At 60.9% G+C, this 452,167-nt stretch carries 431 protein-coding genes, 3 tRNA genes, 2 pseudogenes and 1 riboswitch; of the genes and pseudogenes, 264 read left to right on the forward strand and 172 right to left on the reverse strand.

The annotated features are described in order from the left end of the window. The first annotated feature begins 449 nt into the window (after window positions 1-449). Window positions 450-707 (forward strand): hypothetical protein, encoded by a 258-nt coding sequence (locus tag LOY50_RS04355; protein ID WP_253471596.1) that lies wholly within the window; start codon window positions 450-452, stop codon window positions 705-707. A 166-nt stretch (window positions 708-873) separates the two neighbouring features. On the opposite strand, the gene LOY50_RS04360 is transcribed toward LOY50_RS04355, so the two are convergent. The 9 genes from LOY50_RS04360 to LOY50_RS04400 all read right to left on the reverse strand — a co-directional run bounded on the left by LOY50_RS04360 (window position 874) and on the right by LOY50_RS04400 (window position 13,486). Continuing rightward, window positions 874-1,854, reverse strand: a complete 981-nt coding sequence (locus tag LOY50_RS04360; protein ID WP_253471598.1) for a peptide ABC transporter ATP-binding protein — start codon at window positions 1,852-1,854, stop codon at window positions 874-876. Then, window positions 1,854-2,822, reverse strand: coding sequence for an ABC transporter ATP-binding protein (locus tag LOY50_RS04365; protein WP_258690370.1), 969 nt, complete (start codon window positions 2,820-2,822; stop codon window positions 1,854-1,856). The genes LOY50_RS04360 and LOY50_RS04365 overlap by 1 nt, the downstream gene beginning before the upstream one ends. A gap of 10 nt (window positions 2,823-2,832) precedes the next feature. Next, window positions 2,833-3,744, reverse strand: coding sequence for an ABC transporter permease subunit (locus LOY50_RS04370; protein ID WP_214511231.1), 912 nt, complete (start codon window positions 3,742-3,744; stop codon window positions 2,833-2,835). Window positions 3,745-3,754: 10 nt separating this feature from the next. After that, complete coding sequence (locus tag LOY50_RS04375) at window positions 3,755-4,765, reverse strand: ABC transporter permease subunit (RefSeq protein WP_109753517.1); 1,011 nt, start codon at window positions 4,763-4,765, stop codon at window positions 3,755-3,757. Window positions 4,766-4,839: 74 nt separating this feature from the next. Then, window positions 4,840-6,435 (reverse strand): ABC transporter substrate-binding protein, encoded by a 1,596-nt coding sequence (locus LOY50_RS04380; RefSeq protein WP_258690371.1) that lies wholly within the window; start codon window positions 6,433-6,435, stop codon window positions 4,840-4,842. Between the two features lie 75 nt (window positions 6,436-6,510). Beyond that, window positions 6,511-7,926: an OprD family porin gene (locus LOY50_RS04385; protein ID WP_214511233.1), complete on the reverse strand. Its 1,416-nt coding sequence runs from the start codon at window positions 7,924-7,926 to the stop codon at window positions 6,511-6,513. A gap of 173 nt (window positions 7,927-8,099) precedes the next feature. After that, complete coding sequence (locus LOY50_RS04390) at window positions 8,100-9,701, reverse strand: ABC transporter substrate-binding protein (RefSeq protein ID WP_214511234.1); 1,602 nt, start codon at window positions 9,699-9,701, stop codon at window positions 8,100-8,102. Window positions 9,702-10,003: 302 nt separating this feature from the next. Further along, complete coding sequence (locus LOY50_RS04395; protein ID WP_214511235.1) at window positions 10,004-11,629, reverse strand: ABC transporter substrate-binding protein; 1,626 nt, start codon at window positions 11,627-11,629, stop codon at window positions 10,004-10,006. 255 nt (window positions 11,630-11,884) lie between these two features. Beyond that, the gene (locus LOY50_RS04400; protein WP_258690372.1) at window positions 11,885-13,486 is read right to left on the reverse strand and encodes an ABC transporter substrate-binding protein; all 1,602 of its coding nucleotides are present in this window, start codon (window positions 13,484-13,486) and stop codon (window positions 11,885-11,887) included. Window positions 13,487-14,389: 903 nt separating this feature from the next. Here LOY50_RS04400 and LOY50_RS04405 point away from each other — a divergent pair. Then, on the forward strand, window positions 14,390-14,590 hold the full coding sequence (locus LOY50_RS04405; protein ID WP_258691295.1) for a nucleoid-structuring protein H-NS: 201 nt from the start codon (window positions 14,390-14,392) through the stop codon (window positions 14,588-14,590). Between the two features lie 248 nt (window positions 14,591-14,838). Here the strand turns inward: LOY50_RS04405 and LOY50_RS04410 are convergent, their stop codons facing one another. After that, entirely contained in the window at window positions 14,839-14,982 is a 144-nt protein-coding gene (locus LOY50_RS04410; RefSeq protein ID WP_253478692.1) for a hypothetical protein, read from the reverse strand. A 436-nt stretch (window positions 14,983-15,418) separates the two neighbouring features. Here LOY50_RS04410 and LOY50_RS04415 point away from each other — a divergent pair, with 436 nt between their 5' ends. Beyond that, window positions 15,419-15,802, forward strand: a complete 384-nt coding sequence (locus LOY50_RS04415; RefSeq protein WP_258690373.1) for a DUF6124 family protein — start codon at window positions 15,419-15,421, stop codon at window positions 15,800-15,802. Window positions 15,803-15,936: 134 nt separating this feature from the next. Further along, window positions 15,937-16,182, forward strand: a complete 246-nt coding sequence (locus LOY50_RS04420; protein WP_024618924.1) for a hypothetical protein — start codon at window positions 15,937-15,939, stop codon at window positions 16,180-16,182. A 96-nt stretch (window positions 16,183-16,278) separates the two neighbouring features. Here the strand turns inward: LOY50_RS04420 and LOY50_RS04425 are convergent, their stop codons facing one another. Continuing rightward, window positions 16,279-16,995 carry an SIMPL domain-containing protein gene (locus LOY50_RS04425; protein WP_253471609.1) on the reverse strand — a complete coding sequence of 239 codons (717 nt, stop codon included), beginning with the start codon at window positions 16,993-16,995 and terminating at the stop codon, window positions 16,279-16,281. Window positions 16,996-17,261: 266 nt separating this feature from the next. Between LOY50_RS04425 and LOY50_RS04430 the strand changes: the two genes are divergently transcribed. The 4 genes from LOY50_RS04430 (at window position 17,262) to LOY50_RS04445 (ending at window position 21,908) form a co-directional block, all read left to right on the forward strand. Further along, window positions 17,262-18,524 (forward strand): ATP-binding protein, encoded by a 1,263-nt coding sequence (locus tag LOY50_RS04430; RefSeq protein ID WP_123342788.1) that lies wholly within the window; start codon window positions 17,262-17,264, stop codon window positions 18,522-18,524. Then, a complete protein-coding gene (locus tag LOY50_RS04435; protein WP_003177957.1) occupies window positions 18,517-19,077 on the forward strand; it encodes a response regulator transcription factor in 561 nt (186 codons plus the stop codon). Before LOY50_RS04430 ends, LOY50_RS04435 begins: the two co-directional genes overlap by 8 nt. 92 nt (window positions 19,078-19,169) lie before the next feature. Further along, complete coding sequence (locus LOY50_RS04440) at window positions 19,170-20,897, forward strand: ABC transporter ATP-binding protein/permease (protein WP_214511239.1); 1,728 nt, start codon at window positions 19,170-19,172, stop codon at window positions 20,895-20,897. Window positions 20,898-21,161: 264 nt separating this feature from the next. Beyond that, entirely contained in the window at window positions 21,162-21,908 is a 747-nt protein-coding gene (locus tag LOY50_RS04445; protein ID WP_003197797.1) for a FadR/GntR family transcriptional regulator, read from the forward strand. 270 nt (window positions 21,909-22,178) lie between these two features. On the opposite strand, the gene LOY50_RS04450 is transcribed toward LOY50_RS04445, so the two are convergent. Beyond that, window positions 22,179-22,532 (reverse strand): hypothetical protein, encoded by a 354-nt coding sequence (locus tag LOY50_RS04450; RefSeq protein ID WP_253471613.1) that lies wholly within the window; start codon window positions 22,530-22,532, stop codon window positions 22,179-22,181. A 371-nt stretch (window positions 22,533-22,903) separates the two neighbouring features. On the opposite strand from LOY50_RS04450, the gene kdgD reads away from it, so the two are divergent. The 5 genes from kdgD to LOY50_RS04475 all read left to right on the forward strand — a co-directional run bounded on the left by kdgD (window position 22,904) and on the right by LOY50_RS04475 (window position 29,645). After that, window positions 22,904-23,815, forward strand: coding sequence for a 5-dehydro-4-deoxyglucarate dehydratase (kdgD, locus tag LOY50_RS04455; RefSeq protein WP_003177964.1), 912 nt, complete (start codon window positions 22,904-22,906; stop codon window positions 23,813-23,815). A 128-nt stretch (window positions 23,816-23,943) separates the two neighbouring features. Next, a complete protein-coding gene (locus tag LOY50_RS04460) occupies window positions 23,944-25,389 on the forward strand; it encodes an aldehyde dehydrogenase family protein (RefSeq protein WP_253471616.1) in 1,446 nt (481 codons plus the stop codon). Between the two features lie 193 nt (window positions 25,390-25,582). Continuing rightward, a complete protein-coding gene (locus LOY50_RS04465) occupies window positions 25,583-26,947 on the forward strand; it encodes an MFS transporter (protein ID WP_003177968.1) in 1,365 nt (454 codons plus the stop codon). Between the two features lie 13 nt (window positions 26,948-26,960). Further along, complete coding sequence (gene garD, locus LOY50_RS04470) at window positions 26,961-28,514, forward strand: galactarate dehydratase (protein WP_018601854.1); 1,554 nt, start codon at window positions 26,961-26,963, stop codon at window positions 28,512-28,514. A gap of 189 nt (window positions 28,515-28,703) precedes the next feature. Then, on the forward strand, window positions 28,704-29,645 hold the full coding sequence (locus tag LOY50_RS04475) for an AEC family transporter (RefSeq protein WP_253471618.1): 942 nt from the start codon (window positions 28,704-28,706) through the stop codon (window positions 29,643-29,645). Between the two features lie 118 nt (window positions 29,646-29,763). Here the strand turns inward: LOY50_RS04475 and LOY50_RS04480 are convergent, their stop codons facing one another. The 6 genes from LOY50_RS04480 to gatC all read right to left on the reverse strand — a co-directional run bounded on the left by LOY50_RS04480 (window position 29,764) and on the right by gatC (window position 35,032). Then, the gene (locus LOY50_RS04480) at window positions 29,764-30,144 is read right to left on the reverse strand and encodes a carboxymuconolactone decarboxylase family protein (protein WP_003177973.1); all 381 of its coding nucleotides are present in this window, start codon (window positions 30,142-30,144) and stop codon (window positions 29,764-29,766) included. Then, window positions 30,141-31,202 (reverse strand): calcium/sodium antiporter, encoded by a 1,062-nt coding sequence (locus LOY50_RS04485; RefSeq protein WP_258691206.1) that lies wholly within the window; start codon window positions 31,200-31,202, stop codon window positions 30,141-30,143. Before LOY50_RS04485 ends, LOY50_RS04480 begins: the two co-directional genes overlap by 4 nt. Before the next feature lie 49 nt (window positions 31,203-31,251). Beyond that, window positions 31,252-31,629, reverse strand: a complete 378-nt coding sequence (locus LOY50_RS04490) for a septal ring lytic transglycosylase RlpA family protein (protein ID WP_214511243.1) — start codon at window positions 31,627-31,629, stop codon at window positions 31,252-31,254. Between the two features lie 191 nt (window positions 31,630-31,820). Next, complete coding sequence (gatB, locus tag LOY50_RS04495) at window positions 31,821-33,266, reverse strand: Asp-tRNA(Asn)/Glu-tRNA(Gln) amidotransferase subunit GatB (protein WP_253471620.1); 1,446 nt, start codon at window positions 33,264-33,266, stop codon at window positions 31,821-31,823. A 10-nt stretch (window positions 33,267-33,276) separates the two neighbouring features. Continuing rightward, entirely contained in the window at window positions 33,277-34,728 is a 1,452-nt protein-coding gene (gene gatA / locus LOY50_RS04500; protein ID WP_106273656.1) for an Asp-tRNA(Asn)/Glu-tRNA(Gln) amidotransferase subunit GatA, read from the reverse strand. 16 nt (window positions 34,729-34,744) lie between these two features. Further along, window positions 34,745-35,032, reverse strand: a complete 288-nt coding sequence (gene gatC, locus LOY50_RS04505; protein WP_003197816.1) for an Asp-tRNA(Asn)/Glu-tRNA(Gln) amidotransferase subunit GatC — start codon at window positions 35,030-35,032, stop codon at window positions 34,745-34,747. Window positions 35,033-35,246: 214 nt separating this feature from the next. On the opposite strand from gatC, the gene mreB reads away from it, so the two are divergent. The 8 genes from mreB to tldD all read left to right on the forward strand — a co-directional run bounded on the left by mreB (window position 35,247) and on the right by tldD (window position 46,778). Then, window positions 35,247-36,284, forward strand: a complete 1,038-nt coding sequence (gene mreB, locus LOY50_RS04510; protein WP_002555108.1) for a rod shape-determining protein MreB — start codon at window positions 35,247-35,249, stop codon at window positions 36,282-36,284. 140 nt (window positions 36,285-36,424) lie between these two features. Beyond that, the gene (mreC, locus tag LOY50_RS04515) at window positions 36,425-37,576 is read left to right on the forward strand and encodes a rod shape-determining protein MreC (RefSeq protein WP_258691207.1); all 1,152 of its coding nucleotides are present in this window, start codon (window positions 36,425-36,427) and stop codon (window positions 37,574-37,576) included. Then, the gene (mreD, locus tag LOY50_RS04520; protein WP_003197820.1) at window positions 37,573-38,061 is read left to right on the forward strand and encodes a rod shape-determining protein MreD; all 489 of its coding nucleotides are present in this window, start codon (window positions 37,573-37,575) and stop codon (window positions 38,059-38,061) included. The genes mreC and mreD overlap by 4 nt, the downstream gene beginning before the upstream one ends. A gap of 291 nt (window positions 38,062-38,352) precedes the next feature. Further along, window positions 38,353-38,949 (forward strand): nucleoside triphosphate pyrophosphatase, encoded by a 597-nt coding sequence (locus LOY50_RS04525; RefSeq protein ID WP_214511245.1) that lies wholly within the window; start codon window positions 38,353-38,355, stop codon window positions 38,947-38,949. Window positions 38,950-39,005: 56 nt separating this feature from the next. After that, on the forward strand, window positions 39,006-40,463 hold the full coding sequence (gene rng / locus LOY50_RS04530; RefSeq protein ID WP_018613976.1) for a ribonuclease G: 1,458 nt from the start codon (window positions 39,006-39,008) through the stop codon (window positions 40,461-40,463). A 60-nt stretch (window positions 40,464-40,523) separates the two neighbouring features. Continuing rightward, a complete protein-coding gene (locus LOY50_RS04535) occupies window positions 40,524-44,327 on the forward strand; it encodes a YhdP family protein (protein WP_258690374.1) in 3,804 nt (1,267 codons plus the stop codon). Window positions 44,328-44,466: 139 nt separating this feature from the next. After that, window positions 44,467-45,330: a carbon-nitrogen hydrolase family protein gene (locus tag LOY50_RS04540; RefSeq protein ID WP_253471630.1), complete on the forward strand. Its 864-nt coding sequence runs from the start codon at window positions 44,467-44,469 to the stop codon at window positions 45,328-45,330. Window positions 45,331-45,335: 5 nt separating this feature from the next. After that, window positions 45,336-46,778 (forward strand): metalloprotease TldD, encoded by a 1,443-nt coding sequence (tldD, locus tag LOY50_RS04545; RefSeq protein WP_214511248.1) that lies wholly within the window; start codon window positions 45,336-45,338, stop codon window positions 46,776-46,778. Window positions 46,779-46,917: 139 nt separating this feature from the next. Here tldD and yjgA read toward each other — a convergent pair whose 3' ends face one another. Beyond that, on the reverse strand, window positions 46,918-47,442 hold the full coding sequence (gene yjgA / locus LOY50_RS04550; protein WP_014336624.1) for a ribosome biogenesis factor YjgA: 525 nt from the start codon (window positions 47,440-47,442) through the stop codon (window positions 46,918-46,920). A 108-nt stretch (window positions 47,443-47,550) separates the two neighbouring features. On the opposite strand from yjgA, the gene pmbA reads away from it, so the two are divergent. From pmbA to LOY50_RS04580, 6 genes are all read left to right on the forward strand, one after another. Next, window positions 47,551-48,897, forward strand: a complete 1,347-nt coding sequence (gene pmbA, locus LOY50_RS04555) for a metalloprotease PmbA (protein WP_258690375.1) — start codon at window positions 47,551-47,553, stop codon at window positions 48,895-48,897. A 259-nt stretch (window positions 48,898-49,156) separates the two neighbouring features. Continuing rightward, complete coding sequence (locus LOY50_RS04560) at window positions 49,157-49,552, forward strand: FagA protein (RefSeq protein WP_214511250.1); 396 nt, start codon at window positions 49,157-49,159, stop codon at window positions 49,550-49,552. After that, window positions 49,545-50,921, forward strand: a complete 1,377-nt coding sequence (locus LOY50_RS04565) for an aspartate ammonia-lyase (protein ID WP_258690376.1) — start codon at window positions 49,545-49,547, stop codon at window positions 50,919-50,921. The genes LOY50_RS04560 and LOY50_RS04565 overlap by 8 nt, the downstream gene beginning before the upstream one ends. A 27-nt stretch (window positions 50,922-50,948) precedes the next feature. Further along, on the forward strand, window positions 50,949-51,389 hold the full coding sequence (locus tag LOY50_RS04570) for a hypothetical protein (RefSeq protein WP_253471637.1): 441 nt from the start codon (window positions 50,949-50,951) through the stop codon (window positions 51,387-51,389). Between the two features lie 2 nt (window positions 51,390-51,391). Continuing rightward, complete coding sequence (locus LOY50_RS04575) at window positions 51,392-52,015, forward strand: superoxide dismutase (protein ID WP_253471639.1); 624 nt, start codon at window positions 51,392-51,394, stop codon at window positions 52,013-52,015. Window positions 52,016-52,034: 19 nt separating this feature from the next. Further along, window positions 52,035-52,925 carry a ZIP family metal transporter gene (locus LOY50_RS04580; protein ID WP_253471642.1) on the forward strand — a complete coding sequence of 297 codons (891 nt, stop codon included), beginning with the start codon at window positions 52,035-52,037 and terminating at the stop codon, window positions 52,923-52,925. 224 nt (window positions 52,926-53,149) lie between these two features. Here LOY50_RS04580 and LOY50_RS04585 read toward each other — a convergent pair whose 3' ends face one another. The 10 genes from LOY50_RS04585 to LOY50_RS04630 all read right to left on the reverse strand — a co-directional run bounded on the left by LOY50_RS04585 (window position 53,150) and on the right by LOY50_RS04630 (window position 60,157). After that, the gene (locus LOY50_RS04585; protein ID WP_212797529.1) at window positions 53,150-53,425 is read right to left on the reverse strand and encodes an HPr family phosphocarrier protein; all 276 of its coding nucleotides are present in this window, start codon (window positions 53,423-53,425) and stop codon (window positions 53,150-53,152) included. A 15-nt stretch (window positions 53,426-53,440) separates the two neighbouring features. Beyond that, window positions 53,441-54,298 (reverse strand): RNase adapter RapZ, encoded by an 858-nt coding sequence (gene rapZ / locus LOY50_RS04590; RefSeq protein WP_003197845.1) that lies wholly within the window; start codon window positions 54,296-54,298, stop codon window positions 53,441-53,443. 2 nt (window positions 54,299-54,300) lie between these two features. Continuing rightward, a complete protein-coding gene (gene ptsN, locus LOY50_RS04595) occupies window positions 54,301-54,765 on the reverse strand; it encodes a PTS IIA-like nitrogen regulatory protein PtsN (protein ID WP_003197847.1) in 465 nt (154 codons plus the stop codon). A gap of 12 nt (window positions 54,766-54,777) precedes the next feature. Continuing rightward, window positions 54,778-55,086 carry a ribosome hibernation-promoting factor, HPF/YfiA family gene (hpf, locus tag LOY50_RS04600; protein WP_003178005.1) on the reverse strand — a complete coding sequence of 103 codons (309 nt, stop codon included), beginning with the start codon at window positions 55,084-55,086 and terminating at the stop codon, window positions 54,778-54,780. 76 nt (window positions 55,087-55,162) lie between these two features. Then, window positions 55,163-56,656 (reverse strand): RNA polymerase factor sigma-54, encoded by a 1,494-nt coding sequence (locus LOY50_RS04605; RefSeq protein WP_003197849.1) that lies wholly within the window; start codon window positions 56,654-56,656, stop codon window positions 55,163-55,165. A 164-nt stretch (window positions 56,657-56,820) separates the two neighbouring features. Beyond that, window positions 56,821-57,546 carry an LPS export ABC transporter ATP-binding protein gene (gene lptB / locus LOY50_RS04610; RefSeq protein WP_214511256.1) on the reverse strand — a complete coding sequence of 242 codons (726 nt, stop codon included), beginning with the start codon at window positions 57,544-57,546 and terminating at the stop codon, window positions 56,821-56,823. After that, window positions 57,546-58,094, reverse strand: coding sequence for a lipopolysaccharide transport periplasmic protein LptA (lptA, locus tag LOY50_RS04615; RefSeq protein ID WP_214511257.1), 549 nt, complete (start codon window positions 58,092-58,094; stop codon window positions 57,546-57,548). The genes lptB and lptA overlap by 1 nt, the downstream gene beginning before the upstream one ends. Continuing rightward, a complete protein-coding gene (lptC, locus tag LOY50_RS04620; protein WP_072346983.1) occupies window positions 58,081-58,650 on the reverse strand; it encodes an LPS export ABC transporter periplasmic protein LptC in 570 nt (189 codons plus the stop codon). The genes lptA and lptC overlap by 14 nt, the downstream gene beginning before the upstream one ends. A gap of 7 nt (window positions 58,651-58,657) precedes the next feature. Further along, the gene (locus LOY50_RS04625) at window positions 58,658-59,182 is read right to left on the reverse strand and encodes an HAD family hydrolase (protein WP_014336638.1); all 525 of its coding nucleotides are present in this window, start codon (window positions 59,180-59,182) and stop codon (window positions 58,658-58,660) included. Then, window positions 59,183-60,157, reverse strand: coding sequence for a KpsF/GutQ family sugar-phosphate isomerase (locus tag LOY50_RS04630; protein WP_018614011.1), 975 nt, complete (start codon window positions 60,155-60,157; stop codon window positions 59,183-59,185). A 274-nt stretch (window positions 60,158-60,431) separates the two neighbouring features. On the opposite strand from LOY50_RS04630, the gene LOY50_RS04635 reads away from it, so the two are divergent. From LOY50_RS04635 to hisC, 10 genes are all read left to right on the forward strand, one after another. Continuing rightward, a complete protein-coding gene (locus LOY50_RS04635; RefSeq protein ID WP_003197859.1) occupies window positions 60,432-61,241 on the forward strand; it encodes an ATP-binding cassette domain-containing protein in 810 nt (269 codons plus the stop codon). After that, complete coding sequence (mlaE, locus tag LOY50_RS04640; protein WP_046063856.1) at window positions 61,241-62,038, forward strand: lipid asymmetry maintenance ABC transporter permease subunit MlaE; 798 nt, start codon at window positions 61,241-61,243, stop codon at window positions 62,036-62,038. The genes LOY50_RS04635 and mlaE overlap by 1 nt, the downstream gene beginning before the upstream one ends. Next, window positions 62,038-62,505, forward strand: coding sequence for an outer membrane lipid asymmetry maintenance protein MlaD (gene mlaD / locus LOY50_RS04645; protein WP_053118499.1), 468 nt, complete (start codon window positions 62,038-62,040; stop codon window positions 62,503-62,505). The genes mlaE and mlaD overlap by 1 nt, the downstream gene beginning before the upstream one ends. A gap of 11 nt (window positions 62,506-62,516) precedes the next feature. Continuing rightward, the gene (locus LOY50_RS04650) at window positions 62,517-63,170 is read left to right on the forward strand and encodes a phospholipid-binding protein MlaC (protein ID WP_214511258.1); all 654 of its coding nucleotides are present in this window, start codon (window positions 62,517-62,519) and stop codon (window positions 63,168-63,170) included. Between the two features lie 8 nt (window positions 63,171-63,178). Continuing rightward, on the forward strand, window positions 63,179-63,484 hold the full coding sequence (locus LOY50_RS04655; RefSeq protein ID WP_253471647.1) for a lipid asymmetry maintenance protein MlaB: 306 nt from the start codon (window positions 63,179-63,181) through the stop codon (window positions 63,482-63,484). Between the two features lie 115 nt (window positions 63,485-63,599). Next, window positions 63,600-63,839: a BolA family protein gene (locus LOY50_RS04660; RefSeq protein WP_018614022.1), complete on the forward strand. Its 240-nt coding sequence runs from the start codon at window positions 63,600-63,602 to the stop codon at window positions 63,837-63,839. 22 nt (window positions 63,840-63,861) lie between these two features. Continuing rightward, on the forward strand, window positions 63,862-65,127 hold the full coding sequence (gene murA, locus LOY50_RS04665) for a UDP-N-acetylglucosamine 1-carboxyvinyltransferase (RefSeq protein WP_018614024.1): 1,266 nt from the start codon (window positions 63,862-63,864) through the stop codon (window positions 65,125-65,127). A gap of 129 nt (window positions 65,128-65,256) precedes the next feature. Further along, window positions 65,257-65,892: an ATP phosphoribosyltransferase gene (gene hisG / locus LOY50_RS04670; protein ID WP_053178222.1), complete on the forward strand. Its 636-nt coding sequence runs from the start codon at window positions 65,257-65,259 to the stop codon at window positions 65,890-65,892. A gap of 123 nt (window positions 65,893-66,015) precedes the next feature. Beyond that, window positions 66,016-67,353, forward strand: a complete 1,338-nt coding sequence (gene hisD / locus LOY50_RS04675; protein WP_212797519.1) for a histidinol dehydrogenase — start codon at window positions 66,016-66,018, stop codon at window positions 67,351-67,353. 1 nt (window position 67,354) lies between these two features. Continuing rightward, window positions 67,355-68,407 (forward strand): histidinol-phosphate transaminase, encoded by a 1,053-nt coding sequence (gene hisC / locus LOY50_RS04680; RefSeq protein ID WP_253471649.1) that lies wholly within the window; start codon window positions 67,355-67,357, stop codon window positions 68,405-68,407. A 198-nt stretch (window positions 68,408-68,605) separates the two neighbouring features. Here the strand turns inward: hisC and LOY50_RS29050 are convergent, their stop codons facing one another. Then, complete coding sequence (locus LOY50_RS29050; RefSeq protein WP_373557688.1) at window positions 68,606-69,448, reverse strand: methyl-accepting chemotaxis protein; 843 nt, start codon at window positions 69,446-69,448, stop codon at window positions 68,606-68,608. Between the two features lie 15 nt (window positions 69,449-69,463). Continuing rightward, window positions 69,464-70,744, reverse strand: a pseudogene (locus LOY50_RS29055) (HAMP domain-containing protein); the annotation flags it as partial. A 218-nt stretch (window positions 70,745-70,962) separates the two neighbouring features. On the opposite strand from LOY50_RS29055, the gene LOY50_RS04690 reads away from it, so the two are divergent. Next, a complete protein-coding gene (locus tag LOY50_RS04690; RefSeq protein ID WP_214511263.1) occupies window positions 70,963-71,778 on the forward strand; it encodes a M48 family metallopeptidase in 816 nt (271 codons plus the stop codon). A gap of 126 nt (window positions 71,779-71,904) precedes the next feature. On the opposite strand, the gene LOY50_RS04695 is transcribed toward LOY50_RS04690, so the two are convergent. From LOY50_RS04695 to LOY50_RS04705, 3 genes are all read right to left on the reverse strand, one after another. After that, a complete protein-coding gene (locus LOY50_RS04695) occupies window positions 71,905-72,489 on the reverse strand; it encodes a TMEM165/GDT1 family protein (protein ID WP_214511264.1) in 585 nt (194 codons plus the stop codon). Window positions 72,490-72,578: 89 nt separating this feature from the next. Beyond that, window positions 72,579-72,699: riboswitch (yybP-ykoY riboswitch) on the reverse strand. 50 nt (window positions 72,700-72,749) lie between these two features. Further along, window positions 72,750-73,748 (reverse strand): class I SAM-dependent methyltransferase, encoded by a 999-nt coding sequence (locus LOY50_RS04700; RefSeq protein ID WP_258690378.1) that lies wholly within the window; start codon window positions 73,746-73,748, stop codon window positions 72,750-72,752. Window positions 73,749-73,781: 33 nt separating this feature from the next. Further along, on the reverse strand, window positions 73,782-74,747 hold the full coding sequence (locus LOY50_RS04705; protein ID WP_258690379.1) for a 2-hydroxyacid dehydrogenase: 966 nt from the start codon (window positions 74,745-74,747) through the stop codon (window positions 73,782-73,784). Window positions 74,748-75,025: 278 nt separating this feature from the next. Between LOY50_RS04705 and LOY50_RS04710 the strand changes: the two genes are divergently transcribed. Continuing rightward, on the forward strand, window positions 75,026-75,655 hold the full coding sequence (locus tag LOY50_RS04710; RefSeq protein ID WP_072346960.1) for a LysE family translocator: 630 nt from the start codon (window positions 75,026-75,028) through the stop codon (window positions 75,653-75,655). Window positions 75,656-75,699: 44 nt separating this feature from the next. On the opposite strand, the gene LOY50_RS04715 is transcribed toward LOY50_RS04710, so the two are convergent. Further along, window positions 75,700-76,326, reverse strand: coding sequence for a CatB-related O-acetyltransferase (locus LOY50_RS04715; RefSeq protein ID WP_258690380.1), 627 nt, complete (start codon window positions 76,324-76,326; stop codon window positions 75,700-75,702). After that, entirely contained in the window at window positions 76,323-77,237 is a 915-nt protein-coding gene (locus tag LOY50_RS04720; RefSeq protein WP_253471661.1) for a glycosyltransferase family 2 protein, read from the reverse strand. The genes LOY50_RS04715 and LOY50_RS04720 overlap by 4 nt, the downstream gene beginning before the upstream one ends. A 269-nt stretch (window positions 77,238-77,506) precedes the next feature. On the opposite strand from LOY50_RS04720, the gene LOY50_RS04725 reads away from it, so the two are divergent. The 5 genes from LOY50_RS04725 to LOY50_RS04745 all read left to right on the forward strand — a co-directional run bounded on the left by LOY50_RS04725 (window position 77,507) and on the right by LOY50_RS04745 (window position 86,600). Then, window positions 77,507-79,189, forward strand: coding sequence for a fatty acid--CoA ligase (locus tag LOY50_RS04725; protein WP_253471663.1), 1,683 nt, complete (start codon window positions 77,507-77,509; stop codon window positions 79,187-79,189). A gap of 331 nt (window positions 79,190-79,520) precedes the next feature. Beyond that, window positions 79,521-81,392 carry a DUF1302 domain-containing protein gene (locus LOY50_RS04730; protein WP_258690381.1) on the forward strand — a complete coding sequence of 624 codons (1,872 nt, stop codon included), beginning with the start codon at window positions 79,521-79,523 and terminating at the stop codon, window positions 81,390-81,392. 25 nt (window positions 81,393-81,417) lie between these two features. Next, window positions 81,418-82,782, forward strand: a complete 1,365-nt coding sequence (locus LOY50_RS04735; RefSeq protein WP_258690382.1) for a DUF1329 domain-containing protein — start codon at window positions 81,418-81,420, stop codon at window positions 82,780-82,782. Between the two features lie 407 nt (window positions 82,783-83,189). Continuing rightward, window positions 83,190-85,925 carry a LuxR C-terminal-related transcriptional regulator gene (locus tag LOY50_RS04740; RefSeq protein WP_258690383.1) on the forward strand — a complete coding sequence of 912 codons (2,736 nt, stop codon included), beginning with the start codon at window positions 83,190-83,192 and terminating at the stop codon, window positions 85,923-85,925. A gap of 174 nt (window positions 85,926-86,099) precedes the next feature. Further along, window positions 86,100-86,600, forward strand: a complete 501-nt coding sequence (locus tag LOY50_RS04745; protein ID WP_253471669.1) for a methylated-DNA--[protein]-cysteine S-methyltransferase — start codon at window positions 86,100-86,102, stop codon at window positions 86,598-86,600. Between the two features lie 108 nt (window positions 86,601-86,708). Here LOY50_RS04745 and LOY50_RS04750 read toward each other — a convergent pair whose 3' ends face one another. The 3 genes from LOY50_RS04750 to LOY50_RS04760 form a co-directional block, all read right to left on the reverse strand. Then, on the reverse strand, window positions 86,709-88,613 hold the full coding sequence (locus LOY50_RS04750) for an alkaline phosphatase D family protein (RefSeq protein ID WP_258690384.1): 1,905 nt from the start codon (window positions 88,611-88,613) through the stop codon (window positions 86,709-86,711). A 278-nt stretch (window positions 88,614-88,891) separates the two neighbouring features. Further along, window positions 88,892-89,887: a TRAP transporter substrate-binding protein gene (locus LOY50_RS04755; RefSeq protein WP_253471671.1), complete on the reverse strand. Its 996-nt coding sequence runs from the start codon at window positions 89,885-89,887 to the stop codon at window positions 88,892-88,894. 450 nt (window positions 89,888-90,337) lie between these two features. Then, complete coding sequence (locus tag LOY50_RS04760) at window positions 90,338-91,387, reverse strand: hypothetical protein (RefSeq protein ID WP_258690385.1); 1,050 nt, start codon at window positions 91,385-91,387, stop codon at window positions 90,338-90,340. A 117-nt stretch (window positions 91,388-91,504) separates the two neighbouring features. On the opposite strand from LOY50_RS04760, the gene LOY50_RS04765 reads away from it, so the two are divergent. Beyond that, window positions 91,505-91,876 carry a PH domain-containing protein gene (locus tag LOY50_RS04765; RefSeq protein WP_024777581.1) on the forward strand — a complete coding sequence of 124 codons (372 nt, stop codon included), beginning with the start codon at window positions 91,505-91,507 and terminating at the stop codon, window positions 91,874-91,876. 188 nt (window positions 91,877-92,064) lie between these two features. Here LOY50_RS04765 and LOY50_RS04770 read toward each other — a convergent pair whose 3' ends face one another. Continuing rightward, entirely contained in the window at window positions 92,065-92,481 is a 417-nt protein-coding gene (locus LOY50_RS04770) for a VOC family protein (protein WP_258690386.1), read from the reverse strand. 108 nt (window positions 92,482-92,589) lie between these two features. Here LOY50_RS04770 and LOY50_RS04775 point away from each other — a divergent pair, with 108 nt between their 5' ends. Both LOY50_RS04775 and LOY50_RS04780 read left to right on the forward strand, forming a co-directional pair. Further along, window positions 92,590-93,243 (forward strand): aspartate/glutamate racemase family protein, encoded by a 654-nt coding sequence (locus LOY50_RS04775; protein WP_024616241.1) that lies wholly within the window; start codon window positions 92,590-92,592, stop codon window positions 93,241-93,243. A gap of 41 nt (window positions 93,244-93,284) precedes the next feature. Next, on the forward strand, window positions 93,285-94,034 hold the full coding sequence (locus tag LOY50_RS04780) for a hydroxypyruvate isomerase family protein (RefSeq protein ID WP_258690387.1): 750 nt from the start codon (window positions 93,285-93,287) through the stop codon (window positions 94,032-94,034). Window positions 94,035-94,271: 237 nt separating this feature from the next. On the opposite strand, the gene LOY50_RS04785 is transcribed toward LOY50_RS04780, so the two are convergent. Beyond that, entirely contained in the window at window positions 94,272-94,799 is a 528-nt protein-coding gene (locus LOY50_RS04785; protein ID WP_258690388.1) for a GNAT family N-acetyltransferase, read from the reverse strand. Window positions 94,800-94,868: 69 nt separating this feature from the next. Here LOY50_RS04785 and LOY50_RS04790 point away from each other — a divergent pair, with 69 nt between their 5' ends. Beyond that, window positions 94,869-95,414: a DUF4256 domain-containing protein gene (locus tag LOY50_RS04790; RefSeq protein WP_258690389.1), complete on the forward strand. Its 546-nt coding sequence runs from the start codon at window positions 94,869-94,871 to the stop codon at window positions 95,412-95,414. A 216-nt stretch (window positions 95,415-95,630) separates the two neighbouring features. Here the strand turns inward: LOY50_RS04790 and LOY50_RS04795 are convergent, their stop codons facing one another. Beyond that, complete coding sequence (locus LOY50_RS04795; RefSeq protein ID WP_258690390.1) at window positions 95,631-97,133, reverse strand: hypothetical protein; 1,503 nt, start codon at window positions 97,131-97,133, stop codon at window positions 95,631-95,633. 243 nt (window positions 97,134-97,376) lie between these two features. Between LOY50_RS04795 and LOY50_RS04800 the strand changes: the two genes are divergently transcribed. After that, window positions 97,377-98,003, forward strand: coding sequence for a YopT-type cysteine protease domain-containing protein (locus LOY50_RS04800; RefSeq protein WP_258690391.1), 627 nt, complete (start codon window positions 97,377-97,379; stop codon window positions 98,001-98,003). 22 nt (window positions 98,004-98,025) lie between these two features. Here the strand turns inward: LOY50_RS04800 and LOY50_RS04805 are convergent, their stop codons facing one another. Further along, a complete protein-coding gene (locus LOY50_RS04805) occupies window positions 98,026-98,430 on the reverse strand; it encodes a DUF488 domain-containing protein (RefSeq protein ID WP_258690392.1) in 405 nt (134 codons plus the stop codon). A gap of 52 nt (window positions 98,431-98,482) precedes the next feature. Then, the gene (locus tag LOY50_RS04810; protein WP_258690393.1) at window positions 98,483-100,126 is read right to left on the reverse strand and encodes an alkaline phosphatase D family protein; all 1,644 of its coding nucleotides are present in this window, start codon (window positions 100,124-100,126) and stop codon (window positions 98,483-98,485) included. A gap of 355 nt (window positions 100,127-100,481) precedes the next feature. On the opposite strand from LOY50_RS04810, the gene LOY50_RS04815 reads away from it, so the two are divergent. After that, complete coding sequence (locus LOY50_RS04815; protein WP_258690394.1) at window positions 100,482-100,967, forward strand: DUF3592 domain-containing protein; 486 nt, start codon at window positions 100,482-100,484, stop codon at window positions 100,965-100,967. A gap of 61 nt (window positions 100,968-101,028) precedes the next feature. After that, window positions 101,029-101,724 (forward strand): hypothetical protein, encoded by a 696-nt coding sequence (locus tag LOY50_RS04820; protein WP_258690395.1) that lies wholly within the window; start codon window positions 101,029-101,031, stop codon window positions 101,722-101,724. A 312-nt stretch (window positions 101,725-102,036) separates the two neighbouring features. On the opposite strand, the gene LOY50_RS04825 is transcribed toward LOY50_RS04820, so the two are convergent. Genes LOY50_RS04825 through LOY50_RS04840 form a run of 4 tightly spaced genes read right to left on the reverse strand, consistent with a single transcriptional unit; the run spans window position 102,037 to window position 104,008 of the window. Further along, on the reverse strand, window positions 102,037-102,291 hold the full coding sequence (locus LOY50_RS04825; protein WP_258690396.1) for a cloacin immunity family protein: 255 nt from the start codon (window positions 102,289-102,291) through the stop codon (window positions 102,037-102,039). Window positions 102,292-102,320: 29 nt separating this feature from the next. Continuing rightward, window positions 102,321-102,569 (reverse strand): pyocin S6 family toxin immunity protein, encoded by a 249-nt coding sequence (locus tag LOY50_RS04830; protein ID WP_214511296.1) that lies wholly within the window; start codon window positions 102,567-102,569, stop codon window positions 102,321-102,323. A gap of 30 nt (window positions 102,570-102,599) precedes the next feature. Then, on the reverse strand, window positions 102,600-102,824 hold the full coding sequence (locus LOY50_RS04835; protein WP_258690397.1) for a hypothetical protein: 225 nt from the start codon (window positions 102,822-102,824) through the stop codon (window positions 102,600-102,602). Further along, a complete protein-coding gene (locus tag LOY50_RS04840) occupies window positions 102,821-104,008 on the reverse strand; it encodes a colicin E3/pyocin S6 family cytotoxin (RefSeq protein WP_258690398.1) in 1,188 nt (395 codons plus the stop codon). The genes LOY50_RS04835 and LOY50_RS04840 overlap by 4 nt, the downstream gene beginning before the upstream one ends. 492 nt (window positions 104,009-104,500) lie before the next feature. Here LOY50_RS04840 and LOY50_RS04845 point away from each other — a divergent pair, with 492 nt between their 5' ends. Next, the gene (locus tag LOY50_RS04845) at window positions 104,501-104,860 is read left to right on the forward strand and encodes a DUF6124 family protein (protein WP_253471722.1); all 360 of its coding nucleotides are present in this window, start codon (window positions 104,501-104,503) and stop codon (window positions 104,858-104,860) included. Window positions 104,861-105,012: 152 nt separating this feature from the next. Here the strand turns inward: LOY50_RS04845 and LOY50_RS04850 are convergent, their stop codons facing one another. After that, complete coding sequence (locus LOY50_RS04850; protein ID WP_253471724.1) at window positions 105,013-105,264, reverse strand: hypothetical protein; 252 nt, start codon at window positions 105,262-105,264, stop codon at window positions 105,013-105,015. Between the two features lie 425 nt (window positions 105,265-105,689). On the opposite strand from LOY50_RS04850, the gene LOY50_RS04855 reads away from it, so the two are divergent. After that, window positions 105,690-106,049, forward strand: a complete 360-nt coding sequence (locus LOY50_RS04855) for a DUF6124 family protein (RefSeq protein WP_253471726.1) — start codon at window positions 105,690-105,692, stop codon at window positions 106,047-106,049. Between the two features lie 209 nt (window positions 106,050-106,258). Further along, window positions 106,259-109,816 (forward strand): SIR2 family protein, encoded by a 3,558-nt coding sequence (locus tag LOY50_RS04860; RefSeq protein ID WP_253471728.1) that lies wholly within the window; start codon window positions 106,259-106,261, stop codon window positions 109,814-109,816. A 58-nt stretch (window positions 109,817-109,874) separates the two neighbouring features. Here the strand turns inward: LOY50_RS04860 and LOY50_RS04865 are convergent, their stop codons facing one another. The 5 genes from LOY50_RS04865 to LOY50_RS04885 all read right to left on the reverse strand — a co-directional run bounded on the left by LOY50_RS04865 (window position 109,875) and on the right by LOY50_RS04885 (window position 114,365). Then, complete coding sequence (locus tag LOY50_RS04865) at window positions 109,875-111,542, reverse strand: protein kinase family protein (protein WP_258690399.1); 1,668 nt, start codon at window positions 111,540-111,542, stop codon at window positions 109,875-109,877. Window positions 111,543-111,550: 8 nt separating this feature from the next. Continuing rightward, window positions 111,551-112,282 (reverse strand): hypothetical protein, encoded by a 732-nt coding sequence (locus LOY50_RS04870; protein WP_253471732.1) that lies wholly within the window; start codon window positions 112,280-112,282, stop codon window positions 111,551-111,553. Window positions 112,283-112,284: 2 nt separating this feature from the next. Continuing rightward, complete coding sequence (locus LOY50_RS04875) at window positions 112,285-113,118, reverse strand: vWA domain-containing protein (RefSeq protein WP_253471734.1); 834 nt, start codon at window positions 113,116-113,118, stop codon at window positions 112,285-112,287. 355 nt (window positions 113,119-113,473) lie between these two features. Further along, window positions 113,474-113,803, reverse strand: coding sequence for a hypothetical protein (locus LOY50_RS04880; protein ID WP_258690400.1), 330 nt, complete (start codon window positions 113,801-113,803; stop codon window positions 113,474-113,476). Window positions 113,804-114,280: 477 nt separating this feature from the next. Beyond that, a tRNA-Leu gene (locus LOY50_RS04885) sits at window positions 114,281-114,365 on the reverse strand. Between the two features lie 108 nt (window positions 114,366-114,473). Between LOY50_RS04885 and queA the strand changes: the two genes are divergently transcribed. The 6 genes from queA (at window position 114,474) to LOY50_RS04915 (ending at window position 120,557) form a co-directional block, all read left to right on the forward strand. After that, entirely contained in the window at window positions 114,474-115,523 is a 1,050-nt protein-coding gene (gene queA, locus LOY50_RS04890; RefSeq protein ID WP_018607457.1) for a tRNA preQ1(34) S-adenosylmethionine ribosyltransferase-isomerase QueA, read from the forward strand. A gap of 14 nt (window positions 115,524-115,537) precedes the next feature. Further along, window positions 115,538-116,653, forward strand: coding sequence for a tRNA guanosine(34) transglycosylase Tgt (tgt, locus tag LOY50_RS04895; RefSeq protein WP_161951757.1), 1,116 nt, complete (start codon window positions 115,538-115,540; stop codon window positions 116,651-116,653). Between the two features lie 43 nt (window positions 116,654-116,696). Next, the gene (gene yajC / locus LOY50_RS04900) at window positions 116,697-117,035 is read left to right on the forward strand and encodes a preprotein translocase subunit YajC (protein WP_003197982.1); all 339 of its coding nucleotides are present in this window, start codon (window positions 116,697-116,699) and stop codon (window positions 117,033-117,035) included. A 63-nt stretch (window positions 117,036-117,098) separates the two neighbouring features. After that, window positions 117,099-118,967 (forward strand): protein translocase subunit SecD, encoded by a 1,869-nt coding sequence (secD, locus tag LOY50_RS04905; RefSeq protein WP_214511308.1) that lies wholly within the window; start codon window positions 117,099-117,101, stop codon window positions 118,965-118,967. Between the two features lie 9 nt (window positions 118,968-118,976). Beyond that, the gene (gene secF / locus LOY50_RS04910; RefSeq protein WP_214511309.1) at window positions 118,977-119,891 is read left to right on the forward strand and encodes a protein translocase subunit SecF; all 915 of its coding nucleotides are present in this window, start codon (window positions 118,977-118,979) and stop codon (window positions 119,889-119,891) included. A 117-nt stretch (window positions 119,892-120,008) separates the two neighbouring features. Beyond that, entirely contained in the window at window positions 120,009-120,557 is a 549-nt protein-coding gene (locus LOY50_RS04915) for a glycine zipper 2TM domain-containing protein (RefSeq protein WP_014336691.1), read from the forward strand. Between the two features lie 450 nt (window positions 120,558-121,007). Here LOY50_RS04915 and suhB read toward each other — a convergent pair whose 3' ends face one another. Beyond that, entirely contained in the window at window positions 121,008-121,826 is an 819-nt protein-coding gene (gene suhB / locus LOY50_RS04920; protein ID WP_003185165.1) for an inositol-phosphate phosphatase, read from the reverse strand. A gap of 144 nt (window positions 121,827-121,970) precedes the next feature. On the opposite strand from suhB, the gene trmJ reads away from it, so the two are divergent. The 22 genes from trmJ (at window position 121,971) to LOY50_RS05030 (ending at window position 141,344) form a co-directional block, all read left to right on the forward strand. Further along, window positions 121,971-122,741 (forward strand): tRNA (cytosine(32)/uridine(32)-2'-O)-methyltransferase TrmJ, encoded by a 771-nt coding sequence (gene trmJ / locus LOY50_RS04925; RefSeq protein ID WP_003185164.1) that lies wholly within the window; start codon window positions 121,971-121,973, stop codon window positions 122,739-122,741. 1 nt (window position 122,742) lies between these two features. Beyond that, window positions 122,743-123,519, forward strand: coding sequence for a serine O-acetyltransferase (cysE, locus tag LOY50_RS04930; protein WP_003197992.1), 777 nt, complete (start codon window positions 122,743-122,745; stop codon window positions 123,517-123,519). Window positions 123,520-123,786: 267 nt separating this feature from the next. After that, window positions 123,787-124,278, forward strand: a complete 492-nt coding sequence (gene iscR, locus LOY50_RS04935; RefSeq protein ID WP_003185160.1) for a Fe-S cluster assembly transcriptional regulator IscR — start codon at window positions 123,787-123,789, stop codon at window positions 124,276-124,278. 50 nt (window positions 124,279-124,328) lie between these two features. Beyond that, window positions 124,329-125,543, forward strand: coding sequence for an IscS subfamily cysteine desulfurase (locus tag LOY50_RS04940; RefSeq protein WP_214511310.1), 1,215 nt, complete (start codon window positions 124,329-124,331; stop codon window positions 125,541-125,543). A 43-nt stretch (window positions 125,544-125,586) separates the two neighbouring features. Next, a complete protein-coding gene (gene iscU, locus LOY50_RS04945; RefSeq protein WP_003185157.1) occupies window positions 125,587-125,973 on the forward strand; it encodes a Fe-S cluster assembly scaffold IscU in 387 nt (128 codons plus the stop codon). A 24-nt stretch (window positions 125,974-125,997) separates the two neighbouring features. Then, window positions 125,998-126,321 carry an iron-sulfur cluster assembly protein IscA gene (gene iscA, locus LOY50_RS04950; RefSeq protein ID WP_003185155.1) on the forward strand — a complete coding sequence of 108 codons (324 nt, stop codon included), beginning with the start codon at window positions 125,998-126,000 and terminating at the stop codon, window positions 126,319-126,321. An 8-nt stretch (window positions 126,322-126,329) separates the two neighbouring features. Further along, window positions 126,330-126,851 carry a co-chaperone HscB gene (gene hscB, locus LOY50_RS04955; protein WP_214511311.1) on the forward strand — a complete coding sequence of 174 codons (522 nt, stop codon included), beginning with the start codon at window positions 126,330-126,332 and terminating at the stop codon, window positions 126,849-126,851. A gap of 50 nt (window positions 126,852-126,901) precedes the next feature. Beyond that, window positions 126,902-128,764, forward strand: coding sequence for a Fe-S protein assembly chaperone HscA (gene hscA / locus LOY50_RS04960; RefSeq protein ID WP_258690401.1), 1,863 nt, complete (start codon window positions 126,902-126,904; stop codon window positions 128,762-128,764). 3 nt (window positions 128,765-128,767) lie between these two features. Continuing rightward, entirely contained in the window at window positions 128,768-129,109 is a 342-nt protein-coding gene (fdx, locus tag LOY50_RS04965; RefSeq protein WP_039592120.1) for an ISC system 2Fe-2S type ferredoxin, read from the forward strand. Window positions 129,110-129,122: 13 nt separating this feature from the next. Further along, entirely contained in the window at window positions 129,123-129,323 is a 201-nt protein-coding gene (iscX, locus tag LOY50_RS04970) for a Fe-S cluster assembly protein IscX (RefSeq protein ID WP_003198004.1), read from the forward strand. An 88-nt stretch (window positions 129,324-129,411) separates the two neighbouring features. Continuing rightward, complete coding sequence (gene ndk / locus LOY50_RS04975) at window positions 129,412-129,837, forward strand: nucleoside-diphosphate kinase (RefSeq protein WP_063322853.1); 426 nt, start codon at window positions 129,412-129,414, stop codon at window positions 129,835-129,837. Window positions 129,838-129,865: 28 nt separating this feature from the next. After that, complete coding sequence (gene rlmN, locus LOY50_RS04980) at window positions 129,866-131,014, forward strand: 23S rRNA (adenine(2503)-C(2))-methyltransferase RlmN (RefSeq protein WP_003198007.1); 1,149 nt, start codon at window positions 129,866-129,868, stop codon at window positions 131,012-131,014. A gap of 12 nt (window positions 131,015-131,026) precedes the next feature. Next, entirely contained in the window at window positions 131,027-131,785 is a 759-nt protein-coding gene (pilW, locus tag LOY50_RS04985; RefSeq protein WP_063322851.1) for a type IV pilus biogenesis/stability protein PilW, read from the forward strand. Further along, entirely contained in the window at window positions 131,785-132,795 is a 1,011-nt protein-coding gene (locus LOY50_RS04990; protein WP_258690402.1) for a RodZ family helix-turn-helix domain-containing protein, read from the forward strand. Before pilW ends, LOY50_RS04990 begins: the two co-directional genes overlap by 1 nt. Window positions 132,796-132,798: 3 nt before the next feature. Continuing rightward, window positions 132,799-133,908 (forward strand): flavodoxin-dependent (E)-4-hydroxy-3-methylbut-2-enyl-diphosphate synthase, encoded by a 1,110-nt coding sequence (ispG, locus tag LOY50_RS04995; protein WP_018607678.1) that lies wholly within the window; start codon window positions 132,799-132,801, stop codon window positions 133,906-133,908. 22 nt (window positions 133,909-133,930) lie between these two features. After that, window positions 133,931-135,220 carry a histidine--tRNA ligase gene (hisS, locus tag LOY50_RS05000; protein WP_214511315.1) on the forward strand — a complete coding sequence of 430 codons (1,290 nt, stop codon included), beginning with the start codon at window positions 133,931-133,933 and terminating at the stop codon, window positions 135,218-135,220. A gap of 40 nt (window positions 135,221-135,260) precedes the next feature. Then, window positions 135,261-135,902 (forward strand): tetratricopeptide repeat protein, encoded by a 642-nt coding sequence (locus tag LOY50_RS05005; RefSeq protein ID WP_253471743.1) that lies wholly within the window; start codon window positions 135,261-135,263, stop codon window positions 135,900-135,902. Beyond that, on the forward strand, window positions 135,895-137,046 hold the full coding sequence (bamB, locus tag LOY50_RS05010) for an outer membrane protein assembly factor BamB (RefSeq protein WP_214511317.1): 1,152 nt from the start codon (window positions 135,895-135,897) through the stop codon (window positions 137,044-137,046). The genes LOY50_RS05005 and bamB overlap by 8 nt, the downstream gene beginning before the upstream one ends. 133 nt (window positions 137,047-137,179) lie before the next feature. Next, window positions 137,180-138,652, forward strand: a complete 1,473-nt coding sequence (der, locus tag LOY50_RS05015; RefSeq protein WP_053178266.1) for a ribosome biogenesis GTPase Der — start codon at window positions 137,180-137,182, stop codon at window positions 138,650-138,652. A 279-nt stretch (window positions 138,653-138,931) separates the two neighbouring features. Next, window positions 138,932-140,080, forward strand: a complete 1,149-nt coding sequence (locus tag LOY50_RS05020; protein WP_258690403.1) for a pyridoxal phosphate-dependent aminotransferase — start codon at window positions 138,932-138,934, stop codon at window positions 140,078-140,080. Next, on the forward strand, window positions 140,068-140,859 hold the full coding sequence (locus LOY50_RS05025) for an amidohydrolase (RefSeq protein WP_253471748.1): 792 nt from the start codon (window positions 140,068-140,070) through the stop codon (window positions 140,857-140,859). Before LOY50_RS05020 ends, LOY50_RS05025 begins: the two co-directional genes overlap by 13 nt. A 68-nt stretch (window positions 140,860-140,927) precedes the next feature. Further along, window positions 140,928-141,344, forward strand: a complete 417-nt coding sequence (locus tag LOY50_RS05030; protein ID WP_253471750.1) for a hypothetical protein — start codon at window positions 140,928-140,930, stop codon at window positions 141,342-141,344. A gap of 185 nt (window positions 141,345-141,529) precedes the next feature. On the opposite strand, the gene leuA is transcribed toward LOY50_RS05030, so the two are convergent. The 3 genes from leuA to xseA form a co-directional block, all read right to left on the reverse strand. Continuing rightward, window positions 141,530-143,209 (reverse strand): 2-isopropylmalate synthase, encoded by a 1,680-nt coding sequence (leuA, locus tag LOY50_RS05035; protein WP_024616419.1) that lies wholly within the window; start codon window positions 143,207-143,209, stop codon window positions 141,530-141,532. Between the two features lie 441 nt (window positions 143,210-143,650). After that, on the reverse strand, window positions 143,651-144,472 hold the full coding sequence (locus LOY50_RS05040) for a peptidoglycan DD-metalloendopeptidase family protein (protein ID WP_253471752.1): 822 nt from the start codon (window positions 144,470-144,472) through the stop codon (window positions 143,651-143,653). 3 nt (window positions 144,473-144,475) lie between these two features. Further along, window positions 144,476-145,855, reverse strand: a complete 1,380-nt coding sequence (gene xseA, locus LOY50_RS05045) for an exodeoxyribonuclease VII large subunit (RefSeq protein ID WP_024616421.1) — start codon at window positions 145,853-145,855, stop codon at window positions 144,476-144,478. A gap of 218 nt (window positions 145,856-146,073) precedes the next feature. Here xseA and LOY50_RS05050 point away from each other — a divergent pair, with 218 nt between their 5' ends. The 17 genes and pseudogenes from LOY50_RS05050 (at window position 146,074) to tadA (ending at window position 162,696) form a co-directional block, all read left to right on the forward strand. Next, window positions 146,074-146,841, forward strand: a complete 768-nt coding sequence (locus tag LOY50_RS05050) for a sulfite exporter TauE/SafE family protein (RefSeq protein WP_258690404.1) — start codon at window positions 146,074-146,076, stop codon at window positions 146,839-146,841. A gap of 70 nt (window positions 146,842-146,911) precedes the next feature. After that, a complete protein-coding gene (locus tag LOY50_RS05055; protein ID WP_214511323.1) occupies window positions 146,912-147,460 on the forward strand; it encodes a sugar ABC transporter ATPase in 549 nt (182 codons plus the stop codon). A 253-nt stretch (window positions 147,461-147,713) separates the two neighbouring features. Further along, window positions 147,714-149,183, forward strand: a complete 1,470-nt coding sequence (guaB, locus tag LOY50_RS05060; RefSeq protein WP_024616424.1) for an IMP dehydrogenase — start codon at window positions 147,714-147,716, stop codon at window positions 149,181-149,183. A gap of 79 nt (window positions 149,184-149,262) precedes the next feature. Next, the gene (gene guaA, locus LOY50_RS05065) at window positions 149,263-150,840 is read left to right on the forward strand and encodes a glutamine-hydrolyzing GMP synthase (protein WP_003198041.1); all 1,578 of its coding nucleotides are present in this window, start codon (window positions 149,263-149,265) and stop codon (window positions 150,838-150,840) included. A gap of 215 nt (window positions 150,841-151,055) precedes the next feature. Beyond that, window positions 151,056-151,613, forward strand: coding sequence for a hypothetical protein (locus LOY50_RS05070; RefSeq protein ID WP_214511324.1), 558 nt, complete (start codon window positions 151,056-151,058; stop codon window positions 151,611-151,613). A gap of 90 nt (window positions 151,614-151,703) precedes the next feature. After that, window positions 151,704-152,165 (forward strand): annotated as a pseudogene (locus LOY50_RS05075) (SDR family NAD(P)-dependent oxidoreductase); the annotation flags it as partial. Between the two features lie 460 nt (window positions 152,166-152,625). Further along, window positions 152,626-152,901: a hypothetical protein gene (locus tag LOY50_RS05080; RefSeq protein WP_258690405.1), complete on the forward strand. Its 276-nt coding sequence runs from the start codon at window positions 152,626-152,628 to the stop codon at window positions 152,899-152,901. Window positions 152,902-152,905: 4 nt separating this feature from the next. Then, window positions 152,906-153,430: an AlpA family transcriptional regulator gene (locus LOY50_RS05085; RefSeq protein WP_258690406.1), complete on the forward strand. Its 525-nt coding sequence runs from the start codon at window positions 152,906-152,908 to the stop codon at window positions 153,428-153,430. A gap of 255 nt (window positions 153,431-153,685) precedes the next feature. Further along, window positions 153,686-155,299 (forward strand): Fic family protein, encoded by a 1,614-nt coding sequence (locus LOY50_RS05090; RefSeq protein WP_258690407.1) that lies wholly within the window; start codon window positions 153,686-153,688, stop codon window positions 155,297-155,299. A gap of 168 nt (window positions 155,300-155,467) precedes the next feature. Beyond that, window positions 155,468-155,743, forward strand: a complete 276-nt coding sequence (locus LOY50_RS05095; protein ID WP_258690408.1) for a hypothetical protein — start codon at window positions 155,468-155,470, stop codon at window positions 155,741-155,743. A 4-nt stretch (window positions 155,744-155,747) separates the two neighbouring features. Continuing rightward, window positions 155,748-156,272 carry an AlpA family transcriptional regulator gene (locus LOY50_RS05100; RefSeq protein ID WP_253471762.1) on the forward strand — a complete coding sequence of 175 codons (525 nt, stop codon included), beginning with the start codon at window positions 155,748-155,750 and terminating at the stop codon, window positions 156,270-156,272. 321 nt (window positions 156,273-156,593) lie between these two features. Then, entirely contained in the window at window positions 156,594-158,576 is a 1,983-nt protein-coding gene (locus LOY50_RS05105) for a lipopolysaccharide assembly protein LapB (protein ID WP_258690409.1), read from the forward strand. A 128-nt stretch (window positions 158,577-158,704) separates the two neighbouring features. Then, on the forward strand, window positions 158,705-159,100 hold the full coding sequence (locus tag LOY50_RS05110; protein WP_253471766.1) for a DUF6632 domain-containing protein: 396 nt from the start codon (window positions 158,705-158,707) through the stop codon (window positions 159,098-159,100). Window positions 159,101-159,236: 136 nt separating this feature from the next. After that, window positions 159,237-159,776, forward strand: a complete 540-nt coding sequence (locus LOY50_RS05115; protein ID WP_214511327.1) for a kinase inhibitor — start codon at window positions 159,237-159,239, stop codon at window positions 159,774-159,776. 5 nt (window positions 159,777-159,781) lie between these two features. Beyond that, window positions 159,782-160,600 (forward strand): helix-turn-helix transcriptional regulator, encoded by an 819-nt coding sequence (locus LOY50_RS05120; RefSeq protein ID WP_214511328.1) that lies wholly within the window; start codon window positions 159,782-159,784, stop codon window positions 160,598-160,600. Window positions 160,601-160,822: 222 nt separating this feature from the next. After that, entirely contained in the window at window positions 160,823-162,199 is a 1,377-nt protein-coding gene (locus LOY50_RS05125; RefSeq protein ID WP_253471770.1) for a multicopper oxidase family protein, read from the forward strand. Continuing rightward, window positions 162,199-162,696, forward strand: a complete 498-nt coding sequence (tadA, locus tag LOY50_RS05130; RefSeq protein ID WP_258690410.1) for a tRNA adenosine(34) deaminase TadA — start codon at window positions 162,199-162,201, stop codon at window positions 162,694-162,696. Before LOY50_RS05125 ends, tadA begins: the two co-directional genes overlap by 1 nt. A gap of 124 nt (window positions 162,697-162,820) precedes the next feature. Here tadA and cmoB read toward each other — a convergent pair whose 3' ends face one another. The 8 genes from cmoB to LOY50_RS05170 form a co-directional block, all read right to left on the reverse strand. Beyond that, the gene (gene cmoB, locus LOY50_RS05135; RefSeq protein ID WP_258690411.1) at window positions 162,821-163,777 is read right to left on the reverse strand and encodes a tRNA 5-methoxyuridine(34)/uridine 5-oxyacetic acid(34) synthase CmoB; all 957 of its coding nucleotides are present in this window, start codon (window positions 163,775-163,777) and stop codon (window positions 162,821-162,823) included. Beyond that, window positions 163,774-164,517 (reverse strand): carboxy-S-adenosyl-L-methionine synthase CmoA, encoded by a 744-nt coding sequence (gene cmoA / locus LOY50_RS05140; protein WP_018611163.1) that lies wholly within the window; start codon window positions 164,515-164,517, stop codon window positions 163,774-163,776. Before cmoA ends, cmoB begins: the two co-directional genes overlap by 4 nt. A gap of 216 nt (window positions 164,518-164,733) precedes the next feature. Next, window positions 164,734-165,369, reverse strand: a complete 636-nt coding sequence (locus LOY50_RS05145; protein ID WP_258690412.1) for a lysoplasmalogenase — start codon at window positions 165,367-165,369, stop codon at window positions 164,734-164,736. Window positions 165,370-165,371: 2 nt separating this feature from the next. Further along, window positions 165,372-165,764 (reverse strand): protease inhibitor I42 family protein, encoded by a 393-nt coding sequence (locus LOY50_RS05150; RefSeq protein WP_024617663.1) that lies wholly within the window; start codon window positions 165,762-165,764, stop codon window positions 165,372-165,374. A 216-nt stretch (window positions 165,765-165,980) separates the two neighbouring features. After that, entirely contained in the window at window positions 165,981-168,395 is a 2,415-nt protein-coding gene (gene lon, locus LOY50_RS05155) for an endopeptidase La (protein WP_250886231.1), read from the reverse strand. A gap of 197 nt (window positions 168,396-168,592) precedes the next feature. After that, window positions 168,593-169,906: an MFS transporter gene (locus tag LOY50_RS05160; protein ID WP_258690413.1), complete on the reverse strand. Its 1,314-nt coding sequence runs from the start codon at window positions 169,904-169,906 to the stop codon at window positions 168,593-168,595. A 305-nt stretch (window positions 169,907-170,211) separates the two neighbouring features. Then, on the reverse strand, window positions 170,212-171,453 hold the full coding sequence (locus LOY50_RS05165) for an HlyC/CorC family transporter (RefSeq protein WP_258690414.1): 1,242 nt from the start codon (window positions 171,451-171,453) through the stop codon (window positions 170,212-170,214). 12 nt (window positions 171,454-171,465) lie between these two features. Further along, window positions 171,466-172,278 carry an inner membrane protein YpjD gene (locus LOY50_RS05170; RefSeq protein WP_214511335.1) on the reverse strand — a complete coding sequence of 271 codons (813 nt, stop codon included), beginning with the start codon at window positions 172,276-172,278 and terminating at the stop codon, window positions 171,466-171,468. A 206-nt stretch (window positions 172,279-172,484) separates the two neighbouring features. On the opposite strand from LOY50_RS05170, the gene ffh reads away from it, so the two are divergent. The 11 genes from ffh (at window position 172,485) to LOY50_RS05225 (ending at window position 183,003) form a co-directional block, all read left to right on the forward strand. Further along, entirely contained in the window at window positions 172,485-173,861 is a 1,377-nt protein-coding gene (gene ffh / locus LOY50_RS05175; RefSeq protein ID WP_253471795.1) for a signal recognition particle protein, read from the forward strand. A 251-nt stretch (window positions 173,862-174,112) separates the two neighbouring features. Further along, window positions 174,113-174,364 carry a 30S ribosomal protein S16 gene (gene rpsP / locus LOY50_RS05180; protein WP_003198088.1) on the forward strand — a complete coding sequence of 84 codons (252 nt, stop codon included), beginning with the start codon at window positions 174,113-174,115 and terminating at the stop codon, window positions 174,362-174,364. A 5-nt stretch (window positions 174,365-174,369) separates the two neighbouring features. Next, window positions 174,370-174,906, forward strand: coding sequence for a ribosome maturation factor RimM (gene rimM, locus LOY50_RS05185; protein ID WP_018611149.1), 537 nt, complete (start codon window positions 174,370-174,372; stop codon window positions 174,904-174,906). Then, window positions 174,888-175,661 (forward strand): tRNA (guanosine(37)-N1)-methyltransferase TrmD, encoded by a 774-nt coding sequence (gene trmD / locus LOY50_RS05190; RefSeq protein ID WP_170845966.1) that lies wholly within the window; start codon window positions 174,888-174,890, stop codon window positions 175,659-175,661. Before rimM ends, trmD begins: the two co-directional genes overlap by 19 nt. A 45-nt stretch (window positions 175,662-175,706) precedes the next feature. Continuing rightward, entirely contained in the window at window positions 175,707-176,057 is a 351-nt protein-coding gene (rplS, locus tag LOY50_RS05195) for a 50S ribosomal protein L19 (protein ID WP_003175895.1), read from the forward strand. 132 nt (window positions 176,058-176,189) lie between these two features. Continuing rightward, on the forward strand, window positions 176,190-177,086 hold the full coding sequence (xerD, locus tag LOY50_RS05200) for a site-specific tyrosine recombinase XerD (RefSeq protein ID WP_253471797.1): 897 nt from the start codon (window positions 176,190-176,192) through the stop codon (window positions 177,084-177,086). A gap of 270 nt (window positions 177,087-177,356) precedes the next feature. Further along, a complete protein-coding gene (gene dsbC / locus LOY50_RS05205; protein ID WP_214511337.1) occupies window positions 177,357-178,088 on the forward strand; it encodes a bifunctional protein-disulfide isomerase/oxidoreductase DsbC in 732 nt (243 codons plus the stop codon). Between the two features lie 132 nt (window positions 178,089-178,220). Further along, window positions 178,221-179,525 carry a homoserine dehydrogenase gene (locus tag LOY50_RS05210; RefSeq protein ID WP_003198098.1) on the forward strand — a complete coding sequence of 435 codons (1,305 nt, stop codon included), beginning with the start codon at window positions 178,221-178,223 and terminating at the stop codon, window positions 179,523-179,525. A 105-nt stretch (window positions 179,526-179,630) separates the two neighbouring features. Next, the gene (gene thrC, locus LOY50_RS05215; RefSeq protein WP_024617669.1) at window positions 179,631-181,040 is read left to right on the forward strand and encodes a threonine synthase; all 1,410 of its coding nucleotides are present in this window, start codon (window positions 179,631-179,633) and stop codon (window positions 181,038-181,040) included. 120 nt (window positions 181,041-181,160) lie between these two features. After that, window positions 181,161-182,531: a transporter substrate-binding domain-containing protein gene (locus LOY50_RS05220; RefSeq protein ID WP_253471801.1), complete on the forward strand. Its 1,371-nt coding sequence runs from the start codon at window positions 181,161-181,163 to the stop codon at window positions 182,529-182,531. Window positions 182,532-182,715: 184 nt separating this feature from the next. Continuing rightward, on the forward strand, window positions 182,716-183,003 hold the full coding sequence (locus LOY50_RS05225; RefSeq protein ID WP_003198105.1) for a DUF3509 domain-containing protein: 288 nt from the start codon (window positions 182,716-182,718) through the stop codon (window positions 183,001-183,003). A 1,140-nt stretch (window positions 183,004-184,143) separates the two neighbouring features. Here the strand turns inward: LOY50_RS05225 and LOY50_RS05230 are convergent. Further along, window positions 184,144-185,343, reverse strand: a complete 1,200-nt coding sequence (locus tag LOY50_RS05230; RefSeq protein WP_253471803.1) for a CaiB/BaiF CoA-transferase family protein — start codon at window positions 185,341-185,343, stop codon at window positions 184,144-184,146. A 147-nt stretch (window positions 185,344-185,490) separates the two neighbouring features. Between LOY50_RS05230 and LOY50_RS05235 the strand changes: the two genes are divergently transcribed. From LOY50_RS05235 to LOY50_RS05245, 3 genes are all read left to right on the forward strand, one after another. Further along, window positions 185,491-186,033: a YaeQ family protein gene (locus tag LOY50_RS05235; protein ID WP_018611098.1), complete on the forward strand. Its 543-nt coding sequence runs from the start codon at window positions 185,491-185,493 to the stop codon at window positions 186,031-186,033. Window positions 186,034-186,217: 184 nt separating this feature from the next. Then, window positions 186,218-187,927, forward strand: a complete 1,710-nt coding sequence (gene recJ, locus LOY50_RS05240) for a single-stranded-DNA-specific exonuclease RecJ (protein WP_258690415.1) — start codon at window positions 186,218-186,220, stop codon at window positions 187,925-187,927. Between the two features lie 415 nt (window positions 187,928-188,342). Further along, window positions 188,343-189,449 carry an NADH:flavin oxidoreductase/NADH oxidase gene (locus tag LOY50_RS05245; RefSeq protein ID WP_214511341.1) on the forward strand — a complete coding sequence of 369 codons (1,107 nt, stop codon included), beginning with the start codon at window positions 188,343-188,345 and terminating at the stop codon, window positions 189,447-189,449. 188 nt (window positions 189,450-189,637) lie between these two features. Here LOY50_RS05245 and LOY50_RS05250 read toward each other — a convergent pair whose 3' ends face one another. After that, window positions 189,638-191,263, reverse strand: coding sequence for a glucan biosynthesis protein D (locus LOY50_RS05250; protein WP_253471805.1), 1,626 nt, complete (start codon window positions 191,261-191,263; stop codon window positions 189,638-189,640). Between the two features lie 362 nt (window positions 191,264-191,625). Here LOY50_RS05250 and LOY50_RS05255 point away from each other — a divergent pair, with 362 nt between their 5' ends. Continuing rightward, entirely contained in the window at window positions 191,626-191,811 is a 186-nt protein-coding gene (locus LOY50_RS05255) for a hypothetical protein (RefSeq protein ID WP_003198116.1), read from the forward strand. A 44-nt stretch (window positions 191,812-191,855) separates the two neighbouring features. Here the strand turns inward: LOY50_RS05255 and LOY50_RS05260 are convergent, their stop codons facing one another. The 9 genes from LOY50_RS05260 to LOY50_RS05300 all read right to left on the reverse strand — a co-directional run bounded on the left by LOY50_RS05260 (window position 191,856) and on the right by LOY50_RS05300 (window position 200,882). Then, the gene (locus LOY50_RS05260) at window positions 191,856-192,137 is read right to left on the reverse strand and encodes a type II toxin-antitoxin system RelE/ParE family toxin (RefSeq protein WP_258690416.1); all 282 of its coding nucleotides are present in this window, start codon (window positions 192,135-192,137) and stop codon (window positions 191,856-191,858) included. After that, window positions 192,100-192,363 (reverse strand): CopG family ribbon-helix-helix protein, encoded by a 264-nt coding sequence (locus LOY50_RS05265; RefSeq protein WP_003198119.1) that lies wholly within the window; start codon window positions 192,361-192,363, stop codon window positions 192,100-192,102. The genes LOY50_RS05260 and LOY50_RS05265 overlap by 38 nt, the downstream gene beginning before the upstream one ends. A gap of 146 nt (window positions 192,364-192,509) precedes the next feature. Beyond that, window positions 192,510-193,934, reverse strand: coding sequence for a gamma-aminobutyraldehyde dehydrogenase (locus tag LOY50_RS05270; protein WP_253471809.1), 1,425 nt, complete (start codon window positions 193,932-193,934; stop codon window positions 192,510-192,512). A 138-nt stretch (window positions 193,935-194,072) separates the two neighbouring features. After that, window positions 194,073-194,891, reverse strand: a complete 819-nt coding sequence (locus tag LOY50_RS05275) for an ABC transporter permease (RefSeq protein ID WP_018611084.1) — start codon at window positions 194,889-194,891, stop codon at window positions 194,073-194,075. Next, window positions 194,881-195,828 (reverse strand): ABC transporter permease, encoded by a 948-nt coding sequence (locus LOY50_RS05280; RefSeq protein WP_018611082.1) that lies wholly within the window; start codon window positions 195,826-195,828, stop codon window positions 194,881-194,883. Before LOY50_RS05280 ends, LOY50_RS05275 begins: the two co-directional genes overlap by 11 nt. A gap of 1 nt (window position 195,829) precedes the next feature. Beyond that, complete coding sequence (locus tag LOY50_RS05285) at window positions 195,830-196,867, reverse strand: ABC transporter ATP-binding protein (protein WP_014336742.1); 1,038 nt, start codon at window positions 196,865-196,867, stop codon at window positions 195,830-195,832. A 206-nt stretch (window positions 196,868-197,073) separates the two neighbouring features. After that, a complete protein-coding gene (ydcS, locus tag LOY50_RS05290; RefSeq protein ID WP_253471811.1) occupies window positions 197,074-198,225 on the reverse strand; it encodes a putative ABC transporter substrate-binding protein YdcS in 1,152 nt (383 codons plus the stop codon). A 90-nt stretch (window positions 198,226-198,315) separates the two neighbouring features. Further along, a complete protein-coding gene (locus LOY50_RS05295) occupies window positions 198,316-199,773 on the reverse strand; it encodes a gamma-aminobutyraldehyde dehydrogenase (protein ID WP_214511349.1) in 1,458 nt (485 codons plus the stop codon). Window positions 199,774-199,967: 194 nt separating this feature from the next. Next, window positions 199,968-200,882: a LysR family transcriptional regulator gene (locus LOY50_RS05300; protein WP_092223284.1), complete on the reverse strand. Its 915-nt coding sequence runs from the start codon at window positions 200,880-200,882 to the stop codon at window positions 199,968-199,970. A gap of 183 nt (window positions 200,883-201,065) precedes the next feature. On the opposite strand from LOY50_RS05300, the gene LOY50_RS05305 reads away from it, so the two are divergent. From LOY50_RS05305 to LOY50_RS05375, 15 genes are all read left to right on the forward strand, one after another. Then, window positions 201,066-201,776: a tellurite resistance TerB family protein gene (locus tag LOY50_RS05305; RefSeq protein ID WP_258690417.1), complete on the forward strand. Its 711-nt coding sequence runs from the start codon at window positions 201,066-201,068 to the stop codon at window positions 201,774-201,776. 196 nt (window positions 201,777-201,972) lie between these two features. Then, window positions 201,973-203,595 (forward strand): methyl-accepting chemotaxis protein, encoded by a 1,623-nt coding sequence (locus LOY50_RS05310; protein ID WP_253471815.1) that lies wholly within the window; start codon window positions 201,973-201,975, stop codon window positions 203,593-203,595. Beyond that, the gene (locus tag LOY50_RS05315; protein ID WP_258690418.1) at window positions 203,595-204,131 is read left to right on the forward strand and encodes a chemotaxis protein CheW; all 537 of its coding nucleotides are present in this window, start codon (window positions 203,595-203,597) and stop codon (window positions 204,129-204,131) included. Before LOY50_RS05310 ends, LOY50_RS05315 begins: the two co-directional genes overlap by 1 nt. Further along, complete coding sequence (locus LOY50_RS05320; protein WP_258690419.1) at window positions 204,128-205,393, forward strand: protein-glutamate O-methyltransferase CheR; 1,266 nt, start codon at window positions 204,128-204,130, stop codon at window positions 205,391-205,393. Before LOY50_RS05315 ends, LOY50_RS05320 begins: the two co-directional genes overlap by 4 nt. After that, window positions 205,390-206,061 (forward strand): chemotaxis protein CheW, encoded by a 672-nt coding sequence (locus LOY50_RS05325; RefSeq protein ID WP_258690420.1) that lies wholly within the window; start codon window positions 205,390-205,392, stop codon window positions 206,059-206,061. Before LOY50_RS05320 ends, LOY50_RS05325 begins: the two co-directional genes overlap by 4 nt. Beyond that, on the forward strand, window positions 206,058-208,334 hold the full coding sequence (locus LOY50_RS05330; protein WP_253471823.1) for a hybrid sensor histidine kinase/response regulator: 2,277 nt from the start codon (window positions 206,058-206,060) through the stop codon (window positions 208,332-208,334). Before LOY50_RS05325 ends, LOY50_RS05330 begins: the two co-directional genes overlap by 4 nt. Beyond that, complete coding sequence (locus tag LOY50_RS05335) at window positions 208,331-209,341, forward strand: chemotaxis response regulator protein-glutamate methylesterase (RefSeq protein ID WP_214511356.1); 1,011 nt, start codon at window positions 208,331-208,333, stop codon at window positions 209,339-209,341. Before LOY50_RS05330 ends, LOY50_RS05335 begins: the two co-directional genes overlap by 4 nt. A 45-nt stretch (window positions 209,342-209,386) precedes the next feature. Next, complete coding sequence (locus LOY50_RS05340; protein ID WP_253471824.1) at window positions 209,387-210,388, forward strand: diguanylate cyclase; 1,002 nt, start codon at window positions 209,387-209,389, stop codon at window positions 210,386-210,388. A gap of 317 nt (window positions 210,389-210,705) precedes the next feature. Beyond that, a protein-coding gene (gene prfB, locus LOY50_RS05345; protein ID WP_095963568.1) for a peptide chain release factor 2 occupies window positions 210,706-211,801 on the forward strand; the annotation gives its coding sequence in 2 pieces (ribosomal slippage) (window positions 210,706-210,777 and window positions 210,779-211,801; 1,095 coding nt in all). A gap of 109 nt (window positions 211,802-211,910) precedes the next feature. After that, complete coding sequence (gene lysS / locus LOY50_RS05350) at window positions 211,911-213,413, forward strand: lysine--tRNA ligase (RefSeq protein ID WP_003198151.1); 1,503 nt, start codon at window positions 211,911-211,913, stop codon at window positions 213,411-213,413. Between the two features lie 101 nt (window positions 213,414-213,514). Next, a complete protein-coding gene (locus LOY50_RS05355) occupies window positions 213,515-214,231 on the forward strand; it encodes a TetR/AcrR family transcriptional regulator (protein ID WP_003198153.1) in 717 nt (238 codons plus the stop codon). A gap of 160 nt (window positions 214,232-214,391) precedes the next feature. Beyond that, window positions 214,392-214,946 (forward strand): hypothetical protein, encoded by a 555-nt coding sequence (locus tag LOY50_RS05360; RefSeq protein ID WP_253471826.1) that lies wholly within the window; start codon window positions 214,392-214,394, stop codon window positions 214,944-214,946. 36 nt (window positions 214,947-214,982) lie between these two features. Further along, a complete protein-coding gene (locus tag LOY50_RS05365) occupies window positions 214,983-216,260 on the forward strand; it encodes a flavohemoglobin expression-modulating QEGLA motif protein (RefSeq protein WP_003185001.1) in 1,278 nt (425 codons plus the stop codon). A gap of 145 nt (window positions 216,261-216,405) precedes the next feature. Next, window positions 216,406-217,311, forward strand: a complete 906-nt coding sequence (locus tag LOY50_RS05370) for an alpha/beta hydrolase (protein WP_003198158.1) — start codon at window positions 216,406-216,408, stop codon at window positions 217,309-217,311. Continuing rightward, window positions 217,308-217,637 carry a hypothetical protein gene (locus LOY50_RS05375; RefSeq protein WP_258690421.1) on the forward strand — a complete coding sequence of 110 codons (330 nt, stop codon included), beginning with the start codon at window positions 217,308-217,310 and terminating at the stop codon, window positions 217,635-217,637. Before LOY50_RS05370 ends, LOY50_RS05375 begins: the two co-directional genes overlap by 4 nt. A 174-nt stretch (window positions 217,638-217,811) precedes the next feature. Here the strand turns inward: LOY50_RS05375 and LOY50_RS05380 are convergent, their stop codons facing one another. The 3 genes from LOY50_RS05380 to LOY50_RS05390 form a co-directional block, all read right to left on the reverse strand. After that, window positions 217,812-218,600, reverse strand: a complete 789-nt coding sequence (locus tag LOY50_RS05380; protein ID WP_027913149.1) for an OmpA family protein — start codon at window positions 218,598-218,600, stop codon at window positions 217,812-217,814. Window positions 218,601-218,651: 51 nt separating this feature from the next. Next, window positions 218,652-219,065: a DUF4398 domain-containing protein gene (locus LOY50_RS05385; protein ID WP_003198164.1), complete on the reverse strand. Its 414-nt coding sequence runs from the start codon at window positions 219,063-219,065 to the stop codon at window positions 218,652-218,654. A gap of 396 nt (window positions 219,066-219,461) precedes the next feature. Continuing rightward, complete coding sequence (locus LOY50_RS05390) at window positions 219,462-219,806, reverse strand: hypothetical protein (RefSeq protein ID WP_025212083.1); 345 nt, start codon at window positions 219,804-219,806, stop codon at window positions 219,462-219,464. A 180-nt stretch (window positions 219,807-219,986) separates the two neighbouring features. On the opposite strand from LOY50_RS05390, the gene ppc reads away from it, so the two are divergent. From ppc to LOY50_RS05425, 7 genes are all read left to right on the forward strand, one after another. Further along, window positions 219,987-222,617 carry a phosphoenolpyruvate carboxylase gene (gene ppc, locus LOY50_RS05395; RefSeq protein WP_214511360.1) on the forward strand — a complete coding sequence of 877 codons (2,631 nt, stop codon included), beginning with the start codon at window positions 219,987-219,989 and terminating at the stop codon, window positions 222,615-222,617. A gap of 290 nt (window positions 222,618-222,907) precedes the next feature. Next, complete coding sequence (gene adk, locus LOY50_RS05400; protein ID WP_214511361.1) at window positions 222,908-223,555, forward strand: adenylate kinase; 648 nt, start codon at window positions 222,908-222,910, stop codon at window positions 223,553-223,555. 93 nt (window positions 223,556-223,648) lie between these two features. Continuing rightward, entirely contained in the window at window positions 223,649-224,326 is a 678-nt protein-coding gene (tsaB, locus tag LOY50_RS05405; protein ID WP_258690422.1) for a tRNA (adenosine(37)-N6)-threonylcarbamoyltransferase complex dimerization subunit type 1 TsaB, read from the forward strand. Between the two features lie 404 nt (window positions 224,327-224,730). Next, entirely contained in the window at window positions 224,731-225,042 is a 312-nt protein-coding gene (locus tag LOY50_RS05410; protein WP_214511363.1) for a hypothetical protein, read from the forward strand. Then, the gene (locus LOY50_RS05415; RefSeq protein WP_258690423.1) at window positions 225,042-225,902 is read left to right on the forward strand and encodes a DUF72 domain-containing protein; all 861 of its coding nucleotides are present in this window, start codon (window positions 225,042-225,044) and stop codon (window positions 225,900-225,902) included. The genes LOY50_RS05410 and LOY50_RS05415 overlap by 1 nt, the downstream gene beginning before the upstream one ends. A 31-nt stretch (window positions 225,903-225,933) precedes the next feature. Next, a complete protein-coding gene (locus tag LOY50_RS05420) occupies window positions 225,934-226,755 on the forward strand; it encodes an oxaloacetate decarboxylase (RefSeq protein ID WP_258690424.1) in 822 nt (273 codons plus the stop codon). A 16-nt stretch (window positions 226,756-226,771) separates the two neighbouring features. Beyond that, the gene (locus LOY50_RS05425; protein WP_258690425.1) at window positions 226,772-227,470 is read left to right on the forward strand and encodes an extensin family protein; all 699 of its coding nucleotides are present in this window, start codon (window positions 226,772-226,774) and stop codon (window positions 227,468-227,470) included. Window position 227,471: 1 nt separating this feature from the next. On the opposite strand, the gene LOY50_RS05430 is transcribed toward LOY50_RS05425, so the two are convergent. Continuing rightward, window positions 227,472-228,092 (reverse strand): energy transducer TonB, encoded by a 621-nt coding sequence (locus tag LOY50_RS05430; protein ID WP_253471838.1) that lies wholly within the window; start codon window positions 228,090-228,092, stop codon window positions 227,472-227,474. 108 nt (window positions 228,093-228,200) lie between these two features. Here LOY50_RS05430 and LOY50_RS05435 point away from each other — a divergent pair, with 108 nt between their 5' ends. Beyond that, the gene (locus LOY50_RS05435; protein WP_258690426.1) at window positions 228,201-228,983 is read left to right on the forward strand and encodes a class I SAM-dependent methyltransferase; all 783 of its coding nucleotides are present in this window, start codon (window positions 228,201-228,203) and stop codon (window positions 228,981-228,983) included. Window positions 228,984-229,224: 241 nt separating this feature from the next. On the opposite strand, the gene LOY50_RS05440 is transcribed toward LOY50_RS05435, so the two are convergent. After that, on the reverse strand, window positions 229,225-229,860 hold the full coding sequence (locus tag LOY50_RS05440; RefSeq protein ID WP_214511369.1) for a TetR/AcrR family transcriptional regulator: 636 nt from the start codon (window positions 229,858-229,860) through the stop codon (window positions 229,225-229,227). 94 nt (window positions 229,861-229,954) lie between these two features. Here LOY50_RS05440 and LOY50_RS05445 point away from each other — a divergent pair, with 94 nt between their 5' ends. Together LOY50_RS05445 and LOY50_RS05450 are read left to right on the forward strand one after the other, a co-directional pair. After that, on the forward strand, window positions 229,955-231,055 hold the full coding sequence (locus tag LOY50_RS05445) for an efflux RND transporter periplasmic adaptor subunit (protein ID WP_214511370.1): 1,101 nt from the start codon (window positions 229,955-229,957) through the stop codon (window positions 231,053-231,055). Between the two features lie 6 nt (window positions 231,056-231,061). Continuing rightward, complete coding sequence (locus LOY50_RS05450) at window positions 231,062-234,127, forward strand: efflux RND transporter permease subunit (RefSeq protein ID WP_253471842.1); 3,066 nt, start codon at window positions 231,062-231,064, stop codon at window positions 234,125-234,127. A 135-nt stretch (window positions 234,128-234,262) separates the two neighbouring features. On the opposite strand, the gene LOY50_RS05455 is transcribed toward LOY50_RS05450, so the two are convergent. The 5 genes from LOY50_RS05455 to plsB form a co-directional block, all read right to left on the reverse strand. Continuing rightward, the gene (locus LOY50_RS05455; RefSeq protein WP_258690427.1) at window positions 234,263-234,952 is read right to left on the reverse strand and encodes a DUF4197 domain-containing protein; all 690 of its coding nucleotides are present in this window, start codon (window positions 234,950-234,952) and stop codon (window positions 234,263-234,265) included. Between the two features lie 32 nt (window positions 234,953-234,984). Continuing rightward, window positions 234,985-235,389: a YbaY family lipoprotein gene (locus tag LOY50_RS05460; protein ID WP_018603764.1), complete on the reverse strand. Its 405-nt coding sequence runs from the start codon at window positions 235,387-235,389 to the stop codon at window positions 234,985-234,987. 183 nt (window positions 235,390-235,572) lie between these two features. After that, window positions 235,573-235,905 (reverse strand): YbaY family lipoprotein, encoded by a 333-nt coding sequence (locus tag LOY50_RS05465; RefSeq protein ID WP_253471844.1) that lies wholly within the window; start codon window positions 235,903-235,905, stop codon window positions 235,573-235,575. A 114-nt stretch (window positions 235,906-236,019) separates the two neighbouring features. Continuing rightward, window positions 236,020-236,367, reverse strand: a complete 348-nt coding sequence (locus LOY50_RS05470) for a hypothetical protein (RefSeq protein WP_258690428.1) — start codon at window positions 236,365-236,367, stop codon at window positions 236,020-236,022. A gap of 187 nt (window positions 236,368-236,554) precedes the next feature. Then, the gene (gene plsB, locus LOY50_RS05475) at window positions 236,555-239,053 is read right to left on the reverse strand and encodes a glycerol-3-phosphate 1-O-acyltransferase PlsB (protein ID WP_258690429.1); all 2,499 of its coding nucleotides are present in this window, start codon (window positions 239,051-239,053) and stop codon (window positions 236,555-236,557) included. A 240-nt stretch (window positions 239,054-239,293) separates the two neighbouring features. Here plsB and LOY50_RS05480 point away from each other — a divergent pair, with 240 nt between their 5' ends. Further along, entirely contained in the window at window positions 239,294-239,503 is a 210-nt protein-coding gene (locus LOY50_RS05480; protein ID WP_003198198.1) for a cold shock domain-containing protein, read from the forward strand. A gap of 162 nt (window positions 239,504-239,665) precedes the next feature. On the opposite strand, the gene LOY50_RS05485 is transcribed toward LOY50_RS05480, so the two are convergent. The 3 genes from LOY50_RS05485 to dapE form a co-directional block, all read right to left on the reverse strand. Beyond that, entirely contained in the window at window positions 239,666-240,043 is a 378-nt protein-coding gene (locus LOY50_RS05485) for a hypothetical protein (RefSeq protein WP_258690430.1), read from the reverse strand. Window positions 240,044-240,125: 82 nt separating this feature from the next. Further along, window positions 240,126-240,935: a putative RNA methyltransferase gene (locus LOY50_RS05490; RefSeq protein WP_253471849.1), complete on the reverse strand. Its 810-nt coding sequence runs from the start codon at window positions 240,933-240,935 to the stop codon at window positions 240,126-240,128. Continuing rightward, window positions 240,935-242,086: a succinyl-diaminopimelate desuccinylase gene (gene dapE, locus LOY50_RS05495; protein ID WP_014336780.1), complete on the reverse strand. Its 1,152-nt coding sequence runs from the start codon at window positions 242,084-242,086 to the stop codon at window positions 240,935-240,937. Before dapE ends, LOY50_RS05490 begins: the two co-directional genes overlap by 1 nt. 307 nt (window positions 242,087-242,393) lie before the next feature. Between dapE and tcdA the strand changes: the two genes are divergently transcribed. After that, complete coding sequence (gene tcdA / locus LOY50_RS05500; protein WP_003198205.1) at window positions 242,394-243,206, forward strand: tRNA cyclic N6-threonylcarbamoyladenosine(37) synthase TcdA; 813 nt, start codon at window positions 242,394-242,396, stop codon at window positions 243,204-243,206. 115 nt (window positions 243,207-243,321) lie between these two features. Here the strand turns inward: tcdA and LOY50_RS05505 are convergent, their stop codons facing one another. The 4 genes from LOY50_RS05505 to LOY50_RS05520 form a co-directional block, all read right to left on the reverse strand. Beyond that, window positions 243,322-243,726, reverse strand: a complete 405-nt coding sequence (locus tag LOY50_RS05505; protein ID WP_253471855.1) for a SufE family protein — start codon at window positions 243,724-243,726, stop codon at window positions 243,322-243,324. Beyond that, on the reverse strand, window positions 243,723-244,928 hold the full coding sequence (locus tag LOY50_RS05510) for an aminotransferase class V-fold PLP-dependent enzyme (protein ID WP_214511378.1): 1,206 nt from the start codon (window positions 244,926-244,928) through the stop codon (window positions 243,723-243,725). Before LOY50_RS05510 ends, LOY50_RS05505 begins: the two co-directional genes overlap by 4 nt. Before the next feature lie 180 nt (window positions 244,929-245,108). Continuing rightward, on the reverse strand, window positions 245,109-246,143 hold the full coding sequence (dapD, locus tag LOY50_RS05515; RefSeq protein WP_253471857.1) for a 2,3,4,5-tetrahydropyridine-2,6-dicarboxylate N-succinyltransferase: 1,035 nt from the start codon (window positions 246,141-246,143) through the stop codon (window positions 245,109-245,111). A gap of 32 nt (window positions 246,144-246,175) precedes the next feature. After that, the gene (locus LOY50_RS05520; protein WP_014336784.1) at window positions 246,176-246,538 is read right to left on the reverse strand and encodes an ArsC family reductase; all 363 of its coding nucleotides are present in this window, start codon (window positions 246,536-246,538) and stop codon (window positions 246,176-246,178) included. A 176-nt stretch (window positions 246,539-246,714) separates the two neighbouring features. Here LOY50_RS05520 and LOY50_RS05525 point away from each other — a divergent pair, with 176 nt between their 5' ends. After that, window positions 246,715-248,070 (forward strand): type III effector protein RopAA, encoded by a 1,356-nt coding sequence (locus LOY50_RS05525; RefSeq protein ID WP_258690431.1) that lies wholly within the window; start codon window positions 246,715-246,717, stop codon window positions 248,068-248,070. Window positions 248,071-248,701: 631 nt separating this feature from the next. Beyond that, entirely contained in the window at window positions 248,702-249,061 is a 360-nt protein-coding gene (locus tag LOY50_RS05530) for a DUF6124 family protein (RefSeq protein WP_253471861.1), read from the forward strand. A 311-nt stretch (window positions 249,062-249,372) separates the two neighbouring features. Here the strand turns inward: LOY50_RS05530 and LOY50_RS05535 are convergent, their stop codons facing one another. From LOY50_RS05535 to map, 5 genes are all read right to left on the reverse strand, one after another. Further along, the gene (locus LOY50_RS05535; RefSeq protein WP_057448352.1) at window positions 249,373-249,675 is read right to left on the reverse strand and encodes an XRE family transcriptional regulator; all 303 of its coding nucleotides are present in this window, start codon (window positions 249,673-249,675) and stop codon (window positions 249,373-249,375) included. 10 nt (window positions 249,676-249,685) lie between these two features. Then, window positions 249,686-250,054 (reverse strand): type II toxin-antitoxin system RelE/ParE family toxin, encoded by a 369-nt coding sequence (locus LOY50_RS05540; RefSeq protein WP_408980836.1) that lies wholly within the window; start codon window positions 250,052-250,054, stop codon window positions 249,686-249,688. Between the two features lie 181 nt (window positions 250,055-250,235). Continuing rightward, on the reverse strand, window positions 250,236-251,435 hold the full coding sequence (gene dapC / locus LOY50_RS05545; protein ID WP_258690432.1) for a succinyldiaminopimelate transaminase: 1,200 nt from the start codon (window positions 251,433-251,435) through the stop codon (window positions 250,236-250,238). Between the two features lie 136 nt (window positions 251,436-251,571). Then, entirely contained in the window at window positions 251,572-254,274 is a 2,703-nt protein-coding gene (locus LOY50_RS05550) for a [protein-PII] uridylyltransferase (RefSeq protein ID WP_258690433.1), read from the reverse strand. 44 nt (window positions 254,275-254,318) lie between these two features. Further along, on the reverse strand, window positions 254,319-255,101 hold the full coding sequence (gene map, locus LOY50_RS05555; protein ID WP_003198229.1) for a type I methionyl aminopeptidase: 783 nt from the start codon (window positions 255,099-255,101) through the stop codon (window positions 254,319-254,321). A gap of 375 nt (window positions 255,102-255,476) precedes the next feature. Between map and rpsB the strand changes: the two genes are divergently transcribed. From rpsB to ispD, 23 genes are all read left to right on the forward strand, one after another. Then, complete coding sequence (gene rpsB / locus LOY50_RS05560) at window positions 255,477-256,214, forward strand: 30S ribosomal protein S2 (protein WP_003198231.1); 738 nt, start codon at window positions 255,477-255,479, stop codon at window positions 256,212-256,214. A 194-nt stretch (window positions 256,215-256,408) separates the two neighbouring features. Beyond that, window positions 256,409-257,272, forward strand: coding sequence for a translation elongation factor Ts (tsf, locus tag LOY50_RS05565; protein ID WP_024619613.1), 864 nt, complete (start codon window positions 256,409-256,411; stop codon window positions 257,270-257,272). Between the two features lie 213 nt (window positions 257,273-257,485). Beyond that, window positions 257,486-258,229, forward strand: coding sequence for a UMP kinase (pyrH, locus tag LOY50_RS05570; RefSeq protein ID WP_024779012.1), 744 nt, complete (start codon window positions 257,486-257,488; stop codon window positions 258,227-258,229). Continuing rightward, entirely contained in the window at window positions 258,226-258,783 is a 558-nt protein-coding gene (frr, locus tag LOY50_RS05575; RefSeq protein WP_003198238.1) for a ribosome recycling factor, read from the forward strand. Before pyrH ends, frr begins: the two co-directional genes overlap by 4 nt. A 13-nt stretch (window positions 258,784-258,796) precedes the next feature. Continuing rightward, entirely contained in the window at window positions 258,797-259,552 is a 756-nt protein-coding gene (uppS, locus tag LOY50_RS05580; RefSeq protein ID WP_214511385.1) for a polyprenyl diphosphate synthase, read from the forward strand. Next, window positions 259,552-260,358 (forward strand): phosphatidate cytidylyltransferase, encoded by an 807-nt coding sequence (locus LOY50_RS05585; protein WP_253471871.1) that lies wholly within the window; start codon window positions 259,552-259,554, stop codon window positions 260,356-260,358. Before uppS ends, LOY50_RS05585 begins: the two co-directional genes overlap by 1 nt. Then, window positions 260,355-261,545, forward strand: coding sequence for a 1-deoxy-D-xylulose-5-phosphate reductoisomerase (gene ispC / locus LOY50_RS05590; protein ID WP_253471873.1), 1,191 nt, complete (start codon window positions 260,355-260,357; stop codon window positions 261,543-261,545). The genes LOY50_RS05585 and ispC overlap by 4 nt, the downstream gene beginning before the upstream one ends. Window positions 261,546-261,597: 52 nt before the next feature. Further along, a complete protein-coding gene (rseP, locus tag LOY50_RS05595) occupies window positions 261,598-262,950 on the forward strand; it encodes an RIP metalloprotease RseP (RefSeq protein WP_258690434.1) in 1,353 nt (450 codons plus the stop codon). 74 nt (window positions 262,951-263,024) lie between these two features. Then, window positions 263,025-265,412, forward strand: coding sequence for an outer membrane protein assembly factor BamA (bamA, locus tag LOY50_RS05600; RefSeq protein ID WP_258690435.1), 2,388 nt, complete (start codon window positions 263,025-263,027; stop codon window positions 265,410-265,412). Window positions 265,413-265,457: 45 nt separating this feature from the next. Next, window positions 265,458-265,961: an OmpH family outer membrane protein gene (locus LOY50_RS05605; RefSeq protein ID WP_003184901.1), complete on the forward strand. Its 504-nt coding sequence runs from the start codon at window positions 265,458-265,460 to the stop codon at window positions 265,959-265,961. Window positions 265,962-265,964: 3 nt separating this feature from the next. Continuing rightward, window positions 265,965-267,020, forward strand: a complete 1,056-nt coding sequence (lpxD, locus tag LOY50_RS05610; protein WP_258690436.1) for a UDP-3-O-(3-hydroxymyristoyl)glucosamine N-acyltransferase — start codon at window positions 265,965-265,967, stop codon at window positions 267,018-267,020. A 105-nt stretch (window positions 267,021-267,125) separates the two neighbouring features. Beyond that, entirely contained in the window at window positions 267,126-267,566 is a 441-nt protein-coding gene (fabZ, locus tag LOY50_RS05615; protein ID WP_003184897.1) for a 3-hydroxyacyl-ACP dehydratase FabZ, read from the forward strand. Further along, complete coding sequence (gene lpxA / locus LOY50_RS05620; protein WP_003198252.1) at window positions 267,563-268,339, forward strand: acyl-ACP--UDP-N-acetylglucosamine O-acyltransferase; 777 nt, start codon at window positions 267,563-267,565, stop codon at window positions 268,337-268,339. Before fabZ ends, lpxA begins: the two co-directional genes overlap by 4 nt. 2 nt (window positions 268,340-268,341) lie before the next feature. Further along, a complete protein-coding gene (lpxB, locus tag LOY50_RS05625) occupies window positions 268,342-269,472 on the forward strand; it encodes a lipid-A-disaccharide synthase (RefSeq protein WP_253471881.1) in 1,131 nt (376 codons plus the stop codon). Further along, on the forward strand, window positions 269,469-270,113 hold the full coding sequence (gene rnhB, locus LOY50_RS05630) for a ribonuclease HII (RefSeq protein WP_057451690.1): 645 nt from the start codon (window positions 269,469-269,471) through the stop codon (window positions 270,111-270,113). Before lpxB ends, rnhB begins: the two co-directional genes overlap by 4 nt. A 196-nt stretch (window positions 270,114-270,309) precedes the next feature. Continuing rightward, window positions 270,310-273,831 carry a DNA polymerase III subunit alpha gene (gene dnaE / locus LOY50_RS05635; RefSeq protein WP_258690437.1) on the forward strand — a complete coding sequence of 1,174 codons (3,522 nt, stop codon included), beginning with the start codon at window positions 270,310-270,312 and terminating at the stop codon, window positions 273,829-273,831. Window positions 273,832-273,980: 149 nt separating this feature from the next. Further along, complete coding sequence (locus LOY50_RS05640; protein ID WP_003198261.1) at window positions 273,981-274,928, forward strand: acetyl-CoA carboxylase carboxyltransferase subunit alpha; 948 nt, start codon at window positions 273,981-273,983, stop codon at window positions 274,926-274,928. A gap of 134 nt (window positions 274,929-275,062) precedes the next feature. Continuing rightward, window positions 275,063-276,391 (forward strand): tRNA lysidine(34) synthetase TilS, encoded by a 1,329-nt coding sequence (gene tilS, locus LOY50_RS05645; protein WP_258690438.1) that lies wholly within the window; start codon window positions 275,063-275,065, stop codon window positions 276,389-276,391. Window positions 276,392-276,665: 274 nt separating this feature from the next. After that, window positions 276,666-278,297, forward strand: a complete 1,632-nt coding sequence (locus LOY50_RS05650) for a CTP synthase (protein ID WP_018603697.1) — start codon at window positions 276,666-276,668, stop codon at window positions 278,295-278,297. A 4-nt stretch (window positions 278,298-278,301) separates the two neighbouring features. Further along, entirely contained in the window at window positions 278,302-279,147 is an 846-nt protein-coding gene (gene kdsA / locus LOY50_RS05655; protein ID WP_253471889.1) for a 3-deoxy-8-phosphooctulonate synthase, read from the forward strand. 154 nt (window positions 279,148-279,301) lie between these two features. After that, window positions 279,302-280,591 carry a phosphopyruvate hydratase gene (gene eno, locus LOY50_RS05660; RefSeq protein ID WP_028237207.1) on the forward strand — a complete coding sequence of 430 codons (1,290 nt, stop codon included), beginning with the start codon at window positions 279,302-279,304 and terminating at the stop codon, window positions 280,589-280,591. Between the two features lie 170 nt (window positions 280,592-280,761). After that, entirely contained in the window at window positions 280,762-281,040 is a 279-nt protein-coding gene (gene ftsB / locus LOY50_RS05665) for a cell division protein FtsB (RefSeq protein ID WP_018603692.1), read from the forward strand. Then, on the forward strand, window positions 281,037-281,744 hold the full coding sequence (ispD, locus tag LOY50_RS05670; protein ID WP_214511547.1) for a 2-C-methyl-D-erythritol 4-phosphate cytidylyltransferase: 708 nt from the start codon (window positions 281,037-281,039) through the stop codon (window positions 281,742-281,744). The genes ftsB and ispD overlap by 4 nt, the downstream gene beginning before the upstream one ends. Window positions 281,745-281,897: 153 nt before the next feature. Here ispD and LOY50_RS05675 read toward each other — a convergent pair whose 3' ends face one another. Then, entirely contained in the window at window positions 281,898-282,794 is an 897-nt protein-coding gene (locus LOY50_RS05675) for a LysR substrate-binding domain-containing protein (protein ID WP_258690439.1), read from the reverse strand. Between the two features lie 107 nt (window positions 282,795-282,901). On the opposite strand from LOY50_RS05675, the gene LOY50_RS05680 reads away from it, so the two are divergent. The 8 genes from LOY50_RS05680 (at window position 282,902) to rpoS (ending at window position 290,025) form a co-directional block, all read left to right on the forward strand. Next, window positions 282,902-284,014 (forward strand): S-(hydroxymethyl)glutathione dehydrogenase/class III alcohol dehydrogenase, encoded by a 1,113-nt coding sequence (locus tag LOY50_RS05680; protein ID WP_018603686.1) that lies wholly within the window; start codon window positions 282,902-282,904, stop codon window positions 284,012-284,014. An 8-nt stretch (window positions 284,015-284,022) separates the two neighbouring features. Then, window positions 284,023-284,868 (forward strand): S-formylglutathione hydrolase, encoded by an 846-nt coding sequence (fghA, locus tag LOY50_RS05685; protein ID WP_253471891.1) that lies wholly within the window; start codon window positions 284,023-284,025, stop codon window positions 284,866-284,868. 43 nt (window positions 284,869-284,911) lie between these two features. After that, window positions 284,912-285,385, forward strand: coding sequence for a 2-C-methyl-D-erythritol 2,4-cyclodiphosphate synthase (ispF, locus tag LOY50_RS05690; RefSeq protein ID WP_003184863.1), 474 nt, complete (start codon window positions 284,912-284,914; stop codon window positions 285,383-285,385). Next, a complete protein-coding gene (gene truD / locus LOY50_RS05695) occupies window positions 285,382-286,440 on the forward strand; it encodes a tRNA pseudouridine(13) synthase TruD (protein WP_258690440.1) in 1,059 nt (352 codons plus the stop codon). Before ispF ends, truD begins: the two co-directional genes overlap by 4 nt. Beyond that, the gene (surE, locus tag LOY50_RS05700) at window positions 286,428-287,177 is read left to right on the forward strand and encodes a 5'/3'-nucleotidase SurE (protein ID WP_038856712.1); all 750 of its coding nucleotides are present in this window, start codon (window positions 286,428-286,430) and stop codon (window positions 287,175-287,177) included. The genes truD and surE overlap by 13 nt, the downstream gene beginning before the upstream one ends. A gap of 41 nt (window positions 287,178-287,218) precedes the next feature. Beyond that, on the forward strand, window positions 287,219-287,854 hold the full coding sequence (locus tag LOY50_RS05705; protein ID WP_170862085.1) for a protein-L-isoaspartate(D-aspartate) O-methyltransferase: 636 nt from the start codon (window positions 287,219-287,221) through the stop codon (window positions 287,852-287,854). A 211-nt stretch (window positions 287,855-288,065) separates the two neighbouring features. Next, window positions 288,066-288,911 carry a peptidoglycan DD-metalloendopeptidase family protein gene (locus LOY50_RS05710; RefSeq protein WP_258690441.1) on the forward strand — a complete coding sequence of 282 codons (846 nt, stop codon included), beginning with the start codon at window positions 288,066-288,068 and terminating at the stop codon, window positions 288,909-288,911. 106 nt (window positions 288,912-289,017) lie between these two features. Beyond that, window positions 289,018-290,025 (forward strand): RNA polymerase sigma factor RpoS, encoded by a 1,008-nt coding sequence (gene rpoS / locus LOY50_RS05715; protein ID WP_003198289.1) that lies wholly within the window; start codon window positions 289,018-289,020, stop codon window positions 290,023-290,025. A gap of 1,424 nt (window positions 290,026-291,449) precedes the next feature. On the opposite strand, the gene fdxA is transcribed toward rpoS, so the two are convergent. The 3 genes from fdxA to LOY50_RS05730 all read right to left on the reverse strand — a co-directional run bounded on the left by fdxA (window position 291,450) and on the right by LOY50_RS05730 (window position 295,597). Continuing rightward, window positions 291,450-291,773, reverse strand: coding sequence for a ferredoxin FdxA (fdxA, locus tag LOY50_RS05720; RefSeq protein ID WP_014336809.1), 324 nt, complete (start codon window positions 291,771-291,773; stop codon window positions 291,450-291,452). A gap of 142 nt (window positions 291,774-291,915) precedes the next feature. Next, window positions 291,916-294,483, reverse strand: coding sequence for a DNA mismatch repair protein MutS (gene mutS, locus LOY50_RS05725; protein WP_253471897.1), 2,568 nt, complete (start codon window positions 294,481-294,483; stop codon window positions 291,916-291,918). A 760-nt stretch (window positions 294,484-295,243) separates the two neighbouring features. Next, window positions 295,244-295,597 carry a DUF6124 family protein gene (locus LOY50_RS05730; RefSeq protein WP_258690442.1) on the reverse strand — a complete coding sequence of 118 codons (354 nt, stop codon included), beginning with the start codon at window positions 295,595-295,597 and terminating at the stop codon, window positions 295,244-295,246. A gap of 548 nt (window positions 295,598-296,145) precedes the next feature. On the opposite strand from LOY50_RS05730, the gene LOY50_RS05735 reads away from it, so the two are divergent. Further along, window positions 296,146-296,880, forward strand: a complete 735-nt coding sequence (locus LOY50_RS05735; RefSeq protein ID WP_028237204.1) for an XRE family transcriptional regulator — start codon at window positions 296,146-296,148, stop codon at window positions 296,878-296,880. 375 nt (window positions 296,881-297,255) lie between these two features. Here the strand turns inward: LOY50_RS05735 and LOY50_RS05740 are convergent, their stop codons facing one another. Continuing rightward, window positions 297,256-297,444: a hypothetical protein gene (locus LOY50_RS05740; RefSeq protein WP_250886266.1), complete on the reverse strand. Its 189-nt coding sequence runs from the start codon at window positions 297,442-297,444 to the stop codon at window positions 297,256-297,258. On the opposite strand from LOY50_RS05740, the gene LOY50_RS05745 reads away from it, so the two are divergent. The 41 genes from LOY50_RS05745 (at window position 297,388) to recX (ending at window position 327,370) form a co-directional block, all read left to right on the forward strand. Beyond that, the gene (locus LOY50_RS05745) at window positions 297,388-297,522 is read left to right on the forward strand and encodes a Com family DNA-binding transcriptional regulator (RefSeq protein ID WP_253478418.1); all 135 of its coding nucleotides are present in this window, start codon (window positions 297,388-297,390) and stop codon (window positions 297,520-297,522) included. The genes LOY50_RS05740 and LOY50_RS05745 overlap by 57 nt on opposite strands. A gap of 19 nt (window positions 297,523-297,541) precedes the next feature. Beyond that, window positions 297,542-298,186, forward strand: a complete 645-nt coding sequence (locus LOY50_RS05750) for a hypothetical protein (RefSeq protein WP_253471901.1) — start codon at window positions 297,542-297,544, stop codon at window positions 298,184-298,186. 133 nt (window positions 298,187-298,319) lie between these two features. Continuing rightward, window positions 298,320-298,676: a hypothetical protein gene (locus tag LOY50_RS05755; RefSeq protein WP_214511557.1), complete on the forward strand. Its 357-nt coding sequence runs from the start codon at window positions 298,320-298,322 to the stop codon at window positions 298,674-298,676. Between the two features lie 130 nt (window positions 298,677-298,806). Beyond that, entirely contained in the window at window positions 298,807-299,157 is a 351-nt protein-coding gene (locus LOY50_RS05760) for a phage holin family protein (RefSeq protein WP_003198302.1), read from the forward strand. A 36-nt stretch (window positions 299,158-299,193) separates the two neighbouring features. Next, window positions 299,194-299,706, forward strand: a complete 513-nt coding sequence (locus LOY50_RS05765; RefSeq protein WP_258690443.1) for a hypothetical protein — start codon at window positions 299,194-299,196, stop codon at window positions 299,704-299,706. A gap of 3 nt (window positions 299,707-299,709) precedes the next feature. Beyond that, on the forward strand, window positions 299,710-300,321 hold the full coding sequence (locus LOY50_RS05770) for a phage baseplate assembly protein V (protein ID WP_214511559.1): 612 nt from the start codon (window positions 299,710-299,712) through the stop codon (window positions 300,319-300,321). Between the two features lie 11 nt (window positions 300,322-300,332). Beyond that, window positions 300,333-300,665 (forward strand): hypothetical protein, encoded by a 333-nt coding sequence (locus tag LOY50_RS05775; protein WP_018607976.1) that lies wholly within the window; start codon window positions 300,333-300,335, stop codon window positions 300,663-300,665. Next, window positions 300,662-301,657: a baseplate J/gp47 family protein gene (locus tag LOY50_RS05780; RefSeq protein ID WP_258690444.1), complete on the forward strand. Its 996-nt coding sequence runs from the start codon at window positions 300,662-300,664 to the stop codon at window positions 301,655-301,657. The genes LOY50_RS05775 and LOY50_RS05780 overlap by 4 nt, the downstream gene beginning before the upstream one ends. Next, on the forward strand, window positions 301,654-302,298 hold the full coding sequence (locus tag LOY50_RS05785; protein ID WP_258690445.1) for a phage tail protein I: 645 nt from the start codon (window positions 301,654-301,656) through the stop codon (window positions 302,296-302,298). The genes LOY50_RS05780 and LOY50_RS05785 overlap by 4 nt, the downstream gene beginning before the upstream one ends. Continuing rightward, complete coding sequence (locus LOY50_RS05790) at window positions 302,295-302,825, forward strand: hypothetical protein (RefSeq protein WP_198796358.1); 531 nt, start codon at window positions 302,295-302,297, stop codon at window positions 302,823-302,825. The genes LOY50_RS05785 and LOY50_RS05790 overlap by 4 nt, the downstream gene beginning before the upstream one ends. A gap of 24 nt (window positions 302,826-302,849) precedes the next feature. Continuing rightward, entirely contained in the window at window positions 302,850-303,470 is a 621-nt protein-coding gene (locus LOY50_RS05795; protein ID WP_258690446.1) for a hypothetical protein, read from the forward strand. A gap of 9 nt (window positions 303,471-303,479) precedes the next feature. Beyond that, complete coding sequence (locus tag LOY50_RS05800) at window positions 303,480-303,737, forward strand: tail fiber assembly protein (RefSeq protein ID WP_258690447.1); 258 nt, start codon at window positions 303,480-303,482, stop codon at window positions 303,735-303,737. An 86-nt stretch (window positions 303,738-303,823) separates the two neighbouring features. Further along, the gene (locus LOY50_RS05805) at window positions 303,824-304,051 is read left to right on the forward strand and encodes a hypothetical protein (protein WP_258690448.1); all 228 of its coding nucleotides are present in this window, start codon (window positions 303,824-303,826) and stop codon (window positions 304,049-304,051) included. A 2-nt stretch (window positions 304,052-304,053) separates the two neighbouring features. Beyond that, a complete protein-coding gene (locus LOY50_RS05810) occupies window positions 304,054-305,220 on the forward strand; it encodes a tail protein (protein WP_046065002.1) in 1,167 nt (388 codons plus the stop codon). Continuing rightward, window positions 305,220-305,726: a phage major tail tube protein gene (locus LOY50_RS05815; RefSeq protein WP_258690449.1), complete on the forward strand. Its 507-nt coding sequence runs from the start codon at window positions 305,220-305,222 to the stop codon at window positions 305,724-305,726. Before LOY50_RS05810 ends, LOY50_RS05815 begins: the two co-directional genes overlap by 1 nt. A gap of 151 nt (window positions 305,727-305,877) precedes the next feature. After that, window positions 305,878-306,444, forward strand: coding sequence for a phage tail assembly protein (locus tag LOY50_RS05820; protein ID WP_258690450.1), 567 nt, complete (start codon window positions 305,878-305,880; stop codon window positions 306,442-306,444). 128 nt (window positions 306,445-306,572) lie between these two features. Then, complete coding sequence (locus LOY50_RS05825; protein WP_253471922.1) at window positions 306,573-308,744, forward strand: phage tail tape measure protein; 2,172 nt, start codon at window positions 306,573-306,575, stop codon at window positions 308,742-308,744. Continuing rightward, window positions 308,744-309,127, forward strand: coding sequence for a phage tail protein (locus LOY50_RS05830; protein ID WP_253471924.1), 384 nt, complete (start codon window positions 308,744-308,746; stop codon window positions 309,125-309,127). Before LOY50_RS05825 ends, LOY50_RS05830 begins: the two co-directional genes overlap by 1 nt. Then, on the forward strand, window positions 309,120-309,332 hold the full coding sequence (locus LOY50_RS05835) for a tail protein X (protein WP_058542798.1): 213 nt from the start codon (window positions 309,120-309,122) through the stop codon (window positions 309,330-309,332). The genes LOY50_RS05830 and LOY50_RS05835 overlap by 8 nt, the downstream gene beginning before the upstream one ends. Window positions 309,333-309,341: 9 nt before the next feature. Next, a complete protein-coding gene (locus tag LOY50_RS05840; protein ID WP_258690451.1) occupies window positions 309,342-310,358 on the forward strand; it encodes a contractile injection system protein, VgrG/Pvc8 family in 1,017 nt (338 codons plus the stop codon). 553 nt (window positions 310,359-310,911) lie between these two features. Then, window positions 310,912-311,496, forward strand: coding sequence for a hypothetical protein (locus tag LOY50_RS05850; RefSeq protein WP_024618256.1), 585 nt, complete (start codon window positions 310,912-310,914; stop codon window positions 311,494-311,496). Beyond that, window positions 311,493-311,675, forward strand: a complete 183-nt coding sequence (locus LOY50_RS05855; protein ID WP_003198311.1) for a DUF2635 domain-containing protein — start codon at window positions 311,493-311,495, stop codon at window positions 311,673-311,675. The genes LOY50_RS05850 and LOY50_RS05855 overlap by 4 nt, the downstream gene beginning before the upstream one ends. Then, window positions 311,675-313,171, forward strand: coding sequence for a phage tail sheath subtilisin-like domain-containing protein (locus LOY50_RS05860; RefSeq protein WP_258690452.1), 1,497 nt, complete (start codon window positions 311,675-311,677; stop codon window positions 313,169-313,171). The genes LOY50_RS05855 and LOY50_RS05860 overlap by 1 nt, the downstream gene beginning before the upstream one ends. A 187-nt stretch (window positions 313,172-313,358) precedes the next feature. Next, window positions 313,359-313,706, forward strand: a complete 348-nt coding sequence (locus LOY50_RS05865; RefSeq protein WP_003198314.1) for a phage tail tube protein — start codon at window positions 313,359-313,361, stop codon at window positions 313,704-313,706. Further along, a complete protein-coding gene (locus tag LOY50_RS05870) occupies window positions 313,703-313,999 on the forward strand; it encodes a phage tail assembly protein (RefSeq protein ID WP_258690453.1) in 297 nt (98 codons plus the stop codon). The genes LOY50_RS05865 and LOY50_RS05870 overlap by 4 nt, the downstream gene beginning before the upstream one ends. A 130-nt stretch (window positions 314,000-314,129) precedes the next feature. Continuing rightward, entirely contained in the window at window positions 314,130-315,704 is a 1,575-nt protein-coding gene (locus tag LOY50_RS05875; protein WP_258690454.1) for a phage tail protein, read from the forward strand. Continuing rightward, the gene (locus LOY50_RS05880; protein ID WP_258690455.1) at window positions 315,691-316,929 is read left to right on the forward strand and encodes a DNA circularization protein; all 1,239 of its coding nucleotides are present in this window, start codon (window positions 315,691-315,693) and stop codon (window positions 316,927-316,929) included. Before LOY50_RS05875 ends, LOY50_RS05880 begins: the two co-directional genes overlap by 14 nt. A gap of 3 nt (window positions 316,930-316,932) precedes the next feature. Then, complete coding sequence (locus LOY50_RS05885) at window positions 316,933-317,973, forward strand: phage baseplate assembly protein (RefSeq protein ID WP_258690456.1); 1,041 nt, start codon at window positions 316,933-316,935, stop codon at window positions 317,971-317,973. Between the two features lie 180 nt (window positions 317,974-318,153). Next, window positions 318,154-318,663, forward strand: coding sequence for a phage baseplate assembly protein V (locus LOY50_RS05890; protein WP_028237198.1), 510 nt, complete (start codon window positions 318,154-318,156; stop codon window positions 318,661-318,663). Next, complete coding sequence (locus tag LOY50_RS05895) at window positions 318,663-319,061, forward strand: phage GP46 family protein (protein ID WP_079303617.1); 399 nt, start codon at window positions 318,663-318,665, stop codon at window positions 319,059-319,061. The genes LOY50_RS05890 and LOY50_RS05895 overlap by 1 nt, the downstream gene beginning before the upstream one ends. After that, window positions 319,051-320,091 carry a baseplate J/gp47 family protein gene (locus LOY50_RS05900; RefSeq protein ID WP_258690457.1) on the forward strand — a complete coding sequence of 347 codons (1,041 nt, stop codon included), beginning with the start codon at window positions 319,051-319,053 and terminating at the stop codon, window positions 320,089-320,091. The genes LOY50_RS05895 and LOY50_RS05900 overlap by 11 nt, the downstream gene beginning before the upstream one ends. Further along, the gene (locus tag LOY50_RS05905) at window positions 320,079-320,678 is read left to right on the forward strand and encodes a YmfQ family protein (protein WP_024617650.1); all 600 of its coding nucleotides are present in this window, start codon (window positions 320,079-320,081) and stop codon (window positions 320,676-320,678) included. The genes LOY50_RS05900 and LOY50_RS05905 overlap by 13 nt, the downstream gene beginning before the upstream one ends. Window positions 320,679-320,688: 10 nt before the next feature. Next, window positions 320,689-321,843: a phage tail protein gene (locus LOY50_RS05910; RefSeq protein WP_258690458.1), complete on the forward strand. Its 1,155-nt coding sequence runs from the start codon at window positions 320,689-320,691 to the stop codon at window positions 321,841-321,843. After that, complete coding sequence (locus tag LOY50_RS05915) at window positions 321,840-322,349, forward strand: phage tail protein (RefSeq protein ID WP_258690459.1); 510 nt, start codon at window positions 321,840-321,842, stop codon at window positions 322,347-322,349. Before LOY50_RS05910 ends, LOY50_RS05915 begins: the two co-directional genes overlap by 4 nt. Before the next feature lie 28 nt (window positions 322,350-322,377). Then, the gene (locus LOY50_RS05920; protein ID WP_258690460.1) at window positions 322,378-323,592 is read left to right on the forward strand and encodes a carbohydrate-binding protein CenC; all 1,215 of its coding nucleotides are present in this window, start codon (window positions 322,378-322,380) and stop codon (window positions 323,590-323,592) included. 8 nt (window positions 323,593-323,600) lie between these two features. Then, on the forward strand, window positions 323,601-323,969 hold the full coding sequence (locus tag LOY50_RS05925; protein WP_258690461.1) for a phage tail assembly chaperone: 369 nt from the start codon (window positions 323,601-323,603) through the stop codon (window positions 323,967-323,969). 135 nt (window positions 323,970-324,104) lie between these two features. Continuing rightward, window positions 324,105-324,668: a glycoside hydrolase family 19 protein gene (locus LOY50_RS05930; RefSeq protein WP_258690462.1), complete on the forward strand. Its 564-nt coding sequence runs from the start codon at window positions 324,105-324,107 to the stop codon at window positions 324,666-324,668. Further along, window positions 324,650-325,186, forward strand: a complete 537-nt coding sequence (locus tag LOY50_RS05935; protein ID WP_258690463.1) for a lysis protein — start codon at window positions 324,650-324,652, stop codon at window positions 325,184-325,186. Before LOY50_RS05930 ends, LOY50_RS05935 begins: the two co-directional genes overlap by 19 nt. Window positions 325,187-325,257: 71 nt before the next feature. Beyond that, window positions 325,258-325,758: a CinA family protein gene (locus LOY50_RS05940; protein ID WP_258690464.1), complete on the forward strand. Its 501-nt coding sequence runs from the start codon at window positions 325,258-325,260 to the stop codon at window positions 325,756-325,758. Between the two features lie 83 nt (window positions 325,759-325,841). Beyond that, window positions 325,842-326,894, forward strand: a complete 1,053-nt coding sequence (recA, locus tag LOY50_RS05945) for a recombinase RecA (RefSeq protein WP_018607950.1) — start codon at window positions 325,842-325,844, stop codon at window positions 326,892-326,894. 8 nt (window positions 326,895-326,902) lie between these two features. Beyond that, on the forward strand, window positions 326,903-327,370 hold the full coding sequence (gene recX / locus LOY50_RS05950; RefSeq protein ID WP_018607949.1) for a recombination regulator RecX: 468 nt from the start codon (window positions 326,903-326,905) through the stop codon (window positions 327,368-327,370). Window positions 327,371-327,416: 46 nt separating this feature from the next. On the opposite strand, the gene LOY50_RS05955 is transcribed toward recX, so the two are convergent. After that, the gene (locus tag LOY50_RS05955) at window positions 327,417-328,535 is read right to left on the reverse strand and encodes a TIGR00730 family Rossman fold protein (protein WP_072343282.1); all 1,119 of its coding nucleotides are present in this window, start codon (window positions 328,533-328,535) and stop codon (window positions 327,417-327,419) included. A gap of 466 nt (window positions 328,536-329,001) precedes the next feature. Here LOY50_RS05955 and LOY50_RS05960 point away from each other — a divergent pair, with 466 nt between their 5' ends. Further along, a complete protein-coding gene (locus tag LOY50_RS05960; protein WP_024617640.1) occupies window positions 329,002-329,196 on the forward strand; it encodes a hypothetical protein in 195 nt (64 codons plus the stop codon). On the opposite strand, the gene LOY50_RS05965 is transcribed toward LOY50_RS05960, so the two are convergent. Continuing rightward, window positions 329,197-329,619 carry a quorum-sensing-regulated virulence factor family protein gene (locus LOY50_RS05965; RefSeq protein WP_003198359.1) on the reverse strand — a complete coding sequence of 141 codons (423 nt, stop codon included), beginning with the start codon at window positions 329,617-329,619 and terminating at the stop codon, window positions 329,197-329,199. 184 nt (window positions 329,620-329,803) lie between these two features. Between LOY50_RS05965 and LOY50_RS05970 the strand changes: the two genes are divergently transcribed. The 3 genes from LOY50_RS05970 (at window position 329,804) to LOY50_RS05980 (ending at window position 331,851) form a co-directional block, all read left to right on the forward strand. Beyond that, entirely contained in the window at window positions 329,804-330,550 is a 747-nt protein-coding gene (locus tag LOY50_RS05970; RefSeq protein WP_003198361.1) for a tRNA-uridine aminocarboxypropyltransferase, read from the forward strand. Window positions 330,551-330,762: 212 nt separating this feature from the next. After that, window positions 330,763-331,416 carry a response regulator transcription factor ErdR gene (gene erdR / locus LOY50_RS05975; protein WP_046064978.1) on the forward strand — a complete coding sequence of 218 codons (654 nt, stop codon included), beginning with the start codon at window positions 330,763-330,765 and terminating at the stop codon, window positions 331,414-331,416. Between the two features lie 72 nt (window positions 331,417-331,488). Next, window positions 331,489-331,851: a diacylglycerol kinase gene (locus LOY50_RS05980; protein ID WP_258690465.1), complete on the forward strand. Its 363-nt coding sequence runs from the start codon at window positions 331,489-331,491 to the stop codon at window positions 331,849-331,851. A 4-nt stretch (window positions 331,852-331,855) separates the two neighbouring features. On the opposite strand, the gene LOY50_RS05985 is transcribed toward LOY50_RS05980, so the two are convergent. After that, window positions 331,856-332,782 carry a LysR family transcriptional regulator gene (locus LOY50_RS05985; protein ID WP_003198364.1) on the reverse strand — a complete coding sequence of 309 codons (927 nt, stop codon included), beginning with the start codon at window positions 332,780-332,782 and terminating at the stop codon, window positions 331,856-331,858. Between the two features lie 121 nt (window positions 332,783-332,903). On the opposite strand from LOY50_RS05985, the gene fpr reads away from it, so the two are divergent. Continuing rightward, window positions 332,904-333,683: a ferredoxin-NADP reductase gene (fpr, locus tag LOY50_RS05990; RefSeq protein ID WP_003184787.1), complete on the forward strand. Its 780-nt coding sequence runs from the start codon at window positions 332,904-332,906 to the stop codon at window positions 333,681-333,683. 190 nt (window positions 333,684-333,873) lie between these two features. Here fpr and tsaA read toward each other — a convergent pair whose 3' ends face one another. The 5 genes from tsaA to rimO form a co-directional block, all read right to left on the reverse strand. Continuing rightward, window positions 333,874-334,572 (reverse strand): tRNA (N6-threonylcarbamoyladenosine(37)-N6)-methyltransferase TrmO, encoded by a 699-nt coding sequence (gene tsaA / locus LOY50_RS05995; protein ID WP_258690466.1) that lies wholly within the window; start codon window positions 334,570-334,572, stop codon window positions 333,874-333,876. A gap of 6 nt (window positions 334,573-334,578) precedes the next feature. After that, window positions 334,579-335,040, reverse strand: a complete 462-nt coding sequence (locus LOY50_RS06000) for a DUF1456 family protein (protein ID WP_003198373.1) — start codon at window positions 335,038-335,040, stop codon at window positions 334,579-334,581. Window positions 335,041-335,097: 57 nt separating this feature from the next. After that, complete coding sequence (locus LOY50_RS06005; RefSeq protein WP_003198375.1) at window positions 335,098-335,808, reverse strand: rRNA pseudouridine synthase; 711 nt, start codon at window positions 335,806-335,808, stop codon at window positions 335,098-335,100. A gap of 83 nt (window positions 335,809-335,891) precedes the next feature. Further along, window positions 335,892-336,365, reverse strand: coding sequence for a GNAT family N-acetyltransferase (locus tag LOY50_RS06010; RefSeq protein WP_258690467.1), 474 nt, complete (start codon window positions 336,363-336,365; stop codon window positions 335,892-335,894). Window positions 336,366-336,601: 236 nt separating this feature from the next. After that, the gene (gene rimO, locus LOY50_RS06015; RefSeq protein ID WP_077505975.1) at window positions 336,602-337,942 is read right to left on the reverse strand and encodes a 30S ribosomal protein S12 methylthiotransferase RimO; all 1,341 of its coding nucleotides are present in this window, start codon (window positions 337,940-337,942) and stop codon (window positions 336,602-336,604) included. A 334-nt stretch (window positions 337,943-338,276) separates the two neighbouring features. Here rimO and LOY50_RS06020 point away from each other — a divergent pair, with 334 nt between their 5' ends. Further along, window positions 338,277-340,118, forward strand: a complete 1,842-nt coding sequence (locus LOY50_RS06020) for a potassium transporter Kup (RefSeq protein WP_408980857.1) — start codon at window positions 338,277-338,279, stop codon at window positions 340,116-340,118. Window positions 340,119-340,376: 258 nt separating this feature from the next. Here the strand turns inward: LOY50_RS06020 and LOY50_RS06025 are convergent, their stop codons facing one another. The 4 genes from LOY50_RS06025 to LOY50_RS06040 all read right to left on the reverse strand — a co-directional run bounded on the left by LOY50_RS06025 (window position 340,377) and on the right by LOY50_RS06040 (window position 344,846). After that, window positions 340,377-341,666 (reverse strand): virulence factor family protein, encoded by a 1,290-nt coding sequence (locus LOY50_RS06025; protein WP_253471958.1) that lies wholly within the window; start codon window positions 341,664-341,666, stop codon window positions 340,377-340,379. Further along, window positions 341,666-344,308, reverse strand: coding sequence for a bifunctional lysylphosphatidylglycerol flippase/synthetase MprF (gene mprF, locus LOY50_RS06030; protein WP_253471960.1), 2,643 nt, complete (start codon window positions 344,306-344,308; stop codon window positions 341,666-341,668). The genes LOY50_RS06025 and mprF overlap by 1 nt, the downstream gene beginning before the upstream one ends. A gap of 153 nt (window positions 344,309-344,461) precedes the next feature. Then, window positions 344,462-344,538, reverse strand: a tRNA-Met gene (locus LOY50_RS06035). 231 nt (window positions 344,539-344,769) lie between these two features. Continuing rightward, window positions 344,770-344,846: transfer RNA gene (locus LOY50_RS06040), tRNA-Met, on the reverse strand. A gap of 284 nt (window positions 344,847-345,130) precedes the next feature. Between LOY50_RS06040 and dinB the strand changes: the two genes are divergently transcribed. Then, window positions 345,131-346,192 carry a DNA polymerase IV gene (gene dinB / locus LOY50_RS06045; RefSeq protein WP_253471962.1) on the forward strand — a complete coding sequence of 354 codons (1,062 nt, stop codon included), beginning with the start codon at window positions 345,131-345,133 and terminating at the stop codon, window positions 346,190-346,192. Between the two features lie 223 nt (window positions 346,193-346,415). Here the strand turns inward: dinB and LOY50_RS06050 are convergent, their stop codons facing one another. The 4 genes from LOY50_RS06050 to LOY50_RS06065 all read right to left on the reverse strand — a co-directional run bounded on the left by LOY50_RS06050 (window position 346,416) and on the right by LOY50_RS06065 (window position 351,213). Continuing rightward, window positions 346,416-347,369: a hypothetical protein gene (locus LOY50_RS06050; protein ID WP_253471964.1), complete on the reverse strand. Its 954-nt coding sequence runs from the start codon at window positions 347,367-347,369 to the stop codon at window positions 346,416-346,418. A 17-nt stretch (window positions 347,370-347,386) separates the two neighbouring features. Beyond that, window positions 347,387-349,102, reverse strand: a complete 1,716-nt coding sequence (locus LOY50_RS06055) for a proline--tRNA ligase (protein ID WP_214511591.1) — start codon at window positions 349,100-349,102, stop codon at window positions 347,387-347,389. 129 nt (window positions 349,103-349,231) lie between these two features. After that, complete coding sequence (locus LOY50_RS06060) at window positions 349,232-350,791, reverse strand: AmpG family muropeptide MFS transporter (protein ID WP_214511592.1); 1,560 nt, start codon at window positions 350,789-350,791, stop codon at window positions 349,232-349,234. Between the two features lie 44 nt (window positions 350,792-350,835). Continuing rightward, the gene (locus tag LOY50_RS06065) at window positions 350,836-351,213 is read right to left on the reverse strand and encodes an MGMT family protein (protein WP_408980858.1); all 378 of its coding nucleotides are present in this window, start codon (window positions 351,211-351,213) and stop codon (window positions 350,836-350,838) included. Window positions 351,214-351,349: 136 nt separating this feature from the next. Here LOY50_RS06065 and LOY50_RS06070 point away from each other — a divergent pair, with 136 nt between their 5' ends. After that, on the forward strand, window positions 351,350-352,357 hold the full coding sequence (locus LOY50_RS06070; RefSeq protein ID WP_253471966.1) for a DUF481 domain-containing protein: 1,008 nt from the start codon (window positions 351,350-351,352) through the stop codon (window positions 352,355-352,357). Between the two features lie 229 nt (window positions 352,358-352,586). On the opposite strand, the gene LOY50_RS06075 is transcribed toward LOY50_RS06070, so the two are convergent. Together LOY50_RS06075 and LOY50_RS06080 are read right to left on the reverse strand one after the other, a co-directional pair. Further along, entirely contained in the window at window positions 352,587-354,014 is a 1,428-nt protein-coding gene (locus tag LOY50_RS06075) for a toxin-antitoxin system YwqK family antitoxin (protein WP_258690469.1), read from the reverse strand. Between the two features lie 131 nt (window positions 354,015-354,145). Further along, the gene (locus tag LOY50_RS06080; RefSeq protein ID WP_002554837.1) at window positions 354,146-354,355 is read right to left on the reverse strand and encodes a cold-shock protein; all 210 of its coding nucleotides are present in this window, start codon (window positions 354,353-354,355) and stop codon (window positions 354,146-354,148) included. A 354-nt stretch (window positions 354,356-354,709) separates the two neighbouring features. On the opposite strand from LOY50_RS06080, the gene dcd reads away from it, so the two are divergent. Both dcd and LOY50_RS06090 read left to right on the forward strand, forming a co-directional pair. After that, entirely contained in the window at window positions 354,710-355,276 is a 567-nt protein-coding gene (dcd, locus tag LOY50_RS06085; protein ID WP_003184751.1) for a dCTP deaminase, read from the forward strand. Window positions 355,277-355,378: 102 nt separating this feature from the next. Then, window positions 355,379-355,585: a hypothetical protein gene (locus LOY50_RS06090; protein ID WP_003184748.1), complete on the forward strand. Its 207-nt coding sequence runs from the start codon at window positions 355,379-355,381 to the stop codon at window positions 355,583-355,585. Window positions 355,586-355,873: 288 nt separating this feature from the next. On the opposite strand, the gene LOY50_RS06095 is transcribed toward LOY50_RS06090, so the two are convergent. From LOY50_RS06095 to LOY50_RS06130, 8 genes are all read right to left on the reverse strand, one after another. Then, the gene (locus LOY50_RS06095) at window positions 355,874-356,638 is read right to left on the reverse strand and encodes an ABC transporter ATP-binding protein (RefSeq protein ID WP_053118987.1); all 765 of its coding nucleotides are present in this window, start codon (window positions 356,636-356,638) and stop codon (window positions 355,874-355,876) included. Between the two features lie 13 nt (window positions 356,639-356,651). Then, the gene (locus LOY50_RS06100; RefSeq protein WP_003198402.1) at window positions 356,652-357,770 is read right to left on the reverse strand and encodes a succinylglutamate desuccinylase/aspartoacylase family protein; all 1,119 of its coding nucleotides are present in this window, start codon (window positions 357,768-357,770) and stop codon (window positions 356,652-356,654) included. A 27-nt stretch (window positions 357,771-357,797) separates the two neighbouring features. Then, window positions 357,798-358,508, reverse strand: a complete 711-nt coding sequence (locus tag LOY50_RS06105) for an ABC transporter permease (protein WP_063322691.1) — start codon at window positions 358,506-358,508, stop codon at window positions 357,798-357,800. Further along, the gene (locus tag LOY50_RS06110) at window positions 358,505-359,233 is read right to left on the reverse strand and encodes an ABC transporter permease (RefSeq protein WP_253471968.1); all 729 of its coding nucleotides are present in this window, start codon (window positions 359,231-359,233) and stop codon (window positions 358,505-358,507) included. The genes LOY50_RS06105 and LOY50_RS06110 overlap by 4 nt, the downstream gene beginning before the upstream one ends. A gap of 58 nt (window positions 359,234-359,291) precedes the next feature. Next, window positions 359,292-360,074, reverse strand: a complete 783-nt coding sequence (locus tag LOY50_RS06115) for a transporter substrate-binding domain-containing protein (protein ID WP_003198409.1) — start codon at window positions 360,072-360,074, stop codon at window positions 359,292-359,294. Between the two features lie 244 nt (window positions 360,075-360,318). Further along, window positions 360,319-362,007, reverse strand: coding sequence for an ATP-dependent DNA ligase (locus LOY50_RS06120; protein WP_258690470.1), 1,689 nt, complete (start codon window positions 362,005-362,007; stop codon window positions 360,319-360,321). Continuing rightward, the gene (locus LOY50_RS06125) at window positions 362,004-363,035 is read right to left on the reverse strand and encodes a ligase-associated DNA damage response exonuclease (protein ID WP_214511599.1); all 1,032 of its coding nucleotides are present in this window, start codon (window positions 363,033-363,035) and stop codon (window positions 362,004-362,006) included. Before LOY50_RS06125 ends, LOY50_RS06120 begins: the two co-directional genes overlap by 4 nt. A 367-nt stretch (window positions 363,036-363,402) precedes the next feature. Beyond that, window positions 363,403-365,853 carry a penicillin acylase family protein gene (locus LOY50_RS06130; RefSeq protein ID WP_258690471.1) on the reverse strand — a complete coding sequence of 817 codons (2,451 nt, stop codon included), beginning with the start codon at window positions 365,851-365,853 and terminating at the stop codon, window positions 363,403-363,405. Window positions 365,854-366,059: 206 nt separating this feature from the next. Here LOY50_RS06130 and LOY50_RS06135 point away from each other — a divergent pair, with 206 nt between their 5' ends. Beyond that, on the forward strand, window positions 366,060-366,617 hold the full coding sequence (locus LOY50_RS06135) for a cysteine hydrolase family protein (RefSeq protein WP_258690472.1): 558 nt from the start codon (window positions 366,060-366,062) through the stop codon (window positions 366,615-366,617). Between the two features lie 158 nt (window positions 366,618-366,775). On the opposite strand, the gene LOY50_RS06140 is transcribed toward LOY50_RS06135, so the two are convergent. The 4 genes from LOY50_RS06140 to LOY50_RS06155 all read right to left on the reverse strand — a co-directional run bounded on the left by LOY50_RS06140 (window position 366,776) and on the right by LOY50_RS06155 (window position 368,528). Beyond that, entirely contained in the window at window positions 366,776-366,979 is a 204-nt protein-coding gene (locus LOY50_RS06140) for an SEC-C metal-binding domain-containing protein (RefSeq protein WP_047228413.1), read from the reverse strand. 5 nt (window positions 366,980-366,984) lie between these two features. Continuing rightward, window positions 366,985-367,470, reverse strand: a complete 486-nt coding sequence (locus tag LOY50_RS06145; protein ID WP_258690473.1) for an LEA type 2 family protein — start codon at window positions 367,468-367,470, stop codon at window positions 366,985-366,987. A gap of 69 nt (window positions 367,471-367,539) precedes the next feature. After that, complete coding sequence (locus LOY50_RS06150) at window positions 367,540-368,028, reverse strand: YchJ family protein (RefSeq protein WP_258690474.1); 489 nt, start codon at window positions 368,026-368,028, stop codon at window positions 367,540-367,542. A gap of 2 nt (window positions 368,029-368,030) precedes the next feature. Beyond that, window positions 368,031-368,528 (reverse strand): DUF6231 family protein, encoded by a 498-nt coding sequence (locus tag LOY50_RS06155; RefSeq protein WP_214511604.1) that lies wholly within the window; start codon window positions 368,526-368,528, stop codon window positions 368,031-368,033. Window positions 368,529-368,719: 191 nt separating this feature from the next. On the opposite strand from LOY50_RS06155, the gene LOY50_RS06160 reads away from it, so the two are divergent. The 4 genes from LOY50_RS06160 to LOY50_RS06175 all read left to right on the forward strand — a co-directional run bounded on the left by LOY50_RS06160 (window position 368,720) and on the right by LOY50_RS06175 (window position 371,393). After that, window positions 368,720-369,415 (forward strand): OmpA family protein, encoded by a 696-nt coding sequence (locus LOY50_RS06160; RefSeq protein ID WP_214511605.1) that lies wholly within the window; start codon window positions 368,720-368,722, stop codon window positions 369,413-369,415. A 90-nt stretch (window positions 369,416-369,505) separates the two neighbouring features. Beyond that, the gene (locus LOY50_RS06165) at window positions 369,506-370,231 is read left to right on the forward strand and encodes an OmpA family protein (protein ID WP_253472002.1); all 726 of its coding nucleotides are present in this window, start codon (window positions 369,506-369,508) and stop codon (window positions 370,229-370,231) included. Between the two features lie 138 nt (window positions 370,232-370,369). Beyond that, a complete protein-coding gene (locus LOY50_RS06170; RefSeq protein ID WP_063322681.1) occupies window positions 370,370-370,642 on the forward strand; it encodes a DUF1145 domain-containing protein in 273 nt (90 codons plus the stop codon). Beyond that, window positions 370,635-371,393: a collagen-like protein gene (locus tag LOY50_RS06175; protein ID WP_258690475.1), complete on the forward strand. Its 759-nt coding sequence runs from the start codon at window positions 370,635-370,637 to the stop codon at window positions 371,391-371,393. Before LOY50_RS06170 ends, LOY50_RS06175 begins: the two co-directional genes overlap by 8 nt. Window positions 371,394-371,518: 125 nt before the next feature. Here LOY50_RS06175 and LOY50_RS06180 read toward each other — a convergent pair whose 3' ends face one another. After that, on the reverse strand, window positions 371,519-371,983 hold the full coding sequence (locus LOY50_RS06180) for a CopD family protein (RefSeq protein WP_258690476.1): 465 nt from the start codon (window positions 371,981-371,983) through the stop codon (window positions 371,519-371,521). A 99-nt stretch (window positions 371,984-372,082) separates the two neighbouring features. On the opposite strand from LOY50_RS06180, the gene dinG reads away from it, so the two are divergent. From dinG to pdxH, 4 genes are all read left to right on the forward strand, one after another. Beyond that, window positions 372,083-374,227 (forward strand): ATP-dependent DNA helicase DinG, encoded by a 2,145-nt coding sequence (dinG, locus tag LOY50_RS06185; RefSeq protein ID WP_253472006.1) that lies wholly within the window; start codon window positions 372,083-372,085, stop codon window positions 374,225-374,227. A gap of 234 nt (window positions 374,228-374,461) precedes the next feature. Beyond that, window positions 374,462-375,607 carry a serine hydrolase domain-containing protein gene (locus LOY50_RS06190; protein ID WP_253472008.1) on the forward strand — a complete coding sequence of 382 codons (1,146 nt, stop codon included), beginning with the start codon at window positions 374,462-374,464 and terminating at the stop codon, window positions 375,605-375,607. A 117-nt stretch (window positions 375,608-375,724) separates the two neighbouring features. Beyond that, window positions 375,725-376,837, forward strand: a complete 1,113-nt coding sequence (locus tag LOY50_RS06195; protein ID WP_258690477.1) for an OmpA family protein — start codon at window positions 375,725-375,727, stop codon at window positions 376,835-376,837. Between the two features lie 24 nt (window positions 376,838-376,861). Then, window positions 376,862-377,509, forward strand: a complete 648-nt coding sequence (gene pdxH / locus LOY50_RS06200) for a pyridoxamine 5'-phosphate oxidase (protein ID WP_072343206.1) — start codon at window positions 376,862-376,864, stop codon at window positions 377,507-377,509. Here the strand turns inward: pdxH and LOY50_RS06205 are convergent. Continuing rightward, window positions 377,457-377,741, reverse strand: coding sequence for a hypothetical protein (locus LOY50_RS06205; RefSeq protein ID WP_253472012.1), 285 nt, complete (start codon window positions 377,739-377,741; stop codon window positions 377,457-377,459). The genes pdxH and LOY50_RS06205 overlap by 53 nt on opposite strands. Before the next feature lie 169 nt (window positions 377,742-377,910). Here LOY50_RS06205 and LOY50_RS06210 point away from each other — a divergent pair, with 169 nt between their 5' ends. Next, on the forward strand, window positions 377,911-378,375 hold the full coding sequence (locus tag LOY50_RS06210; RefSeq protein WP_003184697.1) for a glycine zipper 2TM domain-containing protein: 465 nt from the start codon (window positions 377,911-377,913) through the stop codon (window positions 378,373-378,375). A 943-nt stretch (window positions 378,376-379,318) separates the two neighbouring features. Here LOY50_RS06210 and nhaA read toward each other — a convergent pair. Continuing rightward, window positions 379,319-380,506: a Na+/H+ antiporter NhaA gene (gene nhaA, locus LOY50_RS06215; RefSeq protein ID WP_253472014.1), complete on the reverse strand. Its 1,188-nt coding sequence runs from the start codon at window positions 380,504-380,506 to the stop codon at window positions 379,319-379,321. Between the two features lie 268 nt (window positions 380,507-380,774). Here nhaA and LOY50_RS06220 point away from each other — a divergent pair, with 268 nt between their 5' ends. Next, window positions 380,775-381,869 (forward strand): PLP-dependent cysteine synthase family protein, encoded by a 1,095-nt coding sequence (locus tag LOY50_RS06220; protein WP_258690478.1) that lies wholly within the window; start codon window positions 380,775-380,777, stop codon window positions 381,867-381,869. A 158-nt stretch (window positions 381,870-382,027) separates the two neighbouring features. On the opposite strand, the gene LOY50_RS06225 is transcribed toward LOY50_RS06220, so the two are convergent. From LOY50_RS06225 to LOY50_RS06235, 3 genes are all read right to left on the reverse strand, one after another. Then, window positions 382,028-383,641, reverse strand: coding sequence for an NAD(P)/FAD-dependent oxidoreductase (locus LOY50_RS06225; protein WP_258690479.1), 1,614 nt, complete (start codon window positions 383,639-383,641; stop codon window positions 382,028-382,030). 74 nt (window positions 383,642-383,715) lie between these two features. Next, window positions 383,716-384,390: a COG3650 family protein gene (locus tag LOY50_RS06230; protein ID WP_258691208.1), complete on the reverse strand. Its 675-nt coding sequence runs from the start codon at window positions 384,388-384,390 to the stop codon at window positions 383,716-383,718. A gap of 61 nt (window positions 384,391-384,451) precedes the next feature. Next, the gene (locus tag LOY50_RS06235) at window positions 384,452-385,051 is read right to left on the reverse strand and encodes a short chain dehydrogenase (RefSeq protein ID WP_253472022.1); all 600 of its coding nucleotides are present in this window, start codon (window positions 385,049-385,051) and stop codon (window positions 384,452-384,454) included. A 104-nt stretch (window positions 385,052-385,155) separates the two neighbouring features. Here LOY50_RS06235 and LOY50_RS06240 point away from each other — a divergent pair, with 104 nt between their 5' ends. Beyond that, a complete protein-coding gene (locus tag LOY50_RS06240) occupies window positions 385,156-386,070 on the forward strand; it encodes a LysR family transcriptional regulator (RefSeq protein WP_258690480.1) in 915 nt (304 codons plus the stop codon). A 263-nt stretch (window positions 386,071-386,333) separates the two neighbouring features. Here the strand turns inward: LOY50_RS06240 and LOY50_RS06245 are convergent, their stop codons facing one another. The 9 genes from LOY50_RS06245 to LOY50_RS06285 all read right to left on the reverse strand — a co-directional run bounded on the left by LOY50_RS06245 (window position 386,334) and on the right by LOY50_RS06285 (window position 394,064). Then, the gene (locus tag LOY50_RS06245; protein ID WP_253472026.1) at window positions 386,334-386,810 is read right to left on the reverse strand and encodes a DoxX family protein; all 477 of its coding nucleotides are present in this window, start codon (window positions 386,808-386,810) and stop codon (window positions 386,334-386,336) included. Then, window positions 386,807-387,565, reverse strand: coding sequence for a DUF2063 domain-containing protein (locus LOY50_RS06250; protein WP_258690481.1), 759 nt, complete (start codon window positions 387,563-387,565; stop codon window positions 386,807-386,809). The genes LOY50_RS06245 and LOY50_RS06250 overlap by 4 nt, the downstream gene beginning before the upstream one ends. After that, entirely contained in the window at window positions 387,562-388,431 is an 870-nt protein-coding gene (locus LOY50_RS06255; protein ID WP_258690482.1) for a DUF692 domain-containing protein, read from the reverse strand. Before LOY50_RS06255 ends, LOY50_RS06250 begins: the two co-directional genes overlap by 4 nt. Window positions 388,432-388,456: 25 nt before the next feature. Further along, window positions 388,457-388,762, reverse strand: a complete 306-nt coding sequence (locus LOY50_RS06260) for a DUF2282 domain-containing protein (protein ID WP_214511620.1) — start codon at window positions 388,760-388,762, stop codon at window positions 388,457-388,459. 301 nt (window positions 388,763-389,063) lie between these two features. After that, complete coding sequence (locus LOY50_RS06265) at window positions 389,064-389,765, reverse strand: ABC transporter ATP-binding protein (protein WP_003198474.1); 702 nt, start codon at window positions 389,763-389,765, stop codon at window positions 389,064-389,066. Further along, entirely contained in the window at window positions 389,766-390,533 is a 768-nt protein-coding gene (gene livG / locus LOY50_RS06270) for a high-affinity branched-chain amino acid ABC transporter ATP-binding protein LivG (protein WP_057448896.1), read from the reverse strand. Next, window positions 390,530-391,786 (reverse strand): high-affinity branched-chain amino acid ABC transporter permease LivM, encoded by a 1,257-nt coding sequence (locus tag LOY50_RS06275; protein WP_214511621.1) that lies wholly within the window; start codon window positions 391,784-391,786, stop codon window positions 390,530-390,532. Before LOY50_RS06275 ends, livG begins: the two co-directional genes overlap by 4 nt. Continuing rightward, window positions 391,783-392,706 (reverse strand): high-affinity branched-chain amino acid ABC transporter permease LivH, encoded by a 924-nt coding sequence (livH, locus tag LOY50_RS06280; RefSeq protein WP_003198480.1) that lies wholly within the window; start codon window positions 392,704-392,706, stop codon window positions 391,783-391,785. Before livH ends, LOY50_RS06275 begins: the two co-directional genes overlap by 4 nt. 230 nt (window positions 392,707-392,936) lie before the next feature. Beyond that, window positions 392,937-394,064, reverse strand: a complete 1,128-nt coding sequence (locus LOY50_RS06285) for a branched-chain amino acid ABC transporter substrate-binding protein (protein WP_253472032.1) — start codon at window positions 394,062-394,064, stop codon at window positions 392,937-392,939. A gap of 339 nt (window positions 394,065-394,403) precedes the next feature. On the opposite strand from LOY50_RS06285, the gene LOY50_RS06290 reads away from it, so the two are divergent. Continuing rightward, window positions 394,404-394,709, forward strand: a complete 306-nt coding sequence (locus LOY50_RS06290; protein WP_253472034.1) for a DUF2288 domain-containing protein — start codon at window positions 394,404-394,406, stop codon at window positions 394,707-394,709. A gap of 286 nt (window positions 394,710-394,995) precedes the next feature. Here the strand turns inward: LOY50_RS06290 and LOY50_RS06295 are convergent, their stop codons facing one another. Next, window positions 394,996-397,179, reverse strand: coding sequence for a hypothetical protein (locus tag LOY50_RS06295; protein WP_214511623.1), 2,184 nt, complete (start codon window positions 397,177-397,179; stop codon window positions 394,996-394,998). A 350-nt stretch (window positions 397,180-397,529) separates the two neighbouring features. Here LOY50_RS06295 and LOY50_RS06300 point away from each other — a divergent pair, with 350 nt between their 5' ends. Then, window positions 397,530-398,879 (forward strand): MFS transporter, encoded by a 1,350-nt coding sequence (locus tag LOY50_RS06300; protein ID WP_258690483.1) that lies wholly within the window; start codon window positions 397,530-397,532, stop codon window positions 398,877-398,879. A gap of 138 nt (window positions 398,880-399,017) precedes the next feature. Here the strand turns inward: LOY50_RS06300 and LOY50_RS06305 are convergent, their stop codons facing one another. Then, window positions 399,018-400,553 carry an MDR family MFS transporter gene (locus LOY50_RS06305; RefSeq protein WP_253472038.1) on the reverse strand — a complete coding sequence of 512 codons (1,536 nt, stop codon included), beginning with the start codon at window positions 400,551-400,553 and terminating at the stop codon, window positions 399,018-399,020. 51 nt (window positions 400,554-400,604) lie between these two features. Further along, window positions 400,605-401,795, reverse strand: coding sequence for a 4-hydroxybenzoate 3-monooxygenase (gene pobA, locus LOY50_RS06310; RefSeq protein WP_258690484.1), 1,191 nt, complete (start codon window positions 401,793-401,795; stop codon window positions 400,605-400,607). A gap of 175 nt (window positions 401,796-401,970) precedes the next feature. Here pobA and LOY50_RS06315 point away from each other — a divergent pair, with 175 nt between their 5' ends. Further along, on the forward strand, window positions 401,971-402,864 hold the full coding sequence (locus LOY50_RS06315; RefSeq protein ID WP_258690485.1) for a helix-turn-helix domain-containing protein: 894 nt from the start codon (window positions 401,971-401,973) through the stop codon (window positions 402,862-402,864). Between the two features lie 7 nt (window positions 402,865-402,871). Here LOY50_RS06315 and LOY50_RS06320 read toward each other — a convergent pair whose 3' ends face one another. The 6 genes from LOY50_RS06320 to arcD (LOY50_RS06345) form a co-directional block, all read right to left on the reverse strand. Continuing rightward, window positions 402,872-403,048 carry a hypothetical protein gene (locus LOY50_RS06320; RefSeq protein ID WP_162843733.1) on the reverse strand — a complete coding sequence of 59 codons (177 nt, stop codon included), beginning with the start codon at window positions 403,046-403,048 and terminating at the stop codon, window positions 402,872-402,874. Window positions 403,049-403,341: 293 nt separating this feature from the next. After that, entirely contained in the window at window positions 403,342-403,701 is a 360-nt protein-coding gene (locus LOY50_RS06325; RefSeq protein WP_253472044.1) for a DUF5064 family protein, read from the reverse strand. Between the two features lie 65 nt (window positions 403,702-403,766). Next, window positions 403,767-404,696 carry a carbamate kinase gene (arcC, locus tag LOY50_RS06330; RefSeq protein WP_258690486.1) on the reverse strand — a complete coding sequence of 310 codons (930 nt, stop codon included), beginning with the start codon at window positions 404,694-404,696 and terminating at the stop codon, window positions 403,767-403,769. A 152-nt stretch (window positions 404,697-404,848) separates the two neighbouring features. Further along, the gene (locus LOY50_RS06335) at window positions 404,849-405,859 is read right to left on the reverse strand and encodes an ornithine carbamoyltransferase (RefSeq protein ID WP_258690487.1); all 1,011 of its coding nucleotides are present in this window, start codon (window positions 405,857-405,859) and stop codon (window positions 404,849-404,851) included. 84 nt (window positions 405,860-405,943) lie between these two features. Further along, window positions 405,944-407,200 carry an arginine deiminase gene (gene arcA, locus LOY50_RS06340; protein ID WP_214511630.1) on the reverse strand — a complete coding sequence of 419 codons (1,257 nt, stop codon included), beginning with the start codon at window positions 407,198-407,200 and terminating at the stop codon, window positions 405,944-405,946. Window positions 407,201-407,231: 31 nt separating this feature from the next. Further along, window positions 407,232-408,659, reverse strand: a complete 1,428-nt coding sequence (gene arcD, locus LOY50_RS06345) for an arginine-ornithine antiporter (RefSeq protein WP_253472048.1) — start codon at window positions 408,657-408,659, stop codon at window positions 407,232-407,234. A gap of 395 nt (window positions 408,660-409,054) precedes the next feature. On the opposite strand from arcD (LOY50_RS06345), the gene arcD (LOY50_RS06350) reads away from it, so the two are divergent. After that, window positions 409,055-410,482, forward strand: coding sequence for an arginine-ornithine antiporter (gene arcD / locus LOY50_RS06350; RefSeq protein WP_258690488.1), 1,428 nt, complete (start codon window positions 409,055-409,057; stop codon window positions 410,480-410,482). Between the two features lie 225 nt (window positions 410,483-410,707). On the opposite strand, the gene LOY50_RS06355 is transcribed toward arcD (LOY50_RS06350), so the two are convergent. The 7 genes from LOY50_RS06355 to gap form a co-directional block, all read right to left on the reverse strand. Beyond that, window positions 410,708-412,054 (reverse strand): CoA transferase, encoded by a 1,347-nt coding sequence (locus LOY50_RS06355; RefSeq protein WP_258690489.1) that lies wholly within the window; start codon window positions 412,052-412,054, stop codon window positions 410,708-410,710. Between the two features lie 34 nt (window positions 412,055-412,088). Continuing rightward, entirely contained in the window at window positions 412,089-412,514 is a 426-nt protein-coding gene (locus tag LOY50_RS06360; RefSeq protein WP_258690490.1) for a YbaN family protein, read from the reverse strand. A 178-nt stretch (window positions 412,515-412,692) separates the two neighbouring features. Continuing rightward, window positions 412,693-413,283 carry a biliverdin-producing heme oxygenase gene (locus LOY50_RS06365; protein WP_258690491.1) on the reverse strand — a complete coding sequence of 197 codons (591 nt, stop codon included), beginning with the start codon at window positions 413,281-413,283 and terminating at the stop codon, window positions 412,693-412,695. A gap of 170 nt (window positions 413,284-413,453) precedes the next feature. Further along, on the reverse strand, window positions 413,454-416,048 hold the full coding sequence (locus LOY50_RS06370; RefSeq protein WP_258690492.1) for a TonB-dependent receptor: 2,595 nt from the start codon (window positions 416,046-416,048) through the stop codon (window positions 413,454-413,456). A 119-nt stretch (window positions 416,049-416,167) separates the two neighbouring features. Beyond that, a complete protein-coding gene (locus tag LOY50_RS06375; protein ID WP_258690493.1) occupies window positions 416,168-417,130 on the reverse strand; it encodes a FecR domain-containing protein in 963 nt (320 codons plus the stop codon). 98 nt (window positions 417,131-417,228) lie between these two features. Continuing rightward, window positions 417,229-417,750: an RNA polymerase sigma factor gene (locus LOY50_RS06380; protein ID WP_253472062.1), complete on the reverse strand. Its 522-nt coding sequence runs from the start codon at window positions 417,748-417,750 to the stop codon at window positions 417,229-417,231. Between the two features lie 203 nt (window positions 417,751-417,953). Next, window positions 417,954-418,955, reverse strand: a complete 1,002-nt coding sequence (gene gap / locus LOY50_RS06385) for a type I glyceraldehyde-3-phosphate dehydrogenase (RefSeq protein WP_003198523.1) — start codon at window positions 418,953-418,955, stop codon at window positions 417,954-417,956. Between the two features lie 231 nt (window positions 418,956-419,186). Here gap and edd point away from each other — a divergent pair, with 231 nt between their 5' ends. From edd to LOY50_RS06440, 11 genes are all read left to right on the forward strand, one after another. Continuing rightward, window positions 419,187-421,013 (forward strand): phosphogluconate dehydratase, encoded by a 1,827-nt coding sequence (gene edd, locus LOY50_RS06390; protein ID WP_214511638.1) that lies wholly within the window; start codon window positions 419,187-419,189, stop codon window positions 421,011-421,013. Further along, window positions 421,010-421,969 (forward strand): glucokinase, encoded by a 960-nt coding sequence (locus LOY50_RS06395; RefSeq protein ID WP_258690494.1) that lies wholly within the window; start codon window positions 421,010-421,012, stop codon window positions 421,967-421,969. The genes edd and LOY50_RS06395 overlap by 4 nt, the downstream gene beginning before the upstream one ends. A 177-nt stretch (window positions 421,970-422,146) precedes the next feature. After that, a complete protein-coding gene (locus LOY50_RS06400) occupies window positions 422,147-422,878 on the forward strand; it encodes a response regulator (RefSeq protein ID WP_003184616.1) in 732 nt (243 codons plus the stop codon). Next, window positions 422,868-424,337, forward strand: a complete 1,470-nt coding sequence (locus LOY50_RS06405) for an ATP-binding protein (RefSeq protein WP_253472073.1) — start codon at window positions 422,868-422,870, stop codon at window positions 424,335-424,337. The genes LOY50_RS06400 and LOY50_RS06405 overlap by 11 nt, the downstream gene beginning before the upstream one ends. Window positions 424,338-424,578: 241 nt before the next feature. Beyond that, the gene (locus LOY50_RS06410; protein ID WP_258690495.1) at window positions 424,579-425,838 is read left to right on the forward strand and encodes an AGE family epimerase/isomerase; all 1,260 of its coding nucleotides are present in this window, start codon (window positions 424,579-424,581) and stop codon (window positions 425,836-425,838) included. A gap of 116 nt (window positions 425,839-425,954) precedes the next feature. After that, on the forward strand, window positions 425,955-427,256 hold the full coding sequence (locus tag LOY50_RS06415; protein WP_258690496.1) for an ABC transporter substrate-binding protein: 1,302 nt from the start codon (window positions 425,955-425,957) through the stop codon (window positions 427,254-427,256). A 171-nt stretch (window positions 427,257-427,427) separates the two neighbouring features. Beyond that, window positions 427,428-428,336 (forward strand): carbohydrate ABC transporter permease, encoded by a 909-nt coding sequence (locus LOY50_RS06420; protein WP_253472077.1) that lies wholly within the window; start codon window positions 427,428-427,430, stop codon window positions 428,334-428,336. Next, a complete protein-coding gene (locus LOY50_RS06425) occupies window positions 428,329-429,174 on the forward strand; it encodes a carbohydrate ABC transporter permease (protein WP_014336917.1) in 846 nt (281 codons plus the stop codon). The genes LOY50_RS06420 and LOY50_RS06425 overlap by 8 nt, the downstream gene beginning before the upstream one ends. A gap of 2 nt (window positions 429,175-429,176) precedes the next feature. Further along, window positions 429,177-430,337, forward strand: coding sequence for an ABC transporter ATP-binding protein (locus tag LOY50_RS06430; protein ID WP_214511643.1), 1,161 nt, complete (start codon window positions 429,177-429,179; stop codon window positions 430,335-430,337). A gap of 225 nt (window positions 430,338-430,562) precedes the next feature. Further along, window positions 430,563-431,909 carry a carbohydrate porin gene (locus LOY50_RS06435; protein ID WP_258690497.1) on the forward strand — a complete coding sequence of 449 codons (1,347 nt, stop codon included), beginning with the start codon at window positions 430,563-430,565 and terminating at the stop codon, window positions 431,907-431,909. A gap of 248 nt (window positions 431,910-432,157) precedes the next feature. Next, window positions 432,158-433,012, forward strand: a complete 855-nt coding sequence (locus LOY50_RS06440; protein WP_258690498.1) for a D-hexose-6-phosphate mutarotase — start codon at window positions 432,158-432,160, stop codon at window positions 433,010-433,012. 139 nt (window positions 433,013-433,151) lie between these two features. Here LOY50_RS06440 and LOY50_RS06445 read toward each other — a convergent pair whose 3' ends face one another. Next, on the reverse strand, window positions 433,152-434,012 hold the full coding sequence (locus LOY50_RS06445; RefSeq protein WP_170842276.1) for a MurR/RpiR family transcriptional regulator: 861 nt from the start codon (window positions 434,010-434,012) through the stop codon (window positions 433,152-433,154). A gap of 196 nt (window positions 434,013-434,208) precedes the next feature. On the opposite strand from LOY50_RS06445, the gene zwf reads away from it, so the two are divergent. The 3 genes from zwf to LOY50_RS06460 are packed head-to-tail and all read left to right on the forward strand — an operon-like array spanning window position 434,209 to window position 437,061. Continuing rightward, window positions 434,209-435,678 (forward strand): glucose-6-phosphate dehydrogenase, encoded by a 1,470-nt coding sequence (gene zwf / locus LOY50_RS06450; RefSeq protein WP_214511646.1) that lies wholly within the window; start codon window positions 434,209-434,211, stop codon window positions 435,676-435,678. Continuing rightward, window positions 435,665-436,378, forward strand: coding sequence for a 6-phosphogluconolactonase (pgl, locus tag LOY50_RS06455; protein WP_253472079.1), 714 nt, complete (start codon window positions 435,665-435,667; stop codon window positions 436,376-436,378). The genes zwf and pgl overlap by 14 nt, the downstream gene beginning before the upstream one ends. A 17-nt stretch (window positions 436,379-436,395) precedes the next feature. Beyond that, window positions 436,396-437,061: a bifunctional 4-hydroxy-2-oxoglutarate aldolase/2-dehydro-3-deoxy-phosphogluconate aldolase gene (locus LOY50_RS06460; protein WP_018611012.1), complete on the forward strand. Its 666-nt coding sequence runs from the start codon at window positions 436,396-436,398 to the stop codon at window positions 437,059-437,061. 269 nt (window positions 437,062-437,330) lie between these two features. Here LOY50_RS06460 and LOY50_RS06465 read toward each other — a convergent pair whose 3' ends face one another. Both LOY50_RS06465 and LOY50_RS06470 read right to left on the reverse strand, forming a co-directional pair. Further along, entirely contained in the window at window positions 437,331-438,518 is a 1,188-nt protein-coding gene (locus LOY50_RS06465; RefSeq protein WP_258690499.1) for an aminotransferase class V-fold PLP-dependent enzyme, read from the reverse strand. Window positions 438,519-438,535: 17 nt separating this feature from the next. Next, a complete protein-coding gene (locus tag LOY50_RS06470; RefSeq protein ID WP_014336924.1) occupies window positions 438,536-438,772 on the reverse strand; it encodes a DUF3820 family protein in 237 nt (78 codons plus the stop codon). 206 nt (window positions 438,773-438,978) lie between these two features. Between LOY50_RS06470 and LOY50_RS06475 the strand changes: the two genes are divergently transcribed. The 4 genes from LOY50_RS06475 to LOY50_RS06490 all read left to right on the forward strand — a co-directional run bounded on the left by LOY50_RS06475 (window position 438,979) and on the right by LOY50_RS06490 (window position 442,765). Next, complete coding sequence (locus tag LOY50_RS06475) at window positions 438,979-439,443, forward strand: PA2169 family four-helix-bundle protein (protein WP_253472083.1); 465 nt, start codon at window positions 438,979-438,981, stop codon at window positions 439,441-439,443. Window positions 439,444-439,698: 255 nt separating this feature from the next. Beyond that, a complete protein-coding gene (locus LOY50_RS06480; protein WP_258690500.1) occupies window positions 439,699-441,699 on the forward strand; it encodes an FUSC family protein in 2,001 nt (666 codons plus the stop codon). Then, window positions 441,686-441,892, forward strand: coding sequence for a DUF1656 domain-containing protein (locus LOY50_RS06485; protein ID WP_003198565.1), 207 nt, complete (start codon window positions 441,686-441,688; stop codon window positions 441,890-441,892). Before LOY50_RS06480 ends, LOY50_RS06485 begins: the two co-directional genes overlap by 14 nt. Window positions 441,893-441,901: 9 nt before the next feature. After that, window positions 441,902-442,765 (forward strand): HlyD family secretion protein, encoded by an 864-nt coding sequence (locus LOY50_RS06490; protein WP_253472087.1) that lies wholly within the window; start codon window positions 441,902-441,904, stop codon window positions 442,763-442,765. Between the two features lie 131 nt (window positions 442,766-442,896). On the opposite strand, the gene LOY50_RS06495 is transcribed toward LOY50_RS06490, so the two are convergent. Together LOY50_RS06495 and LOY50_RS06500 are read right to left on the reverse strand one after the other, a co-directional pair. Next, window positions 442,897-443,367, reverse strand: coding sequence for a MaoC family dehydratase (locus tag LOY50_RS06495; RefSeq protein WP_014336929.1), 471 nt, complete (start codon window positions 443,365-443,367; stop codon window positions 442,897-442,899). A 44-nt stretch (window positions 443,368-443,411) separates the two neighbouring features. Next, window positions 443,412-444,356, reverse strand: a complete 945-nt coding sequence (locus LOY50_RS06500; protein WP_253472089.1) for an alpha/beta hydrolase — start codon at window positions 444,354-444,356, stop codon at window positions 443,412-443,414. Window positions 444,357-444,569: 213 nt separating this feature from the next. Here LOY50_RS06500 and fadD2 point away from each other — a divergent pair, with 213 nt between their 5' ends. Beyond that, window positions 444,570-446,258 (forward strand): long-chain-fatty-acid--CoA ligase FadD2, encoded by a 1,689-nt coding sequence (gene fadD2, locus LOY50_RS06505; protein ID WP_253472091.1) that lies wholly within the window; start codon window positions 444,570-444,572, stop codon window positions 446,256-446,258. Window positions 446,259-446,628: 370 nt separating this feature from the next. Beyond that, window positions 446,629-448,320, forward strand: a complete 1,692-nt coding sequence (gene fadD1, locus LOY50_RS06510) for a long-chain-fatty-acid--CoA ligase FadD1 (RefSeq protein WP_253472093.1) — start codon at window positions 446,629-446,631, stop codon at window positions 448,318-448,320. 935 nt (window positions 448,321-449,255) lie between these two features. Here the strand turns inward: fadD1 and LOY50_RS06515 are convergent. Then, complete coding sequence (locus tag LOY50_RS06515; RefSeq protein ID WP_018610995.1) at window positions 449,256-449,633, reverse strand: hypothetical protein; 378 nt, start codon at window positions 449,631-449,633, stop codon at window positions 449,256-449,258. Between the two features lie 247 nt (window positions 449,634-449,880). Between LOY50_RS06515 and LOY50_RS06520 the strand changes: the two genes are divergently transcribed. Together LOY50_RS06520 and def are read left to right on the forward strand one after the other, a co-directional pair. Beyond that, window positions 449,881-450,831: a YihY/virulence factor BrkB family protein gene (locus LOY50_RS06520; RefSeq protein ID WP_018610993.1), complete on the forward strand. Its 951-nt coding sequence runs from the start codon at window positions 449,881-449,883 to the stop codon at window positions 450,829-450,831. Further along, a complete protein-coding gene (def, locus tag LOY50_RS06525; protein WP_258690501.1) occupies window positions 450,828-451,367 on the forward strand; it encodes a peptide deformylase in 540 nt (179 codons plus the stop codon). The genes LOY50_RS06520 and def overlap by 4 nt, the downstream gene beginning before the upstream one ends. A 127-nt stretch (window positions 451,368-451,494) precedes the next feature. Here the strand turns inward: def and LOY50_RS06530 are convergent, their stop codons facing one another. Continuing rightward, window positions 451,495-451,914 (reverse strand): GNAT family N-acetyltransferase, encoded by a 420-nt coding sequence (locus tag LOY50_RS06530; protein WP_258690502.1) that lies wholly within the window; start codon window positions 451,912-451,914, stop codon window positions 451,495-451,497. Window positions 451,915-452,167 lie beyond the last annotated feature (253 nt).

Genomic DNA, 452,167 nt, shown 5'->3' on the forward strand with positions numbered 1-452,167 from the left:
GCAAGCTCGCTCCCACACTGGATCTTCAGTGGGCAAGAAACTTGTGTTCGGCACAGATCCCCTGTGGGAGCGAGCTTGCTCGCGATAGCGGCGTGTCTGCTTGCCTGGATGTTGGATGTGCCGCCGTCATCGCGAGCAGGCTCGCTCCCACACTGGATCTTCAGTGGGCAAGAAACTTGTGTTCGGCACAGATCCCTCTGTGGGAGCAAAGCTTGCTCGCGATGGCTGGGGTGTTGAATGTACGGGCGCCATCGCGGGCAAGCCTTGCTCCCACATGGGTTCCTGGCGTTAGCAGGTTTGGAGATAACGCTTATTCGAAACCAATCTGTCGAGCGGTGGCATTTATGGTGGTTCTGGAGCGTCCTATCTGGTGAACCGGCCTGTTCAGAACTAGATTTTCTTGAGCGCCGTCAGGCCCCCGGCTTTATCCGGAAAAGAAGGAATTGGCTATGAACAAGCTGCTACGCATGATGTTTTTGCTGAAGGTCTTGGTGATGCTGTCCCTGGGCTCCACCGCCGCGTGGGCGGAATGCGATGAGCACGAGCAGCACGCATCGAGTGGCTCGGTGGCGCAGGGTGAGTTGATGCTTGCTGCGTCCGATTCGGACGCCGATGATCCGGATGATGGCGAGGACGATGATGGCGCGCCAATCGATACGCCGGACGGTGATGAAGATGAAAATGAAGAGGGTGATAGCCAGACTTAAGACCCTTGGAAAGAAAAGCCCTCCTACCCGATCAAACAGCTGGTCGGGGGAGGGTTTTTTCATGTGTCAGGCTGATACACCGGGGAGGCTGTTTTGGGTCCGCTTCGCGGCCCAGCAGGAGCAAGCTCCCTCGCCACAAGTGCTCTATCTGCCTTTTCCTTATGCCTTACGCCGCGCCGTCGAGGAACTGCTCGGCGTAGTGACACGCCACCAGACGGTTATCAAGCGGCCGCAACGCCGGTTCTTCGGTCTTGCAGCGCTCGGTGGCGTACGGGCAGCGCTTGTGGAAGGCGCAGCCGGACGGTGGGTTGAGCGGGTTGGGCAGTTCGCCGACGATCTTGATCTTCGGCTTGTTCGGGTCCGGGTGGATGGTCGGGGTGGCCGACAGCAGCGCCTGGGTGTACGGGTGCAGCGGGCGGCTGTAGATGGACTCGTTGGGGCCCATTTCCACCGGACGGCCGAGGTACATCACCATCACGTCGTCGGCCACGTGCTGCACCACCGCCAGGTTGTGGGAAATGAACACGTAGGCGGTGTTGAATTCCTGCTGCAGGTCCATGAACAGGTTCAGCACCTGGGCCTGGATCGACACGTCCAGCGCTGACGTCGGTTCGTCCGCCACCAGCACCTTGGGTTGCAGCATCATGGCGCGGGCCAGGGCGATGCGCTGGCGCTGGCCGCCGGAGAACATGTGCGGGTAGCGCTGGTAATGCTCGGGGCGCAGGCCCACCTGCTTCATCATCGCCTGGACTTTTTCCCGCCGCTCGGTGGCCGACAGGTTTGTGTTGATGAGCAATGGCTCGGCCAGTTGATCACCGATTTTCTGCCGTGGGTTGAGGGACGCGTACGGGCTCTGGAAGACCATCTGCACGTCTTTGCGCAATTGCTTGCGTTCGGCCTTGTTGGCGCCGGTCACTTCCTGGCCGGCGATTTTCAGGGAGCCGGAGGACGGCTCTTCGATCAGTGTCAGGGCCCGGGCGAGGGTGGATTTGCCGCAGCCGGATTCGCCCACTACGGCCAGGGTCTTGCCGGCTTCCAGTTCGAACGACACACCGTTGAGGGCGCGCACGGTCGCATGGCCCTTGAACATGCCGCGGGACACTTCGTAATGACGGGTCAGGTCACGGGCGGTAAGTACGACGGCCATCACGCCACCTCCTGGTTCAACGGGTAGAAGCAGCGGGCGAGGCTGTTGGATTTCGGATCGAGGGCCGGGCGTTGTTGACGGCAGTTGTCCTGCACGTACGGGCAGCGCGGCGACAGCAGGCAACCTTTTGGACGGTCGTAGCGACCGGGCACGATGCCGGGCAAGGTCGCCAAGCGCTCGGCGCCCATGCTGTGCTCCGGAATCGCCGCCAGCAGCGCTTCGCTGTAGGGGTGGGCGGGAATGTCGAACAGTTCGGGCACCTGGCCGACTTCCACGGCCTGGCCGGCGTACATCACGCACACGCGCTGGGCGGTTTCAGCCACCACGGCAAGGTCGTGGGTGATTAGCACCAGGCCCATGTCCTGTTCTTTTTGCAGGGCCAGCAGCAGGTCCATGATCTGCGCCTGGATGGTCACGTCCAGGGCGGTGGTCGGTTCGTCGGCGATCAGCAGCTTCGGCTCGCCGGCAATCGCCATGGCAATCGCCACACGCTGGCTCATGCCGCCGGACAGTTGATGCGGGTAGGCGTCCATGCGACTGGCCGCGCCGGGGATCTCGACTTTTTCCAGCAATTCGATGGCGCGCTTGCGGGCGGCCTTGCCGGACATCTTCAGGTGCAGGCGCAGGACTTCTTCGATCTGGAAGCCCACGGTGTAACTGGGGTTGAGCGCGGTCATCGGGTCCTGGAAGACCATCGCCAGGTCTTTGCCGACGATCTGCCGGCGCTGGCGGTTGCTCAGCTTGAGCATGTTCTTGCCGTCGAAGTTCAGCGCGTCGGCGGTGACGATGCCGGGGTGCTCGATCAGCCCCATCAGCGCCATCATGGTCACGGATTTACCCGAGCCCGATTCGCCGACGATGGCCAGGACTTCGCCTTTTTCCACGTTCAGGTCGAGGCCGTCGACCACCGGCACAGCGGTGGCGTCGCCGAAGCGGACGTTGAGATTCTTGATTTCTAGCAGTGACATGGGAATCTCCTCAGGCGGCATTCTTGAGTTTCGGGTCCAGCGCATCGCGCAGCCCGTCGCCCATCAGGTTGATTGCCAGCACGCTGAGCAAAATGGTCAAGCCAGGCAGGCTCACGACCCACCAGGCGCGTTCGATGTAGTCGCGGGCCGAAGCCAGCATGGTGCCCCACTCCGGGGTCGGCGGCTGGACGCCGAGGCCGAGGAAGCCCAGGGCGGCGGCGTCGAGGATCGCCGAGGAAAAGCTCAGCGTTGCCTGGACGATCAGCGGTGCCATGCAGTTGGGCAGCACGGTGATGAACATCAGGCGCGGCAGGCCGGCACCGGCCAGGCGGGCGGCGGTCACGTAGTCGCGGTTCAGTTCGCCCATCACGGCGGCACGGGTGAGGCGCACGTAGGACGGCAGCGAGACGATGGCGATGGCGATCACGGTGTTGATCAGGCCTGGACCGAGGATGGCGACGATCGCCACGGCCAGCAGCAGCGAAGGCAGGGCCAGCATGATGTCCATCAAACGCATGATGGTCGGGCCGAGCAGACGCGGGAAGAACCCGGCGAACAGTCCCAGCAGGATGCCCGGGATCAGCGACATCACCACCGACGACAAACCGATCAGCAGCGACAGGCGCGAACCCTGGATCAGGCGCGAGAGCAAATCGCGGCCCAGCTCGTCGGTGCCCAGCAGGAACTGGATCTGCCCGCCTTCAAGCCATGCCGGCGGCGTCAGCAGGAAGTCGCGGTATTGCTCACTCGGGTCGTGAGGCGCGACCCACGGCGCAAAGAGCGCGCAGAACACCACCAGGATCATGAACAGCAGCCCGGCCACGGCGCCCTTGTTGCGGGAAAACGCGTGCCAGAATTCTTTGTACGGGGACGGGTACAGCAGGCTTTGATCGACTGCTACCGCGGTAGTTGGAGTACTCATGGTTTTGATCTCAGCGCTGGTGACGAATGCGTGGGTTGGCAAAGCCGTAGAGGATGTCCACGACGAAGTTGACCAGAATCACCAGGCAGGCGATTAACAGGATGCCGTTCTGCACCACGGGATAGTCCCGGGCGCCGATGGCTTCGATCAGCCACTTGCCGATGCCCGGCCAGGAGAAGATCGTTTCGGTCAGGACCGCACCGGCCAGCAGTGTGCCGACCTGCAGGCCGACCACGGTCAGCACTGGGATCAGCGCGTTGCGCAGGCCGTGCACGAACACCACGCGCGACGGCGACAGGCCTTTGGCGCGGGCGGTGCGGATGTAGTCTTCGCGCAGTACTTCGAGCATCGAAGAACGGGTCATGCGGGCGATCACCGCCAGCGGAATGGTGCCCAACACGATGGCCGGCAGGATCAGGTGGTGCAGCGCATCGAGGAACGCACCCGGCTCATCGGCCAGCAGCGTGTCGATCAGCATGAAGCCGGTTCTCGGCTCGATGTCGTAGAGCAGGTCGATCCGTCCCGACACTGGCGTCCAGCCCAGGGACACCGAGAAGAACATGATCAGGATCAGGCCCCACCAGAAGATCGGCATCGAATACCCCGCCAGGGAGACGCCCATCACCCCATGGTCGAACAGGGACCCTCGCTTGAGTGCCGCGATCACCCCGGCCAGCAGGCCCAGGATACCGGCGAACAACAGCGCGGCCATGGACAGTTCCAGGGTCGCGGGAAATAGTGAACTGAACTCGGTCCATACGCTTTCACGGGTACGCAGCGATTCGCCGAGGTCGCCGTGGGCCAGTTTGCCGATGTAGTCCAGGTACTGGGCATACAGCGGTTTGTTGAGGCCAAGGCGTTCCATTGCCTGTGCATGCATTTCGGGATCGACCCGACGTTCGCCCATCATCACTTCCACGGGGTCGCCGGGGATCATGCGAATCAACGCGAAGGTCAGCAAGGTGATGCCGAAGAACGTGGGGATCAATAATCCCAGTCGGCGGGCAATAAAACTAAACATCTTCAGGTGTACCTCATCAGCCGGTTAGGCGTGCCCGGCAATCCCTGGGTTAGGGTTGCCGGGCGTTTTCTTATCTACTTCACCTGGGTGGTGGCGAAGTTGTTGGTGGTGAGCGGGCTAATCACGTAGCCCTCTACGTTGTTGCGCATTGCAGTGAACATGCGGGTGTGGGCCATGCTGATCCAGGGTTGGTCCTGGTTGAAAATCACCTGGGCCTGCTCATAGAGCTTGATGCGCTCCTCGGGGTTCACTGTGGCGCGAGCCTGGTCGATCAGCGCCTGGAACTTCTCGTTGCACCAGCGCGCGTAGTTTTCGCCGTTCTTGGCGGCCTCGCAACTGAGCATAGGCGTCAGGAAGTTATCCGGGTCGCCGTTGTCGCCCGCCCATCCGGCGGAGACCATGTCGTGCTCGCCGTTTTTCGCGCGCTTGAGCATTTCGCCCCATTCCATCACGCGGATGTCGACCTTGATCCCGACCTTGGCCAGGTCCGCCTGCATCATCTGCGCGCCGAGCATCGGGTTGGGGTTGGTCGGGCCGCCGCCGTTGCGGGTGAACAGGGTGAACACGGTGCCTTCCGGCACGCCGGCTTCCTTGAGCAACTGGCGTGCCTTGTCCAGGTCGCGGGTCGGGTTCTTCAGGTCGTGGTTGAAGCCCAACAGTGTCGGTGGGTACGGGTTGACCGCTACGGTGGCGTTGCCCTTGCCGAACAGTGCGTTGACGTAGGCTTCCTTGTCGAAGGCCAGGTCGATGGCTTTGCGCACCCGCACGTCGCTCATGTACTTGTGGCTGGTGTTCAGGGCGGTGTAGGAAACGGTCATCGCATCCAGCTCGGCGACCTTCAGGTTCGGGTCTTTCTTGATGCTGGGGATGTCATCGGGTTTGGGGTACAGCGCGATCTGGCACTCGTTGGTCTTGAGTTTCTGCATGCGCACGTTGTTGTCGGTGGCGATGGCCAATACCAGCGCATCGGCCGGCGGCTTGCCACGGAAGTAGTCCGGGTTGGCCTTGAAGCGAACCTGGGCGTCCTTGTTGTAGCGCTGGAAGACGAACGGGCCGGTGCCGACTGGCTTGCTGTTGAGGTCGCCGGCCTTGCCTGCCTTGAGCAACTGGTCAGCGTATTCGGCGGGGTAGATCGAGGAGAAGGCCATGGCGATGTCGGCCAGGAACGGCGCTTCGCGGCGGGTCAGGCTGAACTTGACCGTGTGTTCGTCGACTTTCTCGACGCTCTTGAGCAGTTCCTTGAAACCCATGCTTTCAAAGTAGGGGAAGCCCACGCTCGACAGTTTGTGCCACGGGTGGTTCGGGTCCAACTGGCGCTGGAAGCTCCAGACCACGTCGTCGGCGTTCATGTCGCGGGTCGGCTTGAAGTATTCGGTGGTGTGGAACTTGACGCCCTTGCGCAGGTGGAAGGTGTACGTCAGGCCATCGTCACTGATGTCCCAGGATTCGGCCAGGGCTGGAATCACTTCGGTGGTGCCGGGCTTGAAATCGGCCAGGCGATTGAAAATGGTTTCCGCCACGGCGTCGGCGGTGACTGCAGTCGTGTATTGGACCATGTCGAAGCCTTCCGGGCTGGCTTCTGTGCAAACCACCAGGGGTTTGGCCGTGGCGCCAACGGCGACACTCAGCAGCGCAGCGGCGATGGCGGCGCGTAGGGGGATCATGTTCATCGTCAATCCTCTGCAATCGGGTAAATGGCAAAAGACCGGACGGGCGACCTTGTGAGTCGACCGCCCAGTGGCAGTTTAGAGAATGTTGAACGGAATGGTGGTGACCAGGCGGAACTCGTTGAGGCTGCCGTCGGCCTGGTTTTCGCTGGCGCGGTGTGCGGTGTAGGTCGCACGGACCGCGGTGGCTTTCAGTGGGCCGCTTTGTACGGCATAGGACGCGCCGATGCCGTATTCGTAGTGGTGCTCACCGTCCATGGCGCGGACATCGCTATAACCGGTGCTGTTGTAGTGAGTACCGTCGATGCCCCAGCCGCGAGCCTGGTAGATGTTGAACTTCAGGCCCGGCACGCCGTATTCGGCCATGTTCAGGCCGTAGGCGATCTGGAAGGATTTCTCGTTCGGGCCGTTGAAGTCCGACAGCAGGGAGTTGGCCAGGTAGATGCCGTTGGTTTCGTGCAGGTAGTCGAAGTACTCGTTACCGTTCACTTCCTGGTAGGAGAAGGTCAGGCTATGGGCCTGATGCGTCAGGCCGAACGACAGGGAGTAGGTGTCGTTGTCGATCTCGCCCAGTTTGCTTTTGCCCGAATCCACGGTCTTGTAGTAGTTCAGGCCGGTGGTCAGGCTCAGCACCGAGCTGTCGCCCAGTTCATGGGTGGCGCCGAAGTAGTACTGGTTCCAGAGGTCTTCGGCCTGGGTCGCCCACAGGCTGGTTTTCAGGCTGGCCAGAGGCTGGTAGGTGATGCCTGCCGTGTTGACGTGATCGGTTTCAACGCTGCTGTCGCCGTATTCGGAACGGAATTTGCGCTGGCTCTCTTCGGTACGTGGCGAGTTGCGGTCGAAGGTGGCGATGTCGAAACCCAGGTTTTCGAACTCTTCGCTGTGCAGGCTCACGCCCTGGAAGCTGGAGGGCAGGGCACGGTTGCCGATGACGTCGACCATCGGGCTGCTGAAGTTCTGGCGGCCGGCAGTCAGGGTGGTGTTGGAAACGCGGGCCTTGACGTTGGCCAGGCCCAGTTTGCTCCACTGGCCCACGGCGTCGCCGCCTTCGCGGGTCAGGGTACGGTTGTTGCCGGCACCAGGACGGGTGGTCGGGGCACCGCCATTGTTGGACGCCAGGTCCTTGCGATCCTGGTCCAGGGCGATGACGTTGTAGGCGGCCAGTTCGGTGCTGAAGCCGACGGTGCCTTCGGTGAAGCCCGAGTTGTACTTGATGATGGTGCCTTGCAGCCAGTTGATCCGGCGGTCGGTCTCGCGTGCTTCGCCGTTCTTGCGATAGGTGAGTTTCGCGCCACGCTTGAATTGCTCGTTGGCGTACCAGTTGCGCGTGCTGCCACTGATGGATTGGCCGTCGATGAAGCCCTTGGCTTCGCTTTGCTCGCTGGTGGTCTTGAGGGTCACCGGGGTGACCGCCTGGCTCTGGGATTCTGCATAGGCCGTGGCGGTGATGCTGCTGATGGCCAGGGCCAGTATCGCGGTGCTGCTCAGTTTCATGGGTAACGCTCCTTTCTTTCTTTTTTAATGCCGGTCTTTTTAGGTGATACGGCTATTGGTTTTTGCAACTCATTCACAGCTAGCAAACGTTTGCATGGCGCCTGATCGGCGAATTCAGGCAAGACGTCTGCGTGAGGGCTTCCAGGGGAAGCCCTCGCTGTGTGGCTAAGCGGTTATGGGTTCAGGCTGACGCCCGAGAACACGTTGCGACCGAAGGGGCTGACTTTGAACCCTTCGACTTTGGCACTCAGCGGCTGGTTGACCGTCGAGTGGGCAACAGGGGTGATCGGCACTTGCTGCTTGAGCAACTGCTGGGCCTGTTTGTAGAGCACGGTGCGCTGGTCGCGGTCGGTGACGACCTTGGCCTGCTTGATCAGCTTGTCGTAGTCCTGGTCACACCACATGGAGTAGTTGTTGCCGCCAATGGCGTCGCAGCTGTACAGCGTGCCCAACCAGTTGTCCGGGTCCCCGTTGTCGCCGGTCCAGCCGATCAGGCTGATGTCGTGCTCGCCGTTCTTGGTGCGCTTGATGTACTCGCCCCATTCATAGCTGACGATCTTCACTTTCAGGCCGATCTTGGCCCAGTCGGCCTGGAGCATTTCGGCCATCAGCTTGGCGTTGGGGTTGTACGGGCGCTGCACGGGCATGGCCCAGAGGGTGATTTCGGTGCCTTCCTTGACCCCGGCGGCCTTGAGCAATTCCTTGGCTTTTTCCGGGTTGTAGGGCGCGTCCTTGATGGTGTCGTCGTAGGACCATTGGGTCGGCGGCATGGCGTTCTGCGCCAGTTGCCCCGCGCCCTGGTACACGGCATTGAGAATGCCTTGCTTGTTCACCGCCATGTCCAGCGCCTGGCGCACTTCGACCTGGTCGAACGGCTTGTGGCGGGTGTTATAGGCGATGTAGCCCAGGTTGAAACCGGGCTTCTCGATCAACTGCAACTTGGGGTCGTTCTTCAAGGCTGGTACGTCGGCCGGACGCGGATGCAGGGTGACCTGGCATTCGTTGGCCTTGAGCTTCTGCACCCGTACCGACGCGTCGGTGTTGATGGAGAAGATCAGGTTGTTCAGCTTGACCCGTTCCGGCGCCCAGTACTGCTGGTTGGCGACGTAGCGGATGTTGGAATCTTTCTGGTAGCTCTTGAACTCGAACGGCCCGGTACCGATCGGCTTCTGGTTGATGTCGCTCGGCTTGCCGTTCTTGAGCAACTGGTCGGCGTACTCGGCCGACAGGATCGCGGCAAAACTCATGGCGATGTTCTGGATGAACGCGGCGTCCACGCTGTTGAGGGTCATGACCACGGTCAACGGCCCGGTCGCTTCCACCTTGGCGATGTTCTTGTTCAGGCTCATGCCGTTGAAGTACGGGAACTCGGTGGGGTAGGCCTTGCGGAACGGATGCTGCGGATCAAGCATGCGGTTGAAGGTGAACAGCACGTCGTCGGCGTTGAAATCCCGGGTCGGTGTGAAGTAGTCGGTGGTATGAAACTTCACGCCTTCGCGCAGGTGAAACGTGTACTTCAGGCCGTCTTCGGAAATGTCCCAGCTGGTCGCCAGGCCGGGGACGACATTGGTCGCGCCTTTTTCAAACTCGGCCAGGCGGTTGTACAGCGGCTCGGCGGCATCGTTGTCGGTGGCCGTGGTGTATTGCGCGGTGTCGAAACCGGCAGGGCTGCCTTCTGAACAGAACACCAGGCTGCCGCCAGCGGCCTGGGCTGCGGAGGTCGCGGCCAGCAGGCCGGTGCCCAGCAATGCGGATAAAACCAAGGTATGGCGCATGACGCTCCCTCTCTCGTTCTGGGTGTTTTAACAGTGAACCGGTGTCCTTCCGGGGACCCGGAGCACTGAGCTCATTCCATTGCGTCGCGATGCCGCAGGATCAGCACGCCGTCCAGGCCTCGACGGTAGGAGTCGTGGGCCAGGCGGTAAATGCGTAATGCCTGAAAGACTTGTGGGAAAAGGCGATACGTCCTAAACCAACTGCTGTGGTATGCAGTGCTTTTGGATGTAGGCGATTTCCTGAGTCTTGGTCTCGGCAGATACAGCAACGGCGACGTTGAAGACGTCGCCGTTGCCTATCTTTAATTGCTGACGCTGACGCCGTAGAAGGAGTTCAAGCCAAATGGGCTGATCTTGAAATCCTGCACGTTGGCGCGCATGGGTTGATACACCGTCGAGTGAGCGATAGGTGTCATTGGCACGGCATCCTTGAGGACGTGTTGTGCCTGTTTGTACAGTTCGGTGCGTTTGGACTGGTCGGAGGTGCGCTTGGCTTGCTTGACCAGATCGTCGAATTTCTTGTCGCACCACTTGGAGAAGTTGTTGCCGGCCAGCGAGTCGCAGCCGAACAGCACGTTGAGCCAGTTGTCCGGGTCACCGTTGTCACCGCTCCAGCCGATGATCATCGCCTGGTTCTCGCCACCTTTGGAACGCTTGATGTACTCGCCCCATTCGTAGCTGACGATGTTGACGTTCAGGCCGATTTTCTTCCAGTCGGACTGCAGCATCTCGGCCATCAGCTTGGCATTCGGGTTGTACGGACGCTGGACCGGCATCGCCCACAGGGTGATGTTGGTGCCTTCCTTGACGCCGGCTTCCTTGAGCAGCTCCTTGGCTTTCTCAGGGTCGTACTTGGCGTCCTTGATGGTGGTGTCGTAGGACCATTGGGTCGGCGGCATGGCGTTGACGGCCAACTGGCCGGCGCCCTGGTAGACCGAATCGATGATCTGCGGCTTGTTGACCGCCATGTCCAGCGCCTGGCGGACTTTCAGGTTGGCCAGCACGTTCGGCTCGTTGCTGCCCTTGATCTTGTCCATCACGTTATAGGCGATGTAGCCCAGGTTGAAACCCGCCTGGTCAGGCATCTTCAGCGTTTTATCTTCCTTCAGGGCCTTGAGGTCGGCCGGGCGTGGGAAGAGGGTGATCTGGCATTCGTTTTTCTTGAGTTTCTGCATGCGCACCGACGGGTCGGTGGTGATGGCGAAGATCAGGTTGTCGATCTTCACGTCGTCAGGCTTCCAGTAGTCCTTGTTCCCGGTGTAGCGGATGTTGGAGTCTTTCTGGTAGCTCTTGAACACGAACGGGCCGGTGCCGACTGGCTTCTGGTTGATGTCCGGGGCCTTGCCTTCCTTGAGCAACTGGGCGGCGTATTCGGCGGACTGGATCGAGGCGAAGCTCATGGCCATGTTCTGGATGAACGCGGCGTCGACATCCTTGAGGGTGAACTTGACAGTGTGGTCGTCGACTTTATCGATCTTGGTGATGTTGGTGTCCATCCCCATGTCGGTGAAGTACGGGAACTCGGTCGGGTAGGCCTTACGGAACGGGTCATCCTTGCTGATCATGCGATTGAAGGTGAACAGCACGTCGTCGGCGTTGAATTCGCGGGTCGGCTTGAAGTACGGGGTGGTATGGAACTTGACGCCTTCTCGCAGATGGAAGGTGTAGGTCAGGCCGTCTTCGGAAATATCCCACTTGGTCGCCAGGCCAGGAATCACGGCGGTGCCGCCACGTTCGAACTGGGTCAGGCGGTTGAACATGGTCTCTGCAGAGGCGTCGAAGTCGGTTCCGGTGGTGTACTGACCAGGGTCAAAACCGGCCGGGCTCCCTTCGGAGCAGAACACCAGGTTAGTCGCGGCTTGGGCGAAAGGTGCGCTGGCTAATAAGCTCGCGCCGACTAAAAACGGAATGACCGCTTGTTTAAGCATGTTGGCCTCATGATTTGTTGTCATTTTTTGATTTGAGGGCGACCTCGTGAGTCGTCCTGCCGATACTTATGCAGGCCCCATACCCAATGCAAGATCCAGAACGGTCACAAGTCCGAAACAGTGGCACGAACGTACCTTAATGTCGCATCTGTGTAACTTCCGGCGCATTTGATCGTTTGCGCGTGTTTTTTCGGGGCAAATAGCGCCCTTTCCCGGTGCGTTGAGCGGCCGCAGCGCACTGGAAATGGGCAGGTGTTACTTCTTCAAACCCACGCCGTAGAAGGGCGTGAGGCCGAATGGGCTGAGTTTGAAATCCACCACTTGCCTGTTTATCGGTTGGAATACCGTGGAGTTGGCGATCGGGGTGATCGGCACCTGTTGCTTGAGGATTTTCTGCGCTTGTTGGTACAAATCGATCCGTTTCTGGCGGTCTGTCGAGACTTTGGCCTGCTGGATCAAGCGGTCATACGCCGGGTCGCACCACTTGGCGTAGTTGCTGCCCTTGACCGCCGCGCAGCTGTACAGCACCCCCAGCCAGTTGTCGGGGTCGCCGTTGTCGCCGGTCCAGCCGTAGATCATTGCATCATGTTCGCCATTCTTTGCACGCTTGATGTACTCGCCCCATTCATAGCTGACGATGTTGGCCTTGATCCCGATCTTGGCCCAATCCTGCTGGATCATCTGTGCAGACATTCGCGCATTGGGGTTGGAGGCGCGCTGCACCGTCATCGCCCATAAATCGATGGTTGTACCGGGCGCAACTCCGGCCTCCTTCAGTAGCGCCTTGGCCTTGGTCACGTCATGAGGCGCGTCCTGGATGGTCGGGTCGAACGACCACTGGGCCGGCGGCAAGGCGTTCTGGGCCAGCTGCCCGGCGCTCTGGTACACGGCCTTGATGATCGCCGGCTTGTCGATGGCCATGTCCAACGCCTGGCGGACCTTGAGCTGATCCAGGGGCGGGTGCGTGACGTTGTAGGCCAAAAAGCCCAGGTTGAAACCGGGCTGCTTGAGCACTTGCAGGTTCGGGTCTTGCTCGATCACCTCGATGTCGGCCGGGCGCGGGTAACCACTGACCTGGCATTCGCCGCGCTTGAGCTTTTGCAGGCGCACGGCGGCGTCCGGGGTGATGGAAAAAATCAGGTTGTCGAGCTTCACGTCCTCGGGTTTCCAGTACGCGGTGTTGGCGGCGTAGCGGATCTGCGAGTCCTTCTGGTAGCGCTTGAACACGAACGGCCCGGTGCCGACGGGTTTCTGGTTGAGGTCGCCGGCCTTGCCTTGTTTCAACAACTGCGCCGCGTATTCGGCGGACTGCACGGAGGCGAAACTCATCGCCAGGTTTTGCACGAAGGCGGCATCGACGTTGTTCAGGTTGAAGCGCACGGTGTGTTCGTCGACTTTCTCGACGCTTTTGATCGTGGTGTTCAGGCCCATGTCGGTGAAGTACGGCGACTCGGTGGGATAGGCCTGGCGAAACGGGTGTTGGGGGTCGAGCAGGCGCTGGAAGGTGAACAGCACGTCGTCGGCGTTGAACTCGCGGGTGGGGGTGAAGTAGTCGGTGGTGTGGAATTTCACCCCGTCGCGCAGGTGGAAGGTGTAGGCCAAGCCATCGGGGGATACGTCCCAGCTCGTCGCCAATCCGGGTTCGACTTCGGTGCCGCCGCGTTTGAATTGGGTGAGGCGGTTGAAGACGGTTTCGGCCGAGGCGTCGAAGTCGGTGCCGCTGGTGTATTGGCTGGGGTCGAACCCGGCGGGGCTGGCTTCGGAGCAGTAGACCAGGGTGGTGGCGGCCTGGGCCATTGGGGCGCTGCTGATCAGGGCCAGGGTGAGCAGGAGGGGCTTGAAGGTGGTTCTGTCCATGAAATCCCTTGGGGGGTGGTGAGGTTTTCAGGAGAGTAGCGTTGCGGGTGGGGGTGTTGGAAATATCGAAAAGTGAGGGGGACCGTTGGGTTTGGGTATAGCCTCTTGGACGAGGCGGCCTTACAGCCGGCCTGGCTCTCCCGGTCGTACACCCGTCAGGTCTGTGGGAGCAAAGCTTGCTCGCGAGGCGGCCTGACAGCCGACCTGGCTCTCCCGGTCGTACACCCGTCAGGTCTGTGGGAGCAAAGCTTGCTCGCGAGGCGGCCTGACAGCCGACCTGTCTCCCGGTTGTACGTCGATCAAACTGTGGGAGCGAGCTTGCTCGCGATGGCGGTCTGATTGAGTACATATCCATTGCTGCGGTAACGGCCACTTCGGGTTCCGCCCTGACGGCGGGTCACTTTCGAAAAGCCCGGAAGCCGGCCCAGTCGAAAGTAACCAAAGCGCTCCTGCCCCACCACTCGGTGCCTCGCCTAGGCTCGGCATGCCCTCACTCCGGCATTGCTCCGTGAGCCCGCCGCGAAGGGCCATCGATGACCCAGCGCGGCTATCCCGGCATCCATGCCGGGATGCCCACTGCACAATGCCTGCGTTCGGCCAGCGTGGTTAACGGGGCGCCCGAGATCAACGTCCACCGCGAGGCGGCCTAGTAGCCGACCTGGCTCCCCCGGTCGTACACCCATCAGATCTGTTTGAGCAGGACCTGTGGGAGCAAAGCTTGCTCGCGAGGCGGCCTTATAGCCGACCTGTCTCCCGGTTGTACGTCGATCAAACTGTGGGAGCGAGCTTGCTCGCGATGGCGGTCTGATTGAGTACATATCCATTGCTGCGGTAACGGCCACTTAGGGTTCCGCCCTGACGGCGGCTCACTTTTGAGAAGCGCAAAAGTAAGCAAAACGCTATATGCCCCACCACTTGGCACCTCGCTTTGGCTCGGTGTGCCCTCACTCCGGCATTGCTCCGTGGGCCCGCCGCGAAGGGCCATCCATGGCCCAGCGCGGCTATCCCGGCATCCATGCCGGGATGCCCACTGCGCAATGCCTGCGTTCGGCCAGCGTGGTTAACGGGGCGCCCGAGATCAACGTCCACCGCGAGGCGGCCTAGTAGCCGACCTGGCTCCCCCGGTCGTACACCCATCAGATCTGTTTGAGCAGGACCTGTGGGAGCAAAGCTTGCTCGCGATGGCGGTGGTTCAGTCACATGCATGTTGAGCTTACTGGCCTCATCGCGAGCAAGCTCGCTCCCACAATTTGGGTTGGGGACAGCCGAAGAAACAGACCGGCTGTAAGGCCGCCTCGCGAGCAAGCTTTGCTCCCACAGGAGAAACGCGGTCTCACCAAGAGCCAGGTCGGCTATAAGGCCGCCTCGTGGTGGACGTTGATCTCGGGCGCCCCGTTAACCACGCTGGCCGAACGCAGGCATTGCGCAGTGGGCACCTCGGCATGGATGCCGAGGTAGCCGCGCTGGGCCATGGATGGCCCTTCGCGGCGGCCCACGGAGCAATGCCGGAGTGAGGGCACACCGAGCCTAAGCGAGGTGCCGAGTGGTGGGGCAAGAGCGTTTTGCTTACTTTTGCGCTTTTCAAAAGTGAGCCGCCGTCAGGGCGGAACCCTAAGTGGCCGTTACCAAAAAAACGGATATACACACAACGCTGAAAAGGGCCGCTGCGCAGCCCAGCGGGAGCAAGCTCCCTCGCCACGGGGGTTGCAGCGCCAGGAGGTGTGATGAATCATTCATTTGTGTCGGAAGGATCACCGGCCCCGAAAGGAAACATCCCACAGCTTTTTAGGGTTGCCGCTCGGAAGTGGGCTCTCTAACCTTTTTCCTGTCGCTGCAAAACAGCGGCCGGGAGTGGGAACCCGAAATTAATAGGTCGTAAGCCTCACGACCATAACGGCAAGTGATGGCTCCAATTTCATCAGGAGCATGCACATGAACGAAGGAAAGACTGAACCGAACTTCAACAGAACAAATCCATTGGCGGATTTCGACTCCATCGAAGACCTTCTAAAAGACCGCGCCGCCGCCGAGCGCGCCCTCAATTATTACCTCAACCCAAAACCTCCAGAATCAAGCACCGACCCGCGCATCGACAGCCTGTTCTCCGTCACCGCCAAAGCCGACGCCGACACGCTACTGACCAGCACCTCCGAAACCCTGGCCTCGATAAAAGCCATGGCCGAAGACCTGGCCTTTGAAGTGGAGGGCACGCGGCGCAGCGTGGCGCTGGGGATTCATCAGTTGGTTGAGTTGTGCCAGTTGCTGGTGGACAAGGCGTTGGATCAGCTTGAAGCGCCGGCGAGCCCAGCACCTTGAGAGCCTCTGTACAGGCATACACCTGACAGATCTGACAGTAGCGACGCTGCGCGCCTGGAGGTAGGTTGGATCCAGGCGCGCTCCACTTCTGTAGCGATGCCGTCATTACTTAATTCATTGGAAGAGGTGTAATCATGGCCGCTAAAGAAATTCGCATATCTATCGAAGACCTGGATCGTGACAGTAGCCCTGAGGTTCTATTCGAGTTCTACAGCGGTAAGGAGCTTGATTTTTCAACCTCTGTGTCCTCCTCGTTGAAAAATGGTCGCTACGACAAGGTGGACGTAAAAGGAGATGCCGACGGAGATGGCGATTTTGATGCGCAGGATGATGAATTGTTCATCCAGCTCGCTAAAGCGGCCGTTGCCTTGCTGAAATAAGAATGTGATGTAAGGACCGTGTCGCCAGGCTAAGGGGGCCTTCCATAACAGGCGGATCAATTGCCATGAGTGCAATTGACCCGCCCCCTCGAATGGTTACTGCATCAACACCTCAACCATCCCATCCGCCGTCATCGTCACCTTGCTGGTGCCCGCTTCCACTTCAGGCGTAACCGACTCGGCATCCATCGACGCCGCTTTCATCATCATCTGCGGGCGCATGTACGGTTGTGGATAACCGTTGGTGTTGAAGTTCAGGTTGACGATTTTGTAACCCTTGCCACCCAGGGCGTCGGTGGCCAGTTGGGCGCGGGCCTTGAAAGCGTTAACGGCGTCCTTGAGCAAGGCGTCTTCGCTGCTCTGGCGGGTGGCGGTGGCGATGGCGAAGTCCATGCCGCCCATTTTCAGGTCGCCCAGCAGTTCGCCAGTGAGTTTGGACAGGGCGGCGAAGTCGGCGCTTTCCAGGCGCAGTTCGGCGCGTTCGCGCCAGCCGGTGATTTTCCCGCCTTTGTTGTCGTAGATCGGGTAGCTGTTGCGGCTGCCTTGGCGCAGGTTGATGTCCTTGACCTCTTTGGCCTGGCCGATGGCTTTGTTCAGGGTGGTGCTGACGGCAGCGGCGAGTTTGGCCGGGTCGGTGTTCTGTTCTTCGGTGTAGAGGGTGACGATCATCAGGTCGCGGGCCACTTCCTGGCTGGCTTCGGCGCGCAGGGAAATCTGGTTGTAGTGCAGCTCATCGGCGGCCAGGGCCGGCAGGCTGGCGACGGTGCCGAGGCTGAGGGCGAGCAGGGCGGCGGGGCGACTGAACGTGTGCATGAAAGCTCCTTGGGATGATGTGCAGGGGTGAGGTCCGGGCCTGCGTGAACGTTAAGACTCTAGCTTTTATGGGTGGGTTCGCACAGTTACAACTTCTATACAGATTGCAGGTCAGTGGCGCTTTTGTGGCGAGGGAGCAAGCTCCCTCGCCACAGGGGGTATAGGTAGCATCCGGGGCTGTGGCGCTTTGCCGCATATCTGCCGCTGCAAGCCGCGCCTTGGTTATACTCCGTGCGATTCGCCTGGAGCGCTCATCAGGAGAGCTCATGCTCGCCCCTTTGCAAATGACATCCGCCTCTCGCCAGAACCTCTGGCGCCTGACATTCATCCGCATTCTGGTCCTGGCGGCCCAGGCCGGCTCGGTGGGGCTCGCCTATTGGTTCGACCTGCTGCCGCTGCCCTGGCTGCAACTGGCGATCACCCTGGTCTGTTCCAGCGTGCTCTGCGCGCTGACGGCGATTCGCCTGCGCACCTCGTGGCCGGTGACCGAGTTGGAATACGCCGTGCAACTGGCCTGTGACCTGTTTATCCACAGCGCGCTGCTGTATTTCTCCGGCGGTTCCACCAACCCCTTCGTCTCCTATTACCTGGTGCCGCTGACTATCGCCGCAGTGACGTTGCCATGGCGTTTTTCGCTGATCCTTTCCGGTATCGCCCTGGCGCTGTACACCTTGCTGCTGGCGCGGTTCTACCCGCTGGAAACCTTCCCCATCGCCCGGGAAAACCTGCAGATCTACGGCATGTGGTTGAGTTTCGCCCTGGCTGCGGCAGTCATTACATTTTTTGCTGCGCGCATGGCCGAGGAGCTGCGCCGCCAGGAAGAACTGCGCGCCATCCGCCGTGAAGAGGGCCTGCGCGACGAGCAATTGCTGGCCGTGGCGACCCAGGCCGCCGGCGCCGCCCATGAATTGGGTACACCGCTGGCGACCATGAGCGTGCTGCTCAAGGAGATGCGCCAGGATCACCATGACCCAGCGTTGCAGGACGATCTCAGCGTGTTGCAGGACCAGGTCAAGCTCTGCAAGGAAACCCTGCAATACCTGGTGCGTGCCGCCGAGGCCAACCGCCGGCTGGATATCGACATGCAGGCGGTCACCTTCTGGCTCGACGACGCCCTGAACCGCTGGCACCTGATGCGTCCGGAGGCCAGTTATCGCTTCCAATGCCTGGGCAAGGGCGTGGTACCGCGCATGGCACCGCCGCCAGACCTGACCCAGGCGCTGCTGAACCTGCTCAACAATGCCGCCGACGCTTGCCCCGAAGGGCTGGAAGTGGCGTTGGACTGGAATGCCTATGAGCTGACCATCAGTATTCGCGACCACGGCGCCGGTGTGCCGTTGGCGATTGCCGAGCAGATCGGCAAGCCGTTCTATACCACCAAGGGCAAAGGTTTCGGCCTGGGCCTGTTTTTGAGCAAAGCCAGCGTGACACGCGCCGGCGGCTCGGTGAAACTCTACCCCCATGAGGAAGGCGGCACGCTCACCGAGCTGCGCCTGCCCCATGCCGACCGAGGAGACGAACATGAGTGACGAGATCCAAGTCGACGGCGAAGAACTGCCGCACCTGTTGCTGGTAGATGACGACGCCACCTTCACCCGCGTCATGGCCCGGGCCATGTCCCGCCGTGGTTTTCGCGTCAGCACCGCAGGTTCTGCCGAAGAAGGCCTGACCATCGCCCAGGCCGACCTGCCGGACTACGCCGCCCTGGACCTGAAAATGGACGGCGATTCGGGCCTGGTGCTGCTGCCCAAGCTGCTGGAGCTGGACCCGGAGATGCGCGTGGTGATCCTCACCGGTTATTCGAGCATCGCCACCGCGGTCGAGGCCATCAAGCGCGGTGCCTGCAATTACCTGTGCAAACCGGCGGACGCCGATGATGTACTGGCGGCGCTGTTGTCCGAGCACGCCGACCTCGACACCCTGGTGCCGGAAAACCCCATGTCGGTGGATCGCCTGCAATGGGAGCACATCCAGCGGGTGCTGACCGAGCATGAAGGCAATATCTCCGCCACGGCCCGCGCCTTGGGCATGCACCGGCGGACTTTGCAGCGCAAATTGCAAAAGCGTCCCGTGCGTCGCTGAACCTGCGCTGAACAGGTGTTGTCCACCCTCGCGACACATCGGGCCGTTGCTTTATGATCGGCCCGAGTTCTTTTCCCTATTGAGCCTTAACCATGAATCAGAACGCTGAATATTCCGCGGTCAATGACGCGGTGCGCGGGCAGTTTTTCCGCCGTGTCTGGCAAATGACCACGCCGTACTGGCGCAGTGAGGAGAAGGGCAAGGCCTGGACGCTGTTGATCGCCGTCATCGCACTCTCGCTGTTCAGCGTGGCGATCTCGGTGTGGATCAACAGTTGGTACAAGGATTTCTACAACGCCCTGCAAGAGAAGGACAGCGCGGCGTTCTGGCAGTTGATCCTGTATTTCTGCGGCATCGCGGCGGTGGCGATCCTGGGCGCGGTATACCGCTTGTACCTCACGCAGATGCTCACCATCCGCTGGCGGGCCTGGCTCACCGAGCAGCATTTCGCCCGCTGGCTCGGCGACAAGAATTACTACCGGCTGGAGCAGGGCGGCTACACCGATAACCCCGACCAGCGGATTTCCGAAGACCTCAACAGTTTCACCACCAACACCCTGAGCCTGGGCTTGGGATTGCTGCGCACCGTGGTCAGCCTGGTGTCGTTCTCGATCATTTTGTGGGGCGTGTCGGGCAGCATCGAGGTGCTCGGCTACACCATCCCGGGCTACATGTTCTGGTGCGCGCTGGTGTATGCGGCGGTGGGCAGTTGGCTGACGCACCTGATCGGCCGACGCCTGATCGGTCTGAACAATAACCAGCAACGCTTCGAAGCCGACCTGCGTTTCTCCATGGTCCGGGTACGTGAAAACGCCGAAAGCATTGCGCTGTACAACGGCGAGCCGAATGAGAACCGTCGCCTGAGCGGGCGTTTCGGCCTGGTCTGGCATAACTTCTGGGACATCATGCGGGTGTCCAAGCGCTTGACGTTCTTCACCTCCGGCTATGGCCAGATCGCGATCATCTTCCCGTTCATCGTCGCCGCGCCGCGCTACTTTGCCGGCAAGATCCAGCTGGGCGAGCTCATGCAGATCAACTCGGCGTTCGGCAATGTGCAGGAGAACTTCAGCTGGTTCATCAGCGCCTACGCCGACCTCGCTGCGTGGCGCGCCACCTGCGATCGTCTGCTGAGTTTCCGCCAGGCCATGAGCGACAACGAAGACCGCGTGCCGGCCATCGACGTGCAAAACCAGGGCGATGCGTTGAAGGTTCATCACTTGGGGCTGGACCTGGCCGACGGTCGCCATCTGCTCGATAACGCCGACATGACCGTGGAACCGGGCGAGCGGGTGATGCTCAGTGGCCGTTCTGGCAGTGGTAAATCGACCCTGCTGCGGGCGATGGGGCATTTGTGGCCGGCGGGGCACGGGACGATCCGGCTTCCTGCCGCGCGTTACCTGTTCCTGCCGCAGAAGCCATATCTGCCGATTGGCAGCCTGCGTGAAGTATTGAGTTATCCACAGGCTGGCGATATCTATCCCAACGAACGTTATGCACAGGTGCTGGAAACCTGCCGCCTGCCGCACCTGATTGCGCGGCTGGATGAAAGCAACCACTGGCAGCGCATGCTCTCGCCCGGCGAGCAACAACGCCTGGCCTTTGCCCGGGCATTGCTTTATGCGCCGCAATGGTTGTACATGGACGAAGCCACGTCGGCGATGGATGAAGAAGACGAAGCAACGCTGTACCAGGCGCTGATCGACCAGTTGCCGGGCCTGAGCATCGTCAGCGTCGGCCACCGAAGCAGTTTGAAACGTTTCCATCCGCGACATGTGCGTATCGAAAATGGCCAACTGGTGGAGCGCACCGTAACCGCATAAACACCACAAAACCTGTGGGAGCGAGCTTGCTCGCGATAGCGGTGTATCAGTTGATATTGATGTGGCTGACCCACCGCCATCGCGAGCAAGCTCGCTCCCACAAGGTTTTGGGGTGAACCGGATACCGCTCCAATGTGGGAGCGAGCTTGCTCGCGATGAAGCCGACTCGGTTTCAGCGCCAGACTCGCCACTTCACCCACGGTGATCGTACAACCACGTTGCGCTATGATGTTGCCATTCAGCCGTTTACCGAGACACAGCCCCATGGAAAACCCGATCGAAGTACCACGCTTTCCCCGCAAGCGCCGCAGCCTGGCGCAGGAGCTGGTGACGGTGTTGACCGAGCAGATTCGCGACGGCCTGCTCAAGCGTGGCGATAAATTGCCCACCGAGTCGGCGATCATGGAAGCCCATGGCGTCAGCCGTACCGTGGTGCGCGAGGCGATTTCCCGCTTGCAGGCGGCCGGCCAGGTGGAAACCCGCCATGGCATCGGCACTTTCGTGCTGGACACGCCGAGCCCGAGCGGTTTTCGCATCGACCCGGCCACCGTGGTCACCTTGCGTGACGTGCTGGCGATCCTGGAATTGCGCATCAGCCTGGAAGTGGAATCCGCCGGGCTGGCGGCGCAGCGCCGTAGCGACGAGCAACTGGCCGCCATGCGCGCCGCCCTCGACGCCTTGAACGAAAGCGCCGCCCACGCCAGCGATGCGGTGGCCTCGGACTTCGCCTTCCACCTGGAAATCGCCCTGTCCACCGGCAACCGCTACTTCACCGACATCATGACCCACCTGGGCACCAGCATCATTCCGCGTACCCGGGTAAACTCGGCGCGCCTGGCCCACGATGACCAGCAGCGCTACATGAACCGCCTGAGCCGTGAGCACGAGGAGATCTACGACGCCATCGCCCGCCAGGACTCCGAGGCGGCCCGCGCGGCCATGCGTTTGCACCTGACCAACAGCCGCGAGCGGCTGCGCCAGGCCCATGAAGAGGCGCAGGCGCAGGGCTGAAAGTCGCTCACTGTCCTGCTGGCAAAGATGCTGTCGTGGCAAGGATGCAGTTGTGGCGAGGGAGCTTGCTCCCGCTGGGCCTGTAGGAGCTGTCGAGCGAAGCGAGGCTGCGATCTTTCCCCAGACACCTGAGTCGCAAGCGAAAGATCAAAAGATCGCAGGCTTCGCCAGCTCCTACACAGTCGAGCGGGAGCAAGCTCCCTCGCCATAGGGAAGTGGTGACTGGCTTTGTATCTGTGTGCCCGTCTGACGAGTCGTAAGCGCGTAGTCCTACGCGTTGACCCGCAACATTTGCGGCTCGGATGTATCGGGATCCCAGCTCTCGTAGCTAACCTCGTAACGAAGCTCAACCAATTTGCCGAGGTAAGCGGTCAACTCGGCGCTGGTTACAGTCACTGTCACATCCTTGCGTGGCGTACCCTCTTCGCCCTCGGTCAGAGGTGTAAACGCGCCTGCCGGAGTTGGAGGCGTCGAGCCGAGGCCCAGAGTCAGTTGGGCGTTCGAGTACGGTGCGAAAGCTGCATCCGGAATCTTCACGGTTAACGTCGTTGTCCTTGACAGGCTGATCGTGACTTCACCAGTGGTTGGAAAATCCTTGAGCGTTGGCTTCGCAAACATCGTCATGATGTCACTCCCTGTGAGGCAGCCCTGATCGTCGCGTACGGGCGGCTCACTTAAAAGATTGTGAAAGGGGCTACGGCCGTGCCCAGCACAGCCATGCCAGGGTTATGCCCCCTTGCCGTGACGACGCCTACTGGCAGAGTTGACAGTGACGACGAGCGGTCCTGATGCTCGGGCGGCAGTTTTCATCCTTCTTCCAATCCCGCTCAAACCCCCGATTTACAAGGTTTCACGACAAACGTTCCGGTCCCGACACCCGACAAAAGACGAAATGCAGTTGACGTTCATATTTTAAGTTGTACGATGACCTACAACTTCACGTGAAGCTGAACCGTTTCCTACAACACATCATTTGCGTCCAGGGTGTTCGAATAATGAATCCACAAGAACTGAAGTCCATCCTCTCGTCTGGCCTGCTGTCGTTCCCGGTCACCGATTTCACTGCTCAAGGCGATTTCAATCGCGACAGCTACATCAAGCGCCTCGAGTGGCTGGCCCCGTATGGCGCCTCTGCTTTGTTCGCAGCGGGCGGCACCGGTGAATTCTTCTCCCTGGCCGCCAGCGAGTATTCCCAAGTCATCAAGACCGCCGTCGATACCTGCGCCACCAGCGTGCCAATCCTTGCCGGTGTTGGCGGTGCCACTCGCCAGGCCATCGAATACGCTCAAGAAGCCGAGCGCCTGGGTGCCAAGGGCCTGTTGCTGCTGCCGCATTACCTGACCGAAGCCAGCCAGGACGGTGTTGCCGCCCACGTTGAAGCCGTGTGCAAATCGGTGAAGATCGGCGTGGTGGTGTACAACCGCAACGTCTGCCGCCTGAACGCCACTTTGCTGGAGCAACTGGCCGAGCGCTGCCCGAACCTGATTGGCTACAAGGATGGCCTGGGCGATATCGAACTGATGGTGTCGATCCGTCGCCGCCTAGGCGATCGCTTCAGCTACCTGGGCGGCTTGCCGACCGCTGAAGTCTATGCCGCGGCCTACAAGGCCCTGGGCGTACCGGTCTACTCCTCGGCGGTGTTCAACTTCATCCCGAAAACCGCGATGGATTTCTACCACGCCATTGCCCGCGACGATCACGAGACCGTCGGCAAGATCATCGACGACTTCTTCCTGCCTTACCTGGACATCCGCAACCGCAAGGCCGGTTACGCGGTGAGCATCGTCAAGGCCGGCGCGAAGATCGTTGGCTATGACGCCGGCCCTGTGCGCACGCCGCTGACCGACCTGCTGCCAGAAGAATACGAAGCCCTGGCCGCGCTGATCGACAAGCAAGGCAAGCAGTAACAGACCCGATGAGGCCGCTGAGTAATCAGCGGCTTTTTGCGTAAGGCTTGTCGTTCCCACGCTCTGCGTGGGAATGCCGCCAGGGACGCTCTGCGTCCCCAGATCGCTTTTGTAGAAGGAGTAGCTCCGTGGCAGATTCAAAGCGTTTCGATAACTACATCAACGGTCAGTGGGTGGCCGGTGCCGACTATTGCACCAACATCAACCCATCTGACTTGTCCGATGTCATCGGTGAATACGCCAAGGCTGACGCAGCGCAGGTCAATGCCGCCATCGAAGCCGCCCGCGCCGCCTTCCCGGCCTGGTCGACCTCGGGCATCCAGGCCCGTCATGATGCGCTGGACAAAGTCGGCAGCGAGATCCTCGCCCGCCGCGAAGAACTCGGCCAACTGCTGGCCCGGGAAGAGGGCAAGACCCTGCCCGAAGCCATCGGCGAAGTGACCCGCGCTGGTAACATTTTCAAATTCTTCGCCGGTGAATGCCTGCGCCTGTCGGGCGATTACGTGCCGTCGGTGCGCCCGGGCGTCAACGTCGAAGTCACCCGCGAAGCCCTCGGTGTGGTCGGCCTGATCACCCCGTGGAACTTCCCGATTGCCATTCCCGCGTGGAAAATCGCCCCGGCCCTGGCCTACGGCAACTGCGTGGTGATCAAACCTGCCGAGTTGGTACCGGGCTGCGCCTGGGCCCTGGCCGAGATCATCTCCCGCGCCGGTTTCCCGGCCGGTGCATTCAACCTGGTGATGGGCAGCGGCCGTGTGGTCGGCGAAGTGCTGGTCAACAGCCCGAAAGTCGACGGCATCAGCTTTACCGGTTCGGTGGGCGTGGGGCGGCAGATCGCCGGCAACTGCGTGTCCCGCCAGGCCAAGGTGCAGTTGGAAATGGGCGGCAAGAACCCGCAGATCATCCTTGATGACGCGGACCTCAAGCAGGCCGTCGAACTGGCGGTGCAGAGCGCGTTCTACTCCACCGGCCAGCGTTGCACGGCCTCCAGTCGCCTGATCGTCACCGCCGGCATCCATGACAAGTTCGTCGAGGCCATGGCCGAGCGCATGCAGTCGATCAAGGTCGGCCATGCGTTGAAGGCCGGCACCGATATCGGTCCGGTGGTTTCCGAAGCCCAGCTCAGCCAGGACTTGAAGTACATCGACATCGGCCAGAGCGAAGGTGCTCGGTTGGTCAGTGGCGGTGGCCTGGTGACGTGCGACACGGAAGGTTACTTCCTGGCGCCGACCCTGTTCGCCGACAGCGAAGCCTCGATGCGCATCAGCCGCGAAGAGATCTTCGGCCCGGTGGCCAACGTCGTGCGCGTGGCCGACTACGAGGCGGCGCTGGCGATGGCCAACGACACCGAGTTCGGTCTGTCCGCCGGTATCGCCACCACCTCGTTGAAGTATGCCAACCACTTCAAGCGCCATTCCCAGGCGGGCATGGTGATGGTCAACCTGCCGACCGCCGGCGTGGATTACCACGTGCCGTTCGGCGGGCGCAAAGGCTCGTCCTATGGTTCGCGTGAGCAAGGTCGCTACGCGCAAGAGTTCTACACCGTGGTGAAGACCTCTTACATCGGCTCCTGATACACCGCAATACCTGTAGGAGCTGTAGGAGCTGTCGAGTGCAACGAGGCTGCGATCTTTCCCCTGACAATTGAGTCGTGAGCGAAAGATCAAAAGATCGCAGCCTCGTTTGCACTCGACAGCTCCTACAAGCGCCTACAGGGCTTAACACAACATTTACCCGCATAAAAATAAATAGTGGGAGTACCTCTACATGCAAGCGACCAAGCCGACTCACGTCCGCTATTTGATCCTGCTCATGCTGTTCCTGGTGACGACGATCAACTATGCCGACCGTGCCACCATCGCCATCGCAGGCTCCAGCCTGCAAAAAGACCTCGGCATCGATGCCGTCACCCTCGGTTATATCTTCTCCGCTTTCGGTTGGGCCTATGTGGCCGGGCAGATTCCTGGCGGCTGGCTGCTCGACCGTTTCGGCTCGAAAAAAATCTATGCCTTGAGCATTTTCACCTGGTCGCTGTTCACCGTGCTGCAAGGCTATGTGGGTGAATTCGGCATGTCCACGGCCGTGGTTGCGCTGTTCATGTTGCGCTTCCTGGTGGGGTTGGCCGAAGCGCCGTCCTTCCCGGGCAATGCACGGATCGTCGCCGCCTGGTTCCCGACCGCAGAACGTGGCACCGCCTCGGCGATCTTCAACTCGGCGCAGTATTTTGCCACCGTGTTGTTTGCACCGCTGATGGGCTGGATCGTCTACCGTTTCGGCTGGCAGCACGTGTTCATCGTGATGGGCGTGATTGGCATCGTGTTCTCGCTGATCTGGCTGAAAGTGATCCACAGCCCGCGCCAGCATCCGATGATCAACGAGGCCGAGTTCAATCACATCGCCGCCAACGGCGCGATGGTCGACATGGACCAGGACAAGGGCAAGGAAAAGAAAGCCGACGGTCCGAAGTGGGATTACATCCGTCAACTGCTGACCAACCGCATGATGCTCGGCGTGTACCTGGGCCAGTACTGCATCAACGGCATCACCTACTTCTTCCTGACCTGGTTCCCGGTGTACCTGGTGCAGGAACGCGGCATGACCATCCTCAAGGCCGGTTTCATCGCGTCCTTGCCGGCGATCTGCGGTTTCATCGGCGGCGTCCTTGGCGGGGTGATTTCCGATTACCTGCTGCGCAAGGGCCACTCGCTGACCTTCGCCCGCAAGGCGCCGATCATCGCCGGCCTGCTGGTGTCCAGCAGCATCGTGGCGTGCAACTACGTCGACATCGAATGGATGGTGGTGGGCTTCATGGCCCTGGCCTTCTTCGGTAAAGGCGTCGGCGCACTGGGCTGGGCCGTGGTTTCCGACACCTCGCCAAAACAGATCGCCGGCCTGAGCGGTGGCCTGTTCAACACCTTCGGCAACCTGGCATCGATCACCACGCCAATCGTCATTGGCTACATCATCAGCGCCACCGGTTCGTTCAAGTGGGCGCTGGTGTTTGTCGGTTGCAACGCGCTGGTGGCGGTGTTCAGCTACCTGGTCATCGTCGGGCCGATCAAGCGTGTGGTGCTCAAGGAACCAACGGCCAAGGATGCCGACATCTCCAGCCTGTCTGAAGCTAAATCCTGAAGGAGCGGCGTCAATGCAACTGATTGAACATGCCGATTCGCCGCGTTACATCCGCTTGCATGAGCGGGACAACGTAGTGATCGTCGTCAATGACCAGGGCGTACCGGCCGGGACCGAGTTCCCGGACGGCCTGGTCACCGTGGATTTCGTGCCGCAGAGCCACAAGGTCACCCTGGTGGACATTCCCGAGGGAGGCGAGGTGATTCGCTATGGCCAGGTCATCGGCTATGCGCTGCAACCGATCCCCCGTGGCAGCTGGGTCAAGGAAGACCAGTTGCGCATGCCGACCGCGCCGCCGCTGGACAGCCTGCCGCTGTCCACTGATGTGCCGGTGGCCGATGCACCGCTGGAGGGCTACACCTTCGAGGGTTATCGCAACGCCGACGGTACCGTCGGCACGCGCAATATCCTGGGCATCACCACCACGGTGCAGTGCGTGACCGGGGTGCTGGACCACGCGGTCAAGCGCATCAAGGATGAGCTGCTGCCCAAGTACCCGAACGTCGATGACGTGGTGGCGCTGACCCACAGCTATGGCTGTGGCGTGGCGATCACTGCCACCGATGCGTACATCCCGATTCGTACCGTGCGCAACCTGGCGCGCAACCCGAACCTGGGGGGCGAGGCATTGGTGATCAGCCTGGGCTGCGAGAAATTGCAGGCCGGGCAGGTGATGCATGAGAACGACAGCTCGGTGGACCTCAGCGAGCCTTGGTTGTATCGCTTGCAGGATTCCAGTCACGGTTTCACCGAAATGATCGAGCAGATCATGGAACTGGCCGAGACCCGCCTGAAGAAACTCGACCAGCGCCGTCGCGAAACCGTACCGGCTTCGGAGCTGATCCTGGGCATGCAGTGTGGCGGCAGCGATGCGTTCTCCGGCATCACCGCCAACCCGGCGCTGGGCTACGCCTCGGATCTGCTGCTGCGTGCCGGGGCGACGGTGATGTTCTCCGAAGTCACCGAAGTGCGCGATGCGATCTACCTGCTGACCTCTCGGGCACAAACCCAGGAGGTCGCCCAGGAACTGGTGCGCGAAATGGACTGGTACGACCGCTACCTGGCCAAGGGCGAAGCCGATCGCAGTGCCAACACCACGCCTGGCAACAAGAAGGGCGGGCTGTCGAACATCGTCGAAAAGTCCCTGGGCTCGATCGTCAAGTCCGGCAGTAGCGCGATCAATGGCGTGCTGGGTCCGGGCGAGCGCTTCAAGCAAAAGGGCCTGATCTTCTGCGCCACGCCGGCCAGTGATTTTGTCTGCGGTACGCTGCAACTGGCGGCGGGGATGAACCTGCACGTGTTCACCACCGGCCGCGGCACGCCGTACGGCTTGGCGATGGCTCCGGTGGTGAAGGTCTCGACCCGCACCGAACTGGCCCAACGCTGGCCGGACCTGATCGACATCGACGCCGGCCGGATCGCCACCGGACGGGCGACCATCGAAGAGTTGGGTTGGGAGCTGTTCCACTACTACCTGGACGTGGCCAGTGGCAAGAAACAGACCTGGGCCGAGCGGCACAAGCTGTACAACGACATCACGTTGTTCAACCCGGCGCCGATTACCTGATCCTGGCCTTGGGGGGTAGCGATTGATCGTTCCCACGCTCCGCGTGGAAATGCCTCAACGGACGCTCCGCGCTCGATTCTTGGAACGCGGAGCGTCCCTGGCTGCATTCCCACGCAGAGCGTGGGAACGATCAGTGGGAAAGTGGCTTATCATTAGCCACCTAACGACACCGCTCTCAAGGTCCCCGGCATGCTGGCAATTTTCCTCGAAACCCTGAACATCACCGCGCCGGTGTTTGCCATGCTGTTTTTGGGGGTGTTGCTCAAGCGCATCAACTGGATCAACGACAACTTCATCCATATCGCCTCATCCCTGGTGTTCAACGTCACCATGCCTGCGCTGTTGTTCCTCGGCATCCTCCATGCCGACCTGCACGCGGCGCTGCAGCCCGACCTGCTGATCTATTTCTCCATCGCTACCCTGGCAAGTTTCGCCATGGCCTGGGGCTGGGCGATCTGGCGCTGCCCGCGCGAAGATCGCGGCATCTATACCCAAGGTGCGTTTCGTGGCAACAACGGGGTCATCGGCCTGGCGCTGGCGGCGAGCATGTATGGCGATTATGGGATTTCCCTGGGGGCGATTCTCGCGGCGCTGGTGATCCTGTTCTACAACACCTTGTCGACCATCGTGCTGGCGGTCTACAGCCCGGTGATCAAGTCTGACCCGTGGAGCATCTGCAAGAGTGTGATCAGCAACCCGCTGATCATCAGCGTGATTGTCGCCGCGCCGTTCGCCTATTGGCACATCGGCCTGCCGAACTGGTTCGAGACCTCGGCCAAGTACCTGTCGCAAATGACCTTGCCCCTGGCGTTGATCTGCATTGGCGGCACGCTGTCGCTGGTGGCCTTGCGCAAGAGCGGCAAGATGGCCCTGAGTTCGAGCCTGGTGAAGATGGTCGGGCTGCCGCTGCTGGCTACCCTCGGTGCGTGGCTGTGGGGCTTTCGCGGGGCGGAGTTGGGGATCCTGTTCCTGTACTTCGGCAGCCCCACCGCCGCCGCCAGTTACGTCATGGCCCGGGCGGCCGATGGCAACCATGAACTGGCGGCGGCGATCATCGTCATCACCACGCTGATGGCGGCGATTACGACCAACCTGGGGATCTTTGTGTTGCAGTGGGGTGGGTGGATCTAGCCCTGGGTTTGCGCTGTTCTTGAGGTCCAAATCGCGAGCAAGCTCGCTCCCACAGTGGCTTGTGGGTGTATTGCAATCACCTGTGGGAGCGAGCTTGCTCGCGATAGCGATCTAACAGTCACTCAGGTTTCTGATAGCTATCGATCACTTCCTGCGCCGCCCGAAACGCATCGATCGCAGCCGGCACGCCCGCGTACACCGCGCAATGCAGCAATGCCTCGCGAATCTCTTCCACCGTGCAGCCATTATTCAGCGCGCCGCGCACATGGCCTTTGAGTTCCTGCGGGCACTTGAGGGCGGTGAGGGCGGCCAGGGTGATCAGGCTGCGGGTCTTCAGCGGCAGGCCTTCGCGGCTCCAGACGCTGCCCCAGGCATGTTCGTTGACGAAGTCCTGCAATGGCTGGGTGAACTCGGTGGCGTTGCCCAGGGCGCGGTCGACGAATGCGTCGCCCATGACCTGGCGACGCATGTCCAGGCCGGTCTTTGGAGTGTCGGTCATGGCAAATCCCTCTTGTGGTGTTGGCGGCGCCAGGCGCGCAGGGAGGTGAACAGCAAGAACGTGAGCAGGGCCGGCAGTACATAAAACAGCATCAGCCGTTCCAGTTGGCCGGCCAGGGGCATGCCGGTGGTGAAGGACATCACGTGCAGCCCATAGGCCAGGTACAACCCCAGCAATAGCAAGCCCTCGGCGCGGGTGACACGATAACCGGAATAGAACACCGGCAGGCACAGCACCGCCACGCCGAGCATCACCGGCAGGTCGAAATCCAGGGCGTTCGGTGAGACCGACAGTGGCGTGGGGGCGGCGAGGGCGGTTATCCCCAATACCCCGAGCAGGTTGAACAGGTTGCTGCCGATGACGTTACCCACCGCAATGTCCCGTTGGCCGCGCAGGGCGGCGATCAACGAGGTGGCGAGTTCCGGCAGCGAGGTGCTGACGGCGACGATGGTCAGGCCGATGATGCGCTCCGAAAGCCCCAGGTCCATCGCCACTTTCACCGCCGCGCCCAGCAGCAGGTGCCCGGCGAAAATCAGCATTGCCAAGCCCAGCACGATCATCGCCAGGCTCTTGGGCCACGACCCCCGGACCACCTCGATACCCACCGTGTGCGGCCGTCCCGAGTGCCGCGACTGGCGCAGCAACAGGCCCAGGTACACCGCCAGGCCCACCAGCAGCCATACACCGTCCAACCGGGTCAGCTCTTCATTCCAGGCCAGCACGAACACCAGCAGGCTGGCACCGATCATCAACGGAATGTCCAGGCGCACCAGTTGGCGCGAGACGCGCAACGGAATGATCAGCGCCGACAGCCCAAGGGTGACGAGGATGTTGAAGATGCTGCTGCCGATCACGCTGCCCACGGCGATATCGGCGTTTTGCGCCAGGGTCGCCTGCAGGCTGACGGCCATTTGTGGGGCGCTGCTGCCGAACGCGACGACGCTCAGGCCGATGATCAGTGGTCGTACCTGCAAGCGTGCCGCCAGGCCCACGGCGGCGCGCACCAGCAGTTCGGCGCCGCCGATCAGCAACAGCAGGGCGCCGAACAATTCGATCAGGCTGAGCAACGGTAGGGCGGTGAGTAGGGAAATGGCCGGGCTCCGTCTATCAATCGTCGAGGGCTTGCACGCGCACCCGTGCGGTGCCGCTGCGCAACATGCCCAGTTGCTCGGCGGCTTCGCGGGACACGTCGATCAAGCGGCCTCGGGAGTATGGGCCACGGTCGTTGATGCGCACCACCACGCTGTCATTGTTGCTCAGGTTGGTGACTTTCACCCGGGTGCCAAACGGCAACTGGCGATGGGCGGCGGTCAGGCTGTGCTGGTCGAAACGCTCGCCGCTGGCGGTGCGCTTGCCGTGGTGCCTGGCACCGTAATAAGAGGCGACGCCGGTCTGGTCGTAGCCGTGTGGATCGACCGTCCCGCTCTGGCTGGCGCAACCGGCCAGCAGGGACAGCAGGGCGCAGGCGCCGAGGAGACGCTTCATGTAGGGTTTTCCAACTACAGATAGGGGAGCTGGCCAGTGGGAGTAATGCCTGTGGGAGCAAAGCTTGCTCGCGATGAACGATAACGCGGTCCACTGATGGATCGAGGTGTCTTCATCGCGAGCAAGCTTTGCTCCCACAGGCTCGCTCCCACAGGGGGTTGAGCCAGATTCAAAGACTGGCTCCATGGCAATCAGCCCTCGAGCTTGCTTTTGAGCAGTTCGTTGACCTGTTGCGGGTTGGCCTTGCCCTTGGAGGCTTTCATGGCCTGGCCGACGAAGAAGCCGAACATCTTGCCGCGCTTGGCTTCGTCTGCCGCACGGTACTGTTCGACTTGCTCGGCGTTGGCCGCGAGCATTTCATCGAGCACGGCGGAAATGGCGCCGGTGTCGGTGACCTGCTTCAAGCCGCGCTTCTCGATGATCTCGTCGGCGCTGCCTTCACCATTGGCCATGGCTTCGAACACCATCTTGGCGATCTTGCCGGAAATGGTGTTGTCCTTGATCCGCACCAGCATGCCGCCCAGTTGTTCGGCCGAGACCGGCGACTGGTCGATTTCCAGGCCCTGTTTGTTCAACAGGCTGCCCAGCTCGACCATCACCCAGTTGGCCGCCAGCTTGGCGTCGCCGCCGATGCTCACGACTTTCTCGAAGTAATCGGCCTGCTCGCGGCTGGTGGCCAGGACGTTGGCGTCATAGCTCGACAGCCCGAATTGCGCCTGGAAGCGCTCGCGTTTTTGCGGCGGCAGTTCCGGCAGGGTGGCGCGCACCTCGTCGAGGAACGAGTTCTCGATGACCACCGGCAGCAGGTCTGGATCGGGGAAGTAACGGTAGTCGTTGGCTTCTTCCTTGCTGCGCATCGGACGAGTCTCGTCCTTGTTCGGGTCGTACAGGCGGGTCTGCTGGATGACCTTGCCGCCGTCCTCGATCAGTTCGATCTGGCGCTGGATCTCGCTGTTGATCGCCTTCTCGATGAAGCGGAACGAGTTGACGTTCTTGATCTCGCAGCGGGTGCCGAATTCGACCTGGCCCTTGGGCCGGATCGACACGTTGCAGTCGCAGCGCAGCGAGCCTTCGGCCATGTTGCCGTCGCAGATGCCCAGGTAGCGCACCAGCGCATGGACCGCCTTGACGTAGGCCACGGCTTCCTTGGCGCTGCGCATGTCCGGCTCGGAAACGATTTCCAGCAGCGGCGTGCCGGCGCGGTTCAGGTCGATACCGGTGGCGCCGTTGAATTCTTCGTGCAGGCTCTTGCCGGCGTCTTCTTCCAGGTGCGCCCGGGTAATACCGACGCGCTTGACCGTGCCGTCTTCCAAGGCGATGTCCAGGTGGCCCTTGCCAACGATCGGCAATTCCATCTGGCTGATCTGGTAGCCCTTGGGCAGGTCCGGGTAGAAGTAGTTCTTGCGGGCGAACACGTTGTGCTGGCCGATCTCGGCGTCAATCGCCAGGCCGAACATCACCGCCATGCGCACCGCTTCGGCGTTGAGCACCGGCAGCACGCCGGGCATGCCCAGGTCCACCAGGCTGGCCTGGGTGTTGGGCTCGGAACCGAAAGTGGTGGAGCTACCGGAAAAGATTTTCGACCGGGTGGTGAGCTGGGTATGAATCTCCAGCCCGATCACGACTTCCCATTGCATGTGTTTCTCCTCAGAAGCCGGTTGGGGTGCGGGTGTGCCAGTCAGTGTGTAACTGATACTGGTGGGCAACGTTCAACAGGCGGCCTTCCTGGAAATACGGCGCGAGCAACTGCACGCCCACCGGCAGGCCATCGACGAAACCGGCCGGCATGGACAGGCCCGGCAAGCCGGCGAGGTTGGCGGTGATGGTGTAGACGTCTTCCAGGTACTCGGCGACCGGGTCACTGTTCTTGGCACCGAGTTTCCAGGCCGGGTTTGGCGTGGTTGGGCCGAGGATGATGTCGACCTCATTGAAGGCGGCCATGAAGTCGTTCTTCACCAAGCGACGGATTTTCTGCGCCTTGAGGTAGTAGGCGTCGTAGTAGCCGGCGGACAGCGCGTAGGCGCCGACCATGATCCGGCGCTGCACTTCGGCACCGAAGCCTTCGCCACGGGAGCGCTTGTACAGGTCGATCAGGTTTTCCGGGTTCTCGCAGCGATAGCCGAAGCGCACGCCGTCGAAACGCGACAGGTTCGAGGACGCTTCCGCCGGGGCGATCACGTAGTACGCGGGAATCGCGTGCTGCATGTTCGGCAGGCTGATTTCCTTGATGACTGCGCCGAGCTTCTCCAGCTCCTTGACGCTGTTGTGGACCAGTTCGGCGATGCGTGGGTCGAGGCCGGCGCTGAAGTACTCCTTCGGCACGCCGATGCGCAGGCCCTGCAGCGAGCCGTTGAGGCTGGCGCTGTAGTCCGGCACTGGTTCATCGATGCTGGTGGAGTCGTTCGGGTCGAAGCCGGCCATGCCTTGCAGCAGGATCGCGCAATCTTCGGCGGTGCGGGCCAGCGGGCCACCCTGGTCGAGGCTGGAGGCGTAGGCGATCATGCCCCAGCGCGAGACGCGACCGTAGGTCGGCTTCAGGCCAGTGAGGTTGGTGAACGCCGCCGGTTGGCGAATCGAACCGCCGGTGTCGGTGGCGGTGGCGGCCGGCAACAGGCGCGCAGCCACGGCGGCAGCGGAACCACCGGACGAGCCGCCCGGTACGTGTTCCAGGTTCCACGGGTTTTTCACCGCGCCGTAGTAGCTCGACTCGTTGGCCGAGCCCATGGCGAATTCGTCCATGTTGGTCTTGCCCAGGGTCACGGTGCCGGCGGCGGCCAGCTTGGCGACCACGGTGGCATCGTACGGGGCCTTGAAGTTGTCGAGCATCTTCGAGCCGCAGCTGGTGCGGATGCCCTGGGTGCAGAACAGGTCCTTGTGGGCAATCGGCGCACCGAGCAGGGCGCCGGTTTCACCATTGGCGCGCCGGGCGTCGGCGGCCTTGGCCTGGCTCAGGGCCAGCTCCTGGGTGAGGCTGATGAAGCTGTTGAGCTGCGGGTCGAGCTGGGCGATGCGCGCCAGCAGGACCTGGGTCAGCTCTTCGGAAGAAAACTTTTTATCGGCGAGTCCGCGGGCGATCTCGGCCAGGGTCATGTGATGCATGAGAGGCTCTTTCCCTTTAGTCGATGACTTTCGGAACCAGGTACAGGCCGTTTTCGACCGCTGGTGCGATGGACTGGTAGGCCTCGCGGTGATTGGACTCGGTCACGACGTCGGCGCGCAGGCGCTGGCTGGCTTCGAGTGGGTGTGCCAGTGGTTCGATACCGTCGGTATTGACCGCCTGCATCTCGTCGACCAGCCCCAGAATGCTGTTCAGGGCAGAAGTGATGTGTGGAAGATCGGCTTCATTGAGGCCCAGACAGGCCAGATGAGCGATTTTTTCCACGTCGGAGCGTTCAAGCGCCATGGGATTCTCCAGTGGAAAACAAAACGGACGTAACCTGTCCGTGTGTTAGATTGTCGGAACACTACCGCATTTCTACGGTCTTACGGCCGCGATTTCGGGGTTTGGTGCACAGAAAAGCGGCCAATTTAACATATTGGCGCCTTGCCCAAAATCCCTGTCGTTGTTAGAGTTTGCCGCACTTTTTTACCCACGCGTTGCCTAGGGTCCCTTTCCCATGTTCAAGAAACTGCGTGGCATGTTTTCCAGCGATCTTTCCATTGACCTGGGCACTGCCAACACCCTTATTTACGTGCGCGAGCGCGGTATCGTCCTGAATGAACCCTCGGTCGTGGCCATCCGCACCCACGGTAACCAGAAAAGTGTCGTGGCTGTCGGTACGGAAGCCAAGCGCATGCTGGGCCGTACACCGGGCAACATCGCGGCCATTCGCCCCATGAAGGACGGCGTGATCGCCGACTTCAGCGTCTGCGAAAAGATGCTGCAGTACTTCATCAACAAGGTTCACGAAAACAGCTTCCTGCAGCCCAGCCCTCGTGTGCTGATCTGCGTTCCATGCAAGTCCACCCAGGTAGAGCGACGCGCTATCCGTGAATCGGCCCTCGGCGCCGGTGCCCGCGAAGTGTTCCTGATCGAAGAGCCAATGGCTGCTGCCATCGGTGCCGGCCTGCCGGTGGAAGAAGCCCGCGGCTCGATGGTCGTCGACATCGGTGGTGGTACCACTGAAATCGCGCTGATCTCCCTCAACGGTGTGGTCTACGCCGAATCCGTACGTGTGGGCGGCGACCGTTTCGACGAAGCGATCATCACTTATGTGCGTCGCAACTACGGCAGCCTGATCGGCGAATCCACCGCCGAGCGCATCAAGCAGGAAATCGGCACGGCCTACCCGGGCGGTGAAGTGCGTGAAGTCGACGTGCGCGGTCGCAACCTGGCCGAAGGCGTTCCACGGGCCTTTACCCTCAACTCCAACGAAGTGCTCGAAGCGCTGCAAGAATCGTTGGCGACCATCGTCCAGGCCGTCAAGAGCGCCCTGGAGCAGTCGCCACCGGAGCTGGCGTCGGACATTGCCGAGCGCGGCCTGGTGCTGACCGGTGGTGGTGCGCTGCTGCGTGACCTCGACAAGCTGCTGGCCCAGGAAACCGGGCTGCCGGTGATCGTTGCCGAAGACCCGTTGACCTGTGTTGCCCGCGGCGGTGGCCGTGCATTGGAAATGATGGACAAGCACACCATGGACCTGCTCTCCAGCGAATAAGTTGGCTGGATCGTCTATGTTGTTCGCTCCCGGGCAGCACTTTGCAGTGCTGCCCGTTGGCGTTTATCTTCTGTCATTCGTATCCAGGCCGGTTTGATGCCGTATGAATAAAGAAAACATTTGCCTGGGAGGAGCGGCCTATTAAACCGCTTTTCGCCAAAGGCCCCTCATTGGGTGTGCGCCTGCTGGTGCTGACCGTGCTCTCGGTCGCGCTGATGGTGGTCGATGCCCGCTTCACGCTGCTCAAACCTGTGCGCAGCCAGATGTCGCTGGTGTTGATGGAGTCCTACTGGATCACCGACCTGCCGCAGCGCTTGTGGCAAGGTGTGGCCAGCCAGTTTGGCAGCCGGACCGAACTGGTCGCTGAAAACGAAAAACTCAAGACCGAAAACCTGCTGTTGCAGGGGCGCATGCAGAAGCTGGCGGCCCTCACCGAGCAGAACGTTCGGCTGCGCGAGCTGCTCAATTCTTCGGCGCTGGTCAACGAGAAGGTCGAAGTGGCCGAGTTGATCGGCATGGACCCCAACCCCTTCACCCACCGCATCATCATCAACAAGGGTGAGCGCGACGGCGTGGTTCTCGGCCAGCCGGTACTCGACGCCCGGGGCCTGATGGGCCAGGTGGTGGAGTTGATGCCCTACACCTCCCGAGTGCTGCTGCTGACCGATACCACCCACAGCATTCCCGTGCAGGTCAATCGCAACGGCTTGCGCGCGATTGCCAGCGGCACCGGCAACCCGGAACGCCTGGAACTGCGGCATGTGGCCGATACCGCCGATATCAAGGAAGGCGACCTGCTGGTCAGCTCCGGCCTTGGCCAGCGCTTCCCGGCCGGTTATCCGGTGGCAACGGTCAAGGAAGTCATCCATGACTCCGGCCAGCCGTTTGCCATCGTTCGCGCAGTGCCGACGGCTGCATTGAATCGCAGCCGCTACCTGCTGCTGGTATTCAGCGACAACCGTACGCCCGAAGAGCGTGCCAATGACGCTGCCGTGGCCCAGGAAGCCCAGGACCGCCAGGGCGGCGAGTCGGCTGCCCCATCGACAGCGACGCCGGCGCCTGTCCCTGCCACGGTGCCAAAACCACCAGTGCCTGCACCCGCGACGGCGGCTCCGGCCACCACGCCGGCGGCAACCCCGGCCACCACGCCCGCCGCGCCTGCTGTGAAACCGACCCGCTCGGCCACCCACGCACCCGCCGCGCAGCCTGCTCAACCAGCCCGGCCCGCCGCCAAACCGCCAGCCTCCACGCCGGCCACCGCGCCAGCCCCCAGGGGAGCACGAGAAGAATGAGCAGTACCCAATCCGGTAACGGCTGGATGGTCTGGCTGACCTTCGCCATCGGCCTGTTGCTCAGCGTTTCGCCGCTGCCGCAGTTCATGGAAATCCTGCGCCCACTGTGGCTGGCCCTGTTGCTGGCCTTCTGGGCGCTGGCCTTGCCGCACAAGGTCGGCATGGTCACCGCCTGGTGCCTGGGTCTGGCCGAGGACGTACTTTATGGCACGTTGCTGGGGCAGAACGCGCTGATCCTGACGCTGATCACCTTCCTGGTGCTGTCGCTGCAACAACGCCTGCGGATGTTCCCCATGTGGCAGCAGTGCCTGGTGATCCTGGTGATCTTTGGCCTGGCGCAACTGGTGCAGTTGTGGCTCAGCGCGCTGACTGGCAACCGCCAGCCGACCCTGGCGCTGGTCTTGCCAGCCCTGGTCAGCGCCTTGCTCTGGCCCTGGGTCAGCTTCGGTTTGCGTGGCCTGCGCCTGCGTTTCAAAATCAACTGATTCGCTCAGGATATCTACACTTTTTTTTGGTGACTCATATCCTTGTGGCCAGAGATTGAATCCCGCTGGGCTCTGTAGGAGCTGGCGAAGCCTGCGATCTTTTGATCTTGATCTTGATCTTGATCTTGATCTTGATCTTGATCTTGATCTTGATCTTTCGCTTGCGACTCAATTGTCTGGGACAAGATCGCAGCCTCGCTTCGCTCGTCAGCTCCTACACAGCTCCTACGGCGCAGCCCAGCGGGAGCAATCTTTGGCCACAAAAGCCGGTCGCGTTAGGGAGATGTCTTGATGAAACCGCTCTACCTCGCCTCAGGCTCGCCGCGTCGGCGTGAACTGCTCACGCAGATCGGCGTGCCCTTTACCGCCATCGGCGCGGACATCGACGAAACTCCCCTGGACCACGAAACCCCTTCGGCCTACGTCGAGCGCCTGGCGCGCGGCAAGGCCGAGGCGGGTCGGCGAGCCCTGGACGCCGGCATGGATGGCTGCGTGCTGGGCGCCGATACGGCTGTGGTACTGGACGGGCGAATTCTCGGCAAACCCGTGGACCAGGCCGATTCCATGACGACGCTCTTGAGCCTGTCCGGTCGCGAACATGAAGTATTGACCGCCATTGCCATACTGGATGGGCAGCGTTGCGAATCCCGCGTTGTGCGCACCCTGGTGCGCTTTCGGTCGATCACGGAACAGGAAGCGGCGGCCTACTGGGCCAGTGGTGAACCCCGGGACAAGGCCGGCGGCTATGGTATTCAAGGGCTGGGCGCGGTGTTTGTCGCCGGGCTTGAAGGCAGTTATTCAGCCGTGGTCGGCCTGCCGCTGTGCGAAACCGCAGAACTACTGGGCCATTTCGGCATACCCTGTTGGCAAACCTTGAGCGCGCGCTGAGCGCCGTCTGACTTGATGCGGCCATAATCGTGAACATGCCTGAACGAGACCCTGCCATGAGTGAAGAGATCCTGATCAACATCACGCCGATGGAATCGCGCGTGGCGGTGGTTGAAAACGGTGTTCTGCAAGAGGTCCACGTCGAGCGCACGCAAAAGCGTGGCATCGTCGGCAATATCTATAAAGGCAAGGTGGTGCGGGTGCTGCCGGGCATGCAGGCGGCCTTCGTCGACATCGGCCTGGACCGCGCGGCATTCATCCATGCGTCGGAAATTTCCATGCGCGAAGGACCGGCCGTGGAGAGCATCAGCGCGCTGGTGCATGAAGGCCAGAGCCTGGTGGTGCAGGTCACCAAGGACCCCATCGGCTCCAAGGGCGCGCGCCTGACCACGCAACTGTCGATTCCGTCGCGCTACCTGGTGTACATGCCGCGCACCGCCCATGTCGGTATTTCCCTGAAGATCGAAGACGAAGCCGAGCGCGAGCGCCTCAAGCAGGTGGTCAGCGACTGCGTGGAAAAAGAAGGCATCAAGGAAGCCGGTGGGTTCATCCTGCGCACCGCCGCCGAAGGGGCCGGGGCCGATGAGATCCTCATGGACATCCGCTACCTGCGCAGGCTTTGGGACCAGATCGCCGCGCAGATCAAGACTATCGCCACCCCCAGCGTGATCTACGAAGACCTGGGCCTGGCGCTGCGGACCTTGCGCGACCTGGTCAGCCCCAAGATCGAGAAAATCCGTATCGACTCCCGGGAAACCTTCCAGAAAACCACGCAGTTCGTCGCCGAACTGATGCCGGAAATCGCCGACCGCCTCGAGCATTATCCTGGCGAGCGGCCGATTTTCGACCTGTACGGAGTCGAAGACGAAATCCAGAAAGCCCTTGAACGCAAGGTGCCGCTCAAGTCCGGCGGCTACCTGGTGGTGGACCCGGCCGAGGCCATGAGCACCATCGACGTCAACACCGGGGCGTTCGTCGGCCATCGCAACCTGGAAGAAACCATCTTCAAGACCAACCTGGAAGCCGCCACCGCCATTGCCCGGCAACTGCGCCTGCGCAACCTGGGCGGGATCATCATCATCGACTTCATCGACATGGAAGATGAAGAACACCAGCGCCAGGTGCTGCGGACCCTGGAAAAACAACTCGAACGCGACCACGCCAAGACCAACATCATCGGCATCACCGAGCTGGGCCTGGTGCAGATGACCCGCAAGCGCACTCGCGAAAGCCTCGAACAGGTGCTGTGCGAGCCGTGCAGCAGTTGCCAGGGCCGCGGCAAGCTCAAGACCCCGGAAACCGTGTGTTACGAAATCTTCCGGGAAATTCTCCGGGAGGCGCGCGCCTACCAGGCGACTGGCTATAGAGTGTTGGCGAACCAGAAAGTGGTGGATCGCCTGCTCGACGAGGAGTCAGGCAATGTCGCGGAGCTGGAAGCGTTTATCGGACGCACGATTCGCTTCCAGGTGGAAACCATGTATTCCCAGGAACAATACGACGTGGTGTTGCTCTGAAGAGCTTGGGAAGCGGCGGGCCCGCGGATTTGATCGTCTTTGCCAGGGGAGCCCACTGACATGGAGCGTCTGACACGCATTTTGGCGGCGCTGACTCGCTGGGGGCTGGGGCTGTGCGCCCTGCTGCTGGTGTTGCTGGCGTTGTACGTCAGCCTCGGTCGCGAGCTGGTCCCGCTGGTAGCCGAATACCGCGCCGAGGTCGAGACCCAGGCCAGCGCTGCCTTGGGCATGCCTGTGCACATCGGCAGCCTCGACGGTAGCTGGAGCGCCCTGGCGCCAATCCTGGCGGCGCGCGACGTGGTGGTCGGCGAAGGCCCCAATGCCTTGCACCTGGATCAGGTGCGAGCCGTGCCTGACCTGTGGGACAGCCTGCTGGCACGTCAGGTGCGCATTGCCCACCTGGAAGTCAGCGGCCTGAAGATCAGCCTCAAGGAGGGCGCCGACGGCAAGTGGGCCCTGGAAGGCCTGCCGGTGAAGGACGACCAGCCCCTCGATCCGCAGCAATTGCTCGAACGCATGCAGGTGGTTGCCAAGTTCTCGCTGCTCGATAGCCAGGTGACTTTGCAACCTGTCGAACAACCACCGCTGACCCTCACCTACGTCGGCTTGAGCCTGCGCACCGGCGCCACCCGTCAACGGCTGGACGTGCGCTTGACCCTGCCTGACGGCCAGCCGCTGGCGATCAACCTGCGCACCCGTATCCGCGCCAGTGACTGGAAGAATGGCCAGGCCGATGCGTACCTGAGCCTGCCGCAAAGCGATTGGTCCAAATGGCTGCCCAAACGCCTGACCCAACAATGGAATTTTTCCCGGATCAAGGCCGGTGGCGAGTTCTGGCTGAGTTGGGGCGGCGGTACGGTGCAAAGCGCGGCCATGCGCTTGAACGCTCCTGACATCCTGGGTGCCTACGCCGAGCGCAAGCCGGTGCAGATCCATAACCTGGCGCTCAATGGGTATTTCCAGCGTGGCGACCAGGGCTTTACCGCGACCTTCGATTCCCTGGCGATGAACTTGGGCGAAACCCGCTGGGAATCGCGCCTGCAACTGCAACAGAGTGCTGCCACCGAAAAGGCCGAGGAGCGCTGGCACCTGCAGGCCGACCGCCTCGACTTGACCCCGCTTACGCCTTTGCTCAATGCCCTGGCGCCGTTGCCTGAAGGCCTGGCGACGACCATCGACCGTCTCAAGGTGACCGGTGCCCTGCGCAACGTGCTGCTGGACTACCGGCCGCAGAACGCCGGTGACCAGAAAATCAGCTTCGCCACCAACCTGGACACCGTGGGCTTTGATGCCTATCGCGGCGCCCCGGCTGCACGCAATGTATCGGGAAGCCTGAGCGGCGACCTCGGTGGCGGCGAGTTGCGCATGGACAGCAAGGATTTCTCCCTGCACCTGGACCCGATTTTCGCCAAGCCCTGGCAGTATCTGCAGGCCAACGCCCGGCTGACCTGGAAGCTCGACAAGCAAGGCTTCACCCTGATCGCGCCATATTTGAAGGTGCTGGGCGAGGAGGGCCGGATTGCCGGCGATTTCCTGATCCGCCTGCATTTCGACCATAGCCAGGAAGACTACATGGACCTGCGGGTCGGCCTGGTGGACGGTGACGGACGCTACACCGCCAAGTACCTGCCGGCGGTCCTCAGCCCGGCGCTGGATGAGTGGTTGCGCACGGCCATCGTCAAGGGCGCGGTGGACGAGGGCTTCTTCCAGTATCAAGGCTCGCTCAATCACGGTGCCGAAGACGCGGCACGCAGTATCAGCCTGTTTTTCAAGGTGCACGACGCCGAACTGGCGTTCCAGCCGGGCTGGCCTTCGGTCAGCAAGGTCAGCGGCGATGTCTTCGTCGAAGACAGCGGCGTGCGCATCTTCGCCAGCCAAGGACAATTGCTCGATACCCAGGTCAAGGATGTTTCGGTGAACATTCCCCATGTACCCAGCGGGCAGAGTGTTCATCTGTTTCTGGACGGCGGGTTCGCCGGCGGACTGGGCGACGGTCTGAAAATCCTCCAGACCGCGCCGATCGGGACCGCCGAGACATTCGCCGGCTGGGAAGGCGAGGGCGACCTGCAAGGCAGCGTCAAGCTCGACATCCCGCTGGTCAAAGGCGAGCAACCGAAGATCCTGGTGGACTTCGTCACCGACAAGGCCCGTCTCAAGCTCAGCGAGCCGGCACTGGAACTGACCCAACTCAAGGGCGATTTCCGCTTCGACAGCAACAAGGGCTTGAGCGGCAAGGGCATCAGTGCCCGGGCATTCGACCGGCCCGTGACCGCACAGATTTTCGCTGAAGGCCGCGCCGGGGCGCTCAACACACGAGTCGCGGCGTCCGGGCAGGTGGAGATCAAGAAACTCACCAGTTGGTTGAATGTCACCCAGCCGTTGCCGGTATCCGGTGTCGTGCCTTACCAGTTGCAAGTGATCCTCGACGGTGCCGACAGCCAGTTGTCGGTCAGCTCCAACCTCAAGGGCGTGGCGGTGGACCTGCCGGCACCCTTCGGCATGGCCGCCGATGTCGGGCGCGACACGGTGTTTCGCATGACCCTGCAAGGGCCGGAGCGGCGTTATTGGGTCGATTATGGCGACCTGGCCAATTTCACTTATGCCGCGCCGAGCGGGAAAGTCGCCGATGGTCGTGGCGAATTGTTGCTGGGGGCCGGCGATGCCGTTCTGCCCGGGGCCAAGGGACTGCGACTGCGCGGCACACTGTCGGAGCTGGACGTGAGTCCCTGGCAGGATTTGGTCAACAAGTACGCGGGCCAGGATCCGGGCGGCAGTGCCAAGCAACTGCTCAGCAGCGTCGATCTGACTGTCGGCAAGCTCACCGCCATGGGCACGACCCTGGACCAGGCATCGGTGCAACTGGACCGCAAGCCGGACGCCTGGGCCTTGCGGCTCGACAGCCAGCAGGCCAAGGGCAATGTCAGCCTGCCGGACGCAAAGGCCACCCCGATTGGGATCAAGCTTGATTATGTGCGCCTGCCGGCCACAGACCCGACGGTCCAGGCGGATGAAAACTCACCAGACCCATTGGCGTCGGTCGATCCCGGAAAAATCCCGGCCATGGATATTGCCATCGACCAATTGTTCCAGGGCCCTGATCTCATCGGTGCGTGGTCGTTGAAAGTGCGCCCGACCGCCAAGGGCATCGCGCTGAACGAGTTGGACATGGGCCTCAAGGGCATGGTGTTGAACGGCAGTGGTGGTTGGGAAGGGGCGCCCGGTTCCACCAGCAGTTGGTACAAGGGCCGTATCGGCGGCAAGAACCTGGGCGACGTGCTCAAGGGCTGGGGGTATGCCCCAAGCGTGACCAGCCAGACGTTCCGCCTGGATGTCGATGGCCGCTGGCCCGGCTCGCCAGCGTGGGTCGCCACCAAGCGCTTTTCCGGCAGCCTCGACGCGTCGCTGAACAAGGGCCAGTTTGTCGAAGTCGAAGGCAGTGCCCAGGCGTTGCGGGTATTTGGCCTGCTGAATTTCAACTCCATCGGCCGCCGCTTGCGCCTGGACTTCTCCGACCTGTTCGGCAAGGGGCTGAGCTACGACCGGGTCAAGGGACTGCTGGTGGCGAGCGACGGTGTGTACGTGACCCGCGAACCCATTACCTTGACCGGGCCGTCGAGCAATCTGGAGCTCAATGGCACGCTGGACATGGTGGCCGACCGGGTCGACGCCAAGCTGCTGGTGACGCTGCCGGTGACCAACAACCTGCCGATCGCCGCGCTGATTGTTGGCGCACCGGCGGTGGGTGGGGCGCTGTTTCTGATCGACAAACTGATCGGTGACCGCGTAGCGCGCTTTGCCAGCGTAAGATATGACGTCAAGGGGCCGTGGAAAGAGCCGAAGATCAGCTTCGACAAGCCGTTTTGACAGGTGATGCGATAACCCCTGTGGGAGCGAGCTTGCTCGCGATGAGGCCGGTACATCTAACATGTGTGTTGACTGATACACCGCCATCGCGAGCAAGCTCGCTCCCACAAAGGGCACTGCCAAACAACGGGGAACTGTCATGCCAGTCGCAGTGATTCAAATGGTCAGCCAAAGCGATGTGCTCGCCAACCTGGCCCGTGCCCGTGTGCTGCTGGAGCAGGCTGCCGCTGGCGGCGCCAGGCTGGCCGTGCTGCCGGAGAATTTCGCCGCGATGGGGCGGCGGGACATTGCCGATATCGGTCGTGCCGAAGCCTTTGGTCAGGGACCGATCCTGCCCTGGTTGAAACAGGTCGCCCGAGACCTCAAGTTATGGATTGTGGCCGGCACGTTGCCGTTGCCACCGGTGGACCAGCCCGAGGCCAGGTCCCATGCCTGTTCGTTGCTGGTCGACGATCAGGGCCAGATCGTGGCGCGCTACGACAAGTTGCACCTGTTCGATGTGGATGTGGCGGACAATCGCGGGCGCTATCGCGAGTCGGATGACTATGCTTATGGCGCTAACGTGGTGGTTGCCGATACCCCCGTGGGCCGGGTGGGCCTGACGGTCTGTTATGACTTGCGGTTTCCGGAGCTCTTCAGCGAGTTGCGGGCTGCCGGGGCCGAACTGATCACCGCGCCGTCGGCGTTTACCGCGGTGACCGGCGCGGCCCATTGGGAGGTGCTGATTCGCGCCCGGGCCATCGAGACCCAGTGCTACATGCTGGCGGCCGCCCAGGGCGGCGTGCATCCGGGGCCGCGGGAAACCTTTGGCCATGCTGCGATTGTCGACCCCTGGGGCCGTGTGCTGGCACAACAGGATCAAGGTGAGGCCGTGCTGCTGGCCGAGCGCGACAGCAACGAACAGGCGTCCATCCGGACGCGCATGCCGGTGGCGAGCCATCGGCGCTTTTTCTCGCAGGGCGCTCGACAGCGGCCTGTCCAAGACGACGAATTCAAGGCGTAAATCATATGAGCGGGTTGTTGTCCTCAGTCAGTGAACACCTTCTAGCCCCCGGCGGCGTAACCATCGAAAGCCTGCAAGGCGTGCTGGGCGACCTGGCCGGCCCGGGCATCGATGCGGCCGACCTGTATTTCCAGGGGCAGATCTCCGAGTCCTGGTCGCTGGAAGACGGCATCGTCAAGGAAGGCAGTTTCAACCTCGACCAGGGCGTGGGCGTGCGCGCCCAGTCCGGGGAAAAGACCGGTTTTGCCTACAGCAACGCCATCACCCTCGAAGCCCTCGGCGCTGCTGCCCGTGCGGCCCGCTCGATCTCCCGCGCCGGGCAGAACGGCACGGTCCAGGCGTTCAGCAGTCAGGACGTGGCGCAGTTGTATGCGCCGGATAACCCCCTGGAAGTCATGAGCCGTGCCGAAAAAGTCGAGCTGCTCAAGCGCATCGACGTCGCCACCCGTGCCCTCGACCCGCGCATCCAGCAAGTGTCGGTCAGCATGGCCGGGGTCTGGGAGCGGATCTTGGTGGCTTCCACCGACGGCGGCCTGGCAGCGGACGTGCGGCCGCTGGTGCGGTTCAACGTCAGCGTGATCGTCGAGCAGAACGGTCGCCGTGAGCGCGGCGGCCATGGCGGCGGCGGGCGCACCGACTACCGTTATTTCCTCAGCGAAGACCGCGCCATGGGCTACGCCCGCGAAGCGCTGCGCCAGGCGCTGGTCAACTTGGAGGCCATTCCGGCCCCGGCAGGTACGTTGCCGGTGGTGCTGGGGTCCGGTTGGTCCGGCGTGCTGCTGCACGAAGCAGTCGGCCACGGCCTGGAAGGCGACTTCAACCGCAAGGGCAGCTCGGCCTACAGTGGGCGCATGGGGGAGATGGTCGCTTCGAAACTCTGCACCATTGTCGATGACGGCACCCTGGCCGGGCGTCGCGGCTCCCTGAGCGTCGACGATGAAGGCACCCCGACCGAATGCACCACGCTGATCGAGAACGGTGTGCTCAAGGGCTACATGCAGGACAAACTCAATGCCCGGCTGATGGGCGTGGCCCGCACTGGCAACGGTCGCCGTGAATCCTACGCGCACCTGCCGATGCCGCGCATGACCAACACCTACATGCTCGGTGGCCAGAGCGATCCGGCGGAAATCATCGCCTCGGTGAAAAAAGGCATCTATTGCGCCAACCTCGGCGGCGGCCAGGTGGACATCACCAGCGGCAAGTTCGTGTTCTCCACCAGCGAGGCCTACCTGATCGAAGACGGCAAGATCACCGCACCGGTCAAGGGCGCGACCCTGATCGGCAACGGGCCGGAGGCGATGAGCAAGGTGTCGATGGTCGGTAACGACCTGGCGCTGGACAGCGGTGTGGGCACGTGCGGCAAGGATGGGCAATCGGTGCCGGTGGGCGTCGGCCAGCCGACCCTGAAGATCGATGCGATTACCGTGGGTGGTACGGGCGCTTAAAGATGTACACGATTCGTGTAGGAGCTGTGTAGGAGCTGTCGAGTGCAACGAGGCTGCGATCTTTCCCCAGACACTTGAGTCTCAAGCGAAAGATCAAAAGATCGCAGCCTGCGGCAGCTCCTACAGGGCCGGGTGAAACTCAGCGCAGGCCGCGTTGGGTTTCGTCCAGCTCACGGATGTACTTGAAGATTTTACGGCTCGAGGCCGGTGGCTTGTTCTGCGCCAGTTCGTGCTGGGCCTGACGGATCAGGGAGCGCAATTGCTGACGGTCAGCCTCCGGGTAGTCGATGACGAATTTTTCCAGGGTGCCATCGTCGCCTGCGATCAAGCGATCGCGCCAGCGCTCCAGGTTGTGGAAACGTTCGTTGTACTGCCGGGTGGAGGCATCGAGTTGATCGAGCAGGACCAGGATGGCGTCAGTGTCCTGATCGCGCATCAGTTTGCCGATGAATTGCAGGTGCCGTTTACGCGCGATATTCGCGGTGTGCTTGGGCGCATCGGCCAGGGCCCGGCGCAAGGCGTCGGTCAAAGGCAGTTTGGCCAGCAAGTCAGGCTTGAGTGTTGTCAGGCGCTCGCCGAGGTCAACCAGAGCATGCAGCTCGCGTTTGACCTGGGATTTGCTTTTTTCACCCTCGTAGAGGGAGTCGTCGTAAGAATCAACCATGGTGGCAGTCCGCAAAGAAACGCCGCCATGATAACCAGTCGGGGGCCGCTTGTCCGGCCCGGTCGCTCGAAGGCCATCACCGAAAGAAGAATTTGAGTGGAGAACACCATGAGTGCAGTTCAAAGCGTCGGCCCGCAAGCATTGCCGGCACTGCAGGAACAAGTCGAGCAGATCCTCGCCGAAGCCAAGCGCCAGGGCGCCAGTGCTTGTGAAGTGGCGGTGTCGCTGGAGCAGGGCCTGTCGACGTCGGTGCGCCAGCGCGAGGTGGAAACCGTCGAATTCAATCGCGACCAGGGCTTTGGCATCACCTTGTACGTGGGCCAGCGCAAGGGCTCGGCCAGCACTTCGGCGAGCGGCCCGGAGGCCATTCGCGAAACCGTCGCCGCGGCACTGGCGATTGCCAAGCACACCTCCGAAGACGAAGCCTCGGGCCTGGCCGATGCCGCGCTGATGTGCAAGGAACTGCGCGACTTCGACCTGTTTCACGTCTGGGACATCACCCCCGAGCAGGCCATCGAACAGGCACTGCGTTGCGAAGCGGCGGCATTCGAGGCCGACAGCCGGATCAAGAACGCCGACGGCACGACGCTCAATACCCACCAGGGCTGCCGGATCTATGGCAACAGCCACGGTTTCATCGGCGGTTATGCATCGACCCGCCACAGTCTCAGTTGTGTGATGATCGCTGAAGCCGACGGCCAGATGCAGCGCGATTACTGGTACGACGTGAGCCGCCAGGGCACCTTGCTGGCGGACCCGGTGAGCATTGGCCAGAAAGCCGCGCAACGGGCGGCCAGCCGCCTGGGCGCGCGGCCGGTGCCGACCTGTGAAGTGCCGGTGCTGTTTTCGGCCGAGCTGGCCGGTGGCTTGTTCGGCAGTTTCCTGTCGGCGGTGTCCGGCGGCAACCTGTACCGCAAGTCGTCGTTCCTCGAAGGCGCGCTGGGCCAGAAACTATTCCCGCAATGGATGACCATCGACGAGCGTCCGCACCTGATGCAGGCCATGGGCAGCTCGGCGTTCGACGGCGATGGCCTGGCCACCTACGCCAAGCCGTTCGTGGAAAACGGCGAGCTGGTGTCCTACATCCTCGGCACCTATTCGGGCCGCAAGCTCGGCATGCCGAGCACCGCCAATGCCGGTGGCGTGCATAACCTGTTCGTGACCCATGGCGAAGAAGACCAGGCGGCCTTGCTGCGGCGCATGGGTCGTGGCCTGCTGGTGACCGAACTGATGGGCCACGGCCTGAACATGGTAACCGGCGACTATTCCCGTGGCGCGGCGGGTTTCTGGGTCGAGAACGGCGAGATCCAGTTCCCGGTCCAGGAAGTCACCATCGCCGGGAACATGCGCGACATGTTCAAGCAGATCGTAGCGGTGGGCAACGATCTGGAACTGCGCAGCAACATCCGCACCGGTTCGGTGTTGATCGAGCGGATGACGGTGGCGGGTAGCTAACGCTCACCGCGTAAAAAAGGCGCGTCATCCACTGGGGTGACGCGCCTTTTTTGTGCCCGCAAATCCTCTGGCGAGGGCGCTTTTGTGGCGAGGGAGCTTGCTCCCGCTCGGTTGCGCAGCGACCGTAAGATTTTGGGGTCGCTTCGCGGCCCAGTGGGAGCAAGCTCCCTCGCCACAAAAGAATTTGTCACGGCTCATGGTTGTGTTGCTTCTTATTATCATCTAATAATGAATCTCATTTGCCGAGTGAGCCCCGGTCATGAGTTCTGCCCTGCACGAACAACCCTACCTTGAAAGCTGGCGCTGGATGAGCCGCCAGATCCGTTGCGCGATGAACCCGGACGAGCCGCGGTTGATCGAGCACTACCTGGCCGAGGGCCGCTATCTGGCCTGCTGCACTGCCACTTCGCCATGGATGATCGCCGAGACCGCGTTCCGGCTGCTGCTCGACACCGCCTCGGATGTCGCGCTGCCCTGGCATTGGCGCAATCTCTGCCTCGACCAGGCCTGGCGCCCCCTGCGTGAGCTCGAACAACAATCACTGTGCCGCTGCCGCCTCAAGCGCTGGCAGAGCCATGCCTGGGCGCTGGCGACCTGCGCCCTGGAGCCGTCGATTCCTCTTATTGAACTGGTGCAAGGATCTCCCGATGAGTAATACCCGTATCGAACGCGACAGCATGGGCGAGCTGCAAGTCCCGGTGGATGCCCTCTATGGCGCCCAGACCCAGCGCGCAGTGGATAACTTTCCGGTCAGCGACCAGCGTATGCCGGCGCAGTTCATCCGCGCCCTGATCCTGGCCAAGGCTGCCGCCGCCCGGGCCAACGTAGAGCTGGAACAGATCAGCGCGGTCCAGGGCAAGGCCATCGTCGATGCGTCCCTGGGGCTGCTCGAGGGCCGTTTCATGGACCATTTCCCAGTGGATATCTTCCAGACCGGCTCCGGCACCAGCTCCAACATGAACGCCAACGAAGTGATCGCCACCCTCGCCAGTCGTCTGCTGGGGGAAGCGGTCAATCCGAACGACCACGTCAATTGCGGCCAGAGCAGCAACGACATCATTCCCACCAGCATTCATGTCAGCGCGGCGCTGGCCTTGCATGAGCAACTGCTGCCGGCGCTGTTGCACCTGGTGCAGGTGATCGAGCGCAAGGCCGAGGAGGTCCACCCATTCATCAAGACGGGTCGTACCCATCTGATGGATGCCATGCCGGTGCGCCTGAGCCAGGTGCTCGACGGTTGGGCGCAGCAGCTCAAGGCCAATATCGGCCACTTGCAGGATGTGCTGCCGAGCCTGCAATCCCTGGCCCAGGGCGGTACGGCGGTCGGCACGGGAGTCAATGCCCATCCACGCTTCGCCGAGCTGTTCAGCCAACAACTGACGCAATTGACCCAGGTGCAATTCACCCCGGGCAAGAATCTGTTTGCGCTGATTGGCTCCCAGGACACCGCCGTAGCGGTTTCCGGGCAGCTCAAGACCACCGCCGTGTCGCTGATGAAAATCGCTAACGACCTGCGCTGGATGAATTCCGGGCCGCTGGCAGGCCTGGGCGAGATCGAACTCGAAGGCTTGCAACCGGGCTCCTCGATCATGCCCGGCAAGGTCAACCCGGTCATTCCTGAAGCCACCGCGATGGTGGCGGCCCAAGTGATTGGCAACGACACGGTGATCACTATCGCCGGTCAATCGGGCAACTTCGAATTGAACGTGATGCTGCCGATCATCGCCCAGAACCTGCTGAGCAGCATCGCCTTGATGTCCACCGCCAGCCGTTTGCTGGCGGACAAGGCCATCGCCACCTTCAAGGTCAACGAGGCGCGGCTCAAGGAAGCGTTGTCGCGCAACCCGATCCTGGTGACCGCGCTCAATCCCATCATTGGTTACCAGAAGGCCGCTGAAATCGCCAAGAAGGCTTACCAGCAAGGTCGGCCGGTCATCGATGTCGCCCTGGAGCACACCGACCTGACGCGCAGCGAACTCGAAGTCCTGCTGGACCCGGAGAAGCTCACCGCCGGCGGCGTGTAACCCCGACACCTGTGTGGAGGACTCATCATGGAACACTGGAAACGTACGATCGAACGGGCCAATCGCTGTTTCATGCTGGGCGAATTGGTAGACGCCCGCGAAGCTTACCTGCAAGCCCTCGCGCTGGCCCAGGTGCTGTTCGAGCGTTGGGCGGATGCCGACGAAGCCGTGGCCGCGTGCGTCGTCTCCCATCACAACCTGGCGGACCTGCACTTGCGCCTGAACCAGCCGGAGGAGAGCGCCGAGTATTTGTGTGCGATCCACCAACGGTTGTTGCAGACGATGCAGGACGAACGCCTGGCACCGGCCCTGCGCACTGCCGCGTTGCGTCAGAGCCACAAGACCTATGTCGAACTGCTGAATTTCATCAGCGAGCACGGTGAGTACCCGCGGACCCAACGCCTGCTGCACTGCAATGCCGCTACGCCCCGGCAGAGCAATGCCCCTCTTCATCATGGAGTTCATTGAACATGGCTTTTACCTTGCCTGCATTGCCCTACGCCTATGACGCCCTGGAACCGCACATCGATGCGCAAACCATGGAGATCCACTACACCAAGCATCACCAGACCTACATCAATAACCTCAACGCAGCGGTGGACGGCACCGAATACGCCGGGTGGCCTGTCGAAAAACTGGTGTCCAGTGTCGAGCAGTTGCCGGCAAGCCTGCAGGCCGCGGTGATCAACCAGGGCGGTGGTCATGCCAACCATTCGCTGTTCTGGGAAGTGATGACGCCCCGGGGTGGCGGCCAGCCCGATGGCGCCCTGGCGGCGGCGATCGAAGCGCAGCTGGGCGGTATCGAGGGTTTCAAGGAGGCCTTCACCAAAGCGGCGCTGACTCGTTTCGGCAGCGGTTGGGCCTGGTTGAGCGTGACCCCGCAAAAAAAACTGGTGGTGGAAAGCAGCGGCAACCAGGACAGCCCGCTGATGAAGGGCAACACGCCGATTCTTGGCCTGGACGTCTGGGAGCACGCCTATTACCTGCGTTACCAGAACCGCCGTCCGGAATACATCAGCGCCTTCTACAACGTGATCAACTGGCCTGAGGTCGCCCGGCGCTACCAGGCTGCGCTGGCTTCGAGTCCTTCATGAAAGCAACCCAAGGCTGACTATGGATACTCAAACACTGGCGATTGGAAGCGGACGGATGTTCCGCTATGCCTTGGGGTCGTTGTTGCTGTTGGCCGGGATGACGTTGTTGGCGGCGCAGGGCCTGGCATGGCTGGATCTGGAGCCCAGGTTGTTGCGCGCGCTCGAGGGCGGTGGGCTCTGCGCCTTGGGTACCGCGCTGGGGGCCGTGCCGGTGCTGGTCATCCGGCGCATGCCCCAGGCCGTCAGCGATTCGCTGCTGGGCTTCGGTGCCGGGGTGATGCTCGCGGCCACGGCGTTTTCGCTGATCGTGCCGGGCATTGCCGCAGCCGAGCAGTTGGGATTGACGCCTTGGGCAGCCAGCGGCCTCATCAGCTTTGGCATTCTATTGGGCGCGTTCGGGCTGTATCTGGTGGACCGCAAGGTTTCGGCCAGCCCCGAAAGGCTGGTCGCGGCGCCTGGCCGTCCGATCATTGCACCGCGGATCTGGTTGTTCGTGTTTGCCATCATTGCTCACAACATTCCCGAAGGCATGGCAGTGGGGGTGTCGGCGGGCGGCGGCATGCCGGATGCCGATAGCCTGGCGATGGGCATCGCCTTGCAGGATGTACCCGAAGGGCTGGTGATCGCGCTGGTGCTGGCTACGGCGGGGATGTCGCGGGCCAAGGCGTTCTTGATCGGCGCGGCGTCAGGGCTGGTCGAACCCGTGTTCGCGCTGCTGTGCGCCTGGTTGGTGAGCCTGGCCGAGATGCTCTTGCCCCTGGGGCTCGCGTTGGCGGCCGGGGCGATGTTGCTGGTGGTGACTCACGAGGTCATTCCAGAATCCCGCCGCAATGGTCACGAGAAACTGGCGAGCTTGGGGCTGTTGTTGGGGTTTTGTCTGATGATGGTGTTGGACACGGCGTTGGCGTGATGCAGGTCTGCGGGGAGTGAGCTTTTTATGGCAAGAGGCTTTTGTGGCGAGGGAGCTTGCTCCCGCTGGGCTGCGAAGCGGCCCCCATGTTTTATCACGGCGATGCGGCGTAGGGCGGTTTACGACTGCTTCGCAGCCGAGCGGGAGCAAGCTCCCTCGCCACAAAGGTCCTTCGCTATAGCAAGCTCTTTCAGCGCGGCAGGCTCGCCTGGCGCTTAGGGCCGTTATTCGCCTTCGTCGAAATATCGGTTGATCAGGTCCACCAAGGCATCCATCGCTTCTTGCGCCTGCTCCCCTTCAGTGCTCAGGTGGATCTTGGTGCCCTTGCCAGCGGCGAGCATCATCATCGCCATGATGCTTTTACCGTCGACCGCAGTCTCGGGTGTGCGGCCAACCCTGATGGTGGTGTCCTTGAACTGGCCTGCGACTCCGACGAACTTGGCCGACGCTCGGGCATGCAAACCCAGCTTGTTGATGATTTCAATTTCCTGAGCAGGCATCGCGATGTGAATCCTTTAGCTGAGGTCGCGGTGGCGAACCTGGACGTTCTTCAGGGATTGTTGCAGGAGTTGACCCAGGCGTTCGGTCAGGTAGACGGAGCGGTGATGGCCGCCGGTACAACCGATGGCGATCGTGACATAGGCGCGGTTGCTCGCGGCAAAGCGGGGCAGCCATTTGAGCAGGTAGCTGGAGATGTCCTGGTACATTTCCTCGACATCCGGCTGGGCGGCCAGGTAGTCGATCACCGGTTGGTCGAGCCCGGACTGCGCGCGCAATTCCGGTTTCCAATAAGGGTTGGGCAGGCAGCGCACATCGAACACCAGGTCGGCGTCTACGGGCATGCCACGCTTGAAACCGAACGACTCCACCAGGAACGCCGTGCCCGGCTCGGGTTGGTTGAGCAGGCGCAGCTTGATCGTGTCGCGCAACTGATACAGGTTCAGGTGCGTGGTGTTGACCTTCAGGTCTGCCAGGTCGGCGATCGGCCCCAGTAGCTGGCTTTCATCCTCGATGGCTTCGGCTAGCGAACGGTTGGCATTGCTCAGCGGGTGGCGCCGGCGGGTTTCGGAAAAACGCTTGAGCAGTGTCTCTTCATCGGCATCCAGGTACAGCACGTCGCACTGGATATGCCGGCTGCGCACTTCCTCGAGCAGTTCAGGAAAACGCGACAGGTGGCTTGGCAGGTTACGCGCATCGATGGACACCGCCACCAGCGGCTGCGCCAGCTCGGTGTGGATCAGGGCGCGCTCGGCCAGTTCCGGCAGCAGGCCGGCGGGCAGGTTGTCGATGCAATAGTAGCCGCTGTCCTCAAGCACGTTGAGGGCCGTGCTTTTACCGGAGCCGGAGCGGCCACTGACAATGATCATGCGCATTTTTAATGACCGTTCTGCTCGTCCAGGACAACCTGGTACAACGCTTCGTTGCTCGGTGCGCTGCGCAGTTTTTCGCGCACTTCCTTGCGGTCCAGCATGCTGGCAATCTGGCGCAGCAGCTCGAGGTGCGCATCGGTCGCCGCTTCCGGTACCAGCAATACAAACAGCAGGTCGACCGGGGCGCCGTCGATGGCGTCGAAATCTATAGCGGTTTCAAGGTGCAACAGCGCACTGATCGGTGCGGCACAACCCTTGAGACGGCAGTGGGGAATGGCGATACCGTTGCCAAAACCGGTGGAACCGAGTTTTTCACGGGCAACCAAGGCCTCGAAGACGTCCTGCATTTCCAGATCCGGTACCTCGCGGTGGATCAGGTTGGCAATGTGTTCGAGGGCTTTCTTTTTACTGCCGCCCGGCGCGTTCACTTGGGAACGGCCGGGGGTCAGGATGGTTTCTAGTCGGATCATGGATTGGGGGGGTTAACGACCGGTTGCGCCCTGGAGGAGGCTCTGGGTCTTTTCCTTATGCTTTTTGAGTTGGCGATCCAGCTTGTCGGTCAGCAGGTCAATCGCGGCATACATGTCTGTGTGCTCTGCGTTGGCGACCACTTCTCCGCCGGGGATATGCAGCGTGGCTTCGATTTTCTGCAGCAGCTTCTCGACGTTCATCGTGACTTGCACGTTGGTGATCTTGTCGAAATGCCTCTCCAATCGGTCGAGCTTTTCGCCGATGTAGGTGCGCAGGGGTTCGGTCACTTCCAGTTGGTGTCCACTGATGTTGACTTGCATACAGCTTCTCCTTCGTTGCCAGTGCATAAAGCGGCAGGCAGAAATGCCTGCCACTGGAACGCTGTGGCGTGGCCTGTTACATCAACCGCTTGCGTTCGCTCGAAGGCGCGATCCCGAGGGATTCGCGGTATTTGGCGACGGTACGGCGGGCCACCTGAATGCCTTGTGCCTCCAGTAAACCAGCGATCTTGCTGTCACTCAACGGCTTTTTCTGATTTTCCGCGGCCACCAGTTTTTTGATGATCGCGCGGATGGCCGTGGACGAGCATTCGCCGCCTTCGGAGGTGCTGACGTGGCTGGAGAAAAAGTATTTCAATTCATAGATGCCCCGTGGGGTATGCATGAATTTCTGGGTGGTTACCCGGGAAATCGTCGACTCGTGCATGCCCACTGCCTCGGCAATGTCATGCAGGACCAACGGTTTCATCGCTTCATCGCCGTACTCCAGGAAGCCGCGCTGATGCTCGACGATCTGGGTGGCCACTTTCATCAGGGTTTCGTTGCGGCTTTGCAGGCTCTTGATGAACCAGCGCGCTTCCTGCAACTGGTTGCGCATGAAGGTGTTGTCGGCACTGGTGTCGGCACGCTTCACAAAACCGGCGTACTGGGCGTTGACCCGCAGCTTGGGCACCGACTCCTGGTTGAGCTCCACCAGCCAGCGATCATTGTGCTTGCGCACGATCACGTCGGGGACCACATATTCGGGCTCGGTGGATTCGATCTGCGAGCCGGGGCGCGGGTTGAGGCTCTGCACCAGTTCGATGACCTGGCGCAGCTCATCTTCCTTGAGCTTCATGCGACGCATCAGTTGGCTGTAGTCGCGGCCGCCCAACAGGTCGATGTAATCGGTGACCAGTCGCTTGGCTTCGGCCAGCCACGGTGTCTTGGCGGACAGCTGGCGCAGTTGCAGCAACAGGCATTCGCCCAGGTTGCGGGCGCCGATGCCGGCCGGTTCGAACTGCTGGATGCGATGAAGGACGGCTTCGATCTCGTCCAGCTCGATGTCGAGCTCGGGGTCGAAGGCTTCCAGGATTTCTTCGAGGGTCTCGTCCAGGTAGCCCTGGTTGTTGATGCAGTCGATCAGGGTCACGGCGATCAGGCGATCGGTGTCGGACATCGGCGCCAGGTTCAACTGCCACAGCAGGTGGCTTTGCAGGCTTTCGCCAGCAGAGGTGCGGGTGGTGAAGTCCCACTCGTCGTCATCGCTGCTTGGCAGGCTGCTGGCGCTGGTCTGGTAGACGTCTTCCCAGGCCGTGTCCACGGGCAGTTCGTTGGGGATGCGTTCGTTCCATTCGCCATCCTCCAGGTTGTCCACCGTCGGGGCGGTTTCCTGGTAGGCCGGTTCCGGGATTTCAGTGTTGGTCTTCTGCTCGACGTTGTCGGCCAGCGGGTCGGTGTTGTCGAAGTCGTCGCCTTCTTCCTGGCGTTCGAGCATCGGATTGGACTCCAGGGCCTCCTGGATTTCCTGTTGCAGGTCCAGGGTCGACAATTGGAGCAGGCGGATGGCCTGTTGCAGCTGCGGTGTCATCGTCAGCTGCTGGCCCATTCTCAAGACTAGCGATGGTTTCATGGCAGGGGCTTAACACCTTATTAGCCGGCGCACATGCGCCATCCACTACAGGGCGCCGAGGCGCCAAACTTAAGCAAATTATATGCCTGAAACTGAAGTGTTTGCCTAGAGCGTCGCCATAATAAAATTAAACGACGCTCGGACAATTCGCCAGACACTTGTGCTTACAGGCGGAACTCATGGCCCAGATACACTTCCTTGACCAGGTCATTGGCCAGGATGGCTGCGGAGTCGCCTTCGGCGATCAGCTGGCCGTCGTTGACAATGTAGGCGGTTTCACAGATATCCAGCGTCTCGCGCACGTTGTGGTCGGTGATCAGCACGCCGATTCCCTTGGCCTTGAGGTGATGGATGATCTGCTTGATGTCGCCTACCGAGATCGGGTCCACGCCAGCGAACGGTTCGTCGAGCAGGATGAACTTCGGTGCGGTGGCCAGGGCGCGGGCGATTTCCACGCGACGCCGCTCACCGCCGGACAGGCTCATGCCCAGGTTGTCGCGAATGTGGTTGATGTGGAATTCCTGCAGCAGGCTTTCCAGCTCCTGGCGACGACCGGCCTTGTCGAGTTCCTTGCGGGTCTCGAGGATCGCCATGATGTTGTCGGCAACCGACAGTTTGCGGAAGATCGACGCTTCTTGCGGCAAATAGCCGATACCGGCCTTCGCCCGGCCGTGCATCGGCTGGTGGCTGACATCCACGTCGTCGATCAGCACGCGCCCCTGATCGGCCTGGACCAGGCCGACGATCATGTAGAAGCAGGTGGTCTTGCCCGCGCCGTTGGGGCCGAGCAGGCCGACGATCTGGCCGCTGTCGATGGACAGGCTGACATCACGCACGACTTGACGGCTCTTGTAGCTCTTGGCCAGATGCTGAGCTTTCAGAGTTGCCATTACTGGGCCTTCTGCTCGTCGGTTTTCTTTTTCGGTTGGATCACCATGTCGATCCGCGGACGCGACTCGGTCACCTTGCTGCCGGTGGCGCGACCGGCGCTGGCGAGTTTCTTGTTGGTGTCGTAGACGATTTTCTCGCCTTGGGTCACGTTGTTGTCCTTGTCGACGACCTTGGCACGGTCGATCAGGACCACGCGATCCTGGGAGGCGTGGTACTGGATGGTTACCCCATAGCCCTGCACAGGCTTGGTATCGCCTGCGGTTTGCAGTTGCTCGAAGTAAGCCAGGTTGCCCACCGAGGTCACCACGTCGATGTCGCCGGACGGGGTGCGGGTGATGGTCACGGTATTGCCGGTGACCTTCATCGAGCCCTGGGTGATGATCACGTCGCCTTTATAGGTGGCGATGCCATTCTTGTCGTCGAGCTGGGCGTCGTCGGCCTGGATGCGGATAGGCTGGTTGCGGTCGTCGGGAAGAGCCCAGGCGCTCGCGCTTCCCAGTGCTGCGCCCAGACTGAGCAAAATAGGGAGGGTTTTAGCGAGCTTCATACTGTCCTCTTACGTTCGATAGCAGGTGTATCCTGCTTTCCTTCAAATACGCTTTCATTCCCGTGCCGGTCGATACACCCCCGGCGCCGTCGATTCTAACGGGTTGCTCGGTCTGCGCATATTCTTGCTGTGGGAACACGGTCATGCGCGTGCTGGTGATGATGGTCGTACGGTTTTTTTCGTCGGTTCGGGCGACGCGCACCGAGTCGATCAGTTCCACTTCGGTACCGCCGGAATTGACTTCGGCATGCTCGCTCTGCACGTGCCACGGAAACTCGGTGCCGCGGAACATGTTCAGGTCGGGCTTGGTGACCAGCGTAATGTCAGTGGCCTTTACGTGGTCGACCTTGTCGGACGTCATCTCGTACTGCACTTTGCCGTCGGGCAGGTACTGCAGGGTATGCGTGTTGGTCGCGTACCAGTCGATCTTTTCCTCGACCTGGGCCGCAGGCCGGTCGAGAAACCGTTCGGGGCTGATGTTCCAGTAGCCCACCGCAGCAAAAATCGCCGCGATACAGCCGAACACCACGATGGTGCGAATCTTCTTGCTCAGCATATATGGCTCACAGGTACGCGGCGTTGGCCGCTTCGAGGCGGCCCTGGGCGCGCAGGATCAGTTCACAGAATTCGCGGGCCGCACCTTCGCCGCCTCGCGCCGTGGTGACACCGTGGGCGTGTTCACGGACGAAGCTGGCCGCGTTGGCGACCGCCATGCCCAGGCCGACCCGGCGAATCACCGGCAGGTCTGGCAGGTCGTCACCGAGGTAGGCCACCTGTTCATAGCTTAGGTTGAGTTGCCCCAGAAGCTCGTCCAGCACCACCAGTTTGTCTTCGCGCCCCTGGTAAAGGTGCGGGATGCCGAGGTTCTTCGCGCGCCGCTCGACCACCGGGGTCTTGCGGCCGCTGATGATAGCGGTCTGCACGCCGGCGGCCATCAACATCTTGATGCCTTGGCCGTCGAGGGTGTTGAACGTCTTGAACTCGCTGCCGTCTTCAAGGAAGTACAGGCGACCGTCGGTCAGCACTCCGTCCACATCGAAAACCGCCAGCTTGATGGCCTGGCCGCGTTGCAACAGGTCTGTGTTCATTTACATGACTCCCGCACGCAGCAAGTCGTGCATGTTCAGGGCACCCACCGGACGGTCTTCGTCGTCGACGACCACCAGGGCGCTGATCTTGTGGTCTTCCATGATTTTCAGGGCCTCGGCGGCGAGCATCTCGGCGCGGGCGGTCTTGCCGTGGGGCGTCATGACTTGCTCGATGGTCGCACTGTGGATGTCGATGGTGCGGTCCAGGGTGCGGCGCAGGTCGCCGTCGGTGAAGATCCCGGCGAGCTTGCCGTCGGTCTCCAGGACCACCGTCATGCCCAACCCTTTGCGGGTCATTTCCATGAGCGCGTCCTTGAGCAGCGTGCCGCGCAGCACTTGTGGCAACTCCTGGCCAGCGTGCATCACGTTTTCGACTTTCAGCAGCAGGCGCCGGCCGAGGGCGCCACCGGGATGGGAAAAGGCGAAATCTTCGGCGGTGAAGCCCCTGGCTTCCAGCAGCGCCACGGCCAGGGCGTCGCCCATGACCAGGGCAGCGGTGGTGGAGGAGGTCGGTGCCAGGTTCAGCGGGCAGGCTTCGTGTTCGACATGGACATTGAGGTTTACTTCGGCGGCCTTGGCCAGCGGCGAGTCCGGGTTGCCGGTCATGCTGATCAACTGGATGCCCAGGCGCTTGATCAGCGGCAGCAGCGTGATGATCTCATTGGTGGAGCCGGAGTTGGACAGGGCCAGGATGACGTCGTCCCGGGTGATCATGCCCATGTCCCCGTGGCTGGCTTCGGCCGGATGAACAAAAAAGGCCGTGGTGCCGGTGCTGGCGAGGGTCGCGGCGATCTTGTTGCCGATGTGCCCGGACTTGCCCATGCCGACCACGACCACGCGGCCTTTGCTGGCCAGAATCATCTCGCAGGCGCGTACGAAATCAGCGTCGATATGGGGCAGCAAGCCTTGCACGGCTTCGAGCTCGAGGCGGATGGTACGTTGTGCCGATTGAATCAGGTCGCTGGATTGGCTCATGTCAGAAATCGTATAGCCCGATGAAAAGGCGGCGATTATAGCGGCAATGAACAATTCCCTCACGTAAGTTCGTCATGCTTTGTTCAAGGGGCCGCAAGGTTCGACATAAAATGTGGCTTTTTACCTTAAACCAGGCTTAACAGGCGGGGCGTTGGCCTTGGGCGCTTGGCTGTTGCAGTGATATAGTTCGCCGCCGGTTCGCGTGCCCGGCGGTGCCGGCGCTTGTCGGCTGCCCAGGGCATTCGAATGTGAGGCTGCATCGCAAGGAGTTTAGATGAGTGCCGACAACGCCTACGCGGTCGAGCTGAAGGGACTGTCCTTCAAGCGAGGGACGCGCAGCATTTTCAATGACATCGATATTCGCATTCCGCGCGGCAAGGTCACCGGCATCATGGGGCCTTCCGGGTGTGGCAAGACCACGCTGCTGCGGCTGATCGGGGCACAACTGCGCCCCAGCGCCGGCGAAGTCTGGGTCAATGGTCAGAATCTTCCCGAGTTGTCTCGCAGCGACCTGTTCGATGCGCGCAAGCACATGGGCGTGCTGTTCCAGAGTGGCGCGCTGTTTACCGATCTTGATGTGTTCGAGAACGTGGCGTTCCCGTTGCGGGTCCATACCGAGCTGCCGGAAGAGATGATCCGCGACATCGTCCTGCTCAAGTTGCAGGCCGTCGGGCTGCGGGGTGCCCTCGACCTGATGCCCGACGAGCTGTCCGGCGGCATGAAGCGTCGGGTCGCGTTGGCGCGGGCGATTGCCCTCGATCCGAAGATCCTCATGTACGACGAGCCCTTCGTCGGGCAGGACCCGATCGCCATGGGCGTGCTCGTGCGCCTGATCCGCCTGCTCAACGATGCGCTGGGCATCACCAGCATCGTGGTCTCCCACGACCTGGCCGAAACCGCGAGCATTGCCGACTATATCTATGTGGTTGGCGATAGCCAGGTGCTGGGGCAGGGCACGCCCCAGGAACTGGCGGATTCTGATAATCCGCGCATTCGCCAATTCATGAAGGGTGATCCGGACGGGCCGGTGGCGTTCCATTTCCCGGCCACGGATTACCGTACCGATCTGCTGGGGAAGCGCTGATGCGCAAGAAATCACTGTTGGAAAGAATTCGCCTGTTTGGCCGCTCCGGCATCGATGTGGTGGCGGTACTGGGCCGTTCCTCGCTGTTCCTGATGCACGCCTTGCTCGGTCGCAACTCGACGGGCGGCGGTTTTGGCCTGCTGGTCAAGCAGTTGCACTCGGTGGGCGTGATGTCCCTGGTGATCATCGTGGTCTCCGGGATCTTCATTGGCATGGTGCTGGCGCTGCAAGGCTTCAGCATTTTGTCCAGCTACGGTTCGGAGCAGGCGGTCGGGCAGATGGTTGCGTTGACGCTGCTGCGTGAGCTCGGCCCCGTGGTCACGGCGCTGCTGTTTGCCGGGCGTGCCGGTTCGGCGCTGACGGCCGAAATCGGTAACATGAAGTCCACCGAGCAGTTGTCCAGCCTGGAAATGATTGGTGTCGACCCGCTCAAGTACATCATTGCCCCGCGCCTGTGGGCCGGTTTCATTTCCCTGCCGGTGCTGGCGATGATTTTCAGCGTCGTGGGGATCTGGGGCGGCTCGTGGGTGGCTGTCGACTGGCTGGGGGTCTATGAGGGTTCCTACTGGTCGAACATGCAAAACAGCGTCGACTTCCTCGACGATGTCCTCAATGGCGTGATCAAAAGTGCCGTATTCGCTTTCGTCGTGACCTGGATCGCCGTGTTTCAAGGCTATGACTGTGAGCCCACGTCAGAGGGGATCAGCCGTGCCACAACCAAGACCGTGGTGTACGCCTCGCTGGCGGTCCTGGGCCTCGACTTTATTCTGACCGCCTTGATGTTTGGAGATTTCTGATGCAAAACCGCACCCTGGAAATCGGTGTCGGCCTTTTCTTGCTGGCTGGCATCCTGGCTTTGCTGCTGCTGGCCTTGCGGGTCAGTGGACTGGCGCCGACGGCAAGCACCGATACTTATAAACTTTATGCCAACTTTGACAATATCGCCGGTTTGACGGTCAGAGCAAAGGTGACCATGGCCGGTGTCACTATCGGCAAGGTCACGGCAATCGATCTGAATCGCGAGGATTTCACTGGTCGGGTGACGCTGCAGTTGGAAAAGCGCGTGGATAACCTGCCGACTGATTCCACTGCATCTATCCTCACGGCTGGGCTGCTGGGTGAGAAGTACATTGGCATCAGCGTGGGTGGGGAAGACGCCGTGCTCAAGGACGGTGGTGTCATCCACGATACGCAGTCGTCCCTGGTGCTCGAGGACCTGATTGGTAAATTCCTGCTCAATACCGTTAGCAAAGACGCCAAATGAGGAGCTTTTGAATGATCTCTATCTTGCGACGTGGCCTGTTGGTGCTGCTCGCCGCGCTGCCGTTGATGGCTAACGCCGTGGCTGCGCCTTCGGCCCATGACATCATCCAGGACACGACGACCCGGCTGTTGGCGGACCTTTCCGCCAACAAAGAGAAATACAAGCAGGACCCAAGTGCGTTCTATGACGCGTTGAACGGCATCGTCGGCCCCGTGGTGGACGCCGACGGCATCTCCAGGAGCATCATGACCGTCAAGTACTCGCGCAAGGCGAGCCCGGCGCAGATGACCCGTTTCCAGGAGAACTTCAAGCGCAGCCTGATGCAGTTCTATGGCAACGCCTTGCTTGAGTACAACAACCAGGGCATCACCGTTTCGCCGGCCAAGGACGAAAGCGGCACCCGCACCAGCGTCGACATGCAGGTCAAGGGTAACAACGGCGCGATCTACCCTGTCTCCTACACACTCGAGAAAATCAACGACGAGTGGAAGGTGCGCAACGTGATCATCAATGGCATCAACATCGGCAAGCTGTTCCGCGATCAGTTCGCCGACGCGATGCAACGCAATGGCAACGATCTGGACAAGACCATCAACGGTTGGGCCGGTGAGGTCGCCAAGGCCAAGGAAGTGGCCGAAGAAGCCAAAGAGAAGCAGGCGCAATGATCGAGTCGGTGAGTGAGTCCGCCGTTCGTCTGGGTGAGGCTGGCGTGCTGATGCTCAGTGGCGTGCTGGATTACCGCACCGGCCCGGCCCTGCGCAAGGAGGGTCGGGCGCTGATCAAGTCCATCAGTGCCGCCGAGGTGGTCATTGACTGCTCGGCGGTACAGAAGTCCAGCAGCGTCGGGCTGTCGCTGCTGCTGTGCTTCATGCGGGACGCCAAGGCTGCCGGCAAAACGTGGAGCATCCGTGGGATGCCCGAAGACATGCGCGAAATAGCTCAGGTCAGCGAGCTGACCGAGTTGTTGGCGCACCCCTGACCCACATTGTTGGAAAAGTCCCCCCGTCAGAGTCCTGCTTCGCGGGGTTCGCAGGCGCGGGGCTTTTTTGTATGATGTGCGACCCGCGCGCACAGGGCGCCGATTGAGGTTGAGCATGCAGGCTGTAGAAGTGAAGAGCTTCCTAGAAGGAAAGCTGCCTGGTACGAAGGTGGAAGTTGAAGGCGAAGGCTGCAACTTCCAGCTGAACGTGATCAGCGATGAACTGGCGACGTTGAGCCCAGTGAAGCGTCAGCAGAGCATCTATGCCCATTTGAACCCATGGATCGCCGATGGCAGCATCCACGCGGTCACGATGAAATTTTTCAGCAGCGCGGCCTGGGCCGAGCGCACCTGAGCCCAAGGGCCTCGAGATTCTTATGGATAAACTGATTATTACCGGCGGCGTTCGTCTTGATGGCGAAATCCGTATTTCCGGGGCAAAGAACTCCGCCCTGCCGATCCTGGCCGCGACCCTGCTGTGCGATGGCCCGGTGACCGTGGCCAACCTGCCGCACCTGCACGACATCACCACGATGATCGAGCTGTTCGGTCGCATGGGCATTGAGCCGGTGATCGACGAGAAGCTCAGCGTCGAGATCGACCCGCGCACCATCAAGACCCTGATCGCCCCGTACGAACTGGTGAAAACCATGCGTGCGTCGATCCTGGTGCTGGGCCCGATGGTCGCGCGCTTTGGTGAAGCCGAAGTTGCCTTGCCTGGCGGTTGCGCCATTGGCTCGCGTCCGGTGGACCTGCACATTCGCGGCCTGGAAGCCATGGGCGCGGTGATCGACGTCGAAGGCGGCTACATCAAGGCCAAGGCGCCGGAAGGCGGCTTGCGCGGCGCGCACTTCTTCTTCGATACCGTGAGCGTGACCGGGACCGAGAACATCATGATGGCCGCCGCACTGGCCAAGGGCCGCAGCGTGCTGCAAAACGCCGCGCGCGAGCCTGAAGTGGTCGACCTGGCGAACTTTTTGATCGCCATGGGCGCCAAGATCAGCGGCGCTGGCACCGACACCATCACCATCGATGGCGTCGAGCGCCTGCATTCGGCCACCTACAAAGTGATGCCGGACCGGATCGAAACCGGCACCTACCTGGTGGCCGCTGCGGTCACCGGTGGCCGCGTCAAGGTCAAGGACACCGATCCGACCATCCTTGAAGCCGTCCTGGAGAAACTCAAGGAAGCCGGTGCCGAAGTCACCTGCGGCGAAGACTGGATCGAAGTGAACATGCACGGCAAGCGGCCAAAAGCCGTCAACGTGCGGACCGCTCCGTACCCGGCGTTCCCGACCGACATGCAGGCGCAGTTCATCTCCCTCAACGCCATTGCCGAAGGCACGGGCGCTGTGATCGAGACGATCTTCGAAAACCGTTTCATGCACGTCTACGAACTGCACCGCATGGGCGCCAAGATCCAGGTCGAAGGCAACACCGCCATCGTTACTGGCACCGAGAAACTCAAGGGCGCGCCAGTGATGGCCACCGACCTGCGGGCCTCGGCCAGCCTGGTGATCTCGGCCCTGGTTGCCGAAGGCGATACCCTGATCGATCGCATCTACCACATCGACCGTGGCTATGAGTGCATCGAAGAAAAACTGCAGATGCTCGGCGCCAAGATCCGCCGCGTACCGGGCTAGTTCCGGTTGCATAGGCACAAGGATGTGCCTGTTGATTTCGTTTCAGGTCGAGGGTGTTTGCACCCTCGATGTGTGTCCGGCGCCGCTTGCGACCGGGCATGAGTACCTTGATAAGGACTGACGTTTCCCATGTTGACCATCGCACTGTCCAAGGGCCGCATCCTTGACGACACCCTGCCGCTTCTGGCTGAAGCGGGCATCGTGCCGACCGAGAATCCGGACAAGAGCCGCAAGCTGATCATCCCCACGACCCAGGCCGATGTGCGCTTGCTGATCGTGCGTGCCACCGATGTGCCGACCTACGTGGAACATGGCGCCGCCGACCTGGGCGTTGCCGGCAAGGACGTGCTGATGGAATACGGCGGCCAGGGCCTGTACGAGCCCCTGGACCTGCAGATCGCCCGCTGCAAGCTGATGACCGCCGGTAAAGTCGGCGCGCCGGAGCCCAAGGGGCGTTTGCGCGTGGCGACCAAGTTCGTCAACATTGCCAAGCGTTACTACGCCGAGCAGGGTCGTCAGGTCGACATTATCAAGTTGTACGGTTCGATGGAGCTGGCGCCGCTGATCGGCCTGGCGGACAAGATCATCGACGTGGTCGACACCGGCAACACCCTGCGGGCCAATGGCCTGGAACCCCAGGACTTCATCGCTGACGTCACCTCCCGGCTGATCGTCAACAAGGCTTCGATGAAAATGCAGCACGCCCGTATCCAGGCTCTGATCGATACCCTGCGCAAGGCAGTGGAATCGCGACACCGCGGCTGATTCACCTGCGCGACCTTGAGTCGCGCCCGTCTATCCGTGTCATAGCCAATTTTCTCAGGTGCCCACGCGAATGGACTGGTAGCTTAGGGCGCCTGAGCATTTGCCATTAATGAGGCCCTCGCTATGACCGCTCCCACTTCGATTCGCCGTCTCAACGCTGCCGACCCGGATTTCGCACATCATCTGGATCATCTGCTGAGCTGGGAAAGCGTGTCTGACGACTCGGTCAATCAGCGGGTGCTGGACATCATCAAGGCTGTGCGCGAGCGTGGCGATGCGGCCCTGGTGGAATTCACCCAGAAGTTCGACGGCCTGCAAGTGGCGTCCATGGCCGACCTGATCCTGCCGCGCGAGCGCCTGGAACTGGCCCTGACCCGGATCACCGTGCCCCAGCGCGAAGCCCTGGAAAAAGCCGCGTCCCGGGTGCGCGACTATCACGAAAGGCAGAAACAGGACTCCTGGAGCTACACCGAAGCCGACGGCACCGTGCTGGGCCAGAAGGTCACGCCGCTGGACCGCGCCGGCCTGTACGTGCCGGGCGGCAAGGCGTCCTATCCGTCCTCGGTGCTGATGAACGCCATCCCGGCCAAGGTCGCCGGCGTGACCGAAGTGGTCATGGTCGTCCCCACCCCGCGCGGTGAAATCAACGAACTGGTGCTGGCCGCCGCCTGCATCGCTGGCGTGGACCGGGTGTTCACCATCGGTGGTGCCCAGGCCGTGGCTGCGCTGGCCTATGGCACCGAAAGCGTGCCGCGGGTCGACAAGGTGGTCGGGCCGGGCAACATCTATGTCGCCACCGCCAAGCGCCACGTGTTTGGCCAGGTCGGCATCGACATGATCGCCGGCCCTTCGGAAATCCTCGTGGTGTGCGACGGCCAGACCGACCCGGACTGGATCGCCATGGACCTGTTTTCCCAGGCCGAGCACGACGAAGACGCCCAGGCGATCCTGGTCAGCCCGGACGCCGAGTTCCTCGACAAGGTCGCCGCCAGCATCGACAAGCTGCTGCCGACCATGGACCGCGCCGAGATCATCAACACCTCGATCAACGGTCGTGGTGCGCTGATCAAGGTCCGCGACATGGAGCAGGCCATCGAAGTCGCCAACCGCATCGCGCCGGAACACCTGGAATTGTCGGTCGCCGACCCGCAGGCCTGGTTGCCGCAGATCCGTCACGCCGGTGCGATCTTCATGGGTCGCCACACCAGTGAGGCCCTGGGTGACTACTGCGCAGGCCCCAATCACGTGCTGCCGACTTCCGGCACCGCGCGCTTCTCGTCGCCGCTGGGGGTGTATGACTTCCAGAAACGTTCGTCGATCATCTTCTGCTCCGAGCAGGGCGCATCCGAACTGGGCAAGACCGCTTCGGTGCTGGCCCGTGGCGAATCGCTGAGCGCCCACGCGCGCAGTGCCGAGTACCGCATTCTTGACGAGCCATCCATTGAAGGGCAGGGGAACTGAAATGAGTAAATTCTGGAGCCCGTTCGTCAAGAACCTGGTGCCCTACGTGCCGGGTGAACAGCCGAAGCTGACCCGGCTGGTCAAGCTCAACACCAACGAAAACCCCTACGGCCCGTCGCCCAAGGCCCTGGCGGCGATGCAGACCGAGCTGAACGACAACCTGCGCCTGTATCCGGACCCCAACAGCGACCTGCTGAAAGGCGCCGTGGCCCGCTATTACGGCGTGCAGAGCAACCAGGTGTTCCTGGGTAACGGCTCGGATGAAGTGCTGGCGCACATTTTTCACGGTTTGTTGCAACACGACCAACCGCTGTTGTTCCCGGACATCAGCTACAGCTTCTATCCGGTGTATTGCGGGCTGTACGGCATCCAGTTCGATGCGGTGCCGCTGGATGCGCAATTCCAGATCGACCCGGCAGACTACGCCAAACCCAATGGCGGGATCATTTTCCCCAACCCGAACGCGCCGACCGGTTGCCTGCTGGCGCTGGAAGCGGTCGAGCAGATCCTCAAGGCCAGCCCGGATTCGGTGGTGGTGGTCGACGAGGCCTATGTCGACTTCGGCGGCGAGACGGCCATCAGCCTGGTGGATCGCTATCCGAACCTGCTGGTGACCCAGACCCTGTCCAAGTCCCGTTCCCTGGCGGGGCTGCGCGTGGGCCTGGCGGTGGGCCATCCGGACCTGATCGAAGCGCTGGAGCGGATCAAGAACAGCTTCAACTCCTACCCGCTGGATCGCCTGGCGAATGTCGGCGGCGCGGCGGCGTTCGATGATCGTGAGCATTTCGACCGGACCTGCCAGTTGGTCATCGAGCACCGTGAATGGGTCGTGGCCCAACTGCAAGCCAAGGGCTTTGAAGTGCTGCCCTCGGCGGCCAACTTCATCTTCGCCCGCCACCCCCGACACGATGCGGCAGGATTGGCGGCGAAACTGCGCGAGCAGGGTGTGATCGTGCGGCACTTCAAACAGGAGAGGATTGCCCAGTTCCTGCGGATCAGCATCGGCACACCGGAGCAGAACCAAGCGCTGGTAGAAGCCCTCGGCGAACTCTAAACCCTGCGTTGAACCTGTGGGAGTCTGTGGGAGCAAAGCTTGCTCGCGAAGGCGGTGTGTCAGTTACTTCAATGTTGGCTGATCCGACGCTATCGCGAGCAAGCTCGCTCCCACAGTTGTTTTGGGGTGTTCACAAGATCGGCGTTCCAGTGCACTTCCCCCTGTGGGAGCGAGCTTGCTCGCGATTGGGCCTTTGGATCAGACCCTGAACTGATTGATCAACCGCCGCTGCTGCTCCGCCAGTTTGGTCAACCCGGCGCTGGCCGCGCTGGATTCGTCGGCGCCGCTGGCGACTTCGTTCGCCACTTGCCCAATGTTGATCACGTTACGGTTGATGTCGTCGGCTACGGCGCTTTGTTCCTCGGCGGCGCTGGCGATCTGGGTGTTCATGTCGTTGATCACCGACACGGCCTGGGTGATCGTTTCCAGGGCCTGGGCCGCTTTCGCCGCATGCTGCACGCTTTCGTCGGTGCGGTTCTGACTGTCTTCCATCACCCGCACCACGTCCCGGGTGCCTTGTTGCAACTGTTGGATCATCGTCTGGATTTCTTCGGTCGCCTGTTGCGTCTTCTGCGCCAGGTTGCGCACTTCATCGGCGACTACCGCGAAACCACGGCCCTGTTCACCGGCTCGGGCGGCTTCGATGGCCGCGTTGAGGGCCAGCAGGTTGGTCTGCTCGGCAATTCCGCGGATGGCGGTGAGGATCGCGTTGATGTTCTCGCTGTCCTTGGCCAGGGTCTGTACCACGCCCACCGCCTTGCCGATTTCCACAGCCAGGGCACCAATGGAGGTGGAGGTGTCCCGCACGATCTGCATGCCCTGGCTGGCAGCCTGGTCTGCATGGCTGGCGGCCTGGGCGGCTTGGGTCGCATTACGGGCCACGTCCTGGGCGGTGGCGGTCATTTCGTGCACGGCAGTGGCGACTTGATCGATCTCCGACATCTGCTTGTGCACGCCCTGGTTGGTGCGGATCGCGATATCGGCGGTGTGCTCCGACGAATCGCTGACGCTCTGCACCGAGGTCACCACCTGGGTGATCATGCCCTGCAACTTGCTCAGGAAGGTGTTGAAGCCCCTGGCGATCGCCCCCAGTTCATCGGCGCGGTCGCTGACCAGGCGACGGGTCAAGTCGCCTTCGCCCTGGGCGATGTCATCGAGCATCGCCACCATCTGCTTGAGTGGCCGGGCAATGCCGTGGCCCACCAGCCAGATCACCAGCAGACCGATGCCGGCAATCACCAGGCCGACTATCGCCATGCCGAAGATGTCGGCCTGGCGCTGATGGTCGAGGTCTTTTTGCAGCGCTTGCAGGTCGGCCATGACCGCGTTCAGCGGCAGCTGCAACATCAGCGTCCAGCGGGCGTTGGTTTCGCCGATGCCGAACGGCATGTACACCTCGATATGCCCGTGTTCTTCGTCGATGTCATAGCGCACTTCGCCGGCGCCCAGCTTGGCGAGATTATCCAGTGCACTGGCGTCCAGCAGGTCGCTGGCCTTTTCTCCGAGTTTGCTCGGGTCCTTGGTGAAGGCAACCAGTCGATTGTTGCTGGAGAGCAAGGCCATCTCCCCTGCGCCGTCGTACAACTTGCCATCGGCGGCCACGAGCATGTCCTGGATGAAGTTCACTGACAGGTCGGCGCCGACGATGCCCTGGAACTTGCCATCGATCATGATCGGCTCGATGAACGAGGCGAGCATGGTCATCGTGCTGCCAACGCGATAGGGCGCCGGGTCGATCACGCAGGCTTTCTTGCTGTCCTGCGAGCACAGGTAGTACTCACTGGCGCGGATGCCGGTGGAAAGCAGTTTCTGGTCGGTCACGTCGGCGAGTTTTTCCAGGCCCAGGGAGCCGTCCTGGTTACGGAACCACCACGGCAGGAAACGCCCATTGGTTTCCATGCCCACCACCTGGCTGTTCACATAGTTGGCGTCGTCATGGTCGATGGCGTTCGGTTCCCAGGCGATGTAGGCACCGAGGATCTTCGGGTTGCGCACCACGGTTTCGCGCAACAGGCTGATCATTTGCTCGCGGGGCACCTTCAATTGCGGGTTGCCGTCCGTGCCGTTCATGCCCATCAAGGCGTTGCTGATGGCCAGGCCGCGGGCGAGCAGCAGCGGGGCTTCCAGTTCCCGCTGGATCAGGCTCGCCTGGGTGCGGGCCAGGGCAGTGAGGCGTTGTTCGATGAGTTGTTCGAACTGCGCCTTGGTCCGCTGTTGCACCATGTCCTGGGTGCGCGCGCCGGCAAACAGCGCGTACAGCACCAGGGCGCCCACCACACTGAGCACGATGGCACCGGCCAGGGCGGCTACGGAAAACTGGATCGATCTGAATTTCATAAAGGCTCCGGACGCGAAAGTGACGTCTGGAGCCGTTATCGGCGTTTCTATGGCGCGGCATGAGGCGTTGTTCGTCGGGTGACTGTTTTAGCTGCGTAGGTGTCGCAAATGGACTGTGTGGGGTCTGTCCGAAAAATCTGTAATCCTTCGTTATGTATCTGGCGCCGATACAAATCAAGGCCTAGGATACGCCCACGTTTCCAGGGAGCTTTTTTTACATGAACAAGACATTGATGGTGAGTGCTCTGAGCGCGGCTCTGCTGCTCACCGGTTGCCAGTCGGTCAATACCACCAGCGGCGGAGCCGTGGGCGTGGAACGCAAGCAGTACATGTTCAGCATGCTGTCGACCGATGAGGTCAACCAGATGTACGCCCAGTCCTATCAAAAGACGATGGGTGAGGCGAGCGCCCAGGGCGCGCTGGACAAGACCAGCAACGAAGCCAAGCGCATCCAGGCCATTGCCGACCGCTTGATCGCCCAGGCGCCCGTGTTTCGCCCGGATTCGGCGCAGTGGAAATGGGAAGTGAACCTGATCAAGAGCGATGAGCTCAACGCCAATTGCGGTCCTGGCGGCAAGATCATGTTCTATACCGGCCTGATCGACAAGTTGAAGCTGACCGACGCTGAAATCGCCGCGGTCATGGGCCACGAAATCGCCCACGCCCTGCGCGAGCACGGGCGCGAAGCGATGTCCAAGGCCTATGGCATCGAGATGGCCAAGCAGGGCGCTGGTGCCTTGTTCGGCCTGGGCCAGGACAGCCTGGCGTTGGCCGACACCGTCGCCAACTATGGCATGACCTTGCCCAACAGCCGTGGCAACGAGAACGAAGCCGACCTGATCGGCCTCGAACTGGCCGCCCGCGCCGGCTACGACCCGAACGCGGCGATCACCTTGTGGAACAAGATGGCCAAGGCCTCGGAAGGCGCGCCGCCGGAATTCATGAGCACCCACCCGTCGTCGAGCAGCCGTATCGCTTCGTTGCAGGCGGCGATTCCGAAGGTGATGCCGCTTTATCAGCAGGCCAAGAAGTAAGCCTCATCATGCTGTGAAACTGTTTTTGTGGCGAGGGAGCTTGCTCCCGCTGGGCTGCGAAGCGGCCCCAAAATCTTGCGGTCGCTGCGCAACCGAGCGGGAGCAAGCTCCCTCGCCACAACAGCCTCAAACCCACCCACTGCTCTGCATCGCCTTGTACACCGCCACGATCGCCAGGACGAAGAATGCCGAGGCGGCCAGGCGGCGGATCAGGGCCAGGGGCAGCTTCTCGGCGGCGAAATTGCCCGCCAGGACCACCGGCACGTTGGCAATCAACATGCCCACGGTGGTGCCGATGATCACCAACCACAACTCCGGGTATTGCGCGGCGAGCATCACCGTGGCGATCTGCGTCTTGTCGCCGATTTCCGCCAGGAAGAACGCAATCAGCGTGGTCAGGAACGGCCCGAACTTGCGGGCCGTGTTCGCTTCCTCATCGTCCAGTTTGTCCGGGACCAGGGTCCACAGCGCCGTGGCCGTGAAGCTTGCCGCCAGTATCCAGTGCAACACCGCATTGGAGAAAAATCCGCTGACCCAGGCCCCTACTGCCCCGGCGGCTGCGTGGTTGGCGAGTGTTGCAGCAATGATGCCGGCGATGATCGGCCAGGGCTTGCGAAAGCGAGCGGCCAGGATAAGTGCGAGCAATTGCGTCTTGTCGCCGATTTCGGCCAGCGCAACGATAGCGGTAGGTACGAGGAGTGAGTCCAGCATCAGGAATTCCTAAAGGGGCGGGTCGACACGGCTATGACACGTACAGCCTTCCCGCCCCGGGTAAGGTGTGCGTGTCATAGGTCTTGTCAAACCCAGCGACCATCTGCGTGGACGCTTGGGCCGCATACGCCATGGTCTGCTGACCAAGTATGTTGACGTATGCCGGGCGAGCATGGCGCTCGCGGGAGACTACTCCCCTAGGACGGAGCGGATTCTGCCTAGGCAAATCCGATTGAGCAAGTGCTGTTGCCTAAAAGATTTCAACCGCGCTTGGCCCGGTAGATGCGAAAGCCCTGGCCTTCGGCCTTGATGGCGCAGACGCCCAGATGCTCCTCGATCAGTGGCTGGTACTTGAGGAAACTATTGGCAACCAGCCGCAGTTCACCACCGTTTTTCAGATGTTTGGCGGCTTTTCGCAGCAGGTTTTCCGTGGCGTGGTAATCGGTGTGCACGCCGACATGGAACGGTGGGTTGCTCAGGATCGCGCTCAAGCCCATCGGCGCGGCGTCGATGCCGTCACCCGTCAGCACCTCGGCCTCCAGGCCGTTGGCGGCCAGGGTCAGGCGACTGCTGGCGGCGGCAAATGCGTCCACGTCCAACAGGGTGACGGTGTTGTGCGGATAGCGCCGCTTGACCGCGGCCCCCAGCACCCCGGCACCGCAGCCGAAGTCCAGCAAATGCCCGCTGGGCAGTTTATCCAGGTGTTCCAACAGCAGCGCACTGCCGCGGTCCAGGCGACCATGGCTGAACACCCCCGGCAGGCTGATGACCTTCAACGGGCCTTCGGCCAGGGGCAATTCGTAGGTCTGGGCCAGACTTTCCAGGGACTTGGCCTCGGGCGCGTTGGCGACGGTGACCTGCCACAGTTGGCAATGCCGCGCACTGTCGAGCTTGCGTGGCTTGCCGAACGGGTTGAGCTGCTTGGACGCGCCTTCGATGCCGCTGCGCTTTTCCCCCACCAGGTACACCTCGCGCCCGGCCAGGCGCGCCGCCACGGCATTGAGGATGTAGTCGGTCAGGTCCTTGGCCTTGGGCAGGAACACCACGGCCGTGTCGAACCCACGCTCGGGTATGTTCACGCCAAAGTGGCTGCGCTCGGGGAAGCGAGCGTCCAGCGCGGCCTGATCACCAGCGTGCCAGCACCAGCCATGGGCCTCTGGCAAACGGCCGAGCAGGTCATCGGCGGGCAGGCCGGCCAGCAAGACCAAACCCTGGAATAACTCGGCCTGACGAAGCAGTACTTCACTGCGCGGATCCATGGTCTGCTCCTTGAAAAAAAGTGCGGCAGTTTATCAACTGACGACACGCCGCGCTGTACCGCTGAAAAAGCCCTGGGCGTTTTCGCTCATTTGCCCGACGATCCGTTGCCGTGCCTCGCGGCTGCCCCAGGCGTTGTGCGGTGTGACGATCAAGCGTGGAATATCGCCGGCCAGCAGCGGGTTGCCTTGGGCCGGCGGCTCCACGCTGAGCACGTCGGTGGCGGCGCCCCCCAAGTGACCGTTGCGCAGGGCTTCGGCCAGGGCCTGTTCGTCGATCAGGCCGCCACGGGCGGTGTTGACCACGAAGGCACCGGGCTTGAGCTGCGCCAGTTCGCGGGCGCCGATGAAGTTCCGAGTGTGCTCGTTGAGCGGGCAGTGCAGGGTCAAGGCATCGACTTGCGGCAACAACTGCTCCAGCGGCAAGCGGTCGGGGCGGGCCGGGCGCCCGGGGATCTGCCCCAGCAGCACACGCATGCCAAAGGCTTCGGCCAGCCGCCCGACGGCACTGCCCAATTCACCATGGCCCAGCAAGCCCAGGGTCTTGCCTTCCAGTTCGACAATCGGATAATCCAGCAGGCAGAACTGCGAAGCCTCTTGCCAGCGACCTTCACCCACCGCTTTTTGATAATCGGCCAGGCGCGTCGCCAGGTTCAGCAACAGCATGATGGTGTGCTGGGCCACCGACGGTGTGCCGTAACCCTGGCAATTGCACACCGTGATGCCATGGCTGCGGGCGGCGGCCAGGTCGACATTGTTGGTGCCGGTGGCGCTGATCAGGATCAGCTTCAGTTCGGGGCTGGCCGCCATGGCCTGTGCATCGATCACGATTTTGTTGGTGATCGCCACGGTGGCGCCTTTGAGCCGCTCGATGACCTGGTCCGGCGTGGTCCGGGCGAACAGTTGCAGGTCACTGAAGCAGCTGCGCAGCGGGCCCAGGTCCAGGTCGCCGAGGTCCAGGGAAGGGTGGTCGAGGAAAACTGCACGAGCGGTGTTCGTCATCAGCTGTACCTTTTATGTGAAGAACCGAAGGCGTAATGTGGCGAGCCTATCAGATGAAATGTGGCCATGGCGGCGTATACCTGTGGCGAGGGCGCAAGCGCTGGGCTCTGTAGGAGCTGGCGAAGCCTGCGATCTTTTGATCTTCGCTTGAGATTCAAGTGTCTGGGGAAAGATCGCAGCCTCGTTGCACTCGTCAGCTCCTACACGCAGTCGAGCGGGAGCAAGCTCCCTCGCCACGGGATTTCATCCAACAAAAGCTTGTCGCAAGGAGCTCCACCATGTACCTCACCGAATTCCTCACCGTCGCCCTGATCCACCTGCTGGCCGTTGCCAGCCCCGGGCCGGATTTTGCCGTGGTGGTGCGCGAAAGCGTGACCCATGGCCGGCGTGCCGGGACCTGGACGGCGCTGGGCGTCGGCACGGCGATTTTCCTGCATGTAGGGTATTCGCTGTTGGGTATCGGCCTGATCGTGTCGCAATCGATCGTGCTATTCAACGCGCTGAAATGGGCCGCCGCCGCGTACCTGCTGTACATCGGCTTCAAGGCACTGCGGGCGCAACCGGCCAAGCCCACCGAGGACAACCTGCACAAAGAGGCCGGTGAGCGTACCCCTCGCGGCGCGTTCACCTCGGGCTTCGTCACCAATGGCCTGAACCCCAAGGCGACGCTGTTTTTCCTGTCGCTGTTCACCGTGGTGATCAACCCACACACGCCGTTGGCCGTCCAGGCCGGTTACGGTGTGTACCTGGCGGTTGCGACGGCTGCCTGGTTCTGCCTGGTGGCGCTGCTGTTCAGCCAGCAACGGGTGCGCGCCGGTTTTGCGCGCATGGGCCACTGGTTCGACCGGACCATGGGCGCGGTGCTCGTCGCCATTGGGGTGAAGCTGGCGTTTACCGAGGCGCATTGACCGTTTCGCCTTTCCTGCGATCGCCCCATGCGGATGTGGGGCGATCAATGCCGTTGGCGGACGTAATCCATGAAAGCGTCGATGTTGTCATTGCATAGCAGTGGCGACACCGCCTTGACTTCCTCCGTCGGCCACGCCCACCAGGCCGACTCAAGCAGGGCCTGACGCACGGGTTCCTCGAAGCGCCAGCGAATGAACCGGCACGGGTTGCCACCCACCATGGCATAAGGCTCGACATCGCGTGTCACTACCGCCCCGGCCGCGACCACGGCGCCATGGCCGATGGTCACGCCCGACAGGATCATCGCTCCAGCGCAGATCCAGCAGTCGCTGCCAATCACCACGTCGCCCTTGGTCGGATTGCTGCCGGGAATGTCCCGGGCTTCGTCGATCATCAGTGGAAATGGAAACGTGCTGATCCAGTCCGTGCGATGCCCTCCGCCCAACAGGATCTTCACCCCTTGGGCGATCGACGTATAAGAGCCGATCTTGAGCGTCGTGTCGTCGCCGAACTCCATCACCTCGGGAATGCCATACGTGCCCACCCCGACCTGGTATTTGGGATAGCGCAGACGGATCTTTTCCGGCGCTCTTTCGAGTTTCTCCAGACGCCTGAGGTGCTTTCGCTCCTTTCGCTCCTTTCGCTCCTTGAGTTTCTGCAAGAATTTCATGATTGGAACCTTGTCATCGGCCATCGCAAGACCAGTCGCTTGAAGCGCTTGAAACTGGTTTTGTTCCAGTGACGCCACGGGATGCTGCGCAACAGTTGCCAGGCTTCCTTCCGGTCTTCGACTACGGCGTACTTCAGCGCTTTGTGCACCAGCACCGTGCGGGCCGACTCGTAGGCGGGGTGGTCCCGATAGGGCTCGATGGCCTGCAGGTCCGACTTGAGCATCAAGCGGTATTTCCTTGACAGGTTATTGGGGTGGCGCCGATAGCGCGTGACGCTGATCGGTAATTCATGGATTGCATACCCCAGGCGGGCGATCCGCAGGGTGATCTGGAAATCCTGGACCCTTAGCTGCGGATCATAAAAATCGGCGTGCTGCAGGGTGCTCATGCGATACAGGGCCGTGGGTGCGCCGATGACCGTGGCGTCGCGCAGCAGATCATCGAAGGTATGCACCTTGATGTGGTCGCGCTGTTGCTCCTTGATGGTCCGGCCCTCGCTGTCCATGTAGATGACCAGCGCGCCGACACAGCCCACCTGCGGATGCTCGTCCAGGTATTGGGCACGGACCCGGATCGAATGGGGCAACATCACATCGTCAAGGTCCGGGGTTGCGACATAAGTGCCCTTGGCATACTTCAGCCCGTGGTTGAGTGCCGCACTGACGCCCTGGTTCTCCTGAGAGTAGAGCTGGAAATCGTAGGTTTGCTGCAACTGCCGCAGCATGACGAGGCTGTTGTCGGTGGAGCCGTCGTCGACCACGATGACCTCAAGGTTCCGGTAATCCTGGGCAAAGAGGCTGTGGATCGCTTCTTCCAGGTATTTCTCGGCGTTGTAGCAAGGGGCCACGATCGACACAAGTGGCGCACCCTGAGGCTCGGTGGCCTGGGATGAGGTCGGTTCGTTGTTCATTATTCTCTGCCAAAAAGTGGTGGCATGCTGGAAACCTGCCAGGGCATTTTTCCCACAGGTTTTTGTAACTAGCCTGATACCTATGCTCGCTGTTGGATCCCGATCTGACAAGGTTTGGCTCCGCAAGGTTTGCGAAACCCTGCGAGGGATGGCCCAAGGCTAGTATTTGCGTGCCAATCAAATCATTCCTTTGGCTGATTTGATCGGTGTATAAGCGCTCTAGAGTGCTAACTTCCAGCCAAGACCGTGCAGTCAGAAAAGGGACTCTTATGTTGCAGACTCGCGTTATTCCTCCAGCCGAAGGCGCCTATCAATACCCGCTGCTGATCAAGCGGCTGCTGATGTCCGGCACGCGTTACGAGAAAACCCGCGAGATCATCTACCGTGACCAGTTGCGCTACAGCTATCCGACGCTGATCGAACGGGTCGCGCGGCTGGCCAACGTGTTGACCGAGGCGGGGGTCAAGGCCGGTGATACCGTGGCGGTGATGGACTGGGACAGCCATCGCTACCTGGAATGCATGTTCGCGATCCCGATGATCGGTGCGGTGATCCACACCATCAATGTGCGCCTGTCACCGGAACAGATCCTCTACACCATGAACCACGCCGAGGACCGCTTCGTGCTGGTCAACAGCGAGTTCGTCGGCTTGTACCAGGCGATTGCCGGGCACCTGACCACGGTGGACAAGACCCTGCTGCTGACCGACCTGCCGGAAAAAACCGCCGACTTGCCGAACCTGGTGGGTGAATACGAGCAACTGCTGGCCGCCGCCGCCCCTACCTACGACTTCCAGGATTTCGACGAAAACTCCGTCGCCACCACGTTCTATACCACCGGCACCACCGGCAACCCCAAGGGCGTGTACTTCACCCATCGGCAACTGGTGCTGCACACCATGGGCGTGGCGACCATCATGGGGTCTATCGACAGCGTGCGGTTGCTGGGCACCAACGACGTGTACATGCCCATCACGCCGATGTTCCATGTCCACGCCTGGGGCCTGCCCTATGTCGCGACCATGCTCGGGCTCAAGCAGGTTTACCCGGGGCGCTACGATCCCGAATTCCTGGTCCAGCTGTGGCGCAAGGAAAAGGTCACCTTTTCCCATTGCGTGCCGACCATCCTGCAAATGGTCCTCAATTCCAAGGGGGCCCAGGACACCGATTTCGGCGGTTGGAAAATCGTCATCGGTGGCAGCGCCCTGAATCGCAGCCTGTACGAAGCGGCCAAGGCCCGGGGCATCCAGCTCACTGCCGCCTATGGCATGTCGGAAACCGGCCCGCTGGTGTCCTGTGCCCACCTCAACGATGAACTGATGGCCGGCAGCGAAGACGAACGCACCACCTACCGGATCAAGGCCGGTGTGCCGGGCCCGCTGGTGGAAGCGGCGATCGTCGACACCGAGGGGCGTTTCCTGCCGGCCGACGGCGAGACCCAGGGCGAACTGGTACTGCGCGCGCCGTGGCTCACCGAGGGCTATTTCAACGAGCCGCAGAAGGGCGCCGAGCTCTGGGCCGGAGGCTGGCTGCACACCGGTGACGTCGCCACGCTGGATAACATGGGCTTCATCGACATCCGTGATCGCATCAAGGACGTGATCAAGACCGGTGGCGAATGGATCTCCTCCCTGGACCTGGAAGACCTCATCAGCCGTCACGTGGCGGTACGCGAAGTAGCAGTGGTCGGCATTCCCGATCCGCAGTGGGGCGAGCGGCCGTTTGCCCTGCTGGTGATTCGCGAAGGGCATCAGATCGGGGCTCGTGAACTCAAGGAACACCTCAAGCCGTTCGTCGAGCTGGGGCACTTGAGCAAGTGGGCGATCCCGAGCCAGATAGCCCTTGTTACGGAAATTCCCAAGACCAGCGTCGGCAAGCTCGACAAAAAGCGCATCCGCGTCGACATCACCGAATGGCAGAGCAACAACAGCACCTTCCTCTCCACGCTTTAGGCCTTTTTACCGTGCCCGAAAGGGCACGGCAGCCCCACCAAGCAAGCGCTTGACTTGTCAAACCGCAAATTTCAGCCATCCTTGCCGTGCCGACACCTGTCGGCCTGGCGAAAGGACTGTTCCAGAGTGGTTGAGGGCTGCAAATCACACTTTAGAGGGATCAAGCCGTACTACCTGCTGGCTATAGTCCGCTCACGGATTCTCAGGAACGGGGCGCACGCACGAAAGGGCGATGCGACCTTGATGGATGTCGGGACGCTGCCGCTCCCAGCCATCGAGGTGTTCTTGAAATGTCCACTGCCATAACAATAATGCACATGGAGTAGCGTCGATGACCTCAGCAACCACGTTCTGGCGCCGGGCAAAACTGCCTCTGGCGGTCAGTCTCGCCTCTTCGCTCGCCGGGCCAGCATTCGGCGTCAGTTTCAACATCGGTGAAATCGAAGGCCAGTTCGACTCGTCCCTGTCGGTCGGCGCGAGCTGGTCCACGGCCAACGCCAACAAGGACCTGATCGGTGTCAACAATGGCGGCAAGGGTTTGTCGCAGACCTCCGATGACGGCCACTTGAACTTCAAGCGCGGGGAAACCTTCTCGAAGATCTTCAAGGGCATCCATGACCTGGAACTGAAGTACGGCGATACCGGCGTGTTCGTGCGCGGCAAGTACTGGTACGACTTCGAACTCAAGGACGAAAACCGCCTGTACAAGGACATCAGCGACAACAACCGCAAGGAAGGCGCCAAGTCCTCCGGCGGACAGATTCTCGATGCATTCGTCTACCACAACTACGCCATCGCCGATCAGCCGGGTTCGGTCCGCCTGGGCAAACAAGTGGTCAGCTGGGGTGAAAGTACCTTCATCCAGGGCGGCATCAACTCCATCAACCCGGTCGACGTGTCCGCGTTCCGTCGCCCTGGTGCCGAGATCAAGGAAGGCCTGATCCCGGTCAACATGTTCTATGTGTCCCAGAGCCTGACCGATAATTTGTCGGCTGAAGCTTTCTACCAGTTGGAGTGGGACCAGACCGTTGTGGATAACTGCGGTACGTTCTTTTCCCAGCCGGATGTGATTGCTGATGGGTGTACCGATAATTTGCGGGTGTTGAGCAAGCGTTCCACGCTCCCAGCCGCCGCGTTGGGCCCAGCGGCCGCACTGGGTGTCGACGTCAACGAAGAAGGCGTACTGGTACGCCGCGGGCCGGATCGCGACGCCCGTGACAGTGGTCAGTGGGGCGCTTCGTTGAAGTACATGTTCGAGCCGCTGGACACCGAGTTCGGTGCCTACTTCATGAACTACCACAGTCGTGCGCCGATTTTCAGTGCCACGGGTGCCTCGCAGTCGGTCTACAACATAGCTGCAGGATTGCCCCCTCCGTTTGCCGGACTGGCGCCTCTGCTGGTTGCAGGCAACTCGCAATATTTCGTCGAATATCCGGAAGACATTCGCCTCTACGGCCTGAGCTTCTCCACGACGCTGCCTACCGGTACGGCGTGGAGCGGTGAATTGAGCTATCGCCCGAATGCACCGGTGCAATTGAGCACCACCGATATCCTGTTCGCCGGCGTTCGCCCGCTCGGTGGTCCTACGTTGGGCAATGCGTCGCTGCTCACGGGTGTGCCAGGCCAGGATCTGCATGGTTATCGCCGCAAGGAAATCACTCAGTTCCAGACCACCTTCACCCACTTCTTGGATCAGGTCATGGGCGCCAGTCGCCTCACACTGGTAGGTGAAGTCGGCGTTACTCATGTTGGAGGCTTGGAAAGCAAGTCGGACGTTCGCTACGGTCGTGACCCTGTCTTTGGTCCGGGTCAACTGCCCGCCGGAGCCTGTGACAGGCTCAACGGCGCTACCGCCGCAGGTGGCGGCCAGACCATCAACGACGTGAACAGCAACTGCAACAACGACGGCTTCACCACCTCCACCTCCTGGGGCTACCGCGCGCGCGCCATCTGGGAATACCCGGACGTCTTCGCGGGTGTGAACCTCAAGCCCAACGTGGCCTGGTCCCATGACGTCAAAGGCTACTCGCCAGGCCCTGGTGGCAACTTCGAAGAAGGCCGCAAAGCGGTCAGCCTCGGGCTGGATGCCGAGTACCAGAACACCTACAACGCCAGCCTGGCCTACACCAACTTCTTTGGTGGCGACTTCAGCACTGTGAACGATCGTGACTTCCTGGCGCTCAGCGTCGGCGTGACCTTCTAAGCACCGTATTTCAGGACGACACACTATGAAAATAACAAAGAATCTGTTGCAGGCCGGTGTTCTGGGGCTCTCCCTGATGGCCGCCAGCGTCATGGCGGCAGTGCCTGCGGCCGAGGCCGATAAACTCGGCAAGAGCCTGACACCGATGGGCGCCGAGATGGCCGGCAATGCCGACGGCTCGATCTCGGCCTGGAAAGCCATGGCCAAGAATGCCGGCTCCGTGGACAGCAAGGGCTTCCTCGCCGACCCATACGCCAGTGAAAAACCGCTGTTCACCATCACCGCGCAGAACGTCGACCAGTACAAGGACAAGCTCGCGCCGGGCCAGTACGCGATGTTCAAGCGTTATCCGGAAACCTTCAAGATGCCGGTCTATCCGACCCATCGCGGTGCGACCGTGCCGGACGAGGTGTTCGCCTCCATCAAGAAAAACGCGGTCAACACCAAGCTGGTCTCCGGCGGCAACGGCCTGGAAAACTTCGAGACGGCTGTGCCGTTCCCGATTCCCCAGAGCGGCGTGGAAGTCATCTGGAACCACATCACCCGCTATCGTGGCGGCAGCGTGACGCGCCTGGTCACCCAGGCCACTCCACAGCCCAACGGTTCGTACAGCCTGGTGTACTTCCGCGACCAGTTCGTGTTCCGCGACAAGATGAAGGATTTCGATCCGGCCAACCCTGGCAACATCCTGTTCTACTTCAAGCAGCAAGTGACCGCGCCGGCGCGCCTGGCCGGTGGTGTGCTGCTGGTGCACGAAACCCTCGACCAGGTGAAGGAACCGCGTTCGGCATGGGTCTACAACGCCGGCCAGCGCCGTGTGCGCCGTGCCCCGCAAGTGTCCTACGACGGCCCGGGTACCGCCGCCGACGGCCTGCGTACCTCCGACAACCTGGACATGTACAACGGCGCGCCGGACCGCTACGACTGGAAGCTGGAAGGCAAGAAAGAGCTGTACATCGCCTCCAACAGCTACAAGATCGATTCGCCGCAACTCAAGTACGCCGACATCCTCAAGGCCGGCCACATCAACCAGGACCTGGCACGCTACGAGCTGCGTCGTGTCTGGCACGTGACCGCGACGCTGAAGGAAGGCCAGCGCCACATCTACGCCAAGCGTGACTTCTTTATCGATGAAGACACCTGGCAAGCTGCGGTGATCGACCACTACGACGGCCGTGGCCAACTGTGGCGCGTGGCCGAGGCCCATGCCGAGAACTACTACGACAAGCAAGTGCCGTGGTACGCCCTGGAAACCCTCTACGACCTGCAGTCCGGCCGCTACCTGGCACTGGGCATGAAGAATGAAGAGAAATCGGCCTACGACTTCGGCTTCACCGCCACCACCGCCGATTTCACCCCGAACGCCCTGCGTCAGGACGGCATCCGCTAAACCGCTTTACCCGAGGCCGCATCCTCGAAGAAACGCCCCGACTGGTTCGGGGCTTTTTTTTGTTCGATCAGTCAACACAAAACCCTGTGGCGAGGGAGCTTGCTCCCGCTGGACTCTGTAGGAGCTGGCGAAGGCTCGGGCCGCGTTCGGACGATCTTTTGATCCTGATCTTTCGCTTTGAGATTCAAGTGTCTGGGGAAAGATCGCAGCCTCGTTTCACTCGACAGCTCCTACACAGCTCCTACAACCCAGCGGGAGCAAGAGCGGTGGCTGCCTGAGTTTTTTCAAGTCGGTCGGCTTGTAGTCTTTTTGTAGCCATTTGTAGCACTCCCTTCAATACCTCCTCGTTTACCGCTAGTCTGCGGACATCTGCAACGCCGCCACCCGCCTTTCAACAAGAGCCGGCCATGACTGATTTGTCTTCACTTCCGGATTCTGCCCGCGCAGCCATCGCGGTACAGGACGGGCGTTTCTACCGCCCGCCCTTGCCCGACGGCCATGTCGTGCGGCCGCGGTTGTGCGAGCGTTTGAGCGCAGGGCTCGGAGGCCGGTTGCTGTTGGTCAGTGCCCCGGCGGGGTTCGGTAAAAGCTCCCTGGCGGTGGAGTTCTGCCAGAGCCTGCCGGCCCATTGGCAAAGCCTCTGGCTGGGGCTCAGCGCCCGGGACAACGATCCAGGCCGCTTCCTTGAACGGTTGCTCGAAGGGCTCCAGGCCTTTTTCCCGCAACTGGGCGGTCGGGCGCTGGGGCTGCTGAAAATGCGTCAGCGTCATCAACCCTTTGCCTTCGAAGAATGGCTCGACGGCCTGTTGGACGAACTGTCCACGCACTTATCGCCTCATGAGCCCTTGTTGCTGGTGCTCGACGATTACCACCTGGCCCAAAGCCCGGTACTGGATCGCTGCCTGCAATTTTTCCTCAATCACCTGCCCGACGGGTTGCTGGTCCTCGTCACCAGCCGCCAGCGCCCGGACTGGCATCTGGCGCGCCTGCGCCTGTCGCGGCAACTGCTCGAACTCAATGAGCAGGACCTGCGCCTGACCCATGACGAAGCCTTGACCCTGCTTCAGCATCACAGCAGTTCGTTGCGCGGTGAGGCGCTGGAAAATCTTATCCGGCGCAGCGAAGGTTGGGTGGCCGGGTTGCGTTTCTGGTTGCTGGCCGCCTCCGAAGCCGGTCCCGAAGGCCTGCTGCCCCAGGCCTTGCACGGCGGCGAAGGGCTGATTCGCGATTATCTGCTTGAAGAGGTCATCGACTGCCTGCCCGCCGAGGTGCAGGCATTTCTCTACGACACGGCCCCTCAGGAGCGCTTTTGCAGCGAACTGTGCGACGCGGTGCGCGAGGCCCATGACAGCGCCGAAATCCTCCGTTACCTGGCGGCCCACCAGGTGTTCCTGGTACCGCTGGACGAGCACGGCCATTGGTACCGATACCACCACCTGTTTTCCGACCTGCTGCGCAGTCGCCCCAGCGCACCGGCCATGGTCCCGGCCGCGACCCTGCACCTGCGGGCCTGTCGCTGGTTCAACGCCCAGGGCCTGATCGACGAAGCCGTGGAGCAGGCGCTGCGGGCCGGGCACCTGGACGTGGCGGCGAACCTGGTGCAGAACCTCTCGGAGGAGCAACTGCTGGCCGAGCAGAACGTCGGCATGTTGCTGCGCTGGAAAATGGACTTGCCCGACAGCCTGCTCATCAGCACTCCGCGACTGATCGTGCTCTACAGCTGGGCGTTGGGGCTGGCCTGCCAGTTGGACGCTGCCGAAGAGCTGGCGGCGCACTTGAGTCGTTTCCTGCCGGCCCCCTCGGCCACTGCGCAAAAATCCATGCTCGCCCAATGGCTGGCCCTGAGTGGGATCGTCGCCCGTGGCCGGGGGGATCGCGAGGCCACCGTGCGGTATTGCAGCGAAGCTTTGGAGAGCCTGCCGCAAAAACGCTACGGCCAGCGCCTGATGTGCCTGTCCACACTGTCGAACCTGGCGATTGCCGACGGCGACCTGTGGCGCGCCCGGAACCTGAACCGCGATTCCCTGGAGCTGGCGCAGCGGGTCGGTAATCCACTGTTCGAGGCCCTGGCCCATTACGATCGTGCCCGGGTCCTGCAGGCGCGGGGAGAGATCCTGCGGGCGCTGGATGAAGTGCACCAAGGCCTGCAACGTTTGCACAAGCTGTCGCCCCAGCGGCTTTATGCGGTGCGGGCGCGCTTGATCATGTACGAAGGTTTTTTGCTGACCTTGCGCATGCAGCCCCAGGTTGGCCTTGCGCGGCTACAGGCGGGTCTCACCGAAGCCCGCGCCTGCCGCGACATCAGCGTGCTGATCGGCCATTGCGTGATCGCGCGTATCGAAGGCTACAGCGGCGAGTTCGCCCGGGCCTTCGCCGAACTGGCGGAAGCCGAGCGGCTGATGCATATCTGGGACGTTCCGCCGATCTACTATCTGGCGATGATCACCCTGGTCAAGTGCGAACTCTGGTTGGCCCAGGGCCGCACCGACCTGGCCGAAGCCTGGCTGGCCCGGCTGGGCCAGACCTACACGGGCGAACGGGCCGCCGCACCACCGGAATTCCACCCGCAACTGCCGCTGCATGTCGAGTTGCAACAGGCGGTGCTGGAGTCCATCCGAGGCCAACCGCTACTCGCGCAAGGACGGCTCGATGCCTTGCTTGAACACGGTCAGCAAAGTGGCCGGCAGATGCTCAGCGTGATGGCGCTCAATCAGAAAGTCGACTTGCTGCTGAGCATAGGGCGTGAACCCGAAGCCCGTCGCACCCTGGCCCAGGCTTTCGAAGCTGCCAGCGGCGGAGTATTGCAGCCCTTCGAGTGGTTGTTCGGCGAGCACCGTGAATGGTTGCGCGAACAGCTGCTGCAAGCACCGCCCAGTACCTTGCGCGAGCACCTGCTCGAACGCCTGCCCTCGACGGTGGCCCAGCCTGCCGACCCGGCGGCGCCGGTCGAAACCCTCAGCAGTCGCGAGCGGGCGGTGTTGCAGTTGATTGCCCAAGGGTGCTCGAACCAGGAAATCAGCGAGCAGTTGTTTATCTCGCTGCACACCGTCAAGACCCACGCCAGCCACATCAACAGCAAACTCGGCGTCGAGCGCCGCACCCAGGCGGTGGCGCGGGCGAAGGCGTTGGGGTTGTTGGGCTGAGCAAGGTTTGGGAGCGGTGAGAAAAATCTGTGGCGAGGGAGCTTGCTCCCGCTGGGCTGCGAAGCAGCCCCCCAACTAATAACCTGACACACCGCGGTGCCAAGTGTAGGGTCGCTTCGCAACCCAACGGGAGCAAGCTCCCTCGCCACAAAGGCTTTGACAAGGAATCCCTCGATGTTGCCCCAGTACAAAACCATCCAATCCCCCGTCGGCCAACTGATCCTCGTCGCCCGGGAGACACGGCTGGCGGCCATCCTCTGGGAAAACGAGCGGCTCAATCGGGTGCGGCTGGGGCCTTTGGAGGAGGACACCCAGCATCCGGTCCTCAAGGAAACCGAGCGTCAGTTGCTGGAATACTTCGCCGGCCAGCGCCGTCGTTTCGAGCTGGAGCTGGACTTCGCGGGCACTGATTTCCAGGTGCGGGTCTGGCAAGCCCTGTTGACGATCCCCTTTGGCGAAACCCGCAGCTACCGCGACATCGCCATCCAGATTGGCCAACCGACGGCGGTCCGGGCGGTCGGCGCCGCCAATGGCCGCAACCCCATCTCAATCATCGCCCCGTGTCACCGAGTCATCGGCAGCTCCGGCAGCCTTACCGGCTTCGCTGGCGGCCTGGCGGCGAAACAGTTGCTGCTCAGCCTTGAAGGCCAGCAGAGCCTGCAATTGGCGTTCTGACCTGCCACCTCTCCTGTGGGAGCGAGCTTGCTCGCGATAGCGGAGTGTCAGCTTGCGAAAATACTGATCATGCCGCCGTCATCGCGAGCAAGCTCGCTCCCACAGATTTCAGGCTGGTGGGGATTTGGGCGGCAGCATCCGCGTCGGCGGTTGGCCGTTGGCGTTGTGCTGGTAGATCTTCGCGGGCTGCCCCTGTTCATTGAAGAACACCTGGCCAATGCCGGCGCTGTTCCACAGCCGCTCACCGGCCTCGGCGTGTTCCGGGGTGTGGGGGACGATGCGCATGCTGCGGCGCTTGGTGAACCAGTTCAGGGGCGAGCGCGGCGAATAGAGCCAGCGGTTCAGGCGATCGAACCATTCCAGCAGCGCAGGGGGAAATTCATTCTTGATGCCACTGCTGGTGATCTGCCAGATGCGCGGACCGCCCTTGCGGTGTGGGATCAATACTTCGTAAACGAAGGAATAATGCACGTCCCCGGACAGCACCACGTAATTACCAGGCGTACGCGAGTGGCGGAAAATGTTCAGGATCACCTGGGCAGCGCCGCGATGGGCCATCCAGTTTTCCGCATCCACCAGCAGCGGATAACCGCACCAACTGAACACCCGCTGCACAGTCTCGATCAGCTTCACACCGAAGATCGGCGCCGGTGAGACGATAATCGCCGACGGGTGATCCAGCAATTCCTGCTGCAACTCGCTCAGGGCTTCCCAATCCAGCAGGCCGGAAGGTTGCTTGAGGTTGTTCTCGCTGCGCCAGCGGCGGGTGCGGGTGTCGAGCACCACCAGGGCCGGGGTGCTCGGCAGCACGTAATGCCATTGCTGGAAACCCAGCAGGGTGTCGATCAGCTGGTCCTGGGGTTCGCTGTCGAGGTAACGGTCCCGGGCGGTGTCGCTCAGGGCCAAGGTTTGCGGGAGCACGTCAGCGAAGGCATCCGGGTTGTTGCCCCAGCCCTGGCAGAGCATGTAGGCGATCAACGCATTGCCGATGATGCGTTTGGAGAACGGATGGCCGTAGGCCGTTTCCTCCCACTGCGCAGACAGGTTCCAGTCATCGGTAATGTCGTGGTCGTCGAAAATCATCAGGCACGACAGGTGCGCAAACACTCGCGCCACGCCGCCCAGCCCGGTCTTGAACGCCTCGATGCGCTGCTGTTCCAGGTCGTAGCGCTGGCGCCGTTCCACGGTCAGTTCGGGCGGTAGCACCGCGATCAACGTCCAGGGCACGGGCGACCACACCAGCAGGTACATCGCCATGACCTCGGCGAAGGTCACCAGGTGATTGTCGGCGCTGCTGCTGGTGAAAATCGGCTTGCGGGCCCCGCCGAAAAATCGTTCGCGCAGGGTTTCGTTACTCTCAAGTGCGGGCAACAAATCGGCACGATGGTAATAACTGGCCGGGTGCTGATAGAGCTTGGCGCTGTCTTCCACCACGGCACCGTCCAGGCATTCCTCGAACAGTCCCAAGCGTTCGATCAGCGCATGAATCGCCCGCAACATGGGCCCGGCGACGTCGTCGGCATAGACCTGGTCGCCGCTCATCATTAGCAATGCCGGGCGTTGCTCAGGGGCTTGCGCCAACAGCCGATCGACGCAGAGCAGGCCGTCGTTGGCTGGGTAATGGGGTTTGCGGCAAGAGCCGTGGACCAGTTGCTCGATGCGCGAATGCAGCATGAAATTCGGGCACTGTGCGCCGTCATACAGCAGATGCGGCGCCCATTCGGCGATGGGCGCGCCGTCCACCAGCAAGTCGTAGTCAATCGTCACGTCCCGGGGCAGGGGGCTGGCGAGCCGTACATCGATCAAGTGCACAAACGCCCGCTGCCCCACCGGCACCACGGTGCAGCGCGTCGCATCCAGTGCAAGATCGCCCACGCCGGCCACGCGCAACGTCAACGCCAATGCTCGCGTGCCCACCAGCCACATCACCAGCCGCGTGGGCTCCAGCCGTCGCAACAGTGGACCGACCAGGACGGCGGGCAGGGTGGGGGTGTCGGCGGTGGACGGTAGCATTCGTGGGTAAAAGCTCTGTTCAGGGAGAGGCGGGGATCATAACGCAATGTGCTGGGTTGCTGGGTTGCTGGGTTGCTGGGGACGGGGAGGCATTGTGGCAACCCTGCTTTTGTGGCGAGGGAGCTTGCTCCCGCTGGGGCGCGCAGCGCCCCCAAAACCTGACAACGCGGTGTGTCAGGCAAATATTTGGGGGCTGCTGCGCAGCCCAGCGGGAGCAAGCTCCCTCGCCACAGATAGTGTTCAGCCAGGGGCACCAAGTTACCCCCGGCCTTGTTACATCATTGGACCTTGTTTGAAGCCTCCGCCGCCTTGATCAGATCCGGCCCGATTTGAGTTTCGAACTTGGCCCATACCGGCTTCATCTTCTCGCGCCAGGCATTTCGCTGCTCCGGTGTGAGGGTAATGATTTCGGTGGTCTTGGCATCGAGTACATGCTGCTTATCCAGCTGGTTGAACCGCTCCGCTTCCTGGTTGGCATGGGCGGTGGACTCGACCACGATCTTGTCCAGTTCGCTGCGAATATCCGGCGGCAGACCGTTCCAGAAGTCCGAGGTGGTGATCAACATGTAGTCGAGTATGCCGTGGTTGGACTCGGTGACGTATTTCTGCACTTCATTGAGTTTCTGGTTGTAGAAGTTCGAATAGGTGTTTTCCGTGCCGTTGACCAAACCGGTGCGCAAACCCTGGTACACCACTGAGAAAATCATCGGTTTAGCCTTGGCGTCCACCGCCTTGAACTGTTCCTCCAGCACTGCGGAGGTCTGGATCCGGAACGTCAGGCTGCGGGCATCCTCGGGTGTGCGCAGGGGCTTGTTGGCCGATAGCTGCTTCATGCCGTTGTGCCAATAGGCCAGGCCGGTGATGTTCTTGCTTTCCATGGACTTGAGCAGCTTCTGGCCCTCGGGGCTCTGCTGAAAACGGTCCACGGCGGCGATGTCGTCGAATAAAAACGGTAAGTCGAACAACTGCACGGTCTTGGTGTACTGATCGAACTTGGCCAGCGACCGCGCAATGATCTGCACTTCCCCGAGGAGCAAGGCTTCCAACTCCTTGTCATCGCCATACAGCGTGGAGTTGGGGTACACCTCGACCTTCACCTTGCCCGGCAGCCGCTCTTCCGCCAGCTTCTTGAACATCAACGCGCCCTGGCCCTTGGGCGTTTGGTCACCTACCACGTGGGAGAATTTGATGACGATCGGCTCGGCCGCCACCACCGTGCCCCACGCCCCAAAAGCCAGCGTGCAGGCAAGCGCTTTCCACATAGGTTTGAGCATTGCGAAGTTCCCTTTGCATTTTATATTTATCGTACGGGTCTCTTCGAAACCCGACGTACAGCAAACAGCGATAAGTCTAGGAGAAAAATCACCCGTCGCAGGGTTCACAGATCTTATGTCCGCCGCAATCCTCTTGTGGGAGCGAGCCTGCTCGCGAAGACGGCGGCACATTCAGCATCACCGGCCCGGGCAGACCGCTATCGCGAGCAAGCTCGCTCCCACAATTTTGATCTCGGCTGTTCACTGATCCTGGGCCCACCGCAATCCCCTGTGGGAGCGAGCTTGCTCGCGATGACGGCGGTACATTCAGCATCACCGGCCCGGGCAGACCGCTATCGCGAGCAAGCTCGCTCCCACAGTTTTTGATCTCGGGTGTTTGCAAATGCTGCGTCCAGCACCAACCCCCTGTGGGAGCGAGCTTGCTCGCGAAGACGGTGGCCCATCCTCTTGCTAGTTGCGCTTCCAGCACTCCGCAAACCGCGCACATACCCCGTAACGCTCATCCATCTGCGCCATCCTCTCCAGGTGATGACCTACCGCTTCGACCATCACCCCATTCCCGATCCGGAAGTACTCCACCATCATCGCGACGTCCAGGTCGACCTCGGCTTTTTCCGGTTTGGCGTTGGCGGTTTTGGGCAACGCCCACTGCTCCAACTGCTCGTCCTTCAACTGCCGCAGGCGGGTCTGGTATTCGTCCTTGAAGCGTTCCATCGAGTGCGCCTTGTTCTGCGCCATGTCATCGCCAAACGTCTTCAGGTTTTCCCGGTACAGCGTCCAGTAGTCAGCCGGCAGCTCGAAGCCGAGCTTGGCCTTGCGTTCGCTGATCAGGGTGTCCAGCTTCTCTGGCGAATAAGGCTCGACTTTTTCCTTGGCCGGATCGCTCTTCACCGTGACGACCAGGCTTTTATCGATGACTCGGTTCATCAGCTCCAAGCGATGGGGCGTGTCCGGGTAGATCTTGGGGAACAGCGCATTGCGACCAGCGCAGGCGGGAAAGTCTTTTTTCAGGAGCGAGATCGGTGTGCGCACGTCCTTGCCGTCGATCCGTTGCAAGCGTTGCAAGCGAGTCAGGCAGAAGTTCTTCTCGGACTTGAACGTCACCTCGTACTCGGCATTGGCCTCGGGCGTAAAGTTGAAGCCCTTGCCGCACACGGCATAACCGCTGTTCATGTTGGTGCGCAGGTGAATCTGCTCACCGGGCTTGAGCTTGACCTCCAAATAACCCCTGGCATCCTTGGGTGCCGGAACGCTCATCCCCACCCGCCGCGCGGTATCGCTCAGCAGCATATTGTTGAGAATGCCGGTGGTTTGCCCGTCGCAATGGGCCGCGTCGAAATAATCCAGCGTGGCGTTGCTGGTATTGGCGACGAACCGCAACTTGGCGGCGTCTGGTTCGATGGCATCGGGATAAGTGCCATTGACGCTGCAGCCGCCGAGCAATACAAACAACGCGGACAATGCTAACAACGGGGCAGGACAGCGAGGCAGGGCGAGCATAGGTCAACCTTGAAGGATCGATAAAGTCGGCGAATGCTACTGAAGTGCCACTATCGCGTCCATCACCTGCCGCCGGGCTGTAGGCAATACCCTCTTCTTCTCGACAAGGACTTATGGATGATCGACTTCAACAACAAAGGCTTCTTCAAACTCAAGCAAAACGACGAATACGCCGAACGTGTCACGGCCCTGCTACTGGACGGTGAACAGGTCATCGACGCTTATAAATCCATGCGCGACGGTGTGGTTTTCACCAACAAACGCATCATCGCGGTGAACGTACAGGGCATCACCGGCAGCAAAAAAGACTTCACCTCCTTGCCCTACAAAAACATCGTCGCCTACTCGGTCGAAACCTCCGGCACCTTCGACCTGGACTCTGAACTGGAGATCTACTTTTCATCCCTGGGCAAAGTGAAATTCGAATTCACCGGCAAGACCGGCATTGTGGAAATCTCCAAGGTGATCTCCAAACACCTCCTGGCCTGATCGGCAAACTCAGTGTCCACCGCCAATCCCCTGTGGGAGCGGGTGTTTGCAAATGCAGCGTTCACCACCGCCCCTCCTGTGGGAGCGAGCTTGCTCGCGATGACGGCGGCACGGCCAACATCACCGGCCCAGACAGACCGCATTCGCGAGCAAGCTCGCTCCCACAGGGGCAGCTCCGCCTGTTGAACTCAGGGCTCCAACGCCGGCCCCTTCAACTCGATCTGGTTGCCATCCGGATCGAAGCAGTAGATCGACCAGCCCTTGCCCTCCGCGCCATAGCGCATCTGCGCTTTCTCAACGGACAGGCCGGCCGAGGCCAAATGCGCGAGGAGGGCCTGTTCATCAAACGGCTCGATACGCAGGCAGAGGTGATCGACGTTGTGCCCTTGCTTACCGGGCGCCGGTCCACCTTGGCGACCGAGAGGCCCGTCGACGGCCACCAGGTCAATCATCGAAACACCAGTGCCCAGATGAAGCATGCCAAGATCGTCCCGGCGCTTCTTGAGCTCGCAACCAAGCACCGACATATAGAAAGCGAGGCTGCGCTCGAGGTCTTTTACGCGCAGGACGATGTGGTCGATACGTTGAATCGTGAAGTTCTTCATACAGGCCTCATGTGCTCAGTGCCGCATTGTTTTTTGCCACAGGAATTCCGCACGCTATCGGGGCTTCTGATACCGTGCAAAAAACATGATCTGGAGAATGGCATAAGCATGAAGGCTCCACGAATTTTTATGATCCACGCAACCCCTTTGGCAATCGAGCCCATCACGGCAGCCTTTGCCCGGCATTGGCCGCAGGCGCGGATCATCAATCTGCTTGAGGACTCGCTGCCCCAGGACCGGGTGGAAGAGGGCGAGTTGACCACGAGCATGAAGGCGCGCTTCCTGACGCTGTCCCACTACGCCGTACAAAGCGCGGCGGATGCCATTCTGTTTACCTGCTCGGCGTTTGGCGATGCCATCGACCTGGTGAAACCCGAGGTGGCCATTCCCGTGCTCAAGCCGAACGAAGCCATGATCGACCAGGCGCTGAGCCAGGCATCGCGCATTGCTGTGCTGGCAACGTTCGAACCCACCATTACCTCGATGATGCCCGAGTTCAAGCAAGCGGTAGAGCGCAGTGGTCGCGCGGTGGAAGTGGTGCCCTATTTCGTTCCGGGTGCATTGCAGGCGTTGAAAGACGGCAACCCGCAAGCCCACGATGCCGCCATCGTGGAAATGGCCGCTCAGGTTAAGGATTGCGACTTGATCTGCTTCGCCCAGTTCTCGATGACCAGTGCCGCCGGACAAGCTCAGGCCCGCTCCGGTCTGCCAGTATTGACCACACCCGACAGTGCCGTGCTGGCGCTGCGCAAGTTGCTCTAAACGGACGATTTCGTTTCTTCCCAGGATGGATGATTTACCCCATGCCCAAGTTCAACGCTCACCTCGGTTTTCAGTTCAATGAAGTGCCTTTTCTACAACGCATCGAAGCCGCCGCCGCTGCCGGGTTTCGCGCGGTGGAATTCCCGTCGCCCTATGAGTTCGACGCCAGTCTTCTGGCCGATCACCTGACTCAATACAACCTGCCGTTGATCCAGTTCGCCGCACCGGCTGGCGTGACCAAAGGCATCGCAGCCTTGCACGGCCAGGAAGAGGCGTTTCGCAGCGGCTTGCTCCAGGCTGCTCGCTATGCCAAGGCGCTGGCGTGTTCGGATGTCCACATCATGTCGGGCGTTACGACCCAGGAAGACGCCGCGCTGATCTATGGGCGCAACCTGGAGTACGCCGTCAAATTCCTTGAGGACCAGGGGCTGCGGCCGCTGATTGAAGTCATCTGCGTGCAGGAAATGCCGGACTACTACATGTCCGACTTCAGCAAGGCGCAACAGGTGCTGGAGACGTTCCCGAGTGTTGGGCTGATCCTCGATCTTTACCACGCCCAACGGTTGACCGGGGACGCGGCGGATATCCTGGCTCGCTTCTATGACCGAACCGTCCATGTGCAAATTGCCGACTGCCCGGGGCGTCATGAACCGGGGACGGGGAATATGGATTTTGCGGCTTTGTTCGCAGACCTGGAGCTGCGCGGCTATCAAGGCTGGATCGGCTGTGAATACCGTCCCACCGACTCTACCGTGGCAGGCCTTGATTGGATCAAGCAGTTCAGCGCCTGACAAACAGCTAAGCAGGCCTCCAACCCCCTGTGGGAGCGAGCTTGCTCGCGATAGCGGATTTACAGTCAACCAATCTGCTGGCTGATACGCCGCCATCGCGAGCAAGCTCGTTCCCACAGGGGCTGCGTTCGATGTCTTTTACCCGCAGGACGATGTGGTCAATACGTTGAATCGTGAAGTTCTTCATAGGGGTCTCATGTGTTCAGTGATGGACGCTACGGGTGACTTCATCTTAGGTCATACGGTTGCCGCCACCGCCGAGCTAATGGGCTTTTCCATCAAGCGCAGCTCTGGCTTATCTTGCCTGGGTCCGATATCAGCCCAGCCATGGTGACGATAAAACCGCGCCGCCCTTTGGTTCGTTTCGCTCACCGACAATCTCATCCGCTCGCAGCCCAGCCCTGCAAGAAAGTGGGTCGCGTAAGCCAGCAACAACTTTCCTGCACCGCGGGATCGCCACTCAGGGGTGAGATAGAAGAAGTGGATGTAGCCCACTGCAGGTTCTGTCTTCAGCAGCGACATCTCTATCTGCCCCACGATCCGTGTTTCATCCCAGGCATGGACAACGCTGCCAGGAGCCTCGGCTGCTGTTTCTTGCAGCGACTGAAGGTATCGCTGCCTACCATCGGGGCCGTGAAGCTGTTGTGCAGAACCAAACGCACACAGCAGCATGTCCTCAAAGAAGCGCACGCAAACATCGCTGTCCTGGTTGAGGTTAACCGGACGAAAGCTCAGCAGAGCGTCTGACGCATTTCCTATAACCATTTGGGCATGACTCAGCGTCTCTAGAAGTCACTATCATTGATCAACCGATCACCGGCGGACACCCGAACCATGAAAAAACAAGAACAAGACAACCTCATCCAAACCCTGAAAACCCGCTTCGAACAAAACCTGAACCGTCACCCAGACATCCTCTGGGCCGACATCCAGGCCAAGCTCGAAACCAACCCCAACGCACTAAAATCCCTCCAGGCCATGGAAGCCACCGGAGGCGAGCCAGACGTGATCGGCCTCGATCCGAAAACCGCTGCTGTCACCTTCTGCGATTGCGCCAAAGAAAGCCCGACCGGTCGCCGAAGCCTCTGCTACGACCGCGCCGCCCTGGACGCACGCAAGGAGAACAAGCCCAAAGGCAGTGCCATGGAAATGGCTGAAGAAATGGGTATCGCCCTGCTGACGGAAGAGCAGTACCGAGCCCTGCAAACGCTCGGCGAGTTTGATGCAAAAACGTCCAGTTGGCTGGCAACCCCTTCAGCGCTTCGCTCGCTCGATGGGGCGATTTTTGGCGACTACCGTTATGGACGGGTGTTCATCTACCACAATGGTGTGCAGTCGTATTACGCGGCGCGTGGGTTTCGTGGGGTGCTAAGCATCTAAGCAAACCTGTGGCGAGGGAGCTTGCTCCCGCTGGGTTGTGTGTAGGAGCTGTCGAGTGCAACGAGGCTGCGATCTTTCATTGCCCGTTGAGTCTGGAGCGAACGCTCAAGATCAAAAGATCGCAGCCTCCGGCAGCTCCTACAGAGCCGAGCGGGAGCAAGCTCCCTCGCCACAAAAGCTGATGCGTTCGAAGGATCGCGGTGAGGCAAAACCGCCTCACTCAAACACCAGAATCTCACACCCCTTGGCTTCAACCATCTGCGTAAACCCAGGCAATCGCGCCACGAACTCCGTCTCAAACGCCAGGTACCGATCCTGCCCCGGCACGTAACGAACATCCGGCTTAATACGCGGGATGTCCTTGGTCGACAGCTTCACCACCTCATCACTGCCCTGATTCCAAAACCACGCCAGCGTCTGCGACCCAAACGTATTGGCGCGATAACTCCACACCCACCAATCCCCATGCCCTCGGGACACATGAAGCTGCCCATGAAACGTGCGCAAGGTAATGACCTGCTTGGGCTGCGTGACAAGCAGGCGCGTGTCCTGGCGCAGCTCGCTGCCGAAACCATCCAATGTCGCCTTCGTCGCAGTGCCGGTCATGAAGTTGAAGCGCCACGCCAACAGCACCGTCTCCTGATAGCCCGAATGCTCGACGTTCTGCCGCGCGCCTTCACTGAACAGCAGAACCTCGTTCCCCCCCAGGTACACGGTTGACGCCCGCAGCTTGTAAGCCTCAGCGGGCATCGGTTTGGCGGCGATGGCTTGGTGCGGCGATTCTTGACTCCAAGTCCAGCAGCGCGGGCCGTTGTGCTGCATGAACAGCAAGCGGCCAGGGCCGACGGGCAGGATCGTCAGTTCATCCGCGTACTCGAAAATCACCTCGCTGCTGTCCGCCGTGATCCGCCAGATCCGCGTCACATGCTCGGGTTCGTAAATACGCTGGCGTTCGAATATCTCCGAGCCCACCACCACGCAAGGCTGTTCAAACTCCGGCCATTGCACCCCGGCAGGCCCGAACGCCGCGATCTCATCGCCTTGCCGAATTTCGTATTGGTAACGGTCGTCCGCACTGTAATCGCCGCGTATCACCCGACGTTTCCACAGGCTGCGCTGGGCATCGGCATCGATGAGCTGCAAGTCCGCGCCGTCCACGCCATCGCTCCGGTGTTCGAGCATGTCCTGCTCGGCGGGCGGCCACTGGTTGTAATCGATCAGGAAGCACAACCACTGGTCTTCGTCCTGCTCGGTGATGGCAGCCCAACCGTTGCGGTAGTTGTATTCATGCACATAGGTGGCGCCGGGATAGTCATGGACTTCCTGCAGCCAGTTCAACTTGCTGCGTTTGGGTTTGGCCGGTTTGCGTGCTTTCACCGCAGGGGGCTCGATCAACGTTGCCGTGAACCTCGGCTCCCCGCGCGGACTTTGCCAGTGCTTGGCAAACGCCTCGCGCTGATCCGAGGGAATAACCACCGGCCGATAATCATCGCCACCGGCATCCAGGTTCCACAAGTCATAACCCTGAGCCGCCAACACCGGCACCAGCGCCTCGAAGCAGATCTCGGGCATCTCGTTGGACAACTCATCCAACAACGCCTCGAACCCCGGGCCGGTAAACACGCCGATGTCGGGATAGTAATGCTGCAACAGCCCGAGCAAGTCGCTGCCCGGTGTTTTCCAGTCGATATGAACCAACGGATCAAAACGGGATTGCATCACGCCAGCCTTCCTTGTGAACTCGCCTGCGCGCCATCTTAGCCGCCCTCCACAAAAAAATACGCCACCTACGTCACAAGCCAGTCACCCACCCCAGGCAACCCCCAACCCGTGGCGAGGGAGCTTGCTCCCGCTGGGCTGCGCAGCAGCCCCAAACCCTCCAACACAACACACCCGAAAAATGGCGCCCAGGTTACCCCTCGTCTACCGTTGACGGAAACCGCCCCCCTGGAGAAAGCCCCCATGTTCACCTTCCCCCGAGCACACCAGAACAGAAGATGGGAAGGCCAAGGCACTCTATTCGGCGGAGGGCTTCCCTGGTATGGCGGGGATAGCCTGGGCGTGTGCTTCGGTTTCAGTACACTCTGGGTCGATAGCGGTGCGCCCTATGACTGTTTCGACGCGTTGCAGGCCAGAAAGGAGGCGATCGCCGATGCTCAGCAGGGGCTGACTGCCAACATGTTTCTCGGTGTGAGCATTGCGCTGGAGGACACTGCCGAGTCGATCATCGGGCGCGCTCCGAGCAGAGTAATGAGCTACGTCGGCGGGGTCGCCAGCCACATCATCCTCGACATCCTCCAGCGGCCCGGGGCCCATCACTTCATTATTTCGTTCTACTACGTCGATGGCCCGGAGGGCGGCGGTGGTCACGCCATCGCAGCGTCCTTTGACGACGGCCAGACGGGGCGACTCTTCGATCCCAACTACGGCGTCGGCGCCTATCAATCGCGAACCGACCTGTGCAACGACCTGCACGCGCTGCTGGCGAGCTACGTCGCTCCCGGCGGGCATGTGACCGAGAGTTATCTGTTGGAGTTTGATCACGATGATGGATTCGGTGCGTTCCAAGGAGCCGCAGCACCGCACTGATCGGCGATGAGTTCAGTTGACATCAATGGCCGGGGAACTCGGATCGATAGCAAACCGGTGAACTCGCGTCTGCCCGTTTCTCCACCTCATCCTCCAACCATTCAGCCAACACCACGGCATTGTTCTCGACCGTGGATTTGGCGGCATACACCAGGGTCAGGTGGCCGCCCTGTGCAACATCCACCAACCGCCACCAACACTGCGGCTGCGCGGCCAGCTCCTTGCGATAGGCGACTTTGAACTGCTCAAACGAAACAGCCCCCGCCTTGAATGCCTTGCGCAACTCATGGGAAGGCCCGAGCTCCGGCAGCCACTCGGCTATGGCGAGTTCGTCCTTGCGACAATTGCGTGGCCATAGGCGGTCCACCAAAACGCGCAGGCCATCCTCGGCGCTGGCTGTTTCATAGGCGCGTTTGCACTGGATCATGGAGGCCTGCCTGTGGAAGGGGGGACAGCGTCAGAATAGGTGATCGATTCGGCTATCGAAGTCGGAGTGTCTTCACCACCGCCTCTCCTTGGGTGCCACCAGGCCAACACAGGTCTACAGAAGCTGAAGCACCGCCCGTCACATGGAAAATCGCAAAGTTTTTATCTTCCGAGTGACTGAAAAGATGCTCGAAATAGATCGAGTCGTGGCCGCTGATCTTTCCAGAATTTGCGATCCCGGTTCCGGCGAACTGCCCGGCGGGCATTCGGGAAATAGCGCTGGAGGTCACCTGATAAATACTGGCTTTACGATATTTATCATGACTCAGTCGAAACGCAGCGGCACAGTGAACGTCGCCACTGATGAACACAAGTGTCTTGCCGCCTTTGTCCAGCGCTGGAAAGATGGAGTCGAGCAGGATGTTTCGCTCTGCATGGTTGCTGCTATGGTCCCACTCATCCATGCAATCATCTTTGGCGGAGTCAAGCCAGGATCCAGCCGTCAAGAGCACCGATTTCCAGTGAACGAATGGCACCGGGCTAACCACAAATAACAAGGGGGAGGATGAGTTCGCGCTACTTTTCAACCATCCTTGGAATCGTTCGATTTGTTTTGTGCCGAGAAGAAAGTTCTTCTTTTCTGGGGTTTCGACGTCGTGATGTCCACGCATGTCAAGCATATAAAATGGAATGCCTCCTTTTTCAAAACCGTAATCCCAGATACAGGTCTCTGGTTTTTTCAAGGAGTCTTTGGAAACGCCAGTCTCGGGATTGTGGCTGTGCGCATATTCAAAGTAAGCCGTCCGCGCCGCCGTCCACATTGAATTAACCAATTTTCTATCTATTACCTTGTCATCGCGTTCGAAGTATCTGGAAATTATTGCGATTCGCTCTTCGTCGGTACGAGAACCCCAGCCATCCATGATTTCATGATCATCCCAGATCATGTATTGCGGGTATTTGGAGAACGCTTCCTGGAGGTGTGGGAATTTCCAATACACTCGATAGTACCAGCGATACAGATTGAGCAGGTACGCGTCGAGCTTTTTAAGGTCAAGCTTACCTTTTGTGGAACACTCTGCGATCAAGTCGTCCTTGTTGTCCTTCAACCACTCCCAGATGTCAGGAAAGTGCTTGCTTTCCTGACAATCGACATACACCTGATCGCCACCGCCTATAGCGAATCTAGCGCTTGAAACATCCATTTTTTCCAGAAATAGAGGCCAGGCGCCATAACTCCCATTGGCATTAAACGGATCATGGCAGCTATAGAACCCAAAGCTGAAATCAAGCATTTCGTCAGCCATGGTTCTAAAAGTGAGTGATTTATGGCAACCGATTTCGGTCCTGCGGAATGTGTCCGTACCGTCCGTCTCGTCGGTCATTAGATAGTAGAAATAAGCCGTGTCTTGATCCAGGCCCTGAAGGTCGAAGGTGTGGGTCAAATCATCTTCCCAGCTGAATGCATATGACTCATAAGCGCAGTTATACGGTTTTAAAAACTCGGCCAGCGGTTTGCCATCCAGCTTTACCAAATCTCCTTCGATTGCTTTCTTTGACCAAACCAAGCTCCAGTTTCCTGGTGTATAGACGCGAATCCAAATGCGTGCAGACTGGGTGGTAACGTGTCCGATAATGCTTGCACTTTGTAGTTTGGAAACGTCGTACTCGTTATTTCTAGGGTCGACCAATGCCATGGGGAATTCCTTTGTCCGAGCATAGTTATCTCAGAACAGGAGATGAGTCCGGTTCGGATGCTTACGTCCCTCCGGCAGGATCTACAGCGAAGGATTCAAATCCAATCAGGATGGAGGCATTGTGAATATAGCCGCACCGCTTCGCTTGTCGAATCGACTCGCCTGTTTTTGGCGATAATTGAAAGAGCTAGCGGCGTGCTGTTAAGTAAATGAAACACTTGGTAGGATAACAATCCATTGAACCCTGCTTATCGACAAGCCGACAGCAACGAACGAGTCGTGGCCTCAATAAAAATTCAAGTTGCTCGGGCGAACACCGATAGGCTTGCGGAAGATTTCAAGCGAAGGATCGAGTATGTTTTACCCACGCGAAGCTGAAAAAGACCACCTGTATAACCGAATCGTCCTGCTTACCGTAGCTTGCTGCGTGCTGTTGCTTCTAGCTTCCCTGGCAAAACACTCAGGGTCCATTTATGGGGCCATTCGGTGGAGCGCTGTCGAGGTAAACGGCACCGTGACGCAACTGGAAAGCATCCCGATGAATGAAAACGGCATTATCATTCGTTATCGATATGCCGACGGTGAGCAACAAGTCCATGAAGACGAATACGTGGACCAACGCTATAACGAACATGCTCAGTACGAGGTAGGGGGTGACGTTCCCCTGCTGTACTCACGTTGGTTGCCCCAGATCAGCAGCATCGCCACCGAGCTACACACTTATCGCGCCAGCTTCTTCGTCATGGCTGGCGGGGTGTTGCTGACATTGGTGTTCTTCGGAATTTCCTTCATGACCTTCGGAAGCATCTATCGCATGAAGGAAGAAGACCGCTTCTATTGAAACGGTTGTCGGTCATGATGCCCAGAGCCCTCATTCATCCAGGTAATCGGTTTTCCCACCCATGAAAAAGTTGATCCTCGCGTTGCTTTCGCTCGTCCTGCTTTCCGGGTGCGTAACCAAGTCTTTGAGCGTTGAAGACCGCCACCAGATCAAAACGATCAAGATCCTTCCCGTGTACTTTGCGGTAGAAAACTTCCAATACACCAGCATGACTCAGGCGTGGGGTGCAGGCCTGGGGGCCGGAGCAGGCGCAGCGACTGGCATGGCCGCCGGGGCATCGAGCGCCGGCACGAGCGCATTGGCGGGCGCCGGTTCGGTCGCAGGCACCAAGGCGGCCGACGGCGCGACGGTAGATATTTTCCAGGCGATTCTGAACAACATGCAGGCTCACGGTATCGATGTGGGCCAACTGGTGCGTGAAAGCTTCGAGAGGCGCATCAAGCAAGAGGGGTTGTTCACCCTCGTGGCGCAAGGTGAGAGAGCGGACGCCGACGTTGAAATCATGGTCTCGCCGTGGGGGCTTAGCCTGAAAAACTACAGCACCGTGCTTTACCCCGTCATTGGCGTCAACGCCTCCATGAAACGAAGCGGCGCCTCGGTTTGGCGCAACTTCAATACCATTTCGGTATTCAATGAAAGCAACACCATCGCTTACACCCCGGAGCAGTACGCGACCGATCCTGAAGCTGCGCGTGCGGCGTTTTCCCGGGTGGCTGATTTGGCGGTAGGTAAGCTGATTGAAGACCTGAAGCGATAACTGCTCGGGTGAGCCGCACGCCTCCTCATGGATTAGGAGCTATTGATGGCCGTTGTCTCGACACTTAAGCAGTACTCGGTAAAAAGCTGGGCCGCTGCCGTAGCCATTGTAGGCTTGCTAGCAGGGTTCCCCGCCATTTCATCCTGGTTGGCCGAAGAAGAACAAGATTGTCTTGGAACAAATGGACTTGACTGGTAAGCCCTTCATCGTGACTACCCACCGCCAGGTAGCTGATCAGGCTGGACCCTAGCTGCGGTGCTTAGTCGGCAATCAGCCAAGAGAAAATCCCGCTATGAACGAATATGGCCTTTTTTACCAATTGGTTCGGTACCGAAATGCAATTTGATAGTCGAATTTTTCTGGTTCGATTGGATGGTCAAAGAACGGCTGAATGATTGGTATCCAACCCGCGCGCACATCAAAACCCCCATCATATATTTCTGGTTCGCTTTCCAGGTTCAACGCCGAGATTGCCGATACATCGTCTCCCATGTCGTTCGAATATTCTTTGCCTTCGCCCAATTCGGTTTTTTTGTCGTACCAATCAAGTCTTAATTTTAGTCCCATTTGGCTTTTCTCCCGGTTTCTGTTGAGGGCTAGTCGGCGCAAGTTCCGATGTAATACTCCAGCCCGTCAGGAAATTTTATATCTAGAATTTTTTCTATTTCTCTGAGCTGCTCCTCTGTTATCTCCAGCTCTCCTGGTTCAATTTCGTTGAAGGGTTTGGCTTCAGTTATTTGCGCCAGCGCTTCATTTTGTTCGGCGTCCTCTATATAAGTCTCGAACTGTAATGAGTCGTCCTTTTTGTCGTCTGGGTAGAAGCCTGTTATTGAGAAGTAAGGCATGGTGTTTCTCTTTTAATATTTTTCTGGAAGTTAGTTACTGCTGGTTAAAAAAAGCAACAGGTTTCGGGGTAGTTCTATTGAACACGCATCTTCCAATGCTGCAATTTGAGGTGTGCTCAATTCATAATCGTAAAAATAGCTTTCCTCTTTGGTCCAGTTCATTATTTTTGCTAGAACCTGAGTGTCAATGCAGAGCTCTTTTTCGAACGAGGCAAAGTCGTCACCGTCAATTACGCCCATTATTTTGTGTTTCATGGTTCTATCCACCTCGTTGGATTGGCTGGTTTGGTTTGGGCTCCCGTAATATGGTCGAATTCGCCCAAGTGCTTTCCTCGCTTGTTATATTTTTCTACGGCGCCATGCTGAAAATCCCATTCATATATGAATTTCTCTTTATCCTTCCAGCGAGGACGCAACCCTCCTCCTTTCATGCGGGTTTTGGATGGCGCCCATTTCGCAGTTGGAAACGCAGGTAAAAAAGCTGGTTTCGGGTGGTAGTCATGATGGGCCGTACTCACCACAACATAAACCGGCCGAACCCCCGAATCCGCCGGAAACACCAGAATGAAATCCCTGTACTCCGGCGGGTAGATCGGGTCGACGATAATGCTGTCGGCCATCGGCGTCGGCGGGTAGATCCAAATAGGCGGTGCCTGGGGCGCAGCTTCCAGGGCGGGAATGCCGAGGGTGTCAGCCGGATTGATAGCCGGCGTCCAGATCAGTTCGATGCCATCCCCCAGGTCGGCGATGAACTGATCGGCTCGCGATGTGAACTGAACAACATCAACCATTTCCCAATCGGGATGCTGGCCGGTATAGAAGCCATACCCCTTGAGACTGCCGTCGGCCTGCTGCTCGACGCTCAGGCGCATGCGGCTGCGGGCCTGCTTGAGGTCGCGTAGCTGGTCTTCGCTGTAAAGCGCGCTGTCGCCCAGATTGGACGGCCAGAGCAGGGCTACGATGCCTGTTAGCAGGGCTGCGCCAACGGTGCCGCCAGCAACTGCAGCCGAGGAGGTTGCCGAACCGCCCAGCGCGAGCCTGCCCAAGGTAACGGGAACCGTGCCAGCGCCGATCCGCTTGAGCGGGATCGTGCCGGATGGATCGGCGCTGCGACCGCCGAGCCACATGAGTTCGCCGTACTGCTTGACCAGATCTGCCGGGACGTAGCCGTTGGGGTTGTTGTAATCGATGATGCCGTTGGGGAGCTTGCAGCTCTTGGTAAACACACTTCCGGTCACGCTGAATACGGGCTTTTTATCCACCGTGGCCCAGCGCTCTCGTTCATAGGCTGCCTGCCGGGCAAGCATGGCTTCGTAAGCCCGCTGCCCGGCTTCGCGCTCGGCCAGCTCGCTGGCGGTCATGTCCCGATAGGTGACGTGATGCCCGTCGCCGCCGGGCGGGTTTCGGACCTTGGGGATGTCTTTTTTGCGTGTCGCCACGTAGTGAATCTCGTCCGCTAAATGCAGTGCAGACGCTAACGCGGGAAGAGAGGGGCGCGATGTAGGAGGATTCTTGAAGTGGTTGTTCCGGTTTCCTCAAAACAGGTAGGGCTGGCTATGTGGGGCCGGAACAATGTGAAGTGTCAGATGGGGCTGTCAGTCAGTGGGCAACCGCAACTCGCGAGCCGACGTCGCCTTGCGCCTTTGCCTACAACTACGCCAGAATCCGCCGGCTTGTCCGCCTTGGGTTGCGTCGGTAGTTTGGGACCTGTCACTGCTCATCAGTGATCGGGTTTAGTCGCCCGTCGTTGCTAAGTCGCTCAAGCGTCCATCAGTCAGGAATCCCCATCCCTGCACTCGATGGTGGCTGTGCGCAGGGCGCCTCCGGGCGCGCCGATATCTTAGCTCGTCGGTCGACTAACCTGCGTACAGCTGCCTCCCAATCGTTTAGTCGCGAGCGGGAAGTAGCCTCAACCAAAGAGAGCTAAGGCTATGGTCAAAATTACACCGAATCCTCCAGTTACAGACGAACCCACGTCCCGTGCGCAGTCTGCCCGCAACAAGAAAATCGACGACGCTACCACGCGAGCGTTGGATTACTACCTGAAACCCAAGCCTAAGATCGAAACGTCTGACAAGTCCGACTCCATTTTACGGATTGATCCGAATGTGGATTCTGAGTGTTTGCTTGCGAATCTCAGTGAGAATCTGGCTTCGGCGAATGCCATGATCAGTGATTTGGCGTTTGATCTGGATGGGTCGCGGCGGCGTGTTGCGATGGGGATTTTGCAGGTGATTGAGGTGAGTGAGCTGTTGGCAAATCGGGCTTTGGATATTGTCGAGGTGAGGTAGGTAGCAATATCACGTGCTACGTAAGCTGGAAAAAGGTCTTGCCCAGCAAGACCTTTTTTGTGTCGAGGAAGACTGTCGCAATGCAGTAAATGCAAGACATCTCAGGGCAATTTTCCTCGTTGTTGTTCTGCCACTGCTTATCCCTGGCGCCGTTACCGGGCTTCTGCGGACCCTAGTAATCGACTAAGCCCGAATATTGCGAAATGTATGTCATCTTGGGTATCCCCATCCCATTCCTCAACTGTTTCGAGCTCTGTCTGCAGCCTTGCAATACGCTGTTTGATCTCCTCAATTTCAAGGGCGCCACAATGCTTAGCGATTGCCAGCCAACCGTCGTCTGAAATTTTTTCCTGGAGAGACAAGCCTGACCGGGCATTCTCAATCAGCTTCTGTAAGTTACTCATCTACGATCTCGGGCGGGCTGCAAAAAAGGTGCCGGGAACTCTGACGATATCCTAAGAGTACGGGAGCGAAAACCCGCGTCAGCCCAGGCCGTCAGCCATTGGGCGAGCAGAACCTGCAAGCCCACATCGTCTTGCGCCTTTGCCTACAACTACGCCAGAATCCGCCGGCTTGTCCGCCTTGGGCTGCATCGGTAGTTTGGGACCTGTCACTGCCCATCAGTGATCGGGTTTAGTCGCCCAGGGTGAAACAGGTTGTGCAAGGCGTCATCCAGTCGGGATTCCCATCCTGCACTCGATGGTGGCTGTGCGCAGGGCGTCCTCGGACGCGCCGGTTTCTTGTTTCCCCGGTCGACTAACCTGCGTACAGCTGCCTCCCATCGTTTAGTCGCGAGTGGGTGATGGCTCCAACTACAGGAAACAAGATAATGGCAAAAGATACTCCGAATCCTCCCGATACAAACGAACACGTCTCCCGTGCTCAGTCTGCCCGCAACAAGAAAATCGATGACGCTGCCACGCGAGCGTTGGATTTTTACCTGAAACCCAAGCCTAAGAGCGAAACGTCTGACAAGACCGACTCCATTCTTCGTATTGATCCGAGTGTGGATTCTGAGTGTTTGCTTGCGAATCTGAGTGAGAACCTGGCTTCGGCGAATGCCATGATCAGTGATTTGGCGTTTGATCTGGATGGGTCGAGGCGGCGTGTTGCGATGGGGATTTTGCAGGTGATTGAGGTGAGTGAGCTGTTGGCTAATCGGGCGTTGGATATTGTTGAGGACAGGTAGCTGAATAGGTGAATCGCTTTTTCACGTATCAAAAGGTCTTGCAAGCAGGGCCTTTTTTGATTTATATGACGAGTAAATCTATATTTCTTGTTTTGGCTAAATGGGAAATAGGAGGAGGTTTGTTTTGTGTAGAAGTGCCTAGATATGTATTAGTTGTGTAGTCCAGGTTTATGGTTGTCAGTAGCTGTTTAACACGGAGGTTTTAAAAAATGATAAATTTTCCCGATTACTCGGCCCTGAAACAACTTGCAGCGGCGCTTTGGCAACAGAGTAATGCATACCACGGTGCTGCTGTGATGGTCGGAGCTGGGTTCAGTCGATGCGGTGCTTCGACTGGGGAAACTGATAAAAAATTACCACTTTGGAATGATCTTTCGGTGCTCTTGGCTAAAGACTTAGGTGCTCAGAGTAATGATCCATTGCGTTTGGCTGAAGAGTACAGTGCTTATTTTGGTAACCAAGCTCTGCGAGATTTAATTAAAAATACAATTAATGATGCTTCTTGGACGCCAGGAGAACTGCACAGGACTTTGCTAGAGCTTCCTTGGTCTGAGGTTCTGACTACCAATTGGGATACGTTGCTTGAACGCGCCTCACTGGAAGTGCATCATCCGGTTTATAGTCTGGTTTTGAGGCAGGAAGATCTTTCTCAAGCTCGATCACCTCGAATAGTTAAGCTGCATGGAACGGTGAATGTCACCAATCATTTGGTTTTTACTCAAGAAGATTATCGTAAGTATCCAATGCAACACGCGGCGTTCGTAAATTTTGGGCGCCAGGTTTTTATTGAGAATGAGCTTTGTTTGTTAGGGTTTTCAGGAGATGATCCAAATTTTTTGCAATGGGCAGGTTGGGTTCGTGATCACTTAGCATACAACGCGAGGCGTATATATCTTGTTGGTGCGTTGAATTTGACTGCAGCAAAACGTAAGTACCTAGAATCTATAAATGTAGCTCCTGTAGATTTAGGGCCGCTAGTCGAGAACTATGACAGTCACGATGCTAAGCATCTGGAAGCTACAAAAATATTTTTGTCCGTCTTGAAGGCGCTGAAACCAAAAAATGCTTGGGAATGGTCACCCACAAATCTTCAACGGCCTACTGTTTCCACGCATGAGCACGACAAGATGCATAAAGATCCTTTATATGCGTCTAAATTGCTTGAGGCTCAACTTGAAAAGTTAAAGAAAGATCGCGAGACCTATCCGGGATGGTTGGTATGTCCCAGTACGATCCGAAGGAAGCTAGAGGGTCAAATTTGTGATCCGTATCCTTCGAAGTCTATTGTTTCTGAAATGCCTAAAGAAACTCGTGCGGCATTATTGTACGAAATTGCGTGGCGATATGATGTGACATATGAAGTGGTTCCTCTCTGGCTGGCGAAGGAACTCGTCAGTATTTGCGATCCTGATAGACCCTGTGTTTTGACAAAGAGGCAGCAGCTGGAGATTTCTGTTTTACTTCTAAAAAGTACACGCTGGCATGAAGATGAAGAATTCGTTTCGATAAAAAAAATAGCTACAAGTATAATAATCGCTAATGTTGGGTATTGGCCTGAATGTGCTGATGAACTAGCATTTCATGAGGCGATCATAGCGCGAGATGAATTGGATTATTCGGTTTTAGAGGAGAGTGTAAAAAAGATTTCTACCAGAAGCCCTATTTGGAAGTTAAGGAAAGCTTCGTTGTTGGCGGATCTAGGGCACTTTGTGGAGGGGGAAGCACTAATAGTTGAGGCTTATAAGGAGTTGTTGGGGCAGCATCGTCATGATAAAAAGTCAATATTCATTTTTTCTAGGCTTGCGTGGGCTCACTGGTTGATGCGAGGAGTTGAGTTAACGAAGCCTGGGACTATATTTGAAGAATTTCCTTCTGTATATCAGGAGTCAAAGTGTGATCCCTGGGATCATATTGAGGTTATTAAGTCACAGGTTTCTGAGGCCTTAGAGGGGCAGGAGAAGCAGCAAGGAATTGAACCAACTTTTGAACCAGGTAGCTATAAGGATAACTCTACTCAAGTCACGTTTAAAAATGGTTTGCATCCACTGCTATTGCTTGACGGTGTATCGAACTCAGTCGGCATGCCGTTGCGTTGGAATGATGTTTCGCTCCTGGTTAATCCCGCCGCGAAGTTAGCTGAGCTTGATGAGATAGGTGTGGATTGTTTTGCGCTTGCAATAAGGGCGGCTAGTAGTGATGTTTCAAAAGTTCTTGATAAGGTTTTGTCAAGGACAAAAATAGCTTGTATGGACCAGCACCACGCTGATTTTTTGTTAAATTCTTGTGTGCGTGCAGTTGAGTACTGGAAGTCAAGGCTCTTGGAAAGGACGAGGCGGAATGAAGACTATCCAGCAAACCGACTGCGGACTTTTATTGAAGCACTGTCTCGCTTATCTGTTCGAGCTTCGATCCAACAAGCAAAACAGCTATTTATATTGGGTGTTGAGCTTGGAAAAAATAAGCTGTGTCAACGGCATATGTTTTCGGAGTCGTTAGCTCATTTGACAAAATACTCGTTGGCGAGTGTTCCTACGTCAATGCATTATGAGTTGTTGTTGGTTGCTTTATCCTTTCCGCTTCAAAGAGAAATGGGTGGAGGGAAGGTTCATAATTGGCCAAATCCAATAATTAAATTTCCAGCTTCTAGCAGGTCGGATAGTAGCGCTATTGATAAACGCATCGATGAAATAATTGATTGCATACCTCCCTGCGCTGATGAAAGCTCATCCGCTTTACTTCGGCTGCTGCCATTGTTAGATTCGAATTTTTTAAAATTGGCTGAGAGGCAGAAAATAATTAATTGTATTTGGGGGAGTGAGCCGAATTACGATAATCTGCCAGAGGTTGGTCTGTTAAAACATGTTTTGATAAGGCTCGGCGGGCAGGATTCTAATTCGATTCGAGCGAGTATTAGAGAATATTTGTTTGAGGCTGAAGGGGAATGGATTTTTGATCCGTTACTCTTGACGAGTATCTCGAATGCCGCAGAGGCCGATGGCGTGCGAGAGTTGCCAAACGAAGTTCAGGCATATAGTTATTTTGCTCGGTTGACGAAGTGGAGACCAAGTGTTGTAGAAAGCGACTTTCCTTGGTTTGCAGGTGGTGAGGATAAACGTATAGTAAGATCTATTGGGGACGCGCTTTCTCGTTCAATTATTCCAGCGATGCCGGCAAATTTTTTAAATGAAGAAAGTTTTGACAAGCTTCTTGCTTTTTATACTGAGGTTGGTTCGCCGCAGGTTGTAGCGGCGTTTGTATATTTTGCGGTTAGTGATGTTTGTTTTTCGGGAAGGGTTGAGAAAATTATTCGGCAAGGATTGCAAGATAAGGAAGCATATAAAGCTATTTATTCTGCTTATGCCTTGTTGAAATGGAGCGATTTACAAGCCGAAGCGCCAGCTGTCATTGGTTTGAGCTCAAGGCTAATCTATTTGGTCGGCTCAAGTCGAATGTCTGGTTTGTCCGGTTTGTCTGATTTGTTATTGATAGTAAATAAAGTATATGGGAAAGGGATTTTGCTTGGTGGAGATGTTGAAGCTTTAATAGAGGTCGTTCCTATGATTTTTGATAACTCAGGTTATAAAAGTGTTTCTCATTATAGTAAGGAGGCCGTAGGTATTTCTTTAGTGCGAGCAGCCTGTGTAAAGCTTGCAAAAGATCTGCTTGAAAAAGAAGGTGCTGGGGATGAGGAGTTGCTTAGAATTCTAACGGAAGGGGAAAACGATGCGCTCCCTGAGGTCAGATTTGCGATTCTAGATTATAAGTAGAATGCAGATTTGGTTCTGGTGAGAGGGAAGCCAGTAAACGATTAACCTGAAGAATGGATTATTTAACGCAGGATCGCAATAAGCTAAGCCCTACAATTATAAAAAACAACCAGACAATCCAGTCGGTTCCTGATGATCGTTTCGGAGCGCTCATAGGCCTCGGCGCAGGAGCGCTTTGTGTTAGCGCCCTAGGAGTAGCAGTGGTCGGACGAGTCGCCTGGGACGCCTGAGCTTGCATCCTTTCAAGTAGTTGCTGATTAGAGCTTTTCTGAGGGGCAACATTCGGTGGAGGGCTCTGAGCTGGGGGCGCTGAAATGCCGCGGTCCTTTCCCATAGTTGAAAGAATGTCAGAGTTTCGACTAAGGACTGGGTTGGCTACGGGCGGTGAGCCGAGACTACGAAGTCGGAATTGAGCTTCTTGCTCTGGCAACTGCTGTATCTGCCCAAGCACGGTAATAGTTATTGAAAGGTGTATATAGCTAACCGCTTTGGCTTGGCCTTTATAAGGAGGGTCGACCAGTCCTGTTATTGACAACCAGCGTCCTACCCAAGATTTATCAGGTAAGTTGGATCCGATAGCCTTCATGCCGTCGGACCAGATGGACAGTTTTATAGCTTGTCCACGCCAGTCAGAAAAATTCACAAATATGTATGGTTTTTTATTAGCTCCCCATCCGGTTCGAATAGAATGTATTTGCCCAATAAGTTCGATGCGGCTGCCTACTTGAGCAAGCACTTGAGCATATTTTGTTGCGTCGCAGACTGGGTAAGCACCCTGATATCCAATAGTGGATGGTATTGTCTTTTGCTTGAATATAATCTCCCCGCCGATAACTCCTTTGTCCTGAAGGAAATTCGCAAGCGTCGGAACGCTTTGAAATTCTCCTATGACCACTCTGGCTAGATTCTTAGCGTGATTTGCCACGCCAGGAAGCTTTAGAACCTCCCCGAAAATTATCGAAGATCCAGGGTCGAGAAAGTCATTTCGCCGAAACACTACTGCGCTGGGTTCTGAGCGAGATACATTCCATAGCGAAGGAGAAATTGTTAGTGCATGAAGGGCAACATCTAAGGTGAGGAAAGAGAAGCGGTCGAGCTTCTCATTGAAGGCTTTTGCGGTTCGCTTCGGATGCTGGAAGTTGACTTGACCTAGCTCGGTCGCAGTAGCCCCTTTGAACCCTTCAACGAACATTCCGTCATAGTCGATTAGCTGCACTGTGCCGCCGTCTACACTCACCATAACGTTTTCGGGTTGAATATCGCCATGAGCAATTTGATTCTGTTCAAGAAATCCTGCTAGTTTGGCGAGAGCTTGTCGTAAACGTTGAAGCGCTTGAGCGTTTTGGTGTTCGCTTTCTAAAAACTCAGCTAAAGTGCGCCCTTGGGCCCATGCCATTTTAACTATGGGATACATCGATCCCTGTATACGAATTCCATTAGGGATGAAATCGAAAGGCAAAAAATAAGGGCTTGCCAGTTGCTTGATTCGTGCGGAGATTGCTCTATAGCGTTGCTCGAGCTCCCGGGACTCTTTGTGAAAACAACGTAGTGCGAACCGCTTACTCGATACGTCAACGGTATATGTCAACGCAAAGCCGCCGCACAAAGCCAAGGGAAGGCCCAATCCGGAGGTCTTTAATCTTCCATGTTTCAACTCGGCGTCTTGCAGTACCAAATGCGGGGACTGCAAAGCTTCGTTGTATTGTTCTAAGGTCGGGTATGCCATGGTTTACGTCAGATGGTGGGGGTAGCAATAATCAAGGTGGTGTCATCTCTACGCATTGCACCGGAAGCTCGCTCAGTCTCTACCAGCTCAAGAAAAGTCTCTTGATCCCTGATTTCGCTAAGCCTCTTAAAGGCGTCCGAGTCGCCTTGCTCTTGGCGGTGCAATAGCCAGGCACCTAGTGCATCGGTCATGCACAGAAGCAAGCACGTCTCTTGCTGGTCATAATTCCACTCTCTTCGAGTCCAAGGCCCTTGGTTGCTGATAATCACTTCAATGTTCAGTTCTCTGCGAGTGGCTAATAGAGTTGGCTTTTCATCGAACTGATGAGCATGGACATAAGGAGCTGTTTCAATTTCGCCATTGCTATTGCACCAAGCTACAAGACTATCGCCTAAAATCGTGACTGTTACTGTTTGTCGATTGGAATCATTCTGTGCCGTCACCAATGTGGCGAAACTGCCACGCTCGTACGCAGCCGCTTTAGACCAAGATAACGTTTGAGGATCGTGAAGCCGTCCATAAGCCTCAATACAAAAGCCAAGCTGCTCGTCCGACGGCTCAGAATCTAAGAACTGATCCACCACTAGGTTAGCCCAGCTTTTGGCATCGAAGGACTCGGAGGCGCCATCTGATAGCACTACACGCCTTCTATTCTGACCAATACGGTAAGCATCCTCGTTGTCATGTGGCGTATCGAGGTGCTTGGCTACCGTCCCATCGAAAAGAATTCGGAATGTCATAGTTAGCGCAACTGAGCAGCCCGGGTGCCAATATCGAAAAAGTCGACAATTTCGGCGATGTCGCCGTTAAAAACAAAGCCCCGAGATTCCATGGTCGCGTTGATACCTTTCTCTTCCGCCGCTCTATGGAGATGCACAGGCAGAGGACTAGACATACGAAATAACAATTTTGCGTAGCTATCACTCAAGCCTGCTTCAGAAGCAGGAAACTTTACTGGGTCTCCCCCACTAGTACTCACGTGGAGGTTGAACAACAGAACATTCCCATCGCTGGTGCTGATTTGTTGGAGCTGCTGAGCCAGACTTTCGGGACTCCCATCAGTCGATTCACCATCAGTGACATGCAAAACTGTCGGAGGGTAGCTGTCCGGATGTGTATCACACCAAGCAACTAACTGCTCCGCCGCGGTGGTGATGGCGTTGCACATCGGAGTGCCTCCACCGGCTTTAGGCTCGAACCAAACTGGAAACTTAATGGACTGCTCTACCAAACCGCCTGCACCATCATCAACTCGTTTGACCCGGTCTTCAACGCGCAAAGGATGGGCTTCAATCTGGGAGATCGGGTGCAAAATTGTTCCCGAAAGCGCCCCCGACAACCCGTTCTCAGCAATAGCGCCGGAGTAACCCAAAACACCAATCTCGAAGTAATCCCGAGTGCCCTCGGACTTCGTGCAGCGGGTAATCAACGTGGCAAAAGTACGATTTAGAACATCCGCTACGAATTGGGCTTTCGACTTTCCATTTGCCATGGTGTCTTGCATCGATCCGGACTGGTCAACCAAGAATAGAAATGCAGTGGGACTGGTACGGCTAATTTCGGCGCTGTAACTCATAAAACCCTCATTGGCTATCGACTCTCCAGAATTTCGATCATATAGCATTTTGAAAACATTCTGGAATCACAAATTTCCTGAAATTTGGATGTGAGAGAGGGGGGATAAATCGCCTAGGGTTTTGTAGGTAAGCTGAATGATCTCTATTGGCCGATAGAATCGATTCTGAGCAATCCATTGAGGCGGCAACGAAAGCGTGTCGCTTGGCTTAGATAGCCGCTTGTTAGCTTTGCTTGATATATGAGGTGTTGATGCGATAGGAGAACCAGAATGTAGCAAAAAAATGTTGTTTTTCAAGCTGTTGTCCGTCAGGAGTTCTATTTAAACTCTGACGCTCATGCCGCAACCCAGCCGTTCATTGAATATTTTTCAGATAATCTCTAAGGGCGATGAGTGGAGCTTCAAGCTGCTCCATGGTCTGTGCAGCGCTGGACTCTACCGCCAAACGCTGCAGTTCGCGGCCTAGAACCGTATGGGTGCTTCCAACCGCCTCTAGCGCCAGCCCCAAACACCGCTCCAGCTTCACCTGAATCCCTCGAACATCCCCCCGCCGCACCAACAACCCAAAAACCTCCCGATCACACCCCCCCATCAACGGATCATCCCGCAGAATCGGGCTGTGGCCTTCCGTTTCATAAGCCAGCTTGAGGGAGTAAAGAGCGACCGTTTCCAGCAGCAATTCCATGGGGTGAAATCCTTAGTGACTGGGTGGGGAGGGGGGGTGATGGTTTATGTCTTGGATTTGGCTGATCGGGGTATTGGTGAGGGTGGTGATCGCATTGTGAGCGCTTCGCGCTCAAGCGGGAGCAAGCTCCCTCGCCACAGGTTCTTCTCCTGCCACAGGTTCTTCCCCTATCACAGGTTTTTCCCTGCCACAGGTTCTTCGCTACCACCGGGGGTCTTCCTTGTTCCCAGGTTCTTCCTTGCCACAGGTTCTTCCTTTCCATGGGGTTGGCTATGGGGGGCCGCTTCGCGGCCCAGCGGGGATAAATCCCCTCGCCACAAAAGGGGAATAAATCCCTTCACCACACAGGGGAGCGGGGATAAATCCCTCTCACCACAAAAGCGCGTGGGGGATTGGTTGGGCTCTGCATTAGCCGCAGAAAACCACTTTCCTACAGACGAAAAAAAAGACCTTGAATTTCAAGGTCTTTCTTTAAGATGGTGCCCCGAGGGAGACTCGAACTCCCACTCCTTTCGAAAACGGATTTTGAATCCGCCGCGTCTACCAATTCCGCCATCAGGGCTCAATGGCGGCGAAGTATAGAGAGGTGACTACCGTTGGTCAATCACGTTTCATGGTGAATTTTTGATATTTCCGCTAGACTTTCCGGCCCTGCTAGACGAACCCCATCATGCGTGTTGCTGACTTTACCTTCGAACTCCCGGATTCGCTGATCGCTCGCCACCCTCTGGCCGAGCGTCGCGCCAGTCGACTGTTGACCCTGGATGGGGTCAGCGGTGCCATGGCTCACCGTCAATTCACTGATTTGCTTGAGCATTTGCGCCCGGGCGATTTGATGGTGTTCAACAATACCCGGGTGATTCCGGCGCGCTTGTTTGGCCAGAAGGCCTCCGGCGGCAAGCTGGAGATTCTGGTGGAGCGGGTGCTGGACAGTCATCGCGTGCTGGCCCATGTGCGGTCGAGCAAGTCGCCCAAGCCCGGTTCGTCGATCTTGATCGACGGCGGCGGTGAGGCGCGGATGGTGGCGCGGCATGATGCGTTGTTCGAGCTGGAATTTGCCGAAGAGGTGTTGCCGCTGCTCGACCGTGTCGGGCACATGCCGTTGCCTCCTTATATAGACCGCCCGGACGAAGGTTCGGACCGCGAGCGTTATCAGACCGTGTACGCCGAGCGTCTGGGGGCGGTGGCGGCGCCGACGGCGGGGCTGCATTTTGATCAGCCGTTGCTGGAGGCGATTGCCGCCAAGGGCGTGGAGACGGCGTTCGTGACGCTGCACGTCGGCGCCGGGACGTTCCAGCCGGTGCGCGTGGAGCGTATCGAAGACCACCACATGCACAACGAATGGCTGGAAGTCAGCCAGGAAGTGGTCGATGCCGTGGCGGCCTGTCGCGCTCGCGGCGGGCGGGTGGTGGCGGTGGGGACCACCAGCGTGCGCTCCCTGGAAAGCGCCGCCCGCGATGGAGTGCTCAAGCCGTTCAGTGGCGACACCGATATCTTTATCTATCCGGGCCGGCCGTTTCATGTGGTCGATGCCCTGGTCACCAACTTTCATTTGCCCGAATCCACGCTGTTGATGCTGGTTTCGGCGTTCGCCGGTTATCCCGAAGCCATGGCCGCCTACAAGGCCGCCGTCGAGCATGGATACCGCTTTTTCAGCTACGGTGATGCGATGTTCATCACCCGTAACCCCGCGCCACGCGGACCCGAGGAAACAGTATGAGTCGCACCTGTCGCATGTCCTTCGAGTTGCTCGCCACCGATGGCAAGGCTCGTCGCGGTCGTCTGACCTTCCCCCGCGGTACCGTGGAAACCCCCGCGTTCATGCCGGTGGGCACCTACGGCACGGTCAAGGGCATGCTGCCGCGTGACATCGAGGCGATTGGCGCGGAGATAATCCTCGGCAACACCTTCCACCTGTGGCTGCGCCCGGGCATGGAAGTGATCAAGGCCCACGGCGACCTGCACGACTTCATGCAGTGGAAAGGCCCGATCCTGACCGACTCCGGTGGCTTCCAGGTGTTCAGCCTCGGTGCCATGCGCAAGATCAAGGAGGAGGGCGTGACCTTCGCCTCGCCGGTGGATGGTTCCAAGGTGTTCATGGGGCCGGAAGAGTCGATGCAGGTGCAACGCGATCTGGGTTCGGACATCGTGATGATCTTCGACGAATGCACGCCGTACCCGGCCGATGAAGACGTGGCGCGGGTGTCCATGGAGCTGTCGTTGCGCTGGGCCCAGCGTTCGAAGAACGCCCATGGCGAGAACACCGCGGCGCTGTTCGGCATCGTCCAGGGCGGCATGCACCGCGACCTGCGCATGCGCTCGCTCGAAGGCCTGGACAAGATCGGCTTCGACGGCCTGGCGATTGGCGGCCTGTCGGTGGGCGAGCCCAAGCACGAGATGATCAAGGTGCTCGATTACCTGCCGGGCGAGATGCCGGCTGACAAACCTCGTTACCTTATGGGCGTTGGCAAACCGGAAGATCTGGTTGAGGGTGTGCGCCGCGGTGTGGACATGTTCGATTGCGTGATGCCAACCCGTAATGCCCGCAATGGGCATCTGTTCATCGACACGGGTGTGCTGAAGATCCGTAACGCGTTCCATCGCCATGATGATTCGCCGCTGGATCCGACCTGCGATTGCTACACCTGCCAGAACTTCTCCCGCGCTTATCTGCATCATTTGGACAAGTGCGGCGAAATGCTCGGCAGTATGCTCAATACCATCCACAATTTGCGCCATTACCAGGTGCTTATGGCTGGTTTGCGCGAGGCTATTCAACAGGGTACATTGGCCGCCTTTGTCGAGGCCTTCTATGCCAAGCGCGGGTTGCCTGTACCGCCCTTGGACTGAGTTTTCCGATCCTAAGATTCAATACTTGCAACTGGAGTGCTAAATGAGCTTTTTTATCTCTAATGCCATGGCTGACGCGGCTGCACCTGCTGCTGCCGGCCCTATGGGCGGCGGTTTCGAGTGGATTTTCCTGGTCGGCTTCCTGGTCATCTTCTACCTGATGATCTGGCGTCCACAGGCCAAGCGCGCCAAAGAGCAGAAGAACCTGCTGAGCAACTTGCAGAAGGGCGATGAAGTGGTCACCACCGGCGGCATCGCAGGCAAGATCACCAAAGTGGCCGATGACTTCGTGGTACTGGAAGTGTCCGACACTGTTGAAATGAAGTTCCAGAAGGGCGCTATCGCGGCCACGCTGCCAAAGGGCACGCTGAAAGCGATCTAAGTAACAACTTCTATTCAATCGACGGGGCGCGCAAGGCGCCCCGCGTCATAAGCGGGCGGCGTGATGCTGAACAAATACCCTCTGTGGAAATATGTACTGATCCTGGCGGTGCTGGCGGTCGGTCTGATTTATTCCGCTCCCAATCTATACCCGGATGACCCGGCCATTCAGGTCAGTGGCGCAAGCACTGCGCTGCAGGTCACCCAGGCCGATCTGGACCGTGCGAGCGCTGCGCTCAAAGCGTCCAATATCGACGTCAAGGCTGCGTCCCTCGCCGAAAACGGCAAGGGCGGCCTGTTGCGTCTGGCCAAGGCCGAAGACCAGCTGCCAGCCAAGGACGTGGTGCGCAAGGCGTTGGGCGACGATTACGTTGTGGCCCTGAACCTGGCCCAGACCACCCCGCAATGGCTGCGCAAGCTCGGCGCGCATCCGATGAAGCTGGGCCTGGACTTGTCCGGTGGTGTGCACTTCCTGCTGGAAGTGGACATGGAAAAAGCCCTCGACGCGCGGATGAAAGTCTACGAAGGCGACGTCAAGAGCTTGCTGCGTAAAGAGCGCGTGCGTTATCGCAGCCTGCCGCAACTCGACGGTGCCATTCAGCTGGGCTTCAGCGATACCGATACCCGCGAGCAGGCTCGTGCGCTGATCCGCAAGAACTTCAATGATTTCGACGTTGTGCCGGCCGACCTCAATGGGCAGGCAGTGCTGCGTCTGGCGATGACCCCGGCCAAGCTGGCGGAAATCCGCGAATACTCCATCAAGCAGAACTTGACCACGGTGCGTAACCGCGTCAACGAGCTGGGTGTGGCCGAGCCGATCGTGCAGCGCCAGGGCGCCAACCGCATCGTGGTTGAGCTGCCAGGCGTGCAGGACACTGCCGAAGCCAAGCGTATCCTCGGCAAGACCGCCAACCTGGAATTCCGCCTGGCCGCTGAGCCGGGTGCTTCCAAGGCCACTTCCGAGAGCTTCGAGTTCCGCGAGGGCAATCGTCCTGCGGCGCAGATCGAGCGTGGCCTGATCATCACCGGTGACCAGGTGACGGACGCCAAGGCGGGCTTCGACGAGCAGGGTCGCCCTCAGGTGAACATTCGCCTGGACGGCCATGGCGGCGAGCTGATGAACCGCGCTACGCGCAGTAACGTCGGTCGCAGCATGGCGGTGATCTTCATCGAGCAGAAGCCGACCACCACTTACACCAAGCAAGTGGTCAACGGCGTCGAGAAAGACGTCGCGGTGCAGACCTTCAAGGAAGAGAAAAAGATCATCAGCCTGGCGACCATCCAGTCGCCACTGGGCAGCCAGTTCCGCATCACCGGCCTGAACGGCCAGGGTGAATCCTCGGAACTGGCCCTGCTGCTGCGTGCCGGTGGTCTGGCCGCGCCAATGTACTTCGCTGAAGAGCGCACCATTGGCCCGAGCCTGGGTGCCGACAACATCACCAAGGGTATCGATGCTTCGCTGTGGGGCATGCTGTTCGTGTCGCTGTTCATCATGGCCATCTACCGTTTCTTCGGCATCATCGCCACCGTCGCGCTGGCGGTGAACATGGTGATGCTGCTGGCCTTGATGTCGCTGCTGGGGGCCACGCTGACCCTGCCGGGTATCGCCGGTATCGTGTTGACCATGGGTATGGCGGTGGACGCCAACGTGCTGATCTTCTCGCGGATACGTGAAGAGATCGCCGCGGGCATGACGATTCAACGGGCAATCAACGAAGGCTTCGGCCGGGCATTCACCGCGATCCTCGACGCCAACCTGACCACGTTGCTGGTCGGCGGGATTCTCTTCGCCATGGGCACCGGCCCGGTCAAGGGCTTCGCAGTGACCATGTCCCTCGGGATCTTTACCTCGATGTTCACAGCCATCATGGTGACCCGCGCAATGGTCAACCTGATCTTTGGCGGTCGTGACTTCAAGAAGTTGTGGATTTAAGGGGCTGCCATGTTACGTACAATCAACTTCATGGGCGTTCGCAACATTGCGTTCGGCGTCACATTGTTCCTTACCGTACTGGCGTTGTTCAGCTGGTTCCACAAGGGTCTGAACTACGGCCTGGACTTCACCGGCGGTACGCTCATCGAGCTGACCTACGAGCGTCCGGCCGACGTCACCAAGGTGCGTGAGCAACTGGCGTCGTCGGGCTACAGCGATGCCATCGTGCAGAGCTTCGGTGCGACTACGGACCTGCTGGTGCGCATGCCGGGTGCAGACCCGCAGCTGGGTCACCAGGTGGCCGAGGCCTTGCAGAAGGCCGGCGGCGACAACCCGGCCCAGGTCAAGCGCGTCGAGTTCGTCGGCCCGCAAGTGGGTGAAGAGCTGCGCGACCAGGGCGGCCTCGGCATGCTGATGGCGCTGGGCGGCATCCTGATCTACCTGGCCTTCCGCTTTCAGTGGAAGTTCGCGGTGGGCGCGATTGTCTCGCTGATCCACGACGTGATCGTGACCGTGGGCATCCTGTCGTTCTTCCAGATCACCTTCGATTTGACGGTGCTGGCGGCAGTGTTGGCGATCATCGGTTACTCGCTCAACGACACCATCGTGGTGTTCGACCGGGTGCGTGAGAACTTCCGTGTGCTGCGCAAAGCGTCCTTGATCGAGAACATCAACATCTCGACCACCCAGACCCTGCTGCGGACCATGGCGACGTCGATCTCCACCTTGCTGGCGATTGCTGCGCTGTTGTTCTTTGGTGGCGACAACCTGTTCGGTTTCTCCATTGCGCTGTTTGTCGGTGTGTTGGCGGGTACTTACTCGTCGATCTACATCGCCAACGTGGTGCTGATCTGGCTGAACCTGAGCACCGAGGACCTGATTCCTCCTGCGGCCACCGAAACGGAAGTGGACGACCGCCCGTAAGGCTCCGGTTTTCACCCGTCACTGCTGAAAAGGCGCGAGTTGAACTCGCGCCTTTTTTTATGCTCCAAGGCTGGGAGAAGCGCGGATTAATCCGCTTGTGATGGTCAGGAGGTTCAAGTGAACAAATCGATGCTGGTTGGTGCGGTATTGGGTGCTGTCGGTGTAACAGCCGGTGGTGCGGTCGCCACCTACAGCTTGGTAAAAAGTGGCCCTGAGTATGCGCAAGTATTGGCCGTGGAGCCGGTCAAGACCCAAATCAAGACCCCGCGTGAAGTGTGCAAGGACGTCACCGTGACTCGGCAGAAGCCAGTCCAGGACCAGCACCAGATCGCCGGTACCGTCCTGGGCGCCGTAGCCGGTGGCCTGCTGGGCAACCAGATCGGCGGCGGCACCGGTAAGAAAATCGCCACCGTGGCGGGTGCGGCCGGTGGTGGTTATGCCGGTAACAAGATTCAGGAAGGCATGCAGGAACGCGACACCTACACCACAACCCAGACTCGCTGCAACACGGTCAACGACATCAGCGACAAGGTGGTCGGCTACGACGTTCGCTACATGCTCGACGGCAAAGAAGGCAAAGTCCGCATGGACCGCGACCCGGGCAACCAGATCCCGGTGAGCAAGGAAGGCCAACTGATCCTGGGCCAGAACGAACCGGCCCAGTGATCCAACCGCTATGAAAGAAGCACCCTTCGGGGTGCTTTTTTTGTGCCCGCATTTCATGCCCCACCTCAACCCCCCCTGTGGGAGCGAGCTTGCTCGCGATAGCGGTGGGTCGGCTTTCAAGGATGTTGAATGTGCCGGCCTCTTCGCGAGCAAGCTCGCTCCCACAGTGGATCTCCAGTGGATATAAACCTGTGCCCGACCCAAATCCCCTTGTGGGAGCGAGCTTGCTCGCGATAGCGGTGGTTCAGCTTGCATCAATGTTCAGGGTGTCATCCATTGTGGCGAGGGAGCTTGCTCCCGCTCGGTTGCGCAGCGACCGCAAGATCTTGGGTCTGCTGCGCAGCCCAGCGGGAGCAAGCTCCCTCGCCACAGTGTCCACATCTGAGCTGGGTGGTGTGAGGCAGGCATAAAAAAAGCACCCCGAAGGGTGCTTTTTCTGTAGCCGGTTGCTTAGCGCTTCAGCGAAGCCGGCAGGTGCGGCTGGATGGCGGTGAGCACAGCCTTGAAGCATTTGGTGTTGCCGGCAACGATGTGGCCTTTTTCAAGGAAGTCGTGGCCGCCGGTGAAGTCGCTCACCAAACCACCGGCTTCCTGGATCAGCAGGGCGCCAGCAGCCATGTCCCATTCGGACAGGCCCGATTCCCAGAACGCATCGAAACGGCCAGCGGCCACATAAGCCAGGTCCAGGCTCGCAGCGCCGGCGCGGCGGATGCCGGCGGTCTGGCCAACCAGGGCGCGGAACATGCCCAGGTAGTTGTCCAGGTTGTCCATCTGGTCATCGCGGAACGGGAAGCCGGTACCCAGCAGGGCGCCGTCCAGGCTGGTGCGGCCGCTGACGCGCAGGCGACGACCGTTCAGTTGGGCGCCACGGCCACGGCTGGCGGTGAATTCTTCCTGGCGAACCGGGTCCAGCACAACGGCGTGTTCCAGGCGACCACGGTATTTGCAGGCGATGCTGACAGCGAAGTGAGGAATGCCGCGCAGGAAGTTGGTGGTGCCGTCCAGCGGATCGATGATCCACAGGTACTCTTCGCCTTCGATGCCAGTACCGGCGTGCATGCCGGTCTCTTCACCGAGGATGGAGTGGTTTGGGTAAGCCTTGCGCAGGGCGTCGACGATCTTTTGCTCGGCGGCGCGATCTACCTCGGACACGTAGTCCTTGGCGTCTTTTTCATCGACCTTGATGGTATCCAGGCGCTCGATGGAGCGGAAGATCAGTTCACTGGCGCTGCGGGCGGCGCGCAGCGCGATATTCAGCATGGGCTGCATGGATGTGTCACCTAAGGTTGTTAAAGAAAGCCGCGCATTCTATCAGAAAGTTTTCTCAGGAGAAGGTTGGTGTTCGCTTTCATAGCTTAACGGTAGGTGCTTATGTAAGATTTGCTCCCTTTATCGTGTTCGAGAGCGCCTCCCTTGTTGCAGAACATTCGTGTCGTCCTGGTCAATACCAGCCATCCGGGTAACATCGGCGGAGCTGCGCGGGCCATGAAGAACATGGGCCTGTCGCGCCTGGTGCTGGTCGAACCGCGCTTGTTTCCCCATCACGAAGCCGACGCCCGGGCCTCCGGCGCCGGCGACATCCTCGCCAACGCGCAGGTCGTCGCCACCCTGGAAGACGCCCTGGTGGGGTGCAACCTGGTGCTCGGCACCAGCGCTCGCGACCGGCGTATCCCCTGGCCGCTACTCGACCCCCGCGAATGCGGCACCAAAGTGGTCGAGGAAGCCGCGCAAGGCTTTGAGATCGCCCTGGTGTTCGGCCGTGAAGACTCCGGCCTGACCAACGACGAGCTGCAGCGATGTCACTTTCACGTGCATATCCCTTCCGACCCCGAGTTCAGTTCCTTGAACCTGGGGGCGGCGGTGCAGGTGCTGAGCTATGAAGTGCGTATGGCTTGGCTGGCAGCCGAAGGCAAGCCCAGCAAAGTCGAAAAAACCGAGGTCACGTCGCCGCGCAGTGAGACACTGGCGACCATGGACGAGCTGGAACGGTTCTTTGAACACCTGGAACAGACCCTGGTGGACATCGAGTTCCTCGACCCGGAAAAGCCGCGACACTTGATGGCGCGCCTGCGTCGGTTGTACGGACGAAGCTCGGTCAGCCGGGCGGAGATGAATATATTGCGCGGCATCCTCACGGAAACCCAGAAAGCGGCCCGTGGCGAGCTGATTAAGCGGAAGAAATAAAATGTTCGAACGTTTGCGTGAAGATATCCAAAGTGTTTTCCATCGTGACCCGGCGGCGCGCAATGCCTTTGAAGTGCTGACCTGCTACCCGGGGATGCACGCCATCTGGATCCATCGCCTGTCCGGCGCCTTGTGGAACATGGGTTGGAAGTGGCTGGCGCGGCTGGTCTCGAACTTCGGGCGCTGGCTGACCGGGATCGAGATCCACCCGGGCGCCAAGGTCGGTCGCCGCTTCTTCATCGACCACGGCATGGGCATCGTCATCGGCGAAACCGCCGAGATCGGCGACGACGTGACCCTGTATCAGGGCGTGACCCTCGGCGGCACCAGTTGGAACAAAGGCAAGCGCCACCCGACCCTGGAAGACGGCGTGGTGGTGGGGGCCGGCGCCAAGGTGCTCGGGCCGTTCACGGTAGGGGCGGGGGCGAAGGTCGGCTCCAACGCCGTGGTAACCAAGGCCGTGCCGCCTGGCGCGACCGTGGTGGGTATTCCGGGGCGGATCATCGTCAAGTCCGATGACGAGCAGGACGCCCGCCGCAAGGCCATGGCCGAGAAGATTGGCTTCGACGCCTACGGTGTCGGCGAAGACATGCCCGACCCGGTCGCCCGCGCCATCAACCAGTTGCTCGATCACCTGCAGGCCGTCGATGGGCGCCTGGAGGGGATGTGCGGCGCCCTGAAGGACCTGGGCAGTAATTATTGTGCCAAGGACCTGCCTGAGCTGCGCGAGGAAGACTTTGCGTGTGTGAAGGACAAGGATGAGACCCAGGCTAGCTGAAACCCTGCTGGCCTCATCGCGAGCAAGCTCGCTCCCACAGGGGGTCTGGGGTGTACACGAATTGTGCATCCACCACCCCCCCTTGTGGGAGCGAGCTTGCTCGCGATAAACGATAACGCGGTATAGCTGGTCGCCGCCGACCAGCCTTTGTTATGATGCGCGCGCTCTTTCGCGGGTAAATCCGAGTAAAGCACTAGGTCTTATACTTGACTTAAATACTCGGGAATTGCATACTCGCCCCCATTCCGAACTCCGTGGTAATTGTCCATGCGACTGACTACAAAAGGCCGATACGCCGTGACCGCAATGCTGGATCTGGCATTGCATGCGCAGCACGGGCCGGTGTCCCTGGCCGATATCTCCGAGCGCCAGGGCATTTCCCTGTCCTACCTTGAACAGCTGTTCGCCAAGCTGCGCCGTAGCAACCTGGTTTCCAGTGTTCGCGGCCCAGGCGGCGGCTACCAGCTGTCGCGCGACATGCAGGGCATCCAGGTCGCCCAGGTGATCGATGCGGTGAACGAATCGGTCGATGCGACCAAATGCCAGGGCCTTGGCGACTGCCATGGCGGCGATACTTGCCTGACCCACCACTTGTGGTGCGACCTCAGCCTGCAGATTCACGAATTTCTAAGCGGTATCAGCTTGGCTGACCTTGTAACTCGCCGTGAGGTGCAAGAAGTAGCCCAGCGTCAGGACCAGCGCCGTTGCAATAGCAAGGCGCCGCACCTGGACAAGATTGAAGCGTCCGCCGTCGAATGACTGCCGCAGAGCACGCGGAACGCCAGCCAGCCTGATTTAGGAGAAAGTCCATGAAATTGCCGATTTACCTTGATTACTCTGCGACCACCCCGGTTGATCCGCGTGTTGCGCAAAAAATGAGTGAATGCCTGCTGGTCGACGGAAACTTCGGTAACCCGGCGTCCCGTTCCCACGTGTTCGGCTGGAAGGCCGAAGAGTCGGTCGAAAACGCCCGTCGCCAGGTCGCTGACCTGGTCAACGCCGACCCGCGTGAAATCGTCTGGACCTCCGGTGCTACTGAATCCGACAACCTGGCAATCAAGGGCGTCGCGCATTTCTATCACACCAAGGGCAAGCACCTGATCACCTCCAAGATCGAGCACAAGGCTGTCCTGGACACCATGCGCCAACTGGAGCGTGAAGGCTTCGAAGTCACCTACATCGAGCCAGGTGAAGACGGCATCATCACTCCAGCCATGGTCGAAGCCGCTCTGCGCGACGACACCATCCTGGTTTCGATCATGCACGTGAACAACGAAATCGGCACCGTCAACGACATCGCCGCCATCGGCGAACTGACCCGCTCCAAGGGCGTCCTGTTCCACGTCGACGGCGCGCAGTCCACCGGCAAGGTCGACATCGACCTGTCCAAGCTGAAAGTCGACCTGATGTCGTTCTCGGCCCACAAGACCTACGGCCCTAAAGGCATCGGCGCGCTGTACGTCAGCCGCAAACCGCGTGTTCGCATTGAAGCGACCATGCATGGCGGCGGTCACGAGCGTGGCATGCGTTCCGGTACCCTGGCGACCCACCAGATCGTCGGCATGGGTGAAGCCTTCCGTGTAGCCAAGGAAGACATGGCTGCCGAGAACGTGCGCATCAAGGCCCTGAGCGACCGCTTCTTCAAGCAGGTCGAGCACCTGGAAGAGCTCTACGTCAACGGCAGCATGATCGCCCGCGTACCGCACAACCTGAACCTGAGCTTCAACTATGTTGAAGGCGAGTCGCTGATCATGGCACTCAAGGATCTGGCCGTGTCGTCCGGTTCGGCGTGCACCTCGGCATCGCTTGAGCCTTCGTACGTGCTGCGCGCCCTGGGCCGCAACGACGAACTGGCCCACAGTTCGATCCGCTTCACCTTCGGCCGCTTCACCACCGAAGAAGAAATCGATTACGCCGCGCAGAAAGTCTGCGAGGCCGTTACCAAGCTGCGCGCTCTGTCGCCGCTGTGGGACATGTACAAAGACGGCGTCGACATTTCGAAAATCGAGTGGGCGGCGCACTGAAGAAGTCGCCACCAGAGCGACTCACTGATGAGGATTGAAGCAAATGGCATATAGCGAAAAGGTCATCGACCACTACGAGAACCCGCGCAACGTCGGCAAGATGGACGCGCAGGATCCTGATGTCGGCACCGGCATGGTCGGCGCCCCGGCGTGCGGCGACGTGATGCGCCTGCAGATCAAGGTCAACGAGCAAGGCATCATCGAAGATGCCAAGTTCAAGACCTATGGCTGCGGTTCCGCCATCGCGTCCAGCTCCCTGGCCACCGAGTGGATGAAGGGCAAGACCCTTGATGAAGCCGAAACCATCAAGAACACCCAGCTGGCCGAAGAACTGGCCCTGCCGCCAGTGAAGATCCACTGCTCGGTACTCGCCGAAGACGCCATCAAGGCCGCCGTTCGCGATTACAAGCAGAAGAAAGGCTTGATCTGATCCGCGCATTGGTAAGGAGTTTTCATGGCTATCCAGATGACAGAAGCGGCAGCTAACCATATCCAGCGCTCACTTGCGGGGCGCGGCAAGGGCGAGGGTATCCGCCTGGGTGTTCGCACCACGGGCTGTTCTGGCCTCGCCTATGTACTGGAATTCGTCGACGAAGTGGGCGAAGACGATCAGGTGTTCGAGAGTCATGGTCAGAAAGTGATCATCGACCCCAAGAGCCTGACGTACCTGGACGGCACCGAACTGGATTTCGTCAAGGAAGGGTTGAACGAAGGCTTCAAGTTCAACAACCCCAACGTGCGCGGTGAGTGTGGCTGCGGCGAAAGCTTCAACATCTGAGGCAGCTTGTGGGTACTCCTTGTCATTTTGCGTTGTTCCAGATGCAGCCTGCGTTCCAGCTGGATCTCGAGCAGTTGTCCGCGCGTTACCTTGAATTGGCCCGTGGCGTCCATCCCGACCGCTTTGCCGATGCTTCCGAGGCGGAGCAACGGCGGGCGCTCGAGCAGTCGGCGAACCTCAACGAGGCTTACCAGACGCTCAAGCTCCCGGCCAAGCGCGCGCGTTACCTGCTCGCCATCAGCGGTCATGAGTTGCCGCTGGAGGTCACGGTCCATGATCCCGAGTTTCTTTTGCAGCAGATGCAGTGGCGCGAAGAACTCGAGGACCTGCAGGACAGCGCCGACCTGGCCGGTGTCGCGGTATTCAAGCGTCGCTTGAAAGACGCCCAGCAAACACTGAACGAAAGCTTCGCAGCCTGCTGGAACGATGCCGCGCAACGCGAACAGGCCGAACGCCTGATGCGGCGCATGCAATTCCTCGACAAGCTCACCTACGAAGTGCGCCAGCTCGAAGAGCGCCTCGACGATTAACCCAGTGCCGCTCCGGTCGCACGCCTGATTACAGATAAGTCCTGATTACGATGGCCCTACTGCAGATCGCCGAACCCGGCCAAAGTCCACAACCGCACCAGCGTCGCCTGGCTGTCGGGATCGACTTGGGTACCACCAATTCCCTGGTCGCTGCCTTGCGCAGCGGTCTTTCCGAACCGCTGGCCGACGAGCAGGGGCGGGTGATCCTGCCGTCCGCCGTGCGCTATCACGCTGATCGCGTTGAAGTGGGTGAGTCGGCCAAGCTGGCCGCCGCCACCGATCCGTTGAACACCATCGTCTCGGTCAAGCGCTTGATGGGTCGTGGTCTGTCCGACGTCAAGCAACTGGGCGACCAACTGCCGTACCGCTTCGTCGGTGGCGAATCCCACATGCCGTTCATCGAAACCGTACAGGGCCCGAAAAGCCCGGTAGAGGTTTCCGCCGACATCCTCAAGGTCCTGCGCCAGCGCGCCGAAGCGGCATTGGGCGGTGAATTGGTGGGTGCGGTCATTACCGTGCCGGCCTATTTCGATGACGCCCAGCGCCAAGCCACCAAGGACGCGGCCAAGCTCGCCGGCCTGAACGTGCTGCGCCTGCTCAACGAGCCGACGGCTGCTGCGGTCGCGTATGGCCTGGACCAGCATGCCGAAGGCCTGGTCGCCATCTACGACTTGGGTGGCGGTACTTTCGATATTTCGATCCTGCGCCTGACCGGCGGTGTCTTCGAAGTCCTGGCCACCGGTGGCGACAGCGCCCTGGGCGGCGATGACTTCGACCATGCCATTGCTGGCTGGATCATCGAGCAAGCCGGTTTGTCCGCCGACCTCGACCCGGGTGCGCAACGCCATCTGCTGCAAACCGCCTGCGCGGCCAAGGAAGCCTTGACCGACGCCGCCACGGTTGAAGTCGCTTATGGCGACTGGAAAGCCGCGCTGACCCGCGAAGCCTTCGATGCCCTGATCGAACCCATGGTCGCTCGCAGCCTCAAGGCCTGCCGCCGTGCCGTGCGCGATTCCGGCGTGGAGCTCGAAGACGTCAAGGCCGTGGTCATGGTCGGTGGTTCGACCCGCGTACCTCGTGTTCGCGAAGCCGTTGCCGAGGCCTTTGGCCGCCAGCCGCTGACTGAAATCGACCCGGACCAGGTGGTTGCCATCGGCGCCGCGATCCAGGCCGATACCCTGGCTGGCAACAAGCGCGATGGCGGCGAACTGCTGCTGCTCGACGTGATTCCGTTGTCCCTGGGCCTGGAAACCATGGGCGGCCTGATGGAGAAGGTGATTCCGCGTAACACCACCATCCCGGTTGCTCGCGCCCAGGACTTCACCACCTATAAAGACGGCCAGTCGGCCATGATGGTCCACGTGCTGCAAGGCGAGCGTGAGCTGATCAGCGACTGCCGCTCCCTGGCTCGCTTCGAATTGCGCGGCATCCCGCCGATGGTGGCGGGCGCGGCGAAGATTCGCGTGACCTTCCAGGTCGACGCCGATGGCTTGCTCAACGTCTCCGCCCGCGAACTGGGTTCAGGCGTGGAGGCGAGCATCCAGGTCAAGCCGTCCTACGGCCTGACCGACGGCGAAATCGCCAAGATGCTCAAGGATTCCTTCCAGCATGCCAGCGACGACAAGGTAGCGCGTGTGCTGCGCGAGCAACAGGTCGACGCCCAGCGCCTGGTCGAAGCCGTGCAAGCCGCCCTCGAAGCCGACGGCGAGCGTTTGCTCGACGCTGAAGAGCGCATGGTCATCGAGCTGCAGATGCAGGAACTGTCCGAATTGATCAAAGGCACCGATGGTTATGCCATCGAGCAGCAGACCAAGCGTCTGTCGCACGTCACCGACGCCTTTGCTGCCCGCCGCCTGGACTCGACGGTGAAAGCCGCCCTGGCGGGGCGCAACCTGAATGAAATCGAGGAATAACTGATGCCGCAGGTGATTTTTCTGCCCCACGAGAAGTTCTGTCCGGAGGGCATGGTCGTGGAGGCTGAGCCGGGAATCTCCATTCTCGAGCTGGCCCATGAGCACCATATCGAGATAGAGAGTGCCTGTGGTGGCGTCTGCGCTTGCACGACGTGTCATTGCATCATTCGTGAGGGCTTCGATTCGCTGGAAGAGGCTGACGAGTTGGAAGAAGATTTCCTCGATCGGGCCTGGGGCCTGGAAGCGCAATCGCGCCTGAGCTGCCAAGCCATCGTCGGCACCGAAGACCTGACCGTCGAAATCCCGAAATATTCGCTTAACCATGCGGCCGAAGCGCCGCACTGATGGTGACACTGTCATGAGCTATGGTTGGAATGATGTACAACGCATCGCAGAAGAACTGGCCGAAGCCAAGCCGGACGTGGATCCGCTGAAGGTCAATTTCGTCGATCTGCAGCACTGGATCATGGAGCTTCCCGGTTTCGACAGTACCTCTGGCCGTTGTGGCGAGAAGGTCTTGGAAGCGGTCCAGGCGCTCTGGATCGAAGAAATCGACTGATCGACCTGGCAGGTTAGGCAATACCCCTGAACCCGCGTATAATTCGCGGGTTTAATTTTTCGCAAATTACCGTTTCTGGAGTTACACCATGGCTGTTCAACGTACTTTCTCCATCATCAAGCCTGACGCCGTTGCTAAAAACGTGATCGGCAAGATCGTTACCCGCTTCGAAGACGCTGGCCTGCGCGTTGTAGCTTCGAAAATGAAGCAACTGTCCAAGGCCGAAGCCGAAGGCTTCTACGCTGAGCACAGCGAGCGCGGTTTCTTCGGTGAGCTGGTTGCTTTCATGACTTCCGGTCCGGTTGTCGTTCAGGTACTGGAAGGCGAAAACGCTATCGCTCGCAACCGTGAGCTGATGGGCGCTACCAACCCTAAAGAAGCTGCTGCTGGCACCATCCGTGCTGACTTCGCTGAGTCCATCGACGCCAACGCCGTTCACGGTTCGGACTCCGAAGCCGCTGCTGCTCGCGAAATCGCTTACTTTTTCGCTGCTACTGAAGTAACCACTCGCTAAGCATTGGCTTAAGAGTGAAGGTGAATCCATGACTACATCGACTGTTAAAACCAATCTGCTGGGGCTGACCCAGCCGGAAATGGAGAAATTCTTCGACTCGATCGGGGAGAAGCGTTTCCGTGCCGGTCAGGTGATGAAATGGATTCACCACTTTGGCGTCGACGACTTCGACGCCATGACGAATGTCGGCAAGGCCCTGCGCGAAAAGCTCAAGGCTGTTGCCGAGATTCGCGGCCCCGAAGTGGTCAGCCAGGACATTTCCAGCGACGGCACCCGTAAGTGGGTGGTGCGCGTGGCGTCCGGCAGCTGCGTCGAGACCGTCTACATTCCCCAGGGCAAACGCGGCACCTTGTGCGTTTCGTCCCAGGCAGGCTGTGCCCTGGATTGCAGTTTCTGCTCCACCGGCAAGCAAGGCTTCAATAGCAACCTCACCGCCGCCGAAGTGATCGGCCAGGTGTGGATTGCCAACAAATCCTTTGGCAGCGTCCCGGCGACCGTCGACCGTGCCATCACCAACGTGGTGATGATGGGCATGGGTGAGCCGCTGCTGAACTTCGACAACGTCGTTTCCGCCATGCACCTGATGATGGACGACCTGGGCTACGGCATCTCCAAGCGCCGCGTGACCCTGTCCACCTCCGGCGTGGTGCCGATGATCGATGAGCTGGCCAAGCACATCGACGTCTCCCTGGCGCTGTCGCTGCACGCACCCAATGACGCATTGCGTAACCAATTGGTGCCGATCAACAAGAAGTATCCGCTTAAGATGCTGCTCGAGTCGTGCCAGCGCTACATGTCCTCCCTGGGCGAAAAGCGCGTGCTGACCATCGAGTACACGCTGCTCAAGGATGTGAACGACAAGGTCGAACACGCGGTCGAGATGATCGAGCTGCTCAAGAACATCCCGTGCAAGATCAACTTGATCCCGTTCAACCCGTTCCCGCATTCCGGTTACGAGCGTCCGAGCAACAACGCGATTCGTCGCTTCCAGGATCAGCTTCACCACGCTGGCTTCAACGTCACCGTGCGCACCACCCGCGGCGAAGACATCGACGCTGCCTGTGGCCAATTGGTAGGACAGGTACTGGATCGTACCCGTCGCAGCGAACGCTACATTGCCGTGCGTGAGTTGAACGCCGCGGACGATGCGGTGCAAAACGCTGCGAACAGTCACTAAGAGAGGAACTCTATGTCCCTGCGCTTCGCGCTCGTTTTGCTGTTGGCCGGCCTTTGTTCCGGTTGTGTCCTGTCGGGTGACTACAACCCGATGAGGACCAGCAAAGGGCGCGACGAGGCACGTGTGGCCTACGTGCAGCTGGGCATTGGCTACCTGCAGCAGGGCATGACCGAACGGGCCAAGGTGCCGCTCAAGAAAGCCCTGGAACTGGACGATTCCGACCCGGATGCCAACGCGGCCCTGGCCCTGGTGTTCCAGGCCGAGATGGAGCCGGAGCTGGCCGACCAGCATTTTCGCAAGGCGCTGTCTGCCCGCCCGCAAGACGCACGGATCCTGAACAACTACGGCAGCTTTCTTTTCGAGCAGAAACGCTACAAGGACGCCTACGAGCGCTTTGAGCAGGCCGCCGCCGACACCCTTTACCCTGAGCGTTCGCGGGTTTTCGAAAACCTCGGCATGACGGCCGCACAGCTGGGCCAGCGTGACCTGGCCCGCCAGCAGCTGGAAAAGGCGCTGCGGCTCAACCGCCAGCAACCGCGGGCGCTGCTGGAAATGGCTGAGTTGTCCTACGAAGACAGGCATTATGTGCCCGCGCGTGACTACTACGAGCGTTTTAGCCTGCTGAGTGAGCAAAATGCACGTAGTCTATTGCTCGGCGTTCGGCTGGCACATGTGTTTGAAGATCGCGACAAGGCTGCAAGCTACGGCCTGCAACTCAAAAGACTCTATCCCGGTACGCCGGAATATCAGCAATACCTGTCGGAGCAATGATGAAAGCGGCGCATCCCGAAGTTGTAGCAGCGACTCGCGTAAATCCTGGTGAGACCCTGCGTCAAGCCCGCGAAAGCAATGGTTGGTCGCTGGCCGAAGTGGCCCTCAAGCTCAATCTCACCGTGGCTTCCCTGGGCAATCTGGAAGCGGGCGCGTTCGACAAGCTGCCTGGGCATACCTTTGCCCGGGGCTATATCCGTGCCTATGCCAAGTTGCTCGGCATGGACCAGACCGTGCTGGTCCAGCAATTCGATCAATACACCGGTTCCGATGCCCAGGGCAGCAGCGTGCACAGCCTGGGTCGCATCGAGGAGCCGGTTCGCGTTTCCCACACCATTTTGCGAATCGTCAGCCTGTTGCTGCTGATCGCGGTGATTGGTGGCGGTTTTGTCTGGTGGCAGGACCAGGCGTCCTTGCGCAGCAAGGAGCCGGTCGCCATGAACCCTGAGCACGTAGAAGTCGAAGGCGCCGACGGCACCACCCAGATCCATCCGCTGGACGAGCCGGAAGACCAGGCTGTCGTCGAAGGCCAGGCCGAAGGCGAAACCGCCCTGGCGTTGCCACAGGGCCAGGACGCCGATGCCGAAGCGGGTGCCGAGCCGGCTGCTCCAGCCCCTGCGCCAGCTGCACCAACTGCGCCGGCTGCACCGATTGCCACGGCACCTGCCGTACCGAGCACGCCGGCACCGACCGCGGCTGCGCCTGCGACCCACGCCGCGCCAGTTGTTCCGGCAGCTCCGGCGGCCCCGACCGCGGCTCCAGCGGCAGGTGAAGGCCAGGTACAGATTCAGTTTGTCGCCGACTGCTGGACGCAAGTCACCGACGGCAACGGCAAGGTGCTGTTCAGTGGCCTCAAGCGCAAGGGCGACAGCACCGCCATCAACGGCAAGCCGCCATTTGCCGTGCGCCTGGGTTATGCCCGTGGCGCGCAGGTCAGCTACAACGGCCAGCCGGTCGACATCGCTCCGTTCACCAGTGGCGAGACCGCTCGCCTGAAGTTGGGTCAATAAGTCATGCACGGCGAATCTCCAATCAAGCGTCGCGAATCCCGAAAAATCTGGGTCGGCAACGTGCCCGTGGGCGGCGATGCGCCTATCGCTGTGCAGAGCATGACCAACAGCGACACCAATGACGTGGCCGCCACGGTCGCCCAGATCAACCGCCTGGAAGCCGCCGGTGTCGACATCGTGCGCGTATCGGTGCCGGACATGGACGCCGCCGAGGCGTTCGGCAAGATCAAGCAACTGGTCAAGGTCCCCTTGGTGGCCGACATCCACTTCGACTACCGCATCGCCCTGCGCGTGGCCGAGTTGGGCGTCGATTGCCTGCGCATCAACCCAGGCAACATCGGTCGCGAAGACCGTGTCCGTGCCGTGGTGGATGCCGCTCGCGACCGGGGCATCCCGATCCGCATCGGCGTGAACGCCGGTTCGCTGGAAAAAGACCTGCAAAAGAAATACGGCGAACCGACCCCGGCGGCGCTGGTGGAATCGGCCCTGCGCCACGTCGAGCACCTCGAGCGCCTGAATTTCCAGGACTTCAAGGTCAGCGTGAAGGCGTCCGACGTGTTCATGGCCGTCGCAGCCTACCGCTTGCTGGCCAAGGAAATCGTCCAGCCGCTGCACCTGGGCATCACCGAAGCCGGTGGGTTGCGTTCGGGCACGGTGAAATCCGCCGTCGGCCTCGGTATGCTGCTCGCCGAAGGGATTGGCGATACCATCCGCATCTCGTTGGCGGCTGACCCGGTCGAGGAAGTGAAAGTCGGCTACGACATTCTCAAGTCCCTGCACCTGCGTTCCCGTGGCATCAACTTCATCGCCTGCCCGAGCTGCTCGCGGCAGAACTTCGATGTGGTCAAGACCATGAACGAGCTGGAAGGGCGCCTCGAAGACCTGCTGGTGCCGCTGGATGTCGCGGTGATCGGTTGCGTGGTCAACGGGCCGGGCGAAGCCAAGGAGGCCCACATCGGCCTGACTGGCGGTACACCGAACCTGATTTACATCGACGGCAAGCCGTCGCAGAAACTGACGAATGACAATCTGGTGGATGAGCTGGAACGGCTGATTCGCCAGAAAGCGGCCGAAAAGGTCGAAGCCGACGCAGCGGTCATCGCGCGCGGTTAAGTCGAAAGATTAAGGAATACACGTGAGCAAGTCCCTGCAAGCCATTCGTGGCATGAACGACATCCTGCCCGAGCAGACGCCCCTGTGGCGCTATTTCGAGGGCACTGTGGCGCGCCTGCTGGATAACTACGGCTATCGGCAGATCCGCATGCCGATCGTCGAGTTCACCGAGCTGTTCAAGCGCTCCATCGGTGAAGTGACCGACATCGTCGAAAAAGAGATGTACACCTTCGACGACCGCAACGGCGACTCCCTGACCCTGCGCCCCGAAGGCACGGCGGCCTGCGTGCGTGCGGTGCTCGAACACGGCATCACCGGCGGCGGCCAGGTGCAGAAACTCTGGTACATCGGCCCGATGTTCCGTCACGAGCGTCCGCAGAAAGGCCGTTATCGCCAGTTCCACCAGATCGGTTGCGAGGTGTTCAACCTCGATGGCCCGGACATCGATGCTGAACTGATCGTGCTGACCTGGCGCCTGTGGGGCGAGCTGGGCATCCGTGACGCGGTCAAGCTTGAGCTCAACAGCCTGGGCACCAGCGAGTCCCGTGGCCGCTACCGCGAGGCATTGGTGGAGTTTCTTGGCGCCCATCTGGACAAGCTGGACGAAGACAGCCAGCGTCGGTTGAAGACCAACCCTCTGCGGGTACTGGACACCAAGAACCCGGACACCCAGGCCGTACTGGTGGATGCGCCAAAAATGGCCGACTACCTGGACGAAGAGTCCCGTGTGCACTTCGAGGGCCTCAAGGCTCGCCTGGACGCCGCCGGCATTCCGTACGTGATCAACCCCAAGTTGGTCCGTGGCCTGGACTACTACAGCAAGACCGTCTTCGAGTGGGTCACCGACAAGCTCGGCGCCCAGGGCACCGTGTGTGCCGGTGGCCGCTACGACGGGCTGGTAGAGCAGATGGGCGGCAAGCCAACGTCCGGCGTGGGCTTTGCCATGGGCATCGAGCGCCTGGTGCTGATGCTTGAAGCCTTGGACAAGGTTCCCGAAGAACTGTCCCGTCAGGTCGACGTCTACCTGTGCGCCTTCGGTGAGGCTGCCGAACTGGCGGCCCTGACGTTGAGCGAGCGGATCCGCGACCAGTTGCCCAACCTGCGCCTGCAGATCAACGCCGGTGCTGGCAGCTTCAAGAGCCAATTCAAGAAGGCCGACAAGAGCGGTGCGCTGTACGCACTGATCCTCGGTGACGACGAACTGGCCCAACAAGTGGTAGGTTTCAAACCCCTGCGTGGCCAGGGCGAACAACAAAGCATTGCCTGGGATGCGCTTGCTGCACACCTGGCCACCTGCGTCGTGCAGGGTTGAAGCTGTCAAACAGCCGATTTAGCGATTAAGGAGTATTGGGGTGTCGAGTACCGAAGATGAACAGCTGGCGGATTTGAAGGACTGGTGGACGCGCAACGGCAAGCCGCTGGTCACTGGCGGCCTGTTGGCGCTGGTCATCGTGTTCGGCTGGCAGGCCTACCAGAAATACCAGAGCAACCAGTCGCAAGGCGCCTCGGTGCTCTACCAGCAATTGCTGGAAACCACCCTGACCCCGGACGGCAAGCCTGACGCGGCCCGCGTGGCGGACCTGGCCGGCAAGCTGGACAAGGAATTCGCTGGCACCGCCTACGCCCAATACGGTCGCCTGTTCGTGGCCAAGGTGGCGGTGGACAGCGGCAAGCTGGACGACGCGGCCACCGAGCTCAAAGGTATCGTCGACAAACCGGCCAACCCGACCCTGGGTGAAGTGGCGCGTCAGCGCCTGGCGCAGGTGCTGGCGGCACAGAACAAGACCGAAGACGCCTTGAAGCTGCTCGACGGTGATGCCGACAAGGCGTTCCTGGCGACCCGCGAAGAACTCAAGGGCGACCTGCTGGTACAACTGGGCCGTGCCGATGAGGCCCATGCGGCCTACCAAAAAGCCAAGGCTGCGCTGTCGGATGAAGCCGCAGTCGGTGGCCTGCAAATCAAGCTGGACGACCTGGCCAAAGGGGATGCGTGACGTGATCCGTTGGAAACATGCAGCATTGCTGGCTCTGGCCATTCTGGCCGCGGGTTGCAGCAGCAACAGCAAGAAAGAACTGCCTCCGGCCGAACTGACCGACTTCAAAGAAGAAGTCGTGCTGCAGAAGCAATGGAGCCGTTCCATCGGCGATGGCCAGGGCGAAACCTACAACATGCTGGTGCCGGCCATTGACGGCGACACCATCTATGCAGGTGATGTCACGGGCGTCGTGATGGCGATGGACCGCACCAACGGTGACGTCAAATGGAAGAAAGATCTTGAGCTGCCTGTTTCCGGCGCCGTTGGCGTGGGTTACGGCCTGGTCATGATCGGCACGCTCAAGGGGGAGATTGTCGCCCTGGACGCGAGCAATGGTGAAGAGAAATGGCGCGCCCGCGTGACCAGTGAAGTGCTCGCACCGCCGGCCACCAACGGTGACGTGGTGGTGGTCCAGACCCAGGACGACCGTCTGATCGGCCTGGATGCCGCTACTGGCAACCAACGCTGGTTGTACGACAGCACCCCGGCGGTACTGACCCTGCGCGGTACCAGCGCGCCGATCGTCACCAACCGCCTGGCGGTGGCTGGCTTGTCGACCGGTAAAGTGGTGGCCCTGGATATTTCCAACGGCGTGCCGGTCTGGGAACAGCGCGTAGCGATTCCGCAAGGTCGTTCCGAGCTGGAGCGTGTGGTCGACATCGACGGCGGCTTGCTGCTGTCTGGCGGCACACTGTACGTCGCCAGCTACCAGGGCCGCGTTGCAGCATTGGACCTGGAAAGCGGTCGTCCGCTGTGGCAGCGCGATGCGTCCAGCTACGCCGGTGTCGCCCAAGGCTTTGGCAGCGTCTACGTGAGCCTGTCCTCGGGCACCGTCGAAGGCGTTGACGAGCGTTCCACCACCGCCTTGTGGAGCAACGACTCCCTGGCCCGCCGTCAACTGTCAGCCCCGGAAGTGTTCTCCAGCTACGTCGCAGTGGGTGACCTGGAAGGTTACCTGCACCTGCTCAGCCAGGTGGACGGTCGTTTCGTCGGCCGTGAGCGCATCGACAGCGACGGCCTGCGTGCCCGTCCGCTGGTGGTGGGCAACATGATCTATGTGTATGGCAACAGCGGCAAACTGGAAGCCCTGACCATCAAGTAAGACTATGCTTGGGGCTAATCCCCCAAGCGGCCTTGTTCACAAGGTTTGCAGGGCTTGCACAGACTGCCCCGAGCACCAGCCGCTGCCTCGCAGCGGCTTTTGTATTTTCTGAAATAACGAAGTGGAGAGCCGCATGGTTCCCGTAATCGCCCTGGTGGGCCGACCGAACGTCGGCAAGTCCACCTTGTTCAACCGCCTGACCAGGACTCGCGACGCCATTGTCGGCGACTTGTCCGGTCTGACCCGTGATCGCCAATACGGTGAGGCCAAGTGGCAAGGGCGTACCTATATTCTGGTCGACACCGGCGGCATCTCCGGTGATGAACACGGCATGGACGAAAAAATGGCCGAGCAGTCGTTGCTCGCCATTGAAGAAGCCGATGTGGTGCTGTTCCTGGTAGACGCCAAGGCCGGTTTTACCGCCGCCGACCAGATGATCGCCGAGCATTTGCGCAAGCGTAACAAGCGTTCCTACGTGGTCGCCAACAAGGTCGACAACATCGACCCGGACATGGCCCGCGCCGAATTCGCACCGTTGGGCATGGGCCAGGCGATCCCGATCGCCGGTGCCCACGGTCGTGGCATCACCCAGATGCTGGAAATCGCCCTGGCTGATTTCCCCAAGGACGACGCAGAAGAACCGGAAGACGGCGAGGAAGAGATCGTTGCCGAAGGCGAGGAAGCCAAGCGCATTCCGGGTCCAAGCGAAAAAGACGGGATCAAGATCGCGATCATCGGCCGCCCGAACGTGGGCAAGTCGACGCTGGTCAACCGCATGCTCGGCGAAGACCGGGTCATCGTCTACGACCAGCCCGGCACCACCCGCGACAGCATCTACATTCCCTTCGAGCGTAACGAAGAGAAGTACACGCTGATCGACACCGCCGGTGTGCGCAAGCGCGGCAAGATCCACGAAGAAGTTGAAAAGTTCTCTGTGGTCAAGACCCTGCAGGCGATCAAAGACGCCAACGTGGTGATCTTCGTGATGGACGCCCGCGAAGGCGTGGTCGATCACGACCTGAACCTGCTGGGCTTCGCCCTGGAAGCTGGTCGTGCGCTGGTCATCGCGATCAACAAGTGGGACGGCATGACGCCGAGCGAACGGGACTTTGTGAAGATCGAATTGCAGCGTCGCCTGTTCTTCGTCGACTTCGCCGACATCCACTTCATCTCGGCTCTGCACGGCACGGGCGTGGGCAACCTCTACGCTTCGGTGCAGAACTCGTTCAAGTCGGCGGTGACCCGCTGGCCGACCAACCGCCTCACCCAGATCCTCGAAGATGCGGTCGGCGAGCACGCGCCACCGATGGTCAACAACCGTCGGATCAAGCTGCGCTACGCCCACTTGGGCGGTGCCAACCCGCCGATTATCGTGATCCACGGTAACCAGATCGAGAAGGTGCCCAAGTCGTACGTTCGTTACCTGGAGAACACCTACCGTCGCGTCCTGAAGCTGGTCGGCACGCCGATCCGCATCGAGTTCAAGGGCGGCGAGAACCCGTACGAAGGCAACAAGAACACGCTCACCGACCGCCAGGTCAACAAGAAGCGCCGCTTGATGTCGCACCACAAGAAGGCCGACAAGAAGCGCCGCGACAAGCGCTGATCCAGTCTTCTCTCAGGACCGCTTTTGTGGCGAGGGAGCTTGCTCCCGCTGGGCTGCGCAGCAGCCCCAAAGATGTACCTGCCACCGCAGTGCATCAGATGAAACCCAGGGGCTGCTTCGCAGCCCAGCGGGAGCAAGCTCCCTCGCCACAGAGTTTTCCTGCGATTCGGTGACAAGAAAAGGGTGCCCTTGGTGGCACCCTTTTTCATGCCCGGCGATTGGGCTATCCTCGAGCTCTCCCGCGCCGCACCAGAGCCGGGTGCAGAGCAGGGACACTCCATGATCACCAGCAAGTTGCCGAATGTCGGCATCACTATTTTCACCCAGATGTCCCAGCTCGCCGCGCAGACGGGCGCGCTGAACCTGTCCCAGGGATTTCCCGATTTCGATGGCCCGCAGGCCTTGCGCGATGCGGTCGGCCGACACATTGCCCAAGGCCATAACCAGTATTCGCCCATGACCGGCCTGCCGGCGCTGCGCCAGCAGATCGCAGCGAAAATCGCCCGCAGCTATGGCGCCAGTGTCGATGCCGATCAGGAAGTCACCGTGACCCCCGGCGCGACCCAGGCGATTTTCTGTGCCATCGCGGCGGTGGTCCACAGCGGCGACGAAGTGATCGTCTTCGATCCCAGCTACGACAGCTATGAGCCTGCCGTGCAATTGGCCGGTGGACATTGCGTGCACGTGCCACTGGGTCTGGATGACTTCGCCATCGACTTCGAGAAGCTCGGCGAAGCCCTGAGCCCGCGTACGCGCATGATCATTCTCAACTCGCCGCACAACCCCAGCGGTGCCCTGATCAGCCGCGCCGAGCTGGATCAGTTGGCGGCGCTGATTCGCGATCGTGACATCTACCTGGTCAGCGACGAGGTCTACGAACACCTGGTGTTCGACGGCGTCGCCCACGCCAGTGTCCTGGCCCATGAAGAGCTGTACCGTCGCGCCTTCGTGGTCAGTTCGTTCGGCAAGACCTACCACGTCACTGGCTGGAAAACCGGCTACGTGGTGGCGCCAGCGGCCCTGACGGCGGAACTGCGCAAGGTGCACCAGTACGTCAGCTTCTGCGGCGTGACGCCGTTGCAGTACGCCCTGGCTGATTACATGGCCGAGCATCCGGAACACGTCGATGAACTGCCGGACTTCTACCAGGCCAAGCGCGACCTGTTCTGCGATCTGCTGGCCCCATCGCGGTTCAGCTTCAAGCGCGTGACCGGTACTTATTTCCAGTTGGTGGACTATTCGCAGATTCGCCCGGACCTGAATGACGTCGACATGGCCGTGTGGATGACCCGCGAGCATGGTGTGGCGACGATTCCGATCTCGGTGTTCTACCAGCATCCACCACAAGGCCAGCGCCTGGTGCGCCTGTGCTTTGCCAAACGCGAGGAGACGCTGCGCGAAGCGGCGGAAAAACTATGCGTGATCTGAGCACGTTGCCGGACCTCGACATTGCCCTGGTCCAGACCACCCTGGCCTGGCACGACCGTCGGGCCAACCTGGAACATTTCGACGCGCTGCTGGAGCAGGCGCGCGGGGCTGACCTGATCATCCTGCCAGAGATGTTCACCACAGGATTTTCCATGGAATCCGAGACCCTGGCGGAGCCGGAGAACGGCCCGACGCGCCAATGGCTCAAGGCCCAGGCGGCGAAGCTGGGCGCGGTGATTACCGGCAGTGTGATCATCCAGGCCGCGGACGGCAGCCATCGCAATCGCCTGCTCTGGGCGCGGCCGGATGGAGAAGTGCTGCATTACGACAAGCGCCATCTGTTTCGCATGGCGGGGGAGCACAACCACTACACCCCGGGTGAGCGACAGGTGCTGTTCGAGCTCAAGGGCTGGCGGATTCGTCCGCTGATTTGCTACGACCTGCGCTTCCCGGTCTGGAGCCGCGACGCCGAGGACACCGACCTGCTGCTGTACACCGCCAACTGGCCCGGGGCGCGGCGTCTGCACTGGAACCGGCTGTTGCCGGCCCGGGCGATCGAGAACCTGTGCTACGTGGCGGCGGTAAACCGTGTTGGCACCGACGGCAAGGGCTTCGCCTATACCGGTGACAGCCAGGTATTGGATTTCCAGGGCGAGAGCTTGCTCAGCGCCGGCGAAGCGGATGGTGTGTTCAAGGTGTGCTTGAACGCAGCGGACCTGGCGGCGTATCGCACGCGGTTTCCGGCGAACCTGGATGCCGATTCGTTCGAATTCATCTAACTGAAACGTTTCAACCCTTCAGGAACGGTGTTGCGTGCCGATAACCGGTCAGCCAAGGAGAAGTCCCTATGACCAGTATCAGCGCAACCACCGTCAACCCTTATCCATTGTCAGCCCCTAAAGTCTCCATCCGCGGCGCGGAAGAAGAGAAAGCGGTCAGTCCAGTGGCATCGACTGACAGCAGCGAAGACAAGGACAAGAAACTGGAAGTCGACACTAGCGGCGCAAACGTCGCCGGTGCGGGTGCCGAGGCGGGTGGCGACATCATCGAACAGCTGAAGAAGCAGATCGAACAGGCCGAGAAACTACTGGCCCAGCAGCAAGCGCAACTGGCCCGCGTGCAGAAGAGCCAGGCCAGCGAAGAGCAGAAAGCCCAGCAGGCCATGGCCCTCCAGACCCAGATCATGGGCACCCAGGCAATGCTGCAAACCCTGCGGGCGTCGCTGTTGCAGGCGATGACCATCTCGATCGATACCCATGCCTGATATTTGGGTTGCCTGACAGGCCGCTATCGCGAGCAAGCTCGCTCCCATAGGGGGCAGCGCCGCTATCCAAATGTGGGAGCGAGCTTGCTCGCGATGAGGCCCTACCAGACCACGCAAAACCATCAGCCAAACAAAAAGGCCCCAGGGTTCACACCCCAGGGCCTTTTTGCATTTCAGCCGAACGATCAGGCCGCTTTGGCTTCCGGCTGGCTCAGGGAGCGGTTCAGTGCACTGAACAGCGCCTTGAAGCTGGCGGTGGTGATGTTTTCATCGATGCCAACGCCGTGCACCGCACGCTCGCCGTTGACCCGCAGTTCGATGTACGCCGCCGCCTTGGCATTGGTGCCAGCGCCAATGGCGTGTTCGTTGTAGTCCATGATCTCCACCGGAATTGGCAGGCCGGCCACCAGCGCTTCCAGCGCGCCGTTGCCCTTGCCGCGCCAGTGCAGGTTGGTCTCGCCCTGGCCCTTGCTCGCCACTTCCACTTCCACGGCGCTGTTGCCGTTTTCTTCCTGCAGGCGATGGCTGACCAGCGCGTACGGAGTGTTGGCTTGCAGGTATTCACGCTGCAGCAAGGCGTGGATCTGCTGGGCAGTCATTTCCAGGCCCAGGCGATCGGTTTCGCGCTGTACCACCTGGCTGAATTCGATCTGCATGCGACGCGGCAGGCTGATGCCGTATTCCTGCTCCAGCAGGTAGGCGATGCCGCCCTTGCCCGACTGGCTGTTGACGCGAATCACCGCCTCGTAGCTGCGGCCAATGTCGGCCGGGTCGATCGGCAGGTATGGCACTTCCCACAGACCGTCCGATTTCTGCTGGGCGAAGCCCTTGCGGATGGCGTCCTGGTGCGAGCCGGAGAACGCGGTGTGGACCAGGTCGCCAACGTACGGATGACGCGGGTGCACCGGGATCTGGTTGCATTCCTCGACCACTTTGCGCACGCCGTCGATGTCGGAGAAGTCCAGCCCGGGGTTGATGCCCTGGGTGTAGAGGTTCAGCGCCACGGTTACCAGGTCGACGTTACCGGTGCGTTCGCCGTTGCCGAACAGGCAGCCTTCGACACGGTCGGCGCCGGCCATCAGGCCCAGCTCTGTAGCGGCCACGCCGGTGCCACGGTCGTTGTGGGTGTGCAGGCTGATCAGCACGCTGTCACGACGGGTGATGTTGCGGTGGAACCACTCGATCTGGTCGGCGTAGATGTTCGGCGTGGCGACTTCCACGGTGGCCGGCAGGTTGAGGATCACCTTGCGCTCTGGCGTCGGGTTCCAGACTTCGATCACTGCGTCGCAGACTTCCTTGGCGAATTCCAGCTCAGTGGCGCTGAAAGTCTCTGGCGAATACTCGAACTGCCACTGGGTTTCCGGCTGCTGCGCGGCGTATTTGACGAACAGCTTGGCCGCGTTCACCGCGATTTCCTTCACGCCTTCCTTGTCCTGGTTGAACACGATGCGGCGGAACGACGGGCAGGTGGCGTTGTACAGGTGGACGATGGCCTTTTTTGCGCCGCGCAGGGATTCGAATGTGCGCGCGATCAGGTCTTCACGGGCCTGGGTCAGCACCTGGATGGTGGTGTCGTCCGGGATGTGGCCTTCTTCGATGAGGGTACGCACGAAGTCGAAGTCGGTTTGCGAAGCGGCTGGGAACGATGCTTCGATTTCCTTCACGCCCACCGCGACGAGGGTTTTCCAGAAGCGCAGCTTCTTGACCGCGTCCATCGGCTCGATCAGCGACTGGTTGCCGTCGCGCAGGTCGGAGCTGCACCAGATCGGCGCGGCGGTGATGGTCTTCGACGGCCAGGTGCGGTCCGGCAGGTTGATGGTCGGGAAAGCACGGTATTTGGAAGACGGGTCTTTGAGCATGCTCATGGGGAAATCCTTATTGTCGTGGCCGGAAAAAGGCGGCCTGCCGGTGGTTCGATGGGGGTGGCTTCACAGCCGGGACGAGGTGCCGCGATTCAGCCCGGCAGTCGTGCGCTGACGAGGCACAGGCTGCGGTGCTGGCGAAGCTGAATGAGGGTGTGAGAGGTTTTCATGCCTTCAACCCTAACCGCGTGGGGAGAGGATCGCAAGCAGTCGGAAAAAATTGAGAGAAGTTCTGCTTTTTGGTTGGTTTGCGAGATTTAATCGCGCATGTGTCAGGTATGAATGGCAGAAATTGCGTCGATGTTTTGAGCTTGGCAATTCGCGGGAGGGTGGTGATGCGGCTGCCGTCATCGCGAGCAAGCTCGCTCCCACAGGGGGGCAGCGCCGCTATCCAAATGTGGGAGCGAGCTTGCTCGCGATGAGGCCAGTAGCGTCTCTATCCATTCAAGGCTGGAAAGCCCCGATGAAAATCGCCGGATCCACCCGCGCATCGTTCAGGCTGATGTTCCAGTGCATATGCGGCCCGGTCGCCCGGCCGGTGGCGCCGACCTTGCCCACCACGGTGCCCCGGGCGAGTTGCTGGCCGACCTTCACGTCGATTTTCGACATGTGGCAGAACATGCTGATGAAGCCCTGGCCATGGTCGACGAACACGGTGTTGCCATTGAAGAAGTAATTACCGGTGAGGATCACCTTGCCGGCGGCCGGAGTCTTGATCGGCGTGCCGGCGGGCACGGCGAAGTCCAGGCCGGCGTGGGGGTTGCGTTCTTCGCCGTTGAAGAAGCGGCGCACGCCGAACTTGCTCGACAGCGGGCCGTTGACCGGTTTGTCCAGCAACAGGTTGCTGGGGATGTTCGGGCTGAAGCTGCGGTAGGCCTTCAATTGCACCGCCAGTTCGGCGTCGATGCGCTTGAGGTCCGCCGGGTTCGGGTTGACCTGGCGTTTGTTCGCCAGGGTGATGTGTTGCTCGGGGTACTTCTTGTAGCCGACCACGAACGGCTGGGTGCCGCCGCCACTGCTGATCTGTTGCGTGCCGGGCTGCACCGTCAGCGGGATGCCAACAATCGCCAGCCAGTTGTCCTGTTCCTTGACCACCAGCACCGGCTTGCCCTGGTAACTGGCTTTCGGTGCCTTGGCGGCGCTGCCCAGGTCCACCACGGCCACGCCGCCGGGTACCGGTTTGTTCAGCAGGCGGGTGATGTAACTGTCGGCGTGGGCGTTGAAGGCCAGGCACAGCAAGAGCAAGGGGGCGAGATATCGCGGCATGAATCAATCCAGTAAAGAAAGGGTGACCGGCGTCAGGTGATTGTCTTCGACCCGCACCAGCAATTCGCCTTCGCCGAGCTTGGCGGTCAGGCGCTGGCCGGTCTGGGTTTGCCCGGCACTGCGGATCGCCTGGCCGCGTTCGTCGAGCAAAATGCTGTAGCCCCGGCCGAGGGTCGCCAGGGGGCTGACGATGTGCAGCGTCTGCATCTGGTTGTGCAATTGCACGCGGCGGGTTTTCAGGCCTTCGCGCATGGCCCGGGGCAGGCGTTCGGCCAGGCTGTCCAGGCGCTGGCGCAGCAAGGCCAGTTGCCGGCCCGGATGTTGCCCGGCCAGGCGGGTTTCCAGGCGGATCAGGCGTTCGCGGCGGGTATTGAGGCTGCGTTCGAACGCCCGGCGCATGCGCATGTCCAGGTCGTCGAGGCGCTGGGCTTGCTGGCGCAGGCGTTCGCCGGGGTGGCGCAGGCGTCGGGTGAGGCCTTCGAGGCGCAGTTGATCGCGCATCAGCCGGTCGCGCATGCGCATCACCAGCCGGCGATGCAGGCTTTCGACCCGACGTACCAGGTCGCCGGCATCCGGGGCCAGCAGTTCGGCGGCGGCGGACGGGGTCGGGGCGCGCACGTCGGCGACGAAATCGCTGATGGACACGTCGGTTTCATGGCCCACGGCGCTGACGATTGGCGTGACGCAGGCATCCACCGCCCGGGCCACGGCTTCTTCGTTGAAGCACCACAAATCTTCCAGCGAACCGCCGCCCCGGGCCAGGATCAGCGCATCGAAACCACGGGCGTCGGCCAGCTTCAGGGCGCGGACGATTTGTGCGGTAGCTTCGCGACCTTGCACGGCGGTGGGGATCAGCGTCAGGGCGATCTGCGGCGCGCGGCGGCGGAACACGCTGATGATGTCGCGGATCACCGCGCCCGTGGGCGAACTGATAATGCCAATGCGTTGCGGATGGGCCGGCAACGGCACCTTGCGCTCGGCACTGAACAGGCCTTCGGCACTGAGTTTTTCCTTCAAGGCATCGAAGGCCAGGCGCAGCGCGCCATCGCCGGCCGGCTCGACGGTGTCGAGGATCAGCTGATAATCGCCACGGCCTTCGAACAGCGAGACCTTGCCGCGCACTTTCACCGCCAGCCCGTCCTTCAAGGCCTGGCGCACCCGCGCGGCATTCTGCCGGAACAGCGCGCAACGCACCTGGGCGCCACTGTCCTTGAGGGTGAAGTACACATGGCCGGAGGCCGGGCGGGCGAGGTTGGAGATTTCGCCCTCGACCCAGATGTTGCTGAACACGTCTTCAAGCAACACCCGCGCACGGCCGTTGAGCTGGCTGACAGTCAGGACCTCGCGGTCCAGGCCCAGTCGGGCAAAGGGATCTTTAATCATGGGCGGCATAATAAGGGGATTCGCCGATGGTGTGCAGACAATTAGACCGGGTTGCCTGCATCGCGAGCAAGCTCGCACACAGGAGATCTATGTCGCACCGAAGATCAAATGCGGGAGCGAGCTTGCTCGCGATAGCGATAGGCCAATCACCACAAATGCTGGAAGTAATCCCCCGGATCTGGCTAAAGTCCCCGCTCTCCTCAGCAAGGAAGTGCCGGATGAATCTTCTCCCGTGGTTGGGTCAGTGGGCATTTGCCCCCATGGAATGGCTGGTGATCGGCTCGGCCATTGCCCTGGCCTACATCGTCTTCGGCATTGCCGGGTTCGGCACGGCGCTGGTGGCCGCGCCCATCCTGCTGTTGTTCATGCCGCTGTCGAAAATCGTCCCGCTACTGGTCTTGCTCGATTTCGTCGCGGCCTTCGGCAACTTGCTGCCCTCGCGCCGAGATGTGTCCCGGCCGGAGCTGCTGCGGTTGTTGCCGTGCATGGCGCTGGGCTGCACCCTCGGGGTGGTTTTCCTGCTCAACCTCAAGTCCGACCTGTTGTTGCTGCTGATGGGGGTGTTCATCAGTTGCTATGCGATCTACAGCCTGCTGATCAAGACCCGGCCGACACAGTTGTCAGCGCGGTGGGCGGTTCCGATGGGCACGGTGGGTGGGATGTTCGGCGCGTTGTTTGGCAGTGGCGGCTTTTTATATGCCATCTACCTGAACAGTCGCTTGCCCAAGGACGCGGCCCGAGCCACGCAAAGTGCCCTGATCAGTTGCAGCACCGTGGTGCGCCTGAGCCTGTTTATCGTGGCCGGGGTCTATGCCGAGCTACCCTTGTTGGTACTGGCGCTGTGTTTGTTGCCGGCCATGGCGCTGGGGTTGTGGGTAGGGCGTCGCTTGACCATGAAGATGTCGCGAGAGGCATTCGTGCGGCTGGTCACCTGGCTGGTGCTTGCCAGCGGCCTCGCGTTGATCGGGCGCTACCTGAGTGCTTGACCTGGCCCCGCCAGGGATTAAGCTGCCGGCCTTCGATCAGACCCTGCCAGGGAAACAGCCAGGCCTCGCCATGAACTCGCAAAGTATCATCGTTCCGAAAATTTCCACCCTGCCGGTCCACGAGCCTCGGGCCCGGGCGATCGTGCGCTGGCTGGTGCGCAAGAATATCGTCGAAGAACAACTGACCACCTGCGGGCGCACCGGCAATCGCATGGCCCACGCCATCGCCCCCGGTGCCCGTGAGGTGGTCTTGCATCCCGAAGCCTTGCCGTTCGGTGAGGCGATCAATGGCCTGGAGATCATCACCAAGCGCTGCATCTATACACCGGCCAAGGGCTTTCTCGAAGAGGCCGGTTGCGCCGAGTGCCGCAAGGAAGTCGGCGAAGCGCTGTTCGAAAGTCTGGAAGACTGGATGCCGGCGCGCACCGACAACTTCACTTGCCCTGAATGCGCTCATGAAGACGACATCAACGGCTTCCTGTTCCTGCAGCCCTGCGGCTTTTCCAACCTGGGGTTCATCTTCAACAATTGGCTGGAGGCGGGGTTCAAGCAGGACTTTCTCGATGAATTCGCCGATTGGCTCGACCAACCGGTGAGTTGGGTGAAGGTGGAGTTGTAGCGTGAGGAAATAGGCAATCCCTGTGGCGAGGGAGCTTGCTCCCGCTGGGCTGCGAAGCGGCCCCAAGATGTTTGCGGTCGCTGCGCAACCGAGCGGGAGCAAGCTCCCTCGCCACGGGTTCGGTGTATGGCCGGAGTGCAATTATTAGCCCCGTCAATCAGCCCGGCAATAATAGACAGAGTTTTACATTGAGCCAGACGGGGTCCATGAGTATAATGGCGCGCTTCCATTTTCCCGCTCGGGAGCCCCCGCGATGCTGCGTATCAGCCAAGAAGCTCTGACCTTCGACGACATTCTCCTAGTGCCCGGTTATTCCGAAGTACTGCCTAACGAAGTCAGTCTCAAAACCCGTCTCACCCGTGGCATCGAACTGAATATCCCCCTGGTTTCCGCCGCCATGGACACCGTGACCGAAGCCCGTCTGGCCATTGCCATGGCCCAGGAAGGTGGTATCGGTATCATCCACAAGAACATGACCATCGAACAGCAGGCCGCCGAAGTGCGCAAGGTCAAGCGGTTCGAGGCTGGCGTGGTCAAGGATCCGATCACCATCGAGGCTGACGCCACGGTCCGGGATCTGTTCGAACTGACCCGCATGCACAACATCTCCGGCGTTCCGGTGCTGCACGATGGCGACCTGGTCGGCATCGTCACCTCCCGCGACGTGCGTTTCGAGAACCGCCTGGATGCCACCGTCCGCCAAGTGATGACGCCTAAAGAGCGCCTGGTCACGGTCAAGGAAGGCACCAACAAGGACGAAGTCCGCGAGTTGCTGCACAAGCACCGCATCGAGCGCGTGCTGATCGTCGACGACAAATTCGCCCTCAAGGGCATGATGACCGTCAACGACATCGAAAAAGCCAAGGCCTACCCGCTGGCCAGCAAGGACGACCAAGGTCGTCTGCGCGTCGGCGCTGCGGTCGGCACCGGCAAGGACACCGGTGACCGTGTCGCCGCCCTGGTCAGTGCCGGTGTTGACGTGGTGGTGGTCGACACCGCCCACGGCCACTCCAAAGGCGTGATCGACCGCGTTCGCTGGGTCAAGCAGAACTTCCCTGAAGTGCAGGTGATTGGCGGCAACATCGCCACCGGCGCTGCGGCCAAGGCCCTGGCCGAAGCCGGCGCCGACGCGGTCAAGGTCGGTATCGGCCCTGGCTCGATCTGCACCACCCGTATCGTTGCCGGTGTCGGCGTGCCGCAGATCAGCGCCATCGCCAACGTCGCCGCCGCCCTTGAAGGCACCGGCGTGCCGTTGATCGCCGACGGCGGTATCCGTTTCTCCGGTGACCTGTCCAAGGCCATCGTAGCCGGTGCCTCCTGCGTGATGATGGGTTCGATGTTTGCCGGTACCGAAGAAGCACCAGGCGAGATCGAGCTGTTCCAGGGCCGTAGCTACAAGGCTTATCGCGGCATGGGTTCGCTGGGCGCCATGTCCCAGGCCCAGGGCTCTTCCGACCGTTACTTCCAGGACTCCTCCGCGGGTGCCGAGAAGCTGGTGCCGGAAGGCATCGAAGGTCGCGTGCCGTACAAAGGCACCCTGAGCGCCATCATCCATCAACTGATGGGCGGCCTGCGTTCTTCCATGGGCTACACCGGCAGCGCCAACATCGAAGAGATGCGCACCAAGCCTGAATTCGTGCGTATCACCGGCGCTGGCATGGCCGAGTCCCATGTCCACGACGTGCAGATCACCAAGGAAGCGCCGAACTACCGCGTAGGTTAAGGCCTTCAGCAAAACGTTAATCACCGGGGCTGTTCATTCAGCCCCGAGTTGTTTCTGATTCACTACATGAGAATGAGTCATGGCCCTCGACATTCACGCTCACCGCATCCTGATCCTCGACTTCGGTTCCCAGTACACCCAGCTGATCGCCCGCCGCGTGCGTGAAATCGGTGTGTACTGCGAATTGCATCCGTTCGACATGGATGATGAAGCGATTCGCGAATTCGCGCCTAAAGGCGTCATCCTCGCCGGCGGCCCCGAGTCCGTGCACGAAGCCGACAGCCCGCGCTGCCCGCAAGCCGTGTTCGACCTGGGCGTGCCCGTCTTCGGTATCTGCTACGGCATGCAGACCATGGCTGAACAGCTGGGCGGCAAGGTCGAAGGTTCGGACCTGCGTGAGTTCGGTTATGCCCGCGTTGACGTAGTCGGCAAGAGCCGCCTGTTGGACGGTATCGAGGATCACGTCGACGCCGACGGCCTGTTCGGCCTGGACGTGTGGATGAGCCACGGTGACAAGGTCACCAGGATGCCGGAAGACTTCCACATCCTGGCCAGCACCCCGAGCTGCCCGATTGCCGGCATGTTCAACGATGATCGCCGTTACTACGGCGTGCAGTTCCACCCTGAAGTGACCCACACCAAGCAGGGCGGTCGCATCCTGTCGCGCTTCATCCTCGACATCTGCGAGTGTGAAGCCCTGTGGACCCCGTCGAAAATCGCTGAAGACGCCATTGCCCAAGTCCGTGCTCAAGTCGGTACTGACAACGTGCTGCTGGGCCTGTCCGGCGGTGTGGACTCCTCGGTGGTTGCCGCGTTGCTGCACAAGGCCATCGGCGACCAACTGACCTGCGTCTTCGTCGACAACGGCCTGCTGCGCCTGCACGAAGGCGAGCAAGTGATGGCCATGTTCGCCGAGAACATGGGCGTCAAGGTGATCCGCGCCAACGCCGAAGAGCAGTTCCTGAACAACCTGGCCGGCGAGTCCGACCCGGAGAAGAAGCGCAAGATCATCGGCCGTACCTTCATCGACGTGTTCGATGCCCAGTCCAACAAGCTGGACAACATCAAGTACCTGGCCCAGGGCACCATCTACCCCGACGTGATCGAGTCGGCCGGCGCCAAGAGCGGCAAGGCCCACGTGATCAAGTCCCACCACAACGTCGGTGGCCTGCCGGAAGAGATGAACCTCAAGCTGGTCGAGCCGCTGCGCGAACTGTTCAAGGACGAAGTGCGTCGCCTGGGTCTTGAGCTGGGCCTGCCGTACGACATGGTCTACCGTCACCCATTCCCGGGCCCGGGCCTGGGCGTGCGGATCCTCGGTGAAGTGAAGAAGGAATACGCCGACCTGCTGCGTCGCGCCGACCACATCTTCATCGAAGAACTGCGCAAGGCCGACTGGTACCACAAGGTCAGCCAGGCGTTCGTGGTGTTCCAACCGGTGAAATCGGTGGGCGTGGTTGGCGATGGCCGTCGTTACGCCTGGGTCGTGGCCCTGCGTGCCGTGGAAACCATCGACTTCATGACCGCGCGCTGGGCACACCTGCCGTACGAGCTGCTGGAAACCGTTTCCGGGCGCATCATCAACGAAATCGAAGGCATCTCCCGCGTCACTTATGACGTGTCGAGCAAGCCGCCGGCGACGATTGAGTGGGAGTGAGGTTGACTCTCAACTATTTGATTTTATTGTAAAAAATAAGAACGGATAGTGATGTTCGCTACAGCATCAATGGCGTTTTCAATGGCGCACATCGTACGTATGTGAGAGCGCTACATCGATACCATGTCCCGGATAAGGAGTGCCGACATGGTATCGAGAACGCTGCTCTGCAAATGGCTCTATACAGGCCTTCTTCTAGACGGTTCAGGGATCGAATGAAAACTTCTTTGGCGTTTCCATTAGCAATCACTTTCGCGCTTGTCATGACCGGCTGCAGCAGCCGTCAGGCGGGTGACCTTACTTCAGAGCCGGTCGTTCCACTGGCCATGAATGACCATCAAGCCAGCGTGACTTTCCGCACCATAGGCGGCGAGGGTGATCGTCCTGTCAGTTACACGTACGAGGATGCCAATACTGGACTTGTGAGTGCGGGTGAGCGGGTTTATGACTCTGCTTACTTCAAGCGCATACCGGCTTATCTGAAGAAAATCGCCGGTGGTACTGACAGCATCAGTAAGCTGGTCGAGTCGGATAAAACGGTGTACGTGAAAGGCGAGGTCAAGGACAAACCGTTTACCTTTAACGGTATTCCCATGCCGACGCCGTTTGACAAGGAGCAACCTGTTGCGCAGCAATTTACGCCGCAAGCCAAGAAGAATTACCTGGTTGAAACCGTGATCGCCGACACTTGGGTCATGACCGTGTACGAAGTCTCCGCAACGGGTGAACGCAAAACCATTGGTGTTCCAAAAAAAGATGCCGGCGCAAACTGACCGTGCAGGGATCTTTATGATCGTTATGTTCGAGTTGGAATGATGGCGCGGCCGGCGCTGACCGGTAGCCACTAGCGAGAAACACCCTGAAGCCCGCTTGCCCTCGGCGAGATCACCGCTGAGCACATCGACGAAATCTTCGAGACCAATGTGAAGGGCTTGATCTTCACGGTGCAGAAGGCCCCGCCGCTGATGGGCGAGGGCGGTTCGATCATCCTGACCGGATCCAGTGCGGGCACCACAGGCGCCCCGGCATTCAGCGTCTACAGCGCGAGCAAGGCGGCAGTGCGCAACCTCGCGCGGACTTGGGCAGAGGACCTGAAGGGCAGCGGCATCCGAGTGAACGTGCTGTCGCCCGGGCCGACGGCGACCGAACTGGCGAAGGCGGCGCTGGGTGAGGAAGGCATGAAGGTCTTCGCCTCGATGAATCCGCTCCAGCGCATGGCCGATCCGGCGGAGATCGGAGCAGTGGCCGCCTTTCTCGCATCGCCGGACAGCAGCTTCATGACCGCCAGCGAGGTCGCCGCCGACGGTGGCCTGGCGCAAATCTGACTCGTTACGCCCCATTCGATAGGTCGGAGCCTGTAAGACGTGGTAACCCATTTGGTGTGTGCAAGTGATGGGACTTGAAAGGCCCGCGTCATTGCCAGCCAAACACAAAACCGTGGCGAGGGAGCTTGCTCCCGCTGGGGTGCGAAGCGCCCCCAATCCAAGCTGACGGGGATCGGCCTGACACCCCGCGCTGACGGCTTTGGGCTGCAGCGCATCCCAGCATAGTCACCTTTCGCTACGATTCCCCGCCTCAACGGCACTGAGAAATGCTTACCATCTGTGGCGGTACCCAACGGGTATTTCGCCGGCATGGCGCGGAGTGCTGTCGCAATGTCCGCGAACCACTCCGTACCAAAGCTGCTGCCGAGCAAATGTGGCCGCTAAATGCTGGCGTTTGAAACCGATCTGTTTGGTTGTCATTTGACAACCTGACAGATCATGCGAATACTGGAGATCACGGATGACTCGTCCAACGCACCCGAAGAAAGAAATCGAAGAAACGCTTAGGTATGCCGAAGGGCAAGGGTGGCGCGTAGACATTGGCGGCAGTCACGCCTGGGGGCGGGTTTATTGCCCGTACAAAGAGGTGGAATGCCGTTGTGGCGAGTTCTGTATCACTTCGATATGGAGCACGCCGAAGAGCCCTGGCAACCATGCGCGAGCCTTGCGACGCGTTGTGGACAATTGCACTGCGCATCGCAACCGACACGACGTTGATGGCGATGCTGAGGAATAGAACAATGGAATATATTTTTACCTTGAAATATCAGCTTGCTGACGACGGTTGTGCCATGGATGAACTGGTCGAGCGGCTGGGAGAAGCGGGCTGCGACGACGCCCTGGTCGGTATCGGGCAGCCGGGGCGTCTGGCGCTTGAGTTCACTCGCGAGGCGCCTGATGCGGTCAAGGCAGTGCTTAGCGCTCTGGCCGACGTCCATCGCGCGGTGCCGTCGGCCAAATTGATCGAGGTTGCGCCTGATTTGGTCGGGCTGACCGACGTTGCTGAGATCGTAGGTGTGTCTCGGCAGAACATGCGCAAGCTGATGTTGGCTCATCCAGGCAGCTTCCCGACGCCGGTGCATGAGGGCAGTACATCTATCTGGCATTTGGCAGACGTTCTGGGTTGGCTGCAGGCCAGGGGCAGCTATTCGCTTACCAAGGACGTGTTGGATGTGGCCCAGGTGGCGCTGCAGGTCAACGTTGCGAAAGAAGGCCGACGGTTGCCTGGTATGGCTTGCGAAGAGTTGGACGCTTTGGTTGGGTGACAGCTTTGGGGAGTCGCTGAATAGAGACTCCGACAACATGGACGTGTTGTAAGCGAATAAGGAATACGTCGCACCGAACAGGCATGTTCAGCCTCTTCCTCAGTTTTGACGAGCCGGTTGTCGAAAATAATCGTTTTTGTGCGAGACTATGGTTATCTAATCGTTTCTGTACAGTCTTAACCGTTAGCTGACAAGATCAGGCGCACGCCCTCATTTCTAAATCCCTAAAAGTCGTCTTGTCCGCGGAGGCCCTTTATGACCGATTTGCCCGCAGACCCGATAGGCGCCGCCTGGCTGGCCCAAACCTATGGCGTACAGCCTCTGGGGCGGCTACCCGTGACGAGCCAAGTGGGCGGGCGACGCGCAACTCAAGTCAACGACGGCTTCCGTCTGGAAACCTACACGGAGGCGATGCGACCGAATAAGGAGCCTGCCGCGCATCTGCAGTTCCATCTGCGTCATGAAGTCCCCCATCTGGAGTTCCTTGCCCGTCTGTTCGAGAATACGGGGCCTGGTTTCGTCCAAGACTGGATTGCGGTCGAGCCGACTGGGCAGTATGCGCGTCGTGCTGCGTTTCTGTATGAATGGCTGACCGGAAACACTTTGGTCGTGCCCGAACGCCTGGGTGGCAATTACGTCGATGCGATTGACGAAGCCAAGCTGGTGTCGGCATCCCGCGACCAGGTGGTGAAGGTGCAGCGCTGGCGGGTAAATGACAACCTGCCCGGCACGCGCGAATTCTGCCCCTGCGTGATCAAGACCGAGGCGGTAATGCGTGCGGTCGGACTGGACGTCCCACGCTTGTTCGGTGAACTGACGGACGAGTTCGGCGAGGATCTGCTGATGCGGTCGGCGGTCTGGATGACGTTACGCGAGAGCAAGGCCAGCTTCGCCATCGAAGGCGAGGCCGACCGGGTAGGGCGGGTGCAACGCTTTGCGGACGTGATGGCTCGTCGTACAGGGCAGGGTACGGTCCCGTTGAGCAATGCCGCACTGGCAGAGTTGCAGCAGGAAATTCTCGGTGATCGGACGACGATCACCCACTTCGGCGTGCGCCAGTCACCGGTTTTTGTCGGTGAAACGGTGCGCTACCAGGAGGTCGTACATTACGTCGCCCCTGCGGCCGATGAGATCGGTGCGATGCTTGAAGGGCTTAGGGTGTTCCTCGAAAGGACGCAAGGCCAGTCGTCGGTGATGCGCAGCGCCGTTGCAGCCTTTGGTTTCGTCTATATCCACCCACTCGCTGATGGTAACGGCCGTGTACACCGGTTTTTGGTCAACGACGTACTGCGACGCGACGGCGTGATCCCGGATCCTGTGATTCTGCCGATCTCAGCGGTTATTACAGATGATGCGGGCGAGCGTCGCGGCTACGACCGAGTGCTGGACCAGGTGTCCAGGCCGCTGATGCAGGCCGTACGCGAGCGAGTAGTCTTCGAGCCCCGGCAGACGACCTATCCAGATGGTGTCGTGTCGAACTTCTCTTTTCAGGGCGCTGACCAGGCCCGCCCGCTGTGGCGTTATCCGGACCTCGGACCTCATACCGTGTTCCTGGCCAATATCATTGGCCGGACGTTGACCGAGCAGATGCGCGAAGAGTCTCGTTACCTGCGCAGCCACACGCGCGCGCGCGCGATGCTGAAGGAGGTGGTCGAGATGCCCGATCAACAGGCAGATCGGGTGCTGCGCTCAATCGAGCAAAATCGCGGTGAGTTGAGCAATGTGCTTGCCAAGGAAATGCCCGTGCTGCAACAGGTCGGGGTGTGGGCCGAAATCGTTGATGTCGTCTCGCGGGCGTTTGCGGAGGACGGTGGAGTGGGTGCTGGCGTGATTGATCGATATCGCCCGGGAAAGCCCGTCGACCGCTGAAGCCCTTCATGCAGCTTCCCCGTCACCTTTCGCTACGATTGCCGTCTCAGCGGGCACCGAGACACGCTTATCATCGAACGGTATGGCCTGCGGATAGTGCGGCCATTCGAAATTAGTGCGGTTGTCATTTGACAACCTTACTGGTCGTGCGAATACTGGAGATCACGGATGATTCGTCCAACGCATCCGAAGAAAGAAATTGAAGAAACGCTTAGGTATGCCGAAGGGCAAGGGTGGCGCGTAGACGTTGGCGGCAGTCACGCCTGGGGGCGGGTTTATTGCCCGTACAAAGAGGTGGAATGCCGTTGTGGCGAGTTCTGTATCACTTCGATATGGAGCACGCCGAAGAGCCCTGGCAACCATGCGCGAGCCTTGCGACGCGTTGTGGACAATTGCACTGCGCATCGCAACCGACACGACGTTGATGGCGATGCTGAGGAATAGAACAATGGAATATATTTTTACCTTGAAATATCAGCTTGCTGACGACGGTTGTGCCATGGATGAACTGGTCGAGCGGCTGGGAGAAGCGGGCTGCGACGACGCCCTGGTCGGTATCGGGCAGCCGGGGCGTCTGGCGCTTGAGTTCACTCGCGAGGCGCCTGATGCGGTCAAGGCAGTGCTTAGCGCTCTGGCCGACGTCCATCGCGCGGTGCCGTCGGCCAAATTGATCGAGGTTGCGCCTGATTTGGTCGGGCTGACCGACGTTGCTGAGATCGTAGGTGTGTCTCGGCAGAACATGCGCAAGCTGATGTTGGCTCATCCAGGCAGCTTCCCGACGCCGGTGCATGAGGGCAGTACATCTATCTGGCATTTGGCAGACGTTCTGGGTTGGCTGCAGGCCAGGGGCAGCTATTCGCTTACCAAGGACGTGTTGGATGTGGCCCAGGTGGCGCTGCAGGTCAACGTTGCTAAAGAAGGCCGACGGTTGCCTGGTATGGCTTGCGAAGAGTGGGACGCTTTGGTTGGATGACAGTGTTGGGGAGTCGCTGAAGTGGGGTTTCGATAACATGGGAGTGATTAACCCCCCAGCACTGACCTGCGCCCACTAGCGTGCAGTACTAGGTTCGGACGACCGTAGGAAAGGGTTTTAGCCCATGCCAAAAGGCTGGCTTAGGCATTAGGAAGTTGTGCTTAAATGCCAACCTCTCCACCGTTGCTCTTGGCTTGTCCACGTTTGTCCGTCGCTCTCTGCAAGTGAATGCGCAAAGCTGTCGGCCGCTCACAACAAGACTGCAAACTTCCATCCCAAGAACACCGTGCCGACAAACTCAGAAACGGTGTCACTGCCCTTATGTTCAAACGCATCCTGTCCGCTCTGAGCGGCAAGAAATCCAGCACGTCGACACCGGTTTCTTCTGCGCACACTGACGCGCCGCCGCCTCAGCCGGACGAGGGTGAATTGATTACGGTCTACGACAGCTACGGTCGTGAGATGCAGATCACCCGCAACGAGTGGCGCAACAATGTCTTCCTGCCAAACCTGCGAGAGAAATGGAATTCTGCCGACGAGCTCTACAGCCTGATTATCTCGGGTTTGAATGATGGCTTTGTCGCTGACTTGATTCCGGCCGCGGCACAACTGGTCGAGATCGACAGCAATCCCGAGCGCAGCCATGTCATCCAGGGCATTGTGCTGCTGGAGAACGGTCAACTCGATGCCGCCGAAAACGCGCTGCGCACGGGGATGGCGAAAGTGGGCGCGACAGGCACCTTGCTGACCAACCTGGCCAAGGTCTTCAGCGAGCGAGGTGAACCGGCGCTTGCCGATGAAACGCTTTGGCACGCGATCCAGGCTGACCCGAATCAAGAGAATGGCCTGCTGTGGTGGGCGGCCATTCAGCGGGAAAGGGCCGGCGAGGCGGGTTATGTCGAGGCGCTGCGTACCGTGGCTGCGTTGCCCGGCAGTTGGCGTGCGCCCTTGTGGTTGGCGCGTCATTGCCTGGAACAGAAAGACGTCGAGTCGGCACGCGGGTTTTACACGCAGGTGCTGACGGCGGGTACGTTCGACGGCAGCGCGCTGATGATGATCTCGGGCGACTTGGGTAACAACGGCCAGATTCCACTGATCATCGAGTTGGTCGAGCCCGTCTACGATGAGCACAAACACGACCCCATGGCCGGTATCAACTTGCTGCGCGCCTATCAGGAGCTTGGCCAAGCGGCCGAAGGCGAGGCGCTGCTCGCTCGCCTGTATGCCCTGGGTTTTGCGCCGATCAAAAGCCAGCTCGACCAGTTTGCCCAAGCCTTCCAGCAAATGCACAAGCAGGGCGCCCAAGGCGTGCCGGTGGATCCTGAAAACCTGCAGTTCGCGACGTTGGCATTGAGCCAGCCGATCTGGCACTACGGTTTGCGCAACGCCGACTGGTTCTTCGCGCAGAAACCGGAAGGGGCATCGGAAATCGGTTTCTTCGCATTGTCCAAAAGCACAGACGAGGTAGAACGCGCCGAGTCGCAACGGGAGGATGAACTGGGGCGCTTCTCGCGCGCGATTCCTCTATACCTGGCCGAAGCCGTGCACTACTGGAGCGACCATGTAGGCACGTGTTATATCCAAATCGTGGAAGGCGGCGGCCCGGTGTTATCCGGGAGCGAAGCCGACGGCCAAGCACTTTTCGATATCGTGCCGCCGACGATGAAGTCCTTCATCACCGGCGAGATCGGCTGTTCGGGCGATGGTGATCAAGCCCAATGGCAGCTTTCCCTGAGCCTCTGGGACTGCGCGACCCGCTCCCGGCAAACTACCGAAAGCGGCAGCGCGGTGAAGGCCGGCATCGGCGCTCTGGTACTCGACCTTGAGCAGCGCTTGCTTGCCCGCATTGGCCTGAGGCGCGAGACGCCCGTGGATTCGTTCTACCTGCATCCCACCGCCGAAGCCCTGCCGGTCTACCTGACCGAGCTGGGCCAGGCCTTCATGTTGACGCTGCTGGCGAACGGGCGCATGCCTAAATCCGCGATGTGGGGGGAGCGTGCCATGCTCGACTGGCCGCTGAACATGGCCCTTCATTGGCCCACGGTGGAAGTCGCCAAGCTGATGTACATCTCCGGGTTGGGCAAGGCCCACGATTACCAGTCGGACGTACTCGCCGAATACAAGGAGCGCAGCCTGCAGTGGCTGCGCGAGTTGGAGCAGGCGGGCAACCCTGCATCGCGCTTGGCGCCGTTGATATGGAAGGTGTTCGGTATGCAGGCGGAGCTACAGGCTTACCTGCGCCACCTGCCTGAGGATACCAGTGCTGCGCACAAGGCCTGGCTGGAGCGGGTGAGCGAGGCTTAATGATCGACAAGTCGCTTGGAGACGGCCCAGGCGACTGACGGCATGGGCTGGCCGGTGTGCGTTCCAGGCGCGTTCTATACTCCGGGCACCCATTACGGCGACAGTCGCGCCGCAACAAGGAGCCAGCCATGAACGATACCCAACGACTCGCCGCCTTGCGCATGGTTTTGATCGTTGTCGGCCTGATCGCCGTCTTCGCGATCTGGCCGCTGATGAACCTGTGGCCGTCTGGCTGGGCGTGGCACAGCGGGCATTCCCACTATCCGTTGATGATTGTCGGAATCTACGCCACCCTCGGTGTGTTCCTGCTGATGGCGTCGCGCGATCCGATGAAACACCTGAGCCTGATCTGGTTCACCGTGTGGTCGAGTATCGTGCACGGCGCGATCATGGCCGTGCAGTCCTTCGACGTCGAGATGGATGGGACCCGGCATATGGGGCATTTACTCGGCGATGTGCTGGCGCTGTTCATCGTCGCGGCGGCGCTGGCTTTTTTCATTCCACGTGGTAGCCCTACGCGCTAGCTGCCTCGAGTGGCGGTGATGGTGCTCCCCTCCGGATCTCGAGCATTTCGGCACAATTGTCGAGCGTTTCGGCACACTGACCATTTGGCGTTCAACCTAGACTCTGGCTTCATTTTCAGCCTCAAACGGAGTCGCGATGAACATCAGATCAATCCTGCCTGCACTTTCCATGGCTGTGGCATTCAGTGGCTACGCGGCCGACTTTTCACTGACCAGCCAGGACATTGCTGACAATCGCCCATTGACCCAGCGGGAAGTGTTCCAAGGCTTCGGTTGCGAAGGCGGCAACACCTCGCCGCAGCTTTCCTGGATAAACGCCCCCACCGGCACTAAAAGCTACGCGATCACGGTCTACGATCCCGATGCGCCGACGGGCAGCGGTTGGTGGCATTGGACGGTCTTTAACCTGCCCGCTTCTATCCACAGCCTGCCAAGTGGGGCAGGGCCGAGTTTGCCTGCCGGTGCAGTTCAAGGGCGAACCGACTTTGGTCAATCCGAGTTTGGCGGCGCCTGTCCTCCAGTTGGGGATAAACCCCATCGCTATCAATTCACCGTATGGGCATTGAAAGTCGATAAGCTAGCGCTCGACAACCAAGCCAGCGGGGCCTTGGTAGGGTACATGCTCAATGCCAACGCCTTGGCCAAAGCGACCATTACTTCAACTTACGGACGTTAAGCACGATGCACCCTTGTGAGGGCATACAGCACCGGGAAAACATTATCGATGCGTGTGTCATTCGGGCGCGCCAGCCCCTGACCTTGTCAAGGGTGCCGGTGTTCGTGACGACTTTGTGTCGAGTACGCCAAGGGGAAAAGTTGTTGCAGTGGGATGGCCGGGAGATGCGCGCCGGGCCGCAACATCTGATACTGATGCCGGCCGGGCGCGAGTTGGGTCTCTCAAACTTGCCCGGCCCCCACGGCCACTACATCGCCGATGCGGTGACCTTTCCCGTCTCGACATTGCGCAGCTTCAGTACCCGTTATAGCCAGCAGATCATGAGCCGTCGGGGTGTACTGAAGAATGATTTATGCGTCCGCCTGGACAGGCACACGACACAGGCATGGGATCAGTTGCTGACTGCCATCAGGGACGACGCCCCTCAGGTATTACGCACACATTATGGGGAAGCGGTCCTCCTGGGCCTGTGCCTTGGCGGCCAGCTCGGGCCCTTGCTGATGGGGCGCGACGATCCACTTTGTGAGCGTGTGCAGCAGCTGGTAATGGGCAGCCCGCAGAGAGACTGGACGGTGGCGGACGTCGCACAGCACCTGAACCTGGGGGAGTCGACGTTGCGTCGCCAATTAACGAATGAGGGGAACAGTTTCCGCAATATTCTGGAGGGCGTTCGATTGGCGACCGCGTTGCAATGGCTGCAGACCACTTCTCGCCCCATCGGTGAAATTGCCGGGACCTGTGGTTACGCCTCGGCCTCACGTTTTGCAGTGCGCTTCCGCTCACGCTATGGGCTGTCGCCACGTGAATTGCGGGAAGGAATCTAAGCTTTCCCGAGGTCACCCTTGGAACACTGGACGGCATCAACATTAAGCGCCTTGGATGTCGAAACCCTGAAAGTTGAGCTGATGGGGGCTGAGAAGACCTGTGGATAATTTCTATAGGTTTTTTCATTTTTGCAGCCCTTACCGTTTCTCATCTGCGGGTGTATCGTATTCGCCTTTTGCGGGCCCAACGGTTCGCCGCGGATTCAATAGGTGGTTGCGTTCATGTCCTTTACCCGTCGCCAAATACTCGGTGGCCTGGCCGGTCTTGTTGTCGTTGGCGTGGGTGCGGGAGGTGCGTCGCGGTACTGGCTGGGCAAGCGCGCCGATGCCGATGCCGGTCACGACTATGAATTGATCGCCGCACCGCTGGACGTCGAGCTGGTGGCCGGGCACAAGACCCAGGCCTGGGCGTTTGGCCCCTCGGCGCCGGGCACCGAGCTGCGGGTGCGCCAGGGCGAATGGTTGCGGGTACGCTTTATCAATCACTTGCCGGTCGCCACCACCATTCATTGGCACGGGATCCGTTTGCCGCTGGAGATGGACGGTGTGCCGTATGTCTCGCAATTGCCGGTGTTGCCGGGCGAATATTTCGATTACAAGTTCCGCGTGCCAGACGCCGGCAGCTATTGGTATCACCCTCACGTCAACAGCAGCGAAGAGCTCGGGCGTGGGCTGGTGGGGCCGTTGATCATCGAAGAGCGTGAGCCCACCGGCTTCAAATACGAGCAGACCCTGAGCCTCAAGAGCTGGCATGTGGACGAGCAGGGCGAGTTCGTCGCGTTCAGCATTCCCCGTGAAGCGGCGCGTGGCGGCACGGCTGGCCGGCTGGCGACCATCAACGGCGTGGCGCAAGCGGTGATTGACCTGCCGGCCGGGCAGATCACCCGGGTGCGCTTGCTCAACCTGGACAACACCCTGACGTACCGCATCAACATCCCAGGCGTTGAAGCGCAGATCTATGCGCTGGACGGCAACCCCATCGAACCGCGCCCGTTGGGCAAGGAATACTGGCTTGGCCCGGGCATGCGCATTTGCCTGGCGATCAAGGCACCGCCAGCCGGCGAAGAGTTGTCGTTGCGCAATGGTCCGGTGCGCCTGGGGACCTTGCGTTCGGTGCCTAACAGTGACGCGCCGAGCCAATGGCCGCCGGCGCTGCCGCCCAACCCGGTGTCGGAGCCGGACCTGGCCAATGCCGAAAAACTCAACTTCAATTTCGAATGGGTCGGCTCGGTGTCGGTCAATGTCGACAATGGCAAGCCGCCGAGCCTGTGGCAGATCAACGGCAAGGCCTGGGACATCACCGACAAGACCTGCGCCGACCGGCCGATCGCCACGCTGAAGAAAGGCCAGAGCTACATTTTCGAATTGAAGAACATGACTCAGTACCAGCACCCGATCCATCTGCACGGCATGAGCTTCAAGGTGATCGCGTCGAACCGGCACAAGGTCGTGCCGTATTTCACCGACACTTACCTGCTGGGCAAGAACGAGCGGGCGCAGGTGGCGCTGGTGGCGGATAATCCAGGCGTGTGGATGTTCCACTGCCATGTGATCGACCACATGGAAACCGGCCTGATGGCCGCCATCGAGGTGGCTTGATGCGCCAGATTCGCCCTGCCAGGATCATCGACCGTAGCCGTGACCAGGACTTCATGCGCGAAGCCCTGGCCCTCGCCGCACAAGGCGCAGCCCTGGGCGAAGTGCCCGTGGGCGCGGTGCTGGTGCAGGACGGCGAGATCATCGGACGCGGCTTCAACTGCCCCATCAGCGGCCACGACCCCAGTGCCCACGCGGAAATGGTCGCCATCCGCGCCGCCGCCCAGGCGGTGAGCAACTATCGCCTGCCCGGCAGCACGCTGTATGTGACGCTGGAGCCATGCAGCATGTGCGCTGGCCTGATCGTCCATTCGCGTATCGCCCGGGTCGTCTACGGCGCCCTGGAGCCCAAGGCCGGCATCGTGCAGAGCCAGGGGCAGTTCTTCAGCCAGGACTTCCTGAACCATCGGGTGATGTACGAGGGCGGGGTGTTGGCCGAGGAATGCAGCACCGTGCTGAGTGAGTTCTTCAAGGCCCGAAGAGCCAAATCCCAAGACTGACACCGACCTCCTGTGGGAGCGAGCTTGCTCGCGATGACGGCCTGACATTCAACAGCGATGTTGCCTGACAGACCGCTATCGCGAGCAAGCTCGCTCCCACAGGGGGTTGTAGTGTTTGCGCGATTTACTTACGCGCCACAATCACCGCCCGCATCGGCGCCGGCAGCCCTTCGATGGTTTTGCTGTGGTCGGCGGGATCGAGGAAGTCGCTCAGCGACTGATACTTCATCCACTCGGTGCTGCGCTGTTCCTCTACGGTGGTCAGGCTCACGTCCACGCAACGCACATCGCTGAACCCGGCGCGGCGCAGCCAGCGCTCCAGGGCCGGGACCGACGGCAGGAACCACACGTTGCGCATCTGCGCGTAGCGGTCTTCGGGCACCAGCACCTGGTGTTCGTCGCCCTCGATCACCAGGGTTTCCAGCACCAGTTCGCCGCCCTTGACCAGGCAGTCCTTCAAGGCCAGCAGGTGCTCGATTGGCGAGCGACGATGGTAGAACACGCCCATGGAAAAAACCGTGTCGAAACCTTCCAGCTCTGCTGGCAGGGCCTCGAAGGGGAACGGCAAATGCCAGGCGTTGGGCTGCGACAGGTAGCGCTGCACCGCCTGGAACTGGCAGAAGAACAGCCAGTTGGGGTCGACGCCGATCACCGTGTCAGCCCCGGCGCCGAGCATCCGCCACATGTAGTAGCCGTTGCCGCAGCCCACATCGAGGATGCGCTTGCCTTTCAGGTCCAGGTGCGGGGCCACCCGTGACCACTTCCAGTCCGAGCGCCATTCGGTGTCCACGTGCACGCCAAACAGGTCGAAAGGACCTTTGCGCCATGGCGACAGGCCCATCAACGCGGTACGCATTTGCGCACGGGTTTCGTCGGAACAATCGGTGTCGAGCGTCAGACCATTCAGCAGGTCGACCGTGGTGGGTTGCAAGGCGGGCAGCGCATCGAGCGCGCTTTGCCAACGCTCCAGATCGCCATGGCCCTTTTCCATCTTGTTGTCGAGTTGCGTCTGCAGTGTCGCGGCCCAATCGGCCAGGGGCGTGCCGGCCAGATGGCGGGCGAGGGGGGACAGATCAATCATGGCAGGGCAATCAACGAGGCGAAGTTAAGACACTGGAACCACGGCACGACTTTCGAGAACCCGGCCGCCAGCAGGCGTTCGCGGTGTTCTTCGAGGCTGTCGGGCTTCATGACGTTTTCGATGGCGCTGCGTTTCTGGGCAATTTCCAGCTCGCTGTAGCCGTTGGCGCGCTTGAACGCCACGTGCAGGTCGGTGAGCAGGGCATGTTCCTCGGCATCGTTGAACCGCAACTTTTCCGACAGGATCAGGGCGCCACCCGGCAGCAAGGACTGGCGGATGCGGCTCAACAGCGCGGTGCGCTGGTCCGGCGCGATGAATTGCAGGGTGAAGTTCAGTGCCACCACCGAGGCCGGCTGGAACGTCAGGGCGAGGATGTCGCCTTCGATCACTTCCACCGGCAGCAGCTCCTGGAACATCGAGTCCTGGCCGTTGAGGTATTCGCGGCAGCGCTCGACCATGGCCGCCGAGTTATCCACAGCGATTACCCGGCAACCGTCGGTGCGCACGTGGCGGCGCAGGGCCTGGGTCACGGCGCCCAGGGACGAGCCCAGGTCGTAGAGCACGCTACCCGGCTGGGCGAATTGCGCGGCGAGCACGCCGAGGTTTTCGACAATGGTCGGGTAACCCGGCACCGAACGCTTGATCATGTCCGGAAACACCCGCACTACGTCCTCGTTGAAGGCGAAGTCCGGCACTTGGGCCAGGGGTTGGGCGAATAGGCGATCGGGATCTTTGCTCACGGCGGTTCCAGCGGCATGGGTGGTGAAAAGGCCGGCATTTTAACCAAAAAACCTGTGGGAGCGAGCTTTGTGGGAGCAAGGCTTGCCCGCGATAAAGGCACCGTGGTCTATAGCAAGACCACATTATCGTTCATCGCGGGCAAGCCTTGCTCCCACAGATCCTTGCTCCCACAGATCCTTGCTCCCACAGAGCTTTGTTCCCATATTTATCTTTGTTCAGTGTGGCTTTTGGGTAAACGCCGACGCCGTAATCCCCCACTGGCCCAGCCAGTAACTGACGATGATCAAGTAAGGCGCGGCATGGAAGGGCTGCACGAACCGGTTGATGCCGATCAGGCTGTCGGAGAACACAAAGGCCAGCGCCCCGGCGGCGGCCAGCCAGGCCGAGCGTTTCGGCACGCCGGTGCCCAGCCGCGCCAACGCTCGCCAAAGCATGGCGCTGATGGCCAGGCCGTAGACAATCACCGGCATCAGCAACGGCCCGAGGCCGTTCGACACCAGGATCCCCAATAGCACCGCACCGATGCCCAAGGCCAGGGCCAATGGCAGCAGCGCCGGGCGGCGGCAGTCGCTGAGGTAGGCTTTCAGGTAGGCCAGGTGCGCCAGCAGAAACGCGCCAAGGCCGAACACGAACAGATCCCCCGGCCAGGCCAGCAACACATCACCCACCAGCGAAAAAATCAACCCGAGGCTGATCCAGCGCCGATAGTCACTGGGCGGCGCATCGTGCAGCCAGCCGAGCAGGGCCAGGACCGGCATGGGCTTGACCAGCAGGCACAACAGCGTGGCGTGCACGCTCAGGCCGTACAGGTAGGTGGCTGCGCCCATCAGTGCCAGGATCAGCCAGCCCACGGTCAGTTCACCGCAATGGCGCAGTCGAAAGTTTCTACAGGCGGCACTTCCGGGGCCCAGGGCTGTTGATAAGTCAGGCGCAAGCGCCCGGTGCCGGCGCTGAACGCCTGGAAGCGCCAGGTCGAGACGCCCGCGGCGCCGACGATGCCGGCGTCTTCCGGGTTGCGATAAACCTCCGGCCCCAAGCCTTTGAGCACGCCACCGGCCGAATCCTGGATCGCCCAGCGATAACCGGTAGTGGGGTTGCTGGGCAGGCTCAGGATCAGGTTCTGCCCGTTATTGAGCCTTACCGGGCACTGGCTCAGCTTTTCCACGGTCACGTTGTTGCTGGTTTGCGTGGCGCAGGCGCTCAACAGGGCGAGGCTGAGGGGGACGAGCAGGCGGGTGGGGGACATAAGGGTGGTGGCTCCGGCATTCACGACGAACGGCGAGCATAACCGAAGATGCTACTGGGTGTGTCAGCTAGGCATATGTTGTTGCTGATGCCGCCATCGCGGGCAAGCCTTGCTCCCACAATGGATCTTTGTTGTACACAAAATCTGTGAGCGACATTTAATCCTGTGGGAGCAAGGCTTGCCCGCGATGGGGCCCGCACAAGCGCTAGAGGAACATCAGAACAACACCTTCGCCACATCCGCAAACCGCTTGGCAAAGTGCACCGTGACACCTTCCTTGAGGTAGTCCGGCAGTTCTTCGAAGTTGCCTCGGTTGGCTTCCGGCAGGATCAGTTCGTTGATTTTCTGCCGCCGCGCCGCGATGACCTTCTCGCGCACCCCGCCAATCGGCAGGACGTGCCCGGTGAGGGTCAGTTCGCCGGTCATGGCCACGCCTTTTTTCGGCGGCTGGTTGCGGGCCAGGGACAGCAACGCGCTGGCCATGGTCACGCCGGCGCTCGGGCCATCCTTGGGCGTGGCGCCTTCCGGTACGTGCAGGTGAACGAAGGCCTCGTCAAAGAACTTCGGATCGCCGCCAAATTGCTTCAGGTGCGAACTGACGTAGCTGTGGGCGATTTCCGCCGATTCCTTCATCACGTCCCCCAGTTGCCCGGTCAGCTTGAAGCCGCGATTGAGGGTGTGGATGCGCGTCGCTTCGATCGGCAAGGTCGCGCCGCCCATGCTGGTCCAGGCCAGGCCGGTGATCACGCCGATGCCGGACAACACCTGCTCGTTGCGGAACACCGGTTTACCCAGGGAGGCTTCGAGGTCTTTCGGCCCGAGCTTGATCACGGCCTTGGGGTCGTCGATCAGCTTCATCACCGCCTTGCGCACCAGTTTGCCCAGCTGTTTCTCCAGCTGTCGCACCCCGGCTTCACGGGCATAGCCGTCGATCAGCGCCTTGAGCGCGCTGTCGTTGATACTCAGGCTGCCCTTGGACACGCCGGCCTTGGCCAGTTGCTTGGGCCACAAGTGACGCTTGGCGATGGCGACCTTTTCTTCGGTGATGTAGCCCGACAGGCGGATCACTTCCATCCGGTCCAGCAGCGGACCGGGGATCGAGTCCAGGGTGTTGGCGGTGCAGACGAAGAGCACTTTCGACAGGTCCAGGCGCAGGTCCAGATAGTGGTCGAGGAATTCGACGTTCTGCTCCGGGTCGAGGGTCTCCAGCAGGGCCGAGGCCGGGTCGCCCTGGTAGCTTTGGCCCATCTTGTCGATTTCGTCGAGCATGATCACCGGGTTCATCACTTCGACATCTTTCAGCGCCTGCACCAGCTTGCCCGGCTGCGCGCCGATGTAGGTGCGCCGATGGCCCTTGATCTCGGCTTCGTCGCGCATGCCGCCGAGGCTGAAGCGGTAGAACGGCCGCCCCAGGGATTCGGCGATGGATTTGCCGACGCTGGTCTTGCCCACGCCCGGCGGGCCGACCAGCAGCACGATGGAACCACTGATCTCGCCTTTGTAGGCGCCGACGGCGAGGAACTCCAGGATGCGGTCCTTGATGTCGTCCAGGCCGGCGTGGTGCTGGTCGAGCACCTTGCGCGCGTGCTTGAGGTCAAGCTTGTCCTGGCCATACACGCCCCACGGCACCGAGGTTGCCCAATCCAGGTAATTGCGGGTGACGGCATATTCCGGCGAGCCGGTTTCCAGGATCGAGAGTTTGTTCATTTCCTCTTCGATGCGCTTCTGCGCCTGGGCCGGCAGCACCTTGCCTTCGAGCCGCTGCTCGAACTGTTCGATATCGGCGCTGCGGTCGTCCTTGGTCAGCCCCAGCTCCTGCTGGATGACCTTGAGCTGCTCCTTGAGGAAGAACTCGCGCTGATGTTCGCCGATCTTGTTGTTGACCTCGGCGGAAATCTCTTTCTGCAACCGCGCCACTTCGACTTCCTTGCGCAGCATCGGCAGGACCTTTTCCATGCGCTTGAGCATGGGCACGCAGTCGAGCACTTCCTGCAGCTCATTGCCGGTGGCGGAGGTGAGCGCAGCGGCAAAGTCGGTCAGCGGCGAAGGGTCGTTGGGGCTGAAGCGGTTGAGGTAGTTCTTCAGCTCTTCGCTGTACAGCGGGTTGAGCGGCAGCAGTTCCTTGATCGCGTTGATCAGCGCCATGCCGTAGGCCTTGACCTCATCGGTCGGCTCGCTCGGCTGGTGCGGGTATTCGACTTCCACCAGGTACGGTGGGCGATGGTGCTTGAGCCAGGTGCGGATACGCACGCGGGTCAGGCCCTGGGCGACGAATTGCAGCTTGCCGCCTTCCCGGCTGGCGTGGTGCACCTTCACCAGCGTGCCGTACAGCGGCAGTTTCGAGGTGTCGAAATGGCGCGGGTCTTCCTGGGGCGAGTCCATGAAGAACAGCGCCAGGGAGTGATGGTCGGACTTGGCCACCAGCTCCAGGGTCTCGGCCCACGGTTCTTCGTTGACGATGACCGGCAGCACCTGGGCCGGGAAGAACGGACGATTGTGGATCGGGATGATGTAGACCTTGTCCGGCAAATTCTGGCCAGGCAGGGCCAGGCCGGTGCCGGAGGAGGTGTGTTCGATGTGTTCGGAGTCAGCGTATTCGTTGATGGCTTCGGTAGAGTGCTGGTCGCTCATGGGGCACCTGCGCAATGGGGTATGGGTCTTAGATGGGGCAGGTGGGGGGTGGTTTCAATGGCGGGTGATTGTTAGCGGTTATTTCATTGACCGGTTTTACCCCGTAGGAGCTGCCGAGCGAAGCGAGGCTGCGATCTTTCCCCTGACGCTTGAATCTCAAGCGAAAGCTCAAAAGATCGCAGCCTGCCGGAGACGCGTCAGGCGACCCGGTTCAAGTCGTTATGACGCGTCTCCTTCAAGCACAGCACGGCGATCACGCTAAGCAGTGCGGCCGTTGAAACGTAGCCCCCGACATAACTCAAACCACCCATCGCCACCAGTTTCTGGGCGAAGAACGGCGCGGCCGAGGCGCCGACGATGCCGCCCAGGTTGTAGGCCGCCGAGGCGCCGGTGTAGCGCACGTGGGTCGGAAACAGTTCTGGTAGCAGGGCGCCCATGGGGGCGAAGGTCACGCCCATCAGGAACAGCTCGATGCACAGGAACAGCGCCACGCCGCCGGTCGAGCCGTGGGTCAACAAGGGTTCCATGAGGAAACCCGAGGCAATCGCCAATACGCCGCCGACGATCAGTACCGGCTTGCGCCCGTAGCGGTCGCTGGCCCAGGCCGACAGGGGCGTAGCGGCGGCCATGAACAGCACGGCAAAGCACAACAGGCTCAGGAAGGTCTCGCGGCTGTAGCCGAGTGTGGACACGCCGTAGCTCAGGGAAAACACCGTCGAGATGTAGAACAGCGCGTAACACACCACCATCGCCGCCGCGCCCAGCAAGGTTGGCGCCCAGTACTGGCTGAACAGCTCGACCAACGGCACCTTCACTCGCTCCTGGCGGGCCATGGCATTGGCGAACACCGGGGTTTCGTGGAGCTTGAGCCGCACATAGAGGCCGACGATCACCAGCACGGCACTGAGCAGGAACGGAATCCGCCAGCCCCAGGCGCGGAACTGCTCGTCGTCAAGGGTCATGGCCAGGGTCAGGAACAGCCCGTTGGCCGCCAGGAAGCCGATGGAGGGCCCCAGCTGGGGGAACATGCCGAACCAGGCGCGCTTGCCCTTGGGCGCGTTCTCGGTGGCAAGCAGCGCCGCACCGCCCCATTCACCGCCCAACCCCAGGCCCTGGCCGAAACGCAGCACGCACAGCAGGATCGGCGCCCAGGCGCCAATGCTGGCGTAGCCCGGCAGCACGCCGATGAGGGTGGTGCAAACGCCCATCAGCAGCAGGGACGCCACCAGCGTCGACTTGCGCCCGATCCGGTCGCCGAAATGACCGAACAGCGCAGAGCCCAGCGGGCGGGCAAGGAAGGCGATGCCGAACGTCAGGAAGGACGACAGCATCTGTGCTGTGCCCGAGGTTTGCGGGAAGAACACCGGCCCGATCACCAGGGCCGCAGCCGTGGCGTAGACGTAGAAGTCGTAGAACTCGATGGCGGTGCCGATGAAACTCGCGGTGGCCACGCGGGTGGCCGAATTTGTCGGCTGGGCAGACACAGCCTCGTTGCAGGTAGCGGTCGTCATGCAGTTATCCCTGACAGTCATGTGCTCCATTGGAGCGAATTATTATGGTCGAACACCCAGGGATGTGGGCGGATATCCTTTCGCTGTTTCGGGTAGGAACAGTCGCAGGACTGATGCGGATTTTGCCGATGGTCGGGCCGGAACCGGCTGGGTGCGGATAAGCACGGGGTTCGGGCGGGGCTGGGTAAGCGGCTTGAGTATAGGAAGGAGGCTAACGAATCAACAAGAGAGCTGGCCCACAATAACGGCGCTTGCGATGAGCTTTTGTGGCGAGGGAGCAAGCGCCCTCGCCACGGGTGCGGTGTTTAGAGCACTACCGGCACCGAACTGTTATGCCACGCCAGCACCTGGCTGACACGGTTGTCCACGGTCTCGATGATTTCCAGTCGATAACGGCCGATCTTCAGGCATACCGGGCTTTCGGGGATGGTTTCCAGGGCTTCGGTCACCAGTCCGTTGAGGGTCTTGGGGCCGTCGCTAGGCAGATGCCAGCCCAGGGTCCTGTTCAGTTCGCGGATCGACGCCGCGCCATCGATCATCAGGCGACCATCGGGCTGGGGGTGGACGTGGGGGTTGTCGAGGCTGTGCTCGCTTTCGAATTCGCCGACGATTTCTTCGAGGATGTCTTCCAGGGTGACGATGCCCAGCACTTCGCCGTATTCGTCCACCACCATTCCCAGGCGCCGCTGCTGCTTGTGGAAATTCAGCAATTGCAGTTGCAGTGGCGTGCTTTCAGGGACGAAATAAGGCTCGTGGGAGGCGGCCAGTAGCGCTTCCTGGGTCAGGCTCGCGTCCGCCAGCAAATGACGGATCTGGCGCGTGTTGAGCACCGCTTCGACCTGGTTGATGTCGCTGTGGAACACCGGCAGGCGGGTGCGACGGTTCAGGCGCAGCTGTTCGATGATCTCGCCGATGGGGTCGTCGAGGTTGATTCCGTCGACCTCGCTGCGGGGCACGAGGATATCGTTGACGGTGATGTTGTCCAGGGCATGGATGCCGGAAATCGGATGCAGTCGGCCGCTGCTGTGCTCAGTTTCGTGCTCGCTGCGCGGTGACGCGGGCATCTCGTCGTCGCTCTGTTGCACCATGCTGGCTTTGCGCGCAAAGGGGCGCAGCAACAATTGGCTGGCACTATTCAACAGCCAGGCAAATGGATAGAGGATCTTCAGCGGTATGCCAAGCAAGGCGTTGCCCAGCGCCAGCACCGCTTCGGGCTGGCGGGTGGCCAAGGTGCGCGGCAGGTAGTCGGCAAACACCAGCAGGGCGGCGCTGGTGCCGAGCCAGGCTACCCAAGGACCGTTTTCCAGCCAGGTAAAAATTGCCAGCAAGGTGCCGATGACGACGGCCAGGGTGCGACAGAGGGTATTGCACAGGATCAGGCTGGCCAGCGGGAATGTCAGCGTTGCCAGCGGTTTGTCACTGGCGCGCGAGGCCGTGCGCTGGGCCAACAGGTGCTGCTGGGCGGCTTCGATGGCGGTGAACAGGGCCGACCAGAGGATCAGCACCACCAGCACGGCGAACAACGGCGCTACGGGCAACGTATCCATCAGGGCCGTCCGTCAGATATGCAGGATGTATTCACGGACCAGCTTGCTGCCGAAGTACGCGAGCATCAGCAGGCAGAAACCGGCCAGGGTCCAGCGAATCGCCTTGTGGCCGCGCCAGCCGAGGCGGTTGCGGCCCCACAGCAGCACGCTGAAGACGATCCACGCCAGGCAGGCCAGCAGGGTCTTGTGCACCAGGTGCTGGGCGAACAGGTTCTCGACGAACAGCCAGCCGGAGATCAGCGACAGCGACAGCAGGCTCCAGCCGGCCCAGAGGAAGCCGAACAACAGGCTTTCCATGGTTTGCAACGGCGGGAAGTTGCGGATCAGCCCGGACGGGTGCTTGTTTTTGAGCTGGTGGTCCTGCACCAGCAGCAGCAAGGCCTGGAACACCGCGATGGTGAACAGGCCATAGGCGAGGATCGACAGCAGGATATGGGCAAGGATGCCCGGTTCTTCGTCGATGATCTGCACCGTGCCCGACGGCGCGAATTGCGCCAGCAGCACCGTCGCCAGCCCCAGCGGGAACAGCAGCACCAGCAGGTTTTCCACCGGAATGCGCGAGCAGGCCAGCAGCGTCAGGCCTATCACGGCGACGGCGATCAGGCTGGCGGCGTTGAAGAAGTCCAGGCCCAGGCCGATCGGCGTCATCAGGTGGGTATAAAGGCTGGTCGCGTGACCGAGCACCGCCAGTACGCCAAGCGTGACCAGCAGGCGTTTGTTCGCCTTGGCGCCGGTGGCCAGGCGGGTGCCTTGATAGAGGGTCGCAGCGGCATAAAGGCAGGCGGCGGCGAGCGTGGCAAGCAAGCTGGGTGACAAGGGGAGCATAAATCCTGTTAGGCAAGCCCGAAAGGCGCTGAGTTTGGCATAGAACCCCCTTCGCACGAAAGACCACCGCAACTGACAGTAAGGTGTACGTTGCCCGCTTCTTCGCTATAATCCGCGACCTGCCCACGCCGCAGGCTCGCCGAGCACATTTTTCACGGTCTGGGCCGCCATTATCCCGGTCTCATCTGGGCCTGAAAGGATCGCGCATGTTTGAAAACCTAACCGACCGTCTCTCGCAGACGCTGCGCCATGTCACCGGCAAGGCGAAACTGACCGAGGACAACATCAAAGACACCCTGCGCGAAGTGCGCATGGCGTTGCTCGAAGCCGACGTCGCCCTGCCGGTGGTCAAGGACTTCGTCAATTCGGTCAAGGAACGCGCCGTCGGCACCGAAGTGTCGCGCAGCCTGACACCGGGCCAGGCGTTCGTGAAGATCGTCCAGGCCGAACTCGAAAGCCTGATGGGCGCCGCCAACGAAGACCTGAACCTGAGCGCCGTACCGCCAGCGGTGGTGCTGATGGCCGGCCTGCAGGGCGCGGGCAAGACCACGACAGCCGGCAAGCTGGCGCGCTTCCTTAAAGAGCGCAAGAAGAAGTCGGTGATGGTGGTGTCGGCGGACATCTACCGTCCGGCCGCGATCAAGCAACTGGAAACCCTGGCCAACGACATCGGCGTGACGTTCTTCCCGTCCGACCTGAGCCAGAAGCCGGTGGACATCGCCCAGGCGGCTATTAAAGAAGCAAAACTGAAATTCATCGACGTGGTCATCGTCGATACCGCCGGTCGCCTGCACATCGATGAAGAGATGATGGGCGAGATCAAGGCGCTGCATGCCGCGATCAACCCGGTGGAAACCCTGTTCGTGGTCGATGCCATGACCGGCCAGGACGCGGCCAACACGGCCAAGGCGTTCGGTGATGCGCTGCCGTTGACTGGCGTGATCCTGACCAAGGTCGACGGTGACGCCCGTGGCGGTGCCGCGCTGTCGGTACGCGCCATCACCGGCAAGCCGATCAAGTTCATCGGTATGGGCGAGAAGAGCGAAGCGCTCGAGCCGTTCCATCCCGAGCGTATCGCTTCGCGCATCCTCGGCATGGGCGACGTGCTCAGCCTGATCGAGCAGGCCGAACAGACCCTCGACAAGGACAAGGCCGAGAAACTGGCCAAGAAGCTGAAGAAGGGCAAGGGCTTCGACCTCGAAGACTTCCGCGACCAGCTGCAACAAATGAAGAACATGGGCGGCCTTGGCGGCCTCATGGACAAACTGCCGAACATCGGTGGTGTGAACCTGGCGCAGATGGGCAATGCCCAGGGCGCGGCTGAAAAGCAGTTCAAGCAGATGGAAGCCATCATCAACTCCATGACCCCGGCCGAGCGCCGCGACCCTGAGCTGATCAGCGGTTCGCGCAAGCGCCGTATCGCCATGGGGTCCGGCACCCAGGTGCAGGACATTGGTCGCTTGATCAAGCAGCACAAGCAGATGCAGAAGATGATGAAGAAATTCTCCGCCAAGGGCGGAATGGCCAAGATGATGCGCGGCATGGGCGGTATGTTGCCCGGCGGCGGCATGCCGAAAATGTAAAGAATCTGCGCCGGCTGTCATGTCGGCGTTGCCCTGCACGGATGCGGGGATCTCCAGCAAACCCGCGCTACGCGGGAGCTGACTTGCCGTTTTTCATGACGGCTCTATGGCAAATCTTGATCGCATGGCGCCAGGCGCCGGAAAAAGACATTTGCAAAAGTCCGGATATTCCTTAGAATATGCGGCCTTTCGGGCACCTATGCCCGCTGTGCATTTAGATTTGCAGCACCGACTACAGGAACGATGTTCACATGCTAACAATCCGTCTTGCCCTTGGCGGCTCCAAAAAGCGCCCGTTTTACCACCTGACCGTAACCGACAGCCGCAACCCGCGTGACGGTTCCCACAAGGAGCAGGTTGGTTTCTTCAACCCTGTTGCCCGTGGTCAGGAAGTTCGTCTGTCCGTGAACCAAGAGCGCGTAGCCTACTGGCTGAGCGTTGGTGCACAACCTTCTGAGCGCGTTGCTCAGTTGTTGAAGGAATCGGCTAAGGCTGCGGCCTGAGCAATATGAACGCGACGCCAAAAGATGCTGATGATTTGATCGTTGTCGGCAAGATCTACTCTGTACATGGCGTTCGCGGCGAAGTGAAGGTGTATTCCTTTACTGATCCGATCAAGAACCTGTTGGACTACAAAACCTGGACGCTCAAGCGCGAAGGTAGCGTGAAACAGGTGGAGCTGGTCAGCGGACGCGGGAACGACAAGTTCCTGGTCGCAAAGCTCAAGGATCTCGATGATCGTGAAGAAGCGCGTCTTCTGGCCGGTTATGAGATCTGCGTGCCGCGCAACCTGTTCCCTGAACTGACCGACGGCGAGTACTACTGGTACGAGCTGGTGGGTCTGAAGGTCATCGACCACCTCGGGCAATTGCTCGGGAAAATCGATCACCTGCTCGAGACCGGTTCGAACGATGTCATGGTGGTCAAGCCTTGCGTCGGCAGCCTGGATGATCGCGAACGCCTGTTGCCCTATACCGAGCAATGCGTGTTGGCCGTCGACCTTGCCGCAGGCGAGATGAAGGTGGAATGGGATGCGGATTTCTAAACGTGGCTAACTTGCGCGTTGAAGTCATCACATTGTTTCCCGAGATGTTTTCCGCCATCAGCGAGTACGGCATAACCAGCCGCGCGGTGAAACAGGAGCTGTTGCAGCTTACCTGTTGGAATCCGCGGGACTACACCACGGATCGACATCACACTGTGGACGATCGCCCGTTTGGCGGTGGTCCGGGCATGGTGATGAAGATCAAGCCCCTGGAAGATGCGCTGGTTCAGGCCAGGACGGCAGCCGGGGAGGGTGCGAAGGTGATCTACCTGTCGCCCCAAGGCCGCCAGCTGACTCAGTCGGCGGTACGCGAGCTGGCGAATTCGGATGCATTGATCCTGATTGCCGGCCGTTATGAAGGCATTGACGAGCGTTTCATTGAAGCTCATGTCGATGAAGAGTGGTCGATTGGCGACTATGTACTGTCTGGCGGCGAGCTGCCGGCGATGGTCCTGATCGATGCGGTTACACGACTGCTGCCTGGAGCTTTAGGGCATGCAGATTCCGCTGAGGAAGATTCCTTTACGGATGGTCTGCTGGATTGCCCGCACTACACCCGACCGGAGGTGTATGCGGATCAGCGTGTTCCCGACGTGTTGCTAAGTGGCAACCACGCGCACATCCGGCGTTGGCGTTTACAGCAGTCCCTTGGTCGGACCTATGAACGACGCGCCGATCTTCTGGAAAGCCGCTCGCTTTCTGGAGAAGAGAAGAAGCTGCTCGAGGAATACATCCGCGAGCGGGACGATAGTTAACAACGTATCGATGGTGAGTCCGACGACTTGCCTTAGGAGCACAGCATGACTAACAAAATCATCCTTGCACTCGAAGCAGAGCAGATGACCAAAGAAATCCCTACCTTTGCCCCAGGCGACACCATTGTCGTTCAGGTGAAAGTGAAGGAAGGCGACCGTTCCCGTCTGCAAGCGTTCGAAGGCGTCGTTATCGCCAAGCGTAACCGTGGCGTGAACAGTGCATTCACCGTTCGTAAAATCTCCAACGGTGTTGGCGTAGAGCGTACTTTCCAGACCTACAGCCCGCAAATCGACAGCATGGCTGTCAAGCGTCGCGGTGACGTACGTAAAGCCAAGCTGTACTACCTGCGTGACCTGTCGGGTAAAGCAGCTCGCATCAAGGAAAAACTGGCTTAAGTCCAGCTTCCGATGCAAAAAAAGCAGCCTGCGGGCTGCTTTTTTGTTGCCTGCGATTTGCGCTTTGAGCACCCTGCCTAGCTTCATTTGCCATTTTGATGCTGTGTGTGCCCGCATCCCTCAAGAGTTCTTATGCCCGCCATCGATCATCCGCTGATAGACCAGTTTCTCGACGCCCTGTGGCTGGAGAAGGGGTTGTCCGATAACACCCGCGATGCCTATCGCAGCGACTTGGCGCTGTTCAACGGTTGGTTGCAGGAAAACCACCTGGAGCTGATCAATGCCGGACGGGAATTGATCCTCGATCACTTGGCGTGGCGTCTGGAGCAGAACTACAAACCGCGCTCGACCGCGCGGTTTCTCTCCGGCCTGCGTGGGTTCTATCGCTATTTGCTGCGGGAAAAGCTGATCGCGGTGGACCCGACCTTGCGCGTGGAAATGCCGCAATTGGGGCGTCCATTGCCCAAGTCCCTCTCCGAAGCCGATGTGGAAGCGCTGCTGGCGGCACCCGACCTCAGCGAAGCCATCGGTCAGCGCGACCGGGCCATGCTGGAAGTCTTGTATGCCTGTGGCCTGCGGGTCACCGAGTTGATCAGCTTGACCCTGGAGCAGGTCAACCTGCGCCAGGGCGTGCTGCGGGTGATGGGCAAAGGCAGCAAGGAGCGCCTGGTGCCGATGGGTGAGGAAGCGATCGTCTGGGTCGAGCGCTACATGCGCGATGCTCGCCACGAACTGCTGGGCGGGCGCCCCAGCGACGTGCTGTTCCCCAGCCTGCGCGGCGAGCAGATGACCCGCCAGACTTTCTGGCACCGCATCAAGCACCAGGCCAAGGTGGCCGGGATCGGCAAATCCCTCTCGCCCCACACGTTGCGCCATGCCTTCGCCACGCACCTTCTCAACCACGGCGCCGACCTGCGGGTGGTGCAGATGCTGCTCGGCCACAGCGACCTGTCCACCACCCAGATCTACACCCACGTCGCTCGGGCGCGGTTGCAGGAGCTGCATGCCAAACACCATCCGCGCGGTTGAAATCTGCCGCGATGTTGTCAGTGCTGCCGCCATCGCGAGCAAGCTCGCTCCCACAGGAGATCTATGTCGCACCGAAGATCAAATGTGGGAGCGAGCTTGCTCGCGATGGCGGTGTGTCAGCCTGCATCAATCCTCAAAGCGTCTTGCATCAGCGGCATTCGGTCACGCGGGCCTTATGTGGTAGGCTTTCCCGGTTTGCACAGTGGGCGGTTGGAACCCGAATCTGCGGGTCGGCGTTTCCCGTCTCATTTGTTCGCCTCAGGAGTCCCCATGCGTTTGATCCAGATGTTCACCGCCGCCGCGATTGCGCTGGCCAGTACCTTTGCCATCGCCGACGATGCGGCCGACAAGGCTATCCGCAAGAGCCTGGAAAACCTTCAGCTCGAAGTGCCGATCGAAACCATCTCGGCCAGCCCAATGGCCGGCCTGTATGAGGTCAAGCTCAAGGGCAGCCGCGTGCTTTACGCCAGCGCCGACGGTCAGTACATCGTCCAGGGCAACCTGTTCGAGCTCAAGGACGGCAAGCCGGTCAATCTCACCGAGATGACCGAGCGCCAGGGCATTTCCAAGTTGATCAACGGCATTCCAGTGGCTGAAACCGTGGTCTATCCGGCCATTGGCGAAACCAAGTCCCACATCACCGTGTTCACCGACACCACCTGCCCGTATTGCCACAAGCTGCACGCCGAAGTGCCGGAGCTGAACAAGCGCGGCATCGAAGTGCGCTATGTTGCATTCCCGCGCCAGGGCCTGGGCTCGCCGGGCGATGAGCAGTTGCAGGCGGTCTGGTGCTCCAAGGACAAGAAAGCGGCCATGGACAAGATGGTCGATGGCAAGGAAATCAAGGCCGCCAAGTGCGAGAACCCGGTTTCCAAGCAGTTCGCCCTTGGCCAGTCCATTGGTGTGAACGGCACGCCGGCCATCGTTTTGGCCGACGGCCAGGTGATTCCGGGCTACCAGCCGGCGCCACAAGTCGCCAAACTGGCCCTGAGCGCGAAATGATCATGGGCAATCCGCTTCTGAAGATCACGGCTCGGCGAAAACCTTCGTCGGGCCGTTAAACACAAAGTCGCGTTGCTGCGCGGCTGTATTTCACGGCCGACCTTGTGTCGGCCGTTTCATGGGGAGTCAAGAGTGAATCCGGTCAAAGTAGGCATCTGTGGGTTAGGTACCGTCGGTGGCGGCACCTTCAACGTACTTCAGCGCAACGCCGAGGAAATTGCTCGTCGTGCCGGGCGTGGGATCGAAGTGGCACAAATTGCCATGCGCACGCCAAAGCCTCAGTTCCAGACGACCGGTATTGCGATTACCAACGATGTCTTCGAAGTGGCCACGAACCCTGAGATCGACATCGTCATAGAGCTGGTCGGCGGCTACACCGTTGCCCGTGAGCTGGTACTCAAGGCCATCGAGAATGGCAAGCATGTGGTCACCGCGAACAAGGCGCTTATCGCTGTTCACGGTAATGAGATTTTCGCCAAGGCCCGCGAGAAGGGCGTGATCGTGGCTTTCGAAGCCGCCGTGGCCGGTGGTATCCCGGTGATCAAGGCGATCCGCGAAGGCCTGTCGGCCAACCGCATCAACTGGGTCGCGGGGATCATCAACGGCACCGGCAACTTCATCCTCACCGAGATGCGCGAGAAGGGTCGCACCTTCGAAGACGTGCTCGCCGAAGCCCAGGCCCTGGGCTACGCAGAGGCTGATCCGACGTTCGACGTGGAAGGCATCGACGCAGCGCACAAGCTGACGATCCTGGCCTCCATTGCGTTCGGCATTCCGTTGCAGTTCGACAAGGCCTACACCGAAGGCATCACCAAGCTGACCACCGCTGACGTGAACTACGCCGAAGCCTTGGGCTATCGCATCAAGCACTTGGGCGTGGCGCGCAGCACCGCCAACGGCATCGAGCTGCGCGTGCACCCGACCTTGATCCCGGCCGATCGCCTGATCGCCAACGTCAACGGCGTGATGAACGCGGTGATGGTCAACGGCGATGCCTCCGGCTCGACGCTGTTCTACGGCGCCGGTGCGGGCATGGAGCCGACGGCCTCTTCGGTGATCGCCGACCTGGTGGACGTGGTTCGCGCCATGACCTCGGACCCGGAAAACCGTGTGCCGCACCTGGCCTTCCAGCCAGACTCGCTGTCGGCTCATCCGATTCTTCCGATCGAGGCATGCGAAAGCTCCTACTACCTGCGCATCCAGGCCAAGGACCATCCGGGTGTGCTGGCCCAAGTGGCGAGCATTCTCTCGGAACGCGGTATCAACATCGAGTCGATCATGCAGAAGGAAGTCGAGGAACACGACGGCCTGGTGCCGATGATCCTGCTGACCCACCGTGTGGTCGAGCAGCGCATCAACGACGCGATTGCGGCGTTGGAAGCGCTCCAGGGTGTCGTTGGCCCGGTGGTCCGTATCCGCGTCGAACATTTGAATTAATTTAGCGGCAAGCAGTAAGTTGCAGGCTGCGAACGAAGGCACACTTGCCTTTGAATGTATCGCCTGCAGCTTCAACGCTTGAAGCCCAAACCGAAGGTTTGCCCCATGCGCTATATCAGCACCCGCGGCCAGGCACCGGCCCTGAATTTCGAAGATGTCCTCCTGGCCGGCCTGGCCACGGACGGCGGTCTCTATGTGCCGGAAAACCTGCCGCGCTTCACCCAGGAAGAAATCGCTTCCTGGGCCGGCCTGCCGTATCACGAGCTGGCGTTCCGGGTCATGCGCCCGTTCGTCACCGGCAGCATCCCGGACGCCGATTTCAAGAAAATCCTGGAAGAGACCTATGGCGTCTTTTCCCACAACGCCATCGCACCGCTGCGTCAGCTCAACGGTAACGAATGGGTCATGGAGCTGTTCCACGGCCCGACGCTGGCGTTCAAGGACTTCGCCCTGCAACTGCTCGGTCGCCTGCTGGACTACGTGCTGCAAAAGCGTGGCGAGCGTGTGGTGATCGTCGGTGCCACTTCTGGCGACACCGGTTCGGCGGCCATCGAAGGCTGCAAGCATTGCGATAACGTCGACATTTTCATCCTGCACCCGCACAACCGGGTCTCGGAAGTACAACGTCGGCAGATGACGACGATTTTCGGCGATAACATCCACAACATCGCCATCGAAGGCAACTTCGATGACTGCCAGGAAATGGTCAAGGCCAGTTTCGCCGACCAGAGCTTCCTCAAGGGTACGCGGCTGGTGGCGGTGAACTCGATCAACTGGGCGCGGATCATGGCCCAGATCGTTTATTACTTCCATGCGGCCCTGCAATTGGGCGGCCCGGCCCGCTCCGTGTCGTTCTCGGTGCCGACCGGCAACTTCGGCGATATCTTCGCCGGCTACCTGGCGCGCAACATGGGCCTGCCGATCAATCAATTGATCGTCGCCACCAACCGCAATGACATCTTGCACCGCTTCATGAGCGGCAACCAGTACGTCAAGGAAACCCTGCACGCCACGCTGTCGCCTTCGATGGACATCATGGTGTCGTCGAACTTCGAACGCCTGCTGTTCGACCTGCACGGTCGCAATGGTGCGGCGATTGCCGGGCTGATGGACAGCTTCCGCCAGGGCGGCGGTTTCAGCGTCGAGCCTGAGCGCTGGACCGAAGCCCGCAAGTTGTTCGACTCCCTGGCCGTGGACGATGAGCAGACTTGCGAAACCATCGCCGAGGTGTTCGAGCAGAGCGGTGAGTTGCTCGATCCGCACACGGCCATCGGTGTCAGGGCGGCCCGTGAATGCCGTCGTAGCCTGGACATCCCGATGGTGATCCTGGGCACGGCGCACCCGGTCAAGTTCCCGGAAGCGGTGGAGAAAGCCGGTGTAGGAAAAGCGCTCGAACTACCTGCACATCTTTCTGATTTGTTTGAGCGAGATGAGCGTTGCACCGTGTTGCCCAACGACTTGAAGGCTGTGCAGGCCTTTGTCAGCCAGCATGGCAATCGCGGCAAGCCGCTCTGACCGGGTAAACCTGTCACATTTTGAAGCCCGTCTCCTGACGGGCTTTCTTGTTTCTGCATGCCAAACTGGCCGGGTTTTCGCCCTTGGAGGGACGGGCGAGTCATCTCGAAGGAAATGCAGATGTCGTTTTTTAGCAAAGGCAAGCCAGCCCGGGGCTGGGTAATGGGCCTGGCCCTGATGTACTGGGCGCAAGGGGGCAATGCGGCACAGTTGGCGGCTTTCGACACGCCGTCGTTCAATCCTGGCGAGCGGCTGGTATTGGATGCGCAGGAATTGAAGTGGATCAAGGAGAACCCCCGCGTCATCGTGGCCACGACGCAGTTTCCGTTGTACCTGTTCAAGAATGAACTGGGGCAGTGGAACGGCCTGAACCACGACATTCTCCAGCGCATTACGCAAATGACTGGCCTTGAGTTCGTGCATCGAGAGTCGTTCTCCCCCGGCGAGTTGCTGACGCTGCTGGAGAACAGCGAAGCCGATATGACGACCCTCTTGGCGATGAATGACGAACGCAGGGATTTCCTGAGTTTCAGCCATGCATTTGGTGGCTCGGGCTGGGTATTTGTCGGCCGTGACGGAGAGTCGATTCTCCATTCGCTGGAACAGCTGGAAGGGAAGGTCCTGGCGTTGCCGGCGCGGCATGCCTTGGAAGCGGAGATCAGGCGCGACTACCCGGCCATCGAATTGCGCACGACCAAGACCTATGGCGAGGCGCGGGCATTGGTCGAGAGTCGGGAAGCCTATGCCACCATCGAAAATGAAAGCGGGGTGCATCTCTATCCGGCGGGACAATTGCAGGTAGGAAGGGGCCTTGAAGGCAAGTGGGAACCCGATTACCTCGCGGTACGCCAGGACCTGACCGTGCTGCTTAGCATCCTGAACAAAGCCCTGGAAGCCTTCCCGGCCAAGGACATGCGCGCGCTGCGTTCCAAATGGATGGCCGGCAGCACACCCGTCCAGGCGCCATCGATCTGGGAGCGGGTGTCCCGCTGGGGGTACTGGTGCGTGACCGTGGTCGTGGTGTTCGGCCTCCTGTCCCTGCTATGGAACCGTCGCCTGCAGATACAGATCGACCAGCGCCTCAAGGCCGAGGCGGTCCTCAAGGACCAGTTGATGCTCCAGCGGGCCTTGATGGATGCCATTCCCGACCCGATTTTCATCCGGGATCTGGAAGGGCGCCTGATCATGTGCAACAAAAGCTACGAGGACCAGTTTGCGACCCGCTTCGAAAAGCTGCGGGGCACGCGGCTGACGGATTCGGCGGCATTCCCGCCGGCCACTGCCGAGTTGCTCCATGGGGAGGTGATGGAGCAATTGCGCACCGGCCAGTCTCGGTTCGTCGACCGGCAATTGATGTTCAGCAGCGGCTTGCGGGAAATCTATCATTGGTCGGTGCCCTTCTATGGGGCTGACGGGCAGTTGCGCGGCATTCTGGGGGGCTGGACCGATGCCGGGCGTCGGTGGCGCCGTTGCGACAAGTTGATGGCCTGACGCCGACCGTCACCACGCCAAGGCTTCAAGAGAGGGCTGTTGTTTGCCTGTCATATTGGGCGCGCATGCTCGGTTGAACAGGTTGAAGGCGTGCCGGTTCGGTGCGCTGACGAACTTTCTGCTGCGGCCCACGGTCACTTACTGTGAACATGCAGTTGTTTTCGGACTATTGAAGGGTGAGCGAATGGAAAGTATCAGCCTATTGCTGGGTGAGGCTTTGAGCCCGTATCAGGTCACGCTGACTCCCTCTGGCGCCAAGGGCGAATGCCTGGTGACGCTGAAGAATGCCTCCGGGGCCATCATGGTCGAGCGAGTGTTCAATCAGGCCCAATTGACCGACAAGCGTCAGTTGACGGATGTGGTCGATGGCCTGCATCGCGATGTATTGATTGCCGAGGGCCGCCTGGAGCCCTGTGTGATTGCGGCGCTGCGCAATCTGGCGCGCGACAAGGTCATGGTCGGGGCGAATTGACTGGGGTTTTGTGGGAACCTTCCTACGTCCTGATGAGTCAGACTCTTTACCAACAAGAGCGAGCATTGTGCTCCGGTGCTTGTCGCTTGTTGTACGGACCATGAGTGGTCACGTTTAACCCCGAGTTGTCTCCCCACTTCTCGGGGTTTCTTTTTGCCTGGCGTTTGTGTTTTTAGCGCGGTTTGTCAGGCGCTGGAGTTTTTTGTGGGAGCGAGCTTGCTCGCGATGGCGGCCTGATGGTCCGGTACATATCCATTGCTGCGGTAACGGCGGCTTAGGGTTCCGCCCTGACGGCGGCTCACTTTTGAAAAGCCCGGGAGCCGGCCCAGTCAAAAGTAAGCAAAACGCTCTTGCCCCACCACTCGGTGCCTCGCCTAGGCTCGGCATGCCCGAACGAAGGCATTGCTCCGTGGGCCCGCCGCGAAGGGCCATCCATGGCCCAGCGCGGCTACCTCGGCATCCATGCCGAGGTGCCCACTGCGCAATGCCTGCGTTCGGCCAGCGTGGTTAACGGGGCGCCGAGATCAACGTCCACCGCGAGGCGGCCTAGTAGCCGGCCTGGCTCTCCTGGTCGTACACCCGTCAGATCTGTTTGAGCAGGACCTGTGGGAGCAAAGCTTGCTCGCGAGGCGGCCTGACAGCTGGCCTGATTCTCCCGGGTGAAACCAATCCTGATGTGGGAGCGAGCTTGCTCGCGATGGCGGCCTGATGGTCGGGTACATATCCATTGCTGCGGTAACGGCGGCTTAGGGTTCCGCCCTGACGGCGGCTCACTTTTGAAAAGCCCGGGAGCCGGCCCAGTCAAAAGTAAGCAAAACGCTCTTGTCCCACCACTCGGTGCCTCGCCTAGGCTCGGCATGCCCGAACGAAGGCATTGCTCCGTGGGCCCACTGCGCAATGCCTGCGTTCGGCCAGCGTGGTTAACGGGGCGCCGAGATCAACGTCCACCGCGAGGCGGCCTAACAGCCGGCCTGGCTCTTGCGGTCGTACACCCGTCAGATCTGTTTGAGCAGGACCTGTGGGAGCAAAGCTTGCTCGCGATTGCGGTGTGCCAGTCAACATCAAGTCGACTGAACGGACGCTATCGCGAGCAAGCTCGCTCCCACAGTTTGATCTTCAGTGAGGGCCCGCTGCGGTGTGTCAAATGGCGCCGTCGGTGCGCAGTTTGGCGATCTGCTGCGCGTCGTAGCCAAGCTCGCCGAGCACTTGTGCGTTGTGTTCACCCAGCGCCGGCCCGACCCATTCGGAGGTGCCCGGGGTGTCGGAGAGTTTCGGTACGATCCCCGGCATCTTGAACGCCTTGCCGTCGGGCAACTTGGCCTGCAGGAACATTTCACGAGCCAGAAACTGCGGGTCGCTGAACATATCTTCGGCGCTGAAGATCCGACTGGCCGGCACCCCGGCCTGGTTCAATTGGTCGATAACGCTATCGAGCGGCAGCGAGTTGACCCAGCGATCGATGACGCCATACAGCTCGTCACGGCGGCTGTCACGGCCGTCGTTGCTGGCCAGTTGCGGGTCATTGGCCAGGTCGTCACGGCCGATGATCTGCATGAAGCGCTTGAAGATCGCGTCGCCGTTGGCGCCAATCTGCACGTGCTTGCCGTCAGAGCTGGTGTGGATGGACGAGGGGGTGATGCCGGGCATGATGTTGCCGGTGCGCTCACGGATGAAGCCGAATACGTCGAACTCCGGCACCATGCTTTCCATCATGGCGAAAATCGCCTCGTACAAGGCCACGTCCACCACTTGCCCGGTTCCGCCATTGATCTCGCGGTGACGCAGGGCCATCAATGCGCCGATCACGCCCCAGAGGGCGGCGATGGAGTCGCCGATGGAAATCCCGGTGCGCACCGGCGGACGGTCCTCGAAGCCGGTGATGTAGCGCAGGCCGCCCATGGACTCGCCTACCGCGCCAAACCCCGGCTGATCTTTCATCGGCCCGGTCTGGCCGAAGCCCGAAAGCCGCACCATCACCAGTTTCGGGTTCAGTGCGTGCAGGACATCCCAGCCCAGGCCGAGCTTTTCCAGTACGCCGGGGCGAAAATTCTCGATCAGGATATCGGCTTCGCCGATCAGTTTTTTCAGGATCGCCAGGCCTTCAGGGTGCTTGAGGTTCAAGGTCAGGGACTTCTTGTTGCGTGCCTGGACGAACCACCACAGCGAGGTGCCTTCGTACAGCTTGCGCCACTTGCGCAGGGGGTCACCGCCGTCGGGCGATTCAACCTTGATGACTTCGGCACCGAATTCGCCGCAGATGCGCGAGGCGAAGGGCCCGGCGATCAAGGTGCCGAGTTCGATGACTTTGACGCCGGCAAGGGGTTTGGCAGTAAGCGACATGACAGATCCTGTAGGACAAAGGCAGAACGAATAGAGCGTTTTATCATAGGCCAAGGCTGGTCGCCGCAGGTTGATGGTCGGCAATTCGTGGATTGCCCGCGTCATCGGTTAGACTTGCCGCCTTTCCTCGTATCAAGAAGCCCGTTCATGGCCCAGCCGTCCACGACCTATAAGTTTGAACTGAACCTCACCGACCTTGACCGCAATGTGTACGAGAGTGTGAAGCAGACCATCGCCCGCCACCCTTCGGAAACCGAAGAGCGCATGACCGTGCGCCTGTTGGCCTACGCGTTCTGGTACAACGAACTGCTGGCGTTTGGTCGTGGTCTGTCAGACGTCGATGAGCCTGCGCTGTGGGAAAAAAGCCTGGATGACCGTGTGCTGCACTGGATCGAAGTCGGCCAGCCGGATGCCGATCGCCTGACCTGGTGCTCGCGCCGGACCGAGCGCACCAGCCTGCTGGCCTATGGCAGCCTGCGGGTCTGGGAAGGCAAGGTGATCCCGGCGGTCAAGAACCTGAAAAACGTCAACATCGCCGCTGTACCCCAGGAAGTGCTCGAAACCCTGGCCCAGGACATGCCGCGGGTGATCAAGTGGGATGTGATGATCAGTGAGGGCACGATTTTCGTGACCGACGACCGTGGCCAGCATGAAGTCCAGCTGCAATGGTTGCTGGGCGAGCGTGGTTGAACCCACCGGGCCCTGTAGGAGCTGCCGAGCGAAGCGAGGCTGCGATCTTTCCCCTGGCGCTTGAGTCTCAAGCGAAAGATCAAAAGATCGCAGCCTTCGGCAGCTCCTACGGGGTCCAGCGTGAGCACGCGCTCTTGTCACAGTCTGCGATTCCTACAAAAAAATAGAGAAACGTCCGTTCCCCATGCGCATAGAACCCCGCCAACTGCCCGATACCCTGCCATTTCTCGGTGACCTGCCGCCCCTGTTGACCCGCCTGTACGCAGCGCGTGGTGTGCAGTCCGAGGCTGAACTGGACAAGAGCCTGGCGCGCTTGATTCCCTTCCAGCAGCTCAAGGGGATCGACGCCGCGGTGGATCTGTTGGTGACGGCGCTGGAGCAACGCCAGCGCATCCTGATCGTGGGCGACTTCGACGCCGATGGCGCGACCGCCAGCACCGTGGGCATGCTCGGGCTGCGCCTGCTCGGTGCGGCCCATGTCGATTACCTGGTGCCCAATCGCTTCGAATATGGCTACGGGCTGACCCCGGAAATCGTCGAAGTCGCCCTGGCCCGCGAACCGCAGTTGCTGATCACCGTGGATAACGGTATTTCCAGCGTGGAAGGCGTGGCGGCGGCGAAAGCGGCGGGGCTCCAGGTGCTGGTCACCGACCACCACTTGCCCGGCTTGGAACTGCCGGTAGCCGATGCCATCGTCAATCCGAACCAGCCGGGCTGCGAGTTCCCGAGCAAGGCCCTGGCCGGTGTCGGGGTGATTTTCTATGTGCTGATGGCCCTGCGGGCGCGTCTGCGCAGCCTGGGCTGGTATGCCAGCACACCCCAACCGAACATTGGCGAATTGCTCGACCTGGTGGCCCTGGGCAGCGTGGCCGACGTGGTGCCTCTGGACGCGAATAACCGGATCCTGGTGCACCAGGGCCTGGAGCGGATTCGCGCCGGACGCGCCCGGCCCGGCATCAAGGCGATCCTGGAAGTGGCCAAGCGCGATGCTTCACGGATTACCTCCACCGACCTCGGCTTTATCCTCGGGCCGCGTCTGAATGCGGCAGGGCGCCTGGACGACATGAGCCTGGGCATCGAATGCCTGCTCACCGACGACCCGGCCCTGGCGCGGGAGATGGCGGCGCAACTGGACGGCATGAACCAGGACCGCAAGTCCATCGAGCAGGGCATGCAGCGCGAAGCCCTGGCCCAGCTCAAGGACCTGCCGGTGGAGTCGATGCCGTTCGGTTTGTGCCTGTTCGATCCGCAGTGGCACCAAGGGGTCATCGGCATTCTCGCCTCGCGGATGAAAGAGCGCTATTTCCGTCCGACCATTGCTTTTGCCGATGCCGGGGACGGCTTGCTCAAGGGCTCGGGTCGCTCGGTGCCGGGTTTTCACATTCGCGATGCGCTGAGCGTGGTGGCGGCGCAGCACCCCACCCTGATCAGCAAGTACGGCGGTCACGCCATGGCGGCGGGGCTGACGCTGCCGGAGGCGAATTTTCCGTTGTTCGCCGAAGCGTTCGACGCGGAAGTGCGCCGGCAGTTGCGCGAAGAAGACCTGACCGGCCGGCTGTTGTCGGATGGCACCCTGGCGGTGGAGGAGTTCCACTTGGAACTGGCCCGGGCACTGCGCCACGCCGGCCCCTGGGGCCAGCATTTTCCTGAGCCGATGTTCCACGGCCTGTTCCAGTTGGTCGAACAGCGCGTGGTGGGCGAACGGCACCTGAAGGTCGTCCTCAAGAGCGAGTGCGGTTCGGTGAAGCTTGATGGCATCGCCTTTGGCATCGACCGCGAGATCTGGCCCAACCCTACCGTGCGCTGGGTGGAACTGGCCTACAAGCTTGACCTCAACGAGTTCCGCGGTCAGGAAACGGTGCAGTTGATGATTGTCCATATCGAGCCGCGGTAGCCGATCGGCCTTTGTGGCGAGGGAGCTTGCTCCCGTTGGGCCTGTAGGAGCTGGCGAAGCCTGCGATCTTTTGATCTTGATCTTTCGCTCTCGACTCAATTGTCAGTGGAAAGATCGCAGCCTCGTTGCACTCGTCAGCTCCTACACAGCTCCTACAGCGTCCAGCGGGAGCAAGCTCCCTCGCCACAGGGTTTCAGGGGCGCCTTAAGTGAACTGCATTGCGCCACACCGTCGGTTTTTAAGTTCTGAACCCTCCGTCCTTGCGGGTTGTCGACTAGGCTCTAAGCACTGCTTGATAGCCCTTGTGACGTCTTGTCGAGTTTTTTGCCCGCGGGGGCGGGTGTTGCACCTTTTGTCACTCGTCGACTTTTCAAACAGAACCCTGGAGCCTGCCCACTGATTCGAGAGGTGCCCCATGAGTCTGCTGCTGGAACCCTATACCCTTCGCCAATTGACCCTGCCCAATCGCATCGCGGTATCGCCGATGTGCCAGTATTCGAGCACCGATGGCCTGGCCAACGATTGGCACCTGGTGCACTTGGGCAGCCGTGCCGTGGGCGGCGCCGGCCTGGTGTTCACCGAAGCCACCGCTGTTACCGCCGACGGCCGCATCACCGCCCAGGACCTTGGGCTTTGGAACGATGAACAGATCGAGCCGCTACAACGCATCACCCGTTTCATCACCGCTCAGGGGGCAGTGCCGGGCATACAACTGGCCCATGCCGGACGCAAGGCCAGCACCTGGCGACCCTGGCTGGGCAAGCATGGCAGCGTAAAACCGGCGGACGGCGGCTGGGTGCCGGTCGGCCCGTCGCCGATTGCCTTCGACCCACAACACACTCCTCCCGTGCAGTTGGACGAAGGACAGATCGCCGGTGTGATCCAGGCCTTCGTGGATTCGGCCAAGCGCGCCCTCACGGCCGGCTTCAAAGTGGTCGAGGTTCACGCGGCCCATGGTTATCTGCTGCATCAATTCCTCTCGCCCTTGAGCAATCAGCGGCGCGATCAATACGGCGGCTCGTTCGAGAATCGCATCCGCCTGGTGCTACAAGTCACCGAAGCGGTGCGGGCCGTATGGCCTGAAGAACTGCCGGTGTTCGTTCGCGTTTCCGCCACTGATTGGGTCGAGGACGGGTGGAACCCGGACGAAACCGTGGAGCTGGCGCGGCGCTTCAGGGCCCTGGGAGTGGATTTGATCGATGTGTCATCGGGTGGCACGGCCGCCAATGCGGAAATTCCCACCGGCCCGGGTTACCAGACACGCTTTGCCGAGCGGGTGCGCAAGGAGTCGGAAATCGCCACCGGCACTGTCGGCATGATCACCGAACCGGCCCAGGCCGAACACATCCTGCGCACCTGCCAGGCCGATATCATTTTCCTGGCCCGCGAATTGTTGCGTGATCCGTACTGGGCCTTGCATGCCGATGATGACCTGGGCGGCCGCAAGGCCACGTGGCCGGCGCAGTACCAGCGGGCCACGCATCGGGACCAGCCGATTCATGAGTCGGATTTGCGCGATTGAGTGTTTGGTAAAACAAAAAAGCCCCGGTCGTCATTGGCCGGGGCTTTTTGTTTATTGGGCTGGATTGTTCGGTGGTTGTACCGGCCTCATCGCGAGCTAGCTCGCTCCCACAGTGGATTTGTGTTGTTCACACATAACCTGTGGGAGCGAGCTTGTTCGCGAAGGCGTCATCCCTGACGCAGCAGGGCTCAGGGGTACTTGCGCTTGTCCGGCGCCGGCGGGAAGTACTGGTACAACCAAGTCTCGCTCAAGGTGCGGTCCTTGGTACGAATGAACAGGCGCATCTGCACCGGCTCCACACTGTCGTCGGTCGGGTACCAGTCGAAGGTGATGCGGTAGCCCTTGATTGCATCCATCACCAGCACGTTGAAGTCTTTCACTTCACCGTGGGAGCAGGTCACCACCGGTTCGATGCCGGTGCCCGGCGGCAGTTGGTCGAGGCCACCGCCGCTGAAGTCCACGGCAAAGCGACGGGCCCAGACGGTCGGGTAATGCTCGCCCGGTGCCCAGCCTTCGATGAAACCGCCCATGCCTGAGCGGGTGGCGTCGACGTGGGCCAGGTCCGTGCTGACTGGCGGCAGCGCGCTCCAGTAGAGCTTGTAGCCATAGTTCAGCGAGTCGCCGGCGGCCACCGGTTTTTTCGGCGTCCAGAACGCGACAATGTTGTCCAGGGTTTCGCCGGTGGTAGGAATCTCCAGCAGGTCGACCGAGCCTTCGCCCCAGGCCGTCGTCGGTTCGACCCACAGGCTTGGGCGCTTGCTGTACCAGTCCACAGTGTCCTGGTAGCTGGCGAAGTCGTGGTCGGTCTGCACCAGGCCGAAACCTTTCGGGTCCTTGTCGGCGAAGGCGTTGAATTGCAGGGTGGCGGGATTGTTCAACGGCCGGCACACCCATTCGCCGTTGCCGCGCCACATGGCCAGCCGGTCGGAATCGTGGATTTGCGGGTGAATGGTGTCGCACATGCGCCGTTCGACGGTGCCACAGCTGAACATGCTGGTCATGGGCGCGATGCCCAACTGCTCGATGGCAGTACGGGCATTGATGTGCGCGTCGATCTCCATCACCACCCGGGTCGGCTGGCAATCAATGTCAAACCGATAGGCACCGGTGGCGCTGGGGGAGTCGAGCAGGGCGTAGACCACGAAGCGGGTGCTGTTCTTGTCCGGGGTTTCAAACCAGAATTTGGTGAAGTCCGGGAATTCTTCGCGCTTCTTGGCGTAGGTGTCGATGGCCAAACCGCGGGCCGACAGCCCGTATTGGCCGCTGGCATCCACGGCGCGGAAGTAGCTGGCCCCCAGGAACGAAAGGATGTCGTGCCGGTCCAGTTCCGGCGCCTTGAAGACGCGAAAGCCGGCGAAGCCCAGGTCACCCGTCAGTTGCGAGGTGTTGACCGTGGTTTTCTGATAGTTGAACAGCTCGGGGCGGAAGTGCACCTCACGGGCCATGCGCGTCTTCGGGTCGACGCTGTACATGCGCACCGGCTGCTTGAAGCCCATGCCGACGTGGAAGAATTGTGCGTCCAGTTGCCCGTCCAGCTCATTCCACAGCGAGTGATTGACGTCGTACTGGATGGCGTTGAACTGCAGCGGCGACATTTGGGCCAGGGTTTCTGGCAGGACTTGCTTGGTGTCGATATAGCGGCTCTCGGCCAGCCGCCGGGCCTGATCCTTCAAACCGTTGAAGTCGAAAGGACGGGCTTCGCCATCGGCAGTCTGATCGGCGGCCCAGGCGCGTGCGGCCATGAGCCCGGAGGCCGATAGCCCGGTGTAGGCGGCGAAGGCCATGGAGGCCTTGAGCAGATTCCTGCGGTGCATAAATACAACCTTTTCTCGAAACAGTCCCGAGCCGATCCTGGCAACAGCGACTGATAAGGGAGTTCGGACATGCCTTTGGCCAAACGCGACGAACGTTAGAACAGATGCCTGAGAGTTGGATCGGTTCACCGAGGCGCAAAATCATAGGGGAAATACGGGCTTTGAGAGCAAGGAAAGCGTGGCTTGGTCAAATTTTCTTACAGTTATTTCTTTTTTTATGTCGATTCCGACTTTTTTTGACTAATTACTCTAAAACTCCCTTTTCACGCTTTGAATCCTCCCTATTCTTTAGCGTGATAGGCGATCTAACCCGGATTCAGACGGCGCTATCAGGTCAACCTCGACGTAAAGAAGGACAACTCATGACAAAAATACAGGGCATTACCGAAATGCTGGGGATCTTTCCAGGCCTGACCAACCCACGCAGGACACGCCGGCTCAGCCTGGAAGAATTGAGACTGGTCGAGCGCTATCGGGAGTTGTCGGAAAACGACCGTATCGCCATGCGCTACCTGGTGGATGCGATGCGCAGTGTTTCGCGGTTTTGAAGCGTGGCGCAGGTGGGCGGCCGGAGCAGGAACGCCGGCCGACATCACTCCACCGACCAGCCCTGAGGGCGTTCGGTGCGCTGGTGCAGTATCCGCAGCACCTGCAGTTGTCCATGCTTGAGCCGGTAGGGGGCTACGAACGGGTAGCGGGTCAGCACCAGCTCTCGAATATCGGGAGCGACCGAAGGACGGCCCGAGCCGGGAAAGCGTTGCAGTTGGCGCAGTGTCTCCAGGATGGCGCTGATGACGTCATCAGCGTTTTGGTAATGTTCGTGGATCGAGTCGAGGTCACTCTGTGCTTTGTCGGTCAGTACGATGCTCGGCACGTTTTGCCCACTTGGCCTTCACGGCGTCCAGATCGGTCAGGTTTCCAGCGTCGGCATCGGCTATGCCTTCGCTGATGGCTTGCAGATGCCAGGATTCGGCTTCCACATATCGGACCAGTGCACGCTTGAGGTGATATTGACGGTCGCGGTCGGTGGCGGCGGCCAGCAAGTCCAGCTGTTGGGCCAGACCTTCTTCCACACGAAAGGACAAAACGGGCGAGGCCATGGCTGATCTCCAAGGTGTATACGTTGTAGACAACCTAGGGGCTGCCAGGATTTCCGTCAACCGGCGAGCGTGCCCCGATCGACGAAAACCTTAGCAGGACGAACGCTGGGCAGGCGTGGGCATGTGTTGCCAAGGTTGTCTTGGTGTCAATGCTTGAACATCACATGCCGCACTACCGTGTAATCCTCCAGCCCATACATGGACATGTCCTTGCCATAGCCGGAACGTTTCTGACCGCCATGGGGCATTTCGCTGACGAGCATGAAGTGCGTGTTCACCCAGGTGCAGCCATATTGCAGGCGTGCCGACAGGCGATGGGCACGGCCAATGTCGGCGGTCCACACCGATGAGGCCAGGCCGTAGTCCGAATCGTTGGCCCAGGCCAGCACTTGTGCCTCGTCGAGGAACTGCGTGACGGACACCACTGGCCCGAAGACTTCCCGGCGGACGATTTCGTCATCCTGCAGGGCGTCGGCCAGCACCGTCGGCTCGAAGAAAAACCCGTTGCCGTCCACGGCCTTGCCGCCGGTGATCAGGCGGATATGCGACTGGGCGATGGCCCGTTCGACGAAACCGGCCACGCGGTCGCGGTGCTGGGCGGTGATCAGTGGGCCCATCTCGGTGTCTGGCGCGGTTTGCAGGCCGTACTTGATGCTGCCCACGGCGGCGCCGAGCTTCTCGACGAACTGCTCGTAAATGCCTTGCTGGGCATAGATGCGGCAGGCAGCGGTGCAGTCCTGGCCGGCGTTGTAGAAACCGAAGGTGCGGATGCCTTCAACCGCCGCGTCAATATCGGCGTCGTCGAAAATGATCACCGGAGCCTTGCCGCCCAGTTCCATGTGCATGCGTTTGACGCTGTCGGATGTGCTGGAAATGATGTTCGAGCCAGTGGCAATGGAGCCGGTCAGCGACACCATGCGCACCTTCGGGTGGGTGACCAGCGGGTTGCCGACGGTTTGCCCACGACCGAATATCACGTTGAGCACGCCGGCCGGGAAAATTTCCGACGCCAGTTCTGCCAGGCGCAGCGCCGTCAGCGGAGTTTGCTCCGATGGCTTGAGCACCACGGTATTGCCGGCAGCCAGGGCCGGGGCGATTTTCCAGGCGACCATCATCAGCGGGTAGTTCCACGGCGCGATGGAGGCGATGACGCCCACCGGGTCGCGGCGGATCATCGAGGTGTGCCCCGGCAGGTATTCGCCGCCTGCCGAACCACTCATGCAGCGGCTGGCGCCGGCAAAGAAGCGGAACACGTCGGCAATCGCCGGGATCTCGTCGTTCAGCGCGGCACTCAAGGGTTTGCCGCAGTTGTCCGACTCCAGTTCCGCCAGTTCTTCGCCGTGGGCTTCGATGGCATCGGCCAGCTTGAGCAGCAACAGGGAACGGTCCTTGGGCGGCACTTGCGACCAGGCCTCGAAGGCGGCATCGGCGGCGCGCACGGCGGCATCGACCTGAGCTTCGCTGGCTTCATTGATCTCCACCAGCACCCGGCCCAGCGATGGGTTGAACACCGCCTGGCCAGGGCCTTCGCCGTTCACCAGATGGCCGTTGATCAGCAGTTTGGTTTGCATGTCCATGTCCTCTTGAATGTTTCCCAAGTCCCCTGTGGGAGCGAGCTTGCTCGCGATAGCGGTGGATCATTCACCCTTTGCAGCGACTGACACGACGCCTTCGCGAGCAAGCTCGCTCCCACAGGATTTCGGTTCTGATTATTTCCCGCCGCTACCGGCCACGCTCTCACCGCCTCGGGTCAGGTAATACGCGCCCAATATCGGCACCATCGTGACCATCATCACCAGCATCGCCACTACGTTGGTCACTGGCACATCGCGAGGGCGGCTGAGTTGGTTGAGCAGCCACAGCGGCAAGGTGCGTTCGTGGCCGGCGGTGAAGGTGGTGACGATGATCTCGTCGAATGACAGCGCAAACGCCAGCATCCCGCCGGCCAGCAGCGCTGACCCCAGGTTGGGCAAGATGATGTAGCGAAAGGTCTGCCAGCCGTCGGCCCCCAGGTCCATCGAAGCCTCGATCAGGCTGTGGGAGGTTCGGCGCAGGCGGGCGATGACGTTGTTGTAGACGATCACCACGCAGAAAGTGGCATGGCCGACGACGATGGTGAACATCCCTGGTTCGATGCCCAAGGTCTTGAAGGTCGCCAGCAGCGCAATGCCGGTGATAATGCCCGGCAAGGCAATCGGCAGGATCAGCATCAGCGAAATGCCTTGCTTGCCGAAGAAATCGCGCCGGTACAGCGCCGCCGAGGCCAGGGTGCCAAGCACCATGGCGATCAGCGTGGCGATGGCCGCGACCTGCAACGACAGCTTGATCGCCTCCAGCACATCCGGGCGCGCGAAGGCGACGCTGAACCACTTCAAGGTCAGGCCCTTGGGCGGGAAGCTGAACGCGGCGTCCTCGGTATTGAAGGCGTAGAGGAAGATGATCAGGATCGGGAAGTGCAGGAACACCAGCCCGCCCCACGCCGCGATCCGCAAGCCCCACGAGGCCCGGTCTTGAGAGTCAGAGTGCATCGAAAGCTCCCAGTCGCTTGACGATGGATAAATACAGGGCGATCAGCACGATGGGCACCAGGGTGAACGCCGCGGCCATGGGCATGTTGCCGATGGCGCCTTGCTGGGCGTAGACCATGCTGCCGACGAAGTAGCCCGGCGGGCCCACCAACTGGGGCACGATGAAATCCCCCAGGGTCAGCGAGAAGGTGAAGATCGAGCCGGCGGCGATGCCGGGGATCGACAGCGGCAGGATCACCTGCATGAACGTTTGGTGTGGCCTGGCGCCCAGGTCGGCCGAAGCTTGCAGCAACGATGGCGGCAGACGCTCCAGGGACGCCTGGATCGGCAGGATCATGAACGGCAGCCAAATGTAGACGAATACCAGAAAACGCCCCAGGTGTGAGGTGGACAAGGTGCTGCCACCCACGCCGGGAATCCCCAGCACGAACTGCAACACCGGCCCCAGTCCCAGGTGCTGGACGAACCATTGCGCCACGCCACCCTTGGCCAGCAGCAGCGTCCAGGCATAGGCCTTGACGATATAGCTGGCCCACATCGGCAGCATCACCGCGATGTAGAAAAACGCCTTGGTCTTGCCACTGGTGTAGCGCGCCATGTAGTAGGCAATCGGGAACGCGACAATGGCGCTGGCGATGGACACCGCTATCGCCATGCTCAGGGTGCGCAAAATGATGTCGAAGTTCGACGGCTGGAACAGCGCCGCGAAATTCGCCAGGGTCAGGTCCGGCGTGACCGCCATGGTGAAGTCGTCGAAGGTGTAGAAACCCTGCCAGAGCAAGGTCAGCAGCGAGCCCAGGTAGATTGCGCCGAACCAGATCAGCGGCGGCACCAGCAACATCGACAGGTACAGGTTGGGGCGCCGGTACAGCAGGTTGGAAAAACGTCGCAACGGTGAACCGGGCGTGGGCGTTTGAGCGATGGCCAGGGTGTTCATTTCACACCTCGCCACTGACGGTGTCGTGCAGCGCGACCATCGCCTCCCGCGCCCAGCGTACGCTCAGGTGCTGGCCGGTCTGGTGCTGGGCGGTGTTGTCGAGCCACTGGGTGTTGGCCTGGCTGAGGTTCAGGGTCTGGCCGTTGGCAAGCTTCAACTCGTAGCGCGTGGCACTGCCCTGGTACTGGATGTCGTGCAGCAGGCCGTGGACTTCGATCTCACCACTGGCCAGCGGACCCTCGGCGAAACGCACGTGTTCCGGGCGAATCGAGAACGGCTGTGGATAACCGCTCAGTTCCCGGGCCAGCTCGCCACGGATCACGTTGGAAGTGCCGACGAATTCGGCGACGAAGGTGGTCGCCGGTTTCATGTACAGGTTGCGTGGGGTATCGACCTGTTCGATGCGGCCCTTGTTGAACACCGCCACGCGGTCGGACATCGACAGTGCTTCGGTCTGGTCGTGGGTGACGAAAATGAAGGTGATGCCCAGTTGGCGTTGCAGCTTCTTCAACTCGCCCTGCATCTGTTCGCGCAGCTTCAAGTCGAGGGCGCCCAAGGGTTCATCGAGCAGCAACACCCGCGGGCGATTGACCAACGCGCGGGCCAGGGCCACGCGTTGGCGCTGGCCGCCGGAAAGCTGCACCGGCTTGCGTTCGCCGTAGCCGCCCAGGGCAACCATCTCCAGCGCTTCGTCGGCGCGCTTGATGCGCTCGGCCTTGGCGACGCCTTTGACTTTCAGGCCGTAGGCCACGTTGTCGCGCACGTTCATATGGGGGAAAAGGGCGTAATCCTGGAACACCGTGTTGACGTCCCGTTGGTACGGCGCAAGCCCGGTGGCCTCTTCGCCATGGATGCGGATCGAGCCGGCACTGGGTTGTTCGAACCCGGCGATCAGTCGCAGGCAGGTAGTCTTGCCCGAACCGGACGGGCCCAGCATGGAAAAGAACTCGCCGTCCTGGATGTCGATGCAAACCCGGTCAACGGCTTTCACATCGCCGAACTGACGGGATACCTGGGTGAATTGGACTGCAAGCGTCATGGTGCGGGGCTCCAAAAAGCGGGACTGCTGTTGAATCGTTGCTGGGTTGCCGTGCACCAAACCTGTGGTAGCAGTGCTGTGGGAGCAAAGCTTGCTCGCGATACAGGCGCCTCGGCTCCCCGAGATACCGCGTCATCTTCATCGCGGGCAAGCCTTGCTCCCACACAAGAGCGGTGCTCAGCTCCAGTTTTTCGCCGACTGAGGCCTTACCGCCCGCCCATGATCGCAATGTAGTCCTGGGTCCAGCGGCTGTACGGCACGAACTTGCCGCCCTCGGCCTGTGGGGTTTTCCAGAAGGCGATCTTGTCGAACTGATCGAAACCGTTGGTCTTGCAGCCCTCGGCGCCCAGCAGTTCGCTGCCCTTGCACGCCGCCGGCACCGCCGGCAACGAGCCGAACCACGCGGCGACGTCACCCTGGACTTTCGGTTGCAGCGACCAGTCCATCCACTTGTACGCGCAGTTGGGGTGCTTGGCCTCGGCGTGCAACATCGTAGTGTCGGCCCAACCGGTGGCGCCTTCCTTCGGAATGGTCGAGGCGATCGGTTGCTTCTCGTTCATCAGGCCGTTGACCTGATACGGCCAGGCGCCGGATGCCACCACGCCTTCGTTCTTGAAATCGCTCATCTGCACGGTGGTGTCGTGCCAGTAGCGGTGGATCAGCGGCTGCTGGGCCCGCAGCAATTCCAACACTGCCTTGTACTGGGCTTCGTCGAGTTGGTACGGGTCCTTGATGCCCAGCTCAGGCTTGGCGGTCTTGAGGTACAGCGCCGCGTCGGCGATGTAGATCGGGCCATCGTAGGCTTGCACGCGGCCTTTGTTCGGCTTGCCGTCGGGCAGGTTCTGAGCGCTGAACAGCACGCTCCAACTGGTGGGCGCCTGCTTGAACACGTCGGTGTTGTACATCAGCACGTTTGGGCCCCACTGGTACGGGGTGCCGTAGGTCTGCTGGTTGACCACGTACCACGGTGCATCCTTGAGGCGCGGGTCGAGGTTTTTCCAGTTGGGGATCAGCGCGGTGTTGATCGGCTGCACGCGCTTGCCGGCAATCAGCCGCAACGAGGCGTCGCCCGAGGCGGTGACCAGGTCGTAGCCACCCTTGGTCATCAGGCTGACCATTTCGTCGGAGGTAGCGGCAGTTTTCACATTGACCTTGCAACCGGTTTCCTTCTCGAAACCGGTGACCCAATCGTAGGCCTTGTCGCTTTCGCCGCGCTCGATGTAACCCGGCCAGGCGACGATATCCAGTTGGCCCTCGCCGGCGCCGACGGCCTTGATAGGTTCGGCGGCCTGGAGGCTGACGCTGGTCAGCAGCGCCGTGGTGATTGCACTGAGCAATACGGTCTTGTGCGCGTACATGGAAATCCCTCTTGCTTTAATTATGGTCGGGGCAGTGTCCGAACAGGGTGAAGCGCCATGGGTGGCCTGTTATTAGAGTAGTGCTGTTATCTAGAGATGCTGGCCGTGGCGGGCCATGATGTGGCGCACCACGCTGTAGTCCTGGAGCGAATCGCTGGACAGGTCTTTGCCGTAGCCCGAACGTTTCAGGCCGCCGTGGGGCATTTCGCTGACCAGCATGAAATGGCTGTTGATCCAGGTGCAGCCGTATTGCAGGCGCGCCGCCACTTGCATGGCCTTGTCGAGGTTCTGGGTCCATACCGAGGACGCCAGGCCATATTCGGAGTCGTTGGCCCAGTCCACCGCCTGGCTGAGTTCGTCGAAGCGGGTCACGGTGACGACCGGGCCGAATACTTCGCGCTGGACGATTTCATCGCTTTGCTTGCAGCCGGCCAGCAGCGTGGGCTGGTAGTAGAAGCCGGCACCGGAATGCACCGCCGCGCCGGTAATGCGTTCGATGTGTGGTTGGCCGAGGGCACGCTCGACAAAACTGGCCACGCGGTCGCGCTGGCGGGTGCTGATCAGCGGGCCGATCTCATTGTCGGCGTCGCGCTTGCCGGCAAAGCGCAGGCTGCTGACCGCCGCGCCGAGTTCGGCCACCAGGCGGTCGTGAATCCCGTCCTGGGCGTAGATCCGGCAGGCCGCGGTGCAATCCTGCCCAGCGTTGTAATAACCGTAGGTGCGCACGCCTTCGACCACGGCCTGGATGTCGGCGTCGTTGCACACGATCACTGGTGCCTTGCCGCCCAGCTCCAGGTGCGTGCGCTTGAGGGTTTTCGCTGCTGCCTGGAGAATCTTCTGCCCGGTGACGATATCGCCGGTCAGCGAGACCATGCGCACCTTGGGATGGCTGACCAGATGGCTGCCCACACCTTCGCCGCCCCCGCAGAGGATGTTGATGACGCCTCGTGGCAGGATCTGGGCCAGTGTCGGCGCCAGGGCCAGGATCGACAGAGGTGTGTGTTCCGACGGCTTGAACACCAGCGTATTGCCGGCGGCCAGGGCCGGGGCGATTTTCCACGCGGCCATCATGATCGGGTAGTTCCACGGTGCAATGGACGCCACCACGCCAATCGGGTCGCGGCGCACCATGCTGGTGTAGCCGGGCAGGTATTCGCCACTGAGCTGGCCGGTCTGGCAGCGCACGGCGCCGGCGAAGAAACGGAATACATCCACCGTCGCACTGAGGTCGTCCTGGCGCGCCAGGTGCAGCGGCTTGCCGCAGTTCAGGGATTCGAGGCGGGCCAGCTCATCGGCGTTCTTTTCGATGGCGCTGGCGATGTCCAGCAGCAGGTTCGAGCGTTGTTGCGGCGTGGTGCGCGACCAGCCGTCGAAGGCCTGGTGGGCGGCGAGGATCGCAGCTTCGACCTGCTCGGTACTGGCCTCGGCGATGTGAGCCAGCACTTCACCGGTGGCCGGGTTGAGAATCGGCTCGACGATGCCTGCACCGGGAACCAGCTCCCCATCGATCAGCAACGCGGTGCACAACGGGGTTTGCGTACCAGCCATTTTTATAGGTCTCAGTTGAAACAAAGAACCTGTGGGAGCGAGCTTGCTCGCGATAGCGGTCTGTCAGTCGAATCAATGTTGCCTGACCCACCGCTATCGCGAGCAAGCTCAGCTCCCACAGGAAGGGGGCGCGTAGTCAGATTAGTGCTCAGCCACAAGGCCGACAAATTCGAAATACTCAAGGCTGCGTTCGATTAAATAGATGGCTTGCGCCCGCCATGGGGCTGTTCCCGGGCGACCGCCAGGAACGGGTCGACCGACGCCGGTCGCGCCGTGCCTCGGCGCCAGGCCAGGCCGACGTCGAGGGTCTGGTTGAGGTCGGCAATCGGTCGTGCTTCGATGATGTCGCCTTCCAGCGACCATGGACGGTAGGTCATGTCCGGCTGGATCGACACGCCCAATCCCGCCGCCACCAGGCTGCGCACCGCTTCGGTCGAGGCCGTGCGCAGGGTTATCTTCGGTTGCAGGCCGGCACCGCGCCACAGACGCTGGGCGTTACGGTCCATTTCATCGACGTTCAGTTGGATCAGCGGTTCGCGGGCCACGTCGGCCAGGTTGATGCTGTCGTGTTCCAGCAGTGGGTGCTGCGCCGGCAGCCACAAACGGTGTGGTGAGTGCGTCAGGACTTCGGTCTGCAGGGCGTGGCGGTCTTCCAGGTTGGACAGGATCAACACCCCGACGTCGATTTCGCCGCTGACCAGCAAATGCTCGATGTACGGGCGTTCGTCCTCCATCACCCGGATTTCCACGTTTGGATAGGCGCGCTGGAAACGGGTCAGCAGGTCAGCCAGGTAATAGCCGGCGACCAGGCTGGTAACGCCAATGGTGACTTGGCCGGCGATCTGGTCGGTGCTCTGTTGCAGGCTGCGCTTGGCGTTGTCGACGGTGGCCAGGATCAAATGGGCCTGGCGCAGGAATTGATGACCCTGGTGGGTCAGGGTCATGCCCTTGGCGTGGCGGTTGAACAGGCTGACGCCGATTTCCTGCTCCAGTTGCTGGATGGCCAGGGTCAGGGTGGATTGGGAAATGAACGCCGTTTGCGCAGCGGCGGAGATCGAGCCGGTTTCGGCCACGGCGATGAAATGGCGGATCTGGCGCAGGGTCATCATGGTCGAATACCCGGTGGGCGGTTTTATCAATGTGCTGGAGTGTATATCGTTTTTTTAGAAGGATAGGTGAGTGCGTCTTTGAATGAGCCAGGCAACATCTGGAAGCAATTCTCGCCGCAGGCACCGGGGCACTTTCGATCTAGGCTGGTGGCCTTACGTTGACCCGAAATGTGGAGACGACAAATGAACACCCGTGGATTGCTCGATCAGCTTCTCAAGTCCGGCCAGGAAATGTTGCAGAACAAGGCTGGCGGGTCCCAAGGCAAGTCGTCTGGCGGTCTGGGCGGATTGCTCGGCGGCTCCGGCAACCTGGGCGGGATGCTTTCCGGCGCGGGCGGCGGGGCACTGGCCGCCGGGGCCATGGGCCTGTTGCTGGGCAAAAAGAAAGCCCGAAGTTTCGGCGGCAAGGCCCTGGCCTATGGTGGGCTCGCGGCCTTGGGCGTGATCGCCTACAAGGCCTATGGCAACTGGCAGGCCCAGCAAGGCACCGCGCCGAAAACCGAACCGCAGACCCTCGACCGTGTACCCCCGGCGCAGGTCGAGCAGCACAGCCAGGCGATCCTCAAGGCGCTGGTGGCGGCGGCCAAGGCCGACGGCCATGTGGACGAGCGTGAGCGGCAGTTGATCGAAGGCGAGTTCACCAAGCTCGACAACGACCAGGAACTGCAACACTGGCTGCACGCCGAACTGAACAAGCCCCTGGACCCCACCGACGTCGCCCGCGCCGCCAGCACCCCGGAAATGGCGGCAGAAATGTACATCGCCAGCGTGATGCTGGTGGACGAGGAAAACTTCATGGAGAAATCCTACCTCGATGAACTGGCGCGCCAACTCAAGCTGGAGCCGGGGCTGAAGGTGGAGTTGGAGAAACAGGTACGTCAGGCGACTGTATAGAACAGTCCCAACCACAGTCCCCTGTGGGAGCGAGCTTGCTCGCGATGGGGCCCGGTCAGTCACAGTGTTTTTGACTGATGCACCGCTATCGCGAGCAAGCTCGCTCCCACAGGTCAAAATCCCCTCACACCGCCATACAGGCCCGACACCGCCCTCGGCTATACTCCCCAGCATTTCAAGTACCCGAGGTTTTACTGTGAAGAATTGGACATTGCGCCAACGCATCCTGGCGAGTTTTGCAGTGATCATCGCCATCATGCTGTTGATGGTGGTTGTCTCGTATTCGCGGTTGTTGAAGATCGAGGACAGTGAAGAAAACGTCCGGGTCGATGCGGTGCCAGGGGTGTATTACAGCTCCATGATTCGCGGTGGCTGGGTGGACAGCTACGTCTTGACCCAGCAAATCGTCGGCCTTTCGGGCAACCGGGAAATCACCGCCGAGGACAAGGCCCGCTACCAGGGCTTCGAGCAGCACCTGCGCGAAGAGATGCAGAACTACCAAAAACTGATCCAGAACCCGGCCGACCAAGCCTCTTTCGACGAGTTCGAGGTCAATCACCAGGCGTTCAACCAAGCCATGGCAAAGGTCCTGGACTTGTACCAGCGTAAGGACTACGAAGGGGCGCGGCAGGCCTTGGACAAAGAGCTGACGCCAGAATGGATCGGCGGCCGCGGGCATTTGAACCACATCATCGAGCGCAATCGTGAGCTGGCGGAAAACGCCACCCAGACCATCGGCGATGCGGTAACGGCGGCCAAGGTCGCCATGGGCCTGTCGTTTCTGGTCGCGCTGGTCGTCGCCGTACTCTGTGGCCTGTTGCTGATGCGGGCGATCATGGGGCCGATGAACCGCATCGTCGAGATCCTCGAGATCATGCGCAGCGGCGACCTGAGCGGGCGCCTGAACCTGGCGCGCAAAGACGAATTCGGCGCCGTGGAAACCGGCTTCAACGACATGATGGCCGAGCTGACCTCACTGGTGTCCCAGGCCCAACGCTCCTCTGTGCAGGTCACCACTTCGGTGACCGAGATCGCCGCCACCTCGCGCCAGCAACAGGCCACGGCCACCGAAACCGCCGCCACCACCACCGAGATCGGCGCGACGTCCCGGGAAATCGCCGCCACCTCACGAGACCTGGTGCGCACCATGACAGAGGTGTCCACCGCCGCCGACCAGGCCTCGGTGGCCGCCGGCTCCGGCCAGCAAGGCCTGGCGCGCATGGAGGAAACCATGCATTCGGTGATGGGCGCCGCCGACCTGGTGAACGCCAAGCTGGCGATCCTCAACGAGAAGGCCGGCAACATCAACCAGGTGGTGGTGACCATCGTCAAGGTGGCCGACCAGACCAACCTGTTGTCCCTCAACGCGGCCATCGAGGCCGAAAAGGCCGGCGAGTACGGTCGTGGTTTCGCCGTGGTCGCCACTGAAGTACGACGCCTGGCCGACCAGACCGCCGTGGCGACCTATGACATCGAGCAGATGGTGCGCGAGATCCAGTCCGCGGTATCGGCCGGGGTGATGGGCATGGACAAGTTCTCCGAAGAAGTGCGCCGGGGCATGGCTGAAGTGCAGCAGGTGGGTGAGCAACTGTCGCAGATCATCCATCAGGTCCAGGCCCTGGCACCGCGGGTGTTGATGGTCAACGAAGGCATGCAGGCCCAGGCCACCGGTGCCGAGCAGATCAACCACGCCTTGGTGCAGTTGGGCGATGCCAGCAGCCAGACCGTGGAGTCCCTGCGCCAGGCCAGTTCCGCCATCGACGAGCTGAGCCAGGTAGCCGTAGGGCTGCGCAGCGGCGTCTCGCGTTTCAAAGTCTGATGGGCGAACTCGAGACCCGGCGTGGCGCCGCACCGACGGCCCGCCAGTCGTTGTTCCTGGTGTTCTGCGTCGGCAACGAACGTTACGCCCTGCAGGCCATCGATGTGGTGGAAGTGCTGCCGCGCCTGCCTCTCAAGCCGATTGCCCGGGCGCCGTCCTGGGTGGCGGGGGTGTTTGCCTGGCGTGGCACGGTGGTGCCGGTGATCGACCTGTGCGCCCTGACCTTTGGCCAGAGCGCACAGGCCCGGACCAGTACGCGACTGGTGCTGGTGCGCTATCAGGGCGACGCGCAACAAACGGGACAGGTGCTGGGCCTGATCCTGGAACAGGCGACCGACACCGTGCGCTGTGACCCGGCCGATTTCAAACCCTATGGCCTGGACAACCGGCAGGCGCCGTACCTCGGCCCGGTGCGCGAAGATGCCCAGGGGTTGCTGCAATGGGTGCGGGTCAATGACCTGCTCGATGAATCCGTTCGGGCGCTGCTGTTTCCTGCGCCGCCGCTGAACCTCGACGACCTCGAGGCAACGCCATGAACAACGACCAGCGTTTTTTCGATTTTCTCAAGGAGCGCATCGGCCTGGATGTGACCTCCGTCGGCACCGCGATCATTGAGCGGGCCGTGCGCCAGCGCATCATTGCCGTGCCCGGGCGAACCGCCGATGAATATTGGCAGGGCCTGCAGTATTCGGCCCAGGAGCAGCAGGCGCTGATCGAAGCGGTAATCGTCCCGGAGACCTGGTTTTTCCGCTACCCCGAATCCTTCGCCACCCTCGCCAAGCTGGCAGTCAAGCGCCTGGCCGAGATCAAGCACCTGCGCGCGCTGCGCATCCTCAGCTTGCCGTGTTCCACCGGCGAAGAACCTTATTCGATTGCCATGGCCTTGCTCGATGCAGGCCTGGGACCGCATCAGTTCAAGGTGGACGGCCTGGACGTCAGCCCGCTGTCGGTGGCGCGGGCCAAGGAAGCGCGTTACGGCAGGAATTCCTTCCGTGGCGCGGAGCTGGGTTTTCGCGAGCGGTACTTCGACGCCGAAGACGAGGGCTACCGCCTCAGCGAGCGGGTGCGCGAACAGGTGCGTTTGCAAGTGGGCAACCTGCTGGATCCGGCCTTGTTGGTGAACGAGGCACCGTACGACTTTGTGTTCTGTCGCAACCTGCTGATCTATTTCGACCAGCCGACCCAACAGCAGGTGTTCGAGGTGCTCAAGCGCCTGACCCATCAGGACGGTGTGCTGTTTATCGGCCCCGCCGAGGGCAGCTTGCTGGGCCGACTGGGTATGCGCTCGATCGGGATCGCCCAATCGTTCGCCTTCAGCCGCCAGGGGGCTCCCGAGCCGCAACCGTTGCCGGCCTTGATGCCGACCCCGCTGCCGGTTCGTCAGCCACCGCCCCGCGTTGTCCCTCCGGTGATTCGACCGCGGCCGTTTGCGACGAGCGTGACGCCGATTGCCGAGCCCAAAAGCAGCGATGCCGCGACCTTGCTGGCCAATATTGCCGCCCTGGCCAACGCTGGCAAAAGCGCCGAGGCCCGCGTGGCTTGCGAGGCCTACTTGCGCAGCCACGCGCCAAACGCCCAGGTGTTCTATTGGTTGGGCCTGCTCAGCGACATGGCTGGCAGCGCCCTTGAAGCCCAGGGTTTTTATCGCAAGGCGCTTTATCTTGAACCGCAACACGCCGAGGCCCTGGTGCATCTGGCGGCGCTGCTGGCTTCCCAGGGAGACGCGGCCGGAGCCCGTCGATTGCAGGAACGCGCCGCCCGTAGCGGGCGCGCGGCAGACAGTGAGCACAAACGATGAGCGGTTCGGCTTCTTACACCGTCACCCATGACGATGCCCAGGCAATCGACGACTGCTGGAATCGCATCGGCGTGCATGGCGACAAATCCTGTCCGTTGTTGGTCGAGCATATTCACTGCCGCAATTGCTCGGTGTATTCGGCGGCCGCCACCCGGCTGCTCGACCGTTATGCCTTGCCACAGGATCAGCGGGATCTGTCCCTTGCCCCCGCGGACACCGATGTGGTCACGCGCTCGCTGCTGATGTTCCGCCTCGGTGAGGAATGGCTGGGCCTGACGACGCGCAGCCTGGTGGAAGTGGCGCCGTTGCAGCCGATCCATTCCTTGCCCCACCAGCGCTCGCGGGCCTTGTTGGGGGTGGCGAATGTACGCGGGGCGCTGGTGGCCTGCTTGTCTCTGGTGGAGCTGTTGGACCTGGAGCCCGGCGCGGCGGTGGTTCCCGGCGCACGGGTGATGCCGCGCATGTTGATTGTCGCGGCCAAGGGCGGGCCGGTGGTGGTGCCGGTGGATGAGGTGGACGGCATCCATGCCATCGATGAGCGCATCCTGGCGAGCGCTTCGCAATCGACGGGCAAGTACACCCGTGGCGTGCTGCCCTTCAAGGGTCGCAGCCTGCGCTGGCTGGATGAAGAACAACTGCTGTCCGCCGTGGCTCGGAGCCTGTCATGACCCCTGATCAGATGCGCGACGCCTCGTTGCTGGAACTGTTCAGCCTGGAAGCCGAAGCCCAGACCCAGGTGCTGAGCACCGGCCTGCTGGCCCTGGAGCGCGACCCGACCCAGGCCGAATACCTCGAGTCGTGCATGCGCGCGGCGCACTCCCTCAAGGGCGCGGCGCGCATTGTCGGGGTGGACGCCGGGGTCAGCGTGGCCCATGTGATGGAAGATTGCCTGGTCAGCGCCCAGGAGCGGCGCCTGGTGCTGGGCGCCGAGCACATCGATGCCTTGCTGCAAGGCACCGACCTGCTGACGCGCATCGCCACCCCGGGCAACAGCGTCGGCGCCCCGGACATTGACGCCTATGTGGGGTTGATGGGGCGGCTGCTTGATCCCAACGCGCCACAGGCCTCGGCGATGGTCTTGCCAAGCGTCGAGATTCCGGTCGAGACATCGGTCGAGCCGCTACGCGTCGAGCTGCCGGAAGTGGAACTGCCCCCGACGACGGAGCCGGCCCCCAAGCGCAAACGGGTCACCGAAGGCGGCGAGCGGGTCTTGCGGGTCACGGCCGAACGCCTCAACAGCTTGCTCGATCTGTCGAGCAAGTCCCTGGTGGAGACCCAGCGCCTCAAGCCCTGGCTGGCGGCGATGCAGCGGCTCAAGCGCCAGCAAAGCAGCGGCTTGCGCGCCCTTGAAGAGCTGAACGTGCACCTCAAGGACCATGCCCTGAGCCTGCAAGCCCAGGAAGCCCTTGGCGATGCCCGCCGTTTGCTCGCCGAAACCCAGCAATTGCTGGCGCAGAAAACCGCCGAGCTGGATGAGTTCGCCTGGCAGGCCAGTCAGCGGGCGCAGGTGCTGTACGACACCGCGCTGGCCTGTCGCATGCGGCCGTTCGCCGATGTGCTTTCGGGTCAGGTACGCATGGTCCGTGACCTGGGCCGCAGCTTGGGTAAACAGGTGCGCCTGGAGATTGAGGGCGAGAAAACCCAGGTCGACCGCGATGTGCTGGAGCAGCTCGAAGCGCCGCTGACCCATTTGCTGCGCAACGCCGTGGACCATGGCATCGAACCCCCGGAGCAACGAATACTGGCCGGCAAGCCCGCCGAAGGCCTGATCCGCCTGCGGGCTTCCCATCAGGCTGGCCTGTTGGTGTTGGAGTTGGCGGACGATGGCGCCGGGGTGGACCTGGAACGGGTGCGCCGCAGCATCGTCGAGCGCGGCCTTTCCCCTGAGCAAACCGCCGCCAGCCTGAGCGAAGAGGAGCTGCTGACTTTCCTGTTCCTGCCCGGTTTCAGCCTGCGTGACAAAGTCACCGAAGTGTCCGGGCGCGGCGTCGGCCTGGACGCCGTCCAGCACATGGTCCGACAGTTGCGCGGTGCAGTGGTGCTGGAACAGACGGCGGGCGAGGGCAGTCGTTTCCATCTCGAGGTGCCGCTGACGCTGTCGGTGGTGCGCAGCCTGGTGGTGGAGGTCGGCGATGAAGCGTACGCCTTTCCCCTGGCCCACATCGAACGCATGTGCGACCTGGCGCCGGAAGACATCGTCCAGCTCGAAGGTCGCCAGCATTTTTGGCACGAAGGCCGGCATATCGGGCTGGTGGCCGCCAGCCAATTGCTCAATCGGCCGGCGACGCAAGGCAGTAGCCAGACCCTCAAGGTCGTGGTGATCCGCGAGCGCGAGACGATCTACGGCGTGGCGGTAGAGCGCTTCATCGGCGAGCGGACGCTGGTGGTCCTGCCCCTGGACGAACGCTTGGGCAAGGTCCAGGACATTTCCGCCGGGGCCTTGCTCGACGACGGCTCAGTGGTGTTGATTGTCGATGTCGAAGACCTGCTGCGTTCGGTGGACAAGTTGCTCGATACCGGGCGCCTGGAGCGTATCGCCCGGCAGAACCAGGCCCAGGCCCCGCGCAAGCGGATCCTGGTGGTGGACGACTCCCTGACCGTGCGCGAGCTGCAACGCAAGTTGTTGCTCAATCGCGGCTACGACGTGGCGGTGGCGGTGGATGGCATGGATGGCTGGAATGCATTGCGCTCGGAGGATTTCGACTTGCTGATCACCGACATCGACATGCCACGCATGGACGGCATCGAGCTGGTGTCGCTGTTGCGGCGCGACAACCGCTTGCAGTCGTTGCCGGTGATGGTGGTGTCCTACAAGGACCGCGAAGAAGACCGCCGTCGTGGTCTCGACGCCGGGGCCGACTATTATTTGGCCAAGGCGAGTTTCCACGACGACGCCTTGCTCGATGCCGTGGTCGAATTGATCGGAGGGGCGCGCGCTTGAAGATCGCCATCGTCAATGACATGCCCCTGGCGGTCGAAGCCCTACGCCGCGCCCTGGCGTTCGAGCCGGCGCATCAACTGGTCTGGGTGGCCGCCAACGGCGCCGAGGCGGTGCAGCGTTGCGCCGAATACACCCCGGACCTGATCCTCATGGACTTGTTCATGCCGATCATGGATGGCGTGGAAGCCACCCGGCGGATCATGGCCGACAGCCCGTGCGCTATCGTGATTGTCACCGGTGACAGCCAGCAGAATGTCCACCGGGTGTTCGAGGCCATGGGCCATGGCGCGTTGGATGTGGTCGACACCCCGGCCCTTGGCGTCGGTAACCCGGCAGATGCGGCGGCGCCGCTGCTGCGCAAGATCACCAACATCGGCTGGCTGATCGGTGAGCGCAACAAGCGTGAACGACCTGCGCCAGCGGCGCAGCGTGCGGCAGTGTCGCGCAAGAGCCTGGTGGCCATCGGGTCGTCGGCGGGCGGGCCGGCGGCGCTGGAGGTGCTGCTCAAGGCGCTGCCGCGTGACTTTGCCCCGGCCATCGTGCTGGTCCAGCATGTGGACGAGGTGTTCGCTGCAGGCATGGCCGAGTGGCTGGGCAGTGTCTCGGGCCACACGGTGCGCCTGGCCCTGCACGGCGAGACGCCGCAGAGCGGCACGGTGTTACTGGCCGGGACCAATCATCATCTGCGTTTGTTGAAGGACGGCACCCTGGCCTACACCGCCGAGCCGGTGAACGAGATCTACCGGCCCTCCATCGACGTGTTTTTCGACAGTGTCGCCCAGTACTGGAGCGGTGATGCGGTGGGTGTATTGCTCACTGGCATGGGCCGCGACGGTGCACAAGGGCTTAAGCTCATGCGAGAGCAGGGCTATGTGACCATCGCCCAGGATCAGCGCAGCAGCGCGGTGTACGGGATGCCCAAAGCGGCGGCCGCCATCGACGCCGCCGCCCATATTCTCGCCCTGGACGCTATCGCGCCACGGTTGTTGGAGATTTTTACCCCATGATGAACCCCGCCAGCCTTGCGCCAGGGCGTACTCAGGTAAGCCACCATGAATGATCTGCAGCTCGACGAATTCAAGCGCGATGAAAACGCCGCCATGGTCTTGCTCGTCGACGACCAGGCGATGATCGGCGAGGCCGTGCGGCGTGGCTTATCGAACGAAGAAAACATCGACTTCCACTTCTGCTCCGACCCTCACCAGGCCATCGCCCAGGCCGTTCGCATCAAGCCGACGGTGATTCTCCAGGACTTGGTGATGCCCGGCCTGGATGGCTTGAGCCTGGTGCGCGAGTACCGTAACCATCCCGCCACCCGTGATATCCCGATCATTGTCCTGTCCACCAAGGAGGACCCGCTGGTCAAGAGCGCGGCGTTCGCCGCCGGGGCCAACGACTACCTGGTCAAGTTGCCGGACAACATCGAACTGGTGGCGCGTATCCGCTATCACTCGCGTTCCTACATGATGCTGTTGCAACGCGATGCGGCCTTTCGCGCACTGCGGATCAGCCAGCAGCAACTGCTCGACACCAACCTGGTGCTGCAACGGTTGATGAACTCCGACGGCCTGACCGGCCTGTCCAATCGCCGGCACTTCGACGAATACCTGGAGCTGGAATGGCGCCGGGCGATGCGCGACCAGAGCCAACTGTCGCTGCTGATGATCGATGTGGATTATTTCAAGTCCTTCAACGACAACTTCGGCCACCTGGAGGGCGACGAAGCCCTGCGCCAGGTCGCCACGGCGATCCGCGAGGCGTGCAGCCGTTCGTCCGACTTGCCGGCCCGCTACGGCGGCGAGGAGTTCGCCCTGGTCCTGCCCGGCACCTCGCCGGGCGGCGCCCGGCTGATGGCCGAGAAACTGCGCCAGAGCGTCGTCGCCCTGAAGATCCCACACACCACGCCCAACGCCGGCGCGAACCTGACCATCAGCATCGGCGTCTCGACCTTTACCCCCCAGCAGGGTAGCGATTGCCGGCAACTGATCCTGGCGGCGGACAAGGGGCTGTACATGGCCAAGCACAATGGGCGTAATCGGGTGGGGGTTGAATAAACCCTTTGCCTGGCGAGATTGCTTTTGTGGCGAGGGAGCTTGCTCCCGCTGGGCTTGTAGGCGCTGTGTAGGAGCTGTCGAGTGCAACGAGGCTGCGATCTTTCCCCAGCCAATTGAGTCCCAAGCGAAAGCTCAAGATCAAAAGATCGCAGGCTTCGCCAGCTCCTACAGGACCCAGCGGGAGCAAGCTCCCTCGCCACAGGACCTGTGGCGTACAAGGAATTGGTGTTCCTAAAGCCGCCAGGCGGGCTGCCGCTGGCGCTTGATTACGTTATACTCGCCGGCTTTCAAAAGTTCGCCAACGAGTGCTGCCCGCCATGGAAATCAACCCGATCCTGAACACCATCAAGGACCTGTCCGAGCGCTCCGAAACTATTCGGGGGTATCTTTGACTACGATCAAAAGCATGAGCGTCTGACAGAAGTCAATCGCGAGCTTGAAGATCCGAATGTCTGGAACAACCCTTCGTACGCCCAGGAACTGGGCCGCGAGCGTTCTGCGCTGGCGCAGATCGTCGAGACCCTGGACGAGTTGTCCAGCGGCCTGGCCGATTGCCGCGACCTGCTGGACATGGCTGTCGAAGAGAACGATGAAGGCGCGGTCGGCGATGTGGTCGCCGAGCTGACACGCCTCGACGAGAACCTCGCCAAGCTGGAATTCCGTCGCATGTTCAGCGGCGAGATGGACATGAACAACGCCTACCTGGACATCCAGGCCGGTTCCGGCGGCACCGAAGCCCAGGACTGGGCCAACATCCTGCTGCGCATGTACCTGCGCTGGGCTGACAAACGCGGTTTCGACGCCACCATCATGGAACTGTCGGCCGGTGAAGTCGCCGGGATCAAGGGCGCCACCGTGCACATCAAGGGCGAATACGCCTTTGGCTGGCTGCGGACCGAGATCGGCGTGCACCGCCTGGTGCGCAAGAGCCCGTTCGACTCCGGTAACCGCCGCCATACCTCGTTCTCGGCCGTATTCGTTTCGCCGGAAATCGATGACAACATCGAGATCGAGATCAACCCGGCGGACTTGCGCATCGACACCTACCGTTCCTCCGGGGCCGGTGGCCAGCACGTTAACACCACCGACTCGGCCGTACGGATTACCCACGTACCGACCAACACCGTGGTCAGCTGCCAGAACGAGCGTTCCCAGCACGCCAACAAAGACACCGCGATGAAGATGCTCCGGGCTCGCCTTTACGAGCAGGAAGTGCAGAAGCGCAACGCGGCGTCCCAGGCGCTGGAAGACACCAAGTCGGACATCGGCTGGGGTCACCAGATCCGTTCGTACGTGCTCGATGCCTCGCGGATCAAGGATCTGCGGACCAGCATCGAACGCAGCGATTGCGACAAGGTGCTCGATGGCGATATCGATGAATACCTGATCGCCAGCCTCAAACAAGGGCTGTAACGCGACACCCATGCGGCGGGCAGGCACGCTTCCATCAAGGAGCATGACTCGCCCGCAAACTCCGGCCCGGGGCCGGGGGCAACGAACCTGTGATGGAATCCTTAAAGACATGAGCGACCTAGAACTCGACCCGCAAGCCCTGCAACAGGAAGAAAACTCCCTGATCGCCCTGCGCAAGGAAAAGCTTGCTGCCGAGCGCGCCAAGGGCCAGGCCTTCCCCAACGACTTCCGCCGCGACGCCTACTGCGACGTCTTGCAGAAGCAGTATGCGGACAAGACCAAGGAAGAGCTGGCCGAGGCGGCGATTCCAGTCAAGGTGGCCGGTCGTATCGTGCTCGATCGTGGTTCGTTCATGGTGATCCAGGACATGACCGGGCGCCTCCAGGTCTACGTCAACCGCAAGACCCTGCCGGAAGAAACCCTGGCCGCCGTCAAGACCTGGGACCTGGGCGACATCATTGCCGCCGAAGGCACCCTGGCCCGCTCCGGCAAGGGCGACCTGTACGTCGAGATGACCAGCGTGCGCCTGCTGACCAAGTCCCTGCGCCCGCTGCCGGACAAGCACCACGGCCTGACCGACACCGAGCAGCGCTATCGCCAGCGCTACGTCGACCTGATCGTCAACGAAGACGTGCGCCAGACGTTCCGCGTGCGCTCGCAAGTCATCGCCCACATCCGCAGCTTCCTGATGAAGCGTGACTTCCTGGAAGTCGAGACGCCGATGCTGCAGACCATCCCCGGCGGTGCGGCGGCCAAGCCGTTCGAAACCCACCACAACGCCCTGGACATGGAAATGTTCCTGCGTATCGCGCCGGAGCTGTACCTCAAGCGTCTGGTTGTGGGTGGCTTCGAAAAAGTCTTCGAGATCAACCGCAACTTCCGTAACGAAGGCGTTTCGACCCGGCACAACCCCGAGTTCACCATGCTCGAGTTCTACCAGGCCTACGCCGACTACGAAGACAACATGGACCTGACCGAGGAACTGTTCCGCGAACTGGCGCAGCTGGTTCTCGGGACTACCGACGTGCCGTATGGCGACAAGGTGTTCCATTTCGGCGAGCCGTTCGTGCGCCTGTCGGTGTTCGACTCGATCCTCAAGTACAACCCTGAACTGACGGCCGATGACCTGAACGACATCGAAAAGGCTCGCGCGATCGCCAAGAAGGCCGGTGCCAAGGTGCTCGGCTTCGAAGGCCTGGGCAAGCTGCAAGTGATGATTTTCGAAGAACTGGTCGAGCACAAGCTGGAACAGCCGCACTTCATCACCCAGTACCCGTTCGAAGTGTCGCCGCTGGCCCGTCGCAACGACGAGAACCCAAGCGTGACCGACCGTTTCGAGCTGTTCATCGGTGGCCGTGAAATCGCCAACGCCTATTCCGAGCTCAACGATGCAGAAGACCAGGCCGAGCGTTTCATGGCCCAGGTGGCTGACAAGGACGCCGGCGACGACGAAGCCATGCACTACGATGCCGACTTCGTGCGTGCCCTGGAGTACGGCATGCCGCCGACCGCTGGCGAAGGCATCGGCATCGATCGCCTGGTGATGTTGTTGACCAACTCGCCGTCGATCCGGGACGTGATTCTCTTCCCGCACATGCGGCCTCAAGCGTAAGTGCTTCAACTAAAAAGCCGCCTGGAAGGGCGGCTTTTTATTGCCTGTCTGGTACAAACGTATCAATTGGTTACTTTTTCAAAGAGCGAGGAAGACCTGTCGTGAATCGTGCAATGGCTTCAGAAGGTGCAGCGGGCGTCGCCACGGCTGTCGCTGAAAGTGTTCAGTACCAGGGCCGCAAGGCCAGCCGACAGGGCAGTGAGCAGCGTCGCCAGGAGATTCTCGACGCGGCCATGCGCATTGTGGTGCGCGATGGCGTGCGAGCCGTGCGCCACCGCGCAGTGGCCGCCGAAGCCGGCGTGCCGCTGTCGGCCACCACGTATTATTTCAAGGACATCGATGACTTGCTCACCGATACCTTCGCCCAGTATGTGGAACGCAGCGCGGCGTTCATGGCCAAGCTGTGGACCAACAACGAAGGCCTGCTGCGGGAAATGGTCGCTTACGGTGACGGCAGCGCCCAATCGCGTTCGCAGCTGGCGGACGACATTGCCCGGATGACCGCCGACTACGTGCAACACCAATTGGACAGTCGCCGTGAGTACCTGATGGCCGAACAGGCCTTTCGCCAGGAAGCGCTGCTCAACCCGCGCCTGGCGGTGTTGGTGCGTTCCCACCAGCAGATTTTGCTGCACGGCACCTGTCAGTTTTTCCAGGTATTGGGCTCCCGTGAGCCGCAACAGGATGCCAAAGTGTTGACGGCGATTATCGGACGGATGGAATATCAGGGCTTGCTCAATGGCGCCGAGCCGGTAGCCGATGAAGATATGCTCGGCATCCTGACCCGCTACATGCACCTGGTACTGGCGTCGGTGTAACCCCTTGTGGGAGTAGGCTAGGTGGGAGCAAAGCTTGCTCGCGATGAACGATAACGCGGTCCCTCGATAGACCGAGGTGCCTTCATCGCGAGCAAGCTTTGCTCCCACACACACCTGCTCCCATATGTAAGGACGAGGCGCTGTGCCATAGGGAGTTCAAATGAAAGCCTGGCGTGCCGTTGTACTGGCCGTGTCGTTGCTGCTGCTCAGTGGTTGCCTGGTGTCGTTCAAGGCACCGTTGCCTGACAGCGAAGCCGCGCCCGAGGGCCTGCTCGGTCACTGGACCAGCACCAATGCCTGGGGCGAACCGTTGAACCTGGAGCTGACGAAGGTCGGCAAGCACCGCTACCAGGCCATCAGCTACTTCAGGGCCAGGCCCCATGAGCGCGAAGCCATCCCACTGACTGTTTCCCGTCATGGCAGCCGCTGGTATGTGTCGGCCAAGGTGCCGGCCCGGTTTGGCGGCCACTATTTGATCGCCGGTTTCGAGTTGACCGACAAGCAAGAGCTGGTGGTCTACAACCTGGACGTGGATCAGATCAACCAGGCCATCGTCCAGAAACGCCTCAGCGGCCAGCCGAACCAGAGCGAGGAAGGTGACGGGGTGCTGGTGGACAGCGACATGAACAAGGTTTTCAGTTACCTCGACGACCCGGCCAATTCCGATGTGTTCTCGGAGGCCGTGCGCTACCAGCGGCTGGTCAAATCCCAATAACAGCAACAAGCGGACGTTTTTTCACAGGAGTTCCGGGTGGACGATTACCAGCAGACGATACGCACCTTGTCCGATCGCATTGTGCTGGCGCAAACGCCGATTCGCATCCTCGACGCGGTGAAGTGGGACGAGAACATCCGCAAGGGCTTTCTCAAGGCCAAGGGCAAGGAAATGCCCGCGGTGGATCGCGACTATTACCTCAACCGGCCACTGTCCTTCGATTCGAGCAAGGTGAAGCTGGAGTTCCAGAACATCGAGCGTGACATCACCCGCCAGCTTGGGCAGTTCAACCCGGTCGGCCAGATCATGCGTCGCATGTGCAAGGAATACCGCATGGTGGTGCGCATGCTCGAGGCGCGTGGCACCGAGGATTTCGGGCTGATCTCCCAGGAACTCTATGGCGCCGCCTCCGATGCCTTCCACGCCGGCGACCCGACCTTGGCCGACCTGGGCCTGATGCTCTCCGATTACCTGAACAACATCGATGGCCGTGGCGACCTCAAGGACGAGCCCAAAGTCCTCAGCGCCAAGGAAGCCGTCAGCCTGCTGCAACACCGCCTCAACCGGGTGTTTGGCGAAGCCGAGGAAACCATCCGGGTGTTCGAGTCCGATGGCATCGTGGCCGATGCAGCGGCGGGTGCGGACTACATCAAGATCCGCACCGATGCGATGTTCAACGAGCGCGACGTGCGGGCGTTGGAAGTCCACGAAGGCCTGGTGCACGTCGGCACGACGCTCAACGGCCTCAACCAGCCGATCTGCACTTTCCTGTCCAAGGGCCCGCCCTCGTCCACGGTGACTCAGGAAGGCCTGGCGATCCTGATGGAAATCATCACCTTCGCCTCCTACCCGAGCCGCCTGCGCAAACTGACCAACCGCACCCGGGCCATTCACATGGTGGAGGAGGGCGCCGATTTCCTGCAGGTCTTCGAGTTCTTCCGCGAGCAGGGTTTTGAAATGGCCGAAAGCTACGGCAACGCCAGTCGGGTTTTCCGAGGGTCGGTGCCGACAGGGCTGCCATTTACCAAAGACTTGTCCTACCTCAAGGGCTTCATCATGGTTTACAACTACATTCAGTTGGCCGTGCGCAAGGGCAAGCTGGAACAGGTGCCGCTGCTGTTCTGCGGCAAGACCACCCTCGAGGACATGCGCACGTTGCGGCAACTGGTGGACGAAGGCCTGGTCGTCCCGCCCAAGTACCTGCCCGAGCAGTTCCGCGACATGAACGCCCTGTCGGCCTGGATGTGTTTCTCCAACTTCCTGAACCACCTGAGCCTGGACCGGATCGAAGCGGATTATTCCAATATCCTTTAATCGCACCACCAATCCCTGTGGGAGCGAGCTTGCTCGCGATAGCGTCAGTACAGGCAGTACGGCTGTGACTGACTCGCCGCTATCGCGAGCAAGCTCGCTCCCACAGGGGGACTGCGTTTACTTCTGACTTGCGAGGCTTCACCGGATGCGAACCCTCGGCATCATTTGCCTGTTGCTGGCCCTGAGCGGTTGCAGCTCCCTGCTGTTTTACCCCGAGCACGGCCTGCCGTTCACCCCGGAGCGGGCCAGGCTCGAGTACCGCGACGTCACCCTGACCACCGCCGACGGTCTCAAGCTCCACGGCTGGTGGCTGCCCGTCAAACCGGGTGTGGAGGTCAAGGGCACGGTCCTGCATTTGCACGGCAACGGCGGCAACCTGGCTTGGCACTTGGGCGGGAGCTGGTGGTTGCCGGAGCAGGGCTACCAGGTGTTGATGGTCGACTACCGGGGTTATGGCCTGTCCGAAGGCGAGCCGAGCCTGCCGGCGATTTACCAGGACATTGACGCCGCGTTCCAATGGCTGGACCAAGCGCCCGAGGTGCAGGGCAAGCCGCTGGTGCTGCTCGGCCAGAGCCTGGGCGGCGCGCTGGCGGTGCATTACCTGGTCGAGCATCCGCAGCGCCAACGGCAGCTCAAGGCCCTGGTGCTCGATGGCGTGCCCGCCAGTTATCGCGACGTCGGCCGGTTTGCCCTGAGTACCTCGTGGCTGACCTGGCCGTTCCAGGTGCCGTTGTCCTGGCTGGTGCCGGACGGTGACAGCGCGATCAGTTCCGTGGCGCAATTGAATGGCGTGCCGAAATTGATCTACCACAGCCTGGACGACCCCATCGTGCCCCTTTCCAATGGCATCCGCCTGTATCAAGCTGCGCCGCCGCCGCGGGTCCTGCAGTTGACACGCGGCGGCCATGTGCAGACATTCGCCGACCCGACCTGGCGCACCGTGATGCTGCGCTACCTCGACGACCCCCAGCACTTCGACGGCCTGCGCCGCCTGGGCGAGGTCCCGAATTACCCGAAATCACCCGTTGAATCACCTGAGAGCCCGCAATGAGCGAAGAACGTAACGCCATCCCCCTGATCATTACCGGTATCTGCAGCATCCTCGGCACCGTTGCGACGCTGTGGTACTACGGCTACCTGCACTTCGCCAAGCCCGAGGACGCGTTGCTGCTCAACCAGTTCACCATGCTCAAGACCGTGCCGGGCGAGGACTACAAGGTTTCCCTGGAACCGGCCCCCCAGGTCGCCCAGTGCATCGATGGTGTGCTGGTATTGTTCGACACCGAGCAGAAAGGCCTGACCGGCGTGCTGATCAACGAGAAGAAACGCGCGGTGCGCTGCATGGGCCAGGATACGCCGCAAAAATTGCAGCCATAAGCGAGCCCCCTGTGGGAGCGAGCTTGCTCGCGATAGCGGTGGTTCAGCAGCCTAAATAGTGCCTGACACTCCGCCATCGCGAGCAAGCTCGCTCCCACAGGGAATGGATATTTGGCCATGAAAAAGCCCCGCCTGATTGAAGTCAGGCGGGGCTTTTTTGTTGCACTCAGCCGATCAGTTGGCGCTCATGGTCGAACGCGGGGCGACGGGTTGGTTGTCGTTGGAGATGGTCACTTCCACGCGACGGTTCATGGCACGGCCCGAGACGCTGGTGTTGTCAGCCACCGGGAATTCCTTGCCGTAGCCCTGGGTCACGATGCGAGCCGGATCGACGCCCATCTTCACCAGCGCGAGTTGCACTGAACTGGCGCGGCGCTCGGACAGGGACTGGTTGTAGGAGTCCGAACCGGTGCTGTCGGTGTAGCCTTCGATGATCACCTTGCGGTCCGGGTTTTCCTGGAGGAACTGCGCGAGTTTGCTCACATTCGTCATGCCGCTGGCGCGCAGGTCGGACTTGTTGGTGGCGAACAGCACGTCGCCGAAGGTCACCAGCGTACCGCGTTCGGTCTGCTTGGCGTTGAGGCTGTCCTGCAGTTGCTTGATCTGCGCGTTGCGCGCATCGAGCAAGGCACGCGCACGTTCGTCTCCGGCGTTTTTCAGCTCGGCTTCGGCGTTGCGCAGGGCGATGGTCTGCTTGGCCACTTCGACGCGCTGGTTGGTCAGGTAGGCCAACTGGTCGACCTTGGCTTCGTCTTCCTTGTCCATATAGGCCTTGTCAGCCTTGGCCAGGAAGTCGGCGGCGTCCTTGGTTTCCAATGCAGCCACTTTGGTCGCCGCTGGATCAGCCTGCAGGCCGTTGTAGTTGGTCCGTGCCTGTTCCAGGTTCGCGTTCGGGTCGTGGGAGCAAGCGGCCAGGGCTACGCAGGCAGCGAGCAGGGCGGGCATCATCAAGTGTTTGTGCATCATAGTCTGTCGTCCTTTTATCAATGAGAAGTACGTCGTGGCGTGAACGGCTTACTGAACCTTGTTCATGCCTTCCTGACGCAGTTCCTGAACCCCTTTCTGAGAATCCTTGAGTGCTTGTTCGGCCTTGGCGGCCTGAGCCTTGCGCTCGGCGACGCGGGCGTCCCACTCGGCTTGTTCGGCCAGACGCTTGGCTTCGTCGTATTTCTTGTCATGCATGGCGATTTCCGCCTGCTTGAGTTTGTCCTGGGCCGATTTCATTTCCACAGCAGCGAATTCGGTACCGCCGGCGCTGACGGCGCTGTTGACCGCCGATTGGGTCACCGCGTACTGCTCCGAAGGTGGATTACCGGCGCAACCGGCGAGAATGAAGCTGCTACCGATCGCCAGGGCAGCCAACTTCAAGCCGCGCAGGCCAGTGGATGAGGGTTTGGCAGTGCAGGTATTCATAGGCTTCAACTCCATTGGAAAACTCCTGAAAAAACGACAAATCCATGCTGGGACCGAAGCCGTGACGTCTGGTTTGGCGCTGGCGCCAAGGCGCGTTTATTTAAACAACCGTTCCAGTATGGTTACTCGGTGTGACCCGAGGCGTTTTTCAAAAGTTCAGCGAAGATGGCCATTCGCCAAAAGAATTACTGACTGATCGGTCAGCGGCAGAAAAGCTGAACTTTCAAGGCGCGCAGCGGTATTCCCGGCTTAGGGAAACCTGCGTTTTTTTGGCGGGCGCGGATGTAGGAGCTGCCGAAGGCTCGGGCCGCGTTCGGACGATCTTTTGATCTTTCGCTTGGGACTCAAGCGTCAGGGGAAAGATCGCAGCCTCGCTTCGCTCGTCAGCTCCTACAGGAGTCAATGCAGGAATCAGTGTTTGGATTTGTCGTTCTGCGAGGAAAGTTCGTGCAGATGCCGGCGGGACAACGCGAGGAATCGCGGGGTCGGGCCCACGTCCTCGTACAGCGGGTCGCCTTCTTCATCGGTGGCGACGACTTGCGAACCCTTGATGTAGGGGAAGCTTGCTTCCAGCTCTTCCAGTGCCGCCCCGATCAGCTCGCCGAGCAGTTCCTCGGGATGGCGCTTGGGGTACATGTCGCAGATTGCTGCCAGCCGGGCGGCGGCTTCCACGTCCAGATGAATCGTGTAGCCAGTCTGGGTCAGACGGCCCTTGGCGTTTTCTTCCCAATGCTGGGCAAGCTCACGAATTTTCATGATGACCTCAATAAGCCTGCTCGTGGCAGGCGCGGTGAGTGACAAGCCGTTGTGTGGCTTAATCATGAGACTAGCTTTGTCCTGCAAGGTTTAAAGTCCCTTCGTCGCTTGTCATAAGCGACGGGCATCGGCACTCTCTGATCCAAGAGCTGTCCGGACTTTTTTGCTGGAGAAATGCTGATGACCGATATCGATGCCCGCTTGCGCGAGGACGTCCACCTGCTCGGCGAACTGCTGGGCAATACCATCCGCGAACAATACGGGGATGCGTTTCTCGACAAGATCGAGCAGATCCGCAAGGGCGCCAAGGCTGACCGACGCGGTTCCGTGGACGCCGAACTCAGCGCCAGCCTCAACCAATTGAGCGAGGACGAACTGCTGCCGGTGGCGCGGGCGTTCAACCAGTTTCTCAACCTGGCCAACATCGCCGAGCAATACCAACTTATCCACCGCCGCGAAGAATCGCAGCCGGAACCCTTCGAGGCGCGGGTGTTGCCCGAGCTGCTCGCCCGGTTGCGGGCCGAGGGCCATGGCGCCGAGGCCCTGGCCCGGCAATTGGGGCGGTTGGAGATCGAACTGGTCCTCACGGCCCACCCCACGGAAGTGGCTCGCCGTACGCTGATCCAGAAATACGACGCCATCGCCGCGCAACTGGCGGCCCAGGATCACCGCGACCTGACCAGCGCCGAGCGCGCGCAGATTCACGAACGCCTGCAACGCTTGATCGCCGAAGCCTGGCACACCGAAGAAATCCGCCGCACCCGGCCGACCCCGGTGGACGAGGCCAAGTGGGGGTTCGCGGTGATCGAGCACTCGTTGTGGCAGGCCATTCCCAATTACCTGCGCAAGGCCGACCAGGCCCTGCATGCCGCGACCGGCTTGCGCCTGCCACTGGAGGCCGCGCCGATCCGTTTTGCTTCGTGGATGGGCGGTGACCGTGACGGCAACCCGAATGTCACCGCCGCCGTGACCCGCGAGGTGCTGTTGCTGGCGCGGTGGATGGCGGCGGACCTGTACCTGCGTGATGTCGATCAACTGGCGGCCGAGCTGTCCATGCAACACGCCAGCGAGGCCTTGCGCGCCCAGGCCGGCGACAGCGCCGAACCTTATCGCGCCGTGCTCAAGCAACTGCGTGAACGCCTGCGCGCCACCCGCAACTGGGCCCACGCCTCCCTGAGCGCCGCCACGCCGCCTAGCGCCGATGTGTTGCAGCACAACCGCGAGCTGCTGGACCCCCTGGAGCTGTGCTACCACTCGTTGCACGAATGCGGCATGGGTGTGATTGCCGACGGGCCGCTGCTCGATTGCCTGCGCCGGGCGGTGACCTTCGGCCTGTTCCTGGTGCGCCTCGACGTGCGCCAGGACTCGACGCGCCATACCGCCGCCATGACGGAAATAACCGACTACCTGGGCCTGGGGCGCTATGAGGATTGGAACGAGGAGCAGCGCATCAGCTTCTTGCTGGCGGAACTGAGCAACCGGCGTCCGCTGCTGCCGGCCCATTTCAAACCATCGGCCGACACGGCGGAAGTTTTGGCGACGTGCCGGGAAGTGGCTGCGGCGCCGGCGGCGTCCCTGGGTTCCTACGTGATTTCCATGGCCGGTGCGGCTTCCGATGTCCTCGCGGTGCAGCTGTTATTGAAGGACGCCGGCGTGTTGCGGCCAATGCGCGTGGTGCCGCTGTTCGAGACCCTGGCCGACCTGGACAACGCCGGGCCGGTGATCGAGCGGCTGTTGCTGCTGCCCGGTTATCGCTCGCGGCTGCAAGGCCCTCAGGAAGTGATGATCGGCTATTCCGATTCGGCCAAGGACGCCGGGACCACCGCGGCGGCCTGGGCGCAGTATCGGGCCCAGGAGCGGCTGGTGGACATCTGCCGCGAGCAGCAAGTCGAACTGCTGTTGTTCCATGGTCGCGGCGGCACGGTGGGCCGTGGCGGCGGTCCGGCGCACGCGGCGATCCTGTCCCAGCCACCGGGTTCGGTGGCCGGGCGTTTCCGCACCACTGAGCAAGGCGAAATGATTCGTTTCAAATTCGGCCTGCCGGACATCGCCGAACAGAACCTCAACCTTTATCTCGCTGCGGTGCTTGAAGCGACGCTGCTGCCACCGCCGCCGCCCACGCCGCAGTGGCGGGACCTGATGGACGAACTGGCGGCCGATGGCGTCCGTGCCTATCGCGCCGTGGTGCGGGAAAACCCGCAATTTGTCGAGTACTTCCGCCAGTCCACCCCCGAGCAGGAACTGGGGCGCCTGCCCCTGGGCAGCCGTCCGGCCAAGCGTCGGGCCGGTGGCATCGAAAGCCTGCGGGCGATCCCGTGGATCTTCGGCTGGACCCAGACCCGCCTGATGCTGCCGGCCTGGCTCGGCTGGGAAACCGCGCTGAGCAAGGCCCTGGAGCGCGGCGAAGGTGAGTTGCTGGGGCAGATGCGCGAGCAATGGCCGTTCTTCCGGACCCGCATCGATATGCTGGAGATGGTGCTGGCCAAGGCCGACGCCGATATTGCCCGCTCCTATGACGAGCGTTTGGTGGAACCTGGGCTGCTGCCTTTGGGTGCGCAGTTACGCGACCTATTGTCGCAGGCCTGCTCGGTGGTCCTTGGGTTGACCGGTCAGTCGCAGCTACTGGCACATAGCCCTGCCACGCTGGAATTCATTCGCCTGCGCAACACGTACCTCGACCCGCTGCACCTGTTGCAGGCCGAACTGTTGGCGCGCTCGCGGCAACAGGATGTAGCCCAGGGCAGCCCCGTGGAACAGGCGTTGCTGGTGTCTGTGGCAGGGATTGCCGCCGGTTTGCGCAATACCGGCTAAGATCAGGCAGCGCACCGAAACGGCTCGCCCGGTGTTCCCGGGCGTTGTCCGCCGGGGGAGGGAACGGGTTGGCCAGGTGACAGTTCGTTGCCCGGTTGCGACTCTCGCCACCCCCTCCGAAGGTCGTATCGGGCGCGGGTTCCTCCGACTTTCGGCGGCTTGTGTGGGTCGGGCCTGCTGTGTATCTTGATCAGCCTTTGGCCGTTTGGGCGGTCACGATCCTGTTTTTCGAAGATTGGCCCCACGAGGCGAATCCGAGCGTTTTACATAAAAAATTGAGGAGCACATCGATGCGCGTCATTCTGCTGGGAGCTCCCGGGGCCGGTAAAGGTACTCAGGCAAAGTTCATCACCGAAAAATTCGGTATCCCGCAAATTTCCACTGGCGACATGCTGCGTGCCGCGGTCAAGGCGGGCACTCCACTGGGCGTTCAAGCCAAGGGCATCATGGATGCCGGCGGCCTGGTGTCGGATGACCTGATCATCGCCCTGGTCAAGGATCGTATCGCTCAAGCCGATTGCGCCAACGGCTTCCTGTTCGATGGCTTCCCGCGCACCATTCCCCAGGCCGAAGCCCTGGTGACTGCCGGTGTTGAGCTCGATCATGTGGTCGAAATCGCGGTCGACGACGAAGAGATCGTCCAGCGCATTGCCGGTCGTCGTGTCCACGAGCCGTCCGGCCGTGTCTACCACACCGTCTACAACCCGCCGAAAGTCGCGGGCAAGGACGACGTCACCGGTGAAGAGCTGGTGCAGCGCAAGGACGACACCGAAGAAACCGTGCGTCATCGCCTGTCGGTCTACCATTCCCAGACCAAGCCGCTGGTGGCGTTCTACCAGAACCTGTCGGCTGCCCAGGGCAAGCCGAAGTACAGCCACATCCCGGGCGTTGGCTCGGTCGATGCGATCACCGGCAAGGTGCTCGAAGCGCTGAGCTGAAAAGTCTGATCAGTTGCATCAACTACGGCCCGCTTGCGGGCCGTAGTTGTTTATACTGGCGCACTTTTTTCCACCTGATTTACGGACACATCGATGAGTACCTTGCTGGCCCTGGACACCGCGACTGAAGCTTGCTCCGTTGCCTTGCTGCACGACGGCAAGGTCACGAGCCATTACGAGGTGATCCCGCGCCTGCACGCGCAGAAACTGTTGCCGATGATCCAGAAACTGCTGAGCGATGCCGGGACGACCTTGCAGGCAGTGGACGCGATTGCCTTCGGTCGCGGGCCGGGGGCTTTTACCGGCGTGCGCATCGCCATCGGTGTGGTGCAAGGGCTGGCGTTTGCCCTGGAGCGGCCGGTGTTGCCGGTGTCGAACCTGGCAGTGCTGGCCCAGCGCGCCTTGCGCGAACAAGGCGCCCGCCAAGTCGCAGCGGCCATCGATGCGCGCATGGACGAGGTGTACTGGGGCTGCTATCGCGAAACCGACGGCGAAATGCGCCTGGTCGGTGCTGAAGCGGTATTGCCGCCCGAAGCGGCGGCGTTGCCGAGCGGCGCCGATGGCGACTGGTTCGGTGCCGGTACCGGCTGGGGCTACGGCGAGCGCATCGCCGTCAACCTCAGTGGCCAGGACGCCACCTTGCTGCCTCACGCCGAAGATCTGCTGGCCCTGGCCCGCTTCGCCTGGGCCCGTGGTGAAGCCATTGTGGCCGACGATGCGCAACCCGTTTACCTGCGGGACAAAGTCGCCACGCCAAAATCCGAGCGGTAAACCCAGGCTTGACCACACTCCCAAGTGGGCATAGTTGTGGCGAGGGAGCTTGCTCCCGCTGGGCCCTGTAGGAGCTGGCGTAGCCTGCGATCTTTTGATTTTGATCTTTCGCTTTCGATTCAATTGTTCGGGACAAGATCGCAGCCTCGTTGCACTCGACAGCTCCTACGGCGCAGCTCAGCGGGAGCAAGCTCTCTCGCCACAAAGGCATTGCTCGCCGCCAAAGCGGTGTTCTCACAAAAGTCAGTTTCGCCCCCAAAAGTCACACCCAATATTGCCAGTCGTCACTTTTTTCAGCCCGTTTTTAAACCTTTTGGGCTTTATGTGTTCTAGTTATCACTTGCGCATTTGCGCGGCTGCGAAAGTGCCGCTAAATTGCCATCATTGATACCGAGCATTCTGTTATGCGTATAGACGGCTTTTCATCCCAGTCCTATCCCATCAAGCGCAAGCCTCGTGCAGGCAAAGTCGCTGAGCAAGAGTCCTTCGATGAAGATATCGATGGCGAACTGGAGTTTCCGTCTGAAGAGCAACTGGCTGCCCGCGCCGCCAAAGCCTCCGCGCAACGCCTGAGCAATCTTCCCGCCCGCCAGCAAGACATGCTTTACCACCGTGCGATGAGCCGCAGTGTCGCCACGGCCCTGGCGAGCTACCTGAGCACCGCCGGTTTCGTCGATTGGGATATGGAAGTGTTGGGTCTCGATCTCTACATCTGATGGTCTTGCCTTACTACCTGGGCTGTCCGTCCTGGAGCGAAAACGCCTGGCGTGATTATCTCTATCCCCAGGGCGCGAAAAGCACCGATTTCCTGAATCTCTATTCCCAAGTGTTCAATGCCGTGGAAGGCAATACGACCTTCTACGCCAGCCCATCTGCGGCCACGGTCCAGCGCTGGGCCGAAATCATGCCCGAGCACTTTCGCTTCACCGCCAAGTTTCCCGGTGACATCAGCCACAACGGCGACTTGCGTGAGCGCCTGGTGGCCACCGAAACCTTCCTGCAGCTGCTCAGCCCCTTGGGTGAGCGCGTCTCGCCGTACTGGCTGCAACTGTCCAAGGCCTTCACCCCGAATCGGTTGCCGGAACTGGCAGGGTTCATCGACGCCTTGCAGCGTCCGTTGGCCGTGGAGGTCCGTCACGATGAGTTCTTCGCCAAGGGCGATGCCGAACGGCGCCTCAATCGCCTGTTGCTCGATCGTGGTGTCGAACGCATCTGTCTCGATCCCCGGGCCTTGTTCAGTTGCACCACGCTTGATCCTGCGGTGCTTCACGCGCAATCGAAAAAGCCCCGCGTGCCGCCCCGGCCTGCGGCGTTCACCCAATGTCCGCAAGTGCGCTTCATCGGGCATCCGGTGCTGGAAGCCAATGAACCGTTCCTGACGCCGTGGGTAGAGAAAATCGCCGGATGGATCGAAGAAGGGCGCACGCCCTATATCTTCCTGCACACCGCCGACAACCTGTTGGCAGCGAAACTCGCGCAGCGCTTCCACACTCGCCTGATGAGTCGTTTGCCTGGCTTGCCGGCCCTGCCTGAGCTATATAGAGAGCCCGCCGCCGAGCAACTGGGTTTGCTCTGAGGCTAACACTCTCTTTTCAGGAGCGAACGACATGGATGCGCAAACTCGCCGAGCCCAGGCGTTCAAGGCCTTGCACGAACGTGAAGGGGCTTTTGTCATTCCCAACCCGTGGGATGCCGGTTCGGCCAAGATGTTGGCCAGCCTCGGCTTTGAAGCCCTGGCGACCACCAGTGCCGGCCACGCTTTTTCCTTGGGCCGGCCCGATGGCGCGTTGGGCCTGGAGAACACGCTGGCCAATGTGCGGGCGATTGTGGCGGCCACCGACCTGCCCGTGGCCGTGGACCTGGAGAACGGTTTTGCCGATGCCCCCGACGATTGCGCGCGTAACCTGCTCCGTGCGGCAGAGGCTGGTGCGGTGGGTGGTTCGATCGAAGATGCCACGGGGCGCGAAGACAGCCCGATCTATTGCTTCGACCATGCCGTAGCGAGGGTCAAGGCCGCCGCGGACGCCGTGCGCAGCTTGCCGTATCCCTTCCTGCTGACGGCCCGGGCGGAGAACTTCCTGCACGGCAATCCGGACCTGGACGACACCATTCGCCGCTTGAAGGCCTTCGCAGACGCGGGGGCCGACGTGTTGTACGCCCCGGGGCTGAGCAGCGCCGAGCAAGTGCTTGCAGTGGTGCGGGCCGTGGCGCCGAAACCGGTGAACGTGCTGATGTCCGGGGCGCTGGACCTGACCGTCGCGCAGTTGAGCGAGTTGGGCGTCAAGCGCATCAGCGTCGGATCGGCGTTGGCCCTGGCCGCGTATGGCGAGTTCTTCCGCGCCGCCGAAGAAATCCAGCAACAGGGCACGTTCACCTTCACGCGCCGCTCGATGCCGTTCAAGCAGGCCAACCAATTTTTCAAGGGTTGATGCCCGAGGCAACGTCGTGCGGTTTTTGAAAGTTCTTGCTGTAGTGGCGCTGCTCGTTGGCGTCGCAGTGCTGGGGGTATGGCGCGGCTGGGTGGCTGTGCCGCCCCAATGGAATCCCTGGGCGCCCCTGGACGTCAACTTCGCGCCGAACTTGCTGACCCGTTTCAAGCTCATGGCCCTGCGCAACGACCCGCAGTTGTGCGACCAGGCCCTCGCGACCTCGGGGTTGCGCACCGCTCGCCAGGCTGACAGCGGGGCCAATACAGATTGCCCGCTGACCAACGTGCTGAGGGTGCAGGGCGGTGAAGTGGCGCTGAGCAGCAGTTTTCTCGCCAGTTGCCCGCTGGCCGTGGCCTTCGCGCTGTTCGAGCGCCATGGGTTGCAGCCGGCGGCAATGGCGGTCTACGGGCAGAAAGTGGCGCGAGTCGATCACCTCGGCAGTTTCGCCTGTCGCAACATGTACGGTCGTGAGAGCGGGGCGCGCAGCCAGCATGCCACCGCCAGTGCGCTGGACATCGCCGGGTTTCGCCTGGCCGATGGGCGCACGGTCAGCGTGCTCAAGGACTGGCCCAAGGACGATGCCGATGCGCGGTTTTTGCGTCAGGCCCGCGACGGCGCCTGCGATATGTTCAGTGTGGTCTTGAGCCCGGATTACAACGCGGCGCACCGCAACCATTTTCATCTGGACGTGGGGCCATGGTGGATCTGTCGTTGATTTAAGCGGCGATACGCAGGTTCTGCAGCACGATCGGACGTGCCCAGCGGGTGTCGAAGTCCAGTTGTTTCTGCTGCGCCACCAATTCCTCTTCCGGGAAGGATGGGAACGGCTTGTCCAGCAGGTCGAGTTCGAACTCGGCGATTGGCAGGTGCAGTGGGCGCGGTTGCGGTGCCGGGCCGGGCTCCGGCAGCGGTTGGCCGGCGGTGAGGACGAGTGGGCGAACCCAGTTGCTTTCGAAGGTCTGCTGTTTTTGCTGGGCGGCGATTTCTTCCGCTGGGAAAGGCGGGAAGGGCTTGTCCAGCAGATCGAGTTCGAATTCGGCGATGGGCAGGAACAGTGGCTCAGGCGGCTTGACCGGTGTTTCGGTCACTTCGCAGGTGCGCTGGCTGACGATGTGTTCCAGCAACTCGGCGCCGAGGGTCGGTTCAACGGCCTCATCGAGGGCCACTGGCTGGTAGCTGCCAGGTGCCGGTGCGTTATCACCCAGTTGATCGGCCAGGGCCCGGGCAAAAAAATCCTGCCACAGGTGACTGACGCCGCTCAGCGCTTGGGTGTTACGCAGGCTGTAATCGCCGTAAGGGGAGATAACGCCTATCGATGTGGATTGAATGTCTGACATTTTTCTCGGTCGACGCTCAGCTCTGGCAAAATGCCGTTCACCGTTGTTATCGGCCGTTTTTGCCGATCCTTAATTTTTTGAGCATGTTTCCAAGAATGAACAACTTCCATGAGTGAGCAACCCGCAGTCTGCCGCATCCATGTCGAGGCCCTGGCCCCGGCCTTCCAACCGCAGGCCGAGCACTGGGCCGAGCGGCTTGGCCTGCCTTTGCAAGTGGACGATGGCGAGTTTGCCTTGCAGATTTGCGAGCAGGGGTTGCAGTTGCAGCAACTGGGCCCGGACGCGCCAGGACCGGTGCGGGTGGACTTCGTTGAGGGCGGAGCGGCCCATCGTCGTTTGTACGGTGGCGGCAGCGGCCAGATGATCGCCAAGGCGGTCGGCATTGCCCAAGGTGTGCGTCCGCGGGTGCTGGATGCCACGGCCGGGTTGGGCAAGGATGCGTTTGTGCTGGCCAGCCTGGGCTGCGAAATGAGCCTGATCGAGCGTCAACCGCTGATCGGAGCCCTGCTGGAGGATGGCCTGGCCCGCGCGGCGGAGGACTTCGACGTGGCGCCGATCGTGGCGCGCATGCGTTTGCTCAAGGGCAACTCCATCGAGGTGATGCGCAACTGGGAAGGCGAGCCGCCCCAGGTGATCTACCTGGACCCGATGTTTCCCCATCGGGAGAAAACCGCCCTGGTGAAGAAGGAAATGCGCCTGTTCCGCCCCTTGGTGGGCGATGACCCGGACGCCCCGGCACTGCTCGCCGCGGCCCTGGCCCTGGCGACTCACCGGGTGGTGGTCAAGCGCCCACGCAAGGCCCCCTGTATCGAAGGGCCGAAGCCAAGCCATGGGCTCGATGGCAAATCCAGTCGCTACGACATCTACCCCAAGAAAGCGCTCAAGCCCTGAGACCGTGTCGCCTGCATCGCGAGCAAGCTCGCTCCCACAAAGGGCGGTGGTGAACACAGAATCTGTGAACACCCTCGATCAAACTGTGGGAGCGAGCTTGCTCGCGATAGCGGTTTGTCTGTGGTATCGCCTTCGCGAGCAAGCTCGCTCCCACATTGGATTTGTGGTGTTCATCAAACCCTGTGGGAGCGAGCTTGCTCGCGATGAGGCCCTGCCAGCCAGCGAAAGGCTACCGGTCGAGCTAAGGCCGATAGGCCCGCATGAACAACCCCACCACTTCCTGCACATGAGCCTCGGCGGCTTCCGGTTCCGGGGCCGGGCCGCAGCCAGACAACAACCGGAAATTCGCCGCGCCCTTGATCAGGCAGAAGAAATGCTCGGCAGCATTGCGCGGTTTATCGATGCTCAGGGCACCGCTCTGGTTGATCTTGCTCAGCAGCCGCTCCATGCCTGAGAGCATCCGCTGTGGGCCTGCTTCGTAGAAAATCGTCGACAGCTTCGGATCCTGGCTACCCAGGGCCATGATCAGCCGATGCAGGTTCAACGATTCCTCGCTGCTGACGAGCTGGTGAAAGCCACGGGCGATGTTCAGCAGCACGTGTTCGATCGGAACGCCGTCCGGCCATTCGAAAAACAGCGGCGGCACCTGTTCTTCGCACTTGGCGATCACGGCAGCGGAAAACAGCGTCTCCTTGTCGTTGAAGTGACTGTAGACCGTCAGCTTCGAGACCCCGGCCTCGGTAGCGACGGCGTCCATGCTGGTACTGGCGTAACCCATGCTCAGGAACAAGCGCTTCGCCGCGTCGAGAACGGCCTGGCGCTTGGCCAGGTCCTTGGGACGGCCGGGGCCGGAAGGGATTGGAGGATTGTTCGACATTTCTTCGCTTTAATACTGGACTGGTGAGTTTGCTATTAATAACATACTCGCCAGTATAATTATTCCAAGCACCATTAGCGAAAGGTCACTCGCCATGTTCCGCTATGCCCTGCCCCTCGCCGTGCCAATCACCCTGGCTTTTTTATTGTCTGCGTGCGGTCATGACGAACCGGTCCCGGTCGCCGTGCGCCCCGCCATGGTGGTGAAACCACAGCCTTCAGCCCAGGCGATGGACAGTTACCCCGGTGAAGTGCGAGCACGTTTCGAGCCCGACCTGGCCTTTCGGATTGGCGGCAAGGTGAGTCGACGACTGGTCGAAGAGGGCCAGCGGGTCAAGGCCAATCAGCCGCTGGCTGAACTCGATCCCGAAGATGTGCGCCTGCAACTGGAAGCCTCCCGTGCCCAGGTCGCCGCCGCCGAGGCCAACCTGAACCTGGTGCGGGCCGAGCGTGACCGCTACAAAACCTTGATGGAACGGCAGATGGTCAGCCGCTCCCAGTACGACAACGCCGAAAACCTTTACCGCTCTGGCACCGCGCGGCTCAAGCAGATCAAGGCCGAGTTCGATGTCGCCAACAACCAGGCCAGTTATTCGATATTGCGTGCGCCCCAGGATGGCGTGGTTGCCCGGCGTTCGGTGGAAGTCGGGCAGGTGGTGTCGGCCGGGCAAACCGTCTTTACCCTGGCCACCGACGGCGAGCGTGAAGTGCTGATCAGCCTGCCGGAGCAGGGTTTTGGCCGGTTCAAGATCGGCCAGCCGGTTTCGGTCGAACTGTGGAGCCAGCCCGATCAGCGTTTCAGCGGACACATTCGCGAGCTGTCGCCGGCCGCCGACCCCAAGTCTCGCACCTTCGCCGCCCGCGTGGCCTTCACCGCCGGCAGTGTTCCGGCCGAGCTGGGCCAGAGCGCGCGGGTGTTTGTCCAGACCGCCGACAAGGTGCCGCTGTCGGTACCGTTGTCGGCCCTGACGGCTGAAAACGGCGCGACGTACGTCTGGGTCGTTAACGCCAATAACACCCTGAAGAAAGTCCCGGTGCGGGTCGGCGCCTTCGGCGAAAAGACCGTTCCGGTGCTGGAAGGCCTCAGCCCCGATGATTGGGTGGTGGCGGCCGGCGTGCATGTGCTCCTCGACGGCCAGCAGGTGCGGCCGGTGGATCGCTCCAACCGCGTGGTCAATCTGACGGCCAAGGAGTAATCCCCGATGGGTTTCAATCTTTCCGAATGGGCGCTGCGCAACCGCCAGATCGTACTGTTCCTGATGCTGTTGCTGGCCATCGTTGGCGCGCTTTCCTACACCAAGCTCGGCCAGAGCGAAGACCCACCGTTCACCTTCAAGGCCATGGTCATCCGCACCAGCTGGCCGGGCGCCACGGCCGAGGAAGTCTCGCGACAGGTCACTGAGCGCATCGAAAAGAAACTGATGGAAACCGGCGATTTCGAAAGGATCGTCTCGTTCTCCCGTCCGGGCGAGTCCCAGGTGACCTTCGTGGCCCGCGACTCCCTGCATTCGGTGCAGATCCCCGAGCTGTGGTACCAGATCCGCAAGAAGATCAGTGACATCCGCCACACCTTGCCGCCGGGTATCCAAGGGCCATTTTTCAACGATGAATTCGGCACCACCTTCGGCAACATCTATGCACTGACCGGTGACGGCTTCGACTACGCCGTGCTCAAGGACTACGCCGACCGCGTCCAGATCCAGTTGCAACGGGTCAAGGACGTGGGCAAGGTCGAACTGCTCGGTTTGCAGGACGAGAAGATCTGGATCGAGCTGTCGAACGTGAAGCTGGCGACCCTCGGCCTGCCCTTGGCGGCGGTCCAGCAGGCCCTTGAAGAGCAGAACGCCGTATCGACCGCCGGCTTCTTCGAAACCGGCAGCGAGCGATTGCAGCTACGGGTTTCCGGGAATTTTCAGTCCGTGGAAGAGATCCGCAACTTCCCGATCCGGGTCGCCGATCGTACGTTCCGCATCAGCGATCTGGCGGATGTGCGCCGGGGGTTCAACGACCCACCGGCGCCACGCATGCGTTTCATGGGGGAAGATGCCATCGGCCTGGCCGTGGCCATGAAGGAAGGTGGTGACATCCTGGTGCTGGGCAAGGCCCTCGAGGTCGATTTTGCCCGGATCCAGGACACGCTCCCGGCCGGCATGCAATTGCGCAAGGTGTCGGACCAGCCGGCGGCGGTGAAGACCGGGGTCGGTGAGTTCGTCCAGGTGTTGGTGGAAGCGCTGACGATTGTGTTGCTGGTGAGCTTCTTCTCCCTTGGGCTGCGCACCGGGATGGTGGTGGCCCTGGCGATCCCGCTGGTGCTGGCGATGACGTTTGCCGCGATGTATTACCTGGGCATCGGCCTGCACAAGATTTCCCTCGGCGCGCTGGTATTGGCGCTGGGGTTGCTGGTGGACGATGCGATCATCGCCGTGGAGATGATGGCGATCAAGATGGAGCAGGGTTTCGACCGGATCAAGGCCGCCAGCTTTGCGTGGACCAGCACGGCGTTCCCGATGCTCACCGGTACGTTGATCACCGCGGCCGGCTTCCTGCCAATCGCCACTGCGCAATCGGGCACCGGTGAATACACCCGTTCGATTTTCCAGGTCGTGACCCTGGCATTGGTGGCGTCCTGGGTGGCTGCGGTGGTGTTTGTGCCGTACCTGGGGGAAAAGCTCCTGCCGGACCTGGCGAAAATTCACGCGGCCAAACATGGCACGGCTGACGGCCAGACCGACCCTTACGGCACGCCGTTCTATCAGCGTGTCCGGCGGATGGTGGAGTGGTGCGTGCGTCGCCGCAAAACCGTCATCATCCTGACCGTGCTGTTGTTCGTCGGCTCGGTGGTGTTGTTCCGTTTCGTGCCGCAGCAGTTCTTCCCGGCATCGGGGCGGCTGGAGCTGATGGTTGACCTGAAGCTGCAGGAAGGCGCCTCCCTGAACAACACCGCCGAGCAGGTCAAGCGCCTTGAAGCGCTGCTCAAGGACCATGCGGGCATCGACAATTACGTGGCCTACGTCGGCATCGGTTCACCGCGCTTCTACCTGCCGCTGGATCAACAACTGCCGGCGTCCAGCTTCGCCCAGTTCGTGGTGCTGGCCAAGACCATCGAAGACCGCGAGCCTTTGCGCAGTTGGCTGATCGCGACCCTGAACGAACAGTTCCCGACCCTGCGCTCGCGGGTCACGCGCCTGGAAAACGGCCCGCCGGTCGGCTACCCGGTGCAGTTCCGCGTCACGGGCGAGCACATCGAAAAGGTTCGCGCCCTGGCGCGCAAAGTGGCGGCGAAAGTTCGCGAAAACCCTTACGTGACCAATGTGCACCTGGACTGGGAAGAGCCGAGCAAGGTGGTGTACCTGAACGTCGATCAGGACCGTGCCCGAGCCCTGGGCGTGAGCACTGCCAACCTGGCGAGTTTCCTGCGCAGCTCCCTCACTGGCTCCAGCGTCAGCCAGTATCGGGAAGACAACGAATTGATCGAGATCCTGCTGCGTGGCACGGTGCATGAGCGCACCGAACTGTCGTTGCTGCCAAGCCTGGCGGTGCCGACCGACAACGGCAAGAGCGTTGCCCTGTCGCAGATCGCGACCCTGGAATACGGTTTCGAAGAAGGCGTGATCTGGCACCGCAACCGCTTGCCGAGCGTGACGGTACGGGCCGATATCTACGGCAAGGAACAACCGGCAACCCTGGTACAGCAGATCTTCCCGACCCTGGAGCCGATTCGTGCGCAGCTGCCGGACGGTTACCTGCTGGAGGTGGGCGGTACGGTAGAAGATTCGGCCCGCGGCCAGAAATCGGTGAACGCCGGGGTGCCGTTGTTTATCGTGGTGGTGTTGACGTTGCTGATGCTGCAACTGCGCAGTTTCTCACGCACGGCCATGGTGTTTCTTACCGCGCCGCTGGGGTTGATCGGTGTCACGCTGTTCCTGTTGATGTTCCGCCAGCCGTTTGGTTTTGTCGCCATGCTCGGCACGATCGCGCTGTCGGGGATGATCATGCGCAACTCGGTGATCCTGGTGGACCAGATCGAACAGGACATCAAGGCGGGGCTGACGCCCTGGCAGGCGATCATTGAAGCGACGGTGCGCCGCTTCCGCCCGATTGTGCTCACCGCACTGGCGGCGGTGCTGGCGATGATCCCGCTGTCGCGCAGCCTGTTCTTCGGCCCGATGGCCGTGGCGATCATGGGCGGCTTGATCGTGGCGACGGCATTGACGCTGTTGTTCCTGCCGGCGTTGTATGCGGCGTGGTTCAGGGTCAAGAAAACCTGAGGCGTACAGAGGCCAGAACAGATCCAATGTGGGAGCGAGCTTGCTCGCGATAGCGGTGTAGCAGTCAACCAAGATGTTGAAGCCAATACCGCCATCGCGAGCAAGCTCGCTCCCACAGTTGTTTTGGATTGAGGCTTAGAGGGTGCCGAAAACCTTCTTCGCCAAACTGGTCGCCGCAGCCGCCGGGTTCTGGCGAATGGTGGCTTCCTGCTTGCCGATCATCTCGAACAACCCGTCCAGCGCCTGCTCGGTCACGTAGTTTTCGATGTTGGAGCTCTTGGCGTCCAGCACGCCGAAGGTCGCGGCCTGGCCGGCGAAAGCATTGTATTTCTGCGCCAGGCCGACCTTGTCGGTGGCTTGCTTGACAATCGGCAGGAACTTGGCGCGGATCTGCTCGCGGCTGCTCTTGTTCAAGTATTGCGTGGCGGAGTCTTGGCCGCCGCTGAGAATGCCCTTGGCATCGTCCACGCTCATGTTCTTCACAGCATTGACCAGGATCGGCTGGGCCTGGACCACCGCAGCTTCGGCGGCCTGGTTCATGCTGGTTTCCAGTTGATCGACCTGATCACCCATGCCGAAGGCTTTCATCTTGCTGGCGACTTTGCCCAGCTTGCCTGGCAGTTCGATCTTCACATCCGGGTTGTTGCTGAAGCCGCCGGGGGTACCCAGTTGCTTGACCGCTACCTGCGCGCCTTGGGTCAAGGCGTCCTTGAGACCGCCCGTGGCGTCTTTTTGCGACAGGTCGCCCAGGGACAGGGCCATGGCATTGGCGCAGATCAGCAGGCCTGCGCACAGGCCGGTGAAACGGAAGGTTGAGCGAAGCATGATGGCGTCCTTGAAAAAGTTGGAAAAAGGAATCAGCGTGCGGCGTTGACGCGGATCTTCAACGGCTGCGGATCCTTGCCATCGAGTTGCACGGCGTGTTGTTCGGTGGTGATGAACATCAACTGGCCGTCCACTTCGATGCGGGCGCTCACGGCATAACGATGGCCGGGCTTGACCTGGGCTGGATCATAACTGAGGTGGAACGGCAGCGGGACCTGGCCTTTGATCGGGCCGCTCTGCTCATCGAGCACCACCGCAGGGGCGTCGGCCAGGGAAACGTCCTGCAGGCTCACGCTCAAGGTCGCGTTGGGCGGCAGGGCGATGCGTTGCAGATAGAACACTTCGCCATCGAGGCTCGCGACGGAGGCGGCGGGTGGCGTTGCTGATTGGCATGCGGCCAGTAAGGAAAAGAATGCGAGCAGAACGAGCTTTTTCATTTGGAAGTTCCTTTTTGCTTTGACCTGGCAACGTGTGGGCGCCAAAGCGAATCTGGAGCATCGAGAGGTAAAAATCCAGCCGAAGCATCACCGCCCAGACGATTCTTCCACCCCTCGATGGGTGAAACTCAAACGCCAAACACGTTGCCTATTCTTGATAGGTGGGTTTATGGAGCATAGGTATTAAACCGAAGACATCAGTATCTCGATCGCCTTCAAGTAATTGCCGCGAGGGTCGACGGTATGATCCATTTTAGTGGTAAAGCGCAGTTCCCCTTCCGTTTCGATACGCGCCCTGACCACATAGGTATGATTTTCGATGACAGCCGATGCCGGCACTAGGAGTTCGAAGGCCAGGCCTGCGGTTTCGGCGTTGTTAATCACGCAAGTCGCAACGGTTTCAGCCGGCGCGTCGGCGACACTGATGTCTTCAAGGGACGCATAGAGAGTCGAGTTGGGAGCCAGGCTGATTTTTTCCAGGTAGTGGGCGATGCAAGAAAGGTTGTAGTGGTTCATCGTAATGTCCTTATACTAAGTTTTTTGCCGTCAGTGGCGCTGGATGACACCAGCAACATGCTGGCGTCGAAGAGATTGGAGGGGTTGCCTCATATCCAATTGAACGTTGCGGACTCAGGAACCAAACGAGAGTGGCTGAGTGTTTTCGGTGTTCGACACGGGCGCAAGGGTCAGATTGACATCAACTTCCTGATCACCACCGTTGCAGATGAAGGTGTGTGGGGTATCAAGAAACACTGGGGTCGGGCCATTGATTTGCACTTTCAGCGAAAACTCTTCCCCTTTGGTGGCAACATCGCCATCAACGGTCAGGCTGACGATCCATGGCATTTTAGGTATTTGGTTGGAGCCACTGCCACCGGAGGTATGCGGTGTTGTGAAGCTGATGTGAGTACCACCGCTTTCAGGCAGTTCATAGCCGTCAGGCAGGTGAATGGATGCTGTAATGGTGTGTAGGCTCATGCTGAATTCCTTTTCAGTACGTCGACATCGACGTGAGCCCATCCTAGAGGCCTGCTCTAGAGTTCTCTGTAGGTCTTTTCTTCGTTTGACGTCGCTTTAGCCGCTCGGCAGCGTCGGAATACTCGCTGGCTGCCCGATCAAACTCACCGGAACTGTTCCATGTTTCTCGGTGAGTGATCGGCAGCCTTCAACTGTCGGGGCTGACGGCGACGTCCGCGGCATCTTCACTGCGATGCAACGCCACCTGGCGAATCGACAGGCGAATTTCCGCCGGCAGCACCCGCTTGGCCGCGCCTTCGGCCAGTTCGCCCAGCAGCTCGTGGTAGCTGAGTTTGCCAGCCTCGTCGCGGTGCAGCACATCGAGGTCGAGCATGGTCTGGATGAAGTGGCGGAACAGGCTCTTGTCGAAGAACTCCGGCGCATTCAGGCCATGCAGGATCGACAGGCGCTGGGCCATGACGGTGCAGAGGTCTTCCAGTTCTTCGGCGCTGATGGTGTTCTGGCCGCTGTTGAGCAGCAGCGAGACGGTCATGTAGAAGCGCTGCAAGGTCTGGGCGATGCTTTTTGACAGTAGGGTCAGCAGCACGAAGTGCCGCGAACTCGGCGCCGGGCGCAGGTACAGGTCATTTTCGAAACGCAGCAGGCCCTGCTCGACGAATGCTTCGAGCCACTGGTCGACCACGCCATCCAGTTCTTCCAGCGACCAGCGAATGAACAGCTCCGATTGCAGGTACGGGTACAACGCGTGGGTGTAGCGCAGGATCTGCTCGCGGCTCATGCGCGAACTGCTCTGGAAGAAGCTCGCCAGCAACGCCGGCAGGGCGAAGATGTGCAGGACGTTGTTGCGGTAGTAGGTCATCAGTACCGCGTTCTGCTCATCCAGGTACAGAATCTTGCCCAGGGCATCGCTCTGTTCCGACAGCAGGTCCATGCCTTTTACATGTTCGATCAGCGCCCGGCCATCACCTTCGGGCAGGGTGGTGTGGGGCGAGTACGGGACCTTGCGCAGCAACGCCAGGTACAGGTCGAGCACCCGGGCCATGGCGCGGTCGTCCAGGGCCAGGCGGCTGGTGGACAGCAGCGCCAGGGCGACGAGGTTGACCGGGTTGATCGCCGCGGCTTCGTTCAGGTGCCGGGCCACGCGTTCGCCCAAGCGGTGGGTGGTCGCGTTGAGCCAGGCCGGTTTGAATTGCGGACCCAGGTCCTGTTGGCGCCAATCCGGCTGTTCGCCGTCGAGGAATTCCGCCAGCTTGATCGGTTCGCCGAAGTTCACCGCCACCTGGCCGAAGCGTTGCTTGAGGGCGCCGATGACCTTGAAGATGTCGAAGATCGATTCTTTTTTCTTGCTGGCTCCGCGCAGTTCGCCCAGGTAGGTGCGGCCTTCCAGTACGCGCTCATAACCGATGTAGACCGGCACGAACACGATGGGCATGCGCGAGGAGCGCAGGAAGCTGCGCAGGGTGATGGCGAGCATGCCGGTCTTGGGTTGCAGCATGCGCCCGGTGCGCGAACGCCCGCCCTCGACGAAGTACTCCACCGGAAAGCCTTTGGTGAACAACGTGTGCAGGTATTCATTGAACACAGCGGTGTAGAGCGGGTTGCCCTTGAAGGTGCGACGCATGAAGAACGCCCCGCCACGGCGCAGCAGGCCGCCGATCACCGGCATGTTGAGGTTGATGCCGGCGGCGATGTGCGGCGGCGTCAAGCCGTTGCGAAACAGCAGGTACGACAGCAGCAGGTAGTCGATGTGGCTGCGGTGGCACGGCACGTAGATGACTTCGTGGCCTTGGGCGACCTTCTGCACGCCTTCGATGTGGTTGACCTTGATGCCGTCGTAGATCTTGTTCCAGAACCAACTCAGCACCACTTCCAGGAAGCGGATCGCGGTGTAGGTGTAGTCCGAGGCGATCTCGTTGCCGTAGCGCAGGGCCTGGGCCTTGGCTTTTTCGGCGGAGATATTTTCCCGCTCGGCTTGCTCGGCAATCGCCTGCTTGACCAGCGGCTGGTTCAACAGGCCCTTGACCAGGTTGCGCCGGTGGGAAATGTCGGGGCCGATGACCGCTGCTTTGAGATTGCGGAAGTGCACCCGCAGGATCCGCTGGGCCATGCGTACGGTGCGTTCGTGGCCCTTGTCGTGTTCGATCAGCTCGCGCAGGTGGATCGGCGCGGAGAATTGCACGCGGGTCTTGCGCCCCAGGATCATGATGCTCAACAGACGACGCAGGCGCCCGGTGACGGCCCAGCTGTCGGCGAACAACAGCTTCCAGGGGCTGGATTCGCTGTCGGGCGACTGCCCCCAGAACACGCTGACGGGGATGATCTGGGCGTCTTCGGCAGCGTTGTGGGTGAGGGCGTTGACCAGCCGCGTCAGGGTCGGTGGCGCACCGCGCTTGTCCTGGCGGCCGATCCAGTCCGGCGCCGGCGTCAGGTAGAAAAACGCCGCCGGTTCCAGCAGGTTGCCCACCGAGACCGGCAGCACCGGACGGGGCAGGCCGGCCTTGGTGCATTCGGTGTCGAGCACCGCCAGGTCAGTGAGCGAAGGATCTTGCAGGACGTAGAACACCGGACGACTGCGGTCGAGGTTGAGGGTGAAGGACGACTGGTTGATCGTCTCTGAGCGAACCCAGAGGTACAACAGTCGGCGCAGGGTGCCAAACACAAGACGGCGGAACGGGGAGCGGGTCATACGGCTTCTGCATGAGTGAATGGGATAGGGCGGGCGCCAGTGTGCCGGATTCGCCGAAAATCGGCAAAAAAGCGCCGAAGTAAAGTCAGTTGAGAGTTTTTCCGGGTGTCATATACTCGGCCAGTGCCTACCACGGCCTCCCTTATGGACGGCCGGGTGGTGGCTAAAGTTCGTACGGCTTTGCCTTTTGCGGTTGGGCGGGAAAAGCCGACTCAAAAAATAAAAATGGGAGTGAGCATCATGGCAGCACGGGAAACCGGCAGTGTGAAGTGGTTCAACGACGCGAAGGGTTACGGCTTCATTCAGCGTGAAGGCGGGGCGGATGTGTTCGTGCATTACCGCGCCATCCGCGGCGAAGGCCACCGTTCACTGACCGAAGGCCAGCAGGTCGAGTACGCGGTCGTGGAAGGGCAGAAGGGCTTGCAGGCTGAGGATGTGGTGGGGTTGTAATCCCACGCTGGAAGCCATAGTAGATGCCCTGTGGGAGCAAAGCTTGCTCGCGATAGCGCCCGGTCGGCTTGCACCAATGTTGAATGTACTTCAGCCATCGCGAGCAAGCTTTGCTCCCACAGTGCTCCCACATTTGGATCTAGGCTGCACCTGAGACGGGTGTCACGCCGTCTTCCAGGTAATCTCTTCTTCCCCATCGGCGCTGATGCGAATCCAGCGATCCGCCGATTCCTCACCTTCTTCCTCAACCCATGACCCAGGCGCGCAGCGCACTTCGACGTTCAGTGCGACGAAGGCGGCGCGGGCGCAGGCGATGTCGTCTTCCCACGGGGTCTGGTCACTTTCCAGGTACAGGCTGTTCCATTTGCCCACGGCCTTGGGCAGCCAGGTCACCGGGATGTTGCCGGCCTTGCACTTGTAGGTCTGGCCTTTCTGGACCCAGTCGCTGCACGGGCCCAGGGCCTGGCCGAGCCAGGCGGCGACGGCCTTGTGGTCGACGTCGGCGTCTTTGAGGTAAATCTCGATATCGGGTTGGCGCATGGATGTCCTCGCTGCGGTCTTGAAAAATCCATTCGCGGATTTAACGGGGCCCGAGCGGTTGCCCGGGACCGGAATCAAAAGGTTATTGAAGAACGAAATAATCGTAGCGCATCGACACCGTGACCTGGAACGGCTCGGCCTGCTCGATCACGCTGGCACGGCGTTCGGCACTGGCGCGCCAGCCGTGGGGCGTCATGGCCAGCAGGTTGGCGCGGTCCTGGCCACTGTCGAGGGTCAGCTTGAATTCGAGGGTTTCGCTGTGATCCAGCACCATGCCCGGCGGCACCAGGGCCAGGTGCTTGTCATCGGTGTATTCGCGCACTTCGTCGTACAGGCGCTCGCGCAATTCCATCAGGTGGCCGGCGGTGGGGCCGACTTTCATCAGGCCGCCGCCGGGGCTGAGCAAGCGCTTGGCCTCCTGCCAGTCCAGCGGGCTGAACACGCTGGCCAGGAACTGGCAGCAGCCGTCCGCCAGCGGCACCCGGGCCATGCTGGCGATCAACCAGGTCAGCTGCGGGTTGCGTTTGCAGGCGCGCTTGACCGCCTCGCGGGAAATGTCCAGGGCATAACCATCGGCGTTGGGCAACGCTTCGGCGATCTGCGCGGTGTAGTAACCCTCGCCACAGCCGATGTCCAGCCAGCGCCCGGGCGCGCGTTCGGCGGCCAGTTCCGCCAGGCGCCGGGCGACCGGGGCATAGTGCCCGGCGTTGAGGAAATCGCGGCGGGCTTCGACCATCGCCTGGTTGTCGCCGGGGTCGCGGCTGTTCTTGTGCTGCACCGGCAGCAGGTTCAGGTAACCCTGCCGCGCGCGGTCGAAGCGGTGGCCGGCCGGGCACACCACACCGTTGTCCGCCGCGTTCAGCGGTTCACTGCAGATCGGGCAGGCGAGCATCAGGCGAGCAACTTGATCAGCGTCTTGTAGTAGATCTCGGTCAGCACATCGAGATCGGCGGCCAGCACGCGTTCGTTGACCTGGTGGATGGTCGCGTTGACCGGCCCCAGTTCCACCACTTGCGTGCCCATGGTGGCGATGAAGCGACCGTCGGACGTGCCGCCGCTGGTGGACGCCTGGGTCTCGCGCCCGGTGACGTCCTTGATGCTCGACGATACGGCGTCGAGCAGCGCACCGGGTTCGGTGAGGAATGGCAGGCCGGACAGCGCCCAGTCGATGTGCCAGTCCAGCTGATGCTTGTCGAGGATATCGGCAACGCGCTGTTGCAGGCCTTCGACGGTGGATTCGGTGGAAAAGCGGAAGTTGAACACCGCCACCAGGTCACCGGGGATCACGTTGGTCGCGCCGGTGCCGGAGTTGAGGTTGGAGATCTGGAAACTGGTCGGCGGGAAGAAGTCGTTGCCATGGTCCCAATGCTCGGCGGCCAGTTCGGCCAAGGCGGGCGCGGCCAGGTGGATCGGGTTCTTCGCCAGGTGTGGATAAGCCACGTGGCCTTGCTTGCCGCGCACGGTCAACTTCGCGCCGAGGGAACCACGTCGGCCATTCTTGACCACGTCCCCCACCAGCGTGGTGCTCGACGGCTCGCCGACGATGCACCAGTCCAGTCGCTCCTGGCGGGCCTTGAGGCGCTCGATCACGGCTTTGGTGCCGTGGTGGGCCGGGCCTTCCTCATCGCTGGTGATCAGGAAGGTCAGCGAGCCCTTGTGGTCCGGGTAGTCGGCGACGAACCGTTCGGCCGCCACCACCATCGCCGCCAGGCTGCCTTTCATGTCTGCCGCGCCACGGCCGCAGAGCATGCCCTGTTCGTCGATGACCGCATCGAACGGGTCGAGCTGCCAGGCCTGCACCGGACCGGTTGGCACCACGTCGGTGTGCCCGGCGAAGCACAGCACCGGACCGTCATGTTTGCCATGGCTGGCCCAGAAGTTATCCACATCCTCGATGCGCATCGGCTCGAGCGTAAAGCCCGCGTTGCCCAGGCGCTGCATCATCAGTTTCTGGCAATCGGCATCCACCGGCGTCACGGACGGACGGCGGATCAGGTCGCAGGCGAGTTGCAGGGTCGGCGAGAGGTCGGCGTGGGCCGTCATGAAAGCTCCGGGAATATAGTGTGAACGCAAGGCTTGTGCAGGCGCGGGCTGGCTCGCGCAAAATGGCGGTTATCTTATAGCAAAACGACCACCATGGGCCCCTGGCGGGGGACAGGTGGAACACAAAACCTGTGGGAGCGAGCTTGCTCGCGATGGCGGTGGATCAGTAGCGCTGGTGTTGACTGACACACCGCTATCGCGAGCAAGCTCGCTCCCACAAGGGGAAATTGGTGGGATTCAATTCGCGAACAGCTCGAATTGCCACGGCAAAGCCCTATAATGCGCGCCGGTTTTTGGGGTAATGGTCATGAGTACAGAAGATCCACGGTTTGCCGGCATCGCCCGTTTGTATGGCATCGAAGGCCTGGAGCGCCTGCGGGCGGCCCATGTGGCGATTGTCGGGGTTGGCGGTGTCGGCTCCTGGGCAGCGGAAGCCATCGCCCGTTGCGGCGTGGGCGAGATCTCGCTGTTCGACCTGGACGATGTCTGCGTCAGCAACGCCAACCGCCAGTTGCATGCCCTGGACAGCACCGTTGGCAAGCCCAAGGTCGAGGTCATGGCCGAGCGGCTGCGTGGGATCAACCCCGACTGCACCGTGCATGCGGTGGCCGACTTTGTCACCCGCGACACCATGGCCGAGTACATCACGCCGAACATCGACTGCGTGATCGACTGCATCGACAGCGTCAACGCCAAGGCTGCGCTGATCGCCTGGTGCAAGCGCCGCAAGATCCAGATCATCACCACCGGCGGCGCGGGTGGGCAGATCGACCCGACGCTGATCCAGGTCTGCGACTTGAACCGTACGTTCAACGATCCGCTGGCCTCCAAGGTGCGCTCCACCTTGCGCCGCGACTATGGCTTTTCCCGCACCGTGACCCGCCACTACAGCGTGCCTTGCGTGTTCTCCACCGAACAACTGCGCTACCCGAAACCGGACGGCAGCATTTGCTTGCAGAAGAGTTTTGTCGGCGACGGCGTCAAGCTCGACTGCGCTGGTGGGTTCGGCGCGGTGATGATGGTCACGGCGACGTTCGGCATGGTCGCAGCGACAAAGGCTGTGGATAAGATCGTGGCGGGCGTGCGGCGGCCGGCGGATAGGGTCAAGCCTCAGGTTTGAGGGTGGGATTGATGGCCTCATCGCGAGCAAGCTCGCTCCCACAGGGGATCTGGCTGAATGCAGTATTTGCGTACACCCAAATCCCCTGTGGGAGCGAGCTCGCTCGCGATGGCGGTTACTGAGTCAACTCAAACATCCGCTTCAACACCGCATTCAATCCATTGCTACGCGACGGCGACAACTGCCGCGACAATCCCAACTGATTGAACCAGTCCGGCAAGTCCACCTGCTGCAACTCTTCAGCGGACAATCCGTTGACCCGCGCCAGCAGCAACGCCACCAACCCACGAATCAACCGCGCATCGCTGCTGGCAGAGAACCGCCAGTGCCCGTCGTGCAACTGACCCACCAACCACACCTGGCTTTCACAGCCGTGGACGAGGTTGGCATCGCACTTGTCCTCGTCGCTCAGAGGCGGCAAACGCTCGCCCCATTGCATCAGCAGCCGGGCGCGTTGTTCCCAGCCCGAGGCCTCCTGGAAAATCTGCAGCGCTGTGGCGGCCTCGGCGGGCGGGTTCATCGGAGCATCTCCAGAGCCTGGTCCAGGGCCTCGAAGAAACGTTCGAGATCGGCGGAGTCGTTGTACAGCGCCAGCGACACCCGGATCGCCCCGGACAGCTTCAAATGTTTGAACAGCGGCATCGCGCAGTGATGTCCGGCGCGCACGGCGATGCCTTGCTCGGTCAGCAGGTGCGCCAGGTCGGCGTTGTGGATGCCTTCGACCACGAAACTGACCAGGGCCAGGCGCGGGTTGCCCACCAGGCGAACGCCGTTGCGGGCCAACAGGCCATGGAGCAGGTAGTCATGCAGTGCTGCCTCATGCTCGATGATCGCCTGCGGGTCGAGGTCGGACAGGTAATCCAGGGTCGCCCCCAGACCGATCACGCTGGCAATCGGCGGTGTACCCGCTTCGAAACCCAGCGGCGCGGGGCGGAAGCTGGCGCTGTGGTAATCGGCCTGTTGCACCATTTCGCCGCCGAACTGCCAATGACGCAGGTTGCCGAGGGCTTCGGTACGGCCAAACAGCACGCCCAGCCCGTCGGGGCCGTAGAGCTTGTGGCTGGAAAACACGTAGAAGTCGCAGCCCAGCGCCTCCACGTCATGGCGACCATGGACCACGCCTTGGGCGCCGTCGATCACCGTCAGCGCGCCCTGGGCCTTGGCCAGCGCCAGCAGCGCCGGCACTGGCTGCCAGGCGCCGAGCACATTGGATAACTGGCTCACCGCCAGCAAGCGCGTACGTGGGCCGATCAGTTCGGCGGCGGCGCCAGGGTCGATCACCCCGTCGGCATCCAGTGGCAACACCACCAGGGTCAACGAACGGCGCTCGGCCAGTTGCTGCCACGGCAGCAGGTTGGCGTGGTGTTCCAGGGCGCTGATGACGATCTCGTCGCCCGGGTTGAATAGATGCTCCAGCCCGTAGGCCAGTAGGTTCAGCGCCGAAGTGGCACCGTGGGTGAAGACCACTTGCCCGCAGTTTCCGGCATTGAGCCATTGCGAAACCTTGAGGCGGCTGTCCTCGAACGCCTGGGTGGCATGGGCGCCCGGCAAATGTTGCGCCCGGTGCACGTTGGCCGCGCCATTGGCGTAGTAGTGCGTCAGGGCATCCAATAGAACTTGGGGTTTTTGCGTGGTCGCGGCGCTGTCCAGGTAGGTCTGGCCTTGCCGTTGCAGGGCGGCGATGGCCGGGAAATCGGCGCGCCAGGGGGATTGGATCAACATGCTTTCGGGCCCTGCTGGAGGTACGCCGGCCCCTGTGAGGGCGGGCTTTTTTTTGTGGGAGCAAAGCTTGCTCCCGATGGCAGCGACACGGTTTACGGTGAGACCGCGTCATCGTTCATCGCGAGCAAGCTTTGCTCCCACAAAAAAAGCTCGCTCCCACAGGTGAGGGTGTGAAGCGGCTTAGTTGTGGGCGTGCAGTGCTTCGTTCAGCTCGATGGCCGATTTGTGCGTCTTGCATTCCACCGCACCGGTCTCGGAGTTGCGGCGGAACAACAGGTCGGGCTGGCCGGCCAGGTCGCGGGCCTTGACCACTTTGACCAGTTGGTTGTTTTCGTCCAGCAGCTTCACTTTAGTGCCGGCGGTCACGTACAGGCCCGACTCCACGGTGTTGCGGTCGCCCAGCGGGATACCGATGCCGGCGTTGGCGCCGATCAGGCAGCCTTCGCCAACCTTGATCACGATGTTGCCGCCACCCGACAGGGTGCCCATGGTCGAGCAACCGCCGCCCAGGTCCGAGCCCTTGCCGACGAATACGCCCGCCGAAACACGGCCTTCAATCATGCCCGGGCCTTCGGTGCCGGCGTTGAAGTTGACGAAACCTTCGTGCATTACGGTGGTGCCTTCGCCCACGTAGGCGCCCAGGCGGACCCGCGCGGCATCGGCGATGCGCACGCCAGCTGGGACCACGTAGTCGGTCATTTTCGGGAACTTGTCCACCGAGAACACTTCCAGCAGCTCGCCACGCAGGCGGGCTTCGAGCTGGTGCTCGGCCAGTTCGCTCAAGTCGATCGCGCCCTGGCTGGTCCAGGCCACGTTCGGCAGCAGAGGGAAGATGCCGGCCAGGTTCAGGCCATGAGGCTTGACCAGACGATGGGACAGCAGGTGCAGCTTGAGGTAAGCCTCAGGCGTGGAAGACAGTTGGGCGTCTTCGGCCAGCAGCGTGGCGACCAGCGGCTTGTGGCTTTCGGCCAGGCGGGTCAGCAGCGCGGCTTGCGCGGCATCGACACCCTTGACGGCTTCCGCCAGTTGCGAGGCCTGGGCGGTAGTGAAGGTGATGGCCTGGTTGCCGTCGCTGTAGCCGAGAATCGGTGCGATGGCTGCGACGATGTCAGCCGACGGGTTGAGCAGCGGCTGTGCGTAGAACACTTCCAGCCAGGCGCCTTGACGGTTTTGTGTGCCGACACCGAAGGCCAGGCTGAACAGGGTAGTGGACATGAAATTACCTCTACAAAATGGACTGGGCAGGCTTACTTGATCTCTGCCGCATAAATATCTGGCTTGAAGCCAATCAGGGTTCGGTCACCGAGGTCAAGCACCGGGCGCTTGATCATCGAGGGTTGGGCGAGCATCAGTTCGATGGCTTTCGGCTGGTCGAGATCGGCTTTGCGTTCGTCGTCGAGCTTGCGAAAGGTCGTACCGGCACGGTTCAACACCACTTGCCAGCCATGCTCGTTGCACCATTGGGTCAGGTGCTCACGGTCGATGCCGGCAGTTTTGTAATCGTGAAAGTCATAGCGCACCGCGTGCTCATCGAGCCAGGTCCGCGCTTTTTTCATCGTATCGCAGGCTTTGATGCCGAAAAGCTGTAAGTGCTTGTTTTCCTTGGGCATGAATGCTCCCCCAAAACGTTCCCGGTATCGTCCTGAAAATCAGCGGACGATTATGCCACGTCGTTCCTTTCAGTGCCTTGACTGTCGCGACGGATCGGACGAGGCGGAACCGACAGGAAAGAGGTGACCACACAGCACGGGTAAACCCAGCACTTTTGCGTACAAGAGGCCCGCCCATGGATTCCATCTCCCTGACACTGCACCATCCACTGACGCATCAAACTGAAGAAACACTCCCGACCCATTCAACGACATCGACCACCAGGACCGCCGTATCCGTCCCGATCGGCCCTGTCACGGCTGAACAGGACCTGACAAATCGCACTGGTGCAATCAAGGCCCAGCTCAGCCGGGTATTCGAGCCGCATATAAACGGTGCCAATCGCGAGGCCTTCGAAGCATTGATCGACGATCGTTCGCGTACCTTGGCCAATGACGGGGAAACTGCGGAAAGCGTCGATGCCGTGCTGACCAAAGGCTCGCGGCTGGATCGCGCGTCCCATGACACTGTTGGATTCCTTCGTTCGGTTCCCTTCGGCGCGGCGTCCATCGCGCTGGACTTCGTCCCGGCGGTGACCGGCAATGGCTCGATTACCGCGCCGTTGGCGCTGTCGGCCATTGCCGGCCTGGTCAGCAGCGCCACCGACACGGTTGGCAATGGCCTGATCAAGCGCGCCACCAGCGACACCCAGTGGCTGGCGGCCGAAAATGCCGATCTGGAGCCGGTCATGCAGGAAGCCGCCCAGGCGGTGAAGCCGAGCCTGACGACCCAGGCTATCGAAGGCAGCCTGACGTTCCAGACCTTCTCCGCGCGAAACGTGTTGCGCACGGTCATCCAACCCGTCGTGACGAAGACCGTCGATGCGCAAACGGGCAGCAAGGTGGACTCGGTGATAGCTGCCATCGGCTCTCCGCTTTCAGGCATGGCCGCTTATGACCTGCAACATTCCATCGATAAATCCAAACACCGGATTGGTCCGGAATACCTGCTGGGGCGTCAAGACTGGCACCAGCGTTACAAGGACCTCAAGAATTATGGCGTAGGGAGTGCTGCGATGGGCATTGCGAAGCGGGTCGGCAGCCTGCCGCTGGACGCGATGCGCGATGGCAGCAAATCGCTGCAAGCCTTGGTTACGCCGACAGGCTTGGTCAGTGGTCTCGGAGCGTTGGCCGGCGGTATTACTGCGATCGGCATGGCCCAGACCGCCGCTGTCAACGCCGCCAGGCGCGCCGGGATTTCGCCTGCGGGGGTTGCGGCGGCGGGCAAGGCGACGGTTACGGCCACGATGGCCCCGGTGCTCGCCGCCTGGGTGACCACGGCTGTGATGACCCAACCGTTGGCGGACAAGGCTTCTGCTGCGTTGGACAGGCTTTCCGCCGGTCCCGCTCATCCGGATGAGCTGGAGGGAATGTTGCCCTTGGTCGAAAGGTCGACGCCCGAACCGATCGTGGAAGACAGCGACAACGAGGGTGACAGCGTCGATTTTGTCTCGGCCCGCTCGACGCTCAGTGCCGCTGAGCGAGCTGTTTAGCGTCGGATAGTCTCCGGTCGCTTCTGCCGCGTGGAGGTTAGGAGCGGCCAGGGGGGCGACTTCAATCGACACGCAACTGAGCTTGCTTGGCCCCGTCTGCGTGGCTGGGTCAACCCGAGGATGGACCCAGACTCTTGCCAGCGTTCACTGGTGACGGGGCGATCATGGTTGCCGGTAATAACGAATTCAAGCCAGCTTGATTCTTGAAACAGGGCTGCATGAGATCTGTTGAGTTCCTAAACCAATAAAATCAATGGGTTGTTCTATGGAGGCCGGTTTTATTTCGTTTTTTGTCTGAGCAAGCGATCGTGGTCTGTCAGACGCGCCGAAGTTTCCGACAAGTTTTTAAGGTTGTCCGTCGGAAGCGGGGGCTCTAGCCTCTGGGTGTCGCTGCCAATTCAGCGGCCGGACGTGAGAATCCGAACACCCACTATGCGCATAGGCGCCGGCCATATAAAGTGCAGGCGCGTTTCGTCCATACATCGTGTTATGGCGGCTGTGCGCGGGCATGTTTCGACATGGCCGGGTTTTTGGTGGGTGTTAACCCGGATTCTCACCCCGCGTACGGCTGCCACTCTCTCTAAGTCCGTGAGAAGACTTTGTGGCAGCTCCAACACCCAAGGAGCATCAAATGATCAAAGAAACTCCAAATCCACCAAAACCTGCCTCCACTTTCCCCTACGGCGATTACGCACCCGAAAAGCTGCAAGAGGCTGCTGACCGTGTGCTGGATCATTACCTCAAACCTGACGACAGCAAGTCAGAAACCAAGCCCTCAGTACAGTTATTCACTGTGGCTGACGGTATCGACACCGAAGTGTTGCTGGCCAACCTCAGCGAAACCCTGGCTTCGGCCAATGCAATGCTCAATGACCTTGCCTTCGATCAGGACGGTTCGCGACGACATGTAGCATTGGGAGTCGCCCAGATGATTGAGTTGGGGATGTTGTTGGCGAACAAGTGCCTGGATCGGGTAGAGCTTCGGACTTGATGTAATAAGTGCCGGCCTCATCGCGAGCAAGCTCGCTCCCACAGGAGGTTGGTGTCGATCACGCGTTCTGTGATCAACACCCATCCACTGTGGGAGCGAGCTTGCTCGCGATAAATCGATTGGCTGACGCAATAATACCTGCGGCCACTGAACTCTGTGGCGAGGGAGCTTGCTCCCGCTGGGCCGGGCTGGCGCTCCAGCGCGAAGCGGCCCTGAAACCGGGCAACGCGGTATGTCAGGTAGATTGAGTTAACTGCTTCAGGGGCCGCTGCGCAGCCCAGCGGGAGCAAGCTCCCTCGCCACAACAGCGCTTATGCGTGAGCCTCTTCCTGCTCGGGCACCAACCGTACTTCCACCCTTTGACCCAACGCACGCGCTGCGCTGGCAAGTGTTGCCAGTGTCATTCCCGCATCGTTCTGGTCCAGTGCGCGATCAACAGCAGTGCGACTGGTGTGCATCCGCTGTGCCAAGGCTTTTTTGGTCACTTTCTGAAGCTTCATTGCTTCGGCAATCTGCCAGGCAATAACGCGTTTGAGCGCAGCTGCGGAAACTTCTTCGGCGATACCTTGCTCGGCGAGGAAGTCGTCAAAATCAGATCCGATGTGCTTGTTCATGTGCTGTGCCTCATAGTCTTGCTTTGCGCTGCTTGGCGGTTGCCATGTCGGTGGTTGGCGTTTTTTGACTTTTCTTTATGAAAGCGTGGAGTAGAACCATGTCAGAGCCCACCACAGTGAAGAGAACGCGGGCGATGGTATCTGCGAGGTCAATCCTGACCTCCCATAGCCCAGTGTCCAGCTTGCGAACCACCGGCATACCTATAGGCCAACCAATCTGAACGGTCTTGATGTCAGTCCCGATCATCCGCCTATGCTCGCGAGGCAGCTCAGTTAGCCATTCGCGAACGGGCTCATTCCCGGCGTCTGTGCGGAAGAAACGTACGTTCAGTATGGGGGCAATATCAACCATGAATGGAGTGTACCGAAATAGGTGCATTGCGCAACCCGGGTATTACTGAGGATTCGTACAGGGGCTCAGTTGGTCGGTACGGATGGATCGTTCCCACGCTCGGCGTGGGAATGCCGCCAGGGACGCTCCGCGTTCCGCTTCGGGGATGTGACGCAGAGCGTCACGGGATGCATTCCCACGCAGAGCGTGGGAACGATCGATACAGCCATCAACCCCGACGTTGGATGAACGCGCGGATTCGCTCCGCCGCTTCCACGCATTCAGCCAATGGCGCGACCAGGGCCATGCGCACGCGGCCGGCGCCTGGGTTGACGCCATCGACATCGCGGGACAGGTACGAGCCTGGGACGACGGTCACGTGTTCCTGTTCGAACAGGTCCCGGCAGAACGCCGCATCATCGCCCGCTACGTTCGGCCACAGGTAGAAGCTGCCATCGGGGCGTTGCACGTCCAGCACCGGGCTGAGGATCTCCAGCACGGCGTCGAATTTCTCGCGGTACAGCGCGCGGTTGGCCCGTACGTGTACTTCGTCGTTCCACGCCGCAATGCTCGCCAGTTGGGTCTGAACCGGCATCGCGCAGCCGTGGTAGGTGCGGTACAGCAAAAAGCCCTTGAGGACGTCGGCGTCGCCGGCCACGAAACCGGAGCGCAGGCCGGGCAGGTTGGAGCGTTTGGACAGGCTGTGGAACACCACGCAGCGCTTGAAATCCTTGCGGCCGAGTTCGACACAGGCGCTGAGCAGCCCCGGCGGCGGGGTTTGTTCGTCGAAGTACAGTTCGCTGTAGCACTCGTCCGCGGCGATGACGAAGTCATGTTCGTCAGCCAGGGCGATGAGTTTCTTCAGCACCTCCACCGGAATCAATGCACCAGTCGGGTTGCCAGGGGAGCACAGGAACAGGATCTGGCAGCGTTTCCAGATGTCCGGCGAGACCGCATCGAAATCCGGGTTGAAGCCGTTCGCGTCCAGGCACGGCAGGTAGTGCGGCTTGGCCCCGGCCAGGAACGCGGCGCCTTCGTAGATCTGATAGAACGGGTTCGGGCTCACCACCAGGGCGTCGTCGCCACGGTTGACCACGGTCTGGGTGAAGGCGAACAGGGCTTCACGGGTGCCATTGACCGGCAGCACATGGCGCGCCGGGTCCAGCCAGCCGTTTGGCACGTTGAAGCGGCGCTCGCACCAACCCGTGATGGCCTCACGCAACTCCGGGATGCCGAGGGTGGTCGGGTACACCGCCATCTTCTCCAGATTGCTGGCCAGGGCTTCAGCCACGAAGCTGGGCGAGCGATGCTTGGGTTCGCCGATGGACAGGGCGATCGGGCGTTTGTCCGGGTTGGGCGTGACGCTGCCAAGCAAGGCGCGGAGCTTTTCGAATGGGTAGGGCTGGAGCTGGTTCAGAGCGTTGTTCATCGAGGGCCTCGTCAATGTGGGCGCGGTCCTTGTGGGAGCGAGCTTGCTCGCGATGGCGGTGAGTCAGGCAGCATCAATGCTGGATGCTCCTTCGCTATCGCGAGCAAGCTCGCTCCCACAGAGGGGGATTGTTCGTTCAGATGCTGATACGTGTCATGTGAGCATCGGGTTCCTGGTTGACGCTCAAATGCTGCACGATCGCTTCCTGCAGGCGGCTGCACAGTTGCGGATCGGACAGCGGATGGTTATGCGCGTCGGTGATGAAGAAGACGTCTTCCACCCGTTCGCCGAGGGTGGCGATCTTGGCGTTTTGCAGCGACAGGTCGAACTCCAGGAAAATATGGCCGATCCGCGCCAGCAGGCCCGGGCGGTCCGGGGCGCTGAGCTCCAGCACGGTGACCTGGCGCTGGGCGTCGTTGTGGATCGTCACCTGGGGCGCGAAGGCGAAATGCTTGAGCTGGCGCGGCACCCGGCGCTGGATGATGGTCGGGTAGTCCGCCGGGTTGCGCAGGGCTTCGGTCAGGCCGTCGCGAATCTTCTTGACCCGCGCCGGGTTGTCGCCAATCGAGTCGCCGTCGGTGTCGAGCACGATGTAGGTGTCGAGGGTGAACTGGCTGCTCGAGGTGATGACCCGGGCGTCATGGATGTTGAGGTTGAGCTGGTCCATCGCCGCCACGGTCACGGCGAAGAAGTCGTGCTGGTCCGGGGCGTAGATGAAGATCTGCGTGCCGCCCTCGAACTCGCGCTGGGTGGTTTCCTTGATCAGCACCAGCGGCCCGGCATCGGCCGGTTGCTGCAGGATCGCGTCGCTGTGCCAGGCCACGTCGCCGGCGGTGTGGCGCAGGAAATAGTCATCGCCCAATTGCGACCAGAGCTGCTCGACATCGTCCGGATCGGTGCCGCCGCGTACCAGGATGTCCAGGGCGGCGCTTTGGGTTTGACGGATCTGTTCTTCGCGGTCCACCGGGTTTTCCAGGCCACGGCGCAAGGCGCGCTTGGTCTCGGTGTAGAGCTGGCGCAACAGGCTGGCGCGCCAGGAATTCCACAGGCTCGGGTTGGTGGCGTTGATGTCGGCCACGGTCAGCACGTAGAGGTAGTCCAGACGTGTTTCATCGCCGACGATCTGGGCGAAGTCGTGGATCACCTGCGGGTCGGACAAGTCCTTGCGCTGGGCAGTGGTAGACATCACCAGGTGGTTCTGCACCAGCCAGACGATCAGCCGGCTGTCCCACAGGGGCAGTTGATGGCGCTGGCAGAACGCCTCGGCATCCACCGCACCAATCTCGGAATGATCGCCCTGGCGGCCCTTGCCGATGTCGTGATACAGCCCTGCCATGTAGATCAGTTCGGGCTTGGGCAACTTGGCCATGAGCTTGCTGGCCAGCGGGAATTTCTCCGACACCTGGGTGTATTGCAGCTTACGCAGGTGCTTGATCAGGTTCAGGGTGTGGGCATCGACCGTATAGATGTGGAACAGGTCGTGTTGCATTTGCCCGACGATGAAACCGAACTCCGGCAGATAGCGCCCGAGGATCCCATAGCGATTCATGCGCCGCAGGTTGCGGTGCACGCCGATCCGGCATTTGAACAACTCGATGAACAGGCTGGTGTTGCGGATGTCGTGGCGGAAATCCTCATCGATCAGATGGCGGTTTTCCCGCAGTAGGCGGATGGTGTCGGCGCGCACTCCCTTGATTTCCGGCTGCTGGGCCATGAGCACGAAGATTTCCAGCATGGCGAACGGCGTGCGGCGGAACACATAGTCGTGGCGGGCTTCGATGTAGCCGTCGTGCAGTTGGAAACGAGAGTTGATCGGCTGCGGCGGTTCTTCGTCCTCGGGGGCGAGGATGACTTCCTCGAAGTGCTGGATGATCAGTTCGCTGAGCTGGGCAATGCTCATCACCACGCGGTAGTACTGCTGCATGAAGTTTTCGATGGATTGCTTGGCATCCTGCCCTTCGAAACCCAACAGGCTGGCGATGGAGCGCTGGTGGTCGAACAACAGGCGGTCCTCGGAGCGCCCGGCCAGCATGTGCAGGGCATAGCGGACCTTCCACAGAAATTCCTGGGACGAGGCCAACAAGGCGTTTTCGCTTTCCACCAGGAAACCTTCACCGGCCAGGGCGCGCAGGTTCAGCGTGCCGTACTGGCGGCGGGCAACCCAGAGGATCGTCTGGATGTCCCGCAGCCCGCCGGGCGAGCCCTTGACGTTGGGCTCCAGGTTGTATTCGGTGTCGTTGTACTTGTGGTGGCGGGCCTTCTGCTCGGCGCGCTTGGCCAGGAAAAAGTCCTTGCTGGGCCACATGTGCGCCGTGCTGGTGACATCGAGCATGCGCTGGCGCAAGTGCTCGGGGCCGGCGACGGTGCGGCTCTCCATCAGGTTGGTGATCACCGTCAGGTCGGCGCGGGCCTCGTCGGCGCATTCCTGCACCGAGCGCACGCTCTGGCCGACTTCCAGGCCGATGTCCCACAGCAGCGTCAGGAACCGCTCGATGGAGTCACGGAAAACTTCATGATCGGCGCTGTCGAGCAGGATCAGCAGATCGATGTCGGAGTAGGGGTGCAGTTCGCCGCGCCCGTAGCCGCCGACCGCCACCAGGGCGATGTCGGCATCCTCGCTCCAGTTGAACTGCTCCCAGGCCTTTTGCAGGATGTTATCGACGAACCAGGCACGGTCCTCGATCAGCCGCCGAATGTCCCGGCCATTGCGAAAGCGCTGGTCGAGCACTTCGTGGGCCTGGCGGATCGCCTTCTTGAACGCCGAGGTGGGACTTGCCTTCAGGGCCAGTTCAGCCTGGAACTGGCCGCGGTCGAAGAGTTCGGGATCCACCTGCGGCATTGAATGGCTTTCCTTTCTATCTATATCTATAGGCTGGGTTCGGATCAGGCGGAAACGCGAGGGATGGTGTCATCGCTGCGCAGGGTGAAGATCTCGTAGCCGGTCTCGGTGACCAGCAAGGTGTGTTCCCACTGGGCCGACAGCTTGCGATCCTTGGTGATGGCAGTCCAGCCGTCGCCCAGCACCTTGGTGTCGGCGCGGCCCTGGTTGATCATCGGCTCGATGGTGAAGGTCATGCCCGCCTGCAGTTCCATGCCCGTGCCGGCGCGGCCGTAGTGCAGGATCTGTGGTTCTTCGTGGAATACCTTGCCGATGCCATGGCCGCAGAACTCGCGTACCACCGAAAAGCCGTTTTTCTGCGCGTGCTTCTGGATCACTTCGCCGATGTCCCCCAGGCGGCAGCCCGGCTTCACCAGTTCGATGGCCATGTACATGCACTCCTGGGTGACCTTGGACAGGCGCTGGGCCCACTCCGGCACGTTGCCGACATGGAACATGCGGCTGGTGTCGCCGTGAAAGCCGTCCTTGATGACGGTGACGTCGATGTTCAGGGTGTCGCCATCCTTCAACGGTTTTTCGTTGGGGATGCCGTGGCAGACCACGTGGTTGATCGAAGTGCAGATCGACTTCGGGAAGCCTTTGTAGTTGAGCGGGGCCGGGATGGCTTTCTGCTCGTTGACGATGTAGTCATGGCAGATGCGGTCCAGCTCTTCGGTGGTCACGCCAGGCTTGACGTAGTCGGCGATCATCTCCAGCACATCGGCGGCGAGTTTGCCGGCGACACGCATTTTGGCGATGTCCTCGGGAGTCTTGAGGGTAACGGTCATACAGGCTCTCTCTGCGCCCGACGGCGCTGTTCAAAACGAAATGGGCGGCGGATGATGCTTCACGTGGCCCTGAAAGAGGCGATTCTAACAGACGATCAGCGCAAATCCGCGTCCACATGCATCGCTTCTCTCTATAAGGGTGTTCATCCACTGCCCATGAAAGGGCTGTGGGAGGGGCTCCTCACCAGGATTTCAGAATCCGTGTTCCGTTTTCGCCCTTGCTGTGGTATAAAATGCGCCGCTTTCCGGGGATGACCCCGCAAGCTTAAATCCACACACGTGTCGACACGATGACCTGGGTGCCTTTGGCTTTTATAGCCGCTGGTTGGTCATTGGGATACGTGGAGGCCAAACCCGACTTATCAAGGAACTATCATGTCCCAAGTCAATATGCGCGATATGCTGAAGGCCGGTGTGCACTTCGGTCACCAGACCCGTTACTGGAACCCGAAAATGGGCAAGTACATTTTCGGCGCGCGTAACAAGATCCACATCATCAACCTTGAAAAAACCCTGCCGATGTTCAACGAAGCACTGACCTTCGTAGAGCGCCTGGCCCAGGGCAAAAACAAGATTCTGTTCGTCGGCACCAAGCGTTCCGCTGGCAAGATCGTTGCTGAAGAAGCAGCACGTTGCGGTTCGCCGTACGTCGATCACCGCTGGTTGGGCGGCATGCTGACCAACTTCAAGACCATTCGCGCTTCCATCAAGCGTCTGCGTGACCTTGAAGTCCAGTCCGAAGACGGTACTTTCGCCAAGCTGACCAAGAAAGAAGCGCTGATGCGCACTCGCGATCTTGAGAAGCTGGACCGCTCCCTGGGCGGTATCAAGGACATGGGCGGTCTGCCTGACGCACTGTTCGTGATCGACGTTGACCACGAGCGCATCGCGATCACCGAAGCCAACAAGCTGGGTATCCCGGTCATCGGCGTTGTCGACACCAACAGCAGCCCGGAAGGCGTTGACTACATCATCCCAGGCAACGATGACGCCATCCGCGCCATCCAGCTGTACATGGGTTCGATGGCTGACGCTGTTATCCGTGGTCGCAACAACGTGAATGGCGGCACCGAAGTCTTCGCTGAAGAAGCTCCGGCAGCAGCCGCTGAGTAATTGACGCCCTGGCGTTGACTCAGTAAGCAAAAAGGGGGCTTGGCCCCCTTTTTGCCACCTCGAAAACCATTTGCCGCCAGCGCAGTGACCTGTTTGTAACCTGCCGCGGCCTATAAGCAGTGGTTTTCCAGGAAGAATTGATCGCCCGTTCGATCGGGTGGAATGGTTGAAAACCTATCCAAGAGGATTTTGAAATGGCAGAGATTACTGCAGCGTTGGTCAAAGAACTGCGCGAGCGTACCGGCGAAGGCATGATGGACTGCAAGAAAGCCTTGACCAAGGCTGGCGGCGACATCGAGAAAGCCATTGATGACATGCGCGCTTCGGGCGCCATCAAGGCTGCCAAGAAAGCTGGCAACATTGCCGCTGAAGGCGCGATCGGCATCAAGGATGACGGTAAAGCTGCCGTTATCATCGAAGTCAACTCGCAGACTGACTTCCTGGCCCTGCAAGACGACTTCAAGGCATTCGTTGCCGCCAGCGTCGAAAAAGCATTCGCCGACAAACTGACCGACGCAGCTCCGCTGATCGCCGCTCAGGAATCGGCTCGTGAAGCCCTGGTTGCCAAAGTGGGCGAGAACGTCAACATTCGTCGCCTGGTTCGCGTCGAAGGTGATGTTGTCGGTTCCTACCTGCACGGTAACAAGATTGGCGTCGTCGTGGCCCTCAAAGGCGGCAACGTCGAGCTGGCCAAAGACATCGCGATGCACGTCGCTGCCAGCAACCCTGAGTTCCTGCTGCCGTCGGAAGTTTCCGCTGACGCCATCGAGCGTGAAAAAGCTGTGTTCATGCAGCTCAACGAAGACAAGATCAAAGGCAAGCCAGCCGAAATCGTTGAAAAAATGGTTGCCGGTCGTATCACCAAGTTCCTGGCTGAAGCCAGCCTGGTTGAGCAGGCGTTCGTCAAGAACCCTGAAATCAAGGTCGGTGAACTGGCCAAGAAAGGCGGCGCTGAAATCGTTTCCTTCACCTACTTCAAAGTGGGCGAAGGCATCGAGAAGCCAGTAGACAACTTCGCTGAAGAAGTTGCTGCTCAGCTGGCTGCCAGCAAGCAATAAGACAGTTTTTATAACTGTCGCCCTGAAGAGGCTGCCCGCTTAACGCGCGCAGCCTCTTTTTGGATGGGGATGCCGATTTTTATTGGTTTCCTGTCGGAACTGGCTTACAAAGCCGTGTTCCGATGGCGCTGTGTCAGCGTCAAGCTAGAGTGAACGCAGGCTGAAAACAGCCTGCAAAGAATTTTCGAAAATACGCCGCAGGAGAGATTCGCAATGGCTCAGCAGGGCAGTGGTTATCAGGCTCGCTATAAACGCATTCTACTCAAGCTTAGCGGCGAGGCCCTGATGGGCTCGGAAGAGTTCGGGATCGATCCGAAAGTGCTGGATCGCATGGCCCTGGAAGTCGGCCAGCTGGTCGGGATCGGCGTTCAGGTCGGTCTGGTCATCGGCGGCGGCAACCTGTTCCGCGGCGCAGCGCTGAGCGCGGCCGGCATGGATCGGGTCACGGGCGACCACATGGGCATGCTGGCCACTGTGATGAACGCCCTGGCTATGCGTGACGCGCTGGAGCGTGCCAATATCTCGGCCATCGTGATGTCGGCCATTTCCATGGTTGGCGTAACCGATCACTACGACCGCCGCAAAGCCATGCGCCACCTCAATGCCAAGGAAGTGGTGATTTTTGCCGCCGGTACCGGTAATCCGTTCTTTACCACGGATTCGGCCGCCTGCCTGCGAGCGATCGAGATCGATGCCGATGTCGTGCTCAAGGCAACCAAGGTCGATGGCGTCTATACCGCTGACCCGTTCAAAGACCCGCATGCCGAGAAGTTCGATCATCTGACCTACGATGAAGTGCTGGATCGCAAGCTGGGTGTAATGGATCTGACGGCTATCTGCCTGTGCCGCGACCACAAGATGCCGCTGCGCGTCTTTAACATGAACAAGCCCGGTGCCCTGCTGAATATCGTCCATGGCGGCGCCGAAGGAACACTGATCGAGGAAGTTCAACAATGATCAACGAAATCAAGAAAGACGCTGAACAGCGCATGCAGAAATCCCTGGAGTCCCTGGCACACAACTTCGGTCGCATCCGCACCGGTCAGGCGCACCCGAGCATCCTTGAAGGCGTGATGGTGCCGTACTACGGCTCCGACACCCCGATCAAGCAAGTGGCCAACATCACCGTCAAGGACGCTCGCACCCTGCAGGTCGTGGCCTTTGAGCGCAACATGCTGGGCGCAGTCGACAAGGCCATCGGCAGTGCCGGCCTGAACCTGAACCCGACCAACCTGGGTGAGCTGCTGCTGATCTCCATGCCGGCCCTGACCGAGGAGACCCGCAAGGGCTTCACCAAGCAGGCCCGTGATGTGGCTGAAGACGCCCGTGTTGCCGTGCGCAACATCCGTCGTGATGCCAACAGCCAGCTCAAGGACCTGGTCAAGGAAAAGGAAATCAGCGAAGACGAAGAGCGTCGTGCCACTGGCGAGATCGACGACCTGACCAAGAAGTACGTGGCTAAGATCGACGCGGATTTGGCGCAGAAAGAAAAAGACCTGATGGCCGTATAAGGGTCTCGTTTTCATGGAAAAGACCAAGCAGGCCGTGCCGTTCGCGGTGCCGCGCCACGTGGCGATCATCATGGACGGCAATAATCGCTGGGCCAAGAAACGCTTTATGCCTGGCGTCGCCGGGCACAAGGCGGGGGTCGATGCGGTTCGTGCGGTCATCGAGGTGTGCGCCGAGGCAGGGGTCGAGGTGCTGACCCTGTTCGCCTTCTCCAGTGAGAACTGGCAGCGTCCGGCCGATGAAGTCAGTGCCTTGATGGACCTGTTCCTCAAGGCTCTGCGTCGTGAGTCCAAGCGCCTCAACGATAACAAGATCTGCCTGCGGATCATCGGTGATCGCTCGCGCTTCCATCCTGAATTGCAGGCTGCGATGCGCGAAGCCGAGACTGCGACTGCGGGCGCCGATCGGTTTGTCCTGCAGATCGCCGCCAACTATGGTGGTCAGTGGGACATTGCCCAGGCTGCCCAGCGGCTGGCGCGGGAAGTCCAGGCCGGGCACTTGCGCCCGGAAGACATCACGCCGGAACTGCTGCAGACCTGCCTGGCGACCGGCGACCTGCCGTTGCCGGACCTGTGCATCCGTACCGGTGGCGACCATCGCATCAGCAACTTCCTGCTCTGGCAGTTGGCATATGCCGAGTTGTACTTCTCCGACCTGTTCTGGCCGGACTTCAAACACGAAGCCATGCGCACCGCACTGGCCGATTTCGCTTCCCGTCAGCGTCGCTTCGGTAAAACGAGCGAGCAGATCGAAGCTGGAGCCCGGGTTTAATGCTCAAACAACGAATCATCACTGCCTTGATCCTGTTGCCCATTGCCCTGGGCGGTTTCTTCCTGCTCGAAGGCGCCAGTTTTGCGCTGTTCATCGGGCTGGTCGTGACCTTGGGGGCGTGGGAATGGGCGCGGCTGGCGGGTTTTCCTGCGCAGTCGGCGCGAGTGGCCTACGCAGCGGCCGTGGCGGCCATGCTGTTCATCATGTACGTGGTGCCCGGGCTCGCGCCTTGGGTGTTGGGTGCCGCGGTGCTGTGGTGGGCGACAGCGACCTTCCTGGTCCTGACCTACCCGCAGACTACGCATCATTGGGCCAATGCGGCGACCAAACTGGTGATCGGCCTGCTGATCCTGCTGCCGGCCTGGCAAGGGCTGATCTGGATCAAGCAAGGCCCGCTGGGCAATTGGCAGATCATGGCCGTGATGGTACTGGTCTGGGGGGCCGACGTCGGCGCCTATTTTTCCGGCAAGGCCTTCGGCAAGCGCAAGCTGGCGCCGAAAGTCAGCCCTGGCAAGAGCTGGGAAGGGGTCTATGGTGGCCTGGTCCTGAGCCTGGTGATCACCACTGTGGTCGGCTTCGTGCGGGACTGGACGGTCGCGCAGCTGCTGATGGGCCTTATGGGTGCCGCCTTGATCGTATTTGTGTCTGTGGTCGGCGACCTGACCGAAAGCATGTTCAAGCGTCAGTCGGGGATCAAGGACAGCAGTAACCTGCTGCCCGGTCACGGCGGCGTGCTGGATCGCATCGACAGCCTTACCGCCGCGATTCCGATCTTTGCCGTGCTGTTGTGGATGGCGGCGTCGTGAGTCGCCCCCAGCAGATCACTGTCCTTGGTGCGACCGGTTCGATCGGCCTGAGTACGCTTGACGTCATCGGCCGGCACCCGGAGCGTTACCAGGTGTTCGCCCTCAGTGGCTTCACGCGCATGAGTGAATTGCTGGCCTTGTGCATACGCCACACGCCGCGGTTTGCCGTGGTGCCTGAGGCCGCTGTGGCGCGGGCGCTGCAGGACGATCTGCGCGCAGCCGGCCTGCAAACTCGCGTGTTGGTGGGGGAGGAAGGCCTCTGCCAAGTAGCTTCCGCCCCAGAAGTCGATGCCGTGATGGCGGCAATCGTCGGTGCGGCGGGCTTGCGTCCGACGCTGGCGGCGGTGGAAGCCGGCAAGAAGATCCTGCTGGCCAACAAAGAAGCGCTGGTGATGTCCGGCGCGCTGTTCATGCAGGCTGTGCGCAAAAGCGGTTCGGTGTTGCTGCCTATCGACAGCGAGCACAATGCGATTTTTCAATGCATGCCGCAGGATTTTTCCCGTGGCCTCGGCGCGGTGGGTGTCCGGCGGATCTTGCTGACAGCCTCCGGTGGTCCGTTCCGGCAGACGCCGCTGGAAGAATTGGTGCATGTTTCACCCGAGCAGGCCTGTGCCCACCCGAACTGGTCCATGGGACGCAAGATTTCCGTGGATTCGGCCAGCATGATGAACAAGGGGCTGGAGCTGATCGAGGCCTGCTGGCTGTTCGATGCCAGGCCGTCCCAGGTCGAGGTGGTGATTCATCCCCAGAGCGTGATTCACTCCCTGGTGGACTATGTCGACGGTTCGGTGCTGGCCCAGTTGGGCAATCCGGACATGCGCACCCCGATCGCCAATGCCCTGGCCTGGCCGGAGCGCATCGATTCGGGTGTTGCGCCGCTGGACCTGTTCGCCATCGCTCGCCTGGATTTCCAGGCGCCCGATGAGCAGCGTTTCCCCTGCCTGCGCCTGGCGCGCCAGGCGGCCGAGGCGGGCGACAGCGCGCCGGCCATGCTTAACGCCGCCAATGAAGTGGCGGTTGCAGCGTTTCTCGATGGGCGTGTCCGTTACCCCGAGATCGCGAGTATCATCGAGGAAGTCTTGAATCTCGAGGCCGTGGTTTCGGTCAATGACCTCGATACGGTATTTACGGTGGATGCCAGGGCTCGTGAGTTGGCGGGCCAATGGCTGCAGCGCCACGGGCGTTGAGGCTGCGATACGTTAGCCAGGGTTGCCCTGGACAGGATTGCGGAGAAAACAGATGAGCGCGCTCTATATGATTGTCGGCACCCTGGTTGCCTTGGGGGTGTTGGTCACATTTCACGAATTCGGTCATTTCTGGGTCGCGCGGCGCTGTGGCGTCAAGGTCCTGCGTTTTTCCGTGGGCTTTGGCATGCCCTTGCTGCGTTGGCATGACAAGAAAGGCACCGAGTTCGTCGTAGCGGCCATCCCGCTGGGCGGCTACGTCAAGATGCTCGATGAGCGCGAAGGCGAAGTCCCGGCCGACCAGCTCGATCAATCCTTCAATCGCAAGACCGTCCGTCAGCGTATCGCCATTGTCGCCGCGGGGCCGATCGCCAATTTCCTGCTGGCCATGGTGTTTTTCTGGGGCCTGGCCATGCTGGGCAGCGAGCAGGTGCGTCCGGTCATCGGTGCGGTGGAGGCGGGTAGCGTTGCCGCCCGTGCCGGGCTGGGTGCCGGGCAGGAAATCGTCGCTATCGATGGCGAGCCGACCTCGGGCTGGGCGGCGGTCAATCTGCAGCTGGTGCGTCGCCTGGGTGAGAGCGGTTCGTTGCAATTGATGGTGCGCGAGCAGGGCTCCACGGTGGATTCGCCTCGTGAACTGGTCTTGGACAAATGGCTCAAGGGCGCCGACGAGCCGGATCCGATCCGGTCCCTGGGGATCCGGCCATGGCGTCCGGCGATGCCGCCGATACTCGCCGAACTCGATCCGAAAGGCCCGGCCCAGGCTGCAGGCCTGAAGACCGGCGATCGGTTGCTGGCACTCGACGGCCAACTGGTCAGCGACTGGCAACAGGTGGTCGATTCGGTCCGTGTACGTCCTGATACCAAGATTGTGCTGCGCATCGAGCGCGACGGTGCTCCAATCGATGTCCCGGTGACCCTGGCCGCCCGTGGCGAGAGCAAGGCGCCGAGCGGTTACCTGGGAGCGGGCGTCAAGGCTGTCGACTGGCCGCCGGAAATGATTCGCGAGGTCAGCTTCGGCCCTGTGGCGGCGATTGGCGAGGGTGCGCGTCGTACCTGGACCATGAGCGTCCTGACGCTGGACTCGCTCAAGAAAATGTTGTTCGGCGAGCTCTCGGTAAAAAACTTGAGTGGACCGATAACCATTGCTAAAGTGGCGGGCGCTTCTGCCCAGTCGGGCGTCGCTGATTTCCTGAATTTCCTTGCTTATCTGAGCATTAGCCTGGGGGTTCTGAATTTGCTGCCCATCCCGGTACTGGATGGGGGGCATCTGCTGTTTTATCTGATCGAGTGGGCGCGTGGTCGTCCCTTGTCGGATCGGGTGCAGGGTTGGGGGATACAGATCGGTATCAGCTTGGTGGTCGGGGTTATGTTGCTTGCCCTCGTCAACGATCTGGGTCGTCTGTAACGCTTCGCTGAATTGCGAATCTGCCGCATTTTGCGGCAGTTTGTTTATTGCCAGTTGGAATAAGAAAGGACTTCATGAAACGTCTGCTGCTAACTGCGGTTCTCACCGTATTGATGATCGCCGAAGTTCACGCCGAGTCCTTCACTATCTCTGATATTCGCGTCAATGGCCTCCAGCGGGTCTCCGCGGGTAGCGTCTTTGGTGCCTTGCCGTTGAACGTCGGCGAGCAGGCGGATGATCGGCGCCTGGTGGAATCCACGCGTGCGCTGTTCAAGACCGGCTTCTTTCAAGATATCCAACTGGGCCGTGACGGCAATGTCCTGGTCATCACCGTTGTTGAGCGCCCGTCGGTCGCCAGTATCGAGATCGAAGGCAACAAGGCGATCTCCACTGAAGACCTGATGAAAGGCCTCAAGCAATCCGGCCTGGCCGAAGGCGAGATCTTCCAGCGCGCCACCCTCGAAGGTGTACGTAACGAACTGCAACGCCAGTACGTTGCCCAGGGCCGCTACTCGGCCACCGTCGACACCGAAGTGGTGCCGCAGCCGCGCAACCGCGTTGGCCTGAAGGTCAACATCAACGAAGGCACCGTGGCAGCCATCCAGCACATCAACGTGGTGGGCAACACGGTTTTCCCTGACGAAGACCTGATCGACCTGTTCGAACTCAAGACCACCAACTGGCTGTCGTTCTTCAAGAACGACGACAAGTACGCCCGTGAAAAACTCTCCGGTGACCTGGAGCGCCTGCGTTCCTACTACCTGGACCGCGGCTACATCAACATGGACATCGCCTCGACCCAGGTGTCCATCACCCCGGACAAGAAGCACGTCTACATCACTGTCAACGTCAACGAAGGCGAGAAGTACACCGTTCGTGACGTCAAGCTCAGCGGTGACCTGAAAGTGCCTGAAGACCAGGTCAAGTCGCTGCTGCTGGTGCAGAAGGGCCAGGTGTTCTCGCGCAAGCTGATGACCACCACGTCCGAGCTGATCACCCGTCGCCTGGGTAACGAGGGCTACACCTTCGCCAACGTCAACGGCGTGCCACAGCCGCACGATGAAGACCACACTGTCGACATTACCTTCGCCGTGGATCCGGGCAAGCGTGCCTACGTCAACCGCATCAACTTCCGTGGCAACACCAAGTCCGAGGACGAAGTGCTGCGCCGTGAAATGCGCCAGATGGAAGGTGGCTGGGCCTCGACCTACCTGATCGACCAGTCCAAGACCCGCCTGGAGCGCCTGGGCTTCTTCAAGGAAGTCAACGTCGAGACCCCGGCCGTACCGGGCGTCGATGACCAGGTCGATGTGAACTACAGCGTCGAAGAGCAGGCTTCCGGCTCGATCACTGCCAGCGTCGGTTTTGCCCAGAGTGCCGGCCTGATCCTCGGTGGCTCGATCACCCAGAACAACTTCCTGGGTACCGGTAACAAGGTCAGCATCGGCTTGACCCGCAGTGAGTACCAGACCCGCTACAACTTCGGTTATGTGGACCCCTACTGGACCGCTGATGGTGTGAGCCTGGGCTACAACGCCTTCTACCGCACCACCGACTATGACGAGCTCGATTCCGATATCTCCAGCTATGCGGTGGACAGCTACGGTGTCGGTGCCAACGTGGGTTACCCGATCAGCGAGACTTCGCGCCTGACCTTCGGCCTCACCGCCCAGCAGGACAAGATCAACACCGGTAAGTACACCGTTGACGAGATTTTTGACTTCGTTAAGAAGGAAGGCGACAGCTACCTGAACTTCAAGGCGTCTGCCGGTTGGTCCGAATCGACCCTGAACAAGGGCGTACTGGCGACCCGTGGTCATTCCCAGAGCCTGGTTCTGGAAACGACTACGCCTGGCAGCGACCTGTCGTTCTTCAAGCTCGACTATCGTGGCCAGCTGTTCCAGCCGTTGACCGACAACTACACCATGCGCCTGCACACCGAGCTGGGCTACGGTGACGGCTACGGTTCGACCGATGGCCTGCCGTTCTACGAGAACTACTACGCCGGTGGTTTCAACTCGGTGCGTGGCTTCAAGGACAGTACCCTTGGCCCGCGTAGTACGCCGAGTCGTGGTGCTGCTGTTACGGGGAACACCGGTACCGTGGCAGACCCGGATCAGGATCCGCTGCCATTCGGTGGTAACGTCTTGATTCAAGGTGGTTTGGAAGTTCTGTTCCCAATGCCGTTCGTCAAGGACCAACGTTCCCTGCGCACCTCGGTATTCTGGGACGTGGGTAACGTTTTCGACTCCAGTTGCGATGACACCACCAACGTCAACGGCACCAAGTCCAACGCTAAGTGCAACGACATCAGCCTGAGCAACATGGCCAGTTCCGTCGGCGTGGGTGTGACCTGGGTCACCGCGCTGGGTCCTTTGAGCTTCGCATTGGCGATGCCGATCAAGAAACCGGATGACGCTGAAACCCAAGTGTTCCAATTCTCCCTCGGCCAGACGTTCTAAGCGCCTGACCCATGACAACGACAATGGATTTTGTAGGAGTACATCGTGCGTAAGTTGACTCAATTGGTTCTCCTGGCGACCGTACTGGTCGCCGGTCCGGCTTTTGCCGACATGAAGATCGCCGTGCTGAATTATCAGATGGCCCTGCTGGAATCCGACGCGGCGAAGAAATACGCCGTGGATGCGGAGAAGAAATTCGGCCCGCAACTGACCAAGCTCAAGGGCCTGGAAAGCAGCGCCAAGGGCATTCAGGATCGTCTGGTAGCCGGTGGCGACAAGATGGCCCAGGGTGAGCGTGAGCGTCTGGAGCTTGAATTCAAGCAAAAGGCCCGGGACTTCCAGTTCCAGTCCAAGGAGCTGAACGAAGCGAAAGCTGTTGCCGACCGCGAAATGCTCAAGCAACTCAAGCCGAAACTCGACAGCGCCGTGGAAGAAGTCATCAAGAAAGGTGGTTTTGACCTGGTGTTCGAGCGTGGCGCAGTGATCGATGTCAAGCCTCAATATGACATCACGCGCCAGGTGATCGAGCGCATGAATCAGCTGAAGTAATCCATGACAGCGACTATCAAGCTCGGCCAGTTGGCCGAGTTCCTCGGCGCCACCCTGCGTGGCGACCCGGAGAAGGCAATTACTGGGCTAGCCACTTTGCAAGAGGCTGGCCCAGCTCAGTTGAGCTTTCTGGCAAATCCTCAGTACCGCAAGTACCTGGCCGACAGCCGGGCGGCCGCGCTGTTGCTCAAGGCCGCGGATGCCGATGGGTTTGCCGGCGATGCCCTGATCGTGCCCGATCCGTACCTGGCGTATGCCCGCATTTCCCATCTGTTCGATCCCAAGCCGAAATCGGCTGCCGGTATTCATCCCAGCGCAGTGATCGCGGCAGATGCTGTGGTTGATCCCACGGCCAGTGTCGGCCCATTCGTGGTCATCGAAAGCGCGGCCCGTATCGGTGCCGGCGTCACGCTGGGTGCCCATTGTGTCATTGGCGCACGCTGCGAGATCGGCGAAGGCGGCTGGCTGGCACCACGGGTCACCCTGTATCACGATGTGCGCATCGGCCAGCGGGTCGTGATTCAGTCCGGCGCAGTACTGGGCGGCGAAGGGTTCGGGTTTGCCAACGAGAAAGGCATCTGGCAGAAAATTGCCCAGATCGGCGGCGTCACCATTGGCGATGACGTGGAGATTGGCGTCAACACCGCGATCGACCGCGGCGCCCTGGCCGACACGGTCATCGGCAATGGCGTCAAGCTCGACAACCAGATCCAGATCGCCCACAACGTCCAGGTCGGTGACCACACCGCCATGGCCGCCTGCGTGGGCATCTCCGGCAGCACCAAGATCGGCAAGCACTGCATGCTCGCCGGTGGCGTGGGGCTGGTGGGCCATATCGATATCTGTGACAACGTGTTCCTGACCGGGATGACCATGGTGACCCACTCGATTACCGAGCCAGGTGCCTACTCTTCCGGTACGGCCATGCAGCCGGCAGCCGAATGGCGCAAGAGCGCGGCGCGTATCCGCCAGCTCGACGACATCGCGCGGCGCCTCAAGCAGGTGGAAAAGCGTGTAGGGGACGTGACCCCTGGCGGTAATGCTTCATCAGATGGCTGATACCATTTCCATATCAAGTGTGCACAGCCGTTAGGGCATCTTGATTTGCTAGCGGAGTGCGCGTCACTCGTGCGCTTCCAATCTTTACATAGGCTTCCCCCCGAAATGATGGACATCAACGAGATTCGCGAATACCTGCCTCACCGTTACCCGTTCCTGCTGGTGGATCGGGTGGTGGACCTGGACGTTGAAGGCAAGCGCATTCGCGCCTACAAGAATGTCAGCATCAACGAGCCGTTCTTCAATGGTCACTTCCCCGCGCATCCAATCATGCCGGGCGTATTGATCATCGAGGCGATGGCTCAGGCTGCCGGGATCCTTGGTTTCAAAATGCTCGACGTAAAGCCTGCCGACGGCACGCTCTATTACTTCGTTGGCTCCGACAAGCTGCGTTTCCGTCAGCCGGTCACTCCGGGCGATCAGTTGATCCTCGAAGCCAAGTTCATCAGTTGCAAGCGCCAGATCTGGAAATTCGAATGCCAGGCTTCGGTCGACGGCAAGCCAGTCTGCTCCGCTGAAATCATCTGTGCGGAACGCAAACTATGAGTTTGATTGACCCTCGCGCAATCATCGATCCGACGGCCGTTCTGGCCGCCGATGTCGAGGTCGGCCCGTGGTCGATTGTCGGCGCAGGTGTGGAAATCGGCGAGGGTACGGTGATCGGTCCCCACGTAATTCTCAAGGGACCGACCCGGATTGGTCGGCACAATCGCATCTACCAGTTTTCTTCGGTAGGCGAGGACACGCCCGATCTCAAGTACAAAGGTGAGGAAACCCGTCTGGTCATCGGCGATCACAACGTGATCCGCGAAGGCGTGACGATTCACCGTGGCACCGTTCAGGATCGTTCCGAAACGACCCTGGGCGACCACAACCTGATCATGGCCTATGCGCACATCGGCCATGACAGCGTCATTGGCAACCATTGCATCCTGGTCAACAACACCGCCCTGGCCGGCCATGTGCACGTGGACGATTGGGCGATCCTGTCCGGGTTCACCCTGGTGCACCAGTATTGCCATATCGGCGCCCACAGCTTCTCTGGCATGGGCACCGCCATCGGCAAGGACGTCCCGGCCTATGTCACGGTGTTCGGCAACCCGGCCGAAGCCCGCAGCATGAACTTCGAAGGCATGCGCCGTCGTGGGTTCAGCGAAGAGGCGATTACGGCGCTGCGTCGCGCCTACAAGGTCGTGTATCGCCAGGGCCTGACGGTCGAGCAGGCACTCGCCGAACTGGCCGAGGCTTCGGCGCAACACCCGGAAGTCGCGATCTTCCGCGATTCCATCCAGTCTTCGACCCGCGGCATCACTCGCTGACCATGGCTAATTTGCGTGTTGCACTGGTGGCGGGAGAGGCTTCCGGTGACATTCTGGGCGCCGGTCTGATGCGCGCGCTCAAGGCGCAGCATCCCGCTGTCGAATTCATTGGTGTTGGCGGGCCGTTGATGGAGGCCGAAGGCCTGACGTCCTATTTCCCGATGGAACGCCTGTCGGTGATGGGTCTGGTGGAAGTGCTCGGTCGCCTGCGCGAGCTGCTGGCCCGGCGCAAAAAGCTGATCCAGACCCTGATCGACGAAAAACCGGATGTGTTCATCGGCATCGATGCGCCGGATTTCACCCTCAATATCGAACTCAAATTGCGTCAGGCCGGTATCAAGACCGTGCATTACGTCAGCCCGTCGGTCTGGGCCTGGCGGCAGAAGCGGGTGCTGAAGATTCGCGAGGGTTGCGACCTGATGCTGACGCTGCTGCCGTTCGAAGCCCGGTTCTATGAAGAGAAGGGCGTGCCGGTGCGGTTTGTCGGGCACACCCTGGCCGATACCATTCCCCTGCAAGCCGACCGCGATGCGGCCCGCCAGGCGTTGGGCCTGCCCGAGGGACCGCTGGTGGCCTTGATGCCCGGCAGCCGGGGCGGCGAAGTGAGTCGCCTGGGCGGCCTGTTTTTCGACGCCGCCGAACGCCTTCGGGCGCTGCGCCCCGGTGTCCGTTTTGTCCTGCCGTGTGCCAGTGCGCCGCGTCGCGCCCAGTTGGAAGCGCTGCTGGTTGGCCGCGATTTGCCGGTGACGCTGCTTGACGGTCGTTCCCACGAAGCGTTGGCGGCCTGCGATGCCGTGTTGATTGCCTCCGGCACCGCTACCCTTGAGGCGCTGTTATATAAACGCCCGATGGTGGTCGCCTATCGCCTGGCGCCGCTGACATTCTGGATTCTCAAACGCATGGTCAAGAGCCCCTACGTGTCCTTGCCGAACCTGTTGGCCCAGCGCTTGCTGGTGCCGGAGCTGTTGCAGGACGAGGCGACCGCCGAGGCGCTGGCCACCACGCTGTCGCCCTTGATCGACGGCGGCGAGGAACAGACCCGAGGCTTTGACGAAATCCACCGTACCTTGCGTCGTGATGCTTCCAACCAGGCGGCTGACGCGGTACTGACCCTGATTGGCGCAAAACCATGAGTAACTCGAAGCTACAGATGGGCCTGGACTTCAACCTGGTCGCCGAAGTGGAAGAACTGGTGGCGGGTGTCGATGAAGTGGGGCGTGGCCCGTTGTGCGGCGCGGTGGTGACGGCGGCGGTGATTCTCGACCCGAAGCGGCCGATCCTGGGCCTCAACGATTCGAAGAAACTTACTGAAGCCCGTCGCGAAAAACTCTACGACGAGATCTGCGAGAAAGCCCTGAGCTGGTGCATCGCCCGGGCCGAAGTCGAAGAAATCGATGAACTCAATATCCTGCACGCCACCATGCTTGCCATGCAGCGTGCGGTGCAGGGCCTGCACATCACGCCGAAACTGGCGATGATCGATGGCAATCGCTGCCCGAAACTGTCGATGCGCGCCGAAGCGGTGATCCAGGGCGACGCCAAGGTGCCGGCCATCGCGGCGGCCTCGATCCTGGCGAAGGTCAGTCGCGACCGGGAAATGGCCGCCTTCGAATTGATTTACCCGGGCTATGGCATCGGCGGCCACAAGGGTTACCCGACCCCCGTTCATCTCGAAGCCCTGGCGCGCCTTGGGCCAACGCCGATCCATCGGCGTTCGTTCGCCCCGGTGCGGCTGGCTTATGAAGCGCGTGATGGCTTGATCGAAAGGATATAGCGAAAGCGTCGCAATGCCCTGCATGCCCTGTAGGAGCTGGCGAAGCCTGCGATCTTTTGATCCTGATCTTTCACTCTCGACTCAATCGGCAGTGGAAAGATCGCAGCCTCGCTTCGCTCGACAGCTCCTACATGTTTTACCCAAGGCCCGGTACAATCCGGGCCTTGTTGTTTTCATGACTTAACGCAGGATCACTATGCCGGCTTCATTCGTTCATCTACGCCTGCACACTGAATACTCCCTGGTCGACGGTCTGGTGCGGATCAAGCCCCTGGTCAAGACCCTGGTGGGCATGAACATGCCTGCCGTGGCGGTCACCGACCAGAACAACATGTGTTCGCTGGTCAAGTTCTACAAGGCCGCCATGGGCGCCGGGATCAAGCCGATCTGTGGCGCCGACCTGTGGCTGTCGAACAAGGACCCGGACGCGCCGCTGAGCCGTATCAGCCTGTTGGTGATGAACGCCCTGGGTTATCGCAACCTCACCGAGCTGATCTCCCGTGGTTTTATCGACGGCCAGCGCAACGGCTCGATCATCATCGAGCGCGAGTGGGTGGCCGAGGCCAGCGAAGGGCTGATCATGCTGTCGGCGGCCAAGGAAGGTGAAATCGGCCTGGCCCTGCTCAGTGGCAATCCCGAGGAAGCCGAGACCCTGGCCCGTGACTGGATGTCGGTGTTCCCGGATCGCTTCTACATCGAAGTGCAGCGCACCCATCGTCCCAATGATGAAGAACACCTGCATGCCGCCGTGGCCCTGGCCGACAAGATCGGCGCGCCGCTGGTGGCGACCAACGATGTGCGGTTCATCAAGCAGGACGACTTCGAAGCTCACGAAACCCGCGTCTGCATCGGTGAGGGCCGGGCCCTCGACGATCCGCGTCGGTCGAAGAACTACAGCAACCAGCAATACCTCAAGAGCGCCGAGGAAATGGCCGAGTTGTTCAGCGACCTGCCCGAGGCGCTGGAAAACACCGTCGAGATCGCCAAGCGCTGCAACATCGACGTGAAGCTGGGCAAGCACTTCCTGCCCAACTTTCCGATCCCCGATGGCATGACCATCGACGAGTATTTCCGCAAGGTGTCCTTCGACGGTCTCGAGGAGCGCCTCAGCGTCCTGTTGCCCAAGGACACGACTGAAGATTACGAAGCCAAGCGCCAGGTCTATGTCGATCGGTTGAATTTCGAGCTGGATATCATCATCCAGATGGGCTTTCCCGGTTACTTCCTGATCGTGATGGACTTTATCCAGTGGGCCAAGAGCAACGGCGTGCCGGTGGGCCCGGGCCGTGGGTCGGGTGCCGGGTCGCTGGTGGCCTATGTGCAGAAGATCACCGACCTCGACCCGCTGGAATATGACCTGCTGTTCGAACGTTTCCTCAACCCGGAACGGGTATCCATGCCCGACTTCGACGTCGACTTCTGCATGGACGGTCGCGACCGGGTGATCGACTACGTGGCCGAGAAATATGGCCGCAACGCTGTGAGCCAGATCATCACCTTCGGTTCCATGGCCGCCAAGGCGGTGGTGCGCGACGTGGCGCGGGTGCAGGGCAAGTCCTACGGTTTGGCGGATCGTCTGTCGAAGATGATTCCGTTCGAAGTCGGCATGACCCTGGAGAAGGCCTACGAGCAGGAAGAAATCCTGCGGGACTTCATCAAGGTCGACGAAGAAGCCGCGGAAATCTGGGAGATGGCCCGCAAGCTCGAAGGCGTGGTGCGTAACGTCGGCAAGCACGCCGGGGGTGTGGTGATCGCGCCGACCAAGCTGACTGACTTCTCGCCGATCTATTGCGATGAAGAAGGCGACGGCCTGGTGACCCAGTTCGACAAGGATGACGTCGAGGCGGCGGGCCTGGTGAAGTTCGACTTCCTCGGCCTGCGCACCCTGACGATCATCGACTGGGCGCTGAAAACCATCAACCGTGAGCGGGCCAAGGTCGGCGAAGAACCGCTGGACATTGCCTTCATCCCGCTGGATGACAAACCGACCTACAGCCTGCTGCAAAAAGCCGAAACCACGGCGGTGTTCCAGCTTGAATCCCGGGGCATGAAGGAGCTGATCAAAAAGCTCAAGCCCGACTGCCTGGAAGACCTGATCGCACTGGTGGCCCTGTTCCGTCCGGGCCCGTTGCAATCGGGCATGGTGGATGACTTCATCAACCGTAAGCACGGCCGCGCCGAGCTGGCGTACCCGCACTCGGACTATCAGTACGAAGGCTTGAAACCGGTGCTGGCACCGACCTACGGCATCATCCTGTATCAGGAACAGGTGATGCAGATTGCCCAGGTCATGGCCGGTTATACCCTCGGCGGCGCGGACATGTTGCGTCGGGCGATGGGTAAGAAAAAGCCCGAGGAAATGGCCAAGCAGCGCGGCGGTTTCATTGAGGGTTGCGCCACCAACGGCATCGACCCTGACCTGGCCGGTAACATTTTCGACCTGGTGGAAAAGTTCGCCGGCTACGGCTTCAACAAATCCCACTCCGCCGCCTATGGCCTGGTGTCGTACCAGACCGCGTGGCTGAAGGCGCACTACCCGGCGCCGTTCATGGCCGCGGTACTGTCGGCGGATATGCACAACACCGACAAGGTCGTGACCTTGATCGAAGAAGTGCGGACCATGAAGCTGCGCCTCGACGCACCGGACGTGAACGCCTCGGAGTTCAAGTTCACGGTGAACGACGAAGGCCGCATCATTTACGGCCTGGGCGCGATCAAGGGTGTGGGCGAGGGGCCGGTGGAAGCCATCACCGAAGCGCGCCAGGACGGGCCGTTCAAGGACCTGTTCGATTTCTGCGCCCGGGTTGACCTCAAGCGCATCAACAAGCGCACCCTCGACGGTTTGATCCGCAGTGGTGCCCTGGACCGGCTGGGGCCTTACTTCCAGGATGAGCCCAAGGCCTACCAGGCCAACATCGACCGCAACCGCGCGGTGTTGCTGGCGGCGATGGAGGAGGCGATCAAGGCCGCCGAACAGACTGCCCGTACCCATGACAGTGGCCACGCCGACCTGTTTGGCGGGCTGTTCGTCGAGGAAGACGCCGATGTCTACGGCAACCATCGCAAGGCCAAGGAGCTGACCCTCAAGGAGCGCCTCAAGGGTGAGAAAGACACCTTGGGCCTGTACCTCACCGGTCACCCGATCGACGAATACGAAGGCGAGATCCGCCGCTTCGCCCGTCAGCGCATCATCGACCTCAAGCCGGCGCGCGATACGCAAACCGTCGCCGGCATGATCATCGCCCTGCGGGTGATGAAGAACAAAAAGGGCGACAAGATGGGCTTCATTACCCTCGACGACCGCTCCGGGCGCATCGAGGCCTCATTGTTCGCCGATGCGTTCCACTCGGCGCAGTCGCTGTTGCAGACCGACGCGATGGTGGTGGTGGAAGGCGAAGTCAGCAACGATGATTTTTCCGGTGGCCTGCGACTGCGGGTCAAGCGGGTGATGAGCATGGAAGATGCCCGTACCAACCTGGCCGAAAGCCTGCGCCTGAAGTTGCAGACCCAAGATCTCAAGGGCGATCAGCTACGCTGGTTGGGCGAATTGTTCAAGCGCCATCGCGGTGCTTGCCCGATCACCATGGAGTACGTACGCCCCGACGCCAAGGCTGTGTTGCAGTTCGGCGAAGGCTGGCGGATCGATCCGGCGGATGCGTTGATTCAAGCCTTGCGTGACCAGTTCGGCAAAGACAACGTCTTCCTCCAATACCGTTGACGGCCAGGGGCCATTCTTGAAACCGGAATACCCCTGATCTCGACCCGATTTTTTAATCTCGACCTGAACGCGCCTCTCCCTTAAGGTAGGCGCGAATAGACAACCGGCCGGCCCAAGCTCTCTTGGACGTCGACCCAAGACGGACGCCTATGAACCCGAATTTTCTAGATTTCGAACAGCCGATCGCCGACCTGCAAGCCAAGATCGAAGAGTTGCGCTTGGTCGGTAATGACAATTCGCTGAATATCGGCGATGAAATCTCTCGTCTGCAAGACAAAAGCCGCACGCTGACCGAGGACATCTTCGGCAAGCTGACCAGCTGGCAGATCGCCCGCCTGGCGCGTCATCCACGTCGTCCCTATACCCTGGACTACATCGACCACATCTTCACCGAGTTCGATGAGCTGCATGGCGACCGTCACTTCTCCGACGACGCCGCGATCGTCGGCGGTGTCGCCCGCCTGGACGACCAGCCGGTGATGGTTATCGGCCATCAGAAAGGCCGCGAAGTGCGCGAGAAAGTGCGCCGCAACTTCGGCATGCCGCGTCCGGAAGGCTACCGCAAGGCCTGCCGCCTGATGGAAATGGCCGAGCGCTTCAAGATGCCGATCCTGACCTTCATCGACACGCCGGGTGCCTACCCGGGCATCGACGCCGAAGAGCGCAACCAGAGCGAAGCGATTGCCTGGAACCTGCGCGTCATGGCGCGCCTGAAAACCCCGATCATCGCCACTGTAATTGGCGAAGGTGGTTCCGGCGGTGCACTGGCCATCGGTGTCTGCGACCAGTTGAACATGCTGCAATATTCCACCTATGCGGTGATCTCGCCGGAAGGCTGCGCCTCGATCCTGTGGAAAACCGCCGAGAAGGCGCCGGATGCTGCTGAGGCCATGGGCATTACTGCCGAGCGTCTCAAAGGCCTGGGTATCGTCGACAAAGTGATCAACGAGCCAGTCGGCGGCGCTCACCGCGATCCGGCTGCAGCGGCGGCACTGATTCGCGCCGAGCTGAGCTCGCAACTGTCGATGCTCAAGAAGTTCGACAACGAAGCGCTGCTGGCTCGTCGCTACGAGCGGTTGATGAGCTACGGCCTCTGATTCAAGCGCTGTACCCCTGTGTGGGAGCGAGCTTGCTCGCGATGACGGGTTAACATTCAACCGATAAGTTGAGTGATACACCGCTATCGCGAGCAAGCTCGCTCCCACATTTGATTTGTGTGAAGGCAGTTGCGATGAATCAGCCCACGATTGATCTGCCAACCCGGCTCCTCAAGCACATGCTCCCCTGGCGCAACGCCGCCACCTGGCGCATCGCCTTCTCCGGCGGCCTCGACTCCACCGTTCTGCTGCACCTGCTCGTAACCCTTTCGCAACGCCAACCTTTGCCCGCGCTGAGCGCTATCCATGTGCATCACGGCCTCCAGGCTGTGGCCGAGGCGTGGCCGGACCATTGCCGTTCGGTCTGTGCGGCCCTGGGCGTGCCGCTGGACGTGGTGACTGTGAAAGTGCGCGCTGGTGCCAGTGTCGAGCGCGCTGCGCGGGAAGCGCGTTACGCGGCCTTTGTCGCGGCGATCCACAGCCATGAAGTGCTGCTTACCGCCCAGCATCGAGATGACCAGGCTGAAACCCTGCTGTTTCGCCTGCTAAGGGGCGCGGGGGTGAAGGGCTTGGCGGCGATGCCGTCGCAGCGTCCTTTGGGCCAAGGGCATTTGCTGCGGCCCTTGCTCGATGTGTCCCGGGTGGAGCTGGAAGCCTATGCGAGGCAGCATGGCTTGAGCTGGATCGACGACCCGTCCAACGATGATCACCGGTACGCGCGCAATTACCTGCGCCAGCGAGTTTTTCCAGTGTTGGCCGAGCAATGGCCCCAAGCTTCGACGACCCTGGCGCGCAGCGCCGCGCACATGGGTGAAGCCCAAACTTTGCTGGACGATTTGGCTCGAATCGACCTGGCCCAGGCCGCGACCCCGGGCGCCTTCGACTGGCTCGGTCTGCAATCCCTGGCGCTGGCGCCTTTGCAGGCATTGTCGCCGGCCCGTCAGCGCAACGCCTTGAGCCACTGGCTGGCACCGATGACCCTGCTGCCCGATACCGATCACTGGTCGGGCTGGGACTCGTTGCGCGATGCCGCCGACGATGCCCGGCCGATCTGGCGACTGGCCGGTGGCGAGCTGCACCGGGCCGCCGGGCGGGTCTGGTGGTTATCCGACCACTGGCTATGTTCGCTGCCAGGCACCGTCGACTGGGTCGATCCGGCGGTTGCACTGCGCTTGCCGGGCAATGGTCGGGTGGTGCTCAGTGGCACGCCGCCTGCGGGGCCGCTCAGCGTGCGCTATCGTCAAGGCGGCGAGGTGATGGCGTTAGCAGGTCGTGGTCACCGTGACCTCAAGCGTTTGCTCAATGAAAAGACCGTGCCGGCGTTCGTTCGCGGCCGATTGCCGCTGCTCTATCAGGGCGAGCAATTGCTGGCGGTGGCCAACCTGGCCGGGCTCGATGCACAGGCTGATGGCAGTTGGCAATTGATCTGGACGCCAGGAAGCCAAGATCTGGGTTTGAGCTGAAAGGGGCTTTCCGGTAGACTACGCTCCCTTCTTGATACAACTTCTGTGGATTCGCCTGAATTGCAGGAGTTGCCGATTACCAAGCAGTCTTTGCTGGGCGATTCCAAAAAATGTGTAGCGAGCAACGTACCGGTGATTTCACTTCCGGTCTGTCCCAACGCGGCGGTTTTTTTGAAAGGTGCACTGTGATTAATGCAGGTGATCGGGGGCTTCGGCCTTCCTTCGCTTTCCCCGGCGGCTCGGACCGCTTTAACGCAGACTTCTAGGGTTTTTCATGACGCGCTACATATTCGTCACGGGCGGTGTTGTTTCTTCATTGGGGAAAGGCATTGCCTCGGCTTCATTGGCGGCCATCCTGGAGGCGCGGGGACTTAAGGTCACCATGCTCAAGCTGGACCCGTACATCAACGTTGACCCGGGCACCATGAGCCCGTTCCAGCACGGTGAAGTGTTCGTCACCCACGACGGCGCCGAGACCGACCTGGACCTGGGCCACTACGAGCGGTTCATCCGCACGACCATGACCCAGAACAACAACTTCACCACCGGCCGTGTCTACGAACACGTGCTGCGCAAGGAGCGTCGTGGTGACTACCTGGGCGCGACCATCCAGGTCATCCCGCACATCACCGACGAAATCAAGCGCCGCATCATCAAGGGTGCTGGCGATGCCGACGTGGCGATGGTCGAAATCGGCGGCACCGTGGGCGACATCGAGTCCCAGCCGTTCCTCGAGGCCATCCGCCAGTTGCGTTTCGAAATCGGCGCCAAGCGCGCGATGCTGATGCACCTGACACTGGTGCCGTACATCGCCACCGCCGGCGAAACCAAGACCAAGCCGACCCAGCACTCGGTCAAGGAACTGCGTTCCATCGGCCTGCAGCCAGACGTGCTGATCTGCCGCTCCGATCACCCGATCGACATCTCGTCGCGTCGCAAGATCGCCCAGTTCACCAACGTTGAAGAGCGCGCGGTCATCGGCCTGGAAGACGCCGACACCATCTACAAGATCCCTGGCATCCTGCACTCCCAGGGCCTGGACGACTTCGTCGTCGAGCGCTTCGGCCTGCAATGCGCCAGTGCCGATCTGTCCGAGTGGGAAGCCGTGGTCGATGCCAAGCTCAACCCGGAGCACGAAGTCACCATCGCCATGGTCGGCAAGTACATGGAGCTGCTGGACGCCTACAAGTCGCTGATCGAGGCGATGAGTCACGCCGGCATCAGCAACCGTACCAAGGTCAACCTGCGCTACATCGATTCCGAAGACATCGAGAACCAGGGCACCGGCCTGCTCGAAGGCGCCGATGCGATCCTCGTGCCGGGCGGTTTCGGCCTGCGGGGCGTGGAAGGCAAGATCACTGCCGTGCAATACGCTCGCGAAAACAAGGTGCCTTACCTGGGTATCTGCCTGGGCATGCAAGTGGCGGTCATCGAGTTCGCCCGTAACGTGCTGGGCTGGAAAGACGCCAACTCCACCGAGTTCGATCGCGCCAGCGGCCATCCGGTCGTGGGCCTGATCACCGAGTGGGAAGACGCCACCGGTGCCGTGGAAGTGCGTACCGAAAGCTCGGACCTGGGCGGCACGATGCGTCTCGGTGCCCAGGATTGCCTGCTGGAAGCCGGCTCCAAGGTGCACGATTGCTACGCCAAGGATGTGATCGTCGAGCGTCACCGTCATCGCTACGAAGTGAACAACAACCTGTTGCCGCAGTTGATCGAAGCCGGCCTGAAAATCTCCGGTCGTTCCGGTGACGGCGCGCTGGTCGAAGTGGTCGAGGCCCCGGATCACCCATGGTTCGTCGCCTGCCAGTTCCACCCCGAGTTCACCTCGACGCCACGGGACGGTCATCCGTTGTTCAGCGGTTTCGTGAAAGCCGCTTTGGCTCAACACCAGAAAAAGGCATAAGACGATGGCCCAGAAGATCATTCGCGTCGGCGACATCGAGGTTGCCAACGACAAGCCCATGGTGCTGTTTGGCGGCATGAACGTGCTGGAAAGCCGCGACATGGCGATGCAGATCTGCGAAGAGTACGTGAAGGTCACCCAGAAACTGGGTATCCCTTACGTGTTCAAGGCCAGCTTCGACAAGGCCAACCGTTCGTCCGTGACGTCCTACCGTGGCCCAGGCCTGGAAGAAGGCATGCGGATCTTCCAGGACATCAAGCAAGCCTTTGGCGTGCCGATCATCACCGACGTCCACGAGCCGGTCCAGGCCGCGGTCGCCGCCGAGGTCTGCGACGTCATCCAGTTGCCGGCCTTCCTGTCGCGCCAGACCGACCTGGTGGTCGCGATGGCCAAGACCGGCGCGGTGATCAATATCAAGAAGGCCCAGTTCCTCGCGCCCCAGGAAATGAAACACATCCTGAGCAAGTGCGAAGAGGCCGGCAATGACCAGTTGATCCTCTGCGAGCGTGGTTCGAGCTTCGGCTACAACAACCTGGTGGTGGACATGCTCGGCTTCGGCATCATGAAGCAGTTTGAGTACCCGGTGCTCTTCGACGTGACGCATGCCTTGCAGATGCCTGGCGGTCGTTCCGACTCCGCTGGCGGTCGTCGCGCCCAGGTCACTGATCTGGCCAAGGCGGGCATGAGCCAGTCCCTGGCCGGTCTGTTCCTCGAGGCCCACCCCGATCCAGACAACGCCAAGTGCGATGGTCCTTGTGCCTTGCGTTTGAACAAGCTGGAACCCTTCCTGTCTCAGCTCAAGGCGTTGGACGAGCTGGTCAAGAGTTTTCCGACGATAGAAACCGCGTAACGCGGTTTTCTCCGGTAAAGTACCGCTCGATAAACGCTCTGGCCTGCGGGCCGGGCGTTATCGTCGGCAAGCCTGCCTGCTGCTCTATACCCGCCGACGGTAAAAGATTTCCTCTCGCTGCGTCGTTTTCGTCAACTTTGGAGTGTTTACAACAATGGCAAAAATCGTCGACATCAAAGGTCGTGAAGTTCTCGACTCCCGTGGCAACCCCACTGTTGAAGCGGACGTGCTTCTCGACAACGGTATCATCGGCAGCGCCTGCGCGCCGTCCGGTGCTTCCACTGGCTCGCGCGAAGCGCTGGAGCTGCGTGATGGCGACAAGAGCCGTTACCTGGGCAAGGGCGTGCTCAAAGCCGTCGCCAACATCAACGGTCCGATCCGTGACCTGTTGCTGGGCAAGGATCCTGCCGACCAGAAAGCCCTCGATCACGCGATGATCAAGCTCGACGGTACCGAAAACAAAGCCACCCTGGGCGCCAACGCGATCCTCGCCGTGTCCCTGGCCGCTGCCAAGGCCGCTGCCCAGGACCAGGACCTGCCGCTGTACGCCCACATCGCCAACCTCAACGGTACCCCGGGTGTCTACTCGATGCCGGTGCCGATGATGAACATCATCAACGGCGGCGAGCATGCCGATAACAACGTCGACATCCAGGAATTCATGGTGCAACCGGTTGGCGCCAAGACCTTCTCCGAAGGCCTGCGCATGGGCACCGAGATTTTCCATCACCTCAAGGCTGTGCTCAAAGCCCGTGGCCTGAGCACCGCGGTTGGCGACGAAGGCGGTTTCGCACCGAACCTGGCGTCCAACGAAGACGCGCTGAAAGTGATCTCCGAAGCCGTGGCCAACGCTGGCTACAAGCTGGGCACCGACGTGACCCTGGCCTTGGACTGCGCCGCCAGTGAATTCTACGAAGACGGCAAGTACAACCTGTCCGGCGAAGGCCAGGTGTTCACCGCCGAAGGTTTCGCCGACTACCTCAAGGGCCTGACCGAACGCTATCCGATCATCTCCATCGAAGACGGCCTGGACGAGTCTGACTGGGCTGGCTGGAAAATCCTCACCGACAAGATCGGCGAGAAAACCCAGCTGGTGGGTGACGACCTGTTCGTGACCAACACCAAGATCCTGAAAGAAGGCATCGACAAGAAGATCGCCAACTCGATCCTGATCAAGTTCAACCAGATCGGCACCCTGACCGAAACCCTGGAAGCCATCCAGATGGCCAAGGCTGCGGGCTACACCGCCGTGATCTCCCACCGTTCCGGTGAAACCGAAGACTCGACCATTGCCGACCTGGCCGTGGGCACTGCGGCAGGCCAGATCAAGACCGGTTCGCTGTGCCGTTCCGACCGCGTTTCCAAGTACAACCAATTGCTGCGTATCGAAGAGCAATTGAATGGCAAGGCCAAGTACAACGGTCGTGCCGAGTTTCGCGGTTAAGCGGTAAATGGTAAAAAGACAGCGGATCAGGTCGCAAAAGTCGCCATGGCGGCGGTTTTGCCTCTAATCTGATGCCTTATCAAGCACAAGCCTGGGTTTTCCAGGCTTCGTGCTATCAGACGCTTCAAAGTTTGGCATGGCGGTCTTTTTTCACTGGATACTGATATTCGATGCGCAGTCCCAATTGGTTGTTTCTTGTCTTGCTCCTGTTGCTGGCCGGCCTGCAGTACCGCCTGTGGGTGGGTAATGGCAGCTTTGCGCAAGTGGCCGACCTGACTCAGCAAATTGCCGACCAACACGCCGAAAACGAGGCGCTGCTGGAGCGTAATCGGGTGATGGACGCCGAAGTGACAGAGCTGAAAAAAGGCATGGAGACCGTTGAAGAGCGGGCTCGACATGAACTGGGCATGGTCAAGGAGGGCGAAACCCTCTACCAGTTGGCCCAATGAGTATTCGTTTGCCGGCCTTCTGGGCCGTGATTCCTGCCGCGGGCGTTGGCGCTCGTATGGCCGCGGACCGTCCCAAGCAATACCTGCAACTGGGCGGACGCACAATTCTTGAACACAGCCTCGGCTGTTTCCTCGACCATCCCACCGTCAAGGGCGTGGTGGTCAGCCTTGCACACGATGATCCCTACTGGCCGACCCTGGCCTGCGCCAGCGACACACGCATCCAGCGCGTCGACGGTGGCGAGCAACGTTCGGATTCAGTGCTCAATGCCTTGCTGCACCTGCACGAGCAGGGCGCCGACGATCACGACTGGGTGCTGGTGCACGACGCCGCCCGGCCCAACCTGGCTCGGGACGACCTGGACACACTGCTCAGCGAGTTGGCGACCGATCCGGTCGGCGGCCTGCTGGCTGTCCCGGCGCGCGACACCCTCAAGCGCGTCGACAAACACGGCCGCGTGCTGGAGACCGTTGATCGCAGCGTGATCTGGCAAGCCTACACGCCACAGATGTTCCGCCTCGGCGCCTTGCATCGGGCCCTGGCTGACAGCCTGGTGGCGGATGCGCTGATTACCGATGAAGCGTCCGCCATGGAATGGGCGGGGCAGGCGCCACGGCTGATCGAAGGGCGAGCCGATAACATCAAGGTCACCCGGCCGGAAGACCTGGAGTGGTTGCGCCAGCGTTGGGCGAATCGGCATTAAGTCGGATCTGTTTCCTCGTTAGATCGGCATCGTCCGGGTCGGCGCCATCGCGAGCAAGCTCGCTCCCACAGTGGATTGGTGCGAACACTTGACCAACCCTGTGGGAGCGAGCTTGCTCGCGATGGCGTCACCCCAGACGACAAAAAACCACTGTCATCCCCGATACTCCGGCCGTCCAGCCAACCCTTCCTTCAAATAATCCACCAACTTGCGCACCTTCGGCGACAGGTGTCGCTGCTGCGGGTACAACGCCCACACCGCTGTATTCGGCGGCTGATGAGCCTCCAGCAGCGAGATCAATGCACCGCTGTGCAAATGCTCCAGCACGTAATAATCCGGCAGTTGGCACAACCCCACCCCTTGCAACGCCGCGTCGAGCACCGCTTGCCCGCTGTTGCAGCGCCAGTTTCCCTGCACCCGCTGGGAAAATTCCCGCCCGTTCTGCTCCAGCTGCCAGATGTCGGAGCTGCCGATCAGGCAATTGTGGCGGCTCAGTTCCGACAAACTGTGGGGCCGCCCGTAGCGTTCCAGGTACGAGGGTGAAGCGCACAGGTACATGCGCCGCGGTGCCAGGCGCGTGGCGACCAGGCGGGAGTGCTGCAAGCGACCCAGGCGAATCGCCAGGTCCAGGCCTTCGTGCACCAGGTCCAGAGGGCGGTTGCTCAGCTCGATGTCTATCCGCAACTGCGGGTAAAGCCCCATGAACCGCGTGACCAGGGGCACGATAAACCGTTCGCCATAGGCCACGGCACAGGTCATGCGCAGCATGCCCTTGGGTTCGCTGGTGAGATCGCCCACCGCTCGCAGTGCTTCCTCGCGCCCGTCCTGCAAGCGTTGGCAATGCTGCAAAAACGTCTGGCCGGCCTCGGTCAGGGTGACTCGACGGGTACTGCGGTAGAGCAAGCGTGTCTGCAAACGCTCTTCCAGCCGTACGATTTGCCGGCTGATGTGGGAGGAAGAAACCCCAAGACGCTCGGCGGCGGCAGTGAATTGACTGCATTCGGCCACGGCGACGAACTCGTCGATCCCTTCCCAGCGGTTATCGGACATGAAGGATTATCCCTGTACGGCAATAATGTTTTGCTTTTGGCTGGATTATTCATCGTCAGGCGGAGGATTACACTCCCGGTCTTGTTTTTATTTGCTGGAGAGACCGGATGATCAAGTCGCGCGCTGCCGTTGCCTTCGAGGCCAAGAAACCCCTGGAAATCGTTGAAGTCGACGTCGCCATGCCCAAGGCGGGCGAAGTGCTGTTGCGCGTGGTGGCTTCCGGTGTCTGCCACACCGATGCCTACACCTTGTCGGGCGCCGACCCGGAAGGGATCTTCCCGTCGATCCTCGGTCACGAGGGCGGCGCTATTGTCGAAGCCATTGGCGAAGGCGTGACCTCGGTCGCGGTGGGGGACCATGTGATCCCGCTGTACACACCAGAGTGCGGCCAGTGCAAATTCTGTAAGTCGGGCAAGACCAACCTCTGCCAGGCGATTCGCGCCACCCAGGGCAAAGGCCTGATGCCGGACGGCACTTCGCGCTTTTCCTACAAGGGTGAGACGATTTTCCACTACATGGGCACCTCGACGTTCTCTGAGTACACCGTGCTGCCGGAAATCTCCGTCGCGAAGATCCCCAAAGAAGCCCCGCTGGAAAAAGTCTGCCTGCTGGGTTGCGGCGTCACCACCGGCATCGGCGCGGTCCTCAATACCGCCAAGGTCAAGCCAGGTGACACCGTGGCGATCTTCGGCCTGGGCGGCATCGGCCTGTCGGCGGTGATTGGTGCCGTGAAGGCCAAGGCCGCGCGCATCATTGCCATTGACATCAACCCGGCCAAGTTCGAAATCGCCAAGCAACTGGGTGCCACCGATTGCGTCAACCCGAAAGACTTCGATCGTCCGATCCAGGAAGTCATCGTCGATATGACCGACGGCGGCGTGGACTTTTCCTTCGAGTGCATCGGCAATGTCCAGTTGATGCGTGCCGCGCTGGAGTGCTGCCACAAAGGCTGGGGCGAGTCGGTGATCATCGGCGTGGCCGGTGCCGGCCAGGAAATCGCCACCCGTCCCTTCCAGTTGGTGACCGGGCGCGTCTGGCGCGGTTCGGCCTTTGGTGGCGTGCGCGGTCGCAGCGAGTTGCCAAGCTATGTGGCAATGGCCGAGACGGGCGAGATCCCGCTGGATACTTTCATTACCCACACCATGGGCCTGGAAGATATCAACAAGGCGTTCGACCTGATGCATGAAGGCAAGAGCATCCGCACCGTTATCCATTTCTGAGGTCGGTCATGAGTCTGGAAAACATCTCCTGCCAGAAAAGCTTCGGCGGCTGGCACAAACGTTACCGGCACCGTTCCGACGTGCTCGGTTGTGACATGGTGTTTGCCGTGTACCTGCCGCCGCAAGCGGAGCAGGGCGGCAAGTTGCCTGTGCTGTATTGGTTGTCCGGGCTGACCTGCACCGACGAGAACTTCATGCAAAAGGCCGGTGCCCTGCGTATGGCCGCCGAGTTGGGCCTGATCATCGTTGCGCCGGACACCAGCCCCCGTGGCGCCGACGTGCCGGGCGATCCGGACGGTGCCTGGGACTTCGGCCTGGGGGCGGGTTTTTATCTGAACGCCACGCAGGATCCGTGGGCACGGCACTATCGGATGCATGACTACGTGGTGCAGGAATTGCCGACACTCGTCGAAGCGCATTTCCCTGCCTCGGACAAACGCGGCATCAGTGGTCATTCCATGGGCGGCCATGGCGCGCTGGTCTGCGCCTTGCGCAACCCGGGGCGTTACCGTTCGGTGTCGGCCTTTTCGCCGATCAACAATCCGATGGATTGCCCATGGGGCCAGAAGGCTTTCTCTCGTTACCTGGGGGAAGACCGCTCGAAATGGCGTGAATGGGATGCCTGTGCGTTGATTGCCGAGGCGCAGGAGAAGCTGCCCTTGTTGGTGGACCAGGGCGATCGTGATGATTTCCTGGCCAACCAGCTCAAGCCCGAAGCCCTGCAACAGGCGGCCAAGGCTGCCGACCATCCGTTGGAATTGCGCCTGCAACCGGGCTATGACCACAGCTATTTCTTCATCGCCAGCTTCATTGATGACCACTTGCAGCATCATGCGCGCGCTCTAAACGCCTAATGCAGGTAGAATCACGCCCTGACAAAAATCGGGGCGTTTTTTTATGCGTATTGGCCACGGCTACGATGTTCACCGTTTCGCTGAAGGCGATTTCATTACTCTGGGCGGCGTGCGGATTGCACACGGCTTCGGGCTGCTCGCGCATTCTGACGGTGATGTCCTGCTGCATGCCTTGAGCGATGCATTGCTCGGCGCGGCTGCCCTGGGTGACATCGGCAAACACTTCCCCGACACCGACCCGCAATTCAAGGGCGCCGACAGCCGCGTGCTGCTGCGCCATGTTGTCTCGCTGATCCATGCCAAGGGCTGGAAGGTCGGCAACGTCGATAACACCATCGTTGCCCAAGCCCCCAAGATGGCGCCGCACATCGAAGCGATGCGCCAATTGATTGCCGAGGATCTTCAAGTTGAGTTGGACCAAGTGAACGTGAAAGCCACCACCACCGAGAAGCTGGGCTTCGTCGGTCGCGAAGAAGGCATTGCCGTCCACTCCGTCGCCTTGTTGCTGCGCCCATGACTGAACTGGAACTGTTAGGGCCACGTGCCTATGGCGAACCGCTGGGCAGTGCGGTACTCAAGGCCACCGCTGAAGATTTCCAGGTCGATGAAGTGCTCGACATCCCGTTGACCGGTGATGGCGAGCACCTGTGGATCTGGGTTGAAAAACGTGGCTTGAACACCGAAGAAGCCGCCCGGCGAATCGCCAAGGCTGCCGGCGTGCCGTTGCGCACGGTCAGCTACGCGGGGCTCAAGGACCGTCAGGCCCTGACCCGCCAGTGGTTCAGCGTCCAGTTGCCGGGCAAGGCCGATCCGGACCTGTCGGCGGCAGAGAACGACACGCTGAAAATCCTCAAGACCGCACGCCACCGGCGCAAGCTGCAACGCGGCGCGCACTCGGCCAATGGCTTTACCTTGCGCCTGACCCAATTCAAGGGCGACACGGCGGCGATCGATGCGCGTCTGCAACAGATTGTCCGCCAGGGCATCCCCAACTATTTTGGCGCCCAGCGCTTCGGCCATGACGGCGGTAATGTTGTCGATGCCCGGGCCTGGGCGGTGCGCAAGGCGTTGCCGGAACAACGCAATGTACGCTCGCGGTTGTTGTCCACCGCCCGCAGCTTTCTGTTCAACCGGGTGCTGGCGGCGCGGGTCGCCGACGGTACCTGGCAAAAAGCCCAGGTGGGCGATTTGCTTGCCTTCACCGACAGCCGCAGTTTTTTCCCGGCCGGCGAGGCTGAGTGCAGCGACCCGCGCCTGGCCATTCTTGACTTGCACCCGACCGGGCCGCAGTGGGGCGAGGGACCTTCGCCTGCCGCTGGCGCGACGTTCGAGTTGGAACAAGCCATCGCCGCGGGCGAGGCCGATTTGCGGGACTGGTTGATAAACGCGGGAATGAGTCACGAACGTCGCATCCTGCGACTGCCCATTGGCGGGCTGTCGTGGCATTATCCCGAGTCTGACATTCTGCAACTGGAATTCGTCCTGCCGGCCGGATGTTTCGCCACTGTCTTGGTGCGCGAACTCGTCGATCTGGTGCCGGTGGGGCAGACGGACAGCTCATGCGTATTCTGATTTCTAACGACGACGGGGTGACTGCACCCGGTCTTGCCGCGCTTTATGCTGCGCTGGCGGATTTTGCCGAGTGCGTGGTCATCGCCCCGGACCAGGACAAAAGCGGCGCCAGCAGCTCGCTGACGCTCGACCGTCCGTTGCACCCCTGCTATCTGGATAACGGTTTCATCAGCCTCAACGGCACCCCGACCGATTGCGTGCACTTGGGCCTCAACGGCTTGCTGGAGCGTGAGCCGGACATGGTGGTGTCGGGTATCAACCTGGGCGCCAACCTGGGGGACGACGTGCTTTATTCCGGTACGGTTGCCGCCGCCCTGGAAGGTCGTTTCCTGGACAAGCCATCGTTTGCCTTTTCGTTTGTTTCACGCCAGGTCGATAACTTGCCGACCGCCGCCTACTTCGCCCGTAAACTGGTCGAAGCCCACGGCGAGCTGGAGCTGCCGCCCCGCACGGTGCTGAACGTGAATATCCCCAACCTGCCGCTCGATCACATCCGTGGCATCCAGCTCACTCGCCTGGGCCACCGTGCCCGCGCCGCCAAACCGATGCATGTCGTCGACCCGCGCGGCAAGGCCGGTTACTGGATCGCCGCCGCCGGTGATGCCGAAGACGGCGGGCCGGGCACTGATTTCCATGCGGTGATGCAAGGTTATGTCTCGATCACGCCGTTGCAGTTGGACCGTACCTTCAACGACGCCTTTCGAAATCTCGATGGCTGGCTGGAGGGGCTGCGCTGATGGCTCGTGAGCAAGACGATATGCTGCGCCGCGGAATCGGCATGACCTCCCAGCGCACCCGTGAACGACTGATCCAGCGTCTCTACGAAGAAGGCCTCTCCAACGCCCAGGTGTTGGAAGTCATTCGCCGCACGCCGCGCCATCTGTTCGTCGATGAAGCCCTGGCCCATCGCGCCTATGAAGACACGGCGTTGCCGATCGGCCACAACCAGACCATTTCCCAGCCATACATGGTGGCCCGCATGAGCGAGCTGCTGCTGGAGGCGGGGCCGCTGGACAAGGTGATGGAGATCGGTACCGGCTCGGGTTACCAGACGGCGGTGTTGTCGCAACTGGTCGAGCGGGTGTTTTCCGTAGAGCGGATCAAGGTACTGCAGGATCGCGCCAAGGAACGCCTGGTTGAGTTGAACCTGCGCAACGTGGTGTTTCGCTGGGGAGATGGCTGGGAGGGGTGGCCGGCCCTGGCGCCGTACAACGGCATCATCGTGACCGCGGTGGCCACCGATGTACCCCAGGCCCTGCTGGATCAGCTTGCTCCCGGCGGGCGACTGGTCATTCCGGTGGGCGCCGGTGAAGTCCAGCAACTGATGCTGATCGTGCGTGAAGAACATGGTTTTTCACGACACGTCCTGGGGGCGGTGCGGTTCGTGCCGTTACTCAATGGGCCGTTGGCCTGAGCATTTATATACAGACGCTGAATTCCGTGGCCCGGCCTGTGTCTTACAGCGGCACCGATTTGCTGAACAGAGTCCAACGGCGTCGAGCAAACGTGTGCGACGACACATTGCGCTTCATTAATAGAGGCGCAGTCGTTGCCAGCTATATTTATATGAGTTCTGCCTGGACAGGCAGTTTCCAATTTTTCTGCCACCACAAAGGGAGCGGCGGGTGAGTCTCACAGTCATTGCGCAGCGTATGGGTATCACGAGCTTTCAGCGCCTGGTGACTGGCCTTGTCTTGAGCACTTTGCTGGTCGGATGTTCCAGTACGCCGTCGAGTAATGTCCGGGTTGTGGATCGCAACAGTGCAACACCTCAACGTCCTACAGTAACGACCGGCCAATATGTAGTCCGTCGTGGCGACACGCTGTTTTCCATCGCTTTCCGCTACGGCTGGGACTACAAAGCCCTCGCGGCGCGCAACAACATTCCTGCGCCTTATACGATTCACCCCGGTCAGACGATTCGCTTCGATGGCCGTAACGGTTCAACGCCTACCGCGGTGGTTACGCAGTCGGGTTCGACGCCTTCTTCGTCGAGTAAAACCACGGTCATTCGCCGGCCGACGGGGGCTGAAACGGCGACAGTACCGTCCGTCGCGAGCAAATCGCCCCCCGCTCCGATGCCTCCGGCAGGCCCCGCCCCGACAGGCTGGGGATGGCCTTCTAATGGCGTTCTCATTGGAAAATTCTCTTCAAACGGTAGTTTGAATAAAGGAATTGATATCGCCGGGGATTTGGGACAGCCTGTTTTAGCCGCGTCTGATGGCACGGTTGTGTACGCCGGGAGTGGTTTAAGGGGCTACGGCGAACTCGTGATCATCAAACACAGCGATACCTACGTCAGTGCCTACGGTCACAACCGCAGGCTGTTGGTTCGGGAGGGGCAGCAGGTCAAAGTCGGACAGACAATTGCCGAAATGGGATCAACGGGAACAGACCGGGTGAAACTGCATTTTGAGATTCGCCGACAAGGTAAACCAGTCGATCCGCTGCAATTCCTGCCACGGCGTTGATTTGATTGTCAGCCTGTTCCGTCACGTAGAGGGAACAGGCTCCAGCGTTGCCAAGGATAAAGGCGTCGCTTGAGCTTGAGGTCGAACTCACCAAAGGACTATAACAATGGCTCTCAGTAAAGAAGTGCCGGAGTTTGACATCGACGATGAGGTTCTCCTTATGGAGACCGGCATCGCTATGGATTCGATGTCGAATGATGAAGGGGCGACTCCACCTTCCGTTCGTGCCAAATCCAAACACTCCGCTTCACTTAAACAACATAAGTACATCGATTACACCCGGGCGCTGGACGCCACTCAGCTGTACCTCAACGAAATCGGTTTTTCGCCACTGCTCTCCCCCGAGGAAGAAGTTCATTTTGCGCGGCTGTCGCAAAGTGGCGACCCGGCCGGCCGAAAACGCATGATTGAAAGCAACCTGCGCCTGGTGGTGAAAATCGCCCGACGCTATGTCAATCGCGGGCTTTCGCTGCTGGATTTGATCGAAGAGGGCAATCTGGGGTTGATTCGCGCCGTCGAGAAATTCGACCCCGAGCGAGGCTTCCGTTTCTCGACCTACGCGACCTGGTGGATTCGCCAGACCATCGAACGGGCGATCATGAACCAGACCCGGACGATCCGGTTACCGATTCATGTGGTCAAGGAGCTGAACGTCTACCTGCGGGCCGCCCGCGAGTTGACCCAGAAACTCGACCATGAACCTTCACCCGAAGAAATCGCCAACCTGCTGGAAAAACCGGTAGGAGAGGTCAAGCGCATGCTTGGGCTCAACGAGCGTGTCTCTTCGGTAGACGTCTCGCTGGGGCCGGACTCGGATAAGACCCTGCTGGATACCCTGACTGACGATCGTCCGACCGATCCGTGCGAGTTGCTCCAGGACGATGACTTGTCCCAGAGCATTGACCAGTGGCTTTCGGAACTTACGGACAAGCAACGGGAAGTGGTGATTCGCCGCTTCGGCTTGCGCGGTCATGAAAGCAGCACGCTTGAAGATGTGGGCCTGGAGATTGGTTTGACCCGTGAGCGGGTGAGGCAGATCCAGGTTGAAGGTCTCAAGCGTCTGCGAGAGATCCTGGAGAAGAACGGCTTGTCGAGCGAGTCGTTGTTTCAATAATACCAAGGCAAGTGCAGCAGAAACGCCCTGACTGGTTGTGATGCTGTTTACTTGGAAAAAACGGTGCTTCTTTCAGGAATGGGAAGTGCCGTTTTTTTTGGCTTGGGCTTGGGTTTGGGTTCGGGTTTGGGTGTATATCCGTTGCTGCGGTTACGGCCACTAATGGTTCCGCTCTTACAGCGGGTCACTTTTGGAAGAGCGCCAAAAGTAACCAAAAGCGCTTTGCCCCACCACTCGGTGCCTCGCTCAGGCTCGGCATGCCCTCACTCCGGCATTGCTCCGTGGGCCGCCGCGAAGGGCCATCCATGGCCCAGCGCGGCTATCCCGGCATCCATGCCGGGATGCCCACTCCACAATGCCTGCGTTCGGCCAGCGTGGTTTAACGGGGCGCCGAGATCAAAAGCCAGGGCGAGGCGGCCTGATAGCCGACCTGGTTCTGGGTGGGACCGCGTTTCCCCTGTGGGAGCGAGCTTGCTCGCGATGAGGCCAGCAAACCCAACATCCATGTGACTGAACCACCGTCATCGCGAGCAAGCTCGCTCCCACAATCAATCTTCAGCGGACACAAAACTCATATCCAACACAGACCTCCTGTGGGAGCGCGGTGCCACTAGGAACCAGGTCGGCTATCAGGCCGCCTCGCCCTGGCTTTTGATCTGGGCGCCCCGTTAAACCACGCTGGCCGAACGCAGGTATTGCGCAGTGGGCACCTCGGCATGGATGCCGAGGTAGCCGCGCTGGGCCATGGATGGCCCTTCGCGGCGGCCCACGGAGCAATGCCGGAGTGAGGGCACACCGAGCCTAGGCGAGGTGCCGAGTGGTGGGGCAAAGCGTTTTTGGTTACTTTTGGCGCTCTTCCAAAAGTGACCCGCTGTAAGAGCGGAACCATTAGTGGCCGCTACCGCAGAAACGGATATACACACCACCCCTGTAATCCCCGCTCGTAAAACTATAGAGCATCACGACTGGTTCGAATCTTCTGCGTATCTGAAGAATCGCTTTTCCAGCCGAGATCCATTTGTAGGTTCAGCTTGTAAGCCTTTGCCTAGTATTACGTAAGCGATCAGTTCCTCATCGGCGCGACAGACCGCTATAAACACCGTGATCTTTTTGTATTCATCTGATTTATAACGAAAATTTATTGATTAACGTAGCGTTACAGAGCAAGCCGCCTGTATCAGCCGCGTTGCACTCGCCTGGGAAAATACTAATATCAGTCCTGTGTCGACGGACAGACACACCCGTCAAGGATGATGGGAAGGAAGGACATCGCAGGACGCGATTCATCAGGATGATGAAAAGGATTAAAGGGATTAGGGAAAAAATGTGGGCGGGTCAAACCGCCCCTTTTTTTTGCCTGCGATTTCTTGATCCGAAAAAGCAAAAAGGCCCGCAAGGGGCCTTTTCGACGAACACAGGGATGATCAGCGTTCGAGGTCTGCGATCTTGCCTTCCTTGCCATCCCACTCTTCGGCGTCCGGCAGCGCATCTTTCTTCTCGGTAATGTTCGGCCAGATGTCCGCCAGTTCAGCGTTCAGCTCGATGAAATTCTCCATGCCAGCCGGCACTTCGTCTTCCGAGAAAATGGCATTCGCCGGGCATTCCGGCTCACACAGGGCGCAGTCGATGCACTCATCCGGGTGAATGACCAGGAAGTTCGGGCCTTCGTAGAAGCAGTCCACCGGACAGACTTCTACGCAATCGGTGTACTTGCACTTGATGCAGTTGTCGGTGACGACGAAGGTCATTTCTAATTCTCTCCTCAGGCGGCGGCAGCGAAGCCCCTTCACGGTAGGGTCGCCAGGTTTGGGAGCGATAGTCTGCGAACCAGGCTAATAGTCCGCAGCATCCCAAACCGCGCGCGATTCTAACAGCTTGAAAGCCTGTGTGTTAGATCCGTGTCTTCAATGTATAGAGTAAATCCAGTGCCCGACGAGGTGTCAGGTCGTCCAGATCGAGCTTGGCCAGTTCATCGAGTACCGGATGCGGCAGGCTGGCGAACAGGTCGCTTTGCTGCGGTGCGGCCGGTTTGCCTTTGGTTGGGCGCGGCGCTTCGTGGGGCAGGCTGGTGGTTTCCAGGCGGCTCAGGTGCTCGCGGGCACGGGTAATGACTTCACTTGGCACGCCAGCCAGTTGCGCCACCGCCAAGCCGTAGCTCTGGCTGGCCGGGCCGGGCAGCACGTGGTGCAGGAAGACGATGCGCTCGTTGTGCTCGGTGGCATTGAGGTGAACGTTCGCCACCAAAGGCTGGCTTTCCGGCAATACGGTGAGTTCGAAATAATGGGTGGCAAACAGCGTGTAGGCCCGCAGGTGCGCCAGGCGCTCGGCCGCTGCCCAGGCCAAGGACAAGCCGTCGAAGGTGCTGGTGCCGCGTCCGACTTCGTCCATCAGCACCAGGCTGCGTTCGGTGGCGTTGTGCAGGATGTTCGCGGTTTCGCTCATTTCCACCATGAACGTCGAACGTCCACCGGCCAGGTCGTCGCTGGAACCGATGCGGGTGAAGATCCGGTCCACCAGGGACAATTCGCAACTGGCCGCCGGGACGAAGCTGCCAATGTGGGCCAGCAGCACGATCAACGCGGTTTGGCGCATGTAGGTGGATTTACCGCCCATGTTCGGGCCGGTGATCACCAGCATGCGGGTGTTGTCGTCCAGGCTCAGGTCGTTGGCCACGAACGGCGTGGTCAGTACTTGCTCGACCACCGGGTGACGGCCCTGGCTGATGCGCATGCACGGCTCGCTGACGAAACGTGGGCAGTTGAGGTCCAGGTTCAGCGCGCGTTCGGCCAAGTTGCTCAGCACGTCCAGTTCCGCCAAGGCACCGGCGGTGTCCTGCAACGGCGGCAGTTGACTAATCAGGTCTTCGAGCAACGCTTCATAGAGCATCTTTTCCCGGGCCAGGGCGCGGCTCTTGGCCGACAGCGCCTTGTCTTCGAACGCCTTGAGTTCCGGGGTGATGAACCGCTCGGCACCCTTGAGGGTCTGGCGGCGAACATAATCGGCCGGGGCCTGTTCGGCCTGCTTGCTTGGCAATTCGATGAAATAACCGTGGATGCGGTTGTAGCCGACCTTGAGGTTGGCCAGGCCCGTACGGGCTTTTTCCCGGGCTTCGAGGTCGATCAGGAACTGGCCGGCGTTCTCGCTCAGCGCTTGCAGCTCGTCGAGTTCGGCGTCGTAGCCGGTTTTCAGCACGCCACCGTCACGGATCACCGCCGGTGGGTTGTCGATAATGGCTTTTTCCAGCAGCGCGGCCAGCTCCGGGTAGGTGCTGGTGGTGCGCGCCAGTTGCTGCAGGTGCGGTGCTTCGAGGTCGGTCATCGCCACTTGCAGTTGGGGCAATGCGCCAAGGGCATCGCGCAAGCGCGCCAGGTCGCGGGGACGGGCGTTGCGCAAACCGATGCGGGCGAGGATCCGCTCGATGTCACCGATTTCCTTGAGCTGCGGTTGCAATTGTTCGAAGCGATAACGATCGAGCAGGCAAGTAATGGAGGTTTGACGCGCCAGCAGCACGGTCAGGTCCCGCAGCGGACGATTCAACCAGCGGGTCAGCAACCGGCTGCCCATGGCGGTCTGGCAGCGATCGACCACCGATTGCAGGGTGTTGTCGCGCCCGCCGGCCAGGTTGGTGTCCAGCTCCAGGTTGCGGCGGCTCGCGCCGTCCAGCACCACGGTGTCATCCAGGCGTTCGTGCCGCAGGCTGCGCAAGTGGGGCAGGGCGGTGCGCTGGGTTTCCTTGGCGTAGGCCAGCAGGCAACCGGCAGCGCCGATGGCCAGGGTCAGGTTCTCGCAACCGAAGCCCTTGAGGTCCTGGGTGGAAAACTGCTGGCAGAGACTTTTCAGCGCCGAATCACGCTCAAAATCCCACGGCGCCCGACGACGCACGCCACGGCGTTTTTCTGCCGGCAGGTCTTTGGGCCAGTCATCTGGGATCAACAATTCCACCGGATTGACCCGCTCCAGCTCCGCCAGCAGGTTTTCCCAGCCCTTGATTTCCAGCACCGAGAAGTTGCCGCTGGTGATGTCCAGCACCGCCAGGCCGAACAGGCGTTCATCGCCCAGTACTGCGGCGATCAGGTTGTCCCGGCGTTCATCCAGCAAGGCTTCGTCACTGACCGTACCCGGGGTGATGATCCGCACGACTTGGCGTTCCACCGGGCCCTTGCTGGTGGCCGGGTCGCCGACTTGTTCGCAGATCACCACGGATTCGCCGAGCTTGACCAGCTTCGCCAGGTAACCTTCTGCTGCGTGGTAAGGAATCCCACACATCGGAATGGCCATGCCCGCCGATTGCCCACGCGCGGTCAGGGTGATGTCCAATAGCTTGGCGGCCTTCTTTGCGTCCTCGTAGAAGATTTCGTAGAAGTCGCCCATGCGGTAGAACATCAGCTGGTCGGGGTGCTGGTTCTTCAGGCGCCAGTATTGCTGCATCATCGGCGTGTGGCTGGAGAGGTCGTTCACGGCTGTATTCATGGGTGTCAGGCAAGCTCGTTGAAAGGTGTGGGGCAAAAGGAGGGGCATTGGCCCGGCTTTTCCGCGATGGGCGCAAGGTTAACATGGGTGGTCGGGGGGGACCCAGGCGTGAGTGGTTTTTGGGGTGGGGTGTATATCCGTTATTTAGGTAATGGCTGCTGACGGTTCCGCTCTTACAGCGGCTCACTTTTGAGAAGCCCGGGAGCCGGCCCAGTCAAAAGTAAGCAAAACGCTCATGCCCCACCACTAGGTGCCTCGCCTAGGCTCGGCATGCCTGAACGAAGGCATTGCTCCGTGGGCCGCCGCGAAGGGCCATCCATGGCCCAGCGCGGCTAACCCGGCATCCATGCCGGGTTGCCCACTGCGCAATACCTTCGTTCAGCCAGCGTGGTTAACGGGGCGCCGAGATCAACGTCCACGCCGAGGCGGCCTGGTAGCCGACCTGGTTCTTGATGGGACCGCGTTTCCCCTGTGGGAGCGGGCTTGTTCGCGAAGGCGGCCTGACAGCCGACCTGGCTCTCCCGGTCGTACACCCATCATATCTGTGGGAGCAAAGCTTGCTCGCGAGGCGGCCTTACAGCCGGCCTGTCTCTCCGGCTGTACCCGATCAAATTGTGGGAGCGAGCTTGCTCGCGATGACGGCAGCCAATACAACCTAGTTGTAACTGAACTACCGCTATCGCGAGCAAGCTCGCTCCCACAGTGATTGCTTGGGCTTCTCTTAGGTCTCGGCTTGCATCATGGATGCCTACCTCGGTTCAACCACATCCAACGCCCGATTCGCCAGCAACTGGCTCAGCTCGATCATCTGTTGAACCCCCAGCAAGATATTCCGCCGCGAGCCCTTCAGGTCGAATGCCAGGTCGCTGACCATGGCGTTGGCCGAGGCCAGGGTTTCGCTGAGGTTGGCGAGCAGGCATTCGGCGTCGATGTTGGGGGCGATGATGAAAAGGGTGTCGGGTGTGTCGCAGGTTTCTTTGTCGGCTTTCGGCTTGAGGTAATAGTCCAGGGCGCGAGTGGCCGCGTCGTCGAGTTTCTTGGCGTTGGCCAATTGGCTGCGGGAGACGTGATCGTCTGGAGGATTTGGTGTGTTCTTCGGCATTCTATGGATCCTTGAAGTTGAGCCACCACTCACTCGCGACTAAACGAGGGGTGGCAGCTGTACGCAGGTTAGTCGACCGGGGATCCAAGGAACCGGCGCGCCCGAGGGCGCCCTGCGCACAACTACCATCAAGTGCAGGAATAGAAGTACCTGACTGAATGGAGCAATGAGCACCTTGGAATACCGAGCGACTAAACCCGATCACTGATGGGCAGTGACAGGATCAAAAGTACCGATGGGCCCCAAGGCGCACAAGCCGGCGGATTCTGGCGTAGTTGTAGGCAGAGGCGCAAGAAAACGTAGCCTTGCGTCACACATTTGAAGGACGCGATTGGAGTCTTTTCTTATGGACCTGTAGGGCAAATTCCGGGTGGGGGAGTTTGGCTTTTGTAGGAGCTGGCGAAGCCTGCGATCTTTTGATCTTTCGCTTGAGATTCAAGTGTCTGGGGAAAGATCGCAGCCTCGTTGCACTCGACAGCTCCTACACATTGCATATTTATGCAAAACAGCATTTGTCTTCTGCGAAAAGAACAAGCACTATGCGCGTTATGCAAAAACGCAACGTTTCTACCGTATTAAGAGCATTGCTCGATCAGCACGGGATCTCCCCCACGGAGCTTCACCGGCGTACCGGCGTGCCTCAGTCCACCCTCTCGCGGATCCTCAGCGGCAAGATCGTCGATCCTTCGGATAAACACATCTCGAAGATCGCCGAATACTTCGCCGTGAGCACCGACCAGTTGCGCGGGCGCGCGGACGTTGTGCCCGTCGGCAATGCCCGCCGCGATGAGCCGCATTCCGAACTCAAGGACATAAGCCTGTGGGACGACGAAACACCCGTCGAAGAAGACGAAGTGTCGGTCCCTTTTCTGCGCGAGGTTGAATTGGCTGCTGGATCAGGAAGATTCGTCATCGAGGAAAGCGAGCGCTCCAGTTTGCGCTTCGGCAAGCGCAGCCTGCGTCACAACGGTGTGCAGTTCGACCAGGCCAAGTGCGTGACGGTGCGCGGCAACAGTATGTTGCCGGTGCTGCGCGACGGCGCCACGGTTGGGGTGAATGCGGGCAAGTGTGGGATCGGCGACATCGTCGACGGTGACCTTTACGCCATCAATCACAACGGCCAATTGCGGGTGAAGCAGCTTTATCGGCTGCCCACCGGCATCCGCCTGCGCAGCTTCAACCGTGATGAGCATCCGGACGAGGACTACACCTTCCAGGAAATGCAGGACGAGCAAATCGTCATCCTCGGCCACGTCTTCTGGTGGGGCATGTACGCCCGTTAACCCCTCCGCTGTCAGATAAAACCCGCCGCCATGCGGGTTTTTTTTCGCCTCCTGAAAACCCGCTAACCCCGTATTTACGAGGCTCCATGCATTTTCGCATTCCGCATGCATAAATAAATGCATTTACGCATTGACTGTATATGCATCCATGCATATTCTGTGTCCAAGCCGCTCGACAAAGCAGCTGGCAACGAAGCTCTTTAGTTCCACCAACAGGCAGCGATGAACCGGCCTTAACGGTTCAGAGGGTTGGCAACTGACCCGGGTGTGCAGCGTAAAGCACCAGAAGCAGTTATCCGGCGGGCAGGGACCGCGGTCGGAAGAACAATTTGAATGGATCCGTACCGCGCCAGTCGCGCCGAAAGATCAAGCGCATTACTGAAAAGCCTGGGCGACCGGGCTTTTTGGAATGCCTCTGCCGCAAGACACTTCAAACCGCCGCCAATGGGAGGGCTTTCGATGCTGAAGGATTTCAGATGCGGTCACTGCCAAAGACTTCTGGCCCGCATAGGCGAGAACACCGAACTCCAGATCAAATGTGTCCGATGCGGGACGTTGAATCATGTGAAGGCCCTTGAGCCTCGAGTGAACGCCGGCGAGCGAACAGCGTGCGCAATAGACCCAGCACTTCGTACTCAATGACATCCATCGAGGTAAGAAAATGAAATTGCTCAAAACAATCCTACTGGCGACTGCGTTTCTGTCGTCCTTCGTATCCCTGAACGGTTGGGCTGATACGGCGATGTCGTGGAACCTGGCCCGGGACATGTACCTGATGACCGAAGCCGCACCGGCGGGTTCGCCCTGGTCCTTCATGCAAAACAAATCGGGGGTGAACGCCTCGGTCAACTACACGCTCTTTCCGTCGTTCCAGGCCGGGGTCTGTAATGGCAAGCCAACCACCTGCTGGCGCGACGATGCGACGGGCGCTTGGATCTCCATTCCAAATGAAAGCTTCACCTTCACCGGCTCGGGCACCAGTTTCGTGTTCAAGCAGGGCGATGTAGCCACGCATCCCGGCACCAACAGCCAGAGCATCTTCCGCTGGGCCAGTCCTGTCACCGGCAATATCAACGTGCTGGGCCGGGTCAATGACCTGCATAACGCTTGCGGGGATGGTGTTGGCTGGTCGCTCAACCTGGGTGACACGGTGCTCCAGTCCGGGAGCCTGGCAAACGGCGGCAGCACTACCTTCATGTTGAGCAACGTAGCAGTCACGCCGACGTCTTTGCTTTATCTGGTCATCGACAGGAAAGCCAATAACTCCTGCGACGCGACCAGTCTGGACATGCTCATTACTCGATAAGCGTGGCCATGCCTCACACAGGTCGAGCCTCTTTCACTCCATCCGATGAGGGCCGCGAGCCCCAACCATCGCCTTTGAGCGACATGACAGCGGAATTCTCCGCGGCCCATCATTCGACTCAATAGGTAAAAAAATGGAACCACAAAAAATCGGTACTCAGTTCGGCACTCGTGCCAATGGCGTGTTTTTCACGCCTGAGCAAAACACCACCGGCATGATCGTGCGCACGGCCACGATGCACTGTGGCGCTCTGTACGGAATTCTCAGCACCGGCACGAAGAAACCTACCGGTTATAGCGACAGCACTGTGCCTGTCATCCTTTCCTGCCGTGGCACCCAGCCCACCAGTACTGGCTTTGCAGGCGCGTCTGCAACGCTGCCGTTTCCAGTGATCATTCCAGCCGGACAAGGCCTGTGGTCAGAGATCACCTCCAGTTGGACTGACACCGCATTCGTCTACGTCACCTGGGATCCGCTTCCTGTCGCGTAAGCACCTGCCGTTGATAAATAGAGCCGCGCGGGGAAGCCCGCGCACCTTTTCCAGACCTCGCGCCATGGCGTCGTCTGCACTCAGAAACCCCATGGCCCCCAATCATCCATCACCCCCCAGGAAACGAGACATGACAAACGAGCAACAAGCGTTGCTGGACATGCCGATCTGGCTGGTCATCGTGCTCGCCCTGGTGGGCGGGGTGTCCGGCGAGATGTGGCGTGCAGACAAGGAGGGCGCCCGTGGCTGGTCGTTATTGCGGCGCCTGGCCTTGCGCTCCGGTGCCTGCGTGGTCTGCGGTGTATCGGCAACCATGCTTTTGTACGCCCTCGGCATGTCGATCTGGAGCGCCTGCGCCTTGGGTTGCCTGACCGCCATGGCCGGTGCCGATGTGGCGATCGGTCTTTACGAGCGCTGGGTCGCCAAGCGGCTCGGCGTTTGCGAAGTCCCTCCGCGGGACGTTCCTCCCGACCAGCAGTGAGTCGACAGCGCTGATCCATACAAAAGGAGGCGATCAATGCCTGCCCTTATCGAAAAACCGTCGCAGTTGTGCTCGGCCATTGCCCAGACGCTGCGCGCCATTTATCCGGCCTTGAAAGTCGGCAGCCCCCAGGATTTCGATGGCACCGACGACCAACCTTGGGTGCTGATTGCTCTTGAGCGTGATGCGCCCGGTAACCGCGCCAATGACGGGCGTATCGCCCATGTCCTGACGGTGTCCTTGCAAGTGGTCATGGCCGTTCCAGGATGGGATGCCTGCGATCTGGCCGGGGAGCTGAAACACCTGGTCATGGATAACCGCTGGGGTCTGTCGGGTGATCAATGCGACCTGCCCACGGAGCTCGATGGCCTGCCGTCCACGTTCATTAACCCGGCGCGGTCGTACACCGCCTGGACCCTTTCCTTCAACCAAACCCTGTACCTCGGCCCGACGCTGTTGGAGGACCCGCTGGGCATCCCGAAGTTTGCCCGTACCTGGGAAGTGTCGAACATCGACGACCCGGACCAATACACCGCACTCGAGGGCTGAGCCATGTTTGATGCGCTGTTACGGATGCATCTGGGGCCGATCATCGAGCGTCTGGCGCAGATGGAAACCGAGCTGGAAGACATGCATCGGCGGGCGGAGAGTTTCTGCCGCATCGGCGTCTGCCAGGAAGTCGACGCGGCCAGCAACACCTGCAAAGTCAGCCATGGCGGACTGCTGACCCCGGCGATCCGCTTTTTCAACCCGAGTGCCGGGGCCCAGAGCGAGTCGCGGATTCCGTCCGTAGGTGAGCAATGCCTGTTGCTCAACCATGGCGGCGGCGAGAGCGGCGGGCAGGCGGTGGCGTTGTTCGGCCTCAACGGTGGTCAGTTCCCCCCCGTCTCGACCCAGGCCTCGCTGACGCGGCGCCTCTATCAGGACGGTACGGAAAACGGCTACGACCATGCCAGCCATGTCCTGCACTGGCAAAACGGCCCGGCGGCGTTCAGCGGTTCTCGCGAATCCCTGCAGTTGAACATTGGCCCGTCGCGGCTGGCGATGACGCCCCAGGCCATCGAATTGCAAGTCGGCGCCGTCGGCATTCGGCTCGACGCTTCCGGCGTGCACCTGAGCGGCCCGGTGGTGGATCACCAGGGGCGCGTCATCAGTACCGCATAAGAGATTTCCTCATGATTGGAATCGATCGAAACACCGGCGCCACGGTCGACGACTGGCTGCAGTTCGTGCAGCGCGCCACCCGTGCATTGACCACGCCGTTGGGCACTCGCCAGAAGCGCCCGTTGTATGGCTGCGCACTCACGCAGTTGCTGGGGCAGAACCTCGGTGACGACCTGCTGATCCTCGCCCAGAGCCACGCGGCCCAAGCGTTCTACAACCCGGATAACGGCATCGATGATTTCGAGCCGCAGGTCATTGTCGCCAGCCGACAGGGGGCCGGATTGCTGCTGCGTTTCGCCGGCACCTGGAAAAACCGCAAACAGACTTTCGAGGTGGTGACATGAGCATGCTGATACCCGGCCAGAACCAACTGGCCGAACCGGCCATTGTCACTGTCGAAGCGTTCGAGGATCTGCTCGCCGAATTCAAGACCTTCGTGGTCGAGTACGTCGGCGCGCGCTCTCCCGCCAGCGCGGCGAAGCTGGTGGACAGCCTCGAAAACGAAAGCGAACTGCTGACCCTGGCCCTTGAGGCGTTTTGCGTCCGACTGCAAACCCACGAACGCAAATACAACGCCCGCATCAAGCAGATGTTGGCGTGGTGGGCCACGGGCACCAACCTCGACGCTCGCCTCGCGGACATGGGCCTTGAGCGCCAGTTGCTCGATCCGGGTGACCCGGCAGCGTTCCCGCCCATCCCCCCGGTCTACGAGAGCGATGACGATGCGCGGTTGCGTTATTACCTGGCGCCCCATGCCCCGGCGGCCGGCTCGCGCATGCAGTATCGGCGGGAGATTTTTACCTTGGGTGAACGGCCGGGGGTGACGGTGGACAGCACTGCATCCGGTGTCGTGACAGTGACCTACACCTTTGACCCTGACGGTTTTGCCGCTCAGGTCAAGGATGGCAATGCCCGCCGTACCGCGCCTGGCGAGGTGATGGTGACGGTGTTGTCTCGTGAAGGCGATGGGGCTTCCTCAACACAGCTGCTCGAAGGTGTTCGTCGGCATTTCGCCCGTCCTGACGTCCGGCCGGAAACCGATCTGGTGACGGTGCAGGGCGCGCAGATAAAACCCTACAAAATTCGGGTCATCGCCAGGATCAACAGTGGCCCTGATTCAGGGCTGACCCGCGTGGCGGCACAGCAGCAATTGCAAGGCTATGCCGATACCTGTCATCGGTTGGAAGGCCGGGTGGATCCTAGCTGGATCGATTACACCCTTCATTCGGCCGGAGCGGTGCAACTTGAGATTCTCGAGCCGCTGGAGCCTATCGTGACCAGCGCTTTCGAAGCGCCTTATTGCACGGCGGTAGACGTGGAGGTGCTGACGCTATGAGTGACTCCGTTGCGCTGCCGAGTCTGCTACCGGCCAACAGTTCTCCTCTGGAAAGGGCACTGGATCTGGGCTTCGCCAAGCTGCTCGATCGCGTTCAACCGCCGTTTCCCGAATTGATGAACCCGAGTGAGACGCCGTCCGCATTCTTGCCATATCTGGCGGCGGATCGGGGTGTCAGTGAGTGGAATGCGGGAGCCAGTGACCTGGAAAAACGCCTGACCGTTTCATTGTCCTGGCAGATCCAGCGCCAGGCGGGTACCCGTCAAGCCTTGAACCACGCCGTTGAATCACTGGGGTTCACGCCGCACGTCACCGCTTGGTACGAGCAGCAACCTCGTGCCCACCCTTACACCTTTGATGTACAGGCGATCATTGGCCAGGACTGGTCCAGTGGCGATCACAACCGCTTGATTCAGCGGATCAATGCGGCAAAGAGCGAGCGCGACCAAGCCACCATCACCCTGGTGCATCAAACCAGTGGCGGCCTGGCAGCGACGGCAGCCATGCACGGACCGTTGAGCGACGGTGAGCTGTCCTTATGCGGAGCATTGCCGCTACTTGAACTCACTGCGCGACTTCCCGGCATGGGGATTTTCCAGCGCTACACCATTAACGATTATGACCTCAGGGCGCAGCCATGACAGAAGACATTACGCGCTTGGTTCGCTTCACTTCCGCCGGCCTGGCCGAAGTGTTGCAGGCAAAGAACCAAGGCTTGAAAGGTGAGATCACTCACATCGGTGCCGGCACCGCCCGCTACGATCCCAATGGATCGGAAACGGCGCTTCGCAATGAGCGACAGCGCGTGCCAATCGTGGATTACGAAGACCTGGACCCAGGGCAGCTGAGAATGGCCGCTTTGTTTGAGGGGCCGGATGAATATGAGATTGGCGAGTTCGGTTTTTATCTTTCCACCGGCACGCTGTTGGCTGTGTATTCGGTGGCTGGAAAGCTGCTGACCTACAAAGCAGCTGCTGCGCGAGTATTGCAAAAGTTCACGCTGGATATTTCACCGTTGCCGGCGCAAAGCGTCACGGTGGTGGTCGGCTCCGACAACCTGAACATTCTATTGAGTGAAGAAATCGCCACGTTGGCTACCGCCAATATCGACAACATGGCGCGGCACGTTGGCCTGATGTTTCGAGTGATGGCGCTCGAAGCCAAATAATCAAATAGCACAAGGAACCTGAATGTGAGTCTGGAAACCACTATCGCGTCGCTGGTATCAGCGGCCAATAACTTGACCACGGTGGTCAATGGGAAAATCGGCAGTATCAACACGACCATGGCCACGGCGTTGACACAGTTTAATGAGTGGCGAAGCCAGAAGGATGTGGAAGGGGATCCAAGCGCCCTGGGCACGATTCGTCGCAACGTTTTGCAGGGACACGTCTACGGGACGGGCGGCGTCTACGGCGCAACGGCACAGGGTGATTTTGTCTCCACCAACCTGGGTGCCAGTACAAATGTATACATGCATTTCAAAGTGCCGCTCAACATCAATGTTCATTCGGAGATGTTCTGGTTCAACATCAAGGGCTACAGCTACGGCACAGCCAAAATAATCGACGAAACGTTGGTGGGGTATTGCTATCAGCCCACTCGGGTTCTGCAAAACGTTTCGACTTTTGGAAACATGACCCCTTCTGTCTATGTCGATGCAAACGGCAATATTGTCATGCGAATTCTCGTTCCAAATATTTATTACACCACCGTGCGCATTGACACCATGCGTGTGGGCAATGGTCGGTTGTTCAACCTTGGGGATTTGGTCACCAAGTTGTCGCTGGCCGAAACCGTTGTTTTCAGCTAAGGAATGAACATGTCTGATCTGTCCAACAATGACACGCCCGAAACGCCAATCGCCGTACCGTCGCTTGAAATCGAATGGGCAGCCATTCGCACACGCCGTAACCAACTGCTGCGAGACACGGACTTCACCCAATTAGCGGACTTCCCCGCAACAGAAGCCCAGCTGGCCGAGATCAAGGCTTATCGCCAGGCCTTGCGAGATATCCCCGAAACGGATGCTGAGCCGTCCAGGCTGCTCTGGCCTGTGCTGCCAGATTTCATCAAGTAGGCCACGACCGCGAAAGCGGTTTTTTTTCGCCCGCACCAAGCCCCGCTATGGGGCTTTTGTGTTTTTCGCATCTGGAGAGACCGTAGATGCCCATTCGTAAGCAATACACCGTGCTGCTGCCATTTCCTACCGGTGGCGGCCACTGGTCGAGCGCCGGCCAGAAACTGGAGCTATTGGATGTCGAGGCCAGTGCCTTGCGCAGTGCCGGTCGTCTCGAGCTGACCAGCGTACTGGATACGCAGCAACTGGCTGCTGACATGCAAGCCACCCCAACCACCAAGGCCTTGAAGGCCGCCACCAAGAAGGCTGAATAACCATGGCTGAGGTTTTGAACTTCGAGCACAACGGCATTACCGTCAATGCCACTGAATCTCCCGAGGCCATGGGTGGCCTGGGTGACAACGTCATCGGGCTGGTCGGCACTGCGCCGAATGCCAACCTGCTGATCCCGAAAAACACCCCATTCCGCATCAACAGCTTCACCACCCAGGCCCAGTTGGACCCGACCGGTGCCGAGGCGGGGACATTGTTCCAGGCCGTTTACCAGATCCTCAAAGTGGTCAAGGTGCCGGTCTACGTCGTCATCGTCGAAGAGGGCGCCACTCTGGCCGACACGCAGAACAATGTGATCGGCGGTATCGAAGCGCAGACCGGTCGCAAGTTGGGCTTGGCCGCGTTGAGTGGGGTCGCTGAAGACTTGACCATCATCGGCGCGCCGGGCTTCACCGGCACCAAGGCGGTGGCCAGCGAGTTCGCCTCGTTCGGCAAGCGCATCAAGGCCCGTGTGGTGCTCGACGGCAAGGACGCCGCGGTCGCCGATCAAGTGACCTACAGCCAGGAACTGGGCGGTGCCGACCTCGGTTTCGACCGTTGCCTGGTGGTGCACAACATGCCGGCGGTGTACTCCAAGGCCGCGAAGAAAAACGTCTTCCTGGCCCCGTCGAGCCTGGCCATCGCCGCCCTCGCCAAGGTCAAGCAATGGGAGAGCCCGGGCAACCAGGTCACCTTCGCCGAAGACGTTTCGCGCACCGTCGAATACAACATCCTCGACACCTCCACCGAAGGCGATCTGCTCAACCGCTACGGCGTCAGCTATTACGCCCGGACCATCCTTGGCGGCTTCTCGTTGCTGGGCAACCGTTCCATCACCGGCAAGTTCATCAGCTACGTCGGCCTGGAAGATGCCATCAGCCGCAAGCTGGTGAAGGCCGGCCAGAAAGCCATGGCCAAGAACCTGACCAAGTCGTTCATGGACCAGGAGGTCAAGCGCATCAACGACTGGCTGCAAACCCTGGTCGCCGACGAAACCATCCCTGGCGGCAGCGTGTACCTGCACCCGGAGCTGAACAGCGTCGAGAAGTACAAGAACGGCACCTGGTACGTGGTCATCGACTACGGCCGCTACGCGCCGAACGAACACATGATTTATCAACTCAATGCCCGCGATGAAATCATCGAGCAGTTCCTGGAGGACGTTCTCTAATGTTTACCAACCGCGTAAGACAGGCCATCGCGGCCACCCTGCAAGGCCTGCCGTTGTCGGCGACCGTGGAAGATTTCAGCCCGCCGAAAATCGAATTTGAGATGGAAGAGATGCGCGGCGGCCGTTTCATTGGCGAGGAAATGGCCAAGGGCGGCAAGGTGCTGACGGCCAAGCTGACGCTGCAAGGTCTCGGGCCGGAAGTCATGCTGGCACTGGGCGTGAGCTTGGGCGACGACATTCTGCTGAACGTGCGTGAAGCCGGCCAGGATCAGGACGGCAACACCTGGTTTACCTACCACACGGTGGGCGGCAAGTTGAAATCCCTCGAGGAAACTCCGCTGAAGATGACCGAGAAGCCCAAGACCAACCTTGAGCTGTCCTGCCGCACCTACAACCGCCTGGAAAACGGCGTCCCGGTGATCGACATCGACGTGCGCACCCAGAAGTTCGTGCTCAACGGCGTGGACATCCTCGGTGATGCGCGCCGTGCGGTGTTGTTGCCCTAAGCCCTTACCGGCCGGCTAGATGCAATCCCTGTGGGAGCGAGCTTGCTCGCGATGGCGGCGGTTCATTCAGTATCAAGCTGTCTGACACCCCGCTATCGCGAGCAAGCTCGCTCCCACAGGATGTCCTCTGATTCACCAAGGAACCGATTTCATGTCCTGGATGCCTCCTACCCATGAGCTGTTGTCGCCGATCACCGGTGACGACGGCTCGCAGATCGAGCAGCTCCCACTCAAACCACTGCTCTACGCCGCGCAGAAAGAAGCCCTGGCCCGTGCCGGTGATGATGAAGACGACCAGTTCTTCGAGCTGGCCAAGCTGGCCACCGGCCTGTCGGTCAAGGAGCTCGATCAGCTCAAGCGCCCGGACTACGTGAGCATTGCCCAGTACGTGCACGAAATGTCGACCCGTCCGGCGTCGTACTTTCTGGATGTTCCACAGGCCGATCCCGACCAGGTGCAACTGCTGCAACCGCTCGACGTCGCGGGCCGCAGCCTGACGTCGCTGACCCTGGAAATGCCGGTGCTGCGTGCGACCAAGGCGATGAAAAAACTGAAGACGGCCAAGGAACGCGCCGAGTTCATCACGGCCCATTGCACTGGCCTGATGATTCCCGATCTGGACCTGCTGACCGTGCCCGACTGGACACAACTTCAGGTACGCATCGACGATTTTTTAAACAAACCGGCGGACTTCTTTCGGAGCGCGACATCGAAGTGATTCTCGATGTGGTGCCGCTCATTTACTCGGTAAGTGAGGCGGAAATCCTGGAGTGGGACGCCGGCAAGGCCTTGCGCCGCTACGACATCGCGATCACTCGCCTTGGCGTGAAACAGGAGTAGAGCGGGATGGCGGACGATAGATATTCGCTCAAATACGCAACCTTCAATGAGCCTGGGTTGGCGTTCGGTAATACCAGCCTCACCAGTGGTGTGTCAGCACAAGGCGCGTTCGCCAGGGATCAACTGTCGAGCCTCGATCTGGCGCTGGAAACACTCGGGCTCAAGCTCGGGTTGCTGACCACGGCGATCGAGTCGCTGACGGTAAAGCTTTCGGCGCAACGATTGTTTTCCCAATCGATGGGCGCTGGCGCCAAGGGTGAGTCGGCCAACGAGCCAAAGGGTAAGTCGGGTGGCGGTATCGAGCCACCGGCGCTGCTCAAACCTGCAATAGCGATGGATTCGGCCATGGCCGATCTGAAGCAGGCCGGCCAATTCACGCCTCGCCAGATTGCAGAGATGGCGGAACCCACCCAGCGTATCGCCAGTGCGCCATTGGTGGCGGCCGGCGGGACCTCGGCGGTTGAGGTGGTGAGGATGCAAAGCCTGGCGGCCAGGGCAGGCATCGGCGGTGATCTGCCCAATGCCTCGGACCGGCAATTGGCGCTGTTGCGCTTCGCCAGTGATGCGGGCGTCACGGCATCGACGTTCAAAATGCCGGCCATGGAAGCCGCTGAGATGGTGCTCGGCTGGCGCACTTCCATGAAGCTCAGCGCAGAGAAAGCGTTTGATCTGGCGGATGCAACCAACCACCTGGGCAAGATTCCCGGTGGTGCGAAAGCGAGTGAGATCGGCACGGTGCTGCAGCGTGACGGTGCGGCTGCGACCTCGGCGGGCCTGCAGCCTGCCCAAGTTGCGGCACTGACGGCGGCACTTCTCACTACCGGCGCGCAACAAGCTGAAGCGGGTGTGGCGCTCGATCACTTCACGACCGCTTTAGGCAAGGGCGATCAGGCCTCCGCGACCGAGCAAGCGGCCTGGAAGCAACTGGGGCTGGATCCCAAAGAGGTGGCGAGCGGCTTGCGTGACAAGGACGCCGCGCCGGGGACAGTGATGTCGGTCCTGGCGGCCTTGAACGCGCAGCCGGCCGAAAAGCGCACGACCCTGGCCTCTTCGCTGTTTGGCACTGGGGATGCAGCGGTGCTGCGCATGTCGCAGAAACTCGACGATGTGAACGCCGCGTTCTGGCAGGTGAAAGACCCAGGCCAATACGCTACATCGCAATTGGGCAACGACGGCTCGGTGCGCCAGGACGCCTTGGCGCTGTCGAACACCCGGCAGGGCCAGTTGAACGTCCTCAACGCCAGCAGCGAGCGTTTGTCGCTGGCCACGGGAAATGCCCTGATGCCCTCGGCGGATACCTCGTTCCAGTGGCTGGGATCGCTGGCCGATGGCATGAGTGAGTTGGCTGAGTCCTCACCTAGAGCCGCTGCGGCCATTGTGGTGATTGGCGCGGCGATCAAACCGTTGGTGGGCGCGCTGCTCAAAGCCCTAGGTGATGAGATGAGCAATCAAGCGGCCAAGCGCGTATTGGGGGGCGTGGCGACGCGTCTTCCCAGTCGTGTGGGAGAGGTGTTCTCTGAGGACTTCAGAAACGACAGTCGTAACGCCAAGCTGGATATGAAGGGCATCAGCCGGCTCGAGCCGGCGAACGTTGCCAAAGCCGAGGCTGGAATGAGCGCCGGCGGTTCCCTTCGAGGCACGAGCTCGGCGTTGCGCTCGGTTACCCGTTTCATCCCAGGAGCCGTCGCGTTAACTGCCGCCCCTGAGGTGCTCGAGGGCGCGCTGAGCGGTGACGCCCGCAAAGTTGGTGCGGGCCTGGGGGCCGCAGGTGGCGGCTGGGCGGGGGCCTCGGCAGGTGCTACCGCCGGAGCCACTTTCGGGACTCTTTTTGGTCCGCTCGGCACGGCCATTGGCGGCGCACTCGGTGCGGTTGTGGGTGGGCTGGCCGGCAGCTGGGTCGGGGGAGAGTCGGGGGCCTGGCTGGGTGACAAACTCGCCGCGCCTGCCGACAAGCTCCCCCCACCGGACCAGGCTGCCAGAGACCTGACCAACGCCCAAACCAGCCAACAACAAAACACCATGACCGCAAACATCTACATCAACGGCCAGGACCAGGCCAGCGCGAGTCAGTTGGCCAACCTGGTTGTGCAACAGCTCTCGGGCCAGTTCGGCTTGACGACCATGCCCAACTCACTCGCCATGCGCAGTGACGCGGCCCTGACCGACGGAGGTACGTGATGCGTCAACAAATGGCACTCGGCAGTTTCATCTTTGGCCTGTCGAGAAATTTTGCGTACCACCAACTGGTGCACACGTCGGACGGTGGCTGGAAAAGCATCGACATCCTCACTAGCAAGCCCAAGTCCAGCCAGGTCGGCCAAGGCCTGCAATTGCTGACGATCACCGGCAAGTCGATGTACGCGACCGCCATGGATCGCCTCGATGAGTTGCGCGCCTTGCAGGCGCAGCGCGTGCCCGTGCCGTTGGTCGATGGTATCGGTCGCAACTGGGGCCTGTGGCAGATCAACAAGGTGACGGAAACCCAGACCGAGATCATCGATGACGGTACGGCGATGGTGGTCGGCTGGGTGGTTGAATTGACGGAGTTCGCCAATGCGTAGGGTTCGAAGTATCGCCGGTGATTCGGTGAATCTGTTGCTGTACCGCGAGCTTGAGCGTTGTGACGATATCGTCGAGGAGGCGCTCTGGCTGCTCAATCCGGGCTTGGCTGAATGGGGCCCGGTATTGCCGGCGGGCGTATGGGTGGTCTTGCCGGAAGTGGACCTCAAGCCCGTTGCAACCCCGCCGGTTTCGGCCTGGGATTAAGGAGGCAACATGTCACTGGGTTTCACGCCTGCAGTGGAAATTTATGGTGCGAACGCCGCACTGCTCAACGAACGCTTGCTCAAGTGGGAGCATGTCGACGCGGCGGGTATCGAGTCCGATCAGCTGACGCTCACCATCAGCCTGGACGGGCTCGAAGGATTGCCCAGCCTGGGCGGCAAGATCGGTCTGCGGGTCGGTTATCTGGAGTCGGGGTTGGTGGATAAAGGCGAGTTTGTCATCACCCGGCGCACACCGTTCCTGTTTCCCCTGCAACTCGTGCTGGTGGCCATGGCGGCGCCGTTCAGTGCTGCGGACCAGACCGGCTTCAAGCAACGCCGATCCGTCAGCCATGGCCCGACGACCCTGGGGGCGCTGTTTCGGCAATTGACTTCCAGGCACGGTTTTTCCCCGCGGGTGGCGCCGGACCTGTCGCTGATCAAAATCGAGCACATCGACCAGACCAACGAAACCGACATGGGTTTCCTCACGCGCCTGGCCCACCGTTATGACGCCGTCGCCAAGCCGATCAACGAGTTGTATGTGCTGGCTCGGCGCGGTCAGGCAAAGTCGTTGTCAGGCAAGGTCCTGCCCGAGATGAAACTGTCGGTGACGACCAACAATCGCCCGGGCGACCACGCCTTCATTTCGGCCAAGTTTGATGAAAACGCCCGGGCCAAGTACCAGGGCTGCAAGACCTATTGGTGGGATGCGACGGCCGGCAAGCTGCAGGTCGAGGAGAGCGGCGTCGCGCCGTTCAAGACCCTGCGCCAGCGCTTCCAGAGCGCCGACGATGCCCGCGCCGCCGGTGAAGGGGAGGTGCGACGGATGGAGCGCGAAGCACTCAAGGTGGACATCGAGTGCCCTGGCAACCCGGGACTTTCGGCCGAGGGCATCGTACTGCTGGATCCCACCTGGCCGGATTTCATGCGCGGTCGCTGGTCGATCGACAAGGTCACCGCCAGTGGCGACCGGGAAAAAAGCTATCGCAGCTTGATTCATGCCACCCGCCTGGATGCCAAGGCCTGACCCCACCCCCCCCTGTGGGAGCGAGCTTGCTCGCGATAGCGCCCAGACATTCAACATCTGCACTGACTGACACACCGCCATCGCGAGCAAGCTCGCTCCCACAGTTTTGTTCAGCGTTGCACATATCCTTGCGCCCAACCGAGTTCTCTTGTGGGAGCGAGCTTGCTCGCGATAGCGCCCAGACATTCAACATTTGCACTGACTGACACGCCGCCATCGCGAGCAAGCTCGCTCCCACAGTTTTGTTCAGCGTTGCACATATCCCTGCGCCCAACCGAGTTCTCCTGTGGGAGCGAGCTTGCTCGCGATAGCGCCCAGACATTCAACATCTGGACTGACTGACACACCGCTATCGCGAGCAGGCTCGCTCCCACAGTTTTGTTCAGCGTTGCACATATCCCTGCGCCCAACCGAGTTCTCCTGTGGGAGCGAGCTTGCTCGCGATAGCGCCCTGATATTCAACATCTGCACTGACTGACACACCGCTATCGCGAGCAGGCTCGCTCCCACAGGTCTCTCTCGACTGCACCGTCTCTACAACTGGAATTCCTCCATGAAGATCACACCGATCCTCACGCAGTTGCGTGAGCAATGTCCGACGCTCGCCCATCGCGTGGCCGCAGGTTTTGACCTCGCCACGCTGCAAGCCGAGACCCCGCTGCAGACCCCCTGCGCCTATGTCCTGCCCACCGCCGACATCGCCAGCAAGAACGCGGCTCAGAACGTCACGCTGCAAGCGGTGCGTGATCGCTTCGATGCCGTGCTGGTGCTCGATGCTACCGATGCGACAAAAGCGCTGGATCTGTTGCACGACCTGCGGGCCGAACTGTGGCGCGCGCTGGTGGGGTTCAAGCCGGGCGCCGAGTACACCGGCATTGAATACGACGGCAGCGAACTGGTTTCCATCAATAGCAGCCGTGTGTTGTACCGGCTGCGCTTTTTCGCCGAGTTCCAGTTGGGCCGCAATCTGGCGAGCCAGCCTGCCGAAAGCTGGCACGAGCGTGAACTGGACGGCTTGTCGTCCTTTACCGGGGCCACCGTGCGGGTCGATGCCATCGACCCGGCGGACCCCAACCTGAAACGTCCCGGCCCCGACGGGCGCGTGGAACTGACTTTCTCTGGAGACGTAACCCCATGAGCAAACGCATCACTGTGCTGCCGGCCCCGGGCCGTGCCGTACCGGACCCGGAAGCGGGCGATCTGTTGCCCCTCGAAGGCCGTGAAGTGCCAGACAACGCCTGGTGGCGTCGACGTCTGGCCGATGGCGATATCACTACCAAAGCCGTGAAAGCGGCAAAACCACAGGGAGCCAAATAATGGCGATCGGATTCAGCAATATTCCCGCGGACATTCGTGTGCCGCTGTTCTACGCCGAAATGGACAACTCGGCCGCCAATAGCGCGTCGTCGGCCATGCGCCGGTTGATCGTCGCCCAGGTCAACGACAACGTCGCCCCGGCCGAGGTCGGCAAACTGGTGCTGGTGTCCAGCGTCGCGCTGGCCAAGAACATCGGCGGGCAGGGTTCGATGCTCGCGTCGATGTACGAGACCTGGCGCAAGACCGACCCGCTCGGTGAAATCTGGTGCCTGCCGTTGCACAACGTCGAAGGCGCCATCGCCCAGGGCGTGCTGACCCTCACTGGCGCCGCAACTGAAAGCGGTGTGCTCAACCTGTACGTCGGCGGTGTGCGCGTTCAGGCCGCCATCGTCAATGGCGCAACAGCGGCTCAGGCTGCCACTGCGCTAGCCTTGAAAGTCAATGCCGCCGCCGACCTGCCGGTGACTGCCGCGGCCGCCGAAGGTGTCGTGACCCTGCGCGTCAAATGGACCGGCGACAGCGGCAACGACATCAGCCTGCAATTCAATCGCCTGGGCAAGAGCAATGGCGAAAACACCCCGGCGGGGCTGACCACCGCCATCACTGCGATGACCGGCGGCGCCGGCGTGCCGGACCAGACCGCTGCCGTTGCGGCCCTGGGCGACGAACCGTTCGAGTTCATCGCCATGCCCTGGTCCGACGTGGCGAGCCTCAACATCTGGCAAGCGGTCATGGATGACAGCACCGGTCGCTGGTCCTGGGCCAAGCAGTTGTTCGGTCATGTCTACAGCGCCAAGCGCGGCACTATCGGCACCCTGGTTGCCGCCGGTCAGGCACGCAACGACCAGCACATGACCATCCAGGCCCTGGAACCGGGCGTACCGCAACCGTTCTGGGTCCAGGCCGCTGCCTTGGCGGCGCGCACGGCGGTGTTCATCTCCGCCGACGCCAGCCGTCCGACCCAGAGCGGTAGCCTGCCGGGCTTGGACCCGGCACCGGCCAGTGAACGTTTCACCCTGACCGAGCGCCAGTCGCTGCTCAACTACGGCATCGCCACGGCGTATTACGAAGGTGGCTACGTGCGCATCCAGCGTTCTATCACCACGTATCAGAAGAATGCCTTCGGTCAGGCGGACAATTCCTACCTGGACAGCGAAACCATGCACCAGTCGGCGTTCATCGTCCGTCGCCTGCAAAGCGTGATCACCAGCAAGTACGGCCGCCACAAACTGGCCGCCGACGGCACCCGTTTCGGCGCCGGCCAGCCCATCGTGACCCCGAGCACGATTCGCGGCGAGCTGATCGCTCAATACGCCAAGCTCGAACTGGAAGGCCATGTGGAAAACGCCGAGCTGTTCGCCGAGCACCTGGTTGTCGAGCGTGACAGTCAGGACCCGAGCCGGGTCAATGTGCTGTTCCCGCCGGATTACATCAACGGCCTGCGGGTGTTCGCGCTGCTCAACCAGTTCCGCCTGCAATACGACGCCGCCGCCTGACCGTGGCGAGGGAACTTGCTCCCGCTGGATGCGCCAGCATCCCCTACGGTGTGATGCCTGGCAAAGCAGGGGGCCGCTTCGCAGCCCCAAGCGGGAGCAAGCTCCCTCGCCACAATGATTCAAACAAACCTTAAGTGCATAGCATCGGCCCACTTCACGTGGGCTTTTTATTGAAGGGAGAAACACCATGGGTCAACTGATTGCGGGCACCTGCTACGTCAAAGTGGACGGCGCTCAACTGACCATCAACGGCGGCTGCGAAGCGCCACTGATGTTCACCAAACGCGAAACCGTCGTACCGGGTTTCTACAAGGAAACCGACATTGCCCCGTCCTTCAAGGTGACGGCGCTGCACACCGCGGACTTCCCGCTCAAGCAACTGGTTGCGGGCACCGACATGACCGTCACCTGCGAATTCAATAACGGCAAGGTCTACGTGCTGGCCGGCGCCTACCTGGTGGAAGAGCCTGTGTCCAAGGGTGACGACGCCACCATCGAGCTGAAATTCGAAGGCATCAAGGGGACCTGGCAATGAGCGATGTCGTGACGCTGCGCGTGGCCATCGAGGCCCACGGCGAGCCGGTGGGCGAACTGACCCTGCGCCGTCCGACGGTGCAGGAAGTCCGGGCGATCAAGGCGCTGCCGTACAAGATCGACAAGAGCGAGGAGGTGAGCCTGGACATGGACGTCGCGGCCAAATACATCGCGGTGTGCGCCGGCATCCCGCCGTCGTCGGTCAACCAGTTGGACCTGGCAGACCTCAATGCCCTGAGCTGGGCCGTCGCGAGTTTTTTCATGAGTGCGGCGTCGCAGCCATCGGCGACCTGATCGCCGCCGCCTATGACCTGGCCTGGTTCTGGAAGGTTGACCCCGAACAGATGATGGCCAGGCCACTGGATGTGCTCCACGAATCCCTGGAGCACGCGCAACGGATCAATGCGATGCAGCAGGTGCAGTGATGGCAGACACACAAACGGTAGAGAAAAAAGCGGTGCTGCTCACGGGCATCGATGAGCTGTCACCCAAGCTCGCCGGCCTTCGTGCGAAGGTCGCGAGTTTCAAGCAGAACCTCGACGCCACGGGCCTGGGCAGCCTGGACATTTCCGGTCTGCTGCCCAGCGGCGGCCTGGCCCAGCCGTTTATGGACGGGCTCAAGTCGGCGCTGTCCTTCAAGGACGAAGCGGGCGCAGCGAGCGCGGCGGCCAATGCCGTCCAGGCGCCTGACGCGCCCCGTGTAGCGGCACAGAACCTGGATGGATTGAAGACTTCCATCAGCAACGTGTCGGTGCAGTTCGGCTCGGCCCTGGGGCCTGCGGTCAACGCGGTGACGGTCAGTTTGCAGCCCATGGTCAGCGGCGTGGCCCAGGTGCTGCAGGACAACCCGCAACTGGTACAGGGCCTGGCGAATGGCGTCGTGGCGTTCAACGCGATCCAGATGGCGGTCAGCGGCGCGAGTCAGGCAATGGAAGTGGTCAACCTGGCCATGAAGATGAACCCCATCGGCTTGATTGCCATGGGCATCGCCTTGGCGGCAGGGATGATCATCGCCCACTGGACGCCGATTTCGGCGTTTTTCGCCGGGCTCTGGCAGCGCCTTGCGCCGATCGTCCTGCCGATGGTCGAGTTCTTCAAGACAATGTTCGCCTTCACCCCGATGGGGCTGTTGATCAGTAACTGGGGCCCGATCAGCAGCTTTTTTGGCGCGCTCTGGAATGTGATCGTGGCGGCGGCAACGCCGGTCATCGGTTTCATGCAGACGCTGTTCGCCTGGTCACCCTTGGGTTTGATTGTTGCCAATTGGGCACCGCTGACCGGGTTGTTCGCGGCGATCTGGGATCTGCTCAAGGCCTTGACCGTGCCGGTGATGGATGCTCTGAAAGGCTTGTTCGACTGGACGCCGTTGGGACTGATCATGGCCAACTGGGGCACGATCGGAGAAGTCTTCGCTGGGATCTGGGAGGGCGTCCGCAATCAGGTGGCGATCATGCTGGCGGTGTTCAGCGGCCTGTTCGACTGGTCGCCCATCGAGGGCCTCACCCAACAGTGGGGGCCGGTGGGCGAGTGGTTCAGCCAGTGGTGGGACAAGCTGCAGGGCGTGATTGCACCGATCAAGGCGTTCTTCAACAGCGGCTTCGGTGAACTCATCACCACGTTCACTGGCAAGGTCGAAGGACTGACCGAGGCGCAGCGCGCCACCAATGCCGAAGGCAAGGGTGAGCTGGCGCCGGCGTTTTTTGGCGGGGCCAGCGAAGAGCCTGCGGGCCTGTCGTCCAGCCTGGCGCCAGCGTCCGCCAACGGGCCAGCGAAAACCTCGCTGGCGCCGGGTGCGTTGCCGCAAACCTCCAGTGCCCTGGTACAACAAAGCGCCGCGAACAACCGCACGCAACTCGAAGGCGGCCTGACTGTGCGCTTCGAAAACGCGCCGGCCGGGTTGCGTGCCGATCCGCCACAGACCAATCAACCGGCCCTGGCGGTGAGTTCGCGCATCGGCTATCGCTCACTTTCCACAGGAGGCTCCAATGAGCTGGCGTGATCGTTTGTTGCCGGCGTCGTTTCGTGGCGTCGGGTTCTGGGTCGATCAGGCGAAAACCCCGGTCGGCCACAAAGGTCAGTTGCATGAATATCCACAGCGCGACCAGCCGTTTTTCGAAGGGCTCGGCCAGCAGGCGAAGATTCATGAGCTGACCGCGTTCATCGTCGGCCCCGATTGCCTGGAGCAGCGCGACAAGCTGCTCAAGGCTTTGGAGCAGGGCAGCGGTGAACTGGTGCATCCATGGCTGGGGCGCATGCAAGTCAAGGTTGGCGAATGCGACATGACCCAGACCCGCCAGGACGGCGGGCTGGTGACGTTCGCCCTGAAGTTCTACCCCGACCAGCCACTGCCATTTCCCTCGGCCACGATCAACAGCCAGAAACTGCTGCTGGTCTCGGCCGACAGCTTCCTCGGTTCGGCGGTGCGGCGCTTCGAAGACGCCATGACCTTGATCAAGGCCGCACGGATCGGCATCGCGGACTTGCGCAACAGCCTCAAGGATGTTTACGCAGTGATCGAGCAGGAGCTCAAGCCGTTGATCGAGACCTATCGGCAACTCAGCGATCTGGTCAAGGCGGTGAAAGCGTTGCCCAAGGAGGTGGTGGCCGAGTTCAAGGGGTTGCTGGGCGACATCCGCGAGCAGAAGGAGTTTGCCCGTGACGGCTATCGCGGCGTGATTGCCAGCGTGTCGCAACAGGTGGAGGCCATTCGCAAGGCCGACGCGCCCAAACTCACCACCGGCAAGGACACCACGGCGGCGGCCCAGGCGGTGGCCGATCTGGTGCAGGACACCCTGCTGGTGCAGGCCGCGCAATGGATTGCGGCGATGCCGGTGGCGGCGCCTGTGGTCAAGTTGGGCGCTACGCCGTCGGTGGCGCAACAAGCCGTGCAACCGGTCCAGCGCCGGGACGTGCCGGTGGCCGACGATGTGCTGGCCCTGCGCGAGGCCCTTAACGAGGTTATCTGGCAGGCCTCCCTCAAGGCTGATCCGGAGCACTACCAGGCGATGAACAACCTGCGCCAGCAAATGGCCGCGCACTTGACGGCGGTGGCGTCGTCGGGGGTAAGGCTGATCAACCTGTCGTTCAAGCAAAGCCTGCCAGCGCTGGTGGTGGCGTATCAGCAATTTGCCGATGCCACCCGGGTGACTGAAGTGACCCAGCGTAACGGCGTAGCCCATCCTGGTTTCCTGCCGCCCAATGACCTGAAAGTCTCGGGGGAGTAAGCCATGAACGAGCTCGACAACGCTGTCTCGCTTACCGTCGGCGGGCTGGATTACGGTGGCTGGAAAAGTGTCGAAATCAGTGCGGACCTGGAGCGCCAATTCCGCACCTTCAAACTCGACATCACCTGGCAATGGCCGGGGCAGACCCAAACGGTGCCGATCCGTCCGGGCGATGAATGCCAGGTGCGCATTGGTGCCGACCTGGTTCTCAGCGGTTATGTGTTCAAGGCACCGGTCAGCTATGACGGTCGGCAGATCAGCCTGAGCATTGAAGGCGGTTCCAAGACCCAGGATCTGGTGGACTGCGCGGCGATCAACCGCCCGACTCAATGGCGCGGGCAAACGGTGCTGAGCATCGCCCAGGCCCTGGCGTCGCAATATGGCGTGGGGGTCATCAGTGAAATTCCTGAAACCGCGCGGTTGAGCGAACACAGCATCGTGCCAGGGGAAACGGTCTTTCAATCCATCGACCGTTTGCTGACGTTGTTCCGAGTGTTCTCCACCGATGACGCGCAAGGGCGCGTGCTGCTGGCCAAACCCGGCAGCGGCGGACGGGCCAGTGATGTGCTGGAGCTGGGCAAGAACATTCTGTCGGGCAACGCACCGATGGACTACAGCCAGGTGTTCTCCGAATACCGGGTCATCGGTCAGCACAAGGGCAGTGATCAGCAGAGTGGGGCGGCGGTGAGCGAAGTCTCTGGCACCGCCACGGACCTGAGCTTCAAGCGCAAGCGGGTGACGGTGATCAGCGAGAGCGCGCAGTTGACCTTCGAACTGGCCCAGCAACGGGCTGATTGGGAAAGCGCAATTCGCACCGGCAAGGCCCTGACCACTACCTACCGCGTGCAGGGCTGGCGCCAGGCCAATGGCGACTTGTGGCGGCATAACACCTTGGTGCGGGTGATCGACCCTGTGCTGGGGTTCGACGGTGACATGCTGATTTCCAAAGTGACGTACTCGCTGTCGGCACAAGGCTCCGTCACTACCCTGCAAGTCGCGCCGCCGCACACGTTCGACGCCAACCCGATGGCGCCCAAACCCTGAATCCGGCACCGATGCCTGCCCACCACAGATCTCCTGTGGGAGCGAGCTTGCTCGCGATGGCGGTGTGTCAGTCAACATCTGCTTCGAATGTCAGACCGCTATCGCGAGCAAGCTCGCTCCCACAGTGTTCCGGGTTAGCCGCCCAATTGCTGTTAAACCCGATTCCGAAGGAAAACCTCAATGAGCTTACTGACCCGCCTCCTGGCGCGCGGCACTGTCGTGCTCGCCAATTCGGCCACCAAGTTGCAGTCGCTGCAAATGCGCCTCACCGCCGGCGAAGTGAACGACGACATGGAGCACTTCGAACCCTACGGCTTCACCAGCAACCCGTTGGCCGGTGCCGAGGGCATTGCCACGTTCCTGGGGGGCGACCGTTCCCATGCCGTGGTCCTGGTGGTCGCCGATCGTCGCTTCCGCCTCCAGGCCCTGGCCCCTGGCGAAGTGGCGCTCTACACCGACGAAGGCGACAAGCTCCACTTCAAGCGTGGTCGTGTCATCGACATCCAGACCGCGACCCTGAACATCCGCGCCAGCAGCGCGGTGAACATCGACAGCCCGGTCATCAACCACACCGGCAAGATCGTTTCCCAGGGCGACCAGATCGCCGGCGGCATCAGCCAGATCAAACACGTGCATGTCGGTGTACAGGCCGGCAACGGTCAGACCGGCGCGCCGGCGGGAGGCCAATGATGTTCATCAGCCAGAACCTGCACGCCGCACTGACCCGCTCGGTGCTGATCAGCCTGTTCACCTGGCGCCGCGCCGCTGACGACGATGCCGTCGATGACGAGGAACGTTTCGGCTGGTGGGGCGACACTTTCCCTACCGTTGCCGACGACCGCATCGGCTCGCGGCTGTGGCTGTTGCGACGGGTCAAGCTGACCCGCCAAACCCAGCTCGATGCCGAATTCTATGCCCGCGAAGCCTTGCAATGGCTGATCGACGACGGCCATTGCAAGGCCATCGACATCATCAGCGAACGCCTCGACGCCCAACGCCTGAACCTGCGCACGGTCCTGACCCTGGCTGACGGCGAGCGCCTGGACATCAACCCCGATAACAGTTGGCAGGTGACCTATGCCGTTTGAAACCCCTTCGCTGCCGGTGCTGATCAAGCGCGCCCAAAGCGACCTGGCCAGCGATTCGCTGCGCCAGTCCGATGCCCAAGTGCTGGCCCGCACCCTCGGTGGCGCCGCCTATGGTTTGTATGGCTACCTGGACTGGATCGCCGAGCAGATCCTGCCGGACAAGGCCGATGAATCCACCCTTGAACGCATCGCTGCCCTGCGCCTGAACCAGGCGCGCAAAGCGGCCCAGGTGGCCATCGGCAGTGTCAGTTTCACCGCCACCGCTGGCGCGGTACTGGATGTCGACACGCTGTTGCAATCCACCGATGGCCGCACATTCAAAGTGACCACCGCCCGCACTACCAGCAATGGCCTGAACAGCACCACCATTGCCGCACTGGACGCTGGCAGCCTGGGCAACGCCGACGCCGGCCTGGTGCTGACGCCAGTCCAACCGATCCTCGGCATTGGCAGCAGCTTCACCGTGTTGGCACCGGGGCTGACCGGCGGTGTCGCCCGGGAGAGCCTCGAATCCCTGCGGGCGCGGGTGATCCGTTCCTATCGCGTCATTCCTCACGGCGGTTCGGCCCAGGATTATGAGACCTGGGCCCTGGAGTGCCCTGGCATTACCCGCGCGTGGTGCCGGGGCAGCTACCTGGGACCGGGCACTGTCGGCCTGTTCGTGATGCGGGACGACGATCCGCAACCGATCCCCAACGCCGAGCAATTGGAAGAGGTGCGGGCCTACATCGAGCCCTTGCGCCCGGTGACCGCCGAGCTGCAGGTGCTGGCGCCGACGCAGGTACCGGTGAACTACAGGCTGCGCATCATCCCGGACACCAGTGCCGTGCGGGCCGCCATCGAGGCGCAACTGCGCGACTTGCACAATCGTGAAGCTGGCCTCGGCGAAACGCTGTTGCTGAGTCATATCGCTGAAGCCATCAGCAGCGCCACCGGCGAAACCGACCACAAACTCAGCGCACCTATCGCCGATGTCGTCGCCGCCAGCAACCAGTTGCTGACGTTCGGAGGCTGCACATGGCTGGAATAAGAACCGCCGAACAGTACCAGGCGCAACTGCGCAGCCTGCTGCCCAGTGGCCCAGCGTGGGATCCGGAGCGCGTGCCGGAACTGGACGAAGTGCTGCAAGGCATCGCCCAGGAGCTGGCCCGCCTCGACGCCCGTGCCGCCGACCTGCTCAACGAGATGGACCCGGCGGGCGTGAGTGAACTGGTGCCGGACTGGGAACGGGTGATGAACCTGCCTGACCCGTGCCTGGGCGCCACGCCGTTGTATGACGATCGTCGCTTGGCGGTGCGTCGGCGGTTGTTGGCGGTCGGTAGCCAGGCCATTGCCTATTACGTGGAAATCGCCAAGAGCCAGGGTTACCCCAACGCCACGATCACCGAACTGAAGGCGCCGCGCATGGGGCGCGCACGTTTCGGAGAAGCTCATTTCGGCACTTGGCAGGCGCAATTCATGTGGACCCTCAATACCGGCGGCCGCCTGCTGTTGGGCCGACGTTTTGGCGCTAGCTATTGGGGGGAGCGGTTTGGCGTCAATCCGGGCTCGGCCCTGGAGTGCCTGATTCACCGCAGTGCACCGGCGCATACCAAGGTTCACATCAATTATGACTAGGGAGTAGACGATGGATTATCCGAAAAGTGTGCCCAGCGCCGGGTTGGTGAATGGGAAGTTCGTGGATGAAAACCCATTGACCGGGACGCCGGGGTCGTTGATTCCGGCGGCTTGGGGGAACGGGGTAACGCAGGAGATTGTGAATGTCATCAAGGCGGGGGATCTGACGCCAGATGAAACCCAAAACGATCAACTGCTTGAGGCGATTCAGTCAGTCACCGCCAAGGGCTGGAACCAGGACCTCGCGCTTCCGATCGCCGCTTTGCCGCTGCCAACGATTGCAACAGCGGACGCCCGCTTGGCGATAACGCCAATGGCGCTGTCCACCAGCGGCGGTCGTGTCTCGATTCCGGCGGGTGTGTACATCAGCATTGGACAAGAGGTGGTAAGTGGGCGGTTGGGTCGATCCCGTACTTACGTGACGGCGGCCTGGAGCAGCGCCGATTTGTTGCCCAGCGCCAGCTATTTTCTTAGAGCGCAGGTTATAGGCGGCGCGCTGACGTTCCACATGCAGCGTGGAAGCCTGTATGACCTCCCGCCGGAGTCCTTGAAGGGGACTGTCAATGGAGTATCCGGCGGCGGGTTTCCATCCACCCCCCTGGACATGTGCGTGGCTTGGGTGATGACCGGCGCGCCGGGCTCCTTGCCGATCATTCGCGCGATCTACAACCGTGCTCGATTGACCTGGACTCAAACGGTAAATGGCAATGGAGTGGTATATCTGCCGTTGGATCCCCACGCCCGTGCAGCACGGCTTGTGGTGGGTAATCCGACACCCGCGCCGAACGTCGTGACCTCGCTGTCGTTTGTTCAGGCTGGGTGGGTTGGGGGTAATTACAGCTATTTGACACCCACGTTACAAAGTATCGGCAACCAAGCGGGGGGCTGGAGCAGCCCATACATGTGTGTGTTGCTCTCCAACAACGTTGTCAACGACGTTGCGGTATCTACCGTCACAGCCAGTTTTGATCACGCTCAATCTCGCTCGCTTTGGCAGTGCTTTCAGGCGGAGCACACATTGGGTGTTACCAATGCCGAGAGTGACGAGCTGTTGCTGAGCATGGGTATCAAGGAGCACCAGGCCCTGACGGATTACAGCGTGGGCATCGGCGTCAATTTTATCAACGCAGTCAATGCTCACTTGTCCTGGGAGCTGATCCGATGAAAGTCATTCAAGAGCTGCACCAGTACGAAGAGGGACTTCGCCCGCCTGCACCTTCTTCCGCCCATACCTGGGAGGACGATACATGGGTACTCACTGAAGAAAATGCTGCTGAGTTATTACGCCAGGAGGCCGAACGCTTGTGCACCAAGGTCGATACCGCTGCCGACAGCGTACGTCGCGCCTTGGCCGGTGATTCCTTGCGTGCCCTGGAGTACCAACAAGCCGCCCTTGAAGCGCAGGCCTTCAAGGATCAGGGCTACCCGAAAAAAGCCGTTCCACTGGCCGTTTCTGCGTGGGTCGTCAAAGGGCGCACAGCCAGGCAGGCGGCGGACCAGATCCTCGCCAAGTCCGCCGAATTCGAAGCGAACCTGCTAGCGCTTCGCGAACTGCGCCTCAAGGCCAAGGCACAGATTCGCACGCACATGGCCAAAGGCAAGGCGGACCTTGCGAGCCAAGCCGCTAATGATGTGCTCGCGACTATCCGAGCACTGCCTCTTCACGCTTGAGCCTCCATTTCATAGAGAGCAATAAAACATGGACTATCCAAAAAGTGTTCCCAGCGTCGGGCTGGTGAACGGCGTGTTCGTGGATGAAAACCCGCTGGCGGGCACGCCCGGATCTTTGATTCCAGCAAAATGGGGCAATAGCGTCACGCAGGAGCTTCTTACGACGATCATTGAGGCTGGACTGGTTCCAGCCGAAGATGAAAACAACCAGTTGTGCCAAGCAATTCGAACGCTAGCCAAACTTGACCCAAGGCAGAACTTTCCGGCCCAGGTGTATCGCAGAAATCTGCTAATTAACGGTAATTTTGATATCTGGCAGCGCGGGACAACTAACCTTAACCCCAATACAGGTGCATTTGTAGCAGACCGCTTTCGTTGCGATTGGAACGGTAATGCAGGCGTCAATATTTCCCGCCAGAGTTTCCTTTTGGGGCAGTCAGAAGTGCCCCATGAGCCTCGTTTTTTTTACCGTTGGCAGCAAGTAGTTGCCGGGGCGGGGGCCACTGTCCATAAAATTTCCCAGGCCGTTGAGTCGGTTCGGACTTTAGCGGGCAAGGTTGCAACTATAACCTTTTGGGCCAAGGCCGACACATCGCGGCAAGTTTCGTTAACCATGACTCAGTTTTTCGGAAATGGTGGCTCAGTATCGGTTGTTACCCCTGTGGCGGCCTTTCAAGTCAAGAGTGCATGGGCAAAATATAGCGCAACTTTTCAGGTGCCTTCCATTGCGGGAAAGGTTGTCGGCGCTGCGGGTAATGACTATCTTATGCTGTCTTTCGACTTGCCCCTTAATGTTTTGCAGACTCTTGACTTGGCGCAGATTCAACTCGAAGAAAGCCCTGTCGCTACACCATTTGAAAATCGCAGTCCCGTCGAAGAGTTGCTGCTGTGTCAGCGCTATTATGAAAAAACCTACAAACAGGATACACCACCCGGAAGTGCGACTAATGTTGTAGAGGGATGCCTGATATCAATTGTCAACATGGGACAGTCGGGACCAGCTTCACAACCCTTGGCTCAGTGGCCGTTCAAAGTCGAAAAAAGAGCGATTCCCAGTATCAGTCTATTTCGGCCCGCCCAAAGCGGAACGTTGGGGCAATGGCGCTCCGGCTCCGATGAGGTTTCTTCCGCCAATGCTGTTTCCTATGCAACGTCACCCCGGGGAACTTGGGTGCACAACTCAGATATCGGCTTGGTGTCGCAAACTTATTACATTCACGCCACGGCGGATGCCGAATTTTAGGAGCTGTTATGAGTTTTCAACTAACTGTTGATCCAGATACGGTCATTCGTTTGTATGACAATACCACCATCCCTCGTCATCACCGTTATTGGGCTGAGTATGAAGAGTGGGTCGAAAATGGCGGCATTCCAATCCCTACCAAGGAACAGAACGACGATGTGAAAGAGCGGGCTTGGCGCGATTCGCAATTTTCAAGTGTTAAGTGGCTTCGCGAGCGTCATCGCGACGAAGCTGATCTTGGTTTTACTTCGACGCTGACTAACGAGCAATTCAAAGAATTGTTGAACTATATGCAAGCGCTTCGAGAATGGCCTCAGGATGCAAGTTTTCCTCAAACGCAGCAGCGCCCTCCCGTACCCCAATGGATCACTGAGTGAGCACTTCTGATTTGATAGGGGCAACGGGTTCTCCCTATCCTGCAGGATGAGCTTTTTTCTGGAACTCAGCGTCGTCCGGTTGCGCCGTCCTGGCTGGCCGGACATCTTTGATCATGCACTTGCGATGACCTGAATATGGACCTTACGCAGCAGCAACTCATCAACATCATGCCCAACGCCCGCGCCCAAGCGGGCGTTTTTATTTCCGCGCTGAACACCGCCATGTCGCGCCATGGTATCGACTCGCCCAAACGCATCGCCGCGTTCCTGGCCCAGGTCGGTCATGAGTCGGGACAATTGCGTTATGTACGCGAGCTGGGCAGCGAGCAATACCTGAGCAAATACGACACCGGGACCCTGGCCGTTCGCCTGGGCAACTCGCCCCAGGCTGACGGTGACGGCCAGAAGTATCGCGGCCGAGGACTGATCCAGATTACCGGCCATGACAATTATCTTCGCTGCAGTCAGGGGCTGTTCGGCGACGAACGCCTGCTGGCATTGCCTGAGCTTCTTGAGCAGCCGCAATGGGCCGCCGAATCCGCCGCCTGGTTCTGGGAGCAGAACGGCTTGAACGCACTGGCCGACCGCGATCAGTTCAACACCATCACCCGGCGCATTAATGGCGGTTTGAACGGCCTGGAGGACCGCCTGCAATTGTGGGCGCGGGCGAGGGAGGTGTTATGCCAACCTTCGACCTGATGCCTTTTTCGTCTCGTGTCCTGGGCATTGTCGTGTTGCTCGCGCTGCTGGCCGGCGGTTCGGCGATGCTCGCGTGGCGGTTCCAGGACTGGCGTTACGGACAGCAGTTGGCCCGACTCGCACAGTCCCACGCCGAGACGCTTAATCAAATGACCCAAGCGGCCGCGACGCAGCAAAAGGCCGAGCAAGACAAACGCCTGGTCCTTGAGCAGCAGCTCGCCGCCAGCGAACAAACCCATTACCGAGCCTTGAGCGATGCCCAACGTGACCAGGATCGCCTGCGCGATCGCCTTGCTACTGCCGATGTCCGGCTGTCAGTCCTCCTCGACGCCGACGATGTTGCCGCCGGTTGTGCAGTGCCTGCCGCCACCCGCGCCGGCGGCGTGGATCATGGCGCCCCACGCGCCCGACTTGACCCGGCGCATGCTCAACGAATTATCGCCATCACCGACGCCGGTGATCGCGGACTGATTGCCTTGCAGGCCTGTCAGGCCTATATCAGAGCGCTGGGTCGGTAATCCCACGAGCCTTGCAAGCTTCCATTGCTCGTGTACGGTAGGCCTCAATTGTGTGGAATCAGGAGAGCACCATGGACGACATCACTGAACTGGCCGCTGAGCTGGGCAGGCGCCTGCAGCTGCTCAATGCCCACGTCACCACGGCCGAGTCCTGTACGGGCGGGGGAATTGCCGAGGCGATTACCCGGATTCCCGGGAGTTCGGCCTGGTTCGAGGCCGGTTATGTCACCTATTCCAATTGCCAGAAGAGCCAGCAGTTGAATGTCCCCGCCGAGTTGTTCGAGAAGGTGGGGGCGGTCAGCCGCGAGGTGGTCGAGGCCATGGCACAAGGGGCCCAGCGCAAAAGCCTGGCGCGTTATGCCGTGGCGGTCAGCGGTGTGGCCGGGCCGGACGGGGGCTCACCGAGTAAACCGGTGGGCACCGTGTGGCTGGCCTGGGCTGTTGGCGAGACGGTGTACAGCGAGCAGAAATTCTTCCCAGGCAATCGCGACGAGGTCCGCCGACAAACGGTGAAGGCCGCGCTAGACGGGCTGTTACAACATGCCGCCGTAGAAATCTCAAATCAGGGGTAGGCGATCCCCGATCGCTGTGGAATAATACTGGCTACTTATACAGGTGTTGGCCGTCAGGCCTTATTGATTACGTGAGGACTTTAATGGACGACAACAAGAAGAAAGCCTTGGCTGCGGCCTTGGGTCAGATCGAACGTCAATTCGGCAAGGGTGCCGTAATGCGTATGGGCGATCAGGACCGTCAGGCTATTCCTTCCATCTCCACCGGCTCCCTGGGCCTGGACATTGCGCTTGGCATCGGCGGCCTGCCAAAAGGCCGGATCGTTGAAATCTACGGTCCTGAATCGTCCGGTAAAACCACACTGACCTTGTCCGTGATCGCCCAGGCCCAAAAAGCCGGTGCGACCTGCGCCTTCGTCGATGCCGAACACGCCCTGGACCCGGAATACGCCGGCAAACTGGGTGTCAACGTCGACGACCTGCTGGTTTCCCAGCCGGACACCGGCGAACAGGCCCTGGAAATCACCGACATGCTGGTGCGTTCCAATGCGGTTGACGTGATCATCGTCGACTCCGTGGCGGCACTGGTGCCAAAAGCTGAAATCGAAGGTGAAATGGGCGACATGCACGTGGGCCTCCAGGCTCGCCTGATGTCCCAGGCCCTGCGCAAGATCACCGGTAACATCAAGAACGCCAACTGCCTGGTGATCTTCATCAACCAGATCCGTATGAAGATCGGCGTGATGTTCGGCAGCCCGGAAACCACCACCGGTGGTAACGCGCTGAAGTTCTACGCCTCGGTTCGCCTCGATATCCGCCGTACTGGCGCGGTGAAAGAAGGTGATGAGGTTGTCGGCAGCGAAACCCGCGTCAAGGTCGTGAAGAACAAGGTGGCTTCGCCGTTCCGTCAGGCCGAGTTCCAGATTCTTTACGGCAAGGGCATCTACCTCAATGGCGAGATGATCGACCTGGGTGTGCTGCACGGTTTCGTCGAGAAGTCGGGCGCCTGGTATGCCTACAACGGCACCAAGATCGGTCAGGGCAAGGCCAACTCGGCCAAGTTCCTGGCGGACAACCCGGAAGTCGCCGCCGCCCTTGAGAAGCAACTGCGTGACAAGCTGCTGAGCCCGGTTGCAGACGTCAAGGCAGTGGCCAATCGCGAGCCCGTTGACGATCTGGCTGACGCTGACATCTGATCGCTCCGATGACCGCCGTACTCGATACCCTCGTCGCGGTGCGGCGAACCGCAATGGACCTGCTCGCCAGGCGCGAGCACGGTAGAGTCGAGCTGACGCGTAAGCTGCGTCAGCGCGGCGCTCCCGATGAGTTGATCGACACCGCCCTCGACCGTTTGACCGAAGAGGGCTTGCTGTCGGAGTCCCGTTACCTGGAAAGCTTTGTCTCCTATCGCGCTCGCTCCGGTTATGGTCCTTTGCGAATTCGTGAGGAACTGGGCCAGCGTGGTTTGCAACGCCCGGATATCGAACTTGCCTTGCGCGAAAGTGGTATCGATTGGCAGGAGCAACTGACGGACACCTGGCGCCGAAAGTTCTCAGGACATTTACCCATCGATGCACGGGAGCGAGCCAAACAAGGGCGTTTCCTGGCGTATCGAGGTTACTCCATGGAAATGATCAACCGCTTGTTCAGCGGTCGTGGTATGGATGACTAAACAAAAACGGCCTGCTATTTCGATAGCAGGCCGTTTTTTTATGGGCTCAGGTTACCTTGATCGGCTCCCATGTGAGGGGATGGGGTTTTTGGGCGGGCTGGGCCCAGTTTTCCGGCAGGTTGATGTAGTCCACCAGTTCCCTCAAGCGACCGTGATCCCGGGCGTTGAAGGCAAACGCCAGTCGCGTCAGATGACTGAACTGCGCTTCGTCGTGCTCTTCACCGCTGTAGTCATGTTGATGAAAACAGTCGTTCAGGCACAAATCGGCGAATTCTCCCTGCATTTGCTGCAACGCTTGTTCGTTTAGCTTGTGGTTCATGCGGATCACGAACTGATGCTTGAGCCAGCGACTGGAGTGGAAGTTGCGGTAGAACTGGTTGATTTCTTCCACGGCCTCTTCGGCGTTGTACACCAGGCGCATCAGCTTCATGTCGGTGGGCAGGATGTAGCGGTTTTCCTCCAATTGCTCGCGGATAAAGTTCAGGGCTCCTTGCCAGAACTTGCCCCCTGGAACATCCAGCAGGACCACCGGTACCAGCGGGCTCTTGCCTGTCTGTACCAGCGTCAGGACTTCCAGCGCTTCATCAAGCGTGCCGAAACCACCGGGGCAGAGCACCAGTGCGTCGGCCTCTTTGACGAAAAACAGTTTGCGGGTGAAGAAGAAGTGGAACGGCAGCAGGTTCGGCGTGCCCTCGACGGTCGGGTTTGCGTGTTGCTCGAAAGGCAGGGTGATATTGAATCCCAGGCTGTGGTCGCGCCCCGCGCCTTCATGGGCGGCGGCCATGATGCCACCGCCGGCGCCGGTGATGACCATCATGTCCGAACGGGCTAGCGCCGCCCCCAGCTCTCGGGCCAGGCCATACAGCGGATGTTCGATGGGCGTTCGTGCCGAGCCGAAGACCGTGACCTTGCGCCGGCCCTTGAACTGCTCGAGGGTACGGAAGGCGTGTTCCAGTTCCCTCAGGGCTTGTAGCGTGATCTTGGCATTCCAGCGGTTGTGATCTTCCTGGGCCATGCGCAGCACGGTCAGGATCATGTCTCGGTAAATGGGGAGGTTGGGGCTGTTGGGGGACACCAGGTTGAGTTGCTCTTCGACCTTGCGGGTGAGGTCGTGGCCATGGTTCTCAAAATGACGACTGAGCAGGTCATTCGGTTTGTAAGGCATTCAGCTTCTCCTTCTTAACAGGACCCCGGCCCGGACGAGAGATTCATCGGGGCCACGACACTCCGTGTGTCGTTGTCAGCCCAGGCATCGGCCTGGAGGGCGACCTGGCTTGACGCGGTCTGCAGCAAAGCGACCAAGCCATCCAGCGGGTTCTGCTTTTCCCTTTGATAAAAAACAATCACACGCCAAGGTGTTGGCCAGGCAGCCTCTTTCTGCCCGATGAAAATACTATGGATACTTTGAATCTAGACCGTCATGCCGATCTTTGCTGCCCTGATCATGGCGCTCAAAAGTGACCGTTGGCAACCGCTGATACATGCGCTGAACTCTCGCGCCGCTCGTCAGATTGCCGGTCGGGTGCGTGCAGCTCTGATTTACTGATAACAAGCGTGCCAATGCAATTTGACGCCCAGGGTTGGGTGCCACGTGATGGATTGAAGCGGATCGGGGCAGGGAGGCGGGAAAAATGACCAGGGTCACTCTGGAGCTCGACAGGCAGTTGTACCTGATGCTGCGGGAATCGGCACAGGCCAATCGGGTAAGTCTTGAGGAAGAATGCTGTCGTCGGTTGGGAGGGCGAGCATGGCGCTCGCGTTACTTGCAGGCGCTGGTGGCGGAGTTGCGCGCCGACGATGAGCAGCGGCGCGCAAATTCAGGTTGATTACTTTTTCGTCTTGGCCGGTTTCGGGCAATCCGATTCCTGGAAGCGCTCGGTCGCGACCGGGCGGTTGGTCTTAACCTCGGTGAACTCGTAGCGCATGGTTGCGCCCTTGGCCATCAACTTGCGGAAACCTGGATTGGTGCACACCGTAGAGCCCAACTGGAAATACACAGCCTTGGGGTCTGCGCGCATTTTCTGGGCGTGACTGCTTTGCACACTGAGATGGTTGATCAGCTCGGTGCCTTCGACGGTATAACCCTGGTCGAGAATGTCTTCGTTGATCGCCCGCGGCGTACCGACGCTACTTTCCTTGGCGACGTTCTGCAGCATCTTGTTCAGTTCGAGTTCTTTCAGCGAAGCAGCCTGAGCGCTGAAGGACGTCGCCAGCAGAACGGCAACGGTAGGGACGATAAGGCGCAGCATGAAACTCTCCTGGTTCAGTGACTGGTGGTTCGACCGATCACATGACTGTGCGTTCAGTGGCCGGGAATTATAGGGGAGCCAGGGTGGACGGTACAGGCTCGTGCGCTCTGGTAGACTGCCGGCCTTTATTGCCCTGCCGAGTGTTGTTCGTGTCGAGTTTTCCTGTCTGTCGGCGTTGCCCACGATGAATCACGCCCCTAACGCCGTAGCCCGCCTGCGCGACCAGCGCATCGATGAAGGGATCAGGCCGATCCAGGCCCGTGGCTGGCGCGCGCCCCGTTGCAGCGCCTGCCGAGTGATCGAGAGCCATTGCCTGTGCGCCTGGCGTCCGAGTGTCGAGACCCGCTCCGGGGTCTGCCTGATCATGACCAACAAGGAAGTGTTCAAACCGAGCAACACCGGTTGGCTGATTGCCGATGTGGTGCGTGACAATCACGCGTTCATCTGGTCGCGCACCGACGTCGACGAGCAACTGCTGGCGCTGCTGAACGATCCGCAATGGCAACCGTACCTGGTGTTTCCGGGCGAATACGTCGAGCCATCGCGGGTTACCCATACGGTTGACCTTGATCATTCCAAGCGCCCGCTGTTCATTCTGCTGGATGCGACCTGGACCGAGGCGCGGAAGATTTTTCGTAAAAGCCCGTATTTCGACCGACTGCCGATCCTGAGCCTGCTGCCCGACAGACTGTCGCGTTACCGCCTGCGTCGTTCGACCCGCAGCGAGCACCTGTGCACCGCCGAAGTGGCGGCATTGTGTCTGGAGCTGGCGGGGGACAGCGATGCCGCTTCGGCCCTGGACGCCTATTTCGATGTATTCAGCCAGCATTACCTGGGCGCCAAGGGCCAGCAGGAGGTGAACGTCTCGACCCCGGCCCACGCCGAGTTGCAACCCTTTATCCGTACGCCGCAAGCAGTATTGGCCCAATAGTGGCTCATACTGGACACTGTGGCGGCCGTGCTGCTTGACCACCCCGGCTTCGCTGGGCATGCTTGGCGCCGACCAGGGCGCCGCCAATGTTTGAAACGCCGTGTTTGGCGTTGAATGTGCCCCTGTGGATGCCGCTGCACGGCGGTGTCTTGAGTTGTCTTGGCGAGGTGCGAATGCTCGGGCCTGCCATTAAAAACAGGATCATTTGAAAAATGGCCACATACGAAATCCTGATTGCCGATGACCACCCGCTCTTTCGCAGCGCGTTGCATCAGGCTGTGACCCTGGGCCTCGGCCCGGCTGTCCGGTTGACGGAGGTGGCCAGTATCGCGGAACTGGAGGTGCAGTTGACGGCGAAGGCCGATTGGGACCTGGTGCTGCTGGACCTGAACATGCCCGGTGCCTATGGTTTTTCAGGGCTGGTGCTGTTGCGGGGCCAATACCCGCAAATCCCCGTGGTCATGGTCTCGGCGCAGGAAGAAGCCTCGGTGATGGTCAAGGCCCGGGAGTTTGGCGCCAGCGGATTCATACCCAAGTCCAGTTCCCTCGAGATGATTCAGAAGGCCGTGAAGGCGGTCCTGGACGGCGACGTCTGCTGGCCACCCCAGGCGTTCGAAGCGGTGAGCGTGTCCGAGGAAGCCAAGGCCGCCAGCGAGGGCCTGGCCAGTCTCACGCCGCAGCAGTTCCGGGTATTGACCATGGTCTGCGAAGGCTTGCTGAACAAGCAGATTGCCTACGAACTGAGCGTTTCGGAGGCCACCATCAAGGCTCACGTCACGGCGATTTTTCGTAAACTGAACGTGCGCACCCGGACCCAGGCGGCCTTGCTGCTGCAACAACTTGAGTCAATTTCACCGCAGGCTTAGTGTTCCGGTTCACGCTTTTTTGACCGGGTTTGAATTAGCTTCTCCACTCCTTTTAGATCAGTAGCCCACTCTATGTCACCTTTTAAAGGCCAGACCGGCCTGAAACGCATCCTCAACGCCTCCGGCTATTCCTTGGACGGGCTGCGTGCAGCCTTTGTCGGCGAAGCAGCTTTCCGTCAGTTGGTGTTGCTCAATGTCGTGTTGATTCCGTTGTCATTCTTCCTGAACGTCAGTCGTGTCGAGCAGGCGCTGCTGATTGCCGTGTGCCTGTTGGCATTGATCGTGGAATTGCTCAACTCGGCGGTGGAGGCGGCCATCGACCGCATCTCCCTGGAGCGGCACCCATTGTCAAAAAATGCCAAGGACATGGGCAGCGCCGCCCAGTTAGTCGCCATGACGATGATCGCGTTGGTGTGGGGCGTGGTGCTGTTGTAACGGCTCAGGCGATGGTCGGCAGCACGATTTCGTCGCTGCGCTGGGCCCCGGCGGTGAAGGCCCGGCACAGCTCGAGGAATTCGCGCATGGCCGAGGTCTGGTACTTCTGTTTATGCCAGATGAAATAAAACTGCCGCGCCAGGTCCATGTCCGGGGTTTCCACCGCGACAAGGCTGCCGCGGCGGAAGGCGTCGCGCAGGGCCAGGCGTGAGATGCAGCCAATGCCCAGGCCGGACTCCACGGCGCGCTTGATCGCTTCGGTGTGTTCCAGCTCCAGGCGGATATTCAGCGCGCTACGGTGGTGACGCATGGCCTGGTCGAAGGTCAGGCGCGTGCCGGAACCCTGTTCCCGTAGAATCCACGCCTCATGGGTCAGTTCCTCCATGGTCGCCTGGCCACGCTTGGCCAGCGGGTGTTGGGGGGCACAGAACACCACCAGTTCGTCCTCGACCCAGCTCTGTACCTCGATGTCCGGATGGCTGCAGTCACCTTCGATTAGACCCAGATCAATTTCATAGTGAGCAACCTGGTGCACGATATTGGCAGTGTTCTGCACGTGCAGCTTCACCTGGCTTTCTGGATGGCGCTGCATGAAACCGCCGATCAACAAGGTCGCCAGGTAATTGCCGATGGTCAGGGTGGCACCGACCGCTAGTGAGCCGAAACCGGATTTGCCGTTGAGCAGGTCTTCGATTTCCTTGGCCTGGTCCAGCAGCGCCACTGCCTGGGGCAGCAGTTGTTTGCCCAGGGCGTTGAGGCTCAGGCGCTTGCCGGCACGATCGAACAATTGGCAGCTCGATTGCCGCTCCAGTTCGGTGATGGAGGTGCTGGCCGCCGACTGCGACAGATTGAGGTGACCCGCAGCGCGAGACACGCTTTCCTGCTGGGCGACGGCGACGAAGACTTGAAGTTGACGGAGAGTAAATCGCATATCGATATAACCGATAACCCTTATCTTAATAATCCATTTAACAGATATTGTCGCCGCCATTAGAATGCGATGCAATTGCGCAGATTATCGGCGCGGGCATTATTCCCAGGAGTCCCCGTACATGAGCAACATGAACCACGAGCGTGTCCTCAGTGTTCATCACTGGAACGACACTCTGTTCAGCTTCAAGTGCACCCGCGATCCGGGCCTGCGCTTCGAGAACGGTCAGTTCGTGATGATCGGCCTGCAACAGCCCAATGGCCGCCCGCTTATGCGCGCTTACTCGATTGCCAGCCCGAACTGGGAAGAGCATCTCGAATTCTTCAGCATCAAGGTGCCTGATGGTCCGCTGACCTCCCAGTTGCAGCACCTGAAGGAAGGCGACGAGATCATCATCAGCAAGAAACCCACCGGCACCCTCGTGCTGGACGATCTCAAGCCTGGCAAGCATTTGTACCTGCTCAGCACCGGTACTGGCCTGGCGCCGTTCATGAGCGTCATCCAGGATCCGGAAACCTATGAGCGTTTCGAAAAAGTGATCCTGTGCCACGGCGTGCGTTACGTCAATGAAGTCGCTTACCGCGAGTTCATCACCGAACACTTGCCGCAGAACGAGTTCTTTGGCGAAGCGCTGCGTGACAAGCTGATCTACTACCCGACCGTGACGCGCGAGCCGTTCGAGAACGAAGGCCGCCTGACCGACCTGATGCGCAGCGGCAAACTGTTCCGCGACATCGGCCTGCCGCCGATCAACCCGCAGGACGACCGCGCCATGTTGTGCGGCAGCCCGAGCATGCTCGACGAGACCAGCGAAGTGCTCAACAGCTTCGGCCTGACCGTTTCGCCGCGTATGCGCGAGCCGGGTGATTACCTGATCGAGCGGGCGTTTGTAGAGAAGTAAGCTGTTGTGGTGACTGAAAGATCGCCATCGCGAGCAAGGGGATTTGTGTTGAATCCAAATGCGTGAACAACACAGACGCACCAGTGGGAGCGAGCTTGCTCGCGATGGCAGCGACTCGGTCCAACAGATGCCCCACAAAAAAGCCCGCGCCGCCTGATGAAGGCCGCGCGGGCTTTTTCGTTTCTGGTGTTTACGGTTTCGCTGGAATCACTTCCAACACCCGAATCAACCCCGTCTGCGGGTAATGCCAACGAACGTCCAGGTCCCAGAACTGCGCGCCATATTCCCGTTCGACGGTAGGAACCTGGTACGCCGGGCGCGGGTCTTGGGCCAGGCATTGTTCAATCAGCTCTACCAGGGGCTCTCCCAGGCGCGTGGCGTGCTCGCGCGCTTGAAGCAGGGCAGTGTCCGCCCATTGCACCGGAATCAATTCAGGCGCTGCGCTGGCGATGCTGTTGGAAGCTGAGCCGATGATGTCGGCGTAGGGTACGTAGGGCTTGATGTCCAGCACGGGTGTGCCGTCCAGCAAATCGATACCCGAGATCCACAGACGCCCGGCTTCGACCCGCTCCAGCTTCACCACCGATTGGCCGATGCCGTTGGGGCGGTGGGTGGCGCGGGTGGCGAATACACCCATGGACTTGTTGCCGCCCAGGCGCGGCGGCCGCACTTTCAACCGCGGCTTGTCTTCCAGGGCCTGGTGGAACAGGAACAGCAGCCAGACATGGCTGACCAGCTCCAACCCCTGCACCGCCTCGCCCTGATCGAACGGCGCCACCAGCTCCAGCACGCCACGTGCGGCCGGCGCCAACTGCGGTTGGCGGGGGATGGCGAACTTCTCCTTGAAGCAGGAGCGGACGAAGCCGATGGGGGAGACGCTGTAAGTCACGGGGTGTCAGCCGCGCACGCGCAGCGTCAGGCCCTTGAGGAAATTGCGCAGCAACTGGTCGCCACACGGGCGGTAGTTGGTATGGCCGAACTTGCGGAACAGAGCGCTCAGTTCCGGTTTGGACACCGGGAACTCGGCGGCCTTGAGGATGGCGTGCATGTCGTCTTCCTTCAGCTCGAACGCCACTCGCAGTTTCTTGAGAATGATGTTGTTGGTCACCGGCACTTCGATCGGCTGCGGCGGGCGGCTTTCGTCCTTGCCACGCTTGAAGATCACCAGGCCATCGAGAAAATGCGCCATGACCTCGTCAGGGCAGAACACGAAGCCTTCTTCCTCGTCTTTCTTGAGGTAGCCCGTCAGGTCGGCCAGGGAGACTTCCAGGCCGCCCAGCTTGATGATCTCGATGACTTTCTTGTCGCTGATGTCGAGCATGTAGCGCACGCTGCGCAGTACGTCGTTGTGAATCATGTGTGCAGTCCTGATCAATCGGCAGTGGGCGCCCCGGTTCGGTGCGGCGCCGGAAAATTAGAATTTCTCTTTGGCAGACAGGTAGCGCCACTGGCCCAGCGGCACCTTGCCGATGGACACGCCGCCGATGCGAATGCGGCGAATGGCGACGACCTTGAGCCCGACAGCCTGGCAAAACAGAGCGATCACGCCGGGCTGCGGGTTTTTCATGGCGAAGCGCAGGCGGTTCTCGTTCTGCCAGCTGGCCTTGACCGCCGGCAGCTCCTTGCCCTTGTAGGTCAAGCCATGGTTCAGGCGATTGAGGCCATGGGCGACCATCTCGCCTTCGACTTCCACCACGTATTCCTGCTCGATCTTGGCGGCGTCGGCGGTGAGCTTGCGCAAGATCTTCCAGTCCTGGGTGAACACCAGCAGTCCGCTGGCGTTGGCCTGCAGGTCGGCGCTGGCGGTCAGGCGCAGGAAATGGCCCTTGAGCGGGCGTTTGCCGAAGCGATGTTCTTCGCTCAGGGTCTGCGGCCCGAGGGACGCCATGGCAGTGTCCACATCCGTGCCTGCCGGGACGTTGAGCAGGAGAGTCACCGGTTCCGGCGCGGTGGCCTTGGCCTCGGGGTCGAGTTCGACTTTCTGGGTGGTGACCTTGAACTGCGGCTCATCAATCACTTCGCCATCCACGGTGACCCAGCCGCCCTCGATGAACAGCTCAGCCTCCCGACGGGAACAGCCGACGAGTTCGATGAGGCGTTTGGAGAGACGAATCGGGTCAGTCATGACGGGGGCCGTAACAAAAAGAGGGTGGGCATTGTACCTGCCTGGCGCCGGTTAATCGCGGGTCCATTTGCCTCATGCCGTTTTTAGCCGCGTCCAGCCTTCAGGCCGGCCTGCTTGTAGCGCATGTGCAGCAGCGGGTAGGGTTGGTTCATGCCATCTTTCGCCGAGCGTCCGACCACTTCGAAGCCTTGCTTGAGGTAAAAGCCCAGGGCTTGCGGGTTCTGCTCGTTGACGTCCAGTTGATCGGCGTTCAGGTGTTCCATGGCGTAGCGCAGCAGTTGCTTGCCCAGGCCCTGGCCACGGTGTTGCGGGTCGATGAAGAGCATCTCGATCTTGCCGGCCGCGACGCCGGCGAAACCGGTGATCCGCTGACGCGCGTCCCGGGTGCAAATAAGCATCACCGCATCCAGGTAACGGGTGAGCACCAGGTTTTTCAGCAGCTCGATGTAGCTGTCCGGCAGGAAGTCGTGGGTGGCACGTACCGATGCCTCCCACACCTGGGTCAGTTCCTGGTAATCGCTCGGTTTCGGTGTGTGGATGACCGAATGCTGACGCATGCCCGCCTGTTCCTTGTGCTGGATGTCCTGGGTTTCTCCATACGATAGCCGTAAAAAAGCCCCGCATCTTGTAGCAAGAGCAGGGCTTTTCAATTTTTTACCGAGTTTCGCAAGAGCCTGTGGGAGCACAGCTTGCTCGCGATGGCAGAGCATCAGTCAACACTTGCAGTGGCTGACACTGCGCTATCGCGAGCAAGCTGTGCTCCCACAGGCCAACCGACTGTTCAGCTCACAAATCAACCGATCTGCTCAGCCCACAAATCGTACTCATCGGCGTCGGTCACCTTGCACCAGACTTTGTCGCCCGGCTTGAGGTTGCTGCCATTGTCGATGAAGACGTTGCCGTCGATTTCCGGGGCGTCGAAGAAGCAGCGGCCCACGGCGCCTTGTTCGTCCACTTCATCCACCAGCACTTCGATTTCACGGCCGATGCGCATTTGCAGGCGCGCCGAGCTGATGGCCTGCTGGTGCGCCATGAAGCGGTCCCAACGGTCCTGCTTGACGTCGTCCGGCACCACGTCCAGGTCCAGGTCGTTGGCCGGTGCGCCTTCGACAGGGGAATACTGGAAGCAGCCGACGCGGTCGAGCTGGGCTTCGGTCAGCCAATCCAGCAGGTACTGGAAGTCTTCTTCGGTTTCACCGGGGAAGCCGACGATGAAGGTCGAGCGGATGATCAGGTCCGGGCAGATTTCACGCCAGTTCTTGATGCGGGCCAGGGTCTTGTCTTCGAACGCCGGGCGCTTCATGGCCTTGAGGACTTTCGGGCTGGCGTGCTGGAACGGGATGTCCAGGTACGGCAGGATCTTGCCGGCGGCCATCAGCGGGATCAGTTCGTCGACGTGCGGGTATGGGTAGACGTAATGCAGGCGAACCCAGACGCCGAGGGTGCTGAGGGCTTCGCACAGTTCGGTCATGCGGGTTTTCACCGGCGCGCCGTTCCAGAAGCCGGTGCGGTATTTCACGTCGACGCCGTAGGCGCTGGTGTCCTGGGAGATCACCAGCAGTTCCTTGACGCCGGCCTTGACCAGGCGCTGGGCCTCGTCGAGCACATCGCCCACCGGGCGGCTCACCAGCTTGCCGCGCATCGACGGGATGATGCAGAAGCTGCAGCTGTGGTTGCAGCCTTCGGAAATCTTCAGGTAGGCGTAGTGGCGCGGGGTCAGCTTGATGCCTTGCGGCGGCACCAGGTCGATCAGCGGGTTATGGTCCTGGCGTGGCGGCACCACGTCGTGCACGGCGTTGACCACCTGCTCGTACTGCTGCGGACCGGTCACGGACAATACGCTCGGGTGCACGTTGCGGATGTTGCCTTCTTCCACGCCCATGCAGCCGGTGACGATGACCTTGCCGTTTTCCTTGATGGCTTCGCCGATCACTTCCAGGGACTCGGCCTTGGCCGAGTCGATGAAGCCGCAGGTGTTGACCACGACCACGTCGGCGTCCTGATAGGTGGACACAACGTCATAGCCTTCCATGCGCAACTGGGTCAGGATGCGCTCGGAGTCGACCAGAGCCTTCGGGCAACCCAGGGATACGAAGCCAACCTTCGGATTGGCTGGCGCGGTAGTGGTGGACATGTCTAACCTCGGTGTAGGGGGGATCGTCTCTTGCCGAGACAGGGCGCCTGGCGCGCCTCTGATCAAAAAGTGCGCAATTCTATCTGTGGCTGGGCTGCTTGACCAGCTTTATACCGGGAAATGCGACGAGTGCTGCGCTATGCTTCGCGCCTTTGCGTTCAGACGATTGCTACAGTCAACAAAACGTCTGTAACAATGCGTAAAACAGCGCATGCTGCCTCAACAAAGCATAGTGCTTCGTTCAAGAAGCCAGGACTGGAATCAGGAGTGTTGGATGGGTCATGCAAGTAGTCAGGCGGTGGGTGCCGAGCATTCGGCAGCGAAACCGCTGAGCATGCTGGTCGCGGCGGTCGGAGTGGTTTATGGCGACATCGGCACGAGCCCGTTGTACACCCTCAAGGAAGTGTTTTCCGGTGCCTACGGCGTACCTGTCAATCACGATGGTGTGCTGGGGATTCTCTCGCTGATTTTCTGGTCGCTGATCTGGGTCGTGTCGATCAAGTACATGATGTTCGTCCTGCGCGCCGACAACCAGGGCGAGGGCGGGATCATGGCGCTCACCGCCCTGGCGCGGCGAGCAGCGGCGGGACGGGCGCGGCTGCGGACGTTCCTGGTGGTCTGCGGCTTGATCGGCGCGGCGCTGTTCTACGGCGACAGCATGATCACGCCGGCCATTTCCGTACTCTCGGCAATTGAAGGCCTTGGCCTGGCGTTCGAAGGCATCGACCACTGGGTGGTGCCCTTGTCGCTGGTGGTGCTGGTGGGGCTGTTCCTGATCCAGCGCCACGGCACTGCGCGCATTGGCATCCTGTTCGGCCCGATCATGGTGACCTGGTTCCTGGTGCTTGGCGCCCTGGGTGTGTACGGCATCCTGCAGCACCCGGAAGTGTTGCAAGCGGTGAACCCGGCCTGGGCCGTGCGTTTCTTTGTCGTCCACCCGGGCATGGGCGTGGCGATCCTCGGCGCCGTGGTACTGGCGTTGACCGGTGCCGAAGCGCTGTACGCCGACATGGGCCATTTCGGTCGTAAACCAATTGCCCGCGCCTGGTTCATCCTGGTGTTGCCAGGCCTGATGCTCAACTATTTCGGCCAGGGTGCATTGTTGCTGGGTGACCCGGAAGCGGCGCGCAACCCGTTCTATCTGCTGGCGCCGAGCTGGGCGTTGCTGCCTCTGGTGGGCCTGTCGACCCTGGCCACGGTGATCGCTTCGCAAGCAGTGATTTCCGGGGCGTTCTCCCTGACGCGCCAGGCGATCCAGCTCGGTTACATCCCGCGCATGTATATCCAGCACACCTCCAGCGCCGAGCAGGGCCAGATCTACATCGGTGCGGTGAACTGGTCGCTGATGGTCGGCGTGGTGCTGCTGGTGCTGGGTTTCGAGTCTTCCGGTGCGCTGGCTTCGGCCTACGGCGTGGCAGTGACCGGAACCATGCTGATGACCACGATCCTGGTGTCCGCCGTTATATTGCTGTTGTGGAAATGGCCGCCACTGTTGGCGGTACCGTTGTTGTTCGGTTTCCTGCTGGTCGATGGCCTGTACTTTGCCGCCAACGTGCCGAAAATCGTTCAGGGCGGTGCTTTCCCGGTCATCGCCGGTATCGCCTTGTTTGTGCTGATGACCACCTGGAAGCGCGGCAAGCAATTGCTGGTGGAGCGCCTGGACGAAGGTGCGTTGCCGCTGCCGATCTTCATCAGCAGTATTCGCGTGCAACCGCCTCATCGCGTACAGGGCACCGCCGTGTTCCTGACCGCACGCTCGGACGCCGTGCCCCATGCGCTGTTGCACAACCTGTTGCATAACCAGGTGCTGCATGAGCAAGTGGTGCTGCTGACGGTGGTGTACGAGGACATTCCCCGGGTACCGCCGCAGCGGCGCTTCGAGGTCGATGCCTATGGCGAAGGGTTCTTCCGGGTGATCCTGCACTTCGGTTTCACCGACGAGCCGGACGTCCCGCAGGCGCTCAAGCTCTGTCATCTGGATGACCTGGACTTCAGTCCGATGCGTACCACCTACTTCCTCAGCCGCGAAACGGTCATCGCGTCGAAACTCGAAGGCATGGCCCGTTGGCGCGAGGCGTTGTTCGCCTTCATGTTGAAGAACGCCAACGGCAACCTGCGCTTCTTCAATCTGCCGTTGAACCGGGTGATTGAGCTGGGGACGCAGGTGGAGATATAGCAACCAGAAAACAAAAAGCCCTCGTTGCCTTGCGGCGGCGGGGGCTTTTTTATGGGCCACACAATGTCGATGTCAGGCGAATCTTGTGGGAGCGAGCTTGCTCGCGATAGCGGAGTGTCAGGTTGCAAAGATGTTGGATATGCCGCCGTCATCGCGAGCAGGCTCGCTCCCACAAGGGGGCCTATGTGCAGTTGAGCGGGCACAAAAAAGCCCCGGTAACCGTAAGGTTGCCGGGGCTTTTCTCAGTTCTGAGTCAGATCACTGTTCGGCCGTCTTGCTCTGCCGCTTGTTGATCTCATCGATCAAGCGCTTGGCCAGGGCCGGGTAATTTTCGTCGAAGTGGTGACCGCCAGGTAGCTTGATGGCCTCGCCCACGGCAGTCTTGTCGGTGCAGCCGCTTTCGTCGGCTTCTTCACCGCCGTAGATGCACACCACTTTCTCGGCTGGCAGCTTGGCCATTTCCGGGCCGGTGGCGGCTTCGGTGCCGGCGTTGCCGAGCCAGCCTTCGACTTCGATCTCGAAGCTGCCGGTGCGGGCGAAAGCCAGCAGGATGATCGCATCGACCCGCTGTTGTTCGGTGGCTGGCAGGCGATTGTAGATGGCTGGCAACACGTCGGCGCCGAAGGAGTAGCCGGTCAGGACGAAGCGCTTGGTGCCCCAGACCTGACGGTAGTGCTGCATCAGTTCGGTCAGATCCGCCGCGCTTTGCTCCGGGCTCTTGTGCTGCCAGTAGTAGCGCAGGGTGTCGATGCCGACCACAGGGTAGCCAATCTTGGCCATTTCATCGGCCACGTCGCGGTCCAGGTCACGCCAGCCGCCGTCTCCGGAGAGAAACAGGGTCACGGTATCCCGTGTCTGGCTAGCTGGGACTTCCACCACCGGGATGCTCAGGCCGCCCTTGGCCTTGTCAGTGCCGACCAGGATCTTGCGCAGCTCGTTGTTCAGTACTTGTGGCAGGTTGATGTCGTAGTCGCTGATGCTGGTCTCGGCATTCGACTGATCGCGTACGAAGCCGGCGCTGGTGTCGTCGGGGTTATCGTTCCAGGCCACCAGCCAGTGGCCGTGGGCTGCGCTTTTGGGCAGCAAGTGTGTGCAGCCGGGTTTTTCCAGGGCCAGGTCCACCGAAACGGCCTTGGCCTTGTCATCCTTCTGCTCGGCCAGCCAGCGCCAGGCCAGCACGGCGCCTGGGCCGATGCCGCTGACCAGCGTGGCAGGCCCTTGGAGCTGCCGCAGACCCGTCTGCAGGGCGCGACCTTGCAACATGCAGTCCTTGGGCAGGATCACTTGGACGATCTGCGCCGAGCCGCTGCGGCTGAGGGTCGTCAACTGCGTGTCGCTGAGTTTCTGGTCCTCATTGACCGCCACCAGCACCTGGGCGCGCGGCTTGGTGCCGGGGATGACCCGAGTCATCGCTACGCCATCGGTGGGCGCCAGCTGTTCCAGGGTCGGTTGCGGGGCCGGGCGTTTCAAGTACCAGTAACCGCCACCGAGAATTACCGCCAGCACCAGCAGGGCGGCCACTACGTATCGCCAGGAGCGTTGCATCATCAGCGTTTCACCAATCCAGTCAGGCCGCCTGCAATCAGGGCGGCGGTATCAGCCAGCGCCACCAGCGGATCGAGTCCGGCGGGCACGGCCATGTAGCGAGGTTCCCAGTCAGGCTGGAATTTGTCTTTGAAGCGGCGCAGCCCCTGGAAGTTATAGAGCTGCTCGCCACGGCGGAACACCATCGAACCCAGGCGTTGGGTCAACGGTGCGCCGCGACGCGGTTGCAGGCCCGACAGCGGGACCATGCCAAGGCTGAAGCGGGCGAAGTCATGGTTTTTGTAATGCTGGATGAGGCCGACCATCATGAATTCCATGGTCAGTTTCGGGGCCTCGGGGTGGGCGCGCATCAGATCGAGGCTGGCCAGTTCGTGGCTGTGGGTTTCCAGCAGGTTGGCGAACGCCACTGGCCGGCCCTCGAAACGAATCACTGCGATGCGGAAATGCTTGAGGTAGTCATCGCTGAAACGGCCCAGGGAGAAGCCTTTCTCACGCACGTTCTTGCCGGTCAGCCAGGCATCGGAAATGACCTTGAGCTCTTCCATCGGCGCCTGGCCCGGTTCGTGGATCTCCAGCGACAGGCCGTCACGGGTGCCGCGGTTCCAGGTGTAGCGCAGGTCTTTCATCTCCTTGCCCTTGGCTTCGAGATCGAAACGCTTGAGGTCGACCCGTGCTTCCTCGCCCAACTTGATGGCTGTCAGGCCGATGTCCATGTAGTAGGGCAGGTTCTCGGCGCGCACCTGGTAGAACACCGGGCGGGCATGGTGGATGTCACACAGGTCGCGGAACTGCCAGATCATTTCAGCCCGTTGCTGGGTAGGACCGATCGGGTCGTACAGCGCTACCAGGCTGCGACCACGGCGGGCGTACATCAGGAACGCTTCGTCGTTGGGGTGAAACAGCAATGCCTTGTCGCCGGTCAGGGCCAGGCCGCCGTCGGGTTGCGAAGACGTCATGAGAATCGTCTTGGCCCGCTCCAGTTCTTCTGCCGTCGGCAAATGGATCACCGGCCGCGCGGTGCGCAGCAACCAGGTCAGGGACACCACCACCAGCAGCACCGCCGCCCCCAGCAGGGAGCGCAGGCCGCGAGGGGCGTCGGCATCAAGGGTGAACTGCCACCAGAGTTGATGGCTGTAGGGCACATCCTGGTAAGCAAACAGCAGCAGCCAGATCGACGCGCCCAGCACGCAGATACTGGCGATCAGGAACAGCGGGGAAAAGGGCAGTTCAGTCAGGCGACTCGGACGATAGAAGGAGCGTCGGAATATCGCCAGCAGGGTGGCCGTCAGCGTCAGCAGCGTGGCTTCTTCCCAGTCAAAACCCTTGAGCAGCGAGAGCAGGGCGCCAACCAGAAGCAAGACCGTGGTCAGCATCCAGGCGGCCGACAGGCGACGGCGCAAGCCTTGGGCGAGCAACAGGCACAACACGCCCACCAGGCTGGCGCCGAAGTGCGAAGCGTCGACCAGCCGATGAGGGATCAGGAAGCCGATGTGCTCCAGGCGGGTATCGATTTCCGGCGTTACCCCGGAAAACAACAGCACGACACCTGAGAGGAACACCAGTACCGCCAGGATCGGCGCCGCGAAACCCGATGCCGCCCGCAGGGTCTGGCGCGTCTGGAACAGCCGTTGCGCCTCATTGATCAGCAGCAGTACGCAGGCCACCAACATCGGCAGCAGCACGTAGATCAAGCGATACAGCAACAGCGCGGCGGCCAGTGGCGCGGCCCCGAGTTTGTCGGCGAACGCGGCCAGCAGGATCGCTTCGAACACGCCGACACCGCCCGGTACATGGCTGAGCACCCCGGCAGCCAGCGCCAGCAGGTACACCAGCAGGAAGGCACCGAACGGCGGCGCTTCGGGCAGCAACAGATACAACACGGTGGCGGCGGCGGCGACATCCAGCGCGGTGATTACCAGTTGCAGGAAGGTCAGGCGTCGGCCCGGCAGGCGCAGCGTGCGGCGCCCGGCTTTTACCAGCAGGCTGTCGCGATGAGGCTGTTCCGGCAGGCGTCGGCGGTAAATGCCGATGGCCAACACGCTGGTGAGCAGCAGCACCGCCACGGAAATGGCCCCCAGCAAAATCGCAGGCAGGTGCAGCGCGGCGGACGCGGCGGGCAGGTTGCTGAGCGTCGCCAGGGCCGCCAGCGGCGGCAACGCGCAGCCCAGGGACAGGCTGGCGAACAGCGTCATGTGGGCGACATCCGAGGCCCCCAGGCCATGACGCGCATACAGACGGTAGCGAACCGAGCCGCCCGACAACAGTGACAGGCCAATGGCATTGCCGATGGCGAACGCGGTGAACCCACCCAGGACCATGGTTTGTGGCGGCAGTGTCACCCCGGCATAACGGCTGGCGGACCATTCGTAGCCCAAAAGAATGATGAAGCCGGCTACCGTGGCGGCGATCGCGCCCAGCAGGGCCGGTCGTGGCACTTCCAGAATTGAATCGTGCAGGGCGTAAAGATCGAGCTCGCTCAGCAAGTGGCGACAGGCAATCAAGGCAATCGCAAACAGCAGCAACGTGACCGCGAGACCAATGGGCTGGCGGTATTGACTGATCCGATCCAGCCAGCGCAATCGTTCGGCTTTGATCGGTTGTGTCGCAGTAACAGGGTCTTGCGGGTCAGACGAGTGGGCGCGCATCAATCACCTCTTGAGCTATGCGCGACAGGATGGGGGTATCCAGCCAAGTTACCAATCCCCGCGAAGGAAAATAATTACAAAATCTTTGTAATGTAGAGCTTTTTTCGCCAGACACAAAAAAGGCCACTCTTTCGAGCAGCCTTTCTTGATATTTGGTTGCGGGAGCCGGATTTGAACCGACGACCTTCGGGTTATGAGCCCGACGAGCTACCAGACTGCTCCATCCCGCGTCTGTGTGGCGGCATTCTACAGGCGAACGCCCGGGTGTCAACCGTTAAAAGGTAATGGGCTCAAATAAACGCTCGATCCGCCCCTTGTCTTCCTAAATACTCGGAATTTAAAGGAAATTGTCCTACAACTGGTTGCGTGTAGGGAGTCGCAGGCGGCGACTCTCTGATCAGGCAGTCAAAAATGGACAGGCACAAAAAAGGCCACTCTTTCGAGTAGCCTTTTTTGATGTTTGGTTGCGGGAGCCGGATTTGAACCGACGACCTTCGGGTTATGAGCCCGACGAGCTACCAGACTGCTCCATCCCGCGTCTGTGTGGCGGCATTCTACAGAGGATCGCGCTGCTGTCAACCCTGGCTTCACAAAAACCTGTTCCGCTTCAAGTGGTTAGCCCTGGAGAAAAGCATTGTGACAGCGCTGTGACGCAGGCCTGGCAAGGGCTTAGCTCTATTGGAGACTTCGTTGCGATTGAAGAAGTAAATTTGTGTAGGCACTTTCGACTCGCAACGAAGGATCTTTCAAACTACTGGTGCTATATACAGGTGCGGGTGCGATACTGGTGGCCCGATTCGTCGCACACTCTGCTTCTTTACTATGACACAACGTAAGATCATCCATGTCGACTGTGACTGTTTCTATGCCGCCATCGAGATGCGCGATGACCCGCGGCTGGCCGGCAAGCCCTTGGCGGTGGGAGGCTCGGCGGATCGGCGGGGCGTGATTGCCACCTGTAACTACGAAGCGCGGGCCTATGGGGTGCGCTCGGCCATGTCCTCCGGCCACGCCTTGAAGCTTTGCCCGGACCTCACCATCGTCAAGCCACGAATGGATGCCTATCGGGAAGCGTCGAAGGAAATTCATACGATTTTCAGCGATTACACTGACCTGATCGAGCCGCTGTCGCTGGACGAGGCCTACCTGGACGTTTCCGCCAGCGCCCATTTCGGTGGCAGCGCCACGCGCATCGCCCAGGACATTCGCCGACGGGTTTCCAACCAGCTGCACATCACTGTGTCCGCAGGCGTCGCGCCGAACAAGTTCCTGGCCAAGATCGCCAGTGACTGGAAAAAGCCCAACGGGTTGTTCGTCATCACCCCCGACCAGGTCGATGACTTTGTTTCGGCCCTGCCGGTCAGCAAGCTCCACGGTGTTGGAAAGGTCACCGCCGATAAGCTGAACCGGCTCGGCATCGTCGATTGCCTGCAGTTGCGCCAATGGGACAAGTTGGCGCTGGTGCGCGAATTTGGCAGTTTCGGTGAGCGGCTCTGGAGCCTGGCTCGTGGGATCGATGAGCGGCTGGTGCACAACGACAGCCGACGGCAGTCCATCAGTGTGGAAAATACCTACGATGCCGACCTGCCCGACCTGGTGAGCTGCCTCGCCAAACTGCCGGAACTGATGGAAACCCTCAACGGACGCATGGCGCGGATCGACAGCAGTTATCGACCGGGCAAGCCGTTCGTCAAAGTGAAATTCCACGACTTCACCCAAACCACACTGGAACAGGCCGGGGCAGGGCGGGACCTGGGCAGCTACCAGTTGCTGCTGACCCAGGCGTTCAACCGGGGCGGCAAGCCGGTGCGGTTATTGGGGATAGGAGTGAGGCTGGAGGATTTGCGCGGTGGGTTTGAGCAGTTGGAGTTGTTTGAGCGGTGAGGCTGTCGGTGGGCTGAATGCCTTGCCTTGCCTTGCTCTTGTGGCGAGGGAGCTTGCTCCCGCTGGGCCTGTAGGAGCTGTCGAGCGAAGCGAGGCTGCGATCTCTCCCCTAACGCTTGCATCTCAAGCGAAAGATCAAAAGATCGCAGCCTTCGGCAGCTCCTACAGCCCAGCGGGAGCAAGCTCCCTCGCCACAAGAGAGGTTGACCAATCCAAGCTGGACTCAGTTAACGCCCGGATCCGCCACCAACCGTCCACCATCCTTGGTCAGTGCTTTCATGAATTCGGCCTGCAACTCCGGATCATTACGCGTCAGTTCGATCAGGCTCTGCTCCAGTTCGCTGGCCTCTTCCTCAAGTCCAAGCTCCGACAGGCGCTTGACTCGATGCACCCACTGGCTCACCTCGTCGTCTTCCAGGTCGTCGTAGATCAGCGCGTGTGCTTCCACCAGCTTGCTGCGCAGGCTGCTGCTGATGCTCAGGGATGAGTCGGTGTGCACTTCGTCCTGGGCATCGGTCACGCTGATCTGCAATTTGCCGAATTGGCTCAGGTCCTGCTCGGCGAACGGGCTTTCCAGCAGGTTCAGGCGCAGCACGCCGCTACGGTCGGTGCTCAACTCGAAGGTCTGCCGGGCGGCCTTGACCTCCACCGGGCGTTCGCTCCAAGGCAGGCTCGAGTGTTCCGTACGCTTGTCGCGCTGGACTTCGTCGATGCCCGCCAGGTTCTGCTGGGCACGACCATGGGAGGGGACGTTCATGAACGGGTTGAGCCCGGCGAAACCGTAGCTGATCCAGTCACGGGTCACGGTGTCCGGCAGGTTTCCGAGGGCGAACACATTGACCACGTTCGCGCCGACACCGGCCACCACGGCCACTGCGCCCAGGGGGATCTCGTAAATCTCCCGCCAGGGTTGGTACGGCGTGTAGCGGTCGTAATGGCGAGTGACCTCGAACTCAGTGACTTCGAAGGTCTTCTGCTCATTGATTCGCACCCGACGCTGCGGCAGGTCGAGCACCTTGGGTTCGCCCACGTCGATCTGCAGGCTGTGGTCGAGCAATTTGCGCTCGACCCGCTCTTCGTGCTCGCTGCGTTGTGACATTTGGTTGGCACAGCCGCTGACCAGCAGGGCGCCGCACAGGGCGGCGCCACCGAGGCCTAAGGTGTTTCGCTTGAACATGACGTCTCTATCTGGTGTCAGCGGCGGATACGGGCCTGGAGGAACGACAGCACGTCGGCGACCGGCAGCGCTTGCGGCTCGGCCTCGGTGCGGCTCTTGTATTCCAGGTTGCCTTCGGCCAGGCCACGGTCACTGACGACGATCCGATGCGGGATGCCGATCAGTTCCATGTCCGCGAACTTGATGCCGGGGCTGGTTTTCTTGTCGCGGTCGTCCAGCAGCACTTCAAAGCCGGCGGCCGTCAGTTCGGCGTAGAGCTTGTCGGTGGCTTCACGCACCAGGTCGGTTTCATAGCGCAGCGGCACCAGGGCAATCTGGAAAGGCGCCAGCGTGTCGCTCCAGATGATGCCTTTCTCGTCGTTGTTCTGCTCGATGGCGGCAGCCACCACGCGGGAAACGCCGATGCCATAGCAACCCATTTCCAGGGTGACCGGCTTGCCGTTTTCGCCCAGCACTTCGCACTTCATCGCCTTGCTGTACTTGTTGCCCAGCTGGAAGATGTGCCCGACTTCGATGCCTCGCTTGATTTCCAGGGTGCCCTTGCCGTCCGGGCTCGGGTCGCCGGCCACGACGTTGCGCAGGTCCGCGACGGTTGGAACCGGCAGGTCGCGTTCCCAGTTCACGCCAAAGTAATGCTTGTCGTCGACGTTGGCGCCGATGGCGAAATCGCTCATCAACTCCACCGAGCGATCAATGATGATCGGCAGTGGCAGGTTCAATGGGCCGAGGGAGCCGGCACCGGCGCCAATGGCGTCGCGCAGGTCGGCTTCGGTGGCCATGACCAGCGGGCTGGCGACGCCAGGCTGGTTGGCGGCCTTGATTTCATTGAGCTCGTGGTCACCACGGACGATCAGGGCAATCAGCTTGCCTTCCTCTTCGGCCCGCACGATCAGGGTCTTGATGGTGCGCTCGATCGGCAGGTCGTAGCCTTCCACCAACTGGGCAATGGTCTTGGCGTTCGGCGTGTCTACCAGGCGCAACTCTTCGGTCGGCGCGGCGCGGGAGGTTTCCCGTGGCACGGCTTCGGCTTTCTCGATGTTGGCGGCGTAGTCGGAGCCATTGCTGAAGACGATGTCGTCTTCGCCGGACTCGGCCAGTACGTGGAACTCGTGGGAGCCGGCACCGCCGATGGAGCCGTTGTCGGCTTCAACCGGACGGAATTTCAGGCCCAGGCGGGTGAACACGTTGCAATATGCCTGGTGCATGCGGTCGTAGGTGACTTGCAGCGAGGCCAGGTCGGTGTGGAACGAGTAGGCGTCCTTCATGATGAATTCGCGACCGCGCATCAGGCCGAAGCGTGGCCGGATTTCATCACGGAATTTGGTCTGGATCTGGTACAGGTTGATCGGCAGCTGCTTGTAGCTGCTCAACTCGTTGCGCATCAGGTCGGTGATCACTTCTTCGTGAGTCGGGCCTGCACAGAAGTCGCGACCGTGACGGTCTTTGATGCGCAGCAGCTCAGGGCCGTATTCTTCCCAGCGCCCCGATTCCTGCCACAGCTCGGCCGGTTGGGTGCCCGGCATCAACACTTCCAGGCAACCGGCAGCGTCCATCTCTTCGCGAACGATGGCTTCCACCTTGCGCATGACCCGCAGGCCCATCGGCAGCCAGGTGTACAGGCCCGAGGCGAGTTTGCGGATCATGCCGGCACGCAGCATCAACTGATGGCTGATCACGACGGCGTCGGAAGGCGTTTCTTTCTGTGTGGCGAGCAAATATTGACTGGTGCGCATGGTTGGCCGTTGTCGGTTGCTGATGACGAGAAGTGACGGAGCATTGTACGGGCGAGATGCCCTGGCGTACAGGCGCGTGGCCGGTCGCCCGATGCGAACGCCGGTTTCCCCGGCGTTTTCTGAAGTTTCCTACGACTCTTCCGCAGGCCGGGTGGGCGTCGGTTCCGCGGTGGGCGTCGAGCCCTGGCGACGGTTCTCCTGGAACCAGTGCAAGGCGATCAGCAGCAGGGTCGGAACGCCCAGCAACGCGGTGATCAGGAAGAAGTTGTGATAGCCGAACTTCTCCACCATCACCCCTGAATAACCACCGATCAGGCGCGGCAGCAACAGCATGATCGAGCTGAGCAGGGCGTATTGAGTGGCGGAGAATTTCAGGTTGGTCAGGCTCGACAGGTAGGCGACGAACGCCGAAGTGGCCAGGCCGGAGCTGAAGTTGTCCAGGGATATGGTGACAATCAACATCTTCAGGTCGGCGCCCATGTCGGTGAGCATCAGGAAGAGGATGTTGGTGCTGGCCGAGGCGACGCCACCGATGAACAGGATGGGCAGGATGCCGAAACGTACGATCAGCAGGCCGCCCATGCCGGCACCGACGAGGGTCATGATCAACCCGAAAATCTTGCTGACGCTGGCGATCTGGTCCTTGGTGAACCCCTGGTCGATGTAGAACACGTTGGCCATGACGCCCATGACGGTGTCAGACATGCGATAGGTCGCGATCAGCCCGAGCAACAGCAGGGCCTGCCAGCGGTAACGCAGGATGAAATCGTTGACCGGCGTCAGCACCGGCGCCAATCCGCGGCGGCCCACGGCCGACAGGCACAGGGCGGTCAGGATGATATAGAGGATGGCCCGCAGGAACGCGCGGTCTTCGAGCAGCAGGTCAAGCAGGCTGACGCCCTCGAACAGCACGCTGGCGAAGTCGGTGTTGTAGAGCTGGGTGAACATCGCCGGGACAGACACCAGCAGCACGATCAGCACGAACACCGATGCCAGTTGATGGGCGAACGAGTAGCGTCCGGCCTGCAGTTGGGTGCGCAGCGGCACCGGCGGTTCGCGCATGAACAGCGAGGTAAGCAATGCCGGGACCATCAATACGCCGAACAGCAGGTAAGTGCCGGTCCAGGCCGAGTGTTTGTAGTTGAAGCCGGTGGAGCCAAACCCTTCGGCGAAAAACAGGGCGCCGGCGGTGGCCAGCAGTGCCGCGACGCGGTAGCCGGACATGTAGCTGGCGGCGAGGGCGGCCTGGCGGGTGTCGTCGGCGATCTCCAGGCGATAGGCGTCGACGGCGATGTCCTGCGTCGCGGAGGCGAAGGCCACGATGACGGCGATGGCGATCAACCATGACAGGTGTTTCTGTGGGTCGCAGAAACCCATGCCGATCAGGCCGAGGATTACCAGGCCCTGGGAGAGCACCAGCCATGAACGCCGACGCCCGAGTTTACCCAGCAGCGGCAGGCGCCATTGGTCGAGCAGCGGCGACCAGACCCATTTAAAGGCGTATGCCAGGCCGATCAGGCTCGCGTAGCCAATGGTCTCGCGGGCCACACCTGCTTCGCGCAACCAGACCGAAAGCGTAGAGAACACCAGCATGTACGGCAAGCCGGCGGCGAAGCCAAGCAGCAACAGCACGAGCGTCGAGGGACTGGCATAGGCGGCGAGGGCGGCGCGCCAGGTTTTACGGGGCATGGGCTGGAGTCTGCCTCAAAAATTGCGAAAACAAAGCGCGCACTCTAACCGCTGTGCTCTACCGGGCGCCAGCCATGGCGCTGAATATCAACACGATTGTTCAGGACACTGATCCCTTCCATGCGCAGGCGTGCGCGCTGTTCATCCCCTGAAGCGCTGCCCGCCGGCAGGCTGATCCGACCGCCGGCACCCAATACCCGATGCCAGGGCAGCTTCGTGTCGTTCGGCAATTGGCTGAGGGTCCGCCCGACCCAGCGCGCCGCGCGGCCCAGGCCGGCCATTTCAGCCAGTTGGCCATAGGTGACCACCTTGCCCGCTGGCACCTGTGCCAGGGTCAGGTAAAGGGTGGTGCGGCGGATTTGGGCGGCGTTCTCGGTGCCCGCTGGGGTATCGGTCACGTAAAGGGTTCCTGAAATGGGGATGTCCGTCTGTAGATTAATTCCTACAGCGCTGATTGAGAAATGAACTCATCACCCTTACGCGGGTCAGTCCTTGCTGAGGTGTCATCCTGGGGGATAATGCCGCCTTTTCACCGCAAACTTGAGCCCTTTATCGCTTATGTTGTCTAGAACCCTGCTTTGCCTGGCTGTTGCCAGTGCCTCCATGCCCTTGCTTGCCGACACCGTCTGGTTGAAGAATGGGGACAAACTCAGCGGCAAGATTACCGTTTTTGATGGCGGCAAGTTGCTGATCCAGACCGATTACGCCGGGGCGATTCCCGTCGACTGGAAACAGGTCAAGACGCTGGAGAGTGATCAGCAACTTTTGGTCAAGCAGGATGCTTATACCGGCGAGAAAGCCAAGGCGCTGCATGCGGCCGAGGATGGCAAGGTCACCTTGGCCAACGGTGATGCGCCCAAGACTGTCGATCTGGCCAGTATCCAGCAGATCCTCAAGCCCAAGCCGGTGGTCGAGGACCTGGTGTGGAAGGGCAATATCGATGCCGCGCTGGATTACCAGCGTGCGGAAAACGATACCGACGATTACGACATCGACTTCAAGACTTCGGCGCGCCACGGCAGATGGCGGCACACCGCCGAGGGCGAATACAACCGTGAATTCCAGGACGATGTGGTTTCCGCCGATAACTGGCGCCTGGAGTATTCCCTCGACCGGTTCATCACCGACAAGTGGTTCTGGCAAGGTCGCCTGAACTACAAGCGCGACAAAGTCGAAGACCTGGCACGCCAGCGCGTGGTGGGTACCGGTCCGGGCTATCAGTTCTGGGATGACGAACTGGGCGCGTTCTCGCTGGGGTCGCTGTTGAACCGCACCGACTATGAATACCGCGACGGCGGCAAGGACAACTTCTATTCCGTCGCCATGAAGTGGGACTACAACCGCTACCTGATTGGCAAGCGCGTCGAGTTCTTCACCAACGGTGAAGTGGGCAAGCCACTGTCCGACGTGGCGGATTACGCCTACGACGCTGAAGTGGGGTTGCGCTACAAGGTTACCGATTGGGCGTCGCTCAACCTCAAGGCTGAGAAGGATGTCATTGAAGGCACCGAGGACAGCGACTTGAGCAAAACGCGCTACACGGCTGGATTTGGCGTGACCTGGTAATCCCAGGCGATTAACAAATCCTGTGGGAGCGAGCTTGCTCGCGATAGCGGTCTATCAGTCAGCGTTGATGTTGCTGGTCCACCGCTATCGCGAGCAAGCTCGCTCCCACAGTTTTTTGTGCGCGGGTAAAACTGGGGCGCGTTATCAAAAACACTCTGTCGGCTGATTCGGTTACAGAGCTTTTCGGTAACCAATGATGATGGGCAGTTCAGTTAGCTAGGCTGGGTCTTTACCCGCGTTGACATTCCTGCTCGCGTACACCGTTGGTGTATTTGCAGTCTTCCACTAGCTTTCCATTGCCAGTCCAGTATTGGCTGGTGCCGTGGCGTTTGTTATCCCGATAGTGAACGGATGAGCGCAGCTGACCGTTTTCTGCCCAGTTTTTGACGTGCCCTTGAAGCTGCCCGTCTTTGTAGGTCTTATGCTCCTTGAGCTGGCCATTTTCATACCACTGCTTGAAATTGCCTTGTTCGCGTTTATGTTCGTCCCACTGCCATTCGATTGTTTGGGTACCCTGCTCGTTCCAGAGAGCGTAGCTGCGCTGCATCCCACGCTGATAGAGCTCCTTTCTTTTGGTCTTGCCATTGGGAAAGTACTCTACCACCCAGCCATCAGGCTTACCGTTGAGCAAGTTCCGAGATACCTGGAGCGCGCCATTTTCAAAATAGATGGGGCTGAAACCTTGAGCTTTGCCACGAACGAAGAATGTGCGGCTTCTTAGCTTACCGTTCGGGTAGTAAGCCAGAGCCGGTCCATCCCACACGCCAGCCTTATAGCTGGTTCGGCCAATCACCCTTTGGTTTTCGTCATATTCAAGATACTCACCGTCCTCCAGCGTGCCTTGATGCCATTTGAAGGAATCGGCGATTTTGCCGTTGTCGTGATAGGTGGTTTGCCAACCGTCCAGCTCATTGTTCAGGTGATTTTCTCGTTGGATGATCACGCCGTCTCGGGAGTAGGTCAGCGATTCTCCCTGGCGTAGGCCATCCCGATCATTTTGGTAGCGATGGTGTAGCTGCCCGGTTGGATAATAGGCTTTGGCTTCGAATACGGGGCGGCTTGAAGCGAAATCTTCCGCATTTACGAAGTAGTCGTAGCGCAGAGCTCGGGAGTTGACGTAAAAAACTTTCGCCCGCCATGCCTGGCGTTTGCTGTCGTAAGGCATAGGCATTTCCAGGTAATAAGCCGCGAGACTTTTTCCCGTTGGTTTATAGTCCTCATCCAGAAAAAGTTTTCCGTCGACCAGCGTAGCGGTCAGCTCGCCGCATTTTTCGGGGGTACAGGGGCGGACTTTTTCAAGAAAAGCGCGTTTGCGTTCGCAGTTTGAAAGCGTCAAGAGAAGAGGGGTTTTCTGGTCTATCAGATCCTGAACTTCGCCAAGTGCCCGCCGAAACGATTCATCTGGCACCCCTATGGATTCAGGGGTGAGGTAAACCTCGTTGCTCCCGCAGGAGTGAGGTGTAGAGAGGGTCAGGCGTGCTGCGGCTCTTAACTGTATTGCGGAGTGGCCGTTAACCTCTGGACCTTTCGCCAGGTACGTGGCGCGAGGATTCATCGCTGTTATGACCGAAGGGTGATCAGGTCGTGATTCTGCATTGAGAGGAGGGGCAAAAACGAGTAGTGCTGCGTTGAGCGCCTTCCAGGAAATGAGCTGCATCCTGCTTCTTCCATGTGATTTTCAGGGTGCGAATCATATAGAGCAGAAGCGGGGCTGAGGGCTGGTAAAACACTCGGACACAAAAAAGCCCCGCTTTTGAGGGCGGGGCCTTTTACTAAAGCAAGGACAAGTTAGATAACTTGAACTTCTTCAGCTTGCATGCCTTTCTGACCGCGGGTAGCGATGAAAGAAACCTGTTGGCCTTCTTTCAGGCTTTTGAAGCCGTCGGATTGGATAGCTTTGAAGTGAACGAACAGGTCGTCACCGGATTGTGGGGTGATGAAGCCGAAGCCTTTTTCATCGTTGAACCACTTAACGGTACCGGTTTGGCGATTAGACATGGTGTAACTCCTTGAACAAAGATAACTGCGACTCAGGAAGAACCCTGGCCGAGACTGAGTGCAAAGAGCAGGAAAAATTCTTGTAGATGGTTGGATCGAAATTCAACATATCGTGTAGAGATTCTCAGTGACACAAGCAACACAGTGGCGCCACCTTAACCCTTTTTCCAGAATGTGCCAATGGTCTTTGCGAAGGTTTCTCTTATTTGGTGACTGACGGCGCGGGCGATGGCCGGCAGGACCCGGAAATCAAGGCGGATCGGCGAGATTTACGCGCCGTGCTTTGAACCCTGCCCCGCGCCCCGGTAAGATGCCGGACGTATTTTTTCCACCTCGCTATTTCAGGAAACCGCCATGAGCATCAAATCGGACAAGTGGATTCGCCGCATGGCGCAAGAGCACGGCATGATCGAGCCCTTCGTCGAACGCCAGATGCGTGGCGAAGGCGCCGACCGGCTGATCTCCTTCGGTGTCTCCAGCTACGGCTACGACGTGCGCTGCGCCGACGAATTCAAGGTGTTCACCAATATCAATTCGGCCACCGTCGACCCGAAGAATTTCGACGAGAAGAGCTTCGTCGACGTCAAGAGCGACGTGTGCATCATCCCGCCGAACTCCTTCGCCCTGGCCCGTACCGTCGAGTACTTCCGCATTCCGCGCAACGTACTGACCATCTGCCTGGGCAAGAGCACCTACGCCCGTTGCGGCATCATCGTCAACGTCACGCCGCTGGAACCCGAGTGGGAAGGCCACGTGACCCTGGAATTCTCCAACACCACGACCCTGCCGGCGAAAATCTACGCCAACGAGGGTGTGGCGCAGATGCTGTTCCTGGAATCCGATGAAGAATGTGAGGTTTCCTACAAGGATCGTGGCGGCAAGTACCAGGGCCAGCGCGGCGTGACGCTGCCGCGTACCTGAATCTGACGAGCTGTTGGAATTCCTGGGCGGGCAGACACTCTATTGCGTGTACTGCCCGTTTTTGTGCGTCAGCGCAGCGGGCCTTCGCTCAGGAGCTGCTCTATGAAGATCGATCCGCGAATCAGTGCCGAACTGGCAAGGCTTGAGCCCAATCAGATCGGCGTCATGGCCTGGTCATTGCTGGCCCATCCTGTCGAAGCGGCGGGCGGCATCCCTGGCCAGCCTGATCCCGATACCCCCAACGAACAACCTACCGAGCCCGGCGAACCTACCCTGCCGGACGAGCCGCCTCCTGCGCCTGTTGCCTGATGAATCATGGCCCCCTGGATCTGGATGACACGCTGCAAGGGGAGGCTGCGCCTCCAGCGGGAGCAAGCTCCCTCGCCACAAAAGCAGCGCCTGGCGCCGAATGCAAGTCAGTTAAGCAGCAAACCTGTGGGAGCAAAGCTTGCTCGCGATTACGGTAAGCCGGCCGACTAAGATATTGGCGACTCTGCCGCTATCGCGAGCAAGCTTTGTTCCCCCAGGATTTATGCCGTTTGCTCCTAACTGACAGGCATTGGCGCCTGGCGCCTCCTTTTCAGGGGAGTCCGAAATTTATTTCAGGTTGCCACTGAGAAACTGCTTGAGCCGTTCACTGGTGGGATTGCCCAGCACGTCTTCCGGCGCGCCTTCTTCTTCCACCAGGCCCTGGTGCAGGAACAGCACCTGGTTCGAGACTTTGCGGGCGAAACTCATTTCGTGGGTCACCATGATCATGGTCCGGCCTTCCTCAGCCAGGCCCTGGATCACCTTCAGCACTTCACCCACCAGCTCCGGGTCCAGGGCCGAGGTGGGTTCGTCGAACAGCATCACCTCCGGCTCCATCGCCAGGGCGCGGGCAATGGCCACGCGCTGTTGCTGGCCGCCGGAGAGGAACGCCGGGTATTGCTCGGCGACCCGTGCCGGCAGGCCGACCTTGTCGAGATAACGACGGGCGCGGTCGTCGGCTTCCTGCTTGCTGACCCCCAGCACCCGGCGCGGTGCCATGGTGATGTTTTCCAGCACGGTCATGTGGCTCCACAGGTTGAAGTGCTGGAACACCATGGCCAAGCGCGTGCGGATGCGTTGCAGTTCGTCGGCGTCGGCCACGTGCATGCCGTGGCGGTCCTTGATCATCTGGATCGGCTGGCCGTCCAGGCTCATGGCGCCGTCGTTGGGTTGTTCCAGGAAATTGATGCAGCGCAAAAAGGTACTTTTGCCTGAGCCGCTGGCGCCAATGAGGCTGATGACGTCGCCGGTCTTGGCCTTGAGCGAAACGCCCTTGAGCACTTCATGTTCGCCATAGCTTTTATGCAGGCCTTCGATGGTCAGTTTGTACATGGAGCATGCATCCTCAAGGCGAAAGTAGGTAGCCGCTGCGATAGGCTTCGGTGCCGGCGACATGGGCGATCACCATGCCGGCCGTGGCCATGCGGCGCAGCGAACGGGCGTACAGCAGCCCGGCGTTACGGCAATGAACGGGGGTGACGGTGTCGTTGACCGGGTCGATGACTTCCGCGATCAACTGCCCCGCCTCCAGGTATTCGCCGGGCAGGGCGCTGTAGACCAGCAACCCACCCACGGGCGTCGCCACCGGCTCGACAGCGGCCAGTGGCGTGGCCGGGTAGGGCAACTCGGGCATGGGCATCGGTTCGCCGTCGATGGCCCCGAAACGGATCAGGTATTCGATCAAGGCCTGGCAGTCCAGGCTCGCCAGCCCGTGGTTGACGTCACCCTGGCCACGCAACTCCACGGTGACCGAAAAACTGCCCAGGGGAATCTCGAAGCGTTCGCCGAAGCGTTCCTTGAGTTGCCACCAGAGCAGGGTGAAGCATTCGTCGAACGACTGGCCGCCCGAATCGGTCGCCAGCAGGCAGGCTTCGGCACCGATGTAGCGGGCCAGTGGTTCGACCTGTGGCCAGGCTTCGGGCGTGGTGTAGAGGTGGGCCACGGCTTCGAAGTCGCAATGCAGGTCCAGCACCATGTCGGCGTCGCAGGCCAGCCGTTGCAGGGCCAGGCGCAGGGATTGCAGTTGCGTGCCTGGGGTCTGCCGGGCGAGGGCGTCGCGCAGGCTGGTGCGGATCAGCATCAGGTTGTGCTGCGGATCGTCGGTGAGCAGGTCCTGGATTTCGTTGCCGATCTCTTCGCTCAGGTCGACGAAGCGGCGGTTGAAGTTCTGCCCGCTCTCGGTTTCGTAGCGGCCCAGGGGCACGTCCATCAGCACTTGTTCGAGGCCGATGGGGTTGGCGACGGGCACCAGCACGATCTCGTGCCGCAGGTGGCCCGACGCTTCGAGTTCGGCCAGGCGCTGCTTGAGGTGCCAGGCGACCAGCATGCCCGGCAGTTCATCGGCGTGCAGGGACGACTGGATATAGATTTTGCCGACGGCTTTTTCCGGGCCGAAGTGGAAGCTGTGGATCTTGCGTGCGGTCCCCGGTACTGGGGCCAGCAGGTCATGGATCTGGTGGCGCATGTGCGTGTGTGTCCTGGAACAAAAGCCCTAGTGGGTCGGCCCGAGAAAGGCCAGCCAGCGGCGTTCGGCGAGGCGGAAGAGGCCCACCAGTGCAAAGGTGACGGTCAGGTAGATCAACGCGGCGATCCCGAACGACTGGAACGTCAGGAACGTCGCCGAGTTGGCGTCCCGGGCCACTTTCAGCACGTCTGGAACGGTAGCGGTGAACGCCACGGTCGTCGAGTGCAGCATCAGGATGACTTCGTTGCTGTAATACGGCAGCGAGCGGCGCAGCGCCGACGGCATGATCACGTAGGTGTACAGCCTCCAACCGGTCAGGCCGTAGGCCTTGGCCGCCTCGACTTCGCCATGGTTCATGCTGCGAATCGCCCCGGCGAAAATTTCCGTGGTGTAGGCGCAGGTGTTCAAGGCGAAGGCCAGGATCGTGCAGTTCATTGCGTCGCGAAAGAAACTGTCGAGCAGGGGCTGGGCGCGCACCGCCGCGATGCTGTAGATGCCGGTGTAGCAGATCAGCAGTTGGATATAGAGCGGTGTGCCACGGAACAGGTAGGTGTAGAACTGCACCGGCCAGCGGACGTAGAACTTGGGTGAAACCCGGGCGATGGACAGCGGGATCGATACCAGGAAACCGATCAGCAGCGAGGCGCTGAGCAGCCACAGGGTCATGGCCAGGCCCGTGACGTTGACGCCATCGCTGTAAAGGAATGGCCGCCAGTATTCTTGCAGAAGTTCGATCATCGCACCGCCTCCCGGGCTCCGGCGGCGTAGCGGCGTTCAAGCCAGCGCAGGATGACGTTGGACGCGCTGGTGATCAGCAGATAGATCAGTGCCGCCAGTACCAGGAAGTAAAACAGCTGGTAGGTGCTCTTGCCCGCATCCTGGGCCGCCTTGACCAGGTCGGCCAGGCCGATGATCGATACCAGCGCAGTGGCCTTGAGTATCACCATCCAGTTGTTGCCGATACCCGGCAGGGCAAAGCGCATCATTTGTGGGAACACCACGACGCGAAAGCGCTGGCCACGCTTGAGGCCATACGCGGTGGCGGCTTCGACCTGGCCTCGGGGGACCGCGAGGATCGCGCCGCGAAAGGTTTCGGTGAAGTACGCGCCATAGATGAAGCCCAGGGTGATCACCCCGGCGCCGAATGGGTCGATCTCGATGTATTCCCATTCCATGAAGTCGGTAAGCGAGGTCAGCCAGGTTTGCAGGCTGTAGAAGATCAGCAGCATCAGCACCAGGTCCGGCACGCCGCGGATCAGCGTGGTGTAGAGCTGGGCAGGGATTCGCAGCAGTTTGACGCTGGAAAGCTTGGCGCTGGCGCCCAGCAGGCCGAGCAAGACGCTCAACAGCAAGGACAGGGCCGACAGCTTGATGGTCATCCAGGTGCCTTGCATCAGCAGCGGGCCAAAGCCCTGCAGGCTGAAGGCGGAGAGCCCCAGATTTTGTAGGAGTTGTTCGAACATGGAAGAAAGCCTTTGGCAGGAGAAAAGCGCCCATCCGAGACCGGATGGGCGCCGCGCATTATTTGCCGCTGTACAGATTCAGATCGCCAAAGTGTTTTTTCTGGATCTCGGCGTACTTGCCGTCGTCGTGTAACGCTTTGATACCTTTATCCAAAAGCGCCTTCAGCTCACTGTTACCTTTCTTGATACCGATGGCGGTCTTGGCTGGCAGCAGTTCGCTGTCCACTGGCTTGCTGATTTCATAGCCTTCGCCTTTTGGCGACTTCAGGAAGCCCAGCTCAGCCTGGAGCATGTCCTGGATCGCCGCATCGAGGCGGCCGGAGGTCAGGTCGGAATAAACCTGGTCCTGGTTCTGGTAGGCCTGGGTCTTCACACCGGCCTTGTCCAGCACGGCCTTGGCGTAGGCTTCCTGGATGGTGCCTTGCTCGTAGCCGACGGTCTTGCCTTTGAGCGAGGCAACGTCTTCGCTCAGGCCCGAGCCTTTCTTGAAGACATAGGCCGTTGGGCCGGAGAACAGCTCGCTGGAGAAGTCGATGGCTTTTTCACGAGCCGGGGTAACGGTCATGGAGGAGATCACGCCGTCGAATTTATTGGCCTTGAGGCCCGGGATCATGCCGTCGAAATCGCTTTCGACCCATTTGCATTTGACCTTCAGCTCTGCGCAGATCGCGTTGCCCAGGTCGATGTCGAAACCGACCAGGCTGCCGTCGGCGGCTTTGGACTCAAATGGGGCGTAGGAAGGGTCGACACCAAAACGCAGTTCCTTGTATTCCTTGGCCGTGGCGACGCCAGCAGCCATGCACAACGCCAGTGCAGAAAGGGTCAGCAGTGCTTTTTTCATTATTCAATCCCTAAAACCAATATGAGCGCTTGTGGCGCGTAAGTATTGTTACCGGTGAAGGCGAGAACGGTATGACGGCATAAAGGTAGCAATTTCCGAACCAGAGTGCCGAACAAGTGTTTTAAAAGCACTGGCGGCGGGAGACGGAACGCGTTGGTGCGCGAGGACGAGCGTACATCAAAAAGCGCACCGGGATGGAGCGTACGTTGTGTTGGGTTTGGTCTTTGTGGCGAGGGAGTGCCTGCTATTTCAGCAGGTCTTGCAGCGTCGCCAGTGTGTCGGCCTCGTCGACGTGCTTGTCCTGGCGCCAGCGCAACATCCGTGGAAAGCGCACCGCGATCCCACTCTTGTGGCGATTGGACAGGGCGATGCCTTCGAAACCCAGTTCGAACACCAGGGTGGGCGTGACGCTGCTCACCGGGCCGAACTTCTCCACGGTGGTCTTGCGCACGATGTTGTCGACCTGGCGCATTTCTGCATCGGTCAGCCCTGAATAAGCCTTGGCAAATGGCACCAGTGTGCGCTCGCGACTGTCCGGCGGGTTGTCCCATACGGCGAAGGTGTAGTCGCTGTACAGGCTGGCGCGCCGACCATGGCCGCGCTGGGCATAGATCAGCACCGCGTCGACGCTGAAGGGGTCGATCTTCCATTTCCACCACACGCCCATGTCCTTGGTGCGACCAACGCCGTACAGCGCGTTGCGGGCCTTGAGCATCATGCCTTCGACACCGAGGCGGCGAGAGGTTTCGCGTTGCCGGGCGAGGTCGAACCAGTCCTGGCCGGTGACCGTCGGCGATGGCAACAACACCGGACTGTGAACATGGGCGATCAGTGCCTCCAGCCGTTCGCGGCGCTCAGCCTGGGGACGGCTGCGCCAGTCCTCGCCCTGCCATTCCAGCAGGTCGTAGGCCATCACTACCACCGGCGCATCGTCGAGGATTTTCTTGCCCAGGGTCTTGCGACCGATGCGCTGCTGCAACAGGGCGAAGGGTTGCACCGCCGGTTGCAGCGGCGCCTCCGGGTCGAAGGCGTCCTCGGTCACCGGCCGGGCGGTTTTCCACACCACGATTTCGCCATCGATCACGGTACCGTCGGGCAGTGCCTGCGCCAGGGCGTGCAGTTCGGGGAAGCGCTCGGTCACCAGTTCTTCGCCTCGGGACCAGATCCATAAATGGCCGTCGCGCTTGATCACTTGGGAGCGGATGCCGTCCCATTTCCATTCCACCTGCCAGTCGCTGGCCGGCCCCAGCAGGGTGTCGAGTTGCTCCACCGGGGCAGACAAGGCGTGGGCCAGGAAAAACGGATAAGGCTGGCCGCCGCGCTGGGCATGTTCATCGTCGGATTCGGCCGCGATCAGCTTGAGGTAACTGGCGGCCGTGGGACGATGGGACAGGTCGGTGTAGCCCACCAGACGCTGGGCCACCCGCTTGCTGTCCAGGTTGGCCATGCCGGCCAGGGCCCGGGTGACCAGCAATTTGGACACGCCGACGCGAAAGCTGCCGGTGATGAGCTTGATGCACAGCATCAGGCTCGGCCGGTCCAATTGTGCCCACAACGTGGGCAAGCGCAGCGCCAGTACCTCGGGCGACTCGCCACGCAATGGCAGCAGTTTTTCCTCGATCCACGACGCCAGGCCCTCGTCGGAACGGTGGGGCGATTCCGGCAACACCAACGAGATGGTTTCGGCCAAATCCCCCACGGCCTGGTAGCTCTCTTCGAACAGCCACGCGGACAGCCCGGACACCTGCACGGCCAACTCCCGCAGGATTTTTACCGGCACCAGTTGCCGTGGACGCCCGCCGGACAGGAAATACACGGCCCACGCCGCGTCTTGAGGCGCAGCCTTGGTGAAATAGGCTTGCATGGCGGCAAGCTTGGCATTGCTGGAGGTGGTGGCGTCCAGTTCGGCGTACAGCTCGGCGAAGGCTTTCATGACGCCTCCACACCGCTGTCGGTGGCCGTGGCGAGGTCTTCTTCGTCATCGCCGTATTCGGTGCTGAACCCCTGGGCGTCGAGGCCTTGCTCGCAGAGATGGCGCACCAGCACGCTTACCGAACCGTGGGTGACCATCACCCGTTCGGCGCCGGTCTGTTCGATGGCCCAGAGCAGGCCAGGCCAGTCGGCGTGGTCGGACAGCACAAAACCCCGGTCCACGCCGCGGCGCCGCCGCGTACCGCGCAGGCGCATCCAGCCGCTGGCGAAGGCGTCGCTGTAGTCGCCGAAGCGGCGCATCCAGCTGCTGCCCCCGGCAGAGGGCGGGGCGATGACCAGCGCCTGGCCCATGATCGGGTCGTTCTTGTCGATGTCGCTGGCATAAATTGTCGGCGGCAGGTGAACGCCGGCCTCGCGGTAGACCCGGTTCAGTGGCTCCACCGCGCCATGGGCCAGGATCGGGCCGAGGCTTTCATCGATGCCGTGGAGAATCCGCTGGGCCTTGCCGAAGGAATAGCAGAACAACACGCTGGCTCGGCCGGCGGCGATGTTCCCGCGCCACCACTGGTTGATCTCTTCAAAGATCTGCGCCTGGGGTTGCCAGCGGTAGATCGGTAGGCCGAAGGTCGATTCAGTGATGAAGGTATGGCATTTCACCGGCTCGAACGGGGTGCAGGTGCCGTCAGGCTCGACTTTGTAATCCCCCGACGCCACCCAGACCTCGCCTTGATATTCCAGCCGCACCTGGGCCGAGCCCAGCACATGGCCGGCGGGGTGAAAGCTCAAGGTCACGCCATGATGCGACAGGCGTTCGTCATAGGACAGGGTTTGCAGGTTGATGTCCTGGCCCAGGCGTGAACGCAGAATGCCTTCGCCGGGTGCCGCCGCCAGGTAGTGTTGGTTGCCGCTGCGGGCATGGTCGCCGTGGGCGTGGGTGATGACCGAACGTTCCACCGCACGCCACGGGTCGATGTAGAAATCCCCGGGCGGACAGTACAAGCCTTCGGGGCGGGCAATGACAAGATCCATGCAGTCACCGGAGCGATGGGCTTGTCAGGTAGAGGCGAGGGCGGGGGGAGAAGTTCTATCGGGTTTTCGGGGTGGATGGGCTGGCGCCATCGTCGGATCGCCGCCCGGAGCAAGCTTGCTCCCACAGGGGGGCGGTGTTGAATTTGGTATGGCGATTCGACACAAAGCCAATGTGGGAGCGAGCTTGCTCGCGATGGCGTCAGTCCAGACCCAGAACCGTGGCGAGGGAGCTTGCTCCCGCTCGGCTGCGCAGCAGTCGTAAACCGGCTGATGCATTCTGCCTGAAGACACGCAGGGGCCTGCTTCGCAGTCCAGCGGGAGCAAGCTCCCTCGCCACAAAAAACCTATCTCCAGCCCCAGGTTGCAGTTATTTGCCAGGCACCAGGGTCAACCGCGTCTTGCCATAGCCCCGATCGAAATTCTGCGATTGCAACGGCAGGCTCTGGTACTGCCCCTTGATCCACGGATCGATGCCATTGGCATAGTTCGGGCTGACCGGGTTGCCGGACTGTCCGGCGCCATCCTGGATCATCATCGGTTCAGGCTGGCCGAAGTCGACGATAAAACGCATGGCTGGCGCCAGGTTGGTGTTGAAATCCTGCCCCCCAGCGAACGCTGCGGCGTTGAGCGTGCTGGCGTCGCCACCGGCCGGCAGCGGGCCACGTACGATCTGGCCGTTGCTGTTCTTCCACGCGTAGCGATGCAACTGGCCCCACTGCCAAGCCTTGCGGTCACCGCCCAACTGGCTTTCACCGGCGCTGATGGTGGCGGCCAGGCTGCGGGCGAGGATGACGGCCTTGTCTTCTTTCTGAGGTGTGCGCACATCGTCCCAGAACGGGCTGTCTTCACGCCCCAGCAGATGATCGGCCTGGGCCGAGTAGGACAATTGGCCGTTGGCGACCAGCGCCTTCCACGCCGGGCTGCTGTCCGGGCCCAACTCGTCGAGGAAAATCTGCTTCATGCTTTCCTGCAGGAACAGCTCATAGATCGCCGCGTCGGCGGAGGTCGGGCTGAGCCGGCCATCGAATGCCATCAAGCGCGTGTAGGCCTCGCGGGCCTTGGCCCGGTCAGCCACTGGCAGGGCTTCGATCGCCTGTTTGAGCGGCTGGGCCATGCCCGGCGCTTCGAAGACTTTCTTGAGCTTGGCCGCGAACGTTGTGCCCTGGTCATATTGCATGGCGGTCAGGCTGCGGGTGTCGTGCTTGCCCGCGCCGGCCAGTTCGGCCATGCGTTCGCCACGCTCCGGTGCGGCCCACGAGTTGGACAGTTGCATGCCGTAGCCGTGGGGAATGACCCGTTGGTTGGCCGTGCCAAGCCAGCCCTGGGCCGGGTCCTGATCGTAGGGGTGTAGCATGGGGTCGGCGTAACCGTCCCAATCGTAGCGACCGTCCCAGCCCGGCGACGGCAACAGGCCTTCGCCTTCACGGCGGTTTGGATAGCGACCGGTGACTTGCCAACCGATATGGCTGGCGTCGGCAAATACCAGGTTCACCGCCATGGCGCGGATTTCCCGGCTGGCGTCGGAGGCTTTCTCGACGTTCTGCGCCCGGGACAGGTCGAAGAAAGCATCCAGGGTCTTGTCGTCGCTCAAGCTCGGCGTCTGCAAGGCCAGGCCAAAGCCGTTGGCCATCGCCGGGCCCTGGGCGCTGTTGAGCAGCGGGCCGTGGCGGGTCTCGAACACCGCTTCACGAATCGGCCGCTGGCCTTTGATGAAATAGGTTTCGTTGCGCACGATTGCCGGCTGCCATTTGCCGTTGACTTCATAGGACAGGCTGTTGCCCTGGCGGCGGATTTTTTCCAGGAACAGGTCCTGGTTGTCCCCCAGTACGCTGGTCATGCTCCAGGCCACTTTGCCGTTGAACCCGGCCAGGATCATCGGAATGCCCGCCACGGAAATCCCGGCCGCCTGGTACTTGGGCGCGCGGATCTGTACGGGGCTCCACAGCCCCGGCATGCCCAGCGGCCCATGGCTGTCACTGGCCAGCAGGCTCTTGCCGCTGCGGCTGCGTTGCGGCGCGATGGCCCAGTTACTCGAAGACGCAGCGCTCAAAAGGTTCAGCTCGGCCAACTGGCTGGTGGCCTTGCTGATCTCGTTCAGGCCCGGAATCTGGCCGTTGAGTCGCAAGCCCTGGAGTTTGTCAGCCTCGGCCACGGGCAGTGGTTCGTCTGGGTAGGACGGGCTCAGCCAGGCGAGTTTGTCGTTGGTGACGGTCTGGGCCAGAACCAGGCTGGCGATTTCTTCCGGCAGGTTGGCTGACTGGCTGAAATTCAGCAGGCAGAACATCAGCGCCGAGTCTTCCGGTTTCCAGTATTCGGGTTTGTAGCCGGTGGCGGCCAGGTCCGACGGCAACTTGTCGCGGTAGCGGAACAGGTAGGCGTTGACGCCGCGGGCATAGACTTCGAAGAAACGCTTGAGCCGTGGAGAAGACGCCTTGTACAGCTCGTCGGCGTTTTTCTTCAGGTTGACGGCGCGCATGTAGCGGTCGACGTCCAGCCGTTCGGCGCCGGACATCTCTGCCAGCCGCCCCTGGGCCAGAAGGCGCAGGGTGACCATCTGGGTGATGCGATCGCTGGCGTGGACGTAGCCGAGGGTGAACAGGGCATCATGGAAGCTGTTGCTTTCGATCAGCGGCATGCCCGTGGCATTGCGCCGGACCGAGACGTTCTGCGCCAGCCCCTTGAGCGGTTGCACACCGGAAGTCGGCGGGACAGTGTCCTGGGCATTCCAGGCCTGGCATCCGCTCAAACCGAGCACACTGGCCACTGCGGCGGCAACGCCGAGCCGGGGGATAAGGGAAATCGAGGCTGGCGAGGCCATGGCAAAGCTCCTGCGGGAGGGGGGTGGCACCAATAAAGGCGCTACGTTAGTGAGCAGGAGGGGGCCGCGCAAGCGGGGCGAGGGTTATTTGTTGGTTTGGCGATGAAACTCCGGGGCCGGGTCATCGCTTTTGCTCGAAGGCTTGCCTGTAGGAAGAGGTGATGATCAAGTGTGGACGATTCAATGACCGAGAGGAGAAAACCGGCATGGAGCTCCAAAACAACGCAGCGCTGATCCTCATCGATCAACAAAAAGGCATCCTTCACCCCAGGCTCGGTCCTCGCAACAACCCCGAGGCAGAGCTGCGCATGCTGGAGCTACTGGCGTTATGGCGACGCACGGCGCGACCGGTGATTCACGTCCACCACTTGTCCCGCTCGCCGGACTCGGTATTCTGGCCGGGGCAGACGGGCGTAGAGGTCCAGCCACGGTTCGAGCCGCGGGCGGGGGAATGGCTGGTGCAGAAACAGGTACCGGATGCGTTCAGTGGCACGCGCCTGGAGGAAGACCTGCGCAGGGTGGGTATCGGGCAACTGGTGATCGTCGGTGTGGCGACGCACAACTCGGTGGAGTCCACGGGGCGTACGGCCGGCAACCTGGGATTCGACACGTGGGTGGCCGAGGATGCCTGCTTTACCTTCGACAAGAGCGATTACTTCGGCAACGCCCGTTCGGCTGCCGAGGTGCATGCCATGTCCCTGGGCAATTTGCATGGCGAGTATGCGACGGTGGTCGCTGTGAAGCGGATTCTGGAGGCGGGCTGATACATAAGCAGTGAATGTACTGACCTCATCGCGAGCGAGCTCGCTCCCACATTGATTCTTCGGCGATCATTAAATATCGCCTCACCGCAAATCCCCTGTGGGAGCGAGCTTGCTCGCGATGACGGTCTAACAGGCGAAAAAGTTTTTCGCCCGGACCCTCAAGCCCCGTGGCACTTCTTGAATTTCTTGCCATTGCCGCACGGGCAAGGATCGTTGCGGCCGACATCCTTCAGGGTGTTGCGCACCGGTTCCTGGTGGGCGTGGCCGCAGTTCGGACCGTGGACATGGCCGTGGTCATGATCGTGATGATGGTCGTGATCGTGGTTGCAATCAGGGCCATGGACGTGGGGTTGTTGGGTCATCGGGGTTACTCCGCAATAAAATCGGCGGCGATTATCACGCCATTGCGTTCCAGGTGCACGTAGTGAGCGATGAATAATCCGGTTTCCAGCTCACCTTCCAGACGATAGGGGATCTGTTCCCGGGGTTTCTCCAGCAACTTCACCACGTGCCGCACCTGCGGCCACAGGTTGGTGCGGATCGGCACCTTGAAGTAGGCGCTGTGCCGGGGGCTCACGGTGAACCAGTGTTCATGCTCACCTTCGGTCAGCAACAGGTCGCCCAGGTGGATGCGGTACGTCAGGCCGCGGATGGTCAGGTCGCTGTCGCCGGGGTTATCGACGCGAAAGTGCAGTATGAACTTCTGTTCCAGCAGCCGGGCCCGCACCACCTCGACCTTGACCAGGTGCACCTGTGGCTCAGGGGCTTCTTCACCTTGCCAGGACGCGCAACCGCCGAGCCCGACGAACAGCAGCAGGCAGGTGATGCGCAGCAGGAGTGATGTGGCGGTCATGTCCGAGCCTCTGGTTTACCCCCAGTCTAGCCCTATGGGCCGATGGACGAGTGTCGGACGTTTCTGAATTCAACGATTGAAGTAGCCGGCGCAGCACTTTTTGAATTTATGCCCGCTACCGCACGGACAGCCGTCGTTGCGGCCCGTCTTGACCGGTACGGTCGGGTCGATGAAGTACCAGCGCCCGCTGTTCTGCACGAACGAGGACTGCTCGCGGTGGCTGTGCTCGCCCTGGCCGTCGTGCCAGCGTGCCGTGAACGTGACAAAGGCGTGTTCCGGTTGACCACCGAGCACTTCGCTGCTTTCCACTTCCAGCCCCAACCAGGTGCTGTTGGCGCTCCACTCGCTGATCGACTGGCGATCAAGGCCTGGCTGCTGGGCGGGCAGGGTGGTGGCGACCAGATAGTCCACCAGGCCCAACACGTAGGCGCTATAGCGCGAGCGCATCAAGGCTTCGGCGCAGGGCGCCGGGTGACCGTCGTGGTAATGGCCGCAGCAGGCGTCCAGTGGGTTGCCACTGCCACAGGGGCAAATGGGTGTGTGTAGGGTTGTGTTCACGGTTACCACCAATATTTTCCAAAATTTTCCGGGTTGGCCCAAAAGCGCGAGTTGAGCCAGTCGGGGACTTGTTTGTATTCAAGCAGATCGTAGGTAAACAGAGTCAGCACCTGATCTTCGCGCTGGAATCGCTCGCTGGCTTGCAGGGCCAGGGAAAAAAAGTCTGTCTCTTGCCAGCCGCAGGCGTTGAGGTCTGCCAGCACGGCGATGCGGCTGGCATTGAGATTGCGGATGCCGCCCAACAGGTTCAGACCCTCGCGCTTGGGCAAATGCTCCAGGCAATCGAGCGCCAGGGCCAGGTCGAAACGCCGCGCCGCCACGTCCGCCGGCAGCGCGCCGGGGCCGGCGTGGACCACTTCGGTGTCGGGATGGGCCTGCTGGAATGCTTCGAGCGCGGGAAAGCCGCTGGCACCGATCAACAGCAGTTTTTGCGGGGCATAACGGTCAAGCACGGCCGCCAGGGCTTGCTGGGGCGTACGCGCAGAAATGGCAACGGTCATCGAAGTTCCTCAGTCAGAACCACAACGATAGCCTGCCCGGACATCGTGGCCTAGAGCGGTTTGTCCCTGAACGTGCGGAATCTTCGCAAACACGGGGCGAAAACCCGCGATTGCTCAGGCTGGCGCAGATTCGAAGACGGGTCTTTACTCCCCTCAATCGGCGACAAGCCGATCCCTCAAGGAGAAAACCGATGAGCATAGTTCGGACAGCGTTACCCCTGGTTCTGCTAACCAGTGTGTTGACTGGTTGCGCAGGTTTGCAGAAAACCGACTGGCCGATCTGTGCGGCCACTGGTGGTGTCGTCGGCGCGGGATTGGGCGCGATCGAAAGCAGTTCCTGGATCGGCCCGGGAGCGCTGGTGGCCGGCACTGTGGCGGCGGGCTGGTGCTGGGCCCATGGTGACGGCGACGAAGACGGCGATGGCGTGCCGGACAGCCGCGACAAGTGCCCGGGTACGCCGAAGGGCGTACAGGTCGATGCCGACGGTTGCCCACCACCTCCACCGCCACCGGTGGCTGACGTACCTCCAGTGGTCAAGGAAGAAACCATCGTGATCCGCGATGTGCACTTCGAGTTCAACAAAGCCACGCTGACCCCGGCCGACAAAGATGTCCTGAGCGGCGTTGCGACCCGGCTGAAACAGGAAACGTCCACCACGCAACTGCGGGTCATCGGCCACACCGACAGCGTTGGTAGCGATGCCTACAATCGGAAACTGTCGGAGAAACGGGCCAACTCGGTGGTGAAATACCTGGTCGACAACGGCGTGCCGCAGTCCAGTTTTGTCTCGGTGTCCGGTGCCGGTGAGAGCCAGCCGGTGGCCGATAACAAGACTGCCGACGGCCGCGCGCTGAACCGTCGCACGGAAATCAAGATAAACCGCTGAAACCCTTGCCATTCGCGGCTTGTAGAGTTGCGGATGCGGGTCTTTACTCCTGTGTGACCGGTATGGGCCGGTGACACAGGAGCATTCATCATGAACGTTCTAATCAGGGCCGCCTTACCGGTACTGCTGGCGAGCAGTTTGTTGTCCGGTTGCGCCACTCACAGCGACGGTAGCGCACCTCTCAATCAACGCACCTGGCCAATCTGTAGCCTGATCGGCGGCTTGGTTGGCGGTGGGTTGGGGGCCATTGAAAGCAGTGGCTGGGCCGCCGGCGGCGCCGCACTGGGACTGCTGGGCGGTGGTTTGATCTGCTATGCCCAGGATGGCGATGAAGACGACGACGGGGTGTTCGACCGTCGCGACCGTTGTCCCGATACGCCGGCCAATACCCCCGTCGAGCATCACGGTTGCCCGGTGCCGCAATACCCGGCCAGCGCCCCGCCCGTGGAGCCTGAAGCACCGGCTAGCGAGGTCATCACCCTCAACGACGCCGGCAAGGTACTGTTCGATTTCGACAAATCCGACCTCACCGCAGATGCTCGAAGCCAGCTCGATGGGCTGATGGGCAAGCTCAGCCATGCCAATGTCGCCAGCATCCGGGTCGTGGGTCACACCGACAGCGTCGGCAGTGATGCCTATAACCAGGGGCTGTCTGAACGTCGGGCCAGCAGCGTCGTGGAGTATTTGCTGACCCAGGGGCTGGCCCCCGGCAAACTCACCAGCGAAGGCAAAGGCGAAAGCGAGCCGGTGGCTGACAATGAGACCGACGAAGGGCGGGCGCAGAACCGTCGGGTCGAGCTGCATATCCAGCGTTGAAGCGCGGGCCAGGGCTGCCGGGTCGTCGGGAAGGCGATCCGGGGCTCGGGTCAGATTAAATTTGCCTGGCCCTCTGGCTTATCCTGCGCGCAAGCCGTTACTGTGCGCGCAAAGAATAATTCCCGATCAGGGGGGCGTATGAAGGTGTTTTGGGGGCTGGGGCGCTTGCTGACCCTGCTGTTCTGGCTGGTGGTGCTGGTCAATCTGGTCGTGCCGTTCGTCCATCCGCTGCATCTGCTGGTCAATGTCGCCGGCGCGTTTTTGCTGGTGCTCCATCTGCTGGAACTGCTGTTGTTCAGGGCCAGTTTCCGTGGCCGCCCCGCGCCTGGTCGTGATCGCCTCAGAGTGCTGCTGTTCGGTATCTTCCATTTGCAAACCCTCCCGACCGCGCCAGAGGCTTCCCATGCGTAAATTGTGTCTGCTCGCCGCACTCGTATGCCCGTGGGCTTCGGCCCAGGTGGTCCAGGTCGAAAGCCATTCGTTGATGCGCCTGCCCAACACCACCAGCGCGCTGGTCCTTGAGCGACTGGACGTGGCCGACTACGGCACGCTGCTGGTGCCTTCCAATGTCACGGAACTGACCATCGACCAATTGCACCTGGGACGTGAAGCACGGATTGCCATCGTGCCGGCGCAGCAGGTATTGGAAATGAAAGTGGCCCAGGCTGAGCTGGCCGAGGGCAGCCAGATCACTTCACGCGGCGCACCAGGTACCTATACCAAGGCCGCGCGGTCGGGGCGCGATCTCAACCTGCGTTTCAATACCTTGAATGCGCCGCTGTTGTCGGTGGATGCCCGTGGCGGCACCGGTGCACCGGGTTTCGTCGGTCTTGACGGTGCCAATGGCCAGGCGCCGGGTTGTACCTGGGGTTCGGCCGGTCGCGGCGCCGACGGCAGTAATGGCAGCGATGGCCAGCCGGGTGCGGCCGGTGCGCTGGTACGCCTTGAGCTGCCCCGCGGCTATCCTGCCGAGCAGATCAAAGTGACGGTGGACGGCGGTGCCGGTGGCGCGGCAGGGCGCGGCGGCAAGCCCGGGGCCGGTGGCAAGGCCAAGGGCTGCCTGGTCTATACGGCTGACGGCGGCAAAAGCGGCCGTCCTGGCGCCGATGGCCAGCCAGGGCCTGCCGGAGCGGCGGGGACGGTGACGGTGCAGCGGTTCTGAAGAAAAACCTGATCTGAAACTGTGGGAGCGAGCTTGCTCGCGATGGCGTTGTGTCAGTCGATGAAGTGTTGCCTGATACACCGTCATCGCGAGCAAGCTCGCTCCCACAGGGTTTTATGTGATGTTCAGAACATCGGCCGCGCCGCGCCAATCGCCACCACCAGCAACCCGATCAACAGGTTGATCCCCACCAACCGCCGAATCTTCCCCAGCACCGCCGCACCCGTCGGCCAGTCCTGCGCCGTCACGGCGCTACGCAATGCCGGCAGTTGCAGGCTCTGGATGCGGATAAACAGCGCAGTCATCACCACGTACAATCCCATCATCACCTGCACATACCGCGGCGCGGTTTCGAAACCGGCGAAGCGCACATGGATCAGGCCTACACCGCTGATCGGCAAAAGCACCACGGCGACCCAGACCCAGACGAAAAAACGCTGAAACACTTCTACCCACAACTTGAGCCGGGCAGGGCCCTCAAGCGCCGTCATTGCGGCGGGGCGCAGGATCATCCAGGCGAAGAACATGCCGCCGACCCAGACCAGGGCCGCCAGTAAATGCAGGGTGTAGACGAGGGCAAAGGATGTCATTGGGTTACTCCGTTCTGCGCAGGATTCATTAGCGGGGTATGATAGCCGCCGATCCGAACCACTGAAAATTTATCCAGCGTTTTTTGCGCCCGACCATTCATGATCAGCACCGAACTCAAAACCACGATCCAGGGCGCCTATTCGCGTTTTCTCGAAGCCAAGAGCCTCAAGCCGCGATATGGCCAGCGCCTGATGATTGCCGAAGTGGCAAAAGTCCTGGGTGACATCGACACCGACGACGAAGGCCGGCGCAGTGGCGAGCCCGCCATCGTGGCGGTGGAGGCCGGCACCGGTACCGGCAAGACCGTGGCCTACAGCCTGGCGGCGATTCCCACGGCCAAGGCCGCCGGCAAACGCCTGGTGATCGCCACGGCCACCGTCGCCCTGCAGGAGCAGATCGTCTACAAGGACCTGCCCGACCTGATGCGCAACAGCGGCTTGAATTTCACGTTCGCGCTGGCCAAGGGCCGTGGGCGCTACATGTGCCTGTCCAAGCTCGACATGTTGCTCCAGGAAGGCCACGCGCAGACCGCCACGGCCCAGTTGTTCGAAGAAGAAGGCTTCAAGATCGAAGTCGACGAGGCCAGCCAGAAGCTGTTCACCAGCATGATCGAGAAGCTGGCCGGCAATAAATGGGACGGCGACCGCGACAGCTGGTCCACGGCCCTGGAAGACGCCGACTGGTCCCGCCTGACGACCGACCATAGCCAGTGCACCAACCGGCATTGCCCGAACTTCGGCCAGTGCGCCTTCTACAAGGCCCGCGAAGGCATGGGCAAGGTCGATGTCATCGTCACCAACCACGACATGGTCCTGGCTGACCTGGCCCTGGGCGGTGGTGCGGTGCTGCCGGACCCGCGCGACACGATCTACGTGTTCGACGAAGGCCATCACCTGCCGGACAAGGCCATCGGTCATTTCGCCCATTACACCCGGCTGCGTTCCACTGCCGACTGGCTGGAAACCACCGCCAAGAACCTCACCAAACTGTTGGCCCAGCATCCATTGCCGGGTGACCTGGGCAAGTTCATCGAGCAAGTGCCGGAGCTGGCGCGGGAAATCAAGACGAACCAGCAGTTCATGTTCACCGCTTGTGAACAAGTGGCCGACTTCAAGCCTGGTGAAGACGTCGAGGGCCGCGATCGGCCACGCCACCGGTTTGTTGGCGGGGTGGTCCCCGAGCACATGCGCGAAATGGGCATCGAGCTCAAGAAAGGTTTCTCGCGCCTGACCGACCTGTTCACACGCCTGACCGACCTGCTCAAGGAAGGCATGGATGGCGAGGTCAACATCGGTATCGCCAGCAACCAGGCCGAGGAGTGGTACCCGCTGTTTGGCAGCCTGTTGTCCCGCTCACAGGGCAACTGGGAGCTGTGGACGGCCTTCACCGCCGAAGACCCGGAAGACAACCCGCCGATGGCGCGGTGGCTGACCCTGGCCGAAAGCGGTTCGCTGTTCGATATCGAGGTCAATGCCAGCCCGATCCTGGCGGCGGAAATGCTGCGTCGCAACCTGTGGAACGTGGCCTATGGCGCGCTGGTGACGTCCGCCACGCTGACCGCCCTGGGCACGTTCGACCGCTTCCGCATGCGCGCCGGCCTGCCGAAGAAAGCCGTGACCGCCGTGGTCCCGAGCCCCTTCCACCACGCCGATGCTGGCGTGCTGCGGGTGCCGGACCTCAAGGCCGACCCGCGGGACGCTGCCGCTCACACCGCCGCGATCATCCGCGACCTGCCAGAACTGGTGGAAGGCTCGCGGGGCACCCTGGTGCTGTTTTCCTCGCGCAAACAGATGCAGGACGTATTCGACGGCCTTGACCGTGACTGGCGCAAGCAGGTGTTCATCCAGGGCAACCTGTCGAAGCAGGAAACCCTGAACAAACACAAGGCGCGGGTCGATGGTGGGGATTCCAGCGTGCTGTTCGGCCTGGCGAGTTTTGCCGAAGGCGTGGACTTGCCCGGTGCCTATTGCGAGCACGTGGTGATTGCCAAGATCCCCTTCTCGGTCCCCGATGACCCGGTGGAAGCCGCGCTGGCCGAGTGGATCGAAGCCCGAGGCGGCAACCCGTTCATGGAGATCTCCGTACCGGACGCTTCGCTGAAGCTGGTCCAGGCGTGTGGCCGGTTGCTGCGCACCGAAGAAGACCGCGGCACCATCACCTTGCTCGACCGCAGGCTGGTAACCCAGCGCTATGGCAAGGCGATCCTCAACGCGCTGCCGCCGTTTCGGCGGGAGATTTCCTGAGGCTGCTGCAACTTCACGGTGAAGCAATGTATTTGTGGGAGCAAGGCTTGCCCGCGATGAAGGTACCTCGGTCTCAGAAAGACCTCACAGGCCTCATCGCGGGCAAGCCTTGCTCCCACAGGTTCTTCTTGCCATGGGCGTGCTTAGCCAGCCGTCTTGCGACGGTTCCCAAAAACCCTAATGGCTGAAACAATGCCAGCCACCTTAAAAGTGTTTGTTTCAAGGGAGTTACGGGTGCAGATTCAAGGCCATTATGAACTTCAGTTCGAGGCGGTGCGTGAAGCGTTCGCGGCGCTGTTCGATAATCCCCAGGAGCGCGGCGCGGCGTTGTGCATCCAGGTGGGTGGTCGCACGGTGATCGATCTGTGGGCCGGTACCGCCGACAAGGATGGCCATGAAGCCTGGCACAGCGACACCATTGCCAACCTGTTTTCCTGCACCAAGACCTTCACCGCCGTCACTGCCCTGCAATTGGTGGCCGAAGGCAAGTTGCAGTTGGATGTCCCGGTAGCCCGCTATTGGCCCGAGTTTGCCGCAGCCGGCAAGCAATCCATTACCCTGCGCCAATTGCTCTGTCATCAGGCCGGGTTGCCGGCGCTACGTGAATTGCTACCGCCCGAAGCGCTTTATGACTGGCAAGCCATGGTCGATGCCCTGGCCGCCGAAACACCTTGGTGGACGCCGGGTGAGGGTCATGGTTATGCCGCGATCACCTACGGCTGGCTGATTGGCGAGCTGTTGCGCAGGGCCGATGGGCGTGGCCCGGGGGAGTCCATCGTGGCCCGTATTGCCAAGCCGTTGGGCCTGGATTTTCACGTTGGCCTGGCCGACGAGGAGTTTCATCGCGTGGCCCACATCGCCCGTGGCAAAGGCAACGTCGGCGATGCCGCGGCCCAACGCCTGCTGCAGGTGACGATGCGCGAGCCGACGGCCATGACCACCCGGGCCTTCACCAATCCGCCGTCGATCATGACCAGTACCAACAAACCGGAGTGGCGGCGCATGCAGCAACCGGCGGCCAACGGCCACGGTAACGCCCGCAGCCTGGCCGGGTTCTATGCGGGGCTGCTGGATGGCAGCCTGCTCGAAGGTGAAATGCTCGACGAACTGACTCGCCAGCACAGCTTCGGCGAGGACAAGACTTTGTTGACCCAGACCCGTTTCGGCCTGGGTTGCATGCTCGACCAGCCGGATGTACCGAATGCGACCTATGGCCTCGGCCCACGGGCGTTCGGTCATCCGGGGGCCGGGGGCTCCATGGGGTTCGCCGACCCGGAGCATGATGTGGCTTTTGGCTTCGTAACCAACACGCTCGGGCCTTACGTATTGATGGACCCGCGCGCGCAGAACCTTGCGAGGGTACTTGCCACTTGTCTATAAAACGCCATTGAAGGCGGCGGGCACCGGAACCTCGTGGCCTTTTCAGTTTCCAAGCGACTGTTTATGCGGCCAAAACATGGCCTTTATTTTCCATTTACATCATTTTGTGGATATCCAATGTCATCGAATAAAACCCTCGCTCTGGCGCTGTGCTTCGCTATCACCGGTTGCGCACAAAACCCACAAAATGATGCCGAGGGCGGCGGTAGCTGGTGGTCGTTCGGCTCTTCCGACAAGGTCGTAGCCAAGGACACGGCGCCAGCTGCGCCTCTGAAACCGGCCGCCGTCGCACCGCAAGCCAAGGCCGAGAGCGCCACCCACTGGTGGTGGCCGTTCTCTTCCGATGATGCGGCCGACGTTGCGAAGAAAGATGACGTCAAACCCCAGGACAAGCCTGAAGCCAAGGCGCCGGCCGTTGCCAAGGCCGAAGCCGAAAGTAACGGCAAGTGGTGGTGGCCGTTTGGCGGCAAGGATCAGGAAACCGCCAAGGCGGTGCCGATGCCCGATCCTAAAGTCACCCAGGCCTGGCTCGACGACTACGAGCCGAAGCTGCGCACAGCCATCCAGGACAGCAAGCTCCAACTCGAGCGCCGCGACAACGTGCTGGTGGTCACCGCGCCCGTGGACGGCTCCTTCAACCCGGACCGTCCGGCCATGCTGCTGCCCGTGACCCTAGGGCCGTTCACCCGCGTGGCGAAGATCCTTGAAGCCGACCCGAAGACCGCCGTGCTGATCCTCGGCCACGCCGACACCTCGGGCGCCGCACCGGCCAACTTGAAGCTCAGCCAGGAGCGAGCCCAGTCCGTGGCGGCGATTTTCCGTCTCAGCGGCCTGCAACGTGATCGCCTGATGCTGCGCGGCATGGGCGCAGTGGCGCCACGTGCGGCCAACGATAGTGTGGAAGGGCGTGCCTTGAACCGTCGTGTGGAACTGCTGGTCACGCCGGCCAACACCATGGTTGCGCTGCTGAGCAAATACAACATGCCGGCCCCTGCGCCAGTGACGCTGGTGGCGGCCCAGGACGTGAAACCCGTGGCCCCGGCCCCAGTGCCTGCGGCGAAAAAAGCCGTGACCCCGACCAGCAAAAAAGCACCGGCCAAAAAAGCCGTGGCCAAGGCGCCTGCCAAGAAGGTCCCTGCCAAGGCCACTACCCCGGCGAAGAAAACCCAACCGGCCAAAGCCGCCACCGATACCAAGAAAGTCGCGGCCGCCGATACCCCCAAGCAGTGATGGGCTAACCACAAGGAACGCGCCATGACCCAACCTCTGGCTGATATGCGCCGCGACTACACCCGCGACGGCTTGACCGAGGCACAAGCCCCGGCCGAGCCGTTTGCACTGTTCCACCAATGGTTCGCCGACGCGGTGAAAACCGAGCAGGCCCCAGTGGAGGCCAACGCCATGACCCTGGCGACGGTGGATGCAGAAGGGCGCCCGCACTGCCGGATCCTGCTGCTCAAGGGCCTGGATGCCCTGGGGTTCACGTTCTTCACCAACTACGACAGCGCCAAGGGCCAGCAACTGGCCGCGAATCCATTTGCGGCCATGACGTTTTTCTGGCCGGCCCTGGAGCGCCAGGTGCGCATCGAGGGCAAAGTGGTGAAGGTCACCGCGCAGGAGTCGGACGCCTATTACCAGGTTCGCCCGCTGGGCAGCCGTCTCGGCGCCTGGGCTTCACCCCAGAGCCGGGTAATTGCAGGGCGTGGTGAGCTGGACGACCTGCTCAAGGCCACCGAACAACGCTTCAGCGACAGCCAACCGCACTGCCCGGAGCATTGGGGCGGTTATCGTTTGCTGCCTGAGCGCATCGAGTTCTGGCAGGGGCGTCCGAGCCGCCTGCACGATCGCCTCAACTACCGCCTGCAAGGGGCGAACTGGACGCGCGAGCGTCTGGCGCCTTAGCATCGGGGTAACCTGCCGCAGCGGTTTTAAGCCATTGCGGCAAGTCCCGGCGCTTGACCCCTTGCTCCCGGGCGCGGGCCAATTGTTGCAGCATGTAGGTCTTTTTCTGCTCATCCTGCCCCGCCAGGGACAGCGCCAGGTCGCGGTCCATCCAGCGTTTGATTCGTACGTACAGCCACCAGTGGAAGTACAAACCGGCCACGGTGACCGCGACGATGATGAAATAATCCATGAAAATCCCCGGGTTGATGACGCAGGTTTCGGAAATTGGCGCTACTGTTTGGTGAATTTTTCGGGTGCGCCTGTATCCCACCTGAATGAAAACAATTTTATCCCGGCGAGGCCGTGACAGGCGTCAAGCTGCGGAGTTTAATGAATCCCTGTCTTTTGGAGTTGATGCTATGCGTAAGTCTGTTTTGCTGGTTGCTTCCTTTTCCACGATGGCGATGTTGCTCACTGGCTGTCAGTCGAGCCTGACCGGTGACTCCTACTCTCGTGACGAAGCGCGTCGCGTGCAGACGATTCGCATGGGGACTATCGAGTCCTTGCGTCCGGTCAAGATCGAAGGCACCAAGACCCCGATCGGCGGTGCGGCTGGTGCGGTGGTCGGTGGTGTCGGTGGCAGCGCCATCGGTGGTGGCCGTGGCAGCATCGTCGCCGCTGTGATCGGTGCGGTGGCCGGTGGCCTGATTGGTTCTGCGACTGAAGAAGGCCTGACCCGTACCCAGGGTGTGGAAATCACCGTTCGTGAAGATGACGGTAGCATGCGTGCCTATGTGCAGCAGGTTCAGGAGAACGAGGTATTCCGTGTGGGTGAGCGGGTTCGTATTTCCACTGTGGATGGTACGAGTCGCGTATCGCACTAAGCTTGGTTAGGTAAGAGAAAAAACGGCGCTTGTTCCTGAACGGGAAGGCGTCGTTTTTTTATGGCTTCGTTTCGGGGGACGGGGTGTATATCCGTTTTTTGCGTAACGGCGGCTTATGGTTCCGCTCTTACAGCGGGTCACTTTTGAAAAGCGCAAAAGTAACCAAAACGCTACATGCCCCACCACTCGGTGCCTCGCCTAGGCTCGGCATCCATGCCGGGTTACCCACTGCGCAATACCTTCGTTCAGCCAGCGTGGTTAACGGGGCGCCGAGATCAACGTCCACTACGAGGCGGCCTAACTGCCGACCTGGTTCTTGGTGAGACTGCGTTTCTCCTGTGGGAGCGAGCTTGCTCGCGAAGGCGGTGTGTCAGTTTGCGGTGATGTTGGATGTGCCGGGGTCATCGCGAGCAGGCTCGCTCCCACAGTGGTTCTGTGTTGGATATGAATTTTGTGTCCGCTGAAGATTGAATGTGGGAGCGAGCTTGCTCGCGATGGCGGTGTGTCAGTTTGCGGTGATGTTTGGATGTGCCGGCGTCATCGCGAGCAAGCTCGCTCCCACAGGAGAAACGCGGTCCCACCGAGAACCAGGTCGGCTATCAGGCCGCCTCGTGGCGGACGTTGATCTCGGCGCCCCGTTAACCACGCTGGCCGAACGCAGGCATTGTGGAGTGGGTATCCCGGCATGGATGCCGGGATAGCCGCGCTGGGCCATGGATGGCCCTTCGCGGCGGGCCCACGGAGCAATGCCGGAGTGAGGGCATGCCGAGCCTAGGCGAGGCACCGAGTGGTGGGGCATGAGCGTTTTTGGTTACTTTTGGCGCTCTTCCAAAAGTGACCCGCTGTAAGAGCGGAACCCTAAGTAGCCGTTACCGCAGAAACGGATATACACACCATTCCTTAACCTCCCACGGCTCTCAAGACGCTAACGCAGAAGCAAGGATCAGCCAGGCAATGCAGGCTGCTTGCGACTGGCCGCCGCCGTCACCGCATAACCGAGCAACGCCGCCAGAATCGAACCAGTGAGAATCCCCATCCGGTCCATACCGGCGTAGTCACTCACACCCGGCTCGAACGCGAGGGAGCCAACGAACAGGCTCATGGTGAACCCGATACCGCACAGAATCGCCACCCCCAATATCTGGCCCCAATTGGCGCCAGCGGGCAAGCTGGCAATGCCGATTTTCACGGCCAGCCAGGTCAGGCCGAAGACGCCGACGGTCTTGCCCAGCAGCAGGCCAATGGCGATGCCCATCGGCACGTCATGGGTGAAACTCTCGACAGTGATGCCACTTAGGGACAGGCCGGCATTGGCGAAGGCGAACAGCGGCAGAATGCCATAGGCCACCCAGGGATGCAGGGCATGTTCCAGGGTTAGCAGCGGCGAAGTCTCGGCATTTTTCGTGCGCAGCGGGATGCAGAACGCCAGGGTCACCCCGGCCAGGGTGGCATGGACACCGCTCTTGAGCACGCAGACCCACAGAATCAGCCCGACAACCATGTAGGGTCCGAGCTTGACCACGCCCATCCGGTTCATCGCCACCAGCGCGGCGATGCAGGTTGCCGCCAGTATGAGCGACAGGCTGGACAGAGCACCGGAGTAAAAGATCGCGATGATGATAATGGCGCCCAGGTCGTCGATGATCGCCAGGGTCATCAGGAACAGCTTGAGCGACACCGGCACCCGCTTGCCCAGCAAGGCGAGCACGCCGAGGGCGAATGCAATGTCGGTGGCCGTCGGAATCGCCCAGCCGGCGAGGGCGGGAGGATTGTCGCGGTTGAGGAACCAGTAGATCAGCGCCGGCACCACCATGCCGCCAATCGCCGCCGCACCCGGTAGGACGATTTGCGAAGGTTTCGACAGTTGCCCATCGAGGACCTCTCGCTTGACCTCGAGGCCGATGAGCAGGAAAAACATCGCCATCAGGCCGTCGTTGATCCACAGCAACAAGGGTTTGGCGATCTTCAACGCGCCGATCTGGGCGACCACCGGCGTGTCCAGCAGGCCGTTGTACAGCCAGGAAAGGGGCGAGTTATTGATGGCCAAGGCCAATACGGCGGCGGCGATCAGCAGCAGGCCGCTGGCAGCCTCCAGTTGGAAAAAACGTGTCAGAGAATTGCGTAGAGCCACGATCGCTCTCCATTCATTGAATCAAAAAGATGGCACACCCTAACCCGTACTGTTAGTTGTTAAAACAAAAGTTATATTCTTTTTTGTTATATGTCGTTACAACGCATGCTCCACGCAGTCGGGCAGTTATGGGCCATATTGGACCTTAGCTGTACCTGTGCGTGATGTAGGTTTTTTCCTAAGCTTGCGACTGGTTTTTCCGAGACCACGTTGCGCCTGCATGACCACCAGGTTTCCCCGCGTCGAACCGAGCCAGTGAGAAAACACCATGAACGACCACCGCCAGTGGGCGCGCGAAGCGATCCGCATCATCGAGGCTGACTTCCAGCGCAGCGCCGATACCCACCTGATTCCGTTGCCGCTGCCCGGCCTGCCGGGTATCGAGTTGTATTTCAAGGATGAGTCCAGCCATCCCACCGGCAGCCTCAAGCATCGGCTGGCCCGTTCGCTGTTTCTCTACGCGTTGTGTAACGGCTGGCTCAAGCCCGGTGCGCCGGTGATCGAGGCCTCCAGCGGCTCGACGGCGATTTCCGAGGCTTACTTCGCCAGGTTGCTGGGCTTGCCGTTCATTGCGGTGATGCCGGCGACCACCTCCCGGGAAAAAATCGCACAGATCGCTTTCTATGGCGGCCAGAGCCACCTGGTGGACGATCCTACGCAGATCTACGCCGAATCCGAACGCCTGGCCCACGAGCATGATGGGCACTTCATCGACCAATTCACCTATGCCGAGCGCGCCACGGACTGGCGGGCCAATAACAACATTGCCGAATCGATCTTCCAGCAGATGCGCTTCGAGCGGCACCCGGAGCCGAGTTGGTTGATTTCAAGCCCCGGCACCGGCGGCACCACCGCCACCCTGGGGCGCTACGTGCGTTACCGCCAGCACGGCACCCGCGTGCTGTGTGCCGACGCCGAGCGTTCAGTGTTCTTCGACTATTACCGCAGCGGCGATGCCAGCCTGCGCCTGGATTGCGGTTCACGCATCGAAGGCATCGGCCGGCCACGGGTCGAGGCGTCGTTCTTGCCGAAAGTCATCGATGCGATGGTCAAGGTCCCGGACGCCTTGTCGCTGGCGGCCATGCATTACCTGGCCCAGCGCTTGGGACGACGGGTCGGCGGGTCCAGCGGCACCAATCTGATCGGCGCACTCATGGCGGCCCGGCAGATGGCGGATGCGGGTGAGTCGGGGTCGATCGTGGCGATTTTATGTGACGGTGGCGAGCGCTACGCCACGACCTATTACGACCCGGCGTGGCTCAAGGCCCAGGGGTATGAGTTGAGTGGGCTGATGGACATCGTGGCGGCGTGTGTGGAACGGGGCGAGGCGCTGCCGGAGAGCGTGTTGCGGGCCAATATCTGAATCACTGAGGTCCCTTGTGGGAGCGAGCTTGCTCGCGATAGCGGTGGATCAGTCAACATCTGTGTTGATGCCAGGCCGCCATCGCGAGCAAGCTCGCTCCCGCAGGGTCATGCTGTTCACTCGGGCAAATCCTGCCTTGGGTGAACAGCATCGGCCCCTCAGGCCTCGAGGCCGAGGATATCCCGAGCCACCGCCTCGGCAATCCGGATCCCGTCCACGCCCGCCGACAGGATCCCGCCGGCATAACCGGCACCTTCACCTGCCGGGAACAGGCCCTTGACGTTCAGGCTCTGCAGCGATTCGTTGCGGGTAATGCGCAGGGGCGATGAGGTGCGGGTTTCGATGCCGGTCAGCACGGCGTCGTGCAGCGAGTAGCCGCGAATCTGTTTCTCGAACGCCGGCAGGGCTTCGCGGATGGCTTCGATGGCAAAGTCCGGCAGGGCCAGGGCCAAGTCGCCCAGGGACACCCCTGGCTTGTAGGAAGGTTCGACGCTGCCCAGTGCCGTAGACGGCTTGCCGGCGATGAAATCACCCACCAGTTGCGCCGGGGCCTCGTAGTTGCTGCCACCGAGTATGTACGCGTGGGATTCCAGGCGTTCCTGCAACTCGATCCCGGCCAGCGGGCCGCCGGGATAATCCACTTCCGGGGTAATCCCGACGACGATGCCGGAGTTGGCGTTGCGCTCGTTGCGCGAATACTGGCTCATGCCGTTGGTCACGACGCGGTTCGGCTCGGACGTCGCGGCTACCACGGTGCCGCCCGGGCACATGCAGAAGCTGTACACCGACCGACCATTCTTGGCGTGGTGCACCAGTTTGTAGTCGGCGGCGCCAAGTTTCGGGTGACCGGCGTACTTGCCCAGGCGCGCGCTGTCGATCAGCGATTGCGGGTGTTCGATACGGAAACCCACCGAGAACGGCTTGGCTTCCATGTACACGCCCCGGCTGTGGAGCATGCGGAAGGTGTCCCGGGCGCTGTGGCCCAGGGCCAGGATCACATGTTTCGAATGAATCTGCTCGCCGCTGGCCAGTTCGACGCCGACCAGTTGGCCGTCTTCGATCAGCACATCGGTGACCCGCTGCTGGAAGCGTACTTCGCCACCCAGGGCGCGAATCTGCTCACGCATGGTTTCCACCACACCGGTCAGACGGAACGTGCCGATGTGCGGCTTGCTGACGTAGAGGATTTCTTCCGGCGCCCCGGCCTTGACGAATTCGTGCAAAACCTTGCGGCCAAGGAATTTCGGATCCTTGATCTGGCTGTAGAGCTTGCCGTCGGAAAACGTCCCGGCGCCGCCTTCACCAAATTGCACGTTGGATTCGGGGTTGAGCACGCTTTTGCGCCACAGGCCCCAGGTGTCCTTGGTGCGCTGGCGCACTTCCGGGCCACGCTCGAGAATGATTGGCTTGAAGCCCATCTGTGCCAGCAGCAGGGCGGCGAAGATCCCGCACGGGCCGAAACCGACCACGATCGGCCGCTCGCCCAGGTCGGCCGGTGCCTGGCCCACAACTTTGTAGCTGACATCCGGCGCCTCGTTGACGTTACGGTCATCGGCGAACTTGCGCAGCAGGCTGGCTTCGTCGCGCACCGTCAGGTCGATGGTGTAGATGAAGCACAATTCGGAGGATTTCTTGCGCGCATCGTAGCTGCGCTTGAACAAGGTGAAGTCGAGCAGGTCATCGCTGGCGATGCCCAGGCGCTGCACGATGGCAGGGCGCAGGTCTTCTTCGGGGTGGTCGATCGGCAGCTTGAGTTCGGTGATTCGTAACATGGTGGGATCCGGTTCGCGGGATGCACAACTGCACCAGGGCGTGAACCGGCGATTATAAGCCAAAAAACGGCGAATCAGTCGTTGCGCGCACCACCGAAGTAGGCGCAGCCACGCTGGACCTGACCGTTGACCCGCAGTTCGGCGCTCATGTGTTGCACACTGCCGGTGGTGCTGTCGACGCAGCGCTGGGCGGCCAGCCAGAGTTCGACCTTCTGGCCGTTGGCTTCGGTGCTGAGATTGAAGCGACCATCGCCCAGTTGTTCTTCAAGGTAAGGCACCGCCAGTGTCGGTTGGCCTTCACGCTCAAGCACCATGCCCTTGCCGCTGGCCTTGAGGTTCCATTCCGGGCCATGACCGGCGGCACGCAAGACCAGCAGTTTGAAATTGCCGTCATCGCAAGCGCTGCCCGAGCGCTCCAGGCGATACAACTGCTCCAGGTCCAACTGGCTGTCGCTGCCGGCCGCTGCGCTGGAGACGATACGGCCGCGCACATCGGCAAACAGCTTGCCCTGGTCATCGGCCAGGCTGGCGGCCTGCTGCAGCACGCTGGTGCCACCGCTGTCATTGACGATGTAGCGGCGCTGTTCCTGGCACGGCTGGAACACCAGCTTGCCATCGGCTGCCGTGAGCTCGCCCTGCATGCGCGTCTGGCCGGCGTGGGAGGCGCTCTGACGAGGGGCGTCGAGCAATTGGCAGCCGGTGAAGAGCGGCAGGAGGGCGACAAACAGCAGGGAGCGGGCGGCACGCATCATTGGGTCTCCAGACAAGTGCCGCCACGTTACTCAGACTGATCCTGCATCACAAGGGGTGTTAGCCCACGTGAAAGGTCTGACCGGTTTGTAGGCCTTCGACACTCTTGGCGTAGGCCAATGCAACATCGACGGCCGGGACCGGTTTGTAGCCGCGGAAGTACGGGGCGTATTTGTCCATGGCTTCCAGCAACACGTTCGGGCTCACCGAGTTGACCCGCAAGCCCCGTGGCAACTCGATTGCCGCGGCGCGCACGAAACTGTCCAGGGCGCCATTGACCAGGGCCGCCGAAGCACCACTCTTGATCGGATCGTGGCTGAGCACGCCGGTGGTGAAGGTGAAGGATGCACCGTCGTTGGCGAATTCGCGACCGATCAGCAGCAGGTTGACCTGGCCCATCAGCTTGTCTTTCAAGCCCAGGGCAAAGCTGTCATCGGTCATGTCGGCCAGGGGTGCAAAGGTGACGTTACCGGCGGCGCAAACCAGGGCATCAAAGCGGCCGGTCTTTGCGAACAGCGCGCGGATTGAAGCGCTGTCGCTGATATCCACCTGCAGGTCACCGCTGTGGCGGCCGATCCGAATGATCTCGTGGCGCGGCGACAGTTCGTTATCAATGGCCGAACCGATAGTGCCGTTGGCGCCGATCAAGAGGATTTTCATGAGTTGTTTCCCAATGGGTTGAATGAGTTTTCAGTCTAGAGGGGTTCTTTCCATTGATAATCATGCTAATAGGCAACCTTTGGTTTTCAATTGGAAACAATCCAATGAGCGAAATGGATGACCTGGCGGCGTTTGCCGTGTTGATGGAGGCCGGCAGCTTCACGCAGGCGGCCCAGCAGTTGGGGTGCAGCAAGGGCCAGTTGTCCAAGCGCATCAGTCTGTTGGAGAGGCGGTTTTCGGTGGTGTTGCTGCAACGCACCACGCGGCGCCTGAGCCTCACGGCGGCAGGGGCGGCGTTGTTGCCCCAGGCCCAGGCGCTGTTGGTGCAGGTGGAACGGGCGCGTCAGGCATTGGCTCGGCTGAAGGACGATATTTCCGGGCCGGTGCGTATGACGGTGCCGGTTTCGTTGGGCGAAACGTTCTTCGAAGGCTTGCTGATGGAGTTCGCTCGTACGTATCCCAATGTGCAGATCGAACTGGAGCTCAACAACGGTTACCGTGACCTGACCCGCGATGGCTTCGACCTGGCGATCCGTTCCGACGCCGCCATCGATGAGCGGCTGGTGGCCCGGCCATTGCTGGCATGGCACGAAATGACCTGCGCCAGCCCGGCCTACCTCGAACACTATGGCGAACCCGAGACACCCCAAGCCCTGGCCGAACATCGCTGCCTGCTCAACAGCCACTACAGCGGCCGGGAAGAATGGCTTTATCACCAGCAACACGAACTGCTGCGGGTCCGGGTGTCCGGGCCGTTCGCCAGTAATCACTATAGCCTGCTGAAAAAAGCCGCCCTGGCCGGCGCGGGAATCGCCCGGCTGCCGTCATACCTGCTGCATGAGGAGTTGGCCGACGGACGCCTACGCTGGCTGCTGCGCGACTACCAGACCCGGCGCATGCCGATGTACCTGGTGCACCCGTACCAGGGTGGATTGCCCAAGCGCACCCAGGTGCTGGCTGACTATCTGATCGACTGGTTCAAGCGCAGCGGCGAGGCGCTGGATCGGCTACAACGATAGCCCAGCCATTGGACACCCTATTGTGGGAGCGAGCTTGCTCGCGAAGGCGATGGCACATCCGACATTTATGCAAGCTGACCCACCGCTATCGCGAGCAAGCTCGCTCCCACATTTGATGGGTAGTGACTTCGATATTTCGACCTGCACAGATCCACTGTGGGAGCGAGCTTGCTCGCGAAGGCGGTGGCACATCCGACATTTATGCAAGCTGACCCACCGCTATCGCGAGCAAGCTCGCTCCCACAGGAGATTTTCAATCGCAGTCAGTGGGCGTAACGCTTGGCAATCAGGTGGTCGATGGACAGTACCCCCGGCCCACGGGCCATCAAGTAGAGCAATACCGCCGCCCAGGTGCCATGGGTCGGGTAGGCGTCCGGGTAGACGAACAGCTGGATGGTCAAGGTCATGCCCAGCAAGGCCAACGCTGAAAAGCGTGTCGCCAGGCCAAGCAGGATCAGGACCGGGAACACATGCTCGGCAGAGGCCGCCAGGTGTGCGGCCAGTTCCGGCGACAGCAACGGCAGGGCGTATTCGCTTTTGAACAGGGGAATGGTCGAGTCCGCCAGCCGTGGCAGACCGATCTGGAAGGTGCCGTCGAACAAGTCGATGGCCAGGCCTTCGATTTTGGTCTGGCCGGATTTCCAGAACACCGCGGCAATCGAGAAACGCGCGATGAAGGCGATCAGGCTGTGGGGAATTTTCTCCAGCCATTGAATGGAACCGGCAATCAGGGCGTTCATGGGGATACCTGTTCAGCTAGGAGGTGAGTGATAGCTCTGTGGCGAATGAGCCCCGCCAGGGTCTGTTCCAGGTCGAGGTCGATTGAGGCTTCAATGGCAGCGGTCAGGGACAGCCCCTGTTGCAGGGCGGTGATGAACCCATGGGCCGCGTGATTGATCGCGAACACTTGCACGTCGAGGCCGTTGCGCAGCACCAAGGCGTTTTGCGCAGAAAATGCCTCGAACGGCACGGGGGGCTCGTGCTGATGGGCGGCCCAGATCGTCACCACGGCGAAGGGCGATTGCAGCAGCCGCAGTGACGGGTGCAGACCGACCTTCTGGTGCCTTGTCTGTGTGGGTGATGACAGCGCCTCGACAATCTGTTCTGCGGCCATGGGCTCGGCGTCGGCGGCATGCCAGGCTTGCACGTGCAGTCGCTCCAGCCGGGCGACGTCCGCCAGGTACGGCACGCAGGCGGCGGGTTCGAAGCGTTCGATGAACCCGGCAAAATCATCCCCATAGTCGCTCATCACCGGGCTTTGCGGTGGCGCCGACTGAACGTAGACCTCAGCCATGCCTCGGAAGAATTCCTCGCCCACCAGTTGCGCCACCACCGGGTAATTGTCGGCCAGGGCGTTGATCAATGAGCTGAGCACGTTGTTGCGGTACACCGCGAAGCGGCTCTGCGGGTCGGCGCCGTTGGCACTGACCAGGCCGGGCGGACAAGCCTTGCGCGGGTCGAGCAGGGCGGCGGCGAATGTGCGCTGGTCGCTCATGATCGGGCTCCAACGGCGTTTAAAAGTTGATCGGCCTGGCGCGCTTCGGCCAGCAGCACCTCCCATGGAGGGATGTGGTTGTCGCGCTCGATCAAGGTGGCTACCGGCCCGGTCTGCGCCAGAACCTTGAGGTACAGTTGCCAGACTGCGTTGTCGATTGGCGCGCCGTGGTCGTCTATCAACAGGCGCTCGCCAAGGCTGTCGGTGTCTTCGGCAAAGCCGGCCAGGTGAATTTCACCGGTCGCTTGCAGGGGCAGGGCGTCGAGGTAGGCCAGTGGATCGCGGCAGTGGTTGATGCACGAAACGTAGACGTTGTTCACATCCAGCAGCAGGCCGCAGCCAGTGCGCCGGATCACTTCGCTGATGAAGTGTGGCTCGTCGAGGGTCGAGGCTTCGAACGCCAGGTAGGTCGCCGGGTTCTCCAGCAACAGCGTGCGTTTGAGGCTGGACTGCACCTGGTCGACGTGTTCGCAGACACGGTCGAGGGTCGCTTCGTCGTAGGCCAGGGGGAGCAGGTCATTGAGGAACACCGGGCCGTGGCTGGACCAGGCCAGGTGTTCGGAAAAGGATTGGGGCTGATAGCGGTCGATCAATGCGGCCAGGCGCTGCAAATGCGCGATATCCAGCGGCCCCTCCGCACCGATCGACAGGCCGACGCCGTGCAGCGACAGCGGGTACTGTTCGCGTATCCGCCCCAGGAAGTGATGAAGCGGCCCGCCGGCCACCATGTAGTTTTCCGCGTGCACTTCGAAAAAGCCCGGGTCCGGTCGGGTCTGGAGCACCTCACGAAAATGCTCGGCCTTGAGCCCCAGCCCCACCCTTGGTGGCAGTCGGGTATCAGTGGCGAGGAAAGGTCTATTCAACATGGTGGCGGGCCTCAGGCAGATGCGATCAAGACTTGGCTTTGAACGCTTCGAGCTGGCCGAAACCAGTTGGGGAGGTCTTGCTTTCCATGGTGGTGCAAGTGCCTTTGGGTACCGATTTCCAGGCGTTGCCCTGATAGTCCATTTTCGCCGTGCCGGCGCAGGTGGTGCCGGCGCCAGCGGCGCAGTTGTTCATGCCTTTGAGGGCGACACCGAAGCATTTTTCCATGGTGTCGTCGGCTGCGTGGACGGTCGAGACGGCTGTCATGCTCAGGGCAGAACCCAGGGCCAGGATCAGGGCGGTGGCGGACAGGGTGCGGGTCGAAGCAGTCATGATGATTCTCCAGTCATTCAGGGAAATGAACCGGCGTTAGCGCCGGTCTGCTGAACTAGAGAGGGGAGGTGGGAAAGCGTTACAGCGGGCGCATGATTTTTTTTAGTGATCCTGGAACCTGTGGCGAGGGAGCAAGCTCGCGCTGAGACCTGTAGGAGCTGGCGAAGCCTGCGATCTTTTGATCTTGATCTTTCGCTTTAGACTCAATTGTCCGGGACAAGATCGCAGCCTCGCTTCGCTCGACAGCTCCTACATTGGGCAAAAAAAACGGCCCGAAGGCCGTTTTTTTATTGCTGCAGACTCAACCGCCCAGGTACGCCTCGCGCACTTTCGGGTCGGTCAGCAGGGCTTCACCGGTGCCTTGCATCACCACGCGACCGTTCTCCAGCACGTACGCCCGGTCGGCGATTTTCAGCGCCTGGTTGGCGTTCTGCTCCACCAGGAACACCGTCACGCCGTCCTTGCGCAGTTGTTCGATGATGTCGAAGATCTGCTGGATGATGATCGGTGCCAGGCCCAGGGAAGGCTCGTCGAGCAGCAGCAGCTTGGGCTTGCTCATCAGCGCACGGCCGATGGCGAGCATTTGCTGTTCACCGCCGGACATGGTGCCACCGCGCTGGGTGAAGCGTTCTTTCAGGCGTGGGAAAAGGTGCAGGACCTTGTCCATCTGTTCCTGATAGTCGCCCTTGTCGGTGAAGAATCCGCCCATGGCGAGGTTTTCTTCCACGGTCAGCCGGGCAAATACCCGACGACCTTCCGGCACCACCGCGATGCTCTTGCGCATGATCCGTGACGAGTCCTGGCCCACCAGTTCCTCACCCATGTAGCGGATGCTGCCGCTGTGGGCCTGGGGCGAACCGCAAAGCGTCATCAGCAGGGTGGATTTGCCGGCGCCGTTGGCACCGATCAGCGTCACGATTTCGCCTTGGCGGACTTCGACGTTGACGCTGTGCAAGGCCTGGATCTTGCCGTAGAAGGTGGAAACGTTTTCGAATTGCAGCATTTACGCTTCCCCCAGGTAGGCTTTGATCACTTCAGGATTGTCGCGGATCTGTTCCGGCGAGCCGTTGGCCAGGGGGGTGCCCTGGTTGATCACGACGATGTGGTCGGAAATGCTCATGACCAGCTTCATGTCGTGCTCGATCAGCAGCACAGTGACGTTGTGCTCCTCGCGCAGCACGCCGATCAGCGCTTTCAGGTCTTCGGTTTCCTTGGGGTTCAGGCCGGCGGCCGGTTCGTCGAGCATGAGGATCCGCGGACGGGTCATCATGCAGCGGGCGATTTCCAGGCGTCGTTGCTGACCGTAGGCCAGGGTCCCGGCGGTACGGTTGGCAAACTCCTTGAGGTTGACCTTGTCCAGCCAGTACTCGGCGTACTCCATGGCCTCGCGTTCGCTTTTGCGGAACGCCGGGGTCTTGAACAGGCCGGCAAAGAAGTTGGTGTTCAGGTGACGGTGCTGGGCGATCAGCAGGTTTTCGACCGCCGTCATGTCCTTGAACAGCCGCACGTTCTGGAAGGTGCGCACCACACCCTTGCGGGCGATCTGGTGGCCGGGCAGGCCCTGGATCGGCTCGCCGTCCAGCACGATGGTGCCGCCGGTGGGCTGGTAGAAGCCGGTCAGGCAGTTGAACACGGTGGTCTTGCCCGCGCCGTTCGGCCCGATCAGCGCAACCACCTGTTTTTCTTTCACGGTCAGGGCCACGCCGTTGACCGCCAGCAAGCCGCCGAAGCGCATGCTCAAGTTTTCGACTTTGAGGATCTCGCGGCTCATTTGCGCAGCTCCATGTGGGGGCGTTGCATAGGCAGCAGACCTTGAGGACGCCAGATCATCATCAGCACCATCAAGGCGCCGAACATCAACATGCGGTATTCGCTGAATTCACGCATCATTTCAGGCAGCAGGATCATCACGATGGCCGCCAGGATCACGCCCAACTGCGAGCCCATCCCGCCCAGCACCACGATGGCGAGGATGATCGCCGACTCGATGAAGGTAAAGGATTCCGGCGTCACCAGGCCCTGGCGGGCGGCGAAGAAGCTGCCGGCAAAACCGGCGAACGCAGCACCGAGGGTGAAGGCCGACAGCTTGATGATCGTCGGGTTGAGTCCCAGGGCGCGGCAGGCGATTTCGTCTTCACGCAATGCCTCCCAGGCGCGACCGATCGGCATGCGCAGCAGGCGGTTGATGACGAACAGCGCGGCCAGGGCCAGCAACAGGGCAACCAGGTAGAGGAAGATCACCTTGTTGATCGAGTTGTATTCCAGGCCGAAGTACTCGTGGAAGGTCTGCAGGCCTTCGGCGGCCTTACGTTCGAAGGTCAGGCCGAAGAACGTCGGTTTCTCGATGTTGCTGATGCCGTTCGGGCCACCGGTGATGTCGGTCAGGTTGCGCAGGAACAGACGGATGATCTCGCCAAAACCCAGGGTTACGATGGCCAGGTAGTCACCGCGCAAGCGCAGGACCGGGAACCCCAGCAGGAAACCGAAGGTGGCGGCCATCATCCCGGCGATCGGCAGGCAGATCCAGAAGCTCAGGCCGAAGTAGTGGGACAGCAGCGCATAGCTGTAGGCACCGACGGCGTAGAAGCCGACATAACCCAGGTCCAGCAGGCCGGCCAGGCCTACCACGATGTTCAGGCCAAGGCCGAGCATCACGTAGATCAGGATCAGCGTGGCGATGTCCACCGCGCCGCGGGAGCCGAAGAACGGCCAGACCAGTGCCACGACGATCAGGCCCAGCACGATCCAGCGCTGGGTCGATGGCAGGGTCAGGAAGTTGCTGGCCTTGGCCGGGATCACCGGCAGGCCGGGCGACGACTTCCACATGGCGCTGATCTGCGTGCTGAACAGCACCCGCAGGAACATCAGCAGCGAACACACGGCGATGGTTGCCAGGATGGCCGGGCTGGTGCCATGCACTTCCAGGTCGATGCCGACGATGGTCAGTTTAAGACCCAGTACCGGGTAGGCCACGGCCCAGACCAGCAGGGCGCTGAAGAGCGCCGATTTGAGATGCCTAGTCATACTTTCTCAACCTCCGGGCGGCCCAGGATGCCGGTCGGCCGGAATAACAGAACCAGAACCAACAAGCCGAATGCCACGACGTCCTTGTACTGGTCGCCGAAGATGTCGGCGCCAAAAGCTTCCGCCACGCCCAGCACCAGCCCGCCGAGCATCGCGCCGGGAATGCTGCCGATGCCGCCCAGTACTGCGGCGGTGAAGGCTTTCAGGCCGACGAGAAAACCGGCGTTGGGGTTGATCACGCCGTATTGCATGCTCAACAGCACCGCGGCGATGGCCGCCAGGGCCGCACCGATGACGAAGGTCAGGGCGATGATGTTGTTGGTGTTGATGCCCAGCAGGTTGGCCATCTTGATGTCCTCGGCACAGGCGCGGCAGGCGCGGCCCAGGCGGGAACGGGAGATGAACAGCGTCAGGCCGAGCATGGCGACCAGGGTCACCACGAACACCACGATTTGCATGTAGGAAATCAGCACTTCATGTGCCCCGCCTGGCCCGATGGCAAAGTTGCCCGGAATCAGGTTGGGTATGGATTTGTCCTTGGAGTCTTGCGAAAGCAGTACCGTGTTCTGCAGGAAGATCGACATGCCGATGGCGGAAATCAGCGGGATCAGACGGTTGCTGCCGCGCAGGGGGCGGTAGGCGATCCGTTCGATGCTGTAGCCATAGGAGCTGGTGACGACGATGCTCGCGATGAAAGCCGCGGTCATCAACAGCGGGACACTGTCGAGTCCCATCATGCTCAGCCCGGCGATGGCAATGAACGCCACGTAGGAGCCGATCATGTACACCTCGCCGTGGGCGAAGTTGATCATTCCAATGATGCCGTAAACCATCGTATAGCCGATGGCGATCAGGGCATACGTGCTGCCAACGGTCAGGCCGTTAACCAGCTGCTGGAAGAAGTGATAGATGTCAGGCATTACAGCGCTCCTAAAAACCTGATACGCATTTCACTGGTGGAGTCATTTTCCCGCCCGGGTCCCGTGGATCTGCATCCACTTCGAACACGAGGTTTGCCAGCGAACCGCTGATGACGGTTTTGAGATTTTCAGGTGGGGAGACTGGCGGATCACGCCAGCGCGGCCCAATACATTTAAAACAAAGCCCACGGCACGCCGTGGGCTTTATTGGCAGTCAGTCAGGCCAGGCCTTACTGAGGCGAAGCTTCGGTTTTAGGTTTGCCGAAGTGCCACTCGTAGACCACGAACTTGAAGTCCTTCAGGTCGCCCTTCGCGTCGAAGCTCAGGTCACCGGTTGGGGTCTTGAAGGTGCCGGCGTGGATGGCTTCAGCCACTTTGGCCGCGTCTTCGCTCTTGGCTGCGGTGATGGCCTGGGCAATCACCTGGACAGCGGAGTAGGACGGGAACACGAACGGACCGCTTGGGTCTTCTTTCTTGGCCTTGAACGCGTCAGCCAGGGCGACGTTGGCCGGATCCTGGTCGAAGGATTTCGGCAGGGTCACCAGCAGGCCTTCGGAAGCGTCCTTGGCGATTTGCGAGATGGAGTCGTTACCCACGCCTTCCGGACCCATGAACTTGGCCTTCAGGCCTTTTTCCTGGGATTGACGCAGGATCAGGCCCAGCTCCGGGTGGTAGCCGCCGTAGTAGACGAAGTCGACGTTGGCTTGCTTGAGCTTGGCGATCATCGAGGAGAAGTCTTTGTCGCCGGCGTTCACGCCTTCGAAGACGGCAACCTTGACGCCTTTGCCTTCGAGGGTTTTCTTCACGGCGCTGGCGATGCCTTCACCGTACTGCTGCTTGTCGTGCAGGACCGCAACGATCTTCGGCTTGACGTGGTCGGCGATGTAGTTGCCGGCCGCAGGGCCTTGGGCGCTGTCCAGGCCGATGGTGCGGAAGATCATCTTGTAGCCGCGAGCGGTGATGTCCGGGCTGGTAGCGGCCGGGGTGATCATGACCACGCCTTCGTCTTCATAGATGTCCGAAGCCGGCTGGGTGGAGCTGGAGCACAGGTGGCCGACCACGAACTTGACGCCATCGTTGACGACTTTGTTCGCGACCGCTACCGCTTGTTTTGGATCGCAGGCGTCATCGTATTCAACGGCGACGAGTTGCTTGCCGTTGACGCCACCCTTGGCGTTGATCTGTTCGATGGCCATTTTGGAGCCACTGAACTGCATGTCGCCGTATTGGGCTACAGGGCCGGTTTTTGGGCCGGCGATGCCGATCTTGATGGTGTCGGCGGCGAACGAATGGCTGGCAACCCCGGCCAGAACCATAGCGGCAAACAGTTTGGAAATCTGCTTAGTAGCCTTAGTCATAGTGCTCCACTCATGCTGTTGTAGTTTTTATAGTCCTGGCGCCGTAGCAGCAGAACCGGGTCAGATATCTTGGATACCCTCGCGGAAAATGCCCCCGGCAACTGTACCGGTACAGTGTAGAGCGCCGATTGTTGGCAAGGGAAGCTGGCGCTTGGGGGCAAAACCTGAGGGTGTCGCTTAATTGAAAGAAAAAGACAGAATTGCGGCGGGGGTTGTCCGGTCATATCGGCAATCCTTGGCTTTCCTGCGCTTTTCAATCGGTACTGCAATTGCTACCGGGTTTTTCTGCCAGACCACCGACGTTATCATTCGCGCCGATTTCTTTTCCGGACAAGTCCCATGAATCAAGAACCTAGCACCCTCTATGCCAAACTGCTTGGTGAAACCGCATCCATCACCTGGAAAGAGCTGGAGCCGTTCTTTGCCAGGGGTGCCCTATTGTGGGTCGATCCGGCACTGGATTTGATCGCCGCCGCCGAAGCCGTCGCCCAGGACGAAGGCGACAAAGTCGCCGCCTGGCTGGCCGCCGACCAGCTCGCCAAGCTGTCTGAAACGCGGGCGCTGGATTTTCTGGAGCGTGATCCGCAGCTTTGGGCGGTGGTGGTTTCGCCCTGGATTATGATCCAGGAAAGGGCGTCGAACTGATCGATGCACCAAGTTGGTTCGCGTTCGGGTGGGCAAGAAAGTGTGTAGGTGAGTAGCGTGATGGCGTCCTGCCGTGGCGAAACGCCACAGGGGAGGGTGACGTATACGTAACGGGAACAGTTTATGGAGCAGCCTTTGGGCTGCTCAATTGTTTCTGGATGTTGTTCAGGTGCAGGATTCAGGGCCGCTATCGCGAGCAAGCTCGCTCCCACAGTGGGTCTGTGTACACAAAACCCTGTGGGAGCGAGCTTGCTCGCGAAAGGGGCAACACGCTGCTGCGCCAGCCTCAGTAACTCTTGCCAGTATGGTTATTAAGGGAAATAACCTTGGTCTTGCCAATGCGGTGACGGTAGATCTCGCGCAGGTACTTGATGGATTTCTTCACGCAGTCGCGGGACAGGCGGATGTCGTTGATCGAGACGAACTTGTCCTTGTCGTTGATCAGCTCGCGGTATTTCTTCTCGTACATCGGCTTGATCGCGTACCAGTTGGTGTCGAGGATCTTCGCCGGGTTTTCGAATTCGTTGAGCAGATCGTCGATGCGTTCTTCGTCGAAGTCTTCATTGATGATGAAGTCCAGGATCGAGTTGTCCAGGGTGTCGTCGAAGCGGTACGGGGTGCGGGCGAAGCAGCGTTTGATGAAGGCCACGATCAGGGTCAGGAAATCGTCCGACAGGCACGGGCTCTTGGCGATCAGGGTGGTGAGCGACAGGTTGGCCGACGCACCGATCACCAACGCGTAACGCTTGAGGGTGGTGTTGGGGAACAGGCTGTTGAGGTGGGTCTTGAGCCGGTTCAGGTCCATGTAGGACAGCTTGTAGTCCTTGGGCAGGGAGACGATGGACACCACCGACGAACAATTCTTGAAGAAGTGCAGGTCATGCAGGGCGGCTGCGTCGTAGCCGGAATTCTTGTACTGCTCCAGCGACGCCCGGTAGCGCTTGGATTCGATCGGCAACAGGCTGATGCCTTCGATGGCCTGGGTGACTTTGTTGAAGTGCGGCAGGTCGATGGAGCGGAAGAACAGGTCGTCGATGTTCAGGCGCGGCGGCTCTTTCTCGAACACCTTGAACTTGTCGCCGCTTGGCGCCGGGGTTTCCGGAACGACGGACTCGGCGTAGGCAATCGCCACCGGGCCGGCCAGGCTCATGAACAGGTCGTTGGCGTCCAGGCGAATGGTTTCGCCAATGTCGATGCCGGCACGGCGGAAGTAGTTCTGGTCGTAGTCGGTGGTAACCGCCTGGGCCGTCAGGATGTTGAAGATCTGCTGGGAGATGTACTGGTTGGCGTGCTTCTCCATGGCATTGACATCAATGTTCTGGATGTTGCCGTCATCGCTTTCTTCGGCGTAGCGCATGATGTCGTTGGAGATCAGCATCATCGCGTTCCAGGGGCGGATACGGCCCATCACGCTGGCTTCGCTGCTGTCTTCGTTGGCGAAGTTGTACGAGAAATCCCATTCTTCCGACAGGTACTTGCACAGCAGGCGTCCGGCGTTGATGTGCAAGGCCTCGGACATTTCACTGCGGTGGTCGGAAATGTTCGGCAATACGCAGATGCCGCTGGTGAAAATCGGTTCGAAGACGAAGGAGTGACCGCTCTTGCTGTCGTGTTCGTCCATCGGCTTGGTGTCGAACGTCTTGTTCATGTACGAGTATTGCTGGGCCAGGCCGAACTCCGAGGCCATGCCCGAACCGGTACCGCCGCCGGCACTGAAGATCGAGAAGTACAGGCGCGACTGGTTGGCCTTGATGCCGCAGCTGTCGATCAGGTACGAGTGGATCATTTTCCAGTCGGGGCTGGAGAAGCGCTGGGTGTCCTTGTTCAGGATGATCTTGGCCAGGTACTGGCCCAGGATCGGCGCGTTACCGGCGCCACCGGCGTGGACTTCCGACAAGTCCATGATCTTCATTTTGCTGTAGTCGCGCAAAAAGCCGCTTTTCTCGCCCTTGCGCGAGAAACGGATGCGCCCGGCGATGTCCTTGTCCAGGTCGCCGAGCATCACCAGCGGTTCCACCAGGAACACCGGTTTGCTGGCCTTGCTGTTGCCCAGGCGCAGGTTGTTGCGGATCCACTGCGCGGGGCTGTAGCCCTTGTCGCTGTAAGCCTTGTCTTCGGCGTTGAATTCGTTGAGGTAGAACTTGCGGGCGTTGTACACCAGCTCCGCCACGTCCAGGGCGATGTTGGAACCGCAGCGCCCCAGGCCGATCAGGCATACCGACGGGAATTCCTGTTGGGCGCGGTCGTTCTCGTCTTCTACCAGATGGGGCGGTCGCGGGAACACCGCGTCGCGCAGGCCATCGAGGTTGTCGAGGATCCGGTCGGTGTTGGTTTCGGTGAAATACAGATACTGCTGAGTCGACAGGGGACGCGAGCTCGAGCTGCTCGATGGTTTCGAGGCTTCAGGGCCGTTGGCGGCCGGGCTCAGGGTCAGATCGGATACCGCAGTGGCTGTTTTTTTGGAAGTCATTGTGCGCCATGTGCCTGAACTGGTTGGCTCGACGAGCGCTGTCATCGAACCATCGCGGATGGGAGCTCGCGTCCTGGATGGCGCGAAGGTCGGCCCGAGCGTCCAAGGCTATGGCCTGGGCGCCGCTCGAGAGATTCTTTCCTGATAGGTTGAATCGGCCACCGGGAGACGATCTTTAATCAAGAATGGGCGAAATGATGGCAATTGTTACAGGAAATTGACCGTTATCAAGAAACGCGCCGCTCGCCATGGATGGGTATCAGCCTTGCGAATGATTGGAGACAGCCCGCGCGCCGCTGTCTAGATTGCAGATTCCGCTAATGCTCCATAACAATAAAAGAGACGGACCCATGCAGAACTCGACCCAAGCGGCGAATGCCTGGCGCATTCTGTTCCTGTTGTTCCTGGCCAACCTGTTCAACTTCTTCGACCGCACCATCCCGGCGATCATCATCGAGCCGATTCGCATGGAGTGGAGCCTCAGCGATTTCCAGATCGGCATCATCGGCACCGCTTTCACTATCGTCTACGCCATTGCCGGGTTGCCATTGGGACGCATGGCCGATACCGGTTCGCGCAGCAAGTTGATGGGCTGGGGCCTGGCGACCTGGAGCGCGCTGACGGCGGTCAACGGCCTGGTGGGCAGTTTCTGGGCGTTCCTGCTGGTGCGCATGGGCGTCGGGATCGGCGAGGCCAGCTACGCGCCGGCTGCCAACTCACTGATTGGCGATCTGTTCCCGGCCCATCGCCGGGCGCGGGCCATGGGCATCTTCATGCTGGGCCTGCCGATTGGCTTGTTGCTGGCGTTCTTCACCATCGGCGCGATGGTCAAGGCCTTCGACAGCTGGCGCGCGCCGTTCTTTATCGCGGCGGTGCCAGGCTTGGTGCTGGCGCTATTCATGTTCTTCATCAAGGAACCCAAGCGCGGCGCGGCGGAAACCGTGCAGGTGTCCCAGGAAAAGGTCGACCGGCCGATCCGTCGGGTATTGGCGATTCCCACTTTCCTGTGGCTGGTGCTGGCCGGGTTGTGCTTCAACTTCGCCACCTATGCCTGCAACTCCTTCCTGGTGCCGATGCTGCAACGCTATTTCCTGATGCCGTTGCACGAGGCGGCGGTGGCCACCGGGATCATGGTGGGCGTGACCGGGTTGTTCGGCTTGACCCTCGGCGGTTGGATCGCCGACAAGATTCACCAGCGCGTGCCCAGCGGTCGCTTGCTGTTCGCCGCGTTCAGCCTGGTGATCTCGACGCTCACCACCGCCTGGGCATTGCACGCCGGGCGAATTGAAATCGGCGTGTTCGTCGCGGTGTTCAGTGTCGGCTGGTTGTTCGCCTATACCTTTTATACCTGCGTGTACACGGCGATCCAGGACGTGGTCGAGCCGCGCCTGCGGGCTACGGCGATGGCGCTGTTCTTCGCCGGCCTGTACTTGCTCGGTGGCGGCCTGGGGCCGGTGGTGGTGGGCGGCTTGTCCGACTACTTCGCCCGCACGGCCATGGCCGCAGCCGGAGTCGACCAGATGACCGAAGCGTTCAAGGCCATCGGCCTGCATGACGCGATGTACCTGATCCCGGTGGCGCTGTTCCTGACCATGGTGTTCCTGTTTTTGGCGTCACGTTGTTTTGTGCGCGATGCCAAGCGCATGAAGGACGGGATGAGCGCGGTGGTGCTGCCCGAAGGTGTCGTGGCGACGGCCTAAAGAAATTTTGTGGCAATGATGCTTTTGTGGCGAGGGAGCTTGCTCCCGCTCGGTTGCGCAGCGACCGCAACATTTTTGGGGCCGCTTCGCACCCCAGCGGGAGCAAGCTCCCTCGCCACAAAGGCCGTGTGTTACAGGTTATCCAGCCTTGTCATCTCGCCCACGCAACAGGCGATTGGGCATCGCCACCGCGGCCGCCAGTCCCAGCAACGACACTGCTGCGCTGATCATCAGCAAATGCCGGAACGTCGCCTGCAGTTCCTGGCGCAAGGCGTTCTGCGCCTCGCCCGGGGCGGCGTTCAGGCCGTCCAGCAAGACGCTGCCGGAATGCCCTTCACCGATCAGCGACGAGCTGGCGAGCTGGGCGAAGCTTGAATCTTGCAGCAAGGCCAGCAGCAACGCTGACATCAGTGCCACGCCCACCGCGCCGCCAAGGGAGCGGAACAGGTTGGTGGTGCTGGTGGCGACGCCGATGTCCTGTTGGTGTACGGCGTTCTGCGCACCCACCAGCGAAGTGGGAAACTGCATGCCGGAGGCGATGCCGCTGAGCAGCATGAACAGGCTGCTCAGCCAGAGCGCGGCGGGCGGGGTGAAAGCCATGCCGAGGATAGCGAACGGGAAGAGCAGGGCGCCGCTCAGGATCATCGGCTTGTAGCGCCCCGTGACCGAGGTCCGGCGTCCGGCGAAATACGCGCCGATCGGCAGCCCTATCGCCAGCGGCAACAAGTGCAACGCCGCACTGTCGGCACCGGCGCCGGTCACGCTCTGGAAGCGCAACGGCACCAGCACTGTCAGGGAAATCGCCTGGAAGCTGGTGAAGAACACCGTGCACCAACACAGCACCGCATCGCGGTTGGCGAACAGGTGCATCGGCAACAACGGCTCCCGCGCCCGGCGCTCGTGCCAGGCGAACACCCCCAGCGCTGCTCCTGCGCAACCCAGCAACCCCAGCACTTCACGGCTGTGCCAGGCATGACCCTGGCCGACCTGGGTGATCCCCAGCAGCAGCGCCGTCAGGCCGATGATCAGCAACACGGTGCCCAGGTAATCGATGATCGGCGTGCGTTGCGGCACCGGCAGCCCGACCAGGCTGCGTCGGGCGACCCACCAGGCCACCAGGCCCAGCGGCAGGTTGATCCAGAACACCCAGCGCCACGACAGGTACTCGGTCATGTAGCCGCCGAGCACCGGCCCCGCCACGCTGGCCACCGCGTACATGCTGCTGAAGTAGCCCTGGTAGCGACCGCGTTCGCGGGGCGCGATGATGTCGCCGATGATCGCCTGGCTCACCGAAATCATCCCGCCGGCGCCGATGCCCTGGAAAATCCGCGCCAGCACCAGTTGCTCCATGTTTTGGGCCAGGCCGCAGAACAGCGAGGCCAGGGTGAACAGGCCCATGCCGAACAGCATCAGCGGCCGGCGACCGTAGAGGTCACCAAGCTTGCCGTAGATCGGCACCGCCACGGTCATCGCGACCATGTAGCCGGCAATCACCCAGGCCAGCAGGCTGACGTCGGCGAATTGTGCGGAAATGGCCGGCATCGAGACGGCGACGATGGTCTGGTCCAGCGCACCCAGGAAAATCGCCAGCATCAGGGCTGCCAGCACGCTACGGATGGCCGGTTTTGGGGCGTGGAGCGTATTGAACTGAGTCAAGGCAGAACCTGCGGGCATCGCGCCGGAGAGGCAAAATGGACGAAACCCGCAGTTTAAGTCGATAGGCGACTATTCGATAGCCTCGTAAGGAAGTCCGACGTAATTTTCCGCGATGGTCTTGCGACCGGCCTCGGAGTCGACGAAATATTCCAGCTCGGCTTCGCTGATACGCTGGTTGAAGGCGTCGTCGTCGAAGCGGTGCAGCATCGAGGTCATCCACCAGGAGAACCGTTCGGCTTTCCAGACGCGCCGCAGGCAGATGGCCGAATACTTCTCCAGCAGATCCACACGGCCGTCGCGATAGACCTTGAGCAGGATGTTGAACAGCGTGCTGACATCGCTGGCCGCCAGGTTCAGCCCCTTGGCGCCGGTGGGCGGGACGATGTGGGCCGCATCGCCCACCAGGAACATCCGCCCATACTGCATCGGCTCGACCACGAAGCTGCGCAGCGGGGCGATGCTTTTCTCGATGGACGGGCCGGTCACCAGGGCTGCGGCCAGGTCGGCGGGCAGGCGGTTTTTCAGCTCATCCCAGAAACGCTCGTCCGGCCAGTCGGCCACTTGTTCCTCGGCGGGCACTTGCAGGTAATAACGGGTACGGGTCTTGGAGCGCATGCTGCACAAGGCAAAACCGCGCGCGTGGCGAGCGTAGACCAGTTCTTCGTGGACCGGCGGGGTGTCGGCCAGTACGCCGAGCCAGCCAAACGGGTAGACGCGTTCGAAGACCTTGAGTTTTTCCGCAGGAATGGACTGTCGCGCCACGCCGTGGAAACCGTCGCAACCGGCAATGTAGTCGCAGTCCAGGCGCCAGGTTTCCCCTTCATGCTCGAAGGTCACGAAAGGGGTTTCGGTTTGCATGTCGTGGGGTTGGGCGTTGCTGGCCAGGTACAGGGTCCGGGCGCCGGCGGCTTCGCGGGCGGCCATCAAGTCACGGGTCACTTCGGTCTGGCCGTAGACCATGACATTTTTACCACCGGTCAAGCCCTTGAGGTCGATGTGCACCCGTCGATCGTTGAGCACCAGTTCAAAACCATCATGGGGCAGGCCTTCGGCGTCCATGCGCTGGCCAACGCCGGCCTGACGCAGTAGTTCAACCATGCCTTGCTCCAGCACACCGGCGCGGATGCGGCTCAGGACGTATTCCGGGGTCTGGCGTTCGAGGATGACAGTGTCGATCCCGGCGTTGTGCAGCAACTGGCCGAGCAGCAGGCCAGAGGGGCCGGCACCGATAATAGCGACTTGGGTCTTGAGGGTTTTCATTGTTGTTATGACTCGCACGAAGCACGCGACCAGGGTCGGTGTTGATTATTAGAAATCGAGTGCCTACATTTTTCGCTTGCGGAGCTGTCAGTTGAAGGGGAAAACTGAGCCGATACCTGTTCTTTTCGCCAATTGGTGCGATTATCGCCCGCAACCCCAGGCCCGGATCCACGTTATGAAAAAACCTGACCTGCCTCCGATCCCGGTGTTCAAGCTCTATGGCGAGAGCCAGGAATGGCCGACGCCGGACTTGTTGCACTGCGAGACCATCTCCAAGCGCAGCCGCGAGCATCAATGGGAAATCAAGCCTCATCGGCATGCCGATCTGTGCCAGTTGTTGTTTGTCTTCAAGGGCCAGGCGGAACTGGAAATCGAGGGCCGGCGCACGCTACTCACCGAGCCGGCCGTGCAGATCCTGCCGCCGCTGTCGGTCCATGGCTTTCGTTTTTCCGAAGATGTGGAAGGTTACGTGGTGACCCTGGCGGCACCGCTGGTCACGCACCTGCAAGCGCAACTGGGGCATTCGGTCAACGTCCTGGCCCAGGCCGAAAGCTACCCCACCCTTGAGAATGCCGAGTACCTCAACAGCCTGTTCAGCGCCTTGCAGAATGAGTACGTGGGGCATCAACCGGCGCGGGAAATGCTGATGCACGCGCTGGTCAGCGTGATCATGGTCTGGGTCAGCCGCCAGGTGATGCAGCGACACACCCAGGCCCAGCGCCCGCAACGGGCCCGGGAATACCTCAACGGCTTCATTCAGTTGGTGGAAGAAACCTATCGCGAGCACGTCAAGGTCGAAGACCTGGCCCACCGCCTGGGCATTTCCGTGTCGCACCTCAACGGCACCTGCCGGGAGCTGGCGGGGCAACCGGCGTTGCAGATCATGCATGAGCGCCAGTTGCTGGAAGCCAAGCGCCTGCTGACCTACACCGGCATGACCATCTACGAGATTTCCGAAATGCTCGGGTTTTCCGACCCGACCAACTTCACCCGGCTGTTCCGCCGGCGCGTGGGCATCTCGCCCAAGGCGTTCCGGGACCGGCTCAAGACCGATCAACAGGACGACTGACCACGCCTCAGCGCAGGGCGTTCAGGGTTGCGCTGTGGGGGATGCACCGTTCGAAGTTGCAACTGGCGTATTCACGGGGCAGTTGCCTGGCCTGCTCGACCCGGTAGGCCGCAGTGCCGTATAGCGCGAGCGTGGCGGCGCAGGTGACAAAAATGGCGAGGCGTCTTCTTGTTTTAATGTTCATGGCGGTGACCTCTGAACGAATACCCGGGGGTACTACTTTCAGAATAGGTCAGCCGTGGCGAGTTGCCAGCCGGGCAGGCTTTGTGTGTAACCCGATATTCAGAACACTGATATTCCCCAGTAGGACCCAGCCTCCCAAGGGCTGAAGCCCTGCTTCATTGTGGCGAGGGAGCTTGCTCCCGCTGGGCTGCGCAGCGGCCCAAAAATGTTGCGGTCGCTGCGCAACCGAGCGGGAGCAAGCTCCCTCGCCACAGGTTCGCTGTATGTCAGGAACTGGCAGTGTTTCCCAGTCAGTTACGCCAGGTGTTCTGGCTTCATCGGGTCGCCCGGCTTGACGTCCAGTTGCTTGCGCACGTCTTCGAACATTTCGTCGTAGTACTTGTGCATCGAGCCGATGCTCGCGGTCTTGGGCAAGCCATACTTCTGGGCGATGCGCGTGGCGTGGCGGGCGAAATCGAAGGCCTGGTCCTTGGCCAGGAAGAATGTCTCGTCCAGTGACTTGTCTTCGACGCTGCCATGCACCCGGAACGACATGCCCGTGCCTTCCTTGCCGTCCTGGTCGACCTTGTAGTCGATGCACAGGTTGTAGCTGAAATCGTCCTTGTTCAGCGCATGGCGCTCCATGTGCAGGTGTCCGGGTTCGAACATGGCCATAAGCAACTCTCCTTCGAAGGCATGGGGAGTAGGGCAGACCCTGGATCCGCCCCGCAAGTTTCCTGTTATCGATAAGCGATGCCAGGTGTCGCTGTGCTGATGCGCGTACCGGCAGTGCCCTGGACGATAGCATCGATGTCCGACAGCGACCCGATCACCGCGACCTTGCCAGTGTTGCGCGCGAATTCGCAGGCCGCCTGCACCTTCGGCCCCATGGAGCCGGCGGCGAAGCCGAGCTTTTCCATGTCGTCGGGGTGGGCCTGGGCGATGGCTTTCTGGGTCGGCTTGCCGAAGTCGACGAACGCGGCGTTGACGTCGGTGGCGATCACCAGCAGATCGCTTTCCAGCTGTTCGGCCAGCAGCGCCGAGCACAGGTCCTTGTCGATTACTGCTTCCACGCCTTGCAGCTTGCCGTCGGCGTCGTACATCGTCGGGATGCCGCCACCGCCGGCACAGATCACGATGCTGCCCTTTTCCAGCAGCCATTTGATCGGGCGGATTTCAAAGATGCGCTTGGGCCTGGGGCTTGCGACCACGCGACGGAACTTGTCGCCGTCGGGGGCGATGGCCCAGCCTTTTTCGGCAGCCAGTTTTTGCGCCTCTTCCTGGCTGTAGACCGGGCCGATGGGCTTGGTGGGTTTTTGGAAGGCCGGGTCGTTGCCGTCCACTTCAACCTGGGTCAGCAGCGTGGCGAAGGGGACTTCGAAGTCCAGCAGATTGCCCAGTTCCTGTTCGATGATGTAGCCGATCATGCCTTCGGTTTCGGCGCCGAGCACGTCCAGCGGATACGGCGCGACCGAGGTGTAGGCCGCCGCCTGCAACGACAGCAGGCCGACCTGCGGGCCGTTGCCGTGGGCGATGACCAGTTGGTTGCCAGGGTGGATTTTCGCGATCTGTTCGGTCGCGGTGCGGATGTTGATGCGTTGATTGTCTGCGGTCATGGGTTCACCCCGACGCAGGAGGGCGTTACCGCCCAGGGCAACGACGATACGCATGGTGCTGTCCTTTCAAAAATGGAACGAACAATGCTGTTCCCCCTGTGGGAGCGAGCTTGCTCGCGATGGCGGTGTGTCAGTCGACATCAATGTTGCCTGTTCCTTCGCCATCGCGAGCAAGCTCGCTCCCACAGGGGAAATGTGTCTGTTGCTCAGATATCCGCCAACGCCGACACCAGGATCGCCTTGATGGTGTGCATGCGGTTTTCCGCTTGCTCGAAGGCGATGTTGGCCGGCGATTCGAACACGTCCTCGGTCACTTCCACGCCATTGGCCAGGTTCGGATAACGGGCGGCGATGTCCTTGCCGACCTTGGTTTCGCTGTTATGGAACGCCGGCAGGCAGTGCATGAACTTCACCCGCGGGTTGCCCGAGGCTTTCATCATCTGCGCATTGACCTGGTAGGGCAGCAATTGCTCGATGCGTTCATCCCAGGCTTCCACTGGCTCGCCCATGGACACCCAGATGTCGGTGTGGATGAAGTCCACGCCCTTGACGGCTTCCTTAGGGTCTTCGGTGATGGTGAGGCGTGCGCCACTTTCGGCGGCGAAGGCCTGGCACTGGTCGATGAAGTCCTGATGCGGCCACAAGGCTTTCGGCGCGCCGATGCGCACGTCCATGCCCAGTTTGGCGCCGATCATCAACAGCGAATTGCCCATGTTGTAGCGGGCATCGCCCAGGTAGGCATAGCTGATGTCATGCAGCGGCTTGTCGCTGTGTTCGCGCATGGTCAGGGTGTCGGCGATCATTTGGGTGGGGTGGAATTCGGCGGTCAGGCCGTTGAACACCGGCACCCCGGCGAACTTGGCCAGTTCCTCGACGATCTCCTGTTCGAAGCCTCGGTATTCGATGGCGTCGAACATCCGCCCCAGGACCCGGGCGGTGTCTTTCATGCTTTCCTTGTGCCCGATCTGCGACGACACCGGGTCGATGTAGGTGACGTGGGCGCCCTGGTCATGGGCCGCGACTTCGAAGGCGCAGCGGGTGCGGGTCGAGGTCTTCTCGAAGATCAGCGCGATGTTCTTGCCCTTGAGGTGCTGCTGTTCGGTGCCGGTGTACTTGGCACGCTTGAGGTCGCGGGACAGGTCCAGCAAAAAGTGCAGCTCGCGGTTGGTGTGGTGCATCAGACTCAGCAGGCTGCGGTTGCGCATGTTGAACGCCATGATGTGGATCTCCTCAGGTGTAGGTTATCCCCGGGGCCGGTCTCTGCCGTGGGATGCAGAGCGGTGCCGGCCCAGGCTCAAAGGTTAGTAATCGATCGGGTCACGGATGATCGGGCAGGTCATGCAGTGACCACCGCCACGGCCCCGGCCCAGTTCGCTGGCACTGATGGTGATGACTTCCACACCGGCCTTGCGCAGCAGGGTGTTGGTGTAGGTGTTGCGGTCGTAGCCGATCACCACGCCCGGCTCCACGGCCACCACGTTGTTACCGTCGTCCCATTGTTCGCGTTCGGCGGCGAAGCTGTTGCCGCCGGTTTCCACCACCCGCAGTGCCGGCAGCTTGAGGGCCGCGGCCACGGTGTCGAGGAAGCTGCTGTCCTCGCGGCGCACGTCGATGCCGCCGGGTTTGCTCTCGTCAGGGCGCAGGGAGAAGGCGACGATCTGGCTCACCACTTCCGGGAAAATCGTGACCAGGTCGCGGTCGCAGAAGCTGAACACGGTGTCCAGGTGCATGGCCGCGCGGGATTTCGGCAAGCCGGCGACGATCACCCGCTCCACGGCCTTGTTCTTGAACAGGTTCAGCGCCAGTTGGCCGATGGCCTGGCGGGACGAGCGTTCGCCCATGCCGATCAGCACCACGCCGTTGCCAATGGGCATCACGTCGCCGCCTTCGAGGGTGGCGCTGCCGTGATCCTGGTCCGGGTCGCCGTACCAGACCTGGAAGTCAGCCTGGGTGAACTCGGGGTGGAATTTGTAGATGGCGCTGGCCAGCAGGGTTTCCTGGCGGCGCGCCGGCCAATACATCGGGTTCAGGGTCACGCCGCCGTAGATCCAGCAGGTGGTGTCGCGGGTGAACTGGGTGTTGGGCAGCGGCGGCAGGATGAAACTGGAATGCCCGAGGAAGTCGCGGAACATCTGGATGGTCTTGCCACCGAAGCTGTCCGGCAGGTCATCGGCCGAGACGCCGCCGATCAGGAATTCGGCGATATGGCGCGGCTCCAGGCTGCGCAGCCACGAACCGACTTCATTTACCAGGCCCAGGCCCACCGAGTTGGCGGTGATCTTGCGTTGCAGGATCCAGTCCAGGGCTTCGGGGATAGCGACGATGTCGGTCAGCAGGTTGTGCATTTCCAGTACGTCGATGTCGCGCTCGCGCATCTTGGTGACGAAATCGAAATGGTCGCGCTTGGCCTGGTTGACCCAGATCACATCGTCGAACAGCAGCTCGTCGCAGTTGTTCGGGGTCAGCCGCTGGTGGGCCAGGCCTGGGGAACACACCATGACTTTACGTAATTTGCCGGCTTCGGAGTGCACGCCGTATTTCACTTTTTCCGTGGTCATTACAAATCCTCCAGTTAGAACAATCAGCCAACTACAAGGTCAGGAAGCCGTCGTAGAGCCCGTAGGCCGCCACCAGGGCGCCTGCGATCACTGCGGCGAAAATCAGCTTCTCGACAGCGGTGAAAATCGGTTTGCCCAGCTCGCGCTTGGCCTTGGCGAACAGGATCGCGCCGGGGGCATAGAGCAGGGCGGAGAGCAGCAGGTACTTGATCCCGCCGGCATACAGCAGCCATACCGCATAGATCAGGGCGATGGCGCCGATGGCCAAGTCCTTGCGCCGCTCGGCCGCGAAGCCTTCGTAGGTCTCGCCGCGCACCGCCAGCAGCACGGCGTAGGCCGCCGACCACAGGTACGGCACCAGGATCATTGAGGTGGCGAGGTAGATCAGTGACAGGTAGGTGCTGGCCGAGAACAGGGTGATGACCAGAAACACCTGGACCATCGCGTTGGTCAGCCACAGGGCGTTGGCCGGTACGTGGTTGGCATTCTCCCGGCGCAGGAATTCGGGCATGGTGTGGTCTTTGGCGGCGGCGAACATGATCTCGGCGCACAGCAATACCCAGGACAGCAGGGCGCCGAGCAGCGAGATGATCAGGCCGACGCTGATCAGCACCGCGCCCCAGTGCCCCACGACATGCTCCAGCACGGCGGCCATGGACGGGTTCTGCAACTTCGCCAGTTCAGGCTGGGTCATGATGCCCAGGGACAGCACGTTCACCAGTACCAGGAACAGCAGCACGGTGATGAAGCCGATGACGGTGGCCTTGCCCACGTCGGTGCGCTTCTCGGCGCGGGCGGAAAAAATACTTGCGCCCTCGATGCCGATGAACACCCACACGGTGACCAGCATCATGTGCCGCACTTGGGTCATCACGCTGCCCAGGTCCGGATTTTTCAGGCCCCAGATATCAGCGGTGAAAATATCGAGCTTGAACGCGAATACGGCGATCAGCACAAACAATACCAGCGGTACGACCTTGGCGATGGTCGTCACCAGGTTGATGAATGCTGCTTCCTTGATGCCTCGCAATACCAGGAAGTGCACGGCCCACAGCAGCACCGATGAGCCGATCACCGCTGCGACGGTATTACCTTCACCAAACACCGGGAAGAAGTAGCCCAAGGTGCTGAACAACAACACGAAGTAGCCGACGTTGCCCAGCCAGGCGCTGATCCAGTAACCCCACGCGGATGAGAACCCCATGTAGTCGCCGAACCCGGCCTTGGCGTAGGCATACACCCCGCCATCCAGGTCGGGTTTGCGGTTGGCCAGGGTCTGGAACACGAAGGCCAGGGTCAGCATGCCGACGGCGGTGATGGCCCAGCCGATCAGCACGGCACCGACATCGGCACTGGCCGCCATGTTTTGTGGCAAGGAAAAGATTCCCCCGCCGATCATTGAGCCGACCACCAGTGCAACCAGCGCACCCAATCGAAGTTTTCCGGGCGTATCAGACATTTGCGAGACTCCAGTGCAGGAGAAGAGAGTCAACAGACTAAGTCGATTTGAAAATTGAATATCTGATCTGGATCAGTGCATGACAACATTCCATTGTTAATGAAGGAGTTAACACCGTCCGTTGGCGTCTTGAAGTTGCTCGAAAGGCCCGTTTCAGGGCCTTTGGCAAAGGGTTTGTGAAGGTTTTCTTGCCGCAGGAATATTCACGCTAGTTGATTGCCACTGAGTCGCAACTATTTTGTAGACTGCGTTCGTGACAATAATAATGGGGTGTCATGGTCTTTTTAATTAGGGCCTTGGAGAATGGCCGAGTCATAAGCCTTTGGACTTTGTGTGGATGACGTTATTCAAAAACGTTATGTCGCTTTATTTACTTAATTTAATAGTGAGAAAAAATGCCGCAGCCGATTGAAAAGTTGCCACTGGGCGCACTGATCGCACTGGTGGTGGGGTCAATGATCGGCGGCGGGATCTTTTCCCTGCCGCAAAACATGGCGGCTCGGGCCGATGTCGGTGCGGTGCTGATCGGCTGGTCGATTACCGCCGTCGGCATGCTGACCCTGGCCTTCGTGTTCCAGACCCTGGCCAATCGCAAGCCGGAATTGGACTCGGGCGTGTACGCCTATGCCAAGGCCGGGTTCGGCGACTACATGGGCTTCTCGTCTGCCTGGGGCTACTGGATCAGCGCCTGGATGGGCAATGTCGGTTACTTCGTGCTGCTGTTCAGTACCTTGGGCTACTTCTTCCCGGCGTTCGGCCAAGGCAATACGCCGGTGGCCGTCGGCTGTGCGTCGTTGTTGCTGTGGGCGGTGCATTTCCTGGTGTTGCGCGGGATCAAGGAAGCGGCGTTCATCAACCTGGTGACCGCCGTGGCCAAGGTCGTGCCGCTGTTGATGTTCATCGTCTTGGCCGCCGTGGCCTTCAAGGCCGAGGTTTTCACCCGCGATATCTGGGGCGCGATGAGTCCGGACCTGGGCAGTGTGATGGACCAGGTGCGGCACATGATGCTGGTGACGGTGTTCGTGTTCATCGGCATCGAAGGCGCCAGCGTCTATTCGGCACGGGCAGAACGACGTGCGGACGTAGGGCGTGCGACGGTGATCGGGTTCCTCGGGGTATTGGCGCTGCTGGTGCTGGTGAATGTGTTGTCCCTGGGGGTCATGAGCCAGCCGGAACTGGCGCAGTTGCAGAACCCGTCCCTGGCTGGCGTCCTGGAGCACATTGTCGGGCCTTGGGGCGCGTTGCTGATCAGCCTGGGGCTGGCGGTTTCACTGTTGGGAGCCTTGCTGTCCTGGGCGCTGTTGTGCGCTGAAATCCTCTACGCCACCGCCCGGGACAAGACCATGCCGGCGTTCCTGACCAAGGAAAATGCCAATCATGCGCCGGTCAACGCGCTGTGGCTGACCAATGGCATGATCCAGCTGTTTTTGCTGATCACTCTGTTTTCCGCAGGCACCTACACCAGCCTGATCTACCTCGCCTCGTCGATGATCCTGGTGCCGTACCTGTGGTCGGCGGCCTATGCAGTGCTGCTTTGCGCCCGGGGGGAAACCTACGAACAGGGCTCGGCCCGGCGGATGAAAGACCTGTGCATCGGTGGCGTCGCGCTGTGCTACGCGGTGTGGCTGCTGTATGCCGGAGGCGTGAAATACCTGCTGTTGTCGGCGCTGTTGTATGCGCCTGGGGTGATCCTGTTTGCCCAGGCCAAGCGGGAGCAGGGACAGCCCTTGTTCACCCATGTGGAAAAGGGGATTTTTGCTTGCGTGATGTCAGGGGCGGGCGTCGCGGCGTATGGGTTGTACAGTGGGTTTTTGGCGTTGTGAGGCTACCACGTTGTCGAGGCGGACTCTTGTGGCGAGGGAGCTTGCTCCCGCTGGGGCGCGGCTGTAGGAGCTGTCGAGTGCAACGAGGCTGCGATCTTTCCCCTGACACTTGAATCTCCAGCGAAAGATCAAGATCAAAAGATCGCAGGCTTCGCCAGCTCCTACAGAGCCCAGCGGGAGCAAGCTCCCTCGCCACAAAGGGCCTTTTTTAACCGGTAGTGAGCGTCACCACCGTGCCCGATGCGCGCCCAGTTCCGCCGCTGGCAAGCTCCATTGCAGCGGCGTCCCGGTGATTTTCAAGGGCACCTGCAGGCGATGGGCCGGTCCCCACGGCGTCTGTTCCACCACCAGGCCCTGATCATCCACGGCCTCGGCTCGCAATGGGGTCGAGTCCCCTGCGCCACGTTCGATCAACAGTTTCGCCGTGCGTGCCAGTGACATGCGTGCCGAGCCGCCGTGACCGCTTGCCAGGCGCCGGGACAAGAGCACCAGGGCGCTGGCCGCCAGCAGATAGCCGGTGCCGTGATCCAGCGCTTGCACCGGCAGCGGTGTCGGTTTGTCGGTGTGTTTCCAGCCCATGCCGGCTTCGGCAATGCCGCTGCTCATCTGCACCAGGCTGTCGAAGCCGCGCCGGTTCTGCCACGGGCCGCTCCAGCCGTAGGCATTGAGGCTGACGTCGATCAGGCCCGGGGCTATCTGCCGGCGCTGCTCGGCGCCGCAGCCCAGGCGTTCCAGGGCGTCGGCACGGTAGCCGTGCAGGAGGATGTCGGTGTCCTTGAGCAGTGCCTCGAATGTCGCGCGATCTTCGGCCCGATGCAAGTCGAGGCGGGCGCAGCGTTTACCCAGGGTGACTTCCGGCACCACGCCGGGTTCGTTCCAGGTCGGCGGGTCGATGCGCAGCACGTCGGCCCCCAGGCCAGCTAGGAAGCGGCTGGCGACGGGGCCGGCCAGCACGCGGGTCAGGTCCAGCACCTTGAGGCCCGCCAGTGGCTGGGTCACGGAGCCGAGCCAGGGTTTGCGCTGCTCTCCAGGCGTTTCACTCAGGTGCACCAGCGGCTCGGCGTTCACCGCCTGGCCTTGGGGATGGACCTGCCACGCTTGCCACGAACGCATCTCGGCGGCGCAACCGCCGGCGTCCACCACCGCCTGTTCCAGCTCGGCCTTGTTCCATCGGGCCACCCTGGCCGCCATGTCAGCGCGGTCGGTGCAGGTGCCGAGGACTTTTTCCGCAGCAAGGCGATGATGCGGTGCGTTGGTGTGCAGGCGAATCCAGCCGTCGGCGCTGGCGTAGTCGCCGGCCACCGGGTCCCACATCGGCGGCACGCTCCAGCCGATGGGGCGCAGGGAAGTGGAGAACCAGAACGACGCCAGGCGTCGGTCGACCTCGACAGGCGGCAGGCGAGCGGTTTGTTGCTGGATGAGTTTGGTGGTCGCCTGGCCGGCAACGGCGATGCTGGCGCTGGCCAGCTCCGTGACGGCGAAGGCCGAGGGCAGCGCGCCATCGCCAGTGAAGGTGATCGGGGTCGTGGGCAAGGCGAGTGCGGTTTGCATGGACGTGAGCAGATCTGACATCGAAAGCCCTCCAGTACGAGAGGGCGATCATAGATCAAAAATCCGTTGGAGGCCGTTTTGCGGCCCAACGGGAGCAAGAGCCCTGCACCTGTTCCGGGCGCGACCAGATCCACAGGTTGCCCAGACCCATGCCAGCGAGCGCGAGGTAAACCGGCCAGGCGTGGTCGAGCAGCACCAGCATCAAGCCTGCGCAGAGCAGCATGCTGGTGGTGGCACCGACCTTGGCCCGGCGCGGAATGACCTTGCCGTTGCGCCAGTTGTGCAGCATCGGCCCGAACAGGCGATGGTTCTCCAGCCAGGCGTTCAGGCGCGGCGAACTGCGGGTCGCGGCCCAGGCGGCCAACAGGATGAACTCGGTCGTCGGCAAGCCAGGTACGACGATGGCGATCAGGCCGATGCCCAGGCTGGTGTAGGCGAGCAGGGCGAAGAGCAGTTGGGTGATTTTCGAGGGGCGGTTCATCAGCGTTTTTCAGTCATGCACAATTCCAGTGGGAGCGAGCTTGCTCGCGATGGCGGTGGGTCAGTTGGCATTGATGTCGGCTGTGCTGACGCTATCGCGAGCAAGCTCGCTCCCACGCTGGTTTCTGGGTGACTGAATATCGGCATCCACCCTAAATCTCCTGTGGGAGTGGTGTGAGTCAGGCCAACTCGGCCGCATAGGCCTGTTCCAGCAGCACCGTAAACCGGTTGAAGGCGTCCAGCGCGCCTTTGTCCGCCTCGGCTTCCTGCTGTTCGGTGAAGGCCAGGCCGTCGAGGGTGCGGGTGAAGGATTTCCAGCCTTCGGCGCGCCCACCGGCAGGTTCTGCCAGGTGCCGGGCGCCGAAGGTCTCGCTCAACCCCAGGCCCACGGCACGCTTGATCAAGAACGCGGCGCCGAGCTTGGAGCCCTCGGAGACGAACAGCCAGCCCAGGGCTTCGGCCTGGGTCGGGCTTTTCACCGCGCCGGCCACTGGCGCAGGGACTTCGGTGTCCAGGTCGGCCAGGTCCGCCTTGGCCGCTTCTGCCCGGCACCGGGCCGGGAGGTCGGGGATCAGGGCGGCCAGTTCGGCGTCGTTGTACAGCGCCACCAGTTCCGACTGGAACAGGTACTGGGCGACGACGAAACGGGCGAAGCTGGCCGGGGTTTCGAACGGGGCGTGGGCCTTGACCAGCGCGTCGAGCCGGCTGTGGGGCTCGTGGGTGATCTGGTTCAGGCGTTGGGAGCGTGAAGCGGGGCGTTGTGTGGTCATGAAAAAATTCCTTCGAGTTGGAACATTGTGGCGAGGGGCTGTGGGAGCAAAGCTTGCTCGCGAAACAGGCGCCTCGATCTCTGAAAGACCGCATCGCCTGCATCGCGGGCAAGCCTTGCTCCCACATGACTCTCCTCACTACGGGTATTTGTTTGGCCTGGGCAACCGAGTCAGATATCCCAGATCAGGTTCACCGCGAAGTTACGCCCCGGCGCCGTCAGGCGATCGAGGTTGGCGGGGCTCAGCACCGCCGCCTCGCCAACGCTGTCGTAGCCGCGCACGTCATCCCACAGCCAGTACTTCTTGTCGGTGAGGTTGTAGAGGCCGCCGCTGACGGTGAGGTCGTCGGTCACCTTGTAGAAACCGCTCAGGTCGAGGATGCCGAAGCCCGGCGTCTTGAACTGGCCGCTCACGCCATCGGGCGAGTTGAAGTTGCTGTCGTCGACGCGGTCCTTTTTCTTGACCAGGGTCCAACTGAGCAAAGTGCCGTAGCGATCCTGGTCGTAGCCCAGGCCGAACACACCGGTCAGCGGGTTGATGCTGTTGAGCGGCTCGCCGGTGTCGTTGTTGCGACCATAGAGGTAGGCCACCGAACCTTGGGTGTAGAGGCCCTTTGGCGCGCCCAGCACCTCCAGCTCCAGGCGTCCCCTGGCCTCGGCGCCCTTGATGGTGGCGTGCTTGATGTTGTTGCTCTGGAAGGTCAACTGGTCGGCGCCGGGGGTGATGGCATCTTCGTTGATGAAGTCGCGGTACTTGTTGTAGAACACCGCCACGTCGAACGAGCCGGAATCGAAACGGCCGCGCAGGCCGGTCTCGTAGCTCTTGCTTTTTTCCGGTTCCAGATCGGGGTTGGGTTCTACGCTATAGCCAGGGTCGGTGTTCTCGAAGCGGCCATAGAGAGCCTTGGCGGTCGGGGTGCGGAAACCTTCGGCGTACTGGCCGTACCCGGTGTACTCATCGCTCAGGGCGTAGGTCACGCCGAACTTCGGTGAGACGCGATGCCAGGTCTTGTTCTTGCCGCTGACTGCACCGCCGCCGGTAGGGTCCACGGTGTTGAGGAATTCCTCGGTCAGGTGCGGCTTGAGCCGGGTGTAGTCGTAGCGCAGGCCTGGCGTGAAGGTCCATTTGTCCCAACTGATCTGGTCCTGGGCGAACAGGCTGTAGGTGTTGATGGTCGGGTCCGGGAAATCACTGGCTTTTGCCAGCACGTCCCGGGTGCTGATGGCGCCTACCGCGGAGCAACCGACGCCAACCGCCAGGCACACGCCATTGCCGCTGCGCGAGCCGGTGACTTTCTGCTGCTTGAGGGTGGTGCCGTAAGTCAGCGTGTGATCGGTGTCGGCGACGCTGAAGGCCTTGTCCAGTTGCGCGTCGAAGACCCACTGTTTCTCTTCATAGAGGGTCTCCCGGGTGCGCAGGACCTGGCGGGTGATCGGGAAGTAGAATTCGGCGCTGCTCTGGTCGGTCTTGGCGACCTGGTGATTCAGGCTCCACTTCATGTGATCGGCCAGCAGGCTGTCGAGGGCGAAGCTGTGCTCCAGGCCGAAACGCTCGCGGGTGATGGTGTCGTTGCCGGTGCGCCACTGGTACATGCCGCCGGGCAGCATGGAGATGGGGATCGTGGGGCGGCCGTTGGAATAGGGGCCGCCATAGGCGCTTTTCAGGTCGCTGTCGCGGTCGTCCTTGTATTTCTCGTAGATCAGGCCAAGGCGTGAGTCATCGCTGTAGTTCCAGCCGAGCTTGGCCAGCACGTTGTTGGCGCGCACGTCTTGGGGGTTGGCGGCGGTGCGGCCCAGGCCGGTGCCGTTGTGGCTGCCGTAGGATTCGGTTTCATGACCGTCGCGCTGGCTGTAGTGCAACAGGCCGTCGAACTGCCCGCTACGGCCAGCGACGGTGGCGGACTTGAGCCAGCTCTCGTCGGCGGAGCTGTAGCCGGTCTTCAGGCGGGCGCCAACGTCCTCGCCTGACTTGATGATGTCGTCCGGATCCAGGGTGAAGTAGCTGACGGCACCGCCAATGGCATTGCTGCCGTACAGCACCGAGGCCGGACCGCGCAGGATTTCCACGCGCTTGATGATTTCCGGGTCGACGTAGTTGCGCTGGGTCTTGGCGTAGGGGCCATTGAAGAAGCCGCCGGGAATTTCCACGCCGTCGACCTGGGTCAGGATCCGGTTGCCGTCGATGCCGCGGATGTTGTAGGCGCTGATACCGCCGCGCTGGCCCGCGCCGCCCACCGATACACCCGGCTCATAGCGCACCAGGTCCTTGAGGGTATTGACGTTGTTGCGGTCCAGTTCCTGGCGGTCGCGGACGGTGACCGTGCTCGGTACGCTGGTGATGTCCTGTTCCTGGCGGGTGGCGCTGATGGTCACCTGTTGCAACTCCAGCGCGCTGCCGGCACTGCGTTTTTCCAGGATGATGCTGTTGTCGCCCAGCTTGCGGTAGCTCAGGTTGGTCCCCACCAACAGGCGCTCCAGGGCTTTTTCAGGTGGCAGCGAGCCGTTCACCCCTGGCGAGGCGAGGCCTGCGGCCAGTTCCGCGGGCATCCCGACTTGCCAGCCGGTGACCGCAGTGAATGCATTCAGGGCCGAGACCAGTGGCTGCCGGGCGATGGCAAAGCTGTAGTCGCCCATGTTGCGTGCAGCGGGTTGCACGGTGGCGGCGGCCAGGGCGAGCGGCGCGGTGCCGGCCATCAGCAGGGCGGCGGTGAGCAGTGACAGCGTGCAAGAGGGGGCAAGAAACCGGCAAGTAAGGCGAGAGGACATCGATAGCGCTCCGTGTCGCATCTGTTATAGGTGCAGATCCACATCGTTGGATGCGAATCAATTGCATTGGCTATAACGAGACGAATCAGCGGAGCCTATCGAGTAAAAATAATTCTCATTTAGTTCAGGATCACCAGCGCCGGGAACTCCTGGAGCTGCGCCGAGGTGATGTGGGCCAGCGAACGGACCACGTCCAGCGGCTGGTCGAGGCGGTAATTGCCGGTCACCGCGACGTTGGCCAATTGTTCGTTACTGTTGATGATCCAGCCGGGGTAATAGCGTCGCAGCTCGGCCAGTACCTGGCTCAGTGGCCGGTTTTCGAACACCAGCCGACCCTGGACCCAGGCCAGGTCAGTGTTGGCCTCGAGCCGGGCCGGGCGGTCGAAGCCGTTGGGGCCGATGCGGATGCTTTCGCCAGCTGACAGCCGCACATGGGCGTCGTTGCGGGTGGCCCGCAGGTCCACGTCGCCGCGCTGCACCTGGACCTGGGCCACGCCGTCGAGGTAACGCACGGCGAACGTGGTGTCGCTGACGCTGGCCATGACCGGGCCGGCATCGATTTCCAGCGGTAGGCTACGGTTGCCCGGGACCTCGAAAAACGCCTCGCCCTTGTACAGGCGCGCCACATGCCGCTGCTCGTTGAACGTGCTGGAGAAGGCCGAATCGGTGTTGAGCAGGACCTTGGAGCCGTCCTCCAACTGCAAGCGCTGGCGCTCACCGACTACGGTCAGGTGGTCGGCCTGCAAGCGCAGGGGCAGGTCGCTGAAGTTGAACAGGCCGAGAAACAGCACGGCGGCAGTGGCCAGGGGTTTCCAGTGGGTGCGCAGACGCGACAGCGCGGTAACCTTGGGCGCGGCTTCAAGTTGGCGGGCACTTTCCATCACCTGCGGGCCGTTCCAGATCGCCTGGGCTCGGGCGAACGCCTCGCCGTGGCGCGGATCGGCCGCCAGCCAGGCGTGGAACTGCCGAGTCTGTTCCTCGCTGGGGTTGTCCAGCAGGATCAGCCAGTCCAGCGCCTGCTCCATGGCATGGGCGGTTTCCGGCGTCGCAGTGGGCTCGGCAGAGCGGTGATTGTCCATCACAGTGGGTTCTCGGTATTAGCGGCACGGGCTCAAGCTACAAGCTGTACGCAGCAAGTGGCAAGCGTGTGCGCAGCTTATGGCCTGAAGCGTGGAGCGGGTCACTGCTCGCCGTGGCTACGTTCAGCCACACCCACACAGATCGCCATGATCAGTTTCAGTTCCTTTTGCACGGTGCTCAGGGACACGCCCAGGCGTTCGGCGATTTGCTGGTAACTGTGGCCATGCAGGCGGCTGAGAATGAAGATCTGCTGCTGTCGCGAACCCAGGGCCTGGAGGCTGACGTTCAGGCGTTCGAGCAGTTGCTGGGCATGGGCGGCGTCCTCGGCACTGCTCTGGGGGGCGACGACGTTGTGGACGACCTCCGGCGGTACGTCATCGAGCAAGGTCCGCGACTGGATGCGCCGGGCACGCAGATGGTCCAGCGCCAGGTTGCGGGCAGTCTGGAAAACAAAGGGTTCGAGGTGCTCGACCGTGCGTTCGCCCAAAGCGCGGGTGACGCGCAGGTAGGTTTCCTGGAGCAGGTCTTCGGCGGTACTGGGGTTGCTGACCATGCGCTCGAGAGTGCGCAGCAGCGGTGTGCGCTGGGCGAGGAAGACGTGATGAAAGCGTGATTGACTCACGGTAGGGCCCGATCTGGTTCGAGTAGATGATAATGCTTATCATCTGTCGGGCGGGTCAAGCCTTCATTCATTTCACAAAGCGTAACCCTGTGGGAGCGAGCTCGCTCGCGATGACGGAGCATCAGTCGCCATTGATGCTGGCTGATACACCGCTATCGCGAGCAAGCTCGCTCCCACAGAAAAGCTCAATACGGCCGTGTCAGTTATTCGGCGTTACACAACGCCAGGCAGTTATCCAGCATACGGTTGGAGAAGCCCCATTCGTTGTCATACCAGGCCAGTACCTTGAGCAGCTTGCCGCTGGCCTTGGTGTGGTTGGCGTCGAAGATCGACGACAGCGGGTTGTGGTTGAAGTCACTGGAGACCAGCGGCAGGGTGTTGTAGCCGAGGATCTTCGAATGCTGGCTGGCGTGGCGCAGCAGTTCGTTGACTTCTTCGGCCGATGCTTCGCGCTTGAGTTGCACGGTCAAGTCGACCAGGGACACGTTGATCACCGGTACACGCACCGCCATGCCGGTCAGCTTGCCCGCCAGTTCCGGCAGCACCAGGCCCACCGCTTCGGCGGCACCGGTCTTGCTCGGGATCATGTTCTGGGTCGCCGAACGGGCGCGGTACGGGTCGCTGTGGTAGACGTCGGTCAGGTTCTGGTCGTTGGTGTAGGCATGGATGGTGGTCATCAGGCCGCTTTCGATGCCCAACTCGCGGTGCAGCACCTGGGCCACTGGGGCCAGGCAGTTGGTGGTGCACGAAGCGTTGGAGATGATCTGGTGGGACTGGCGCAGGATATCGTGGTTCACGCCGTACACGACGGTGGCATCGGCGCCCTTGGCCGGGGCCGAGATGATCACCTTGCGGGCGCCGGCGCTGATATGCGCGGCGGCCTTGGAGCGATCGGTGAACAGGCCGGTGCATTCGAACACGACGTCGATTTTTTCAGCCGCCCAAGGCAGTTCGGCCGGGTTGCGGATGGCGCTGACCGAGATGCGGTCGCCATTGACCGTCAGGCTTTCGTGATCGTGCTGCACGTCGGCATCGAACGTGCCGTGGACGGTGTCGAACTTGAGCAGATGAGCATTGATTGCACTGTCCCCCAGGTCGTTGATGGCGACGATCTGCAGGTCGCGACGATAGCCTTGGGTATACAGTGCACGGAGGACGTTGCGGCCGATGCGGCCAAAACCATTAATTGCGATTCGAAGAGTCATTAACTGCGCCGCCGTCGATTTGTTGTTGGAATTACAAGATTATTCGCATAAAAATAGAAAACAAGCCTTTTTAGTGGCAATATTTTGTTTTATCTACAACGAGTGACCTGAATCAACTGGTCCGAATGGTCAAGAAACTGTCTGTCGCCTCGCTTTTTACACAGCGTGCAGCGGGCTTTTGATCAGCATAGACAATCAGGTCGCCACACCCGTTAGCCTGGAGTTCTACACATGCATCCCCGCGTTCTTGAGGTCACCGAACGGCTTATCGCCCGCAGCCGCGCCACGCGTCAGGCTTACCTTGCATTGATCCACGGTGCAGCCAGCGACGGGCCGATGCGCGGCAAGCTGCAGTGCGCCAACTTCGCTCACGGCGTGGCTGGTTGCGGCACCGAAGACAAGCATCACCTGCGGATGATGAACGCCGCCAACATCGCCATCGTGTCGTCCTATAACGACATGCTCTCGGCCCACCAGCCCTACGAAACCTTCCCGGAACAGATCAAGAAAGCCCTGCGCGAGATCGGCTCGGTCGGCCAGTTCGCCGGTGGCACGCCAGCGATGTGCGACGGCGTGACCCAGGGCGAGGCGGGGATGGAACTGAGCCTGCCGAGCCGTGAAGTGATCGCGCTCTCCACGGCGGTGGCGCTGTCCCACAACATGTTTGACGGCGCACTGATGCTCGGCATCTGCGACAAGATCGTCCCGGGCCTGATGATGGGCGCGCTGCGCTTCGGTCATTTGCCGACGATCTTCGTGCCAGGCGGGCCGATGGTCTCGGGCATTTCCAACAAGGAAAAAGCCGACGTTCGCCAGCGCTATGCCGAAGGCAAGGCCACCCGCGAAGAGCTGTTGGAATCGGAGATGAAGTCCTACCACAGCCCGGGCACCTGTACCTTCTACGGCACCGCCAACACCAACCAATTGTTGATGGAAGTGATGGGCCTGCACTTGCCGGGCGCCTCGTTCGTCAACCCGAACACGCCGTTGCGCGATGCACTGACTCGTGAAGCGGCGTTCCAGGTCACGCGGATGACCAAGCAAAGCGGCAACTTCATGCCCATCGGCGAAATCGTCGACGAACGCTCGCTGGTCAACTCCATCGTTGCGCTGCACGCCACCGGTGGCTCCACCAACCACACCCTGCACATGCCGGCCATCGCCATGGCGGCGGGCATCCAACTGACCTGGCAGGACATGGCCGACCTCTCCGAGGTAGTGCCGACCCTGAGCCACGTCTACCCGAACGGCAAGGCCGACATCAACCACTTCCAGGCGGCGGGCGGCATGTCGTTCCTGATCCGTGAATTGCTGGAAGCCGGTTTGCTCCACGAAAACGTCAACACCGTGCTCGGTCACGGCCTGAGCCGCTACACCCAGGAACCGTTCCTCGAGGACGGCGAGCTGGTATGGCGCGACGGCCCGATCGAAAGCCTCGACGAAAACATCCTGCGCCCGGTGGCCCGTGCGTTCTCGCCTGAGGGCGGCCTGCGGGTGATGGAAGGCAACCTGGGCCGTGGCGTGATGAAGGTTTCGGCTGTGGCCCTGGAAAACCAGGTCGTCGAAGCGCCGGCCATGGTCTTCCAGGATCAACAGGACCTGGCCGATGCGTTCAAGGCCGGCCTGCTGGAGAAAGACTTCGTCGCGGTGATGCGCTTCCAGGGGCCGCGCTCCAACGGCATGCCCGAGCTGCACAAGATGACGCCGTTCCTCGGCGTATTGCAGGACCGTGGCTTCAAAGTGGCACTGGTGACCGACGGGCGCATGTCCGGCGCGTCGGGGAAAATCCCGGCGGCCATTCATGTCAGTCCCGAAGCTTATGTCGGTGGTGCGTTGGCCCGGGTGCAGGAGGGCGATATCATTCGTGTCGATGGCGTCAAAGGCACCTTGGAATTGAAGGTGGACGCCGAGGAATTCGCCGCGCGCACGCCGGCCAAGGGCCTGTTGGGCAACAACATCGGCACCGGTCGCGAGCTGTTCGGTTTCATGCGCATGGCCTTCAGCTCGGCGGAGCAGGGCGCCAGCGCCTTCACTTCTGCCCTGGAGACGCTTAATTGAAACTGGCTTTGGTCGGTGACATCGGTGGGACCAACGCACGCTTTGCGCTGTGGAAAAACCACACCCTGGAAAACATCCAGGTGCTGGCAACGGCGGATTATGCCTGCCCGGAAGATGCCATTCAGGTGTACCTGAGTGGCCTGGGCCTGAAGCCGGGCGCCATCGGTTCGGTGTGCCTGTCGGTGGCCGGTCCCGTGAGCGGCGATGAGTTTCGCTTTACCAACAATCACTGGCGCCTGAGCAACCTGGCGTTCTGCCAGACCTTGCAAGTGGAGAAGCTGTTGCTGGTCAACGACTTCTCGGCCATGGCCCTGGGCATGACTTGCTTGCGTCCCGATGAGTACCGGGTCGTATGCGAAGGCACCCCGGAGCCGTTGCGCCCGGCAGTGGTGATCGGCCCGGGTACCGGGCTGGGTGTTGGTACGTTGCTGGACTTGGGCGAAGGCCGTTTCGCGGCGTTGCCGGGAGAGGGCGGCCATGTCGACCTGCCCATGAGCAGCCCGCGGGAAACCCAGCTGTGGCAGCACATCTACAACGAGATCGGCCACGTCAGCGCCGAAACCGCCCTGAGTGGCAGCGGGTTGCCTCGGGTGTACCGGGCCATTTGCGCGGTGGACGGCCATGTGCCGGTGCTCGACACCCCCGAATCCATCACCGCCGCCGGCCTGGCTGGCGACCCCATTGCCCTGGAAGTGCTCGAGCAGTTCTGCCGCTGGCTGGGGCGCGTGGCCGGCAACAATGTGTTGACGCTGGGCGGGCGCGGCGGTGTCTACATCGTCGGTGGCGTGGTCCCGCGGTTTGCTGATTTCTTCCTCGAAAGTGGTTTCGCCCGTTGCTTCGCCGACAAGGGCTGCATGAGCGATTACTTCAAGGGCATACCGGTCTGGCTGGTGACTGCGCCGTACCCCGGCCTGATGGGTGCGGGTGTGGCGTTGGAGCAGTCGATTCCAGTTTGAAATGTGATCCCCTGTGGGAGCGAGCCTGCTCGCGATAGTGAAGTGTCAGTCGCCATTGCTCTTGGCTGATGCACCGCTATCGCGAGCAAGCTCGCTCCCACAAAGGTTTTGTGGTGTGTTTGTAGTCCTCATCCATCAGGCATAATCGCCCCCATCCAAACAACAAGGACGAGGCTCGTGAGTTCAGTGAACAAATCGATTTTGTTGGTCGACGACGACCAGGAGATTCGCGAACTGCTGGACACCTACCTCAGCCGTGCGGGTTTCCAGGTGCGGACCACGCCCGACGGCGCCGGGTTTCGCCAGGCGCTGAACGATGCACCGAGCGACCTGGTGATCCTTGATGTGATGCTGCCTGATGAGGACGGCTTCAGCCTGTGCCGCTGGGTTCGCCAGCACCCACGCCAGGCCCATGTGCCGATCATCATGCTCACCGCCAGTTCCGACGAGGCCGACCGGGTCATCGGCCTTGAGTTGGGCGCCGATGATTACCTGGGCAAGCCTTTCAGCCCACGGGAATTGCAGGCGCGCATCAAGGCGCTGCTGCGTCGGGCGCAATTCGGCCAGGAGCGCTCCGGCGGCGAAGTGCTGGCCTTCGATGAATGGCGGCTGGACATGGTCAGCCATCGGCTGTTTCACACCGACGGTGAAGAAGTGATTCTCTCCGGTGCCGATTTCGCCCTGCTCAAGTTGTTTCTCGATCATCCCCAGGAAATCCTCGACCGCGACACCATCGGCAATGCGACCCGCGGTCGCGAGCTGATGCCCCTGGACCGGATCGTCGACATGGCAGTCAGTCGCCTGCGCCAGCGCCTGCGTGACACCGACAAGCCGCCACGGCTGATTCGCACAGTGCGTGGCAGCGGTTATCAACTGGCGGCCAGTGTGGTTGCCAGCAATGGTCATTGACTGGATCAAAAAAGTCGCCCGACGGGTACCGGTACCGCGCTCGTTGCTGGGACGGATGCTGCTGCTGACCTTGCTGGTGGTGCTGTTCGCCCAGACCTTGTCCAGCCTGATCTGGGTCTCGCAACTGCGCGCCACCCAGCTTGAAGGCCTGGTCACCAGTGCCCGTAGCCTGGCCCACTCGATGACCGCCAGCGTCAGTTATTTGCGTTCTCTACCGGTGGCGTACCGGCCATTGGTGCTGGACCAGTTGCGCAGCATGGGCGGTACGCGGTTTGTCGTGACCCTCAACGACAAACCCCTGGGCATGGATGTGCTGCCGATCACGCCGCGCAAACTGGCGGTTCTCAAGGCGGTGGACGATGTGCTGCGCCGGTCGTTGGGCAGTAACGCCGACATCTCGGTAAATTTTGTCAGCCCCGACGACCTGCGAATTTTCAACGCTGGGCTCAAGCTCGATGAGCTGCCCCGTTCGTGGGCTCACTACGCCTTGACCCTGGAACCGGTGAACCCGCCGGTGCTGGTCACGCAGATCCAGATGGCGCCGGGGGAATGGCTGTACATCGCCTCGCTGCTGCCCGAACCCTACACCAGCCTTGAAGAGCAGGACCTGCCCAAGCAACAGGTCGGTTTCATCGTGCTCACCAGCAGCTTGTTGTTGCTGTTCATCGGTTTGCTGGTGCACTGGCAGAGCCGACCGCTCAAGCGTTTGGCCCGGGCCGCGCGGGACATGTCCCTGGGCGCCGAGGTGGAACCGGTGGCCGAGGGCGGTGGCAGCGAAGTGGTGGAGGTGGGGCGGGCGTTCAATGCCATGCGCGAACGCATCAGCCGTTACCTGACGGAACGCAGCCAGTTGTTCAGCGCGATTTCCCACGACTTGCGCACACCGATCACCCGCTTGCGGCTGCGGGTCGAGTTGCTGGAGGACGAAAACCTGCAGGCCAAGTTCGGTCGTGACCTGGATGAGCTGGAGCTGTTGGTCAAAGGCGCGCTGCAATGCGTCAAGGACACCGACATCCACGAAAACATCGAGCCGGTGGACCTCAACCATGTGCTCGATTGCCTGGTCGAACCCTACCTGGCGCCCAACGGCAACGGCCGGGTGACCCAGGATGGCCGGGCGCTGGCGCCGTATCCCGGCAAGCCGCTGGCCCTCAAGCGCTGCATCGGCAATCTGATCGACAACGCCTTGAAGTATGGCCAGAACGCCCACCTGCATATCGATGACGATGAAACCGCCTTCATCCTGCACGTCGACGACGAAGGCCCCGGCGTGCCGGAACAGCGCCTGGAGCAAGTCTTCGAACCGCACTTCCGCCTCGCCGGGCAACAGCAGGGTTATGGCCTGGGCCTGGGCATCGCCCGCAACATCGCCCACAGCCATGGTGGCGAAGTGAGCCTGCAAAATCTGCGTGAGGGTGGATTGCGGGTGACGTTGCAGTTGCCTCGCAGTGTGGATTGATCAGACCGCGTTATCGTTCATCGCGAGCAAGCTCGCTCCCACAGGGGTTTTGTGAACGCCGAAGATCCACTGTGGGAGCGAGCTTGCTCCGGGCGGCGTTCCGACGATGGCGCCTGTAGCCTCACCCCATCTCCCAGGTAAATGTCACAGCTCAGTGACATAACTCGCCCCTTTCGTTACCTGCCCCTCGCCATCCCTTGTTTAGACTCCCTGCGTCAAAACAACAAAAAAGGTACCACCAATGGACACCTTCCTACCGGCCTTCAGCAGTTGGCTGAACGCCCCTGCCCACCAGCAATGGCTTGCCGACGAAGGCTTGCGGCTGCTGGCGTTCGCCAAGGCGTCGAAGCTGGCGGACGGCTTTGGCAACCTGGACGAGCGCGGCCACCTGCCGGCCGATGCCCGGGCCGAGACCATGAACACTGCGCGCATGACCCACAGCTTCGCCATGGCCCACATCCAGGGCTTGCCGGGGTTTGCCGAGCTGGTGGACCACGGTGTCCAGGCGCTGAGCGGCCCCTTGCGCGACGCCGAGCACGGTGGCTGGTTTGCCACGACGCGGCCTGATGAAGACGGCGCGGGCAAGGCGGCCTACCTGCATGCATTCGTTGCCCTGGCGGCCAGTTCCGCAGTGGTGGCCCAGCGTCCCGGCGCCCAGGCGTTGCTGGACGAAGCGGTGCGGATCATCGATGAGCATTTCTGGAGCGAAGAAGAGGGCGCGCTGCGCGAATCCTTCAACCGCGACTGGAGTGAGGAAGAGGCCTATCGCGGCGCCAACAGCAACATGCACGCCACCGAAGCCTTCCTCGCCCTGGCCGATGTCACCGACGACCCACGCTGGCTGGCCCGCGCGCTGCACATCGTCGAACGGGTGATCCACGGCCATGCCGCCGCCAACGACTACCTGGTGGTGGAGCATTTCGATCGCCACTGGCAGCCGTTGCGCGAATACAACCAGGACAACCCTGCCGATGGTTTCCGTCCCTACGGCACCACCCCTGGCCACGGTTTCGAATGGGCGCGACTGCTGCTGCACCTTGAAGCGGCGCGGGTCCAGATCGGCATGCTGACCCCGGGTTGGCTGGCCCAGGACGCACAGAAGCTTTTCGACCAGAACTGCCGTCACGGTTGGGGCGTCGATGGCGCGCCGGGCATTGTCTACACCCTGGATTGGGATAACCGCGCCGTGGTTCGTCATCGCCTGCATTGGGTTCACGCTGAAGCGGCGGCCGCTGCCAGCGCCTTGCTCAAGCGCACCGACGAGGCGAAGTACGAAGCCTGGTACCGGCGATTCTGGGAGTTCTGTGACAAACATTTCATCGACCGCTGCAACGGCAGCTGGCATCACGAACTCGATCCGCAAAATTGCCCCAGCGCCGATATCTGGCCGGGCAAGCCGGACCTGTATCACGCCTGGCAGGCGGTGCTGATTCCGCGCCTGCCCCTGGCACCCAGCATGGCGTCAGCCCTGGCGCGGTTATCCAGTCCTGCGCCTGTGTAACCATGTCGTGACATTTGCACGTCCCTTCGTTACCTGCGAAGGGATTCCCTCTGATTAGAATCCATGCAGCGCAAGCACCAGACTTGCATGCATAACAACAAGAAAGGTAATTCTAGATGAATGCGATTTCTCGCCTCGCTACTGTCATTTCTCTTGCTTCCTTGCTTCCCGTCGCAGCATTCCCTGTCACTACCCTTGCCGCTGAATCCAAAGGTTCCGTGGAAGTCGTCCACTGGTGGACGTCGGGTGGCGAAAAAGCCGCGGTCGATGTGCTCAAGGCCCAGGTAGAAAAAGACGGCTTTACCTGGAAGGACGGCGCTGTCGCCGGTGGTGGCGGTTCCACTGCCATGACCGTGCTCAAGAGCCGTGCCGTGGCCGGCAACCCACCGGGCGTCGCCCAGATCAAGGGCCCGGACATCCAGGAATGGGCGTCCACCGGGCTGCTCGACAGCGACGTCCTGAAAGACGTGGCCAAGGCCGAGAAGTGGGACAGCCTGCTCGACAAGAAAGTCTCCGATACCGTGAAGTACGACGGTGACTACGTCGCCGTGCCGGTGAACATCCACCGCGTCAACTGGCTGTGGATCAACCCGGAAGTCTTCAAGAAAGCCGGCATCACCAAGAACCCGACCACCCTCGAAGAATTCTACGCGGCCGGCGACAAACTCAAGGCCGCGGGCTTTATTCCGCTCGCCCACGGTGGCCAGCCTTGGCAGGACAGCACCGTATTCGAAGCCGTGGTGCTCTCGGTCATGGGCGCTGAGGGCTACAAGAAAGCCCTGGTCGACCTGGACAACAAGGCGCTGACTGGCCCTGAAATGGTCAAGGCGCTGACCGAGCTGAAGAAAGTCGCGACCTACATGGACGCCGACGGCAAGGGCCAGGACTGGAACCTGGAAGCGGCCAAGGTCATCAACGGCAAGGCCGGCATGCAGATCATGGGTGACTGGGCCAAGAGCGAATGGACCGCGGCGAAGAAAGTCGCCGGCAAGGACTACGAGTGCGTGGCCTTCCCGGGCACCGACAAGGCCTTCACCTACAACATCGACTCCCTGGCGGTGTTCAAGCAGAAAGACAAGGGCACTGCGGCTGGCCAGCAGGACATCGCCAAGGTCGTGTTGGGCGAGAACTTCCAGAAAGTCTTCAGCATCAACAAAGGCTCGATCCCGGTTCGTAACGACATGCTCGGCGACATGGCCAAGTACGGTTTCGATTCCTGTGCCCAGACCGCTGCCAAGGACTTCCTGACGGACGCCAAGTCCGGCGGCCTGCAACCAAGCATGGCGCACAACATGGCGACCACGCTGGCCGTACAGGGTGCGTTCTTCGATGTGGTGACCAATTACATCAACGACCCGAAAGCCGACCCTGCCGATGCCGCCAAGAAACTCGGCGCAGCGGTTCAGTCAGCGAAGTAATTAGCGCCGCTTCCCTTGTGGGAGCGAGCCTGTGGGAGCAAAGCTTGCTCGCGATGAACGATAACGCGGTCATTAGAAAGACCGAGGTGCCTTCATCGCGAGCAAGCTCAGCTCCCACACAAGCTCGCTCCCACAAAGGGATGCCCTTGTAACCTTGTTTTGGATCTTCCCATGAGTTCTGTTGCTGTGTTCAGCAAGGCCTCGCCGTTCGATGCATTGCAGCGCTGGCTCCCGAAACTGGTGCTGGCGCCGAGCATGTTCATCGTCCTGGTGGGCTTCTATGGCTATATCTTGTGGACGTTCGTCCTGTCGTTCACCACTTCGACGTTCCTGCCGAACTACAAATGGGCAGGCCTGGCGCAATACGCCCGGCTGATGGATAACGATCGCTGGTGGGTGGCGAGCAAGAACCTGGCGCTGTTCGGCGGCCTGTTCATCGGTGTCACCCTGGTGATCGGCGTGTTGCTGGCGGTGTTCCTTGACCAGCGCATTCGTCGTGAAGGTTTCATCCGCACCATTTACCTGTACCCGATGGCGCTCTCGATGATCGTCACCGGTACGGCCTGGAAATGGCTGCTCAACCCGGGCATGGGCCTGGACAAATTGTTGCGTGACTGGGGTTGGGAAGGCTTCCGCCTGGATTGGCTGATCGACCCGGATCGCGTGGTGTACTGCCTGGTGATCGCGGCGGTGTGGCAGGCCTCGGGCTTCATCATGGCGATGTTCCTGGCCGGCCTGCGCGGTGTCGATCAATCGATCATCCGTGCCGCGCAGATCGATGGCGCGAGCATGCCGCGCATCTACTGGAAAGTGGTGCTGCCGAGCCTGCGCCCGGTGTTCTTCAGCGCCGTGATGATCCTGGCTCACATCGCGATCAAGAGCTTCGACCTGGTGGCCGCGATGACGGCCGGCGGCCCGGGTTACTCCTCCGACCTGCCAGCCATGTTCATGTATTCCTTCACGTTCAGTCGCGGTCAGATGGGCATGGGCTCGGCCAGTGCAATCCTGATGCTCGGTGCGATTCTCGCAATCATCGTGCCTTACCTGTACTCCGAGCTGAGGACCAAGCGTCATGACTAGTCTCGCTGCCAAACCTTCCCTCAGCCTGAGTCGCATCGCCATCTATGCGGTGCTGATCCTCGCTGTATTGCTTTACCTGGTGCCGTTGGTGGTCATGCTGTTGACCAGCTTCAAGACGCCGGAAGACATCAGCACCGGCAACCTGCTGAGCTGGCCGACCGTGGTCAGTGGCATCGGCTGGGTCAAGGCCTGGGCCACGGTCGACGGCTATTTCTGGAACTCGATCAAGATCACCGTTCCGGCGGTGCTGATCTCTACCGCCATCGGTGCCTTGAACGGCTACGTGTTGTCGATGTGGCGTTTTCGCGGTTCGCAGTTGTTCTTCGGCCTGTTGCTGTTCGGGTGCTTCCTGCCGTTCCAGACCGTCCTGCTGCCGGCCTCGTTCACCCTCGGCAAGATGGGCCTGGCCAGTACCACCACGGGCCTGGTGTTCGTGCACGTGGTCTACGGCCTGGCATTCACCACGCTGTTCTTCCGCAACTACTACGTCAGCATTCCCGATGCACTGGTGAAGGCGGCGCGACTGGACGGTGCGGGGTTCTTCACCATTTTCCGGCGGATCATCCTGCCGATGTCCACCCCGATCATCATGGTCTGCCTGATCTGGCAGTTCACCCAGATCTGGAACGACTTCCTGTTCGGCGTGGTGTTCTCCAGCGGTGATTCGCAGCCCATCACGGTGGCGCTGAACAACTTGGTCAACACCAGTACCGGGGCCAAGGAATACAACGTGGACATGGCGGCGGCGATGATCGCCGGGCTGCCGACCCTGCTGGTCTATGTGGTCGCAGGCAAGTATTTCGTGCGCGGTCTGACGGCCGGCGCAGTCAAGGGGTAATCATGGCAACGCTTGAACTTCGCAACGTAAACAAGACCTATGGTGCCGGCCTGCCGGACACCCTGAAGAACATCGAGTTGTCGATCAAGGACGGTGAGTTCCTGATCCTCGTCGGCCCTTCGGGTTGCGGCAAGTCGACGCTGATGAATTGCATCGCCGGCCTTGAGACCATCACTGGCGGCGCGATCATGATCGGCGACCAGGATGTCAGCGGCATGAGCCCGAAAGACCGTGACATCGCCATGGTGTTCCAGTCCTACGCGCTGTACCCGACCATGAGCGTGCGCGAGAACATCGAGTTCGGTCTGAAAATCCGCAAGATGAACCAGGCCGCCATCGACGAAGAAGTCACCCGCGTGGCCAAGCTGCTGCAGATCGAACACCTGCTCAATCGCAAGCCCGGCCAGCTTTCCGGCGGCCAGCAACAGCGCGTGGCCATGGGCCGGGCGCTGGCGCGGCGGCCGAAGATCTACCTGTTCGACGAACCGCTGTCCAACCTCGACGCCAAGCTGCGGGTCGAGATGCGTACCGAAATGAAACTGATGCACCAGCGCCTGAAGACCACCACGGTCTACGTGACCCACGACCAGATCGAAGCCATGACCCTGGGCGACAAAGTGGCGGTGATGAAGGACGGGATCATCCAGCAGTTCGGCACGCCAAAAGACATCTACACCAACCCGGCCAACCTGTTCGTGGCGAGCTTCATCGGTTCGCCACCGATGAACTTCATCCCGCTGCGCCTGCAACGCAAGGACGGTCGCCTGCTGGCGCTGCTCGACAGCGGCCAGGCCCGTTGCGAGCTGCCGATGGGCATGCAGGACGCCGGCCTGGAAGACCGCGAAGTGATCCTGGGCATGCGCCCGGAGCAGATCATGCTGGCCGGCAGCGAGCCCAACGGCTTGCCGACCATTCGCGCCGAAGTCCAGGTCACCGAGCCCACCGGGCCGGACACCCTGGTGTTCGTCAATCTCAACGAGACCAAGGTCTGCTGCCGCCTGGCGCCGGACGTGGCACCGCAGCCGGGGGAAACCCTGACGCTGCAATTCGATCCGTCGAAGGTGCTGCTGTTCGACGCGCAGTCCGGTGAACGCCTGGGCGTGGCTGGCCAGCCGCAAGCCGATGCTCGGTCGGCGAACGTAGCGCAGTTCAAAGGCCGGTGAAGAACAAATGGGGGAAGGGGGCTTGTGGGAGCAAAGCTTGCTCGCGATGAACGATAACGCGGTCATTCGAAAGACCGAGGCGCTTTCATCGCGAGCAAGCTCAGCTCCCACACAAGCTCTCTCCCACAGGAAGGAGTATGCGGTGAGTGGGGGACCATCCGCCGCAATCGTTGTAAACCGCGTTAGATAAAAACAGTTAATAACAATAAAGACGAGGATGTAGGGATGAAGAAGAAAAATAACGCCCAGCTTATCTGCCAGTTGTCAGCCGTTGCGGCGATGATGCTGGCCGGTAGCGCACACGCTGCCGACGCATTCAGCGCCGATTCGCAGTGGATGACGGGTGACTGGGGTGGCGAGCGGACCAAGCTGATCGAGCAAGGTATCGATATCAAGGCTGACTACGTCGGTGAAGTGGGCGCCAACTTGCATGGCGGCTACAACAACGACAAGACAGCGCGTTATGCCGACCAGTTTGGTCTGGGCGTGGCGCTGGACCTGGAAAAGCTGTGGGGCTGGGATAACACCCAGGCCAAGATCCAGCTCACCAACCGTAACGGTGAAAACATTTCCAATGATCGTGTCGGCGACCCGCGTGCCGGCACCTTGAGTTCTTCTCAGGAAGTCTACGGCCGTGGCCACATGGTCCGTCTGACCCAATTGTGGATCAAGCACCAGTTCCTCGATGGCAAGCTGGACGTCAAGGCTGGTTACTTCGGCGAAGGCGAAGACTTCAACACCTTCCCTTGCGAGTTCCAGAACCTGGCATTCTGCGGGTCCCAAGCGGGTAACTGGGCAACCGGCATCTGGTACAACTGGCCGGTCATGCAGGCGGCGATTCGCGTGAAGTACAACATCACGCCTGAGTTCTACGCGCAGATCGGTGCGTACAACCAGAACCCCTCGCAACTGGAACACGGTAACGGCTTCAAGCTCAGCGGCAGTGGCACCAAGGGTACGGTCATTCCGATCGAGGCGGTCTGGTCGCCGAAGATCAACAACCTGCCGGGCGAATACCGTGTCGGTTACTACAAGAGCACGGCCGATGCCAATGACGTCCGTGAAGACGACAATGGCGATGACGCCGCGACCACCGGCAACGCCTATCGCAGTCACAACAGCAAGCACGGCTACTGGTTCGTGGCGCAGCAACAGCTGACTACCCACAACGGCGACGCTTCTCGCGGCCTGAACATCGCGGCGAACGCGACCTTCCACGACAAGGACACCAACTTCGTCGACAACTACCAGTCGCTGATGTTCGTGTACAAGGGGCCGTTCGATGCGCGTCCTAAAGATGACATCGGGATTGGTTTCTCCCGTATCCATGTCAACGATGACGTGAAGAAAAACGCCGAGCTGACCAACGCTGCCAACGGTGTCAGCGACTACAACGATCCGCTGTTCGCGCCGTTGCGTGACACTGAGTACAACTACGAACTCAACTACGGCATCCACGTAACCAACTGGCTGACCGTGCGTCCCAACCTGCAATACATCACTCACCCAGGTGGTGTGGATGAAGTCGACAACGCGCTGGTGGCCGGCCTGAAAATTCAGTCGGTGTTCTAACGCTGTTGCGATAAGCTCCTCTCTATGTGCGCATATTTGCGGACGGCCAAGGCTGTCCGCTTTTTTTTGCAAGGTGGCTGGCACAGAACCTGTGGGAGCAAGGCTTGCCCGCGATGAAAACAACGCGGTCTCCCAGGGAAGCGAGGCGCTTGCATCGCGAGCAAGCTTTGCTCCCACAGATAAATCGCCTTGCCGCAACAAGCGTTGCAAACAGATGAGCAACTCAATGATTTCCAGGACCGCGGCCCATGCATGAGCATCCGCTACAACGCTTTTTCAGATCCTTGCGCGAACGCCCGGTGTTCGCGTGGGAGCGCTATCGGCAGCGCGATGTGTTGGTGATCGACCACCCGTTGTGCCAGGCGGTGTTCAGTCGCCAGGGCGCACAGTTGCTGCATTTTCAGCCCAAAGGCCAGAAACCCTGGTTGTGGTGTGCGGCCAAGTGGCCGCAAGTCGGTGCGATACGCGGCGGGGTACCGGTGTGCTGGCCTTGGTATGGTCGTCATCCCAGCGAAAACGCCTGGCCATCCCATGGTTGGGCGCGGTTGATCGACTGGAAACTGCTCGACAGCCACAGCGATGAAGACGGTGTGCATTTGCACTGGCAACTGCAACTGTGCGACTGGCAAGTGGACCTGCATGCGGACCTGGGTGAACGTATGGAGCTGCGCTTGAGCACCGAGCACCAGGACAGCCTGCCATGCCAGTTGAGCCAGGCCTTGCACGCCTATTGGCGTATTGGTGATGTTGGTGAGGTAGCGCTGTCTGGACTGGAGGGCGCACAGGGCTACGACCAGTTGAACCGTGCGGTTTGCCAGCAGGAAGGCGAGTTGCGGGTCGAGGGCGGCTGCCAGCGGGTGTTCCAGCATGAGGGGGAATTGCAGCTCAAGGACCACGCCTGGCAGCGCGAATTGTGCATCGACACCGGCGACAGCGCCGACACCGTGGTCTGGCATCCCGGCGCACGACCGTTGCTGGGGGTGAGTTGGGATGAAGTCAGCGAATTCGTCTGCGTCGAAGCGGCCAGTGGCGGCACCGACAGCCTGTGCCTGGCGCCGGGGGAGCGGGCGCACCTGAGTTTGCAGGCGCGGGTGGGGGCTTAGCTCAGGATCTTCGGTGTGGCGGCTGGCCCCATCGCGAGCAAGCTCGCTCCCACAGGGTTTTGTGAACACCAAGGATCCAGTGTGGGAGCGAGCTTGCTCGCGATGGCTGACTATCAGGCACCGAAGGCTCTGGACCGAATCAGTTGAACTCATCCCCCACCGGATACCGGCTGGCGTTCAAGCTTTCCTTGATCTTGCGCAGATGCGGCTGGAAGTCCACGCCCCGACGCAGGGTCATGCCGGTGGCGAGCACGTCCAGTACGGTGAGCTGGATGATCCGTGAGGTCATCGGCATATAGATATCAGTGTCTTCTGGCAGGGGGATGTTCAGGCTCAGGGTGCTGGCCTTGGCCAGTGGCGAGCCTTCGGCGGTCAGGCCCAGCACCGACGCGCCGTTTTCCCGGGCGATGCGCGCCACTTCCACCAGCTCACGGGTACGACCGGTATAGGAAATGATCACGAACAGTTCACCGGTATGGGCCACGGACGCGATCATGCGCTGCATCAGTACGTCGGCGTGCGCGGTCACCGCCAGGTTGAAGCGGAAAAATTTGTGCTGGGCATCCAACGCCACCGGGGCGGAGGCGCCGAGGCCGAAGAAGTGGATCTGCCGGGCCTGGATCAGCAGGTCCACGGCGCGACTGATCAAATTGGGATCAAGGGCCTGGCAGGCGCTGTCCAATGAGGCAATGGCACTGCCAAAGATTTTCCGGGTGTAGGCTTCCGGGTTGTCGTCGGCCTCCACTGCACGGCTCACATAAGCAGCGCCGCTGGCCAGGCTTTGGGCCAGTTGCAGCTTGAGTTCCGGGTAACCGCTGACGCCGAACGAGCGGCAGAAACGGTTGACGGTCGGTTCACTGACCGAAGCCGCCTGGGCGAGGGCGGCGATGCTGAAGCGGGTCGCCTGCTGCGGGTTGAGCAGGATGATCTCGGCCACCTTGCGTTCGGCCTTGTTCAGGTCTTCAAGGCGACTCTGGATCTGTTCCAGTAAATTTCGCACGCGGTCCATACAAGATTCCTAGGAAGACGGGTCTTTGATACGACCCTTTGCGGTGGCCTATCCTACTGATGGCTCCGACGGACCACCACTCGGAATCGGTATTTTCGAAAAATGTTGTGGTTATTACTACATTTTTCCTTGAGTGATACCTTGAAAAAAGGTATTTGTAGTTTAACTTGATAAAAGAACAAACATCATGCCTTCGATTACGGTTGAACCGTGCACCTTTGCCTTGTTTGGCGCGTTGGGCGATCTGGCCTTGCGCAAGCTCTTTCCTGCCCTGTATCAGCTCGATGGCGCCCAGTTGTTGCACGAGGACACGCGAATCATTGCGCTGGCCCGTGAACCCGGCGGCGAGCAGCAGCACCTGGCATTCATCGCCGCCGAACTGCGGCGCTACGTCGATGAAAAAGACCTGGACGAAGGCGTACTCGAGCGCTTCCTGGCACGATTGACCTACCTGCACGTGGATTTCCTCAAGGCCGACGATTACGTCGCCTTGGCCGAAGCAGCCGGTTCGACCCAGCAGGTCATTGCCTATTTCGCCACCCCAGCGGCGGTGTATGGGGCGATCTGCGAAAACCTGGCGAAGGTTGGCTTGAGCGAAAACACCCGTGTCGTGCTGGAGAAACCCATCGGCTCGGACCTGGAATCGTCGCGCAAGGTCAACGATGCCGTGGCGCAGTTCTTCCCGGAAAACCGTACCTATCGCATCGACCATTACCTGGGCAAAGAGACGGTCCAGAACCTGATCGCGCTGCGCTTCGCCAACAGCCTGTTCGAAACCCAGTGGAACCAGAACTACATTTCCCACGTGGAAATCACCGTGGCCGAGAAGGTCGGTATCGAAGGCCGCTGGGGCTATTTCGACAAGGCTGGGCAACTGCGGGACATGATCCAGAACCACCTGTTGCAGCTGCTGTGCCTGATCGCCATGGACCCGCCGGCCGACTTGTCCGCCGACAGCATCCGTGACGAGAAGGTCAAGGTGCTCAAGGCCCTGGCGCCGATCAGCCCGGAAGGCCTGACCACCCAGGTAGTGCGCGGCCAATACATCGCCGGCCACAGCGAGGGCAAGGCAGTGCCTGGCTACCTCGAAGAACCCAACTCCAATACCCAGAGCGACACCGAGACGTTCGTCGCCCTGCGCGCCGACATCCGCAACTGGCGTTGGGCCGGGGTGCCGTTTTACCTGCGTACCGGCAAGCGCATGCCGCAAAAGCTGTCGCAGATCGTCATCCACTTCAAGGAACCGTCCCACTACATCTTCGCGCCCGAGCAGCGCTTGCAGATCAGCAACAAGCTGATCATCCGCCTGCAACCGGACGAAGGGATTTCCTTGCGAGTGATGACCAAGGAGCAGGGCCTGGACAAGGGCATGCAATTGCGCAGCGGTCCGTTGCAACTCAACTTCTCCGACACCTATCGCAGCGCACGTATTCCCGATGCCTACGAGCGGTTGTTGCTGGAAGTCATGAACGGCAATCAGAACCTGTTTGTCCGTAAAGATGAAATTGAAGCCGCGTGGACGTGGTGTGACCAGTTGATTGCCGGCTGGAAGAAATCCGGCGATGCGCCCAAGCCGTATGCGGCTGGGTCCTGGGGGCCGATGAGCTCCATTGCACTGATCACGCGGGATGGGAGGTCATGGTATGGCGATATCTGAATTGAAACTGCCGCAGGGCGTTAGCGCCCATGAGTTCAAGAACCCGGTGGTGCTGGCCGAAGGCCTGGCGCTGAACGTGGCCGAGCAGTTGCGCAAAGCAATCGAGGCACGCGGTGCGGCGACCCTGGTGGTCTCCGGTGGCCGCAGCCCGGTGGCGTTTTTCCAGCACCTGGCCAAGCAGGCGCTGGACTGGTCCAACGTGGTGGTCAGCCTGGCCGATGAACGCTGGGTACCGGTTGAACACGCCGACAGCAATGCCGGCCTGCTCAAGCGTTACTTGCTGCAAGGCGCGGCGGCCAAGGCCCAGTTCCTGAGCCTCTACAGCGCCAGCACCAACCTGGAAGCGGCTGCCGAACAGGCCGATCGTCTGTTGGCCGAGCTGCCGCCGATCGATGTGCTGGTGTTGGGCATGGGCGATGACGGGCACACCGCCTCGCTGTTCCCTGGCAGTCCGAACCTGGCCCAGGCCCTGGACGCCAATGGCACACGTCGCTGCTGGCCGATGCTGGCGCCGACCGTGCCGCACCAGCGCTTGACCATGAGCCGCGCCTTGCTGGCTTCGGCGCAACACAAAGTGCTGTCGATTTCCGGTCAGTCGAAATTGACCACCTTGAACGCTGCGGTGGCGGGCGACGATGTCGCCGAAATGCCGATCCGCGCGTTTTTGCAACCTACGTTAGAGATTTACTGGTGCCCATGAACCAAGGATCAGCCGCTATGACAAACCCATCCCCGACCGTTTCCATGGCGGACAAAGTTGCCCTGATCGACAGCCTCTGCGCCAAGGCGCGGATCCTGCCGGTGATCACCATCGCCCGTGAACAGGACATCCTGCCGCTGGCCGATGCCCTGGCTGCCGGTGGCCTGACGGCGCTGGAAGTGACGCTGCGTTCCCAATACGGCCTCAAGGCCATCCAGGTGCTGCGTGAGCAGCGTCCGGAACTGGTGACCGGCGCCGGCACGGTGCTCGACCGCCACATGCTGGACGCCGCCGAGGCTGCCGGTTCGCAGTTCATCGTCACTCCGGGCATCACCCGTGATCTGCTCGAGGCCAGCGTCTACAGCTCTATTCCATTACTGCCTGGCATCAGCAACGCCTCGGGCATCATGGAAGGCTACAGCCTGGGCTATCGCCGCTTCAAACTGTTCCCGGCCGAAGTCAGCGGCGGCGTCGCGGCTATCAAGGCCTTGGGTGGCCCGTTCGGCGAAGTGAAATTCTGCCCGACCGGCGGCGTGAGCCCGGCCAACATCAAGAGCTACATGGCGTTGAAAAACGTGATGTGCGTGGGCGGAAGCTGGATGCTTGATCCTGAGTGGATCAAGAACGGCGACTGGGCCCGCATTCAGGAATGCACCGCCGAGGCCTTGGCGCTGCTGGACTGATTGTTTTACCGAACCTCGTTGGGTGTTCTACGGTTTTACGGTGCGCTTGGTCGGCGCGCCGTTTTTTTTTGCCCGGATTTTGTGGCAGTACAAAATTCCTGTGGCGAGGGAGCTTGCTCCCGTTGGGCTGCGTGTAGGAGCGGTGTAGGAGCTGACGAGTGCAACGAGGCTGCGATCTTTCCACTGACAATTGAGTCGAGAGCGAAAGAGCAAGATCAAAAGATCGCAGGCTTCGCCAGCTCCTACAGAGCCCAGCGGGAGCAAGGGATCTAGGTACGGCTCAGTTCAAGCAGTGCTTTGGTCAACCGCTCGATATCACTCGCCAAGGTAATCAGCCCCGGGGTAATGCGAATGCACGGCCCGACGCTGGTGTGGCGCACCACCGTGAAGATCCCATGCTCATGGAGCAATCGATGGGCCATCGCCTGTTGATCGGCCTGGGCGGTGAAGCGCATCGCGGTGATCCCGCAATAGAGACGCCGGTCATCCGGGGTCATGACTTCGATGCCCGGCACATCGCGCACGGCGCTCACCCACAGGTCACGCAGATAACAGAGGCGCGCGCCTTTGGCCGAAGCGCCACCCAGGGCCTGGTGTTCTTCGAAGACCAGCGGCAGGGTGAGCAAGGCAGGGATGTTGGGCGTGCTGTGGGGCGTGCGCGAGCGGACGTCGGTGGCGGGGTAGCTGTCTTCGTCCATGTCCGGGTCGATGTCGGCCAAGCGCTGCGGGGCGATGTACAGGAAGCCCTGGGAGAGGGGCCCGCCGATCCACTTCTGCAGGTTGAACCCGGCGAATTCGATCCCGAGCTTCTTCAGGTCGAAATCGATCTGGCCCAGGGCATGGGCACCGTCGAGGATGATATCGACGGCGAACTCGCGGGCACTCTCGGCAATGGCCTGGACCGGCATCACCAGTCCGGTGAGGTGGTTGACGTAGGTCAGCGCCATCAACTTGAGGCGAGGGTAGCGAATGAACGCTTCGCGATAAGTGCCCACCAGGCTTTCGAAACTGGCAGGGTGCTGGTGGACGATTTCGATCACCTCCACGCCACGCTGACGAGCCAGCCAGCGCATTGCACTCTTGACCGAGGCATATTCCAGATCACAGATCAGCACTTGATCGCCGGGCTTGAGGCCGTTGTAGTTGCGAATCAGCGTCTGCAAGGCATCCACCGCGCTACTGGCCAATGCCACGCTCTGGGGGGATGCGTGGATCAGCCGGGCCACCCGTCGACGAATGGCTTCGCCGTGTTCACGGTCGAAATGCTGGCGCACATACACCGAGTTGCCGCGGTTGATGAACTCGATGTTGCGCTGGTACTCCTCCACCACGGTGCGGGACATACGTGCGAAGTAGCCGTTTTCCAGGTTGAGGGGCCCGGCGGGATCGACTTCGTAGCGGCCGACAAACGTCTGCCAGAAAGCTTCATCATGGGCGCGTAGCGTGTTTTCTGGCATGACAGGGGCTCAACTGGTCAGGGGCGAGGCTTGGGTTTGCCGTGTTTGGCGCGCAATGGGTCGAGCAGGTCCGACAGCCCGTTGTGATCGATTTCCTGCATCAGTGCCAGCAAACCACCCAGTTCACCGTGAGGAAAACCCTCGCGGGCGAACCAGTTCAGGTATTGACCGGGCAGGTCAGCCAGGATTCGACCCTTGTATTTGCCGAACGGCATTTGACGCGTGATGAGCAATTCGAGCTTTTCCGGGTTCATGGCAATCGTCTGATTCAAATCTACCTCGAAAATACAGGCATTCTGCATGCAGGCCAAATGACAGATCATGCAAATAACGCGGATACAGTTTTCTTGTTTTTTATTAACTAATTGATTTTAAAGAAAATTAACTGGGTTATTTGACTGGCATGGCCGATGCAACGTCCCTTGCAGGTTTTTTATTCACCAAGCAAAGGAACTGAAAAATGACTGACATCAACAAAGAATCCATCTCCGTCTTGAACGACCTGATCGAGACCAGCAAAGATGGCCAGGAAGGCTTCAAGACCTGCGCTGAAGACATCAAGCACCCACAACTCAAGGCGCTGTTCGTTCAACGTGCTGCGGATTGCGCGACCGCTGCGGCTGAACTGCAAGCGGCGGTTCGCTCCCTGGGCGGCGATCCGGAAACCTCCACCAGCGTCGCTGGTGACCTGCACCGTCGTTGGGTGGACGTGAAATCCATGTTCACCGGCAAGGGTGAAGAAGCGGTGCTCAACGAAGCCGAGCGTGGCGAAGACCATGCGCTCAAGGCCTACAAGGAAGCGCTCGAGAAAATCACCAAGCACAACCTGGTCGGTATACGTGACCTGGTTGAGCGTCAGTACCACGGTGTGCAACGCAACCATGACCAGGTCAAGGCTCTGCGTAACCAGGCGCGCGCCAGTTAACAACGCGTCCTGATCCAAGAAAACGCCAGCTTGCCTGGCGTTTTTTTGTGGCGACGACTCAGATTCAAGATGAACACTGTTGTGGTGATGCAGGTTGATGCCATTTCAACTCACTCAGCATCAAACAGAAAAAGTGTGTTGTTGAATTCATCCATAATCAGCTCTGGACTCGAATAGATAGCTAGCTAATAATTGCACCGCCGACCCCTTGCATTGCATCTATTGTTACTGGCATCCCCCCAAAGAGTTTTTCGCGTGCCCATTACCTTCCAGGCCTTGTTTGCCCCCGACCGCCTCGCTTTGCAGTTCGCCATCAAGACGGTGCTTGGTGCCGGGTTGGCGTTGTGGCTGGCGCTGCGCTGGGGGCTGGAGCAGCCGTCATGGGCGCTGATGACCGCGATCATCGTCGCCCAGCCACTGTCCGGGATGGTGGTGCAGAAGGGGTTGGCGCGATTGGTCGGCACGCTGGTGGGCACCGTCATGTCGGTGGTGTTCATGGGCCTGTTTGCCCAGGCGCCCTGGTTGTTCCTGCTGGCCTTGGCGCTCTGGCTGGGGTTGTGCACAGCCTGTTCGACGCTGCTGCGCAGTGCCTGGTCGTATTCGTTCGTGCTGGCCGGTTACACGGTGGCGATCATTGCCTTGCCGGCCATTTCCCATCCGCTGGATGTGTTCGACCAGGCGGTGGCGCGCTGCACCGAGATCAGCCTGGGCATTGTCTGCGCCACGGCGGCCAGTGCCTTGCTCTGGCCGTTGCGGGTCGAGCGGCAACTGGCCGGTCAGGGCCTCGCTGCCTGGCAGAGCGGCATGCAGGCCGCCCGTGCGACCCTGGCTGGCGATGTCCAGGCGCGAAAAGGGCTGCTGGAAATCCTGGGCCGGATCGTCGCGGTGGATGCCCAGCGCGAACATGCCTGGTTCGAAGGCAGCCGTGGCCGACAGCGAGCCCGAGCCATCAGCGGCTTGAGCCAGAAATTGCTGATGTTGCTGCGCCTTTCGCGCTCGGTGCGGCGGCAGTGGAAACAGCTCGACCCCGAGGAGGCCGAGGCCCTCCAACCGTGGATGAACGAGGTACAGCAGGCCCTCGATGCCGACAGTGCGACCTTGCAGGCCTTACGCCCCCGGGTGTGGGATGCGTCTCACGACCCGCAGATCAGCTCGGCGCAAAGTTACTGCCTGGCGCGATTTGCCCTGTTGCTCGATACCGCCCTGGCCGCCTGCGCTGCCTTGACGGCGGTGCAAGAGGGCAGGGAGGCGGCGGATCCACCGCGAACCCTGGCGCCTCATCGTGATCTGTCCCTGGCCATGGTCTTTGGTGCTCGCAGCGCCCTGGCGTTCCTGGCGGTGGCCTGTTTCTGGCTGGCGACTGCCTGGCCCGCCGCTTCGGGCGCGCTGGTACTGACGTGCGTGGTGTGCAGCCTGTTTGCCAGTCGCGAAAACGGCGCGCAGATCGGCATGAGTTTTCTACGGGGCATTTTTTTGGCCGTGCCGACGGCGTTCGTGATCGGCGAGCTCTTACTCCCGCAATGGAGCAGTTTTGCGATGCTCTGCATGGCCATGGGCGTGCCCTTGTTTTTCGGCGCGCTGGGCATGGCCAAGCCGCAGATCTTCGCCACGGCGACGTCGTTCTGCCTGCATTTCGTGGTGTTGATTTCACCGCTCAATGCCATGAAGTACGACGTCGCGGCGTTCTTCAACAACGCCCAGGCCATGATGATCGGCGTGGGCGCGGCGGTGCTGGCCTTCAATCTGCTGATTTTGCGCAACCCGGCCTGGCACAGCCGCCGCCTGCTGGCCGCGACCCTCCACGATCTGGTGCGCCTGACCCATCGCAGCCTGCGTGGCGCCGAGAGCTGGTTCGGCGGGCGCATGGCCGACCGGCTGTTGCAACTGGCGCGGCATTACCCTGAATTGCCGGTGCAGGCGCGCAGCCGCTGGGATGATGGTTTGCTTGGCCTGGATATTGGCGATGAACTGCTGCATTTGCGCCTGAGCCTGGCCGTCGCCCAAGTGCCTGAGACCCGGGCGCAGCGCCGTTATTTCGAAGCGCTGGAGCAGGTGCTCGAACACGGCCCGAGCGGTGACCAGGCCGATGCGCTGGCCCCGGCAAGCGCCGAGTTCCTGAAGGTGTTGTCGAGCCAGCCGCCCGGTGACGCATTGAAGCTGGCCCAGGGCGCGGTGGTGCAATTGCAAAACAGCTGGCGCGCCTGGTGCCACCAGCACGAACCTGAACGACGGGAGCACAGCCATGGGCTTGCGTGAGTGGTCGATTGGCGGGGTGTTGCTCAGCCCGTTCCTGATTTATGTGGTGCTGGCGTTGCTGGTGACCGGCGCGTTGCGCCTGTTGCTCAGCCTGGTGCCGGCCGGGCGCTGGATCTGGCATGAAGCCTTGTTCGACTGCGCCCTGTATGTCTGTGTCCTGACCGTTATTACCGTGGTCCTCGGGCCGCTATAGGAGTTGAACATGCGTACATCCGTACGTGTCGCCGTCACGCTGTGCATGGTGGCCGTGGCGATCTTCGCCGGGTTTCACTTGTGGCAGTACTACATGCTCACACCCTGGACCCGCGATGCGCGGATTCGCGCCGACGTGGTGGTGATTGCACCCGACGTGTCAGGGTGGGTGCGCGAGCTCAAGGCGGTGGATAACCAGCAGGTCAAGGCCGGCGATGTGTTGCTGAGTATCGACCGTGAGCGTTTCGAAGCGGCGGTGGAGAAGGCTCGGGCGGTGGTGCAGACGCGCCAGCAGCAACTGAGCCTGCGCGAACACGAAGCCAGCCGCCGCGCCGCCCTCGGGCCCCAGGCCATCAGCGCCGAACTGCGGGAAAACGCCCAGATCAACGCCGGTATCGCCCGAGGTGAACTGCGCGAAGCCCAGGCCGAGGCCAAGGTCGCCGAACTGAACCTGGCGCGCAGCCAGGTCCTGGCCCCACGCAATGGCCATATCACCAACCTGCGCCTGGCCGAAGGCAACTACGTGAATGCCGGGCAGCCGGTGATGGCGCTGATCGACGACTCGACGTTTTATGTGCAGGCCTATTTCGAAGAAACCAAGTTGCCGAGGATTCGCGTAGGCGATCCGGTCAAGATCTGGCTGATGAGCGCCGGCCATGCGCTGGAGGGCCATGTCGAGAGCATCAGCCGTGGCATTACCGACCGCAACACCAACCCCGATGCACAGTTGCTGGCGGAGGTCGAGCCGACCTTCAACTGGGTGCGCCTGGCCCAGCGGATACCGGTGCGGATCAAGTTGGACAAGGTGCCGGAGGGGGTGAACCTGAGCGCCGGGATGACGGCGAGCGTGCAGGTGCGCGAAGACCAGCCATAAATGTGGGAGCAAGGCTTGCCCGCGATGAAGATAACTCGGTCTCTCAGGGAACCGAGGCGCCTGCATCGCGAGCAAGCTTTGCTCCCACATTTATGGCTCGCCACAAGTCACTCACCGTAGGCGCCTGTGAATCAACCGACAGTAATCGCCGGCAACGTCGGCAAGGTCACAGTCTGCTGCTTGCGCGGTGCGAGGATTTCGGCCTCGCCGTCCACCACCAGCTCGTCGCGCTGGTTGAACACACGCGTGGCGATGCGCACACGGAATTTCGGCAGTTTTTCCAGGATCTCCAGGCGCACGGTCAGGGTGTCGCCGATTTTCACCGGTTTCTGGAAGCTCATCTGCTGGCCGATGTAGATAGTGCCCGGCCCAGGCAACTCGCAGGCTACCGCCGCGCTGATCAGCGCACCGCTGAACATGCCATGGGCGATGCGCTCCTTGAACATGCTCGCGGCGGCGAACTCGGCGTCCAGGTGCACCGGGTTGTGATCGCCCGACATCGCGGCGAACAGCTGGATGTCACGCTCTTCGACGGTCTTGCTGTAGCTGGCGGTCTGGCCGATTTCGAGGGCTTCGTAAGGGGTGTTGGTAACCTGGGTCATCTGTTTCAAATCCTGTGAAGGAGTAAAGGAAAAACGCTGCAAGCCTACTCGCTGCGTGGTGGCCGCTTGTGGCTCAGGGCCTGGGCAATCCAGGCCAGCACGTCGGCGGTCACTTCATCGCGGTTGGCTTCATTGAACAGTTCGTGCCGGGCCTGCGGGTAAATCGTCAATTGCAGGTGTCGGATGCCGGCGTCACGCAAGGCGTCGGCCAGATCCTTCAGACGCTTGCCTTCGCTCACCGGATCACATTCGCCACCGATCACCAGCAGGGGCAGGCCCGGATCGATCTGGGCGAGATTGGACGCTTTGCTGATTTGCTGCAAGCCACCGAGCAGATCGACCCACAGTTGATTGGTGCAGCGAAAGCCGCACAGCGGGTCGTGGACGTACTTGTCGACTTCGGCCGGGTCGCGGCTGAGCCAGTCGAAGGGGGTACGCGTGGGTTTGAATGTCTTGTTGAAACTGCCGAACGACAGCCACTCGATCAACGCGCTGCGCCCCGTGGCACCCTGGCGCCAGCGTTCGAAGCGGGCGATCAGGCGAGCGCTGCGGTAGAGCGTCACCGGCTGGAAGTTCGAGCCGCTGAGAATCGCCCCGTGCAGGCTGGCGCTGTGATGCAACAGGTAACCCTGGGCGATGTAGCTGCCCATGCTGTGGCCCAGCAGCAGGATGGGGGTCTCGGGATATTGCTGGACGATGTGGTGGTTGAGGCTGGCCAGGTCACCCACGACCTTGGCCCAGCCGTCCTCGTCGGCAAAATGGCCGAGAATCGCTTCCTCGCCGGTCTTGCCATGGCCGCGCAGGTCCACGGCGCAGACACCGTAGCCTTCGTCGCACAATACCTGGGCCAGGCGGGCGTAGCGGCCGCTGTGTTCAGCCATGCCGTGAGCCAGCATGATCATCGCCAAAGGGGCGGTTTCGGGCAGCCACTGGTTGACGAACAGGCGGCTATGGTCAGTCGCGGTCAGCCAGAACGTTTGGTGGATCATGGCGATTCCTTTTGTGCAGCGTCGCTGCATTGTATAGCGCATCCTTTGCGTCTCGCCTGATCAGGCCACACCTAGGCAGGAAGATTCACACAATCTATGACGCAGGTTGCCATATTTGCCTGATTGGCCATAGCTGCTAGTGTCCCAGGAGCTCCGCCTCTGCAAGCGATACAGAGGCGGCCCGGACATGCTCAGGTAAAGAGGACAAAAACAATGCAGCCTGATTTCTGGAATGACAAACGCCCGGCCGGCGTGCCCCTGGATGTTGACCTTGGGGCCTACAAGTCGGTGATCGAGGTGTTCGAACGTTCCTGTAAGAAATTTGCCGACCGTCCGGCGTTCAGCAACATGGGGGTGACCCTCACCTATGCCGAGCTGGAGCGCTACAGCGCGGCGTTCGCCGGCTATCTGCAAGCCCATACCGACCTGGCGCCGGGTGATCGAATCGCGGTGCAGATGCCTAACATCCTGCAGTATCCGATCGCCGTGTTCGGTGCCTTGCGCGCCGGGCTGGTCGTGGTCAACACCAACCCGTTGTACACCGCGCGGGAAATGCGTCATCAGTTCAAGGACTCCGGTGCCCGGGCGCTGGTGTACCTGAATATGTTCGGACAGAAAGTCCAGGAGGTGTTGCCCGATACGGACCTGCAGTACCTGATCGAAGCGAAGATGGGCGACCTGATGCCCACCGCCAAGGGCTGGCTGGTCAACACGATGGTGAGCAAGGTCAAGAAAATGGTCCCGGCCTATTCGCTGCCCCAGGCCATTTCCTTCAAGAGCGCCTTGCGCCTGGGACGCGGCCAGGGCATCAAGCCGCTGAAAGTCAGCCTCGACGATATTGCGGTATTGCAATACACCGGCGGCACCACCGGGTTGGCGAAGGGCGCGATGCTGACCCACGGCAACCTGGTGGCCAACATGCAACAGGCCCGGGCCTGCCTGGGGCAGCTCGGCGATGACGGCCATCCACTGTTGCGCGAGGGCCAGGAGGTCATGATCGCACCGCTGCCGCTTTACCATATCTATGCATTCACGGCGAACTGCATGTGCATGATGGTGACCGGCAACCACAACGTGCTGATCACCAATCCGCGGGACATCGGTGGTTTCATCAAGGAACTGAAGAACTGGCGTTTCTCGCTGCTGCTGGGGCTCAACACGTTGTTTGTGGCACTGATGGACCATCCGGATTTCAAGACCCTGGATTTTTCCAACCTCAAGGTCACCAACTCGGGTGGCACGGCGCTGATCAAGGCTACTGCCGAACGTTGGGAGCAGATCACCGGGTGCGGTATCACCGAAGGTTATGGCCTGACCGAAACCTCGCCAGTGGCCAGTGCCAATCCTTACGGCGGCAAGTCTCGGTTGGGTACGGTGGGGATGCCGGTGCCGGGCACGCTGATGAAAGTGATCAACGACGATGGCGTCGAGCAGCCCCTGGGCGAGCGTGGCGAGCTGTGCATCAAGGGCCCGCAGATCATGAAAGGCTACTGGAACAAGCCTGAGGCCACGGCCGAAGTGCTGGACCACGAGGGCTGGTTCAAGTCCGGCGATATCGCGGTGATCGACCCGGACGGTTTCGTGCGCATCGTCGACCGCAAGAAGGACATGATCATCGTCTCGGGCTTCAATGTGTACCCCAACGAGATCGAAGACGTGGTGATGGCCCATCCCAAGGTGGCCAACTGCGCGGTGATCGGCGTGCCGGACGAACGTTCGGGGGAGGCTGTGAAGCTGTTCGTGGTGGCGCGCGAAACCGGCGTCAGCCTTGAAGAACTCAAGGCCTACTGCAAGGAGAACTTCACCGGCTACAAGATTCCCAAGCACATCGTGCTGCGGGAGTCGTTGCCAATGACCCCGGTGGGCAAGATCCTGCGGCGGGAGCTGCGCGATATCGCCTGAGGTCCGCCGGGGTATCTGTCCTGACGAAAACCTGTGGGAGCACAGCTTGCTCGCGATAGCGGTGGAACAGCCTCATTTGTATTGGCTGACATACCTCCATCGCGAGCAAGCTGTGCTCCCACAGTTGTTTGATTCAGAGAGATTTAATAGGGCGTAGGTTTTTTACTCTAAAAATGACCATAAAATGTTCATGAGTCATGTTTGTGACTGTGGGGGCTATTTTTGGCTCTAGTCGGCCCCTGGCAAAGCTGCTACTCTCGGCGCGCTTTTGTGACTTCTCGGCCTTGATTCAAGCCAGATTCACCAATAAACACCAATAATAATCGCATCAAATGCGGTGAGAATTCGCGTTGCTGAGGAGTGGGCTTCCATGATTGAAGACTTTTGGAAGGATAAGTACCCAGCTGGGATTGCTGCCGACATCAATCCAGACGAGTATCCGAATATTCAGGCGGTGTTGAAGCAGTCCTGCCAACGCTTTGCCAACAAGCCGGCATTCAGCAACCTCGGCAAGACGATCACCTACGGTGAACTCTACGAGTTGTCCGGTGCCTTTGCCGCGTACCTGCAACAGCATACCGATTTACAGCCCGGCGATCGAATCGCCGTGCAGTTGCCCAACGTTCTCCAGTACCCGGTGGCCGTGTTCGGTGCGATCCGCGCCGGGCTGATCGTGGTCAACACCAACCCGCTGTACACCGCGCGGGAAATGGAACACCAGTTCAACGACTCCGGGGCCAAGGCGCTGGTGTGCCTGGCGAACATGGCGCACCTGGCCGAGACCGTCGTACCCAAGACGAGCGTCAAGCACGTCATCGTCACCGAAGTCGCCGACCTGCTGCCGCCGCTCAAGCGCCTGTTGATCAACAGCGTGATCAAGTACGTCAAGAAGATGGTCCCGGCCTATCACATGCCCAAGGCCGTCAAGTTCAACGACGTGCTGAACAAAGGCCACGGCCAACCCGTGAGCGAAGCCAACCCCGCCAGCGACGATGTCGCCGTGTTGCAATATACCGGCGGTACCACCGGCGTTGCCAAGGGCGCGATGCTCACCCATCGCAACCTGGTGGCGAACATGTTGCAGTGCAAGGCGCTGATGGGCTCCAACCTCAATGAAGGTTGCGAGATTCTGATCACGCCGCTGCCGCTGTACCACATCTATGCCTTCACCTTTCATTGCATGGCGATGATGCTGATCGGCAACCACAACATCCTGATCAGCAACCCGCGTGACCTGCCGGCGATGGTCAAGGAGCTGTCGAAGTGGAAGTTCAGCGGTTTCGTTGGCCTTAATACGCTGTTCGTGGCCCTGTGCAACAACGAAGCCTTCCGCAAGCTGGATTTCTCGGCCCTGAAAGTCACCCTGTCTGGCGGCATGGCCCTGCAACTGGCAGCAGCCGAGCGCTGGAAAGCGGTGACCGGCTGCCCGATCTGCGAAGGCTACGGCATGACCGAGACCAGCCCGGTGGCTACCGTCAACCCGATCCAGAACATCCAGGTCGGTACCATCGGCATTCCGGTGCCGTCGACGCTGTGCAAGGTGATCAATGACGCGGGTGTCGAACAGCCATTGGGCGAAATTGGCGAATTGTGTGTGAAAGGTCCGCAGGTCATGAAGGGCTACTGGCAGCGCCAGGACGCCACCGACGAGATCCTCGACAGCGAAGGTTGGCTCAAGACCGGTGACATTGCGCTGATCCAGCCGGACGGCTACATGCGCATCGTCGATCGCAAGAAAGACATGATCCTGATTTCCGGTTTCAACGTGTACCCCAACGAACTGGAAGACGTGCTGGCAACCCTGCCGGGCGTGCTGCAATGCGCGGCCATCGGTATTCCGGACGAGAAGTCTGGCGAGGCGATCAAGATCTTCATCGTCGCACGACCGGGTGTCACGTTGACCAAGGAACAGGTGATGGAACACATGCGTGCCAACGTCACCGGCTACAAGGTGCCCAGGGCCGTGGAGTTCCGTGATGCCTTGCCGACCACCAACGTGGGCAAGATCCTGCGGCGCGAGTTGCGGGATGAAGAGCTCAGGAAGCTGGGTTTGAAGAAGTAAGCCCATTGCCAATGAAGAGCCCCGCTGATGCGGTGATGCTCTTCACTTAAAGAAACGGCGCTTTTCCGAGGAGGGAAAGCGCCGTTTTTTTTTTGCTGGATTGGGGGCATATCCTTTGCTGCGGTCACGGCTGCTGGCGGTTCCGCTCTTACAGCGGGTCACTTTCGAAAAGCGCGAAAGTAACCAAAGCGCTTCTGCCCCACCACTTGGCACCTCGCCTAGGCTCGGTGTGCCCTCACTCCGGCATTGCTCCGTGGGCACGCCGCGAAGGGCCATCCATGGCCCAGCGCGGCTATCCCGGCATCCATGCCGGGATGCCCACTCCACAATGCCTGCGTTCGGCCAGCGTGGTTAACGGGGCGCCGAGATCAACGTCCACCACGAGGCGGCCTGATAGCCGACCTGGTTCTTGATGGGGACCGCGTTTCCCCTGTGGGAGCGGGCTTGCTCGCGAAGGCGGTGTGTCAGTTTGCGGTGATGTTGGATGTGCCGGTGTCATCGCGAGCAAGCTCGCTCCCACATGGATGTTTAGTAGGCACAAAACTCATCTGCACTCAGTCCGCTGTGGGAGCGAGCTTGCTCGCGATAGCGGTGGTGCAACCACATGGATACTGGACATGCACCGCTCTTGCTTTGCTTTTGATCTTGATCTGAACGCCCCGTTAAACCACGCTGGCCGAACGCAGGCATTGCGCAGTGGGCATCCCGGCATGGATGCCGGGATAGCCGCGCTGGGCCATGGATGGCCCTTCGCGGCGGCCCACGGAGCAATGCCTTCGTTCGGGCATGCCGAGCCTAGGCGAGGCACCGAGTGGTGGGGCAAAGCGTTTTTGCTTACTTTTGGCGCTCTTCCAAAAGTGAGCCGCTGTAAGAGCGGAACCCTAAGCCGCCGTTACGCAAAAAACGGATATACACACCAAAGCTAGGAAATCGCATTACAACCTGAACTGCGCAAAATCCAGATTGGTACCACCCGGCCGCATGTCCTGAAGATAGGAATCCTTGTCAGCGCTCAGTTCCAGACTCAAGGCTGCCTTGCGTTTACCCTGGTTGCGCACTTCCAGGCCTTCCATCTTTTCGCGCAGGAACACGGTCGGCACCTTCAGGTGCAGCAGCTCATCGGTGGCCGGCGTGTGCAGCAGCAGGTGAATCCATTCGTATTGACCGATGGCCAGGCGCCCCACCGGGATATCGAACCAGAAGATGTTGCGGTTACGGTTCAATTCGCTGAAGTGGCAGTTGTTGACGCCCAGTACGGCGCCGCCCAGATCCTGGTTTCTGCGGGCGATGGCCTGCTTTTTATCGAGTTTCATAACGTTCCTACGGGGTTGGAGCTTCAGGCCGCAGCCTGAATACGTGGGGCATTCTCGGTGGTTGCCGGGCAAACATAAAGCCCCGCCTGTAGGAACAATGAAACTTGGTTCGACAATCGCCGGTCAATTCAGCGTCGGACATGAAAGACGAAATTGATCCAACGTCGCCAAACAGGCTACTTTGTTGTGATAACGGCCCCTGAGTCGCCAAGCGACCCCCTTTTTTTTGCGGCGAAAGGAGACGCACATGATGTTCCCGGCCTTGAAAGGCTTACCCTTGCATCGTGTGATGATGCGCACCGTGACCGAGTTTCTCGACGACGAGATGTCGACCTACGCCTCGGCATTGGCCTACCAAATGCTGTTTTCGCTGTTTCCATTCATTCTCTTTTTGATCGCGTTGATCGGCTTCCTGCACCTGCCGGACTTCTTCTCCTGGCTGCGCCTGCAATCGGAGCTGGTGCTGCCGCCCCAGGCCCTGGAGCAGGTCAACCCGGTGATCGACCAGCTCCAGCAATCCAAGGGCGGATTGTTGTCGGTGGGTATCGTCATTGCGTTGTGGACTGCCTCGGCAGGTGTGCGGCTGATGATGAGCGCGATGAACGCCGCCTACGATGTGGTGGAAGGTCGCCCGGCCTGGAAGCGTTTTCCGCTGTCGATCTTCTACACGGTCGGCATCGCCGGCATGTTGCTGGCCGCTGCGGCATTGATGGTGCTCGGGCCACAGGTGATGGGCTGGATTGCGGCCCAGGTCGGCTTGGAGGAGTTCATCGTCACGCTCTGGACGATTGTGCGCTGGCCGGTGATCGTGATCTTGCTGATGGTGGCCGTGGCGCTGATCTATTACGTGATGCCCGACGTCAAGCAGGAGTTTCGCTTCATCACGCCGGGGTCGGTGCTGGCAGTAGTGGTGTGGATCATTGCCTCCCTGGGCTTTGCGTTTTACGTCAAGACCTTTGCCAACTACAACGCCATGTATGGCAGCATCGGTGCGATCATCGTGTTGTTGCTGTATTTCTACATTTCTGCGGCGGTGCTGTTGCTCGGTGCGGAGATGAATGCGGTGATCGAGCACATGTCCACCGAGGGCAAGAACCCGGGCGAAAAGAGCGCGGGCGAGCACGAAAAGCAGCATGTGTCGGGCCTGGGCCGCGACCATTCCATCCCTCATCCCCACCCTGACGAAGCCCGACCATGATCCGTGACATCCTGAAAATGGGCGACGACCGCCTGCTGCGCATTGCCCCGCCGGTGCCTGCCGAAATGTTCGACAGCCCAGCGTTGTGGCAATTGATCGACGACATGTTCCAGACCATGGAAAGCGTCGGCGGCGTCGGCCTGGCGGCGCCACAGATCGGCGTGGACCTGCAACTGGTGATCTTCGGCTTCGAGCACAGCGAGCGTTACCCCGACGCCGAGGCGGTGCCCCAGACCATCCTGATCAACCCGCTGATCACCCCACTGGGTCCGCAGATGGAAGAGGGTTTCGAAGGTTGCCTGTCAGTGCCGGGCCTGCGCGGGGCGGTCGAGCGCTACCAGGACATCCGCTACGAAGGCTTCGATCCCAAGGGCGAGCCGATCGTGCGTTACGCATCGGGCTTTCATGCGCGGGTGGTGCAGCATGAATGCGATCACCTGATCGGGCGCTTGTACCCGTCGCGCATCAGTGATTTCAGCAAGTTCGGGTTTACCGAGGTGATGTTCCCGGACCTGGACCCCACGGCCGACGACTAACTCATAACCGACACAACCCCTTGTGGGAGCGAGCTTGCTCGCGATAGCGGTGTGTCAGCCACCATTGATGCAACTGACCTGACGCCATCGCGAGCAAGCTAGCTCCCACAGTGGGCGGTGTTGATCTTCAGGGTTTTGCAGGCGCAAGCCCCATCGCAATCATCGGCTTGCTACGCGCATACCGGCTCAGGCGCTCAGCCATCGCATAGGGCAGTTCGGGGTCGAAGCTGAAACCCCGTCGCTCATAAAAACCGCGCAAGTCCGGGTGGCAGAACAGCCACACCGGCTCATTCACGCCGTTCACCGCTTCGGCGATCAACCGTGCGGCGATGCCTTGTACGCGGTACGCCGGGTCGACGAACAACCCTGTCAACCAATGCCCGCCCGACACCGGCCGCAGGCACAGGGCGGCGACGATTTCATCGCGCCGCGCCACCCAAAGCTGCGCGTCACGTACCGCTTTCATCGAGGATTGGTGGGCGCGATAGAACTTGTTCATCAGCGGCCAAAGCGATTCTTCGAGCGCTGCGTAATGGATTTCGGACATGACAGGGTCGTGGGCGATAAGGGGAGGGCGATTATAAAAGAACGCAGGTGCGGCGATAGGTGTATACCTGACTTCACATCCCGTATGAGTGGAGTACGTATCATGTCCAAAGGCATGGATTCAAAAAAAGCGGCAAAGAAAAAACCGGCGAAAACTGCCGATGAAAAGCGCGCCGACAAAAAAACCAAGAAGGTGAACCTGTTCGGTCATTGAGCCGATACTGCCTCGGTTGGCCTCAGGTTTGAGCTGGGGC

The sequence above is a fragment of the Pseudomonas sp. B21-010 genome, from assembly GCF_024749325.1.
GTDB classification, from domain to species: Bacteria; Pseudomonadota; Gammaproteobacteria; order Pseudomonadales; family Pseudomonadaceae; genus Aquipseudomonas; species Aquipseudomonas kilonensis.

What these genes read in the sequence shown, in the direction of transcription:
- LOY50_RS05470 (WP_258690428.1), bottom strand. Translation starts at nt 236,367, where the DNA reads ATGAGCCTACACACCATTACAGCATCCATTCACCTGCCTGACGGCTAT.
- LOY50_RS06170 (WP_063322681.1), top strand. Translation starts at nt 370,370, where the DNA reads ATGAAGGTGTTTTGGGGGCTGGGGCGCTTGCTGACCCTGCTGTTCTGG.
- ispD (WP_214511547.1), top strand. Translation starts at nt 281,037, where the DNA reads ATGAGTATTCGTTTGCCGGCCTTCTGGGCCGTGATTCCTGCCGCGGGC.
- LOY50_RS04475 (WP_253471618.1), top strand. Translation starts at nt 28,704, where the DNA reads ATGCTGGCAATTTTCCTCGAAACCCTGAACATCACCGCGCCGGTGTTT.
- LOY50_RS06100 (WP_003198402.1), bottom strand. Translation starts at nt 357,770, where the DNA reads ATGCGCCACCAGATCCATGACCTGCTGGCCCCAGTACCGGGGACCGCA.
- LOY50_RS06220 (WP_258690478.1), top strand. Translation starts at nt 380,775, where the DNA reads ATGAACGACCACCGCCAGTGGGCGCGCGAAGCGATCCGCATCATCGAG.
- LOY50_RS05380 (WP_027913149.1), bottom strand. Translation starts at nt 218,600, where the DNA reads ATGCACAAACACTTGATGATGCCCGCCCTGCTCGCTGCCTGCGTAGCC.
- LOY50_RS04700 (WP_258690378.1), bottom strand. Translation starts at nt 73,748, where the DNA reads ATGGATCCGCGCAGTGAAGTACTGCTTCGTCAGGCCGAGTTATTCCAG.
- LOY50_RS05735 (WP_028237204.1), top strand. Translation starts at nt 296,146, where the DNA reads ATGCAAAAACGCAACGTTTCTACCGTATTAAGAGCATTGCTCGATCAG.
- LOY50_RS04540 (WP_253471630.1), top strand. Translation starts at nt 44,467, where the DNA reads ATGCCAGTCGCAGTGATTCAAATGGTCAGCCAAAGCGATGTGCTCGCC.
- secF (WP_214511309.1), top strand. Translation starts at nt 118,977, where the DNA reads ATGTTACGTACAATCAACTTCATGGGCGTTCGCAACATTGCGTTCGGC.
- cysE (WP_003197992.1), top strand. Translation starts at nt 122,743, where the DNA reads ATGTTCGAACGTTTGCGTGAAGATATCCAAAGTGTTTTCCATCGTGAC.
- LOY50_RS04940 (WP_214511310.1), top strand. Translation starts at nt 124,329, where the DNA reads ATGAAATTGCCGATTTACCTTGATTACTCTGCGACCACCCCGGTTGAT.
- LOY50_RS04535 (WP_258690374.1), top strand. Translation starts at nt 40,524, where the DNA reads ATGGAGCGTCTGACACGCATTTTGGCGGCGCTGACTCGCTGGGGGCTG.
- LOY50_RS06145 (WP_258690473.1), bottom strand. Translation starts at nt 367,470, where the DNA reads ATGACCGCCACATCACTCCTGCTGCGCATCACCTGCCTGCTGCTGTTC.
- LOY50_RS05445 (WP_214511370.1), top strand. Translation starts at nt 229,955, where the DNA reads ATGTTCCGCTATGCCCTGCCCCTCGCCGTGCCAATCACCCTGGCTTTT.
- LOY50_RS05895 (WP_079303617.1), top strand. Translation starts at nt 318,663, where the DNA reads ATGTTCATCAGCCAGAACCTGCACGCCGCACTGACCCGCTCGGTGCTG.
- LOY50_RS06300 (WP_258690483.1), top strand. Translation starts at nt 397,530, where the DNA reads ATGCAGAACTCGACCCAAGCGGCGAATGCCTGGCGCATTCTGTTCCTG.
- LOY50_RS06210 (WP_003184697.1), top strand. Translation starts at nt 377,911, where the DNA reads ATGCGTAAGTCTGTTTTGCTGGTTGCTTCCTTTTCCACGATGGCGATG.
- LOY50_RS04805 (WP_258690392.1), bottom strand. Translation starts at nt 98,430, where the DNA reads ATGATCCAGTGCAAACGCGCCTATGAAACAGCCAGCGCCGAGGATGGC.
- LOY50_RS06225 (WP_258690479.1), bottom strand. Translation starts at nt 383,641, where the DNA reads ATGTTACGAATCACCGAACTCAAGCTGCCGATCGACCACCCCGAAGAA.
- LOY50_RS06055 (WP_214511591.1), bottom strand. Translation starts at nt 349,102, where the DNA reads ATGCGCACCAGTCAATATTTGCTCGCCACACAGAAAGAAACGCCTTCC.
- LOY50_RS06485 (WP_003198565.1), top strand. Translation starts at nt 441,686, where the DNA reads ATGGGCTTGCGTGAGTGGTCGATTGGCGGGGTGTTGCTCAGCCCGTTC.
- LOY50_RS05875 (WP_258690454.1), top strand. Translation starts at nt 314,130, where the DNA reads ATGGCAGACACACAAACGGTAGAGAAAAAAGCGGTGCTGCTCACGGGC.
- LOY50_RS05340 (WP_253471824.1), top strand. Translation starts at nt 209,387, where the DNA reads ATGAATGATCTGCAGCTCGACGAATTCAAGCGCGATGAAAACGCCGCC.
- LOY50_RS04710 (WP_072346960.1), top strand. Translation starts at nt 75,026, where the DNA reads ATGTACCTCACCGAATTCCTCACCGTCGCCCTGATCCACCTGCTGGCC.
- LOY50_RS06165 (WP_253472002.1), top strand. Translation starts at nt 369,506, where the DNA reads ATGAACGTTCTAATCAGGGCCGCCTTACCGGTACTGCTGGCGAGCAGT.
- tilS (WP_258690438.1), top strand. Translation starts at nt 275,063, where the DNA reads ATGAATCAGCCCACGATTGATCTGCCAACCCGGCTCCTCAAGCACATG.
- LOY50_RS06495 (WP_014336929.1), bottom strand. Translation starts at nt 443,367, where the DNA reads ATGACCCAGGTTACCAACACCCCTTACGAAGCCCTCGAAATCGGCCAG.
- tsf (WP_024619613.1), top strand. Translation starts at nt 256,409, where the DNA reads ATGGCAGAGATTACTGCAGCGTTGGTCAAAGAACTGCGCGAGCGTACC.
- LOY50_RS04815 (WP_258690394.1), top strand. Translation starts at nt 100,482, where the DNA reads ATGTTTTACCCACGCGAAGCTGAAAAAGACCACCTGTATAACCGAATC.
- pilW (WP_063322851.1), top strand. Translation starts at nt 131,027, where the DNA reads ATGTCCCTGCGCTTCGCGCTCGTTTTGCTGTTGGCCGGCCTTTGTTCC.
- LOY50_RS29050 (WP_373557688.1), bottom strand. Translation starts at nt 69,448, where the DNA reads ATGATCACCCAGGTGGTGACCTCGGTGCAGAGCGTCAGCGATTCGTCG.
- yjgA (WP_014336624.1), bottom strand. Translation starts at nt 47,442, where the DNA reads ATGGTTGATTCTTACGACGACTCCCTCTACGAGGGTGAAAAAAGCAAA.
- LOY50_RS04355 (WP_253471596.1), top strand. Translation starts at nt 450, where the DNA reads ATGAACAAGCTGCTACGCATGATGTTTTTGCTGAAGGTCTTGGTGATG.
- LOY50_RS06255 (WP_258690482.1), bottom strand. Translation starts at nt 388,431, where the DNA reads ATGTTGAATAGACCTTTCCTCGCCACTGATACCCGACTGCCACCAAGG.
- LOY50_RS04750 (WP_258690384.1), bottom strand. Translation starts at nt 88,613, where the DNA reads ATGCTACCGTCCACCGCCGACACCCCCACCCTGCCCGCCGTCCTGGTC.
- LOY50_RS06120 (WP_258690470.1), bottom strand. Translation starts at nt 362,007, where the DNA reads ATGAAAGCCTTCGCCGAGCTGTACGCCGAACTGGACGCCACCACCTCC.
- LOY50_RS05265 (WP_003198119.1), bottom strand. Translation starts at nt 192,363, where the DNA reads ATGGCCTCGCCCGTTTTGTCCTTTCGTGTGGAAGAAGGTCTGGCCCAA.
- LOY50_RS05805 (WP_258690448.1), top strand. Translation starts at nt 303,824, where the DNA reads ATGCCCATTCGTAAGCAATACACCGTGCTGCTGCCATTTCCTACCGGT.
- LOY50_RS06235 (WP_253472022.1), bottom strand. Translation starts at nt 385,051, where the DNA reads ATGAAAATCCTCTTGATCGGCGCCAACGGCACTATCGGTTCGGCCATT.
- LOY50_RS06050 (WP_253471964.1), bottom strand. Translation starts at nt 347,369, where the DNA reads ATGTTCAAGCGAAACACCTTAGGCCTCGGTGGCGCCGCCCTGTGCGGC.
- LOY50_RS04425 (WP_253471609.1), bottom strand. Translation starts at nt 16,995, where the DNA reads ATGCACACGTTCAGTCGCCCCGCCGCCCTGCTCGCCCTCAGCCTCGGC.
- LOY50_RS05090 (WP_258690407.1), top strand. Translation starts at nt 153,686, where the DNA reads ATGACCGATTTGCCCGCAGACCCGATAGGCGCCGCCTGGCTGGCCCAA.
- LOY50_RS05750 (WP_253471901.1), top strand. Translation starts at nt 297,542, where the DNA reads ATGAAATTGCTCAAAACAATCCTACTGGCGACTGCGTTTCTGTCGTCC.
- LOY50_RS05410 (WP_214511363.1), top strand. Translation starts at nt 224,731, where the DNA reads ATGCGTATAGACGGCTTTTCATCCCAGTCCTATCCCATCAAGCGCAAG.
- yajC (WP_003197982.1), top strand. Translation starts at nt 116,697, where the DNA reads ATGAGCTTTTTTATCTCTAATGCCATGGCTGACGCGGCTGCACCTGCT.
- hscA (WP_258690401.1), top strand. Translation starts at nt 126,902, where the DNA reads ATGGCCCTACTGCAGATCGCCGAACCCGGCCAAAGTCCACAACCGCAC.
- arcC (WP_258690486.1), bottom strand. Translation starts at nt 404,696, where the DNA reads ATGCGTATCGTCGTTGCCCTGGGCGGTAACGCCCTCCTGCGTCGGGGT.
- LOY50_RS05030 (WP_253471750.1), top strand. Translation starts at nt 140,928, where the DNA reads ATGACCAGTATCAGCGCAACCACCGTCAACCCTTATCCATTGTCAGCC.
- LOY50_RS05460 (WP_018603764.1), bottom strand. Translation starts at nt 235,389, where the DNA reads ATGAAAAAGCTCGTTCTGCTCGCATTCTTTTCCTTACTGGCCGCATGC.
- LOY50_RS04695 (WP_214511264.1), bottom strand. Translation starts at nt 72,489, where the DNA reads ATGCTGGACTCACTCCTCGTACCTACCGCTATCGTTGCGCTGGCCGAA.
- LOY50_RS05255 (WP_003198116.1), top strand. Translation starts at nt 191,626, where the DNA reads ATGACAAAAATACAGGGCATTACCGAAATGCTGGGGATCTTTCCAGGC.
- LOY50_RS04830 (WP_214511296.1), bottom strand. Translation starts at nt 102,569, where the DNA reads ATGCCTTACTTCTCAATAACAGGCTTCTACCCAGACGACAAAAAGGAC.
- LOY50_RS04855 (WP_253471726.1), top strand. Translation starts at nt 105,690, where the DNA reads ATGGCAAAAGATACTCCGAATCCTCCCGATACAAACGAACACGTCTCC.
- LOY50_RS05165 (WP_258690414.1), bottom strand. Translation starts at nt 171,453, where the DNA reads ATGGATACGTTGCCCGTAGCGCCGTTGTTCGCCGTGCTGGTGGTGCTG.
- LOY50_RS04400 (WP_258690372.1), bottom strand. Translation starts at nt 13,486, where the DNA reads ATGGACAGAACCACCTTCAAGCCCCTCCTGCTCACCCTGGCCCTGATC.
- dapC (WP_258690432.1), bottom strand. Translation starts at nt 251,435, where the DNA reads ATGAACAACGCTCTGAACCAGCTCCAGCCCTACCCATTCGAAAAGCTC.
- LOY50_RS05940 (WP_258690464.1), top strand. Translation starts at nt 325,258, where the DNA reads ATGGACGACATCACTGAACTGGCCGCTGAGCTGGGCAGGCGCCTGCAG.
- LOY50_RS05790 (WP_198796358.1), top strand. Translation starts at nt 302,295, where the DNA reads ATGACAGAAGACATTACGCGCTTGGTTCGCTTCACTTCCGCCGGCCTG.
- LOY50_RS06000 (WP_003198373.1), bottom strand. Translation starts at nt 335,040, where the DNA reads ATGATTCACAACGACGTACTGCGCAGCGTGCGCTACATGCTCGACATC.
- edd (WP_214511638.1), top strand. Translation starts at nt 419,187, where the DNA reads ATGCATCCCCGCGTTCTTGAGGTCACCGAACGGCTTATCGCCCGCAGC.
- rimO (WP_077505975.1), bottom strand. Translation starts at nt 337,942, where the DNA reads ATGTCCACCACTACCGCGCCAGCCAATCCGAAGGTTGGCTTCGTATCC.
- der (WP_053178266.1), top strand. Translation starts at nt 137,180, where the DNA reads ATGGTTCCCGTAATCGCCCTGGTGGGCCGACCGAACGTCGGCAAGTCC.
- pmbA (WP_258690375.1), top strand. Translation starts at nt 47,551, where the DNA reads ATGAGTGCAGTTCAAAGCGTCGGCCCGCAAGCATTGCCGGCACTGCAG.
- LOY50_RS05815 (WP_258690449.1), top strand. Translation starts at nt 305,220, where the DNA reads ATGTTTACCAACCGCGTAAGACAGGCCATCGCGGCCACCCTGCAAGGC.
- LOY50_RS06325 (WP_253472044.1), bottom strand. Translation starts at nt 403,701, where the DNA reads ATGGCCATGTTCGAACCCGGACACCTGCACATGGAGCGCCATGCGCTG.
- LOY50_RS04690 (WP_214511263.1), top strand. Translation starts at nt 70,963, where the DNA reads ATGAACAAGACATTGATGGTGAGTGCTCTGAGCGCGGCTCTGCTGCTC.
- LOY50_RS05535 (WP_057448352.1), bottom strand. Translation starts at nt 249,675, where the DNA reads ATGAACAAGCACATCGGATCTGATTTTGACGACTTCCTCGCCGAGCAA.
- LOY50_RS06355 (WP_258690489.1), bottom strand. Translation starts at nt 412,054, where the DNA reads ATGTCAGATCTGCTCACGTCCATGCAAACCGCACTCGCCTTGCCCACG.
- LOY50_RS06230 (WP_258691208.1), bottom strand. Translation starts at nt 384,390, where the DNA reads ATGCGTGCCGCCCGCTCCCTGCTGTTTGTCGCCCTCCTGCCGCTCTTC.
- LOY50_RS05270 (WP_253471809.1), bottom strand. Translation starts at nt 193,934, where the DNA reads ATGCAAACCAAACTGCTGATCAACGGCCATCTGGTGAACGGCGAAGGC.
- LOY50_RS04580 (WP_253471642.1), top strand. Translation starts at nt 52,035, where the DNA reads ATGGATACTCAAACACTGGCGATTGGAAGCGGACGGATGTTCCGCTAT.
- LOY50_RS04565 (WP_258690376.1), top strand. Translation starts at nt 49,545, where the DNA reads ATGAGTAATACCCGTATCGAACGCGACAGCATGGGCGAGCTGCAAGTC.
- rnhB (WP_057451690.1), top strand. Translation starts at nt 269,469, where the DNA reads ATGAGTAACTCGAAGCTACAGATGGGCCTGGACTTCAACCTGGTCGCC.
- LOY50_RS05295 (WP_214511349.1), bottom strand. Translation starts at nt 199,773, where the DNA reads ATGGCTGGTACGCAAACCCCGTTGTGCACCGCGTTGCTGATCGATGGG.
- plsB (WP_258690429.1), bottom strand. Translation starts at nt 239,053, where the DNA reads ATGACCCGCTCCCCGTTCCGCCGTCTTGTGTTTGGCACCCTGCGCCGA.
- LOY50_RS04365 (WP_258690370.1), bottom strand. Translation starts at nt 2,822, where the DNA reads ATGTCACTGCTAGAAATCAAGAATCTCAACGTCCGCTTCGGCGACGCC.
- LOY50_RS05960 (WP_024617640.1), top strand. Translation starts at nt 329,002, where the DNA reads ATGACCAGGGTCACTCTGGAGCTCGACAGGCAGTTGTACCTGATGCTG.
- LOY50_RS05300 (WP_092223284.1), bottom strand. Translation starts at nt 200,882, where the DNA reads ATGATGACCCTGCGCCAGATCCGCCATTTCATCGCCGTGGCCGAAACC.
- mlaD (WP_053118499.1), top strand. Translation starts at nt 62,038, where the DNA reads ATGCAAAACCGCACCCTGGAAATCGGTGTCGGCCTTTTCTTGCTGGCT.
- LOY50_RS04440 (WP_214511239.1), top strand. Translation starts at nt 19,170, where the DNA reads ATGAATCAGAACGCTGAATATTCCGCGGTCAATGACGCGGTGCGCGGG.
- fadD1 (WP_253472093.1), top strand. Translation starts at nt 446,629, where the DNA reads ATGATTGAAGACTTTTGGAAGGATAAGTACCCAGCTGGGATTGCTGCC.
- LOY50_RS05105 (WP_258690409.1), top strand. Translation starts at nt 156,594, where the DNA reads ATGTTCAAACGCATCCTGTCCGCTCTGAGCGGCAAGAAATCCAGCACG.
- cmoB (WP_258690411.1), bottom strand. Translation starts at nt 163,777, where the DNA reads ATGATTGATCTGTCCCCCCTCGCCCGCCATCTGGCCGGCACGCCCCTG.
- xerD (WP_253471797.1), top strand. Translation starts at nt 176,190, where the DNA reads ATGCCCGCCATCGATCATCCGCTGATAGACCAGTTTCTCGACGCCCTG.
- LOY50_RS06245 (WP_253472026.1), bottom strand. Translation starts at nt 386,810, where the DNA reads ATGAACGCCCTGATTGCCGGTTCCATTCAATGGCTGGAGAAAATTCCC.
- murA (WP_018614024.1), top strand. Translation starts at nt 63,862, where the DNA reads ATGGATAAACTGATTATTACCGGCGGCGTTCGTCTTGATGGCGAAATC.
- LOY50_RS06090 (WP_003184748.1), top strand. Translation starts at nt 355,379, where the DNA reads ATGAAGATCGATCCGCGAATCAGTGCCGAACTGGCAAGGCTTGAGCCC.
- LOY50_RS06315 (WP_258690485.1), top strand. Translation starts at nt 401,971, where the DNA reads ATGAAAAAACCTGACCTGCCTCCGATCCCGGTGTTCAAGCTCTATGGC.
- LOY50_RS05435 (WP_258690426.1), top strand. Translation starts at nt 228,201, where the DNA reads ATGAGTGAGCAACCCGCAGTCTGCCGCATCCATGTCGAGGCCCTGGCC.
- LOY50_RS05955 (WP_072343282.1), bottom strand. Translation starts at nt 328,535, where the DNA reads ATGCCTTACAAACCGAATGACCTGCTCAGTCGTCATTTTGAGAACCAT.
- LOY50_RS04570 (WP_253471637.1), top strand. Translation starts at nt 50,949, where the DNA reads ATGGAACACTGGAAACGTACGATCGAACGGGCCAATCGCTGTTTCATG.
- bamA (WP_258690435.1), top strand. Translation starts at nt 263,025, where the DNA reads ATGAAACGTCTGCTGCTAACTGCGGTTCTCACCGTATTGATGATCGCC.
- LOY50_RS05910 (WP_258690458.1), top strand. Translation starts at nt 320,689, where the DNA reads ATGGATTATCCGAAAAGTGTGCCCAGCGCCGGGTTGGTGAATGGGAAG.
- LOY50_RS04715 (WP_258690380.1), bottom strand. Translation starts at nt 76,326, where the DNA reads ATGAAATTCTTGCAGAAACTCAAGGAGCGAAAGGAGCGAAAGGAGCGA.
- pgl (WP_253472079.1), top strand. Translation starts at nt 435,665, where the DNA reads ATGGCGATATCTGAATTGAAACTGCCGCAGGGCGTTAGCGCCCATGAG.
- LOY50_RS05455 (WP_258690427.1), bottom strand. Translation starts at nt 234,952, where the DNA reads ATGCTTCGCTCAACCTTCCGTTTCACCGGCCTGTGCGCAGGCCTGCTG.
- iscU (WP_003185157.1), top strand. Translation starts at nt 125,587, where the DNA reads ATGGCATATAGCGAAAAGGTCATCGACCACTACGAGAACCCGCGCAAC.
- LOY50_RS04765 (WP_024777581.1), top strand. Translation starts at nt 91,505, where the DNA reads ATGATCGACTTCAACAACAAAGGCTTCTTCAAACTCAAGCAAAACGAC.
- LOY50_RS05800 (WP_258690447.1), top strand. Translation starts at nt 303,480, where the DNA reads ATGTCTGATCTGTCCAACAATGACACGCCCGAAACGCCAATCGCCGTA.
- gatB (WP_253471620.1), bottom strand. Translation starts at nt 33,266, where the DNA reads ATGCAATGGGAAGTCGTGATCGGGCTGGAGATTCATACCCAGCTCACC.
- dnaE (WP_258690437.1), top strand. Translation starts at nt 270,310, where the DNA reads ATGCCGGCTTCATTCGTTCATCTACGCCTGCACACTGAATACTCCCTG.
- lptB (WP_214511256.1), bottom strand. Translation starts at nt 57,546, where the DNA reads ATGGCAACTCTGAAAGCTCAGCATCTGGCCAAGAGCTACAAGAGCCGT.
- LOY50_RS04390 (WP_214511234.1), bottom strand. Translation starts at nt 9,701, where the DNA reads ATGCGCCATACCTTGGTTTTATCCGCATTGCTGGGCACCGGCCTGCTG.
- LOY50_RS04810 (WP_258690393.1), bottom strand. Translation starts at nt 100,126, where the DNA reads ATGGCATTGGTCGACCCTAGAAATAACGAGTACGACGTTTCCAAACTA.
- LOY50_RS05675 (WP_258690439.1), bottom strand. Translation starts at nt 282,794, where the DNA reads ATGTCCGATAACCGCTGGGAAGGGATCGACGAGTTCGTCGCCGTGGCC.
- LOY50_RS05785 (WP_258690445.1), top strand. Translation starts at nt 301,654, where the DNA reads ATGAGTGACTCCGTTGCGCTGCCGAGTCTGCTACCGGCCAACAGTTCT.
- pyrH (WP_024779012.1), top strand. Translation starts at nt 257,486, where the DNA reads ATGGCTCAGCAGGGCAGTGGTTATCAGGCTCGCTATAAACGCATTCTA.
- LOY50_RS06160 (WP_214511605.1), top strand. Translation starts at nt 368,720, where the DNA reads ATGAGCATAGTTCGGACAGCGTTACCCCTGGTTCTGCTAACCAGTGTG.
- LOY50_RS05760 (WP_003198302.1), top strand. Translation starts at nt 298,807, where the DNA reads ATGACAAACGAGCAACAAGCGTTGCTGGACATGCCGATCTGGCTGGTC.
- LOY50_RS06305 (WP_253472038.1), bottom strand. Translation starts at nt 400,553, where the DNA reads ATGCCCGCAGGTTCTGCCTTGACTCAGTTCAATACGCTCCACGCCCCA.
- LOY50_RS06115 (WP_003198409.1), bottom strand. Translation starts at nt 360,074, where the DNA reads ATGAAAAAAGCACTGCTGACCCTTTCTGCACTGGCGTTGTGCATGGCT.
- def (WP_258690501.1), top strand. Translation starts at nt 450,828, where the DNA reads ATGATCCGTGACATCCTGAAAATGGGCGACGACCGCCTGCTGCGCATT.
- LOY50_RS05980 (WP_258690465.1), top strand. Translation starts at nt 331,489, where the DNA reads ATGTCACCTTTTAAAGGCCAGACCGGCCTGAAACGCATCCTCAACGCC.
- LOY50_RS05680 (WP_018603686.1), top strand. Translation starts at nt 282,902, where the DNA reads ATGATCAAGTCGCGCGCTGCCGTTGCCTTCGAGGCCAAGAAACCCCTG.
- LOY50_RS06275 (WP_214511621.1), bottom strand. Translation starts at nt 391,786, where the DNA reads ATGACTAGGCATCTCAAATCGGCGCTCTTCAGCGCCCTGCTGGTCTGG.
- mreD (WP_003197820.1), top strand. Translation starts at nt 37,573, where the DNA reads ATGAGCAGTACCCAATCCGGTAACGGCTGGATGGTCTGGCTGACCTTC.
- LOY50_RS04625 (WP_014336638.1), bottom strand. Translation starts at nt 59,182, where the DNA reads ATGAACACAGACCTGTTGCAACGCGGCCAGGCCATCAAGCTGGCGGTT.
- LOY50_RS06435 (WP_258690497.1), top strand. Translation starts at nt 430,563, where the DNA reads ATGAAGAAGAAAAATAACGCCCAGCTTATCTGCCAGTTGTCAGCCGTT.
- LOY50_RS05510 (WP_214511378.1), bottom strand. Translation starts at nt 244,928, where the DNA reads ATGTTGATCCAATCCCCCTGGCGCGCCGATTTCCCGGCCATCGCCGCC.
- LOY50_RS05070 (WP_214511324.1), top strand. Translation starts at nt 151,056, where the DNA reads ATGAAAACTTCTTTGGCGTTTCCATTAGCAATCACTTTCGCGCTTGTC.
- LOY50_RS05885 (WP_258690456.1), top strand. Translation starts at nt 316,933, where the DNA reads ATGAACGAGCTCGACAACGCTGTCTCGCTTACCGTCGGCGGGCTGGAT.
- LOY50_RS06020 (WP_408980857.1), top strand. Translation starts at nt 338,277, where the DNA reads ATGCTGGTCGCGGCGGTCGGAGTGGTTTATGGCGACATCGGCACGAGC.
- LOY50_RS05835 (WP_058542798.1), top strand. Translation starts at nt 309,120, where the DNA reads ATGCGTAGGGTTCGAAGTATCGCCGGTGATTCGGTGAATCTGTTGCTG.
- LOY50_RS04725 (WP_253471663.1), top strand. Translation starts at nt 77,507, where the DNA reads ATGTTGCAGACTCGCGTTATTCCTCCAGCCGAAGGCGCCTATCAATAC.
- ffh (WP_253471795.1), top strand. Translation starts at nt 172,485, where the DNA reads ATGTTTGAAAACCTAACCGACCGTCTCTCGCAGACGCTGCGCCATGTC.
- LOY50_RS05765 (WP_258690443.1), top strand. Translation starts at nt 299,194, where the DNA reads ATGCCTGCCCTTATCGAAAAACCGTCGCAGTTGTGCTCGGCCATTGCC.
- LOY50_RS06515 (WP_018610995.1), bottom strand. Translation starts at nt 449,633, where the DNA reads ATGAAACTCGATAAAAAGCAGGCCATCGCCCGCAGAAACCAGGATCTG.
- LOY50_RS06060 (WP_214511592.1), bottom strand. Translation starts at nt 350,791, where the DNA reads ATGCCCCGTAAAACCTGGCGCGCCGCCCTCGCCGCCTATGCCAGTCCC.
- LOY50_RS04560 (WP_214511250.1), top strand. Translation starts at nt 49,157, where the DNA reads ATGAGTTCTGCCCTGCACGAACAACCCTACCTTGAAAGCTGGCGCTGG.
- LOY50_RS06005 (WP_003198375.1), bottom strand. Translation starts at nt 335,808, where the DNA reads ATGACTGACCCGATTCGTCTCTCCAAACGCCTCATCGAACTCGTCGGC.
- LOY50_RS05360 (WP_253471826.1), top strand. Translation starts at nt 214,392, where the DNA reads ATGAAAGCCTGGCGTGCCGTTGTACTGGCCGTGTCGTTGCTGCTGCTC.
- LOY50_RS04720 (WP_253471661.1), bottom strand. Translation starts at nt 77,237, where the DNA reads ATGAACAACGAACCGACCTCATCCCAGGCCACCGAGCCTCAGGGTGCG.
- hpf (WP_003178005.1), bottom strand. Translation starts at nt 55,086, where the DNA reads ATGCAAGTCAACATCAGTGGACACCAACTGGAAGTGACCGAACCCCTG.
- LOY50_RS05485 (WP_258690430.1), bottom strand. Translation starts at nt 240,043, where the DNA reads ATGCGCCAACCCGATATCGAGATTTACCTCAAAGACGCCGACGTCGAC.
- LOY50_RS06125 (WP_214511599.1), bottom strand. Translation starts at nt 363,035, where the DNA reads ATGGATCTTGTCATTGCCCGCCCCGAAGGCTTGTACTGTCCGCCCGGG.
- ppc (WP_214511360.1), top strand. Translation starts at nt 219,987, where the DNA reads ATGACCGATATCGATGCCCGCTTGCGCGAGGACGTCCACCTGCTCGGC.
- fabZ (WP_003184897.1), top strand. Translation starts at nt 267,126, where the DNA reads ATGATGGACATCAACGAGATTCGCGAATACCTGCCTCACCGTTACCCG.
- LOY50_RS06470 (WP_014336924.1), bottom strand. Translation starts at nt 438,772, where the DNA reads ATGAACCCGGAAAAGCTCGAATTGCTCATCACGCGTCAAATGCCGTTC.
- arcD (WP_253472048.1), bottom strand. Translation starts at nt 408,659, where the DNA reads ATGTCTGATACGCCCGGAAAACTTCGATTGGGTGCGCTGGTTGCACTG.
- dcd (WP_003184751.1), top strand. Translation starts at nt 354,710, where the DNA reads ATGAGCATCAAATCGGACAAGTGGATTCGCCGCATGGCGCAAGAGCAC.
- LOY50_RS04705 (WP_258690379.1), bottom strand. Translation starts at nt 74,747, where the DNA reads ATGACGAACACCGCTCGTGCAGTTTTCCTCGACCACCCTTCCCTGGAC.
- LOY50_RS04745 (WP_253471669.1), top strand. Translation starts at nt 86,100, where the DNA reads ATGTTGCCCCAGTACAAAACCATCCAATCCCCCGTCGGCCAACTGATC.
- pobA (WP_258690484.1), bottom strand. Translation starts at nt 401,795, where the DNA reads ATGAAAACCCTCAAGACCCAAGTCGCTATTATCGGTGCCGGCCCCTCT.
- LOY50_RS04875 (WP_253471734.1), bottom strand. Translation starts at nt 113,118, where the DNA reads ATGAGTTACAGCGCCGAAATTAGCCGTACCAGTCCCACTGCATTTCTA.
- LOY50_RS05915 (WP_258690459.1), top strand. Translation starts at nt 321,840, where the DNA reads ATGAAAGTCATTCAAGAGCTGCACCAGTACGAAGAGGGACTTCGCCCG.
- truD (WP_258690440.1), top strand. Translation starts at nt 285,382, where the DNA reads ATGACTGAACTGGAACTGTTAGGGCCACGTGCCTATGGCGAACCGCTG.
- LOY50_RS05970 (WP_003198361.1), top strand. Translation starts at nt 329,804, where the DNA reads ATGAATCACGCCCCTAACGCCGTAGCCCGCCTGCGCGACCAGCGCATC.
- suhB (WP_003185165.1), bottom strand. Translation starts at nt 121,826, where the DNA reads ATGCAGCCCATGCTGAATATCGCGCTGCGCGCCGCCCGCAGCGCCAGT.
- LOY50_RS05285 (WP_014336742.1), bottom strand. Translation starts at nt 196,867, where the DNA reads ATGACGCTTGCAGTCCAATTCACCCAGGTATCCCGTCAGTTCGGCGAT.
- eno (WP_028237207.1), top strand. Translation starts at nt 279,302, where the DNA reads ATGGCAAAAATCGTCGACATCAAAGGTCGTGAAGTTCTCGACTCCCGT.
- kdgD (WP_003177964.1), top strand. Translation starts at nt 22,904, where the DNA reads ATGAATCCACAAGAACTGAAGTCCATCCTCTCGTCTGGCCTGCTGTCG.
- fdx (WP_039592120.1), top strand. Translation starts at nt 128,768, where the DNA reads ATGCCGCAGGTGATTTTTCTGCCCCACGAGAAGTTCTGTCCGGAGGGC.
- LOY50_RS04420 (WP_024618924.1), top strand. Translation starts at nt 15,937, where the DNA reads ATGGCCGCTAAAGAAATTCGCATATCTATCGAAGACCTGGATCGTGAC.
- LOY50_RS04575 (WP_253471639.1), top strand. Translation starts at nt 51,392, where the DNA reads ATGGCTTTTACCTTGCCTGCATTGCCCTACGCCTATGACGCCCTGGAA.
- lptA (WP_214511257.1), bottom strand. Translation starts at nt 58,094, where the DNA reads ATGAAGCTCGCTAAAACCCTCCCTATTTTGCTCAGTCTGGGCGCAGCA.
- dsbC (WP_214511337.1), top strand. Translation starts at nt 177,357, where the DNA reads ATGCGTTTGATCCAGATGTTCACCGCCGCCGCGATTGCGCTGGCCAGT.
- secD (WP_214511308.1), top strand. Translation starts at nt 117,099, where the DNA reads ATGCTGAACAAATACCCTCTGTGGAAATATGTACTGATCCTGGCGGTG.
- LOY50_RS05440 (WP_214511369.1), bottom strand. Translation starts at nt 229,860, where the DNA reads ATGTCGAACAATCCTCCAATCCCTTCCGGCCCCGGCCGTCCCAAGGAC.
- tsaB (WP_258690422.1), top strand. Translation starts at nt 223,649, where the DNA reads ATGAGTACCTTGCTGGCCCTGGACACCGCGACTGAAGCTTGCTCCGTT.
- LOY50_RS05965 (WP_003198359.1), bottom strand. Translation starts at nt 329,619, where the DNA reads ATGCTGCGCCTTATCGTCCCTACCGTTGCCGTTCTGCTGGCGACGTCC.
- LOY50_RS06285 (WP_253472032.1), bottom strand. Translation starts at nt 394,064, where the DNA reads ATGACTAAGGCTACTAAGCAGATTTCCAAACTGTTTGCCGCTATGGTT.
- LOY50_RS04860 (WP_253471728.1), top strand. Translation starts at nt 106,259, where the DNA reads ATGATAAATTTTCCCGATTACTCGGCCCTGAAACAACTTGCAGCGGCG.
- LOY50_RS05935 (WP_258690463.1), top strand. Translation starts at nt 324,650, where the DNA reads ATGCCAACCTTCGACCTGATGCCTTTTTCGTCTCGTGTCCTGGGCATT.
- LOY50_RS04465 (WP_003177968.1), top strand. Translation starts at nt 25,583, where the DNA reads ATGCAAGCGACCAAGCCGACTCACGTCCGCTATTTGATCCTGCTCATG.
- LOY50_RS05305 (WP_258690417.1), top strand. Translation starts at nt 201,066, where the DNA reads ATGAACACCCGTGGATTGCTCGATCAGCTTCTCAAGTCCGGCCAGGAA.
- LOY50_RS06520 (WP_018610993.1), top strand. Translation starts at nt 449,881, where the DNA reads ATGATGTTCCCGGCCTTGAAAGGCTTACCCTTGCATCGTGTGATGATG.
- LOY50_RS05225 (WP_003198105.1), top strand. Translation starts at nt 182,716, where the DNA reads ATGGAAAGTATCAGCCTATTGCTGGGTGAGGCTTTGAGCCCGTATCAG.
- mreB (WP_002555108.1), top strand. Translation starts at nt 35,247, where the DNA reads ATGTTCAAGAAACTGCGTGGCATGTTTTCCAGCGATCTTTCCATTGAC.
- LOY50_RS04740 (WP_258690383.1), top strand. Translation starts at nt 83,190, where the DNA reads ATGACTGATTTGTCTTCACTTCCGGATTCTGCCCGCGCAGCCATCGCG.
- arcD (WP_258690488.1), top strand. Translation starts at nt 409,055, where the DNA reads ATGCCGCAGCCGATTGAAAAGTTGCCACTGGGCGCACTGATCGCACTG.
- LOY50_RS05370 (WP_003198158.1), top strand. Translation starts at nt 216,406, where the DNA reads ATGCGAACCCTCGGCATCATTTGCCTGTTGCTGGCCCTGAGCGGTTGC.
- recJ (WP_258690415.1), top strand. Translation starts at nt 186,218, where the DNA reads ATGCGCATAGAACCCCGCCAACTGCCCGATACCCTGCCATTTCTCGGT.
- LOY50_RS05020 (WP_258690403.1), top strand. Translation starts at nt 138,932, where the DNA reads ATGATCACCAGCAAGTTGCCGAATGTCGGCATCACTATTTTCACCCAG.
- LOY50_RS06490 (WP_253472087.1), top strand. Translation starts at nt 441,902, where the DNA reads ATGCGTACATCCGTACGTGTCGCCGTCACGCTGTGCATGGTGGCCGTG.
- LOY50_RS06070 (WP_253471966.1), top strand. Translation starts at nt 351,350, where the DNA reads ATGTTGTCTAGAACCCTGCTTTGCCTGGCTGTTGCCAGTGCCTCCATG.
- LOY50_RS05450 (WP_253471842.1), top strand. Translation starts at nt 231,062, where the DNA reads ATGGGTTTCAATCTTTCCGAATGGGCGCTGCGCAACCGCCAGATCGTA.
- LOY50_RS05540 (WP_408980836.1), bottom strand. Translation starts at nt 250,054, where the DNA reads ATGCACCTATTTCGGTACACTCCATTCATGGTTGATATTGCCCCCATA.
- LOY50_RS05775 (WP_018607976.1), top strand. Translation starts at nt 300,333, where the DNA reads ATGATTGGAATCGATCGAAACACCGGCGCCACGGTCGACGACTGGCTG.
- xseA (WP_024616421.1), bottom strand. Translation starts at nt 145,855, where the DNA reads ATGATTAAAGATCCCTTTGCCCGACTGGGCCTGGACCGCGAGGTCCTG.
- LOY50_RS05120 (WP_214511328.1), top strand. Translation starts at nt 159,782, where the DNA reads ATGCACCCTTGTGAGGGCATACAGCACCGGGAAAACATTATCGATGCG.
- LOY50_RS04880 (WP_258690400.1), bottom strand. Translation starts at nt 113,803, where the DNA reads ATGGAATTGCTGCTGGAAACGGTCGCTCTTTACTCCCTCAAGCTGGCT.
- hisD (WP_212797519.1), top strand. Translation starts at nt 66,016, where the DNA reads ATGACCGCTCCCACTTCGATTCGCCGTCTCAACGCTGCCGACCCGGAT.
- LOY50_RS06415 (WP_258690496.1), top strand. Translation starts at nt 425,955, where the DNA reads ATGAATGCGATTTCTCGCCTCGCTACTGTCATTTCTCTTGCTTCCTTG.
- LOY50_RS05585 (WP_253471871.1), top strand. Translation starts at nt 259,552, where the DNA reads ATGCTCAAACAACGAATCATCACTGCCTTGATCCTGTTGCCCATTGCC.
- iscA (WP_003185155.1), top strand. Translation starts at nt 125,998, where the DNA reads ATGGCTATCCAGATGACAGAAGCGGCAGCTAACCATATCCAGCGCTCA.
- LOY50_RS04795 (WP_258690390.1), bottom strand. Translation starts at nt 97,133, where the DNA reads ATGCAATCCCGTTTTGATCCGTTGGTTCATATCGACTGGAAAACACCG.
- tgt (WP_161951757.1), top strand. Translation starts at nt 115,538, where the DNA reads ATGTCCTTCGAGTTGCTCGCCACCGATGGCAAGGCTCGTCGCGGTCGT.
- garD (WP_018601854.1), top strand. Translation starts at nt 26,961, where the DNA reads ATGCAACTGATTGAACATGCCGATTCGCCGCGTTACATCCGCTTGCAT.
- fadD2 (WP_253472091.1), top strand. Translation starts at nt 444,570, where the DNA reads ATGCAGCCTGATTTCTGGAATGACAAACGCCCGGCCGGCGTGCCCCTG.
- LOY50_RS05235 (WP_018611098.1), top strand. Translation starts at nt 185,491, where the DNA reads ATGGCCCAGCCGTCCACGACCTATAAGTTTGAACTGAACCTCACCGAC.
- frr (WP_003198238.1), top strand. Translation starts at nt 258,226, where the DNA reads ATGATCAACGAAATCAAGAAAGACGCTGAACAGCGCATGCAGAAATCC.
- LOY50_RS05505 (WP_253471855.1), bottom strand. Translation starts at nt 243,726, where the DNA reads ATGAACCCGCCCGCCGAGGCCGCCACAGCGCTGCAGATTTTCCAGGAG.
- fghA (WP_253471891.1), top strand. Translation starts at nt 284,023, where the DNA reads ATGAGTCTGGAAAACATCTCCTGCCAGAAAAGCTTCGGCGGCTGGCAC.
- LOY50_RS05320 (WP_258690419.1), top strand. Translation starts at nt 204,128, where the DNA reads ATGAACAACGACCAGCGTTTTTTCGATTTTCTCAAGGAGCGCATCGGC.
- lon (WP_250886231.1), bottom strand. Translation starts at nt 168,395, where the DNA reads ATGAGCGACCAGCACTCTACCGAAGCCATCAACGAATACGCTGACTCC.
- LOY50_RS04850 (WP_253471724.1), bottom strand. Translation starts at nt 105,264, where the DNA reads ATGAGTAACTTACAGAAGCTGATTGAGAATGCCCGGTCAGGCTTGTCT.
- LOY50_RS05250 (WP_253471805.1), bottom strand. Translation starts at nt 191,263, where the DNA reads ATGCACCGCAGGAATCTGCTCAAGGCCTCCATGGCCTTCGCCGCCTAC.
- dinG (WP_253472006.1), top strand. Translation starts at nt 372,083, where the DNA reads ATGATCAGCACCGAACTCAAAACCACGATCCAGGGCGCCTATTCGCGT.
- LOY50_RS04450 (WP_253471613.1), bottom strand. Translation starts at nt 22,532, where the DNA reads ATGACGATGTTTGCGAAGCCAACGCTCAAGGATTTTCCAACCACTGGT.
- gap (WP_003198523.1), bottom strand. Translation starts at nt 418,955, where the DNA reads ATGACTCTTCGAATCGCAATTAATGGTTTTGGCCGCATCGGCCGCAAC.
- fdxA (WP_014336809.1), bottom strand. Translation starts at nt 291,773, where the DNA reads ATGACCTTCGTCGTCACCGACAACTGCATCAAGTGCAAGTACACCGAT.
- LOY50_RS06365 (WP_258690491.1), bottom strand. Translation starts at nt 413,283, where the DNA reads ATGACCACACAACGCCCCGCTTCACGCTCCCAACGCCTGAACCAGATC.
- LOY50_RS06265 (WP_003198474.1), bottom strand. Translation starts at nt 389,765, where the DNA reads ATGCTGCAATTCGAAAACGTTTCCACCTTCTACGGCAAGATCCAGGCC.
- LOY50_RS06410 (WP_258690495.1), top strand. Translation starts at nt 424,579, where the DNA reads ATGGACACCTTCCTACCGGCCTTCAGCAGTTGGCTGAACGCCCCTGCC.
- LOY50_RS05150 (WP_024617663.1), bottom strand. Translation starts at nt 165,764, where the DNA reads ATGTCCCCCACCCGCCTGCTCGTCCCCCTCAGCCTCGCCCTGTTGAGC.
- LOY50_RS05755 (WP_214511557.1), top strand. Translation starts at nt 298,320, where the DNA reads ATGGAACCACAAAAAATCGGTACTCAGTTCGGCACTCGTGCCAATGGC.
- LOY50_RS06010 (WP_258690467.1), bottom strand. Translation starts at nt 336,365, where the DNA reads ATGCGTCAGCATTCGGTCATCCACACACCGAAACCGAGCGATTACCAG.
- LOY50_RS06370 (WP_258690492.1), bottom strand. Translation starts at nt 416,048, where the DNA reads ATGTCCTCTCGCCTTACTTGCCGGTTTCTTGCCCCCTCTTGCACGCTG.
- LOY50_RS06140 (WP_047228413.1), bottom strand. Translation starts at nt 366,979, where the DNA reads ATGACCCAACAACCCCACGTCCATGGCCCTGATTGCAACCACGATCAC.
- tcdA (WP_003198205.1), top strand. Translation starts at nt 242,394, where the DNA reads ATGAGTACAGAAGATCCACGGTTTGCCGGCATCGCCCGTTTGTATGGC.
- LOY50_RS05050 (WP_258690404.1), top strand. Translation starts at nt 146,074, where the DNA reads ATGAATCTTCTCCCGTGGTTGGGTCAGTGGGCATTTGCCCCCATGGAA.
- pdxH (WP_072343206.1), top strand. Translation starts at nt 376,862, where the DNA reads ATGACCCAACCTCTGGCTGATATGCGCCGCGACTACACCCGCGACGGC.
- lysS (WP_003198151.1), top strand. Translation starts at nt 211,911, where the DNA reads ATGAGCGACCTAGAACTCGACCCGCAAGCCCTGCAACAGGAAGAAAAC.
- livG (WP_057448896.1), bottom strand. Translation starts at nt 390,533, where the DNA reads ATGAGCCGCGAGATCCTCAAAGTCGAAAACTTGAGCATGCGCTTCGGC.
- LOY50_RS04445 (WP_003197797.1), top strand. Translation starts at nt 21,162, where the DNA reads ATGGAAAACCCGATCGAAGTACCACGCTTTCCCCGCAAGCGCCGCAGC.
- LOY50_RS05930 (WP_258690462.1), top strand. Translation starts at nt 324,105, where the DNA reads ATGGACCTTACGCAGCAGCAACTCATCAACATCATGCCCAACGCCCGC.
- queA (WP_018607457.1), top strand. Translation starts at nt 114,474, where the DNA reads ATGCGTGTTGCTGACTTTACCTTCGAACTCCCGGATTCGCTGATCGCT.
- rpsP (WP_003198088.1), top strand. Translation starts at nt 174,113, where the DNA reads ATGCTAACAATCCGTCTTGCCCTTGGCGGCTCCAAAAAGCGCCCGTTT.
- LOY50_RS05385 (WP_003198164.1), bottom strand. Translation starts at nt 219,065, where the DNA reads ATGGAGTTGAAGCCTATGAATACCTGCACTGCCAAACCCTCATCCACT.
- LOY50_RS05040 (WP_253471752.1), bottom strand. Translation starts at nt 144,472, where the DNA reads ATGCCGCGATATCTCGCCCCCTTGCTCTTGCTGTGCCTGGCCTTCAAC.
- LOY50_RS05650 (WP_018603697.1), top strand. Translation starts at nt 276,666, where the DNA reads ATGACGCGCTACATATTCGTCACGGGCGGTGTTGTTTCTTCATTGGGG.
- LOY50_RS04525 (WP_214511245.1), top strand. Translation starts at nt 38,353, where the DNA reads ATGAAACCGCTCTACCTCGCCTCAGGCTCGCCGCGTCGGCGTGAACTG.
- rimM (WP_018611149.1), top strand. Translation starts at nt 174,370, where the DNA reads ATGAACGCGACGCCAAAAGATGCTGATGATTTGATCGTTGTCGGCAAG.
- thrC (WP_024617669.1), top strand. Translation starts at nt 179,631, where the DNA reads ATGCGCTATATCAGCACCCGCGGCCAGGCACCGGCCCTGAATTTCGAA.
- trmD (WP_170845966.1), top strand. Translation starts at nt 174,888, where the DNA reads ATGGGATGCGGATTTCTAAACGTGGCTAACTTGCGCGTTGAAGTCATC.
- LOY50_RS06135 (WP_258690472.1), top strand. Translation starts at nt 366,060, where the DNA reads ATGGAGCTCCAAAACAACGCAGCGCTGATCCTCATCGATCAACAAAAA.
- LOY50_RS05275 (WP_018611084.1), bottom strand. Translation starts at nt 194,891, where the DNA reads ATGCACTCTGACTCTCAAGACCGGGCCTCGTGGGGCTTGCGGATCGCG.
- LOY50_RS05315 (WP_258690418.1), top strand. Translation starts at nt 203,595, where the DNA reads ATGGGCGAACTCGAGACCCGGCGTGGCGCCGCACCGACGGCCCGCCAG.
- rng (WP_018613976.1), top strand. Translation starts at nt 39,006, where the DNA reads ATGAGTGAAGAGATCCTGATCAACATCACGCCGATGGAATCGCGCGTG.
- LOY50_RS04435 (WP_003177957.1), top strand. Translation starts at nt 18,517, where the DNA reads ATGAGTGACGAGATCCAAGTCGACGGCGAAGAACTGCCGCACCTGTTG.
- lptC (WP_072346983.1), bottom strand. Translation starts at nt 58,650, where the DNA reads ATGCTGAGCAAGAAGATTCGCACCATCGTGGTGTTCGGCTGTATCGCG.
- LOY50_RS05850 (WP_024618256.1), top strand. Translation starts at nt 310,912, where the DNA reads ATGAAGATCACACCGATCCTCACGCAGTTGCGTGAGCAATGTCCGACG.
- LOY50_RS04870 (WP_253471732.1), bottom strand. Translation starts at nt 112,282, where the DNA reads ATGACATTCCGAATTCTTTTCGATGGGACGGTAGCCAAGCACCTCGAT.
- LOY50_RS06500 (WP_253472089.1), bottom strand. Translation starts at nt 444,356, where the DNA reads ATGATCCACCAAACGTTCTGGCTGACCGCGACTGACCATAGCCGCCTG.
- LOY50_RS04785 (WP_258690388.1), bottom strand. Translation starts at nt 94,799, where the DNA reads ATGGTTATAGGAAATGCGTCAGACGCTCTGCTGAGCTTTCGTCCGGTT.
- LOY50_RS04755 (WP_253471671.1), bottom strand. Translation starts at nt 89,887, where the DNA reads ATGCTCAAACCTATGTGGAAAGCGCTTGCCTGCACGCTGGCTTTTGGG.
- LOY50_RS04650 (WP_214511258.1), top strand. Translation starts at nt 62,517, where the DNA reads ATGATCTCTATCTTGCGACGTGGCCTGTTGGTGCTGCTCGCCGCGCTG.
- LOY50_RS05415 (WP_258690423.1), top strand. Translation starts at nt 225,042, where the DNA reads ATGGTCTTGCCTTACTACCTGGGCTGTCCGTCCTGGAGCGAAAACGCC.
- lpxA (WP_003198252.1), top strand. Translation starts at nt 267,563, where the DNA reads ATGAGTTTGATTGACCCTCGCGCAATCATCGATCCGACGGCCGTTCTG.
- LOY50_RS06175 (WP_258690475.1), top strand. Translation starts at nt 370,635, where the DNA reads ATGCGTAAATTGTGTCTGCTCGCCGCACTCGTATGCCCGTGGGCTTCG.
- LOY50_RS04775 (WP_024616241.1), top strand. Translation starts at nt 92,590, where the DNA reads ATGAAGGCTCCACGAATTTTTATGATCCACGCAACCCCTTTGGCAATC.
- LOY50_RS06460 (WP_018611012.1), top strand. Translation starts at nt 436,396, where the DNA reads ATGACAAACCCATCCCCGACCGTTTCCATGGCGGACAAAGTTGCCCTG.
- rplS (WP_003175895.1), top strand. Translation starts at nt 175,707, where the DNA reads ATGACTAACAAAATCATCCTTGCACTCGAAGCAGAGCAGATGACCAAA.
- rapZ (WP_003197845.1), bottom strand. Translation starts at nt 54,298, where the DNA reads ATGCGCATGATCATTGTCAGTGGCCGCTCCGGCTCCGGTAAAAGCACG.
- LOY50_RS06295 (WP_214511623.1), bottom strand. Translation starts at nt 397,179, where the DNA reads ATGACTTCCAAAAAAACAGCCACTGCGGTATCCGATCTGACCCTGAGC.
- LOY50_RS05740 (WP_250886266.1), bottom strand. Translation starts at nt 297,444, where the DNA reads ATGATTCAACGTCCCGCATCGGACACATTTGATCTGGAGTTCGGTGTT.
- livH (WP_003198480.1), bottom strand. Translation starts at nt 392,706, where the DNA reads ATGCCTGACATCTATCACTTCTTCCAGCAGCTGGTTAACGGCCTGACC.
- LOY50_RS06250 (WP_258690481.1), bottom strand. Translation starts at nt 387,565, where the DNA reads ATGAGCGACCAGCGCACATTCGCCGCCGCCCTGCTCGACCCGCGCAAG.
- LOY50_RS05890 (WP_028237198.1), top strand. Translation starts at nt 318,154, where the DNA reads ATGAGCTTACTGACCCGCCTCCTGGCGCGCGGCACTGTCGTGCTCGCC.
- LOY50_RS05520 (WP_014336784.1), bottom strand. Translation starts at nt 246,538, where the DNA reads ATGCCCAAGGAAAACAAGCACTTACAGCTTTTCGGCATCAAAGCCTGC.
- LOY50_RS04825 (WP_258690396.1), bottom strand. Translation starts at nt 102,291, where the DNA reads ATGGGACTAAAATTAAGACTTGATTGGTACGACAAAAAAACCGAATTG.
- ispG (WP_018607678.1), top strand. Translation starts at nt 132,799, where the DNA reads ATGCACGGCGAATCTCCAATCAAGCGTCGCGAATCCCGAAAAATCTGG.
- LOY50_RS05085 (WP_258690406.1), top strand. Translation starts at nt 152,906, where the DNA reads ATGGAATATATTTTTACCTTGAAATATCAGCTTGCTGACGACGGTTGT.
- LOY50_RS04770 (WP_258690386.1), bottom strand. Translation starts at nt 92,481, where the DNA reads ATGAAGAACTTCACGATTCAACGTATCGACCACATCGTCCTGCGCGTA.
- LOY50_RS05100 (WP_253471762.1), top strand. Translation starts at nt 155,748, where the DNA reads ATGGAATATATTTTTACCTTGAAATATCAGCTTGCTGACGACGGTTGT.
- rpoS (WP_003198289.1), top strand. Translation starts at nt 289,018, where the DNA reads ATGGCTCTCAGTAAAGAAGTGCCGGAGTTTGACATCGACGATGAGGTT.
- hisC (WP_253471649.1), top strand. Translation starts at nt 67,355, where the DNA reads ATGAGTAAATTCTGGAGCCCGTTCGTCAAGAACCTGGTGCCCTACGTG.
- LOY50_RS05550 (WP_258690433.1), bottom strand. Translation starts at nt 254,274, where the DNA reads ATGCCGCAGGTGGATCCCGAACTCTTCGACCGCGGCCAGTTCCAGGCT.
- LOY50_RS04385 (WP_214511233.1), bottom strand. Translation starts at nt 7,926, where the DNA reads ATGAAACTGAGCAGCACCGCGATACTGGCCCTGGCCATCAGCAGCATC.
- LOY50_RS06260 (WP_214511620.1), bottom strand. Translation starts at nt 388,762, where the DNA reads ATGACTGCTTCGACCCGCACCCTGTCCGCCACCGCCCTGATCCTGGCC.
- uppS (WP_214511385.1), top strand. Translation starts at nt 258,797, where the DNA reads ATGGAAAAGACCAAGCAGGCCGTGCCGTTCGCGGTGCCGCGCCACGTG.
- LOY50_RS06110 (WP_253471968.1), bottom strand. Translation starts at nt 359,233, where the DNA reads ATGTTCGAACAACTCCTACAAAATCTGGGGCTCTCCGCCTTCAGCCTG.
- surE (WP_038856712.1), top strand. Translation starts at nt 286,428, where the DNA reads ATGCGTATTCTGATTTCTAACGACGACGGGGTGACTGCACCCGGTCTT.
- ispF (WP_003184863.1), top strand. Translation starts at nt 284,912, where the DNA reads ATGCGTATTGGCCACGGCTACGATGTTCACCGTTTCGCTGAAGGCGAT.
- LOY50_RS04430 (WP_123342788.1), top strand. Translation starts at nt 17,262, where the DNA reads ATGCTCGCCCCTTTGCAAATGACATCCGCCTCTCGCCAGAACCTCTGG.
- LOY50_RS05170 (WP_214511335.1), bottom strand. Translation starts at nt 172,278, where the DNA reads ATGCTCCCCTTGTCACCCAGCTTGCTTGCCACGCTCGCCGCCGCCTGC.
- LOY50_RS04730 (WP_258690381.1), top strand. Translation starts at nt 79,521, where the DNA reads ATGACCTCAGCAACCACGTTCTGGCGCCGGGCAAAACTGCCTCTGGCG.
- LOY50_RS05420 (WP_258690424.1), top strand. Translation starts at nt 225,934, where the DNA reads ATGGATGCGCAAACTCGCCGAGCCCAGGCGTTCAAGGCCTTGCACGAA.
- lpxD (WP_258690436.1), top strand. Translation starts at nt 265,965, where the DNA reads ATGACAGCGACTATCAAGCTCGGCCAGTTGGCCGAGTTCCTCGGCGCC.
- LOY50_RS04780 (WP_258690387.1), top strand. Translation starts at nt 93,285, where the DNA reads ATGCCCAAGTTCAACGCTCACCTCGGTTTTCAGTTCAATGAAGTGCCT.
- erdR (WP_046064978.1), top strand. Translation starts at nt 330,763, where the DNA reads ATGGCCACATACGAAATCCTGATTGCCGATGACCACCCGCTCTTTCGC.
- LOY50_RS04790 (WP_258690389.1), top strand. Translation starts at nt 94,869, where the DNA reads ATGAAAAAACAAGAACAAGACAACCTCATCCAAACCCTGAAAACCCGC.
- dapE (WP_014336780.1), bottom strand. Translation starts at nt 242,086, where the DNA reads ATGACGGCCCACGCCGACCTCTCGCCGACCCTGCAACTCGCCTGCGAC.
- LOY50_RS05490 (WP_253471849.1), bottom strand. Translation starts at nt 240,935, where the DNA reads ATGCTCGCCTGCCCGATCTGCAGTGAACCGCTGAACGCGGCGGACAAC.
- lpxB (WP_253471881.1), top strand. Translation starts at nt 268,342, where the DNA reads ATGGCTAATTTGCGTGTTGCACTGGTGGCGGGAGAGGCTTCCGGTGAC.
- LOY50_RS05160 (WP_258690413.1), bottom strand. Translation starts at nt 169,906, where the DNA reads ATGACGACCGCTACCTGCAACGAGGCTGTGTCTGCCCAGCCGACAAAT.
- zwf (WP_214511646.1), top strand. Translation starts at nt 434,209, where the DNA reads ATGCCTTCGATTACGGTTGAACCGTGCACCTTTGCCTTGTTTGGCGCG.
- LOY50_RS06205 (WP_253472012.1), bottom strand. Translation starts at nt 377,741, where the DNA reads ATGGATTATTTCATCATCGTCGCGGTCACCGTGGCCGGTTTGTACTTC.
- tadA (WP_258690410.1), top strand. Translation starts at nt 162,199, where the DNA reads ATGCGCCAGATTCGCCCTGCCAGGATCATCGACCGTAGCCGTGACCAG.
- LOY50_RS06195 (WP_258690477.1), top strand. Translation starts at nt 375,725, where the DNA reads ATGTCATCGAATAAAACCCTCGCTCTGGCGCTGTGCTTCGCTATCACC.
- LOY50_RS06155 (WP_214511604.1), bottom strand. Translation starts at nt 368,528, where the DNA reads ATGACCGTTGCCATTTCTGCGCGTACGCCCCAGCAAGCCCTGGCGGCC.
- LOY50_RS05480 (WP_003198198.1), top strand. Translation starts at nt 239,294, where the DNA reads ATGGCAGCACGGGAAACCGGCAGTGTGAAGTGGTTCAACGACGCGAAG.
- LOY50_RS05095 (WP_258690408.1), top strand. Translation starts at nt 155,468, where the DNA reads ATGATTCGTCCAACGCATCCGAAGAAAGAAATTGAAGAAACGCTTAGG.
- LOY50_RS04735 (WP_258690382.1), top strand. Translation starts at nt 81,418, where the DNA reads ATGAAAATAACAAAGAATCTGTTGCAGGCCGGTGTTCTGGGGCTCTCC.
- LOY50_RS05325 (WP_258690420.1), top strand. Translation starts at nt 205,390, where the DNA reads ATGAGCGGTTCGGCTTCTTACACCGTCACCCATGACGATGCCCAGGCA.
- LOY50_RS05330 (WP_253471823.1), top strand. Translation starts at nt 206,058, where the DNA reads ATGACCCCTGATCAGATGCGCGACGCCTCGTTGCTGGAACTGTTCAGC.
- LOY50_RS05810 (WP_046065002.1), top strand. Translation starts at nt 304,054, where the DNA reads ATGGCTGAGGTTTTGAACTTCGAGCACAACGGCATTACCGTCAATGCC.
- gatC (WP_003197816.1), bottom strand. Translation starts at nt 35,032, where the DNA reads ATGGCGCTTGAACGCTCCGACGTGGAAAAAATCGCTCATCTGGCCTGT.
- gatA (WP_106273656.1), bottom strand. Translation starts at nt 34,728, where the DNA reads ATGCATCACATGACCCTGGCCGAGATCGCCCGCGGACTCGCCGATAAA.
- LOY50_RS04480 (WP_003177973.1), bottom strand. Translation starts at nt 30,144, where the DNA reads ATGACCGACACTCCAAAGACCGGCCTGGACATGCGTCGCCAGGTCATG.
- LOY50_RS05870 (WP_258690453.1), top strand. Translation starts at nt 313,703, where the DNA reads ATGAGCGATGTCGTGACGCTGCGCGTGGCCATCGAGGCCCACGGCGAG.
- LOY50_RS06080 (WP_002554837.1), bottom strand. Translation starts at nt 354,355, where the DNA reads ATGTCTAATCGCCAAACCGGTACCGTTAAGTGGTTCAACGATGAAAAA.
- LOY50_RS06180 (WP_258690476.1), bottom strand. Translation starts at nt 371,983, where the DNA reads ATGACATCCTTTGCCCTCGTCTACACCCTGCATTTACTGGCGGCCCTG.
- tldD (WP_214511248.1), top strand. Translation starts at nt 45,336, where the DNA reads ATGAGCGGGTTGTTGTCCTCAGTCAGTGAACACCTTCTAGCCCCCGGC.
- LOY50_RS04585 (WP_212797529.1), bottom strand. Translation starts at nt 53,425, where the DNA reads ATGCCTGCTCAGGAAATTGAAATCATCAACAAGCTGGGTTTGCATGCC.
- iscX (WP_003198004.1), top strand. Translation starts at nt 129,123, where the DNA reads ATGAGCTATGGTTGGAATGATGTACAACGCATCGCAGAAGAACTGGCC.
- LOY50_RS06290 (WP_253472034.1), top strand. Translation starts at nt 394,404, where the DNA reads ATGAATCAAGAACCTAGCACCCTCTATGCCAAACTGCTTGGTGAAACC.
- LOY50_RS04405 (WP_258691295.1), top strand. Translation starts at nt 14,390, where the DNA reads ATGCCCCACCACTTGGCACCTCGCTTTGGCTCGGTGTGCCCTCACTCC.
- LOY50_RS05730 (WP_258690442.1), bottom strand. Translation starts at nt 295,597, where the DNA reads ATGCCGAAGAACACACCAAATCCTCCAGACGATCACGTCTCCCGCAGC.
- LOY50_RS05860 (WP_258690452.1), top strand. Translation starts at nt 311,675, where the DNA reads ATGGCGATCGGATTCAGCAATATTCCCGCGGACATTCGTGTGCCGCTG.
- LOY50_RS04370 (WP_214511231.1), bottom strand. Translation starts at nt 3,744, where the DNA reads ATGAGTACTCCAACTACCGCGGTAGCAGTCGATCAAAGCCTGCTGTAC.
- LOY50_RS04865 (WP_258690399.1), bottom strand. Translation starts at nt 111,542, where the DNA reads ATGGCATACCCGACCTTAGAACAATACAACGAAGCTTTGCAGTCCCCG.
- LOY50_RS06405 (WP_253472073.1), top strand. Translation starts at nt 422,868, where the DNA reads ATGGTCATTGACTGGATCAAAAAAGTCGCCCGACGGGTACCGGTACCG.
- LOY50_RS05465 (WP_253471844.1), bottom strand. Translation starts at nt 235,905, where the DNA reads ATGAACCACTACAACCTTTCTTGCATCGCCCACTACCTGGAAAAAATC.
- LOY50_RS05525 (WP_258690431.1), top strand. Translation starts at nt 246,715, where the DNA reads ATGGATTCCATCTCCCTGACACTGCACCATCCACTGACGCATCAAACT.
- LOY50_RS06335 (WP_258690487.1), bottom strand. Translation starts at nt 405,859, where the DNA reads ATGGCGTTCAACATGCGCAACCGCAGCCTGCTGAGTCTGATGCACCAC.
- LOY50_RS04415 (WP_258690373.1), top strand. Translation starts at nt 15,419, where the DNA reads ATGAACGAAGGAAAGACTGAACCGAACTTCAACAGAACAAATCCATTG.
- LOY50_RS05220 (WP_253471801.1), top strand. Translation starts at nt 181,161, where the DNA reads ATGTCGTTTTTTAGCAAAGGCAAGCCAGCCCGGGGCTGGGTAATGGGC.
- LOY50_RS06530 (WP_258690502.1), bottom strand. Translation starts at nt 451,914, where the DNA reads ATGTCCGAAATCCATTACGCAGCGCTCGAAGAATCGCTTTGGCCGCTG.
- ydcS (WP_253471811.1), bottom strand. Translation starts at nt 198,225, where the DNA reads ATGTACGCGCACAAGACCGTATTGCTCAGTGCAATCACCACGGCGCTG.
- adk (WP_214511361.1), top strand. Translation starts at nt 222,908, where the DNA reads ATGCGCGTCATTCTGCTGGGAGCTCCCGGGGCCGGTAAAGGTACTCAG.
- LOY50_RS04630 (WP_018614011.1), bottom strand. Translation starts at nt 60,157, where the DNA reads ATGAGCCAATCCAGCGACCTGATTCAATCGGCACAACGTACCATCCGC.
- LOY50_RS06430 (WP_214511643.1), top strand. Translation starts at nt 429,177, where the DNA reads ATGGCAACGCTTGAACTTCGCAACGTAAACAAGACCTATGGTGCCGGC.
- LOY50_RS06130 (WP_258690471.1), bottom strand. Translation starts at nt 365,853, where the DNA reads ATGGCCTCGCCAGCCTCGATTTCCCTTATCCCCCGGCTCGGCGTTGCC.
- LOY50_RS05865 (WP_003198314.1), top strand. Translation starts at nt 313,359, where the DNA reads ATGGGTCAACTGATTGCGGGCACCTGCTACGTCAAAGTGGACGGCGCT.
- LOY50_RS05245 (WP_214511341.1), top strand. Translation starts at nt 188,343, where the DNA reads ATGAGTCTGCTGCTGGAACCCTATACCCTTCGCCAATTGACCCTGCCC.
- LOY50_RS06105 (WP_063322691.1), bottom strand. Translation starts at nt 358,508, where the DNA reads ATGATCGAACTTCTGCAAGAATACTGGCGGCCATTCCTTTACAGCGAT.
- LOY50_RS04360 (WP_253471598.1), bottom strand. Translation starts at nt 1,854, where the DNA reads ATGGCCGTCGTACTTACCGCCCGTGACCTGACCCGTCATTACGAAGTG.
- recX (WP_018607949.1), top strand. Translation starts at nt 326,903, where the DNA reads ATGACCGCCGTACTCGATACCCTCGTCGCGGTGCGGCGAACCGCAATG.
- LOY50_RS05530 (WP_253471861.1), top strand. Translation starts at nt 248,702, where the DNA reads ATGATCAAAGAAACTCCAAATCCACCAAAACCTGCCTCCACTTTCCCC.
- LOY50_RS04760 (WP_258690385.1), bottom strand. Translation starts at nt 91,387, where the DNA reads ATGCTCGCCCTGCCTCGCTGTCCTGCCCCGTTGTTAGCATTGTCCGCG.
- LOY50_RS04990 (WP_258690402.1), top strand. Translation starts at nt 131,785, where the DNA reads ATGAAAGCGGCGCATCCCGAAGTTGTAGCAGCGACTCGCGTAAATCCT.
- LOY50_RS05280 (WP_018611082.1), bottom strand. Translation starts at nt 195,828, where the DNA reads ATGAACACCCTGGCCATCGCTCAAACGCCCACGCCCGGTTCACCGTTG.
- guaA (WP_003198041.1), top strand. Translation starts at nt 149,263, where the DNA reads ATGGCCCTCGACATTCACGCTCACCGCATCCTGATCCTCGACTTCGGT.
- LOY50_RS05640 (WP_003198261.1), top strand. Translation starts at nt 273,981, where the DNA reads ATGAACCCGAATTTTCTAGATTTCGAACAGCCGATCGCCGACCTGCAA.
- LOY50_RS05025 (WP_253471748.1), top strand. Translation starts at nt 140,068, where the DNA reads ATGCGTGATCTGAGCACGTTGCCGGACCTCGACATTGCCCTGGTCCAG.
- LOY50_RS05705 (WP_170862085.1), top strand. Translation starts at nt 287,219, where the DNA reads ATGACCTCCCAGCGCACCCGTGAACGACTGATCCAGCGTCTCTACGAA.
- LOY50_RS05115 (WP_214511327.1), top strand. Translation starts at nt 159,237, where the DNA reads ATGAACATCAGATCAATCCTGCCTGCACTTTCCATGGCTGTGGCATTC.
- LOY50_RS06240 (WP_258690480.1), top strand. Translation starts at nt 385,156, where the DNA reads ATGAGCGAAATGGATGACCTGGCGGCGTTTGCCGTGTTGATGGAGGCC.
- LOY50_RS06425 (WP_014336917.1), top strand. Translation starts at nt 428,329, where the DNA reads ATGACTAGTCTCGCTGCCAAACCTTCCCTCAGCCTGAGTCGCATCGCC.
- mlaE (WP_046063856.1), top strand. Translation starts at nt 61,241, where the DNA reads ATGCGCAAGAAATCACTGTTGGAAAGAATTCGCCTGTTTGGCCGCTCC.
- LOY50_RS06075 (WP_258690469.1), bottom strand. Translation starts at nt 354,014, where the DNA reads ATGCAGCTCATTTCCTGGAAGGCGCTCAACGCAGCACTACTCGTTTTT.
- LOY50_RS04380 (WP_258690371.1), bottom strand. Translation starts at nt 6,435, where the DNA reads ATGAACATGATCCCCCTACGCGCCGCCATCGCCGCTGCGCTGCTGAGT.
- kdsA (WP_253471889.1), top strand. Translation starts at nt 278,302, where the DNA reads ATGGCCCAGAAGATCATTCGCGTCGGCGACATCGAGGTTGCCAACGAC.
- arcA (WP_214511630.1), bottom strand. Translation starts at nt 407,200, where the DNA reads ATGACCACGGAAAAAGTGAAATACGGCGTGCACTCCGAAGCCGGCAAA.
- LOY50_RS06095 (WP_053118987.1), bottom strand. Translation starts at nt 356,638, where the DNA reads ATGTACAAACTGACCATCGAAGGCCTGCATAAAAGCTATGGCGAACAT.
- LOY50_RS04490 (WP_214511243.1), bottom strand. Translation starts at nt 31,629, where the DNA reads ATGAAGCGTCTCCTCGGCGCCTGCGCCCTGCTGTCCCTGCTGGCCGGT.
- LOY50_RS05820 (WP_258690450.1), top strand. Translation starts at nt 305,878, where the DNA reads ATGTCCTGGATGCCTCCTACCCATGAGCTGTTGTCGCCGATCACCGGT.
- rpsB (WP_003198231.1), top strand. Translation starts at nt 255,477, where the DNA reads ATGTCCCAAGTCAATATGCGCGATATGCTGAAGGCCGGTGTGCACTTC.
- LOY50_RS05110 (WP_253471766.1), top strand. Translation starts at nt 158,705, where the DNA reads ATGAACGATACCCAACGACTCGCCGCCTTGCGCATGGTTTTGATCGTT.
- LOY50_RS04820 (WP_258690395.1), top strand. Translation starts at nt 101,029, where the DNA reads ATGAAAAAGTTGATCCTCGCGTTGCTTTCGCTCGTCCTGCTTTCCGGG.
- LOY50_RS05770 (WP_214511559.1), top strand. Translation starts at nt 299,710, where the DNA reads ATGTTTGATGCGCTGTTACGGATGCATCTGGGGCCGATCATCGAGCGT.
- ptsN (WP_003197847.1), bottom strand. Translation starts at nt 54,765, where the DNA reads ATGATCCGACTAGAAACCATCCTGACCCCCGGCCGTTCCCAAGTGAAC.
- guaB (WP_024616424.1), top strand. Translation starts at nt 147,714, where the DNA reads ATGCTGCGTATCAGCCAAGAAGCTCTGACCTTCGACGACATTCTCCTA.
- LOY50_RS04660 (WP_018614022.1), top strand. Translation starts at nt 63,600, where the DNA reads ATGCAGGCTGTAGAAGTGAAGAGCTTCCTAGAAGGAAAGCTGCCTGGT.
- LOY50_RS06475 (WP_253472083.1), top strand. Translation starts at nt 438,979, where the DNA reads ATGACTGACATCAACAAAGAATCCATCTCCGTCTTGAACGACCTGATC.
- recA (WP_018607950.1), top strand. Translation starts at nt 325,842, where the DNA reads ATGGACGACAACAAGAAGAAAGCCTTGGCTGCGGCCTTGGGTCAGATC.
- LOY50_RS05780 (WP_258690444.1), top strand. Translation starts at nt 300,662, where the DNA reads ATGAGCATGCTGATACCCGGCCAGAACCAACTGGCCGAACCGGCCATT.
- LOY50_RS05925 (WP_258690461.1), top strand. Translation starts at nt 323,601, where the DNA reads ATGAGTTTTCAACTAACTGTTGATCCAGATACGGTCATTCGTTTGTAT.
- bamB (WP_214511317.1), top strand. Translation starts at nt 135,895, where the DNA reads ATGCGTGACGTGATCCGTTGGAAACATGCAGCATTGCTGGCTCTGGCC.
- iscR (WP_003185160.1), top strand. Translation starts at nt 123,787, where the DNA reads ATGCGACTGACTACAAAAGGCCGATACGCCGTGACCGCAATGCTGGAT.
- hisG (WP_053178222.1), top strand. Translation starts at nt 65,257, where the DNA reads ATGTTGACCATCGCACTGTCCAAGGGCCGCATCCTTGACGACACCCTG.
- LOY50_RS05855 (WP_003198311.1), top strand. Translation starts at nt 311,493, where the DNA reads ATGAGCAAACGCATCACTGTGCTGCCGGCCCCGGGCCGTGCCGTACCG.
- LOY50_RS05985 (WP_003198364.1), bottom strand. Translation starts at nt 332,782, where the DNA reads ATGCGATTTACTCTCCGTCAACTTCAAGTCTTCGTCGCCGTCGCCCAG.
- rlmN (WP_003198007.1), top strand. Translation starts at nt 129,866, where the DNA reads ATGACTACATCGACTGTTAAAACCAATCTGCTGGGGCTGACCCAGCCG.
- LOY50_RS06440 (WP_258690498.1), top strand. Translation starts at nt 432,158, where the DNA reads ATGCATGAGCATCCGCTACAACGCTTTTTCAGATCCTTGCGCGAACGC.
- LOY50_RS05825 (WP_253471922.1), top strand. Translation starts at nt 306,573, where the DNA reads ATGGCGGACGATAGATATTCGCTCAAATACGCAACCTTCAATGAGCCT.
- ftsB (WP_018603692.1), top strand. Translation starts at nt 280,762, where the DNA reads ATGCGCAGTCCCAATTGGTTGTTTCTTGTCTTGCTCCTGTTGCTGGCC.
- LOY50_RS04635 (WP_003197859.1), top strand. Translation starts at nt 60,432, where the DNA reads ATGAGTGCCGACAACGCCTACGCGGTCGAGCTGAAGGGACTGTCCTTC.
- LOY50_RS04845 (WP_253471722.1), top strand. Translation starts at nt 104,501, where the DNA reads ATGGTCAAAATTACACCGAATCCTCCAGTTACAGACGAACCCACGTCC.
- LOY50_RS04375 (WP_109753517.1), bottom strand. Translation starts at nt 4,765, where the DNA reads ATGTTTAGTTTTATTGCCCGCCGACTGGGATTATTGATCCCCACGTTC.
- LOY50_RS05920 (WP_258690460.1), top strand. Translation starts at nt 322,378, where the DNA reads ATGGACTATCCAAAAAGTGTTCCCAGCGTCGGGCTGGTGAACGGCGTG.
- LOY50_RS04605 (WP_003197849.1), bottom strand. Translation starts at nt 56,656, where the DNA reads ATGAAACCATCGCTAGTCTTGAGAATGGGCCAGCAGCTGACGATGACA.
- LOY50_RS06360 (WP_258690490.1), bottom strand. Translation starts at nt 412,514, where the DNA reads ATGAACCGCCCCTCGAAAATCACCCAACTGCTCTTCGCCCTGCTCGCC.
- LOY50_RS05830 (WP_253471924.1), top strand. Translation starts at nt 308,744, where the DNA reads ATGCGTCAACAAATGGCACTCGGCAGTTTCATCTTTGGCCTGTCGAGA.
- LOY50_RS05080 (WP_258690405.1), top strand. Translation starts at nt 152,626, where the DNA reads ATGACTCGTCCAACGCACCCGAAGAAAGAAATCGAAGAAACGCTTAGG.
- leuA (WP_024616419.1), bottom strand. Translation starts at nt 143,209, where the DNA reads ATGAGCATGCTCAAAGACCCGTCTTCCAAATACCGTGCTTTCCCGACC.
- rseP (WP_258690434.1), top strand. Translation starts at nt 261,598, where the DNA reads ATGAGCGCGCTCTATATGATTGTCGGCACCCTGGTTGCCTTGGGGGTG.
- LOY50_RS06465 (WP_258690499.1), bottom strand. Translation starts at nt 438,518, where the DNA reads ATGCCAGAAAACACGCTACGCGCCCATGATGAAGCTTTCTGGCAGACG.
- LOY50_RS06025 (WP_253471958.1), bottom strand. Translation starts at nt 341,666, where the DNA reads ATGATGCAACGCTCCTGGCGATACGTAGTGGCCGCCCTGCTGGTGCTG.
- LOY50_RS04395 (WP_214511235.1), bottom strand. Translation starts at nt 11,629, where the DNA reads ATGCTTAAACAAGCGGTCATTCCGTTTTTAGTCGGCGCGAGCTTATTA.
- LOY50_RS05430 (WP_253471838.1), bottom strand. Translation starts at nt 228,092, where the DNA reads ATGTCAGACATTCAATCCACATCGATAGGCGTTATCTCCCCTTACGGC.
- LOY50_RS04835 (WP_258690397.1), bottom strand. Translation starts at nt 102,824, where the DNA reads ATGAAACACAAAATAATGGGCGTAATTGACGGTGACGACTTTGCCTCG.
- LOY50_RS05905 (WP_024617650.1), top strand. Translation starts at nt 320,079, where the DNA reads ATGGCTGGAATAAGAACCGCCGAACAGTACCAGGCGCAACTGCGCAGC.
- dapD (WP_253471857.1), bottom strand. Translation starts at nt 246,143, where the DNA reads ATGTCCACTACCCTGTTCAGCCTGGCCTTCGGTGTCGGCACACAAAAC.
- LOY50_RS05055 (WP_214511323.1), top strand. Translation starts at nt 146,912, where the DNA reads ATGAACTCGCAAAGTATCATCGTTCCGAAAATTTCCACCCTGCCGGTC.
- map (WP_003198229.1), bottom strand. Translation starts at nt 255,101, where the DNA reads ATGACCGTTACCCTCAAGACTCCCGAGGACATCGCCAAAATGCGTGTC.
- LOY50_RS05375 (WP_258690421.1), top strand. Translation starts at nt 217,308, where the DNA reads ATGAGCGAAGAACGTAACGCCATCCCCCTGATCATTACCGGTATCTGC.
- mprF (WP_253471960.1), bottom strand. Translation starts at nt 344,308, where the DNA reads ATGCGCGCCCACTCGTCTGACCCGCAAGACCCTGTTACTGCGACACAA.
- LOY50_RS05880 (WP_258690455.1), top strand. Translation starts at nt 315,691, where the DNA reads ATGAGCTGGCGTGATCGTTTGTTGCCGGCGTCGTTTCGTGGCGTCGGG.
- LOY50_RS06420 (WP_253472077.1), top strand. Translation starts at nt 427,428, where the DNA reads ATGAGTTCTGTTGCTGTGTTCAGCAAGGCCTCGCCGTTCGATGCATTG.
- LOY50_RS04800 (WP_258690391.1), top strand. Translation starts at nt 97,377, where the DNA reads ATGTTCACCTTCCCCCGAGCACACCAGAACAGAAGATGGGAAGGCCAA.
- LOY50_RS05840 (WP_258690451.1), top strand. Translation starts at nt 309,342, where the DNA reads ATGTCACTGGGTTTCACGCCTGCAGTGGAAATTTATGGTGCGAACGCC.
- ndk (WP_063322853.1), top strand. Translation starts at nt 129,412, where the DNA reads ATGGCTGTTCAACGTACTTTCTCCATCATCAAGCCTGACGCCGTTGCT.
- LOY50_RS05900 (WP_258690457.1), top strand. Translation starts at nt 319,051, where the DNA reads ATGCCGTTTGAAACCCCTTCGCTGCCGGTGCTGATCAAGCGCGCCCAA.
- LOY50_RS05125 (WP_253471770.1), top strand. Translation starts at nt 160,823, where the DNA reads ATGTCCTTTACCCGTCGCCAAATACTCGGTGGCCTGGCCGGTCTTGTT.
- LOY50_RS05230 (WP_253471803.1), bottom strand. Translation starts at nt 185,343, where the DNA reads ATGTCGCTTACTGCCAAACCCCTTGCCGGCGTCAAAGTCATCGAACTC.
- fpr (WP_003184787.1), top strand. Translation starts at nt 332,904, where the DNA reads ATGAGCAACATGAACCACGAGCGTGTCCTCAGTGTTCATCACTGGAAC.
- LOY50_RS06320 (WP_162843733.1), bottom strand. Translation starts at nt 403,048, where the DNA reads ATGAACATTAAAACAAGAAGACGCCTCGCCATTTTTGTCACCTGCGCC.
- LOY50_RS05390 (WP_025212083.1), bottom strand. Translation starts at nt 219,806, where the DNA reads ATGAAAATTCGTGAGCTTGCCCAGCATTGGGAAGAAAACGCCAAGGGC.
- dinB (WP_253471962.1), top strand. Translation starts at nt 345,131, where the DNA reads ATGACACAACGTAAGATCATCCATGTCGACTGTGACTGTTTCTATGCC.